We start from the raw sequence: 453,849 nt of genomic DNA, 5'->3' as shown, positions 1-453,849 counted from the left end.
CACGCTCTGCGACAGCTTCGCGAGGTAGTCGAACGCCTTGTCCTCGCCCATCAGCGACGTCGTCAGGATCAGCACGGCCATCCCGTCGCCGGCCGTGGCCGGGTTCGAGTACGCGACCTTGCCGGCATAGCTGGGCGACAGCAGATCGGCGAACGTCTTCGGCTGGTTCTTCACGACGTCCGGGTTGATCGCGAACGAGAAGTAGTTGTTCACGAAGGTCGCCCACGTGCCGTCCTCGGCCTTCGCGATGGCCGGCACGTTCTTGTAGTTCACGCTCTGGTACGGCTGCAGCAGACCCATCTGGCCGGCTTGCTGGATGAACGGCGGCAGCGTGACGATCACGTCGGCCTTCGGGGAATTCTTCTCGATGTTCGCGCGGTTCACCACCTCGCCGCTGCCCGCCGTCACGATGTTGACCTTCACGCCTTCCTTCTTCTCGAAAGCCGGCAGCACATCGCGATAGAGGTTCTCGAGGCCGTCCGCCGTGTACAGCACGACCGCGTTCGCCGCATGCGCCGGCATCGCGGCGCCTTGCAGCAGACCGGCGGCGCAGGCGGCCAGCGCGAGCTTGCGGAACGCGCCGGCGGCGGCGCGCGAGGGTTTCTGCAGTGTCATCTCACTTCTCCGTAGGCGGAACACCAAACGGCCGGGGCACGATCCGGCTCTCCTGTTATCTCCGGGCAGGCCGCTGGACGACCCGCCGCGCTACCGCGCTCAGGCTGGGTGTCGCGCGGCAACCGAAGGATCACAGCGTTCGATGACAAAGCCGTGACGAATGCCACAATTTCCAAAAAATGACACATTTTGCCACTATCATGCAAGTCATTCAGACATGCCGTCCGCTGTTTCGTCCGCCCTTTGCTGGAGATAAAAGCCATGCCCGCCCCGATCCTGCTCACGCCCGGCCCGCTCACCACGTCCGCCACAACACGCCACGCAATGCAACATGACTGGGGGTCGTGGGACGCTGCTTTCAATCAGTTGACGGCCAGCGTCTGCGCGGATCTCGTCGCCATCGCGCATGGCGGAGACGAGTACGTGTGCGTGCCGATGCAGGGCAGCGGCACGTTCTCGGTCGAAGCCGCGCTCGGCACGCTGGTGCCGCGCGACGGCGTCGTGCTGGTGCCCGACAACGGCGCGTATTGCGCGCGCATCCTGAAGATTCTCGGCCGGCTCGGCATCGACGCGATCGCGTTGCCGTTCGGCGAGGACGCGGCCGTCGACGCGGCGGCCGTCGAGGCCGCGTTCGCGCGCGAGCCGCGCATCACGCACGTCGCGCTCGTGCACCTGGAAACCAGCGCCGGGATCCTGAATCCGCTCGATGCGATCGCGGCCGCATGCCGGCGGCACGGCAAGCGGCTGATCGTCGATGCGATGAGTTCGTTCGGCGCGCTGCCGATCGCGCTGGCGGACAGCGGCATCGACGCGCTGATCTCGGCCAGCGGCAAATGTCTCGAAGGGGTGCCGGGGATGGGATTCGCGATCGTGCGGCGCGACGCGCTCGACGCGAGCGAAGGCAACTCGCCGTCGCTCGCGCTCGATCTCCACGATCAGTACGCGTATCTGCGCAAGACGGGGCAATGGCGCTTCACGCCGCCGACGCACGTGGTTGCCGCGTTGCGCGCCGCGCTCGACCAGTACCTCGCCGAAGGCGGGCAGCCGGCGCGTGGCGCGCGCTATGCGGACAACTGCCGGACACTGGTCGAATCGATGCGCGCGCTCGGCTTCGTGCCGTTCCTCGACGCGAGCGTGCAGGCGCCGGTGATCGTCACGTTTCACGCGCCCGACCATCCGGCCTACGATTTCCGCCGCTTCTACGACGCGGTGCGCGGCGCGGGCTTCATCCTGTATCCGGGCAAGCTCACGCGGCTCGAGACGTTCCGCGTCGGCTGCATCGGCGCGATCGATGCGGGCGATATCCGGCGTGCGGTCGTCGCGATCGCGGCCGCGGTCGAATCGCTCGGCATCGCGATGCAGCCCGTATGAAGCGGGGTGCATGCCGGCCCGCCCGCCGGCACGCGCAAACAAAAAAGCCCGGCGGCCGATTGGCCGCCGGGCGAACGCACCGAATGTGCGGGGAACCAGTGCTTACAGCTCGATCCGCTTGATGTCGCCGACGACGAAGATGTACGACAGCGCGCCGACCAGCGCGATCACGCCGATGAACACGAGCGCGCCGACGAACGAGCCGGTCGACGCGACGATGAAGCCGACGACGAGCGGCGTGATGATGCCGGCGAGGTTCGCCGCGAAGTTGAAGATGCCGCCCGTCACGCCGAGCAGGCCGTCCGGTGCGATATCCGACACGAGCGTCCAGCCGAGTGCGGCCATGCCCTGCGCGAAGAATGCGACCGACATGATCGCGATCACCGCTTCGTTGCTCTGCACGTAGTTCGCGAGAATGATCGTCGACGCGAGCAGCAGGCCCGCGATGATCGGCAGCTTGCGTGCGAGGTTCGCGGACTTGCCGCGGCGCAGCAGCCAGTCGGAGAAGATCCCGCCGAACATCACGCCGACCGACGCGGCGATGAACGGCATCACCGCGAAGAAGCCGATCTTCAGCCAGCCCATGTGGCGTTCGGTTGCCAGATAGGTCGGGAACCAGGTCAGGAAGAACACGAGCGTCGAGTTGCCGGCGAACTGGCCGAGGCAGATGCCCGCGAGCTGGCGCTTCTTCACCAACTGGCCGACCATCGACCAGCTGAACTGGGCCTGCGCCGGCTTGTCGCCCTTGTCGCCGCTCTTGCGCGCGCCGTGAACGAGACCGCCGCCCGCTTCGATGTACGCGAGTTCCTCGGAGTTCGCGCCCGGATGGTTGCGCGGCTCGTGGTAGAACTTCCACCAGATCAGGCCGAACGCAATGCCGACCGCGCCCACGACCCAGAACAGCGAGCGCCAGCCGAACGCGCCCATCAGCGCGAACAGCACCGGGCTGAAGAACGCGAGGCCGATGTATTCGCCGACGGTATAGGTACCCGTCGCCATCGCGCGTTCGTTCTGCGGGAACCACGTCGCGACGACGCGGCTGTTGGTCGGGAAGCACGGCGCCTCCGTCACGCCGAGACCGAGCCGGCACGCGAGCAGCGTCGCGACACCCGGCACGAAGCCTTGCAGGAACGTGCACAGCGACCACAGCGTCATCGACCAATAATAGGTGACCTTGCTGCCGAAGCGGTCGAGGAACAGGCCGCCGGGCACCTGCATCGCCACGTACGTCCACGAAAACGCGGAGAACATGATGCCCATCACGGCCGCATTGATGCCGAGCTCCTTGGTGAGCTGCGGCGCAGCCACGCCCAGCACGGTGCGGTCGAGATAGTTGATCATCGTGCCGATCGCGAGCAGCGCGAGGATCTTGTAGCGCGCCGACGTGCGCCGGACCGTGCCGGCCGCCTGCGCCGGCGCGGCGCTCGTGTGGGTGGTGTGCTGCATGGTCGTCTCCTGGTCTCTTTGTCTGTAAGGGGGTCAGCGCGCGACGAGCGACTGAAAGTGACTGAACATCCGCTCGGCGTCGGGCGTGCGTCCGGTGAAGAGCTCGAACGCGTCGACGGCCTGGTACACGGCCATCCCGCCGCCCGGCAGCGTGGCGCAGCCGGCCGCGCGCGCGGCGTGGATCAGTTCGGTTTCGAGCGGGAAATACACGATGTCGGCCACCCACATGCCCGCGTGGAGCAGGTCGGCCGGCAGCGGCAGGCCCGGATGCTTGACCATGCCGGTCGGCGTGCAGTGGATCAGGCCGGTCGCGGCGCGCATCGCGGCCGCGAGATCGCTGCCCGGCGTGACCCGGGCGGCGGGGAAGCGTTGCTGCAATTCGCCCGCCAGCGCGGTGGCGCGCGTGCCGTCGACGTCGAAAATCGTCAGTTCGGCCGCACCCATCTGCAGCGCCGCGTGCGCGACGGCCGCGCCCGCGCCGCCCGCACCGAGCTGGACGACGCGTTCGAGCGACGCGCCGGGCAGCCCGCGGCTGAACGATTTCGCGAAACCCGACCAGTCGGTGTTGTGGCCGATCCGCTTGCCGTCCTTGAACAGCACGGTGTTCACCGCGCCGAGCGCGCGCGCGTCGTCCGACAGCGCGTCGAGGTGCTCGATCACGCGCTGCTTGCACGGGTGCGTGATGTTCAGCCCGTTGTAGCCCATCCGCTGCGCGGCGTCGAGCAGCTGCGGCAGCGCGTCGGCGGTCACGCCGAGCACATCGAGATCGATGCGCCGGTACACGTAGCCGAAGCCCTGGCGGAACCCTTCTTCCTCGTGCATCGCGGGCGACAGCGAACCGCCGATGCCCTGGCCGATCAGGCCGATCAGAAACGACGGGCGGCTCATCGGGCGGCTCCCTGCGCGAACAGCGTGGCCAGGCGCTGCAGCGCGAACACGTAGCCTTCGGTGCCGCAGCCGCAGATCACGGCTTCGGCGATCGCCGAGATATACGAATGGTGGCGAAACGCCTCGCGGCGATGGACGTTCGAGATGTGCACTTCGATCACCGGCTTCGCGATCGCGGAAAGCGCGTCGGCCAGCGCCACCGACGTATGCGTATAGGCGGCCGGATTGATCACGATGCCGTGCGTGTCGTGACGCGAGGCATGCAGCCAGTCGATCAGCTGATGCTCGGCGTTCGACTGGCGGAACTCGATTTCCAGCCCGAGCCCTTCCGCCGCCGTGCGGCAGCGCTGCTCGAGATCGGCGAGCGTTTCCGCGCCGTAGATATGGGGCTCGCGTGTGCCCAGCAGATTGAGGTTCGGGCCGTTCAGCACCAGCACCTTGTGCTTGCTCATCGTGTTTCTGCTCCTGAAACAGGGGCGGACCACGATCGGCGCCGCCCCGAAGACATCGGAATTTGGCGCTAGTGTGCGCCCGCGCAAGCGGGCTGTCTTTTCGGGTTTTCGCTAATTTGTACCACCTAGTTAGTTTGTACAATACCGATGACTATCCTAGTAAATTCGGGATATGGCGCGCGCGTCGAACTCAACGACTGGTTCATTCAGGGTCGGTTCGGCGCGCGTCGTGTCCCGCTCATCCGCAGGAATCGCCCATGCAGCGCTCGATCGCCACCGTCTCCCTGTCCGGCACGCTCGCCGAGAAGCTCGCCGCCGTCCAGGCCGCAGGCTTCGACGGCGTCGAAATCTTCGAAAACGACCTCGTCTACTTCGACGGATCGCCGGCCGACGTCCGGCGCATGGCCGCCGATCTCGGCCTCGACATCGTGCTGTTCCAGCCGTTTCGCGACTTCGAGGGCGTGAGCCCGGCTCAGCTCGCGCGCAATCTCGACCGCATCAAGCGCAAGTTCGACGTGATGCATGCGCTCGGCACCGACCGCATCCTCGTCTGCAGCAGCGTGGTGGCCGATACGATCGCCGACGACGGGTTGCTCGTCGACCAGCTCGGCGTGCTCGCCGAAGCCGCGCGGCAGGCCGGCGTGGTGGCGGCATACGAAGCGCTCGCGTGGGGCCGCGTCGTGAAGCGGTACGGCCACGCGTGGAAGCTCGTGAACGCGGTGAACAGCCCGCACCTCGGCCTCGCGCTCGACAGCTTCCACACGCTGTCGCTCGACGATTCGCCGGACGGGATCGCCGACATCCCCGGCGACCGGATCGCGTTCGTGCAGATCGCCGACGCGCCGAAGCTCGTGATGGACGTGCTCGAGTGGAGCCGCCACTACCGCTCGTTCCCGGGCCAGGGCGACTTCGACCTGGCGCGCTTCACCGCGCGCGTGATCGAGTCGGGCTATACGGGCCCGCTGTCGCTCGAGATCTTCAACGACGGCTTCCGCGCGGCGCCGACCGCGCTCACGGCCGCCGACGGCCATCGCTCGCTGCTCTATCTGGAAGACCTGACGCGCGCGCGGCTCGCGCAGGAGGGCCGCGCGCCGGCCGCCAGCCAGCCGCTGTTCGCCCCGCCCGCGCCGCCCGCGCACGTCGGGTTCCAGTTCATCGAATTCGCGGTCGACGCGCAGGCGGCGGCCACCGTCGGCGAATGGCTCGGCCGGATGCGCTTCCGGCTCGCCGGCCGGCATCGCTCCAAGGACGTGACGCTGTTCCAGCACGGCGCCGCGTCGATCGTGCTCAACGCCGAGCGCGACTCGTTCGCCGATGCGTTCTTCCAGCAGCACGGGCTATCGCTGTGCGCGTCCGCGTTCCGGGTCGACGACGCGAACGTGGCGTTCGAACGCGCGGCCGGCTTCGGCTATGCGCCGTTCTCCGGCCGGGTCGGGCCGAACGAGCGCGTGCTACCGAGCGTGAAGGCGCCGGACGGCAGTCTCGAATATTTCGTCGACGAAGCGCCGGATACGCCCACGCTATATGAATCGGACTTCGTGCTGACCGACATCGACGGCCCGACCGAGGTCGGCCCGCTGACGGGCATCGATCACGTGTGCCTCGCGCTGCCGGCCGACGCGCTCGACACGTGGATCCTGTTCTTCAAGACGGCGTTCGGCTTCGAGGCCGAGCGCAGCTGGCTCGTGCCCGACCCGTACGGGCTGATGCGCAGCCGCGCGGTGCGCAGCGCCGACGGCTCGGTGCGGATCGCGCTGAACGCGTCGGTCGACCGTCACACGGCCGTCGCCGAATCGCTCGACCGCTATCACGGCACCGGGCTGAACCACGTCGCGTTCCGCACCGACGACATCGTGAAGACGGTCGCCGCGTTCGCGGCCGACGGCGTGCCGTTCCTGCGCATTCCGGCCAATTACTACGACGATCTCGCCGCGCGCTATGCGCTGCCGGACGAGCTGATCGACACGCTGAGCGCGCATCACCTGCTGTACGACCGCGACGAGTACGGCGGCGAATTCCTGCATGCGTATACGGAACTGGTCGACAACCGCTTCTCGCTCGAAATCGTCGAACGGCGCGGCGGGTACGACGGCTACGGCGCGGCGAATGCGGCCGTGCGGCTCGCCGCGCAGGCGCAGCGGCGAAAATAAGGACAGGACGCGGAGTTTGGGGCTGGACCGTGCTCGCGATTGGGCGATCGACGGGACGAGCCCCCTCCCGCCCGCGCCATCAGGGTATATCGCCCCGCCGAGTACCGGCCCGCGCGGCCCGTCACGGTCGTGTCGGAAGCCGCGCTTCGTCTGACGTTACATGCCGTAACCCATACCGCAGTGCAGCATTGCGTCGCCCGCCCCCGTTTTAAGAATCGCTTAAGTCTTCGACGGCACCATCCGCAACCAGTACCCGATGGTTATCTCGAAAAGGAGGAAAGCGATGAGCGCCGTAGAAGCACCCGCGGGCCGCCCGGCCGCGCCCCCTGCAAAGAAGACGATGCTGCGCCGCCTGCTCAGTCATCACGAAATCGCGACGCTGCTCGTGCTGCTGCATGCACCGATCGGCGCGAACGCCAAACCCGAATTGCCCGCGCTGCAGGAAGCCGGCCTCGTCGAAATGGTCAAGCTCGACCCCGATACGGCCCCGAGCTTCCGGCTGACCGAAGACGGCACGGCCGTCCTGAAAGGGCTCGGCTACCGCTGAGCCGCCGTTTCACCCGTTTCACCCTTTCCAGTTTCCCCGCCTTACCCCGATCCCTGCGACGCGCCGGCCACGCCGGCGAGTCGCGTCACCCCGCCCGCTCCTGCAGCATCAACCGGTATTCCGTCGGCGTCACGCCGACCGTCGCCTTGAACTGGCGCGTGAACGCGCTGTGATCCGTGTAGCCGCATAGCGCGGCGACGTCGGTCACCTTGTCGTGCGTGACGAGCAGCGCGGTGGCCGCGTCGAGCCGCGTCTTCAGCAGCACCTGGCGCGGCGTCAGGTGGAACACCTTGTGGAAGTAGCGTTCGAGCTGCGCGACCGACATGCCGGCCATCTGCGCGAGCTGCTTCAGGTTCAGCGGCTGCACGTAATGATCCTGGATGTGCTGGACCACGTCGGCGAGCCGGCTGTACGCCGGGTGCGAGCCCTCGTGCGCCTTCAGGTCGCGCGAGATGCCCGCGAGGCCGACCACCCCGCCCGCGGCGTCGCGCAGCGGCTCCTTGCAGGTCAGGCACCAGCCCGGCTGGCGGCCCGGATACAGGTGCAGCTCGAGCTGATCCATCAACTGCTGGCCGGCGTTGATCGTCGCCATGTCCTGCTCGAAGTAACTGCGGCCGAAGCGGCGCGGAAACACCTCGTCGGCGGTCTTCCCCAGCAGGTCGCGCTTGTCCTTGTAGCCGCAGCGCATCGCCAGCGTGCGATTGACGAGCGCGTAGCGCCCGCTCGCGTCCTTGACGAAGAACGCGACGTCCGGCAGCGCATCGAACACCGGTTCGAGCAGGCGGAAATGCGCGAGCATCGCGCCGAAATCGGCGTTGTCGGGCGGGTCGCGCAACGTGTCGGACAGGCTCATGGGCGGTACGGCAAGCAAGGTCGTCATCCCGGCAACCGCGAAGCGAGTGGCAGATGGCGTCGATTATAGGAGCGCCCCTTCGATCGCGTCGCGCCGAGCGCGGGGCGGGCAAGGCGGCAGCCGGTTGCATCGTGCGTCCCGTCGGTTACATCGGTGAGCAGCAGAGGTTGTGCACGCAACCGCTTCGCAGTACCTGCGCGGCCGGCGGCCGTTCCGCTTCCGCCATGGCCGGCGCAGCGCATCGACACCCCGGCACCACGCACCCGGACTCGCCATCCTAAAAATGCCGGCGCCCCGCGTCTTGGCGGGTTTGCGCATTCGTCATGACGATTTCGGCATATATCAGGGTAATCGACGATATGCCGATATCGTCGCCGGCCACGCATCGAACGCGCAAGACGCACGCATTTTCGCTATCTAGACTTCGCTTCACGGTCGCGAGACGACCTCCCGCCGCTGCCGGAATCGGCATGCAGGGGCCGCCGCATCCGCCGTCGCGCACGCCGATTCCGGCACAGCGCGCACGGCAGACGGCGTACTTGCATGGCCAACACATCGGCCTGCCGATCGAACCGTCTCGCCCGGTTTACCGGCGCCGGCCCGCATGCCGGCGGCGGCCCAACCACGCCATCAAGGGGAAGTGAAAGTGAAGCTGAAGGTATCGCACGTCGCGCTGGCCGCCGCCTGCGCACTGTCGGGCGCGCACGCCGTCGCCGCCGACGTCGTCAAGATCGGTTTCGCCGCACCGCTGACCGGCCCGCAGTCGAATTACGGCACGGACATGCAGAAAGGCGTGCAGCTCGCGATCGCCGATTTCAACGCGACGCATCCGACGATCGGCGGCAAGCCCGTCACGTTCCAGCTCGACTCGCAGGACGACCAGGCCGACCCGCGCACCGGCACGACCGTCGCACAGCGGCTGATCGACGACAACGTCCGCGGGATCATCGGCCACTTCAACTCGGGCACCAGCATTCCGGCGTCCGACCTGTACGATCGCGCGGGGCTGCCGCAGATCTCGATGGCGACGTCGCCGCAATACACGGCGCGCGGCTACAAGACGACCTACCGGCTGCTGACGAGCGACGCGCAGGCCGGCCGCATCGTCGGCACGTACGCGGTGAAGACGCTGCGCTTCAAGCGCATCGCGATCATCGACGACCGCACCGCCTACGGCCAGGGCATCGCCGACGAATTCGCGAAGGCCGTGGAAGCGGCCGGCGGCACGATCGTCAAGCGCGACTTCACGAACGACAAGGCGCTCGATTTCTCGGCGATCCTGACCAACCTGAAGGGCGTGAATCCGGATGCGGTCTTCTACGGCGGCGGCGACGCGCAATCGTCGCCGATGATCCGCAAGATGCGCCAGCTCGGGATGAAGTCGGCGTTCGTGACGGGCGAAATGTCGCGCTCGCCGACGTTCCTGAAGGTCGGCGGCGACGCGGCCGAAGGCGCGATCGTCTACATGGGCGGGCTGCCGAAGGAAAAGATGCCGGGCTTCTCCGGCTACGCGGCACGCTACAAGGCGCGCTTCAACGAAGACGTGATCACGTACTCGCCGTATTCGTACGACGGCACGATCGCGCTGCTCACCGCGATGAAGGACGCGAACTCGACCGACCCGAAGGTGTACACGCCGTATCTCGGCAAGGTGTCGATCAAGGGCGTGTCGGCGCCCAGCATCGCGTACGACCCGAAGGGCGACCTGAAGGACGCACCGGTCACGATCTACAAGGTCGAGCGCGGCGCCTTCAAGCCGGTCGATACGATCGCCGGCAACTGACAACCGATACGCGCCCCTGCCCCGCGCGGCGCGCTAGCGGCTCACCGGCCGCCCGCGCCGCGCGCGCTTTCGGCTGCATGGTCCGAAGCCGTCCCAGGCACGCTCGCGTGCAGGCATTTCGCGCTCCTGTAGAATCCCCCCACCCGCTTTGACGCTTCGTCTCCGCCGTGCCCCATCCCGGTGCGGCGGCGCGTGTTGCGTGCCTCACCCGGCACGCGGCGCGCTTCGACGACGCAAGCCGCGCCTTGTCAGTCCATGCCGAAAAGCGGGCCCTGGAGACGCAGCACCGACAACTACATTCGAAAACCGATCGTCCTGACCATGCAAGCTTCCGAATTGAGCGGCGTGCCTCGCGCCGCCGAACGCGCGCTCACGCGCAGCGACTACAAGACCCTTGGCCTTGCCGCACTCGGCGGCGCCCTCGAGTTCTACGACTTCATCATCTTCGTGTTCTTCGCGCCGGCGATAGGGCAGCTGTTCTTCCCGCACGACATTCCCGACTGGCTGCGCCAGTTGCAGACGTTCGGCATCTTCGCGGCCGGCTATCTCGCGCGCCCGCTCGGCGGCGTGATCATGGCGCACTTCGGCGACCTGTTCGGCCGCAAGCGGATGTTCACGCTGAGCGTGCTGATGATGTCGGTGCCGACGCTGCTGATGGGCCTGCTGCCGACCTACGACACGATCGGCATCCTCGCGCCGGTGTTGCTGCTGCTGTTCCGCGTGCTGCAGGGCGCGGCGGTCGGCGGCGAAGTGCCCGGCGCATGGGTGTTCGTGTCCGAGCACGTGCCGTCGCGCCATATCGGCTACGCATGCGGCACGCTGACCGCGGGCCTCACGGCCGGCATCCTGCTCGGCTCGCTCGTCGCGGCCGGCATCAACAGCCGCTACTCGGCGGCCGAAGTCGGCGCATTCGCATGGCGCATCCCGTTCCTGCTCGGCGGCGTGTTCGGGCTGTTCTCCGTGTACCTGCGCCGCTGGCTGCATGAAACGCCGGTGTTCGCCGAGATGAAGGCGAAGAAGGCGCTCGCGGCCGAGATTCCGCTGAAGGCCGTGCTGCGTGACCACGGCCGCGCGGTGATCGTGTCGATGCTGCTCACGTGGATGCTGTCGGCCGCGATCGTCGTCGTGATCCTGATGACGCCCGCGCTGCTGCAGAAGCAGTTCCACCTGACGCCCGCGACGACGCTGTTCGCGAACAGCGTCGCGACGCTGTGCCTGACGGCCGGCTGCATCACCGCGGGTTCGCTCGCGGGCTGGATCGGCGCGAAGCGCGTGCTCGCCATCGGCGGCATCGGGCTGGCCGCATGCTACTACCTGTTGTTCGCGCAGGTCGCGGCCGATGCGTCGACGCTGCCGCTCTACTACGGGATCGCGGGCTTCATGGTCGGCACGATCGGCGCGGTGCCGTTCGTGATGGTCAAGAGCTTCCCGGCCGTCGTGCGCTTCTCGGGCATCTCGTTCTCGTACAACGTCGCGTATGCGATCTTCGGCGGGCTCACGCCGGTGATCGTGTCGCTGATGATGAAGTCGAACCCGCTCGCGCCGGTCGTGTACGTCGCGGCGATCTGCGTGCTCGGCGCGATCGCCGTGCAGTTCTCGAAGGATGCGAAGGACGTGAAGGACGCACGCTGAACGTCGGCGCGCACGCGCCGGCCGGATGAACGAAGGGCCGAATCCCGCGGCGTGCGGGATTCGGCCCTTTTGTCTTGCGTCGGCCTGGCGGCGGCTACGCGAATCTGTGGTTCAGCGCAGCACGCCGTACGACGAACTCGGCCGGCGCAGCGCGTCGATGCTCGCGCCGCCGGCGCCGGTGACGAACAGCAGCAGGAACCCGCCGGCGATCGCGACGTTCTTCCAGAAGTGAATCACCATGTCGTGCTGGACGGCGGCGTTCGTCGCGTCCCAGAAATTGTGCCCGACCATCGCGGTCGCGATCGTGTAGACCGCCATCAGCAATGCGAGCGGCCGGACCTTGTAGCCGACGATCAGCAGCAGCCCGCCCAGCCCCTCGATCGCGACGACGATCGGCCCGACGACCTGTTGATAGGGCACGTTCATCCCGTGCAGATACGCGATGAAGTCGCTGTAGCCGAGCAGCTTCATGATGCCGCCCCACAAGAACAACGCCGCCAGCGCCAGGCGTGCGAAAAAAATGACGCCGGAATCGACGGTACGCGTCATGCCTCTCTCCTCGTATGCAATTCGGCCGCCGCACCGGGCGCACCCGGGCGGTTCGGCGCCGCACGGCCCCGGAGGGCGCGCGGCAAATGGGCCAGCATAGAGGGTCTTTCCGCGGTGTCCAAGGGCTTGTAGCAAATCTTTACAACGCGGCGATCACGCCGGTAGCCCGGCGCGCTGAGAAACGCGTTTAGCCCGCGTCGCTCAACAGCACGCCTTTCTTGAAGATGAAGCAGCCGTAGCCGCGCGTTTCGCCGGTGACGATCACCGCATACGTCTGCTGCGCACGCTCGTAGAACGCAAAACGTTCGACGCCGGTCAGCGGCACCGCACGCCCTTCCGCGCGGTCGATCTCGGCCTGCACTTCGCGCTGCACGGGCGGCACCGCGGCTGCGTCGCCGACGACTTCCATCCGCCACGCGGGCGTGTCGACGAACGTATCGAGCGGCAGCACCGACAGCACCGCACGCACGACGCGCGCCGAATCGGCGCCGTCGACCCGCAACGCGCGGCCGACCACCGTGTGCTCCGCGACGGATTCGGCCGGGAAATTCGCATCGCAGATCGCGATTTCGTCACCGTGGCCCATCGCGCGCAGCGTGTGCAGGATGTCGGCGTGCAGCAGCGGGTCGAGATTCTTCAGCATGTCGGTTGTCTCCAAGATCAGGAACGAATCGCATAACGTTACCCGATCCCGGCGACCGTGGTGCATGCATCGTTCGCGTCACGACGCGGCGGCCGGCATTTCGTCGATGAAACCCGTGACCGACGCGAGGCGGCCCGACGCATCGACGGTGCCGAAGTCCGAGCCCTTCACGATCGCCGCGCCGTCGGGCGACACGAGCGCCCACGAGAACCGCAGGTGCTGGCCGAACGCGTCGACGCCGGTCGTGCGGCGAAAGCGGTAGGCGGGGAAACGCTGCTGCACGGCCGCGATCATCGTGTCGATGCCCGCGTGGCCGTCGCCGGCCATCAGCGGATCGCGATAGGCCGCGTCGCTCGCGTAGGTCGCATCGATCAGTTCGCGGCGGCGCGCGGCGTCGGGTTCGTTCCACGCGTCGAAGTAGCGGTCGATCAGGTCGGCGTGAATGGACGATGCGGTTTGAGCGGTGTTCATGGCGAGGCTCCTTGTGTCGGTGGACGATGTCGCGGACGTTTCGGGTCCGCGTGCCGCTATCGTCGCCGGGCCTGCGCGGGCGGTCGATTACGCGGGAGGTAAGGAAATCGCGCCTCCGCCGCCGGCCGTGCTCAGCCGTCCGCGTAGTCGACCGCCAGGCTCCACGCCGGATCGCCGTGCTTCGCCCAGTACGCGTCGAACAGCCGGCGCGTCACCGGCCCCGGACGGCCGTCGCCGATCGCCGCGTCGTTCAGCCGCGTGACCGGCATGATGCCGCCGGCCGTCGACGTGATGAACACTTCGTCCGCGTCGCGCAACTGTGCATCGTCGATGCGCGCAGCCTGGGCGTCGATGCCCATCGCCGTCGCCAGCTCGAACACGGTCTGCCGCGTGATGCCATGCAGCACGCCGCGCTCGGGCGTCCGCAGCCGGCCGTCGCGCACGACGAACACGTTGAACCCGGGCCCTTCGGCGATGCTGCCGTCCGTGCACTTCAATAGGACCGACTCCGCGCCTGCGTCATAGCCCTTCAGCAGCCCGGCGACGAGGTCCAGCCAGTGATAGTTCTTGATCTGCGGATCGACCGATTCGGGCGGAATGCGCCGCACGTCGTCGATCACGTGGAGGTGCAGCCCTTCGCGCAACTGCCGCTCGTTCGCGACCGATCCGTACGGCACCGCGAACGCGATGAACTGGTTCACAGCATCGCGCGGGTCGCGGCTGAAGGTCGGCGACACGCCGCGCGTGCACAGCATCTCGACGTAGGCGTGGCGCAGCCCCGAGCGGCGCACGCATTCGACGAGAATGTCGCGCAGCGCATCGTCGGTCAACGGCACGTTCAGCCGCAACCGCGCAAGCGAGCGCCTGAATCGCTCGATATGCTTGTCGAGGCGGAAGAAGCGGCCGTTCCAAACATGCACGGTGTCGTACGTGACGTCGGAGTGCAGAAAGCCCCAGTCGAGCACCGATACGCGCGCGTCGGCGATCGGAATGAAGCGGCCGTTCATGTAGGCGGCGCCCTGCGGAAACGCGGGCGCTTCGACGGATGGAATGCCACGATGGGCCATGCGTGTCTCCCGCGGCACGTTCGGCGTGTAGTCGACCTGCGCCGCGAACGACGCACGGTCGGCGTCGAACACGCTGCGATGCACGACCGCGTTCGGCCCCGTCGCGCGATCGAACGACAGCTTGCCGTCGAGGTGATCGATCTCGTGCTGCATCAGCTCCGACACGTCGGGCGACAACGCGTCGCGCTGATGCGGCTCGCCGTCGAGCGTCGTGTAGCGCACGCTCACCGACGCATGGCGCTCGACGCGCACGAACAGGTCCGGAAAGCACATGCAGTCGTCCCACAGCATCATCCGCGCGTCGCTGCGCCACACGATCTCGGGATTCACGATCACGTCGGGCCAGCCGTCCAGCGCGAGCGCGATCATCCGCTGCCCGATGCCGATCTGCGGCGCGGCGACCGCGCGTCCAAAGCCGTGTTCGTCGCGAAACGCGCGCAGCGCGGCGCGCAGTGCGCTGGCCGCTTCGCGTACCGCGCGCGTCCCCACGTCGTCGACCGGCCGAGCGACGTCGCGCAGCGACGCCGTGCCCACGGGAAGAATCCGCGTATTCATTTGACCACCTCTGACAAAGTCACCTTGTTGCCTCCTTTGAACGTCGAAATCGTTGCCGCCGGATTGCGCAGTTCGCCGCGTGCGTCGAATGCGATCCGGCCGGTCACGCCCTGGAAGTCGACGCGATGCAACGCATCGACAATCTTCGCGGGATCGGTGGACTGCGCGAGCATCACCGCGTGGTAGACGGCCATCATCGCGTCGTACGCATACGGCGCGTAGAGCTGCACGGGCGCGCCGTATTTCTGCGTGAAGCGTGCAGCGAACGCCGGACCGCCCGGCATCTTCGCCAGGCTCCTGCCGCCGTCCGCGCACACGAGATTGCCGTCGAGCGCGTCGCCGGCCAGCTTCAGGATTTCGTGCGTGCACAGGCCGTCACCACCCAGCAGCGGCGCGGCAATCCGCAACTTCCTCATCTGCTTGAGCATCGGGCCGCCCTGCGTGTCCATGCCGCCGAAGAAGATCGCATCGGGCGCCTTGCCCTTGAGCAACGTCAGCGGTGCGCCGAAGTCGAAGGCCTTGTCCGTCGTGTATTCGCGTGCGACGACGGTCGCGCCCGACGCCCCGAGCCCGCCGACGAACACGTCCGCGATGCCCTGCCCGTACGCCGTGCGATCGTCGACGACGCCGATGCGGCGCGCGTGCAGCTGCTCGACCGCATAGCGGGCGACGGCCTGACCGAGGAAGTCGTCATTCGCGAGCAACCGGAACGTGGTGCGATAGCCCAGGCGCGTGAACTCGGGATTGGTCGCCGACGGTGTCAGCTCCGCGATGTTGGCCGTCGCGTAGAGCCGCGCGACGGCGATCGACGTTCCCGAATTCTGGTGACCGATGACGGCGCTGACATGCGTATCGACGAAGCGCTGAGCGACCGTCGTCGCGACCTTCGGGTCGGCCTGGTCGTCCTGTGCGTCGAGCGCGAACGTGACCGGATGCCCGGCGACGCTCGGATGGCCGGCATTGATTTCGTCGATCGCGAGCCGGATGCCGCGGGCGCTGTCCTCGCCGAAATGCGCCTGCGCGCCGGTGAGCGCGCCGGCGAAACCTACGACGACCGTGTCCGCGCCGAACGCGGAAACGGCCAGCACGAGCGGCGCAAGCGCCAGCAGCAGATGTCGGGAACGCATGATGATTTCCTCGCAGCTTCGTGGTTGACGGATGCTACGATTATCGGCAGCCGTCGCGAAATCCGATAAACATCGCGCCGCCCGATTCGTGAATTTGTTTCGTTTTTTCCTCCACAAGGAAATCCGATGAATTCCATCGCCGCACCGCTCGACGACTTCGATCTGAGGATCCTCGCCCGTCTCCAGCACGACAACCAGATCACCAACCAGGCGCTCGCCGCCGAGATCGGCCTGAGCCCGCCCGCGTGCCTGCGCCGCGTCAAGCGGCTGCGCGACGAGCGCTATATCCAGCAGGATGTCGCCGTCGTCGATCCGAACAAGGTCGGCCTCCCGTTGACGATGCTCGTGCTCGTGCAGGTCGAGCGCGAACGGGTCGACCTGCTCGACGAATTCAAGCGGTTCCTGAAATCGCTGCCGGAAGTCATGCAGTGCTACGTGGTGACGGGCCGCGCCGATTTCGTGCTGATGATCGCGATGCGCGACATCGACCACTACGAGGAATTTTCCACGCGCGTATTCCGCCAGCACCACAACATCCGCCACTTCGAAACGATGGTCGTGATGTCGCGCGTGAAGGTGGGGCTGTCGCTGCCGATCGGCATCGAGTGACGGTTGCCTGTTGCCGGCACGCGCTCCGCAACGAAAACGGGCGCCCGAAGGCGCCCGCATCGTCTTGCCGTCACCACCTTGCGCGTCAGGTCACCGGCGCCGGATTGAACAGCGTCAGCGCATTCGCGAGCTTCCATTGCTCGGCCCACGTGCGGCGCTTGCCGCTCGCGACGTCGAGCATCAGCCGGAACAGCGCCCAGCCCGTGTCCTCGATCGTCGCCGCGCCGGTCGCGATCTGCCCCGCGTCGAGATCCATCAGGTCGTGCCAGCGGCGCGCGAGATCGCTGCGCGTCGCGACCTTGATCACCGGCACCTGCGCGAGGCCGTACGGCGTACCGCGGCCGGTCGTGAAAATGTGCAGGTTCATCCCCGCCGCGAGCTGCAGCGTGCCGCAGATGAAATCGCTCGCGGGCGTCGCCGCGTACAGCAGCCCCTTCTGCCGCGCCCGATCGCCGGGGCGCACGACGCCGGCGATCGGCGCGCTGCCCGACTTCACGATCGATCCCATCGCCTTCTCGACGATGTTCGACAGGCCGCCCTTCTTGTTGCCCGGCGTCGTGTTCGCGCTGCGGTCGACGCGGCCGCGCTCGAGGTAGCGGTCGTACCAGTCCATCTCGCGGATGATCTCGCGGGCCACTTCTTCATTCGCCGCGCGCGACGTGAGCTGCGCAACGCCGTCGCGCACTTCGGTCACTTCGGAGAACATGATCGTCGCGCCTGCCCGCACGAGCAGGTCGGCCGCGAAGCCGACCGCCGGATTAGCGGTGAGCCCCGAGAACGCGTCGCTGCCGCCGCACTGCACGCCGACGACGAGATCCGACGCGGGGCAGGTTTCGCGACGGCGGCGGTTCAGCCGCTCGAGATGCGATTCGGCCATCGTCATGATCGAGTCGATCATCGAGTTGAAGCCGACGTGCGCGGCATCCTGCAGGCAAACGACGCCACCGTTGTCGGTCGCGCCGTCGGCGGTCACCGGAATCGCGCCCGGCGGCAGCAGGCGCTCGGGCTGCAACTTCTCGCAGCCGAGGCTCACGGTCATCACCTCGCCGCCGAAGTTCGGGTTCAGGCTGATGTTGCGCAGCGTGCGGATCGGGATGTCGGCGTCGGGCGCATCGATCGCGACGCCGCAGCCGTACGTATGTTCGAGCCCGACCACGTCGTCGACGTTCGGGTAGCGCGGCAGCAGTTCGTCCTTGATCCGCTTCACCGCATGCTCGACGACGCCCGACACACACTGCACGGTCGTCGTGATCGCGAGGATGTTGCGCGTGCCGACCGAGCCGTCGGCATTGCGGAAACCCTCGAACGTATAGCCTTCGAGCGGCTCGAGCGGCGGCGCGACGCGCGTGGCGAGCGGCAGGTCGTCGAGGCCCGGCGGCTCGGGCATGCGCATCGTGCGCTCGTTGACCCAGCTGCCGCGCCGCAGGTCGGTCAGCGCATAGCCGATCACCACGTTGTAGCGAATGACCGGGTCGCCGGCCGCGAGGTCGACGAGCGCGACCTTGTGCCCCTGCGGCACGCCTTCGCACAGCGTCAGCCCGTCGGCGAACGTCGCGCCTGCGGGCAAGCCGCCGTCGTTGACGACGATCGCGACGTTGTCGTCCGGATGCACGCGGATGTAGAGAGGGGAAGCAGTCATCGGAATTCCTGGAAGCTGTCTGCGATATCGTTAGTCATCATACGACATTCAACCTCAGTTGATGATGCTGCGTAAACCCTTATCCGGAAAGACCCTACCCTTGACCCGCCAGCAAACCGCTTGCGCCACTCTTTCTTGCGTTGTACGATGACATACAACGACATCGCCAATTCGGCTCGTATGCCGTTCCCGACGAACCAGCACTCGCGCTAGACGGACGACCCCAACCATGACTTCACCGCAAGAACTCAAACAGATCATCTCCCACGGCCTGCTGTCGTTTCCGCTGACGGATTTCGACGCCGACGGCAGCTTCCGCCCGAGCACCTATGCCGAGCGTCTGGAATGGCTGGCGCCGTATGGCGCGAGCGCGCTGTTCGCGGCCGGCGGCACCGGCGAATTCTTCTCGCTCACGCAGCGCGAGTACTCGGACGTGATCCGCGTCGCGACGGAAACCTGCAAGGGCAAGGTGCCGATCCTCGCCGGCGCGGGCGGCGCGACGCGCGTCGCGATCGAATATGCGCAGGAAGCCGAGCGCCTCGGCGCCAGCGGCGTGCTGCTGATGCCGCACTACCTGACCGAAGCGAGCCAGGAAGGGATCGCCGACCACGTCGAGCAAGTCTGCCGCGCGCTGAAGATCGGCGTCGTGGTGTACAACCGCGCGAATTCGAAGCTGAATGCGGACATGCTGGAGCGCCTTGCCGACCGTTGCCCGAACCTGATCGGTTTCAAGGACGGCGTCGGCGAAATCGAGAGCATGGTGACGATCCGCCGTCGCCTCGGCGATCGCTTCGCGTACCTCGGCGGCCTGCCGACGGCCGAAGTCTATGCAGCCGCGTACAAGGCGCTCGGCGTGCCGGTGTACTCGTCGGCCGTGTTCAACTTCATCCCGAAGACGGCAATGGCATTCTACGAAGCGATCGCGAAGGACGACCACGCAACCGTCGGCCGCCTGATCGACGAGTTCTTCCTGCCGTACCTGAAGATCCGCAATCGCCGCGCGGGCTACGCGGTCAGCATCGTGAAGGCGGGCGCGAAGCTCGTCGGCCACGACGCGGGCCCGGTGCGCGCACCGCTCGTCGACCTGACCGACGAAGAAGCGGCCGAACTCGACGTGCTGATCAAGAAGATGGGCCCGCAGTAAGCGGGTTCGCCGGCGGCGCGAGCCTTCATCGGCACGGCGCGCCGGCTCCCCCATTTCTCCGTATCCGACTCACGCGATGGCCGCGCGGCTCGACGAGCCGGCGCGGCCATCGCATTACATCTGTGCGATCGCGCCGATGATCCGCTGGCGCACACCGGTGAGCGTGCGCTGCGTCTCGTCGATCCCCTTGCGTGCCGCGAGCGGCCGGCCGCGCGCCGGCGACTCGGCGCCCACGATCTGCTCCAGCACGTCGCGGTCGACGACCGCATCGAAGAAGCGCCCGACCGTGAACATCGCGTATTGCTTCGCGGTCGCGAGATGCGTGTTGGCCTGCGTGAGCGCGTCGGCGCGCTGCGCGCCGTTCGGCCCGTCGATGCTGCGGCGGTGCTTCAGCGCGAACACCACCGCCTCCATGTCTTGCTTGAAGCGCTCGACGGCCCTGCCGAAGATCACCGAATGCGGATCGGGGCCCACGACGGGCCGCCCCTGGTTGATCGTCACGTCGAATTCGCTGCCGCCCAGCTCGCGCTGCAGCGCGAACAGCGCATCGGCCAGCACGCGCCCTTCGCTGGTTTCGCCGATCTGGGTACGGACCGATTTCGCGACGTCGCCGATCGCTTTCCACACCCCGGCCGCGAACAAGTGGTCGCCACGCTTGCTGATATTCATCGGATGGTTCCTTGTTGGTCTTGTGCGTCTCTCAGGCTCGCCCGCGGACCTGACGGTCCGAGGCTTCGCTACTGTAGGAGAAACGGGGGCAACAGGAAAGGCGAGGTGACCCCGCCACGGCATCGCATCAAAATGAGCACCGTTTGATGCGATAATTGATGCATCGATTTTCCCGGGAGCCGCCCATGCGCACCACCTTGTCCCTCGACGACGCACTGCTCGCCAAAGCGCAGCAATTGACCGGCGTCACCGAAAAATCGGCGCTCGTGAGGGAAGCGCTGCGCGCATTGATCGCCCGCGAAAGTGCGCGACGACTCGCCCGCCTCGGCGGCACCGAGCCCGACCTCGAATCGGTTCCACGCCGCCCGTCGGAGCCCGCATGATCCTTGTCGACACGTCCGTCTGGATCGATCACTTGCGAGCCGGCGACGCGACGCTCACCGCCTTGCTGGAAGCGGAGCGCGTATTGATCCATCCGTTCATCGTCGGCGAGCTTGCGCTCGGCAGCATGCGCAATCGCGAGACCGTGCTGGATGCGCTGCGCGACCTTCCAGCTGCAACCCTTGCCACCGACGACGAAGTCCAGCGCATGATCGATGCCGTACCGCTTCACGGGCTGGGCATCGGCTACGTCGATGCCCACCTGCTTGCGTCGGCCAGACTGACCAGCGACAGCAGGCTATGGACGCGCGACCGGCGCCTGCTGGCGGCAGCGGAGCGCCTGCAACTCGTCGCCCGCCCCGCTCACTGACCGAGCGAAACCGGCACGAAAGCCCGCGCTGAATAAAAAAGCGGCGAGGCCCGTGGGCCCCGCCGCCGTATTCCAACGTGCCGGGAAGCATCCCTCCCGGGACGCTGCCTTCACCGGTTACGCCCCGTCACTCCGCCTTGCCGTCCCGCAGCCGCGGAATCGCGAGCGGATTGCCTTCCCGCAGCCCTTCGGGCAGCAGGTCGTCCGGGAAGTCCTGATAGCACACCGGCCGCAGAAAACGCTCGATCGCGGTCGCGCCGACCGACGTGACGGCCGGGTTCGACGTCGCGGGGAACGGCCCACCGTGCACCATCGCATCACACACCTCGACGCCGGTCGGGTAACCGTTGACCAGCAGGCGCCCGGCCTTGCGCTCGAGGATCGGCAGCAACCGGCGCGCGAGCGGCTTGTCGTCGGCATCCATCTGCAGCGTGGCCGTCAACTGGCCTTCGAGCGCGTCGAGCACGCGCGCGACTTCGTCGAGATCGCGGCAGCGCACGATCAGCGACGCCGGCCCGAACACTTCGTGGCTGAACGCCGGCTCGCCCAGGAACGCCTGCGCGCCCACTTCGTATAGCGCGCCGCCCGCCTGGCAGTCGGTCTGTGCCGCCTCGCCCGCGCCGATTTCGCGTACGCCCGGCAGTTCGGCCAGCTTGCCGCGACCGTTACGGTACGCATCGGCGATGCCGCGCGTGAGCATCACGCCGGCCGGCTTCTTCGCGAGCGCCTGGGCCGCGACCGTCTCGAAGCGGTCGAGATCGGGGCCGTCGATCGCGAGCACGAGGCCCGGATTGGTACAGAACTGGCCGACACCGAGCGTCAGCGAATCGACGAAGCCCGTCGCGATCGCGTCGCCGCGCGCGGCCAGCGCAGCCGGGAACAGCACGACCGGGTTGATGCTGCTCATTTCCGCATAGACGGGAATCGGCTGCGGGCGCGCGTTCGCGAGCTGCACGAGCGCCATCCCGCCCTGCCGCGAACCGGTGAAACCGACGGCCTGGATCGCCGGATGGCTGACCAGCGCCGCGCCGATCACGCGGCCGGGGCCGACCAGCAGCGAGAACACGCCGGCCGGCATGCCGGTTTTCGCGACCGCGGCGCGGATCGCGCGGCCGACCAGCTCGGACGTGCCGAGGTGCGCTTCATGGGCCTTCACGATCACCGGGCAGCCGGCCGCGAGCGCCGACGCGGTATCGCCGCCGGCCACCGAGAACGCGAGCGGGAAATTGCTCGCGCCGAACACGGCGACGGGCCCGAGCGCGATTTTCTGCAGCCGCAGATCCGAGCGCGGCAGCGGCGTGCGCGCGGGTTGCGCGGGATCGATCGACGCGGCGAGGAAGCGCCCGTCGCGCACGACGCGTGCGAACAGCCGGAGCTGGCCGACGGTGCGGCCGCGCTCGCCTTGCAGCCGTGCGACCGGCAAGCCCGTTTCGGCATGCGCGCGCTCGATCAGCGCATCGCCGAGCGCGACGATTTCATCGGCGATCGCTTCGAGAAACGCCGCACGGGCCGCGAGCGGCTGCGTGCGGTACGCATCGAACGCGTCGCGTGCGAGTTCGCACGCGCGGTCGACGTCGGCCTGCGTCGCGACGCCGAACGCCGGCGCCTCGATCGGCGCGCCCTTCGTCGGATCGAACGCGTACAAGGTTCCGGCCGAGCCGGCCACCGCTTCGGCGCCGATCAGCATCTCTCCTGTCAGTTGCATGGGGTGTGCTCCGTGGTTCGGGAATGGATTGCTCATTGTAGCTCAACAGATACGATGTCTGCCGACGTCAGCGGCATATTCTCGCCGCCTGCGAAGGCGCCGACGATACCGCCGAAAGCCTTACCCGGCCAGCAAATCGCGACCTTCCCACACTGTGACAACGATCCCAAAGGGAAAACCCGAGGTTTCTGAATTCGAGCATTCTCAATAAACTTTCTTCCATGTCATACGACGACGTACATTTAAAGTGAGCAATCAGACCTCCCCTCGCGATCTTCCGCTCGACCTCGCGCGCACCGCGCGCCGAACCGCCGTGCGCTACTGGATCCTGGCGATGCTGTTCGTCGTCACGACGCTCAACTATGCGGACCGCGCCACGCTGTCGATCACCGGCACGCCGATCCGCAAGGCGTTCGGCATCGATCCGGTGACGATGGGTTACATCTTCTCGGCGTTCAGCTGGGCGTACGTGCTCGCGCAACTGCCGAGCGGCTGGCTGCTCGACCGCTTCGGCGCGCGGCGCGTGTATGCGGCGAGCATCTTCCTGTGGTCGGCGTTCACGCTGCTGCAGAGCACGATCGGCCTCGGCGGCAGCGCCGCGTTCGCGGTCGCCGCGCTGTTCGCGATGCGTTTCGCGGTCGGCATCGCGGAGGCGCCGGCGTTTCCGGCGAACGCGAAGGTCGTCGCGAGCTGGTTCCCGACCGCCGAGCGCGGCACTGCGTCGGCGATCTTCAACGCCGCGCAGTACTTCGCAGCCGTGGTGTTCTCGCCGCTGATGGCCTGGCTCACGCACGCGTACGGCTGGCACCACGTGTACCTGTGGCTCGGCCTGGCCGGCATCGCGCTCGCGTTCCTGTGGCTGCGCGTCGTGAAGGACCCGGCCGACCATCCGGCCGTGAACCGGGCGGAACTCGACCATATCGAGCAGGGTGGCGGCCTCGTACGGTCGACGGGCGGGGCGACCGGCGCGCGCGGTAGCGGCGGTGGCGGTGGCGCTGCCGAAGGCAGCCGCGTGGCGGGCTGGTACTACGTGCGCCAGTTGCTGTCGAACCGGATGCTGATCGGCGTGTACCTCGGCCAGTACTGCGTGAACGTGCTCACGTACTTCTTCCTCACGTGGTTTCCGATCTACCTCGTGCAGGCGCGCGGGATGTCGCTGCTGAAGGCCGGCTTCATGACGTCGCTGCCGGCGATCTGCGGGTTCCTCGGCGGCGTGCTCGGCGGGATGCTGTCGGACGCGCTGATCCGCCGCGGCGTCTCGCTGACGCTCGCACGCAAGATCCCGATCGTCGGCGGGATGCTGCTGTCGATGGTCATCATCGGTTGCAACTACGTCGACAGCGAAGCGCTGGTCATCATGCTGATGGCCGTGTCGTTCTTCGGCAAGGGGATCGGCTCGCTGGGCTGGGCCGTCGTCGCGGATACCGCGCCGAAGGAAGCGATCGGCCTGTCGGGCAGCCTGTTCAACATGTTCGGCAACACGGCGGGCATCGTCGCGCCGATCGCGATCGGCTACCTCGTCGGCGCGAGCGGCTCGTTCAACGGCGCGCTGGTGTTCGTCGGGCTGAACGCGCTCGTCACCGTGTTCAGCTATCTCGTGATCGTGAAGGACATCAAGCGCGTCGAGCTGCGTCATCGCGACGCGTGACGTTCGACCTTTGAAAAACGGCGGCCGCTTCATGCGCGGCCGCCGTTTTTTTACATCGGAGCGACGTCAGGTCGACGCGTGCACGGCGCGCAGCATGTCGTGCACGCCGGACGTCATCAACGCGAGGAACGCGAGCAGACCGACGTAGCAAAGCGCGTAGGTCGTCTTCGTCTCGATCGACGTCGCGTAGTACACGCGGTTCTCCGGCGCGTCGGGATCGTAGCGCCACGCGCGCTTCAGCTGCGGCAGCGCGAGGATCGCCATCACGATCAGCAGCGGGCTCGGCCGATACACGAACAGCGCGATCAGCACCGGCACGCCCGCGAACCAGATGCGCGGCGACAGTACCGCGGTGATCCGCCCGCCGTCGAACGGCGACAGCGGAATCATGTTGAAGAGATTCAGGAAGAAGCCCGTATACGACAGCGCGAGCAGCAGGTTGCTGTCGGTGTGGCGCGCGGCCGCGTAGCAGGCCAGCGCGCCGAGGGTGCCGACGAACGGCCCGGCGAGGCCGACGTAGGCCTCCGTTTCCGCGTCGTGCGGCATCTCCTTCAACTGGATCCACGCGCCGACGAACGGGATGAAGGTCGGCAGCCCGACGTCGAGCCCGCGCCGCTGCGCGGCGACGTAGTGGCCGGCTTCGTGCACCAGCAGCAACGCGACGAAACCGGCCGCGAAGCGCCAGCCATAGAGCAGCGCATAGACCGCGATCGACGCGAGCATCGTGCCGGCCGAGACGAGCACCTTGCCGAGCTTCAGGCCGCCGAAGATCAGCAGCAACAGCTTCGTCATTCCTTGCGCTCCGTGGCGGCTGCGTCGGATGCAGCGGTTGCATCGGCGACGGCCGGCGCCGCGGCCGCCTTCGGCTTGCGCCCGAAGAAACGCTTGAGCGCCGCGCCGCCGGCCAGCAGCGCGACCGCGCCGATCTTGAAGAACTTCACCGCGAACGCGCCGATCAGCGCGAGCAGGCCGAGCTTTTTCGCGCCGACGCCGACGATCAGCGCCGCGAGCCCATACTCGGCAACGTGGTCGGTCGACTGGTTGAAGTCGGCATAGCGCTTGCCGTCGTTGAAGCGGATGTTCGACAGCAGCGCGTCGGCCGAGGGCTGGTACTTCGGCAAATCGGCGAGCGTCGACGCCATCGTCAGCGACAGGTAGCCGTCGCGGCCGAGCACGAGCGTCCGGTAGTTCACGCCGTCGTTCGCGGCATTCGGCGCCGCACCCTTGTCGCGGATGATCGCCGACCACACGAGCCGGTGCGTGGCCGCGTCGTACGCAGGCGCCTTCGCCCAGCCGACCACCTCGGTTTCGGGCAGGCCGCGCTCCTTGCGCGCCGGGTTGTTTTCCTCGGTGCCGGCCTGCAGGCTTTTCAGCAGTTCGTCGGGCTTCCAGTCCTTCGCGTCGTCGTCGCGGATATAGCCGCTCGGCTCGAACGATACGACCGAGAGCCAGTCGGCATCGGGATCGTCGGGCAGCACGAGGCCGACCAGCTTCGATTCGTCGATCGAGTTGCCCATCGAGCGCAGGTAGCGGCCGGCTTCGGCGGCAGGCACGAACGATTCGCCGGCCTTCAGCTTCAGCACGGCTTCGTGTTTGACGTCGATGTCGGTCGGCCCCTTCACGACCGCTTCGTTGGCGGCCGCGGCGGCGGCCCTCATTTCGACCTGCGCAGCTTCGGTCTGCGCGTGGCCGCTGGTCGCGGCGAATGCGAGCGTCGCCACGCAGGCGAGCCGGACGGCAAGTTTTTTCATTGTTGGATTCCCCTGGAATGCCTTGTTGTCGATGTGCGCGGCGTCCGGCCCCGGCATCGTGGCCGCGGGTCCGGCGCCGCCTCTCAGGTGGCACGGGGGCTATGGTAACGCAGCGGCTGCGCACGCCCGGGCGGTGCGCGGCGCTTACCTCGCAGGTAATGCCGAAGCGGCGCGGGATTGCCTATCATCTCCCCATGAACTCGACCGCCGCCCTCCATTCGCCTTCCCCGTCCGCCGGCCGCGCGCCCGGCATCGGCCCGCTGTTGCGCACGTGGCGGCAACGCCGGCGCCTGAGCCAGATGGCGCTCGCGCTCGACGCGGAAGTCTCCGCGCGCCACCTGAGCTTCGTCGAATCGGGCCGCGCGCAGCCGAGCCGCGAGATGGTGCTGCATCTCGCCGAACGCCTCGACGTGCCGCTGCGCGAACGCAATGCGCTGCTCGTCGCGGCCGGCTTCGCGCCGCTGTTTCGCGAACGGCCGTTTTCGGACCCGCAACTGGATGCCGCGCGTCATGCGGTCGAAGCCGTGCTGCGCGGGCACGAGCCTTATCCGGCGCTCGCGGTGGACCGCCACTGGACGCTGCTCGCGGCGAATCGGATGCTCGGCACGCTGGTCGCGCAGGCCGATCCGGCGCTGCTGCAGCCGCCCGTCAACGTGCTGCGGCTGAGCCTGCATCCGGACGGTCTCGCGTCGCAGATCGTCAACTGGCATGAGTGGCGCGCGCACATCCTGCATCGGTTGCAGCGGCAGATCGATGCGAGCGGCGACCGCACGCTGCATGCGCTGCGCGACGAGCTCGCCGCGTATCCGGCGCCGGCCGGCCAGCCCGACGATTCGCACACGCGCACCGATTTCGCGGACATCGCCGTGCCGCTGCGGCTGCGCACGGCGAGCGGCGAGCTGACGTTCTTCAGTACGACGACGGTATTCGGCACGCCGGTCGACGTGACGCTGTCGGAACTCGCGATCGAGGCGTTCTTTCCGGCGAATCCGGAAACGGTGGAGGCGATGCGGGCGCTGGCGGACGCGTTACCGGTGGCGTAACGCCGGCAGGCGTGGCGGGGCCGTGGCCGCGCTCAGCGGCGTTCGAGCGCCAGCTTCACGCCCAGCGCGAGCAAGACCACCCCGCTGACGCGATGCATGCGCGTCAGAATGCGCGGGTTGCGGCGGATCGATGCCGACAACAGGCCCGCGAACAGCGCGACCGGCCCCTTGACGAGAAACGTCAGCCCGGCAAACGTCGCGCCCAGCACGAACAGCGACAGCATCGGATGCGGGGCGCCGGCCGGAACGAATTGCGGCAGAAACGCCAGATAGAAAAGCGCGACCTTCGGATTCGACACGTTGGACAGCGCGCCTTGCGCGAACGTCCGCAGCCGCGATGCCGGCGCATTGCCATTGCCCGCCAGCGTCAATTCGCCCGTCGAGCGCAACAGCGTGATGCCGAGGTACAGCAGATACAGCGCGCCCACCACCTTCAGCGCCGTGAACAGCCATTCGGAAGCCTGAAGCAGCGCACCCAGCCCGAGCGTCGCGAGCATCGTATGCACGAGCAGCCCGACGCTGACACCCGCGGCAGTCACGAGGCCCGCGCGCGTGCCGCCGGACAGCGTGCGCGACATCACGAGGACCATGTCCTGGCCGGGCGTCAGAATGATCAGAAGGGAGGTGGCCATGAACGGCAGCCAGGCGACGTGCGACATCGGGAAGCTCCTGAAGGGGGCCGCGGCGGGCGCGAATCGCGCGTTTTCGAGGGGCCGGGCAGTCGTCAGATTATCGGCAACTTCCCGTGGAGATTGGATGCAAACCCGGCTATTTTTGAAGTCAGATTTGGAGTTATTCTCCAACATCAACTTCATCTATAGCCAAAAATGCCAATCAAACTGGATGCGATCGATCGACGCATTCTGCGTGCGTTGCAGAAGAATTCGAACCAGACGAACGCCGACATCGCGCAACAGGCCGGCCTGTCGCCCACGCCGTGCCTGCGCCGCGTTCACCTCCTCGAGGAACAGGGCGTGATCGACGCGTACGTCGCGTTGCTGAACCCGGCAGCCGTCGAGCTGCGCTTCACGGCATTCGTGCGCGTCACGCTGGAGCGCCAGGACAAGACGACGGTCGAACGCTTCGCGCGCGAGATGGAGCACGCGCCCGAAGTGCTCGAATGCCATCTGATGGCCGGCAGCTACGACTATCTGCTGCGCGTGATCGCGAAGGATCTCGACGACTATCAGCGCTTTCAGATGGAAACGCTCACGCAGATCGAAGGCGTGCGCAACATCGAAACCGAGATCCCGCTGAAGCGCATCAAGCAGACGGTGCGGCTGCCGATCTAGGGGTCGAGAAACGTCACGGCCTCCCCGGCCGGTTGTCCGTTCAGCGCCTCGTCGCGCACGACGACCTGCCCGCGCACGACCGTATGCACGGGCCACCCCTTAACCGCACAGCCGTCGTACGGCGTCCACCCGCTCACGCTCGCGATCCATTCGTCGCGAATGATCCGCCGCGCGCGCAGGTCGACGATGCTGAAATCGGCGTCGTAGCCCGCCGCAATGCGTCCCTTCCCTTCGATGCCGAAAACGCGCGCCGGCCCGGCGCTGGTCAGGTCGACCAGCCGTTCGACGCTCAAACGGCCGGCCTGCACGTGATCGAGCATCAGCGGCAGCAGCGTCTGCACACCGGTCATCCCGCTCGGCGACTGCGGATACGGGCGGCGCTTTTCGTCGCGCGTATGCGGCGCATGATCGCTGCCGATCACGTCGACCACGCCGTCGCGGACGGCCTGCCACAGCGCGTCCCGATGATGCCGTTCGCGCACGGGCGGATTCATCTGTGCGAACGTGCCGAGCCGCTCGTAGCAATCCGGCGCGTGCAGACTCAGGTGATGCGGCGTGACCTCGACCGTCACGCGCCGCCGGTGCCGTGCGAGCAACGCCATTTCGTCCGCCGTGGATACGTGCAGCACATGCAGCCGGCGGCCCGTCTCGGCAGCCAGCCCGACGATGCGCCGCGTCGCGGCCAGCGCGCTTTCCGCGTCGCGCCAGCGCGGATGGTCGCGCACGTCGCCGCTTGCTTCCGCGATCGACTTGCGTTCGCGCAGCCGCGCCTCGTCCTCCGCATGCACGGCCACGCGCCGCCGGCCGTGGCGCAGTATCCGGCGCAACACGGTTTCGTCGTCGGCCAGCAGATCGCCGAACGAACTGCCCATGAAGACCTTCACCCCCGCGCAGCCGGGCAACCGTTCGAGCACCGGCAGCCGTTCGGCATTCACGGCCGAGCCGCCGATGTAGAACGCGTAGTCGCACCACGCACGGCCGCGCGCGAGATCGAGCTTCGCGCCCAGATCCTGCTCGTCCAGCGTCAGCGGATGCGTATTCGGCATCTCGAAGATCGTCGTGACGCCGCCGAGCACCGCGCCGCGCGTGCCGGCCTCGATGGTCTCCTTGTGCGTGAGCCCCGGTTCACGGAAATGCACCTGGCTGTCGACCACGCCCGGCAACACGTGCAAGCCGCGCGCATCGAGCAGCACGTCGGCGCTCCACGTACCATGCAACGCGCCCAGCGCGACGACGCGGCCGCCCATGCACGCGACGTCGATCCGCTCGGCGCCGTTGGGCGTCATCACCGTGCCGCCATGCACCAGCAGATCGGCGTGCCGCCGTGTCGATCGGTCGCCCGCTTCCTGTCGCAGCCGCTCGTCCATGCGTCAGAACTCGTTCTGGATCTGCTTGTAACCGAGCACCAGCGCATTGTTCGTCCGCGCGACGTCCTCGGAGAACTCGCTCGCATCGGCCGTCACCTGCGGCAGCGCGGCGAGATCGGTTTCCGGCCCGATGCGTTCGGTCGAGCGCACGTGGAAGCCCGGCGGCAGGTGGCAGCCGTCGACGACCGCGTTGTAGCGCACCACGCAGCCGTCGTCGATCGTGCAATTGAACAGCACGCTGTTGAAGCCGACGAACACGCCGTCGCCGACCGTGCACGGCCCGTGGACGATCGCGCGATGCGCGATCGACGTGTGCCGGCCGATCGTCACGCTCGCGCCCGATTTCGAATGGATCACGACGCCGTCCTGGATGTTCGAATGCGCACCGATCACGATCGGCGCGATCTGACCGTCCGCATCGGTTTCGTCGGCGCGGATCACCGCGTATGGGCCGATGAACACGTTCTCCTCGATGATCACGCGCCCGCACAGGATGGCGGTCGGATCGACGAACGCATTCGGATGAATGTGCGGCAGGTCGCCGCGCGGGTTCTTTCGGATCATCAGGATTCCTGCCGGGAAAGAGTATGGCCGCGCTTGAGCCGCTCGAACAGGCCGGGATCGCGCCACTGCGCGACGATGGCCGGCGCGAACACGATCGCGTCGAGGTCGATGCGGCCCATGCGCGGGTTGAATGCATCGTCGCGAAAGCACTGCGCGTAACCGGTCTCGGTCTCGTGAACGATCACCGAATGCAGCCGCACGTCGGCTTCGCCGTTCGACATGCGCGTACCGCACAGCGCCGCATCGACGAGGCGAAAGAACACGCGCGAGAACTGCTCGGCGCTCGGCGACACCGGCAGCCGCACCCAGCGCTCGGAATGCCGGCGCATGCTTTCGACATAGCGCGGATCGTCGTCCGACCACAGCGTCACCGCGTGGTCGAACGCGTCGATCAGGTCGCGCACGTCGCCCTTGAGCAGCCCGAAGTCGTAGATCATCTGGCCGTGATCGAACGCATGCGCTTCGAGCAGCAGCTCGACACGGTACGAATGGCCGTGGATCGAATGCGAGCAGCGCCGCGTGCTGCAGCCGCGCACGACGTGCGCATTCTCGAACCGGAACAGCTTGCGGATCAGCATGCGTCGGCGCCTTCGCACAGCGGAGCGGCCCACGCCACCGCATCGTGCGGATGCAGGCTTTCGAGATGGCGCACCCGCACGCGCGGGTTCGCATGACGATCTTCGAGCGCGGCCTGCACGCGCCGCGCCGCATCCTCGACGAACATCAGGTTGCCGCCGTTCAGCACCGCGAACGCCTGCTCGTCCGCGCGCTTGACGGCTGTCTGCACCGGCGTGCCGAGCGCCTGCTCGACGCGCTCGATCAGGTCGAGCAGCCCCAGCGTCGCGCCATCGGCGGGCAGCGCCACGCTGACGACGGCCTCGCTGCGCTGGCTGTGCGGCGTGGCGGCCGTCGCATGCCGCTTCAGCCAGGCGGCGACCGCCGCCGGCTCCACGCGAGCCTCATGCCCGAATGCCGTCAGGAATGCCTGTTCGATCCAGTGCCGCGACAGCGCGGCCGAGCACGGGCACGTCGACGAATAGACGACCGTCACCTGCGCGCGCAGCGCAAACGCATCGCCGGCCAGCGTCGCATCGAGACGCACCGGATAGGCCTTCCAGCCGGCCAGCCCCTCGGTCACGAGCGCCGTGCGGCGGGCCAGCAGGTCGAAGCGCAGCCGCACGCGCGCGCTGCGCGTCGCGCAGTCGCGGTGGCTGTCGACCATCGCGCGCAGCATGCGCTGCAAGCCGGCCGGCGACAGCGCTTCGCCGTCGGCGAGCCCGTCGAGCAGCCCGTACAGCCGCGACATGTGGATGCCTTTCACCTGCGGCGCAGGCAGATCGACCTGCACGTCGGCACGCGCATGCACGTCGCGCCGGCAGCCGGGCTCCGCCACGACGACGGGCAGGTCGATGCCCTGCATGCCGACCCATTCGAGCGGGCGGCGGCCCGGCGCGGCGTCGGTCAGGGAAATATCGGGAAGCGCTGCATTCATGCTTGAAATCCGGTGGAGCGCCTTCTCCATCCGGATCGATGCAGGCAGCGCGTTCAGGTCAGGCCCAGTCGCGAAACGGGTTGTCCCACGTGGTCCAGTGTTCGGGGCCGGCGGCCATCTCGGCGTCGGTCAACAGACACGCATCGAAGCGCGCGCGCAGCGCGGGCTCGTCCATGTCCATGCCGATCAGCACGAGCTCCTGCCGGGCGTCGCCGACGTGCTCGTCCCAGCGCGCGCGGATCTGCGCGACGGCTTCGGCGTCCCGCGGCCAGCGCTCGGGCGGCACGGCCGCCCACCAGTGGCCGGCCGGCCCGTGCCGCGCGACCGCGCCGGCCTGCGACCACGAGCCGGCGACGGCCGGATGCGTGGCCAGCCAGAAGAACCCCTTCGAGCGGACGACGCCCGGCCATTCGCTCTCCACCAGATCGAAGAAGCGCTGCGGATGAAAGGGCCGCCGCGCGCGATAGACGAAGCTGCGGATTCCGTACTCGTCGGTCTCCGGCGTGTGCGTGCCGCGCAGCTCCTGCAACCAGCCCGGCGCGCGCGACGCCTCATCGAAATCGAACAGGCCCGTGTCGAGCACACGTTCCAGCGGCACCTTGCCGAATTCGGCGATCTCGATCCGCGCGCGCGGGTTCAGCCCGCGCAGTAGCGCGATCAGCCGCTCGCGCGCGCTGGCGTCGATCAGGTCGATCTTGTTGATCACGAGCACGTCGCAAAACTCGATCTGGTCGATCAGCAGATCGACGACCGTGCGGGCGTCCTCGTCGCCCATCGATTCGCCGCGCGCTTGCAGGCTGTCGCGCGACGCGTAATCGCGCAGGAAATTGAACGCGTCGACCACCGTCACCATCGTGTCGAGCCGCGCGACTTCGCCGAGGCTGCGACCGTCCTCGCCTTCGAACGTGAACGTCTCGGCCACCGGCAGCGGCTCCGAGATGCCGGTCGATTCGATCACGAGCTGATCGAAGCGCCCTTCGCGTGCGAGCCGGTCGACCTCGATCAGCAGATCCTCGCGCAGCGTGCAGCAGATGCAGCCGTTGCTCATCTCGACCAGCTTCTCGTCGGTGCGCGACAGTCCCGCGCCGCCGTCGCGCACGAGCGCGGCGTCGATGTTGACCTCGGACATGTCGTTGACGATCACCGCGACGCGCCGGCCCTCGCGATTGTTGAGGATGTGGTTGAGCAGCGTCGTCTTGCCGGCGCCGAGAAAGCCGGACAGGACGGTCACGGGAAGCCGCGTGGACGGATGAAGGGCGGGGTTCATCGGGCGATTCCGGAAGAGGACGTTGAGGATAAAATGATATATTGTATCGCTACGATATAACATATCATTCCAGACGTCCAGCACGACGGTAGCGCGGCGATGCACGCATCATGCGGTTTGAAAGGTGAGGTTGATAAGCTGCCCGGCGAGACCGCCCCTTTCAAACACCATGAAAAACAAAACGCTTGCCACGCTGTTACTGTGCGCTGCCGCTCCCGGCATCGCACTCGCACAATCGATCGCGGCGCCCGCGCTGAAACCGGGCGACACCTGGACCTACGTCGATACGGTCGAAATCGGCCCGAACGGCTGGCGCCAGACGCGCGACGAGATTACCGTGCAGCGCACGACGCCCGGGCACATCTACGTCGAGTCCCGGCAAAGCGGCGCCACGCAGGCGCCGCACGAAATGATCGTCGATGCGGACTGGAGCCGTGCACGCAGCATCAACGGCACCGAAACCGTCGTGAACCGCCCGCTGGCGTTTCCGCTGACGATCGGCAAGACCTGGACGATCCAGTACAGCGAGTCACACCCGAATCCGCAGCATGCGTCGGAAGCGTACGACACGCACTACAAGGTCGTGGGCCACGAGACCGTCACTGTGACGGGCGGCAAGTTCGACGCGATCAAGATCGAGGCTGAAGGTTCATGGAAGGCGCAATCCGCACCGGGGCAGTCGATCACGTCCGGCGTATCGCGCAACGCGGGCGGTTCGACGATCGTGGTGCAAAGCCGCAACAACGGGACGGCGGAAGGAACCGGCAAGACCTACAAGGCGTTCTGGTACGTGCCGGCGGTGGGTCGCTGGGTCAAGTCGGTCGAGGAGTATTACGACACGAACGGCATGCGGACGGCGCGCTATTCGGACGAACTCGCATCGTACAAGCGCGCCGGGGCGGACGGCAGCGCACCGTTGGCCGGCGGCCCTGCGCCCGCCTCCGTCGCGCCGGATGGCCCGCCGCCCGGCGATCAATGACGGAGTGCGTGCTCGCTTACGTATAGAGCGACGCCGGCGGCAACTCGCCCGTCAGCGCATACCGGCCCACGTCGCGCAGCCGGTAGTCGAGCGGATCGTGCAGCGTATGCGTGCGCGCGTTCCGCCAGAAACGGTCGAGGCCGAGCGACGCGGCCGTCGCGCGCGCGCCGCATGCATCGAACAGCGCTTCGCCGTTATCCAGCGCCGCGCGCTGCGCGACGATCTTCGCTTCCGACACCGCGAGCGCGACTTCGGCGCGTTCGTCGGCCGTCAGCGCGTCCTGCCGCGCCCATGCGTGCTGCAACGCGTTGGCCGCGCGATCGGCCAGCGCCGCCGCGGCGATCGCGCGCACGCGCATGTCGCCGAAGCGCTGCAACGTGTACGGATCGTCTTCGGCCCGCTCGACGTCCGAATGAATCCACGGGCGGCCGTGCTGCCGCACGTAGTCGCGTGCCTCGGCCAGCGCGCCTTCCGCCAGGCCGACGAACAGGTTCGTCAGCACGAGCTGCGACACCAGCGTGCGCAGCGTCGCGCGCGGCGTCGGCGGCGCTTCCGACCGGTGCAGCACCTCGTCCGGCGCGAGCGTCACGCCGTCGAAGCGCACGCTGCCGCTGTCGGTCTGGCGCTGGCCGACCGGGTCCCAGTCGTCGTTGACGGTGATCCCGGCCCGATCGGTCGGCACCACGCCGAACACGGTGCGGCCGATGGCCGGATCGTGCGCGGATACCGTCATCCGCTGCGAGCCGCGCGTGCCGGAACAGAAGCCCTTCACGCCGTCGAGCCGGTAGCCGCCGTCGGGCGTCGCCGTGGCGACGAGCCGCGTGTCGAGCGGATTGACCGCGTTGCCCCACCACCAGCGCCCGTCGACCGTGCCGCGCAGGTAGCGCTCGCGCTGCGCGGCGTTGCCCCACACGTCGACGCTCACCACCTGCAGGCACTGGAAGCCGACCAGATGCGCGAGCGCGCTGTCGACTCGCGCGACCTGCCGGATCGCGTCATAAATCTCGGGCCACGCCGCTTCCTGCCCGCCGAACGCGCGCGGCACCGCGAGCGTCAGCAAACCCGCGTCGGCGAGCCACTGCTTCTCCTGGGCGGCATGACCGCCCGCGCGGTCGCGCTCGGCGGCGCTCACGCGCAGCGCGTCGATCGCGCGCGCAAGCGCCACGCGGTCGACGGCCGGTGCATCGGTATCCGGCGCCAGCGTCGCCGGGCCGCGGGGATCGTTCATGCGACAGCTTCCTGTTCAACGGTTTCGCCCGACAGCGGGACGAGCGCGCCAAGCTGACGGCCGGTCAGCCTCGACAGGATCTCGCGCCGCCAGTCGTCGTAGATCGCACGATATTCGGCGATATCCGCGCCGAACACCAGTGCGGTATGCGCGTACTCGTCGTGCAGATAGCCGTCGAGCCGCGCCTGGGTTTCCTCGTCAGCCGCGATCACGCGATCGATCAGCGCATCGCGCTCGGCGGGCGGCAGCGCCTGCAGCGTGTCGAACCACCACTGGACGATCTGCACGCGATGCCATTCCTCGTCCGGGCGAATCCGGTTCTCGCCGTGCTCGCGCATCGCGCTGTCGCCGATGCGGCCGGTCTTGCGCTGAATCCACAGCTTCGCGAGGATGTGCAGCTCGTAATGCCATTCGAACGCGAGAAAGCCCGCGACGTCGCGCACCGCGATGTCGCCGATACGCGCCCAGTGCGCGGCGACGAGCCGGTCGACTTCCGGCAGCGGATCGCGCCCCGTGAGTTCGGTCACGCGCTCACGGCCGATCACCGCGTGCGCGCCGTCGTCGCCGAGCTGGCGCGACAAGATCAGCTGGAAATGCGGATCGTCGCGGAACAGCGTGTCGATCGCCTTCGCGACGACCTGCACGATGAACAGGTCGTGCGACGCCATCTTCGTGTAGTAGTCGGCGACGGCCGCCAGCTCGTCGCCGTGGCGCGGCTCACGCGGCGGCGTCGCCACTTTGTCGGGGAAGTCCGGACGATGGCGTCGCGCCACCTCCAGAAACAGCGCTTCCTCGAATTGTCCGTTCCATTCGCGCGGCGCGCCGATGGGCAAGGTCATGGTTGTTCTCTCAGGATCAGGAATGAAACGAGCGGACGCTTGTGGCGTCGCTCAGGTGCGCCGGGTCACGCGTCGGACCAGGCGGTCGCCCGTGATTTGCACGGCCGAGACGAGCGCGATCAGGATCACGATCACGGTCGCCATGACGGTGGTGTCGAAACGTTGATAGCCATAGCGGATCGCGAGATCGCCGAGCCCGCCCGCGCCAACGGCACCCGCCATCGCGGTCGAGCCGATCAGCGCGACGACGGTGATCGTGAAGCCGCCGAGCATGCCGGGCAGCGCTTCGGGCAGCAGCACGTGCCACACGATGTGGCGGCGTTTCGCGCCCATCGCGAGCGCGGCCTCGATCAGCCCGCGATCGACTTCGCGCAGGCTCACTTCGGCGATCCGCGCGAAGAACGGGATCGCGGCGATCGATAGCGGCACGACAGCCGCCCACACGCCGATCGTCGTGCCGATCAGCACGCGCGTGAACGGCAGCAGCGCGACCAGCAGGATGATGAACGGCGTCGAGCGGAACACGTTGACGAGCGCGCCGAGCACCGCGTTCACGCCGCGCCGAGCGTAGATGCCGCCGGGCGCGGTGGTCACGAGGATCACCGCGAGCGGGATGCCGATCAGCGCGGCGATCGCGGCCGACGCGGCGACCATCGACAGCGTGTCGCGGATCGCGTCGAGCAGTTCGGGCCACCAGAGATCAAACATAGCCGAGCACCTCCGCATGATTCGCATGGCGGCGCGCACGTTCGAGCAGTGCGGCGACCGCACCACCGCGCGCCGTCGACGGGCCGGCGTCATCCGCACGCGGCGTCGCGGCGATCACGAGCCGCCCTTGCGCATGCCCCTGGATGCTTTCGATGCCGCCGTGCAGGAACCGCACGGAGCCGCCGAGCGCCGCCGCGAGCGCGCCGACGTCCGGCTCGCCGCCGCTCTCGCCCGTATAGCGGACGTCGAGCACGATCTGCGCGCCGTCGGGCAGCGCGGCCTGCTCGGGCAGCGGCCGCACCCGCGCGGCCAGTTCGGCCGGCAGGTCGTGCTGCAGCGTGCTCAGCAGCGCGCGCGTCGCGCCGTGGCGCGGATCGCCGAACACGCGCCACACGGGGCCGGTTTCGACGACTTCGCCCTGTTCGATCACCGCGACCGTGTCGCATACCGCGCGGATCACCTCCATCTCGTGCGTGATCAGCACGATCGTCAGCCCGAGGCGGCGGTTGATGTCGGCGAGCAGCGCGAGGATCGATTGCGTGGTTTCCGGATCGAGCGCCGACGTCGCTTCGTCGCACAGCAGCACCTCCGGATCGTGCACGAGCGCCCGCGCGATGCCGACGCGCTGCTTCTGCCCGCCCGACAGGCTCGCCGGATATGCGTCGCGCTTCGCGGCGAGCCCGACGAGCTCGAGCAGCGCCTCGACCTTGCGCACGCGCTCGGCCTTCGGCACGCCGGCGATCTTCAGCGGCAGCGCGACGTTCTCGAACACCGTCTTCGCGGACAGCAGGTTGAAATGCTGGAACACCATGCCGGTGCGGCGCCGCAACGCGACGAGGCCGTCCTCGTCGAGCGCGCCGACGTCCACGCCCTGCACGCGCACACGGCCCGAACTCGGCCGTTCGAGGCCGTTCAGGAGGCGCAGCAACGTCGACTTGCCCGCGCCGCTGCGGCCGATGATCCCGAACACCTCGCCGCGCCGCACGTCGAGCGTCACGTCGCGCAGCGCGGCGGCCTGGCCGCGCGGCGTAGCGAATACCTTGCCGACCTGCTCCAGCGACACGGCCGCGCCGCCGACCGGCGTCACGGCTTCCTCATGTGCCGCTGCATCGGCGCCGGCGCCGGCGCGCACGGCCGATGCCTCGATGAAACCCAGCGTATCGAACAATTGCGTCATCGCTTCGCTCCGTCACGTTCAGGCATGCGCGGGATGCGCGGGTTCGGCTGCGGCGGCCGGCCGGTGCTGCGCGCCGGTATGCCAGGCGGGCAGGCGCGAGCCCGCGCCGAACAGCTTCTCGCGCAGCGTCGGCGCGGGATCGTAGTCTTCCTTGTAGACGCCGCGGTTCTGCAGCTCGGGCACGACCCAGTCGACGAAATCCTCGAACGACTCGGGCATCACGGTGCGCGTCAGGTTGAAGCCGTCGATGCCGGTCTCGTCGATCCACGACTGCAGCTCGTCCGCGACCTGCGACGGCGAACCGACGATCGGCGCATAGCGGCCGCCCAGCGACATCTGTTCGAGCATGCGGCGCACGGTCCAGGTGCCGGTCGTGCTCTTCTTCGAGATCGCGTCGACGGCCGACTGGATCGAATCGGTCTTCACGTACGAGATCGGCTCGTCGAGGCCGTATTTCGCGAAGTCGATGCCGGTCGAGCTCGCGAAATGCGCGAGGCCGGCTTCCGGGCTCGCGTAGCGCCGGTACTCGTCGAACTTCTCGCGGGCGAGCAATTCGGTCTCGGCCGTGACGACGCTCACGCCGGCAAAGATCTTGATCGACGCCGGATCGCGCCCCTGCCGCGCGGCGGCGGCACGAATGTCGAGCGTCGCCGCGCGCGCCGCGGCCTTGCTCTGCCCGTTCACGAACACGCATTCCGCGTGACGGCCCGCGAACTCGACGCCGCGCGCGGACGAGCCGGCCTGGTACAACACCGGCGTGCGTTGCAGCGACGGTTCGCTCAAGTGGATCGCATCGATCGAATAGAACGGCCCGTCGTGCTTCACGCGCCGCACCTTGCCCGGCTGCGCGAACACGCGCGCCTGCGCGTCGCGGATCACCGCGTCGTCGTCCCAGCTCTGTTCCCACAGCTTGTAGACGACGTCCATGTAGTCGTCGGCGCGCTCGTAGCGGTCGTCGTGGCCGATCTGCTGCGCGAGCCCCATCCCGCGCGCGGCGCTGTCGAGGTAGCCGGTGACGATGTTCCAGCCGACGCGCCCTTTCGTCAGATGATCGAGCGTCGACATGCGGCGCGCGAACAGGTACGGCGGCTCGTAGGTCAGGTTCGCGGTCACGCCGAAGCCGAGATGCCGCGTGACCTGCGCCATCGCCGGCACGAGCAGCAGCGGATCGTTGACGGGCACCTGCACCGATTCGCGCAGCGCGGCGTCCGGGCCGCCGCCGAACACGTCGTACACGCCGACGATGTCCGCGAGAAAGATCCCGTCGAACTTGCCGCGCTCGAGCGTCCGCGCGAGATCGGCCCAGTAGTCGAGATCGGTGTAGTGCGCGGAGCGGTCGCGCGGATGCGTCCACAGCCCGTGGTTGATGTGCCCGACGCAGTTCATGTTGAACGCGTTGAGCAGGATCTTCTTGCGGTTCGCCGTCGTCATGCCGCCTCCGTCACCACGCGATCGCGTACAGCGAGCCGAACGCGTTGTCGAGCGCACGGCGCACCGCCGGCGAGTGCTGGTAGATCGAGATGAACTTGCGGATGCGCGGATCGTTCGCGCTCTCGGGCCGCACGACCCACTGGATCGCGAAGTTCTTGTTCTCGGTGCCGTCGAACAGCAGCGCGCTGTTCGGGTCGGTCGTGCCGGCGAGCTTGATGAAGCTCGGGTAGCCCTGCGCGAGATCGACGTCGTCGAGCGAGCGCGCGAGCTGCGACGCTTCGAGCGGGATGATCTTCAGGTGCTTCGGGTTGGCGACGATGTCGTGCGTGGTCGCCCGGTAGTCGGCGCCCGGCTTCAGCGTGATGAGCCCCGCGCGCTGCAGCAGCAACAGCCCGCGCCCGCCGTTGACCGGATCGTTCGCGATCGCGACGCGCGCGCCGTCCTTCAGCTCGGCGAAGCTCTTCACCTTCTTCGAATAGAGGCCGATCTTCATGATCGTGCCGGGCGCGATCGAGATGAAGTTGTAGCCGCCCTGCTTCTTCGCGTTCTCGAGAAACGGGATGTGCTGGAAGTAGTTGACGTCGATGTCCTTGTTCGCGAGCGCCGCGTTCGGCGTATTCCAGTCGGTGAATTCGACGATCTTCACGTCGAGGCCCTGCTCCTTCGCCTCCTTCGCGGCGATCTTCAGCGCCTCGATCTGCGGGCTGGTCGAGATGCCGACCTTCAGCGGCGCGGTGTCGGCGCGCGCGCCGTTCAGCAGCACGACGCCGAGCAGCGCGGCCGTCAGCAGGCGGGCGAGGCGGGCCACACGGCCGGCGGAAAAGCGGGCGGAAAACACGGGATGCAGCATGGGAACCACTCTCCTGTCCAAAGACGGTATCGATGGATGAGCGAAGCCGCGGCGAACGCGCGGGCGTTCTCCGGACAGTCGTCGTCACGTCGGAAAAAGATCAGCCGATGATAGAGAGCGGCGGGGAGGCGGTCTACGAAGCGATTGTGCGAAGAAAATCGCGCGCGGCGATATGGCGGGCGGGACGGCGGGCGCCGGGCATGACCGGGCGCCCGCGCCGCCGTCAGGCCGAAATCTCGGCCTGCCCGCCGCGCCGATTCCGAAATCTCGGCCACTCCGCGTGAAAAACCCTTTCCGCTGACGAAACAAATCCCTTATGAATCAATGGATTAAAAATATTCCGGCGCGTCGGCATTCTGGCATGGGGGTTGCGTAATAGACGGCACACGATGCCGCGAAGCGATGCAGGCATTCCAAACATCAGGAGACACGTCTTGCAGACCTCTATCCATACCCCGTCCCATCCCGAGCCGATTGCCGAAGCCGGCCCCGCCACGCGCGAACGCTTCTGGCCGGAAGGCTGGTGGAAGCTGATGGAAATCCGCATCGGCATCATCCCGCTGCCGGTCTACGTGATCCTGTTCGGGCTGATCGTCGGCTTCGCGGTGACGGGCAAGGTGCCCGGCGAGATCTCGATGGCGATCGCCGTGCTCGCGTTCTTCGGCTTCACCTGCGCCGAACTCGGCAAACGCCTGCCGCTGCTGCGCAACATCGGCGCGGCCGCGATCTTCGCGACCTTCGTGCCGTCGGCGCTCACGTACTACCACGTGCTGCCGAAGCCGGTGCTGAACCTGACGGTCGAATTCACGAAATCGACCAACTTCCTGTACCTGTTCATCGCGTCGATCATCGTCGGCAGCATCCTCAGTATGGATCGCCGCGTGCTGATCCAGGGCTTCGTGAAGATCTTCATTCCGCTCGCGGCCGGCTCGGTCGCCGCGGCGATCGTCGGCACGGCGGTCGGCACCGCGCTCGGCCTCGGCGCGCGCCACACGTTGCTGTACATCGTCGTGCCGATCATGGCGGGCGGCGTCGGCGAAGGCGCGATTCCGCTGTCGATCGGCTATTCGGAACTGATGCACCTGCCGCAGGGCGAGATGTTCGCGATGGTGCTCCCGCCGGTGATGCTCGGCAGCCTGACCGCGATCATCCTGTCGGGCGCGCTCGACATGCTCGGCAAGCGCCTGCCGCACCTGACCGGCAATGGCCGCCTGCAGGTCGGCGAAAGCGGCGACATGACGCCGGAGAACGAAGAGATCCGCGGTCACGTCGACGTCACGCACATCGCGGGCGCCGGCATCACCGCGATCACGCTGTACCTCGTCGGCCTGATGGCGCACAAGCTGTTCGGCCTGCCCGCGCCGGTCGCGATGCTGTTCCTCGCGGTGCTGGTGAAGCTCGCGCGTGCGGTGTCGCCGCCGCTGCAGGAAGGCGCGTTCGTCGTCTACAAGTTCTTCTCGACCGCCGTCACGTATCCGCTGCTGTTCGCGATCGGCGTCGCGATGACGCCGTGGGACAAGCTGACCGCCGCGTTCACGATCGTCAACGTGGTCACGATCGTGTCGACCGTCGCGACGCTGATGGGCACCGGTTTCGTGGTCGGCCGCCTGCTGAAGATGTACCCTATCGACACCGCAATCGTGAACGCCTGCCACAGCGGGCAAGGCGGCACCGGCGACGTCGCGATCCTGACCGCCGCGAACCGGATGCAGCTGATGCCGTTCGCGCAGATCGCCACCCGCATCGGCGGCGCGATCGTCGTCACGGTGACGCTGATCCTGGTCGCGCACTTCGGATAACGCGCGGCCGCGCGCACCGTCGCGCCGGCTGCTTCAGACGCGCCGCCGCCGGCCCTGCCGGTGCGCGGCGCGCGTCGTTGCGGGCGACCGGCTGCGGCAACCGGCCGGCGGCGACCGACGGTGGCGAACGGCCGACGTTGCGGGCTTCGATGAGGGCGAACGTGCAGAAGAGCTTCAAGGGAATCCCGTGGTGGGGCTGGGCCTCGGCCGCGGTGCTGTATGTCGGCGTGGCCGGCGCGGCCGTCGATTTCGCGTGGGAACGCGCGATCGACGCGCTCGAGGAGGCCGGCGCGCACCGGCTCGACCTGTATGCGTCGAGCCTGAAAAGCGAGCTCGGCCGCTTCGAGATCCTGCCCGGCCTGGTCGCGCGGCAGGACGGCGTGCGCGCGATGCTGAAAGCCGCGCCGAACGATGCGCCCGAGCTCGTGCATGCGGTGAACACCTACCTCGAAGCCGTGAACCGCGACGCGGGCAGCGGCGCGGTCGACGTGATCGATCTGCAAGGCGACGTGATCGCCGCGAGCAACTGGAACGAGACGATCAGCTTCGTCGGCACCAACGTGTCGTACCGGCCGTACTTCAAGGACGCGCTCGCGCGCGGCAGCGGCCGCTTCTTCGGCATCGGCACCAACACCGGCGTGCCCGGCGTCTACTTCGCGAGCGCGGTGCGCAGCGACGGCGTGCCGATCGGCGTGGCCGCCGTGAAGATCAGCGTCGACCCGCTCGAATCGGCATGGCGCGCGCCGGGCGTCGCCGCGCTGGTCGTCGACGGTAACGGCGTGGTCGTGATCTCGACCGAACCCGCATGGAAATTCACCGCGCTGCGCCCGATCACCGCGCAGCAACAGCGCGACATCCAGGCGTCGCGCCAGTACGCGGGCCGCACCGTCGACGCGCTGCCCTACCGCCACATCGGCGACCGCAGCTCGGCCGCGTGGTTCGGCACCTTCCCCGATCCGCGCCACGCCGGCCGCACCACGCGCTATCTCGTGATGTCGCGCCCCGCGCCGCAGGCCGGCGATTCGCTGATGGTGCTGCTCGACATCGCGGGCGCGCGGCGCCAGCAGCAGACGGCGTTCGTGTTCGTCACCGGCGCGTTCCTGATCGTCGCGCTGCTGGCCGGCTATGCGATCCAGCGCCGCCGGGCGATCCTCGCGCGGCTGAGCGCGCAGGACGCGCTGCGCCGCGCGAACGACCGGCTCGAACTGACCGTCGCGCAGCGCACCGCCGCGCTGACGGCCGCGAACGAGCGGATGCAGCGCGAGATCGACGAGCGCGAACGCACCGAGCAGCGGCTGCGTGCGTCGCAGCAGGAAGTCGTGCACGCGGGCAAGCTCGCGGTGCTCGGGCAGATGGCCGCCGGCCTCACGCACGAACTGAACCAGCCGCTCGTCGCGATCCGCACGCTGTGCGACAACGCGCGCACCTTCTTCGAGCGCGGCCAGCCGGCGCCGGCGCTCGCGAACCTCGAACGGATCGGCAAGCTGGTCGACGGCATGGCCGTGCTCACCGGCGAATTGAAGACCTTCGCGCGCAAGCCCGACGTCGAGCGCGTCGCGGTATCGCTGAACGAGGCCATCGCGCATGCGCGGCTCATCTACGATGCGCGGATTCGCGACGAAGGCGTGCGGCTCGACGTCAACATCGCACCCGGCACGACAGTCTCGGCCGAATCGAGCCAGTTGCAGCAGGTGATCGTAAACCTGCTCGGCAACGCGCTCGACGCGGTGCACGACGCGCCGGTGCGCCGCATCGTCATCGAGGCGGCCGAAACCAACGATGCGGACGACGCCGGCCGCGTGCGCCTGACCGTGGCCGACAGCGGCGCCGGCATCGCGCCCGACGTGCTGCCGCACCTGTTCGAGCCGTTCGTCACGACCAAGCCGCGCGGCCAGGGCCTCGGGCTCGGCCTCGCGATCACGTCGCGCATCGTCGAGGCGTTCGGCGCGAGGATCACCGCGACGAACCGCGACGAAGGCGGCGCGCAGTTCACCATCGAATTCGCGGCGGCGACGCCGCAACAGAGGACAGAGCATGGAAGATGAGATTCGGGTGCTGGTCGTCGAGGACGATGAAAACGTCCGGATCGGCGTCGAGCAGGCCGTCGCGCTCGCCGGGTTCCCGGTCGACGCGTTCGCGTCGGCCGCCGACGCGCTCACGCACGTCGCGCCCGGCGCGCCGGTGGTGATCGTGTCGGACGTGCGGATGCCGGGCATCGACGGGCTGCAGTTGCTCGACCGCGTGATGGCCATCGATGCGCAGATCCCGGTCGTACTGATCAGCGGCCACGCGGACATCTCGACGGCCGTCGGCGCGATGCAGGTCGGCGCGTACGACTTCATCGAGAAGCCGTTCTCGTCGGACCTGATCGCCGGCCGCGTCGCGCGTGCGGTCGAGAAGCGCCGCCTGACACTCGAGGTGCAGGGGCTGCGCGCGGCGCTGAACAACTGGCAGGGCATCGAGGCGTTCGTGCTCGGCAAGTCGCCCGCGATGGCCGACGTGCGCAAGAAGATCCTGCGCCTCGCCGATACGTCGGTGTCGGTGCTGATCACCGGCGAGACGGGCACCGGCAAGGAGCTGATCGCGCGCAGCCTGCACGACTTCGGCGGCCGCCGCGACGCGCATTTCGTCGCGCTGAACTGCGGCGGCCTGCCCGAGCAGGTGTTCGAGAGCGAGCTGTTCGGCCATGAGGCCGGCGCGTTCACCGGTGCGATCAAGAAACGCATCGGCAAGATCGAATGGGCGGATGGCGGCACGCTGTTCCTCGACGAGATCGAGACAATGCCGATCGCGCTGCAGATCAAGATGCTGCGCGTGCTGCAGGAGCGCGTGGTCGAGCGGCTCGGCGCGAACGACCTGATTCCCGTCGACTGCCGCGTGGTGGCCGCGTCGAAGGCCGATCTCGCCGAACTCGCCGCCGACGGGCGCTTTCGTGCGGACTTGCTGTATCGCCTCAACGTCGCGCAGATCGAGTTGCCGCCGCTGCGCGAACGGCGCGAGGACGTACCGCTGCTGTTCGAGCATTTCGTGCTCGCGGCCGCGCGGCGCTTCGGGCAGCCGGCCCCGGTCGTCACCGCCGCGCAGGTGTCCGAACTGATGACGCACGCATGGCCCGGCAACGTGCGCGAGCTGCAGAACGTGGCCGACCGCTTCGTGCTCGGGCTGACCGGCGACAGCCTGCTGTCGTCCGGCGAAGCGCCGGCCGTGGGCAGCACGCTCGCGGAACAGCTCGCGTATTTCGAGCGGATGCTGATCGAGGACATGCTGCGGCGTCACAACGGCAACGTCGCGGACGCGAGCGAGGCGCTCGGCATGCCGAAGAAAACGCTCTATCACAAGCTGCGCAACCTGCGGATTCCCGCGCGCGGCGACGCGGCGGCCGACGGCGGCGAATGACGCGCACGAGGACACGCACCCCAGCATGGATCGCATCGACATCACCGACCACGGCCGCATCACCGGCCATTTGATCCGCGGCGTCACGCGCGCGCGAAAAACCTTCCGCCCGAGCGACTGGCCCGAGCGCCTCGCGGGCGTCATCACGCTGTTCGTCGGCGAGCGGCGGCCCGGCTATCCGTGCGCGCTGTCGCGGCTCGCGATGCCGGTCGTCGACGGCGGCGTCAAATGCCTGTTCGTGTCCGACGAATTGCGCGCCGTGTGCGCCGATGCGTTCGAGTTCGCGATGCAGTTCGCGGCCGACAATGATCTGCCCGTCGAGCTCCAGGGCGTGCCGGCGTTGACGGTGCGCTGACGTCTAACCCTTCCCGTTCTCAAGGCAAAGGCGCGTGCGCGCAGGCCGTCGCACGCCCTTTCATCGGCGAAATGAATCGTCAGAAGATTGAAGGCTTCGGCGCATGATCACGCTCCGACAGGGGTTTCGAGCCGAGCCATCAATAAAATTGATCGTGACGATGAAAATTATGCGTTTTCCTTGCAGGTCGCCGTGATGCATAGTTGCGTCGTGTTGACGCACCTTTGAGTCTTTCAGTCATGAACATGCGAATCGAGCCGTCCGTGCTCGCGAACCCAGACCTGCAATTTGCGACGCTTTCGTCGGGCATCAGCCTGCCGTATGTCGAGCGGGGCAGCGGTGCGCCGATGGTGTTCGTGCACGGCTCGCTGTGCGACTACCGCTACTGGGATCCGCAACTGGCGGCGCTGTCGGCCCACTACCGCTGCATCGCGCCGAGCCTCAGCCATTACTGGCCGGCCGTCGAAGCGGGCATCCAGGACGAGTTCAGCTGGCAGAACCACGTCGACGAGCTCGCCGAATTCATCGACGCGCTCGATCTCGGCCCCGTGCACCTGGTCGGCCATTCGCGCGGCGGCAGCGTCGCGTTCAACGTCGCGCGCCAGCATCCGCACCTCGTCGAATCGCTGACGCTCGCCGATCCGGGCGGCCCGCTCCAGCAGCCGGGCGTGCGCGAAGCCGCGCTGCCGGCCGCGGCCCTCGCGCTGCGCACGAAGGCCGTGAACCTGATCGATCAAGGCGACGTCGAAGCCGGCCTCGAGATGTTCGTCGATTCCGTGAGCCTGCCCGGCGCCTGGAAGAAGAGCACGTCGCGCTTTCGCACGATGGCGATCGACAACGCGAGCACGCTGCCGAAGCAGCTGCGCGACCCGCTGCCCGCGTATTCGCAGCACACGGCCGGCGACATCGCGTGCCGCACGCTGCTGATCGACGGCCAGCGCAGCCCGAAGATGTTCCGCCACAACGTCGACACGTTGTCGCAGTGGATCGGCGATGCGCAACGGCAGACCGTCGCCGGTGCGTCGCACGGGATGAATGCGGCGAGCCCGGCGGTGTTCAACCGTTACGTACACGAGTTCGTCGCCGCGTGACGTCGCGGGCGGCAGGCGCGCCGCCCGGCCTTCCTCTTTCTTGCAGAAGCGAAACGTCGCGAAGCTGTCCGCATCGTTTCGCATCCCTCTGCATCCGTCTACATTACGCCGCCGGCGCCGCCTTGCGCGTCACCGCATCCGGCAACCCGAACACGCTGTCGAACGCCCAGTTGTACGTGAACGTGAAGATCGGGAAGAACACGATCAGCACCGCGTCGTACAGGAACGCCTGCCATAACGACACGTCGAGCCACCACGCGATCAGCGGAATCAGGAACGTCACGAGCGCGACCTGGAACCCGATCGCATGCACGACACGCCGCCCGACGGTGCGCGTCGTTTCCGCCCGCCGCCGCTCCCACGCCTCGAACCCGAGGTTGTACAGAAAATTGACGATGACGCCCGTCGTCGAGATCATCACGCCGAGCAGGCCGCTCGTCGCCGCGCTCGCGCCGCTCAGCATCCCGAGCACCGACGATGCGACGAGGATGCCGAGCACCTCGAACATCACGACGTAGACTATGCGTCTCTTCCATCCTTGCATGACCGACCACCTTCGTTTCGAACCAGGTGGCGAGACTACAGCGGGCACTGCGTCCGCCAAAGTCAGGTCCTTTCAATTTTTCTGACAGGAGGCGGCCGACCATGCTGACCAGCGATCACATCGACATGCTGCTGACCGTCATCGACAAAGGCTCGTTCTCGGCCGCCGCGCGTGCGCTCGGCCGTACGCCGTCGGCGGTCAGCATGGCGATCGCGAACCTCGAGGCCGAACTCGATCTCGTGCTGTTCGACCGCGGCACGCGCGAGCCGACGCCGACCGCCGCGATGGCTGCGCTGCTGCCCGACGCGCGCGCGATCGCCGAACGGCTGCATGCGCTGCGTGCGCATGCGCAGCACTTGTCGGAAGGCGTCGAGGACACGCTGCGGCTCGGGCTCGCGGCCGAAATCGACGGTGCGCCGATTGCGCGTGCGCTGAGCGCCGTGGCGGCGAAATATCCGGCGCTCGCGGTCAGCGTCGTCACGGCGCCGCAGGATGCGATCGTCGACGCGCTGCATCGCGGCGCCGTCGATCTTTGCGTCGCGTACGGCGGGCTCGATCTTCATCCGCAGGAACAGATTCACGCGCTGTGGACCGAGACATTGATCGCGGTCGCGGCGCCCGGCCATCCGGCGATTGCCGAAGCCGCGCATCCGGAGGCGATCGAGCGATTGTCGGGGTTTCGGCAGATCGTGATCGCCGATCCGGAGCGGCCGTTGACCGACGTGCGGCCGCTGATCGGCAATCGCACGTGGAAGGTCACCGACATGGCGACCGCGATCGCGCTCGTGAAGGCCGGGCATGGCTGGGCGAATTTGCCGGAATCGGTCATCGGCCGGTATGTGGCCGACCGCGAACTCGCGCCGCTCGTGTTCGCGAACATTCGCAACGGGCTGCCGCTGCCTGTGTATTTGCGGCGGCCGAAACATACGGGGCTCGGCAAGGCGGCGAGCGAGCTGGTACGGGCGCTGCGGGCTGAACGCGCCGACGCCTGAGCGCCGCCACTGATGACAGCATGCGTCAACTAGCGGGGCGCGTGGCGGGACGCCGGCGCACCGTCGGAAGGCGCTGGGTGAAACTGACCGTTAGTTGCAATACACGGTGCAATGAAGAAGGTGCTTCATCGATTTCCGTGGACGTCGCCTTCCGTTCCGGCGTGGTCGCTTATCGGCACGTTGCCCGGAAAGTCAGCGGATAAGCTGTCCGGAAACCCGCGCCCACGCCGCCCGAAGGCGTCGCGCGCGGTCTTCGAGGAGATAGGAAGCCGCCAGCGCCAAGAGACCTGAAATTACCCCTGTCACGATGTGCTCGACATAGGGAATACGGTAACGACTCGTGTGCGAGTAGGCGTCGCCCAGCGTCGTCAGGATGCCAACGACCAGCGCATTGCCGTATCGATGCGCATAGAGTTTCCCCACCGGCGTGAAAGTCAGAAGTACCGCCAGGAGTCCGGTCAGGAGCCCCGTATGAAATGCGATGGTCCAGTGGGGGAGGCTCGTGATGTTTCCCCAGCTCCCCGGCATGCAGGTCATGCACGCAGTGGTTGGCTGCCAGAAACGCTGGACGAACAGCCTGACGCGGTGCTTCCACTCGGTTGACATGATGCGTTCCCATCAATGCCGTCGCCACGGCCGGCGCCGCCACACGTATCGTTGAAGCAGTTTCCCAACGCTTGACGAGCCTACCGCCGTCGTCACGGGATGGTCGGCTGTCCGCCGAAGAGACCCGGCAATCACCTGGACATGGGGAAATACTACTCCACGATCAAACGGCCGCTGTGTCGACCGAGACCGGAATTCGACTCTTGCTTCTATCGGCGCGGCCCCGTCCGTGACGCGCATCGAACGATGCCCTGGCACGCGAAGTCGACGACGAGCGCCCTGAAGCGCGATGAACCATAAAAAAACCCCGGCATGCAGACCTGAGCCTGCATGCCGGGGTTCTTCGCTTCACGGGCGGCAAGCGACGAATCGCCCGCCGTTCGAGCTTACCGCGCAGCTACGTCAGCCTTGCCAGACGCCGCATCACCCAACGCCGTCGGCGCCGGCGCATTCCCCCACCCGCCGCCCAACGCACGAATCAGATTGACCGTCGACACCGCCTGCGCCCCCGTCAACTGGTTCGCCTGCAATTGCGACTGCAGCACCGAGCGCTCGCTGTCGATCACGTCGAGATATGCGACCTCACCTTCCTGATATTGCGTGCGCGACAACGTCGCCGCCCGACGCGACGCGTTGACGGCCGCATCCTGCGCGCGGATCTGATCATCGAGCAAACGCAGATCAGCAAGATTGTCCTCGACCTCGCGGAACGCGACGAGCACCTGCTGCCGGTAGTTCGCGACCTGCTCGTCGTACTGCGCGCGCGCCTGCTGCACGCCCGCCGCCCGCCGCCCGCCGTCGAACAGCGGCAGCGTCAGCGCGGTGCCGGCGAACGGCCCGAGCAGGAACGTGCGGCTCGACCACAGGAACAGGTTGCCGAGCGTCGACGCTTCATAGCCGAACGACCCGGTGATATCGAGCTTCGGGAAGTACGCCGACTTCGCGAGCCCGATCCGCGCGTTCGCGGCGGCCATCGCGCGCTCGGCCGCCGACACGTCCGGGCGGCGTTCGAGCAGCGCGGACGGCAGGCCCGGCGGAATCTTCACCGCGACCGGCACGATCGGCGTTTCCTTGAACGCGAAATCCGCGGGCGCCTTGCCGAGCAGGATGGCCAGCGCATGCTCGGACGCCGCGCGCCGGCGCGCGACGCCGACCGCATCCGCCTGCGCGCTCGCCAGTTCGTTCTTCGCGCGCGACACGTCGAGCTCGCTGATGTCGCCTTCATTGAAGCGGCGCTGCACGAGCTTCAGCGCCTGCTCGCGCAACTCCACCGTGCGGCGGTACAGGTCCTGATCCGAATCGAGCTGACGCAGTTCGAAGTAGTTCTGCGCGACGTCGGCCTGCAACGCGAGCTGCACCGAGCGGAACAGCGCTTCGCTCTGCGCCTGGTCGGCGCGCGACGCCTCGACGTTGCGGCCGACGCGGCCGAACAGGTCGGCTTCGTACGACACCGTGCCCTGCGCACGCCACAGCGTCGCGTTGGTCGGGCCGGTGCCCTGCGGCTGGAACTGCGACGCCGACGACAGCCCCTCGCGCGTCGGCCCGAAACCGGCGCCGACCTGCGGGAACCATTGCGAGCGCGCCGAACGCGTCGCCGCACGCGCTTCCTCGACCCGCGCGGCCGCGGCCTTCAGGTTCTGGTTCGCGGCGAGCGCCTGCGTCTCGAGCGAATCGAGCACCGGGTCGCCGAACACCTTCCACCATTCGCCGCGATGTTCGCCGTCCGCCGGCTCGGCCGTCTTCCACGTGCCGGCCTGCTCGCCGGCGGCGAGAGTCGGCGCTTCCTTGAACGCGGCGGGCGCCGCCGCGTCCGGACGCTTGTAGTCGGGGCCGACCGCGCACGCGGCGAGCAGCGTCGCGAGCAGGGTGCTCGCGGCCGCCACCTTCGCGAAGCGCATCAGGCCGTTCGTGTTGTGCAAGTTATTCATTTTCTGGTCCTCAAGCATCGGGCGCCGGCACGCCGTACCCCGTCGAATCCTTGCCGGCGACGTGGATCTTGCCGCCCGCGAGCGTACGCAGCACGACGTAGAACACCGGCGTCAGCATCAGCCCGAACAGCGTCACGCCAAGCATCCCGAAGAACACCGCGACCCCCATCGCATGGCGCATTTCCGAACCGGCGCCGGTCGACGTGACGAGCGGCACCACGCCCATGATGAAGGCGATCGACGTCATCAGGATCGGGCGCAGCCGCAGCCGGCTCGCCTCGATCGCGGCCTCGAGCGGCGTCCTGCCGTCGTGTTCGAGCTCGCGCGCGAATTCGACGATCAGGATCGCGTTCTTCGCGGACAGCCCCACCAGCACCATCAGGCCGATCTGCGTGAAGATGTTGTTGTCGCCCTGCGTGAGCCACACGCCCGTCAGCGCCGACAGAATGCTCATCGGCACGATCAGGATCACCGCGAGCGGCAGCGTCAGGCTTTCATACAGCGCGGCGAGCACGAGGAACACGAGCAGCACGCTGATCGGGAACACGTACATCGCCGAATCGCCCGCGAGGATCTGCTGGTACGTGAGGTCGGTCCATTCGAAGCGCACGCCGCGCGGCAGCGTCTCGTGCGCGATGCGCTCGACCGCGGCCTGCGCCTGCCCCGACGAGAAGCCGGGCGCCGGGCCGCCGTTGATGTCGGCCGCCGTGTAGCCGTTGTAGCGCACGACCATTTCCGGGCCGAACGTCGGCGTCACCGTCACCAGCGACGACAGCGGCACCATCTCGCCCTTGTCGTTGCGGGTCTTCAACTGCAGGATGTCGTCGGCGCGCTGACGGAACGGCGCATCGGCCTGCACGCGCACCTGGTACACGCGCCCGAAGCGGTTGAAGTCGTTCACGTACAGCGAACCGAGATACACCTGCATCGTGTTGAACACGTCGGTCACCGGCACGCCGAGCTGCTTCGCCTTCACGCGGTCGAGATCGACGTTGAGCTGCGGCACGTTGATCTGGTAGCTCGTGAACAGCGGGCCGAGTTCAGGCGCCTGCTGCGCGCGCTTGATGAAGTCGTTGGTCGCATCCGACAGCTTCGCGTAGCCGACCGCGCCGCGATCCTCGATCTGCATCTTGAACCCGCCGAGCGTCCCGAGGCCGAGCACCGGCGGCGGCGGGAACACCGCGACGAACGAATCCTTCATCGCGCTGTACTTCTGGTTCAGCGCACCCGCGATCGCGCCGGCCGACAGCGCCTTGCCGTGCCGTTCCGAGAACGGCTTGAGCGTGACGAACACGATGCCCGCGCTCGAGCTGTTGGTGAAGCCGTTCACCGACAGCCCCGGGAACGCGACCGCGCTCTCGACGCCCGGCTGCTTCAGCGCGATCGAGCCCATGTCGCGGATCACCTTCTCGGTGCGGTCGAGCGAGGCGCCGTTCGGCAGTTGCGCGAACGCGATCAGGTATTCCTTGTCCTGCGCGGGCACGAAGCCGCCCGGCACGACCTTCGACACGAGCACGGTCGCGCCCACCAGCACGAGGTACACGCCGAGCATCAGCGTCTTGCGCGACAGCACGCCGCGCACACCGCGGCCGTAGTTCTCCGCGCCGCGATGGAACACCTTGTTGAAGCCGCGGAAGAAGCCGCCGAGCACGCGGTTCATCACGCGCGTGAGCCAGTCTTCCTTGTCGCCGTGACCCTTCAGCAGGATCGCGGACAGCGCCGGCGACAGCGTCAGCGAGTTGAACGCCGAGATCACCGTCGAGATCGCGATGGTCATCGCGAACTGCTTGTAGAACTGGCCGGTCAGGCCCGACATGAACGCGAGCGGCACGAACACGGCGACGAGCGTCAGCGCGATCGCGATGATCGGCCCGCTCACTTCCTGCATCGCCTTGTAGGTCGCCTGCCGCGCGTTCATCCCGCCCTCGATGTTGCGCTCGACGTTCTCGACGACGACGATCGCATCGTCGACCACGATCCCGATCGCGAGCACCATCCCGAACAGCGACAACGCGTTGATCGAATACCCGAACGCCAGCAGCAGCGAGAACGTGCCGATGATCGACACCGGCACCGCGATCAGCGGAATCAGCGACGCGCGCCAGGTCTGCAGGAACACGATCACGACGATCACGACCAGCGCGATCGCTTCGAGCAGCGTGTGCACGACGGCCTTGATCGACGAGCGCACGAACTGCGTCGGGTCATAGACGATCTTGTAGTCGACGCCCGCCGGCATGTCCTGCTTCAGCTCGGCCATCGTCTTGCGCACTTCGTCCGAGATCTGCAGCGAGTTCGCGCCGGGCGACTGGTTGATCGCCATCGCGACGGCCGGCTTGTTGTCGAGCAGCGAGCGCAGGCCATATTCGGATGCGTCGAGCTCGATTCGCGCGATGTCGCGCAGGTGCGTGACGCCGCCGTCCGGCGTCGTCTTCACGACGATGTCGCCGAATTCGTCTTCCGTCTGCAGGCGGCCGCGCGCGTTCACCGACAGCTGCAGCGGCGTGCCGGGCAGCGACGGCGATGCGCCGATCACGCCGGCCGCGACCTGCACGTTCTGCTCGCGGATCGACTGCACGACGTCCTCGGCCGACAGCCCGCGCTGCGCGACCTTCTGCGGATCGAGCCACACGCGCATCGCGTAGTCGCCCGAACCCCACAGCTGCACCTGACCGACGCCCTGGATTCGCGACAGGCGATCCTTCACGTTGATCAGCGCGTAGTTGCGCAGGTATGTCATGTCGTAGCGGTTGTCCGGCGAGATCAGGTGGACCACCATCGTCAGCGTCGGCGAGCTCTTCACCGTGGTGATGCCGAGCCGCTGCACGTCTTCCGGCAAGCGCGGCAGCGCCTGGTTCACGCGGTTCTGCACGAGCTGCGTGGCCTTGTCCGGATCGGTGCCGAGCTTGAACGTGACGGTGATCGTCATGTTGCCGTCGCTGTTCGCCTGCGACTGCATGTAGAGCATGTCCTCGACGCCGTTGATCTGCTCTTCAAGTGGCGACGCGACCGTCTCGGCGATCACTTTCGGGTTCGCGCCCGGGTACTGCGCCTTCACGATCACGGAAGGCGGCACGACTTCCGGATATTCCGAAATCGGCAGCAGGAACATCGCGATCACCCCGCCGAGCAGGATGATCACCGATAGGACTCCTGCAAAGATCGGCCGGTCGATAAAGAATTTGGAAATGTTCATGTGTGGCTCTGTCTGGTTGAACGCGGATGCGAAGCGGCGCGCCGCTTACGAATCCGCCTTCGCCGGTGCGGCCGGCTTCGCGGTGCTCGCGAGCGGCGCGGACGGCTCGTCGCCGCCCGTCATCGGGACCATGTGCGGCTTCACCTGCGCGCCGGGACGCACGCGCTGCGTGCCGTTCACGACCACGCGGTCGCCGGCGGCCAAGCCGCTCACGATCACGCGCCGGTTGCCGTGCTGCATCCCCGGCTGCACTTCGCGATACGACACGCGGCCCTGCTGGTCGACGACGAACACGAACTTCTTGTCCTGGTCGGTGTTGATCGCCGCGTCGTCGACGAGCAGCGCCTCGTGCGGCGCGCTGCCGCCCACCTTCACCCGTGCGTACAGGCCCGGGACGAGCGTGCCGTCCGCGTTGTCGAAGCGTGCGCGCACGCGGATCGTGCCGGACGACGTGTCGAGCCGGTTGTCGACCGAATCGATCTCGCCGCTGCGCGAGTAGCCGGTTTCGTTCGCGAGGCCGAGCTCGACCGGCACCTTGCGGCCGCTGCGCGCGCCGTTGATGTATTGCAGGTAGGTCTGCTCGTCCGCGTCGAACGACGCGTAGATCGGCGACACCGACACCAGCGTCGTCAGCGGCGCGGCCGATGCGCCGGCCGACACGACGTTGCCGAGCGTGATTTCCGCGCGCGACACGCGGCCCGATACCGGCGCGGTGATGCGCGTATAGCCGAGGTTGATGCGCGCCGTTTCCAGCGCGGCTTCGGCGGCCTTCAGGTTCGCGTTCGCTTCGCGCGCCGCGTTCTGCTTCTCGTCGTAGTCGCGCTTCGCGATCGCGTTGTCGCCGATCAGCCGCTGCGCGCGCTGCCAGTCGGTCTGCGCATAGCCGTTGCGCGCCTGCGCGGCCGCGAGCTGCGCGGCCGCGCGGTCGACTTCCGCCTGGTACGGGCGCGGGTCGATCACGAACAGCACGTCGCCCTTCTTCACGAGCGCGCCGTCCTTGAAATTCACCGCGACGATCGTGCCCGACACCTGCGGGCGCACGTCGACTTTCTCGACCGCCTCGAGGCGGCCCGAATAACTTTGCCAGTCGGTCACGGTCTGCGGCACGACGGTCGCGACGTCGACTTCGGGCAGCGGCGCCGCCGCTTTCTCGGGGGCGTTCGCGTTGACGCGCATCGCGCCGAACGTGCCGAGGCCGACGACGGCGAGCGTGACGATCGCCGCGGTCGCGATTCGTGAACGGGAGGTGCGTAGGATGGCCATGTGGATCTCCAGGAAACGTGGATTGGTCTGGTTATGGGTTATTCGGGACGGTTCGGCTGACGCGCCTGGAAGCGGCACTGGAAGAAGCGCACGGCTTCCTCGAACGCGGCTTCGTGCGTGGCGAGCGCGGCGTGCGTGATGTCCGGATAGCGGATCACCTGCGTGAGCACGCCGGACGAGATCAGGCAGCCCGCATATTTCTCCGCTTCGACGTGCAGCACGTCGTTCTGCGCGGTGACGACGAGCGTCGGCGGCAGCCCCGCGAGGCGCACCGATTCGATCGGCGCCGCGTACGGGTGCATGCGCTGCGCCGCCTGCGGCAGATACGCGCGATAGCAGGCCGCGCATTCGCGCGCGGTGATGTCGGACGCGAGGCGCTCGGCGTCGCCGATGCGCGTCATGCTCGGGTCGAGCATCGGCCCGAACAGCGCCTGCGCGGCGATCGACACTTCGCCGCGGTCGCGGGCGATGAAGGCCAGGCAGTTCGCGAGCTGGCCGCCCGCGTCGTGCCCGGCGACCCCGATCTTCTTCGGGTTGCCGCCGAACGCGCGGGCACGCGTCGCCGCCCACACGGCGGCGCGATACGCATCCTCCGGCGCGGCGGGAAAAGGAAAGGCCGGCGCGAGCGAATAATCGACCGACACTACGAGCGCTGGTAAGCGTTCTGCTAAAAAACGCGCGGCGAAATCGGCGTCCTCGAGCGAACCGCGGACGAAGCCGCCGCCGTGGAAATAAAGCACTACTGGCAGCCCGGTCTTGTCCGGGCGGCGGTAGAGGCGCAGCACGATGTCCTGTGCGTAGCCGGGAATTTCCACTTCGGCAACCGTCAGCGCCGCGCCCGCCAAGGCTTGGGCGGGCAGCGCGGCTTTCAGGAATTTGCTGAATTCAGAGGCGTCCATGACGATGCAGCATCCATTTCGAGATGGAACGAATTCTGGGTCCGGCAGACATTGGGATAAATGCCTATAATCCGGCAACACAATTCAACGCCCCCGAACAATCCGAGGCTGCGTTTACCCACGAGGTAGCGCAGCCTTGTTGTTCCGGCGGCAAATTAAATTGCGGAGGTTGTGATGGACCGGCTTCAGGCCATGCAGGTATTTACTCGCGTCGTCGATACAAGCAGCTTCACCAAGGCAGCTGAAACGCTCGGCTTGCCGCGCGCGTCCGTCACGACGATCATCCAGAATCTCGAAGCCTTCCTCGGCGTGCGGCTGATGCACCGGACCACGCGCCGGCTGTCGCTCACGCCCGACGGCGCCGCGTACTACGAACGGTGCGTGCGAATCCTCGCGGACGTCGAGGAAACCGAGGCGAGCTTCCAGGCCAACAACCGGAAGCCGCACGGAAAGTTGCGTATCGACATGCCGGGCTCGATCGGGCGGCTGCTCGTGATTCCGTCGCTGTGCGAATTCCACACGCGCTATCCGGACATCGACCTGCAGCTCGGCCTGTCCGACCGGCCCGTCGACCTGCTGCAGGAAGGGGTCGACTGCGTGATCCGCGTCGGTGCGCTGCAGGATTCGTCGCTCGTCGCCCGCCGCGTCGGCCTGTTCGAATGCGTGACGGTCGCGTCGCCCGACTATCTCGAGCGCCACGGCGAGCCGCAGACGATCGACGATCTCGGCCAGCACAAGGCCGTCAACTACTTCTCCAGCCGCACGGGCCGCACGATCGACTGGACCTTCCTGATCGACGGCAAGGAAGTCGAGATGAAGATGGAGGGCATCGTGTCGGTGAACGACGCGGATGCGTACGTGACGTGCGGGGTCGAGGGCTTCGGCCTGATCCAGCCGCCGCTGTTCATGGTGCTGCCGCACCTGCGCGAAGGCCGGCTCAAGGAAGTGCTGCCCGGGGTCAAGCCGCTGCCGATGCCGATCTCGGTCGTGTATCCGCATAGCCGCCATCTGTCGCCGAAGGTGCGCGTGTTCGTCGACTGGATCGCCGAAGTGTTCGACCGCTGCCCGCTGCTGAGCGGCAAGGGCAGCCTCGACGCGACGTGCAGCAAGCGCACGTTCGAGGAAGCCGAGCGCGCGCCGGTGCTCGATACGCCGGTCATCAACGAGTGGGTCGCCTGAGCGGGGCGCGACCCGCCCCCATCACTTCGGCCGCCGCCCGCGAATGAACTCGCCGCCCGGGTCGCGCTGCACGGCGCGGCCGGGCTGTCCCTCGCGCGCCAGGATTCGCGCAAACTCGTCGCGCTGCAGATTCACGTGCCGCGCGCAATGGCGATCGACCACCTCGATCTGATGCTTCAGGAACGCGATCGTGCGCTCGATGCCGTTGCGTACGCTCGCGTGGCACCACGTCAGCAGTTGATATTCCGCGATCTGCATGTGCGCCAGCTGGCGGCGGCGTTGCACCAGCGCCTGCACATGCCGGAGTTGCAGATCGGGCAGCGGCTCGACCAGCCGCCCGCTACACGGATGCCGATCCAGCGCCCCGGCCAGCGCTGCCAGCAGGCGCGCCCGCGCGCCCTTCCCTTCGAGCGGGCCGCCGGCGTGGCCAGGAATCCAGTCCCGGGCCTGATGCGGCTTGGCGATCGCCAGCGGCAACCGCAGCGCCTGCAGCACGCACGCCACCTCGCATTCGGGCCCGCCGGCCGATTCCACCACGACGAGCGCCGGCGCCCATTCGGCGATCGCATCCGCCAGCGATTCGATGCCGAACGTCTCGTTGCGATAGCCGAGAATCACGCTCAGCGAGGAAATGCACACCTCGAGCGTCTCGCGCGTCACGCCGATACCGACGTAGACCGGCTCGAACGCCGCGTCGCCATCGTCTCGAGCAGCCGTTCCGTCGTTCATGCAGCCTTCCCCCTCGGCGTCGGCCTCGTTGCCCGCCTCGCGGCAGCCGCCGCCGGCAGTTACCAGAACTGTCACAATGCAGATGTAATATGAACGTATTGGAACCGGTTCTGCTTGCGATGGCGCTCCACCCACGGCCATCGCACCGCCAGCCGTCCGATCGAAGCACCGCGCGGCAGACGGTCGGCCCTGCAGGCAGGATGCGCGGCGCAAGGTGGCGCCCCCGCGACTCGAACCCACCCGCACTCCCGCGACAATTCGATGCCGTTTCTTAATCAGGAATCCTCTGATTTATCCGAGTCGACGGGCGCTGCATCGAGGACGAACCGGCTTCGGTCCTGACCCCGCATCCATGCAGGCTCACGGCCGACGCCGGACCACGTCTGGCCGGTCTGAGGATTGAAGTACTTCGCACGGCGCTTTCTCGGGGACATGCCGTCCTCGGCGGGAAAGACCTCACGCGACGTGAAGCCGAACTCTTCGACGCAGCGCCGCACTTCGATCAATACCGTTGCCGCGATGGCAAGGCGCTCCCGTTCAAGCTGTGCCTCGAGCAACGCCTTTTTTTCGACAAACGACCTGTAAATCAACATGACCTGCTCCCCGAACCGCTCATTCATGTCGTTGCGCCGACCGGCCGACACCATGACCCAAGCGTAATCGCGCCACTCGCGCACATTGACAACTTTTGTCAACAAAAACGCCGATTAAATTCGCTGTCCACGCTTAAAAATTGATTAACACCTCTAATTTCACGAATAGCTTGCGTTCAAAATCGTTGACAATTTTTGCGTCGCATCGATGCGAACATCGCAACACATTGCGTGACGCCGATCGCCGCGTGCCTGCGTCGACGTGCCCGTTCCTGGCTGGACGCTCGATATGTCCTGATCGTCACGATCAATATCGAAGGAGTACGTAACATGAACGTTCTCTATCTCGAGGATGATCCCGCCTATGTCGAACTGGTCACCTCGATACTGGAAACGTCCGGCTATCGCGTGCATGCGGTCAGCAATGGAAACCAGGCGATTCGTCATCTGGAAAGCGCGGTCGTCGATCTGCTGATCCTCGACTGGCTGGTGCCCGGCCTGTCCGGATTCGAAGTACTCCAATGGACCCGCGAACGGATCGGGAACCATCTGCCAATCCTGTTCCTGACCCAACGCGCGCGCGACGACGCCGTCTTCTCCGCGATCAACGCGGGCGCGGACGACTACATGGTCAAGCCGATCAATCAGTTCGAGTTGCTGGCGCGTGCCAACGCGCTGCTCAGGCGGGCGTATCGCAGCGGTAGCGGCGGGCACGACGCGTTCAGGCTCGGCGGCTACCAGATCGACACGCGAACGCGAACCGTGCTGCTGCATGACGCGCCGGTCAAGCTGACGCCCCGGGAATTCGATCTCGCGGTGCTGCTGTTCCGCAATCCCGGCCGCATCATGCCGCGCGACGCGCTGATTCGCTCGCTGTGGGGCCGCGATATGGCCGGCGTGTCGCGCAGCCTCGACACGCATATCTACAGGTTGCGCATGAAGCTCGTGCTGCAGCCGTCGAACGGCGTGCGGCTCAGCGCGGTGTACACGCTGGGCTACCGACTCGAAGCGATCTGACGCGCCGCCGGCCGTCATGCCGCGCAGCGGATTGCCGTCGGCGCGACGCGCGAAGAACGGCACGCGACGCCCGCCGCATCGTGTCGCCGTATGCAAAGGACTATTGCGCCACACGCGCCGATCGCCGCGACGCGCCCCCTGGCCGATGCGCTGATTCCGCTGTCGGCGCCGCCCGGCAAGGCCGTGCGCATGCCCTCACTGCGCGTGCGGATTCCGATTGTTCCTGTATGACGACAATTCAATTCGCGTCTGCGCCATTTATCGCGACGGAACGGATACCTAGAGTAAACCCTGTCGCGCACCTCGTTGCGCATCGAACAGATCCCGCCTGGCGGGACCGGGGTCAGCGCCCAGGCGCCAGCTCCGACATCTCTAGGAGTGACACCATGAACCGCCGCCATCTTCTCTCGGCCCTTGCTCTCACCCTCGCCGTGTCCGCACCGGCCTTCGCCGATTCGGGTACGCCGCACGCCGGCGACTACGCCAACACATCGTGGTACTCGCAGCACAACGGCCCGCGCACGCGCGCCGAAGTGCGTGCGGAAGTCGAGCAGGCACGCAAGGACGGCACGCTCGCGTACCTGCGCAAGGCAACTTCGTATCCGCAGGGGCTCGAGCTGGCCCAGGGCCCGTATCGTCCGCTGCCGGAAGGCAACCAGCTTGCCGGCGGGGGCCGGTAAACGCGCAACGCCGCGCAGCGGGGTTGCCCGCTGCGCGGCGTCTCGAACTACCTCGTCGACGACTCGCTGAGTCAATTAGTTGCAGGAGAACATGATGAACGACCAACTTCCTTCGCCGCTCGATCACTGGGACGACACCACGCCGGTATGGACGCCGTTCCGTTCGACCCAGCAATCGCATTGACCGCATTCACTGCATTGACCGCCGACTGAGTCGCTGTCCGGCCTTCAACGCCGCGGCACCCCATCGCGCCATTCGCCCCAGTGCGTGACGATGTCCTGCACCAGCGGATTGCCCGCGCGGTACAGGTTTTCGGTCGCCGGGGCGAAGCCGCCTTGATCCGCGTAGTTCAGCAGGTTGTCGGCGCTCGTCTGCCCCGCGTACGGCCGATCGAAATCGGACCCGGTGCGCAGCACGGCCACACGCGACAGGTCGACCCGCTTCACGCTCGCCGCGCGCTTGAGCGCTTCATACGTCGCGTTGTCCTCCTGGGCGGTCATGCAGTAGGTGCCCTTGCCGTCCGTCAGGATCTTGGTCCACTGGCGCGCGCGCTCGCCGATCAGCGTGCCCGAGAACCACGTGTTGCCCGATGACGTATCGCACTGGATCACCGTCGGCGGCCGGTTCGCCGGCGCGTACGTGAACTTCGCGCGCGCGGCCTGCGCCTGTGCGCTGTCGGCCAGTACAACGTTGCGCGACAGCGCGTAGGCGGCGTCGGTCAACTGCGGGTTGAGCTGGAACACTTCGGTGCGATAGTCGAGCGGCGGCTTGTCGTTCGGGCTCTTCGTGTTGATGCCGAGATAGCCGGTGTTCCAGCCGGCCGGGATCTCGCGCGCATCGAGCTCCCACTGCAGGCTGAAATCGACGAGGTATTTCGACCACGCGGCCGATCCGACCGTGCCCTGTGCGGGGTCGACGCCCGCGATACCCGAGACCAGGAAATATGTGCGGCGCAGATCGAAGCGTTGCGAGAACGTGAGCGCCATGATCGTCGCCGACGCGTTCGCATAGCCCATGCCGGTCGTGACCACGCACACGTCCTGCTTGTTGCAGTGGACCGCCGGATAGTCGGGCGACAGGCCGGGCACGGTGGTGTCGCGCCACGGGCCGAGCCGGTCGAGCCACGCCTGGCCTTCCGGCCCGAACATCGTGATGATCATGACCTTGACCGGGCGGCCATGCGAGCCGGTCTCGGCGAATGCTGCGTTGCCGGCATCGTTGCCCTGGTTGTCCTGCGCGATCGACGGCGCGGTCGCACAGGCGGCAAGCGAGAATGCAGCGGCGGAAAGGATGGAGCGAGTCAGCATCGGCGTTCCTTGTTTCGGTGATTGGATGAGAACGGCTGTCGGAGACTGCGCGACGAGTATAGAACGGGCGTGCGCGATGTGGAACCCGACTACGAAACGGCCGGCGGTGTTGCGTGCGAACGGCTGCGTGTTGCGTGACGGAAAGGCGCGTATTCGTCGCGGCCTTGCAAACATCAGGAATGCTATCGGGTTCGTCGCCGCGCGCGACGTCGGCCGCTTCGCGCCGCGCTACACGCGCATCAGCCCCGCGACGCCGTAACCGAGCACGACGAGTGCGGCGACCACATGGCTCGCCGCGAGCCACCCCGGCGATTTCACGAAGCGCCCGATTGCGCCGCCGCCGAACGCGAACACGAGTTGCCCGATGAGGCTGCCGACAAACACGCATGCGGCACCAGCAACCAGTGCCGATGCGCACCGGCGGCAGCCGTCGCATAGCCGTAGAACAGCAGGATGGTCAGCGGATTCGCGAGCGTGACGAAGAACATCGCCATGCACGGGCGATTACCCCGCGGCGGCGCTACGTCGCCATCGAGCGTGCGGCGCCGGTCGCGCAGCGCCTGCCACAGCATCCGCGCGCCCATCGCGAGCAGCACGAGCGCACCGACCCTGCGGAACAGCGACAGATGCGACGCCAACGTGCCCGCGAGCGTCGCGCCGATCGTGAACGCGACGACCGCATGACAGCCGTCGGCCGCGGCCACCCCGATCGCCGCGCGCACGCCGGTCGCCGTGCCGGCGCGCATGCCGTAGTTCGCGATCATCAGCGCGACGGGCCCGACCGACACGATCATCAGCCCGAACGGAAGTCGTTCATCGGTCGGCGGCGCCTTCAGCGGAAGGCCTCGATTCTATCGACCGACGGCGCGCCAGCGTGAGAGAAAACGCGTCAGGCGACGTCGACGCGTGCGGGCCCGTCCACCATCTCGCCGATCACGGCCGCGCGATCGAAACCGTCGGCGCGGAAGCAGGCGAGCACGTCGTCGACGGCCTCGGGCGCACACGCGACCAGCAGCCCGCCCGACGTCTGCGGATCGGTCAGCAGCGCCTGCGCGACGGGCGGCAGCCCGGCCGCGAGCCGCACGTCGGCGCCGTACGCGGCCCAGTTGCGGCCCGACGCACCGGTGAACACGCCGTCGGCCACGAACGTCTCGACGCCCGCCAGCCACGGCAGCGACGCATAGTGCAAGCGCGCGGTAAGTTGCGCACCGCGCGCCAGTTCGAGCGTATGGCCGAGCAGCCCGAAGCCCGTGACGTCGGTCAGCGCATGCACGCCCGGCAGCGTGGCAAGCTCGGCGCCCGGCCGGTTCAGCTTGGTGGTGGTCGCGACCATCTGCGCGTAACCGTCGGCATCGAGCTGGTTCTTCTTCAGCGCGGCCGACAGCACGCCAACGCCGAGCGGCTTGCCGAGCACGAGCACATCGCCCGCGCGCGCGGCCGCGTTGCGCTTCACGCGCGACGGATGCACGACGCCGATCGCCGCGAGCCCGTAGATCGGCTCGACCGAATCGATCGAATGGCCGCCCGCGACCGGAATGCCGGCCTCCGCGCACACCGATTCGCCGCCGCGCAGCACGGCCGCGATCGTCTCGTGCGGCAGCACGTTGATCGGCATGCCGACCAGCGCGAGCGCGAGGATCGGCTTGCCGCCCATCGCATAGACGTCGGACAGCGCGTTGGTGGCCGCGATGCGGCCGAAGTCGAACGGATCGTCGACGATCGGCATGAAGAAATCGGTGGTCGCGACGATCGCCTGCTCGTCGTTGAGCCGGTAGACGGCCGCGTCGTCGGAGGTCTCGGTGCCGACCAGCAGATCCGGGAACAGCGCGGGCGGCGTCGCGCGCTTGAGCAGCTCGGACAGCACGCCCGGCGCGATCTTGCAACCGCAGCCGCCTCCGTGCGACAGGCTCGTGAGGCGCGGAACGGCAGGCTGGGCTTGGGTGGCTTCGGTCATCGTCGGCATCCGGTGAATAACAACGTTCCATTATCGACAATTCCGCGCGAACGCGCCCGATACCCACATAATTGACGGCCCCACTTCCGCCCCTCCCGTCCGCCCTTCGTTCATGGATCACCTGTTCATCGGCCTCGTGCTGTGCTCCGCGCTGCTGCACGCCATCTGGAACGCGTTTCTCCACGTCAGCGAAGACCGGCTGGTCCAGCTCGGCACGATGTCGCTGCCGTATCTCGCGTTCGGCATCGTCGGCGCCGTGCTGCTGCCTGCGCCGGCGCCCGCTGCGTGGCCGTACGTCGCCGCGTCGGCCGCGCTCGAGGTCGCGTACTGCTTCACGCTGGCGCGCGCGTACCGCAACGGCGAATTCGGGCAGATCTACCCGATCGCGCGCGGGATCTCGCCGCTGCTCGTATCGGTGCTGGCGCTCGCGATGCTGCACGAGCGGCCGACGCCGTTCGGCTTCGCGGGCATCGCGCTCGTGTCGTTCGGGATCATGTCGCTCGCGCTGCGGCGCGGCTTCCGGTTTTCCGGGGAAGGCGTGCCGTATGCGCTGCTCACGGGCGTGTTCATCGCCGCGTATTCGATCTGCGACGGGATCGGCTCGCGCGTGTCCGGCAGCGCGCTCGGCTATATCGCATGGGTGTACCTGCTGTGGAGCGTGCCGCAGCTCGTGCTCGTCTGCGCGGTACGCGGCGGCCCGCGCGCGGTGCTCGGCTCGCGCCCCGCGCTCACGCAAGGCGCGATCGCCGGCACGATCTCGCTCGCCGCTTACGGGATCGTGATCCTCGCGTACCGGCACCTGCCGGTCGCGACCGTATCGGCGCTGCGCGAAACGAGCTCGATCTTCGCGGTCGCGATCGGCTGGTTCGTGATGCGCGAGCGGCCCGGCGCGCAGCGGCTTGCGGCGTGTGCGCTGGTGGTCGCGGGCGCGGCGTTGATCCGGTTGTAATGCCCGAACCGGGCGCCTGATCAGTGCCGGTGTTCACGACTGATTCGGTGCGGGGGCTTCCTCCGCACCGCTACGCTTTGCAACACTGCCCGCCGCTCTTGCCGTATCAGGAAGAGGCATGTTGGCGATTCCCGTTCGACGACGCGGAAGCAGGCTGGCCAGTAGCGCACGAAATTCCCTCGTCGTCGCGAAGCGTATCGAGCCTCGATCGGCCTTTGACGGCATCACGACGAGCCGATATTGCCGTGCTCGCACGTCAAGCCACCGCAACGGCCCCGCCGAACGCCCGCTCGTCGATCGCCTCGGCAAGCGTCGCGAACGCGGTCGCGATCTCGTCTTCCGGCACGCACGCATAGCCGAGCAGCAACCCCGAGGCAGCCCGCGAGCGGTCCGCGTAATACCCGGACAGTGGCCGCACGACGATGTTGCGCTCCAGCGCGGCCTGCGCGACCGCGCGATCGTCGACGCCCGCCGGCAATTGCGTGACGAGATGCAGCCCGGCGTCGCTGCCGAGCGCGTGCAGCGTATCGCCGTAGCGCCGCGCGACCGCCTCGAGCAGCACCTCGCGGCGTTGCCCGTACAGTGTGCGCATCTTGCGGATGTGCGACACGAAATGCCCTTCCGCGATGAATTCGGCGAGCACGGCCTGCTGCAGCAACTGCCCTTCGCGATACAGCTCGGCGCTCGCGGTCGCGAAACTCTCCGCGAGCGGCTCCGGCGCGACCAGATAGCCGACCCGCAGCCCCGGGAACAGCGTCTTGCCGAAACTGCCGACGTAGATCACCTGCCCGGCCGTGTCGAGACCCTGCAGCGACGCGAGCGGCCGGCTGCCGTAGCGGAATTCGCTGTCGTAATCGTCCTCGATGATCCAGCAGCCGTGCTGGCGCGCGTATTCGAGCAACATCCGCCGCCGCGCAAGGCTCATCACCATGCCGAGCGGATACTGGTGCGACGGCGTGACGAGCATCAGCTTCGGCGGCTCGGCCAGATCGGCGGCCGACGGCGCGATCCCTTCGTCGTCGACCGGAATCGGCCGCGTGGTCAACCCCGACACGTTCAGCACGCTGCGCACGCCCCAGTAGCACGGGTCCTCGGTCCAGATCGCGTCGCCCGGATCGGTCAGCAGCCGCACCGCGAGGTCGATCGACTGGTGGATGCCGGTCGTGATCACGATCTGCTCGGGCGTGCAGCGCACCGAGCGCGACGTGCGCAGGTAGTCGGCCAGCGCCTCGCGCAGCAGCGCGAGGCCGCCGCCGGGCGCGTAGGTCAGCAGGTCCGGGCGCAAGCGCCGCCAGTACTTGTTGTGCAGCCGCGTCCACACGCGCGCCGGAAAGCGCGACACATCGGGCACGCCCGGCATGAACGCGCCGCCCTGGCGCTTCGACACGCCGGCGCCTTCGACGAGCCGCGTACCGCGCGCGGACAGCCGCCGCACGGACGGCGTCACGACGGCCGGGCCTGCGCCCGCGTCGGGCGGCGCGCCGACGATCTCGTCCGGCGCGCTGTCGGCGACGAACGTGCCGCGCCCCGTCGCCGAGTTCACATAGCCTTCGAGCGCAAGCTGTTCGTAAACCTGCGTGACCGTGTTGCGCGCGATCCCGAGCTCGGCGGCCAGCAGCCGCGACGACGGCACGCGCGTGCCGGCCGGCAGTTCGCGCGACAGGATCGCCTGTTGCAGCAGCCGGTGAAGCTGCCGGTAGATCGGCTGTTCGCCGCCGCGCACGAGGCGCTGCGCCAGCCAGTCCGACAACACGCTCGCGCGCATGATTGGCTCCTGAATATTTATTGAAATGGCTCTGATTGCCAGAGCCAAATGTGATTATAGTCGCCTCCATGGGCTGCCAAGGCGCCCGATTCCCTACCCACCGGACAGAACATCAAGGAGATGACCGTGAAGAATGCCGACCTGCAGGCCCGCAAGAACGCCGCCACCCCGCGCGGCGTCGGCGTGATGTGCGATTTCTACGCCGCCCGCGCCGAGAACGCGGAGCTGTGGGATGTCGAAGGCCGCCGCTTCATCGATTTCGCCGCCGGCATCGCGGTGCTGAACACGGGCCACCGTCACCCGAAGATCGTCAAGGCGATCGCCGATCAGCTGAACAACTTCACGCACACCGCTTACCAGATCGTCCCGTACGCGTCGTACGTCGAACTGGCGGAAAAGATCAACGAGCGCGCGCCGGGCGACTTCCCGAAGAAGACGGCGTTCTTCACGACCGGCGCCGAAGCCGTCGAGAACGCGATCAAGATCGCGCGCGCGGCAACCGGCCGTCCGGGCGTCATCGCGTTCGCGGGCGGCTTCCACGGCCGCACGATGATGGGCATGGCGCTGACCGGCAAGGTCGCGCCGTACAAGCTGAACTTCGGCCCGTTCCCGGGCGACGTGTTCCACGCGCCGTACCCGAACGCCGTGCACGGCGTGACGACCGCCGACTCGATCAAGGCGATCGAGATGCTGTTCAAGGCCGACATCGATCCGAAGCGCGTCGCCGCGATCATCTTCGAACCGGTCCAGGGCGAAGGCGGCTTCAACCCGGCGCCGGCCGAATTCGTGCGCGCGCTGCGCAAGATCTGTAACGAACACGGCATCCTGCTGATCGCCGACGAAGTGCAGACGGGCTTCGCGCGCACCGGCAAGCTGTTCGCGATGCAGCACTACGACGTGCTGGCCGACCTGATCACGATGGCGAAGAGCCTCGCAGGCGGCATGCCGCTGTCGGGCGTCGTCGGCCGGGCGGACGTGATGGACGCGGCCGCCCCCGGCGGCCTCGGCGGCACCTACGCGGGCAACCCGCTGGCGGTCGCCTCCGCGCACGCGGTGCTCGAGATCATCGACGAAGAGAAGCTGTGCGAGCGCGCGACGCAACTCGGCGACGTGCTGAAGGCGAAGCTGAACGCGCTGCAGGCCGACGTGCCGCAGATCGCCGACGTGCGTGGCCCGGGCGCGATGATCGCGGTCGAATTCCTGAAGCCGGGTTCGGGCGAGCCGGATGCCGAATTCACGAAGCGCGTGCAGACGCGTGCGCTCGAGCGCGGCCTGCTGCTGCTCGTGTGCGGCGTGTACTCGAACGTCGTGCGCTTCCTGTTCCCGCTGACGATCCCGCAAGCCGTGTTCGACGAAGCGCTGGTGATCCTCGAGGAAGTGCTGAAGGAAACGGTCGGCGTGCCGGCCTGAGTGCCCGTCCACTTCAACTGAATGCGCCGCCGCCGTCGTGAAGACGGCGGCGGCCGTTTTCATCCGTCCTTTTTCGAAGCAGGTGATGCATATGAGCACGGTTCAGGAAACCCTGGCACTGAAAGATCCGTCGCTGTTCCGCCAGCAGGCGTACGTCAACGGCGAATGGCAAGGCGCGACGAACGGCGAGACGTTCGAGGTCCGCAACCCGGCCACCGGCGGCCTGCTCGGCACCGTGCCGGCGATGGGCACGACGGAAACGCGTCACGCGATCGACGCCGCGAACGCCGCATGGCCGGCGTGGCGCAAGAAGACCGCGAAGGAGCGTGCGGTCATCCTGCGCAAGTGGCATGACCTGATGATGGACAACGCCGACGACCTCGCGCTGATCCTCACGACCGAGCAGGGCAAGTCGCTCGCCGAAGCGAAGGGCGAAATCGGCTACGCGGCGTCGTTCCTCGAATGGTTTGCGGAAGAAGGCAAGCGCGTATACGGCGACACGATCCCGACGCCGGCGAGCGACAAGCGCATCGTCGTGACGAAGGAAGCGATCGGCGTATGCGCGGCGATCACGCCATGGAACTTCCCGGCGGCGATGATCACGCGCAAGGTCGGCCCGGCACTCGCGGCAGGCTGCCCGATCGTCGTGAAGCCGGCGGAAGCGACGCCGTTCTCCGCGCTCGCGATGGCGGTGCTGGCCGAGCGCGCGGGCGTGCCGGCCGGCGTGTTCAGCGTCGTCACGGGCGACCCGAAGGCGATCGGCGGCGAGCTGACGTCGAACCCGATCGTGCGCAAGCTGTCGTTCACGGGCTCGACGCCGGTCGGCCGCCTGCTGATGGCGCAGTGCGCGGCGACGGTCAAGAAGGTATCGCTGGAGCTCGGCGGCAACGCGCCGTTCATCGTGTTCGACGACGCCGATCTCGATGCGGCCGTGCAGGGTGCGATCGCGTCGAAGTACCGCAACAGCGGCCAGACGTGCGTGTGCACGAACCGCTTCTACGTGCACGAAGCGGTGTACGACCAGTTCGCGCAGAAGCTCGCGGCGGCCGTCGGCCAGTTGAAGGTCGGCCGCGGCACGGAGCCGGGCGTCACGCAGGGCCCGCTGATCAACGAAGCGGCCGTGCTGAAGGTCGAGGCGCACATCGAGGACGCGCTCGCGAAGGGCGCGACCGTCGTGACGGGCGGCAAGCGCCACGCGCTCGGCCACGGCTTCTTCGAGCCGACCGTGCTGACGGGCGTCACGCCGGCGATGAAGGTCGCGAAGGAAGAGACGTTCGGGCCGCTCGCGCCGCTGTTCAAGTTCGGCAGCGACGACGAGGTGATCCGCCTCGCAAACGACACCGAGTTCGGCCTCGCCGCGTACTTCTACAGCCGCGACATCGGCCGCGTGTGGAAGGTGGCCGAAGCGCTCGAATACGGGATGGTCGGCGTGAACACGGGCCTGATCTCGAACGAAGTCGCGCCGTTCGGCGGCGTCAAGCAGTCGGGCCTCGGCCGCGAAGGCTCGCACTACGGCATCGACGACTACGTCGTGATCAAGTACCTCTGCCTGGCCGTCTGACGGTTCGGGCCTGCCGCTTCCCGGCGACAGGCCCTCGCCGCCCGGCCGGAACCGGGCGGCCCGACGCGGGCCGGCGCCTCTCCGTCGCGCCCGCGTCACTTTCCCTTCCCGCGATCAGCGGAACACGTTCACCGCCTCCACCAGCCGCGTCGCCTGCTGTTTCAGGCTCTCCGATGCCGCCGTGCTCTGCTCGACGAGCGCCGCGTTCTGCTGCGTGATGTTGTCCAGATGCACGACCGCCTGGTCGACCTGCGCGACGCCCGTGCTCTGTTCGGCCGTCGACGAGCTGATCTCCGCGATGAGATCCGACACGCGCTTAACCTGCGTGACGATGTCCTCCATCGTCTTGCCCGCGCCATCGACGATCCGCGCACCCGACTCGACCCGCTCGACGCTCGCGCCGATCAGCGTCTTGATCTCCTTCGCCGCGTTCGCGCTGCGCTGCGCGAGTGCGCGCACTTCGCCGGCCACCACCGCGAAACCGCGCCCCTGATCGCCCGCGCGCGCCGCCTCGACCGCCGCATTCAACGCGAGGATGTTGGTCTGGAATGCGATGCCGTCGATCACGCCGATGATGTCGGCGATCTTGCGCGAGCTGGCGGTGATGTCGTTCATCGTCGCGACGACTTCGTTCACCGCCTGCCCGCCGCGCCCGGCCGCCTCGCTCGCGGACACCGACAACTGATTCGCCTGCAGGGCCGTCTCCGCATTGCTCGACACGGTCGCCGTCATCTCGGCCATCGATGCGGCCGTCTGCTGCACGCTCGTCGACGCCTGCTCGGTGCGCGCGCTCAGGTCGTTGTTGCCCTGCGCGATCTCGTTGCTTGCGCGCTGCACGTTCAGCACCTGTTCGCTGACGTCGTCGACGAGCCAGCGGAACATCAGCCCGAGCTGGTTGATCGTGCGCAGCGTCATGCCGATCTCGTCGACGCGGTTCATCCGCACGCCGCTGCGGCTCTCGCCGGTCGCCACGCGCAACGCCTCGTCGCGCAGCTGCCGGAGCGGCCGCACGATCTGCGCGTCGAGCCACAGCCCGGCCGCCGCCGTCACGCCGACCGCCGCACCGGCAAACGCCGCGAGCCCGCCGCCGGTCAACCCGGCCGCCCAGCCGGCGCCGATGACGGCCGGCGCCAGCACGCACAGCGTCGACACCAGCCGCGCCCGCACCGACATCGTCTGGAACAGCGACGCGACGCGCAGCGCGCCCGTGCGCACGATCAATCCCTTGTGGAACCGGCGGCTGCCGGCCTTGCCTTCGCGGAAATCGCGATACAGCGCCTCGGCGGCCGCGATCTCGTCGCGCGTCGCCTTCGTGCGCACCGACATATAGCCCTTCGGCTGCCCGTTGCGCATCACCGGAATCGCGTTCGCGCGCACCCAGTAGTGATCGCCGTTCTTGCGGCGGTTCTTCACGAGCGCGGTCCACGGCTCGCCGCCCTTGAGCGTCGCCCACATGTCGGCGAACGCCTCCTTCGGCATGTCCGGATGCCGCACCACGTTGTGCGGCTGGCCTTCGATCTCCTCGGGAGAAAAGCCGCTGACCTGGATGAATGCCGCGTTCGCGTAAGTGATATAGCTGTCGGCATCGGTCGTCGACATCAGCGTCGCATCATCGGCAAATTCGAATTCGCGTTGCGTGACGGGCTGGTTGTTGCGCATGGTGTGGAGCTCCGGGTGGCGGATCTTGCGTCCGCTCGTCGATTGATTCGAGACCCCCGCGCATGGCGATCGATTCGCATGCATGTGAGTCAGGCTCCTGCACTTTCGGCAAATTCGGCGAAAACATTATGCCGCATTCGGGTAAATATTCATTAAAGATGCATCAACTTGTTTTTGCCGAATAACTTGTTCATGGATAAAACGAAACGCCTTGTCTGGCAACGGTTTGGCGGCTATTCGTCTGATCATTGAGCGTCATGATTTCGGCGCGATTTAATGCGCAAACACGCAATCGGAAATACGAATATCTCCCATTCCAGGTCATTCGATTTAACCCGCAAACCTGAATGGGCGCTGTGCGCGACATCCGGCGTTCATCGATCACCCGCACGTCGCGCCCCCTTTCGCGCCATCACCTGAACACGTTCACCGCATCCACGAGCCGCGTCGCCTGCTGTTTCAGGCTCTCCGATGCCGCCGTGCTCTGCTCGACCAGCGCCGCGTTCTGCTGCGTAATGTTGTCCAGATGCACGACCGCCTGGTCGACCTGCGCGACGCCCGTACTTTGCTCGGCCGTCGACGAGCTGATCTCCGCGATGAGATCCGATACGCGCTTCACCTGCGTGACGATGTCTTCCATCGTCTTCCCCGCCCCATCGACGATCCGCGCGCCCGACTCGACCCGCTCGACACTCGCGCCGATCAACGTCTTGATCTCCTTCGCCGCGTTCGCGCTGCGCTGTGCGAGCGCCCGCACTTCGCCGGCGACCACCGCGAAACCGCGCCCCTGCTCGCCAGCACGCGCGGCCTCGACCGCCGCGTTCAGCGCGAGGATGTTGGTCTGGAACGCGATGCCGTCGATCACGCCGATGATGTCCGCGATCTTGCGCGAACTGGCGGTGATCTCGCTCATCGTCGTGACGACCTCGCTCACCGCCTGCCCGCCGCGCTCGGCCGCATCGCTCGCGGACACCGACAACTGATTCGCCTGCAGCGCGGTCTCGGCATTGCTGGACACGGTCGCCGTCATCTCGGCCATCGACGCGGCGGTCTGCTGCACGCTTGACGCGGCCTGTTCGGTGCGCGCGCTCAGGTCGCCGTTGCCCTGCGCGATCTCGTTGCTCGCGCGCTGCACGTTGTGCACCTGCTCGCTGACGTCGTCAACGAGCCAGCGGAACATCAGTCCGAGCTGGTTGATCGTGCGCAGCGTCATGCCGATCTCGTCGACGCGGTTCATCCGCACGCCGCGTCGGCTCTCGCCGGTCGCGACGTTCAGCGCCTGCTCTTGCAGCCGCTTCAGCGGTTGCACGATCTGCGCGTCGAGCCACCAGCCGGCGGCCGCCGCCGCGCCCACCGTCACGCCGGCAAACGCCGCGAGGCCGCCGCCGGTGAGCCCGCAGGCCCACCCCGCGCCGATGACGCCCGGCGCCAGCACGCACAGCGCCGAATGAACGCGCGCGCGCACCGACATCGTCTGCGACAGCGATGCGATCCGCAGCAGCCCGGTGCGGATGACGAGGCCCTTGTGGAACCGGCGCTGGCCAGCCTTGCCTTCGCGGAACGCGCGATACAGCGCGTCCGCAGCCCGGGTCTCGTCGTGCGGCGCCTTCGTGCGCACCGACATGTAGCCTTGCGGCGCGCCGTTGCGCACCACCGGAATCGCGTTCGCGCGCACCCAGTAGTGATCGCCATTCTTGCGGCGGTTCTTCACGAGCGCGGTCCAAGGCTCGCCGCGCCGCAGCGTCGCCCACATGTCGGCGAACGCCTCCTTCGGCATGTCCGGGTGACGCACCACGTTGTGCGGCTGGCCGACGAGTTCCTCGTTCGAGAACCCGCTCACCTGCGCGAACGTCGTGTTCGCGTAGGTGATGACACTGTCGGCATCGGTCGTCGACATCAGCGTGACGTCGTCGGGAAAATCGAATTCCTGTTGGGTAACGGGCTGGTTGTTGCGCATGCAAGGCTCCGAAAGGCGGATCTGTCGTCCGCGCCGCGCTGAAATCGCGCTCAGTAGCCGAAAAACGGTTGCTCGCTTTACGACACTCTCGTCCTTACTGTCGGCAATTCGCTGGAAAACCTTAATTCCGTTGCGCATAAAACAGGCAATTCCGCTATTGCCATGATTTCGATCAAATAATCCGGCGATAATCACCGCGCGCGTTTATCTGGCTGTCACGAAGCGCCGCGCGGCATTGACAATGCCCGCAGCCGTTGCGTGCGGCGAAACGATTCGCTTATCCTGCCCCATTCGACCTGAATTCGAATCCGATGAAAAAGGCATTGCATGAACTGAATCGGCTGTCCTGGAATACGGCGACGGTCGCGCATAACAGCCATAAAGGCGATCAGGCTGCATTTTTCCGCAATGGCGGCTCGACGCTGTTTCCGGAAGAACGCGAACTGCTCGGCGATCTCACCGGTTTGCGGCTCTTGCACCTGCAATGCAACGCGGGACAGGACACGCTGAGCCTCGTGCGCGACGGCGCGGATGCAACCGGCGTCGACATCTCCGACGAGGCGATCGACTTCGCGCGGCAACTGTCGGCCGACGCGGACCTGCCCGCGCGCTTCGAGCGCGCCGACATACTCGACTGGATGCCCGCAGCGGCCGCGCGCGGCGAGCGCTTCGATCGCGTGTTCACGTCGTACGGCGCGATCTGCTGGCTGTCGGACCTGAGCGCATGGGCGCGCGGGATCGCCTCGTTGCTCGCGCCGGGTGGCCGCTTCGCGATGGTCGAGTTCCATCCGTTCTCACTGTATTTCGACGAACAGTGGCAGCCGCGCTACGACTACTTCAACGGCGACGCGACCGAGGAACCCACAGGCGTCGGCGATTACGTCGCGGCGTCCGGCACGGGGCTCGGCGAGCAGCACGATCATCCGGGCATCGTCGGTTTCGCGAACCCGCATCCGAGCTACGAGTTCATGTGGGGCATCGGCGACGTCGTGAATGCGCTGATATCGGCCGGGCTCGCGATCGACCGCCTGAACGAATATCCGTACTCGAACGGCTGGAAGGGCTTCGACGGCATGCGTGAGCTGGCGGGCCGCCGGATGGTGCCGCCCGAAGGCATGCCGCGCCTGCCGTTGATGTACGCAATCGCCGCGCACCGGAGGGCCGCATGACCCGCCGCACCGCCGCCGAGCGCGACGCGCTGTCGGCCCGCCTGCTGGCCCGCGACGACGTGCCGCTCGTGTGGACCATCGACCGGCGAGAAATCATCGAACACCTGTACGTATTGCGCGACGGCGCGCTGCATCTCGTGCCCGAGTTCTACGACGTGGCTGGCTGGCCCGACGGCGAAGCCGACCACTACACGCCGATCCTGCTCGACTGCCACGACCGCGGCGGCTGGTTTCTCGGCCGGTTCAACGGCGCGCGGCTCGTCGCGGCAGCGATCATCGACAGCCGGCCGCTCGGCCCGCGGGGCGACATGCTGCAGTTGAAGTTCCTGCATGTAAGCCACGACTGGCGCGGTTGCAGGCTCGGCGAACAGCTCTACCGCGCGGCGCAGGTGCAGGCACGCGCGATGGGGGCCGAGCGCCTGTATGTGTCGGCGACGCCGTCGCAGCGCACGATCGACTTCTACCTGCGGCTCGGCTTCACGGTCAGCACGGCGCCCGATCCCGAGCTTTACGCGCTCGAGCCCGAGGATATTCACCTCGAAGGGCCGACCGCGTGACGGCCCGGCACGTGGATGAAGCGTAGAATTTTCCGCCCTGCCCCAGCCGTCATCCGCTGCCATCAGCCGTCACGGAGCGCGACATTGAACAACGACCCGCCACCGCCCGCCACGCCGAAGATCCTCGTCAGCATGTGCGTGGTCGGCCATCCGGTCCGTTACAACGGCTCGGCGAAGACCGCCGCGCACGAGGCGCTCGAACGGTGGCAGCGCGAGGGGCGTCTCGTGGCCGTCTGCCCGGAGCTGGCGGGCGGCTTGAGCGTGCCGCGCCCGCCTGCCGAGATCGCCGGCGGCGCATCGGGGCAGCAAGTGCTGTCGGGGCACGCACGCATCGTCGACGTGAACGGCGCCGACGTGACGGCGCCATTCGTTGCCGGCGCGCAAACCGCGCTGGCCCTCGCGCAGGCACACGATTGCCGCTTCGCGATCCTCGCCGACGGCAGCCCGTCGTGCGGCAGCACGTTCATTTACGACGGAAGTTTCGCGAGCCGGCGGCAGGCGGGCGCCGGCGTCACGGCGGCGCTGCTGCGCGAGCATGGCATCGAGGTGTTCGCGGACACCGAGATCGACGCGCTCGACGCGCGCCTCAGGCAATTGTCGCAGGCCGGTTAACGACGATGGGCGGCACGAGACACCTCGTGCCGCCCATCGTGGCGGATACAGCACAGCGGTGAAGCGGCGCATATCCGGCCGCTTCACCGCATCGCGCCGGTCACACGCGTTCGATCGCGATCGCGATGCCCTGACCGACGCCGATGCACATCGTGCACAGCGCGAAGCGACCGTTCGTGCGATGCAGCTGGTACATCGCGGTCGTCACGAGGCGCGCACCCGATGCGCCGAGCGGGTGGCCAAGCGCGATCGCGCCGCCGTTCGGGTTCACGCGGGGATCGTCATCGGCCACGCCGAGCATGCGCAGCACGGCGAGACCTTGCGACGCGAACGCCTCGTTCAGTTCGATCACGTCGAACTGGTCGATCGTCATGCCGAGCCGCGCGAGCAGCTTCTGCGTGGCCGGCGCCGGGCCGATGCCCATCACGCGCGGCGCGACGCCGGCCGTCGCGATTCCCAGCACGCGGGCGCGCGGCGTCAGGCCGAAGCGCTTCGCGGTGGCCTCGTTCGCCAGCAGCAGCGCGGCGGCGCCGTCGTTCACGCCCGACGCGTTGCCGGCCGTGACCGAGCCGTCCGGGCGCACGACGCCCTTCAGTTTCGCGAGCGCTTCGAGCGACGTTTCGCGCGGATGCTCGTCGCGCGACACGACCACCGGGTCGCCCTTCTTCTGCGCAATCGTGACCGACACGATTTCTTCGGCCAGCGTACCGTCCTGCTGTGCCCGCGCGGCTTTCTGCTGGCTGCGCAGCGCGAACAGGTCCTGATCCGCGCGGCTGATGTTGTAATCGACCGCGACGTTCTCGGCGGTTTCCGGCATCGAATCGACGCCGTGCAGCTGTTTCATCAACGGATTGACGAAGCGCCAGCCGATCGTCGTGTCGTAGATGTCGGCCTGGCGCGCGAACGCGCTCGCGGCCTTGCCCATCACGAACGGCGCGCGCGTCATGCTCTCGACGCCGCCCGCGACCATCAGCGCAGCTTCGCCCGACTTGATCGCGCGCGCGGCCACGCCGACCGCATCCATGCCGGAACCGCACAGGCGGTTGATCGTCGAACCCGGCACGCCCTCCGGCAAGCCCGCGAGCAGCGCCGACATGCGCGCGACGTTGCGGTTGTCCTCGCCGGCCTGGTTCGCGCAGCCGTAGATCACGTCGTCGATCGCCGTCCAGTCGACGTCGCGATTGCGCTCGACGAGCGCCTTGAGCGGCACCGCGCCCAGATCGTCGGCGCGCACGCCGGACAGTGCACCGCCGTAACGCCCGATCGGCGTACGGATCGCATCACACAGAAAAGCTTCGGTCATCAGTGTCTCCGGTCCCGTGAAAGGCGGGGAAATGAATAGGGCGCGCCCCTTGCATTGCCCGCCGGGATGCGCTCGGATGTTCTACATACGAACATAAGATCGTGTATCGAACGTTCAACGCATCATAGGGAGTGCGGGGACGACCTGTCAAGGGCACGGCCCGCCGGGAGGTTGGCGTGTCGGGCCCCATGCGCTATCTTCTCGGCTGCACGACATTCCAGGCGCTCATGACAACCGACGATATTCAGACGAAACCCGGCGACTCCTATGTACAGTCGTTCGCGCGCGGCCTCGCGGTGATCCGCGCGTTCGACGCGGCGCGCCCGGAGCAGACGCTCACCGAGGTGGCATCGGCCACCGGCCTCACGCGCGCGGGGGCCCGCCGGATTTTGCTCACGCTGCAGACGCTCGGCTACGTCGAGGCCGACGGCCGGCTGTTCCGGCTCACGCCGAAGATCCTCGAGCTCGGCTTCGCGTATCTCACCTCGATGCCGTTCTGGAATCTCGCCGATCCGGTGATGGAGCAACTGTCCGCGCAGATCCACGAAAGTTGCTCGGCCGCGGTGCTCGACCGCACCGAGATCGTCTACGTGCTGCGCGTGCCGACCCGCAAGATCATGACGATCAACCTGTCGATCGGCAGCCGGCTGCCCGCGTACTGCACGTCGATGGGCCGTGTGCTGCTGTCCGCGCTCGACGATGCGGCGCTCGATGAAACGCTCGCGCAGAGCACCATCCGCGCGCATACGCCGCGCACGATCACCGACATTGGCGAACTGAAGGCGGCGATCGCGCAGGTGCGTCAACAAGGCTGGGCCGTGGTCGATCAGGAACTCGAAGTGGGGCTGATGTCGCTATCCGCGCCGATCCGCAACCGGCGCGGGCAGGTCATCGCCGCGATGAACATCAGCGGCAACGCGCAGCGGCATACCGCGAAGCAGATGGTGAAGGAGTTTCTCGGGCCGCTGCAGCAGGCCGCGCAGACGGTATCGGAGCTGGTGGCGCGGCGCGGTTGAGCGCCGGGCGAGATCGTCATATCGGTGACGCGACAAAGCGCCAATAAAAAAGACGGGCGGCACAAGGCCGCCCGCTCAAACTCTGATCTCTGCAACGTTCTTCTCACGGAACACGGAGCGCACTCCGCGTCGCACAATTTAGTGATGCGCTCCAACACGGTCAATCTGACGAGAACGAAATTGCATCGCGTCGGCGGGACACCGCCCCACTCACGCGCCCAGCAGCATCCCCTTTCGCACCGGCACCGTGCCCGTCACGCGGCCGAGCGGCGCGCCGGCCGTCACGAAACGGATCGCGCGGCGCATGTAGAACACGCCATCGGTCGCGCTCGAGATCGTCGTGATCGCGTCCGTCAGCGGATCGACGATGTCGAACAGCGGATCGCCCGCACGGATCGTCGCGCCGATCGCCGCGCGGTGCACGAGGATTCCGCTCACCGGCGCATAAAACTGCTCGCTGCCCGCGAGCGGCGTGGCCGGCGCGGCCAGCGGCGGTAGTGGCGCACGTTCGCCGCGCACCGCGCCGCACCACACCAGATAGTCGACGAGCGCGTTGGCGTCGCGTTGCGCGTACTCGTACGTCACGTCGCGCTGGCCGCGGCACTCGACCGTCACGGCCACGGTGCCGGCCGCCATCGGCGTGCCGTCCGGCAAATGTGCGCGCAACCGCGACCACAGCAGGTGATGCGCATCGTCGAACGCATGGCCGCCCGAATCCTCGGCGAGCAGCGACACCTCGGCGCCGAGATACCGCGCGAGCGGCTCGACGTCCGGCCACGCGGTATCGCTCGTGTAGACGTGTATCACCGCTTCGAGCGAGCAATGCAGGTCGATCACCACATCGGCGTCGTGCGACAACTTCAGCAGCGCCAGTTGCAGCGCATCGAACTCGGTGCGCGGCGCGATTTCATCGAGCGCCGCGCCGACGCATTCGCGCACGATCGCGCGATTGCGTGTGCCGTCGTCGCCGAGCCGGTCGCGCGCACGCGCGGCGATCTCCGCGAGCGGCAGGAAGCCGCGATTGAAGTTGTGGCCGCTCGCAAGATCGAACCGGCCGATGAACTGCCCGAGCAGATGATGATTGAGGCCGATCGGGTTCGACACCGGCACGAGCACGATTTCGGCCGCGAGCCGGCCTTCGGCGTCGAGCTGCGCGAGGCGCTGCTTGAGCACGAACGCCGCGAGCATCGCGGGCGTCTCGTCCGCGTGCAGCGCGGCCTGCAGGTAGATCTTGCGGCCGCTGCCGGCCGGCCCGAAATGAAAGCTCGTCAGCGTGCGCTGCGTGCCGATCGACGGCGACAGGAGCGGCGTGGTGCGAATCTGCATCGATGGTCTCGAATGGATGAAAGCGGGGAATCGGGTGAACGGACCGGCACGGCGCTCAGTCGCCGTACGGATTGAAATCGAAATACTGCTTCGCGATCCGGTCGTACGTACCGTCCTTCAGCATCGACGCGATCGCGCCGTCGATCGACGCCTTCAGCGCGGTATCCGACTGCCGCATGCCGATGCCGACGCCGCGATCGCCCATGTCGAGCGGCGCGCCGACGAATGCGAAACCCTTGCCGCGCGGCTGGCGCAGGAACCCGTAGTCGGCTTCCACGGTGCCGAGCAGCGCCGCGTCGAGGCGGCCGTTCACGAGATCGGCGAACACGTCGTCCTGGCTCTTGTACGGCACCACGCCGACGCCGGCCGGCGCCCAGTGCGCGAGCGCCCACGATTCGAATTGCGTGCCCGACTGCACGCCGACGCGCTTGCCGGCCAGCGACGCCGCCGTGCCGTCGAGCCCGCTGCCGGGCCGCGCGACGAGCCGCGACTTGAAGCGGAACAGCTTCGACGAGAACAGGATCTGCTTCTCGCGCTTCGCGGTGATCGCCATCGACGACAGGATCGCGTCGATCTTGCGCGCCTGCAGCGCGGGGATCATCCCGGAGAATTCGAGCTCGACCCACTGGCAGCGCAACTGCGCGCGGCGGCAGATCTCGTTGCCGAGATCGACGTCGAAGCCCTTCAGGCTGCCGTCGGGCGCCTTCGCGTCCATCGGCGGATAGGTCGGGTCGATGCCGAGCCGCACCACGTGCGCGTCGAGCGCATATGCGGACGTGGCCGCCAGGCCAATACACAGGAAAACGAGCGGGACGAGGAAACGTTTCATGGTCGACGACGGGCAGGAAGAGGAACGAACGGCATGAGCCGGACTGCCTGCGATCGTAGGGGCCGCGCGCGGCCGCCGGAACCATCGGCTGGCTTATCATGATCGGTATTTCCGATCACCGGCCTCGCTGCTTCCCATGGCGTTCACGCTGTCCCAGCTCCGCATCTTCCAGGCCGTCGTCGAACACGGCAGCCTGCGCGCGGCCGCACGCGCGCTCGATCTCGCGCAAAGCGGCGTCACGCAGCAACTGCAGGGCCTCGAGGCGACGCTCGGCGCGACGCTGTTCACGCGCACCAACCGCGGGATCGTGCCGACGGCCGTCGGCCAGCGGCTGCTCGCGCGCTCCGGTTCGATCCTCGGCGAATGCGAGCAGGTCGAGCGGGAAATCCGTCAGTTGAGCGGCGCCTACGAAGGCACCGTCACGCTCGGCCTCGTGACCGAGCCGCTGATCGACGCGTTCGCGCCGGTGCTGACCGCGTTCCGCGCGCGCTTCGACAAGGTGGACGTGCACCTGCGCACCGGCACGTCGCGGATGATGATCGGCTGGCTGCGCGAAAGCGCGGTCGATTTCGCGATCGCGCTGGTCGCGAAGCAGACCGACACGACCGATCTCGCGGTCACGCCGCTGCGCACGTCGGCGCCGGTGGTCGTCTGCCGCAACGGGCATCCGGCGATGCACGCGCAATCGCTTGCCGAGCTGGCCGACTACGGATGGGTGTCCACGCGCTCGCCGAACCTGAGCGCCGACCCGGTCGTCAACCGGCTGCTCGCGTACTTCGATGTGCACGGCCAGCCGCCGCCGAAGATTCTCGCGACCGTCGAAGGAATGTTCGAGACGCTGCAGATCGTCACGCAGACCGATTCCCTCGCGCTCGAAACCGAAGCGATCACGCGGCACGGGCCGTTCGCCGGCGCGCTCGTGAAGGTGCCGGTGCGAGAGCAGGCCGAAGCGCAGGACATCTGCCTGCTGCAGCGCGCGGCCGTGCCGCTGACGCCGGCCGCGCAGGAACTCGCGACGATGCTCGCGTCGTATCTGAGGGTGGTGCGCGGGCGGTAAGGCCGCCCGCCTCGCGCGTCAGTCCAGCGATTCCCGCGCCGTCTCGCGCAGCATCGCGACCGCGATCAGCGACAGCACCACGCACGCGGCCACGTAGCCGGCCGGCGCGAGCTTGCTGCCGGTCGTCTTCACGAGCCAGGTCGCGATCAGCTGCGCGGTGCCGCCGAAGATCGTCACCGCGAGCGCATACGCGATCGAGATGCCCGTCGCACGCACATGGCGCGGCAGCGACTCGCACATCAGCGCCATTTCCGACGCCGAGCCGAGCGAATAGAACAGCAGCATCAGCGCGGTCAGCGGCAGGATCACCGACAGCGTCGGATGATGGTTCATCAGCCAGAACGCCGGAAACAGCAGCGCGACCAGCACGCCGCGGCCGACGAAGATCGGCAGGCGGCGGCTGCCGAGCTGGTCCGACAGCCAGCCGAACAGCGGGCATGTGACCAGCATCACGCAGCCCGACGCGACGCCGACGAACATCGACAGCTTCATCGGCAGGCCGAGCGTATGGATCGCGTAGGTCGGCATGTAGAAGGTGAGGATGTAGGTCGACACCGTGCCGCCCATCACCGTGAGCATCAGCAGCAACACCGTGCGTGTGTGCTTCGAGAACAGCTCGCGCAGCACGCCGCGTTCGATGCCGTGATGGCGGTCGCCGGGCGAGTCGTCCGCGAGCCGGCGACGCAAAAACATCCCGACCGGCGCGATCAGCACGCCGACGAGAAACGGCAGCCGCCAGCCCCAGCCTTCCAGCGCGTCCTTCGTCATCGTGTTGGACAGCAACGCCGCGAACCCTGAACCCATCAGCGCGGCGCCGCCCTGCGTCGCGAGCTGCCAGCTCGCGCGGAACCCGCGACGCGACGTGCCGCCCTGTTCGAGCAGCGTCGACGTCGCCGCGCCGAATTCGCCGCCCTGCGAGAAACCCTGCAGCAAGCGCGCGAACACGACGAGCAGCGGCGCGGCGACGCCCACCTGCGCATAGGTCGGCGCGATCGCGATCAGGCCGGTGCCGAGCGCCATCAGCATGATCGTCAGGTTCAGCGCGGCCTTGCGCCCCTTGCGGTCCGCGTAGACGCCGAGCACGACGCTGCCGAGCGGCCGCGTGAAGAAGCCGGCGGCGAACGTCGCGACCGACAGCAGCAACGACGTGGTCGGGTCGCTCGACGGGAAGAACAGCTTGCCGATCAGCACCGCGAAGAAGCCGTACACGGTGAAATCGAAGAATTCCAGCCAGTTGCCGATCACGGCCGCGGCGATCGCGCCGCGCCGCGTGACGGCAGGCGCGCCCGGCGCGCCGGTGTCGGCGGCCTCCGCCGACGCGGGGTGCAGCGCGAGATGATCTTTCTGCATCGCTATCCTCTCCTGTCAATGCGGCCGGAAGCGCCGGCCGCCCGCCGCCGCCGCGATTACTGTCCGAGGTAACGCTCGACGAGGCGCGTCCAGAACGCCGCGCCGATCGGCAGGTTGCGATCGTTGAAGTCGTATTTCGGGTTGTGCACCATGCAGCCGTCCTCGCCTTCGCCGTTGCCGAGCCGCACGAACGAGCCCGGCCGCTGCTGCAGCATGAACGCGAAATCCTCGCTGCCCATCAGCAGGTCGGTCTGCTCGACCACGTGCGCATCGCCGACGAGTTCGCGCGCGACCTGCGCGGCGAAATCCGTTTCGGCATCCGTATTGACGACGACCGGATAGCCTTCGATGTACTCGACGTTCGCGCTCGCGCCGTAGCTTGCGGCCTGCGATTCGGCCAGCTCGGTGATGCGGCGCTTGAGCAGCGCGCGCACTTCCGGGCTGAACGAACGCACGCTGAGTTCGAGGCGCGCGCCGTTCGGAATCACGTTGTTCGCGGTGCCCGCGTGCATCGAGCCGACCGTGACGACTGCCGGCTGCGACGGGTCGACGTTGCGCGCGACGATCGTCTGCAGCGCCATCACGATGCTCGCCGCGACGACGACCGGATCGACCGTCAGATGCGGCCGCGCCGCGTGGCCGCCGACGCCCTCGATCGTGATGATCGCCTTGTCGCCGGCCGACATGAACGGGCCGCGCCGCGTGAGAAATACGCCTGGCGCCGCGCCCGGATGGTTGTGCATGCCGAACACGGCATCGCACGGGAAGCGCTCGAACAGGCCGTCGTCGATCATCTTCTTCGCGCCGCTGTCGACGCCGTGCTCTTCCGCCGGCTGGAAATACAGGTGCACGGTGCCCGAGAAGTTGCGCGTCTTCGCGAGATGCTGCGCGGCGCCGAGCAGCATCGTCGTGTGGCCGTCATGGCCGCATGCGTGCATCTTGCCGTGCGTACCGCTCGCATACGGCAGGCCGGTCGCCTCGACGATCGGCAGCGCATCCATGTCGGCGCGAATGCCGATGCTGCGCGTGCCGTCGCCCACCCGCAGCGTGCCGACCACGCCCGTCTTGCCGACCCCGCGCGTCACCTGCCAGCCCCATTGCTCGAGCTTGTCCGCGACGAGCGCGGCCGTGTCGTGCTCTTCGTACGCGAGTTCGGGGTGGTGATGGATGTGGTGACGGATCTCGCGCAGCCCGCCGGCGGCGGGCATCAGATCCTCGACTTCGGTGAAGCGGGTATTGGGGGTATCGGCGGTCATCAAGGGGCTCCTGCTGATTGTCAGCGTGTCTCGCACGCGGCGTTTGCATGCGGGAAAGCGAGCCACTATATCCAGCCGATATCGGTTCAATAAGATGCGGAATTTTTCACCGTGATAAGTGTTTTTAATCAGGGTTAGTACGGAGGCGCCGGTCCGGCTTGTAGTTTTCGATTGGGTACCCGCTACTGCGGCGTAAGACTACTTCTTGATTGCACTCAACTGCCGATCGAAGTCCGCGGGATCGAAGTAGTCTCGCCAAACCGTGATTCGATCATCGACAATGGTCAGGGTACCCATCACGGGAAGCGTGATTTTTCCGCCTGATTCGTGTTGAAAGACGTCGATCCGCTCATTGAGGACGACGTTTCCCGCTGCGGCGATATGGGTCACCGTCCAGTCGACCTTGAACGTCGTGCCGATCCCGAAGTCACTGTGGAATTGGCGAACATTGTCCCGTCCAACGATGTCGGGGAACGGAACGTTGTCGTAGAGGACATCATCGGAGAGCATCGACAGCGCGTCGTCGATGCGGTTTTCGGTCCAAAGCGAAAAGAATCGAAGCGCCACGGCCAAAACATCGGTAGTCATCTCGGCTCCTCAAAATGGGGGTGAAAAGCAGGCACGGTACATCGCGCACCAACTGGTGCGCCATGTACCGCCAGTCTTATTCTTGAACGAATGCCAGCAGTTCCGCGTTCAAGACACTCGCGTTGACGGTCAACATCCCATGGGAGAAGCCCGGGAACGTTTTCAGCTTGCCGTTCTTCAACAGTTTGATTGCCTTGAGCGCCGCGTCCTTGTACGGGACGATCTGGTCATCCTCGCCGTGAAGCACCAGCGTCGGCACGCCGATCAACTGGAGATCTTCGGTCTGGTCCGTTTCCGAAAACGCCTTGATACCCTCGTAGTGGGCTTGCGCGCTACCCATCATTCCCTGGCGCCACCAGTTCTGAATCACGCCCTGGTGAACGGTCGCGTCCGGACGATTGAACCCGTAGAACGGGCCCGCGGGCACGTCTACGAAGAACTGCGCGCGATTTTCAGCGAGCCCCTTGCGTAGCCCGTCGAAGACATCCAGCGGCAGGCCTTCGGGATTCGATGGCGTCTTCAGCATCAGCGGCGTCACGGCGCTCACGAGAATGGCCTTCGCGACACGCCCCGTCGGCTCGCCGTGCCTTGCAACATAGCGCGCCACTTCGCCCCCGCCGGTGGAATGGCCGATATGCACGGCATGCCTGAGGTCCAGTGTCTCGACGAGCGCAAACGCGTCCGCTGCGTAATGATCCATGTCGTGACCTTCTGCGACCTGCGACGAGCGCCCGTGTCCGCGCCGGTCGTGGGCAATGACGCGATACCCGTTCGCCAGGAAGAAGAGCATCTGGGTATCCCAGTCATCCGCGGAGAGCGGCCAGCCGTGATGGAACACGATCGGCTGAGCGTCCCGGGGGCCCCAGTCTTTATAGAAAATGTCTACGCCGTCCCGCGTGGTAATGAATGACATGATCGTGTTCCTTTCGTACGGTTGCAGGGAAGTAACGGATGCTGCGGAAGTCGTCGTCGCGGCCCGTGCGATCTCGCAGGGTGGTCGCCGGAATGCGGCCGGCAGGCGAAAAGCACGCCCGCGGGTGCCGTCCGATCTCGAGCCGCCTCAGGAAGGAGTGGTTACGTCGACGCCGCGAACGGGTAATCGATGTAGCCCTGCGCGTCTTGCGTGAACCATGTGGCCGGGTCGTCTGACGCGAGCGGAATCGCTTCGGCCAGACGCCGAGGGAAGTCCGGATTGGAAATGAACGGGCGCCCGAACGTAACGGCGTCGGCAACGCCCGCATCGAGTTCTGCCTGAGCTCGAGTGGCGTCGAAATCCGAGTTGAGCACCAGCGGTCCTTTGAAAGCCGGTCGAATTTTCGCCGCGAGCGGGTCGAGGTACCCGACGCCGAAACTGCCGTTCAGCGGAGGCTCGCGCAGTTCCAGGAACCCGATCCCTACCGCGGACAGCGCCTCGGCGGCCGCGATAAACAACGGCAAGGGATCGCTGTCGCGCACGCCCTGCGTTTCGCCGTTCGGAGACAGGCGAACGCTGGTACGGCCGGGACCCGCTACATCCGCGACGGCCCGGGTTGCCTCGATGAGCAGCCGGAGCCGATTCGAGATCGATCCGCCATACGCGTCACCGCGGAAGTTGGCACTGTCTCGCAGGAATTGATCGATCAGATAACCGTTCGACGCATGCAACTGTACGCCGTCGAAGCCAGCCTGCAGCGCATTCCGTGCCGCGGCGGCGAACTGCTCGATGATCGCGGGAATTTCGTTTGTCTCGAGTGCGCGTGCCTGCGTGTAGGGCTGCTTGCCCGAGTAGGTATGAGCGTGGCCGGGCGCCGTCGTCTCGGACGAGGAGACAGGCGGTGCGTCATCCAGAAAGCTCGGATGCACGACTCGCCCCATATGCCACAGCTGCGCAATGATGCGGCCGCCCGCTTCGTGCACGGCATCGGTCACCGTGCGCCAGCCGGCAATTTGCGCAGCTGTCCACAGCCCGGTGGCGTAAGGCCATCCCAGGCCCTGCCGGGAGATGCCGATCGCCTCCGAGATGATCAGCCCCGCGGAAGCACGCTGACTGTAATAGTCCGCCATCATCGCGGTCGGTACGTGTTCGCGCGTTCCCCGCGCACGCGTCATCGGCGCCATGAGGATACGGTTGGGCACGTCGATCGCACCGAGTCGCAAGGGATCAAACAGCGTAGGCACCCCAACCTCCTTCTTGTTTTCGCCAACGTGGAAATGCCGGCAACGCTTCACCCAGTTCAGACGAGGCGAGCGCCGCCGTCGACATGAATCGTCTCGCCGTTCATCGATCCATTGCTCATGAGGAACACCACTGCCGCGCCCACTTCTTCGGCGGTTCCCAACCGATGCAGCGGCAATTTGTCTTTCAATGCGTTGACATACGCGTCACGACCTTCGCCGAGCGTGCGAGCGAGCAACGGCGTGTCGGTGGTGCCGGGCGAAACGGTGTTGACACGGCGAGGCGCAAGTTCCAGAACCAGCCCCCTGGCCAGCGCCTCCATCGCGGCCGATGCCGACGCAAGAATGGCGGTGCCATAGGCATTGGGTCGGTCGGCCAACACGCCGGAAATAAACGTGACGGAGGCATCGGCCGCCAGGCGGTCACCCAGCGCGCGCAAAGTATGGACGGCGGCCCAAACGCGCTCATCGAACGCGCGTCGTAGATAGTCGACGTCCGCGTCGAGTACCTTGCCTGCCACGAAGGTTCCCGCGAGGAGAACGAGATGGTCGACGTGAGCGATGTCGGCCAGTGCCGAGACGATGGTTTCCGGCCGGGTCACGTCGGCGCTCCGCCAACCCGCGAATCCATTCTCGATGGCGACCTGTTCGGCGCCCTCCGGATTGAACCCGACCACCGTGACGCTTGCACCCGCGGCCTTGGCCTGTTTGGCCGCCGCAAGGCCGATTCCGGACGTTCCGCCGAAGATGAGGACGGACTTGCTCTTGAGTGAATGGGAATCGAAATCAGAGGTCATGGAGTGGGTCCCTGTCAGCCGGCGCAACTCGAAACGGCGCCGTGCAGAGACTCTATACTTGACGGCCGACATTGATAATCAGCGCCCGATTCGCTTCTATATTTCCGCCATGGAACAAATCAGCCTGGACCGTCTCACCGGTCTCATCGCATTTAGCCGCGCGGCATCGTTGGGAAGCTATTCGGCTGCGGCGCGGGCGCTTGGCGTCACGCCTTCCGCGATAAGCAAAAGTATCCAGCGTCTGGAGCGTCACTTCGAGATCAAACTGTTCAACCGCACGACACGGTCATTGACGCTGACTCAGGAGGGGCGCGACCTGCATGAACGCACGCTGCGCCTGCTGTCGGAAATGGAAGCGATCGAACAGGCCGCTGCCTCGGCGCGATCCGAGCCTGCGGGCATCCTGAAAGTGACCGCGCCGCTGCCGATCGGGGTTCATCTCATCGCGCCCGCCCTACCCGCGTTTCGCCAGCGCTTTCCCAAGCTGTCGATCGACCTGCGCCTGGGCGATCATTTCGTCGACCTCGTCGGTGAAGGTATCGATGTGGCTGTTCGCGTCGGGGATCTCGCGGGCTCTCGTTTGGTCTCGCGAGCGCTTTCGCCTCACTACATCGGCGCCTATGCGTCTCCGGACTACCTCGCCAGACGCGGTGTTCCCAGCCATCCTGACGACCTCGTGGATCATGATTGCGTGAACTTTCGCTTTCAAAGTTCGGGGCAAGTGCTTCGCTGGACGTTTGCCACGGACGAAGGGCCGCTCAGCCTCACGCCGGATGCGGGCATCGTCGTCGATACCAGCGATGCGGTGGCTGCCGTCATGGCGGCTGGCGGAGGCGTGGGAATTTCGCCGACGTATGTCGCGGCATCGTACGTCCGGCGCGGGGAACTCGTGCCGATCCTCACCGAGTTCGTCGAACCGCGCTCCACTATCACCGCCCTTTGGCCGGAGAGCCGCCGTAGTAGCCCGAACGTCAAAGTATTGCTGGCATACCTCAAGAAGGTTTTCGCTTCGTATGCGGCAGAGCATTGACGGGCAGCCGATGGTTTTCGGACTACCTGGAGGAGCGGCCGAAGCGATCTTTCGACGGAACGATTCCGGCAGCCACGGCGAATGACGCGAAACAGCTCTTCGCTCATCGCAACCACATCCTTGCGGTCCTTCCGCGCAAGTTCGACGTTCTACTCTGAGCCGGCCATACCGACCACAGTTGCCCCAAGGCCTTTCGTCCATTGAGGGAGGGCCATGCCGACGCCGCCCGCGGCGGCATCGGCGGCGCACGCTCCACGGCAACGGACCGTCGCCCGCCGATCGCTTCAGCAACGCGTGCTTTCATCCGGTGATCAGTCGCGGCGCTTCCCGTGAACCTGCTGTACGGTCACCGTGCCCTTTTTATCGCCAAAATGCGCGATCACGTAGTTCGAGACAGCCGCCACATCAGCATCCGAGTACACACTTCCGAATGACGGCATCATGTGGGTCTGTCCATTGATCTGCACATTCGTTCCATGGAGCAGCACCTGCATCAGCGCTGTACCCGATGGATCGTTGACCGCACGACTGCCGACGAGGTCGGCATACGGCGATTGCCGTCCTGCACCGTTCCATTGATGGCATCCCGCGCAGTCCGCGGCAAACAGACGTCGACCACGACCATTTTCGTCGCGGGCGCTTTCCCCCGGCAGGACCGGATTCGACGCGCGCGCAGCGGCCGGCGCAAGCTCAACGGGGCCTGCACCGCCACCCTTCACAGGCGTTATCCCGCGAAGGTATGCGACCAACGCGCCGATGTCGTTTGACGTCAAATGTTGAAGACTATGCTCGACGACCTCCGCCATCGGGCCCGCCGCGGAACTGCGGCCGCGCGCATGCCCTGTCGATAGATAGCCGGCAATCTGCTCGTCCCGCCATGCGCCAATGCCGTAAAGATCGTCCTGCGTCGTGTTATACGCTTTCCAGCCATCGATGTCGGCACCCGACAGATACGCGCGGGATTGCATCGCAAATCCGGCATTTCGTGGCGTATGACATTCGCCGCAGTGCCCGAGCGGCCCTGCCAGATACGCGCCGCGATTCCACTCGACGCTTTTCGCTGGATCGGGCCTGAATCGCTGCTCGTGGAAGAAGATCGCATTCCAGAACGCCATGCCCCAACGCTGGTTGAACGGAAACGCGAGCGTATTGAGCGGCGCAGCCTGTCGCACCGGTGCCAGGGAAAGCAGATACGTCTTGATATCCAGCACGTCTTCGCGGCTCATTGCCGTATATGACGTATAAGGCATCGCCGGATACAGGTGCCCGGCCCGACCGACACCCTGACGCACCGCCCTGACGAACGCGTCGTCAGTCCAGTCGCCTATGCCGGTTTCCTTGTCGGGCGTGAGGTTGGTGGAATAGATCTTTCCGAACGGCAGGTCGAACGCGCGTCCGCCCGCATAGGGCGTGCCGCCCGGAGCCGTATGACATGCGACGCAATCCGCCGCCCGCGCGAGGTAGGCGCCGCGCGCGACACCTGCCGGTAGATCCGCCGGCACGCCCGCGAAAGGCGACACCGGTTCGGGCCCGGACGGTCGAAGCGCGGTGTATGCGAACCATCCTGCAGCGACGAGAATGACCAGCAGTCCAAAGCAAGCGATCCGGCGAAGGATCTTCATGGTGTCAATTCGTTTCAAGTCGATATTCCCGTTCAAGCTGCGAGCACGTCGTCACGCAAAGGCAATGCGCGAATCCGCCGGCCGGTGATGGCAGCAAGCGCATTCGCCACGGCCGGCGCCGGAAGCGGCGTGCCGGGCTCGCCGATGCCCGTAGGCGCGGCAGTCGACGACACCATGTACACCTCGACTCGCGGCATCGCATTCATACGCAGAATCGGATAGTCGTGGAAATTGCTTTCCTGGACTTGTCCCTGCTTGAACGTTATCGCTTGATGCAGGAACGAAAGGCCGAGCGCGGCAGCGCCCTCGATCTGGGAGGCAACAATGTCAGGGTTGATCACCGTGCCGCAGTCGACGGCACATACGATCCGGTCTACGGAGTAGGAGCCGTCCTGGCGCAGCGTGACTTCGGCTACCTGAGCGACGTGCGTACCAAACGACGCGTGGACGGCAATGCCTCTCGCTCGCCGGTCGCCGGGTTTCGATGCAGGCAGCGGCTTGCCCCACCCTGCCTTTTCGACGGCGAGATCGAGCACACCGAGGTCGCGTGGGCTTGACTGCAACAGTTGCCGTCGAAACGCATAGGGATCTTTCCCGGCCGCCGCGGCCAGTTCATCGATCATCGTCTCGACCACGAACGCGGTGTGCGTATGCCCTACCGACCGAAGCCACGCCACGGGTATCGCGAACGCGTTGTAGCTATGCTGCTCCACCCGGAAATTCGGAATCGCATAGCCCGTGTCGGCCGCTCCTTCCACGAGGTTATCGTCGACCGTCGTGGGATCGGGCGACGGCATGAAGCTCTGCCCGACGATACGATGGTGCCAGGATGCCAGCTGTCCGGACGCATCGACGATCGCACGCACACGATGGACGGTCAGCGGGCGATATTGAACACCGCGCATGTCGTCTTCGCGCATCCACACCATTTTTATCGGCGCGTCGATGCCCGCTTTACGGGCAGCAATCGCAATGCGAACGGCTTCGCGGACAAAATCCGATCGCGGATTGGCGCGCCTGCCGAAACTCCCCCTGCGTAGAGCTGATGCAGCTGGACCTGGTTCAGCGCGAAGCCAAGTTCCTTCGCGGCTGCATTGCTATCTCCGGTGTGCCATTGCTCACCGTTCCAGATTTCGCAGCGGTCCTTCGTCAAATGCACGACGCAGTTGAGCGGCTCCATCGGCGCATGTGCCAGATAGGGCTGCTCATAGATCGCGTCGATCACCTTGGCACCGCTGGGTGTGCCGTCCAGCACCTTGCCGCGCGCCTTCGCCACCACGCCCGGCGTACCGGCCAGTTCGCGAAACTTCCCGACGATCATGAAAGAATCCGCGGTCAGCGCACCGCGCTCGTCCCACTCGATCTTCAGCGCGTCCCTTCCCTGACGGGCCGCCCACGTGTTACGGGCAAGTACCGCCGCACCACCCTGAATCTCGTCGTCACCTGGAACCCGCACCACCGCGACCACGCCGGGGACGGCCAGCGCCTTGGCGCTATCGATACTGCGTATCTTTGCCCACAACTTCGGAGGATGCGCGATCGCGGCGACGAGCATGCCCGGAAGTCGAATGTCCTGCGTGTAGATCGCACTGCCGTTGACCTTGGCGGGAACGTCCAAGCGACGCGTACCGTTCTTGCCGATGAATCGGAACCGGGCGTGATCCTTGAGCACGACTTCCTTGGGGATCGGTTCCGCGGAAGCCGCGGCCACCAGACTACCGTACGTTGCCCGGCGTCCCGAACGCGGGTGAACGACGACGCCGTTCTCTACCACGAGTTCGTTCCGAGGCACACCGAACCGTTTGGCTGCGGCGGCAACGAACATGGTCCGCGCGGTGGCTGCCGCGTGCCTCATTTGAACCCAGGCGCCAGCCATCGCCGTGCTGCCGCCGGTCGCCTGCACCTTGAACCCTCGCGCCGCGAGGACGGGATTGATGTAATGCTCCACATCGGCAGGCGCCCCCGTCACGGTGATGTCACTCAAGCTCACGTCGAGCTCCTCGGCGGCGAGCGTAGCCAGTCCCGTAAACGTCCCTTGGCCCATTTCGAGGTAACTCGAGATCACGGTCACCTTGCCATCCGCGGCAACGCGGATAAATGCATTGGGCTCGAAAGACAACCGTGCCGTCGACTTTCCGATCACGGCCGCCGCGCGGGCCGTGCCTCCGTGGAAGCTGAGCGCAAGCGTGAACGCCGCCATGCTGCCCAGAAAGTTGCGGCGAGACATTGCGATGGAGGGACTGTCGCTCACAGTCGATTCCGCGTCTTCGTTCGGAACACCGGCGTGGTTCGTCATGGATTGCTTCCTGTTTTTTGTCACGAGCGTCGTGATAGCCGAGGATCCTGGCTGGCGTTACGCTCGCGCTGCGAGCACATTCGCGGCCTTGTGTATGGCAGCACGAATCCGGACATAGGTGCCGCATCGGCACGCGTTTCCGCTCATTGCTGCGTCGATATCGTCGTCGGTCGGACGCGGCTTCGTGGAAAGCAACGCGATCGCCGACATGATCTGCCCGGACTGGCAATAGCCGCACTGAGGCACCTGGTGCTCGATCCAGGCGGCCTGCAGCGCTTGGCCTATGCGCAATTGCTCGGCGGCTTCGATCGTCGTTACCTTGCGACCTGCAACATTCGCAAGCGGTGTCACACACGATCGAATCGGACTGCCATCGACGAGAACGGTACACGCGCCACACAGCGCCATGCCGCACCCGAACTTCGTCCCCGTCAGCCCGAGCTCGTCGCGCAAATACCAAAGCACCGGCATACTCGGATCGCCATCAAACGAACGAGTCTCACCATTGACCGCAAGCTTTACCATGACGCCATCCGTATCTGAGATTTACGCAAGCCTCGATGCTACGGTTATGCGGCCTGCGCTGAACCTTGAATTGTTGAATGCGGCCATGAGCAGAATTGATTAATCCGCGTTGGCCAAGCACGCTGTGAAGCGCTGTGTTGGCGTACGCTCGAACCGCTTCGGCAGGAAGCACCTTCGGCGCCGATGCCGCTGACACTGCTTTCCAGCAGCCGGCGCTTCGGGCAATTCCGCCAGCCTTTGCTGGCGGCGCAGCTTCGGAGGCGAACGGCGTACGTGCCGCCAAAACCGGGTCAGTCGAGCTTTTCGGTCTTCTTCAGGCGCGCACCATTACCAATGAGCAATGCCGAAAGAACGAGCAACACGACCCCGCCCATCAACGGAGCGAACACGCCGATGCGATCGACGAGTTCTCCTCCTAGCGCGCCGCCCAGCATGATCGCCAGCTGAATCGATCCGACCATCAAGCCCCCACCGCTTTCGGGCTCGTCGTCGATTTCCTTCGCCAGCCAGGTGGACCACGTGACGGGAATCGCTGCATTCACGGCGCCCCAGCCGATCATCATCGTCGCGGCGCCCGCGAACAGGTGGCCGAACTGCACCAATCCCAGCGTCGCGGCGGCGAGCGCAATCGGCAACCAGCGCAACAGAGGGTAAACATGGTTGCGGTGCAGCATCGTGCCCGCGAAATGGGTGCCAGCAAAACCGGCCACGCCCAATCCGAGCAATAGCATCGACAGTTGATTGGCGTCTGCTCCGGTTACCGCTTCCAGAAACGGACGGAAGTAGGTGAACGTCCCGTAGGAGCCGGCGAAGGTGAGCATGACCGCAACCATTCCGACCGCAACGTTTCGGCGCTTCAGCAGTCCGAACAACCGGGTGATGGGAATGGCTGCTCGGGGGGGCATGCTCGGCAGGCTTACCGCTTGCCATACCAGATTCACCAGTACCAAAGGCACCAGCGCAGCAAATACGAATCTCCAACCCAAATGGCCACCGACGTACGCGCCAATCGGAGCAGCAAAGGCTGTCGCGATCGCATTACCCATATAGATCGTTCCGAGCGCCTTGGGTACGCGTTGTGCCGGCACCAGTTGAATCACCGTGGCTGTGGACAACGACCAGAAACCTCCGACCGCAAGCCCCAGGAACGCCCGCGCAATCATCAGCACCGCGAAGTTCGGCGACACGGCGATCAGCACGATCGATATCAGCATCAGAACCGTCATGCTCATCAACACATGCCGACGATCGAAACGCCCGGCGAGCGGCGCGACGAACAAGCTGGCCAGGACGGCGAAGAAACCGGAAATCGAGATCGCCTGACCAGCGATGCCCTCGGTTGCATTCAAGTCATGCGCAATCGGCGTCAGCAAGCTGACCGGCATGAACTCCGAGGCGATCAGCATCGCCACACACAGCGCCATGGCGCCTACCGCGCTTCCTGTCTGGCGCGGCGAGGAAACGAATGAAGAAGATGAAGGGGTCATGATGTTCGCTCCCAAAAATGCAGGACGCAGCAACGCCAACCCATCCGGCGCGCGGATGAAGCATTGGTGCATCTCAACGGAGGTATTGGCTACCGACGGCTCGACGTGAGCGACAGGAATGCATCGCTAGCGGCCCCGGCTTCGAAGCCCATAATAGGTCGAGGAGGCCATTGGCGAATACGCCGATTCCGGAATAGACCGATGAATCGGATTGATAAATCCGACGATGAGCACGTGCTGGATTGCTCAACCACTTCGACGTGAACAGCTACTTCGTGTGTCGAAGTGCGTCGATCAGAACGTGCATCGCTCGCGAAATCTCGCGCTGAGCCGAGTAGTAGATGTGATATCCGGGGGACGTGCGCCACCATGGTTTCAACACCGACACCAATCTCCCGGTTTCGAGATGGGGTTGCGCCAGGTCCTCGTGGAGGTAGGCCAGCCCGTAACCAGACAGTGCCGCGTTCAACACCTGGTAAATGCCGTTGAATACGAGCCGCCCGTCGGCCCGGACATTCACTTTTCGCTGACCTTTACCGAGTTCCCATGCGCACAGGTTTCCCAAGGTCGGAAGGCGAAGGTTGATGCAATCGTGACAGACCAGATCCTGCGGCTTGGTCGGCACTGGTTTCGAAGCGAAATACGACGGCGCAGCCACGATCGCGAAACGTTGGTCGGGTCCAATGCGGACGGCAGAGATATCTTTCGACAACTCGTCGCCGAGACGCACCCCAAAGTCGTACCGGCTCTGGACGATATCGGTCAACGCATAGTCGGCGTTCACCTCCACCTTGATCTGCGGATACAACGCGAGGATCTTCGCAAGGCGCGGCCAGAGCAACGTATCGATGGCATGCTCCGGCGCTGTGATGCGGATCGTTCCTGCTGGAACGTCCCGCATTTCAATGATGCTCTTGAGCTCCGCTTCAATGTCGTTGAACCTGGGCTCGACGACCTGCAGCAATCGTTCTCCAGCTTCGGTCACGGATACGCTTCGGGTGGTACGTGTAAGCAAGCGCACACCCAACCGCGTCTCCATTCCGCGAATCGTATGGCTGAGCATCGACTGCGAGATACCCAACTGCGCGGCCGCACGAGTAAAGCTACGTTCGCGCGCAACCGCAATCAATGCGAGCAACTCGCTGTAGTTTTCCCGTGACATTTATCGATTCCATGCAGAGGGACGCGACGTCTTCACCTGCAATCTGGCCCGCGCAGACGAGAAGAGCGCTCGCACACTAATGCGCATGACGCAACGCGGATACAAGAAGGGCCATCGCTCCCGACGGTTGTCGCCGGCTGGGATAGTACAGATAGAACCCACCCCAAGACGGACACCAGTCCGTCAAGACCGGTATCAAGTGCTGCGCCTTGATATACGGTTCGGCGAGATCTTCCGGAACATACGCTAGCCCAAGCCCCGCCACCGCACCGGCCAGGCATTCGTAAATGTCGTTGCACGCCAACTGACCGTCGACGCGAACATTGACCGGTCGTCCGCCTTTTTCGAACTCCCACGCCCATAATCCGCCATGCGCCATCAGTCGCAAGTTCACGCAGCTATGGTGTACGAGATCACCGGGTGTCCGAGGCACTGCATGGGTGGCAAAGTACCGCTTCGTGCCCACGACGGTGAAGCGAACGTCAGGACCGATTTGAACGGCGATCATATCCTGCGCAATCGCTTCGCCAAGCCGGACTCCGGCATCGAACTGCTCGGCCACGAGGTCGACAAAGCGATTGTCGATACTCAGCTCGACCTTGATATCAGGATATTTGGGCAGAAACTCTTTCAGCTTGGGAGCGAGAATCGTCCGGCTCGGATAGTCCGGTGCGGTGAGGCGAATGGAGCCCCTCGGGCTGCCACCGAGATCCGACAGAGCGGACATCTCCGCGTCGATTTCCTTCAAGCGCGGCGCAACGATGTGAAGGAGCCGCTCGCCTACTTCAGTCGGCGTGACGGTACGCGAATTTCGCGCGAGCAGTCGAGCGCCGAGCCGCTCCTCCAGCGCACGAACTGCGTGACTGACTGCGGACTGGGACACACCCAACTGCACGGCAGCTCGAGTAAAACTTTTCGCGCGAGCAACGGCGATGAGTGCCGTCAACCCGCCAAAGGAATCGCGCAGTGTACTGTCTTCCATGATCGATCATCCACCGTCTCGTCATTGACAGCACCATACCATCGCCATATCCAACACGCAGCCAATTCCTTTCCACTAGCGCTCCCCGAAGCAGCGCCTCGCCCCGCATCGCCGCAACGAGCGGCCACGGTCGTACGCCGAACCATTTCACTTGTCCGCGTCGCCGCCGAACGCAACATGAGACGTGGGCTGGGCCGCGGTGTGCATGCCTGCAACCTCTCGCGATGCTGCTTGTGCATCGTCAACCCACGTACGTGGGTTCGCACGCGCCGGGTTGAAGCCCGCAGCTGCATATTGGTTCGCTTCCTGAAGGACTTGTTCACGAGTCGGGCCGTTCGACACCGACTGAGCCGACGCAAACAACGGTGCAAGCATACCGAGTGCAATAGCAAAAACACCAAGATGGATTTTCAAGGTATGGACTCCATAATAATTGCGATGATTTGGCCAAGGCCATCTGGCGCCTATCTTCGCCACGAGCAGTGGGGAACCCTCCCCGGAGGGTGGAATTGCCTCAAACCAATCTGCGATGGCTTGTACGCGCCAGGCTCGATGTCTCTCTACCCATGCACATCCGAAGCCGCCCGCTTATTGTGTGTGGATTGATATCAATGGCGACGTGTTGACCTACGCTTCGAACGATACGTTCGGCGCTCGACGGGATCAAGCTACGCGCTTGCTAAGACCTATGCACTGTATTAATAAATCGTCCCTCCAGCCCGTGAAACCTTGTTCAATGACGCATCTGCCCGGACGACCTTTAGACTGCTGCTTGCAGCCTTCGCCGCAAGCGCGCTAATTTCAGTGCCCAACCCGATAGATGCGGCCGCTATGCACCCCCTCCACGCTGCGCCGATACGCCATTGCCACACGTGTCGCGGGCACGCCTTCGTAACCGGGAAAGAACGGCCCGAACCGTTCCGCGGATTCGATCAGCATGGTGGGACTGACCGCATTGATTCGGATACCCCGACGAAAATCGCACGCAGCGGCACGCACGAACCCTTCAATTCCGGCATTCGACGCCGCAGCGTGAGCACCCTGCGCAATCGGATCATCGACGGCGATGCCGGACGTCAGCGTGATCGAGCCGCCATCGCTCAGGTAATGCTGCCCCACCAGCGCGACGCGCACCTGACCGAGCAGCTTGTCCTGCAGACCTCGATGGAAATCGGCCGCCGTCATCTTTTCGATTGGGGCGAGCACAACATTGCCTGCGGCGACGACGATCGCATCGACGCGCCCGACCTGCTCGAACAGCGAACCGACGCTGTCGTCACGCGTGATGTCGACCTGATGGTCTCCGCGGGTGCGGCCAACGCGAATGATTTCATGCTTGCCATCACGCGCAAGCTCATCTGCCGCGGCACGACCGACGTCCCCGCCGGCACCGATTACGACGATCTTCATCGAACACTCCTTTTCGCGTTCAGGTTGGAACGTCGCCATTCTTCACCGAACCGGGAACCCCATAAATATGCTCTAATTTCCGATACTCCTAACCTACAGTTCGCAATATGGACAGACTGCGTGTCATGGAAACCTTCGTTGCCGTCGTCGAAGGCGGCAACTTCACCGAGGCGGCGCGGCGGCTGGAAATCTCGGCGGTCATGGTCGGCAAATATGTGCGCGAACTGGAGGAGCGTCTCGCTGCGCGCCTGCTCGAGCGCACTACCCGGCGCCAGAACCTGACCGATGCCGGTCGCGTGTTCTACGAAGACGCCAAGCGCGCGCTCGAACACATGCGCATCGCCGAAACGTCGGTCGAACGGCTACGCGCGTCGCCCTCCGGTACGTTGCGAATCAGCGCGCCGATCACCTTCGGCGCCTGTGTCATCGCGCCGCTCGCCGCGACTTTCCGGCAGCGGTATCCGCTCGTGCGTGTCGAGCTCGAATTGAGCAATCGCAACGTCGACCTGATCGACGAGGGTTTCGATCTGGCGATCCGCATCGGCGAACTGGGTGATGCCGACCTCGTTGCAAGGCCGCTGACCCGGTATCGCATGGTGATCTGCGCGTCGCCGGGCTATCTCGCTCAGTACGGGCGTCCGCAAACGCCACAGGACCTGAGCGCGCATCACTGCCTGTTCCACACGGTATGGAGCAGCCGAAACGGCTGGAAGCTCGGGGACGACGACAGCACGCACTTTTCGGCTGAATCGGGGTTCACTTGCAATGACGGCAACGGCCTGCGGATGGCCGCCATCGCAGGCGCGGGATTGCTGCTGCAACCCGAAGTCCTGGTGAGCCACGATCTGGCGAGCGGCGCGCTGGTACAGGTGCTGCAAGGTTACGAGCCGAAGCCGCACCCCGTTCATATCGTGTATCGACAAGACCGGCGCCCGCTGCCGAAGCTCACCCGCTTCGTCGCGCATTTGCTCGAGCATGTGACGGAGCGCGACGCGTCGTAGCGTGCTTTTCGGTTCGACGACGTGCACGAAGATGCGTTGGTCGGACAAACGTCTTCGCCGATTCCGAATGACACGGTTTTGTCGGCGGCTTCACGTTTCGCGACCTCCTCCCCGCGCTATGCAAATCCGTACAACTTCGCCGGGTTCGTGACGAATATCCGCTGCTGCCAGTCCGGCCGCCCGATCCAGCCGGCGATCACGTCCAGCAAGCTTGCGTCGTCCGGCTTGTCCGTCTTCTGCGTCGGGTGCGGCCAGTCGGTGCCCCACAGCATGCGCTCCGGCGCCATGTCGATCAGCGCCTTCGCGACCGGCGCGACGTCGTCGTAGGCGGGCGCGCCCGTCTTGCTGTCGACGTACGGCCCCGACAACGTGATCCACGTATGGCCCTTTTCGACGAGGCGTTGCGCGGTACGAAACGCGGCCGACGACAGCCCGCCGGGCTGCGGCACATGCGCGATATGGTCGATGACGAGCGGGCAAGGCAGCGCTGCAAGATGCGGCTCCAGCTCAGGCAACCGCGCACCCTGCACCACCAGCTCGATGTGCCATCCGAGGTTCGCGATGCGCGCGGCGAGCGGCGCCAGCATGTCGAGCGTCGTCGCGCCCGGATAGCTGAGGTTGAACCGGATCGCACGGATGCCGCCGCGATCGAGCGCCCGAAGTTCGTCGTCGCTCACGGTGGCGTCGACCACGGCGACGCCACGCGCGTCGGCGCCGAACTGCGCGATCGCCGCCAGCGTGCAGCGATTGTCCGTCCCGTACGTCGACGGCGTCACGACCACGTTGCGCTTCACGCCGATACGCGCCTGCACGCTTCGGTATTGCGCGACGGTCGCATTCGGCGGCCGCAGCGTCGTACCCGGCGCGACCGGGAACCGGTCGTCGTAGATGTGCATGTGACAGTCGATCGCCCCGTCGGGCAACCGGAACGCCGGCCGCTCGGTGCCGCTCGACCACGTTTCGTCGGCCGCGGCCAGCCTCGGCAATGCAGCCGAAGCCAGCGTCGCGCCGGCGATCCGGAGGAACCCGCGTCTCGCGATGCGCGCCATGATCAGATGGTCCCCGTCTTGCCGACCAGCTTGCCGGCCGCATGATTGCGCGTGAGCAGCAACAGCGTCGCGACGCTGACGAGCGTGAGGATCGCGAGCGGCATCAAGGCGAGCGCGTAGCTGCCCGTCGCCGCCTTCACCCACCCGTACACGTTCACCATCAGCCCGCCGCCGAGCAGGTTCGCGATCGCGTTGACCGTCGCGAGCCCAGCGGCCACGGTGCTGTTGGACAGCATGTCGGTCGCGAGCGCCCAGAACGGGCCCTTGAACGAATATGCGCCGACCAGCACCGCGCAGAGCATGCAGACCGTGGGCAGCAGCGATCCGCTCAGCGACGTCGCGAACAGGCCCACGCCGATCAGCAGCATCGGCACGACCGTGTGCCAGCGGCGTTCGCCGACGCGGTCCGAGCGCCGGCCCCAGTAGACCATCAGGATCGAGGCCACCGCGTACGGCACCGAGTTCAGCAGGCCGGTTTCCATGACGGTCAAGCCGAACGACTTCAGCAACTGCGGCTGCCACACGGACAGCGTGCTGCCTGCCGCGGAAGCACACGTGTCGACGAGCGCGAGGCACAGCACGTAGCGGTTGCGGAACAGCTGCGCAAGCGGCAGCGACGGCACCTTCTTGCGTGTCTTGTGGCCGGCGGCCAGCGCGTTCGAGAGCCACGCGCGCTCGTCGTCGTCGAGCCACCTCGCGTTCTCCGGCTTGTTCGTCAGCATGAACAGGCACGCGATGCCGAGCAGCACGGTGGGAATGCCTTCGAGAATGAACAGCCACTGCCAGCCGCGCAGGCCCCAGACACCGTCCATCTGCAACAGCAGCGCGGAAATCGGCGAGCCGATGAAGCTCGCGGCCGGAATCGCGACCATGAACGTCGCGACGATCCGCGCCCGGTACTGCGCGGGAATCCAGTACGACAAATACAGCAGCACGCCCGGGAAGAAGCCGGCCTCGGCCGCGCCCAGCAGGAAACGCAGCACGTAGAACGTCGTCGCGTTGTGCACGAGCGCGGTCGCCGCCGACACGATGCCCCACGTGATCATGATCCGCGCGATCCAGATCCGCGCGCCGTATTTCTGCAGCGCGAGATTGCTCGGCACTTCGAAAAAGAAGTATGAAATGAAGAACAGGCTGCTGCCGAAACCGAAGACCTGCGCCGACATCCCGAGGTCGTGGTTCATCTGCAGCGACGCCATCCCCACGTTGCCCCGGTCAATGAAGGCAAGCAGGTAGCAGATCATCAAGAAGGGAATGAGTCGCCAGACGACCTTTCGTATGGTCCGGCGCTCGATCGCGGACGCTTCCATGAAACCGGCTTGCATGTTGTCTCCGTTTATTGTGCGCCTGAGCGCGTTCCTGTGAACCGTTGCCACGCGATGACCGCCACGACGCCGCACGCCAGCACGGCGGCCATGGCGGCGAAGGTGTGTCGCACGCCGAGCGCCTCCGATGCGCTGCCGACGAGCAGGTAACCGAACGGCATCGTGCCGTTGTAGGCCATGCCGTACATCCCGACGAGCCCGCCGCGCACGTGCTCCGGGCACTGCCGCTGAATCGTCGCGTTCGTCGACGTGGCCGCGAACGTGAGGCTGAAGCCGAGCGCATAGAACGCGGGAATCGATCCCGCCGCATCGGTCGTCGCGGCCAGTACGGCCAGCGCGCCGACTGCCGTCCACGGTGCATAGGCGATGAACCGGCGCGACGCGCGCGGCCCGAACGCCGACGACAGCAGCACCGCCGCGCTCAACGAGCCGGCGCCGGCGCACGCGAAGAACACGCCGGTAAAGCGCGCCGCGTCGTGAAAGCCCTGGTCCGCGAGCAGCGGCACGAGCGTCTGGTAGCTGCCGGCGAACAAGCCGATGCACGCGAGAATCGGCAGATAGCGGGCCGAGAACGCATCGGACAGCACGTAGCCGACCGCGTCGCGCAGGCCGCTTTCCGCGCGCGACGGGCGGTCCACCGTCGCGGTCCGGATCGACCGCACGCACGCCGCCATGAAGCACAGCGCGAGCGCATAGATCGCAAACGACGTCCGGGGCCCGAGCGTCGGATAGACGAATCCGGCGATGGTCGGGCCGACCATGCGCCCGACGTTGTAGACCATCGTGTTCATCGCGACCGCGTTGGACGTGTGCGTCGCATCCTGCAGGCTCGTCAGCAGCAGCACCTGCCGCGCCGGCGTTTCCACCGCGCTCGACACGCCGATCGCCAGCGCATGCGCGAGGATCAGCTTCACGCCGAGCAGGCCGAGCAGCGACAACGTGAAGAGGCTGCCCGTCAGCAGCAGCGACGTCGTCAGCACGCAGAGCGTCACGCGGCGCGCGTTGGCCGAGCCGATGCGGGAGCCCGCCACCGGTGCGACGATCAACTGCGGCCCGTACAGCAGGAAGTTGAGCAGCGCGAGGATCGCCGCCGAGCCGGACAGGTGATAGATCAGCAGATTCAGCGTGACGTTCTGCGTCCAGCTGCCGAGCACCGACGCGACCTGCCCGCTCAGGTAGCGCCGCAGCGATGCCTCCGTCAGCGCGGGAAACAGCCTGTTCACCCACCCCGCTTGCGTCGCCACGTTCATGACAGCGCCTTTCCGCGCGTTTCGGGCGCGAACAGCACGACCGCGGCCGCGGCGACGAACGCGACGATCGTCGTCGCGAGCCCGAGCACGAAGCCGCCCGACGTCGACGCCAGCGCACCGATGATCAGCGGCGCGATGAAGCCGCCGAGCCGGCCGCCGTTGTACGCGAGACCCATGAAGAAGCCGCGCGATGCCGTGTTGCCGATGATCTCCGCGAGGAACGGGCCGGCACCCGCGAAGATCCCGTTCACGCTGAAGCCGGTCAGAAAGATCGCAGTCGTCAGCAGCAACGGATTCGCCGACACGATGTACACGCCGACGGCCAGCGCGCCGACCAGCAGGTAGGCCAGGAACATCGGCCGCCGGCCGAGCCGGTCGACCCACGCAGAGAACAGCAGGAACCCGGTGATCGCGCCGAACTGCAACGCCAGCACGAACTTCAGGCTATGCACGAAGTCGAGGTGCTTCACCGTGATGAGGAACGTCGGCGTCCACGTGAATACGCCCCAATAGAGATACTGCAGAAAGAAGATGAAGCAGAAGGCGGTGAGCAGGCCGCGCACGTTCAGCTTCTCGTGACCGGCCGTGTCGGGCTTGCGAGCCTGCGGCTTCGCGTGCCGGCGTTCGAGCCAGATCGGCGACTCCGGCGTCTTGCGCGCGACCCAGAACAGAATGAAGAACGGCGACGCACCGATCAGGAACAGCAGACGCCAGCTGTCGCCGCCCAATCCGCCATGCGTGGCGCCGACGATGCCCGAGATCGCGATCGCGATCGCGAGAATCGCGCCGATCGGCAAGCCCATCTGCATCAGCGCGCCGCCTTTGCCGCGCCGGCTCGGATGCCAGGTCTCCGCGATGAGCGCCGCGCCGGCGGTCCAAGTCCCGCCCATGCCGAGCGCGCCGAAAAAGCGCAACGTGGCGAACGCGTGCGCATCGGGCGCAAATGCGATCAGGCCGGAAAACAGCGAGTAGATGCCGACGCACAGCAGCGCGGTGCGCACGCGCCCGATCCGGTCGGACACGAAGCCGAACAGAATGCCGCCGATGATCTGTCCGGCCGCCGTGACGCTCGTGAACATGCCGAGCTGCGCCTTGTTCAGCCCGAACTGCAACGCGAGCGTCGGCAGCAGCAGCGACAGCAGGAACGAGTCGTAGCTCTCGAACGTCCAGCCGAGCCCCGCGAGCGACAGCGAACGCCACTCGATACCGGTCACGCGCGTGAGCCCTTTTTCAGCGGCTGCGGACTCCATGTCCTGCGTCGCCGCGGTTGCACTCGTCTTCATGGGTTGTCTCCGGGATTCGCGATGCGATACGTCGAGGCGGCCGTCCGGCTGAACAGCGCGGCCTTTTCGTCGGCCGACATCGCGGACGCGAGTCGTTTGAAGGCGTTCCACAGCACGCGATAGCTGAACATCCCCTTGTCGACGGGGAAGTTGCTTTCGAACATGCAGCGATCGACGCCGAAAAGCTCGACGCAGGTGTCGAAATACGGCTGCCACGCGGCCGCCAGGTCCTGCGACGACGGCGGCAGCTCGCGCGCGGCGAAGTCGAAACCGAACACGGTCATGCCCGCACCGCCGAGCTTCATGCGCGTGTTCGGCAGCGCGGCGAGACGCGCGAGCTGCTGCTTCCACTGCGCATGCACTTCGGCACGCCGGCCGGCATGCGGCCCCACGCCGACGGGGCCGCCAAAGTGGTCGATGACGACGATGACGTCCTCGGACGCGCGCGCGAGTTCGTACAGGTCGTCGAGCTGCGTGTGATAGACCCACGTGTCGAGCGACAGTCCGTAACGGCCGAGCGTCGTCACGCCCTGCCTGAAAGCCTGCTCCGACATCCGGTCGCGCGGCGGCGTCACCGGGCTCGACCGCACGTCGGGGCTCGCATGCCACGCGAGCGGATTGCGGATGCCGCGCAATCGCCCGCCGGACACCTGCAGCATCGTGTCGAGCACCGCCTCGAGTTCCGTGCCGAGCGACAGATCGGCGCCGCCGACGATGGCCTCGCAACAGCGCGTGGGGCCGTATGCGCCGCTGTCGAACATCGCGGCAATGCCGCTCGCGAATGCCACTTCGCCCACCGGCTTGAACGCCTCCGGCCCGCTTGCGCGCAACATCGATCGACACTGCACGTAGACCGTCGACACGACCCGATGCCCGCTGCGCACGTCCGCGCCGAACTCGTCCGCGAGATAGCGACCGGTCTGGCGGTCCCACAGGTGGTGATGGGCGTCGACGATGGCGAGTTCGGGTTCGAGCACCGGCTCGTCGCGCAATGCGAGCCACTCGGGCCTGACCGGCAGATGGGGCGCGTGAACGGTCTGCATCGCACTCGCCTCAGAACTTCTGGCGCATGCCGATCACCACACCCGTCTGGTTGTGATCGGGCGCGACCGTGCCATAGCCGTTCACGCCGAGCGCGGAACCGCCCTTGTTGCGCGCGAAACCCGCCGTCGCATAGATATCGGTGCGCTTCGACAGCAGATAGTCCGCACAGAGCACGGCGAGCCACGGGTCGGCACTCGTCGAATGCACGTCCTGGTAATAGGCCGTCGCCGTGACCACGAACGCGGGCGACACCGCGTATTGCGCGCCGGCCCAGTACAGGTTCGCCGTGCTGGCTTCGGCGCCGTTCGCGACACGGATCGGGTTCGCCGGCAGGAACGCATTCGACGCACGAAGGTAGCGATAACCGGCGAATCCCTTCACCGGTCCGATCGCATACGACGCGGCGGCCGTGGCGCGCCGCTCGGTGCCCGTGTTGGTCGCGACGGTGTTGCTGTTGCGCTGCTCGTACGACACGCTCGCGGCGAGCGGCCCTTGCGAGAAAGTCAGCGCCCCGCTGAAGAAGCGGCCGGTGAGTTGCGCGCCCGGCACCTCGGCGCCGTACCCGGTGTCGTAGCGGGTGCTATACATGGCCTGCGCCGTCAGTGGGCCGAACACGCCGGTGTACTTCAGCGAGTTGTCGATGCGCGCGGCCGCCGCGTAGTCGACCGACAGCACCGAGTATCGCGACGACGCGCCCATCGGGTCGAAGGCCACGGCCTGTTCGTAAAAGAGCGCGTTCTGGCGGCCGAACGTCAGTTGCTGACCCCGGTACGCCAGCCCGACCCACGCCTGCCGGCCGAAAATCCGCGACGTCGTGGCGGCGTTCGAACCGAGACCTTTCGTCGACTGCGCGGTCGTGCCGTCATTGATGTTGAAGCCGTTTTCCAGCTGGAAAATGGCCTTCATGCCGCCGCCGAGATCCTCGACGCCCTTCAGTCCCCAGCGCGAACCGGACAGATTGCCCGACGCTTCGCGCGTCTGCGCGCCGCCGGTATTCGTATTGTTGATGTGTTCGACGCCGACATCGGCAATGCCGTACAGCGTGACGCTGCCTTGCGCATGCGCGGCAACGCACCACGAGGCCGCGCTCGCGACGGTGACGGCGCCGAGCATGAAGCGGGGTTTCGGGCGGGAATTCTGGCTGGCCTGATTCGACAACATGAAGTCTCCAAACTGTTTTTTGTGGGTGGGTGTTCTGGCGAAAGAAAATTCACGTCTCGCGGGTGACAGGCGCTTCGCCGGCGCCCGAGCCCGGATCGCCGAGCCATGCGATGGTCAACGCGCCGAGCAGCAGCACACCCGACACGGCGATGAGCGGCGCGGTGAAGCCGCCCGAGAATTGCTTGAGCGCACCGATCATCGACGGCCCGACGAAGCCGCCGAGATTGCCGACCGACACGATCAGCGCGAGTCCGCCCGCGGCGGCCCGGCCGGTGAGGAATCCCGACGGGATGGCCCAGTAAGTCGCCTGGAACGCGAGGATTCCGCTCACCGTGACGCACAGTGCGATCAGCTTGAAAACCGGCGCATGAATGAAGGCGCTCGCACACAACGCCGCCGCGGCGAGTGCGAGCGCACCGGCAACATACGGAATACGGTTGGCAGCGCGATTGGCGAGACGCGCCCACCAGAGCATCGCACCGGCGCCGATCGCATATGGAATGGCCGTCAACCAGCCGACCACCGCGTGTTCGACGCCGAACTGCTTGATGATCTGCGGCATCCACAAGCCGACGCCGAGCGAGCCGACGATCCCGCAGAAGTTGACGAACGCCAGCACGAACACGCGCCAGTTCGTCATCGCGTCGCGCAGTGTGCTGCCGTGCTTCGCGCCGATGTCGCGCTGCTCGAACGCGAGGCGCTTCGCGAGCGACGCCTTCTCTTCGTCACTGAGCCACGCGGCTTTCTCGGGACGGTCGGCCAGCACGAACAGGCACGCGATGCCGAGCATCACCGCAGGGACGCCTTCGATCAGCAGCAGCCACTGCCAGCTGCGCAGCCCATGCAGGCCGCCGAGTTCGAGCAGCGCGCCCGAAATCGGCGAGCCGATCATGTTCGCGACGGGAATGCCGACGAGGAAGGCGGCCGTCACCTTCGCGCGCCACTTGCCGGGAAACCAGTGCGTGAAATACAGGTAGATGCCGGGCGTGAACCCCGCCTCGGCGAGCCCGAGCAGAAAACGCGCGGCCGCGAAGCTCTTCGGTCCGACGACGAATGCCGTCGCCATCGAGAACAGGCCCCACGTGATCATGATTCTCGCGATCCATACGCGCGCCCCGACCTTCTGCATGATCAGGTTGCTCGGAATCTCGAACAGGAAATAGCCGATGAAGAACAGGCCGGCGCCGACACCGAACTGTTCGGCCGTCAGACCGAGATCCTTGTTCATCGTGAGCGCCGCGAAGCCGACGTTGGTCCTGTCGAGATAGCTGATCACGTAGCAGACAAAGATGAACGGCAGAATGCGCCGGAACGCCTTGGCGAGCGTGCGCTCGCTGGCCGCGTAATCGTCGCCGGCAAGCTGCGCCGAGGATGGCGCGTCGGCGCGCGGGGCGTCATCGCCGGCACGCAGCGCGTGCGAAATGGTCATGCTTGTCTCCTTCGTCGCGCGGCTGGCGGCGCGATCTTTCGGCATGCGGGCGGGAAGCCGATGCGCGGCTTCCCGGCTCGTGGGTCTCAGTCCTGCTTCACTGCCCGTTTCGCTGCCTGTTTCGGCAGCGGGCCGGCAATACTCATGTCCGCCTTCAGGACGGAACCGGACGTCGATTCGGTGATGAAGAGCGTCTTCATGTCGGGGCCGCCGAAGCACACGCTCGTGAGCGACGCCCCTTTCGGTCCGGTCAGGATCTCGACAGGCTCCGCGCAATGGTTGAGCACCCACACGCGGCCGAGCCCCGGATTCGCGACGAACAGGCGGCCTTCGAGATCGACGGTGAGGCCGTCGGGGCCGCTCGGTCCGTAGGAGGTAAAGAACTGGCTGACCTTGCTGACCGACCCGTCGGCCTGCAACGGCATGCGCCACACGGCATTGCCGCGCGTCATCGCGACGAACAGCACCTTCTCGTCGCGCGACAGGACGAGCCCGTTCGGGCTCGGGCAGGTGCCGAGCAGCATGTCGAGCTTGCCGTCGGGTGACAGCCGATACACGCGGCCCGTCGGATCGTGCAGCCCGGTCTGCCCCTGGTCGGTGAAATAGAGGTTGCCGGCCGAGTCGAACGTCAGGTCGTTCACGCCCTTGAAGCGCTCGGTGTTGCGGCGCTCGAGATGCGGGCGAATTTCACCGCGCTCGATATCGAGCAGCATCAGGCCGTTCCGGTAGTCGGTGATGATCAGGTGCGATGCGTCGAAGCGCTTCATCCCGTTGGGCTCGCCGTCGTATTCGACGACGAGATCCCAGTCGCCCGACGGCGAAATGCGGAAGATGCGCCCGTGCGGAATGTCGGTGACGAACAGATAGCCGTCCGGGTCCCAGACCGGCCCTTCGAGAAAGGAGTCCGTGACCATGCCGCCGCGATTCGCGCGCGCCCATTCCGTGCGGACGTCCGGCTTGCGAAACTTCTCCGGCATGCGCGTGAATACTTCGGCTTCGCGCACGTCGGGACTCGTCAGATAAAACATGCGTACCTCGATGTCCAGTTCAAGCCGCGCTGTGCGCGCGTTCGTCGAGCACCGCGAGAACGTTGGCGGCCGCGCCCTTCCCCATGTTCACGTACGCGGCATCGCTCACGCCGCCGACATGCGGAGACAGAATCACGTTGGGGATCTGCTGGAACGGGTGCGGCACCGTCATCGGCTCGACATCGAAGCTGTCGAGGCCGGCCGCGCGCAATTGGCCGCTCGCCAGCGCGTCGGCAAGCGCGGCTTCGTCGATCAAGCCACCGCGTGCGGTATTGACGAGAATCGCCCCGCGCTTGAAACGTGCGAACGTGTCGCGGTTGAGCATCCGGCGGTTGTCGGCCGTCAACGGACAATGCAGCGATACGACGTCCGACTCCGCGTACAGCGTGTCGAGCGCCACGCGCTTCACACCGGCCGGCGCTTCCTTCGCGAACGGATCGAACGCGAGCACCTTCATGCCGAACGCCGCGCCGATCGCGGCCACGCGCCGGCCGATCGCGCCGAGTCCGACGAGGCCGAGCGTGCGCCCGTCGAGTTCGACGGACTTGTGCGTCGCCTTGTCCCAATGGCCCTCGCGCATGCGGATATCGAGCTGCGGAACCGACTTCGCACACGCGAGCAGCAGCGCCCATGCGTGCTCGGCGACGGCGGCCGCATTCGCGCCGACCGCGGCGCGCACCGCGATACCGCGTGCGGCAGCCGCGTCCTGATCGATCACGTCGATGCCGCTGCCGTGCTTCGAAATCACCTGCAGGTTTTCGGCCGCGTCCATGATGCGGGCGTTGATCTTGCCGTACCGGACGATGATCGCGACCGGCTTGTGCCGGGTGCAGAGCGCCACGATGTCGTCCTCGGTCGGTTGCTTGCCGGCGAACACGACGTCGAACTGCGCAAGCATCTCGAGCGCTTGCGGCGCAAGGTCGGCGGCGGTCACCAGGACCACGGGCTGATGCGAAGCGGTCTGCATCACAGCGCCTCGCCTTCGGCCAGCATGCCGGCCGCGCGCAGTTCCTTCTCGATCCAGCCCGGGCGAAGGTCGCCCTTGTGGATCGCCGCGATACGCGCGGTTTCGACGTCGAGCTTTTTCTGCGCGAGATCGACGATGCGCGCGACGTCGGCGCGGGGAATGACGACGACGCCGTCGGCGTCGCCGACCACCAGGTCGCCCGGATTGACCGTCGTGCCGCCCAGCGAGATCGGCGCATTCACGCGCCCCGCGATGCTTTTGGTCGGGCCGCACGGATTGAGGCCGGCCGAGAAGATCGGGTAGTCGCCGTTGGCCAGTTCGTGCGCGTCGCGCACCGCGCCGTCGATGACGATGCCGGCGATGCCGCTCGCCTTCGCCTGCGCCGCCATGATTTCGCCGAGCAGCGCGCACGAGATGTCGCCCTTGCCGTCGACCACGACGACGTCGCCCGGCTTCGCGACGGCGAGCGCCGCATGGATCGCCAGGTTGTCGCCCGGACGGACTTCGACCGTGACTGCGGGGCCGGCGACCTTCATCTTCGGCGACAGCGGCCGCACGCGGCCATGCACCGTGCCGCGGCGGCCCGCGACGTCGGCAAGGATCGCGGCCTGGTAACGCGCGGCCGCCTGAACGAGTTCCGGCGAGATGCGTTCGATGTCGCGATTGATCGGAGAAGTGCTGACGGATGGCTTGCTCATGACTCGACCTCGGGTTGTGCGTTGTACTCTGTACAACACTGGTGTACATAGTGAAATCACTATAACGAGACAACCCATGCCAGGGCACTGGCGTTTACCCTTTTACGTGGTAAACCAGCGTTTTACTCTGTACAATCCCTATTGTGAGTCGACGGGAGAGAAGGAATGGGAAATGACGGCGTGGTTGCCGTGGAAAAGGCGCTTTCGCTGCTGGACTGCTTCAAGCCGGGCGCCGAATCGCAGTCGCTCGCGACGCTGTCGCAAGCATCCGGCATGCACAAGACGACGGTCTATCGGCTGATGAATTCGCTGGAGCGAATGGGCTATGTCGTGCGCGCGCAGTCCGGCAACTATTCGCTTGGGCACCGCGTGCTATACCTCGGCAAGCTGTACGAGCAGTCCTTCCATCTGTCCACGGTGGTCGAACCGGCGCTGCATGCGCTGGCCGCCCTGACGAAGGAAAGCGCATCGTACTACGTGCACGACAACGGGCAGCGGCTTTGCCTGTTTCGGGTCGAGCCGTCCGAAGGCCTGCGTGAAACGCGGCTCGCGGGCACGATGCTGCCGCTCGACGACACGGCCATCAGCCAGGTGATCCGTTTCTGGGGGCTCGGCGAACCGATCTATGACAAGCCGCCCGCACTGCCCCTCTTCACCGCGGGTGCACGCGATGTGCACACCGCAGCGTTCGCGGTGCCGGTCTTCGGCGCCGGCGACAAGTTCATGGCGGCGCTGACGCTGTCCGGTCCAGCGTCGCGCCTCAGCGTCGCGCACGAATCGGGTGAACTGGATCGACCGCAGCTGGATGCGGCCGCCGATCTATCGCGGAAGCTGGGTGCGAGTGTCGCGCTCTGCGAGAACGTCTACGGCATCTGATCGCCGCTTTGAGCAAGGCGTGGTTCAGGTCGGCGAACCGCTCGTCGCCTGACCGCGGCCACGTTCGCACCATGCCACGCCCGGGTCCCTAGGGCGCGACGCATGCGTCGCCGCACCGAGGCGACGGCCCGCCCAATCGGCCTGTCCGATCGGCTCGGCACGCGGGCCCTTGATTTTCGAGACGAACGGTCTATTATTCCGCCATGGACGCTCGAACCGATCCGCCGCGCCGCCGCGGCAGGCCACCCAAACAGCACGACGACCTCGTCGCCACGCGCGACATGCTGCTGCGCACCGGGCTCGAGATCCTCACCGAAAAGGGCTTTTCCGCCACCGGGCTCGACGAGATCCTCGGGCGCGCCGGCGTGCCGAAGGGCTCCTTCTATCACTACTTCGACAGCAAGGAAGCGTTCGGTCTCGAACTGATCGACCGCTACGCCGAGTTCTTCGCCCGCAAGCTCGACCGCCATTTCAGCCAGCTGGAACGCTCGCCGCTGGCGCGCGTGCGCGCGTTCGTCGACGACGCCCGCGACGGCATGGCCCGCCATGCGTACAACCGCGGCTGCCTGATCGGTAACCTCGGCCAGGAAATGGGCACGCTGCCGGAAAGCTTCCGCGCCCGTCTGCGCGCGACGTTCGAAGACTGGCAGCGCCGTCTGGCCGAATGCCTGGACGCCGCGCAGCAGGCGGGCGAGCTGGCGGAGTCCGCCGACCCCGCCGCGTTGGCCGCGTTCTTCTGGATCGGCTGGGAAGGCGCAGTGCTGCGCGCGAAGCTCGAACGCAGCGACGGGCCGCTCGCGCTGTTCGCGCAGTTTTTCTTCAATGGATTGCCTCGCCGCTGAATTTTTTTACGATTAATTAGACGATCGGTCTAGAAAGGAGGACGCATGTTCCAGGGCATCGTGATCGACAAGGACGAAACCGGCCAGCACGCGCGGCTGCACACGCTGGACGACGCGCAGTTGCCCGCCGGCAACGTGACGATCCGGGTGGGCTATTCGACGCTGAACTACAAGGACGGGCTGGCGATCACCGGCAAGAGCCCGGTCGTGCGCAAGTTCCCGATGGTGCCGGGCATCGACCTCGTGGGCGAAGTCGAAGCGAGCACGCACCCGGATTACCGCGCCGGCGATCAGGTCGTCCTCAACGGCTGGGGCGTCGGCGAAACGCACTGGGGCGGCCTCGCGCAGAAGGCGCGGGTCGACGGCGACTGGCTGGTGCCGCTGCCGTCGGCGTTTTCGCCGCAACAGGCGATGGCCATCGGCACGGCCGGCTACACCGCGATGCTGTGCGTGATGGCGCTGGAACGGCACGGCGTGCGCGCTGGCGACGGCGAGATCGTGGTGACAGGCGCGGCCGGCGGCGTGGGCAGCGTCGCGACGGCCATCCTCGCGCGGCTCGGGTATCGCGTCGTCGCCGTGACGGGCCGCCCGGCCGATGCCGACTACCTGCGGCAACTCGGCGCGGCGGAGATCCTGGATCGCGCTCAATTCAGCGCACCGGGCAAGCCGCTCGGCAAGGAGCGCTGGGCCGGCGCCGTCGACGTGGCCGGCAGCCACGTCCTCGCCAACGTGTGCGCGACCACGCGCTACCGCGGCGTGGTGACGGCCTGCGGCCTCGCCGCCGGCATGGATTTCCCCGCGACCGTCGCGCCGTTCATCCTGCGCGGCGTCACGCTCGTCGGGATCGACAGCGTGATGTGCCCGCGCGCCGAGCGGCTGGAGGCCTGGCGCCGGCTCGCGTCCGACCTCGACGTCGAGAAGCTGGGCGCCATCGGCCGTCGGGTCGGCCTGAGCGAGGTCATCCCGCTGGCTGCGGAACTGATCGACGGCAAGGTGCGCGGCCGCATCGTCGTCGACGTGAACGCGTGATCGTCATTCGTGCCGCTTTATCGAGGAGACTTCATGACCGCTTCAGACAACGCGCCCGTCAGCCGCTTCCCGGTGCCGGCGCTCGAAGACCTGCCCGACGACATTCGCGCACGCATCGCGGCCGTCCAGGAAAAATCGGGCTTCATCCCGAACGTGTTCCTCACCCTTGCGCATCGCCCGGACGAGTTTCGCGCGTTCATGGCGTACCACGACGCACTGATGGACAAGCCGGGCAATCTCAGCAAGGCCGAACGCGAAATGATCGTCGTGGCCACCAGCGCCGCGAACCAGTGTCAGTACTGCGTGATCGCGCACGGAGCGATCCTGAGGATTCGCGCGAAGGACCCGCTGATCGCCGACCAGGTCGCCACCAACTACCGCAAGGCCGACATCACCGCCCGGCAGAAGGCGATGCTGGACTTCGCGATGAAGGTGTCGCAGGCCGCGCATCAAGTGGGCGAGCCGGACTTCGACACGCTGAAGACGCACGGCTTCACCGAAGACGACATCTGGGACATCGCGGCGATCTCGGCCTTCTTCGGGATGTCCAACCGCATCGCGAACGTGACCAACATGCGGCCCAACGCGGCGTTTTACGCGCTGGGGCGCTGAGGGCGCCGGTCACGGCGATCACGCCATCGTCGCCCCGGAAGGCCGGCGCGCCTGCGTCCGGCCTTCCGCGCGTTGCGGCAGGCAACGCACCACCCTCGCTCAATGCCGCAATTCCCGCGCGATCGCGCTGTAGAACACCGACGCTTCGAGCGGCAGCGTATCGAACGACGGCTCGGCCTTCGGCCACGTCGACCATTGCACGATCACGAGATGCTCGGCGCGGTTGACCATGATGACCTGGCCGAAGATGCCGAGCGCCCACAGCGCGCCGCGCATCGATGCCGCGGGCGTCGGGTCCGTGCCCTTCGCATCGACCGGCACCGCGTTGTTCCACCACTGGTAGCCGTAGATGCCGTCGGGATGCCCGGCCGACACCGACTGCCGCGCCTGGGTCCAGTCCGACGCCTGGTCGAGCCAGCCCTCCGGCAAGATCCGCGTACCGTCGGGCAGCTTGCCGCCACCCAGCACGAATTCGCCGAAGCGGCCCCAGTCTTCCAGCGTCGCATTGAAGCCGTGCGCGCCGACGTCGTGCTGCCCTTCGCGATACGCGTGCCACACGCCATCGCTCGCCATCCCGTACGGCTTCCAGATCGTCTTTTCGAGATAAGCGGCGAGCGACATGCCGGTCGCGCGTTCGAGCACGTCGCCGAGCAGCCACGCGCCGCCGGAACTGTACGACCAGGTCTGCCCGGGCGGATGCGCGCGGCCGAGCCCCTTGACCAGCGTGCGCACGCACGCGTACGTGCCGGGCCGCGCCTCGCATTGGGTGAGCTTCGCGAAATCGGAGTCCGGATTCGTATAGCTCTCGTTCCACGCGACACCGGACGTATGCTGGATCAACTGCTTCAGCGTCACGCCGTCCCACGCGGTGCCCTTCAGGTCCGGCTCGTAATCGGTCACGCGATCGTCGAGCGACTTGATCTTCCCTTCCTGCAACGCGACCCCGACGAGCGTCGACACGACCGACTTGCCGACCGAGCGCGACGTCCACAACGTCGTATCGGTGTTGCCGTCGCCGAGATACTTGTATGCGATCTTGCCGTCCTTCAGCACCAGCAGGCCGGCCACGTCCTGGTGCTTCAGGTAGTCCTTCAGCGTGTAGCGTTTGCCGTGCACTTCGTACGATACGTCGGTCAGCATGCGGGCGGCGTTGACGAACGGCGTGGCCGCGCCATGGTGGAACACGTCGCCCGCATAGTTGCGATAGTCGTTGCGAAAGCCGATCACGCGATCCGGCTGGCTCCACGTCAGCATCCGCTTCGGGTCGGGCAGCGTCGCGTCGAACGGTGCGGGGCACGTGGCCAGCGCGACGCCACCGCACGTCGCGGCGGCGGGCAGCGCGGCAGACGACGCGGCTTGCGCGAACGACGCCGTCACTGCGCTGCCCGCGACGATGGCCGCTGCAAGCGCGATGCCGAATGAACGATCGAACCTCGGTTTCATTGTGTGTGTGTCCTTGTCGACGATGTCCGGTCGCGCCTGCGCAAGAAGGTTTCCGCCGCACGGCCCGAACGTTTCAGGGCGCGACGCGGGCGGTGCCATCGTCACCGGCGTCCGACGCGCGGCATACGCGCGTCGATCACGCCCACGGCGGCTCCCGCATCGCGCCCTCGAAAACCAGTATCGAGCGCGCGCGTCGACGAGGCAAAACGGCACATGTGGGAAAATCCCCCGCATCCGCCGGAAGGGACATCATGGGCGCACTGACTTACTCGCTCGCGCAGATCGAGGCGTTCGCGTGCATTGCCGAACACGGCAGCATCACGAAGGCCGCCGCGCATCTCGGCAAGGACCGCTCGACCGTCAGCGAACTGCTGGAATTCTTCGAAATCGAGTTGGGCTTTCCGCTCTTCGCGCGCAGTGGACGGGTGCTGTCGCTGACGTCGGAGGGCGAACGCCTGCAACGCCAGGCGCGCCTGCTGCTGCGGCAGGCGCAAGCGTTCGGCGCCGCGGCGAGAGGCGTGCCGTCGGGCATCGCCGACGCGATCCGCATCGCCTACGATCCGTTCGTGCCGCGCACGCTGCTGCATGCGTTGATCGACGATCTCGCCACGTCGGGCATAGACGTCAGCACGTGGAGCGCGTCACGCGACGAGGCCGAGGCGGCGCTCGTGTCCGGCGCCGCGCAGGTCGCGATCAGCCTGGCACGCAATCGGTTCATCGCGGCCGAGCTCGAATGGCGGGCCGTCGGCGCGATCGAGATCGGCTTTTACGCGTCGACCGACCTGTTTCCGGCGAACGGGTCGCCGGTCACGGTCCCCGCGCTCGCCGCGAAGCCGCAAGTGGTGATGCACCGGTCGCTGAGCACGCAGTTCGCGCAACTGCTGCAGGTCTCGGACCGGCTCGTGTACGCGAACGAACTCGAAACGGTGCGTCACCTGCTCCAGCACGGGCATGGCTGGGGCTTCCTGCCGACGCATTTCGACGCCGGCTGCTGGCCGTCCGTCACGCGCATCGACACGGAGGTCGGGCACGGCAGCCTCGTCCATTCGATCGTCGCGGTGTGGAAGCCCGGCACGTGGAACCCGTCGCCAATCATCGAAGCGATCGACGCCGCCAGCGCGGCATGGGAGAAAGCCGCGCAGCGGCAGCACGGCGCGCGCTGAACGCAGCGCGCCGTGCTGCCGGCCGCCGTTACTCGATCACCTTCAACGCATCGAGCCCGTCCGGCAGCTTCGCATCCGGAAACTGCGTCGACAGCGTGGCGTCCCGCCACCGCGCCGCCTCTTCCGCACGCTGCCGCTCCGCCTGCTCGCAGACGAACAGCGCATCGCCGCCGAGCAGCAAACGCAGCGGCACGTCGTCGCGGCGCGACAGGTCGACGATCAGCGCCGCGATGCGTGCGGGGTCGCCGATCTCGTGGCCGCCATACGCACCGAGCAGGTCGAGAATCTTGCCGACCGACGGTTGATAGTCGGGCAGCAGATCGTCGACGCCGCGCTTCGCCTGCGCGGCCCATTCGGTGCGCATCCCGCCCGGCTCGAGCGTGCACACGCGCACGCCGAACGGCGCGGCTTCCTTCGCGAGCACGTCGCTGAACCCGCCGACCGCCCACTTCGCGGCCTGATACGCGGACAATCCGGGCGTCGACGTGCGCCCGCCGACCGACGACACCTGGAAGATGTGCCCCGCGCGCTGCGCACGCATCGTCGGCAGCACCGCGCGGGTCAGGTTGATCACGCCGAACAGGTTCGTTTCGATCTGGTCGCGGAAAGCGTCGGCGCTCATCTGCTCGAACGGCGCCGTGTGGCCGTAGCCCGCGTTGTTCACCAGCACGTCGATGCGGCCGAACGCCGCGCGTGCCGCCGAGACGGCCTGCGCGGCCGCCGCTTCGTCGGTGACGTCGAGTTCGACCGGCAGCAGCCGGTCGCCATACCGTTCGGCCAGATCGGCCAGTCGCGCCGGATCGCGGGCGCCCGCCACCAGCCGGTCGCCCGCCGCCAGCACCGCTTCCGAAATCGCTCGCCCGAGGCCGCGCGCGGCCCCCGTTACCAACCAGACTTTCGACATTTTCCACTCCTTGATCGTGGTGAAACGATGAAAATGAATGATTACTCACTCATTAATATGGGCGACGCATCGATCGTTCATGACCTGCATCGCCCTGCCTGAAACGCCCTGCCCGTCGTCGCGGCACACGCCGCCACGACGGCAATCCCTGACTCACACCGTGTGCAACACGGCCCACATCGCGCGAAACCCCGCTTCCCGGTATGCGTCGGCCCGCGCCGGATCGCGTGCGATCGACTCCATCGCGGTTTCCGCGATCGACGTGAACAACGCCGAGCAGAACGCATGGGCTTCGTCGCGGTTCAGGCCGCCCGACGCGGCGACCTGTTCGCGCAGCAGCGAGCCGATCCCGCCGAAGCCTTCCGCGCCGGCCGCCCGATGCGCGTCGTCGATGCGGCCGCTCACGCCGAGCTGCTGCAGCGCGCGGCGCCCGTCCGGATTCGCGACGCCCCACGACACGTAGCCATTCCACGCATGCCGCACGGCCTGCTCGGCCGGCGCGTGTTCCGGAAAACCGGTCATCATCGCCTCGCGCAGGCCGGCCTTCAGGCTCAGGTACAGCGCGTTCAGCAACGCATCCTTGGTCTCGAAGTACGTGAACACCGTGCCTTCCGCCACGCCGGCGAGCTTCGCGATGCGCGCGGTCGTCGCGCTCGCGCCGTCCTCGGCGAGCGCACGCGCGGCCGCGGCGAGGATGGCATCGTGCTTGTCGGGACTGCGCGGTCGGGCCACGTTCGATTCCTTTAATGAGTGAGCGCTCAATCATAATCAACACGGTATCCGGAACGCAAGCCCTGTTACATCCGGGGGAACGCATACGCAAACCATCAAAACGGTGCACTATTGCGTTTTGCCGTACCGGCGCCCGAGCATCCGGCGCCTCATTGCCCTCGACGTTCGTTTCACGTTCACCGTTTCAAACCGCGAACCTCCCATGACGAATCAGCCTTCCCAGACGGCGGCCGACCGGCCCGTCGACATGATCATCTTCGGCGGCGGCGGCGACCTGGCCGCCCGCAAGCTGTTGCCCGCGCTGTACATGGCGCACCTGCACTGCAATCTTCCGCCCGAGACGCGCATCATCGCCGTCGGCCGCCGCGACTGGGGCATCGACGGCTATCGCAAGTTCATGGACGAGCAGTCGCGCCCGTTCATCGACGAGAAGGCGTTCGACGCCGACGCGTGGAGCCGCTTCCTCGACCTGTTCAAGTACGTGCTGATCGACGTGAACGCGCCGGACGACTATCTGCGCCTCGCCGAAGCGGCGCGTAGCGACGCGGTGCGCGTGTTCTACCTGTCGACGTCGCCGGAGCTGTTCACGACGATCTGCGACAACCTGTCGGCCGCGCACCTCGTCGACGCGCACTCGCGCGTCGTCCTCGAAAAGCCGCTGGGCCACGATCTCGCGTCCGCGAAGGCGATCAACGATGCGGTCGGCAAGCACTTCGAGGAATCGCAGATCTACCGGATCGACCACTATCTCGGCAAGGAAACCGTGCAGAACCTGATGGTGCTGCGCTTCGGCAACCCGATCTTCGGGCCGCTGTGGCAGGCGCCGAACATCCGCAGCGTGCAGATCACGGTCGCGGAAACGGTCGGCGTCGGCAGCCGCGCGGGCTTCTACGACCATACCGGTGCGCTGCGCGACATGGTGCAGAACCACCTGCTGCAACTGCTGTGCATCGTCGCGATGGAGCCGCCGGTGTCGCTCGACCCGGACGCGGTGCGCGACGAGAAGCTGAAGGTGCTGCGCTCGCTGCGCCCGATGTCGCTGTCGGACGTCGCGCGCGACACGGTGCGCGGCCAGTACACGGCCGGCGCGGTGGACGGCCAGCCGGTCAAGGGCTATCTCGAGGAAGACAACGTGCCGGCGGACAGCCGCGCGGAAACCTTCGTCGCGCTGCGCGCGCACATCAACAACTGGCGCTGGGCGAACGTGCCGTTCTTCCTGCGCACCGGCAAGCGGCTGCAGCGCCGCCAGTCGGAAATCGTGATCGAGTTCGCGGACATGCCGTTCTCGATCATCCCGACCGGCCCGCGCAATTACGGCAACCGCCTCGTGATCCAGCTCCAGCCGGAAGAGTCGATCCAGCTGCAGATGCTCGCGAAGGAGCCGGGCAGCGGCATGAACATGGTGCCGGTGAGCCTGAACCTCGATCTGCAGCAGGCGATTCCGGAACGGCGCGCGGAAGCGTACGAACGGCTGCTGATCGACGTGATCCGCGGCCGCCTCACGCACTTCATGCGCCGCGACGAGCTCGAAGCCGCGTGGTCGTGGGTCGAGCCGATCCTCGACGGCTGGAAGCAGCTCGGCGACCGGCCGCGCCTGTACACGGCCGGCACGTTCGGGCCCGCGGCTTCGTCGGCGCTGCTCGCGCGCGACGGGATGTCGTGGGCCGAAGAGGCGTAATCGCAGCACGACGGCGTGCCGCCGCGCGGCACGCCCGCTCCCGCCGCGCAGCGCCGCCTGCGCTGCGCCGCTACTGCGGCTCCATCCACGCGGCCTTGCGCCGCGCCGGCGCATCGCCGCCGCTGCCCCCGCCCAGCACCTCGATCAGGTAGTCGACGAACGACGCGATCCGCGACGAGATCGCGGTATTGCGGTAGTACACCGCGTGAATCGGCTGCTGGACGTCGAGCGTGTGGCGCGCGAGCACCTGCACCAGCCGCCCCGCGTCGCGATCCTGCGCGGTCACGAAATCCGACAGACACACGACGCCGGTGCCCTCCAGCGCAAGCTGCCGCAGCGTTTCGCCGCTCGACGAATACACGTCCGGCTCGATGCGGTACGCTTCGCCGTCCGTGCCGAGGATCGGCCATACGTTCAGCGATTCAGGCTGCGTGAAGCCGAGCAGCGTGTGCTTGTCGAGATCCTCGACCTTGCGCGGCTGGCCATGCGCTTCGATGTAGTCGGGGCTTGCCAGGATGCGCACCCGGCTGTTGCCGATGCGCCGGCTGTGCAGCGTCGAATCCTTCAACCGGCCGATCCGGATCGCGACGTCGGTGCGCCGCTCCAGCAGATCGATGATGCCCTCGTTGCTGTTCAGCTCCAGCTCGACCTTCGGGAAGCGTTCGCGGTAGCCGCGCACGAGCGGCACGATCACGTGCAGCATGAACGGCGTCGCGGCGTCGACGCGCAGGCGCCCAGACGGCATCTCGCGCCGCGCGAGCATCTGCTCTTCCGCGGTCTCGACCGATTCGATGATCGCGCGCGCGTTCTGCAGGAATGCGCGCCCTTCTTCCGTCAGTTCGAGCCGGCGGGTGGTCCGGCGCAGCAGTGTGGTCTTCAGCTTCTCCTCGAGCCGCGCGAGCGTGCGGCTCGTCGCCGACACGGTGAGGTCGAGCTGCTGGGCGGCGGCGGTGATCGAACCGGTGTCGACCACGGCGGCAAAGGCCTGGAGTTCGTCGAGGGTGATTTTCATTGTTGATTTGAAATCAAAACAATTTGGTTTATAGACCAGTTTTTCAGCAAAAGTAAAGCCGGCACACTGCGATCCATTCCTACTGAAACCCGGATCCCGTCATGCCACTCGCGTTGCTTGCGCTGACCATCAGCGCCTTTGCCATCGGCACCACCGAATTCGTGATCGTCGGCCTGATCCCGACGATCGGCGCCGACCTCGGCGTCAGCCTGCCGTCCGCCGGCCTGCTCGTCAGCCTGTACGCGCTGAGCGTCGCGATCGGCGCGCCGCTCCTCACGGCGCTCACCGGCCGCGTGCCGCGCAAGGCGCTGCTCGCCGGGCTGATGGCGCTCTTCACCGTCGGCAACCTCGTCGCATGGCAGGCGCCCGGCTACGAATCGCTGATCGTCGCGCGCATCCTCACCGGCCTCGCGCACGGCGTGTTCTTCTCGGTCGGCTCGATCATCGCGACCACGCTCGTGCCGAAGGACAAGGCCGCCAGCGCGATCGCGACGATGTTCAGCGGCATGACCGTCGCGTTCGTCGCCGGCATTCCGCTCGGCACCTTCATCGGCCAGCACTTCGGCTGGCGCGCGACGTTCCTGATCGTCGCGCTGTTCGGCCTCGTCGCGTTCCTCGGCGCGGTCGCGTTCGTGCCGCGCGGGCTGCCGCAGACGCCGCCCGCGCCGCTCGCCCGCCAGCTGCGCGTGCTGGCCCAGCCGCGCCTGCTGCTCGTCTATGCGATGACGGCCGTCGGTTACGGCGGCTCGCTGATCGCGTTCACCTATATGGCGCCGCTGCTCGAACAGATCGCCGGCTTCACGCCGTCGCAGGTCAGCCTCGTGCTGGTCGGCTACGGCGTATCGGTCGCGGTCGGCAACGTGTGGGGCGGCAAGCTCGCGGACGCCGTCGGCCCCGTGAAGGCGCTCAAGCGGATCTTCCTGCTGCTCGCGATCGTGCTGCTCGCACTGACCTTCACGATCCACGTGAAATGGCTCGCGGTGCTGACGATGCTCGCGTGGGGCGCCGTCGCGTTCGGCAACGTGCCGGGGCTGCAGGTGTACGTCGTCAAGCAGGCGCGCCACTTCGCGCCGGACGCCACCGACGTCGCTTCGGGCTTCAACATCGCCGCCTTCAACCTCGGCGTGGCCGGCGGCTCGTCGCTGGGCGGCCTGATCGTCGCGAACGTCGGCCTCGGCCACACGCCGTGGATCGCCGCCGTCGTCACGCTCGGCGCATTCGCCCTCACCGCGCTGAGCGGCCGTCTCGACAGCCGTCAGGGCCTGCCGGCACGCACGGCCGAACCCGTCGAACTCGCCCATTGAACGTCACCTTTTCACAGGAGCCACCAGCATGAACGCATCGACCCAACGTCCGCCGTTCGCCGGCAAGACTTTCGAAGTCCGTTACGACGGCCTCACCGCGCTCAACGCGTACGACGAGGACGGCCGCCACATGCGCTACGAGATCACCGAAGGCCCGTACGCGGGCGCGAAGGGCGAAGTCGAATACACGTGGCAGCTCGTCGCCGGCGAGACCTACGCGATCTCGTGGCAGGAAGCCGATCGCGCCACCGTCGTGCACATCGACGATTTCGCCGCCGGCACGTCGCGCTCGTTCTTCACCGCGTCGTCGCTCGATTTCTACCGGCTCGACGGCAGCCTGCGCGCGGTCTGAACGGAGCACCCCGATCATGTCCCCCTCCCTCGACAAGCTCGCCGCCGGCGGCTTCAGCATCGGCATCGAACTGCCGCTCGACAACGACTGGACCCCGTCCGGCAACGCGAAACGCCGGCATGACGGCCGCCACCCCGGCGAGCCCGACCTGGAAATCCACGCGGAACTCGCGCAACTGGCCGACACGCTCGGCTTTCGCGCGCTCTGGGTGCGCGACGTGCCGGTGTACGACCCGTCGTTCGGCGACGCCGCTCAGGTGTTCGAAACGTTCTCGTATCTCGGCTACCTCGCCGGCATCACGCGCGACATCCTGCTCGGCACCGCGGCCGTCGTGCTGCCGCTGCGCGAGCCGCTGCTGACGCTGAAATCGGCCGCGACGATCCAGGAGCTGAGCGGCGGGCGCCTGCTGCTCGGCGTCGCGAGCGGCGACCGGCCGGTCGAATATCCGCTGTTCGGCCGCGACTTCGCGTCGCGCGGCGCGAACTTCCGCGACCAGATCGCGCTGCTGCGCGACGGCGCGCGCGGACATCTGCCGCCCGGCCTGGAAGTGCTGCCCGTCGCCCGCTCGCCGGTGCCGCTGCTCGTCGCGGGCCTCGCGCAGCAGACGCCCGCGTGGATCGGCGAGCACATGGACGGCTGCCTCGCATATCCGGGCACGCCGGCCGATCACCTGCAGCGCGCCGCGAACTGGCGGGCGGTGGCGGGCGACAAGCCGTACGTGAGCTTCATCCACCTCGACCTCGCGGAAGATCCGCACGAACCGCTGCAGCGGCACCGCTTCGGCGCCCGCGCGGGGCGCATCGCGCTGACGGAGGAACTCGCGGCGATGCGCGACGCGGGCGTGCGGCACATCGGCCTGCATTTCCGCCGCAACCGGCGGCCGCTCGACGAGACGATGGCCGAGATCGCGGCGGACGTGCTGCCCGCACTCCATCCGAAAACGAATCCGCAGACGCTCGCCGCATAAGGCCGGCGAGCGTCTTCCAATAGGCGAATTGCCGGCCAATATTTGATTTCAAATCAAATATATTTGACCTCTACAGGCGTTTATTTCATCAGTCTCAAACGCCAGAATGACGTCCATCCCGCAATCGTTCCCCCTCTTTCAGGAGCACATGATGAGCAAGATTCCCGCATTCGGCCTCGGTACCTTTCGCCTGCAAGGCCAAGTCGTCATCGACTCGGTCCGCAACGGCCTCGAAGTCGGCTACCGCGCGATCGACACCGCGCAGATCTACGGCAACGAAGCCGAAGTCGGCGAAGCGATCGCCGCATCGGGCGTGCGCCGCGAAGACCTGTTCCTCACGACGAAGATCTGGGTCGACAACTACGCGCCGGAGAAACTGGCGGCCAGCCTCGAGGAAAGCCTGCGCAAGCTGCGCACCGACGTCGTCGACCTGACGCTGATCCACTGGCCGGCGCCGGGCAACGGCGTGTCGATCGACGCGTTCATGACCGCGCTGGCGGACGCAAAGGCGAAGGGCCTCACGCGCCAGATCGGCATCTCGAACTTCAACATCGAACTGACGAAGGAAGCGATCGCGGCCGTCGGCAAGGACGCGATCGCGACGAACCAGATCGAGCTGAGCCCGTACCTGCAGAACCGCAAGCTGGTCGAGTTCCTGAACGCCGAAGGCATCCACGTGACGTCGTACATGACGCTCGCGTACGGCAAGGTGCTCGGCGACCCGGTGATCGGCGCGATCGCGCAGCGTCACGACGCGACGCCGGCGCAAGTCGCGCTCGCGTGGGCGCTGCAACTCGGCTACTCGGTGATTCCGTCGTCGACCAAGCGCGAGAACCTCGCGAGCAACCTGCTCGCGCAGACGCTGCGCCTGACCGACGAAGACATGGCGCAGATCGCCGCGCTCGAACGCAACGGCCGCGAAGTCGACCCGGCCGGCCTCGCGCCGACGTGGGACTGAGCACGCGGCGGCTTCATCCGATATGACCCATCCGCGGCCCGCCGGCCGCGGCACCGACAGGACACCACCATGACCCAGGACCCGCTTTTCCAACCGCTGCGACTCGGCGCGCTGACGCTGCCGAACCGCATCGTGATGCCGCCGATGACGCGTTCGCGCGCCAGCCAGCCCGGCGACGAAGCCAACGAACTGATGGCCGCGTACTACGCGCAGCGCGCGAGCGCGGGCCTGATCGTCAGCGAAGGCACCTACATCGCGCCGCTCGGCAAGGGCTACGCGTGGACGCCCGGCATCCACACGCCGTCGCAGATCGCCGGCTGGCGCAAGGTGACGGACGCCGTGCATGCCGCGCACGGCCGCATCTTCGCGCAGCTGTGGCACGTCGGCCGGCTGAGCCACACGAGCCTGCTCGGCGGCCAGCAGCCCGTATCGTCGTCGCCGCTCCAGGCGAAGGGCGTGAACGTGTTCATCGCCGGTGAAGACGGCAGCACGCCGGGCTTCGTGCAGGCGTCCGAGCCGCGCGCGCTGTCGATCGACGAGATCCGCGAGATCGTCGACCAGTACCGCACCGCCGCCCGCCACGCGATCGAAGCCGGCTTCGACGGCGTCGAGCTGCACGGCGCGAACGGCTACCTCGTGAACCAGTTCATCGACTCGAACGCGAACACGCGCACCGATGCGTACGGCGGCTCGCTGGAGAACCGGCTGCGGTTCCTGCGCGAAGTCACGCAGGCGCTGATCGAAGGGACCGGCGACGCGTCGCGCGTCGGCATCCGTCTCGCACCGCTGACCACGCTGAACGGCTGCGTCGACGACGATCCGGAAACCACCTACCTCGCCGCCGCGAAGCTGCTCGGCGAACTCGGCGTCGGCTACCTGCACATCGCGGAAGCCGACTGGGACGACGCGCCGCTGATGCCGGTCGCCTTCAAGCAGCAGTTGCGCGCCGCGTTCCCGGGCGTGCTGATCTATGCCGGCGCGTACACCGCCGAGCGCGCCCGCGAAGCGATCGCCGCCGGCTGGGCCGACCTCGTCGCATTCGGCCGCCCGTTCGTCGCGAACCCCGACTTGCCGGAACGCCTGCGCACCGGCGCCGCGCTCGCGTCGCACGATCGCAACACGCTGTTCGGCGGCGGCGCCCACGGCCTGACCGACTACCCGACGCTCGCGCAAGCCGCGGCATAACGATCGACAGGAGTCTGGAATGAAAGCAACGCTCGCCCGGCTCGTGCTCGCCGCGATCCTGCCGTTCGCGGCAGCCCAGGCGGCGCACGCCGCGCCGGCCGCCCCCGCGGCCGACTGGTATCCGTCCGTCTATGGCGCCGATGACGAAATCGGCGCGGCCAACCTGCTGACGCCCGACGTCGTCAGGCAGGCGGTCGGCCTCGTGAAAGCCGGCAGGACCTATCCGCTGGCCGTGCCGGTGGACAAGAACCTGCCGGCGTACCGCCACCGCAGCTTTCGGCTGTACAACGTGCAGGTCGGCCAGCAGGCCGGCAAGAGCCTCGGCCCGAACAAGTTCACGTTCAACGACGAACTCGTCAACGCATGGACCGGCGTCGGCACGCAGCTGAACGGCATCGGCCACATCGGCATCGACAACGTCTACTACAACGGCAACAAGGCGGCCGATTTCGTGACCGTCGACGGCGTGAAGAAGCTCGGCGTCGAGAAGGTGCCGCCGATCGTCACGCGCGGCGTCGTGCTCGACATGACCGCCTACTACGGCAAGCCGATCGTGCCGGGCGGCACCGAATTCACGGTCGCCGACATCCAGGCCGTGCTGAAGAAGCAGGGGCTGACGCTGCGCAAGGGCGACGTCGTGCTGTTCAACACCGGCTGGCTCGAGCTGATCGGCAAGGACGACAAGCAGTTCCTCGACGTCGAGCCCGGCATCGGCATGGAAGCCGCGAAGTGGCTGGCCGACCAGGGGATCGTCGCGTTCGGCGGCGACACGTGGGCGTCGGAGGTCTATCCGAATCCGCATACGCAGGACGAATTCCCGGTCAACCAGTACATGCTCGCGAAGCGCGGCATCTACAACCTGGAGCTGATCGACAGCCGTGCGCTGGTGCGCGACAAAGCATGGGAATTCCTGTTCGTGCTCGGCCAGCCGCTGTACGTCGGCTCCACGCAGGTCAACATCAACCCGGTCGCGATCCGCTGATCGCGCGCCCGCCCTGGGCAATCGCGGCGACTATCGCCGCGATTGTCATTTCCGCATTGCAGCCTGTGCGATCGGCGTCTAACGTTGACGGGATCGACGCCATACGACCGTCACCCGACCTGAAAGGACGCTCCGTCATGCCAAGCCGCTCCCCGACACGCGACATGCTGCTGGCCCTCGCGGCCGGCCTTTCCCTGGCGGCTTTCACCGCGCCCGCCCACGCCGACGAGGCCGCCGGCCTCGCGCCGCCAGCGCCAGCCACGCCGGTGCTGGCGACCACCGCGACCGGCGTGCAGATCTATGCGTGCGAATACGATGCCGACCACCGGCTCGCGTGGGCCTTCAAGCGCCCGGAGGCGATGCTGTTCGATGAAAGCGGCACGCTCGTCGTGCGGCACGGTGCAGGGCCGTCGTGGGAAGCGCTCGACGGCAGCCGCATTACCGGCAAGAAGCTCGCGGAAGCGCCGAGCGCCAGCCCGGCCAGCGTTCCGCAACTGCTGCTCGCGGCGACGCCGGCCGCCACCGGCACGCTCGCCGGCGTGCGCTTCGTGCAGCGGCTCGACACGGCGGGCGGCACGCCGCCGGCCGCGACCTGCACGACCGAGCATGCGGTCGGCCGCTTTCCGTACTTCGCGCGCTACGTGTTCCTGAAATGACGCGCACGGCGTCGCAAGCGACGGGCATCATCCCGTCGCCTTTCGTCATGCGTCGATTTAATCAGCCATCCTATATTTGATGCGGGGAAGCGTGAAATCACCGGCACCCTCGTTCCGTCTGGTCAGCGCGTCCGCATCGACAGTTCGACGTCGCCGCCGAACGGCACCGACAGATAGCCGTTTTCCGGTGCGCGCACGTAAGCAAGGTAGTCGGGGCTGTATTCCGCGTTGTCGGCCACGACGAACGCGCCCGCCCTGAGCCGCGGCTCGACCCGCGCGAGAATCTCCGGATACAGCGCCTTCGCGCCGTCGAGCAGCAGCAGATCGACCGCATCCGGCAGATCGTCAGCCAGCGTACGCAGCGCATCGCCTTCGCGAATCTCCACGAGATCGGCCAATCCGGCCGCCGCCAGGTTCGCCCGTGCGCGCACGACCTTCGACGGCTCGAACTCGCTCGTGATCAGCCGCCCGCCGCCGTTGTCGCGCAGCGCGGCCGCGAGATGCAGCGTCGAAATGCCGAACGACGTGCCGAATTCGACGATTGCCTTCGCGCCGCCGCTGCGCGCGAGCATGTACAGCAGCATGCCCGTCTCGCGCGACACGGGAAGCGGGTAATCCTTCAGGCGCGCATACAGATCGGCGTAGTCCGTCTTGCTGCGCATCAGCCGCGCTTGCTCGTCGCGCGACACGTTGGCGAAGGCCGGGCTCGTCGCGGGCGACGACGCGTCGGCTTCGTCGAACAGGCGCGCCAGCAGCGAAGCCAGCGGGTCGAGCATCAGGGTGGTCATGCGATATCTCCGGTAGCAGTTGAGTGCGTCAGTGCACCCGACTAGAATATGACGAACTATTCAGGTTTTACTATTCGCATTGGCAAACCGCTCATGACCCACCGCCGAAACGCCCCGATCGCCACGCGCAAGCAGCCTCGGCAGGCGCGCTCGACCCGTCTCGTCGAGGACGTCCTGCAGGCGGCTATTCAGGTTTTGGCGAGCGAAGGCGCGCAGCGCTTCACGATGGCACGCGTCGCCGAGCGGGCCGGCGTGAGCGTCGGCTCGCTGTACCAGTACTTCCCGAACAAGGCGTCCGTGCTGTTCCGGCTCCAGCACGACGAGTGGCGGCAGACGCACGACATGCTGTGCGGGATACTGCAAGACACGCGGAAGACGCCGCCGGAGCGGCTGCGCACCGCCGTGCATGCGTTCATCCGTTCGGAATGCGACGAGGCGCCGATGCGGATCGCCCTCGACGATGCGGCCCCGCTCTATCGCGACGCCCCCGAGGCGCAGGACGTGAAGGCCGAGGGCAACCGGGCGTTCAGCGCGTTCATGCGCGAAGCGCTGCCCGACGTGCCCGACGCCACGCACGCGCTCGCGTGCGAGCTGATCCTGACGACGCTCACCACGGGCGGCAAGGCGTTCTCCGAAACGGCACGCACGCCGGCGGAAATCGACGCCTATTCGGCCGCGATGGCCGACATGTTCTGCGCGTATCTCGCGCATCTCGCGCACGATTGAGGCCCGCGCCGACACGGAAACCGCGCACGCGCGCCAGTCGTATCGTCCGGATGCAGGTTCTGCGCGGCGGCGAATCCCGTCACCCGCCCCGGTTCGCGCCGGCTTCCGGCCCCATTCTGAAAGCAATTCGTAAAATCCAGTGCCTCGCCCGCTTGCGCGCTGCCCGCCGACCCTGCATTCAAATAGTCGCCTTAACGGATTCGAACTAGGCGTATACACGCGGGCCGGCGCGACGGAGCCCCGTCGCACGCCGATATAAGCGCTGCGACATGCGCTGCATGCTCTTCCCCCGATGGGACGTGATGGGCGGCTCGCCTAACCTTCGCTACGGCAAAGCACACGTGACGGGGTCGCCCACACCACGCGTCGTCCGACGCGACACCCTCGCGATCGTTTCGACTCGCCCGTAACGACACACACCACGCGTCATGCGTCCCCACGACGTTGCCGATCAATCCAACTAGATACGAGACACCCTGACGACGGTTCGCTACGAGCCGTTTCAGCATGCTGATAAAGGAGCAAGCTCATGAGTGATACCCCGGTGCAGCCGACGGTCGGCGTCGGCGCGGAAGAAACCGGCCTGGGCGCCAACGGCGCCATCGACCGGTACTTCGGCATTTCGTTGCGCGGCAGCACGCAGCGCCGCGAGATCATTGCCGGCGTGACCACCTTCCTCGCGATGGTCTATTCCGTGTTCGTCGTGCCCGGCATGTTCGGCAAGGCCGGCTTCGACACGAGCGCGGTGTTCGTCGCGGTATGCCTCACCACCGCGTTCGGCTCGCTGCTGATGGGCCTGTGGGCGAAGCTGCCGATCGCGATCGGCTGCGCGATCTCGCTGACCGCGTTCACCGCGTTCGGGCTCGTGCTCGGCAAGGGGCTGCCTCCGACGGTCGCGCTCGGCGCCGTGTTCCTGATGGGGCTCGTGTTCACCGGCATCTCGGTCACCGGCGTGCGTTCGTGGATCTTGCGCAACCTGCCCGCGGGCGTCGCGCACGGCACCGGGATCGGCATCGGCCTGTTCCTGCTGCTGATCGCGTCGAACGACGTGGGCCTCGTGATCAAGAACCCGGGCGCCGGCCTGCCGGTCTCGCTCGGCCAGATCACCGCGTTCCCGGTCATCATGTCGGTCGTCGGCCTCGCCGCGATCTTCGGCCTCGAAAAGCGTCGCGTGCCGGGCGGCATCCTGCTCGTCGTGATCGCGATCTCGGTGTTCGGCCTGATCTTCGATCCGGGCGTGAAGTACCGCGGCATCTTCGCGCTGCCGTCGCTGAGCGCACCGGGCCACGCATCGCTGATCGGCGCGATGGACATCAAGGGCGCGCTGTCGATGGCCGTGCTGCCGAGCGTGCTCGCGCTGGTGATGACCGCCGTGTTCGACGCGACCGGCACGATCCGCGCGGTCGCGGGCCAGGCCGGCCAGCTCGACGGGAACGGCCGCATCATCAACGGCGGCCGTGCGCTGACCGCCGATTCGATCAGCTCGATCTTCTCCGGCTTCCTCGGCGGCGCGCCGGCGGCGGCCTACATCGAGTCGAGCGTCGGCGTGGCCGCCGGCGCGAAGACGGGCCTCGCGGCGGCCGTGGTCGGCCTGCTGTTCCTCGTCGTGATGTTCTTCTCGCCGCTCGCGGGCCTCGTGCCGTCGTACGCCACCGCACCGGCGCTGATGTACGTCGGCCTGCTGATGCTCGGCAGCGTGAGCAAGCTGCACATGGACGACATGGTCGACGCGATGTCGGGCCTCGTGTGCGCGGTGTTCATCGTGCTGACCGCGAACATCGTGACGGGCATCATGCTCGGCTTCTCGACGCTCGTGATCGGCCGCGTCGCCAGCGGCGAATTCCGCAAGCTCAACGTCGGCACCGTGCTCATCGCGGCCGTGCTCGTCACGTTCTATCTCGGCGGCTGGGCCATCTGAGCCCGAGACATGCGCGACGTCGCCGGCAGAAGGGCGGCGCGCATCGGGACGACATCGTCTCCTCCACCATCATCGTTGATGGTCTCCAGCCTGGGAACGCGAGTTTCCAGGCTTTTTTGCGGGTGCGACGCGCCACGCGCAAACGGCGCGACACCCGTTCGCGCCCGGTGCTACGATCGCGTTTTGCCTTCAGGAGTCGCGATGAACACACTCGGCATCGTCTCCGAATCGAGCACCCGGGCCTCGGCGCGCAAGCCGCCGTTCATTCCGTCGTTCGGCTTCCACGAAGTGCACGAATCGCAGCCGATCGGCGCACCGCCCGCGCGCATCATCGACGTCGTCGCGTCGCTCGACATGCGCGCCGATCCCGTCATCGACACGCTGCTGACGGTGCGTGAATTCCCGGCGGCCATCGCCGGCGCGCTGCGCCACGCGCCGGCCCGCCCCGAACGCGCGCGCTTCGGCTTCGACACCTTCACGCCGCTCCATCGAGACGACACGTCGCTGTCGCTCGGCCTCGTCGGCCGCTTCTGGCGCCCGACGCCCGACGTGCGCCCGCTCGCGGATGCCGACGCCTTCGTCCGGCACGACGACCCGCGCGATGCGAAGCTGGTGCTGCGGTTCGAGGTGGTCGGGCTCGCGTCGGGCGCGCACATCCTGCGCACCGAAACCTTCGTCCATTGCCCGAGCGCGCGCACGCGCGCGCTGTTCACGCCGTACTGGCTCGCGATCCGGCTGGGGAGCGGCTGGATTCGGCGTCGTACGCTAGCGGCGGTCGAGATCGCGCTGGCCTGATTCGCGCCGTCAGAACGGCTTGATCACGGCCAGCCCGATGACGAGCGCCATCACGACGATCACCGCGCCGGCCGCGTGCCCGAGCCACGGCGCCGGCACGACGACGAGGTCGTCGCGCTCCATGCGCCGCAGCGTGCCGGCCAGGACCCCGTGCAGCACCGACAAGGCAACGACGAGCACAAGCTTCACCGACAGCCACGCGGCGCCGAACCAGTGACCGCTCAGCGCGAGCGCGATGCCGGCGATCCAGACGATCGCGAGCGCGGGCGCCGTCACCGTGCGATCCCAGCGCCGCACCGCGCGATGCACGGCGAGATTCGCAATACGCACCGCGACGGACGACAACAACAGCCCGCCGACGAACGTGACGACGGCGGCCAGATGCACGGCCTTCAGCATCAGGTAGATCATCGCGCGTGCCGCCTGCGCGCGATCCAGCCGGCGCTCGCCAGCCCCGCGAACGGCACGACGGCCGACAGCACCAGCCGCGCGACCTCGGCCTTGCTCCACAGCCCGCTCGACGCGGTGCCGACCACCGCCCACACGTACATCGCGAACGCGATGCCGTGAACCGGGCCCATGATCGATACCGCGACCGGATATCCGGCCAGATGCTTGAGCGGCACGGCCACGCACACCAGCACGACGAGCGTGATCGCCTCCAGCAGCGACAGGTATTGCAGGTTCCGCAACGCGTTGCGATCGTCTTGTTTCATCGGCAGGCCTCCAGATGGTCCGCCGCGATTGTCGCGTGTGGCGCCGGGTCGAGCCACTGGCTAGAATGACATCTTTCAACGGATTCTGGCCACATCCCCGAACGTCATGCACACGGTCGCCGTTCTCGCCTTGCCCGATGTCGTGCCGTTCGATCTGGGCGTCACCTGCGATACGTTCGCGCGCGTGCGGGCGCCGAATGTCGAGCCGGCGTACCGCGTGCGCGTGTGCAGCGAGCAGCCGCGCGTCGGCGGCGAGCTGTTCGAGCTGCGCCCGCCGTTCCGCCTCGATGCGCTGGCCGACGCCGACACGATCATGGTCCCCGGCACGTCGGTGCCGCTCGCGCCCACGTCGCGCCGCGTGCTCGACGCGCTGCGCACGGCGGCCGCGCGCGGATGCCGGATCGCATCGATCTGCAGCGGCGCGTTCGTGCTCGCGGAAGCCGGGCTGCTCGACGGCCTGCGCGCGACGACGCACTGGCTCGCGGCCACCGAACTCGCGCGCCGCCATCCGAACGTCGACGTCGATCCGAACGTGCTGTTCGTCGACAACGGCCAGATCCTGACTTCGGCCGGCGCGGCGGCCGGCCTGGATCTGTGCCTGCACATGATCCAGGCCGACTATGGCGCGGCGGTCGCCGTCGACGCCGCCCGCAGCGCGGTGGCGCCGCGCGTGCGCGAAGGCGGGCAGGCGCAGTTCATCGCGCCCGAATGGCCGGCCGGCGGCGACGGGCTGCACGACCTGATGGACTGGCTGCACGCGAACCTGCGCCAGCCGCTGACGCTCGACGCGATCGCGCGCAAGGCGTCGACGAGCGTGCGCACGCTGACGCGGCGCTTCCAGGAGCAGACGGGCACGTCGCCCGGGCAATGGCTGCAGACCGCGCGTGTGCGGCATGCGCAGCAGTTGCTGGAGGTGACCGAGCTGTCGATCGAACACGTGGCGACGGAAGCCGGGTTCGGTTCGGTCACCGCGTTTCGCGAACGCTTCGCGCGTATCGTCGGCACGTCGCCGCAGCGCTATCGGCAGGCATTCCGCGCGCGCGCCGATGCGTGACCTTCAGCGGGCTCGGCCCCCGAACCCACCGCTCCCGCTCGCGCCAACCGGACCCGACCGATGACCCGCATCCGCAATCCCCTGAACATCGCGCAGCTCCAGGCATTCGTCTCCGCCGCGCACCTGAAGAGCCTGCGCGCCGCCGCGCGCGGGCTCGGTGTCACGCAGCCGGCGATCACGCACACGATCCGCGAGCTCGAAACGGCGCTCAACGCGGAACTGCTCGTGCGCAGCGTGCGCGGCGTCGAGCTGACCGCCTGCGGCGCGGCGCTGCTGCCGCGCGCCGAGCAGTTGCTCGGCGACGTCCGCCGCACGGTCGAGGCCGTCGAGCAGGTGAAAGGCGAGATGTCGGGCCGCGTCGCGGTCGGCACGATGCCGTCGATCGCGCTGACCGCGTTGCCGCACGCGGTGACGGCGTTTCGACAGTCGATGCCGAACGTCAGCCTGCATCTCGAGGAAATGACGGTGCCGGACGCGCTCGCGCAACTGCGCAACGGCACGCTCGACATCGCTGCGATGCACCATGTGCCCGCGCTCGACCGCGATTTCACGCAATTGCCGCTGCTGTCGACCGAATTCACGATCGTGATGCGCGACGGTCATCCGCTCGCGCAGGCGCGCCGGTTAGAGGAATTGCTCGACGCCGAGTGGATCGTCACCGTCGGCGCCGAGCAGTTCCCGCACAGCGTGATGGTCGGGATGTTCGAGGCGCACGGGCTGCCGCTGCCGAAACGTCTGCTGCGCTCGCCGATGTCGTTCGCGGTGACACTCGGGCTCGTCGCGCGCTCGGACGTGATCGGCTGCTTCACGCGCCCGCTCGCCGCGATGGTCGCGCCGCTCGGCATCCGCACGGCCGAACTCGACGAAAGCATGCCGCGCTTCGACCTGTCGATCATCGCGCGGCGCGACCTGCTGCCCACGCCCGCCGTGTCGCACTTCGTCACGTGCCTGCAGCGCGCGGTCAACGAAACGCTCGGCTGAATCGTTCCTGTGTGTGAAACGGCTGCGCATTCGACGCGCCGCCGCCGGGCCCGGTATCGGGGCTTGTCCTAGGCGCCCTGCCGGTATTTTGTCTTGATAATCTTGCGCACGTCGCGCGCCCCCATCGGGCGGGCGAAACGGACTGTCCGACGCGAAGCCGCGGCGGGCCGAAGGCTTACGGCGCGGCACAACCGCGCACCCATCGAACAAAACGAGGAGTCACCGAGTGAAAAAGATTCTTGCGGCTGTGACCGTGGCCCTGCTCGCCGTATCGGCCGGCAGTGCATACGCGAAGGACTGGTCGACCGTGCGGTTCGGCGTCGACGCAAGCTACCCGCCTTTCGAATCGAAAGGCGCCGACGGCAAGGTGGTCGGCTTCGACGTGGATCTCGGCAACGAGATCTGCCGCCGCATCAACGCGAAATGCGTGTGGATCGAAAACGACTTCGACGGGATGATCCCGGCGCTGAAGGCTCGCAAGTTCGACGGCGTGCTGTCGTCGATGTCGATGACGCCCGCGCGCGCCGAACAGATCGCGTTCTCGTCGAAGCTGTTCAACACGCCGACGCGCCTCGTCACGAAGAAGGGCGCCGGCCTGCAGCCGACGGCCGAATCGCTGAAGGGCAAGTCGGTCGGCGTCGAGCAGGGCACGATCCAGGAAACCTACGCGAAGGCGCACTGGGCGTCGAAGGGCGTGAACATCGTGCCTTACCAGAACCAGGACCAGGTCTACGCCGACCTGATCTCCGGCCGTCTGGACGGCGCGCTGCAGGACGCGGTGCAAGCCGAGATCGGCTTCCTGAAGACGCCGCGCGGCGCGAATTTCGACTTCGCCGGCAAGGATCTCGACGATCCGAAGACGCTCGGCAACGGCGCCGGCATCGGCCTGCGCAAGGAAGACACCGACCTGAAGGCGAAGATCGACGGCGCGATCGCCGGCATGCGCAAGGACGGCACGTACGACAAGCTCGCGAAGAAGTACTTCGATTTCGACGTCTACGGCAAGTAATCCGGCTGAACGACGCGCGATTCGGCGCGATGCAAACGGGCTCCGCAACGGAGCCCGTTTTTTTTGCGCCCGGCGCGGGCGGCGTTATTTTTTCCGCGCCAACCTGATGATTCTCAACGGAAAACCGCGTGGCCTGGCACCGGTTTGATGGCGGCGAGGAAGGCAACGTACAATCGATCTTCCACGCACACGGATCATTCGCGGCTGCGCCGCACTCCCCTCATCATGCAAACGCAGACCCATCCGCTGATTTCCCCCGCCGTCGGTACCGAACGCCAGATCACCAGCTTCCACTACGGCCCGCGCGGCGGCAAGAAGGTCTACATCCAGTCGTCGCTGCACGCGGACGAGCTGCCCGGCATGCTGGTCGCCACGCTGCTGCGCCGCAAGATCGCCGCGCTCGAGACGGCCGGCAAGCTGCAAGGCGAAGTCGTCATCGTGCCCGTGCCCAACCCGATCGGCCTGTCGCAACACGTGTTCGGCGATCACCTCGGCCGCTTCGAGCTCGGCTCGATGCAGAACTTCAACCGCAATTTCTACGATCTCGCGGCGCTCGTGCTGCCGCGCGTCGAACACCACCTCACGAACGACGCGCAGCGCAATCTGGCCGCCGTACGCACCGCGATGCGCGAAGCGCTCGACGAACAGAAGCCGCGCACCGAACTCGACTCGCAACGCCTCGCGCTGCAGAAGCTGTCGTTCGACGCCGATATCGTGCTCGACCTGCACTGCGACAGCGATGCGGTGATGCACCTCTACACGAATCCCGATCTGTGGGCGGACGTCGAGCCGCTGGCGCGCTATCTCGATGCCAAGGCGTCGCTGCTCGCGCTGAATTCGGTCGGCAACCCGTTCGACGAAATCCACAGCTTCTGCTGGTCGGATCTGCGCAACCGCTTCGGCGACCGCTTCCCGATCCCGAACGGCGCGATTTCCGTCACGGTGGAACTGCGCAGCGAACGCGACGTGTCGTACGAGTTCGCCGAAAAGGATGCGCAGGCGATCGTCGAATACCTGACCGAGCGCGGCATCGTCGAAGGCACGCCGGCGCCGCTGCCGCCGCTCGCGCATCCGGCCACGCCGCTCGCGGGCACCGATCCGCTCGTCGCGCCGGTGTCGGGCGTGATCGTGTTCCGCACGCCGGTCGGCGCGATGATCGAGGCCGGCCAGGCCGTGGCCGACATCGTCGATCCGCTGACCGATCGCGTCGTCACGCTGAAGAGCAGCGTGTCGGGCGTGCTGTATGCGCGCCAGGTCGTGCGCTTCGCGACGGCCGGCATGGAAGTCGCGCGCATCGCCGGCGCGACCGCGATCCGCACGGGTTCACTGCTGTCGGCCTGAGCCGGCTGGGCGCGGCCCGCGCGCCGGGCCGCGGCGCGCATCGCACGTCATCGCGCGCCATCGGCTGCATCAAACGAAATCGCCCGCTTACGCGGGCGATTTGCTTTCCGGAGCGCGCGTCGGCGGCCGATACCGCGCCGCCGGCCGCTGCCACGTGCGAAGGAAGTTCAGAACGCCGGCACGATCGCGCCGCCGAACTTCTGGTCGATGAACTTGCGCACGTCGTCCGATTCATAGGCCGCGACGAGCTTCTTCACCCACGGCTTGTCCTTGTCCTGCGCACGCACCGCGATCAGGTTCGCGTACGGGCCGCGCAGATCCTCGATCGCGATCGCATCCTTCACCGGCGTGAGTCCGGCCTTCACCGCGTAATCGGTGTTGATCGACGCGGCGTCGACATCGGGCAGCGCGCGCGGCAACTGCGCGGAATCGAGCTCGACGATCTTGATCTTCTTCGGATTCTCGGCGATGTCGAGCGGCGTCGCGTTCACACCGTTCGCGCCGACGCCCGGCTTCAGCTTGATCACGCCGTATTTCTGCAGCAGCAGCAGCGCGCGGTTGCCGTTCGACGGATCGTTCTGGATCCCGACTTTCGCGCCGACCGGCAGATCCTTCAGCGACTTGATCTTCTTCGAATAGAAGCCCATCGGTGCCGTATAGGTCAGCCCGACGTTGACGATCTTGTAGCCGCGCTGCTTGATCTGACTGTCGAGGAACGGCTGGTGCTGGAAGCCGTTCGCATCGAGGTCGCCCGCATCGAGCGCCGCGTTCGGCTGCACGTAGTCGTTGAATTCGATGACCTTGATCGCGAGGCCTTCGCGCGCGGCGACCTTCGTCACTTCGGTCCAGATTTGCGCGTCGGGGCCGCTCATCGTGCCGATCTTCAGCGTTTGGGAGTCGGCGTGCGCGCCGGGCGCGGCGAATGCCAGCGCGGCGGCGAGTGCGCCGAGGCCGGTCAGGATCGAACGTCGCATGTGGTGTCCTCTTGTCCCGTGTCAATTGTTGGAGGACGGATCGTGGCATAAGGCCCCGAACGCGATCAACCAAGCTTATTTCATGTGCATATTCCGGATCGGAATCGAATGACAGGCGAATTCGGTATAACCACCAATGGCACAACCGGGCAGAATTCAGTGTCGCATCGGCACCACACATTCTTCATATGACAGTCGCTGTCATATTCATTACGTGGCCCGCCGATAAAGTTGCGCCGGTCCGTGAAAGCGCCCGTAGAGAGCGCCGGAACCGCAACTGGACACGCCATTTATTCGCTCGGAGAATCCTTTGAACAAGAAACTGTTGACCATCGCCGCCCTGGCAGCAACGGCCGGCACGGCGCACGCACAAAGCAGCGTGACCCTGTACGGCGTCATCGATGCCGGTATCAGCTACGTGAACCACAGCAAGACCGCCAACGGCGGCACGGGCAAGCTGTTCAAGTACGACGACGGCGTGGCCCAAGGCAGCCGTTGGGGCCTGCGCGGCACCGAAGACCTCGGTGGCGGCCTGAAGGCGATCTTCGTGCTCGAAAACGGCTTCAACAGCGGCAACGGCACGATCGGCCAGGGTGGCGCGATCTTCGGTCGCCAGGCCTACGTCGGCCTGAGCCAGTCGCAATACGGCACGGTCACGTTCGGCCGCCAGTACTCGTTCTCGACCGACATCCTCGGTTCGAACTACTCGACGGGCGGCAACACGGTCGCGGGTAACTACGCGTACCACGTGAACGACATCGACCAGCTCACGTCGAGCCGCATCAACAACGCCGTGAAGTTCCAGAGCGCGAACTACTCGGGCTTCACGTTCGGCGCGTTGTACGGCTTCTCGAACTCGACCGACTTCGCTGGCGCACCGGCCACGACGACGGGCACGACGACGACCGCGGGCTCGTCGCGCGCATACAGCTTCGGCCTGAACTACGCGAACGGCCCGGTCTCGGTCGGCGCGGCGTACACGGACATCCGTTACCCGAGCCAGTCGACGCCCGGCTTCTCGACGACGATCGCGAACCTGAGCACCGGCAACGTCCGCGACCTGCGCACGTACGGCGTGGGTGGCCGCTACGTCTGGGGCCCGGCAACGGCATGGCTGCTGTGGACGCGTACGCAGTTCTCGACCGTGTCGGGCGCGGGCGGCACGTTCTACAACGCGTATGAAGCAGGCGCGAAGTACGCCTTCACGCCGGCACTGTCGGGCGGCCTCGGCTACACGTACACGAACGCGACGCAGAACGGCAACTCGTGGCACTGGAACCAGGTCAACGGTATCGCCGACTACGCACTCAGCAAGCGTACGGACGTGTACGGCCTGGTCGTGTACCAGCAGGCTTCGGGCAAGGGCGTGCAAGCGCAGATCGGCTCGAGCACGAGCTACTTCAATACGTCGGGCACCGGTTCGAAGAACCAGATCGCCGCACGTATCGGTATCCGCCACAAGTTCTAAAGCGTCCGCTTAACTGTCCGCGTCACGCGCGGATCACGACGGCAAGAAGCGCCCCGCTCCACGCGGGGCGCTTTTTTATAGGCTTTTAAGTTTCGCTTAATTCTGGGCTGAGAGGATGCTCTCACCCCCCCTGTTGGCCGCCTGAGCATCGGCGGCTTTTTTTTTAAACGCCGACGGCGCCGCCATCGATTGCCCACAAGACAGGATCGGAGGCCATGATGATCGAAGATACCGTTTTCAGCCATCTGCACGCGATTCTGACGTGCCAACACTCGCTGCCGGTCCAGAGCTGCCGCGTCTCGGTTGAAATGCAGCGCCCCTGGGGCCGCCCGTATCGCCTCGTCGAATGGACGATGCATCTCGACGCCCCCGCGCGGCGCCAGATCGTGCCGGCCGAATCGACCGACGAAGAGATCGCCGAGGTCGTCGCGTCGCACGTGCCCGGCCGGCTCTACGGCGACGGCCGGCTGCAGTTCTGAACGCGTTTCCGCTCCCCCGCCTCCCGTCTGTCGGCCACGCCGCACGCATCGTGCGGCAGTCGGTCTCGTTTGACGCGGCAACGAAACCTGCTACGCTGCGCGTTTTCGTCCACGCAACACACGATGGAAAACGCATTCAACGAACGTGGCGTCATGGTCACGCGCAACGGCCTGTCGGCCGCCGGGCAGGTATTCTCGCTGCGTGACATCCGCCACGTCGACGTCGTCAAGATTCCGAAGAACCGTCTCGTGCCGTCGCTGATCTCGCTGATCGGCGCGGCCATCGCCGTCGCGGGCGGCATCGGCGCATCGAGCGCCGCGCTGGTGGTCGGCGTGATGCTCGTCGTCGTCGGCTATCTCGCGTGGGCCACGCAGGACATCACGTACCGGCTGATGGTCGAGATGCCCGACGGCAAGCGTGAAGCGCTGTCGAGCGTCGACGCCGAATTCGTCGAACGCGTCGCGCAAGTCGTGCGCGACGCGCAGTCCGCCACCGCGGCCGGCTGATTTTCCTTCGCATGCGTGCCCGCGCCGGTTCGCGCGGGCCGCACACACTCGCGGCGAATATCGGCTCGCGCGGCGTTCGTCGCATCGCATACCGCCCGCCGCCCCGCACGCACCTCGCCTCCACGGCGGACGCCGACCGCCTAGTATGGAAAGAGCGGCTCCCCGCCGCATCGTCCGAGGAGGCCAGCATGAACGCTCAATCGCTGTCCGGCATGCTTCGCGCGCAGGAACTGCTGATCGTGTCGATGATCCGCGCGCTTCCCCCCGACACGCGCCGTGCACTCGTCGAGCTCTACACCGAACAGATCGCGTTCGCCGAACAGGCCGGGATCGAGAGCCATGGCGATCGCGCCACGCACGACGCGTTCATCGCGCATGCGCGCAACCTGCTGATCCGCATCGAAGCGCTGGCCTGAGTTTCTCGAAGACCTTCCCTACGGCTCGCCCGAGCCGCGCAGGCGAGTGCTCACTCGCACGAGCCGTTTTGCGTCCTTGAATTGATAATGATTCTCATTTACACTGGTAAAGTTGTCAGTTGCCTTTCAAATCGCCGTTTGCCGCATGCCGCGCGCAAACGGGCCAGCCAGGTGAACGCGTCACCCAGCCAGCCTTCGGGCTTGTTATCGTCAATGGGAGACCACCTGTGCATTGCTATACGCTGGCGCGGCGGCCGATCTGTGCCGCGCTGTTCGGCGCATTCGGCCTGTCCGCCGCCCCGGCTCACGCCGATTCGTCGCCGCAAGGCGCCACCCCGCCTTCCGCCGTCCTGACCACCGCCGCCGCGTCCGCGCGCGGCGAGGCGGCGCTGCTCGACCCCGTCACCGTCACGGCCACCCGCACCGCCACCGCGGCGAGCCGCACGGCGGCGTCCGTGTCGGTGATCACCGACGAGGATCTCGAAGAGCAGCAGGCCACCAACATCAAGGACGCGCTGCGCTACGAGCCGGGCATCACGGTGCGCCGCACCGCGTACCGGCCCGGCAGCGCCGCGCTCGGCGGCGGCCGCGACGGCGATTCGAGCATCAACATCCGCGGCCTCGAAGGCAATCGCGTGCTGCTGATGGAAGACGGCATCCGCCTGCCGAACGCGTTCTCGTTCGGCCCGCTCGAAGCGGGCCGCGGCGACTACGCCGATCTCGACACGCTCAAGCGCATCGAGATCCTGCGCGGGCCGGCGTCCGCGCTGTACGGCAGCGACGGCCTGACCGGCGCGGTGAACTTCATCACGAAGGACCCGCGCGACCTGCTGTCGATCTACCACAAGCCTTACTACTTCTCGTTCCGGCCGAGCTACGACTCGACCGACCGCAGCGTCGGCGCGACTGTATCGGCCGTGGGCGGCAACGATCGCATCCAAGGGATGATCATCGCCGACGGCCGGCGCGGCCACGAGGTCGACACGCGCGGCGACAACAACTCGGCGAGCACGCTGCGCACGACGTCGAACCCGCAGGACGTGTATTCGGAATCGCTGCTCGGCAAGCTCGTGCTGACGCCGACCACGCGCGACACGATCAAGTTTACCGCCGAAACGGTGCAGCGGCGCGTGAGCACCGACGTGCTGTCGGCGATCAATGCGCCGGCCACGCTCGGCCTCACGACCCACGACCGGCTCGAGCGCAACCGCTTCAGCGTCGACTACGACTTTCGCGACGACGCGTTCCGCTGGTTCCAGACCGCGCACGTGCAGTTCTACTACCAGGACGCGAAGCAGGATCAGTACGCGTTCGAGACGCGCGGCAGGCTACCCTCGCGTTCCCGCGACAACCAGTACAAGGAACGCACGTTCGGCGGTTCCGCGTTCGCCGAAAGCGGCTTCGCGACCGGCCCGCTCGCGCACAAGCTGCTCTACGGCGTCGACGGCAGCCTGTCGCGCGTGACGAACCTGCGCGACGGCACGGTGCCGGGCGTCGGCGAAGCGTTCCCGAACAAGGCGTTTCCCGACACCGACTACACGCTGTTCGGCGCGTTCGTGCAGGACCAGATCGGCTACGGCCGCCTGCTCGTCACGCCGGGCCTGCGCTTCGACACGTACCGGCTGAGCCCGACCGAAAACGATCCGCTGTTCACCGGCAAGGCCGTGTCGACGAGCGCCAACGAGCTGTCGCCGCGCGTCGCCGTGCTCTACGAGATCACCCCCGCGGTCATTCCGTACGTGCAGTACGCGCACGGCTTCCGCGCGCCGACGCCCGACCAGGTGAACAGCAGCTTCTCGAATCCGGTGTACGGCTACACGTCGATCGGCAATCCGAACCTGAAGCCCGAAACCAGCGACACGTTCGAAGCCGGCCTGCGCGGCAAGGCCGGCACCGGCTACGGCGTCGTGCGCTACAGCGCGGCCGCCTTCACCGGCCGCTACCGCAACTTCATCTCGCGTACGACGATCGCCGGCAGCGGCCGGCCGGTCGATCCGTTCGTGTTCCAGTACGTGAACTTCGCCGACGCGCGCATCCACGGCCTCGAAGGCCGCGCCGAATGGGTGATGCCGAACGGCATCACGCTGAAGACGGCGATGGCGTTCACGAAGGGCTCGACGCAGAACGACGGCGCGGCCAGCCAGCCGCTCAATACCGTGAACCCGTTCTCGGCCGTGTTCGGCGTGCGGTACGAGCCGACCGAACGCTGGTTCGTACAGACCGACCTGCTATTTCAGGCCGCCAAACGCGACAAGGACGTCGACAAGTCCGACTGTTCGAACAAGGCGTGCTTCACGCCACCGTCGTCGTTCGTCGTCGACCTGCGCGGCGGCTATCGCTTCAACAAGCACGTGAGCGCGACGATCGGCATCCGCAACCTGTTCGACCGCAAGTACTGGAACTGGTCGGACGTGCGCGGCATCGCGGCCGATTCGCAGGTGCTCGACGCGTATTCGTCGCCCGGCCGCACGGTCGCCGTCAGCATGAAAGTGGATTTCTGATGCGCGTTGCCCGCGCGCCCACCCCAACCGTTACTCGAAGGAGTCCGACATGATGCAATCCGCCCTTCCCGGTCAATCCGCCACGCCGGCCCGCGCGGCCGCCGCGCTGCGCGACGCGTTCATCAAGCTCAAGACCGAGCGCCAGTTGCGCAACCGCGACGTCGCGCAAGCGCTCGGTGTCAGCGAAGGCGAGGCGCTCGCCGCGTTCGTCGGCGAGCACGTCGTGCGGCTCGACGCGCGCTTTCCGGCGATGTTCGAGGAAATGCCGCGCCTCGGCCGCGTGATGGCGCTGACGCGCAACGACACGGCCGTCCACGAAAAGGATGGCGAGTACGCACAGATGAGCCACGACGGCCCGGTCGGCCTCGCGCTCGGCGACATCGACCTGCGCATCTTCTATCGTCACTGGGTATCGGCGTTCGCGGTGCGCGACGAGACCGCGCACGGCCCGCTGAAGAGCCTGCAGTTCTTCGATGCGCAGGGTCACGCGATCCACAAGGTCTACTTGCGCGCGCACAGCGATCATGCCGCGTACGACGCGTTCGTCGAACGCTGGCGCGCGCCGTCGCAGGAGCCGGGCCTCGAGGTCGTGCCCGGCGCACCGAAAACGCCGGAGCGCGCCGACACCGAAATCGACGTCGCGGGCTTTCGTGCCGCGTGGGACGCGATGACCGACACGCATCAGTTCTTCGGCATCACGCAACGTTTCGGCGTGAGCCGCATGCAGGCGCTGCGCCTCGCCGATCCGCACTACGCGTATCCGGTCGAAACCGCACATGCGTTGCGCCACGTGCTCGAGCAGGCGGCAAAGAGCGGCCAACCGATCATGGTGTTCGTCGGCAACGCGGGGATGATCCAGATCCATACGGGCCCCGTCGCGAACGTGCGCGAGGTCGGCGCGTGGATCAACGTGCTCGATCCGGGCTTCAACCTGCATGTGCGCGAAGACCTGATCGCCGCCGCGTGGGTCGTGAAGAAGCCGACGAGCGACGGCATCGTCACGTCGCTCGAACTGTTCGACCGGCAGGGCGACCATGTCGCGCTGCTGTTCGGCGAGCGCAAGCCCGGCAAGGTCGAGCGCGACGACTGGCGCGCGCTCGTCGCGACGCTGCCGACGGCCGCGCGCGGGGCCGCGCGATGAGCGCTCGCCCATTCGATCCGCGCCGCCGGTCGCTGCTGGGCGGCGCGGCAGCCAGCGCGCTCGCGGGCGCGCTGCCCGGCGGCGTGCTCGCCCAAGTCTCGGCGGCCGCCCCGAAGCGCGTGATCGTGATCGGCGGCGCGCTGGCGGAAACCGCGTTCGCGCTCGGCGGCGCCGAGACGCCGCGTTACCGGCTCGTCGGCGCCGACACGACCTGCACGTATCCCGACGCCGCGAAGCGCCTGCCGAAGGTCGGCTACCAGCGCGCGCTGTCGGCCGAAGGGCTGCTGTCGCTGCGGCCCGATCTCGTGCTGGCCTCGGCGGAAGCCGGCCCGCCAACCGCGATCGCGCAGGTGAAAGGCGCCGGCGTCGCGGTGACGACGTTCGACGAGCGCCACGACGTCGAATCGGTGCGCGCGAAGATCACCGGCGTCGCGCAGGCGCTCGACGTGCGCGACGCCGGCGCCGCGCTGCTGCAGCGTTTCGATCGCGACTGGCAGGCCGCGCGCGACGCGGTCGCCGCACGCGTGCCCGGCGGTGCGCAGCCGCCGCGCGTACTGTTCGTGCTGAACCATACCGGCGCCCAGGCGCTCGTCGCCGGCCAGCGCACGGCCGCCGACGCGATGATCCGCTACGCGGGCGCGCGCAACGCGATGCAGGGCTTCGATCACTACAAGCCGCTGACGACCGAGGCGCTCGCGGCGGCCGCCCCCGACGTCGTGCTGATCTCCGACGAAGGGCTCGCGGCCGTCGGCGGTCACGCCGCGCTGCTCGCGACGCCCGGCTTCGGCGCGACGCCGGCCGGCCTCGCGCGGCGCGTCGTGTCGCTCGACGCGCTGTTCCTGCTCGGCTTCGGCCCGCGCCTGCCGCTCGCCGTCACGACCCTGCATCGACGCCTGTCGGATGCGCTCGCCTGATTCCGGACCGACCCGATGCCCGCTCACGCTTCACCCTTCAACGCGCCGTCGCGCGCCCCGCACGCCGGCGCCGCGCGCCTCGGCACGTCGCGCCGCTTCGCGCCGTTCGTCCTGGCCGCGCTCGCCGTTCTGGTGGGCGCGATGTCCGTCGTCGCGCTGTGCGTCGGCGCATACCGCATTCCGCTGGCGGAAGCCTGGGCCGCGCTGAGCGGCGACGCGGCCGCGCAGCAGGCGCGCGCGGTGCTGCTCGACATCCGCGCGCCGCGCGTCGTGCTCGCGCTGCTGGTCGGCGGCGGCTTCGGCGCGACCGGCGCCGCGATGCAGGCGCTGTTCCGCAACCCGCTCGCCGATCCGGGGCTCGTCGGCGTGTCGAGCGGCGCCGCGCTCGGCGCGACTACGCTGATCGTGCTCGGCCCCGCGCTCTTCGCCGCCCATGCGAGCGCGGCCGCGTTGCCGGTCGCCGCGTTCGCCGGCGGCCTCGCGGTCGCGGCGCTCGTCTACCGGCTCGCCGCGTCGCGCGGCCGGCTCGCGCTGCCGCTGCTGCTGCTCGCCGGCATCGCGATCAATGCGCTGGTCGGCGCGGCGATCGGGCTGCTCACGTTCGTCGCCGACGACGCGCAGTTGCGTTCGCTGACCTTCTGGAGCCTCGGCAGCCTCGGCGGCGCGCAATGGTCGACGCTGGCGGCCGTCGCGCCGTGCGTGGCGCTCGGCTGCGTGCTGCTCGCGCGCGAACGCGACGCGCTGAACGCGCTGCAGCTCGGCGAAACCGAAGCGCTGCATCTCGGCGTGCCCGTGCAGCAACTGAAACGGCGCGTGCTCGTCGCGGTCGCGCTCGCGGTCGGCGCGCTCGTGTCGTGCGCGGGCATCATCGGCTTCATCGGGCTCGTCGCGCCGCATTGCGTGCGCCTCGCGTGCGGCCCCGACCAGCGCATCGTGCTGCCCGGCGCCGCATTGCTCGGCGCGTTGCTGACGCTCGCGGCCGATCTTGCCGCGCGAACCGTGGCCGCGCCCGCCGACATTCCGCTCGGCGTGCTGACCGCGCTGCTCGGCGCGCCGTTCTTCCTCGCGCTGCTGTGGAAGAACCGCGGCGCGCTCGGCGGATGATCCCTTCTTCACGACGACCATGCTGACTGCCCACCACCTCGACGTCGCCCGCCGGCACGACACGATCCTGCGCGACCTGTCTCTGTCGATCGAGCCCGGCCGCGTGACCGCGCTGCTCGGCCGCAACGGCGCGGGCAAGAGCACGCTGCTGAAAACCTTCGCCGGCGAACTGACCGGCAGCGTCGCGCCGAACGGCGTGCGCGTGACGGGCGACGTCACGCTGAACGGTGAACCGCTCGCGCATCGACGCACCGCGGCTCGCGTGCCTGCGCGCGGTGCTGCCGCAGGCCGCGCAGCCGGCCTTCCCGTTCAGCGTCGACGAAATCGTGCTGCTCGGCCGCTATCCGCATGCGCGACGCAGCGGCGCCCGCCACGTCATTGCGCACCGCGATCGCGACATCGCGTGGCGTGCGCTCGAACGGGCGGGCGCCGATGCGCTCGTCGGTCGCGACGTCACGACGCTGTCGGGCGGCGAACTCGCGCGCGTGCAGTTCGCCCGCGTCCTCGCGCAGCTGTGGCCGGACCACGACGCGACGGAACCCGGCCCGCGCTATCTGTTGCTCGACGAGCCGACCGCCGCGCTCGACCTTGCGCACCAGCACCGGCTGCTCGATACCGTCCGCGCCGTCGCGCGCGAATGGCAGCTCGGCGTGCTCGCGATCGTCCACGATCCGAACCTCGCCGCGCGGCATGCGGATGCGATCGCGATGCTCGCCGACGGCACGATCGTCGCGCATGGCGCGCCGCGCGACGTGATGACGCCCGCCCATATCGCGCAGTGCTATGGCTTCGCGGTGAAGATGGTGGAAACCGGCGACGGGACGCCGCCGGTGATGGTGCCCGCGTAGCGCGAGTGTGTATCGCATGATCATTGCGTCGATCGATGCCGTGCGCTACCTTGGACGGCGGCGTTCTCTCCAGGTCTGTCGTATCGCCCCTTCGAGGAAATCCCCGTGCCGCTTCCGATGACCCGCATCATCCTGTACGTCCGCGACGTCGCGCTGCTGAAGGCGTTCTACCAACGGCATTTCGCGCTACCCGTCGTTGAGGAAATCGACGGCGAATGGGCCGTGCTCGACGCGGGTGCGATCGAACTCGCGCTGCATCGGGCCGGCCCGGCCTTCCGTCATGCAGCCGCATCCTCAAGCACGAACGCGAGCGCGGCCACCAGCAACGTGAAACTCGTATTCACGATCGACGCCGATATCGACACGTATCGCGACCGACTCGCCCGCGACGGCGTGACCGTGCGCGATCTCAAGCGCTACGACGGCTTTCCGTACCGGATGGTCGACGGCATCGATCCGGAAGGGAACGTCTTTCAGGTGATGCAGCCGGACTGAATGCCGGCGCGGCAAGCCCAGGCGCGAGCGCTCAATGCTCGACGTCCGCCGCGCCGAAGCTCCGCATCTTCCAGCCGAGCCGCACGGCGAGCATCCGCATCGAGAAGCCTGCCGCCAATGCGACGAGCGTCGCCAACCCCGCGTCGATGCCGAGATACTGCATCCCGACGTACAGCGAACCCGTGACGAACGCGACGCTCGCGTACAGCTCCTCGCGCAGGATCAGCGGCATCTCGTTGCAGAGTAAATCGCGCAGCATCCCGCCGCACACGCCCGTGATCGCGCCGGCCAGCACGACGATGATCGGCGCCGTGCCGGTCGACGCGCCGATGTCGCAGCCGATGATCGTGAACGCCGCGAGGCCGATCGCATCGACGGTGACGAACAGCGTCTTCATCCGCGCGACGTGTCGTGCCGCCCACGACGCGACGGTCGCCGCGACCAGCGTGATCACCAGGTATTCGGGATGCGCGATCCAGCCGAGCGGATAGTGGCCGAGCAGCACGTCGCGCACGGTGCCGCCGCCGAGCGCCGTCACCGCGCCGACGAGCGCGAGCCCGAAGCGGTCCATCCCGCGGCGCATGCCCATCAGCGCGCCCGACATCGCTTCCGCGACGATCGCAATCAGATAGAGCGTATGCATGGCGCGCGTCAGTCGTCGGTCCGGAACAGGTCGAGCACGCGTTCGCGCTCGGCCGCGTCGACGGCGGCGGGCATCGGTTCATCGCGCTTGTCGTTATCGCCAGGCGCATCCGGCGCATCGCTGGCTGCCGCGCCGCCGCATGCAAAGCGGCTGCGGATATATGCCGGCACGTCGGCCGTGCACGTGCCGCGCGTGTATTCGGCGTAGACGAAATCGCCGTCCACCAGCGCGACGTCCTGCGGCGGCGTCGCAGCGACCGGCGTGCGCCCGTCGACGGCCGTCTTCATGTAGTCGAGCCACACCGGCAGCGCCAGCGTCGCGCCGGTCGCGCGCCCCATCGGGCGCGGCGTGTCATAGCCGAGCCACGCGACCGCGACGATGCCCGACGAATAGCCGGCGAACCATACGTCCTTCGACCCGTTCGACGTGCCCGTCTTGCCCGCCGCGTCGTCACGCCGCAGCGCGAGCGCGCCGCGCGCGGTGCCGGCCCGCACGACGTCGCGCAGCATGCTGTCCATCACGAACGCATTGCGCGCCGACACGACCCGCTCGCCCGCCGGCACGGTCGCCTCGTACATCGCGCCGCCGTGCCGCTGCTTCACCGACAGGATCAGGCGCGGCTCCATCCGCGTCCCGCCGTTCGCGAACACGCTGTACGCGCTCGCGAGTTCGAGCGGCGTCACGGCGCCCGCGCCGAGCGCGAGCGGCAGCGACGCCGGATTGCGCTGCGCGTCGAAGCCGAAATGCACCGCATGCTGCTGCACGTAGCGCGCGTCGGTGGCCTGCATCAGGCTGACCGCGACCAGGTTCTTCGAGCGCACGAGCCCGCGCCGCACCGGGATGAAGCCTTCGTAGCGATTGCCGAAATTGCGCGGACGCCACGGCCGCGCGCCGGTTTCCGCGTGCGTGAGTGTGCGCTGCGTATCGTCGACGAGCACGCCGGGGAAGTAGCCCTTCTCCAGCGCCGCCGAATAGACGAACGGCTTGAAGCTCGACCCCGGCTGGCGATACGCCTGCAGCGCATGGTCGAACACGTTGCGATCGAAATCCGCGCCGCCGACCAGCGCGAGCATGTCGCCGGTGGCCGCATCGAGCGACACGAGCGCGCCTTCGAGACCGTTGCGCATATCGCGCTTCGCGCGGGACTGGCGGCTCAGCGTACGGTCGAGCGCGGCTTCAGCTGCACGCTGGTCACGCATCGAGATGGTGGTCGTCACGTCGAGGCCGAGCGTGTACGCGTCGTCATGAAACCGTTCGACCATCATCCGGCGCGCCCGCTCGGCGACGTACGGCGCCGCGACGATGCCGGGCGGCGGCGTGGTCGCCAGTGCGATCGGCGCGTCGACGGCCGCGCGATACGTCGCCTCGTCGAGCTGGCCGAGCGCATGCATCCGGCCGAGCACATAGTTGCGCCGCGCGGTCGCGCGGGCCGGGTTGACGACCGGATTGAATGCGGACGGCGCCTTCGGCAGCCCGGCGAGCACGGCCGCCTCGCCCGCGCTCAGCGCGTCGAGCGGCTTGCCGAAGTACACGTGCGCGGCGGCCGCGAAGCCGTATGCGCGCTCGCCCAGATAGATCTCGTTCATGTACAGCTCGAGCAGCTTGTCCTTGCTGTATTCGCGCTCGAGCTTGGCCGCCATCAGGATCTCGGCGAGCTTGCGGCTCAGCACCTTGTCGCGCGTCAGGTAGAAGTTGCGCGCGACCTGCATCGTGATCGTGCTGCCGCCCTGCCCCGGCTGCCCCGTCACGACGTTCGCGAACGTCGCGCGCGCAAGGCCGCCGATGTCGACCGGGCCGTGTTCGTAGAACTTCGCGTCCTCGGCCGCGAGCAGCGCATGCCGCATCAGCGGCGGGATGCGTTCGAGCGGCACGAACTCGCGCCGCTCGACGCCGTATTCGGCCAGCAGGTCGCCGTCGCGCGAGAAAATCCGCAGCGGCAGCGCGGGACGATAGACGGCCAGGTGCTCGACGGACGGCAACTGCGTCCAGATGCGATCGATCGTCCATGCGCCGATGCCCGCGCACGCGAGCGTCAGGCCGAGCAGCGCGCCCGCGAGCGTGCGCCATATGCGGCGGCGGCGCGGCGGTGTGGATGGCGGCGCGGGCGGCGGCGACGGGTTGGCGGTGGGATCGGTCATGTCGGGCTCCTTCTGCAGTGCCGCGACGGCCGGCGCGCGAGCGGCGCCGATCGGTCACGAAAGGCGCGCATTGTCGAAGGGATGGCGCGAAACCGGAACATTCTTTAGCCAAAGTTTGGCTGGCTAAATTTTATTTAGGAAAGCGCTTTAGGTCCTGCTTGGACCGGGTATGCGGGTCGGCGGCATGTCGTTGCGGGCGCGCGAGCCGGTTCGCTTGTACCATCGTCGGATGTTCGATCGATATCTCGACCTGTGGGGCCTCATTCCCGACGGCGGCCCGATCCTGACCGCGAGCGGCGGCCTGCTGCCGGTCGTCTGGCACGCGCGGCCCGCGATGCTGAAAGTCGCGACGTGCGACGAAGAGCGCCGCGGCAATGCGCTGATGGCCTGGTGGAACGGGCAAGGCGCCGCGCAGGTGTGGCAGCACGACGGCGACGCGATCCTGCTCGAACGCGCGCAGCCGGCGCCGTCGCTGGCTGCGTTGTCGGCTGCGGGCCACGACGACGATACGATGCGTATCGCTTGCGACGTCGTCGCGCGGCTGCACGCGCATCGTGCGCCGCTGGTGCCTCCGGTCGTGCCGCTGCACGACTGGTTCTACGCGCTGCTGTGGAACGATGCCGACCACGACACGCTGCGCCGCTCGGCAACGATCGCTCGTCAGTTGCTGGCTGGGCCGTCCGTCGACGAAGTCGTGCTGCACGGCGACATCCATCACGACAACATCCTGCATTTCGGCGATCGCGGCTGGCGCGCAATCGACCCGAAAGGGCTGCGCGGCGAGCGCGCGTTCGATTACGCGAATCTGTTCTGCAATCCTGCGCATGACATCGCGGTCGATCCCGTGCGATTCGAGCGACGCGTTGTGCTCGTGGCTGACGCCGCGGGACTCGACCGGCGCCGGCTGCTGCAATGGATTCTCGCGTGGTCGGGGCTGTCGGCGGTGTGGTTGATGGAAGACGAGCTGCCGGCCGATACGCGGCTGGCGGTCGCGATGCTTGCGGCGGGGGCGCTCGGGCTGTAGCGATACACATCGCCGATGAAAACAGACTCGTTACGAGTTACGGGGGAATGCGGAGAGAATCGGCGCCTTTCGGCCAGGAAGCGTCATCCGCCGGGATCGTTGGCTGGACACTCAGGCGACGGTCCTGCACCGGAAAGCAGCCATTCAGTTTGCGGTGTTGAACGGTCACTTGGTCGGCCAAATTCGACGTGTCATATGTCGCGGAAACTGCCCTGCCGAATAGCGGCTATCGAGAAGTCTACGTTTGGAGGAGCGGTTAAACTCTAGCAGCTCGTTGGCACCGATTGAACTCCGGGGAAAAGATGGAAAAACGCTTATACACGGAAGAAGAAGTCCAAGACCTTACTGATCGAGTATTTCTCCTGCGGGAGCGGATCGAGCAAGGCAAGATGCGGTTCGCCGGACAGCTTGTCGAAGGCTTCACGAAGAGCATGCAGGCCATCCGACTGCGTCCGGATGGGAAAGTCGATCCAAATACTGTGGACGGCCGCGTGCGCGCGGCTACATTGGCCATTCGCGCAATGCAGTATCGAGACGAGGCCAAAAGCAGCATCAGCCTAGCTCAGATCCAAGGGCTCTATTTTGATTTTCTCTTCCAAGAGTTCGGCTGGCTGTTTGAACAAATGCAGAAGGCTGGGGTTGACCCTGCGCAGGTCGCGCACGGGATGCGCGAGAACAGCGACTTCGTAAAAAATCTTACAGATAACCTGCCAGACTTTGTTGACGCTTTACGCGAGTTTTGGGCAGGCGTCTTCGATTCAGGATCGTATCACTTGCAGGACGGTGAGCAATTGAAAGCCGCTTTTTGTGGCGATCTCTTTCCGGCGCATTGGGAAAACGCTGTGTCGACCGCGGGTCTCTACGTCGACACGATCATTCTTCCATGTCCGATCCTGAGAATTGCTCCAATGATTGGGATAGCATCAGATCGCGAAGTGGCGAGTATGCTGATCAAGCACATGCTGACGGCAATGACATATCGGGGGATCGCAACGGCTGAATTCGATCCGCCAGTGGCGTTAGTGCTGCCCAATCATGACGATATCCATACCGAAGAACGAAAGACTCTGGTGAAGCGAGCGATGCCTTCGGCCTTGAAACACGCAGAATATCTGTTCCATCGTCAGTTCGAATCGGTTGATCATCTCAAGGAATTCTGCGAAAAACTACAGACGATCGACCAGGTCATCGCGGAACTTAAGGGTTCAGACCGTCTGGTCTTCGATACCGACTGGGGATATACGGCGCGCGAGCAACTGCATCGCGCCGTCGATGAAGAGACTACGATGATTCCCGGCATGGATAAAGGCATTGCCGGAAATCATGTCCTGCAAAGCTGTCTCGGACGAATGTCGCAAGCCCTCGGGGCGCAGCAAAACGCCATCCACTTTGGCGGAACGCCGCTGATCAACGCCGAAACGTCGTGGAAATATTACACGTGGCTTCTCGACTACGAAGGGCAACCGACGGGAGCTCAAGGGGAAGAGCGAGCCCAGAGCATGCACGTCGTACACGCGTTGGCCCATGAGCGTGACAAAAATCTGTCGTGGCTCGGAAACGTCCCCGTACAGGCTGTGCTCGAACTCCGGAGAAATGGTTTGATGGACGAAATCCGCTCTCTGCTTGGAACCGGAGTTTCCGAGTTAATCAAGGCCGACCCGAACAACTATTTCCGAACCGCGGATCAAGTCGTCAGCAATCTCGATCGTGCGTTTGAGAAGCATCAAGCGGATCTCTTGGAAGCACGAAACAAGAAGCTAAAACTGTTTGGACTGGACGTTCCAGCTTGTCTCGCGGTGGGCGCTGTCGGCATCGCCGCTGCAACGATTACTAATAATCCTGTTTGGGGCGTCGCCGCCGCGATGGTTAGTCAAATCGGACTGCCAAACCTGAAAGACATAAAGACCAAATACACTCAAATTGCTGCTGAACAGAAAGTGCGGGCGGCGTCACCGACCGGGCTCCTTTTTCAGCATGTCGGCAAGCGTAAGTTGTAGTCGTCTCAAGCAAAGTGCTGATTCTACCTCGGTAGCGATTCGCGGCGATCCAGCAACGCGACCAAGATTGCCTTCGACACTGTCGGCCGAGCCGACACGATGAAGGGCCGTAGTATTTCGAAAACAGCCGTCTTGCGGTCGCAAAGTCGAATGGCTCAATCGGGTCGCCACCCGACATCCAAGGAAACCCGCGCGGAACCCCGAAAAAAAACCCGCCGGCTCACACCGACGGGTTTTCATATCCGACTTGCGCCGCGCTTCAGCGCGCCGGATTCAGCAACAAGTTCATGTGACGGTTCACATCCTTGTACAGCAGATAACGGAACCGCCCAGGCCCGCCCGAATAACACGCTTGCGGGCAAAACGCACGCAGCCACATGAAGTCGCCGGCTTCCACCTCGACCCAGTCCTGGTTCAGCCGATAGACCGCCTTGCCTTCCAGCACGTACAGGCCGTGCTCCATCACGTGCGTTTCGGCGAACGGAATCACGCCGCCCGGCTCGAACGTCACGATGTTCACGTGCATGTCGTGACGCATGTCGCTCATGTCGACGAAGCGCGTCGTCACCCATGCGCCGTTGGTGCCCGGCATCGGGATCGGCTCGACGTCCTGCTCGTTGGTCACGAACGCTTCCGGCAGCGGAATGCCGTCAACCGCCTGATAGTGCTTGCGCACCCAGTGGAAACGCACCGCGGCATCGCTGACGTTGTGCAGCGTCCAGTCCGCGCCCGGCGGAATGAACGCGTAACCGCCCGGTTTCAGCGTGTGCTTCTGGCCTTGGAGCGTCAGCTCGGCTTCGCCTTCGACGACGAACAGCACGGCTTCGGCGTTCTTGTCCTGCTCGGGCTTGTCGCTGCCGCCGCCCGGGTTCACTTCGACGATGTACTGCGAGAAGGTTTCCGCGAAACCCGACAGCGGGCGGGCGATCACCCACAGGCGCGTGTGGGTCCAGAACGGCAGCCAGCTCGTGACGATGTCGCGCATCACCCCCTTCGGGATCACCGCGTACGCCTCGGTGAACATCGCGCGATCGGTCAGCAGATCCGTCTGCGGCGGGTGGCCGCCGTGCGGCGCGTAATACGTTGTCTTAGACATATTGCATCCAGGCAATGGGTTGGTCCGGCCCCGGGCGCAAACGGCATCGGGCGGTTCGCATGCGCGTGGGGCACGCATGCGACGGCGGGACATCGTTGCCGGGGTGGCTTGAAGACGCATGCGCCTTCGGTCGGTCGGCCAGGCTTCGCGTCGGGTCCGTCCGGTTCAGCAGACACGGCGGCCCGGGTTGTCGGGCCGGCGGCCGGGCCGCGGCGCTCGCCGGTCAGGCGGCGAGGCGCGGATGGCGGCACGGTTCGGCTCCGTACGCGAGCATCGCCGACGATAGCGAAGTCGATTGCGATCGACCAATTAAATGTTGCGATGACATCCATTCGATTTCCCACTACCGGCCGGCGGCCGCGATACGCGGTCGGCATGCGTTGCGCGGCGTGCCGACTATCAGGGAAATCCTGACGGTCGCGATGTTCGCGCGATGCGTGAGCGCACGGCAATGCGGCGAGACACGCGCTGGTCTCGATGCATCCCGTTACGCAGGGCGACGCGAAAGCGGTCGATACATGCGCGGCAGCGGATCGCGGCGTGAGGGTCGCACGGAGACGGTCACGTCAGGTTGGAACGAGCCGACGCGGCGAAGAAAAAGCAGGCGTGATTCGGCCAACCCCGTCCGCGCGCATTGGGACGCGGCACGCGAGATCGTCGAGAAGCGGAGAAAACAGCAGGAGGAGAATTGCCGGCCCGTCGATCGGGCATTTGGCAACGGCTGATCGAAGCCGGAAGAGAATCGCCGGTCTGGCCGGCGAAGCGGCCCGGCAGGGCGCCGGGCGGAAGCTCGCGTCGGGATACCGACGCCGTCGGCGCGCCGGTGCGCGGTCGCGCACCGTGCCGCGCCAGCGACGATCAGTCCCAGTCGCGGTGGTGACGATGCTTGCGGTGACGGTAGCCGCGGTCGCCGTGATCGCGATCGTACGAGCTGCGCGACATGTTGCCGCCGAGTGCCGCGCCGGCGCCGCCGCCGACCGCCGCGCCCAGCAGGCCGCCCGTGCGGCCGCCCATCGCGTTGCCTGCCGCGGTACCCGCGCCGCCGCCGAGGGCGCCGCCGATGATCGCGCCGGTGCGCTCGCGACGGTTCGACGTCACCGCGCCGCCGGCGCCGCCGCCGATCGCGCCGCCGATGACGGAGCCGGTGCTGCCGCCGACCGCGCCGCCGACCGCTGCGCCGGCAACCCCGCCGAGCGCGCCGCCGAGCGCGTTGTTCAAGTCACCGGCCATTGCCGGCAGTGCAGTCGCGCCGGTCAACGCGGCGACGACGAGAGCGGGGGCGATTTTCTTCCACATTCCCGTATTCTTCCTTGTTCGCAATTCTGGTTATCGAGGTCCGCTCGGTACGACGATCTGAATCGATCGACGTCGGGCCAGGCATTGTGCCGGACTGCGGACCAATTCATTTCAATGAGCTTGCGGCGAAGAATAGCACCGGTCCCGCATTCCTGCCGTAGACATTGTGGTAACAAGTTGTTTACGAATCACAGACATTCAACGTACCCGCCGAATCCGGCTGAAACCCTTGTCGGGATTGGCTCCGGCGGCAGTCTGACCCCACGTCGCGACACGCCGATCATGCACGCGATCGCACGTTCGAGACACACGCGGCAACACATCCGCACACGCCGGTAACGGGCATCCGGACGACCGCGAGAGAAAAGATGACGGGGTCAGTACACGCCGGGCAGCAACCGCCACGTCCGCGCGCAATACGCGTCGTATTCGGCGCCGAATTGCGAACGCAGCAATGCTTCCTCCGAGCGGATTCGCGCGACGAGCGGCACGAGCGTCAGCACGACCAGCAGTACGCCGACGCCCGAGCGGAACACCAGCGCCCAGCCGAGCGAATTGACGACCAGGCCGAGATAGCTGGGATTGCGGATGCGGCTGTAGATGCCGCCGGTCACGAGCGTATGGCCCGGCTGGATCGCGACGAGCCCGCTGAAGCGTTTGCCGAGCACGAACACGGGCCACATGCGCAGCACGCCGCCCGCGAGGTACAGCCCTACGCCGATCCAGCGCACCGTATCGCCGCCGAAAGTCCAGACGTCGAGCCGGTCGGTCAGCGCCGGCAGGTACGCGAGCAGGAAGCCGCTCACCGCGAAGGCCGCGAGCACCCAGCGGTTGTCGCGGTTCTCGCGTTCGCCGCTGCTCAGGTTGCCTTCGGTGAACAGCGCGGCGACGGCCATCACAAGGGTCGCGATCGCGACGACGGTCAGTTGAGGATGCGAGAAGAACGCGGCAAACCCGCCGCTGCCGAGCACGGCGAGCCCGAGATAGACGAGCGTGGCTACGCTCGACAGGACGATGACCTTGGGGGTGACTGTCATGACGGCCTCGCGGGGATGCGCTTTCCTGTGAAGTATAGGAACTGCGCACACCGCGCGCCGTGCGCGGCCGTCATATGGCGCGGGAGTTCGCGCGCATCGTCAGGCCGAAGGCGGCCGACCGGGCCAGGACGGCCGGTCGGCGCGCCGCGACCGATCAGCGAATACGGAAATTGCCGCCGATCCCGACACTGACGGGCGGCGCGTAATACGCGGGCGCATAGCCGTAGTAGGCCGGCGCGGGCGCGTAGCCGTACGGCGGCGCGACGTAGCAGCCGGACAGGCCGCCGATCAGGGCAAGCGTGATGAGAAGTCTGGACATGGCTCGATTCCCGGCGCGAAAGACCAATGGCACCGCGCGAAGGCCGCGCCGCCGCACCACGCGGCGGCCGGCACGAAGAGGCAACGCCCCTTCCTGTCGCTCGATGAAACAATGCGCGGAGTCTAGCGCCGGGCGTGGCCGGCCGAGTTTCCCGGGCCGTTACACGTGTTACCCCGTGTGACCGCTGAAACAGGCTGGGTCGGCGCAACGGCCCGCCGGTGGGCGGCGGCCGCGCCGACAGCGCTGGGGCTGTTACACGAAGCGGGCACGAATGCGCTGCGCGAGCGCTTCGAGCGTCGCCGCGTCGGCGACGTCGCGCGCATGCATCCGCAGCTCGGCGCCTTCCCAGCGCGGAATCACGTGGAAATGCACGTGCGGGACGGTCTGGCCGGCTGCCGCGCCGTTGAACTGGCCGATGAACACGCCGTCCGGCTCGAGCGCCGCGCGCACCGCCGCCGCGACGCGCTGCGTCATGCGGATACCGGCCGCGGCCGCGTCGCCGGACAGCTCGAAGATCTGCGCGGCCGGCTCCTTCGGGATCACGAGCACGTGACCGTCGGCCTGCGGCATCAGATCCATGATCGCGAGCGTCGCGTCGTCTTCGGCGACCTTCACGCACGGCAGTTCGCCGCGCAGGATTCGGGCGAACGGGTTGTTGTTGTCGTAGGACATGGCGTTTTCCGATCTCGGTTGGACAGTGGGACTGGGAGAGCAATGCCGGACGATTATCGGCCGATGGCCGGCCCGATATCAACTCGCCGCCACGCGACGCCGGCCGAACCGTCGGGCACGCGGCAGCGCGAACGCCTGCGACCGTCATCACCGTCGCGCGTCACGCGTCACGCGGCCGCGATTGCACCGCCTCGCCCGAACCTGCGACACTGCCGGATCGTTGCCGGCCGGCACGCCACCGAGGACGCTCGCGCATGACGATTCCCCTCAAGAAGCTGATGCTGCGCGGTGCCGCGCTCGCGCTCGTGGCCGCGATCGGCTACACGGGCCATATGCTGTCCCGGCTCGCGCCGATCGCGACCGGCTATGCGGCCAAGGCGCTGTGTTCGGGCGTGTTCGTGTCGGGCCGCCCGGCCGCGTCCGTAATCGACGTCGACATCATGGCCGGCGTCCATCCGTTGCTGAAACTGGTGCGACCGTCGCTCGATCCCGACCATCATCGCGCGGTGGCGACCTTCGCCGGCTTCGCCGAACGCGAAGCCGACTTCCGGCCCGGGCTCGGCTGCACGCTCGCACTCGGGGCCCCGACCGGCGCGGCGGCGGCCACCTTGCCCGCCGCGTTACCGCCCCTCCCCGATCCGCCGGTCGCGCCGCCCGACCCGCCCGCACCTGCCACGCCGCCCGCCGGCATCGACGCGCACCAGTTGCAGACCGCGCTCGACCGCGCATTCGACGAACCCGATCCGGCGCGGCCGCGGCGCACGCGCGCGGTCGTCGTGATGTGGCGCGGCCACGTGATCGCCGAACGCTATGCGCCCGGCTTCACGGCCGATACGCCGCTGCCCGGCTGGTCGATGACGAAGACCGTCACGGCCGCGCTGGTCGGCACGCTGGTCGCGCAGCACAAGCTGTCGCCGGACGCGTCGGCGCTGCTGCCCGAATGGCGCGGCAGCGGCGATCCGCGCGCGGCCATCACGCTCGACGAGCTGCTGCGGATGACGAGCGGCCTGCAGTTCAACGAGGACTATGACGACCCGCTGTCCGACGTCGCGGTGATGCTGTTCACGCAGCCCGATACCGCGCGGTTCGCGTCGGCGAAGCCGCTGGCGGCGACGCCCGGCACACGGTGGTCGTATTCGAGCGGCACGAGTGCGATCGTCGCACGCGTGATGCGCGAAGCGCTGGGCGGCAGCGACGCCGACTATCTCGCGTTTCCGCGCCGCGCGCTGTTCGCGCCGCTCGGGATGCGCAGCGCGGTGTTCGAGCCCGACGCGTCCGGCACGCTCGTCAGCGCGTCGTACATGTATGCGAGCGCACGCGACTGGGCGCGCTTCGGGCAGCTTCTGCTGCAGGACGGCGTGTGGAACGGGCAGCGGCTGCTGCCGGAAGGCTGGGTGCGCTACCTGACGCGCGCGACGCCGCAGTCGTCGCGGCAGGAATTCGGCGCGCAGCCGTGGGTCAAGGTGCCGGAGCCGTTCAACGATCGCGATCCGCACGCGCGGGCGATGCCGGCCGACGCGTTTCATGCGGTCGGCCATGAAGGCCAGTTCGTGAGCGTGGTGCCGAGCCGCGAGCTGGTGGTCGTGCGGCTCGGGCTGTCGCGGCCGGAAGCCGCGTGGAATCACGAGGCGTTTCTCGCCCGCGTGCTCGATGCGGTGCCGGCGCCCGGTGCGTGACGACGGAAGGCGCGCCGGTGAATCGATCGTGAAGCGGCGGCGATTGCCCTACCGCCGCTTCAAGCGCGACCCGCGCTGCGTTACGGATTCGCGCTGCCGCCGTATTGCCTGAAACCTTCACGCGTCGCAAGACGTTCGACATAGCGCGACACCGCCGGCAGGTCCGGATGATCGAACGGCGTGCCGAACCAGCGGTTCGCCGACAGGCCGATCGGAATATCCGCGAGCGTGAAGGTGTTGCCGGCCACGTACGCGCCGGTCCTTTCGAGTTGCGCATTCAGCACGCGCATGTGCGTCGTCCAGCCGGCGATCGACTGTGCGATGCCGTTCGGATCCTGGTGGTCGGGCGACTTGCGCACGAGGCCGAGGAAGGCGCCGACCCACGAGCGGTTCAGGTCCGAACCCTGCCAGTCGATCCACTGGTCGACCCGCGCACGCGCCTGCGGCTCGGCCGGATACAGCGCATCGCCGCCGTAGCGGTTCGCGAGGTAGCGGATGATCGTGTTCGATTCCCAGAGCACGAAATCGTCGTCCTTGATGACGGGCACGAGCGCGTTCGGATTCAGCGCGAGATAGGCCGGATCGTGGGTCGTGCGGAAGCCCGCGCCCCAGTCTTCCTGTTCGAACGGCAGGTTCAGTTCGGTGCACAGCCACAGCACCTTGCGGACGTTGATGGACGGAATCTTGCCGAGGACGTGCAGCATGCAGTCTCCTTGTGAGGTCGGGTGCGGCGTGTTCGGGGCGCACGACACGCTCCGAACGGGTTCACGCCGATTTATACACGACCGCGCGGGAAACGGCAGACCGCGGGCGCGAAATCGGTGTGCGGCCGGTTCGTCAGGTCACGCAGCGCGTGCTCGGCCGTCGGGAAGCGGAACATGAACCCGTCCTGATGCAGGCGTGCCGGCATCACGCGCTGCCCGTCCAGCAGCAGCTCGGCCATCTCGCCCATCGCGGCGCGCAGCGGCGCGGCGGGCATGTGCAGAAATGCGGGGCGGCGCAGCACCTTCGTCACGACCTGCACGAATGCGCGCTGGGTCAGCGGCACCGGTGCGACCGCGTTGTAGACGCCGTGCATGCCCGGATTCGACATCGCGCGCGCCACGATTCGCAGCACGTCGTCGCGGTGAATCCAGCTCATCACCTGCGCACCGTCGCCGAAGCGGCCGCCCAGCCCGAAGTAATGCGGCAGCAGCATCGGGCGCAACGCGCCGCCGGGGCCGAACACGATGCCCAGCCGCAGCACCACCGCGCGCACGCCGTGCCGCTCGAGCGGCTGGGCGGCCGCCTCCCACCGCCGGCACAGATCCGACATGAAACCGGTGCCTGCGCTGCTGCCTTCGTCGAGCCGTTCGTCGCCCGGCCGCACGCCGTAGTAGCCGATCGCGGACGCCTGGATCCACGTGCGCGGCTTGACCTCGGCGGTTTCCACCCAGCGCATCAGCGCCTGCGTCACGCCGACGCGGCTGGCGAGCAGCAGCGCCTGCCGGCGCTTGCTCCAGCGCGCGCCCAGCACCGGCGCGCCGGCGAGATTGACGACCGTGTCGAAGCGCTCGTGCGGCTGCAACTGGTCGATGGACGTCACGCTGCGCACGCGGCCTTGAAAGAGGCAGGCGGCGCGCAGCGGATCGCGCGCCAGCAACGTGACCGTCTGCCCTGCGTCGAGCAGCTGGTTGACGAGCGTTTCGCCGATGAAGCCGGTGCCGCCGGTGACGAGCACGTGGCCGGGCCGCTGCCCCGCGAACGGGTTGGCGTCCGGCGCGCGGCGCGCGAGGCGGCACGCGGCGATCCCGTCGCGCACGCCCGATACCGTCACGCCGACGGCAAACAGGTTGAGCAGCCAGCCGCGCCAGCCGACGTCGATCGCGTGCAGCGCCGTCGGCTCGGCCGCCCACGCGGCGAGTTGCATCGCGATCATCCCGAACAGCGCGCCGCCGTTGACGGCCAGCAGCGTGTGCAGCACGCGCTCGGTCGCCGGCAGCTTGCGGCTCTGGTCCTCGACGATGAAATCCCACAACGTCAGCACCACCTCGACGAACACGACCGCCGCGAGGGCCGCGACCCACGCGCCATGAAATGCGACGTTCGCGATCGACGCGAACACGAGGCCGTAGAGCACGGACCGTACCGCGTGAATCGCCAGTTCGAGCCGCGCGCGCGGGCTGTGCGGCAGGTCCTGCGTGAGTTCGTGATGGTAGAGCGTATCGAATGCGCCCATCGCGCCCTGCACGATCAGCAGGTTGAGCGCCCAGTCGAAAGCAGGCAACGTGTTCATGCGGTATCCCTCCTCCACAGCCAGACCAGCGGCGGCACCATCGCGACGAGCGCGACGACGTCGATCACTACATGGCCCCACACCTGCGCCTGCCACGACAACAGCATGTCCTGCGGCGCCCAGATCACCAGGCCGGCCAGCAGCCAGCCCCAGACTTCCCGTTTCCGTAACCGGTTGCCGAGATGGACGAGCGCGAGCATCCAGATCGCGGCGCACTGCACCGTCGCGCCGAGCAGCGACATCCACCAGACCTGCTGGGCACGCGCGGCTCCGGGTGCCGCTGCCGACCAGAAATGGCGCTCGATGCCGCGGTGATACGCGTCGAGCCAGGATGCGCCCGCGATCCACGGGAGCACCACGCCGACGAGCAGATGCACGATTGCGGCTGCGTACATCCAGCGCACGACGATGCGGCGCGGGATGTCTTGTGGCGGGCGATTCGCTGCTGCGCTTTCGGCGTTCCTGCCGATGCTGCACGTACCGCCTTCGCAGCAGGCTTCTGCGCGATACCCGAGCCACCGCCATACCGCTTGCCGATTGCCCGCCAGGCGGCGATACAGCGATGCGAATACGGCACGCATCGCCGGCACGCGAAGCAGCCGGACGAGCCCGCGACGGCCGAGTAGCGTGTGAGCAGCGAGGATGCTGTCGATGCCGGTCAGCATGCGTCCGTCGGGTAGACGCGCATGCAGTTCGCGATTCAGCGCGGGCAGGTCGACGCCCAGCGGCGCCGGATCGAAACCCGGCTCGGCGATGTCGACGAACGCGAGCCGGTGTCGCACGTCGTGCTCGCCGAGACGCCGGATTTCCGCGACGCATAACGGACATCGCCCATCGAAATACAGCACCAATTCATTTGCATTCATGCTTTGCACTCCTTCTTCTTTTCGCAAGCATCATGAACCGATCGACTGCTGTCCCGCTTACGCCGCCGCTCCCGTGCGACGACGACCGGCTTACATCGGCTTGACCACCATCAGGAAATAGACGGTCAGCATCGCGAAGAACGCCGGATAACCGAGCAGTTCCCAGCGCTTCGCGTAGCGCCAGTAGCGCGCCGGCAATGCGGCATCGCCGTTCGCGTGCGCGAGCTTCGCCATCGATGCGAGTTCGAGTTGCAGCCAGACGACCGGCAGCCAGCACGCACCGGCGACCGCGTACAGCACGATCGACGCGAGCAGCCACGGCGTATGCCACGGCCAGCCGGCCGTGTGCGCGAGCCACAGCCCGGACGCCGGCTGGAAGATCACGGCCGGCGTCGTGAACCACCAGTCCGCGCGCACCACGAGCCGCGACACGGCCGCGATCGCGGGCACCGACCGCGTGCGGTTCGCAAAGAACAGGTAGAACGCGGTGCCGAACCCCGTGCCGACCAGCAGCACCGAGGACAGGATGTGAAGGGCCTTGATGACGAGATAGGTGTTCATGCTTGTTCTTCTTCTGAATAGAGGATCAACAGGATGGCGAGAATCGGCACGTTCTTGAGCACGGGGCCGAACGGTTCGGCCAGCAGGCCCGGCATCGTGACCGCGATGACCGCCGAGTACGCGACGATCAGCGCCGCCTGCGCGGCCCACAGGCGCCGCGACGGCGCGACGACGGTCGCGATCCCGAACGCGAAATCCACCGCGCTGGCCGCGTAGAGCGCGATCAGCGCGGGCACGCCCGTCAGGTGCGCGGGCGCAAGCAGCGCGAGGCTCGCGGGCAGCGGATGGATGAATGCGCTGGCGATGGCCGTCCAGATCCACACGATCGCGAGCGCGCCCAACAGCAACGGGCGCCGCCACATCGCGAGTGCGTCGCGGCGCAGCGCGGCGGTTTCCGCGCCGATGAAGCTGTCGATGCCGCGCGGCGGCCGGCCGAGCACGGCCGCGGTGGCCGCCGGATCGCCGGTGTTGCCGCCGCGCAGCATCGTCCACGTGTCGCGTGTCAGCATCGCCGCCGGCAGCGTGCCGAGCAGCGCGGCCACCGTGCCGACCAGCGGGCCCGGCAGCGACACGCGGGCCGCCGGCGGAAATCCGAGCGCGGCGCGGTAGGCGGCCAGCATCTCGCGGTATTCGACTTCGTCGCGTCCGACCACGTCGATCACGCGGCGAGCCCGCGCCGACGGCGAATCGCTCGGCTGCATCACGAGCCGCGCGACGACTTCGGCGAGATCGTCGACATGCACCGGGCGCAGCCGCTGATGGCCGCCGGCCGGCAGCACGTGCACGGGCAGGCTCGCGAGCATCCGGAAAAACCGCGCGGACGCGCCGGCCGCCCCGTAGACGAGCGCGGGGCGCACGATGCGGAAGTCGATCGGCAGCGTCTGCAGGAAACGGTCGGCCGCCTGCTTGCTCGCGAAGTACCGCGTGTCGCCGCGCTCGACGCCGAGCGCCGAGATCTGGATCACGCGCCGCACGCCGGCACGGCAGCACGCGGTAAAGAGCGCGCACGGCGCGGCGCGATGCACGGCGTCGAGCGTCGCGCCGCGTCGATCGGCCAGCATGCCGACCGCGTTGATCACCACGTCGACGCCCTTCAGCCGCGCGAGCCACGCGTGCGGATCGACGTCGTGCGCGAAGTCGATCGCGACGTCGTGCGGGCCGGCTGCGTGACGCACGCCGCGCAGCACGCGATGCCCGCCGGCTTCGAGCTGCGCGCACAGCGCCCGCCCGATGAAGCCGTTCGCGCCGCAGACGAGCACGGTCACGCCGCGTGCGCCGGTGCGCTCGGGCGGGCAGATCGACGGCAAGGCTGCGTTCATTTTCACTCTCTATTTACAGTTATTTCTGTACAGACAGAAATAACAATCCCGAAAAAAGCGGGCTCTCTGCCCGCTAGCACGTTACCGCTTACTTCGACGGCTTGCGCCTGACCGTCTGGCTGATTTTCGCGCCGATGCCGAGGGCCTTCATCAGCGTATCGGGCTTGAGCCGCAGCATTTCGTCCGACCAGGTCGTCAGCGTCTCGACGAACTGCAGCGTGTCGCGGATGCGCTGCTCGGTCTCGCGGCTCTCGTTCGCGATCTCCGGATTCGTCAGGCAATCGCGCAGCACCGTGAGCGTCGGCTCGATCTCGCGCTGCCGCCGCCCTTCGACGATCAGCTTGAACAGTTCCCAGATGTCGGTCGACGTCTCGAAGTGGTCGCGGCGGTCGCCCAGCACGTGCACGACCTTCGCGAGCCGCCACGCCTGCAGTTCCTTCAGGCTCGTGCTGACGTTGGAGCGCGCGACGTTGAGCGTCTCGGCGATCTCGTCGGCCGCAACCGGCCGTCCTGCCAGGTAGAGCAACGCGTGAATCTGCGAGACGGTGCGGTTGACGCCCCACCGCGAGCCCATTTCGCCCCAGTGGAGAATGAATCGTTCGGCAATCGGTGTGAGTTCCATGGTGGGGAATTTAGTTTTTTCAGTTATTTCTGTCAAGAGAGAAATAACCGGGCGATCCGACACCTTCCGGGCGCGTCCGCCCGCGATCGGCCGCTTCCTTTACAATGCGCGGGATTTTTCCGATTTCAGGCCGTCCCCGCCTTTCAGACAAGAGGTTTCCATGATCATCAAACCGCGCGTGCGTGGCTTCATCTGCGTGACGACTCATCCGGTCGGCTGCGAAGCCAACGTCAAGGAACAGATCGACTACGTGACTTCGCACGGCCCGATCGCCAATGGCCCGAAAAAGGTGCTCGTGATCGGCGCGTCGACCGGCTACGGCCTCGCCGCCCGGATCTCGGCCGCATTCGGCTCGGGCGCGGACACGCTCGGCGTGTTCTTCGAGCGCGCCGGCAGCGAGACGAAGCCGGGCACGGCCGGCTGGTACAACAGCGCCGCGTTCGAGAAATTCGCCGCGGAAAAGGAGCTGTATGCACGCAGCATCAACGGCGACGCCTTCTCCGACAAGGTCAAGCAGGTCACGATCGACACCATCAAGCAGGATCTCGGCAAGGTCGATCTGGTCGTCTACAGCCTCGCCGCACCGCGCCGTACGCATCCGAAGACCGGCGAAACCATCAGCTCGACGCTCAAGCCGGTCGGCAAGGCCGTCACGTTCCGCGGCCTCGACACCGACAAGGAAGTGATCCGCGAAGTGTCGCTCGAACCGGCGACGCAGGAAGAGATCGACGGCACCGTCGCGGTGATGGGCGGCGAGGACTGGCAGATGTGGATCGACGCGCTCGATGAAGCCGGCGTGCTGGCCGACGGCGCGAAGACCACCGCGTTCACGTACCTCGGCGAGCAGATCACGCACGACATCTACTGGAACGGCTCGATCGGCGAAGCGAAGAAGGATCTCGACAAGAAGGTGCTGTCGATCCGCGACAAGCTGGCCGCGCACGGCGGCGATGCGCGCGTGTCGGTGCTGAAGGCCGTCGTCACGCAAGCCAGCTCGGCGATCCCGATGATGCCGCTGTACCTGTCGCTGCTGTTCAAGGTGATGAAGGAAACCGGCACGCACGAAGGCTGCATCGAGCAGGTGTACGGGCTCCTGAAGGACAGCCTGTACGGCGCGACGCCGCACGTCGACGAAGAAGGCCGCCTGCGCGCGGACTACAAGGAACTCGATCCGCAGGTGCAGGACAAGGTCGTCGCGATGTGGGACAAGGTGACGAACGAGAACCTGTACGAGATGACCGACTTCGCGGGCTACAAGACCGAGTTCCTGCGCCTGTTCGGCTTCGAGATCGCCGGCGTCGACTACGACGCGGACGTGAACCCGGACGTGAAGATCCCGGGCATCATCGACACGACGGTCTGACGCGTCGATCCGCCGCCGCGCTCACGGCGCCGGCGGCGGATTCGCACGACCGGCGGCGTCAACGCGGCGCCGGCTCTTCCAGATAGACGCCCGACGACAGCGTGGCCTTCACCTGCCGCGTGAACTCGTCGGTCGACACTTCCTCCGCCCCTGCTTCGATGGCGTCGTACGCCTGGCGCACGACGTCGGCCGGCGTGGCCTTCGGCACGTCGAGGCCGGCCGTCAGGTCGGTATCGATGAAGCCGGCATGCAGCCCGACGACCTGCGTGCGCTGCTCGCGCAACGAATGGCGCAGCCCGTTGGTCAGCGCCCATGCGGCCGATTTCGACACGCCGTAGCCCGACAGGATCGGTCGGTTCACCCAGCTCGCGACCGACAGGATGTTCAGGATCGCGCCGCCGCCGTGGGCCGCGAGGGTGCCCGTGAACGCGCGCGACATCGCCAGCATCCCGAACACGTTGGTCTCCAGGTGCGCGCGCAATGCGTCGACCGCGCCGTCGTCGGTCAGGCTGCCGAGCCGCGCGATGCCGGCATTGTTGATCAGCAGCGTGACGTCGCGCGCCGCATCGGCCGCCGCGGCGACTGCCGCCGGATCGGTCACGTCGAGCTTCACGGGCACGACGCCCGGCAGCGTCACGCTGGCCGGATCGCGCGCGCCCGCATAGACCTTTCGCGCGCCCCGTTCGAGCGCCTGCTTCGCGAACTCGAGGCCAAGCCCGCGGTTCGCGCCCGTGATGAAAATGACTGCACCTTCGATCTTCATGACCCTTCCTTTCGGAGATTGAATCCCGCGCGTGCCGGTTCGCCGCACGCTCGAGACCCAGTGAAAAACACGCTGCCATCGCGTACCGAACCGTTGCCCCGCCGGTGCCGACAGCCGGGCCGTCCCGCCGCCCGCGCGTCGCCGCACCCCAGACCCCGACCGACTTCGATCCATGCTGCGCCGGTTGCTTCGCTTCGTCCGCGAAGTCGGCTACACTCGAATCTTAATGTCGATCACCATCGTCTTTGCGATGCATGGTGCCAGCGCGACTTCGGCACGTCAATGGTGATTGCCATTGTGTTTTTCAATCGACGCAATTGCAGGAATGAGGGAGGGATCGATGGGCGTCTCGAGACAACAGGCGGCGGAAAACCGCCACGCGATCGTCGCGGCCGCCGAGCGACTGTTCCGGCTGCGCGGCGTCGACGCCGTCGGGCTGACGGAATTGATGAAGGAGGCCGGCTTCACGCAGGGCGGCTTCTACAATCATTTCAAGTCGAAGGACGCGCTGGTCGCCGAAGTGATGGACAAGGCGATGCAGGATCGCGCGGATTCGCCGAACGCCGGCAGCGTCGCGAAACAGGTGACGGCGTACCTGTCGGGCGCGCATCGCGACAACGTCGAGGGCGGCTGCCCGCTGTCGGGCTTCGCGGGCGATGCGCCGCGGCTGACCGACGCGGCGCGCGCCTGCTACACGCGCGGCGTCGCCGCGTATCTCGAGCGACTGGAACGCATGGTGGCCACGGAAGGCTCGGCCGCGCCCGACGCGCGCGACGACGCGATCGCCGTTCTCAGCCAGATGGTCGGCGCGCTCGTGCTGTCACGCGCTGTCGCCGGCACCGATCCCGCGTTGGCCGACGAGATTCTCGATGCGGCGCGCCGCGCGCTCGTCGGGCAGCCGGACGATCCAGCCGCCGTGCCGGCATAGCGGCTCATCGCCATTCGCGCGATCGCGTCGCCATCGCGCGCTACCGGACTGCTCGCGCGGCATCCCACAGCGGCTGTGCACCGCGCGCCGCATTCCACGCGGCAAACTGCGTGCGCCACGATTCGAACGGCTGCGCGAGCGGATGGCGCGGGTCGTCGCTGAGCGCATACGCCATCCCTTCGATCAGCCAGCGCGGCTTCGTCACGACGGCGAGGTTGCCGAGCACTTCCGCCTGCCGGTGATGGATCAGCTCGTGCGCGAGAAAGTAGGTCTGCCAGCCGCGCGGCGCGATCACCACGCCGAAATCGCCGAGCGTCAGCCCGGCGCGCGCGCCGAGGCCGAACGCATCGGCGCACGTGCGCGTCGAGCAGAACACGACGCGCGGCGCGGCCCGGAACGGGCCGACGGCCGCCGCCGCGCGCGCGGAGCCGTCGCGATAGAGCTGCTGCGCCGCGCCGAGCTTCGCGACATCGTCCGTGCAGATGTCGGCGCTCGGGCACGACACGCCGGGAATCAGCGCGGGCGCGACGACGCGCAACGGCTTGACGAGCGCATACGCGGCAATCGGCAGCGCGACGAGCAGGCCCGTGAGAGCGAAAGCGACGTGGGCGCGTTTCATCGAGGCGGCGGTTCGACGGATGCCATTACGCGAGCTGCTTGTGGAAAAACGTCGTCGCGCACAGCGCGCCGTCGGGCATCAGCGCATAGTTCGGCACGACGCCGACGCGCTGCCAGCCGGCCCGCTCGTACAGCCGTTCGGCGTCGCCGCCCGTCACCGTGTCGAGCACGAGCACGGTCTTGCCGGCGTCGCGCGCGGCCGCTTCGGCAGCCGCCATCAGCCGCGCGGCGATGCCCTGCCGGCGCGCGTACCGCGACACGAGCATCTTCGCGATATCCGCGCGATGCGGCTGGTTCTCCGGCTGCGCGGTTACGACCTGCACGGTGCCGACGATCCGGCCGGACGCATCCTCGGCGACGAGCAGGATGCGCTCGTCGTTCGCGACGCCCTCGGCCACGCGCGTCCAGAACGCGACGGCGGTCGGCCGCGCGATCGGCAACATGAAGCTGACGGATGCGCCGCCTTCGACGCAATCGATCAGCACGTCGGCCAGCGCATCGATGCAGGCCATCGCTTCGCTCGCGCCGACGCGGCGCACGGTAACAGGTTCGGTCATGCCTTCTCCGGTTGTCAGGTGGGCCGCACGCACGGGTTCGGCATGGGCCGGAATCGGAAACGACACCGGCCAGGCGTCGAGCCGAGCTCGACGGCGGCGGGCGTCCGGCAACGCGGCGCCCGGTCGGCGCGTGTTGCCGCCCCACTATCGTACGTGACGAAAATGTTCGCTGCATGCCTGCAGCATCGCCTACACTTAGCCGAATGGATAACCTTCAACCCGGCCTCAGCGACGTGTTCCATGCGCTCGCCGATCCGACGCGCTGCGCGATCGTCAGTGCGCTCGGCCAGGGCGAGCGGACCGTCTCCGCGCTGGCCGCGCCGTTCGACATGGCGCTGCCGTCGTTCATGAAGCACGTCGCGGTGCTCGAGCGCAGCGGCCTCGTCGCGACCCGGAAAACCGGCCGCTCGCGCACCTGCGCGCTGGTCGGCAGCCGGCTGACCGAGGCCGAGGCATGGCTCGCCGCGCAGCGCGCGCAGTGGGAAGCGCGATCCGATCGTCTCGTCGAATTCGTCGAACGCCGTCACCAGGAGGAGCAAGATGTCAGCCAGCCACGTCGAACCCGCTGAAGCCCACGATCTCGTCATCACGCGCACGTTGCGCGCGCCGCGCCAGGCGCTCTGGCGCGCCTGGACCGACCCCGCGCTGCTGAAGGAATGGTGGTGCCCGAAACCATGGACCACCGAGGTGCGCGCGTTCGACCTGCGGCCGGGCGGCGCTTTCCATACGTTCATGCGCGGCCCCGACGGCGGCACGAGCGACAATCCCGGCTGCTTCCTCGAGATCGTGCCGGAATCGCGCCTCGCGTTCACGTCGATGCTCGCGGGCGGCTGGCGGCCGCAGACGCCGTGGCTGGGCTTCACGGCGATCATCACGATGGCCGACGACGACGCAGGCAGCCGCTACGAAGCGCGCGTGATGCATCCCGACGCCGCGACGCGCGAGCGCCACGAAGCGCTCGGCTTTTTCGAGGGCTGGAACACCTGCATCACGCAGCTCGACGACTTCGCCGCCGCGCTGCGCTGACCGCCGCCTCGCGTGCGGTCATTGCATGCCGCCGCGCCCGCGCCTAGGATTCCTGAAGGAAGCATGACGACACGCCGGGCGCCGGCGTGCACCGTCTCGCACGCTTCGCGGGAGGCGACATGTTGCACACGCACACGCATTCGACCCGGGTCAGCCGACACCTGAACGCACCGCGCGGGCGCGTCTATCGCGCGCTGCTCGACCCGCACGCGGTCGAGCAATGGAAGGTGCCCGACGGCATGACCTGCCGCGTGCACGCGTACGACACGCGCGAAGGCGGCGCGTTGCGCGTGTCGCTGAGCTACGACGCGCCGTCGGCCGGCACCGGCAAGACCACCGCGCACACCGACACCTATCACGGCCGCTTCGTCACGCTCGTGCCCGACCAGCAGATCGTCGAGATCGATGTATTCGAAACCGACGACCCGATGCTGCGCGGCGCGATGACCATCACGATCACGCTGTCCGACGAAGCGGGCGGCACGCGCGTAGACGCCGTGCACGACGGCGTGCCGCCCGGCGTGCCGGCCGCCGACAACGAGACCGGCTGGCAGATGGCGCTGGCGCGGCTCGCGGCGCTGGTGGAAGCCGGGTGACGCCGCGCACGCGCGTCAGCCGAGCCGGTACGCGTGCGTGACCGTGCCGCGGAACAGCGCGTCGCGCTCGTCCGCGCTGGCTTGCACCGTCAGTCGCTTGAACGCGTTCCAGCCGTTCACGAACGAATACGAGCCCTTGTCGACCGGGAAATTGCTCTCGAACATGCAGCGCCCCGGGCCGAACGCGTCGATGCAGGTCATCATCCACGGCTTCCACGCGTCGGCGAGTTGGGCCGACGACGGCGGCTTCGCGCCTTTCTCGAAATCGAACCCGTTGATGCGCATCCCGAGGCCGCCGACCTTCACGTACACGTTCGGCAATTGCGCGAGCATGCGCATCGACGCCGACCAGCGCTCGAACACCTCCGGCCGCTTGTCCGCATAGCTGCCGATCCGCACGACGCCGCCGCAATGGTTGACGATGATCCGCGTCTCCGGGTTCGCTTTCGCGAGATCGAACAATTCGGGCAACTGCGGGAAGAACAGCCACGCGTCGTACGACAGCCCGAGCGGCGCAAGTTGCGCGACGCCGGCCCGGTACGCGGGATCGAGCAGCAGCCCGCGCGGCACCGCCGACAGCGGATTGGCGAGCGTCGGATCGGCATCCCACGTACTCAGGTGCCGCACGCCGCGAAACCTCCCGCGCCCCGCTTCGAGATGCGCTTCCAGCACGTCGCGCACGCGTTCGCCGAGCCGCAGGTCCGCGTGGCCGACGATGCCTTTCGCGACAGCCACGGGGCCGTGCTGCAGCGGCTCGGTCACGCCGGCGACGTAAGCCGTCTCGCCCACCGGCTTCAGTTCGGCCGGGCCCGAATCGCGATAACGCGTCTGCGCCTGCATGTAGACGGACGCCTGGATGTTGTGGCCCGAGCGCGCGTCGCGCAGATAGTCGTCGAGCATGTAGATCCAGCCCGGCCGTTCGTAGAAGTGATGATGCGCGTCGACGATCGGCAGGTCGGGCTCGAGCGCAGGTTCGAGCGCCGACGCGAGCCAGTCGGGGCGGACCGCGAGGTAGTTGCTTTGCGTCATGCGGGAGGCTCCATCGTGGGCCGGCATATCGGCGAACGCGGGCAGCGCGAGCGAGGCGGTGGCCGCACCGATCAACCGGCGCCGTTTGATCGAAAAGGTCATGTCATTCACTCCGGTCGAACGCGTACAGCGACAGCGTGAGCAGCGTGGTGACCGCCAGCACGATCGCGAGCCCGAGCATCCCGGCCGTGAAGGTGCCGAAGCTGTCCTTCAGGTAGCCGACGAGATAGGGGCCCGCGAAGCCGCCGAGCGCGCCGATCGAATTGATCAGCGCCAGCCCGCCGGCCGCGGCCTGGCCGGACAGGAAGCGCGACGGCAGCGTATAGAAGATCGTGCGGCCGGCAATCGTGCCGATCAGCGCGAGCGTGATGCCGACGAGCGCGGGCCCGAGCGTCAGGAAATGGGTCGACACGCCGAGCGCCACCGCGCCGATGCACAAGCCGATCGCCAGGTTCGCGACCGGGCCGCCGCGACGGTCCACCCGTTTCGCCCACCACAGCAGCGCGATCGTGGCGAAGAAGTAAGGCACCGCGGAGAGCCAGCCGGTCTGCATCGTCGACATCCCGTGCGCCTTCAGCATTTGCGGCAACCAGATGCCGATGCCGTACGAACCCATCGTGAAGCCGAACGAGATCAGCGCAAGCACGTACACGCGTACGTCGCGCAGCGCGACGCCGAAGCGCTTCTTGCGGCCGGCGGCCGCGCCGTCGCGCTCGAACGCGCGCTGCAGCGCGGCCCGCTCGTCGTCCGACAGCCACGCGGCATTCGCCGGCGAATCCGACAGCAGCTTCAGCACGAGGAAGCCGAGCGCGCACGCGGGCAGCCCTTCGACGATGAACATCCATTTCCAGCCGGCGAGCCCGAACGTGCCGTCGAGCTGCAGCAGCCACGTCGACAGCGGGCCGCCGACCAGCGACGACAGCGGCGTCGACACGGTGAACCACGCGAGCACGCGCGTGCGGTAGCTCGCCGGAAACCACACCGCGAGGAAGAAGATCACCCCGGGAAAGAACCCGGCCTCGCCGATGCCGAGCAGCAGCCGGATCGCGTAGAAGCTGGTCGGCCCGGTCGCGAGCGCGGTCGCGGCCGCCATCAGCCCCCACGTGATCATGATCCGGGCGAGCCAGCGGCGCGCGCCGAAGCGGTACAGCGCGAGATTGCTCGGTACTTCGAACACGCAGTAGCCGGCGAACATGATCCCCGCGCCCCAGCCGAACTGCGTCGCGGTCAGCCCGAGATCGCGGTTCATCGTGAGCGCCGCGAAGCCGACGCTGGTGCGATCCAGGTAGTTGAAGAAATACGCGAGCGCGAGCAGCGGGATGAAGCGCCACGCGGCCTTACGCACGGCCCGTTGCTCGATCGACGTGTCGGTCTCGCGATCGGCGGGCAGCGCCGGGGAAGCGGATGTCATGGTTGTCTCCGTGGATGCGGCGCTCCTCTGCCGCGCGGTGCGCGGCCCGGACGCCTTTGTTCGTTCGATGAATCGCGGCCGCGCTACGCGCTCGCCACTTCGTTCGCCGACGGCGCGCCGCCCGGCGCGTCGCCGTGCGCGGCGGCGTCCGCGCCGTACCGCCCCGCGACGACGCCGGCCTCGATCAGCGCACGCGCGTCGTCCGGCGTGTAGCCGAGTTCGCCGAGCAGCGCGCACGTGTCCTGGCCGAGCGCGGGCGGCGCCGAGCGCAGCCGCAGGCGTTCGCCCGCGAGCGTCAGCGGCAGCAGCGCGGTGCGCGTGTCGACCGGCCGCCCGGCGCTGCTCGCGTCGGCCGGCAGCGTTACGGCTTCGAGGCCGCCCGTGGCGAGCAGATGCGGATCGTCGAACAGGTCCTGCGGCTTCGTGATCGGCGCATACGGCAGGCCGGTCGATTCGAAGATCGCGCCGATCTCCGCGGCCGAGTACGGCGCAAGCCGCGCACGCAGCTCGGGCAGCAGCCATTCGCGCGCCTGCACGCGCAGGTTGTTGGTCGCGAGCCGCGGATCGTCCTTCAGCGCGGCCAGGCCGAACGCGTCGCAGAACAACACCCACTGCGTGTCCGACACGACCGCGAGAAAAATCTGTTCGTCATCCTTGACGGAGAACACGTCGTAGACGGCCCACGCGGAAATCCGGCTCGGCATCGGCGACGCCGCCTGCCCCGTCACCGCGAACTGCATCATGTGCTGCGCGACGAGGAACACGTTGTTCTCGAACAGCGAACTCTGCACCTGCTGGCCGCGGCCGGTGCGCTCGCGCTGCGCGAGCGCGGCCATCGCGCCGATCGCGCCGAACATGCCGCCCATGATGTCGTTGACGCTCGCGCCCGCACGCAGCGGCCGCCCTTCGGGGCCCGTCATGTAGGCCAGCCCCCCCATCATCTGCACGACCTCGTCGAGCGCGGTGCGATGCTCGTACGGCCCCGGCAGGAAGCCCTTGTGCGACACGTACACGAGACGCGGATTCAGCGCGTCCAGTTGCGGGTAACCGAGCCCGAGCCGGTCCATCGTGCCGCTCTTGAAGTTCTCGCTGAAGACGTCCGCCGTCGCGACGAGCCGCCGCACGATCTCGAGCCCGCGCGGGTCCTTCACGTCGACCGCGACGCTCTTCTTGTTGCGGTTGAACATCCCGAAGAAGCCCGCGCCGGAACCGCGCAGCGCCCGCGTGCTGTCGCCCGCGATCGGCTCGATCTTGATCACTTCCGCGCCGAGATCCGCGAGCAGCATCCCGCACGTCGGGCCCATCACCATGTGCGTCATCTCGATCACGCGCACCCCCGCGTACGGCAGCGCGGCAGCCTGTTGTCGATCGTTCATCGTGCGACTCCCGTCATGCATCCTTCCGGTTGCGCGGCCGACGGCGCGCGGCCATCCGCATAGCGGAAGCCCTTCGGCAACCCTGCGTCCGGCACGTGGCCGTACAGCGCCTCGGACGGCAGCGCCGCATGCAGGATCGCGCGCGCGGCGAGCAGTGCGTCGACGTCGATGCCCGTGTCGTATCCCATCGCCTCGAGCAGGAACACGAGATCCTCGGTGACGATGTTGCCGGTCGCGCCCGGCGCATACGGGCAGCCGCCGAGGCCGCCCTGGCTCGCGTCGATCGTCGTCACGCCGACGTCGAGCGCCGCGACGACGTTCGCGAGCCCCTGCCCGCGCGTGTTGTGGAAATGCGCGCCGCCGGCCTTGTCGCCGACTTCGCGCCGCAGCCGCGTGAATAGCCGGCGCACCTGCGCGGGGTTCGCATAACCGCTGGTATCGGACAGGCCGATTTCGTCGACCCCGCATTCGGCCATCGCCACCGCCATCGCGATCGTCTCGTCGTCGGAGACCGCACCCGCGATCGTGCAACCGAACGCAACCGACACGCCCGCCTCGATCTGCACCGACGGAAACCGCGCATCGCGCAATGCGACGATCGCGCGCACCTCGTCGATCATCTGCGCCGGCGTCTTGCGGATGTTCGCCAGCGAATGCGCTTCCGTTACCGAGACCGGCAGCGTCAGCTTGTGCACGCCCGCGTCGAACGCGCCCTCGGCGCCGCGCAGGTTCGGCGCGAGCGCGGCGACGTGCAGCCCGGGAATCGCAAGCGCGTGCGCGACGACTTCGCGCACGTCGGCCATCTGCGGCAACAGCGCGGGCGGCACGAACGACCCGACCTCGATCTCGCGCAGGCCGGCCGCGGCCAGCGCGGTGATCCAGCCCAGCTTGGCGGCTGTCGGCATCACGGTCTTGATGCTCTGCAGCCCGTCGCGCGGACCGACCTCGCTGACCAGCACCTTCGTGTTTTCTGAAACCTTCATTCGACACCTCATCGTTCTATCTGAAAGAACATAGTTCTGTTTGACAGAACTTTAAGCGTGCATCGAATAGGCGATAAGCGGGGTATACCCGTGAAATCGCGTTTTTCTGGAACTTGCGTTCTGTCAGATAGAACGATATAGTCCGCCGACCATCATTCGAAGGAAGCAGGCCGTGCCCAGGAATCCAGCAGATCACGCCGGCGACGCAGCCGATCCGGCGACGGAAGAAACGTCCAGCGGCGTCGCGGTGCTCGACCGCGCGTTCGCGATCCTCCGTGCGTTCGGCCAGACCGACGACCGGCTGTCGCTCGCCGAGTTGTCGCGCCGCACCGGGCTGTACAAGAGCACGATCCTGCGCCTGCTCGCCGCGCTCGAGCATGGCGGATTCATGCGCAAGCTCGACGACGGCCAGTACGCGGTCGGGCACGAGCCGTTGCGGCTCGCTGCGCTGTACCAGCGTTCGTTCCGCGTCGGCCCGGTGGTCGAGCCGCTCCTCGAGACGCTGAGCCGCGAGCTCGGGGAAACGGCGTCGTTCTACGTGCGCCAGGGCGACGTGCGCTCCGTGCTATATCGCGTCGAGCCCGCGCGGGCGGTGCGCGTGTCGATCCGCGTCGGCGAGGAGTTTCCGGTCGGCCAGGGCGCATCGGGCAAGGTGCTGCTGGCCTTCACCGACACGCACGACGCCCGCTGGAACGACGTGCGCGAACAGCTGTGGGCCGCGTCGTACGGCGAGCGCGACCCGGAAACGGCCTCGGCGTCCGTGCCCGTGTTCGGCGCGGCCGGCGAATGCGTCGGTGCGCTGACGGTGTCGGGCCCGAAATCGCGGCTCGCCGCCGTGCCGGCGATGACGGCGGCGCTCACGATGCTGCTGCCGCTCGCGCAGAAGGCGACCGTCGCCCTCGGCGGCGCGGGCGCGCGCTACGACGCGCCGGCCGTGCGCGACAGTCTGGCGCGGCTCGCATCGTCGGCGGACGACGCCGCCCGGTCGTAGGGAACAGGTTGCGGGCGGCACGCGATACGGCAGCGCGAAAAGCGGCCGCATGCGACACTGGCCGCCGATGCACGCAGCGCGCCGTTTGCCGGCGACGCACCGAACGTGCAACCGTCAACCGGACCCGCCCGAGGAGACACCCGCGATGAACGCCGCGCGCAGCGCCAGCTGGTATTTCGATTTCGTTTCGCCGTTCGCCTACCTGCAACAGGAGCAGTTCGACCGGTTGCCGCCCGCCGCCGCGTTCGAACCGCGGCCGATCGTGCTCGGTGCGCTGCTCACGCACTGGGGCCAGAAAGCGCCGGCGGAGATCGCGGCCAAACGCGTGTTCACCTATCGGCATGCGCAATACCGCGCGGACAAGCTCGGCATTGCGTTCCGGATGCCGCCCGCGCACCCGTTCAATCCGATCAAGCCGCTGCGCCTCGCGATCGCGATGGGCAGCTCGCGCGACGCGATCCGGCGGATCTTCCGGCATATCTGGCGCGACGGCCAGGACGTATCGACCCCGGAAGGCTTCGCCGCGTTGTGCGAAGCGGTCGGCTTTCCGGAAGGCGTGACGGCCGTCGAGGCCCAGCCGGTGAAGGACGCACTGCGCGCCAACACGGATCGCGCGATCGCCGAGAACGTATTCGGCGTGCCGACCTTCGTACTCGACGGCGACCTGTTCTGGGGCGAGGACGCGACCGACATGTTCGTCGACTGCGCGACGTCGCGCGCGTGGCTCGATTCGCCCGAGGTACGCCGCATCAGTGCCCTGCCGGAAGGAATCCGGCGCGGCTGACCGCGAGCCGCCGCCCGGCACCACCCGCTTCAGCCGTCGCGCCCTTCGACGAGCGCCGGCACGGCCTCGCGCATCATCGCGGCGAACCGCACGAGCCGCGACGGATAGAACTGCGCATGCGGATAAGTGAGGTAGACCGGTAGCGGCGCGGCCTGCCACTCCGGCGCGAGGTGCACGAGATCGCCGCGCGCGAGATCGTCGGCCAGCATCCACGACGACCCGACGCACGCGCCGACGCCCAGCAGCGCCGCGCTGCGCAGCGCATACAGGTTCGCGGTCGTGATGCGCGGGCGGATCGCGATGCGCCGCGTGTCGCCGCTGGCCGCATGGGTCAGCGCGAGCTCCGTGCGGTAGTACGTGCGCAACGCGAGCCACGGCAGCGCGGCGAGCGCGTCCGGATCGGCCGGCACGTCGGCGCCGTTCAGCACGGACGGCGCGGCGACCACGAAGCGCGGCACCTTCGTCAGGCGGATCGCGACCACGCCCGGATCGGTCGGCTCGCCGACCTGGATCGCGCAATCGATGCCGCTGCCGACGAAATCGCGCACCTCGTCCTGCAGCAGCCACTCGACCGACACACGCGGGTAGTCGCGCAGGAATTGCGCGAGCGGCGCGACGAAACGCTGCTGGCCGAACGCGTGCGGCACCGCGACGCGCAGCAGCCCGTCCGGCTCCTCCTGCGCGCCGCGCAAATCGGCCTCGAACGCCGCCCAGCTCGCCAGCAACTCCTTCGCCTGCTTGAAGCACCGCTCGCCGTCGACGGTCAGCCGCATCGTATGGGTCGTGCGTTGCAGCAGCCGCATGCCGAGCGAATTTTCCAGCGCCTGCAGCCGCCGGCTGATGGTCGGCTGCGTCGTATGCAGTTGCACGGCGGCCGCCGACAGGCTGCCGGCCTCGACTATGCGCACGAAGGTTTCCATCAGCTCGAAACGATAGCCGGCGCCGTCCACCGGCACCGCCTGGATGCGCCGAGACCCGCCAGCAGCGGGAGAAGAAGAGGGTTTTTCGGTCATTCGTGGAGCGTATAACAAATCTGCGCGGGGCGGCACTACCGTCGCCGGCCGCGTACCGCCACACTCGCGTCCATCCCATTCTTCCACCGAGGATGTACGCGATGTCCACCCCGACCCGTCTCGATGCCGCGCCCCGCGCGGCGCACGCCCCGGCCCGTCCGGCCGCGGCCGCCCATTCGATGCCCGATCGCCGGCTCGTGCTGCTGCTCGCGGCCGCCGCCGGCCTCGGCGTCGCCCCGCTCTACTACGCGCAGCCGATGCTCGGCGCGCTCGCGCCCGATCTCGGCGCGTCGGCGCGGGCGATCGGCTTCGTGCCGACGCTCACGCAGCTCGGCTATGCGCTCGGCATCCTGCTGCTCGCGCCGCTCGGCGACCGCTTCGACCGGCGCCGCGTGATCGTGACCAAGGCCGCCGCGCTGGTCGTCGCGCTGCTGTTGGCGTCGATCGCGCCGTCGCTCGGGCTGCTGCTCGCGGCGAGCTTCGCGATCGGCCTCGCCGCGACGATGGCGCAGGACGTCGTGCCGGCCGCCGCGACGCTCGCACACGACGCGCATCGCGGCCGGATCGTCGGCACGGTGATGACGGGGTTGCTGCTCGGCATCCTGCTGTCGCGCGTCGTGGCCGGATTCGTCGCCGAGACGGCCGGCTGGCGCGCGATGTTCGCGCTCGCGGCCGCCAGCGTCGCCGTGATCGGCGCCGTGGCCGCGCGCGGGTTGCCGCGCTTCGAGCCGACCACGCGGCTGCCGTATCGCGCGCTGATCGGCTCGCTCGGCGCGCTGTGGCGCGCGCATTCGGCACTGCGCCGCGCCGCCCTCGCGCAGGGGCTGCTGGCCGTCGGGTTCAGCGCCTTCTGGTCGACGCTCGCGGTGATGCTGCACGGCGCGCCGTTCCACCTCGGCAGCGCGGCCGCCGGCGCCTTCGGTCTTGCGGGCGCCGCCGGCGCGCTCGCCGCACCGGTCGCCGGGCGCCTGGCCGACCATCACGGCCCGGAGCGCGTCACGCGGATCGGGATCGGCATCGCGACGCTGTCGTTCGCGTCGATGGCCGCTGCGCCGCTGATGTCGCCGCATGCGCAGCTCGTGCTGCTCGCGGTCGCGACGATCGGCTTCGATCTCGGTGTGCAGGCGACGCTGATCGCGCACCAGTCGATCGTCTACCGGATCGATCCCGCGTCGCGCAGCCGCCTCAACGCTGTGCTGTTCGTCGGCATGTTCATCGGGATGGCGGCCGGCGCCGCGATCGGCAGTTTGTTGCTCGCGCAACTGGGCTGGAATGCGGTGACCGCGCTGGCCGTCGCGACGTCGCTGGCCGCGCTCGCCGTGCGGGTGTGGCGCAACTGAAGTCGGGCATCGCGTCACGCCGACGGGCAAGCCTATGAGGCTTGCCCGTTTTTTTTATCGGTGCGCGTGACGCTGCGCCGCCCGGCAGATTCGCGCCGCGCCGGCACGGCAATCGTTCATCCGGCGCAAGGTCCGCGGCGGCATACCGAATTGTCCAGTTCACCCAAATATTTTTCCGGCGGCCCTGCACGCCCGCACGCAAACGTCGGACGATTCGGCCTTGCCGCGCCGCACGGCGCGCACCCATCCGGCCCCACCATCCGGTCCCGCTTCATCAGGGGAATCCCGGTATTTTTTCGCATTTTCTTCGAAATAACGGGTGACATACTTGCCCCCCATTGCGCTCCGTGCGAGCGCGCTTTTCGATCCAGCCGGCCGCCTGTCATGCGCTGCGCGTCCGTCCGGGTCGCACAGGACATGAATAATTTCGACACCACGATCCAGGTCTTCCTCACTCATGTGACGTTCGGGCCGCTGATGAATCACGCAATCCGCGTGATCGCCGGCCTCTACACGTTCAAGGGCTTCGTGCTCATTCCGGTGCTGTGCTGGCTGTGGTTCCAGCCCGGCCCGACCCGCGAGCGACAACGCGAGCTGGTCGTCGCCACCGTCGCGAGCGGGCTCATCGCGCTCGCCGTCGGCCGCGTGCTGGCGCAGGTGCTGCCATTCCGCGTGCGGCCGATCTACAACCCCGACCTGCACCTGCACTTTCCGTCGGCCGGATTGCGTGCGGCGACGCTGCAGACATGGAGTTCGTTTCCGAGCGATCACGCGATGCTGTGGATGGCGATCGCGACCGGCATCTTCATCATCGCGCGCCGCGTCGGCATCGTCGCGCTGCTGTATTCGGTCGTGTTCATCTGCCTGCCGCGCGCGTATCTCGGCTTTCACTATCCGACCGACCTGATCGCGGGCGCGGCGATCGGCATCGCGATCGCGTGGCTGCTGACGCGCGACGCGATCCGCTCGCGCTTCGCGCCGCAGGTGCTGGAGATGATCCGGCGCTTCCCCGCGCCGGCCTATACGCTCGCGTTCCTGCTGTGCTTCGAGTTAATCACGCAGTTCGACGAACTGCTGACGCTCGCGCAGTCGGCCACGCGCACGATGTGACGGCCACCGCGCGATGCTGCCGCTGCTGCTGTCGTTCCGTCGCCCCGGCGCGCGCTGCCGGCCATGCGCGGCCGCGGCACGCGGTGCGACGGCCGCGCCCGTCAGTCGCGATCGGGCGCACCAAGCGGAAAGAACGAACGATACGGCCGTGCCTCGTCGACCGCGCGCGCAAACGACGGCCGCGCGAGCAGACGCTTGCGGTACGCGATCACGTTCGCGAACGCCGGATCGATCCGGTGCGTCCAGTCCGCGTAGAACAGGAACGGCGCCGCGCCGCAATCGGCGAGGCTGAAACGGTCGCCGGCCGCCCATTCGCGCTCGGCCATCGTCTTGTCGAGCCACGCATACGACGTGTCGAGCATCGCACGCGCATCGGCCACCCCGCGCGCATCGCGCTCGGCTTCCGGCCGCAGCGCATCGAACACGACCTTCTGCTGCGGCGTCGCCACGTAGTTGTCGAAGAAGCGGTCCATCGTGCGCACCTCGAGCGCGGCGCGGGGATCGTCGGGCAGCAGGCGCACGGGGCCCGGATGGGCGAGACCGAGATACTCGATGATGATCGTCGCCTCGATCACCGTGCGGCCCGCGTCGACGAGCACCGGGAAGCGCTTCAGCGGCCACAGCGCGGTCAGTTCCTGCATCGGTTTCGGATCGTCGTGCGCGAGCACGCGATACTCGAACGGCGTGCCGTTCTCGTACAGCGCGGTCAGCACCTTCTGGCAGTAGGACGAAAAGGGATGGGCGTAAAGCGTCGGCATCATCGCGGGGTCTCTCTGGGTTTCGGCGCCACGTCGTGCGGCGCCACGTGATCGGATACCTTGACGACGAACGGCGCCCGGCCGTTTCGACATCGGTCCGGCATTTTTTTCGAGAGACTGCCTGGGCCGCTACGATCGGCCGTCCATCACGACGCGCCCTTCGGCGCGCCAGCGCAGCATCCCGCCGCCGAGGTTCGCGACCGCGTCGAAGCCGGCCTTCTTCAGGATCACCGTCGCCTGCGCGGAGCGCCCGCCGGCCCGGCACACGGTCACCACCGGCCGGTCGTGCGCGATTTCGCCGATGCGCGCGGCCAGTTCGCCGAGCGGGATCGGCGTCGCGCCGGGCAGATGGCCGAGCGGGCCCGCGAATTCGTCCGGTTCGCGCACGTCGACGACCTGCACGGCCGGCAGATGATCCTCGAGCCATTGCGGATCGATTTCCCAGAAGCCGGCGAACGTATAGACGAGCGGCGCCCAGTCGGCTGCCGCCTGCGCGTCGGGCGCGTTCGCGGCGACGCCGCACTGCAGGTTCGCCGGCACCGCGACGTCGATCTGGCGCGGATGCGCGAGCCCGAGGTTGCGCATGTAGCCCGCGAAATCGTCCTCGCTGAGATCGCCGCCGAGACGCGGGTTGAAGCGCCGCTCCTCACCGACGCTCGTCACGGTGAGCCCCCGATAGTCGTGCGCAGGATAGAGCAAGCACGCGGCCGGCAGCGTGAAGATCCGGCCGTGCACCGCGCGATACAGCGCACGCGGGTCGCCCTGCTGGAAGTCGGTGCGGCCGGTGCCGCGGATCAGCAGGCAATCGCCGGTGAACGCCATCGATTCGTCGTCGAGTACGAGGCTGATGCAGCCGCTCGTGTGGCCGGGTGTCGCGCGCACGGTCAGGTAGCGCGGGCCGAATGCACAGCGGTCGCCGTCGTTCAGGTAGCGGTCGGCGCCGTGCGCGCCGCTCGCGGCCGAGATCGCGATCGCGCTGCCCGTGCGCTGCTTCAGCAGCCACGCGCCCGTCACGTGATCGGCATGCACGTGCGTATCGACGGTCGCGACGAGCCGCAATCCGAGTTCGTCGAGCAGCGCCGCGTCGCGGCGCACCTGCTCGAACACGGGATCGATCAGCAGCGCCTCGCGCGATGCGCGGTCGGCGAGCAGATACGTGTACGTCGACGATTGCGGATCGAAAAGTTGCCGGAAGATCATTGCTCTGTGGCTCCGTCGCGGGTTCTTCAGTGGGGTGTAGTCGGATCGGCATACTGCATATCGTCGTCGGGCGTCGGCATGACGACCTCGCCGCCACGCGCGCGGCATCGCACCCGCCGCATCGCGCACACCCATACAGCGTAGATCAAAATGCCCGCATCGCCGCGCATCCCCTACGCGGTGCGCGATTCCGACGACGAATCGGGCAGCGCGGACGATTCACCGCCGGGACCGCAGTGCATGCTGCCTTACACTACCGCCTGTTCTCGTCTCCGATCACAGGAATACTCCCGACATGTCGATGACGATCGATCCGAAGCAGGCCGCCGCGCTGCTGGCCGTCGCCGACACCGGCAGCTTCGAGCAGGCGGCCGTGCGCCTGCACGTGACCGCGTCCGCCGTCACGCAGCGGGTCCGCGCGCTGGAGGCGAGCCTCGGCACGCCGCTCGTCTTGCGCACGCGGCCGTGCCGCCCGACGGTGGCCGGGCAGCGCGTGCTGCAGCACCTGCGCCGCGTCGCGCTGCTGCAGGCCGACTTGCAGAGCACGCTCGCGGCCGAGCGCGAATCGCCGATCTCGGTCACGATCGCGCTGAACGCCGACAGCCTCGGCACGTGGTTCCTGCCCGCGCTGACGTCGGTGCTCGCCGGCGAGCGAATCCTGTTCGAGCTGATCGTCGAGGATCAGGATCACACGTTCGCGCTGCTCGAAAGCGGGATGGCGGTCGGCTGCGTGACGACCGAGCCGAAGCCGATGCGCGGCTGCCTCGCGACGCCGCTCGGCACGATGCGCTACCGGCTGCTCGCGGCCGCCGCGTTCGCGGTGCGCTGGTTTCCGCGCGGGCTGAACCGCACGAGCGCGCGCCACGCGCCCGTCGTCGCGTATTCGCGGCGCGACACGCTGCAGTCGTCGTTCCTGAAGGAGAAGTTCGGGTTGCCGGACGGCGCGTACCCGTGCCATTACGTGCCGGGCACCCATTCGCACTTCGCGGCGGTGCGGCACGGGCTCGGCTACGCGATGGTGCCGGAGCCGCTGATCGGCACCGCGCCGCTCGATGCGCAGGGGCTCGTCGATCTCGCGCCCGCGCATCCGACCGACGTCACGCTGTACTGGCACGCGTGGACGGTGCAGTCGCCGACGATGGCGTCGCTGTCGGAGCGGGTAGTCGAAGCGGCGCGGCGGTTGCTCGCACCGTTGCCGTAACGCGCCGGCAGCCGCGCCGGCGATCGACACGGCCGGCCGGCGCGGTACGCACTCCGACGAGAAAGTCGGCCGCGCCGCCTATACTTTTTCCATCGGCCTCGCGAACGCGCCGCGCGGCCGATCATCCCGGTCCGGCCGTTCCCTTTCATGTGAGGAGAACATCATGTCCCGCCGCTATATCGATTGCCGCGAGTTTCCCAGCGCGATGCATTGCTCGGTCGCGATTTCCGCCGACTCCGACAACGAACTGCTGGAGGCCGCCGTGCAGCATGCGGTCTCGGTGCACCAGCACACCGACAGCGCCGAACTGCGCACGCAGCTGAAATCGCTGTTCCACGACGGCACGCCGCCCGCCGACACGCCGCGGCAGGCGTAATCCGCCGGCACGGCATCGATCGACCGACGACGCGCCGCGTCAACCCTCCGCGTCTTGCGTCATGCCACGTCGCGCCGGCCCGTCGCCGGCCGGCGCGTTCCGTTTCACGCGCGCCGCTGCGAGAAATACGCGCCCACCGCGCCGAGGAACGTGTCGATGTCCGCGCGCGACACGTCGCAATGCGTGACGAAGCGCGACGCGTACAGCATTTGCGTGAGAATCCCGCGTTCCTTGAGCCACGCCTCGAGCGGCGCGCAATCGGCTTCGGGGAATTGCGCGAACACCATGTTCGTCGCATGCGACAGCACCTTCACGCCGTCGATGCGCGCGAGGCCGGCCGCGAGATGCGCGGCGTTCGCGTGATCGTCCGCGAGCCGCTCGACGTTGTGATCGAGCGCATACAGGCATGCCGCCGCGAGAATGCCCGACTGCCGCATCCCGCCGCCCAGCACCTTGCGCCAGCGCTGCGCGCGCTCGATCAGCGCACGGCTGCCGACCAGCACCGAGCCCACCGGTGCACCGAGCCCTTTCGAGAAGCAGATCGACACGGTGTCGAACGGCGCGCACAGCTCGGCGATCGGGCGCCCCGACGCGACGGCCGCGTTGCACACGCGCGCGCCGTCGAGGTGCGTGGCCAGCCCACGGCTGCGCGCGAACGCGACGGCTTCCTGCACATAGCCTTCCGGCAGGACCTGGCCGCCGATCGTGTTTTCAAGCGCGAGCAGGCGCGTGCGGGCGAAGTGATTGTCGAGCGGCTTGATCGCCGCGGCGATCTTCGCGAGCGGCAGCGTGCCGTCCGGCGCGTTCTCGATCGGTTGCGGCTGGATGCTGCCCAGCACGGCCGCGCCGCCGCCTTCGTACTTGTAGGTGTGGGCGAGCTGGCCGACGATGTACTCGTCGCCGCGCTCGCAATGCGACATCAGCGCGGCCAGGTTGCTCTGCGTGCCGCTCGGAAAAAACAGGCCGGCTTCCTTGCCGGCCCGCTCGGCCGTCACCGCCTGCAGGCGCAAAACGGTCGGGTCGTCGCCCCAGACGTCGTCGCCGGTTTCGGCGGCGGTCATGGCGGCCAGCATCGCCTGGCCCGGACGTGTCACGGTATCGCTGCGTAAATCGATCATCGCTGTGCCCTGAGTGAACGCGGACCGGTATCCCTGCGCCCGGCCCCGCCGAAAACGAGACTCAGAGTGTACGCAATTCACGCGGCATGTGCCGATGGATACGCCGCGATCGCGCGTCAATATCGCGGCGGCGGCGGCTGGACGCCCGCCGGCGGCATCGGCGGCGCCGCGCGCGGCGCGGTGCCGTATCCGCCCCCGCCATATCCGCCGCCACTACCGCCGCTCATCCCGCCCGGCACCGGCACGCGATTGCCGGTCGCATACATGCACTGCAGATACGCGTAGTCGTAGCGGCGCTGGACGTCATAGGCCGAGCCCTGCGCGGCGCCCGCGCCGACGACGCTGCCCGCGAGCAGCCCCGCGCCCGCGCCGACCGCCGCGCCGGTGCCGCCGTTGAACGCGGCGCCGGCCGCCGCACCGAGCGCGGTGCCGACGGCCGCGCTGCCGACCGCGCTCGCGGTCGACGCCTGCCCGGCGCTCACGCCGCCCGATTGCTGGAACGCGTACTGCCGGCAACTGCCGTCGTCGGCGCGGAACTGGTCGAATGACTTGCCGGTGCCCGGCAGCGCCATCACGCTCGGCCCGGTCGGCAGGTAGGCGCACGCACCGAGCAGCGCGGCGAGCGACAGTACCGCCGGCACGCGCAGCGGTCGAAATACGGTTTTCATCGTTGCGCCTCCGTCACTGCGGCCGCGCCGGCACCGAGCGCCAGCCCGACTTGCAGGTCTTCACGTACGGGTAGTAATGCTTCGACGCGTCGCAGTAGTACCAGAGGTCCGCGTCGCCGTTGTCCTGCGGCTGCCCCTGCTCGACATACTCGGTCGGCGGCGGCGGAGCGACCGGCACCGCGACGACGGGTGGCGGGTAGTAGTAAGGCGCAGGGACGACCGGGGCGTAATACGGGTAGCCGGGGCCGATATAGACCCCGACCCGGGCGGCATGCGCCACGCCGCCCGTCGCGACCGCCACCGCGGCCGCCGCGCCCAGTGCGAGCTTCAATCCATTCACGTCACGTTCTCCGGCTGGCCGGTTCGCCGATGCGAACCCGGCATCCCGAACGCTACGCCGCACGCGATCCGGCATCCATTACGGGCGAGCGCGCGAATGTTGCGCGACGTTACCCGTGTGACAAACGGGGCCGCCCGTCCGGACGGTCGCGTTACGCGCTAACGGATCGAAACCGATCGCCGTCCCGGCACGCGGTTGGCGCATGCGCAAAACCGTTCCGATGACGCGACGCGCCATATTGACGCACGTGCGTCAGACCGCCACGCCGCGACCGCACGCACTGCGAACGACCTTCTTGATACGAATCAACGATTTATCCCGAAATGGTGCGCGACAGACTGGACATCTGCGACGAGTTGGCGCATTTCGCGGTGCAACATCGCGGCCCATACTCCAGCCAACCCCGACGCCTGTCCGCCGGGGTCCGCCGGCACCCGCCGGCGGGTATCGTCAGCTTCGGTCATCTGGTATGGACACCGCACTTTCGGCCCTCGATCTGGCCCGCCTGCAATTCGCGTTCACCGTCTCCTTTCACATCGTCTTCCCGGCGCTGAGCATCGGCCTCGCCAGCTTCATCGCCGTGCTCGAATATCGCTGGCTGAAGACCGGCAAGCAGTACTACAAGACCCTCTGCCTGTTCTGGTCGAAGATCTTCGCGGTCGCGTTCGGGATGGGCGTCGTGTCCGGCGTCGTGATGAGCTATCAGTTCGGCACCAACTGGTCGGGCTTCTCGAGCTTCGCCGGCGCCGTCACCGGCCCGCTGCTGATGTACGAGGTCATGACCGCGTTCTTCCTCGAGGCCGGCTTCCTCGGCATCATGCTGTTCGGCTGGAACCGCGTGAGCCCGCGCGCGCACTTCGGCGCGACGCTGATGGTCGCGATCGGCACGCTGATCTCGACGTTCTGGATCCTCGCGTCGAACAGCTGGATGCAGACGCCGCAGGGCTTCGAGATCGTCGACGGCCGCGTCGTGCCGACCGACTGGTTCGCGATCATCTTCAACCCGTCGTTCCCGTACCGCCTGTTCCACATGGCGATCGCCGCGTTCATCGTCGCCGCGCTCGTGGTGGCCGCGACCGGCGCGTGGCACCTGCTGAAGGGCCGCCGCGACAAGGGCGTGAAGAAGATGTTCTCGATGGCGCTGTGGCTGCTGCTGGTGCTCGCGCCGCTGCAGGCCGTGATCGGCGACCAGCACGGCATCAACACGCTGAAGCACCAGCCCGCGAAGATCGCCGCGATCGAGGGGCTGTGGGAAACCGAAAAGGGCGGCACCGCGCTCAACCTGTTCGGCATTCCGGACATGCAGGCGGAAACGACCCGCTACGCGGTGAAGGTGCCGCACCTCGGCAGCCTGATCCTCACGCACAGCTGGGACGGCGAAATCCGCGGGCTGAAGGACTTCCCGCCTGAGGACCGCCCGAATTCGACGGTCGTGTTCTGGAGCTTCCGGATCATGGTCGGCCTCGGCTTCGCGATGATCGGCCTCGCCGCGCTCGCGTGGCTGCTGCGCCGCCGCGGCCGCCTGTACGAATCGAAGTGGTTCCAGCGCTTCGCGCTCGTGATGGGCCCGACCGGTTTCGTGTCGCTGCTCGCGGGCTGGGTCACGACCGAAGCCGGCCGCCAGCCGTGGGTCGTGTATGGCGTGATGCGCACCGCGCAGGCCGTGTCGCCGCTGTCGGTGCAGCAGGTCAGCCTGTCGATGATGACGTTCGTGATCGTGTACTTCCTGGTGTTCGGCACGGGCGTGTACTACATGCTGAAGCTGATGAAGGCCGGCCCGGCGCTGCCCGACGTCGAGCACGACGATAAACCGGACACGCGCCCCGATCACACCGCGCGCCGCCCGATGTCGGCCGTCGACGAGCTGATCGAGACCGTCTGAGCCTACCCCATTCGCAAACGAGAAAACCTATGGACGTCACCGTAATCTGGGCCGCAATCATCGCATTGGGGCTCTTCATGTACGTCGTGCTCGACGGCTTCGACCTCGGCATCGGCATCGTCTTCCCGTTCTTCCCGGACGAAAAGGAACGCGACCTGATGATGAACACGGTCGCGCCCGTGTGGGACGGCAACGAGACGTGGCTCGTGCTCGGCGGCGCCGGGCTGTTCGCCGTGTTCCCGATCGTCTATTCGACCGTGCTGTCGGCGCTGTACCTGCCGCTGATCTTCATGCTGGTGTGCCTGATCTTCCGCGGCGTGTCGTTCGAGATCCGCGCGAAGGCGCGGCGCACGAAGCAGCTGTGGGATCTCGCGTTCATCGGCGGCTCGGCCGGCGCGACGCTGTTCCAGGGCATCGCGCTCGGCGCGTTCCTGCAGGGCATCGACGTGAAGGACGGCGTGTACGCGGGCGGTGCGTTCGACTGGCTCACGCCGTTCAGCCTGCTGACCGGCCTCGGCCTGATCGTGACATACGCGCTGCTCGGCTGCTGCTGGCTCGTCGCGAAGACCGAAGGCGACCTGCAGCGCCGCCTGCATCGCGTCGTGTGGCCGCTGACCGTCGTGCTGCTCGGCTTCATCGCGATCGTCAGCCTTTGGACGCCGCTGCAGGACCCGGCCATCGCGCAGCGCTGGTTCGAATCGGGCCTGTTCTGGCGCCTGCTGCCGGTGCCGTTCCTGGTCGCCGCGTGCGCGGTGTGGATGCGCCGCGCGGTGCGCGACCGGCACGACATGACGCCGTTCGTGCTCGCGCTGGCGCTGGTGCTGCTCGGCTACGTCGGCCTGCTCGTCACGCTGTTCCCGTATGCGATTCCTCAGACGATGACGATCTGGGAAGCGGCGGCGCCGCGTTCGAGCCAGACCTTCACGCTGGTCGGCGCAGCGGTTATCCTCCCGATCATCATCGCCTACACGACGATGGGTTATTGGGTATTCCGAGGCAAGGTGCGCCATGAAGACCAGCATTACTACCACCACTGATTCCACCGCCGGCCAGCCCGGCGCGCCGCGGCCGCGGATGCGCGGCTGGATGTGGTTCGTCGTTCTGTGGGCGGGCGGCGTGGTCGGCGCCGTCACGCTCGGCTATGCGTTCAAGATCTTCATGAACCTGACGCTGTTTGCGGTGAAGTAGGCGGAGCGGCCGCTGCGATCGAACGACGATCGTAGCGGCCGTTTTCATATCGCCGGCCGATTTGCCAGGTTCGCATGCGCCGCTTGAAACGCGACGCCACCACGCCCTCCGCCTACCCCCGTCCGCGCAGCGCCGCGTCGATCTTGCGATCGGTCTTGTACTGGCTCAGCGCATACACCGACCAGATCGCGGCCGGCAGCCAGCCGATGATCGTGAGTTGCAGGAGCAGGCAAATGATCCCGGCGATCGGGCGGCCGATCGTGAAGAACTGGAACCACGGGAGCAGCAGGGCAAGCAGTAGACGCATGAACGATCCTCTCGGTACGTCGTTGAACGGGTGATGCGCGACGAATATGCCGGTGCACGCGCCTGAATTCAAGCCATGCACCGGCATCGCGGCGCCGTGATGCGCCCGGGTCATGCCGCAGGCGTACCGCCCTTCCCCACGCTCAACGCCCGATACCGAGCCCCGGCAGCACGCGCGTGTTCTCGGCCACGACCGCCTGCAGCAGGCGCGGATCGGCGCCGAGCAGCGCGAGGATCGTCGGCGCGACCTGCTTCGTGCCGACGACATCGTTCACCGTGCGCGCACGATGAATGCCCGGATACGACACGAGCAGGCCGAGGTGGCTGTCGTCCGGCGCGTTGCCACCGTGCTCCTCGTCCTTCTTCGTGCTCGACGTGTAGATCACGCCCGGATTCGGCTGGACGACGATGTCCGGTGTGCGGCCGTTGGCCGGATCGCCGAAGCGGTCGGCCAGCGCCGCGCCGTACAGCACGTACGCCTGCGGGCCGTCCGCGCAGATCCCCGGCGCGTTGCAGCCGAGGTTCGCCTTCAGCGCCTGCACGACGGCCGTGCGCTGGCTGCGGTCGCGCAGCCAGATCAGCCCGACGTCGTCGGTCTGCACGAAGCCCGTGCCGACCAGGCCCGAACCGTCGTTCAGGTTGCCCGTCGTCGTGTTGTTCTGGCCGAAGTTGCCGTTCGGGTCGAGGAAATTGTTCGCTTCGAGCAGCTTCGTCAGCGTGTCGCCGTTCTTCACGAGCTTCGTGTGATCGCTCGGCGACTGGCCGTGCTTCGCCGTGACGATCACGGCCGTCGACGAATACAGGTTCGCCTGCTTCAACGCCGCGACGACGTGGCCGATCGCGTCGTCAACATACGTGATCGCGTTCGCAACCTGCCCGTTCGGCGTGAAATCGGCGTCGAGATAGCCGCCGCCCTTCGCGACCGGCGCCTTCTGCGCGACGCTCAGCGTCTGGAAGTTCGCACCGAACAGCGTCGGCACCGGCGCGGTCTTCGTGCCGCTCGAATCGCGGCCGCCGATCTGGCGGATCAGCGCCTGCACGTGCAGGTTGTCGAAGCGCGCGGTGTGCGAGTAGACGTCCGTATAGTCGGTGTTGGTCGCCGGGTCGATCGAATTGATCTCGGTGCGCATCAGGTCGTCGACGCCGGTGCCCGACGGGCCGTTCAGCCAGTCGTAGCCCCACGCGTGCTTGTCGGCCCACGCGGTGCGCGCATTCGGCACACCGGCCTTGACGGCCTCGAACACCGTGTTGGTCTTCACGTAGTTGTGCGGGTAGACCGGCACGCACTGGCCGTTGACCTTCGCATGCGGGATCGCCTGCGGATTGAACGCGCCGCCGCCGTCGAGGTGCACGAGCGCGCCGCCGTTCTGCGCGTCGATGCCGGTCGTCTCGTCGAACACGACGTTCCAGCCCTGCTTGCCCGAGCACGTCGTGTCGCTCGGCGCGTACAGGTTGCGGTCGTACGACACGTCGTAGAACAGGCCGGCCGTCTTCGGCGAGCCACCCGTCACCAGTGCGGCGAGGCCGGGGAACGAATCCGACAGCCCCGGCGTGTACGCATTCGCGTACGTCACGCCGCTCTTCGCGAGCACTGCGAGGTTCGGGCACGTATTCGCGCCGATGCAGCGCGCCAGATCCTGCTCGTGCAGGCCGTCGATGCTCAGCAGCAGCACGTGCTTCACGACGCGGCTCGGCCGGCCGTTGCTCTCGCCCTGAGCGTTACCGTCCTGTTGCGCCGCGTACACGCCCGCGCTTGCGAGCGCCAGCGCACCCGCCACCATCACCGCCACGTTTCGTTGCTTGACGAACCTGGAAATCATCACCCCACCTCATCGATTGATGTTGAACTGCGTGGCCTGCCATCAGGCGCGCAAAATATCGCCGGGCCGTGCGGCGGTCGGATGAAGCGGGGCTTTCTGTTCTCTGTCAAACGTAACCAATCGCAAATGACATGAAGGGGTCGCAATCCGCGACACTCGCGTGCGCACGGCCCGTGCGACGGGATTTTTTTCGACTTGGCCCGCGACTATTGGCGTGTGATAAAGGGTTTTCCCTGACCCGGAGCACGACTATGTCAACCCTGGAAGCTCTCCGGTTCGTGCTGGACGATGCACGTACCCCCGAAATCATTCGCCATCACGTCGTCGACGCGCTGCAGTACGCGTTGCGCAACTACGGACAGGTGTTTACCGCGAAGGAAGTCGAATGGCTGACGCAGTGGGACGACGCGCGTCTGCCGCTGGCCGCGAGGAAGGAGCTGGACAAGCGCGAACCGGCGATCGCCGGGCGCTGAAAAAAACGCCGCCACGCCCGACGGGTGCGGGCGTGGCGGCGGATGAGGGATGACGGGCGGCGGTAACGCTTACTGCAGCCCAAAGTCGACGCGGGTCGTCGCGCCCTTGTCCGAGATGCCCTTCGCATCCAGCTTCGGCGCGACGACGAACATGCGGCTCGAATCGATCTTGCCGTCGAGATACTGGCGCACGGCCTGCGCGCGCTGCTGCGCGAGCGCACGCAGCGCGTTGTCGTCGGCCGGCGCGTGATCGGCGAGCGCCTGCTTCATGTCCGCATCGGGCAGCGTCTTCTGCAGGCCCACCAGGTTGCGCGGCTTCTTGAAGTCGGCGGCCTTGTACGCGCGCGTCAGGTACTTCGAGTATTCGGCCTTGTCGACCTTCACCGACATCGGATCGATGCTCTCGCCCTGACCCACCACGTCCTTCAGCTTCTGCTGGCGCACCAGCCGCTCGACGTACGCGTCGCGCAGGCCCGGCGTGTCCTGCGCCGGATCGACGCGGCCGATCAGGTCGAGGCGGATCGACGGCTTCTCGGTCAGCATCTTCACGACGGTATCGAGCTTCTTCTGCTGCGCGTCGGTCAACGCGTACGAGCCCGGCGCGAACTCGACGTAGCCGAGATCCTCGCCGCCGCTGCCGCCGAACGCATTCGCGAGCAGCGTGAACGGCGACGTGACGGCCTTCGCGATCAGGTTCAGCACCGCGTGCCAGATCAGCCCGCCGACGCTGAACTCCGGATTCGACAGCGAGCCCGACACCGGCAGGTTCACGTCGATCTGGCCGCGCGTGTTCTTCAAGAGCGAGATCGCGAGCTTCACCGGCAGCTTCGTCGCGGTGTCGTTCTCGACGCGATCGCCGAACGTCAGCTGGTCGATGAAGATGTGGTTGTTCGCCGACAGCTGGTCGTTCGCGAGTTGGTAGTGCAGGTCGACGTTGAGCTTGCCCTTCGTGATCGGATAGCCCGCATACTTCGCCGAATACGGCGTCAGGTTGGTCAGCTCGATGTCGTGCGCGGTGGCCGTGAGGTCGAGCGCCGGCTTCTCGATCAGCGGGTTCACCGAGCCCTTGATCGAGATCGGCCCGTTGCCCGCGAGGTTCGCGGCGACGTCGACCGGCGCGGACGTCGTCGAATCCGTACCGAACGCGCCGACCGTGCCCTTGATCGCGACGAGGTTCGCCGTGTAGTTCGGCTTGATGAAGTTGTCCGTGTACGTGACGCGGCCGTTCTGCAGCAGCAGTTCGCCGAAGTGCATCCGCACCGGGTTCTGCGGCTGCGGCGCGGCCTTCACGACCACGGACGCCGACGCGGCGGCCGGCACGGACGCCTGCTGCGCGGCCGCGGCCGAGGCGGCCTGCGCGGCGGCCGGCGGCGTCACGCCCGGCGACAGCGGCACCGGCTCGCCCTTGCTCGCGTCGCGCGTGAGCGACTGCGCGGGGCCCGTCTCCTTCGCGACCACGTCCTTCAGGTTCAGCCGGCCCTGCGCGTCGAGCAGCACGCGGCCGTAGAAGTTCGAGAACGTCACGCGCGCGGCGTCGACGTCGGTGCCCTTCTCGTCGTAGTTCGCCTTCAGGTTCGACAGCGCGAGCGAGCGCCAGCCGGCGAATGGGTCGGAAGTCGCCTTGTCGAGCATCCGCACGTCGACCAGCGCGACGTCGCCGCGATAGGTCGCGCGCGGCGTGTCCTTCACCTGCGCGAACGTCAGATTGCCCTGCGCGTTGAGCAGCGCGCTCGCGATCGTCGCGTTCAGCGCGCTGCCGAAGTACGGCTCGAACGCGGCCGCATCGAGGCGGTTGCCGTTGATCTTCAGGCCGAGCTTCAGCGGCTGCGCGGTCACGTCGCCCGTCACGTTCAGCGAGCCCTTGCGGTTCAGCGTCGCCTTCAATTGCACCGGCAGCGGCTTCGTCAGGTCGTCGCTCACCTTCTGCACCGACAGCTCCAGCGGCTTGATCGCCAGCTTCACCGGGCGCGGCGTCGACAGGTCGGTGAAGTTCGCGGACGCGTCCTTCACGTTCAGCGCGTCGATCCGGTAGTGCCACGACGGCGCGGCGGCCTGGGCCTTGCGCGCGACCGTGCGCGGCGGCACCGCGGCTTGCGCCGGTTCGGCCAGCGCCGCGAGGTCGATCTTGCCGTCCTTCAGGCGCTTCACGTCGAGCGCGAGCCCGCTCGCGTCGACGCTCGCGATCTCGGCGGTGCGCGCGGCGACGTCGATCTTCGCGATCTTCGCGCTCGCGTCGGGCAGCGCGATCGCGGGCGCCTTGTTGTCAGGCGCGGCGATCTTCAGCGACTTGAGGCTGACCGTGCTGTCGGCGACTTCGGCGGCGAGCGGCGTCTTGCCCCAGTCGGTCTTCGCGTTGACGGTCGCGCCGAGCGTGCCGTCGAGCACGCGCGCGCGCGTCGCCTCGCCGAGATACGGCTGCAGCGCCGGCAGCGCGAGCGCGGCGACCGTCAACTTCGTGTCGGCCTGCTTCGCGGCGAGATTGAACGCGCCTTCGGCCGTCACGTCGCCGCCGCGCGACAGCGACGTCGACAGCGTGTATTTCGCCGGTGTCTTGCCCTGCAGCGTGAAGCCGTCGAGCGTCGCGGCGAGCTTCGTCAGCGACAGCGCGGTGGGCGTCGCCGGCACGCGATCGTCGACGTTGATCGTGCCGCCGTCGATCGCGACATGACGGATCGTCAGGTCGAGCGGCGGCGCTTCCTTCGCGGCGGCGCTGCCTTCGGCCTTCGCGGTGCTGGCGGCGGCGACAGCACCGGACGACGCGCCGGAAGCGGTGGCGGCAGAAACGGCGGCGGCCGACGCGGCCGGCTTGCCGGCTTCGGCCTTCGGCGCGGCGGCCGGTTGCGCGACGAGCTTCTCGACGTTCAGCACGCCCTGCTTGTCGCGCGACAGGTCGATCACCGGCTGGTCGAGCCGGATCTCGTCGAAGTGCATCGCGTTGCGCAGCGGTTCCAGCCCGGCCGCCGCGACGTGCACGCCGCGCGCGGCGAACAGCGGCGCCGACGCGCGGTCGGTCACCTTCGCGTCGTTCAGGTCGACGGTGCCCGACACGCGCAGCGCGGGCGTCTCACCACTCATCACGAAATTGACCGTGAGGTTGCTGCTGAGCAGGCCGCTCGTCACGGCCACCGGCAGCTTCGCCGGCACGTACGAGATCAGCTTCGGCACGTCGAGGCGGTCGAACTTCAGCGCGATCTCCGATTCGCGCGATTGCGCGAACGGCTTGGTCTTGCCGTCGATCGAGATCGGGCTGCCGTCGAAGCGCGCGCGCAGCTTCGGCTCGACGAAGATGTCGGTCTTCGAGGCCAGCGTCGCGATGTACGGAATGCCGAGCGTCCAGTTGTCGACCACGTGCTTTTCGTTCAGCAGGCGATCGTCGAAGTCGATCCGGCCGTCGTTGACCTGGATGTTCGACACCGAGAATTGCGTCGGCTTACTGTCCGGCTTCGGCGTCGGCGACGAGAACTTCTCGATCAGGTCGGTGAAGTTGAAGCGCTGCGCGTCGTAGCGAACGACGTGAAAGCGCGGCGAATCGAGCCGGACCTCGTTGACGATCGGCGCGCCGCGGAACAGCGACGACCACGACGGCCTCACGACGAGCTTGCCGATGTCGATGAAGTCGCCCTGGCCGCCGCGCTCGCCGAGGTGGACGCCGTCGGCCTCGAGGTTCAGCGTGTACGGGTTCAGTGCGATCCGCTGGATCGTGGCCGGCCGGTCGAGCTGCTTGCTCAACTGCTGTTCGGCGACATGGCGGATCAGCGGCGGCGCCGCGAAGAAGCCGAGCAGTCCGAATAAAAGGAGGAAGATCAGCACGCCGATGCCGATGCGCCGGGTCCGGCGCGAGCGTGCAATGCCGCCGAGGGCATGGAGGGTCGAGGGTACGTTTTCTTTGTCTGCGCTTGCCATGCTTGAATGCCTCGGGAATGGATGCCGGGCCGCCCCGGAGAACCGGGCGGCCGCGCACGCTATCCCGAAAGTATAGGCTCAGGAGGTGACGGTACGGCGGTCGGGCGCCGCCGCCGCGCCCGCCGATCGGACAACGGCGGCGGTCAACCGTTCATTTCCGGACGACGACGGGCGGCATCCACGAGCCGTCGCTCGCCTGCGGCTTCGGCGCGTAGAGGCGCAACGCGAGCGCGAAATCGGTACGCGGCGCCGGCAGCCAGTTGGCCGCATGCGTGCCGCCCGGCGACGCCGACACGACGATGTCGATCGAGCCGTCGTGGTTGCGGCGCAGCCGGTCGCGATCGCCGAGCGAGCGGCGCGCCGACCCGACGTCGGGCAACGCGCCGTTGGTGGTATACGGCGTGAGCGTCCAGAACGCGCGCACCGGCGGCAGCGCGCCCGGCGCGAAATGCAGCACGTACCGGTTCGCGCCGTTCAGCGCGTGGCCGTCGCTGTCGACGCGGGTAATCGCGAGCGTCTCGTCGTCGCGCGTCGCGGTGCCGAACTGCGTGTAGGCCGCATACGCGCGCAGCGCGTAGTCCTGGCCGTACTTGCCGGCCGTATCGCCCAGCCAGGTCCAGCCGTTCGCGTTCAGCAGGTTCGACGGCGGGGTCGCGAGCCGCGCACGCGCCTCGGCGACGCCGGCCGTCGCGGCCGTCAGACGGTCGCCCGTCCACAGCACCGGGTAGCCGGCCGTCACGCCGATGTCGCCGAGCGATTCCTGCGCGTGTGCGTCGTCGGCCGGCGCCGGATTGTCCTGCAGCGCCCGCGCGAAGCGCGTGAAGAACGCCTTCGGGTCGAGCGCGGCCACTTGTTCGGCCGGCGTGCCGCCACCCACCGCTTCGGATGGGGCACTGCCCGCATGGACCGCGACCGATGCGCCGCGCTCGGCGCCCGTGTAGACCGACAGCGGCACCACGCGGATCGCGCGCTGCAATTTCTTCACGTTCGTCAGGTCGCGCCCGCCGCTCGTCTGCAAGCGCACTTCGAGCCACGCATTGGCGGACGGCACGTCGACACGCTGCACGCCCTTCGGCAGCGTGCCCTGCCAGTCCTTCGCGGCGAAGGCAATCGTTTGCGACCGCCCGGCGCCACGGGCGCCGCGCGCCGCGACGCTCGACGACGACCACAGCACGTTCGTCCACATGTCGAGCGCGCGGGCGTCCCAGTAGCGGCCGCGCGTGTCGGGCAGCGTGACGATCACGGGTTCGGCCGCGACGTCGAGCCAGCCGGTCGAGTCGAGCGTGTCGACGCCCGGCAGCGGCGGATTGATCGCGCCGACGGGCGGCAGCGCCTGTGCGTGGCGCAGCGTGTTGAGCGGCGCCTGCCCCGGCTGCGCGCCGTCTCCGCCCGTCGCCGCTTCCTTCGCGACGTCCATCAGCACGAGCGGATACGCATAGATATAGGAGTCGGCGACTTCCGCGCGCATCCAGCCGGTTTTCCGCTGGATCGCGTCCGGTTGCGACGCGCATCCTGCAAGCAACGCCGCAATGGCCAGCGACGCGCACGCGCGTCGCAGAGAAACTGATTCTCGCTGGTTTTCAATCATCGATTACTGGCCGAATATCGTTCTTTTCAGTCAACGCCCTGTTCGTCTCGCGAACGGCGAAGCAAGGCACCCCAGCGTGCCCGGATGACCGTTTCGCTACGTTTCGTAACGGTGGGCGCTGATGTCAGGCCGGTATCATAGCGCCTAAGGGCATCCCCCAATATGCCGAATAACGGGTAAAACGCTAGCCGAATCGTCAAAAAATCTGAAATAGTTCACGGGATTCCGCAAAAAACTGGAACAGCGTCGGGAGCATCGGCCCGTAAACCCCTCGCGAGCGCCAAGCTCGGCGCTTCAGCGCGCACCGGCGCGTCCGTACGGAAGCCGGGCGATCGCTTTTCCCGCGTTGTGACACCCTGTGCGCATGACCTGCGTCGCATCGTCGCCGACGCTTGACCTTACCATCATGGGAATGTTGATACTGGAACCATTCGCGGCACGAACCGCGCTTTTGGGGAATCCAACATGACTGAACCACTTGCCTCCGCGGCGCTGCAAACGATCGAGCTGAGCGTCGACGGCATGCATTGCGGCGGCTGCACGGGCCGCGTGCAGCGCGCGCTGGCCGCCGTGCCGGGCGTCGTCGATGCGGCGGTCGATCTGGATGCGCATACGGCGACGGTCACCGCGCAGGAGACCGTCGAGCCGGATCAGCTCGTTGACGCCGTCCGTGAGGCCGGCTACGGCGCAGCAGTGCGCGAAGCGGCCGGCGAAGCGGTTGCGCCCACGCATGTGGCGCACGCGACGCCCGACGCAACGCCGTCTGCGCCGGCTGCCGCCACGACGATCGAACTCGATATCGATGGCATGACCTGCGCGTCGTGCGTGTCGCGCGTCGAGAAGGCGCTCGTCAAGGTGCCGGGCGTCACGCGTGCATCGGTCAACCTGGCGACCGAACGTGCGACGGTCGACGCGTCGGCCGGCGTTTCGGCCACGCAATTGGCGGATGCCGTGAAGCAGGCCGGCTACGGCGCGACGCCGACGGCGTCGGACACCGACGTCCCGGCCCGCGCCCCTACCCTGCCCACCGCGCCCGCAAACATCGAACTCGACATCGACGGGATGACCTGCGCGTCCTGCGTGTCGCGCGTCGAGAAGGCACTCGCGAAGGTTCCGGGCGTCACGCGGGCATCGGTCAATCTTGCAACCGAACGTGCAACGGTCGACGCGTCGAACGACGTGTCCGCCGCCCAGCTTGTCGATGCGGTGAAACAGGCAGGCTACGGCGCGACACCGATCGCCGTCTCGGCTCGGCCCGCAACTTCCGCTGCCACGCCCGCTTCCGCAGACGTCGAACTCGACATCGACGGCATGACCTGCGCGTCCTGCGCCGGCCGCGTCGAAAAAGCGCTGGCCGCCGTGCCGGGCGTCGCCCGCGCGACGGTCAACCTCGCGACCGAACGCGCGTCGGTGCACGGCGCCGGCGCACTCGACGCCGCCACGCTGATCGCGGCGGTCACCACAGCCGGCTACCGTGCGTCGCTTCCGGCCGCGTCATCCGCCAGCGCACCGGCCGGCGCCGACTTACAGCCAGCCCGCCCCGCGCAGGACCCCGACGCCCGCAAGCGCCGCGAAGCGATTCGCGAACGCAACCTCGTGATCGGCGCCGCCGTGCTGAGCGCGCCGCTCGTCGCGCCGATGCTCGCCGCACCGTTCGGTATCGACCTGATGCTGCCCGGCTGGCTTCAGCTCGTGCTCGCGTCGATCGTGCAGTTCGGCTTCGGCGCGCGCTTCTACCGCGCGGCCTGGCATGCGGTGAAGGCACGCACCGGCAACATGGACCTGCTCGTCGCGCTCGGTACGTCGGCCGCGTACGGGCTGAGCCTGTGGATGCTGCTGCGCGATCCCGCGCATCCGGGCCATCTGTATTTCGAAGCGTCGGCCGTCATCGTCACGCTCGTGCGCTTCGGCAAGTGGCTCGAATCGCGCGCGAAGCGCCAGACCACCGAGGCGATCCGCGCGCTGAACGCGCTGCGCCCCGACCGTGCGCGCGTCGTCGAGCACGGCGTCGAACGCGACGTGCCGCTGTCGCAGGTGCGCGTCGGCACGCGCGTCGGCATCCGGCCCGGCGAGCGCGTGCCCGTCGACGGACGGATCGTGTCGGGCCACTCGCACATCGACGAATCGCTGATCACCGGCGAAAGCCTGCCCGTGCCGAAGGACGATGGCGACGCCGTCACGGCGGGCTCGATCAACGGCGAAGGTGCGCTCGTCGTCGAAACCACCGCGATCGGCGCAGAGACGACGCTCGCGCGCATCATCCGCCTCGTCGAATCCGCGCAGGCCGAGAAGGCGCCGATCCAGCGGCTCGTCGATCGCGTCAGCGAGGTGTTCGTGCCGGCGATCCTCGGCATCGCCGTGCTGACGCTGGTCGGCTGGCTGATCGCCGGCGCCGGGACGGAAACCGCGATCCTCAACGCGGTCGCGGTGCTCGTGATCGCGTGCCCGTGCGCGCTCGGTCTCGCGACGCCCGCCGCGATCATGGCCGGCACGGGCGTCGCGGCCCGGCACGGCGTGCTGATCAAGGACGCGCAAGCGCTCGAGCTTGCGCAACGCACGACCGTGATCGCGTTCGACAAGACCGGCACGCTGACCGAAGGCAAGCCGTCCGTGACGGCGTTCGACGCCGTCGGCATGCCGCGCGCCGAAGCGCTCGCGCTCGCGGCGGCCGTGCAGCGGCAGAGCGACCATCCGCTCGCGCGTGCGGTGGTCGTCGCGCACGACGCGGACGTGGCCGCACAGGGCGGCGCAGCCGCGTCGGTCGTCGCGACCGATGCGCGCGCGGTGGCCGGGCGCGGCGTGGAAGCGCACGTCGGCGGGCAGCGATTGGCGCTCGGCAGCACGCGCTGGCGCGACGAACTCGGCATCGCGGTGCCGCCGGCGCTCGATGCGCGCGCAGCGGAACTCGAACGCGCGGGCAACACGATCTCGTGGCTGATGCGTGCCGATGCGCCGCGCGCGGTGCTCGCGCTGATCGCGTTCGGCGACACCGTGAAGCCGGGCGCCCGCGACGCGATCGCGGCGCTGTCGGCGCGCGGCGTCGCGAGCGCGCTCGTGACGGGCGACAACCGCGGCAGCGCGGCGGCCGTCGCGGCGGCGCTCGGCATCGCCGAAGTGCATGCGCAGGTGCTGCCCGACGACAAGGCGCGGGTCGTCGCCGAGTTGAAGCGCACGCACGGCGGCGTCGTCGCGATGGTCGGCGACGGGATCAACGATGCGCCCGCGCTCGCCGCGGCGGACGTCGGCATCGCGATGGCGACCGGCACCGACGTCGCGATGCACACGGCCGGCATCACGCTGATGCGCGGCGACCCGGCGCTCGTCGCCGACGCGATCGACATTTCCAAACGCACGTACCGCAAGATCCAGCAGAACCTGTTCTGGGCGTTCGTGTACAACCTGGTCGGTGTGCCGCTCGCTGCGCTCGGCCTGCTGAACCCGGTGATCGCGGGCGCGGCGATGGCGTTCTCCAGCGTCAGCGTCGTGACCAACGCGTTGCTGCTGCGGAGATGGAAAGGCCGCGCGCGTTGATGCGGCGGGCCGTGAAGGCGGGATAGCCGAATGGGCCGTTCGGCGGTCGGTGGTCGGTAGTCGGTGGGCGGTGGGCGGTGGGCGGTGGGCGGTGGGCGGTGGGCGGTGGGCGGTGGGCGGTGGGCGGTGGGCGGTGGGCGGTGGGCGGTCAGGAAGGATCACGAAGCGTGCCGGCATTGGCCAGCTACGCAGTGTGTCGAATCGCAACCCCATGACGATGCCTCGCGAGCTGGCGGATTCAGTCCGACACGACCGGTTTGATCAACGTCGTGGTGATCGGCACGAAGCCGCATGAACGATACAGCGCACGCGCCGCCGCGTTGTGATTGAACACCGACAGCCCGATCTCGGTGACGCCGTAGCGACGCGCCTCGGCGTCGAGCGCATCGAGCGCACGCGTGGCCCAGCCCTGGCGGCGCCGGGACGGGACGATGTCGAGGTCGTAGATGAACAGCGTGCGGTTCGGCCCTTCGGGGACGATCGCGTACCAGAGGTCGCCCACCGTGTCGCCGCTGGCGCCATCGATGAGCGTGACGAGGGTCTGGCCGGCGGTCAGCAGGCCGTCCGGCAGCAGCGTGTCGAAACAGGCGCGTGCACGATCGGCCGCGTCTTCGACAGCATTTTGTCCGGAGGAAACGAGATCGCGCGCGTAGCCTTCAATGGCTCGCGTGCGGTACGCGTGGAATTCGCCGGCCGTCATCGGCCGCATCTGCAGCATGGCCCGGTCGCCGTGAACGGAATCGGACTTCCGGTGTAGCGGGACGGTCGCACCGGCGCGCGAGGCGGCGGTGGAAAACGGGCGAGCAGGTACGGCGGACGCCGCGCCGAATCAGCGAATCAGCGAATCAGCGAATCAGCGAATCAGCGAATCAGCGACGGTACAGGACGATCGGCACCAGGTTTGCACGGCGCACGCGCTCGGCTTCCGCGTGACGTGCGGCGTACGAGTAGTCGGCGTCGAGCGGCAGGTGCGGGGACACGAACAGGTCGTCGATTTTTTGCAGCAGGGCGAAGATGAAGCTCATGTGAGACTCCTGACAGATGTGGCTAGGGTTTTCCCTTAGAACGCCTCCATTCTAAGGGTTTTCCCTGAACTCTGCCAGCGAACTGCATCGGTTTGCTGCACCCGCGCGACAGCCGATCGCCGGCGGGAAACAGCGATCCTTGCTGCGTCGGGCTGTCAGGATAGGGTCGAAACGTTAGCGGGTGCGACGAACCCGCTTCGCGACGGCCGCCTCGCGGTTCGCGTTGCGCTGAAGCCGGTCGACTTGCGACAGAAGCGCTTCGTGGTGCTCCTCGAGCGTCATCAGCGTGGCCTGCTGCGTCGACAGATCGGCCGCGAGGCGATCGATCCGTTGCTGCTGGGTGGCCACGTCCTGCTTCAGGTGCGCGATCTGCCGCGTTTGCAGCACCAGCGCGACGAGCCCCACCAGCACGACGACGGCCAGCGCCAGCAGCAGCCGGTTGACGCGGCGCATCTCGCGATCGGCCGACCGCGTCAGGCCGTCCACGTCGGACTGCAGCGCGGCGAGCCGGTCGGTCAGCGGGCGCAGGTGCGTGTCCGGATCGAAGACCGGCGCGGGCGGTTGCGTGCGCTCCGACGAGGGCTTGGTCACGAACGAGGCGGCGGATACCACCGGCTGCGCAACCGGCGACGGCGAAGCGTCGGGCTGCGGGGTCGTGTCGCGGGGCTTCGCGGAAGGCGCGGCGATTGCCGGTTCGAGCGGCCGCACCGACTGTGCCGACTGGACCGGCTGTGCCGGCGTCTGTGGCTCGACCGGCACGGCGACGACCAGCGGCGGGTTCGAGTCAACCGCTTCCGGCTTCGAATCGACGCTCGTCGCAACCGGTGCGGCTGGCGTTGCCGCCGCTTCGTTGGCGCCGGCAGCGACCCGGCGTTTGCTGCCCGATGACGCGCGGCGCTCCTTCACGGCGTCGCCCGAAGATTTCCCTTCGCGGGATTTGACGACCGCCGCCTCGACGACAGGCTTCGCGACTTCGCCATTTGCCGCTGGCGACTCCGCCGCCTGCGCCGCAGCGCCATCGGCGGCTTGCAGCTTCGTCTCCGCATTCGCGGCGCGGTCGACCGCGGGCACGTCGATCTGCGTTACGCCGCCGTCGACCGCAGGCGAATCGGCGGCCTGCGTTGCAAGCCCCTCTGCCGATGCGCCGTCGACGTTCGCGGCCACATCGCTTTCAGGCGTCGAAACGGAAACGGCCTCGACCGCCCCATCCTCCGCCGCCGTACCTTCAGCTTCCGCATGCGTTGCCGCCGCCGCGTCCGCCGGCGGGATAAACCCGTCCAGCGTAGCCTGTCGCCCGTCATCGGCAACGGCCGCCGCATCGGCTTCCACCAGCGCTTCCTCGTGCGCCGTCACCGGCATGCGCTCGCCCGGCTCCAGCACCGGATCGCCGAACAGGTCGAGCGTCCGTTCGTCGCGCGGCGCGTCGCCGGCCGGTGCGCTGCCGGACCGTACCGTCGCCTTGGCGGACGTGCTGCCTGCGGCAGCGGCCGAGCGCGGGCGCGAACGGGCCGACGAACGGGTGGAACGGGAGCGGGAGCGAGGCGTGGAAACGGATTCGGTCATGGAAATCGGATAGCGGGGCCCGCAGACGCGAACCCGGATGTCGAACGGAATCGGTGGTCGGCCATTGTCGCACGCCCCGCAACCGAGTCACGCAATCGAGTCACGCTATTCGTCGCCCGCCAGCCCGTTCCCGCCGTCGAAGCGCGTGACGCCCGGCAGCGCGCGCAGCTTGGCGCAGATGGCCTTGTATTCGAGTTCCGACACGCGCGCCAGCGCGATGCGCACCTCGTCCTGCTCGCCCGTGTCGTCGGCACGCTGCACGATGAACTGCTTCACGCGCGCACTGTCCGGGCCGAGCGCCGCGTGCAGCGAATCGAACGTCAGCGTGCCGCTCGCGACCGTCAACGCGAGTTGGCGCCGCTGGCGAACCGTGAAATAGCGCCGCTCCAGCGGCTTGATGCCGGCCAGGATGATCAGGATGATGATCGTCGCGGAAATCGCCGCGACATAGAGCCCGCCGCCCACCGCCAGGCCGATCGCCGCGACCGACCACAGGCTCGCGGCCGTCGTCAGCCCGCGCACGATCTCGCCGCGCAGCAGGATCGAGCCCGCGCCGAGGAAGCCGATGCCCGACACGACCTGCGCGGCGATCCGCGACGGATCGAGCACGACGTGGTCGCTGGTGCCGAGCACGTCGGCGAAACCGAACGCCGACACGATCATGATCAGCGTCGAGCCGACGCACACCAGCATGTGCGTGCGCAGGCCGGCCGCCCACGACAGGCGCTCGCGCTCGAAGCCGATGACGCTGCCGAGCGCCGCCGCGAGAACGAGCCGCATCACGAGTTCCAGGTTGCTGAGCATCCGATTTCTCTCCTTTTTTTTGGTGCCGGCCGCGCGGAATGTTTTATCCTTGGCCCCGGCCGCGCCGATTCTCCGGGCCGCGCCGACACGTTTCGATCCAAGCGCTCAACCCCGCCATGTCCGTTTCCGACTCCGCTTCCGCCCAGGCCGCCCAGCTGCGCCACCATTTCGCGCACGTCGTCTTGCCGATCTGGCGGGGTTCCGGGTTCGACTCGGCGTTGCAATTGCCGTTCGAGGCCGTCGATCCGGTTACCCACGCGCCGCTGCCCGTGACCCGTTATCGCGCAATGGCGTGCGCAAGGCAACTGTTCGTGTTCGCGCAGGCCGGCGACACCACGCACGCGGCCACGCTGTTCGACGCGCTGTGCCGGCACTTTCGCGACCCGCGCCACGGCGGCTGGATCTACAGCGTCGATGCGCAGGGCGCGCCGCTCGATACGACCAAGGATCTCTATACGCACGCGTTCATCGTGTTCGCGTGCGCCGCGTGGCATGCGGCGTCGGGCGACGCCGCCGCGCGCACGGTGGCCGAAGCAACCGCCGCGCTGATCCAGGACCGCTTCGCGCCACGCCACGGCGACGCGTTGCTCGATGCCGCGCGCCATGCCGATTTCTCGTCATCCGGCAGCGGTGCGCTGCAGAATCCGCTGATGCACCTGACCGAAGCGTGGCTCGCGGCCGCCGATGCGTTCGGCGACCCGGCATTCGACGATGCGCTCGCGCGCACCGCGCAAGCCGTCGAGCGCACGTTCGTCGATGCGGCGACCGGCTGCGTGGCCGAGCTACCGCTCGGATCAGCCGACAACCGTTTCGAGCCCGGCCATCAGTTCGAGTGGTTCTATCTGGTGGACGCGGCCGGTGCGCGGCTCGCGCGGACCGGGCTGCCCGCCGCGCTGTCGCGCGCGTTCGCGTTCGCCGAACAATACGGCGTCGATCCGCAGACGGGCGGCGTGTGCGCGGCGCTCGACGCTCGAGGCGCATGCATCGACGGCACGCAGCGGATCTGGGCGCAGACCGAATACCTGCGCGCGCTCGCGACGCACGGCGGCACGCCGGCCTCCGCGCCGCTCGCACGCCAGATCGAACGGTTCGCCGCGCGCTTCCTGCATCCGCGCGGCTGGTTCGAATGCAAGACGGCGGACGGACAGGTATCGCGCGCCGACATGCCGTCGACGACGCCCTATCACCTCGCAACCGCCTACGCGGCGCTGCCGACCGGTTCGTAATCCGTCGCGGCGAACGACGGCGCCGCGCGGCCGCCGTGGGCGGCGCGTCCGTCGCCCAGTTCGAACACCGACACCGCCTGCATCAGGTGCGCGGTCTGGTCGTTCAGCGATGCGGCGGCCGCCGCGACTTCCTCGACCAGCGCCGCGTTCTGCTGCGTGAGCTGATCCATCTGCGTGACGGCCTGGTTCACCTGCTCGATCCCGACGCTCTGCTCGACCGACGCCGCCGTGATCTCCGACATCGTCTGCACGACGCGCGTGATCGACGCCGACACCGTGCGCATCGCGTCGCCGGCGCGCTCGACGAGTTCCGCGCCGCCGTTGATCTGCGCGACCGAATCCTCGATCAGCGCCTTGATCTCCTTCGCCGATTGCGCGCTGCGCTGCGCGAGCGAGCGCACTTCGCCCGCGACCACCGCGAAGCCGCGCCCCTGTTCGCCGGCCCGCGCGGCCTCGACCGCCGCGTTCAGCGCGAGGATGTTGGTCTGGAACGCGATGCCGTCGATCACCGAGATGATCTCCGCGATGCGCCCCGAGCGCTGCGCGATGCCGCGCATCCGGTCGATCACGCTGTCGACCACGCCGCCGCCGTGGCTCGTCGCTTCGAGCGCCGCGTCGGCCAGCGCGCTCGCCGCGCGCGCGCTGTCGGTGTTCTGCCGGACGGTCGCGGTCAATTCCTCCATGCTCGCGGCGGTTTCCTCGAGCGACGCGGCCTGCGTGCCCGTGCGCGCCGACAGGTCGGCGTTGCCGCCCGCGATCTCGCCCGCGCCGAGGTGGATCGCGTCGGACGCCTGGCGCACCGTGCGCACGGTGCCCGCGATACTCGTCTGCATCGCGCCGAGGCTGCGCAGCATCCGGTCGATCTCGAACACGCCGCCCGCCTGCACGGCTTCGTCGAGACGGCCCTGCGCGATCCGCTCGAAATGGCGGCCGGCCTGCTCCAGCGGCGCGACGACCGCGCGCCGCGCGGCCGCGTAGATCGCGGCGCTCGCCGCGAGCATCGCCACCAGCAGCACGATGCCGACCGACTTGAACCACAGCATGCCGCCGTCGATCGTGTCGAGCGCCGCGCGGCTCGACGTGCCGCCATAGTCGGTGAAGCGATGCAGCTCGGCGATGTACGCGTCCTGGAAGCCCTGGGTCGGCTGGTCGAGGAACGCCTGGATGTTGTCGGCGTCGAGGAACTGCACGAGCTCGCCCAGTGCGCCGCGCAGCGCGCGATAGCGCTCGGTGAGCGCCGCGACGCGCGCGCGGTTGGTGTCGTCGACCGCCTGCGCGGCCGTCAGTACGGCGAACGCCTTGTCCGCTTCCGCGAGCGACGTGCCCGCGTGGCGGATGATGTCCTCGGGCTTCGGCCCGCCGCGCACCATCCGCGTGCCGGCACGCGACAGGTTGATGCGCGCGTCGAGCAGTTGCTCGGTCGCCCGGCTGGCCGCGTCGACCTGCGCGATCGCGACGTTGGACAGATCGTCGACGCCGCTGCGCGTCGACGTGAGCGCCCAGAAGCCGAGCGCTTCGATCGCGAACAAGAAGAGGCAGAACACGGTCAACACGCCGAGCAGACCCGACGCGAGCTTGATTTTTCCGAACATGGGGATTCCTGGAGAGCGGACGATGAGGCAATGCCCCGGCATTAGCGGCATTTCTTCGTCGGACTTTAGGCGGAATGGCCACCACGCAGGTCAATCGCGCGCATTCGCGTCGAATCGCCCGCAAACGCGGAGATCTTGCGTATTCGACGCAATAATCGCGTCGCATCGCGCCGGGATTTGCACGAAACGCGGACGAATTTCCTTGCTTATCCGGAGCCCCCTTCCTAGAGTTCAGCGCAAGCGGGCACTCATTTCAAGGAAGTTCGATGACCGACATCACGGACCACGCGCGCGGCGCATTGCGCGCGCAGCCGTTCAGCATGCTGCTGGGCACGGAGCTGATGCATATCGGCGACAACGAAGTGTCGCTGTGTCTGCCCGTGCGCGAGGAACTGCGGCAGCAGCATGGTTTCGTGCACGGCGGCGTCATCAGCTATCTCGCGGACAACGCGCTGACGTTCGCCGGCGCGCTCGTGCTCGGCCCGCGCGTGATCACCGCCGAATACAAGATCAACTATCTGCGGCCGGCCGTGAACGGCACGCTCGTCGCCCGCGCGAAGCTCGTGTACGCGGGCCGGCATCAGGCGACCTGCCAGTGCCACGTGTTCGTCATCGACGGCGACCACGAGCGGCTCGTCGCGATCGCGCAAGGCACGATCAACCGCGTCGGCGACGGCAAGATGCCGGATGCGCCGGTGGAGACGGCGTGAGTTGCTGCGTCGGCAAGCATCGATGCCGCGACGCCTGTCGCGCTAGCGTTTCATCGCAGCCAGATAGACCGCATCACGCTCGCGGCGGCCCACCGCGACCACCAGCACGATGACTTCCGCGTCGCGCACTTCGTAGACGAGGCGATAACCGACACCGCGCAGCTTGATCTTGTAGCGATCCGGGTGGCCGTGCAATTTGGCTGACGGGATGCGAGGATGCTCCAGCCGTTCGGGCTAGCTCGCTTTGAACTGATCGCGCACGGCGCGATCGAGCTTCTTCCACTCCTTCAATGCGGGGTCGAGAAAGGCGAGTTCAAAGGTCATTCAAATTGACCTTGACGACCTTCTCCCTGGCGCGCGAATCGGCCATCGCATTGTCTTCGGTGTCTTCCAGGCGTTCGACCATCGCCTCCCACGTCTTCGCTGGAATGCAGTAGAACGCGGGTTCGTTGTGATACAGGATGGCGACCGGAAAACCCTCGCCCGCGGCAACGGTTCCCATCGGATTCCGCTTTAGCTCCGAGATGCTAGCCGTCACGCTCGCCAGAATGGTGTGAGGCATATCTGCTCTTTCTCCAATCGAGCGCCGATTGTACTTAATTTGATACGAGACTAAGCACCAAAATTGACACTCTGATGCAGTCGACACTCGGCCGTCGACGAACGGAAACCACCTCCTGAAAGACAGCCCTAGTCTGTTTCATCCCCCGCCAACGGCAAAAACCGCGGCGCCACCCGCGCCCGCACGTTCCCGTGCTCATCGGTCCGATAGATCCCGCGCGCCGCGTTGTGCGGGTGCACGGCCGCGTCGGCGACGCTCAGCACCGGCGCGAAGCACGCGTCGGTGCCTTCGAGCAGCGCGCGCCAGTGCGCGGACGGCTGCCGCGCGAACACCTCCGCGAAACGCGCCTTCAGCGCAGGCCAGTGCGCGCGGTCGTACTGCGACGCGGGATCGACGTCGGTCAGTCCGAGCCGTTCGACCAGCAGCGCATAGAACGGCGGCTCGAGCGCGCCGATCGTCACGCATTCGCCGTCCGCGCAGCGATACACGTCGTAGAACGGCGCGTCGTGGAACAGGCTGGGCTGCGCGCCGTCGAGCTGCCCGTTTGCGCGCGCCCACAATGCGAGCGATCCGAGCATCGACACGATATCGACGATCGCGCCGTCGACCACGCGCCCCGGCCCGCCGCCGCGCACGTCGAGCAACGCGCAGACGATCCCGAACGCGAGCCCGAGCGCGCCGCCCGCATCGCCGACGACGGTCGGCGGCACGCCTGGCCGGCCGTCACGCGGCGCGGACAGCGACAGCAACCCGGTCAGCGCGACGTAGTTCAGATCGTGCCCGGCGGCGGTCGCGAGCGGTCCGTCCTGGCCCCAGCCCGTCATGCGCCCGTAGACCAACTTCGGATTGCGGCGCGCGCAAGCGTCGGGCCCGAGGCCGAGCCGCTCCATCACGCCGGGCCGCAAGCCCTCGATCAACGCATCGGCCTGCGCGATCAGGTCGAGCGCGGCGTCACGCCCGGCCGGCGCCTTCAGGTCGAGTTCGACGATCGTCTTGCCTTCGCGCAACAAGTCGCCGTCGCGAGCCCGCAGCGCGTCCGGCGCGCTGGTCCGGCCGGACGGGCGTGCAATCAGTGTGATGCGTGCCCCCATGCCGGCGAGCATCCAGCCCGCGAGCGGGCCGGGGCCGAGACCTTCGAATTCGACGATGTGGATACCGGCAAGCGGTGCATTCAATGACATGGCGACCTCGCTGAACTGCAGTCGGAACAGGAGCGGCGAAACTTTCCGATTCTATGCGAATGCCTGCGCGCACCGGCTTCGCGGCCAGCGCCTGCTCACGCTAGTGACGGGCTTGCGCTGGCCCTAGCGCAACCCGTCGCCCGCCCGCTCCGCCAGCGCCGACCGCATCGCGCGCACGATCGCGTCCCGATGCGGGTCGATCCGCTCGACCGGCCCGGCCACGCCCATCGCCAACGGCAGCCCGTTCCAGCCGTCCGCGATCACCATCGAGATCATCGCGGCGCCCTGCGTCACGGTATGCGCCGAATACGAATAGCCGAGCCGGCGCGTCTGTTCGACCTTGTCGAGCACGACGTCCTCGTCGATCGTCCTGCCCGACTTCCCGATCCGGCGGATGCTGCGCGACACGAGCCGGCGAATCGCGCTGTCGGGCTGAATGCTCAGCAACGCCCAGCCGAGGCCCGACATGCAGATCTCGCGACGCGTGCCGATCGGCGCATAGAACTGCACCGGAATCGAATGCGAGCCCTCGACCGCGTCGATGTACTGCACGTACAGGTCGCTCTGCACCGCGATCACGACCGCCTCGTGCGTGCGCGCCGCCAGTCGCTTCGCGACCGCATGCCAGTGCCGCCGGCTGCCGGCCGCCGAATCGACCAGCGCTTCGCCGAGATTGACGAGCCGCGCGGTGGGCGCATACGCATGGGTTGCATCGTCGTAGGCAAGATAGCCGAGCGTCTTCATGCTGGTGAGCAACGCCGCCGCGCTCGACCCCGGATACCCGCAGCGCGTCGCGATCTCGCGCACGCTCAGCGGCCGCTGCAAGGTGCTGAAGAGTTCCAGCACCTCGAATACGCGCGCCGCGCTCTTGACCACGTTTCCGCTCATCCCGCCCCCTCCGCAGCGACCGGCAGGGGCCTTCCACGTATGTGGAACGGAATTTCCCGCCGCCGACCGTCGTGACGATACTAGGCTTCGGCCCGCGACGTGAAGTCCCGCGGCACAGAACATACGGAGACACCATGGCAGCCTTTTTGATCCGTGAACGGCAGGGCCCGATCCTGACCGTCACGATGAACCGTCCCGACACTCGCAACGCCATTTCGGACACCGATGCGATCGACGCGTTGACCGAATGCTGCGACGAAGCGAACCGCGACGAATCGATCCGCGTGCTGATACTGACCGGCGCCGGCACGACGTTCTCGTCGGGCGGCAACGTGAAGGCGATGCGCGCATTCGTGGAAGCCGGCCCACACGACCCTGCCGCGATCCGGACCAGCTATCGCCGCGGCATCCAGCGGCTCGCGCATGCGTTCGAGCACCTCGAAGTGCCGGCCATCGCGGCGGTCAACGGCCCGGCCATCGGCGCCGGCACCGATCTCGCATGCATGTGCGACATCCGCATCGCCGCCGAGCGCGCGCGCTTCGCGGAGAGCTTCATCGCGCTCGGTCTCGTGCCGGGCGACGGCGGCGCATGGTTCCTGCCGCGGATCGTCGGCGCCGCCGTCGCCGCGGAAATGTCGTTCACCGGCGATGCGCTGGACGCGCAGGCCGCGCTGCGCTGCGGGCTCGTGTCGCGCGTCGTGCCTGACGGCGACCTCCTCGCGCATGCGCACGAACTGGCCGGCCGCATCGCCCGCCATTCGGGCACCGCGCTGCGGCTGACCAAGCGGCTGCTGCGCGAAGGCCGCCACGCGAGCCTCGACACGCTGCTCGACCTGTCGGCGTCGTACCAGGCGTTCGCGCACGCCAGCCCCGAACATCGCGCGGCCGTCACCGCGCTGTTCGCCGCGCGCGGCTGAGCCCGCGACGCATCGCGGCCGTGCAGCCGGCGCAGGCCGGCCTGCCGGCCCGCCGAATCCACATCGAAGGAGACATCGTCATGACCAGCAGCAACGAAGGCGCACTCGCAGGCGTGCGCGTGGTGGACCTGAGCCGCGTCTATGCGGGGCCGTTCTGCGCGCAGACGCTCGCCGACCACGGCGCGGACGTCATCAAGATCGAACCGCCGCAGGGCGACGAAACGCGCGACTGGGGGCCCGCGATGCCGAACGGCATCTCCAGCTACTACTGGGGGCTCAACCGCAACAAGCGCAATCTCGCGCTCGATCTGTCGCATCCCGACGGACGCGACGTGCTGTTGCGCGTGCTCGAAACGGCCGACGTGCTGATCGACAACTTCAAGCAGGGCACGCTCGAACGCTGGGGCATCGGCTACGAAGACTGCCTGCGCGCACGCTTTCCGCGCCTCGTCCACTGCTCGATTTCCGGCTACGGCACCGACGGCCCGCTCGCGCGGTTTCCGGGCTACGACGCGGTCGCGCAGGGCCTCGCCGGCTTCATGTCGATCAACGGCGAGCCGGGCGGCATGCCGCTCAAGGTGCCGTTTCCGGTCGTCGATTACGCGGCCGGCCTGAGCGCCGTCTCCACCATCCTGATCGCGCTGGTCGAGCGGACGCGCTCCGGCCTCGGACAGCACGTCGACATCGACCTGTTCAGCACCGCGCTGTCGATGCTGCATCCGGTCAGCACGAGCTGGATGGCGACCGGTAACGTGCCCGTCGCGACCGGCAACGTGTACGGCGCGATCGCGCCGTACGGCGTCTATCCGTGCAAGGACAAGCCGGTTGCGACCGGCGCCGGCAACAACCGCACGTTCGCGCGGCTCGTCGACGCGCTCGGCGTGCCCGAGCTGGCGCGCGATCCACGCTTCGCGACCAATGCGCAGCGCGTCGCGCATCGCGAGGCGCTCGACACGCTGCTCGGCCAGTTGACCGCCGAACTGCAGGCGGACGAGGTCGTCGAGCGGCTGATGCACGCCGGCGTCGCGACGGGGCCGGTGAACACCGTGGCCGATGCGTTCGGCCATCCGCAGACGGCGCGCAACGCGATGTTCGTCGACACCGATACGTACACCGGCGCGGGCATCCCCGCCAAGCTGTCCCGCACGCCCGGCGCGATACGCCGGCCGCCCCAGCCGTTCGCCGCCGACACCGACGCCGTGCTCGACGCATTCGGGATCGACGCGGCGCGCCGCGACGCGCTGCGGCAGGCCGGCGTGCTGCACGACACGCGGGCGGACGTGGCCGGGAGCGCGTCATGACCACCCCGCGCTTTTCTTCACCGGCGGGCGACGATGCCCCGTCGATCCTGCGCGACGACGCCGACGGCATCGCGTGGCTGACGATCCATCGCCCGCACGTCGCCAATGCGCTGTCCGCCGAAGCGATCCGCCGCCTGTGCGACGAACTCGTCACGCTCGACGACAACCCGTCGATTCGCGTCATCGTGATCCGCGGCGCGGGAGAACGCGCGTTCAGCGCGGGCGTCGATCTCGGCGACCCCGAGATCCGCGGAATGCAGCCGATGCGCGGGCTCGCACGCAACGTGCACGAGCTGATCCTGGAGCTGCGCAAGCCGACCATCGCGGCCATCAACGGCTACGCGATCGGCGGCGGCTGCGAAATCGCGCTCGCGTGCGATCTGCGGATCGCCGCCGATCACGCGACCTTCGCGCTGCCCGAAGCGCGGGTCGGCATGGGTGCGAACTTCGCGAGCGTGCTGCTGCCGCGCATGTTGCCGCACGCGATCGCGATGGAGCTGCTGTTCACGGGCCGCCGCTTCGACACGGACGAAGCGCAGCGCGCCGGCCTGCTCAACCGCGTCGTGCCCGGCGCCGCGCTCGACGACACCGTGCGCGAGCTCGCGCAGACGATCGCCGCGAACGCGCCGCTCACGATCCGCCGCATCAAGGAAACCGCGACGCGCAGCCAGGGGCTGCCGGTGGCCGCCGCGCTGCGGCTGGACGTCGGCCCCGACGTCTACGCGAGCGAGGACCGGATCGAGGGCGCCCGCGCGTTTCTCGAGAAGCGCAAGCCGGTGTTCAAGGGACGCTGAGCCCGGCGCCGCACCGCAGCACCCGCGCGCACCGCTCCCAGAACGCGGGCGCGCCCAAAAAACATGGACGGAGACACCTTCATGCAACGGAAAGCATTCCTGGTCGGCGCGTGCGTGCTGTGCGCCACGCCGGCGCACGCGTCGTCGGTCACGCTGTACGGGATCGTCGACAGCTACGTCGAATTCGATCGCATCGGCAGTCTATCGAGCATGCGGCAAAGCGGCGGTGGCGCGTCGACGAGCCGCTTCGGCCTGACGGGCGTCGAGGATCTCGGCGGCGGCACGTCGACGAAATTCGTGCTGGAAAGCGGCTTCTCGCCGGCCGACGGATCGTTCCAGGGCGGCACGCTGTTCTACCGGCAGGCGTACGTGTCGCTGCAGAACACGCGCTACGGCGACCTGCGGCTCGGCCGGCAATACACGCCCGCGTTCTACGTCGTGTACGACGGCGATCCGTTCGGACTCAACGAACGGCTGTCGCCGCTCGCGCTGCTCGCCACGTCGACGGACACGATCACGAGCAACACGACGCCGCCGATTCCGCGCTTCAACCAGGCAGCGTCGTACCTGAGCCCCGACTGGAACGGCCTGCGCGTGATGGCCACGTACGGCTTTCCGACGCCGAACGCGCTCTCGACGCAGGCTGGACGCAACTACGGCGCCGGGCTGCAGTACCGGATCGGCGGACTGTACGTCGGCGCCGGCTTCCAGGGCGATACGTCGGCCGGCAACCTCGCACCCGTCGTCTCCCCGTCGACGACCCGCCACTACGTGTTCGCGGCCAACTACGCGTTCGCGCGCGTCAAGCTGTACGCCGCGTTCCTGTACGGCGTCGGCACGGCCGCGCGCCTGCCCGCGTTCTCGACCGCGAGCGTCGGCGCGTCGATCAACGTCGGTGCGCTCGATCGCGTGCTCGTGTCGGTGGTGCGCCGCGACGTGAAGGGCGCGGCGAACGACGCGACCGCGCTCGGCGTCGGCTACGACCATCCGCTGTCGAAGCGGACCTCGCTCTACGCCCGCTATCTCTACATGAAGAACGGCGGCGACGCCCGCAATACCGTCGTCGCCGGCCTGCAGCCGCAACCGGGCGGCACCGAGCAGGTGTTCGCGCTCGGCATCGTTCACCGCTTCTGACGGAGTGCCCATGGCCTCGACCCTTTCGACCCACCCGGCCGCCGTCGACGACGGCGCGACGCAGGCACTCTATCGCCGGATCTCGCGCCGGCTGCTGCCGTTCCTGATCCTGTGCTACACGCTGTCGTTCATCGACCGGATCAACATCGGCTTCGCGCACGCGCAGATGGCCGCCGAACTGCACTTCTCCGACGCCGTCTACGGGCTCGGCGCGGGCATCTTCTTCATCGGCTACATGGCGTTCGAGATTCCGAGCAACGCGTGGCTCGCGCGGATCGGCGCGCGCCGGACGATTGCCCGGATCATGGTGCTGTGGGGCCTCGGCTCGACCGCGACGATGTTCGTCACGACGCCCGCGCAGTTCTACGCGTGCCGCTTCCTGCTGGGCGTGTTCGAGGCCGGCTTCTTCCCCGGCATCCTGTTCTATCTCGGCGCGTGGTATCCGCCGCGGCAGCGCGCCAAGGCGTTCGCGCTGTTCATGACCGCGCTGTATCTCGCGGGGTTGATCGCCGGCCCCGTGTCGGGCGCGATCCTGTCGTACTTCGACGGCGTGGGCGGCCTGAGCGGCTGGCAATGGCTGTTCGTCGTCGAAGGGCTGCCGAGCAGCGCGCTCGGCCTCGTCGCACTGCGCTTTCTCGACGACCGGCCGGACGACGCCCACTGGCTGTCGGACGCCGACAAGGCCGCGCTGCGCGCCGCCCACGCGCAGGCCGAAGCCGATACGCCGGCCGCGAACGCGGCGCGGCCGTTGCTCGCGCATCGCGATTTCTGGCTGCTGTGCGCGGCCAATTTCGCGATCGCGGCCGCCGGCTACGCGCTCGTGTTCTGGATGCCCGTGATCCTGCATCGCGGCGGCCTGCATGGCGCGATGCAGATCGGACTGCTGTCCGCGCTGCCGTACCTGTGCGGCATCGTCGGCATGCTCGCGATGGGCTGGCGCACCGAGCGCCGGCGCGAATGGCGCAAGCACGGCGCCGTCGCGATGCTCGCGTGCGCGGCGGCCCTCGCCGGCCTCGCGAGCAGCGCCGGCACGTCGCATCTGATGATCGCGCTGTGCATCGCGGTCGCCACCCACGCCGCGGCACTGCCCGCGTTCTGGGTGCTGCCGGGGCTCGCGCTGCCGAAGCGCTCGATGGCGGTCGCGATCGCGGCGATCACGATGACCGGCGCGATCGGCGGATTCGCGAGCCCGTTCCTGATGGGCGTGCTCAACACGGCCACCGGATCGATGCGCGGCGGCCTCTATTTCAATGCCGCGCTGCTGGCGGCCGGCGCGCTCGCGTTGCTCGGCACGCTGCGCGCCCGCGCGGCGGTGCACACGAACGCCGGCTGACGGCGCGCCTTCTTTCTCTCCTGAACGGACCACCCTCATGAATTTCGAACTCGAACTCGAACACCGGATGATCCGCGACCTCGTCGCGCGTTTCGTGAAGGACGAACTGATTCCGCTCGAAGCGGCGGTGATGGCGCGCGAGGCCGACGGCCAGCGCTTCGGGCTGCTCGCCGACGAACGTGCGCACCTCGACGAACGCTCCCGGCAACTCGGCCTGTGGGGACTCGACGCGCCGCTCGACGCGGGCGGCTCGGATCTGCCGGCCGTCGCGATGGTCGGCGTGAACGAGGCGATCGGCACGACCGTGACCCCGTACATCCTGCCGCCCGACTCGCCGAACCTGCGGATGCTGTGCGATGCGGCCGACGCGGCGCAGCGCGCGCGCTATCTCGACCCGTACGCACGCGGCGCCACGCGTGCCGCGATGGCGATCTCCGAGCCGGGCGCCGGCTCCGATCCGGGCGCGCTGTCGACGACCGCCGTGCGCGACGGCGACGGCTGGGTGCTGAACGGCCGGAAGATCTGGATCAGCCACGCGGCCGAAGCCGACTGGACGATCGTGATGGCGCTGACCGATCGCAGCAAGGGCAAGCGCGGCGGCATGTCGGCGTTCATCGTCGAGCGCGACACGCCGGGTTTCGTCATCGAACGCCGGATTCCGATGATCGGCGGGCTGTCGACCTACGAAATCGCGCTGGAAGACTGCCGCATTCCCGGCACGCAACTGCTGGGCCGGGAAGGCGCCGGCTTCGCGCCGATGCAGGCACGGCTCGCGAACCGGCGGCTGGAGATGGCCGCGTGGTGCATCGGCCGCGCCGAGCGCGCGGTCGCGCTCCTGTGCGACCATGCGAAACAGCGCACGACCTTCGGCGTGCCGCTCGCGGAGCGCCAGGCGGTCCAGTGGTGGGTCGCCGACGCGCTCACGCAGATCCACGCATGCCGCCTGATGACTTACGAAGCGGCCGCGCGCGTGGATGCCGGGCAGGACGCCCGCACGCAGATCTCGATGGTCAAGGTGTTCGCGACCGAAATGGCGTCGACCGTCATCGATCATGCGATGCAGACGCTCGGCGCGATGGGCATGACGAAGGAAATGCCGTTGCAGCAGATGGCCAGCGAGGCGCGGCTGATGCGCATCTTCGAAGGCCCGACCGAGGTGCACCGTTGGGTCGTCGCACGCAGCGTGCTCTGACCGTGGCGCGCCGCCCACTCCCACGATGGAGCCCTGCGTTGAACACCCTGCCTCTCGTCGATCCCGAAATCCGCCCGCTGCTCGAGACCTGGCCGACCGTCACGCTCAGCGCCGACAACCTCGCACAGTCGCGCCAGCGCGTGCTGCCGCTGCCGCCGCCCGATCCGGCCGGCAGCACGCTCGAACGCCGCACGGTACCCGGCCCGGCCGGCGCGCCGGACGTCCCGGTCCTCGTCTATTTGCCCGACGGCCACGCGCGCCCGCTCCCGGCGATCGTCCACATGCACGGCGGCGGCTACGTGCGCGGCGCGGCGAAGGAGCTCGAAGCGGTGCACCGGTTGCTCGTCACACACCTCGGCTGCGCGCTGATCTCGATCGACTATCGCCTCGCGCCGGAAACGGTGTTTCCCGGCGCGATCGAAGACTGCTACGCGGCGCTCGCATGGGTGTTCCGTCACGCCGATACGCTCGGCATCGACGCCGCGCGGATCGGCGTGGCGGGCGAAAGCGCGGGCGGCGGACTGGCCGCCGCGCTGGCGCTGCTGGCCCGCGACCGCGGCGAATTCCGGCTTGCGTTCCAACACCTGATCTATCCGATGCTCGACGATCGCACCTGCACGCGCCCGCCGCATCCACATGCCGGCGAATTCATCTGGCATGCGGCCAACAACCGGTTCGGCTGGACCGCGCTGCTCGGTCACGCGCCGGGCATCGACGGCGTGTCGCCGTACGCGGCGGCCGCGCGCGCCACGCGACTCGACGGCCTACCGCCCACGTTCCTGTCGGTCGGCTCGCTCGACCTGTTCCTCGACGAAAATCTCGACTATGCGCAGCGCCTGCTCCGCGCGGGCGTGCCGACCGAACTGCACGTGCTGCCCGGCGGCGTACACGGATTCGACATCGTGCCCGGCGCGCGGGTCTCGGAAACGGCGCGCCGCCTCAGCCACGACGCGCTGCGCCGCTTCCTGCACGGCTGACGAAAACGACGCGGGCGGCCGAAGCCGCCCGCATCCGCGCCGATCCCAACGGCAACGCTCAGAACGCATCCCCCGGCACCCGCACCCACCCTTCCATCAGCACGCGCGCGCTGCGGCTCATGATCGCCTTCGTGACGGTCCATTCGCCGTTCTCCCGCCGCGCTTCCGCCCCCACGCGCAGCGTGCCCGACGGATGCCCGAAGCGCACCGCGTTGCGTTCGCCGCCGCCCGCCGCGAGATTGACGAGCGTGCCGGGGATCGCCGCGGCGGTGCCGATCGCGACCGCCGCCGTGCCCATCATCGCGTGGTGCAGCTTGCCCATCGACATCGCGCGCACCAGCAGGTCGACGTCGCCCGCGTTCACGCGCTTGCCGCTCGACGCGACGTAGTCGGCCGGCTTCGCGACGAACGCGATCTTCGGCGTGTGCTGCCGCGTCGCGATTTCGTCGAGCGTGTCGATCAGACCCATGCGCAGCGCGCCGTGCGCGCGGATCGTCTCGAACTTCGAGAGCGCCTTCGGGTCGCCGTTGATCGCGTCCTGCAGCTCGGTGCCCGTATAGCCGATCGCTTCCGCATCGACGAAGATCGTCGGGATGCCCGCGTTGATCATCGTCGCCTTCAGCGTGCCGATGCCCGGCACGGCCAGGTCGTCGACGAGGTTGCCGGTCGGGAACATCGAGCCGCCCGCGCCTTCTTCCTCGGCGGCCGGGTCCATGAATTCGAGCTGCACTTCGGCGGCCGGGAACGTGACGCCGTCCAGTTCGAAGTCGCCCGTCTCCTGCACCGCGCCGTTCGTGATCGGCACATGGGCGATGATCGTCTTGCCGATGTTCGCCTGCCAGATCCGCACGGTCGCGACGCCATCGCGCGGCACGCGCGCCGGATCGACCAGCCCGCCGCTGATCGCGAACGGGCCGACCGCCGCCGACAGGTTGCCGCAGTTGCCGGTCCAGTCGACGAACGCCTTATCGATCGCGACCTGGCCGAACAGGTAGTCGACGTCGTGGCCCGGCCGCGTGCTCTTCGACACGATCACCGTCTTGCTGGTGGACGACGTCGCGCCGCCCATCCCGTCGATCTGCTTGCCGTACGGGTCGGGGCTGCCGATCACGCGCAGCAGCAGCGCGTCGCGCGCGGCGCCCGGCGCCTGCGCGGCATCCGGCAGATCCTGCAGCCGAAAGAACACGCCCTTGCTGGTGCCGCCGCGGATATAGGTCGCGGGAATCCTGATTTGAGGAATATGAGCCATGTTTGCGTAATCCCTGTGTGCGCCGGTCAAGCCGCCTGCGACGATTCGAGGAAGTCCTGCGCGAATCGCTGCAGCACGCCGCCCGCCTCGTAGATCGACACTTCCTCGGCCGTATCGAGCCGGCACGTCATCGGCACCTCGACGCGCTCGCCGTTCTTGCGGTGAATCACGAGCGTCAGATCGGCGCGCGGCGTGCGCTCGCCGATCACGTCGAAGGTCTCGGTGCCGTCGATGCCGAGCGTCGTCCGGTTGGTGCCCGGCTTGAACTCGAGCGGCAGCACGCCCATCCCGATCAGGTTCGTGCGGTGAATCCGCTCGAAGCCTTCGGCGGCAATCGCCTCGACGCCCGCGAGCCGCACGCCCTTCGCAGCCCAGTCTCGCGACGAGCCCTGGCCGTAGTCGGCGCCGGCCACGACGATCAGCGGCTGCTTGCGATTCATGTACGTCTCGATCGCTTCCCACATCCGCATGACCTTGCCTTCCGGCTCGACGCGCGCGAGCGAGCCCTTCTTCACCGCGCCGTCGACGACCGCCATCTCGTTGACGAGCGTCGGGTTCGCGAAGGTCGCGCGCTGCGCGGTCAGGTGGTCTCCCCGGTGCGTTGCGTACGAGTTGAAGTCTTCTTCCGGCAGGCCCATCTTCGCGAGATATTCGCCGGCCGCGCTATCGAGCAGGATCGCGTTCGACGGCGACAGGTGGTCGGTCGTGATGTTGTCGCCGAGCACCGCGAGCGGGCGCATGCCCTTGAGCGTACGTTCGCCGGCCAGCGCGCCTTCCCAGTACGGCGGACGGCGGATGTACGTGCTCTGCGCGCGCCAGTCGTACAGCGGCGCCGCGCGCTCGCCGGCGTCGGCGCTGCGCGCGAACATCGGCTCGTAGACCTTGCGGAACTGCTCGGGCTTCACGCTCGACGCGACGATCGCATCGATCTCCTCGTCGGTCGGCCAGATGTCCTTCAGCGTGACGGGCTTGCCGTCCTGATCGTGGCCGAGCACGTCCTTCTCGATGTCGAAGCGGATCGTGCCGGCGATCGCATACGCGACGACGAGCGGCGGCGAGGCCAGGAACGCCTGCTTCGCATACGGATGAATGCGGCCGTCGAAGTTGCGGTTGCCGGACAGCACGGCCGTCGCGTACAGGTCGCGCTCGACGATCTCCTGCTGGATCTTCGGGTCGAGCGCGCCCGACATTCCGTTGCAGGTCGTACATGCAAACGCGACGATGCCGAAGCCGAGCTTCTCGAGTTCGGGCAGCAGGTTCGCTTCTTCCAGATACAGCTCGACCGCCTTCGAGCCGGGCGCGAGCGAGCTCTTGACCCACGGCTTGCGCGTCAGGCCCTTCGCGTTCGCGTTGCGTGCGAGCAAGGCCGCGGCAATCACGTTGCGCGGGTTGCTGGTGTTCGTGCAGCTCGTGATCGCGGCGATGATCACCGCGCCGTCGGGCATCTCGCCCGGCTTCTCGTCCCACTGGCCGGCGATCCCGCGCGCGGCGAGATCGGACGTCGGCAGCCGCTTGTGCGGGTTCGACGGGCCGGCCATGTTGCGCACGACGCTCGACAGGTCGAACGTCAGCGTGCGCTCGTATTGCGCGTTCGCGAGCGTATCGGCCCACAGGCCGGCCGCCTTCGCGTAGGTTTCGACCAGCTTCACCTGCTCGTCGCTGCGGCCGGTGAGGCGCAGGTAGTCGATCGTCTGGCCATCGATGAAGAACATCGCGGCCGTCGCGCCGTATTCGGGCGCCATGTTCGAGATCGTCGCGCGATCGCCGAGCGTGAGGCTCGCCGCACCTTCGCCGCGGAATTCCAGGTACGCGCCGACCACCTTTTCCTTGCGCAGGAACTCGGTCAACGCGAGCACGACGTCGGTCGCGGTGATGCCGGGCTGACGCTTGCCGGTCAGCTCGACACCGACGATGTCGGGCAGGCGCATCCACGACGCGCGGCCGAGCATCACGTTCTCGGCTTCGAGCCCGCCGACGCCGATCGCGATCACGCCGAGCGCATCGACGTGCGGCGTGTGGCTGTCGGTGCCGACGCAGGTGTCCGGGAACGCGACGCCGTCCTGCGCCTGGATCACCGGCGACATCTTCTCGAGATTGATCTGATGCATGATGCCGTTGCCCGGCGGGATCACGTCGACGTTCTCGAACGCCTTCTTCGTCCACTCGATGAAGTGGAAGCGATCCTCGTTGCGACGATCCTCGATCGCGCGGTTCTTCGCGAACGCGTCCGGATCGAAGCCGCCGCATTCGACGGCGAGCGAGTGGTCGACGATCAGCTGCACGGGCACGACCGGGTTCACCTTCGCCGGGTCGCCGCCGCCGTCCGCGATCGCGTCGCGCAGGCCGGCGAGATCGACGAGCGCCGTCTGGCCGAGGATGTCGTGGCACACCACGCGCGCCGGGAACCACGGGAAATCGCGTTCGCGCTTGCGCTCGATGATCTGCTTCAGCGAATCGGCGAGGATCGCCGGATCGCAGCGGCGCACGAGGTTTTCGGCGAGCACGCGCGACGTGTACGGCAGCGTGTCGTAGGCGCCGGGCGCGATCGCGTCGACTGCGGCACGCGCGTCGAAATAGTCCAGCGACGTGCCGGGCAGGGGTTTGCGGTTGGCGGTATTCATGATGTGGGGCGGAATTCGGGGTAAGACGTGCCGCGCGCGCCGGCCGCCCGCATCATGGGCGCCGACGTGCGCGGCAGACGATCAGCGCTTCTCGATCGGCACGAACTGCAGGTCTTCCGGACCGGTGTAGTTCGCGCTCGGACGGATGATCTTGTTGTCGATGCGCTGCTCGATGATGTGCGCGCTCCAGCCCGACGTGCGCGAGATCACGAACAGCGGCGTGAACATCGCGGTCGGCACGCCCATCATGTGATACGACACCGCGCTGAACCAGTCGAGGTTCGGGAACATCTTCTTCGCGTCCCACATCACCGATTCGAGGCGCTCGGCGATGCTGTACAGCTTGGTGTCGCCCGCTTCCTTCGACAGCTTGTGCGCGACGCCCTTGATCACCTTGTTGCGCGGATCGGAGATCGTGTAGACCGGATGGCCGAAGCCGATCACGACTTCCTTGTTCTCGACGCGGCGGCGGATGTCCGCTTCGGCGTCGTCCGGCGAGCTGTAGCGGCTCTGGATCTCGTACGCGACTTCGTTCGCGCCGCCGTGCTTCGGCCCGCGCAGCGCGCCGATCGCGCCGGTGATCGCCGAGTAGATGTCCGAGCCCGTGCCGGCGATCACGCGGCCCGTGAACGTCGACGCGTTGAATTCGTGCTCCGCGTACAGGATCAGCGACGTGTGCATCGCCTCGACCCACGACTTCGACGGCGTCTTGCCGTGCAGCAGGTGCAGGAAGTGGCCGCCGATCGAGTCGTCGTCGGTTTCCGTCTCGATGCGCTTGCCGTTGTGCGAGAAGTGATACCAGTACAGCAGCATCGAGCCGAGCGACGCCATCAGGCGGTCGGCGATGTCGCGCGCGCCCGGCAGGTTGTGGTCGTCCTTCTCCGGCAGCACGGTGCCGAGCACCGACACGCCGGTGCGCATCACGTCCATCGGGTGGGCCGACGCCGGAATCTGTTCGAGCGCGGCCTTCAGCGCGCTCGGCAGGCCGCGCAGCGCGCGCAGCTTGGTCTTGTAGGCGGCCAGTTCCGTCAGGTTCGGCAGCGTGCCGTGCACCAGCAGGTGCGCGATTTCCTCGAATTCGCACGATTCGGCGACGTCGAGAATGTCGTAGCCGCGGTAGTGCAGGTCGTTGCCGGTCTTGCCGACCGTGCACAGCGCGGTGTTGCCGGCCGTCACGCCCGACAGCGCCACCGACTTCTTCGGCTTGAATGCGCCTGCGGCGGCCGGTGCTGCTGCGTCTTTCGTCTCGCTCATGTTGTCCTTCTCCAATGGGTATCGGGGGGTGCGGGCCGCGTTACTTCTTGCCCTGCGCGAACAGTTCGTCGAGCTTGCGCTCGTATTCGTGATAGCCGAGGAAGTCGTACAGCTCGGCGCGCGTCTGCATCGTCGGTACGGCCGCCTTCTGCGTGCCGTCGCGGCGCAGCGTCTCGTAGAAATTCAGCGCGGCCTTGTTCATCGCACGATACGCGCCGCAGCAGTACAGCGCGATGTCGACGTTCGCCTCCCGCAGTTCGTCGACGGTAAACAGTGGCGTCGAGCCGAACTCGGTCAGGTTCGCGAGGATCGGCACCTTCACGGCGGCCTTGAAGCGGCGGTAGTCGTCGAGCGTCTTCATCGCTTCCGGGAAGATCATGTCCGCGCCGGCTTCGACGTACGCGACCGCGCGCTCGATCGCCGAGTCGATCCCTTCCGCGGCGGCCGCGTCGGTGCGCGCCATGATCACGAACTGGTCGTCGGTACGCGCATCGACCGCGGCCTTCACGCGATCGACCATTTCGTCGATCGGCACGACTTCCTTGCCCGGGCGGTGGCCGCAGCGCTTCTGGCCGACCTGGTCCTCGAGGTGCACGGCCGCGACGCCGGCGTTGATGAACGAGCGGACCGTGCGCGCGATGTTGAACGCGCCGCCCCAGCCCGTGTCGATGTCGACCAGCAGCGGCAGGTCGGTCGCGTTGGTGATCCGGGTCGCGTCGATCAGCACGTCTTCCATCGTGCTGATGCCGAGGTCGGGGATGCCGAGCGAGTTCGCGGCGACGCCGCCGCCCGACAGGTACACGGCCTTGAAGCCGACGGCCTGCGCCATCTTGGCCGCGTACGCGGTGATCGCGCCGACCACCTGGAGCGGCTGCTCGGCCGCGACTGCCGCGCGGAACTTCGCGCCGGCGCTCTGAAGATGCGTATTGCTCATGAACGGCCTCCTGATGGAATGCCCGATAACAGCAAGGTCCGGGCCAGCTTGCGAAACGTCGCTAACCCACTGATTCTTAAGCAAGCGCCTTCAGCATTGCATCGCCCGTCGATTTCAATTTGGCAATTCCATGTTTCAAAAATGAAATCGTGCGCGCATAATCGGCCGTCATGGACCTCTCCTCGACCAAACCCGTCGGCCCCGCCGACCGCACCGTGCGCCCGCGCATCTGGGCGATGGGCATCAGCCGGCTGCGCGAGCTGTTTCGCGAGATCGCCGGCGAATTCGACGAACGCGCCGACGTGCGGATCGTCACGCGCGCCTACGAAGATGCGCTGAGCGCGATCGCCGAGGCCGGCACCGCGCGGCCCGACGTGATCGTCGCGGCCGGCTCGAACGGCGGCTTCCTGAAAACACGTGCGCAGGTGCCGGTGGTGGTCGTGTCACCCACCGGCTTCGACGTGATGCAGGCGCTCGCGCGCGCGCGGCGCGATGCCACGCGGATCGCGCTCGTCAGCGCCGGGGAAACGCCGCCCGAGGTGCGCCGCTTCGTCGCCGCGTACGGCCTCGACGTGCAGTTTGCGTCATATCAGTCCGCCCAGGAAGCGGAGGCCTGCGTGCACGACCTGCGCGATCGCGGCATCGAGACGATCGTCGGCCCGGGCCTCGTCACCGATCTCGCGGCCAGCGTCGGCATGGGCGCGGTGTTCCTGTATTCGCATGCGTCGGTGCGCAAGGCCGTCGAGACGGCGCTCGAAGTCGCGTATGCGACGCACGCCGAGGCGTTCCGCCGCCAGCGGCTCGATACCCTGCTGCAGCATTTGCGCGACGGCGTGGTCGCGCTCGACGCGCACGGCCGCGTCGAAGCGATCAACGAGCGGCTCGCGTCGGCGCTCGGGGTCGAACCCGCGGCGGCGGTCGGCCGCGCGCTCGTCGACCTGCGACCCGAACTGCGCACGCTACGCGGCGAGGACGGCGACGCGCTCGCGACCGTACGCGGCGTGCGTTACGTCGTGCATCGCGGGCCGCTGGTCGATCGCGGCGTCACATCGGGCAGCGTGCTGACGTTCCAGGAATCGCGCGCGGTCGAACGGCTCGATCGCGCGTTGCGTTCGCAACCGACCACGCAGCAGTTCGCCGCCCGTTACGCGCTCGACGACGTGATCGGCGCCTCGGCGCCGATGACGCGCGTGCGCGAGCTCGTGCGCCGCTACGCGAAATCCGATGCGACCGTGCTCGTGCTCGGCGAGAGCGGCACCGGCAAGGAGATGATCGCGCAGAGCCTGCATGCGCTGTCCGCGCGGCGCAGCTATCCGTTCGTCGCGGTCAACTGCGGCGCGTTTCCCGAAGCGCTGCTCGAGAGCGAACTGTTCGGCTATGAGGAAGGCGCGTTCACCGGCGCGCGACGCGGCGGCAAGACCGGCCTGTTCGAGGCCGCGCACCGCGGCACGCTGTTTCTCGACGAAATCGGCGAGATGCCGCCGTCGCTGCAAAGCCGGCTGCTGCGCGTGCTGCAGGAGCGCGAGGTGATTCGCCTCGGCTCGACCGAGCCGATCCGCATCGACGTGCGCGTGATCGCCGCGACGCACCGGCCGCTGCTCGCGGCCGTCGAGGGCGGCACGTTCCGCGCGGATCTCTATTACCGGCTCAACATCCTGAACATCGGCCTGCCGCCGCTGCGCGAGCGCGCGGCCGACATTCCCGCGCTCGCGGCGACACTGCTCGTGCAGGCCGCGCGGCGCGAGCCGCGGCTCGCCGAACGCGTGCGCGACACCGACGACGCGCTGCGCGTGCTCGACGCGACGCAAGCGACGCTCGCGCGCTACCGCTGGCCCGGCAACGTGCGCGAACTGCAGAACGTGGTCGAGCGGATCGCGGTGGAGCTGGCGGAGGCAGTCGACGAAAGCGATCCGGGCGCCGCGTGCGCGGCGCTCGCCCCCGATGCGCTGCACGTGATCGCGCCCGAGCTGTTCGCCGCGCCGCTCGACACAGTCGGCACCGGCGACGAGGATGCAGGGACGCTCCAGGCGCGCCGCCGTCGCGCGGAAGCCGACGAGATCCGCGCGGTGCTCGACGCATGCGGCGGCGACCGCGACCGCGCTTGCGCGATGCTCGGCATCAGCAAGACGACGCTTTGGCGGAAGTTGTCGGCGAAATAGGTTCGCGGTTCGGGCCGCCCCGTCATTCGGCCTTGTGATAGTGGCGATACGCCTTCGCGCGATTGCCGCACGACGACATCGAGCACCAGCGTCGGCTGCCGTTCTTGCTGTCGTCGATGAACAGCCACTGGCATTCGTCATTCGCACAGCGCTTGACCTTCGCGAGCCGCGCGCCGCCAAGCAGGTCGATCGCCGACCACAGCACCGGGCTCAACAGCCACACGAGCGTCGCCCCCGACGCATCGATCCGCCACGCATAGCGGCCGTCCACGCGCGCCAGCGCAACACGCGGCGACGCTTCCGCCAGGAAACCGCCGAGCAGCGCGAGATCGTCGGGCTGCGGCTCGCGCTGCTCCGCCTGCGCATGAAACAGCCGGTATAGCGCCTCGCGCAACGCGAGCGCCCGCGCAAGCATCGCCGGCTCGTCGCCCGTCTCCTTCTCTTTCTCCTTGTCGGGCACGCGACATGCGTCGACCAGACCGGCCGGCACGCCCGCCTGTTCGCGACACCACGTCAGCAAGTCGTCCAGCCGGCCGAAGGTTTCCGTCGGCGGATCGCTGCCGCGCCAGTACAGCGTGTTCGCGAAGTCAAGGCTCAAGGTCTCGGGCGGCGCCGGGATCAGGCAGTCGATCGTGACGGAAGGTTGCGTTTTGCTCATGACGCGATCGTATCTAACCACCATGCCGGTTGACAAGCGCCCGAGCGATTTCTAACATAACCGGCATGGTGGTTAAAAACAGGCTTCGCTGCACCGACGCCCCTTCAATCCAAGGAGACACAGATGATCGATCGCTTTTCGTTCAGCGTTATCCACACCGTCGCCGGCCGCACGTACGAGACGAGCACGCTCGGCGCGCTTCGCTACAAGCGGCTGGCATGGTGCCTCTAGACAGGTTTGCTGCACTGAAGTCCTCTCTCGGTTCAAGGAGCCCACACTCATGATCGACCACCTTTCATTCGGCGTTGCCCACATCGACCGCAGCCGCACCTTCTACGACAGCGCGCTCGGCGCACTCGGCTACAAGCGTCTGTATAGCGACGACAGCGCCATCGGGTACGGCACGACCGAGCCCGAGCTGTGGTTGCAGCACGCGGCCCGGCCCGTCGTCGCCGATCCCGAATCGGGGATGCACCTGTCGTTCAAGGCCGCGTCCCCGGTCGAGGTCGATGCGTTCTACCGTGCCGCGCTCGCACACGGCGGCAAGGACAACGGCGGGCCCGGCAAGCGCGAGCACTACGGCCCGGGCTACTACGCGGCGTTCGTCGTCGACCCCGACGGATATCGGCTCGAGGCGCACTGCGAACTCGACAACGTCGTTTGATCCGCTTCGCACGGACGCGGACCAGCGACAAGGGCCCGATTCCGCATCGCGCGGAATCGGGCCCCTGGTTTTGGCTACATCGTCGTTCGGCACGCGCCGGTTATCGTCGGCGGTCATGCCGCCGGGTCGGGCAGCATGGCCAGCGCGCGGGTGGCTACGTCCAGGAGCCGACCCGCGCCGCTCACGCGCTTATTGCGCGTCGCGCGTGCGCTGCAACTGCTCGCCGAGCCCTTCGATGCCGAGGCGCACCGTCTGGCCAGCCTTCAGGAATACCGGCGACGGCTTGACGCCCATGCCGACGCCCGGCGGCGTACCGGTCGTGATCACGTCGCCCGGCTGCAGCGTCATGCAGGTCGACAGATAGGCGACCAGCTGCGCGACGGTGAACACCATCGTGCGCGTATTGCCGTTCTGATAACGGTGGCCATCGATTTCGAGCCACAGGTCGAGGCGCTGCGGATCGGGCACTTCGTCGCGCGTGACGAGCCACGGGCCGATCGGGCCGAACGTGTCGAAGCCCTTGCCCTTGTCCCACTGGCCGCCGCGCTCGATCTGCCATTCGCGCTCGGACACGTCGTTGACGACGCAGTAGCCCGCGACGTAATCGAGCGCGCGCGCTTCGTCGACGTCCTTGCACTTCGCGCCGATCACGACGCCCAGTTCCACTTCCCAGTCGGTCTTGACCGAACCCTTCGGGATATCGATGCCGTCGTTCGGGCCGCAGATCGAACTCGTCCACTTGCCGAACACGACCGGCTCCTTCGGCACCGGCATGCCGGCTTCGGCCGCGTGGTCGGCATAGTTCAGGCCGATGCCGATGAACTTGCCGACGTGGCCGACGCACGCGCCGATGCGCGGCTCGCCGGACACGAGCGGCAGCGTGGCCGGATCGATGGCGCGCAGCCGCGCGAGACCCGCGTCGGACAGCACATCGCCGGCAAGATCCGGCACATGCGCGGACAGGTCGCGAATCCGGCCGGCCGCGTCGAGGATGCCAGGCTTTTCCTGGCCGGACGGGCCATAGCGAAGCAGTTTCATCGTGCTTAACCTCTGTTGTCGAATGGGACAGGATACCGGCCGACGCAGCCTTTCGCAGCCGCGCGCCGGACTGATCGTCGATCGTCGACTGCACGCGTCGGCGCCGCATGCGGCAGTCGACGCGCGAGGGTCGCGCGGGCGCAGCGATCGCGGCGCCGTACGCCAGTAGGGCGCGCATCGAACGGGCGGCCGCCGGTCTGCGCATCGGCGACGACGGCCGGCGTCCGCGACGCGTGCCGGCCCATGCCGGCCGGCTGCACGCGCGGCCGCGCCGTCGCTGGCCCGCCAGCCTTTGTACCATCGGCCGCGCGCCGTGAAATGACGCGCGACGGATACCGACTATTGGTGCACCTGCCGACGCTGCGGCGCAGCACGCGCTGCACCGGCGTCGATCGATCGGCTGTCGTTCGGGGCAGCGCCTGCCATCGGTGCATGAATACTGGCTATTCGGGGTGCCCCTGTCATCGAAAACGTTTGACCATCCGTTCTTGTCCGGTAATGATCGGTAAAAAGACGCTGCATTGCACACCGTATGTTTATTGCTAAGCTCATACGAATGGCTTTCACCGCCATACGCGGGCCCGCTCCTATACGCGTGCAGAACCGGCCAGCGTGCGTCGCCAACCGATCGACGGTAATCCCCCAACCTCACATCGACAATGCAGACAACCAACGACCCGCTTCCCGGCTGCGACGCACGGGAATCGATGGCCGCTATCGACCGCTATCGCGCACCCGCGCTCGACAAGGGCCTCGACATTCTTGAACTCCTGTCCGAGCAGAAGGAAGGACTCACCCGCACCGAAATCACGAAGGAACTCGGCCGTAACGCGAGCGAAATCTACCGGATGCTCGAACGTCTCGTCGCGCGCCGCTACGTGATGCGTTCGACCGGCGGCGACCGCTACACGCTCAGCCTCAAGCTGTTCGCGCTTGCGCACCGGCATCCGCCGATGAACCGGCTGATCGCCGAGGCGCTGCCGCCGATGCAGCGCTTCGCGGATGCCGCCGAACAGTCGTGCCACCTGTCCGTCTACGATCGCGGCAACATGCTCGTGATCGCGCAGGTGGACGGGCCCGGCCCGTGGGGCGTATCGGTGCGACTCGGCTCGCGGGTCGGGCTCGCCGATACCGCGTCGGGGCGCATGCTGCTGGCGTTCCAGGGCCCCGAGCAACGCGCGCACATGCTGGCCGAGCATCGCAAGGTCAAGGGTGAAGCGCCGCTGAACGAGCAGGAACTCGCGAATGCGTGCCAGTCGATCCGGCAGTCCGGCTACCTGCGTCAGGACAGCCGCCAGGCGTACGGCGTGACCGACCTGACCGTGCCGATCCTCGGGCCGGCCGGCCATGCGATCGCGGTGCTGACGTGCCCGTACATGCGCCGGATCGACGCGCACATGGCGCCGTCCGTCGACGTGGTCGTCGACGCGCTGCGCGACACGGCCGCCCATCTGTCGATGTGCCGCACCGAGGCCTGCTGACGCGCGGGTTTCCCGGCAAAGCACGCCGGGCACAGCGCAGCGGCACCGACTCCGGTTGCGCGCAATGCCCGCGGTGGCCGATGCGCGATGTCGCATCGGCTACCCGCGGCGCTACGCTAGAATAGCGGCCCTCTCAAAAACTACGGCGGCCGGTTGTCGCGGCCGTCGTGTCCGATGGATGTCATGGCCAAACTTCTGAACGATCAAGAATTCCAGCGTTTCTCCGAACTTCAGCAGAAGCAGGCAAGCTTCACGATCACGCCCGAGGAAGCGGACGAGCTGCGCGATATCGTCGCGCGCGCGCAGAAGAAGCGCGACGATCGTGCCGCCGCAATGCAGGCGATCGAGAACTACATCGAGCAGTTCGACATCACGCCTGACGAACTCTTCTCGCCCGAACAGATCGGCGACGCGGCGCGTACCTACGGGCTCATCACGGCGACCAAGAAGGAACGCACGCTGCCGCCGTCGATCACGTTCAACGGCAAGCCGTACCAGTGGACCAAGACGCTTCCGGACGACGTGCGCAGCGCACTGTTCGACGCGTTCACGTCCGGCGAGTCGGTCAAACGCTTCATCGCGATGCCGAAAGACACCGCGCGCTGTGCACTCACGATCGCCCGCCTCGAGCGCGAAACGGGGGCCGTCTATGCCGATCCGCACCTCGAGGAACTCGCGATTTCGCGCGACCAGGTGAACGACGCGGCGTCGAAACTCGCTGCGTGAATGTAATCACGGGCACGGTTCCTGCGTGTCCGTACCGCCGCGTGACGCCGGCATTGGCCGGCGCCGCGCCCACGGGAGCCGTGCATTCGCATGCTCCCGAAAAAGCTCACCTCAGCATCCCGCAAGCGCTCACCACAGCCTCCCGTAAAAGCTCACCCAAGGCTCCCGGAGACGCTCACTGACGCCTCCCGAATGTCCTCACCGATCGCTCCCGCAAGTGCTCACCGGGGTGTCCCGGAAAGGCTCACCGGCCTCTCCCGCAGGTGCTCACCGGCCGTTCCCGGGAAGGCTCACCGAAGGCTCCCGTATCGGCTCACCACGCTGTCCCGGAAAAGCTCACTCGCCGCTCCCGAAAAGTCTCACCTTGGTGACGGCTGCGAATTTGCAAGGCCGGAATACGGCCACGCACGTGTGCAAGCACATCGCTTGAAACGGCTGCGCAGGGCGAACACAGGATGAACGTCGGCGGCACGTGACGAGCATCACCGGACATCGTGCGCGCTTCGCGGTATCGCTGCGATCAACGGGTTCGACACGTTCGCAGGCGCTTCACGCGGGAGGCTGGCTCAAACGCTTTGCATTCCTGAGTTAACTTCCGACATGGCGAAACGTCGGGACGCATTGCTGCCATGCGCTACCCTCGAGCATCGAACCACAGGGTGACGCCTACGGCTGCAACTTCATCCTGAAACCCACGACGCCGGGTTCCTCCGTCGTCGACACCGCAAACCCGCATGATTTCGCGAGCGAGATCATCGCCGAATTCTCGCGCAGCGCCTCGCCGACCATCCAGGCGGTGCCGCGCGAGCGGGCGTAGTCGATGATGCGGGTCATCATCAGCCGGCCGAGCCCCTTGCCCTTTTGATCGGGCCGTACCGCGATCGCGAACTCCGCCGTCTCGTTGTCGGGATCGGCAACCGCACGCGCCACCGCGAGCGTATGGTCGCGCCCCGACACATCGGTAAACGACACGATGAAAGCCATCTCGCGGTCGTAGTCGATCTGGGTCATGCGCGCCACCTGTGAATGATCGAAGCTGCGCACCGCGCCGAAGAAACGCATCCGCAGATCTTCCGGCGTCATCGCACCGAGCAGTTCGTTGTGTGCGGCCTCGTCCTCGGGACGGATCGGACGGATCGTCACCGTCTCGCCATGCCACTCGAGTGTCTGCTCGAGGTGTCGCGGATACGGCATGATCGCGAGCCGGCTGCGCCCCGAGGCGAGCGTGATGCGCGGCGCGATCACCCATGCGCGGTCGGACAGCACGCGCAGCGTGACCGACATCGCCACCACTTCCCGCACGTCGCAGACGACCTGCGACAGCGCCGTCAGCGCGTCGAGCGTCGGCTCGACGGGCGTGCTGCGCGCATACGGCGAGCGCTCCATCACCGCGCGGGCGAGCACGGTGTTCAGCGGCGGCAGGCCGTAGACGACGAATGGCGCCGATACACCGTCCGCAGGCGGCACGGCATAGCGAAACACAGGACCGAAATTCGAATCGTCGTACATGTCGACCGTGATATCGACGACCTTCTTGCCGGCCGGTTCGTTGGACTGCTCGCCCTGCAGACCGAAATGGGACAGCCAGCGCAGCGCGGCTTCACCGGCCAGTTCATGCTGACCGGCTTCGACCAGGCGGCGCGCGTCGGCCTGGGCGGACGCCACGCCCTCGGCCGGCTGCGGCGGCGTGCCCTCAGGTGTCTGCATCAGCAGTTGGCGCCCGAGGTTGTAGTCGACGAGACGTGCATACGCGCGTGCGAGCCGCTGCGGCGTCGTGTGCACCGGAATGCCGTTCGCGTGCAGCGCATCGCGCGTCGCCGCGTCGACCGCGCCGAAGAAACACGCGAGGATGCCGCGATGCGCGTACTGCCGCGAGTCGATCAGCGTACGCGCGACCGAATCGGCGGGCGCGCTGTGCGAAGTGGAATGGACGACGAACAGCGTGCCCGTCTGCGGAAACGGGGCGAGCGCCTTGATCGCCGCCGCAAAGTGCTCGGGGTGTGCATCGTCGCCCAGCGTGAGCGGATTGCCGGGCGCCGCGAGATGCGGCAGCGCGGCCGCGACGGCCGACGTTGCGGCAGGCGACCAGTCGGTCAGCACGTCACGCACCTCGGCCACCGCATCGACCGCGAGTTTCGCCACGCCCGCGTCGCTCGTCACGAGCGTCGCCGCCCCTCGCGCGGTGACGCGGCCGACGCCGAGCGTCTCGATTTCGTCGAGCAGATCGTCGAGCGCATCGACGCGCACCATGCCCGCGCGCTGGAATGCCGCCGTGTAGAGCGCGTCGCCAGGATCGGCACGGCCGGTGCGCAGCGCGAGCACCGGCTTGTTGCGTGCCGCCGCGCGCGCCGCCGACATGAACTTGCGCGCCGCGCGCACGGTATCGAGCTCGAGCAGGACCGCGCGTGTGCCGGGATCGCTCGCCAGATAGTCGAGGACGTCGCCCGCATCGACATCGGATTCGCTGCCGAGCGCGACGACGTGCGAAAAGCCGAGGCCCCGCGCATCGGCCCAGCCCAGCACCGCGTTCGTCAACGCATTCGATTGCGACACCCACGCGACGCCGCCCGATCGTGCCGTGTAGGCAGGCGCGCCGAAATGCGCATGCCGCGCGGGCGACAACACGCCCAGGCTGCCGGGCCCGACGATACGGAGCACGAACGGCTTCGCCGCCTTCAGCATGCGATCGACCGCGGCGCGATCGGCATCGGTGCGCGCCTCGCCGACGATCACCGCGACGCGCGCACCCAGCTCACCGAGCTTGCGCACGATGCCGGCCCAGGTCGCGGGCGGCGTGCAGATCACGGCAACCGACGGCGGCGCGGGCAACCGGTCGACGTCGGAAACGACCGCATGCCCGTCCAGCTCGCGATATTTCGGATTGACGGGCCACACGGGCCCCTGGAACGCGCCGTCGAGCACGCGCGACCACACCATCGCGCCGATACTGCCCGCGCGCGACGACGCGCCGACGACCGCAACGGACTTGGGCTGGAACAACGCATCGAGATGGCGAACGGTCACATCGGCTCCCTGCGGTGGCGAAAGACGACACGATCGGCATGCGGCCGGCGGGCCGCGCGCCGATCGACGCGAACCCCAAGCATAGGCGAAGCGCCTGCGACTGCCTATATGCCGATCGGCCGACTATTCGACGGACGTCAACGCTCGCACCATGGACTGCAACACACGCGGCCCGGCATCGCGGCGCCGCACGCACGATGCACGCAATGCGGCACGACGCTGCTGCCGCTTTCTCAAAGGTGAGGATTTACAGGAGCCATGGTGCGTATCTTCGGGAATCGCACGACACACCGCGCCAACACGCGAAAGGTGATGAAAATCGGCACCATGCATGCACCGCGAAAATCGCGAATGCCAATGCGTGTGCGTTACGCCATTACACGCTTGTTTACGGAAATTCCCCGCAATATGCAGCCGGATCGCAGCGAATTCGCAAAACAGGAGCCGTTAATTGCGCGGCATTGCACTTCAATTCGGCGGGGAAAATCGCATGGCGACCGCACCAAAACAAAACGGTGCGAAGGCCGGAAGGCCGTTCGCACCGTCAGTCGGTACACGAAAGGTGAGGGTTTTCGGGAGTCAGTCCTTGATCAGGAAACGTCCGCGATTCTTGCCGAGCCATGCCGGCGCGCGCCCGCGGCCACTCCACGTTTCGCCCGTCTTCGGGTTCAGGTACTTCGGCGGCAACGTGCGCTTCGGCTTCGCGGCGGCAGCAGCGGTGCTCGATCCTGCGGGGCGAAAACCGAGCTCTTCCGGCGTAATGTCGTATTCGTCGATTTTCGCGCGGATATGCGCAATCGCGTCGGCAATCGCCTTTTCGCGTTCCTTGTCGATCTTTTGCTGAAGCCGTTCGAGCTGCGCGCTCAGTTGCCTGTAGGTCGCCATATGGATGGGACTCCGTGAGTGTTATTCGTGAAAAACAAGTGACTCAAAGCAAACAGAAAAGCGCCTTCGCCCGATCGTGGTGTCCTCAGCCGGTCATGTCGGGATCAATAACCGCTCTTCTTCTTGCATGCGAAGAGAAGATTTCGCACGACGTCATCCGTCGATTGCTGGATCACGTCGAAATCGCCGTTGCACATGGCCCGGGCATTGTCCGTGCAATTGCTCCAGTCGTTGCCGGTGCATTGCACCTGGGTGGTCGGGCGCCCGTCCGAAGTGAACAGCGGAGCACCGCCGCCGCACCCGCCGAGCCCTGCAACCAGAGCCAACATCACGGCCACCCGAGGCCACCGACAAACCGACGCAAGCATGTGTTTCATTGTGGTTCCCGTCAACCTTTTTTTGAATGTGGCGAGTATGCCATGGGCGGCCCTTCGACCGTCAGTCCGGCGTGCGGTCGGGTTGCCCGCGCGCCTTGTAAGGCAAGCGCTTGCGCGGATCGTCGGTGATGCGAATGAAAACCTGCTCCACGTCCGGAAGCGCCTCGAATTCGCGTTGCAGCGCCTGGCGATCGAGCGTCGTATCCGCGCATCCCTCGACGTAGATGAAACGTCGCTGCACGGTGATCCACAGGCTCGTGCCGCGCAGATGATCGGAGCCCGCGAAGTGTGCCTTCGCCGCATCGGCGATCGACGCGTCATACATATACGAGTTCGGCTTCGTGCAGCGATGCGCGAGCCAGCAGGTCGTGCCACGTTCGGCGCGGTAGTGCGCGTCGTCCGTCATCTCGGCGCGCGTCATCCACGGGCCGAGCGGCAACGGGCATTCGGCCACGTCCTGCGACAGCGCGACGAACGGATCGTTGTACCAGTTGCGCCGTGCGTCCGGCGCATCGGGCGCGTCGGGCCCGTCGATGTTGCCGGCCTGCGCGCGTGCGGCGCTCGCCAGCACCATGGTCAGCCATCCTGCGATGCCGATTCGCTTCATCGTGATCTCCTGTTCGATGCGTTACATCGGGAAGCACCGGCCTCGCCGATCGGCCTACCGGTCGATGCCCAGTGCCGCCAGTTTCTTGTACAGCGTCGCGCGGCCGATGCCGATACGCGCAGCCGCTTCGACGACCTTGCCGTCACAGGCCGCGAGCGCATCGGTCAGGAACTGGCGCTCCCACGCCGCCAGTGCATCGGCATACGAGGCAGCCGGCCCAGCGGATGCCGTCGGGGCATCGACCGCGCGCTGCTCGGCCGGCACCGCGCCAAGCCGCTGCGCCGGCGCAGCGCCGTCCGGCGAAATGCGCACCGGCCCGAGAAACGGCGCGAGCGCGCGCGCATCGATCACCGAGCGATCCGACAGCATCAGCGCGCGCTCGAGCGTATTGCGCAACTCGCGCACGTTGCCGGGCCACGGATACGCGCACAGCATCCGCAACGCATCGTCGGTCAGTTCGCAGTGCGCGGCGCGCCCGTGCTGGGCGGCCAGCTCCTCGAGTGTCGCGTAGACGAGCGCCGCGATGTCGGAAGCGCGTTCGCGCAGCGGCGGCGCATGGATCGTCAGCACGTTCAGCCGGTAATAGAGATCCGCGCGAAAACGCCCTGCCGCCACCAGCGCCGGCAGGTCGGCCGACGTGGCGGCGATGATGCGCACGTCCGCGCGCACGATCCGGTTCGAACCGACCGGCTCGAACTCCTTGTCCTGCAGCACACGCAGCAGCTTGCCCTGCAACGGCAGCGGCATGTCGCCGATCTCGTCGAGAAACAGCGTGCCGCGATCGGCCAGCTCGAACTTGCCGACGCGCCCCTTGCGATCGGCGCCGGTGTACGCGCCGGGCGCCGCGCCGAAGAATTCGGTTTCGAGCAGCGTATCGGGAATCGCGGCGACGTTGACGGTCACGAGCGGCTGGAGCGCACGCGCCGACGCCGCGTGAATTGCGTGGGCGAGCAACTCCTTGCCGGTGCCCGTCTCGCCGAGCAGCAGCACCGGCGAATCGACTTGCGCCGCGCGGCGCGCCTGGCGCTTGGTCTCGAGGCTCGCGGCACTCGTGCCGACGAAGCTCGCGAACGTGTATTTCGCGCGGCGTGCCTGCGCGAGCGAGCGCTGCGTTGCGATCAGTTGCTGCTGAAGTTGCGCGTAGCGGGAAAAAATCGGCGTGAGGGTCTTCAACTGGTCGAACAGCGCGAAGCCGATCGCGCCGACCGTCTCGCCGGCCTCGTTCTTCAACGGCAGGCGCGTGACGACGAGCGGCTCGCGGCCCGTCTCCATGATGTCGAGCAGGATCGGCTGCCCGGTCGACACGACTTCCCGCATCAGGCTGTTCGGGATCACGGCCTCGCAGTCGAGGCCGACGGCCTGCTGCGGATCGGCGAAACCGAAGCGTGCCGCGTAACGCTCGTTCATCCACACGACGCGCGCGTCGCGATCGACGACTACCGTGCCCGCACTCGAATCCTCGAAGGTCCGGAACAGCGACTCGGCGGCGCGCCGCAGCACGTCGCCGTAGTTGACGGGCAGGCGCGCCCAGTCGTTCATCATCGTGTCTTCGTCTCCGTATATCGTCGACCGGATGTCTCCGGAACGAGACGGATTATCTCACTCTGGAGACACGTCGCAATCCATTGTCAGGGAAAGCCCTGCCCGATTTCGAGGATCGACCGAACGGCCAAATCGTCTCCGGCTGGAGACGTTTTATGTAGAATCGTCAGACCTGCACCGGCGCGGGCCCGCCGGCCGCCTGCGGACCCATGTCCGGCGGCGCAATCCGGCCGATGGCACGAAACCTGCACGAACCCGAACTGGTCCGCAGCGCATCGCGCGATCGAACAACAACCAAAGCCATTCCAAGCTTTTAGGAGACTCCCTTGTCTTTCGTGATCGTCCTCGCCGCGCTGGCGTTCCTGATGTTCGCCGCGTATCGCGGCTACAGCGTGATCCTGTTCGCGCCGATCGCCGCGCTCGGCGCGGTGCTCCTGACCGAACCCGCCGCCGTCGCACCGGTCTTCTCCGGCATCTTCATGGAGAAGATGGTCGGCTTCGTCAAACTGTATTTCCCGGTCTTCATGCTGGGCGCCGTGTTCGGCAAGGTGATCGAACTGTCCGGGTTCTCCGAGTCGATCGTCCATGCGGCGATCCGCTACATCGGCCGCTCGCGCGCGAATGCGGTGATCGTCGCGGTGTGCGCGCTGCTCACCTATGGCGGCGTCTCGCTGTTCGTCGTGGTGTTCGCGGTCTATCCGTTCGCGGCCGAACTCTATCGCCAGAGCAACATCCCGAAACGGCTGATGCCCGGCGCGATCGCGCTCGGCGCGTTCTCGTTCACGATGGATTCGCTGCCCGGCACGCCGCAGATCCAGAACATCATCCCGACCACGTTCTTCAAGACGACCGCCTGGGCCGCGCCCGCGCTCGGCACGATCGGCTCGCTGTTCATCATCGTCGTCGGCCTCACGTATCTCGAATGGCGCCGCCGTTCCGCGATGGCGAAGGGCGAAGGCTACGGCACGTCGCTCGTCAACGAGCCGGAGCGCGTCGAGGCGAAGGCGCTGCCGCATCCCGCGCTGGCGATCCTGCCGCTGATCCTCGTCGGCGTGTCGAACTTCGCGTTCACGAAGCTGATCCCGCAGTGGTACGGCGCCGCGTCGTACACGGTCGCGCCGGAAGTGCTGCCGGGCGTGCACGCGCCGGTCACGACGTCGATCAAGACGGTCGTCGCGATCTGGTCGGTCGAGGCCGCGCTGCTGCTCGGTATCGTGCTGGTCGTGCTGACCGCCTTCAAGCGCGTCAGCGACCGCTTCGCGGCCGGCTCGAAGGCCGCCGTCGCCGGTGCGCTGCTCGCCGCGATGAACACTGCGTCGGAATACGGCTTCGGCGGCGTGATCGCCGCGCTGCCGGGCTTCCTCGTCGTCAGCGACGCGTTGAAGAGCATCCCGAACCCGCTCGTCAATGCGGCCGTGTCGGTCAGCTCGCTCGCAGGCATCACGGGCTCGGCGTCCGGCGGCATGAGTATCGCGCTCGCCGCAATGTCGGACCTGTTCATCAAGGGTGCACAGGCGGCCAACATCCCGATGGACGTACTGCACCGGGTCGTCGCGATGGCGAGCGGCGGCATGGACACGCTGCCGCACAACGGCGCGGTCATCACGCTGCTCGCGGTCACGGGCCTCACGCACCGCGAGTCGTATCGCGACATCTTCGCGGTCACCATCATCAAGACGCTCGCCGTGTTCTTCGTGATCGCCGTGTACTACGCGACGGGGCTCGTGTAAGCGTCGGCATCCCAGGCGGCACTTCATTCGCCGCCTGCCCCTCGCCCTTCAAGATCGGACCGCATGCGCACCGGAACGGATTCCGGAATGCGCATCCGGTCCGATTTCATTTCGCTGCCCGTCGAATCAGGCCAAATCCCCGCCGCAGCGCTTGTACGCGCCCGGCGGTCGCCCCGGTCATTGCATAGCCTGCGCCCTTACTCGCCCATTGTTACCGGCAGCAGAACACTGCGTTGGGCGCGATCGCATTTTTCGCGCGGCCGCCCCGGCCTACACTGGTTTCAACGTCGCACGGCGCTTCGACGAACGAAGCGCTGCGATTCACCGGAATCGTGGAGGTCCCGATCATGAAGCGCCTGATCCAAGCCGTTGCCATCGCCCTGGCCGTCTCGGCCCCGTTCGCCGCGCAAGCCCAGTCGAACCAGCCGCTCACGCGCGCGCAGGTCCACGCCGAAGTCAAGGCGCTCAAGCAGGCCGGCTTCCAGTCGAGCGACTGGTTCTATCCGGCCAGCATCGTATCCGCCGAAGCGAAGATCGCCCGCGAGCACGACGCCGGATACGGCAGCGATCGCGGCGCATCGTCGGAATCGGGCCGGTAATCCGTCGTCCAGCCCGCCCGACGATCCTTCCGCGCGTCGTTACGACTTTACAGGCTGGATCAGCTTCGTGCATGCCGCCGCCTGCGGATCGCCGGCCGGCAGTTTCCCGCACACGCCGTCGAACTGCTTGACGACCGACCTGACCGACGCATCGTGCGCGCCGCTGCCGCGCCAGCGATTCAGCTGCGTGACGACCTTGGTCAGCGCGCGAAGGTTCGCGCCGTAGAACGCGTCCCGGGTCTTGTCGGTCTGCGCGAGCACACTGGCGGCAATCCCTTCGATGCGCGCCGAATCGTCCGGCGCCAGTTCAACCGCATTCGCGAAGTAGGTCGCGCCCCAGCGGAGCTTCGTCGCCGGGCCGCTCGCCGCGTCGTACGCCTTGCGATACCAGTCGAGCGCGGCCGCCTTGTCGCCGCGCGCCTTCGCGTTCGCGGCCAGCCCCGACATGAAGTAGTACGGCGTGGACGAACGCGGCAGCTCGGCCTTCAGCAACGCATCCGATTCGTCGTACAGCCCCGCGTCGGTCAGCGTGTCCGCGCCTTCGCTGACGAGCGCCTGCCGCTCGTATGCATTCGCCGCGCCCTGCACCGATGCGGCAATCTGCTTGCGCGCGGTATCGGCGAGCGCCGGTGCGGCGAGTGGTGCGCCCTTGCGTGCGTCGCCGCGCGCGAGCAGCACGCGGCCGTGCAGCGCCATCAGCCGGTCGATCGACGACAGCGTGGTGTCGGTCGACAGGCGCGCCAGCGCCGTGTCGTACGCGCCGCGCAATTTCGTGCGCTGCGCGTCGTCGCCGCCGAGATACGCGACCACGCGCGCGGGCGCGGCGACCAGCACGTCCGAATCGGCCCGCGACAGCGCGGCATCGTGCAGCACCGTGCGCAGCGAATCGGCGAGCGCGGCCTTGTCGAGCGCACCGGCCTGCGTCGGGTCGTCCGACGCGGCGACCACCGCCGACTTCAGCGCGAAGCGCGCCGATTCGGTTTTCGCACCGGCCGCCCGCGCGCGTTGCGCGAGCGACTGCAGCGTCTGCGCGACACGATCGGCCGGCACCGGCAGCGCGCCGTCGGTATCCCATGAATAGTCGGCCAGCAGGCGCCATTCGTCCGGCGTCAGCGACGCGCCGTTCTTCAGCGCCGTCGCGAGCGTCTGCCGCACCGGATGCGCGGCCGTCATCCCGAGCGACAGCGCCTGCATGTAGCGGTCGAGATCCGCTTCGCCCGGCAGCCGCGTCACTTCGGTGCCGTCGGGACGGAACAGGATCATCGTCGGATAGCCGTGCACCTTGAAACGCTCGCCGAGCTTCTGCGCGCTTTCGGTATCGCCGTCGAGATACACGGGCACGAAGAACGACGAGCGCGTCTTGAATGCCTGCTGGCTGAAAATCGTCGACTTCACCTGGTTGCACGACGGGCACCACACCGCGCCCCAGTACAGCAGCAGCGGCTTGCCCTCGCGCTTCGCGAGCGCGAACGCGGCATCGACGTCGCCGTGTTGCCACGCGATGCCGGGCGGCAGATGCGCCCCGTCGGGCGATGCGCTCGCCACCGTGGCGCCCGCGGGCGTGGCGGCGGCGAGCGCCGCACCGGCGGCAACGAACAGGCAGGCGGCGGTGAGATTGCGGAGAACGGTTTTCATCGAAGCGGGTTCCGTTGAAAAAGACGGTTTCAGGGCGATGCCGCGCACGCAACGAGGGCCGTGAAGCGATGACGATGAGGCCAGCCGACAGGCAGCGCCGCGCATGCATCGATACGGAAAAGCGAAGCCGGCCGCAGCGACCGGCAAATCGTTCGACGATACGACGGGTACAGCCGAAGGAAAACGAACGAATTCTCGATTGGATATGACGGGCGGCAGCACGTGCCGCGTGTGCCGTCACGTCCGCGACGGCCAGGCCTTCATTGCCGCGCCTTGATCCGGGCCATGTGATACACGGACGCATGCACGCCGTCGCGCAACGCGTAATCCGGCGATTCGCCTTCGATGCGGAAACCGTGTTTCTCGTAGAGCGCGATCGCCGCGCGGTTGTCGGTGAACACGGTCAGCTCGAGACGCGTGATGTTCAGCCAGTTCTCCGCGAGGTCGATCGCGGCCGCGAGCAGCCGGCCGCCGATGCCGCGCCCGTGACGGGCCGCGTCGACCATCATGCCGAGCGCCGCCGCGTGGCGCCGGCGCGGATTCGGTTCGGGATGCAGGCCGAGATGGCCGACCACCGTGCCGTCGATTTCGGCGACGAGGCTCATGCCGTGCTCGCGCACGCTGTCGAGCCGCTTCTGCCATTTTTCGAGCGACGGAAACGGCTGTTGCAACGTATTCATGTACACCGCGGGATGCGCGGCGATCTGCCGGATCGCGTCGACGTCGTGCGTCTCGCTGTGCCGGATTCTGATATCGGTCATGGGTGGGCCGGTTCCGAAAAGTCACGCCGAAGGCGCGGACTGCGCAGGCGCGCAGCAACGCATCGAGCTTAGCCGATTTCACGCCTTTGAAACACAGGTGTCACGCGGTCGTCAGTCAGGTTGCATCCGCAACGAAACGCGCGCGCCATCCCCGAAAATCCGGAAAATTCTGACCGGCCACGCCCACGGAGATCGGTAATTTCTTACCGTTTTCAACCCGCATCGCGCCTGAACGAATCGTTGCGCACGCAACGTCACGTGCGCGACATGCGATGTCATTTCTTCATCACGTCGACGTCATGTCGACGCCCTAGACTGGGCGCCGCCGCAGTCCCGCATACGCCGGGTTGGTAAGTCTGCCGGCACCTGCCGCCGCGCATCACGAGCGCGCGGCGTACAGGATCGCGACGACGAAGCCGCGGCATCCGCGCGACGTCGGGCGTCGGGCGTCGCGTGTCGGGCGCAATGCGTGCCCCGCTGCGACACGCGGCCAACGCCCCTAACGCGCACGCATCGGCGATCGCCCCGGGGCCGGACGACGCCCGGGCACCCCTAGACGAACGCACGACCGCTCCCACCCTCACAGGACACGAACGCCATGACGTCACGCCGCAAATTCCTTCAGCAGACCGCCGGTTCCGGCCTCGCCGCCGCCGCGCTCTCCGCGTTTCCGCCGAGCATTCGCCGCGCGCTCGCGATTCCCGCCTTCCACGAAACGGGGACCATCCAGGACGTCAAGCACGTCGTGCTGCTGATGATGGAGAACCGCGCGTTCGACAGCTACTTCGGCACGTTCAAGGGCGTGCGCGGCTATGGCGACCGCTTCGCGGTGCCGTCGCCGAACGGCCGCGACGTGTTCTACCAGGCGTACACGAAGGCGACGCCCGCCGCGACCGTGACGCCGTATCACCTCGACGCGCGCCAGGGCAACGCGCAGCGCGCGGGCGGCACGCCGCACACGTGGGCCGACGCGCAGGCCGCGTGGGACCACGGCCGGATGAACCGCTGGCCCGACGCGAAGACGCCGCTGTCGATGGGCTATTACGACGCGGCCGAAGTGCCGTTCCAGCGCGCGCTCGCAGATGCGTTCACGCTGTGCGACCACTACCACTGCGGGATGCACACGGGCACGATCGCGAACCGCCTGTTCTACTGGAGCGGCACCAACGGCCCGAACGGCATCAGCCCGGCCGACGGCAGCCGCGTGAAGATCGCCGCGCTGAACAACCAGTTCAACGGCGGCAACGACATCGGCCCGTCGAGCCAGGGCTGGACCTGGACGACCTATGCCGACCGGCTGCAGCAGGCCGGCGTGAACTGGAAGGTCTATCAGAGCCTGATCGACAACTTCGGCTGCAACGAGATGATGAGCTTCCGCCACTGGCGCGCGGCGATCGAGCAGATGCCGGCCGCGCGCCGGCCCGCGTACGTCGCGTCGACCGACATCACGCAGCCGGTGACGGCGGCCGGCGCGTTCTACGATCCGGCGATCGACGATCCGCTGAGCCCGCTCGCGAAGGGCTTCGGCAACACGATGCCGTACGGCTTTCTCGAAACGTTCCGCGACGACATCCGCAACGGCAAGCTGCCGGAAGTGTCGTGGATCATCCCGCCGTCCGCGTACAGCGAACACCCGGGGCCGTCGAGTCCCGCGCAGGGCGGCTGGTACGTGCAGGCCGTGCTCGACGCGCTGACGGCGAACCCGGAGGTCTGGAGCAAGACCGTGCTGCTGGTGAACTACGACGAGAACGACGGCTTCTTCGATCACATGCCGTCACCGGCCGTGCCGTCGCGCAATGCCGACGGCACGCTCGCGGGCGGCCATACGCTGTCGGCCGCCGACGTCGCGGCCGAGTACCACGACTTCGCGCCGGCCACGTCGAGCCAGCCGGCCGTCGATGGCCGTCCGTACGGCCCGGGCCCGCGCGTGCCGATGTGGATCGTGTCGCCGTGGAGCCGCGGCGGCTGGGTCAACTCGCAGGTGTTCGACCATACGTCGACGCTGCGCTTCCTGGAGAAGCGCTTCGGCGTCGCGGAGCCGCAGATCAGCGCGTACCGCCGCGCGGTGTGCGGCGACCTGACGAGCGCGTTCAATTTCCGCACGCCGAACAACGAGCCGCTGCCGACGCTCGCGGGCCGCACGACGAAAAGCCAGGTCGACGCGCTGAGCGCCGCGCAGCAAACCGCGCCGAAGATCGTGCCGCCCGCCACGCCCGCGCCGCCCGCACAGGCGACCGGCGTACGTCCGTCGCGCGCGCTGCCGTACGAACTGCACGCGAGCGCGCGCACCGATGCCGGCACCGGCACCGTCACGCTGAAGTTCGCGAACACCGGCCGCGCCGCCGCCGTGTTTCACGTCTACGACAAGCTGCACCTCGACCGGCTGCCGCGGCGCTACGTCGTCGAGCCCGGCAAGCGGCTGCACGGCGACTGGGCCGCGCGTGCCGACGATGGCGGTAAATATGACCTGTGGGTGCTCGGCCCGAACGGCTTTCACCGCCGCTTCACCGGCGACCTGAGCCGCGTGGCCGGGGCGCGCGCGCCGCATCCGGAAGTGCGCGTCGGCTATGCGGGCGCGAGCGGCAACCTCCACCTGCGGCTGCGCAACGACGGCGCTGGCACGGTGCGCTTCACGGTGAAGTCGAACCAGGTCTACGGGCCGCTGTCCGGGCGGGGCGGAAACGACGACCACGGTCATGGCCACGGCAACGAAAACGGCAACGGCAACGGCCATGGCACCGGCACCGCATGGACCGTCACGGTGCGCGCCGGCGACCAGTCCGAACTGCACTGGAAGCTCGACTCGACCGGCCATTGGTACGACTTCATCGTCACGGCCGACAGCGACGCGAGCTTCTCGCGCCGCGTGGCCGGCCGCGTGGAAACCGGCCGCCACTCGGTCAGCGACCCGGCAATGGGGCTCGCCGACCGCTTCTGACGCCGCCTCGGCGACGCGCGGCGCAGCGCGTGTCGCCGCCCGCGCCGGCGTGGCCTCGAACGCCGTTCGGGTACCGGTTTCGGCCGGCGCCCGATCCGGCGGAAACGCCCGCCCGGCGCGGCTCAAACATCAGAAGGATCGGTGGTATAGCCCTCTTTTCGTCCCCACGAAAATGCTCCGTGTCGCGGCCCGTTCGCGTTAAACTGCGTCAAGCTGTATTCAACAAAGACATCTTTGCCGCCACGGCATCCACGACACGACACGAGGATAGGTTCGATGCGCACTACCGGCTCATCCGGGGCAATGACCCTGCTCACCGAACACGACGCGGCCGACGGCCGCGAACTGCGCTCGCTCCGGCTCGAGGCAACGGGCGACGGCAAGAGCGTGCTGCTGATCGAGATCGACGAACGCAAGCCCGGTATCCACCGCGAGGTCCGCTACGAGATCACGCCGGCCGAGCTGATCGCGGCGATCCGCTCGCACGGCGCCGAGCTGCCCGGCGAAAACCATGGCGCCGCATCGCTCGCCCGTACGCCTTCCTGATTCCGAACGGTGAGCCGCGTGCAACACGCCGGCTCACCCACATCCCCCTGCCGCCGTCATGCGCTTTGCGTCATTCCCGCCGCTGCCTTGAAAAAGGCCGATAATCGGCGCATCTGCATTTCCCGCCCACGCGTTTCCTTTTCGGCCAGCCGTCATGCTCCGTGACCTCGTCGCCCAGTACGGGCCGCTTCTCGTATTCGCCAACGTGCTCGCGGCGGCGGTCGGCCTGCCGGTGCCCGCGATGCCGACGCTCGTGCTGTTCGGCGCGATGTCCGCGATGCACCCGGCGATGATCGGCTCGCAGCTCGTGACGGTCGTGGCGCTGTCGGTGCTCGGCGCGCTGATCGGCGACACGGTCTGGTACGTCGCCGGGCGGCGTTACGGCGGCACGACGCTGAAGACGATCTGCCGGCTGTCGCTGTCGCGCGATACCTGCGTGAAAAAGACCGAGCGCTTCTTCGGCCGCTATGGCGTGCGCGTGCTCGCGGTCGCGCGTTTCATCCCGGGGTTGTCGCTGGTGTCGGTGCCGATGGCCGGTGCACTCGGCACGCGCTATCGCACGTTCGCCGGCTACGACGCGCTCGGCGCCGCGCTGTGGACGATCGTCGGGCTGGGAGCCGGCCTCGTGTTCTACCGGCAGATCGACTGGCTGTTCGCCGGCGCGAGCCGGCTCGGCCGCGCGGTGCTGCTGGTCATCGTCGCGCTGCTCGCCGTCTATGCGGCCGTGCGCTGGATGCGTCGCCGCGCGCTGATCCGCCAGCTCGCGAACGCGCGGATCGGCGTCGACGAACTCGACGTGCTGCTGCGCGACGCCGCCGCCCCGGTGGTGCTCGACGTCCGCTCGCCCGAGCACCGCAAGCTCGACCCGTTCACGATTCCCGGTGCGCAGTTCGCCGACGAGCGCCAGATCGGCGACATCGTCGCACGCTATCCGCTCACGCAGAAGTTCGTCGTGTATTGCTCGTGCCCGAACGAAGTGACGGCCGCGCTGATGGCGAAGCGCCTGCTCGATGCAGGCTTCACCGATGCGCTCGCGCTGCGCGGCGGGCTCGACGCATGGCGCGATACCGGCCGCCAGCTCACGTCGCTCGTGGAAGAGATGCCCGCCGCGAACGATCCCGTGGCAGGCTGGCACAAGCCGGCCTGATCGCACCGATCGCAGGCCGGCCGTGCGAGACAGGGGGCCTTGCGCCCCCTTCCATCAGAACGCGTGCAGCGGCAGGTTCACGACCAGACGGTACTCGGTGTTCGTCGCGTCCGAGTAGTGGGCCGAACCGGCGTGCCACATCGCGATGAACGTGACCTTCGTGTTCTTCAGCTTGCCGCTCTGGAACGTGTACGACGGGATGAAGCCGAACTCGTGGTGACGGCCCTGCACCGGCGCGCCGTTGCTCCAGTAGATGCTCGACTTGCTCGGATCGTTCGCCGCGCCCGCGCTGCCGTCCGCGCCCCAGCCCGTCACGCCCCACACCATCGCCTTGAAGCCCGGCAGGCCGGCGTCCTTGCCGTAGAACGTGTAACGCAGCTGCAGCGATTTCTCGTGCGGCGCGTTGTAGTCGACGTCCATCGAGTTGGCCAGGAAGATGCCGTTCGTTTCGTTCAGGTAGTCGAAGAACTGGTCGCCGAGCACCTGCTGGAAGCCGAGCAGCAGTTCATGCGGGCCATGCTGCGCGGCCAGCGACAGGCTGTACGCGTTGTTGTTGATCTTGCCTTGCAGCGCATCGCCCGTGTCGTGCGTCGAGTAGACGTTGCCGAAGCCGGTCCACTTGATCGTCTGCGGGCTGCCGATGCTGTGCTTCACCGACGCGTAGTACTGGTGCCACACGTCGTCGGCCTGGTTCGCGTACAACGCGACTTCGCCGTTCGGCGAGTAGTCCCACGTACCGCCGACGTAGGTCAGGCGATTGATGCGCGTGCCGCCGTACTGCGTCGTCAGGTTGGTGAGCGTCGTATGGCCGCGCGCGTCGGTCTTCGTGAAGCTGCCGGCCTCGAGCATCACGTTCTTGAATTCATTGCTGACGAGCGTCGCGCCGAGGAACGTCGGCGGCAGCGCACGGTTGTCGTGCTGCTCCATGAACGGGTTGTCGACGGCCTGCAGACCATACTTGACCACCGTGTTCGAGATGCGCGCCTTGACGTCGTAGATGCCCGGGTAGGCCCACGCGAGCTGGTTGCCGCCGCCGCCGCCCTTCGCGATGTGCACCATGCTGCCGGCGCCCTGGCCGCCGTCGAGCTTCAGCGCCGCATACAACGACGCATCGAAGCCGATCCCGATCAGGCCGGTCGTGTAGCCCGACTCGAAGTTCGCCATCGCGCCCTGGACCCACGCATGACGATGCGGGCCGCCCTTGTTGTCGAGCACGTCCGCATAGTTGCGGAACAGGAAGTCGAGATGGCTGTCGGCGATGAAGCCGTTCGACTTCGACTGCGCCGACGGCTCGTCGGGCGGCGTGACGGCCTGGCTCGCCTCGGCGTTGACAATGGCGTTCGGGGTCGTTGCCTGCGCAACGGATGCGCCCGACCCGGCGGCCGGTGCGGCCTGCGCGACCGTCAGCGGCGCGGAGGCCGCGTCGTCGGCGTGCGCGACGCCCGTCAGCGACACGCCGGCGAGCGCCGGCAGTCCCCAGGCAAGCAGCATCTTCGATGCCGTCCCGATCGTCTTCTGCTTTTTCATCGTAATAATTCTCGTCTTGTGTTGATATCGTCCACGCCGGTCGCGATCCGCTCCCAGCCCCCCGGCGAGCCCGGCTAAGGACGCGCCTGTACCCGCGGCGCGAAGATCGTTCGCGCCGCACCTACCCCTGTTGACCTGCCTTGGTTTTGTTTGCTGCGTTACTTCACATCACGCCGCGCCCGCGCGGATGCACGCGACGCGCGCCTCCGACCCCTGCCGCACTTCCGGCAGCGGCACGTCCTGCGCGCACGCGTCGATCGCGACCGGGCAGCGCGTGCGGAACGCGCAGCCGGACGGCGGGTTGAGCGGCGAGGGCATCTCGCCCGCCAGCAGCATCGGACGGCGAGCACGCTCGCGCGCCGGCTCCGGCGTCGGCGCCGCATCGAGCAGCGCCTTCGTGTACGGGTGTTGCGGCACGCCGTACACGTCATGCCGCGTGCCGAACTCCATCACGCGGCCGAGATACATCACGAGCACGCGCTGGCTGATGGCCTTCACCACCGCCAGATCGTGTGCGACGAACAGATAGGACAACGACAGTTCGCGTTGCAGATCGCGCAGCAGGTTCACGATCTGCGCCTGGATCGACACGTCGAGCGCCGATACGGGTTCGTCGCAGATCACGAGCTTCGGTTCGCTGATCAGCGCACGCGCGATGCCGACGCGCTGGCACTGCCCGCCGGAAAATTCATGCGGATACCGCAGCAGGTGATGCGCGTTCAGGCCGACGCGCTCGAGCATCGTGACCACGCGGCGGCGCACTTCGGCACGGCCAAGGCCGGCGTGGTGCGTGACGAGCGGCTCCGCGACGACCTGCTCGATCGTCATGCGCGGATCGAGCGACGCGAGCGGGTCCTGGAAGATCATCTGCACTTCGCGCCGCATCGCGGTGCCGCGCAGGTGATCCGGCGCCACGGTCTGGCCGCGCCATTTCACGGTACCGGCCGTCATCGGCACGAGGCCGATCAATGCGCGCGCCAGCGTCGACTTCCCGCAGCCCGATTCGCCGACGAGCCCGACCGTCTCGCCGCGCTTCACGTCGAACGACACGCCGTCGACCGCGCGCAGCGTGCCCTTCGGCGACCACGGATAGCCGCCGAGCGGCACGCGGAAATGCACTTTCAGATTGTCGACGGACAGCAGCGTGTCGTCCGTCGCGCCGGCTTGGCGGCGTTCATCGACGCTCATCGCAGACCTCCCGTCAGATCGGCCACGGGCCGGTGGCACGCGCGCACCGCGCCCACGGCGCCATAGGTTTCGAGCGCCGGGCGGGCAATGCCGCAGCGTTCTTCCGCATAGGTGCAGCGCTTCGCGAACGCGCAGCCGGCCGGCGCGGTGCCGGGCATCGGCGGGTTGCCGGGGATCGCGACGAGCGGCGCATCGTCCGCGTCGGTCAGGCGCGGCAGCGCATTGAGCAGGCCGATCGTGTACGGATGCGACGGCGCCGCGAAAATCGAGTCGGCCGGCGCGTATTCGACGGTGCGGCCCGCATACATGACCATCACGTCGTCGGCGAGGCCGGCGACCACGCCCATGTCGTGCGTAATCAGCACGATCGCGGTGCCGCGCTCGCGGTTCAGCTCGCGCAGCAGGTCGATGATCTGCGCCTGCACGGTCACGTCGAGCGCGGTGGTCGGCTCGTCGGCGATCAGGATTTCCGGCTCGGAGAGCAGCGCCATCGCGATCATCACGCGCTGCCGCATGCCTCCCGAGAACTCGTGCGGATACATGCGGATGCGGCGCGCCGCGTCGGGAATGCGCACCGATTCGAGCGCCTCGATCGCGCGCTTGATCGCTTCCTTGCGCGACAGCTTGCGATGCAGCTGCAGCGTCTCGGTCATCTGCCGCTCGATCGTCAGGAACGGATTGAGCGACGTCATCGGGTCCTGGAAGATCATCGCGATCCGGTCGCCGCGCACCGCGTTCAGCGCGCGCGTATCCATGTCGAGCAGGTTGTCGCCGCGGTAGCGCGCGGTGCCGGTCGTCGTGCCGTTGCCGGCCAGCAGGCCGAGCAGCGCCATCACGGTCTGGCTCTTGCCCGAGCCCGATTCGCCGACGATGCCGAGCGTCTTGCCGGCTTCGAGCGAGAACGACACGCCGTTGACGGCGTCGATCGGCGGCGCATCCTTGCGCGTGAAGCGCACGCCGAGGTTTTCCACTTCCAGCAAAGCAGCCATTTCAGCGATCCTTCGGGTCGAGCGCGTCACGCAGGCCGTCGCCGACGAAGTTCACGCAATAGAGCGTCACGCACAGCATGACGGCCGGGGCCAGCAACAGCCACGGCATCGATTCCAGTTTCTGCGCGCCGTCCTGGATCAGCACGCCCCAGCTCGTCATCGGTTCCTGCACGCCGAGGCCGAGGAACGACAGCACCGATTCGGTCAGCACGATGTTCGGCACCGAGACCGTCGCGTACACGACGACCACGCCGAGCAGGTTCGGCACGACGTGACGCAGCACGATCGACGCCGGCGACACGCCGATCGCGCGCGCCGCATCGACGAACTCGCGATTGCGCAGCGACAGCGTCTGGCCGCGCACGACGCGCGCCATGTCGATCCACGAGAACGCGCTGATGGTCAGCACGACCAGCATGAACGAGCGGCCGAACAGGGTCATCATCAGGATCGCGATCAGCAGGTACGGGATCGCGTACATCATGTCGACGACGCGCATCATCACGGAGTCGACGCGGCCGCCCGCGAAGCCCGCGGTCGCGCCCCACGCGACGCCGAACAGGCCCGACACGAGCGTGCCGAGCAGGCCGACCTCGATCGATACGCGGCCGCCGATCAGCGTGCGCACGAGCAGGTCGCGGCCGAGCTCGTCGGTGCCGAACCAGTGCTGGTTCGCCCAGGTCGGCGGCAGGCTGATCGAGGCCCAGTCGCTCGCCGCGGGATCGGCCGCGAGCAGCCACGGGCCGACGAAGCAGGCGAGCGTGATCAGCGCGAGCAGCACGAGGCTGAACAGCGCCGCGCGGTTGTGAAGGAAGCGCGCAAACGCCAGCTCGAGCGGCGAGCGCGAACGCGGCGGCGAATCGGTCTGCACGGGCAGGCCGACGACGGGAGTGGTCGGAGTCATCGCTGTGCCTCGCTCAATAACGGATGCGCGGATCGAGCCACGCGTACGCGAGGTCGACCAGCAGGTTGAACAGCACCGCGCAGACGGTCGTCAGCACGACGAGGCCGAGCACCAGCGTGTAGTCGCGGTTGATGGCGCCGTTCACGACGAGTTGCCCGAGGCCTGGCAGCGCGAACACCGATTCGGTGACGACGGCCGCCGTGATCGACGTGATGCAGACCGTGCCGAACAGCGACACGACCGGCATCAGTGCGGGCTTGAGCGCGTGGCGCAGCACGATCGTCGAGCCCGGCAGGCCCTTGGCGCGCGCGGTGCGGATGTAGTTGCTCGACAGCGTCTCGATCATCGAGCCGCGCATCACGCGTGCGAGCAGCGACACGTTGATGAGGGTCAGCAGCGCGATCGGCAGCAACCGGTACCGCCAGCCGCCGTCGCCCCAGCCGCCGGCCGGCAGCCAGCCGTTGCCTTCCGACGTCTTCAGCAGGATCGCGAAGATCCACACGAGCACGGGGCCGAGCACGAACGGCGGCACGACGTTGCCGAAGTTACCGATCAGCATCACGAAACGATCGATCACGCTGTCGCGGCGCACGGCCGCGACGGTGCCGAGCAGCACGCCGAGCACGATCGAGATCGGGATCGACACGCCGCCCACGCCGAGGCTCACGGGCAACGCCTTCTTCACGAGATCGTTCACCGACCAGTCGACGTAACGGAACGACGGGCCGAGATCGCCGTGCAGCAGCGAGCCGAGATACAGCAGGTACTGCTTCCACAGCGGCTCGTCGAGGTGGTACTTCGCGTTCAGGTTCGCGAGCGTCGCGGCGGACAGCTGCTTCTCCGTATCGAACGGGCCGCCGGGCGTGAAATGCAGCAGCAGGTAGCAGACGGTGATGACCGCGAGGATCGTCGGCACCGCCCACAACGTGCGCCTCAATGCGTAGGCCAGCATGATCGCTCCGCTCAGTGCTTGATCAGGTACATGTCCTGCGAAGCACGCATGTCGATCACGTTCTTCAGCGAATAGCCACCGACGTAGGACTTCACGAGACGGTCGGCCGAGTACTGGAACAGCGGCACCATCGGCGTGTCCTTCATCGCCATGTCGTGCGCCTGCGTGAGCAGCGCGGTGCGCGCGTTGTCGTCGAGCTTCTGGTTGCCTTCCTCGACGAGCGCGTCGACCTGCTTGTTGCAGTAGCCGACGGTGTTCTGCGAGCTGCCGCAGCGGATCAGGTCGAAGAACGTCATCGCGTCGTTGTAGTCGGCGAACCAGCCGTCGCGCGCGATCTGCACCTTGCCGTCATGCCGCTGCTTCATCAGCACCTTGAACTCGACGTTCTCGAGCTTCGTGGTGACGCCGAGCTTCGTACGCCATTCCGATGCGGTGAACAGCGCGACCTTCTTGTGCAGGTCGTTGGTGTTGTACGTGAGCGTGAACGACAGCGGCTTCGCGTCCGAATAGCCGGCCTGCTTCAGCAGGTCCTTCGCGGTCACGATGCGCTTGGCCATCGGCCACGACGCCCATTCCGGCGTGAACGGCTGCACGCCCTTCGTGCCGTTCGGCATCAGCCCGTACATCGGCTTCTCGCCGGCCTGCGTGAGCTTCGACGTCAGCACGTCGCGATCGATCACCATCGACAGCGCCTGGCGCACGCGCTTGTCCTTCAGCGCCGCGTCGCTGTTGTTCAGGAAGTAGTAGTAGGTCGCGAGCTGCAGGCCCGGGCGCAGCTCGGCGCCGAACTGCTTGCTGACCTGCTGAAAGATGCCCGACGGAATCGAGTAGCTGTAGTCGATCTGGCCCGCCTGGTACATGCGCATCGCGGTTTCGTCGCTTTCGATCGGCAGGTACGTGACCTTGTTGATCACCACCTTCGACGCGTTCCAGTACTTCGCGTCCTTGGTCGCCACGATGCGGTTGTTCGGCTGCCAGTCGACGAGCTGGTACGCGCCGTTGCTGACGAGGTTGCCCGGGCGCGTCCATGCGTCGCCGAACTTCGTCACCACGTCCTTGTTCACCGGCACGAGCGGCGCCATCGCGGTCAGTTCGGGGAAGAACGCGACGGGCACGTCGGTCGTCACTTCCAGCGTGTACGGGTCGACCGCGCGCACACCGAGCGTGGTCGGCGCGGCCTTGCCGGCGATGATGTCCTTCGAGTTCTTGATGAACTCGACGAGGATCGTGTATTTCGAGCCCGTCTTCGGATCGACGAGGCGCTGCCACGAATAGACGAAATCGGCGGCCGTCACCGGCTGGCCGTTGCTCCACTTCGCGTCGTGGCGAAGCTTGAAGATCCACGTCTGCGGCGTCTTGCGCTCCCACGACAGCGCGACGCCCGGCACGACCTGGCCAGCCGCGTCGATGCGCGCGAGCCCTTCGAACAGGTCGAGGCCGATCGTGTTGCCGGTCCACGATTCGATGTGCGCCGGGTCGAGCGACTCGACTTCGGCCGGCACCTGTCGCGTCAGGTCCTGTTGGGGAGCGAGTGCGACGTTCGACGGAACGGTCACGGCGTGGGCGACGGGCGTCGTCAGGGCGAGCGCGGCCAGCACGGCCGACATGGCATGCAAGGATTTCATCGTGGCAGTCTTGAGAAGGTTGTTCGGTGAGCGTCGCGCGGCGGATGCCGCGGATTACGCGTGAGACGCTGACGGGCGCAGCGATTGAGGAGGCCCGTGATTCTCGTATTGCATGTTAGTATTCCTTACATTTCTTTCGACAGGCATTCCGTCGAATGAAACGAAGGAATACCCGTGCGTTAGAACAGTCGCGGCGTACCGACCCAGACCACCACTGACTCGATCTTCGCGGTGTTGACCCAGCTGTGCGGCACCGTCGACTGATAGTGCGAACTGTCGCCGGCCTGCAGGACGAACGTCTTGCCTTCCAGCGTCAGCGACACTTCCCCTTCAATCACGTACAGGAACTCCTCTCCTGCATGTGTCGTCACCTCGGACCGTTTCTGCCCCGGCGGCATCCTCACGAGGATCGCCTCAAGCTGGCGCCCTTCGGACACGTTCGTCAGTCTCGCAAACAGGTTCGCCGAATCGGCAAACCCGAAGAAGCGCAACTGATCGCCTCGGCACACCGAGCGTTCTTCACTCGGCGTATCCACGAAGTACTGCACCGTCACGCCGAGTGCGTGGGCAATACCGGCCAGCGACGTCAGTGACGGCGACGCGAGCCCGCGCTCGACTTGAGACAGAAACGGCTTCGAAATCCCCGCGGCGGTAGCGGTGTCGTCGAGCGTGCGCTTCAGACGTTGGCGCAACGCGCGAATCTTGCTGCCGAGTGCGACAGCGTCTGCCGATCGCGAGTTTTCAGTGGGGGGAACCATAGCAGGCCGAAAAGTGGTCGTCAAAAAATGTTTGATGGAAAGTAACTAAGTTAATTGGAGATAGCTTAATCTTCGGGTTCGTACACGCCTTCGGCGTTGAGCCCGGTGCACTAAACAGGGCCCGAAGCGCACGAAACGACGCGCTATCTTGCCAGACTCGCAGGCTTCACAGGCAAGCTGCAAGCGGCTCTCCGGGAATTTGCGGAGAACCGGCGTCAAGCTTACAAGTAGATGATGAGACAAATGTTCCTGAAAGCTGCTGCCATATCGGGAGTTTCCCTAAGTGGCGCGGCCCCGACGCACCGGACCGGCAAACGTTACCATTCGCGCGCCGGTCGGGGCCGCGCTCCGCCTTCCCAGGTGGAATCCGACCCCGGCCCGGGCTAACCGCCCGACTGCTCCATCGCCGACGCAAGCCTACCCGGCCTCAGTGCTCCGGCGCCAGTTCGACCCCCAAGGCGACGCGCGATCCGCGCCGTCCGTTTCAAACGAGATTGATGATGCACGCACCTGTTTCACAGACCCGATCGTTTACGACGGTCTTCCTCATCGAAATGTGGGAGCGCTTCGGCTACTACGGCATGGCCGCGCTCCTGGTCCTCTTCATGGTCGACCGGCTCGGCTTCACCGACAGCCACGCGAACCTGACCTGGGGTGCATTCACCGCACTCGTCTACGCCGCGCCGTCGATCGGCGGCTGGATCGGCGACAAGGTGCTCGGCGCCCGCCGCACGATGATCATCGGCGCGTCCGTGCTGTGCGCCGGCTACCTGATGCTCGCGGTGCCGAACGATCACCTCGCGTACATGTACGCGTCGCTCGGCGTGATCGTCGTCGGCAACGGCCTGTTCAAGGCCAACGCGGCGAACCTCGTGCGCCGCATCTACGAAGGCGACGACGCGCGCATCGACAGCGCGTTCACGATCTACTACATGGCGGTCAACATCGGCTCGACGGTGTCGATGCTCGCGACGCCGTGGATCAAGGATCACTGGGGCTGGCACACCGCGTTCGCGGTCTGCTGCGGCGGCATGCTGCTCGCGATCCTCAACTTCATGCTGATGCACCGCACGCTCGCGCACGTCGGCTCGCAGCCGGACGACGAGCCGATCCGCTGGAAGCGCCTCGGCGCGGTCGCGGCCGGCGGCATCGCGCTCGCGCTGATCACGCTGTACGTGCTGCAGCACAAGCAGCTCGCGGTCGCCAGTGTGTGGACGGCGGCATTCGCGATCCTCGCGATCTTCGCGTACATGATCGCGAAATCGGAGCGCTCGGAGCGCGCCGGCCTGATCGCGGCGCTCGTGCTGATCGGCCAGGTGATCCTGTTCTTCATCTTCTACGTGCAGATGTCGACGTCGCTGACGCTGTTCGCGCTGCGCAACGTCGACCCGCGCTTCATGCTGTTCGGCACGACGCTGTTCACGTGGAGCGCCGCGCAGTTCCAGGCGCTGAACCCGATCTGGATCATGCTGCTGAGCCCGGTGCTGGTGTGGGTCTACAACGCCGTCGCGAAGGGCGGCCGCGACCTGCCGGTCGCCGCGAAGTACGCGCTCGGTTTCGGCGCGGTCGCCGCCGGCTACCTGGTGTTCACGATCAGCGGCCGCTACGCGGTCGACGGCCGTGTGTCGTCTTGGTTCATGGTGTGGGGTTACGGCCTGTACTCGCTCGGCGAACTGCTGGTGAGCGGCCTCGGCCTCGCGATGATCGCCCGCTACGTGCCGGCGCGCATGAGCGGCTTCATGATGGGCGCGTATTTCGTCGCGACGGGCGTGTCGCAGTATCTGGGCAGCGTCGTCGCGAACTTCGCGCAAATGCCGTCGCACGAACTGCCGGCCACCGAATCGCTGCCGCTCTACCTGTCGCTGTTCGAGAAGCTCGGCTGGCTCGCCGCGATCGGCATGCTGCTCGCGCTGCTGCTGCTGCCGCTGATGAACCGCCTGTCGCGCCAGCATCAGCGCTGCACCGAAGAGCGCCGCGAAGAAGCGTTGCAGGCGCAAGCAGCAGCAGCGCAGTAAGTACTATCCCTCGGCGTGCGGCGTGCACGCCACATTCTCCCGCCAGAAACGCGAACGCGTCCTACACTGGTTGCAGGCAACGCATCCGCGTCGCGAGATGCGCACTGGCGGGAGAACACGATGAAAAGCAAGACAACGCGGCTTTTGAGGATCCTGTCGGACATCCGGCACGCGCAGCGCTGCACCGCGATGCGCGCCGCCCGGGCCGCGGCCGAAGCCGACGCGGTGCTCGCGGAGCGCGACGAGCCGGCGCAGGACGAACGCGACGACGCCGAATCCGACGACGCAACCGCCACGCCCCGCTCCCGTATCGGCTCACCTCACTGACACCGCGCGGCGCCTGCCGCGCCGCACACCACCCTGCGCGCGCCAGAGCCTGTTCACGCTAATAACGGGCTTGCGCTGGTCCTACGCCGCCGCGCCGCGCCATCGCGCGATCCACGTTCCCGAACCCGCCACCGCCATCATCAGCCCGACCGCGCACGCGTCGGCGACGAGGCCCACGCCGACGTGCCGCAGATCGACGCTGCGCACGACCGGGTGCAGCAGCGAATCGATCACGAGCGAGATCGCCGCGCCCGCGACGAAGCAGATCAGCCCGCGCTGGCCGACCGCCACGACGGGCTGCACGCCCTGCGCGATCCGCGCGATCCAGCCGAAGCGCACGCAATCGGCCATCAGCCACGCGATGGCCGCGAAGCTCACCACGCGCGGCAGCGCGAGATCGCGCTTGAGCACGCCTTCGGGCACCGGCAGCCCCGAGAACAGCTTGTAGCTCGCGCAGCCGAGGACGATCGCGCACGCGAGCCCGGTCGCCGCGACGCCCCAGCGACCGAGTGCGACGTGCCGGTAGAACGGCTGGCAGCGCGCGAGCACGCCGGCGACGAACATCAGTTGCCACGCGAACGGGTTGAAGCTCCAGCGGAAGCCGTCGGTGTCCAGCAGTTCGGGGCCGAGCCAGCCCGCGGCGAGCCACGACGCGGCGCTGATCGCGACGAGCAGCCACGGATGGCGCCGCGCGAACGGCACCAGCACCGGCGACGCGAGCGCGAACAGCACGTACATCGGCAGCACCGACGCGAGATACGGCTGGCGCTGGAACGTCAACAGTTCGGCGAGACCCGTGAGCGGCGACGCGAGCATCACGCTGACGTCGTCGAGCGCGAGGTTCGGCGCATCGATGCCGAAGTGATCGAGCACGGCCGACACGACGAGCATCAGCGTCGAGGTCGCGAGAAACGCGCGGTAGATCTGCATCGCGCGCCGGACGAACCGCTGCTGCGCGGCGCGCGCGCCGTGCCGCTCGGCGATCGCGCCATATGCGCTCGCGGTCGCGAAGCCGCCGAGGAACACGAACACCTCGGCCGCATCGCACAGCGCGAACGCGTGCAGCGTCACGCGCGACAGCACGCTCGCGCCGATGTGATCGACGACGATCATCAACAGCACGAGCCCGCGAAAGAAGTCGACTTCGATCAGACGGCCGCTGCGCGACGGCTGCACCATGGCGGAACGCGGCGGGCTCAACGACATGAGCGCACCTGCACGACGGCGGTGCGGCGCGCACCGGGGAAAGGATCGGGAGAGAGACGGCGAGCGCGATCAGCGGCGATGCGCGTATGCCCGCATCGCGCCAACCCGGCTGGCCAGGCACGGAGATGACCGTTCATGGAAAAGCTGCATACGAAGGGAAGTCAGTCAGGCCAGTCTAGTAGCCGATCAGGGGAGACCCTAAGTAACAAAGTGCAACCGAATCTTCTGTTCGATTACAAGCGCGAGCGTTGCGCAGCGAAGCAGACAGCACCGCCAGATTCGCGTCAGCGCGTCGCCAGTTGGCGGTCAGGATCGAGGGATTCGGCGGGAGTCGGCAGCGCGACGCGCGGTGTTCGACGCTCGGGATGAAGCGCGCTGCGCGGCACGTTCCGCACGGCCGGCGCATCGCGACGAGGCGGTTATCCGCGCGCGGGCAAGCGCCGCATCAGCATCGCGCTGTGCCATGCGGTCAGCGCGACGGCGACCCAGATCGGCCCGTACGTCGCGAGCTGCGCGACGCTCAGCGTTTCGCCGAGCAGCAGCAGCGACACCACGACGAGCAGCACGGGCTCGACGTAGCCGAGAATCCCGAACAGCGCCATCGGCAGCATCCGGCTCGCCTTCAGGTAGCTCGCGAGCGCGAGCGTGCTGAGGATGCCGAGCCCCGGCAGCAGCGCGGCCCACAGCAGCGGCTGGCCGGCGACCTGCGTCGCGCTCGTCGCGACCATCGCGAACGCGATCGGGCACAGCAGCACGATCTCGACCGCGAAGGCAGCCAGCGAATCGGCGTTGATCCGCCGGCGCAGCACGAAATACGGCGGATAGCCGAGCGCGACGACCAGCGTCGGCCACGCGAACGCGCGCGTCGCCCACACCTCGTGCGCGACACCGAGCGCCGCGCACGCGACCGCCGCCCATTGCAGCGGGTCGAGCCGTTCGTGATAGTAGAAGCGGCCGACGAGCACCATCGTCAGCGGCAGCAGGAAATAGCCGAGCGACACTTCGAGCATGCGGCCGTGCAGCGGCGCCCACAGGAACAGCCACAGCTGCACGCCGAGCAGCGCCGCGCTCACCGGCAGCGCGATCAGCAGGCGCCAGTCGCGCGCGCTGCGTCGCGCCAGCTCGACGAGCGCCGGCCAGCGGCCGCGCAACGCGATCAGCGCGAGCGCGCCCGGCGCGGTCCACACGATGCGCCACGCGAAGATGTCGAGCCCGGTGAGCGGCGCGAGCAGTTTCGCGTAAGCCGACATCAGCGCGAACAGCGTCGACGCCATCACCGACAGCGTGAGACCGCGCCCGGCTTCCGGATACCCCGTCATGATCGTTTTGTGCCTTTTTACTGCTGCTGGAAGCGTTCGAAGCGCTTCTCGGTCCGGCGTTCCTCGAACGTCACCTCGGTCACGCGCGCGGCGGGCGGCCCGTGACGCAGCCACGCGAGCATCCGGTCGATCTGCGCGCCGGGGCCCTGGATCATCGCCTCGACGGTGCCGTCCTCCAGATTCGCGACCCAGCCGCGCAGCTTCAGCGCATGCGCCTCGCGCACCGTCGCATGACGAAAGCCGACGCCCTGCACGACGCCGCGCACCCGCACGTAGTAGGTTTCGATCCGTTCGTCCAGTTCATTGCGGCTCATCGCGTCGCCCTCCCGTTGCATTCAAGCCCGGCATTGTAGTCGCGTCGACCGCTTCGCACACGCGCCGGCCGGGCGTCGCCGCGCACGCCGACCACGTACAATCTCGCCGATGCCCAACCGCCGCGCCGCCCGCGCGGCCCAGAAGGAAACGCATGACTGATACTTCCCGCGATCTCGTTCTCGTCACCGGCGCGTCCGGTTTCGTCGGCTCGGCCGTCGCGCGCATCGCGCAGCAGAAAGGCTATGCGGTGCGCGTGCTCGTGCGCCCCACCAGCCCGCGCACGAACGTCGCTGATCTCGATGCCGAGATCGTCACCGGCGACATGCGCGACGAGGCGTCGATGCGCGCCGCGCTGCGCGGCGTGCGCTACCTGCTGCACGTCGCGGCCGACTACCGGCTGTGGGCGCCCGACCCCGACGAGATCGAGCGCGCGAACCTCGAAGGCGCGGTCGCGACGATGCGCGCGGCCCGCGCGGAAGGCGTCGAGCGGATCGTCTACACGAGCAGCGTCGCGACGCTGAAGGTGACGAGCGCGGGCGACCCGTCCGACGAGAACCGGCCGCTCACGGCCGAGCAGGCGATCGGCGTCTACAAGCGCAGCAAGGTGCTCGCGGAGCGCGCGGTCGAACGGATGATCGCCGACGAAGGGCTGCCCGCCGTGATCGTCAATCCGTCGACGCCGATCGGCCCGCGCGACGTGAAGCCGACGCCGACCGGCCGCATCATCGTCGAGGCCGCGCTCGGCAAGATTCCCGCGTTCGTCGACACGGGGCTGAATCTCGTGCACGTCGACGACGTCGCGCACGGCCACTTCCTCGCGCTGGAGCGCGGCCGGATCGGCGAGCGCTACATCCTCGGCGGCGAGAACCTGCCGCTGCAGCAGATGCTCGCGGACATCGCGCAGATGACCGGCCGCAAGGCGCCGACGATCGCGCTGCCGCGCTGGCCGCTGTACCCGCTCGCGGTCGGCGCCGAAGCGGTCGCGAAGTTCACGAAGAAGGAGCCGTTCGTCACCGTCGACGGGCTGCGGATGTCGAAGAACAAGATGTATTTCACGTCCGCGAAGGCCGAGCGAGAGCTGGGCTACCGTGCGCGCCCATATCGCGAAGGGCTGCGCGATGCGCTGGACTGGTTCGGCTCGGCGGGCTACCTCAAGTAACACAAAGCGGCGCACGTCGCGCCGCTTTGCGCACTTTGTTACACGTCGCGCGCGGACCGGCATCGGCGCAGCGGTTAAAATCGCGGGTCTTACGCAGAGAAGACACGCATGAACCTGAACGATCAGATCGCTTCGCTCGCCACGGGCGTCGATCAGCTCCTCCACGATCACCACGCCGCCCAGCAGGCGGCACGCAGCGCGGAAGCGTTCGCGCGCGCCGCGGCAGCGGAAGCCCGGGCCGCGGCCGAGCGTCACGCGGCGGCGGAAGCCGAAGCGCAGGCCGCCGCGCGGCGCCACACGGCCGCGGCCGCCGATGCCGAAGCCGCGCAGCGGCGCCATGCCGACGCCACCGCCGCCGCCGAAGCGGCCGCCCAACGTCATACGGATGCCGCCACGCAAGCCGAAGCCGCGTCGCAACGCCATGCGGAAGCCACCGCGCTGACCGAAGCGCTCGCGCAACGTCACGCGGATGCAGAAGCCGCGTCGCAGCGCCACGCGGCGGCGATCGCCGAAGCCGAGGCCGCCGCGCAGCGTCATCATGCCGCCGCGACCGAAGCCGACGCGGCCGCCCAACGCCATGCCGCGGCCACCGCCGAAGCCGAAGCCGCCGCGAAGCGCCATGCGGAAGCGACCGCCGAAGCCGAGGCCGCCGCGCAGCGCCACATGGCCGCGATCGCCGAGGCGGAGGCGCTCGCCCAGCGTCACACGCAGGCACTCGCCGACACGCAGGCCGCCGCCCAGCGTCACGCCGAAGCCACCGCGGAGGCCGAAGCCATCACGCAGCGTCACGCCGAAGCGATTGCCCAGGCCGAAGCCGCCGCGCAACGCCATGCCGAAGCAACCGCCGAAGCCGAAGCCATCACGCAGCGCCATACCGAAGCGATCGCCCAGGCCGAAGCGGCCGCGCAGCACCACGCAAAGGCCATCGCCGACGCCGAAGCGCTGGTCGAGGCCGTCGTCAAGGAAGCCGCGACGAGTGCGGTTGCAGCCACGGCGGTGACGGTCGAAGCCGTCGAGCCGGCACCGGCGGACACGCCGGCAACGGAGCCGGCCGCACACGCAGCCGCACCGGTCGAGGCCGACGCTGCCGAGGTGTCGACTGCGGCCGTCGACGCCGAAACCGCGATCGTCCCGGCGGCGCAAGCCGACTCCGCGGTTGCAACCGACACCGCTGCCGCACCGGCCGACAAGGCGACGCTGCACGTCGCGCGCCCGTCCCAGAACGAACTCACGCTGACCATCAACGGCCAGTTGATCACGCTGCATCCGGAGCAACTGGGCCAGCTGATCGAGGAACTCGCGCACGCGCGTGCGTCGATGCAGCCGGAGCCGCCGCCCGGCATTCCGGCCGGCTGGCGTTTCGTGACGACGAAGAACCCGATGATGGCCGTGCAGAAGCAGTCGAACGGCGACCGCCTGCTGGTCGCCCGCCACACGGGCTACGGCTGGGTGCCGTTTACGTTCTCGCCGGACGTCGTGGTCCAGATGTACATGATGCTGACGCAGCGGTAAGCGCCGGCATCGGCACACGACACAGCCGAAAACGAAACAGCCCGACCGGTTCGCACCGATCGGGCTGTTTGCTTTCCGGCTGCCGGGAGGCATGCCTCCCGGGGCACACTCGGCGTCAGCGATCCACCGGCGCCTGCACACGCGCCTTCCATTGCCCGCCCTTGCCGCGCCAGTAACGCCACGCGGACGCGAACGTCGCACCCACATAGAACAGCGCGACGAGCGGCAGCGCGGGCGCCCACAGCGGCGAGCGCCGGTAGTAGCGCAGCATCGGCGCATATGCGGCGCACATCGACGCCCACGCGAGCCAGGCCGGCCACGCACGCGCGCCGTAGGCGAGCGCAGCGACGGGCGGCACCAGATAGATGATCGTCATCCCGAGCAGCGTGCCGGCCAGCAGCAGCGGCGAATAGTGCAGTTGCGTGAACGCGGTGCGCGCGATCATGTTCCAGATGTCGCGCCAGCTGTCGTACGGGCGCAGCGACACGCTGCGATCGGCGAGATCGAGCCGGATCGGATGGCGGCCGCTGCCGCGATGCTTGATCTGCGCGGCGAGGCTGCAGTCGTCGATCAGCGCGCCGCGAATCGATTCGATACCGCCCGCTTCCTCGAGCGCCGTGCGCTTCACGAGCATGCAGCCGCCCGCGGCGCCGGCCGTCCGGTTGCGCGGGTTGTTGATCCACGAGAACGGATACAGCTTCGCGAAGAAGAACACGAACGCCGGAATCAGCGCCTTTTCCCAGAACGAGTCGCAGCGCAGCCGCACCATCAGCGATACGAGATCGCGCTGCTCGGCCTGCGCGCGCGTGACGAGCTGCGCGACGGCGTCGGGCGGATGGCCGATGTCGGCATCCGTCAGCAGCAGGTAATCGGCCGGCAGGCCGAGCGTCCGCACCGCCGCGATCCCCTGCGACTGCGCCCACACCTTGCCGGACCAGCCGGCCGGCAACGGCTTCGCGCTCAGCACCGTCAGCCGGTCGGCACGGTTGATCGCGAGCGCGGCCGCGCGGGCCGCGTCGGCGGTACCGTCGTCGCTGTGGTCGTCGACGATGATCAGATGGAAGTCGCCCGGATAGTCCTGCTCGAGCAGCGAAGTCGCCGCACGGGCGATCACGTCGGCTTCGTTGCGCGCCGGCACGACCGCCACGACGGCCGGCCAGCCGGCGTCGGCCGCCGCGCCGCGGGCTTCCGGCGGCAGCGGCCGCGCGGGCTGCGCGCGCCAGAAGCCGCCGCGCGCGACGAGCAGCACGATCCAGATCACCAGCGACAGGCCGGACACGAGGAAAGCGATCGCCAGCATCATCGGCCTGCCTCCTGCCGGGCGCCGGCGGGTTCGACATAAATAGGGGTCTGGAACAAAACACACGAAACCCCACGAACGGAAGGGCAATACGCGTAAGAATCGACGGTCATCGAATGGCCTTGAAATGAGCGCGATGGCGGGCAGCCGGAGCGGCCGCCGGCGAAACCGCGCAGTTTACCGGGTTCCGCGCGCGCCAGCGCCGACGCGGCTCTCCCACAATTGCAACGGTGCCGACACAGCACCAAAGCACGGACGGCCCGATAGGGTTAAAATGCGCGATTAATTCGGGGTTCCGGGGCCTGGCCGGCCGGTTCGTTCCTGCCTTCATAACATCAAGCCGGGGCGAGCAAGCGCGTGCCAGCGCCTCGAACCCCGGCGTCTGTCGTCGGAGTTCGCTCACCTATGCGAGTCATCCTTGCCCAGCCCCGCGGCTTTTGTGCGGGGGTTGTCCGTGCGATCGAGATCGTCGATCGCGCGCTGCAACAGCACGGTGCGCCGGTCTATGTGCGTCACGAGATCGTGCATAACCGGCATGTCGTCGAAAATCTGCGTAATAAAGGGGCACGATTCGTTGAGGAACTCGACGAGGTGCCGCACGGCGCTGTCGCGATCTTCAGCGCGCACGGTGTCGCCCAGACGGTCGAGCGCGACGCGCAGACGCGCGGGCTCGACGTGCTCGACGCGACCTGCCCGCTCGTCACGAAAGTGCATGTGCAGGGGCGCCAGTACGTCGCGGCGGGCCGCCGGCTGATCCTGATCGGCCACGCGGGCCACCCGGAAGTCGAGGGCACGATCGGCCAGATTCCGGCCGAGGTGATCCTCGTGCAGAGCGAAGCAGAAGTCGATACGCTGACGTTGCCCGTCGATACGCCGGTCGCGTACATCACGCAGACCACGCTGTCGGTCGACGACACGCGCGGCATCATCGAAGCGCTGCAGCGCCGGTTCACCGACATCGTCGGCCCGGATACGCGCGACATCTGCTATGCCACGCAGAATCGCCAGGCCGCCGTGCGCGAGCTGAGCGAACAGGTTGACGTGCTGCTCGTCGTCGGTGCGACGAACAGCTCGAACTCGAACCGCCTGCGCGAGATCGGCACCGAAAGCGGTGTGCCGAGCTATCTCGTCGCCGACGGCTCGGAAGTGAAGGCCGAATGGTTCGCGGGCGTGCAGACGGTCGGCCTGACCGCCGGCGCGTCGGCGCCCGAAGAAATGGTCGAGGATGTAATCGGCGCGCTGCGCGCGCTGGGGCCCGTCGATGTCGCGACGATGGCGGGCCGTGAAGAAAAAGTCGAATTCAAGTTGCCGGCGAAGCTCACGCAAGCTGTCGCCCGCGAAGTTTAAGGAGGACATCCCTTGTCTATTCCGCTGCTCCAGCAAGTCCGTGTCGGCGCCTACATCGTGCGCCAGCACCTGTCCGGCAACAAACGCTATCCGCTCGCGCTGATGCTCGAGCCGCTGTTCCGCTGCAACCTCGCGTGCAACGGCTGCGGCAAGATCGATTATCCGGACCCGATCCTGAACCAGCGCCTGTCCGTCGAGGAATGCCTGCAGGCCGTCGACGAGTGCGGCGCGCCCGTCGTGTCGATCGCCGGCGGCGAGCCGCTGCTCCACAAGGACATGCCGGAAATCGTCAAGGGCATCATGAAGCGCAAGAAGTTCGTGTACCTGTGCACGAACGCGCTGCTGATGGAAAAGAAGATGGACGACTACCAGCCGAGCCCGTATTTCGTCTGGTCGGTCCACCTCGACGGCGACAAGGAAGCGCACGATCACTCGGTGTCGCAGGAAGGCGTGTACGACAAGGCCGTCGCGGCAATCAAGGAAGCGAAGCGCCGCGGCTTCCGCGTGAACATCAACTGCACGCTGTTCAACGATGCGGTGCCGGAGCGCGTCGCGAAGTTCTTCGACACGCTGGGCCCGATCGGCGTCGACGGCATCACCGTGTCGCCGGGCTACGCGTACGAGCGCGCGCCGGATCAGCAGCACTTCCTGAACCGCGACAAGACGAAGAACCTGTTCCGCGAAATCCTGAAGCGCGGCGAAGGCGGCAAGCGCTGGTCGTTCAGCCAGTCGTCGCTGTTCCTCGACTTCCTGGCCGGCAACCAGACGTACAAGTGCACGCCGTGGGGCAACCCGGCGCGTACGGTGTTCGGCTGGCAGAAGCCGTGCTACCTGGTCGGCGAAGGTTACGTGAAGACCTTCAAGGAACTGATGGAAACGACCGAGTGGGACAACTACGGCGTCGGCAACTACGAGAAGTGCGCGGACTGCATGGTCCACTGCGGCTTCGAGGCCACCGCCGTGATGGACACGATCTCGAACCCGCTGAAGGCGCTGCGCGTGAGCCGCAAGGGCATCAAGACCGACGGCCCGTTCGCGCCGGACATCTCGATCGCGAAGCAGCGTCCGGCCGAGTATGTGTTCTCGCGCCACGTCGAGATCAAGCTCGAGGAAATCCAGCGCGCCGGCAAGGGCAAGCTGCAGAAGCCGGCGAAGTCGGCAACGGCCGCTTAAGTCGCGCGTTGCGCCGCGAGAAGGTTCGCGCCTTCGCAGCGGCTGGAATCGAAAAAGCGCCACGGAGCTCATTCGCTCCGTGGCGCTTTTTGTTTTGACGGACGCCGTGTGACGCGCAGCGCTTGCGCCCTGCGTGCGAAGGCGAACGTCGGTTGCCTAGCTTCGAGACTCCGCCGCGGCGATCAGTTGCCAGGCGGTCGGCCCCGGATCGAGCAGCGGGTCGGACGGCGGATCGAGATCGTGCGGATGCGCTTCCTCGGACGGCAACGTCTGCGCTTTCGCAATGCCGATTTCGTCGCCGCATACGGTGCATCGATAGATGCCCGCCACCGTCACCTTGCTGCCCGGCGGCAGATTCTCGCTGAATGCGCGGCCACTTCCGCACGTGAAGTAGCCGCCGCTCCTGTATAGCGCCATCGCTCCTCCTGACTGAAACGAATGCGTTCGCGCCGACACGCACGACCGTCGCAAACGCGAGGATGGATCGTCGTCCGGACACGCCGGGCTCCAGTCAAGTCATTAGACGGCGCGCGTCCGCGCGATGGAATGGGACGCGTATGAAACACGGCCCGTGGCAGCCCCTCAATGCAGAACGGCCGGCTCCCGCATCTTCGCCGCAGCCTGCGCGACCAGCCCAGGCTGTTCGGCAGAAGCGAACGTGCACACATGACGCCACAGCTCCGCCAGCCGATGCCGCGTGAGCGTCGCGACGCACGCGTCGTTCGCGGTGAGCACGCGTTCGAGCACCGCGCATTCGTCGTCGTGCAGCGCCCATGCACCGCTTTGCACGGCGCGCGCCACGCTCGCGTCCAGCACGCGCTCCGCGTCGACGCACAGGTCGATGGTCGCGTCGGGAGAGACCGCATCGTCGAGCGCGAGGAACACCAGATACACGCTCGTGCGTAGCCGCATCAGCAGCGTTTCGCTACCGTGCTCGCCGCGCAGCGCGACCAGCGCCATGTGGCATTTCAGCGAGATGTCGCGGGCATGCGCGGGCGGCAGCGGCAGCAGCCATTCGCGCGTCAAAGGCGGATGGCGGCGGCCTTTTCGGGCAGCCTTCATGATTCGCCCTCGCTCGCGGACGCGTCGTCCTCCACCACGCCCGGCCACGCGCTACGGCACACGACGGCGCCGCGGCCCGCGTCGCGCAGGGTGTTCGCCCGGCGTCGCATGCCGTGCATATCGGCGCGCCGTCGCGTCGCGCCCGCTTCCGGCAGCCTGCGTATCGCCGGCGCACGCCACACGCCGGACAATCGGTTGGGGCATGCCATGTTCGTCTCCTGCATCAAAACGTGTTCTCGCCCTTCAGGTAATACGCGGTTTTCACGAAGAACGCCTTCACCGGATGGCCGGTCTGCGCGTCGCGGGCCGCCCGCGCTTGCATCGCGGCCTTCTCGTCGGGCCACCGGTCGGGCATCGGGTTGTACACGCGCTCGAGCGCACGCTGCATCGCGAGCGGATAGTTCTGGTTGCCGGCCGTCGTCGCGCGATAGCCGGCACGCGTCATCTGCATCAGTTGCACATCGGTTTCGGCACGCGCCGCCGACCAGGTCAACGGCGCGGCATGCGGGATGTCGCCGGCACCGATCGACTGCGCAAAGGCGACGGCAGGCAGCGCAACGAGTGCGCAGGAAAGAACAGTAACGGGAACGAGGGATCGCATAATGGCCTCCAGATGGTTGTCCCCGCATCGATCCATCATCGATGCGTTGAAATCATCGTATGTCGGGCCGCATCCCGCTTGAATAGCCGAATCCGCAATTGTTATTTTCAGGTGCGGCATTCGGCCTGCGCACCGCGTCGTTCGCGAATCCCGCCGACACGGAATTTCTTTATTTCATTCAACGATCTGATCGGATTTTTACCGACGATCCGGTGGGCACTCACCCGGCTCTTTCAATTTCCGAAATGGCGTGTTGCCGGTGCGATGCCGGCCGGCGCGCCTGCCCGCAAGGCTCCGGCGTGATATCGCGCACGCGGATACCGCCGAAGCGATTTGATCGGACCGGTCGATTCTTCTGATGCAGGACAAATCATCCGCATCGGCTTTCCGGATTGAGACACGACGCAAGCAGCAAGGACGCGCGATAATCACGCATCGGCCGTTTCGCACGGCATCTCCAGCATTCCCCTTTTTAATCGAGTCTTTCCATGGCTGCCCTCGACACTACCGCTATCGACAGCTGGCACGCGCACGTCTATTTCGATGCGGCGAGCCGCGACGCGGCCTGGGCGTTTCGCCAGATCGTCGACGCGCGGTTCGGCGCGGTCATCGAACTCGGCCGCTTTCACGAACGCCTCGTCGGCCCGCATCCGGCCTGGTCGTACCAGATCGCGTTCGACGCCGCGCGCTTCGACGACATCGTGCCGTGGCTCGTGCTGAACCACGGCGCGCTCGACATCTTCCTGCATCCGAATACGCACGACGAACTGCGCGACCATCGCGATTGCGCGGTGTGGATCGGCAAGTCGTATACGCTGAATCTCGACGCGCTGGCCGGCTAAGGGACGGCGCCCGGCCGCCTTCGCCACGGCAGGGCATCCACGTTTCGGGTCGACGTGAAACGTCTCGCGACGGCGCGCCCCTACAGTGGTTTCCGTGATCGACTTCCGGAAACCCGCCATGACACCCGCAGACACCGACGCCGACGCCCGGCGTATCCATGAAGACTGGCACGCAGCCGTCGTCGCCCGCGACTTCGACGCGCTGATGTCGCTGTATGCCGACGACGCGGTGCTCGAAACGCCGCTCGTCGTCGCCACGCTGCCCGCGCACGGCTCGGGCGTGCTGCACGGCAAGGCCGCGATCGGCGCATTCTTCGCGGCCGGCCTGCGCAATCCGGACAACCAGCTCGGGCGCTGGTACCGAACCGGGCTGTTCTTCTCGAACGGCCGCCGGCTCGTCTGGGAATACCCGCGCGCAACGCCGGACGGCGATCAGGTCGATCTCGTCGAGGTGATGGACCTGCGCGACGGGTTGATCGCGCATCACCGCGTGTACTGGGGATGGGTCGGGTTCAATGCGTTGCGGGCCGCCGCCTCGCCGTCGCCCGAACGCGCATGACGGCCGCCGTACCCGATCAGGCCGCCGCACGCCGCGTGCTCGCCGCGACCTGCGTGAGCTACATGCTCGTGCTGCTCGATGCGTCGATCGTCAACGTCGCGCTCACCGACATCGCGCACACGTTCGGCAGCCGCGTGGCCGGTCTGCAATGGATAGTGAACGCTTACACGCTGGCGTTCGCGAGCCTGTTGCTGACGGGCGGCACGCTCGGCGACCGGCTCGGCGATCGCACCGTCTATGTGGCGGGGCTGGCCGTCTTCGTCGCCGCGTCGGCCCTGTGCGGCGTCGCGCCGACCTTGCCGGCGCTCACGGTCGCCCGCGCGTTGCAAGGCGTCGGCAGCGCGATGCTGGTGCCCTGCTCGCTGGCGCTGATCAATCGCGCGTTCCCCGAACCGGCCGCGCGCGCATCGGCGATCAGCGTGTGGATGGGCTGCGGCGGCATCGCGATGGCGTCGGGTCCGCTGATCGGCGGCTTGCTGATCGATCTGTCCGGATGGCGCAGCCTCTTCTTCGTGAACCTGCCGCTCGGGCTCGCCGGCATCTGGCTCGGCCGAACGGTCGCGCCCGCCGCCGTCGACCGGTCGCGGCAGTTCGACTGGGGCGGCCAGGCGGCGGCCATCGTCGCGATCGGAGCGCTGATCGGCACGCTGATCGAAGGCCCGTCGCTCGGCTGGCGCTCGGCGCCGATCGTCGGCGGCGCGGTGGCCAGCGTCGTCGCGTGGATCGCGTTCATCGCGATCGAGGCGCGGCGCCACGCACCGATGCTGCCGCTCGCGTTCTTCCGCAACCGGCTGTTCGCCGGATCGACGTTCGTGTCGATGGCGTCGGCGTTCGTGTTCTACGGTTTGCTGTTCGTGCTCAGCCTGTTCTATCGGCAGGTTCGCGGCGCCAGCCCGCTCGATACGGGGCTCGCGTTCCTGCCGATGACCGCGATGGTCGCGCTCGGCGGCCTTAGCTCGGGGCGGATCGTTGCACGCTTCGGCGCGCGCGGGACGATGTGCACGGCGTTCGGGCTCTACGCGGCGGGCGCGCTCGGGATGACGGCCATCGGCGCGACGACGCCCGCGTGGCTCGCCGTCGCGCTGATGCTCGCGATCGGTTTCGCATCGGGCTTCATCTCGCCCGCCGCGACGGCGCCGGCGCTCGGGACGATCGACCGGCAGCGCGCCGGCGTGGCGGCAGCCGTGCTGAACGCGGCACGGCAAAGCGGATCGGCGCTCGGCGTCGCGATCTTCGGCGCGTGCATCGCGACGCTGCAACCGTTCCCGGTGGCGATGCAGCTGGTGCTGGCAGTGGCAGCCGGATTGTCGGCGCTCGCCGCGGCAACGTGGTGGCTGACGGTGCAGGCAGCGCCGGCAACCGCCGAAACGACCGCCCCTTCGCGAGCCGCCGCGCGCCGCTAGCGCCTTCCCCGGCGGGCACACCGCTCGCCCGGGGTTACCTGCCGGCTCGACGCCCCATGCCGCTTACGCGACATACATCGCGACACTGACGAACTGGCACAGGCTGCCGGCCAGCACGAACAGGTGCCAGATGCCGTGCCCGTGGCGAATGCGTTCGTCGTTGATGAAGAAGTAGATCCCCGCGCTGTAGATCACGCCGCCGGCCACGAGCCACGCGGTGCCGATCGGCGGCAGCGCATGGATCAGCGGACGCACGGCGACGAGCGCGAGCCAGCCCATCAGCACGTACAGGATCATCGACAGCAGGCGCGTGCGGCGCCCGAGCGTGAGCTCCTGCACGATGCCGAACACGGCGAGCCCCCAGCTCACGCCGAACAGCGACCAGCCCCACGGGCCGCGCAGCGTGACCAGCGTGAACGGCGTATAGCTGCCGGCGATCAGCAGGTAGATCGCCGCATGGTCGCATTTCTGCAGGATCGCCTTCAGGCGCGGGTTGCGCACGCTGTGATACGCGGTCGAGATCGCGTAGAGCAGGATCAGCATCGCGCCGTACACGCTGAAGCTCACCACCTTGTACGGGTCGCCTTCGAGCGCGCCCATCGTCACGAGCGCGACGAGACCCGCCACCGACAGCACCGCGCCGACGAGATGGGAAATGCTGTTGAAACGCTCACCGACATGCACGACGTGTTCTCCTGCGGTCCATCGGGAAAAGAAAGTGCCCTAATGATACCGGCGGCCGGACGCCGCCGTGCTGCGCCCGGGCAAACGGCACGCGAGCGCCGTGCGATGCGCGCCGCCGGCCCGCCAAAGAAAAAGCGCCGCGACATCCGTCGCGGCGCTTGCGTTTCGATACCGGGCTGATTCGTCAGGTCATTGCAACGGCCCGGTTCAGCAACACTTCCCCGCTCCCGACCCGTACCGCGCATTCTGACGCTCGCGGAAGAATTCCTCGTACGTCATCGGTTCGCGGTCCGGATGGGTTTCGCGCATGTGCGCGACGTAGGTGTCGTAGTCGGGCAGGCCGACCATCAGCCGCAACGCCTGCCCGAGGTAACGCCCCGCGCTGCGCAGGTCGCTGCCAAGATCGCTGAACATCGCGGCCTCCCCTCAACGTCCGCTGCCGAGCGCCTGCGCGGCCGGCATCGCTTCGTACGGCGTCTCGCGCACGGTCGGCTTCGACTCGCGGCGCGCGCGCAGCACGGCGATCACGCCGTACACCGCGATGGCCACGACGACGAAGATGAACAGCCCGGCCAGCGCCGCATCGATGTAGTCGTTGAAGATGATCCGTTTCATCTGCGCGATCGACTTCGCCGGCGCGAGCACCTTGCCCTCGTCCACCGCGGCCTGCAGCTTCGCGGCGTGCGCGAGGAAGCTGACCTTCGGGTTCGCGTCGAAAATCTTCTGCCAGCCGGCCGTCAGCGTGCAGATCAAGAGCCATGCGGTCGGCACCATCGTGACCCACGCATAGCGCTCGCGCTTCATCTTGAACAGCACGACGGTGCCGAGCACCAGCGCGATCGCGGCGAGCATCTGGTTCGAGATGCCGAACAGCGGCCACAGCGTGTTGATGCCGCCGAGCGGATCGACCACGCCCTGGTACAGGAAGTAGCCCCACGCGGCCACGCACAGCGCGGTGGCGACGAGGTTCGCGGGCAGCGACTCGGTGCGCTTGAGCGCCGGGTGGAACGTGCCGAGCAGATCCTGCAGCATGAAGCGGCCCGCACGCGTGCCCGCGTCGACGGCCGTCAGGATGAACAGCGCCTCGAACAGGATCGCGAAGTGATACCAGAACGCCATCATCGCTTCGCCGCCGATCACTTGGTGCAGGATGTGCGCCATGCCGACGGCCAGCGTCGGCGCGCCGCCCGCACGCGCGATGATCGTCGTTTCGCCGACGGCCTTGGCCGTCTGCGTCAGCATGTCGGGCGTCAGCACGAAGCCCCATTGCGTGACGGTGTTCGCGACCGCTTCCGGCGTCGAGCCCAGCACCGCGGCCGGCGCGTTCATCGCGAAGTAGATGCCCGGTTCGATCACGCACGCGGCGACCAGCGCCATGATCGCGACGAACGATTCCATCAGCATCGCGCCGTAACCGATGAAGCGCGCGTTGGTTTCGTTGTCGATCAGCTTCGGCGTCGTGCCCGAGGAGATCAGCGCGTGGAAGCCTGACACCGCGCCGCACGCGATCGTGATGAACAGGAACGGGAACAGGTTGCCCGACCACACCGGGCCCGAGCCGTCGACGAACTTCGTCAGCGCGGGCATCTTCAGTTCCGGTGCGACGACCAGGATGCCGATCGCGAGGCCGAGGATCGTGCCGATCTTCAGGAACGTCGACAGGTAGTCGCGCGGCGCGAGCAGCAGCCACACCGGCAGCACCGATGCGACGAAGCCGTAGCCGATCAGGATCCACGTGAGTTGCGTGCCGCTGAACGTGAACCATGCGGCGACCGTCGGCGAGGCGGCCACGTTCTGGCCGAACGCGATCGCCGCCATCAGCCCGATGAAGCCGATGATCGACACTTCGCCGATGCGGCCCGGACGGATGTAGCGCGTATAGACGCCCATGAACAGCGCGATCGGAATCGTCGCGGCGACGGTGAACGTGCCCCACGGCGAATTGGTCAGCGCCTTCACGACGATCAGCGCAAGCACCGCGAGGATGATCACCATGATCAGGAACGCGCCGAACAGCGCGATCACGCCGGGCACCGTGCCGAGCTCCATCTTGACGAGGTCGCCGAGCGAACGGCCGTCGCGACGCGTCGAGATGAACAGCACGATGAAATCCTGCACCGCGCCGGCGAACACGACGCCGGCCAGGATCCACAGCATGCCGGGCGTGTAGCCCATCTGCGCGGCGAGCACGGGGCCGACCAGCGGCCCGGCGCCGGCGATCGCGGCGAAGTGATGGCCGAACAGCACGTACTTGTTGGTCGGCACGTAGTCGAGGCCGTCGTTGTACTTGACGGCCGGTGTCATCCGCAGCCCGTCGAGCTGCATGACCTTGCTGGCGATGAAACGGCTGTAGAAGCGATACGCGATCAGATACACGCAGACTGCGGCGATCACGATCCAGAGGGCACTGACGCGCTCGCCGTGCGCGAGTGCGATGGTGCCGAATGCGAACGCGCCGAGCAGCGCGACCGCGATCCATAGCAGGGTACTGGAAGCCCGATTCATGGCGTCTCCTGGTCTCCAATGTGTTTTTGAGTGGATGCGGCGAGGGGCCGAACCCGCGTGACGTCAATGCGTCGTGCCGCAGCCTCGCGGAGACCGCGGCGATGGGCCGTAGTATTCCGCGCGACGGGGGCCGCTTACAAGCGGATAACTACGTATGACGATATACGTAGAATTACGTAGATCGTCGGCGCGTGCGCGCCGTCGGGCGACGATTGCCCGCGACCGGCGAGCCACGTACAGTATTTGCCTGCCTCCATTCCGGAACCCTCATGCCGATCGCATTTCAGAAGATGAACGCGAATGGCGATGACTTCGTCATCGTCGACCTGCGCGGTCAGGAACACGATCGCTCGCATCCCGTCGACGACGACCTCGTGCGGCGCATGGGCGATCGGCATCGCGGCATCGGCTTCAACCAGCTCGCGGTGATCTCGGACGGCGACGACGCGGCCGCCCGCGTCGCGTTCCGGAATCCCGACGGCTCGGCGCTCGATACCTGCGGCAGCGCAACGCGCGGCGTCGCGTGGAAGCTGATGCGGGAAACCGGCGCGGCGTCGGTCGTGCTGCGCACGAATCGCGGGCGCCTGCACTGTTCGCAGGATGCGGACGGGCTGATCAAGGTCGAAATGGGCACGCCGCGGCTCGGCTGGCAGGACGTGCCGGTCTCCCAGGTCGTCGACACCCTCGCGTTGCCGCTGCCCGGTGCGCCGGCCGCATGCAGCATGGGCAATCCGCATTGCACGTTCTTCGTCGATGATCTCCGCGCGATCGACGTCGCGACGCTCGGCCCGACCATCGAAACGCATCCGCTGTTTCCGCTGAAGACCAACGTGCATTTCGTGCAGGTCATCGATCGCACGCATATCCGTCTACGTATCTGGGAACGCGGCGGCGGCGTGCCGCTCGGCTCCGGCTCGTGTTCATGCGGCGCGGCGGTCAACGGCATCCGGCGCGGGCTGCTCGACGATACCGTGCGGGTGACCTGCGACGGCGGCGACGTCACCGTTCAATGGGACGGCGCCGGCAGCGTGTTCCTGAGCGGCCCCGTGACGTTCGGGTTCAGCGGGGTGTGGCCGTGACGACCGACGACGCACGAACCTTCCACGCGCTGCGCCCGCGCCTGCAGAAGATCGCGTACCGGATGCTCGGCTCCGTCGCGGATGCCGAGGACATCGTGCAGGACGTGTGGCTGCGCTGGCACGACGCGGCGCGCGAGCGCATCGAGAACGCCGAGGCGTGGCTCGTCGCGGTCACGACGCGCACGTCGATCGATCGTCTGCGCGCGGCGAAGCTCCGGCGCGAGCACTACACGGGTATCTGGCTGCCCGAGCCGGAACTCGGCGAATCGCCCGCGACGCCCGAGGAAATGACGGAGCGCGCGAACGACGTATCGGTCGCGTACCTGCTGTTGCTCGAACGGCTGACGCCGGAAGCGCGCGCGGCCTTCCTGCTGCATGAAATCTTCGAATTCGACTACGACCGGATCGCCGACGCGATCGGCAAGAGCGAAGCCGCGTGCCGGCAGCTCGTCAGCCGGGCCCGGGCGCGGCTGCGCGACGATACGCAGCCGCGGCACGCGGTGCCGCACGAAACGCATCGCCGGCTGCTGCAGACGTTCACGCATGCGCTCGCGCACGGCGACTTCCCGTCGATCCAGGCGCTGCTCGCCGAAGACGCGATGCTGATCGGCGACGGCGGCGGCCATGTCCAGAGCTTCCCGAAACCGATGGTCGGCGGCCGGCGCATCGCTCAACTGTTCTATGCGACGTGGTTGCGCTGCGGCAGCGGTGTCGAGATGCGGCCGGTCGTGCTGAACGGCCAGTGGGCGATGCTGCGCTTCATCGACGGGCAACTCGAAGCGGCGATGTCGTTCGAGACCGACGGCACGCGCATCGGCCGGATTCTCGTGCAGCGCAACCCCGACAAGCTCGCGCGGATCGCGGCCGCCTGCACCGCCGGCTGACGCATGCGGCGCGCGCCGGAGCCGCCCGCGCCCGTCGCCGGGCGCCGGGCGCCGGGCGCCGATTGGTGCAGCGCGCGCAACACGATGCGTCCCCGTGCGTGGCTACCGCACACCGGCGCACCCTCCTAAGATGATTTCGCGCGGCGCCCTGCCGCCCACGACACCCGCGCAGCGCGGGCCAGCCTCTTCGTCGCCAGGAGAAATCATGACGCAGCGTATCAACTACATTCAACAGTCACCCGAGTTGTTCAGGAAATTCCTCGAGCTCAGCAACCTGCTGCGCAGCAGCGCGATCGAGGAATCGATCCGCGATCTCGTGTCCCTCCGGGCATCCCAGATCAACGGCTGCGCGTTCTGCGTCGACATGCACGTGAAGGAGGCGCGCATCCACGGCGAGCGCGAGCTGCGCCTGCATCATCTGGCGACGTGGCGCGAATCGACGCTCTTCTCGCCGCGCGAGCGGGCCGCGTTGGCCTGGACGGAAGCGCTGACGACGCTGCCCGCGCACGGCGTGCCGGACGACGTCTACGACCGCGTGCGCGGCCAGCTCTCCGAGAAGGAATTGTCGGACCTGACGTTCGAAGTGATGGCGATCAACGGCTGGAACCGCGCGAATGTCGCGTTCCGGACCGTACCGGGCTCCTCCGACAAGGCGTTCGGCCTCGACAAGGCCAATCTCGCCTGACGGCCGCCCGCCGCCCTCTCTCGCTGCCGGCCGTCGGCCGGCGGCCTACAGGAAGCCACCACCATGATTCGCATGAAACACGTGATCGCGTCCGCGCTCGTCGTCGCGGGCGTCGCGACCGGCGCCGTTCGCGCGGCGCCGTCGGCCATCGTCACGCCGCTGATGACGAAGCCGCTCGACGCGTACCCCGGCAAGGAAGCGCAGATGATCTCCGTCGAGTATCCGCCCGGCGCGGTCGACCCGGTGCACCGCCACCACGCCGACGCGTTCGTCTATGTCGTCGAAGGGTCGATCGTGATGCAGGTGAAGGGCGGCAAGCCCGTCACGCTGACACCGGGCCAGACCTTCTACGAGGGCCCCAACGACCTGCACACGGTCGGACGCAACGCGAGCCGCACCCGGCCCGCGAAGTTCATCGTGCTGCTGTTGAAGGATCAGGGCGCACCCGTGCTCGTGCCGGAAAAATAGCCGGCTCGCACGCCGCCGCACCCTCTTTGAAAAAAATGCGGCGGGCAGTGTCACAGGCGGCAGCGCTGAAACGTCTAGTCGCATACGGACACCACGATTCCAGCGCCTCCATGCCTGACACTTCCATCCGCCGCCCCGACGCCGACGACCCGTTCGCGCGCAGCTTCTCGACCTGCTATGCCGGCGTGGTCACGTTCCTCGCCGTCGTCACCGAAGGCAGCTTCGCGCGCGCCGCCGATCGCCTCGGCGTCGGCCGCTCGTCGGTCAGCCGCCACGTGCAACGGCTCGAGGACCGGCTCGACGCCCGCCTGTTCCAGCGCACCACGCGCAGCATGTCGCTGACGCGCGAAGGCGAGCTCTTCTACGAAAACTGCCGGCCCGGCATCGAGCATCTGGCGCAGGCGCTCGAGGACATGCGCGAGCTGCGCAGCGGGCCGCCGAGCGGACACCTGCGCGTCGGCTCGACCCCGGGCTTCGGCCGCAAGGTCATCGCGCCGCTGCTGCGCGATTTTCATGCGCAGTATCCGGACATCACGCTCGACCTGCTGCTGAACGACCGCCCGGCCGATTTCTCCGCCGATCGCATCGACGTCGCGTTTCGCGACGGCCGCATGGAGGACAGCGCGATCGTCGCGCGCCGGCTGATTCCGATGCAGATGATCGTCTGCGCGTCGCCGTCGTACGCGCACCGGCACGGCTTGCCGCGCCACGTCGACGAACTCGCGCAGCATCGCTGCATCAACCTGTGCACCGCGTCGGGCCGCGTGACGGAATGGGAATTCAGGATCGACGGGGTGACGCAGCAGCGCCAGCTCGCCGCGCATCACACGTTCAACGACATCGATCTCGTCGTGCGGGCGGCGCTCGACGGGCTGGGCATCGCGCAATTACCCGCGTACCAGGTGTGCGACCTGCTCGCCGACGGCCGGCTGGTGAGCTGTCTCGGCCAGCACGCGCCGGACGACGGCGGCCACTATCTCTGCTACCTGAGCCGCAAGCACCTGCCCACGCGCATCCGCGTGTTCATCGACTACATGATCGAGCAGACGCGTGCGCGCGACCTGCAGTGCCCGACGACGATGACGACGATCGCACCGCTGGAGACGATCGATTGATGCATGCGCGACAACATGATGAGGGCTTGCCGGCCTCTACCGGATCGCGCGGCGCATGCCTACGATGCGGGCTGTTCGACAGGCACGCGCACACGGCGCCGCGCGGTTCGGCAAGGGACCGGCGCGATCGCGCGAATGCGAGGGGCCCTGGTTTCGGCAGGTTCAAGCGGCGCGCATGTCGCGCGCCCGTTCAAGGAGAGCAATCGTGAAAATCGTCGTGATTGGTGGTACCGGCCTCATCGGCAGCAAGGTCGTCAGGAACCTGATCGCACGCGGCCACGACGCGGTGGCGGCCGCGCCGTCGACCGGCGTCGATACGATCACGGGTGCGGGGCTCGACGACGCGCTCGCCGGCGCGGAGGTCGTCGTCGATCTCGCGAATTCGCCGTCGTTCGAGGAAGCGGCCGTGAAGGCGTTCTTCGAGGCGGCGGGGCGCAACCTGTTCGCCGCGGAACGCACGGCCGGCGTGCGGCATCACGTCGCGCTGTCGGTGGTCGGCACCGACCGGCTGCAGCAGAGCGCGTATTTCCGCGGCAAGATCATCCAGGAGAATCTGATCCGTGAAGCGGGCGTGCCTTACACGATCGTGCGCTCGACGCAGTTCTTCGAATTCGTCGGGGCGATCGCGCAGGCGGGCGCGCAAGGCGACACGGTCCGGTTGACCACCGCGCATTTCCAGCCGATCGCATCGGACGACGTCGCAGCCGCGGTGACCGATTTCGCACTCGACGCGCCGCGCAACGGCATCGCCGAAATCGGCGGCCCCGAGCGCGTGCGGATCGCCGATCTGGTCGAGCGCTTCCTGTCGGCGACCCACGATGCGCGCACGGTGACGCGGGATGCGGGCGCCGACTACTTCGGCGCGGTGCTGCAGGACGACACGCTCGTGCCGGCGCCCGGTGCGCGGCTCGGCGCGACGACCTTCGACGCGTGGTGCCGGCAGAACGCGCTCGCGCGCTGAACGCTGCAGCCGGATCGCACACCATGACGCCGCTGCGCCCGCCGCCGCTATCGCTGCTCGACCGGTATCGCGGACGAGAACCGCAAACGCTGTACTCGACGACGGTGACCGTCACGGGCGGTGCGGCCGAGCACGGTCGCGCATCGGGCGTCGCGCGTTCCGACGACGGGCGGCTCGATGTCGAGCTGCGCCTGCCGCCGGCGCTCGGCGGCCCCGGCGACGGCCCCAATCCGGAACAACTGTTCGCCGCGAGCTATGCGGCATGCTTTCACGGTGCGCTGAGCCTGCTGGCTGCACGGGCGGGCGTGTCGATCGCCGGCGCATCGGTGTCCGCATCGATCGACTTCTGCCGCGATCCGGTGGACGGGCTGTTCATGCTGAACGCGAACATTCGGGTGCGCCTGCCGGGCGTCGAGCGCGCGGTGGCGGAGGAGCTCGTCCGCAATACGGAGCGTTTCAGTCCGTACACGAAGATGGCGCACGAGGGGATCAGCCACGTCGTGGCGCTGGCGCCGGCGGACGAAACGTCGAAGCGCTGAGCGGAAATGAAAATGCGGCGCCCGCCGCATCGCGCAACGGGCGCCGCATCGATACGACGGATCAGTGCTTTTCGTCGACCTTCTTCGGCTTCGGCGGCGACGGCACCTTCGCGTACTGGAACGCCGGCGTGGCCTTCAGCGCTTCCTTGGTCGCACCCGGCAGATAGATGTTGCCGTTGCGCACGTCGAGCGACGCGATCGGCACCGCGACGTCGTGCGCGGCCACGCCGAGGAAACCGCCGGCCGACACGATCGCGGCCGACACCGAGCCGTCCGGCGCGACGATCAGGTCGCGCACCTTGCCGACTTTCTGGTTCTCGTCGTTGTACACGGTCTTGCCGAGCACGCTCTTCTTCACGCTCCAGCCTTCGAGCAGCGCCTGCGATTGCTCGACGGTCACGCTGATCGGCTGAGCGCCCGCGATCTGCGCGTGCGCGCTGACGCTCGAGGCGAGGACGGTTGCTGCGATGAGGGTCTTGTAGAACTTCATATGTGTTGCACTCCGGTTCGGTTGTTGTTGATTCCGGGACGAAGCGGCGCGGGTGCAACGGCTGATCGGTGCGCACCCCGCGGATGGCCGCCCCGCACTTCGTCGGTCGCATGGCGGCCGGCCGCGCCGCCACTGCGTGTGTGCGTGGCGGACCGGCATGGCCGGGCCGCAGCGTGCAACACGTCCTTCATGGTAGCGGCATTCGCCGGATCGTGCGCTCAGGGTGCAACGCGGCAGGTGGGGCGAGCCGGATCAAGATCAATGATCGTGCAGACGGATGGGGCGCGCGGCGCGGAAAAATCGCGCCGCGGCGTGTCGATCAGGACAACCCCATAGATGGACACCCGATCTTCGTGGCGCATCGAACGACGCGGCGGTCGCCGTGCCGCCGCCGCGGCATCACGCATTCCGCGAATACACCCGGCGATGCCGCACCGCCTCCGCCAGCACATCGAGCACCGGCTCCGTCTGCGTCCAGCTCAGGCACGCATCGGTAATCGACACACCGTACTTCAGCGGCACACCCGGCTTCAGATCCTGCCTGCCGGCTTCGAGATGGCTTTCCACCATCACGCCAACGATCCGGTGCTCGCCCTGCCCCAATTGCCGCGCGAGATCCTGCGCGACATCGATCTGCCGCTCGTGCGACTTGTTCGAGTTCGCATGCGAGCAGTCGACCATCACCTGCTCGCGCAACCCGGCCTTGCGCAGCACCGCGCAGCTCGCCTCGACGTGCTCGGCATCGTAGTTCGGGCCGTTCTTGCCGCCGCGCAGGATCACGTGCGCATCGTCGTTGCCGCGCGTCTCGAAGATCGCGGCCATCCCCATCTTCGTCATCCCCATGAACGCATGGCTGGCCGCCGCGGCGACGATCGCGTCCGATGCGACCTGCACGCCGCCGTCGGTGCCGTTCTTGAAGCCGATCGGGCAGCTCAGCCCCGACGCAAGCTGGCGGTGGCTCTGGCTCTCGGTCGTGCGCGCGCCGATCGCGCCCCACGCGATCAGGTCGGCGATGTACTGCGGGCTCAGCAGGTCGAGGAATTCGGTCGACGCGGGCAGGCCGAGCGCGTTGATGTCGAGCAGCAGTTGCCGTGCGGCGCGCAGCCCTTCGTTGATGCGGAAGCTGCCGTCGAGGCGCGGATCGTTGATGTACCCCTTCCAGCCGACCGTCGTGCGCGGCTTCTCGAAGTACACGCGCATCGTGATCAGCAGGTCGTCCTTCAGCGCGTCGGCGGCGACCTTCAGCCGGCGTGCGTAATCGAGCGCCTGGTCGTGATCGTGGATCGAGCATGGGCCGACGACGAGCAGCAGCCGGTCGTCGCGGCCGTGCAGGATGTCGCCGATCGCGCGGCGCGTATCCTCGACGAGCGTCTGCGTCGCGGCCGGCACCGGCAGCTCGTCGAGCAGCAGCGCGGGCGAAATCAGCGGACGCACGGCGCCGATGCGGACGTCGTCGATGCGCGTGGTGTCCTGCGTCGCGTCGGCGCTGCCTACCTCGCGATCGTGGGAAGGATTGTCGAGGTTCTGCATGGTGATTCTCCGGGGGACGTCTGTCTGGAATGATGGGCAGGCTCGATTATGGCACCCGGAGAAGGTCGCGGCCGGTTACGGCGGGGGAATGCGGGCGACGGCCGCCGCAGTCAGGCGACCGACGTCGAAACGACGCAAAAAAGGCGACCCGCAAAGGGGTCGCCCGACCGTTTGCCGCATTGCGCGGCGTGGCTAGTGCCGCGTCTCGGGCGCGAGCGAATTGCTCGGCAGCAGCGACGTCAGCCAGCAATTGTTCGGTGCGGCTTTGCCGTTGAAGCGATCGTAGAGCCACGGCAGCATGCCGGCCACCCACGGCACGATCGCGCCCGCGTGTTCGAGCGGATATTCGGTGTACGTGACCGCCGTGCCGCTCGCGCAAAATTTCTGCGCCAGCGCGCGCACGTCGTACGCCAGCATCACGCCGTCGCCCACCTGGCTGCCGAAGGTGCCATCCAGCGCGCCCGCGGTGCCCTGGCCGATGAACATCGGGATCGCCGGCGACGCGGCCAGCCCCGCATTCACCTTGTTCGCATAGGTGACGTACACCGGAATGCTGTTGATGTCGTTCGCGTATTGCGGCTTGAACAGCGTGCCCCAATGCAGGCCCGTGTACTTCGGCAGGATGTAGGCGAGCGACTGGCTCTGGATGTCCTTGAACACGGCGACGCCCGTCTCGCTGAGGTACGGCGCCAGATCGAAACCATAGCCGCGCGACAGGCCGGCCAGCGCGGCCGCGGCGACGCCGCCCCACACGATGCTGCCGTCGACATAACGCAGGTTGTGCGCCGGGTCGACCAGCACGCCGCCCTCCGCCGCGCCGACGAGCTGCCGGTTGACGTCGGGCGCGTAGCTCGGCGCGAGTTGCGCGGCCCAGTTCGTCGCGATCGCGCCGCCGGAATAGCCGATCATCGCGACCTTGCTCGACGGACTCAGCCCGGTCGACGGCGTATTGAGCACGGCGCGGATCGAATCGAGCGTCGTCATCCCGTATTCGGGGCCAGCCGCGAAATCGGCCGTCTGGCCCTCGGTATCGGGCACGATGATGTTGTAGCCGAGCAGCAGCAGCGTCGACAGCGGAATCGATTCCGCGCTGTACAGCAACGTGCCGACGTTGATGACCTTGGTCACGTCGCGATCGCCGGCGATCACCTGCGACGGCTCGTCGTACGGGTTCAGCGAATCGTAGGCCGACTGGTACGAGATCGCGTGGCCGTTGCTGACCGGGCTGCGGATCACGGAGGTCACGTTGACGACCGGCTGGTTCAGCGCGTTGCTGGTGCGATACAGCAATTGCTGCGCGGTCACCGCGGTCGGAATGCCGGCCACGTGATAGGTGACGTTACGCGTCTTGATCACGGTGCCCGGTGGAACCGATGCCAACGGCGTGGTGCCGGTGTACGTGTAGAACGGATCGGAGACGGCTGGCGCCGCGGCGCTGGCCGGCGGTGCCGTGGCGACGAGTATGGCTGACACCGCGGCCGCAGCCGCGACAATCATGAAACGTCTGGAGGACATGGGTGGAGGCCCCTGGGATAACCTGCTTGCATCGAAGGAAATTCGGCGGTGTTGCAGACCATCGCGATTGCCGCTTCAACAGCGTTTCGGTGCCATCGACTGTCTCCTGTAAATGAATGATCCGGTTTGTTCCGATTCTGTAATTTAGTAGAACTGCAAATCTGATTTATTGAAGCACAACGAGAATGTGTTCGAGACGCGTTTTCGCTTGTTTGAAGGTAAACGCCTAAACCGGTTGCCACGCGAGGTCGGCGGCCCGGCCGTTCGGCCGAGTGTTCGCGTTGGAGGGAAGACCGTAGGATCACCGTTGTCCGGTACCGAAGCGGCCCGTCGTGCGACGCCGGTCGCTCCGCACACCGCTTGCCTGTGACCGATCGTTTCCTGCCCAACCGACACGCCACGATGACCGTCTCCGAACTGCTCCGCGCCATCCGCCAACCCTATGTCGACCTGCTCGCGAAAGCGACCACGCAACCGGCCGTCGTCGTCGAGCCGGCCTATCGGCAGGCCGACGGCACGCTGGCCACCGAAGGCCCGCTCGCGCTGCCATGCCGCGCCGACACGATCGCGACCGAAGGCGAGGCGGCCGGCCAGCCCGCGATGGTCGATTCGGCCACGCAGCTGGATTTCGAGCCGTTCGCGTTCGAACTCGAAACGGCGGCCGTATCGATCCAGCCGTTCGTGTGGGATTGGGCCGCGGTCGAGGCCGATGGCCTCGACGAAAGCACCGCAAACGACGCGTTCAAGACGTGGTTCCTCGCGTGGTTCGACGCGGACGACGAGAACACGCCGGCCGAAGATGGACTGCACGGCATCGTTCACTACCTGTCGGAACCGGTTCGCACGGAACAGGGCTGGCGCATCCATGCGGATCTCGGTTCCGCACCGGAGACGGCCGTCGAGGATCTGCTGTTCCGGCTCGTCGATGCGGGCGCGACGCGGATCAGTGTTGGTTGATATGCGTCTTCATCGTTCCCGCACCGTCATGAAAACCATTCGGTTGCCGCCGTGATGCGCCGGTTGATCCGAAGCGCGTGCGTGGCACCTCGTCCCCGGCGTCGAGCTGAAGTAACACGGCGGTACGCGCGCACCGCCGTCATCGCATCAGGACGCGATCAGCCCGCGTCGCCCGGTGCGTCGACGTCGATGCCGAGTTCGCTCGCCATCCGCTGAACCAGCGCATTCAGGCGCGCCACTTCGTCAGCGAGGCGTTTCTGTTCGGCCTTCAGCGCTTCGAATTCGGAAGGCGGCACCGAATCCGCGCCGCCGCCGGCATCCGCGCTCGCGAAATCGGCCATGTTCACTTCGCCGCACATCAGGTGCATCCAGCGGTTCTCGCGCGCACCCGGCGCACGCGGCAGCCGGACGACGAGCGGCTGCGCGCGCGCCGCGAGTTCGTCGAGGAACGCCTCGACCGACGAGATATCCGCGAAGCCGTGCAGGCGTGCGCTGTTCAGGCGCAGCTCGGCGGCCGTCTGCGGGCCGCGCAGCAGCAGGATCGTCAGCAGCGCGATCGCCTGGCTCGGGATGCCGAGCACGCGGTTCATGTTGTGCTCGAAACGCGGCACGCGGCTGCTGCTGCCCTCCATCACGAGGCTCAGGCGCTTCAGCTCGTCGAGCGCGGTCGTGACTTCGTCCTCGCTGACGTTCATCACCGGCGAGCGCGCGGTTTTCTGGTTGCAGCCCGCGGTCAGCGCGTTCAGCGACAGCGGGTAGGTATCCGGCACCGTGTGCTGTTTCTCGACGAGCACGCCGAGAATGCGGGCCTCGAGAGGCGTGAGTTCGCGAAGGGCGCGGGGCGTGGGCGTATCCGGCGTGGTGTTCATGAGTGGCGTCGCAGCGTGCAGCAGGTGAAGGGAAACGATCGCGGCCCGTACGGCATCGCGTACGGGCGAGCCATATGATAGCTCGCGACACGCGGCCCGGCGCCGCTCGCCACACCAGCGTGCGCACGTGCCGCAGCGGGCTTTCGTCCGACGTAGCGGCGTACCGATCGCACGTGGGGCAACGCGACGATGCATGCGCGCAGCGCCGGGGATTCGGCCTCCACGCAATCCCCGGCGTTTGCGCGATGCACATGCCGGCGCTACGATATACCTTTATCCCGATATCAACGGCGCCGCGCGATCGTCTCCGCACGCCGATACCACGCATCGCCCCGCGTTGAATGCGCTGCCGCCGTGCCTGCGCGCCGCTCGTCAAATCCGTTCACCCCCTCACCCGTTCACCACCATGACTGCATCTTCTTCCGCACCCGTGCGCGCCATCGTCACCGGACACACCCGCGGCGTCGGCGCGGCGCTCGCCGAACAATTGCTGCAGGAAGGCATCGCCGTGCTCGGCGTGTCGCGCAGCCGTCATCCGTCGCTCGCGTCGCAGGCCGGCGAGCGCTTTACCGAGGTCGAACTCGACCTGTCGGACTCGAAGACCATTGCGAGCTGGCTGGCCGGCGACACGCTGCGCCGCTTCGTCGACGGCGCGTCACTCGTGCTGCTGTTCAACAACGCGGGCATCGTCGATCCGATCGGCCCGCTCGCCGCGCAGGACCCGGCGATCGTCGCCCGCGCGGTCGGCCTGAACGTCGCCGCGCCGCTGATGCTGTCGGCCGCGCTCGCGCAAGCCGCCTCGGCCGCGACCGAATGCCGGATCGTGCACCTGTCGAGCGGTGCGGCCCGCAATGCGTATGCCGGCTGGAGCGTCTACTGCGCGACCAAGGCCGCGCTCGATCATCATGCGCGCGCCGTCGCGCTCGACGCGAACGGCGCGCTGCGGATCTGCAGCGTCGCACCGGGCGTCGTCGATACGGGCATGCAGGCCACGATCCGCGCAACCGGCGAAGACAACTTCCCGATGCGCGAGAAATTCGACCAGTTGAAGTCGAGCGGCGCGCTCGCCACGCCCGAGGCGACCGCCCGGCAACTGATCGGCTATGCGCTGAGCGATGCATTCGGTACCGAGCCGACGGCCGACGTGCGCAACCTGCCGACGAAGTAAGCGCCGGACACGGCCCGTCATCCTTCGAGCCGCTTCGTCCAGTCTTCGACCTGCCGCTCGGTCCGGCGTTTTTTGAGCATCTTGCGCCAGCCGGGCGGCAGCAGCGGCACGTCGCACAGCGCCTCGAGCGCGGCCATGTCGAGCGTGCGTCGATACAGCACGTCGAGCACCGTCGACAGCGGCCATTCCGGGTAGCGGCGCGCATGCAGCGCCAGCATATCGCCCGCCGCCACCCAGCCTTCCTGCAGCACGCGGTAGTACCAGCCGGTCCGGCCGCTGTGCTGCACGAGCGCCGCCATCCGCGGATGGTCGAAGCGCGCGTTGAGCTTCCAGCACGGCTGCCGCGACTGCGACACCTGGAGCACCGCGCCGCCCAGCGTGAACACGTCGCCGAGGCACACGTCGTGCTCGGTGATGCCGCGCGTCGACAGGTTCTCGCCGAATGCACCCGGCCGGGCGAGCACGTCGCGCGCGCCGATCTGCCCGGCCCACCACGGATAGTGATCGTACGCATAGTGGTGAACGGCCTTGTCGGGGCCGCCGTGATGCCGCGCATTGGCCTGCTCGTCGCCGGCAAAGCCGAGCGCGCCCAGCCACAGGCGCGCGTCCACCGGCTGCTTGTCGATCGCACTCGCGTGCGACGTGCCGGCGAGCGGCCGGCTCACGCCGATCCACACCGCGCCGATGGCGACCGCGATCGCCGGCCGTGCGTCGCCGCTCATGCCGCCACACCGTCCGGCAGCGCCGCGAGCAACCGCTCGAGTTCGCGCATGCGTGCGTCGCCGAGCGGCAGCAGCGGCCGCCGCGGTTCGCCGGCGTCGAAACCGCGCAGCCTCAGCCCGGCCTTCACGGTCACCGGCAACCCGCCGTTGACGACGAACTGCAGCAACGGCAACTGCGCGTGAAAGGCCGATCGGGCGCGCGCGAGGTCGCCCGTGCGCATCGCGTCGAACAACGCGAGCGGCAACGCGGCATTCAGGTTCGGCGCGGCCGTGCACCATCCGGCCGCGCCGGCGGCCAGCGCGGCGAGCGCCATCGGATTGCTGCCGTTGTAGAACGGGATCGCGCCGTCGCTCAATTGCGCGAGCCGGTGCATCCGGCCGATGTCGCCGGTGCTTTCCTTCACCATCGTCACGTTGTCGACGGTCCGGCAGATCGTCGTGATCAGCTCGGGCGACATGTCGACGCCGCTCGTCGCCGGGTTGTTGTACAGCATGATCGGGATGCCGATCGCGTCACCGATCGCGCGATAGTGCGCGACGATCTCGTCGTTGCCGAGCTTCCAGTACGACACCGGCAGCACCATCACCGCATCGGCGCCGGCCTGCTCGGCAAAGCGGGCGCGGCGCACCGCGCCCGCCGTGGTGAGATCCGAAATTCCGACGACGGTCGGCACGCGCCGGCGCACCGCGCGAATCGACGCGGTAGCGACGGCCTCCCATTCGGCGTCGGACAGGTACGCGCTTTCGCCGGTACTGCCCAGCGGCGCGATCGCGTGAACGCCGTCGGCGATCAGGCGTCCGATCAGCGCATCGAGCGCTGTCAGGTCGACGTCGCCGTCGACGGAGAACGGCGTGACCGGGTAGGCAACGATGCCTTTCAACAGGATGGACACGATTTGTATTCCTCAATGATTGACTAAAAAGATCGCAACGGCGCACTCGCTTACGCGACGCAATCCTGATGCGTACGCAACGCGCGGCGCGCGTAGTAGTCGAACGTCACCGCATCGCGCTTCGGCTTCGAGATCCAGTCGTGCGCTTCGCGCGCCAGCGCGGGCGGCACCGGTTTGATCTCGCCGGCCGACATCGCGAGCAGCTGAAGCTTCGCGGCGCGTTCGATCAACAGCGCGAGAATGCACGCTTCCTCGATCGTCTTGCCGACCACGAGCTGGCCGTGATGCGACAGCAGGATCGCGCGCTTGCTGCCGAGCGCCTTCGAGATGATCTCGCCCTCCTCGTTGCCGACCGGCACGCCCGGCCAGTCCTTCAGGAACGCACAGTCGTCGTACAGCGGGCAGGTATCCATATGCGACACGACGAGCGGCTGTTCGAGCATCGACAGCGCCGCGACATGCGCCGGATGCGTATGGATGATGCAGTTCACGTCCGGCCGCTCGCGATAAATCCACGTATGGAACCGGTTGGCCGGGTTCGGAATGCCTTTGCCGTCGACGACGTCGAGATCCTCGTTGACGCGCAGCAGGTTCGCGGCCGAGATCTCGTCGAAGCCGAGCCCGAGCCGCTGCGTGTAGTACGTGCCGGCCGCGTCCGCACGGCAGGTGATCTGCCCGGCCAGGCCGGAGTCGTGGCCGGCGTCGAACAAAATCCGGCACGTCAGCGCAAGCTTTTGCCGCGCGGACCAGCCGCTGTCCCCCACCTCGTTTTCCAGACGCCGCTCTGCCAGCGCGACCAGCGCTTCCTTCGTCAAATTCAGCGTTTCCGCCATGTTCGCCTCCTGAATGAACCGGGTCTGCCGCGCCGTCCGCGGCCGTTTCCCCGATCACGAATGACACACGATACACCTAATGACACTTTGTGTCATGCGTTACAATCGGTTTTTCGAAGGACACCTGGCGCCCCATGACGATTCGCCTGAAGCTGCTCAGAAAACAGAAGGGCTGGACGCTCGACGTGCTGGCCGACGAGACAGGCCTCACCAAGAGCTACCTGTCGAAGGTCGAGCGCGGCCTGAGCGTGCCGTCGATCGCGGTCGCGCTGAAGCTGTCGAAGGCGCTGAACGTCGACGTCGAGCAACTGTTCTCGGAAAGCCGCAACCGCGAACTGATCACGGTCACGCGCGCCGGCGAGCGCACGGCAATGGGGGCGGCGGCCGACAGCCATGCGCATCGCTTCGAAAGCATCGCAGCGGGCGTCGCGCCGAAGAAGATGCTGCCGTTCGTCGTGCATCCGCCGCACGAATTCGTCGCGTCGACGTTCCGCGAGCACGAAGGCGAGGAATTCCTGTTCGTGCACAAGGGACGCATCGAAATCGAATTTCCGAACGAGACGGTGCAACTCAAGGCCGGTGATTCAGTCTATTTCAACGCACTGATCCCGCACCGCACGCGCAGCCTCGGCACCGCGCAGGCGGAGATCCTGGTCATCGTCAGCCACGACGACTAGCCTCGTCACTTCTCGTCACTTTTTCGCGCAAGGATCTTCCGATGGTCACCAAGGCCACCGCACCGTTCCAGCAGATCAAGACGCTCGTCCGCCAGAACGTCGAGTCCGGCGACTGGCGCCCCGGCGACCGCATTCCGTCCGAGCTCGATCTCGCCGCGCAGTTCGGCGTCGCACGCATGACGGTCAACCGCGCGCTGCGCGAGCTGACCGAGGAAGGCGTGCTCAAGCGCATCGCAGGCGTCGGCACCTTCGTCGCCGAGGTGAAGCCGCAGTCGAACCTGCTGATGATCGCGCACATCCGCGACGAAATCCGCGCGCGCGGGCACGAATATCGCTGCCGCGTGCTCAGCCAGTCGAGCGAACCCGCGTCGTTCGACGTCGCGGCCGCGTTCGGCCTGCCGGTCAACACGCCGGTCTTTCACGTGGTGTGCGTGCACGAGGAAAACGGCCGTCCGATCCAGCTCGAGGATCGCTACGTGAACCCGGCCGCCGCGCCCGGCTTCATCGACCAGGATTTCCAGACCGAGCCGCCGTCCGAATACCTGTACAACAACGTGTCGCACTACGAACTTGAAATCGAGCACGTCGTCGACGCGTCGCTGCCCACCAGCGAGCAGGCGCGGCTGCTCGACATGCGCGCCGACGAGCCGTGCCTGACGCTCACGCGCCGCACGTGGACGGACGGGCTGCCCGTCACGTTCGTGCACTTCCTGCATCCGGGCAACCGCTACCGGCTCGGTTCGCGCTTCAAGCCCGGCGCGGGGCGTCACCCGACCTGATCGTTCGTCGCAAGCCCCTCAACGCACGGCGGCCGTTTCGTCATGAAACGGCCGCCGCGTTCGTTACCTGCGCTGCTCAGATCGCGCCGACCTGCCCCGCATCCCGCGACCACACCACCGGAAACAGCGGATGATCGAGCGGCGCGCCGTCCGGCAGTTGCTGCGCGAGCCCGGGGAAATCGGGCGACGTCTTCCAGCGGCGCGGCGCGTGACGGATATCGTCGCCGACGAAGCGGATCGAGAACGCGCGCCGGCGGTTCTGCGTGCCGCCCGACGCATGCAGCGTCAGCATCCGGAAGCACACCATGTCGCCGGGTTCGAGCGCCCAGCGGCGAATCGGGAAGGCCGCACGGTCGGCTTCGATGTCGGGCAAGTCGGCGAGGCTGCCTTCGGGGAACCACTTCGCCTCCTTGTCCATGAACGTGCGCGGCATCAGCCATGGCCCGCGATGCGAACCCGCGACGAATTCCAGCGTCGATTCGAGCGGCACCGGATCGACCGGAATCCACATGCTGACGTTGTCGTCGCCTTCGATGTCGTAGTACGGCTGATCCTGGTGCCACGGCGTGCGCTGCCGCGTGCCGGGCTCCTTCACGAGCAGGTGGTCGTGATGCAGCCGCACGTGGTCGGTGCCCATCAGCGCGGCGGCGACCGACGGCGCCGGCGAGCGCACGATGAAATCGCGATACGCGTCGTTGTGCTGCCAGTTGCAGAAATCCTCGAAGAACCAGCCCGGATCGTCGGGCCGGCTCGCGACTTTCGCGCGCTCGCTCGGCTGCGCGAGATTCGCGTCGATGCCGGCCCGCAGCGCGGCCACTTCGTCGGGCGAAAAAATGCCCTTGATGCAGACCGCGCCTTCCTCGCGGAACGCGGCGATCAGTTCGGGCGTCACGGCTTGCGCGACGCGCTCCTGGATACTCGTCATGGTGTGCCTGTCGATCGAATGAGTCACGGGGTCACGGCGCCGAAGTCAGTTGCTGCTTCGCGCCGTAGATGTCGAAGTCGAAGTATTTCGCGGCAATCTTCTGGTACGTGCCGTTCGCACGAATCGCGACGATCGCGTCGTTCAGCCGCTTCTTCATGTCGGCGTCGCCCTTGCGTATGCCCATCGCAACGCCGTAGCCGGTGATCCGCGCGTCGGTCACGTCCGGGCCCGCGAACGCGTAGCCCTTGCCGCGTGGCGTCTTCAGGAACGAGTAGCCGGCCTGCGTCTTGTCCTGGAAGGTCGCGTCGAGGCGGCCGTTGACGAGATCCTGGTACACCTGGTCCTGATTCTGGTACGAGACGATCGTCACGCCCTTGGTCGCCCATTCGGCCTTCGCGTACGCCTCCTGCGTCGTGCCCTGGTCGATCCCGATGCGCTTGCCGGCGAGCGACGCGGCGCTCGGCAGCAGCTTCGAGCCGACCGGCGCGACGAGCGCCCCCGGCGACGCATACAGCTTGTTCGAGAAGTCGATCTGCTTGAGCCGTTCGTCGGTGGCCGTCATCGCGGACATGATCACGTCGAACTTGCGCGCGCGCAGCGCCGGGATCATCCCGTCGAAGCCCTGCTCGACCCACACGCACTTCGCATGCAGCTGCTCGCAGATCGCATTGCGCAGGTCGATGTCGAAGCCGGCGAGCGAGCCGTCGGGCTGCTTCGCCTCGAACGGCGGATACGTGGGGTCGATACCCCAGCGGATCGTCGCCGTATCCTGCGCGAACGACACGAGCGGCGCGAACGCCAGCGCGGTGACGAGGAGCTTTGCGGTGCGGTTCATGGGGGGTCCTTGTGAGTCTCGACGCGGCGGGCGATGCCGGCGTCCGGTGGGGCGTCGCGACGGGAGGCCGGCGCGGGGCGTGAAAGACGACGGACTTCGGTGAAACTGCGATGCAGTCTAGACTGCTTGATTTTTGAGCGCAAGCGGGGGAATCAAGAATAGAAAGGGGCAAAGACGGCCGCGAACCCGAAGGCCGGCACAGTGCTTGATTTACCGCCATCCATCCGGGAATTTCGAGCGTTTACCCTACGCGACGCGCATTCGCCACGGAGCGTGTTTCCTCGGATATTCGCCGAACGGCGATGTCTATACAGGCAATCGGCGTAGCGCTTTCCGAATGCGGTTCCCGCCGTTCTTGCAACGCACCCTATACCGCTCGTTGAATATGCGCCAGGCGCCTTCAAACCCCGCCAAACACCACTCCCAAGTCCGGCGAAACCGCGATTGCCCGCGATGTCCGGCCATGTTAAAAGTCGTCGCACGCATTTGAAAATGAAATGCCCGAATCCACAGAAGTGCAGAAATGAATAGACCCCTGTTCGACATCGACCTGCTGCGCGCGCTCGTGATGGTCGCCGATTGCGGCAGTTTCACGACCGCTTCCGCGCGCCTGCATTCGACACAGTCGACGGTCAGCCAGAAGGTACGCCGGCTCGAGGAAATCGCCGGCCACCGCCTGCTCGATCGCGGCGCGCGCGACGTGCGGCCGACCGACGCGGGCGTGACGGTGCTCAGCTATGCGCGGCGCATGCTCGCGCTGAACGACGAGATGCTGGAGGCGCTGTCGGGCGCGACGGTCGCGCTGACGATCCGGCTCGGCGTACCCGACGATTTCGCGGCGGGCCGCACGACGCACGCGCTCGCGGCGTTCAAGCGCGAGCATCCGCAGGTGAAGCTCGAAGTGACGTGCGGGCTGAGCCGCGACATCAGCGCCGCGTACGATCGCGGCGAACTCGACCTCGTGCTGATCAAGCAGCGGCGCGACAGCCGCGAGGCGGTCGTGCGCTGGCCGGAGAAGCTGCGCTGGATCGACAGTGCGAAGCATCCGTCGATCGATCTCGACCCGGTGCCGATCGTCGTGTTCCCGCCGCGCGGGCTCTATCGCGACGACATGATCAAGGCGATCGAGGAGCGCGGCCGCCGCTGGCGGATCAGCTTCACGACGTCGAGCCTGAGCGGCATCCAGGCGGCCGTCGCGGATGGGCTCGGCATCAGCGTGCTGCCCGCGCGCGTGGTGACGGACGAGCATGTCGTGCTGACCGCGAAGCAGGGCTTCGCGCCGATCGAGCACATGGACATCGCGATCCTGCACCGGCCGACGGCCGACCCGATGGTCAGCGCGTTGACGAAAGCGCTCGCGGCGATGCTCGAACTCGAAGAGCGGTAGGCGAAGCGGATTGCAAACGGAAGCGGCGCACAGGGGCGCCGCGCACTACACGCGTCAGAACAATCAGAACATCGTGTTGCCGTTCGCCGCCTGCTCGGGCACCGGCTGGTTGACGTCCCAGTGTTCGACGATCTTGCCGTGTTCGAGCCGGAAGATGTCCATGATCGCGCTGCCGCGCGTGCCCGGTTCGCGCACCGCGTGCACGTGCAGGATCACGTAGTCGCCATCGACGAACGAGCGCTTGATCTCGCTGTGCGACTGCGGATATTTGTCGCGCAGGAACGCGACGAACTTGCGGAAGCCGTCGCGCCCGTCGGCCGCGTTCGGGTTGTGCTGCACGTAGCAATCGCCGACATACGCGAGCGCGGCGTCCGCATCCTTCTCGTTCAGCCCTTTCTCGTAGAACGCGAGTACCGTGCGCCGGTTGGCTTCCTGCTGCGCGTCGGCCGGACCGGCCGCCACCGCATGCGCGGCGGTCACGGCGAACAGGGCCGCCGCCATCCATCGTGCGGCTCGTGCCGCGGTCGTGCGTCGCATCGTCGTCTCCCCTGAAATCCGGCTGAAAACCGGATCATACCGGGGCGACGCGGCGCTCAGACCAGCGCGCCGTTGCGCGCGACGATCTTTCCGGACGACACGACGAGCCGCCGCACCGGCCGGGCGACGACAGCCTCGGCGAACGTCAGCGCATCGACGAGCACGACGTCCGCGCGGCTACCCGGCTGCAGCCCGTAATCCGCGAAACCACAGCCGCGCGCCGCGCCGTGCGTCACGCAGTCGAGCGCAACTTCGAGCGCATCGTCGCGGCGGAAATCATTGCGCATGCCGATCAGCATCGCGCGTTCGAGCATGTCCGGCGAGCCATACGGCGTCCACGTGTCGCGCACGCCGTCGTTGCCGCCGATCACGGTCACGCCCGCCGCACGGCATGCGGCCACCGGCGGCACCGGCACCGCGGCCGGCGCGGTCGTCACGATCGCGACGCCGAGCTCGGCCATCCGCGCGAGCAGCGCATCGCGCTCGCGTTCGGCGATGTCGCCAAGACAGAAACCATGGCTGATCGTGACCTTGCCGTGCATCCCGTGCGCGGCGGTGCGCTGCAGGATCAGGTCGAGCGAGTACGCGCCCATCGATCCGCGCTCGTGCAGATGGATGTCGAGCCCGCGGCCGTGACGCTCGGCGATCGCGAACAGCACGTCCACCGCCTCGACCGGATCGCCCTCGATCGCGCACGGATCGAGTCCGCCGAGCAGGTCGGCGCCGGCGCGGAGCGCGTCGGACAGCAGCGCATCGGTGCCCGGCCGCTTGAGCACGCCCGATTGCGGAAACGCGACGATCTGGATCTCGACCTGCCCGCGCAGCGTCTCGCGCGTCGCGAGCACGCCGTGCAAATGGCGCAGCCCGGCTTCGGTATCGACGTCGACGTGCGTACGGATGCGCGTCGTGCCGGCCGCGAGGAACGCGCGCGCCAGCCCGAGCGATGCGGCACCCGCGTCATGGCCGCTCGTCGCGCGATAGTGGCGTTCGTTCTCGATGCGGTCGACGAGGCGCGGCCCGACCGCGTTGCGATACCACGGCATCCCCCAGTGGGTCTTGTCGAGGTGAGTGTGGCCCTCGACGAGGCCGGGCAACGCCAACGCGAGCGCGCCGTCCTCGATCGCGCAGCCGACGGGCGCGTCGAGCGCCGGGCCGACACGGGCGATGCGATCGCCTTCGATCAGGATATCGAGTGCCGCGTCAGCGCTCGTGCGGACATTGCGGATCAGCAGGTTCGTCATGTCGGTTCCGGTCAGGTCGGTCAGTGCAACGCAGGCACGGCGCGGGCCGTGCCGCCGATCGGGTGGGTGGGTCAGCGCGTGAAGCGCAGCGACGGCGCGAATGGTGCGCCCGTATCGCTTTCGCCGCGGCGGAATACCCAGCGTTCGGCCGGCACACCCGCGACGGCCGCCGCCGCGTTCGGCGCACGCACCGCGACGAAGCTCGCGTCGCAGCCGACCGCGATTCCATAGTTCTCCTTGCCGATCGCGCGTGCGCCGGCGTGCGTCGCCATGTCGAGTGCGATGCCGAGCGCTTCGTCGGTGTAGAAGCCCGACCGGTAGCCGACCATCATCGCACGCTGCAGCATGTCGCCGTTGCCGTACGGCCACCACGCGTCGCGAATGTTGTCGTTGCCCGCGAACACATGCACGCCCGCGTCGCGCAGCCGTTGCACCGGCGGAAACGCGCAGTCGCCCGGTGCATTCGTCAGGATCGACACGCCGGCTTCGGCCAGTGCCACGGCGGTGCGCTGCACGTCGTCGTCGCTCACCTGACCGAGCGCATACGCATGGCTTACGTTCACGCGGCCGCCGAGCCCGGCCGCGCGCGTACGCGCCGCGATCCGCAGCAGTTGCGCGATGCCCGTGTCGCCCGGTTCGTGCAGGTGAATGTCGATTTTCGCGCCGCGCTTCTCGGCGATGCCGAACACGATGTCGAGCTGGCCGTCCGCGTCTCCGTCGAGCGTCGTCGGGTCGATCCCGCCGACCACGTCCGCGCCTTCGCGCACGGCTGCGTCGAGAATCTCGGCGGTGCCCGGGCAGGTGATCACGCCGGCCTGCGGAAACGCGACCAGTTCGATGTCGACGATGCCGCGCCATTGTTCGCGCGCGGCCATCACGGCATGCAGGTTCGACAGGCCCGTCGTCGCATCGACGTCGACGTGGCTGCGCATCGCGATCGTGCCGAACGCGGCGGCCTGCGCGATCAGCGCATTCGCCCGCTCGACGATCGGCGGTGCGGCCGCGAGTTGGCGCTTCTCGACCGCGAGCCGCTCGCGCAGCGAGCCGACCGGTTCGTGCGGCACCCAGCGATCGCCGACGAAGCTCTTGTCGAGATGGATGTGGCCGTCGACGAAACCGGGCAGCACGACGCGACCGTCGAGGTCGATCGTCTGCGCGCCGGGCGCGGCTGTGCAATCGGCGCCGATCGCGGCGAAGCGGCCGTCGCGGACGACGAGATTGACGGGCCGGCCGCCGGCGTCGCGGGCGTTGATGAAGAGTCGTTCGGTCATGGCTTCGAATGTGGGGCGGTCGCGGCGCGACACCGGCGCGGATCGAGGAAGGACCGCGGCCGGCGCGGCGCGACCGTTGGCAGGGAATCCGGCCACGATATCGAACGCTGCCGCCCGAGGCCAATTAAATGTCGCGATGCCGCGCATTCGATTTCGCGATGCGCGGCGCGAAGGCCTGCCGGGCCGGGCGCGACGGGGGGCGCGATCGTCGATGAAATGGCCGAAATGTCTTCGGCAATGCACGGGCCGCGTCGTCGGCACGCGTGCGCCGGGAAGCCGCGCCACGTCCTTGCCGCGCACGGCTTCGACGCCCCGCCCCACCGGGGATTTACGCGGCAACAGACTTTACACGTTGTTACCCGGCCGCACCGGACGCGCATCCGGCCATTCCTTATACTCACGCCGAGTTCGCCACCCATCACGGGAATCCATCGGCGGACACGTTGCCGATGCAGGAATCATCATGATGCGCATGCCTTCCACGAAGACCGTTCTGTTCGCCTCGCTCGTCGCCGTGGCGGCGCTTCCGCTCACCGCCTGCGTCGCGCCGGGCTACTACGGCGCGCAGCCGGGCTATCCGCAACAGCAGCAATACGCGACGCCCGGCTATGGGCAGCCCGCGTACTCGCAACCGGGCTACGTGCAGCAGCAACCGGCGTATCCGAACCAGGCGCCGCAACCGTACGATCAATACGGCAACCCGTCGCAATACGGCTCGCAGCCGTATGATCAGTACGGCAATCAGCAGCAGCAATACGCGACCCCGTACGGCGCGCAATACGGCACCGTGTCGAACATCCAGCCGGTCAATGGCTCGGTCGCCCCGTCAGGCATCGCCGGCACCGTCGTCGGCGCGCTGGTCGGCGGGCTGGTGGGCAACCAGTTCGGCCGCGGTCACGGCCGCGATGCGGCGACCGTGATCGGCGCGCTCGGCGGGGCGGTGGCGGGCAACCAGATCGGCCAGCAGATGGGCGCGGCGCAAGGCCCGAGCAGCTACCGGATCGACGTGCAGGTGAGCGACGGCTCGATGCGCTCGTTCGACGTGCAGTCGCCGGGCAACCTGCGTCCGGGCGACCGCGTGCAGATCAACGGCAATCAGCTGTCGCGCTATTGATTCCGCCGGCGTGCGCGTGAATTGATCGCGCGCACGTCGCCGATTTGACGTCGGGGGGCCGGTGCGGTCCGACGGCGCATGCGCTTTATACCCTTTACGCCCGCCCTCCTTGATCGCGGCACGACGCGCCGCCATCCCTGTCTTCTCCGTTCACGATCGTGCGCGCAGCGCGTGCGACGCACCGACCATCGCCACGCGGCATCCGGATTCCTATTAGGATAACGACGATGCATCCCGCGACCGCAGCAGCGGCGCGCCGGCATGCACGGCCCACAACCGGAATGCTGCCGATGACGATAAAGATCACGATCCGCCTGCTTGACGCCGCCGATGCGGCGCAGTTCCAGACCGTTCGCCTGCGTGCGGTCGACACCGCGCCCACGTCCTTCCTGCCGACGCTCGACGAGGAATCGCAGGTGCCGGTCGACGAATTCGCGAAGCGCCTCACGCCGACGCAGGCACAGGCCGTGTTCGGCGCGTTCGACGGCGACACGCTCGTCGGCATCACCGGCGTGCGCCGCGACGCGCGCACGAAGATCGCACACAAGGCGACGATCTGGGGCGTGTACGTCGATGCCGCGTATCGCGGGCAACGCATCGCGCAGGCGCTGCTCGACAGCGCGACCGGGCATGCGGCGAACGCGTGGGGATGCAAGCAACTGATGCTGTGCGTGAACGACGTCAACCGTACCGCAGAGCGGCTCTATGCATCGCAGGGGTTCGTGCGGTTCGGCACGGAGCCGCGCTCCCTGTTCGTCGATGGCCGCTTCTACGACGAGCACTACATGATCAAGACGCTGGCGTAACGCATGCGCATTCGCGCTCGCGTGCGGGCACCGGCCGGGCCGCACGCGAACGCCTCTGGATGAGCGCGCCCTACCGCTTGTCGTTGATCGTCGTGTTGACGACCTGCCCGGCGATCGTCACGTTCGTCAGCGTCATCGCGCTCACGTTGAATGCATAGATCGGCCCCGGCGACGTGACCGTCGGTGCGCCTGACGCGACCGGCGTGCCGAAGTCGCAATTGCTGATCGTCACGCCGGAAATCGGCTGCACGACCGGCGTCGGCGGCGTGCCGTTGTAGTCGAACGCGACCGGCCCCTGCGCGACGATCGCCTGGAAACACGACGCGGTCACGCCGTTCAGCGTCACGTTGCTCGCCTTCACGTCGGCGATCGTCACGTTCTGGACGACCGGTGCGCGCGTGCGCACCGCATCGTTCGCCGGCTGGTAGTCGCAGTCGAACGTGACGATGCCGCCCTGCGCGGCCGACGGATTGCCGGCCGACGGCGTCACGACGCCGAGCGGCACGCTCGCGTTGACCGGGCTGCCCGCGAGCAGCGCGCTGCCGTAGCCGCCGCCCTTCAGCGTCACGCCGTTCGGCAGCGTGACGCCCTTCACGTGGAAATCCTTCACGTAGCCGCCGCGGTTCATGTTGGTCTTCACGCGAATCGCGATGTTCAGCGGATTGGTCTGCCAGTTCGCGTTCAGCATCGACAGGTTCGTCGCGTAGATCTGCTCGACGCCGCCGCCCATCTCGCTGCCGAGCGTGATGCCGCCGTGCCCGCTGTTCATCGTGCAGTTGCGGATCAGGTGCCGCTTCGCGGGGCCGTATTCGGTGTCGCGGTCCTTGCCCGACTTGATCGCGATGCAGTCGTCGCCGGTGTTGAACGTGCAGTCCTCGCACAGCACGTCGGTGCACGCGTCCGGATCGAAGCCGTCGTTGTTCGGGCCGATGCTGTTGGTCGTCACGCCGCGGATCACGACGTTGCGGCTGGCGGTCGGATGGTGCTGCCAGAACGGCGTGTTCTGCGTCTGGTAGTTCGCCATCAGCACGTTCGTGCAGCCGATGAATTCGACCATGCACGGCCGCAGGTAGTGGCCGAGGCCGAAGATGCGCCGCTCGACCGGCACCCCGGCCTCGGACAGCGCGGGCAGGTAGTTCTGGTCCTGCTGCCACGGCGTGACGGGCGACGTCAGCAGCGCGTAGAGCGCGTCGGGAATCGCGGGCGCGACGATGCGCAGGTCGACGTTGTTCGGATTCGCCGAGTTCTGCGCCGGCACCGTCGCGCTCGCGCCGTACGCGCCCGACGAGCCCTTGTAGGTCCACCAGCAGACGCTGTTCGCGCCGCTGCCCGAGAACGGCGTCATCGCCTGCCCGTTGAGCACCGACGTCGGGCCTTCGCCGGTCAGCGCGATGTTGGTCGCGTTGCGCGCATAGACGGGCGCGCCGTAGTTCAGGCAATCGTTCGCCTGCCAGCGGCTGTAGTACAGCCGGCCGTTCGCGCCGCAATCGACCGGGCCGTCCTTCGCGTAGTCGGTCGGGTTCGGGCTGAAGTAGATCGTGCAGTTCGCGCTCAAGTGGAACGTGACGTTGCTCTGCAGCACGATCGGCCCCGCGCAATACCAGTTGCCGGGCGGCACGACGACGCGGCCACCGCCTTCGCGCCGGCATGCGTCGATCGCCGCGAGAAAGGCCGGGCGCGAATCGAAGGCGCCGGGCGCGGTCGTCAGTTCGGAGCCGGGGCTGACGGGCGATTTCGCCACCGGGTACGGCGACGTCTGCGCGACCGTCGCGCAGGGGCGCGCGCCGTAGTGCGTCACGTCGAAGTCGCGTCCGCGCCGCGCGAGCCGCGACACGTGCGCGAGCGACGCGGCAATGCGCGCCGCCGCGCCGTGCTCGCCCCACACGAGATCGACCGCCGACGCATTCGGCGTCGCGCCTGCCGCCAGGGCGCGGGTGGCCGCGAACGGTCCGCCGAGCATCGCGCCGCCGGCAAGTGCGCCGGTCCAGCCGATGAAGGCGCGGCGCGATACCCGTTTCGATGCGGGCGATCGGACGGACGAAGACGGACGGCGGCGATGGGCGGCCATGGGTACTCCTTCTGGGTGGAAGTATCGATGCGCCGCCGGGCGGGCGGTCGCCATTTATACGTCGTCGTACTACATTGCGCAGTCTAGACGCGATTGGCGCAGGGTATGTATTTGTCGTTTACCCTGTTTTTACTGAATATATGGCCTGTATGTGTGCGCACACTCACATCGGGAAAAGAGGGCTTAGAGATAAGTTGTCGTATGTTTATGCGCAAAAATTTTTACTGAACCGCGGCGTGCTGATCACGCCGTTCCACAACATGATGCTCGTGTGCCCGCAAACGACGGCCGACGATGTCGATCGGCTCGTCGCGCAATTCGATGCGTGCCTCGGTGAACTGGCCGGTTGATCGAATGCGACGATGGATGATCCTCGACGCGCCGGCACCCCGGTGCGGTCGAGCATCGATGCGTCGTCGATGACAAAGGCGCACCGCGCGCGCAGCGCAGCGACCCGCCCCCGCCCCGCTACACCGCCTTCAACGCGCGCCGCGCCACCTCCGCGAAATACCGCGCGCCCACCGGCAAAATCTCGTCGTTGAAATCGTACGTCGCGTTGTGCAGCGGCACACCGCCTTGCCCGGCCGCTTCGCCGTTGCCGATGAACACGAAATTGCCCGGCACCGCCTGCAGGAACGCGCCGAAATCCTCCGAGATCATCATCGGCTGCACGTCGGCGTTCACCGCGTCGGCGCCCACGATATGTGCGGCGGCCTGCACGGCCGTGTCGACCCATTCCGGGGAATTCACCGTCGGCGCGAACTCGTGCGTGTAGTCGAACGTGCAGGTCGCACCGTGCGTGCGGCAGATTCCTTCGCTGATCTCGCGCATCCGCGCCTCCAGCAGCGCCTGCACGTCGCGCGAATAGCTGCGCGTGTCGCCCTTGATCGTCACCGTCGACGGCAGCACGTTGCGCAGCCCGTCGGTGATGAATTCCGTGCACGAGACCACCGCCTGCAGGCCCGGGTCGAGATTGCGCGACACGATCGTCTGCAGCGCGAGCACGATCTGCGCGCCGATCACGATCGGATCGATGCCCATGTGCGGACGCGCAGCATGCGTGCCGCGCCCGTCGATCCGGATCACGAAGTTGTCTTCGCTCGCCATGATGCCGCCCGCACGCGTCGCGAACGTGCCCGCGCGCATGCCCGGCATGTTGTGCGCGCCGAAGATCGCATCGACCGGAAAGCGCTCGAACAGCCCGTCGGCCATCATCGCCTTCGCGCCGCGGCCGTGCTCTTCCGCCGGCTGGAAAATGAAGCGCACCGTGCCGTCGAAATCCTTGCGCTCGGCCAGCAATTGCGCGGCGCCGAGCACCATCGACATGTGGCCGTCGTGCCCGCACGCATGCATCTTGCCCGGCGTGCGCGACACGTGTTCGCGGCCCGGCGCGTGCTCGGCGATGTTCAGTGCGTCCATGTCCGCGCGAATGCCGATCGCGCGCTGGCCGGTGCCCGCCGTCAGGTTCGCGACGAGCCCCGTGCCGCCGATACCGCGATGCACGTCAAGCCCGAGCGTCGTGAGAATCCGCGCGACGTAGTCCGACGTATTCAATTCTTCGAAACCCGTCTCCGGATACTGGTGCAGATGGCGGCGCCAGGTCTTCAGTTGCCCCTGCAGCGTGCTTGCTTCGATTGCGTCGATTGCGTCCATCGTGTTTGCCTCGTCGGTCGTCATGTCGGTCGTCACGTCGTTCAGGCCGCCACCACCGCGCGGCTCAGCCAGTCGCGCTGGCGCGCCAGCACCGCGTCGGCCGAATCGCCCACGCAATCCCGGTATACGGACGGCGCGGTCGCCCCTTCCGTGTTGATCGCCAGCACGCGCGCATTCGCGTCGAGTCCGACCTGCCGCGCAAGCGCCGGGTCGCGCATCAGCACGTCGAGCCCCGCCACGCCGGCCGCCCCCGATTCGCCGGCGACGAGCGGCACGTCGCGTTCGCTGCCGGCCGCGAGCCCGCGCATCGCCTGCACCGCGTCCTCGTCGTCGATCAGCATGAAATGGTCGATGCACATTTCGAGGAAATCCCACGCGAGCGGCGACGCCTCGCCGCACGCGAGCCCGGCCATCACCGAATCGACGCTGCCGCTCGCCTTCGTCGCGCGCCCGGCCAGCGCGCTCTGGTACAGGCAATCGGCCTGGCGCGGCTCGACGACGACGAAGCGCGGCCGCCGCGCGCCGTCGCGTTCCCACAGGTAACTCGCGACGCCCGCGGCGAGGCCACCCACGCCGCCCTGCAGGAACACGTGCGTGAACGGGCGGCCGTCGTCCTCCGCCGCCTGCGCGGCCGCTTCAGCGGCGATCACGCCGTAGCCCTGCATCACGTCGCGCGGAATCGCTTCGTAGCCGTCGTACGACGTATCCGACACGACGTACCAGCCGTTCGCCTGCGCGAGCTGCGCCGCGCAGACGACCGATTCGTCGTAGTTCCCCGCGATGCGCACGATCCGCGCGCCGTACGCCGAGATCGCGCGTTCGCGCTCCGCGTCGACGTTCGCGTGCAGCACGATCACGCAGCCGCAGCCGATCGCGCGCGCGGCGGCGGCCAGCGCGCGGCCGTGATTGCCGTCGGTCGCGCTGATCACCGTCAGGTCGGCCAGCTCGGACGCGTAGCGGCCGGTGACGAGCCCTTGCGGATCGAGTTCTTGCGTGCGGCGCAGCCGCTTCACGAGCCGCACCAGCGCGATCGGCGCGCCGAGCGCCTTGAAGCTGCCGAGCGGCGAGCGGCACGACTCGTCCTTCACGCTGACGCTCGCGACACCGAGCCGCGCGGCCAGATCGGGCAGCGCACGCAGCGGCGTGCGCGCGTGGCCGACGAGCGGCCAGTGCGCGAGCCACGCACCGCTTTCGTCGGCCGACGCGATGTTCATCACGCGGCGCAGCGCGTTCGGATAGGCGGTGCGCGACGCACGCGGGTTGGCGATCAGCATGGCGAAAAGGCTCCGGAGCGGGACCGCGCAGGCGGGCGGTCGTGTGAGACAGATGGGTCTGGGCAGGCAGGCGCGTATTGCGCTCACCGTCGGTTGGAAAAATAATATTGCGCATACCGGTGAATGAAATCGCCAAATCGACCGCTCCGACGCAAAAATTTCTCATTCTTTCGAGGTTTCACGCGCCATCATGACGACCCCTCTCGATGCGTTCGATCGCAAGCTGTTGATGGAACTCCAGCGCGACGCGCAGACGCCGCAGGCCGAGCTCGGCGCGCGCGTCAACCTGTCGACCGCCGCGGTGAACCGGCGGCTGCGGCGCCTCGCGGAAGATGGCGTGATCGAGCGCTACACGGCCGTCGTCGCGCCGGACAAGGTCGATCATCCGCTGACGATCGTCGTGAACGTCGAGGTCGAAAGCGAGCAGATCGACCAGCTCGACGCGATGAAGCGCGCGTTCGAGCGCTGCCCGCAGATCCAGCAGTGCTACTACGTGACGGGGGAATGGGATTTCGTGCTGATCCTCGCGGTGCGCAACATGGATCAGTACAACGCGCTCACGCGCGAGCTGTTCTTCGCGAACAACAACGTGAAGCGGTTCAAGACGCTGGTGAGCATGAGCCGCGTGAAGGTCGGGCTCGACGTGCCGGTCGATGCCGGCGAGTGAATGCGGCGATGAAACAGCCGGCGCGCGACAACGTGCGCCGGCTGTTTCCCATCGACGGTTACCTCAACGACAGCTGAAGCTCGCCGCCGAGTTCAGGTCGCCCGAACCGTTGTAGCGCGCGACCTGCGGATACGGGCACAACGGACGCGTACGGCCCGCGCCCCACGACGTCGGCACGTCCGCATTCGGCATCGCGTTCGTCGTATCGCGCGCGGTCGCCACGACCGCCGCGGGCGCCTGCCCCTGTTCGACCCACGCGACGAGCGGCGTCAGCATGTCGAACTGGTCGGCGGCCGGCCCGCCCGAGCAGTGGTTCATCCCCGGCACCGGATAGAAGCGTGCGAAGCTCGACGCATCGCCGCCGTTCGCCTGCGCGACCTGCGCATACCAGTCGCGCGTGTCGTTGAACGAGAACACCGGGTCGCCGGTGCCGTGATAGACGAGCAGCTTCGCGCCGCGCGACTTCAGCGCGGCGAGGTTCGTCTCGTCGGGCGGCGTCATGAACGACCACGACGATTGCGTGTAAGTGCCGTTCGTCGCGAAGATCGCCGGCGCGTCGTTGTCCATGTCGAAACCGAGCGCGAAACCGGGCAGGTTCGCGAGCGCCGCGGCGGTTTTCGGCGGCGTCATGAACGTGAACGCCATCGCGGCCGGATCGAGCGTGACGGAATTCGACTGCTTCCACCCGGCCCAGCCAGGGCCCGAGATGCCCGGATCGTACGGAAAGCTCGCGTAGAGCGCCGTGCCCGCGCTGTTGCGCGCACCGGCGAACACGTTCTCCAGCGCGGTTTTCTGCGCAGGCGTCAGGCACGACCCGGTGCGCGTGCCGTTCGCGCAGGTCGGGATGTCAGTGTCGACGCTGAAATGCGCCTGGCACGCGGCGACGTCCTGCACCATCCCGTCGGCCGCGCCATCGAGCGCATCGCATTTCTCGAGAATCTTCGCGCCGACGAACTGGCGCTCCGCATCGTTGAAACCGCTGCGGATGTCCGGCAACCCGTTCGTTCCGGTGGCCGACGCGATCTTCGCGAACTGCTGGGCGCCGTACATCTCGCCGATCGCCGCCTTCGGCAGATGGAAGCCCGGATCGCCCGCGATGATGCCGTCGTAGTCGGCCGGGTTGCGCACCGCCGTGACCATCGCGTGACGGCCGCCGTTCGAGCAGCCGCCGAAATAGCTGCGATCGGGCGCCTTGCCGTACGCGAGCCGGATCACCTGCTTCGCCATCGGCGTCAGCGCGTCGACGGCGCCGTAGCCGTAATCGATCCGCGCCTGCGGATCGAGACCGAACAGCGGATTCTGCGCGGCGCTGTGCCCGGAATCCGAGCTGATCACCGCGAAACCCTGATTCAGCGCGTTGGTCAGCGGGCCGCCGCCGCCGATCTCGCCGGTCGCGGTCACGACGTTGCCGTCGAGCCCGCCGTTGGCCTGGTAGAAGAAGCGGCCGTTCCACGCTTTCGGCAAGCGCATCTCGAAGCCGATCGCATAGGTGTTGCCGTCCACCGCGCTCACGCGCTGGTTCATCTTGCCGGCGATCACGCAGTGCTCGGCGACCGGCTTGCCGGCCACCGTCAGCGTGCCGGCCGCGGCGGTCGTCACCGACGTGAACGACGTGTTCGCATACGCGAGCTTCGCGGCGAGCGCGTCGCAGGTCTGCGCCATCGTGGCCGGCGTCGCGGCGCTCAGGTGCGTGGGCGGGGCGCTGATCGAATCGTCGCCGCCGCAACCGGCGAGCAGGGCGGCGGCGGACAACGGCGCGATACAGAGGAATGCAGATTTCCTGTTCAAGATAACTCCCGTTGGGTTCGTCACGCCGGTGAATCAGAACATGTGCCGCATGCCGACCATCGCGCCGAGCTGCCCCATCCCCGCGCCGGGTGTCGTGCCGGGCCCGCCGCCACTGACCGAGTAGCGTGCATGCTCGCTGTTCCACAGATACGACGATTGCGCGTAGACGGCCGTGCGCTTGGTCAGCAGATAGGTCGCGCGCAGCGTGGCCATCGTCGCGCGCGTGTCGTGCGCGCTGTTGACGATCCGGTAGCCTTCGCCGTCGACGATGAAATCGGGCTTCACCGCATACGACGCGCCGACGAAGAACAGGTCGGAATGCGCGCCCGCCGCGGCCGGCGAACCGGTCGACACGCGCCGCCCGATCCAGCCCGCGCCGATCTTCGCGCCGGCCGCCTGCGCATACGCGCTGACGTGCGTGCGCGCATCCTTGCCGCCGCTGCTCGTGAAGGGAACGGGCGCCACGCCGTCGAAGAAGTTGGCGGCCGCGCCGGTGCCGCCGCGCTGTTCCTCGTACGACGCCGCCGCACCGAAGTACGCGCTGTCGTACTTGAGCATCACCGACCAGTTGCGGCACTGCACCGCGTCGCCCGGCACCTGCCCCGCGCACGTGCCCTGCCCCGGCGAGTTGCCGGTGCCCGCGCCGTCGCGGCCGAACGAATAGGCGGCGCCGAGCGTCACGCCGCGATACGTGCCGAGGTAGGTCACGGCGTTGTCGGCGCGGCCGTTCGGCACGTACGCGTCGAACGAGCCGAGCCCGTAGATGTCGGGGCCGATGATGTCCGCGCCCTGCAGCGCGAGATAGGTCATCGTGTACTGACGGCCGAACGCGAGCGTGCCGAAGCCGCTCTTCAGCCCGACGAACGCCTGCCGCCCGAACAGCCGGCCGCCCTGCCCGAGATCGCCGCCGCGCACGTTGAAGCCGCTTTCGAGCGTAAACACCGCCTGATAGCCGCCGCCGAGATCCTCGGTGCCGCGCAGCCCCCAGCGAGACGGCAGCTCGCCCGTCACGCCCGGCATCCGCACCACGTGATCGCCGGCCGCGTTCGCATGCGACACGAATTCGACGCCCGTATCGATGATCCCGTACAGCGTCACGCTCGACTGCGCATGCGCGCCGGGCGCCGCGAGCGCGCAGCACGCGCCGGCGGCCAACAGGCCGTTCCTTGTCTTCGTCTTCATCGTTGCGTCTCCAGACCTTGAGTAAGCGCGCTCTGACGGCGCGCATTGAAAAAAACCGAAACCTCAGTCGCCGGCTTGCGGGCGGCGAATCAGCACGAACGCAGCGAAAGCCGCGACGAGCGTGACCGGGATGCTCGCGCCGATCACGACCGGCGCGCTACGGCCCGCGGCCAGCAGCGTCGCGGCCGCGAGCGGCCCGACGACGGAGCCGAGCCGGCCGACGGCCACCGCCGCGCCGACGCCGGTGCCGCGCATCGCGGTCGGGTAGTAGATCGCCGCGAGCGCATACAGCACCGACTGCCCGCCGACGACGAACATCCCCGCCGCGAACGCGGCGGCCGCGAGCGACCCGAAACCCGGCGCGGCCGCGAGCGCGGCGAGCGACAGCACGATCCCGACGTACATCCCGCCGACCACGCGCGACGCGCGCATCCGGTCGAGCGCCGCGCCGATGCCGAGCGCGCCGAGCCCCGCGCCGACGTTGAACGCGATCTGCACGAGGCCGACGTGTGCGCGATCGAGCCCGCGCGAGGCCATCAGCGACGGCAGCCAGTTCAGCAGGAAGTAGAGGACGATCAGCGTGCAGAAGTAGCTGACCCACAGCGCGACCGTCGACGTCGTGCGGCCGTCGCCGAACAGCGTCTTGCCGACGCTCGCGCGTGCGGCCGGCGTGCCGGCGACGTCGAGATACGCGCGCGATTCCGGCAGGAACCACACGAGCAGCGGCACGAGCAGCAGCGGCCCCACGCCGCCGACGTAGAAGATGTGCCGCCATTCGGTGTCGCCCGCGAGCAGCACGCCGATCACCGACGCGATCACGCCGCCGAACGGAATCCCGCAGTACATCGTCGCGACCGCGCTGCTGCGCGAGCGCGGCTCGACCGCTTCGGACGACAGCGCGATCAGGTTCGGCATCGCGCCGCCGAGGCCGATGCCGGTCAGCACGCGCACGACGACGAGCATCGCGAACGTCGATACCTGCGCGGTCGCGATCGACAGCAGCCCGAACAGCACGACCGATGCGATCAGCACGCGCTTGCGGCCGATCCGGTCGGCGAGCCGCCCGCCGAGCATCGCGCCCGGCAGCAGCCCGAAGGTGCCCGCGCTGAACGCGATGCCCATCTGCGACACGGTCAACCCGAATTCGCGCGCCATCCGCGGCGCGGCGACGCCGACCGACTGCAGGTCGAGCCCTTCGAGGAGGGCGATCGCGAAACACAGCGCGAGCGTGGTCGCGACCGTGGATTTTTCGGCAACGTAAGTGTTCATGTCTCCAGTCCCATGTCTTTGTAGTCGGTCGGCCGTGTAACGACCGCCGCGCGCCACCGCCGGCCAGTGGCGGTTCGGCGCGCGAGGTGTCGTATGAACGGCCGCCTTTATCAGGCAACCTGATTCACTGGCCGAAAGAGCGCCTGCCGGTGTCGTGGCCGGCCGGTCGTTGTGCCTGCTCGCTGCTTACTGCTGTAACTGCTCGCGCGTGCTGCCTACGCGTAAATCACGTCGGGATCGCGCCGCGCCGGGTCGTACAGCGCGTCGATCGTCGCCGCGCGATGCTTCTGCACGGCCGCCTGGTTCAGCGAACCCTTGTCGGTCACCTCGCCGAGATCCAGCGACGGCGGCGTGTCGATCAGCCGGATTCGCGCGACGAACGTCGAACCGCCGCTCGCATTCCGGTTCAACGCAGCCAGCCACGCCGCGAACGCCGCGCGCACGGCCGGCGCGCGCAGCACGTCGGTCACCGAGGCATCCGCGGCGAGCCCTGCCAGCGCCCGGCACGCGTCGACGCGCGGAAACACCAGCAAGCCGATGTCGTCGCGATTGATCCCGGTGACGACCACGTCCTGCACGTACGGCGCCCCCGTCGACACGGCATTCGCGCGCAACGGCCCGACGCTCACGAACGTGCCACTGCTCAGCTTGAAATCCTCGGTCAACCGCCCGTCGAACAGCAGCCCGAGTTCCGGCCGCTCCGGATCGGCAAAGACGCCCGCGTCGCCGCTGCGGTAATAGCCTTCTTCGTCGAACACGTCGCGCGGATCGACGTCCGCGTGCCAGTAGCCGCGCATCACGTTCGGCCCCTTGAAGCGCAGTTCGTGCTTGCCGCCGCACGGCACGAGCTTCGCGTCGCAGCCGGGCGCGGGCAGCCCGATATAGCCGGCGCGCATCAGCGGCCCCGTCGTGAACAGGCACGACGGCGACGCCTCCGTCATCCCGAGGCCGGCCATGATCCGGATACGCTCGCCGCAATGCGCTTCGGTCACGCGGTCGAGCCGATCCCACGCGGCCTGCGACAGCCCCGCGCCGCCGAAGAAATACAGCTTCACGCGCGAGAAGAACGTGTCGCGCAATTCGGCATCGCGTTCGAGCGCGGCGGTCAGTTCCTCCCAGCCCTTCGGCACGTTGAAATAGATCGTCGGGGCGATCTCGCGCAGGTTGCGCACGGTTTCGTCGAAGCGGCCGGGCATCGGGCGGCCGTCGTCGATATACAGTGTGCCGCCGTTGTACAGCGCGATGCCGAGGTTGTGGCTGCCGCCGAACGTGTGATTCCACGGCAGCCAGTCCACCAGCACCGGCGGCTCGCGCGTGAGTTCCGGCATCGTCTGGCGCAGCATCTGCTGGTTGCTGCACAGCATCCGGTGCGTGGTCGGCACGGCCTTCGGCTGCTTCGTCGAACCGGACGTGAACAGGATCTTCGCGAGATGGTCGGGGCCGACCGCCTCGTGGATCGCGTCGATCGTGCGCGGTGCGGTGGCGAGCAGGCGCGACAGCGGCACCGCGCGGCCGCTTGCATCGGCATCGGCATCGACATCGCGCGCGACGATCAGCGCCGCATCGGCCGGCAACGTCGCGTCGAGCGCCCGCGCGAATGGCGCGCGTTCCGCGACGAACACCGCGCCCGGCCGCAGCACGCCGAGCGTGTGACGCAGCTTGCCGTAGTCGGTCGACACCAGCGAATACGCGGGCGAGATCGGCGAGTACGGCACGCCGGCCAGCATCGCCGCGAACATCAGTTGCAGGTGCTCGAGATCGTTGCCGGACAGCACCGCGAGCGGACGCTCGGCCGACAGCCCGAGATCGACGAGGCCCTGGCCGAGCGCGCGGGCACGTTCGAGCATCTGCGCGTAAGTGATCTCGATCCAGTTTCCGTCGGCGCCGCGCCGCGCGGCGAGCACGCGGTCGGGGTGCGCCTGCGCGCCCCGCACGAGGCAGTCGGTGACGCGCGTCGGGTAATCGCCGAGCGGCTCGCGCGAACGCAGGTACCAGGTACCGTCGTCGGCGCGGCGAATCTCGGCCGCGCCAACGGCGACGGCGGCCGCGCGATAGCGCACGGCGTCGGCGTGTTGACCGACCTGAAGCGGCGCCTTCTCTGCATTCATCGTCGGCTCGCTCATATCGGGTAGTGGCGCGGCGTGGTCTGCACGGTGATCCAGCGCAGCTCGGTGAATTCGGCGATCGACGCGCGGCTGCCGAAGCGGCCGTAGCCGCTCGCCTTCGTGCCGCCGAACGGCATCTGCGCTTCGTCGTGCACGGTCGGCCCGTTGACGTGGCAGATCCCCGACTCGATCCGCCGCGCGACCGCCATCGCACGTGCGATATCGCGGCTGAACACGCTCGCCGACAGCCCGAATTCGCTGTCGTTCGCCAGCGCGACCGCCTCGTCGTCGCTGTCCGCGCGCAGGATCGCGACGACTGGCGCGAACGATTCCTCGCGATAGAGCCGCATGCCGGGCGTGACGCCGTCGACGATCGCGGGCTGCATCGTCGCACCCTCCACACGGCAGCCGAGCGGCAGTTGCGCGCCCTGCGCACGCGCATCCTCGACCAGCGACGCCGCGCGCGCGGCGGCCGACGCATCGACCATCGTGCCGAGCGGATGGCCGGCCAGCGGATCGCCGGCGACCAACGTGCGCGCCTTCGCCGCCAGCCGCTCGACGAGCGCATCGGCGATCGGCCGCGCGACGATCACGCGCTCGGTCGACATGCAGATCTGCCCCTGGTTGAAAAATGCGCCGAACGCGATCGCGTCGACGGCCGCGTCGAGATCGGCATCGTCGAGCACCAGCACCGGCGCCTTGCCGCCGAGTTCGAGCAGCACGGGTTTCAGGTGCGCGGCGGCGTGGCGCGCGATGATGCGGCCGACGTGCGTCGACCCGGTGAAGTTGATCCGCTTCACGTGCGGATGCGCGATCATCCGCTCGACGAGTTCGGGCGCGTCGGCCGCCGCGTGCGTGATCACGTTGACCACGCCGGCGCCGAGCCCCGCTTCGTCCAGCACCTCGCCGATCAGCGCGTGCACGCCCGGGCACGCCTCGGACGCCTTCAGCACGACCGTGTTGCCGCATGCGAGCGGCATCGCCAGCGCACGTGTGCCGAGGATCACCGGCGCGTTCCACGGCGCGATGCCGAGCACCACGCCGCACGGCACGCGCATCGCGAGCGCGAGATTGCCCGGTACGTCGGACGGGATCACGTCGCCGTCGATCTGCGTCGTCATCGACGCGGCCTCGCGCAGCATGTTCGCCGCGAGCGTCACGTTGAAGCCGAGCCAGCCGGGCGTCGCGCCGGTTTCGGCCACGCCGGTCGCGATGAACGCGTCGATGCGCGCATCCATCAGGTCGGCCGCCTTCAGCAGCCGGCGGCGGCGCTCGGTCGGCGCAAGCGCCGCCCATGCGGGGAACGCGCGGTGCGCGGCGTCGATCGCCGCGTCGGCGTCGGCCACGCCGGCCGCCGGCGCGCGCGATGCGAGCGCGCCGGTCGCGGGGTTGAAGCGGTCGAAGGTGCGCCCGTCGCGGGCGTTGCACCACTCGCCGCCGATCAGCATCCGTCTGTCTGTCATGTCGTCTCCTGCCTTGCCTGTCTCTTGCGATTACGCCGGCGATGATGCCGGCGGCTGCGTCGGTGCTTGTCTCAGCGCTTGTATGCCTGCAGGCCCGGCTTGATCGTCTTGTCGTCGAGGAATTGCTTCAGCCCCTGCTCGCGGCCGCGCTCCGGGTCGCGCAGCTGCGCCTGGTCGAGCTTCGCATACAGGTAATCCTCGCACTGTTCCCACGTGAGCTCGCGCGAACGCTTGAAGCCGTGCTTCGCCGCGCGCAGCACGACCGGGTTCTTGTCCATCAGCCGCGCGGCGAGCGCGATCGTCGCGTCGCGCAGTTCGGCGAGCGGCACGCTGCTGTTCACGAGGCCCATTTCCGCCGCCTCTGCGCCGGTGAACGTGTCGCCGGTCATGATGTAGTGCAGCGCGCGGCGATGCCCGACCGTGTCCGCCATCGCCTTGCTGACGAGGTTGCCCGGCGGGATGCCCCAGTTGATCTCCGACAGCCCGAACACCGCGTCGTCCGCCGCGATCGCGAGGTCGCACGCGACGAGCGGCGAGAACCCGCCGCCGAAACACCAGCCGTTCACCATCGCGATCGTCGGCTTGTTGTACATCCGCAGACGGCGCCACTGCCATTCCGATGCGTCGCGGCGCACTTTTTCCTGCAGCGCGTCGGAGCCGCCGTCGATCTCGCGGAAATATTCCTTCAGATCCATGCCGGCCGTCCACGCGGCGCCCGCGCCGGTCAGCACCAGCACCTTTGCCTCGTCGTCGAACTCGACCGCGTCGAGGACTTCCAGCATCTCCCGGTTCAGCGTCGGGCTCATGGCGTTGCGCTTCTCGGGGCGATTCAGCGTGACCCACGCGATGCCGGCCTCCACTTTCACTTCAACGGTCTGCCAGCGGTTGTCGTACTTGCTCATGTTTGTTCCTGTCGTTCGTTTCCAGTGCGATTCGGTGCGCAGCATCCCTGCTGCGGACGACTTCATTTAATATCAGGCTACCTGATATTGCAAGCGGCACGAGCGCCGGTGTAAACCCGGAGCGGAACGCGGAAAGCGCGGGGGAAATCAGGGCGCGGTCGGGCGAACGCCGATGGTGCGTACGCAGCGAGCGCGGGCCTGGCGGGCCCGCGTCGTGAAAACGGGGAAGCGGTCAGCCGCGCAGGTTGCGCGAGAACAGTTCGAGCGCGCGCTGCACGTGCGCGGCGTCGTCGGCCGAGATGTCGCCGAGCATGCGTGCCTCGACCGGCCGCAGCGCGGCTTCGCATTCGCGCAGCATCGCCGCGCCGGCGTCGGTCAGCGTCAGCAGAATGATGCGGCCGTGCGACGGGTCGGCTTCGCGCGTGACGAAACCGCGGGCGGCCATCACGCTCATCACCTCGTTCGCCGATTGCGGCGTGATCCACGAGCGCTCGGCCAGCTGTGCGTTCGACGATGCGCCGCGCGCCTCGAGCACCGACAGCGCCGTGTATTGCGCGAGCGTGATGCCGAGCGGCGCGAGCGCGTCGGTCATGTGGCGGCGCAGCAGCCGGTCGAGGCCGCCGATCACGTAGGTCAGGCGCTGTTGCACGCGCGCTTTCGGCTTGTCGACCGGCGTGCGGGCGGCGTCCTTCGCGGCGGGTTTCGAACGGGCGGGCTTGGTCGGGGTGGAACTCATGGCGCGTGCTGGATGGAATTGCGGGCCATCTTACCAGCAGGTCGGGGAGAGGAACGGCGTGTTCGGGCAGACGGGCAGCCGCCGCGCGTTCGCGCATGCGCGGCGGGGCGCCGGCATGAGCGTGAAGCCCGCCGCGTCAGCGCGATCCCATGGACGGGAACCCGGATGCGGCGGCCAGGCGATCAACCACGCGGCGTGCCCGCGAACCGTGCGGTCGGCAGCCCCACGTGCCGCGTTTGCGCGACGAACACGCCACCGGCGTACGCGTCGCTCGCCAGCGCATCGTCGCTCAGGTCCACACGCGCACTCGTCACGTACAAGCGACCATCGCCATCAAGCGCCACGCAGCTCGGCTGCGCGGTCGGCACTTCAACGCGATCCGTCTCGATCCCGTCCGGCCCATAACGCACGACGCGCCTGCCGCCCCACTGCGCGTTCCACAGCCCGCCGTCACGATCGACGATCGAGCCGTCCGGGTCGCCGTCAGCATCGGTCAGCCGCGCGAACGGCCGCACATTGGCCACATCGCCCCCCGCGCGGTAATCGCACACGAAAATCTCGCGCACCAGCGAATCGCAGAAATACATCTTCGAACCATCCGGCGAGAACCCGATGCTGTTCGCGATCGCGGCCGGCGGCAACGCGAGCCGTTCGAGCGTGAGATCGGAATTGAGCCGGTAGAACCCGCCGACCGCACGCGGCGGCTCGGCGCCTTCGTCCTTCATCCCGAACACGAATGCGCCAGAACCGTCGCAGCGCCCGTCGTTCAGCCGCGTGGGCAGATCGGGTTCGACGTCGACGATCCGCGTGAACGCGCCGCTGCGCAGATCGAAAAACGCGAGATGGGTCGCGAGTCCGACGAGCAGCACGTCCGGATCGTCGGTCAGCGCGAAGCACGCGAGCCGTTCGGGCATCGCCCATTGCGCAAGGTCCGAGCCATCCGCCCGGCAGCGCCACAGCCGCGCGCCTTCGATGTCCACCCAGTACAGTGCGTGCGTCCTGTCGCACCACGTCGCGCCTTCGCCGAGCGTGTTGCGGCTGTCGGCCAGCAGCGTCGCCGACGCGGCCGGATGAGTCTGTTGCATGCCGTCTCCCGATATCTGATCTGTCGCGTTCGCGGGCGGCCGCGCCATCACCGAAGTCAGATCTTCATCGCGCGCCGCTGGTTGCGACGATACTGGTCGAACAGCACCGCGAGCAACAGAATTCCGCCGCGTATCAGATATTGGTAAAAGGTCGGCACGTTCAGCAGGCTCATTGCGTCCTGCACCGAGCCCATGATCAGCACGCCGACCAGCACGCCGGAGATCGTCGCGACGCCGCCCGTCAGCGACACGCCGCCGAGCACGCACGCGGAGATCACGCCGAGCTCGAGGCCGACCGACGTCTTCGGATCGCCGAGGCTCATCCGCGACGCGAGCATCACGCCGGCGAAGCCCGTCACGAGCCCCTGCAGCACGAACACCGCGATCTTGATGCGCATCACCGGCAGCCCCGCGAGCAGCGCGGCCTCGCCGTTGCCGCCGACGGCCAGCACGTTCTTGCCGAACACCGTCTTGCGCAGCAGGAAGCCGAACACGACGAAGCCGACGATGTTGCTCCAGATCGGAAACGAGATGCCCAGGAACGACCCGCCGCCGAGATCGAAGAAGCGCTCTTCCGAGATCATCACCGCGTCGCCGTTCGACGTGATGAACGCGAGCCCGCGCACGACTTCCATCATCGCGAGCGTGACGATCAGCGAGTTGATCCGGTAGCGCGCGATCAGCACGCCGTTCACGAGCCCGACCGCGCCGCCCGCCAGCACGCCGGCCGCGATCCCGAGCACGACGCTGTGCGTCGCGGTGATCAGCGTCGAGGCGACCACCCCCGAGAACGCGACGATCGACGCGACCGACAGGTCGACCTCGCCGAGCGCGAGCACGAACATCATCGTCACCGCGATCGAGCCGATCAGCGTGACCGACAGCAGCAGGCCCTGGATGTTGCGCGGGGTGAGGAAGTCCGGCACGGTCAGCGACAGCGTCGCGAACAGCACCAGAAACACCATCACGATGCCGGAGCGATTGATCAGCTGCCACACGCCGTTGCGTGGTCGCACGGGCGTGGCCGCGGCGGCGGCATCCGGGGACGGGGAAGTACGTTGGGGTTGCATTGCCTGGCTCATATCAGTTCACTTGCTTTCCGGTTGAACAGCACGCCGCTAGCGCGGCAGCGCGAGCTTGATCAGCGCATCGGGCGTCGCGTGCGCCTTCGCGACCTCGCCCGCGATCCGTCCTTCCTTCATCACGACGATGCGGTCCGACACGCCGATCACCTCGGCCAGATCGCTCGACACGAGGATCACCGTGCGGCCCGCTTCCGCGAGTTCGTAGAACAGGTTGTAGATTTCCGCGCGGGCGCCGACGTCGATGCCGCGCGTCGGCTCGTCCATCAGGAACACGTCGATGCGCTCGGCCAGCCAGCGCGCGAGCACGACCTTCTGCTGGTTGCCGCCCGACAGCGCACCGATCGGCGTGTCGCCGTCGCGGGTCTTGATCGCGAGGCGCTCGATGTATTTCTGCGCGAGCTCGCGTTCGCGTCGCCCGTCGAGCAGCACGCGCGCCGGGCTGAAATGACGGCGCGCGCTGATGTTCAGGTTGTCGGCCACCGACGCGATCGCGACGATGCCTTCCTGCTTGCGGTCTTCCGGGCACAGCGCGATGCCGGCGCGCACCGCGTCGCGCGGGCTGCCGAACGCCACGCGCTTGCCGTTCAGCTCGACGTGCCCGGCGCTCGGTCGCACGGCGCCGTACAGCAGCTTCATCAGTTCCGAGCGGCCCGCGCCGACGAGCCCGAAGAAGCCGACGATCTCGCCGCGCCGCGCGGTGAACGACACGGGCTCGGCCAGCCCCGGCCCCGCCAGCCCCTTCGCTTCGATCAGCACGTCGCCCGCCGGGCGCGGCCGGTAGCCATACACGTCCTCGATCGAACGGCCGACCATGCAGCCGATCAACCGGTCGCGGTCGAGATCGGCGACGGAATCGAACGTGTCGATGCGGCGGCCGTCGCGAAACACCGTCACGCGGTCGCACAGTTCGTAGACTTCCTCCATCCGGTGCGTGACGTAGATGATCGCGCGGCCTTCCGCGCGCAGCGCGCGGATGATCCGGAACAGTTGCGTGGTCTCGCGCGCGGACAGCGAACTCGTCGGTTCGTCGAACGCGATCACGCGCGCGTCGCGCATCAGCGCCTTGCCGATCTCGATCATCTGGCGCTGGCCGATCGACAGATATTTCACCGGGATGCCCGGATCGATGTGCTCGCCGAGCCGCTCCAGCGCATCGAGCGCGCGTGCCGCGAGCGTGCGCTCGTCGACCACGCCGAGCCGGCTCGGCAGTTGCCCGAGCATCAGGTTTTCCGCGACCGTCAGCTCGGGCACCAGATGCAGTTCCTGGTAGATGATCGCGATGCCGGCCTCGAGCGCCGCGCGCGTCGACGCGAAGCGCTGCGCGGTGCCGTTCAGCGTCAGCGTGCCGGCCTGCGGCTGGTTCACGCCGGACAGCACCTTCAGCAGCGTCGATTTCCCCGCGCCGTTCTCGCCCATCAGCCCGTGCACTTCGCCCGCGCGCACCGACAGCGACACCGCGTCGAGCGCACGCACGCCCGGAAACGTCACGGTGATGCCGTCGAGCGCGAGCAGCGGGCCGTCCGGCGGCGTACCCGCTTCGGCGTCGTGGCCGGACGCGGCCGTCATCGTCTGCATCGTCATCGCGTTCTCGCCTCGCCCCGCTCAGATACCGAGTTCGGCGCGCACGGCCTGCCAGTTCGCGCGCGTCATCAGCTTGCCGCTCGTCTGCGTGTCGGCCGGCGGCGTCTTGCCGTTGCGGATCCAGTCGACGAGGTTCTGCGTGCTGTCCTTGCCGTGGTTCGTCGAGCTGACCGCGATCGTCCCGTAGAAGCCGGTCGGCTCCTTCTTCTGGAACTCGGCGAACGCCTCGCCCGCGCCGTTGATGCCGACGCCGATCACGTCGGCCGCCGGGATGTGCAGCTGTTCGGTCGCGCGCACCGCGCCGAGCACGGTTTCCTCGTTCAGCGCGTAGATCACCCATTTCTTCACGTTCGGATGGCGCGCGAGCACGGGCGCGGCCGCGCTGAAGCCGCCTTCGTCGTCGGTCGTCTTCTGCGGCGCGTCGAAGATGTTCTCCTTGCGGAAGCCGTTCGCGAGCAGCGCCTGCGTCGCGCCGTCGGTGCGCAGCTTCGCGGTCGGCAGCTCGTAGTTGGTGATGCGCAGCGCGCCGACTTCCTCCGGTTTCCAGCCGCGCCGCTTCATCTCGTCGGAGATCGCCTGGCCGACCTGGTTGCCGATCTTCGTCGCCGACATCCCGAGGTGCGGCACGTTCGGCAGCGGCTTGCCGCTCGAATCGACGAGCTGGTCGTCGACCGTCACGAACTTCATGTTGTAGCGCTTCGCGCGCGACGCGATCGCCGGCCCGAGACGCACGTCCGGCGCGCAGATCACGAAGCCCTGCGCGCCTTGCGAGCCGAGGTTGTCGATCGCGGCCAGCACCTTCTCGCCGTCCGGCGTGCCGATCTTCACGACCGAGAAATTCTCCTTCTGGCCGAGCGCGGACGCGGCGTTCTGCTCGTTGATGAACCACGCCTGCTCGGGCATCTTCACGAGGAAGCCGATCTTCAGCGGCGCATCGGCGTGCGCGGCGCCCGTCATCCCGAGCGGCGCGATGCAAAGCGCGGCCAGCAGCGCGCGCAGGGTGTGTCGACGGATCGTGTGAGTCGTGCGGTTCATGGGTGTCTCCTTTGTACCGGCTGATGCCGTGATGTGTGCCGTAATCAATCATTCGTCGTGCGCGCTTCGCCGTACCGAAGCGCGCACGCAGGTTCAGCGGCCGAACGCGTCGGTCTGCACGCGCCGGCCGAACAGGAAGGCATCGGCGACGAGCCGCAGCGGCCGCACGTCGACGTCGCTTTCGCCACGCGCGATCAGCGCGTGGAAGTGCGCATACAGCGCCGGGTACTCGCGTTCGGGCCCGATCTCGACCGGCTCGCCCGCGATCGACAGTTGGGCGCCGCCGCGGCTGATCGCGAGCACGCCGTCGGCCGTGTCGACCGCGATCTCCCACTGCTCGACCGGGCCGTGGCGCCAGTCGAATTCCGCGTGCACCGGCACGCCGTCGGTATCCGCGCAATCGAGTTCGGCCGCGATCGGCGTCTGCACGTCGCTCGGCACGATAAGCGTCGCCTCGCGCAGCACAAGCTCGCGCGGCAGGATTCGCGTGACGATCGACAGCGCGTTGATGCCGGGATCGAACACGCCGAGGCCGCCCGGCTCCCAGATCCACTGCTGCCCCGGATGCCAGCGCCGCACGTCTTCCTTCCAGCGCACCTGCACCGCGCGGATCGTGCGTTGCGCGAGCCATGCACGCGCCGGCTCGACCGCGCTCGCGCAGCGCGAATGCCAGGTCGCGAACAGCGTGAGGCCGCGCTCTTGGGCCAGCGCGTCCAGCGCGGCCACTTCGCCGAGCGTCGCGCCCGGCGGCTTCTCGAGCATCACGTGCTTGCCGGCTTCGAGCGCCGCGCGCGCCTGCGCGTAGCGCACCTGCGGCGGCGCGCACAGCGACACCGCGTCGAGTTCGGGCTCGGCGGCCAGCAACGCGCGCAGGTCGGGATAGTTGCGCACCCCCGCGACTTCCGCATGGCGGCTCGCGCAGGCGGTCAGCGCGAAGCCCGGCTCGGCGGCGATCGCCGGCAGATGCTGGTCGCGCGCGATCTTGCCGATCCCGACGACACCCAGCGAAATCGGATCACTCATCCTGCATGTCTCCTTCGTGAATCGCTCAGCGCGCCCAGCGCAGCACGAGCGGATCGAGCCGGCGCGCGATCGCGAGCAATTCCGCGCGCGTGTCCGGGTGCAGTTCCGGCATCGGATGCCGCGGCCGCTCGCACGCGATCACGCCGCCTTCGCGCATCAGCGCCTTCGCGGTGAGGATCCCGGACTGGCGGTTCTCGTGATTGATCAGCGGCAGCCATGCCTGGTAATGCGCGAACGCATCGTCGTGCCGGCCTTCGCGGAACGCTTCGAGGATCGGCCGGATGCCGTCCGGGAAGCCGCCGCCCGTCATCGCGCCGGTGGCGCCCGCATGGAGATCGGCGAGCAGCGTGATCGCCTCCTCGCCGTCCCACGGCCCCTCGATCGCGTCGCCGCCGAGCCGGATCAGCTCGCGCAGCTTGTTCGCGGCGCCCGGCGTCTCGATCTTGAAGTACGCGACCTGCTCGATCTCGCGAGCCATTCGCGCGAGGAACGGCGCGGACAACGCTGTGCCGCTCGCGGGCGCATCCTGGATCATGATCGGGATGTCGATCGCATCCGACACGCGCGCGAAGAAATCGAAGATCTGCGCTTCGGGCACGCGGAACGTCGCGCCGTGGTACGGCGGCATCGCCATCACCATCGCCGCGCCGAGCTGCTGCGCGCGCAGGCTGCGCGCCGCGCACACCTGCGTGCTGTAGTGCGACGTCGTGACGATCACCGGCACGCGGCCGGCCACGTGCTCGAGGATCGTGCGCGTGAGCACGTCGCGTTCGTCGTCGGTGACCGCGAATTGCTCGGAGAAGTTCGCGAGGATGCACAGCCCGTCCGAGCCGGCGTCGATCATGAAGTCGACCGCGCGCTTCTGGCTCGCGAGGTCGAGCTCGCCGGTATCGGTAAACGTCGTCGGAACGACGGGAAAGATGCCGCGATGGCGCGGCGTGCTGCTCGATGTCATGGTTCGCGTCCTGCTTCGGCCTGGTTGTCACCGGCCGTCATGCGTTCACGGTTTCATGAAGCGCGGACCGGGAAGGCCCGCAACCGGCGGCGGCGCACATCGCGCCGCCCGCCTGCTCAATGCGAATGGCTCGGCACGTCCGCGCCGCGCGTGCCGACCAGGAAGTCGAGGTCGCACCCCTCGTCGGCCTGCAGCACGTGATCGATATACAGCCGCGCGTAGCCGCCCTTGCCGAGCTGGCCGGCCACGCCCGGCGCCGCGGTCGGATCGACGTCCGACAGGCGGCGTTGCAGTTCCTCATCCGTAATGTCGAGATGCAGCGTGCCGGCCTCGCAGTCGAGCTCGATCCAGTCGCCGTTGCGCACCGCGGCGAGCGGGCCGCCGGCGGCCGCTTCCGGCGCGACGTGCAGCACCACGGTGCCGTACGCGGTGCCGCTCATCCGCGCGTCGGAAATCCGCACCATGTCCTTCACGCCCTGGCGCAGCAGCTTCGGCGGCAGCCCCATGTTGCCGACCTCGGCCATGCCCGGATAGCCGCGCGGCCCGCAGTTCTTCAGCACCATCACCGAGCTCGCATCGATGTCGAGCGCTTCGTCGTTGATCGTCGCCTTGTAGTGGTCGAGGTTCTCGAACACCACCGCGCGGCCCCGATGCTTGAGCAGTTCGGGGCTCGCCGCCGACGGTTTCAGCACCGCACCGCGCGGCGCGAGATTGCCGCGCAGGATGCAGATGCCGCCGTCCGCGATCAGCGGCCGGTCGAGCGGGCGGATCACTTCGTCGTCATAGTTCGGCGCTTCGCGCACGTTGTCCCACAGCGACTTGCCGTTCACCGTGAGCGCATCCGGATGCGGCAGCAGCCCGCCTTCGCCGAGCCGGCGCAGCACGGCCGGCAGCCCGCCCGCGTAATAGAACTCCTCCATCAGGAAGCGCCCCGACGGCATCAGGTCGACGATCGTCGGCGTGTCGCGGCCGATGCGCATCCAGTCTTCCAGTTCGAGCGGCACGCCGATGCGGCCGGCGATCGCCTTCAGGTGGATCACCGCGTTGGTCGAACCGCCGATCGCCGCGTTCGTGCGGATCGCGTTCTCGAACGCCGCGCGCGTCAGGATCTTCGACAGCACGAGCCCTTCGAGCGCCATCTCGACGATGCGGATGCCCGACATGTGCGCGAGCACGTAGCGACGCGAATCGACCGCCGGAATCGCCGCGTTGTGCGGCAACGCGACGCCGAGCGCCTCGGCCATGCACGCCATCGTCGACGCGGTGCCCATCGTGTTGCAGGTGCCGGCCGAGCGCGACATCCCGGCTTCGGCCGACAGGAAGTGATGCACGTCGATCTCGCCGGCCTTCAGCGCTTCGTGCAGTTGCCACACGGCCGTGCCCGAACCGATGTTCTTGCCCTCGAGCTTGCCGTTCAGCATCGGGCCGCCCGACACGACGATCGCCGGTACGTCGCAGCTTGCCGCGCCCATCAGCAGCGCGGGCGTCGTCTTGTCGCAGCCGGCGAGCAGCACGACCGCGTCGATCGGGTTGCCGCGGATCGCTTCCTCGACGTCCATCGACGCGAGATTGCGCGTGAGCATCGCCGACGGCCGCAGATTCGATTCGCCGTTCGAGAACACCGGGAACTCGACCGGGAAACCGCCCGCTTCCGAGATCCCGCGCTTCACGTGCTCGGCGAGCTTGCGGAAGTGCGCGTTGCACGGCGTCAGTTCGGACCACGTGTTGCAGATGCCGATGATCGGCCGGCCGTCGAATTCGTGATCGGGAATGCCCTGGTTCTTCATCCAGCTCCGGTACATGAAGCCGTTCTTGTCGTTCGTGCCGAACCATTGGGCGGAGCGCAGCCTGGGTTTTGTTGCCGACATCGTCAGTCCTGTGGTGACGGGATACCGGCGCAGTCTAGGCAGAATTTTGATAACTGGCTAATGACGATTTAGGCGATTACGATATCTATTCCGATATCGATATAAACCCGTACGATGACTGAAGCCAGCCCGTGGGGAAACCGCGCCCGTCTGAAGACGCGCCAGTTGCTGCTGCTCGTCGCGCTCGCCGACGAAGGCAGCATTCACCGCGCGGCGGCCGCGCTGAACATGACGCAGCCGGCCGCGTCGAAGCTGTTGCGCGAGCTCGAGGAATCGATCGGCGCGGTGCTGTTCGAGCGCCTGCCGCGCGGGATGCGGCCGACGCTGTACGGCGACGCGCTGATCCGCCACGCGCGCGCGGCGCTCGGCAGCCTCGACCAAGCGCGTGAGGAGCTGGCCGCGCTGAAGGCCGGCCATCTCGGCCACGTGGCGGTGGGGGCGATCACGTCGCCGGCCCTGCGGCTCGTGCCGCCGGCCGTCGCCGCGGTGAAGGGCACGCATGCGGGCCTGCACGTGTCGGTCGAGATCGACACCAGCAACGTGCTGCTCGAACATCTCGCGCAGGAAAAGATCGACATCGTGCTCGGCCGGCTGTCCGCCGAACATGACAAGCTGCGCCTGCGCTACGAGCCGCTGACCGGCGAATCGGTGGCCGCGGTCGTGCGAACCGGCCATCCGTTGCTCGCGCAAGCGCCGGTTGCGCTCGCCGACGTGCAGCGCGCCGCGTGGGTCGTGCCGCCGGCCGGCAGCGTGCTGCGGCACCGCTTCGAACTCGTGTTCCAGCGCGCGAGCCTCGCGCCGCCGGCAAACCTCGTCGAAACCTCGGCGCTGCTGTTCATCACGCAACTGCTCGAACAGAGCGACATGATCGCGGTGCTCGCCGAGGACGTCGCGCGCTACTACGCGCGGCACGGCATCGTCACGGTGCTGCCGCTGGAGATGGATTGCCGGATGGACGATTTCGGGATCATCACACGCACGGATCGGCTGCATTCGCCGGCGGTGACGGTGATGGTGGAGGCGATTCGGGCGGCGGCAACGGAGGTTTACGGCGTCGGGCTGTGACAACGCAGCCGCGGTTTCCTATGCCGCGTCAACCTCGATCACCGGCTCGCAGCGAATCGGAAAATTGACCGAATTCGCGATATAGCACTTCGCATGCGCATCGTGATGCAGATGCGCCGCGCGTTCGCGATCGTCGCCGGCCCGGATCGTCACGTGCGGGCGCAACACGATTTCGGTGAAGCGCCCCGCTGCGCCGCTGTCGAGCAGCGTGCCTTCCGCGTGGTCGACATAGGCCAGCACACGAATGCCGGCCTCCGAACACAGGTGCAGATACCACAGCTTGTGGCACGCCGATGCCGACGCGAGCAGCAGGTCTTCGGGGTTCCAGCGCGCCGCGTCGCCGCGGAACGCCGGGTCCGACGAACCCGGGATATCCGGCTTGGAACCTGCGCGGATCACGTGATCGCGGCCGTACTCGCGATACCCCGACGTGCCGGTGCCGCGATTGCCCGTCCACTCCACTACGACGCGATACTGGTGTTCGCCCGATGCCATCTCGCTCTCCATTGATGTCGGTTGCTTGACCGGGCCGGACGCCGTTGCGTGACGCCCGCCGGGAGCCACCATTGTGGCACCGCATAGCTGTTTGGTATACCATTATTCCAAAATGACGAAACAGGCAGGCATGGAAGCCAAACTCGACTCCACGGCGGACGCGGTCGCCGCGTCGCTGCGCGACATGATCATCAACGGCGAGCTGGCGGGCGGCGAGCGGCTCGTCGAGCGCGATCTGGCCGAGCGGTTCGGCATCAGCCGGATTCCGATGCGCGAGGCGATCCAGCGGCTGGAACGCGAAGGCTTGCTCGACATCTTCAGGAATCGCGGCGCCGTCGTGCGCATGTTGAGCGCGTCGGACGTGCAGGAAATCTACGACCTGCGCGTGCTGCTCGAAGGCGATGCGATCTACCGCAGCGTGAAGCAGCTCGACGACGAAACGCTCGCGCGCGCCGAACTCGTGCATCGGCTGCTCGGCGATGCAACCGTGCCGCGCCGGCAGGGCGAGCTGAACCGCGAATTCCACGCGTTGCTGTATTCGTGCTGCGGCAACGCGCGGCAATTGAAGTCGATCGCCGAACTGCGCGGCCAGGTCGAACGTTACGAGCGCCTGCAGGCCACGCTGCTCGCGGATACGCCGTCGTTCCAGGTCGAGCACGACGATATCCTGCAGGCATGCCTCGAACGCAATGCGCGCGGCGCCCGAGCGATGACCGTCGCGCATCTCGACTCGGCCCGGCGCATCGTGCTGCGGCTCGTCGAAGGCGGCTGAGGCCGGCGCGGGGCGCGTGTGCGTCGCGTGCGCGGCCCGCGCGGCGATCGACGCTATTCGATCTGGGTCCCGATACGCAGCTGATTGCGAACGGCCGTCACGCCGGTGACCTGCTGCGCCGCATTGACCGCCAGCGGAATCTGCACGTTGTCCGTCACGGTGCCCGACAACGTCACCGTGCCGTCGGCCGCGCGAATCAGGATGCGGCTCGAATCGAGCCCGCGCGTGCGTGCGAGCACCGCGGCCACGCGCTTGACGAGCAGCCGGTTCGATTTCCGTCTGGCCCGCGCCGTATCGCGGTTCGGCGCGGCGGTGCCGGCGACACCGGCATCGCTTCCCGCGTCGACGGCCGGCACGGTGGCGCGCGATGCCGACGGCTGGGCCAGCGCCGGCGCGACGGGTGCCAGCAGCAACGCGGCGAGCATCAGTACAACCCGAGGGTTCGAATAAGTCATGGATGAGTTCCGCAACAGGATGGAGAACGAACTACACGCTGGCCGTTAGAGCCACGCGCATCAGAACTGCGTGATCATGCCGACCGACACGCCGGTCACCGTGCGTCCGTCCGGTCGCAGCGACAGCCCGCCGATGTTGGTCTGATCCTTCTTGTAGGCGCCCGAGAAGCCGTTTCGATCGAACTCCGCATACAGGCTGGTCCGCTTCGACAGGAAGTACTGCAGCATCGCGTACGACGTCAGCTTGCGGCCGTCCGCACCGGCGGTGTTCTTCAGGTTCTGCGCGAAGTCGTAATAGGTGGCGCCGGACAATTGCAGGAACGGCGTGACCTGATAGACGATCCCGACCGCCGGAATCCGGTCGCGCCGCTCCGGCGCGCCGGCCTTCGCGGCGCTGACGGCGAGGTCGCTGTAGCTCAGGTAGAGCCGGGCCGGGCCGACCTGCCAGGTCGCGCCGCCCATGATCGTGCGCGCCCATTGCGATGCGTCGGCGTTCCAGGTCGTCTGATAGGCGGTGCCGAGCAACAGCGTCCGGAACCGGTAGCTCGTGCCGACGGCAACGTTCGAGCCGGCGCGCTGATTGCCGGCGACCCCGCCGGGCGAATAGCTGCCGCGCACGGTCGCGCCGCCGAACGTGCCCACGTACTTGATCGTGTTGTTGAAGCGCGAATCGTTCGTGAAGAAGTTGCCGCCCCACACCACGCCGGGGATCGTCGACAGCGACTGTCCTTGCGCGGAATTCGGGTCGAGCGCGATGCCGATGTCCTCGAGCGCGTTCAGTTGCCGCCCGAACGTGACGCGGCCATACGCGCCGCTCAGGCCGACATAGGCCATCTGCGAGAACAGCAGGCCGGGCGATTTCGCCAGCGCACCGGTGCCCGTCAGGAACCCGCTCTGCAGCATGAAGATCGCCTGCATGCCGCCGCCGAGATCCTCGGCGCCCTTGATGCCGAAAATGTTGCCCGATATCGCGTTGTTGTCGAACCCGACCTGGCTCCCTCCTTTCACGCCGTCGGTCCAGCGCACGCCCGCGCCGATGTAACCGAACAACGTCACGCTCGATTGCGCGACCGCGTCTGCTGCAACGCATGCCAACGCCGAAACCACGATGATTCGCTTCATGTGTCTCCATCCATATGTTTCGTTTTACTTAGTGTTGCGACATCGCCTCGGTATGTTCCTGGTCGATGTGACAGCGTCGACCGGCTCGCCCAGAGGCGATCCGCACGGGCCGGCCGTCACGCGTTCGGGAAGCGCTAGCGGCGCGCTTCCGTCTGCGGGAACGGGGAGTCGAGCGTCGCGGCCGTATAGCCGATCCGCATCGCGTTGACGTGCAGCACGTCGCCGGGGCGCAACGGAATCACACGCCCCGCGTCGTACACGGACCAGGCCGTCGACACGGGCCGCTGATCGCCGAGATGGGCGAAGCGCGCACCGAGCTTCGGCGGCAGCATTTCGCCGGCGAGCCGTTCGAAGTCCCAACTGAGCACGGTGTGCGAGAGGCGCGGCGTCGGGTCGTCGCGACGTTCGACCCAGTAGCCGATCGATGCGCCCTGGGTCGCGCATGCGATCGTCACGCCGCCTGGCGCCGGCCGGATCTCGGGCATCGCCGTGGCGGGCGGCGCCGAGCCGCCGAGCCACATCCGCGAGATCATTTCGGGTTCCGGTATGCCGCCCATGTCGCCGTAACGATCGGTCCACGCGTGGAAGGCGGCACGCAGTTCGTCGAGCTTGGCGCGATAGCGCGGATCGTCCGCGAGGTTGTGCAGCTCCCACGGGTCCCCATCGGCGTCGTACAGCTCCTCGACCGGCTTCGTGCCGAACCACGCCGCGGTGGCCGGCGGCAACTTGCCTTCATCCTTCAGCCGCAGGATGTCGCGCATCATCGGCATGCTTTCGCGGAACCGGATCGGCTGGTAGTACGGCTTCTCCGGCATGTAGTTGTACAGATAGCGGAAGCGTTGATCGCGCACCATCCGCACGCGGTCGTATTCGTTGTCCATCCGATCACGCGCGGCAAACACGTAGCGGCGCGGCGCCGATGCGCGCGCCGGCCCGAGGAACGCCTGCCCCTGCATGTACGACGGAATCGGCACGCCGGCCAGCGACAGCACGGTCGGCGCGAGATCGACGCCGCTCACGAGCTGCGCATCGGTGGACCCGCCTCGCGGCGCGCCGGGGAAGCGAATGATCAGCGGTACGCGCGTGCCGCGCTCGAGCACCTCGCGCTTCATCCACGGCAACGTGCCGCCGTTGTCCGCGAAGAAGAAGATGATCGTGTTGTCGTACACGCCATCGCGCTTGAGCATCTCGATCAGCTCGCCGACCTGCCGGTCCATCGTCTCGATGTTGGTGTACATGCGCGCGATGTCGCCGCGCACCGCCGGCGTGTCCGGATAGATCGGCGGCACCGTGATCGACGCGGGATCGACGCGCAGCGGATCGTTGCGATAGGTGATCATCGACTCGTGCGTGACGAAGAAGTTGAACACCGCGAAAAACGGCTTGTCCTTCGGGCGATAGCGGTAGGACGCGGCAGGGCCGTTCTCGTCCCACACCGTCACCGGCGGCACGAACTGGTAGTCGGTCTTCTGGTTGTTCGACGTGTAGTAGCCGGCCTTGCGCAGCAGCTCGGGGAACGCCTTCACGTCGGGCGGCAGCACCACCGAATAGGTCGCCGGCACGCCGTTCGGCTTGTCCTTCACCGTCACGCCGGGAACCGAGATCTCGCCCGGCCCGGTCCGGTGATGCTGCGCGCCCACCGAGGTCGGGTACACGCCGGTGATCAGCGCGGAACGCGACGGCGCGCACACGCCCGACACCTGGTACGCATGCGTGTACAGCACGCCTTCGCGTGCCAGCCGGTCGATGTTCGGCGTCTTGACCTGCGGGTCGCCGTATCCGCCGATGAAGGTCGTGATGTCCTCGACGGTGATCCACACGATGTTCGGTCGCGCCGTACCGGCATGCGCGGCGCCGGCGCACAGCATCAGGAGCCAGGCCATCGCGCACGCGATGACGCGTGACAGCGTATGCCGGCGGAATCGCCGGGTCAGGGGGGAATTCATGTTCGTCTCCTCGATTGCGTTGATCTCGGCCGGTCAATCCGTTGCGTTTGCGCCGGCGTGCTTGTGGCCGCGCCAGGCGAGCCACGCGCGCTCGTCCATCGCCAGCCGGAAGCCGAGATGCGACATCCCCGCTTCGGGATCGACGCCGCGCCGCGCGCTCGGTCGATAGCTCTGGCAATACGATTCGTTGCAGAGAAACGAGCCGCCGCGGATCACGCGCTTCGGCGCATGCGGCGGCACGCCGGGCTCCGTCGGGTCCCAACTGTCGGCGGGCCCCTGCGGATCGACGACCGGACGGCCGCTCTCGACCGCCAGCAGGAACGCATCGGCCCGATACCAGTCGGCCACCCATTGCCACACGTTGCCGGCCATGTCGTAGAGCCCGTAGCCGTTGGGCGGATAGGTGCCGACCGGGCTCGGGGCTGCCGGCTTGCCGCTACGCGCATCGACGACCGGAAACGGCTGCGGCTGCTGCCCTTCCCAGATATTCGCCATCTGCCGACCCGCCGGCTTGAGCTGATTGCCCCACGCGTAATCGGCCTGCTCGAGGCCGCCGCGCGCCGCGAATTCCCATTCGGCCTCGGTCGGCAGCCGCTTGCCGGCCCACTGCGCATACGCGCGCGCATCGTCGTACGAGACCTGCACGACCGGGTAGTCGTCCTTGCCCGCGATCGTGCTACCGGGCCCGTCGGGGTGTCGCCAGTTGGCACCGGGCAGGAAGCGCCACCAGCGCGCGTAATCGTCCAGCGGAACCGGGCTCGCCGTGCCGACGAACACGAGCGCGCCCGGCACCAGCGCACTGTCGGGCGGCCGCGGCGTGCCGGGCGGCAATTGCGCCTTCAGCGCGTTCCAGTCCGGCTTGCGCTCGGCGGTCGTGACGTACCCGGTCGCATCGACGAAGCGCCGGAATTCCACGTTGGTCACGTCGTGACGATCGAGCCAGAAGCCGCGCACGGTGGCCCGATGCGCCGGCCGCTCGTTCGGCTGCGCCGCCTTCGCATCGCTGCCCATCAGGAAGGTGCCGCCGGGAATCCACGCCATGTCGAGCGGCCCGTCGTGTCCGTTGCCAATGACGGCGCGCGCGCCCTCGCCACGGGACGGCGTTACCGGGGACAGCCAGCCGATCGCCGCACCGGCAGCCGCGCACGCGACGACCAGCGCGGTCACCAGCCGGACGCCCCGCCAGCCGCGCGGCAACAGCGTGCGACGGTCGGAGGCCGGCGAGTCGGAGGAACGAGGCGCGGCGCTGGCCGGTACGATCCGGCGCGGGCGGCGCCGGGCGAGCGAACGGGATTTCATGCGATGCCGAGGGTCGATGACGAATGAGGAAAGCAGCCGCGCATCACGCCACCGCGTTCTGCGCGATGCATCGCGAGTAGTACGCGAGGCTGCGTTTGGGTGTACGAACCTGCGTGTCGAGATCGACGTGCACGAGGCCGAATCGCTTCGAAAACCCCTGCCCCCATTCCCAGTTGTCGGTGGCGGCCCAGTAGAACAGCCCTTTCAACCGCACACCTTGCCGATAGGCGTCGTGCGCCGCGCGCAGATAGCGCGACAGGTAATCGCCGCGCGGGCCGTCGTCGACGACGCCGTCATGCGGCGCCGGATCGTCGAGCGCGAAGCCGGTTTCGGTGATGTAGATGTCCGGCGCGCCGTAATCGCGATGCACGCGCAGCAGCATCTCGGTCATCCCGTCCGGCTCGACCTGGAAGTACGCAGTGCGCGGCAGATCGGCCGGCGGTTCGGCCTGCTCGACGCCGAACGGGGCGGACGGATTGGCCCGAACGTAGATGCGCGAGTAGTAGTTCATCCCGAGGAAATCCGGCTTCGCGGCGACGATGGCCATGTCGCCGGGCCGCACGAGGCCGGCGAGCGAATGCGCGAGCGGTTCGGGATACCCGTGGCCGTACAGCGGATCGAGGAACGCACGATTCCACAGCACGTCGACGAGGCCGGCCGCCTTGCGGTCTTCGTCGCGCGCCGCCGCCGGGCGCACCGGCTGAAGGTTGATCGTCGTGCCGATCCGCGCGTCGCGCAGGTTCGCCCGCAGCGCCTGGAATGCGAGGCCCTGCGCGAGGTTCTGGTGATGCATCGCCGCGAACACGCCTTCCGGCGAACGCAGCCCCGGCGCATGCACGCCCATTCCGTAGCCGCGCAGCGCGAGGCTATTGGGCTCGTTCAGCACGATCCAGTGCTTCACGCGATCGCCGAGCCGGCGCGTCACCCGATCGGCGTAATCGGCCAGCCGATAGGCGATGTCGCGTGTCCGGAAATCGCCGGCCCAGACCGGCGTATCCCAGTGAAACAGCGTCGGAAACGGCTCGATACCGCGCGCGAGCATCGCGTCGACCATCCTGTCATAGGTGGCGAGGCCGGCGTCGCTCGGCGCGCCGGGCCCTTGCGGCTGCACGCGCGGCCACGCGATCGAGAAGCGGAAGGCGCGAATCCCGGCGGCCGCCATCCACGCGATATCGGCCGGATAGCGTTGCTCGAATTCGGTGCAGCGTGCATTGGTCGAGCCGTCGGCGATCATGCCGGCGCGCTCCGCGAACACGTCCCAGTTGCTCCGCCCGCGGCCTTCCCGGCTTTCCGTTTGCGGAGCCGACGCCGCGACGCCCCACACGAAATCGTCGGCAAAACGCATGCCGTCGTCGCGGGCGAACGTGGGTGCGCAGGCCAGGCCGGCGGCCGCGCCGCCGGCGCGCAGGAAGGTGCGGCGCGCCGGCGAGCGCGGAATGGACGTATCGATGGGCATTGATGTCTCCAGGTAGCGACGGACGACCGTGTGGAATGCGGCGTCGCCTTAATCAAGCAATACACACTGCTTTTAAATTGCGTGCGGAGGGTGCGCGTTGCGCCGGGCGCCGATTACGGCGCCGGCGTGACCTCGACGATCACCTCCGCCGCATCCGGGCGGGCGGCCACCAGCAGCGCGCTCGCATTGGGCGCGGATTCGACCGTTCCCCCGGTCACCCGCGCGCGATAACCGTGCGGATAGCGGTAGTCGGGCACGAAGATCTGCGTCAGCGCACCGGGCCGCAGCGCCGGGCCGGCCGGGCGCGTCGCATAGCGCAGCTCGAAACGCTGCGTTGCCGGGTCGAAGCGCCAGCGTGTCGGCGTGCCCGCGATCGCCTGCGGATAAGGCCGCACCAGCACGTCGCGCACCGATTGCCACGACGCGGCCGTGGAATCGGCCGGAACGGGGAAGCGCCAGTAGATCCACGGAATCATGTCGCGGTCCGCGGCGTCCGCCATCCGCTCGACCAGGCGCCCCGCAGGATCGAGCGCATCGAGGCCGCCGAATTCGGTCATCAGCAACGCCTCGCCGGTCGCCTCGACATGGGCGAGCGCATTGCCGAACACGCGCGCCTCCTTGTCCGCATCGGTGCCGCCGAGCAGCGGCGCAAGCCGTCCGGACAACGGCGGCTGGCCGGCGGGCAGGGTCGTGTCGACGGCTTTCGCGAACTGATCGACTTTCGACGCATAGTTGTGGAACGCGAAACCCGAGCGCGCATCGCCTGGGTCGAGCTGCGTCGGAAAACCAAGATTGAACAGCGGATTCGGTTCCTGAAAGACCAGCGTGCCGCGATCCGTATCGCGAATCGCGGTTCGCAGCGTGCGGTTGAAAACCGACATCACCTTCTGGTCGAACGCCGCGCAGCCTTGCGGCCCCGCACAGTCGAGCCAGCGTGTGCCCGGCCACGGCTCGTTCAGCAATTCGTAGCCGAGCAGGTAAGGCCGGCCCGCGAACCCGGCGGCGACGTGCCGCCACGCAGCGGCGAAACGGTCCGCGAGGCCGACGCCTTCGGGCCCGCGCGCATTCCCGTAGAGATGGTCGAACGCGCGGTTGATCGCCTTCGACGTAACGTAGTAGTACGGATGGCCGGGGTTGACGTTCGCCAAGCCGTCGTCGAGCGCCATCCAGTCGGCGAAGCCGTTGTTGATTTCCGCGCCGCCGGGATTGCCCGCCGCGACTTCGTCGCGGCGACGTTCGGAGACGAACCGGCGCGAGTAGCCGTCTTGATGCATGTCGAGCAGCGTGTAGATGCGGCGATCCGCGAGTTGCCGCTGGATGCGGGCGAGCGACGCCAGGTACGCGCCGTCGTAACGCCCGGGCGCGGGTTCGAGCTGTTGCTGCGCGACGCCCAGACGCACGGCGTTGAAGCCATCCGCCGCAAGCCGGTCCATGTCCTTCACGCCGAAGCCGGCGGCTTCCGGCGCATACGGCGGCTGCTTGACCACGACGTTGACGCCGTGAACGATCAGCACGCGCCCTTCGTCGTCGATCAACCAGCGGCCGGCATGCGAGACGGCGGAGGGGGAAGCGGAGGCGGCGGTATCCGCACGATCGGCATCGGCGGCATGCGGCTTCATGCTCGCGCATGCGGACAGCATCAGGAGCGCGGCGGCGAAGCCGGCGGTTCGGTACAGGTGTGTTGCTCGGGTCATGTCGGCAAGAATCCGTGATCGGGTCGCACAGGCATGCGTATCGGTTCGACGCATTGCCATCAGCAACAGCGCAGCCACGAACATGCATGAGCTGCAACATACAAGTAGGCTATATTGCTTGTCAATTGAGCAAACCGAGCGGTGTCTCGAAATGCGGCGCGGCCGGCACGATGACGTGCGCGGCCGGAATCGTCAGCGGAATCTCAGCGCGAAGCGCGGCGCTTGTCGGTTTTCGTCGGCGCGGGCGCGGGGGATTGCGTCATGTCCGTGATTTGCCGCAGCGCGATGTCGCGCCACAGCGCGAATGCGGCCCGCGCCGCGGCCGGTTCGCCGCCCGTCACGACGTCGATGGTCAGCCCGCGGATCATCGATCCGCCCAGCAACTGCAATTGCGTGACCTTGAGCGCGGTCTCCCGGTCGAAACCCGCGACGACATCGCGCATCAATGCGCGAAACCCGTCGTCGAACGGCTGGAGGATGCGTGCCACGGCCTCGTCGAGTTCCTTGTCGGCGCGTCGCGCCAGCTGGATCTCCATGCTGGCGGCGAACAGCGGCGTACCGATGAGCGCGCCGGCGACATCGAGCATCCGGTCGATCCGCTCGAGCGGCGTCGTGGCGCTGCGCGACGCGCGTTCGAACTGCGCGAAGCGATCGCCGGTGAGCCGTTCCTGCACCGCGGCCATCAATTCCGCCTTGGTCGGAAACTGGTGCTGCAGCGCGCCCATGCTGACGTCGGCTTCGCGCCGGATCGCGAGCGTCGTCGCGCCCGAATAGCCTTCCTTGTGCAGCAGCGCGATCGCGGCGGCAATGACGCGCTCACGCGTCGCCTGGCTGCGCTCCGCCTGCGTCGGCCGTCGTGCGCGCGCCGTGCCGGAAGCCGTTGCCGTACCTGTCTTGACGGTTTTCTTCATTCACGTATGGGGTCGAGCGCCGAAGGGGGCGCGGGTCGGCCGTCGGGCGCAGCCGCAGGCGGTCTGGATCGCCGCCGGCGGCTGTCTACGGATGCGAATTCTACCAACGAACCTCGCGCCGTCACCTGGCCCGTTCGTGGCCTTACGTGCGGCGCGCGCGGCCGGTACGGCGCGGTGCGCGGTCGTGCACCGGCCCGGTCGTGCCGCGCACCGCCAGCGTCGGCAGCGACGCGACCCGCACGCGCGACGCGTCGTCGCCCTGCCCGGCCGCCTCGCGCAGCGTATTGAGCAATTCGACCGCGAGGCCGGCCGCTTCGGCGGTCGGGATCGCGACGGTCGTCAGCGTGGGCCGCGTGTCGCGGGCGAGATGGATGTCGGTGATGCCGACGATCGACAGATCGTCGGGCACGCGCCGGCCGCGATCGGCCGCTGCGTGCATCGCGCCGATCGCCGGCAGGTCGTTGGTCGCGACCAGCGCGGTCAATCGCGGGTGCGCATCGAGCAGCCGGCCTGCCGCACGGAGGCCGCCTTCGATCGAATCGCGCTCGGCCGCGACGATCGACGCGTCGAGCCCCGCGTCGCGCATCACGTCGACGAAGCCGTCGTAGCGCGCCGCCTGCACGCCGCACGCCGCGCCGCCGACGATCACGCCGATCTTCTCGTGACCGAGTTCGAGCAGATGCCGCGTCGCGATCCGTCCCGCCTCCCGGAAATCGATCGCCACGCACGGCAACCCGTCGGGTGGCGCCTCGGGCCGCTCCCACAGGCACAGCACGACCGGCACGCCGCGCCGCGCGACGTCGAGCAGATCCGGCAGGTGCAGGTTCGCGTTGGTCACGAGAATCCCCTCGGAGATCGTGCCGGCGATCTGGTCGAGATACGCGCGCCCCTGCAACGGATCTTCGTTCGTATTGCAGACGATCAGGAACTGCCCGTTGCGGCGTACCGCGCGCTCGACCGCCAACGCGAACTCCGGATAGAACGGGTTCGCGATGCTCGATACCATCAGCGCAACCGTCGGCGCGCGCCCTTCCGCCAGCGCCCGCGCGGCGAGATGCGGCCGATACCCGAGCGCGTCGACCGCTTCGAGCACCCGTGCCCGCGTCGCGTCGCCGACCCGGCCGCGGTCGCGCAGCACGTTCGACACCGTCGCGGCCGTCACGCCGGCGCGGCGCGCCACTTCATCCAGGGTTGCCATCGTTTGCTCACTATATGAGACGTCGATCCAGTATTTGCTTCGCTCACCGAAGCGGCGCACTATCGCCGGACACCTTGCCGCCCGACCGACGGGCGCGACTCGGCCGCGATCGCATCGCCCTTTTTTTGATCGCGATGATTAAGCGCTTAATCAAGCAATACGGCGCATTAAAACATGGAGCGGAGACAATGGCGAGCATCTCGATGCGACGCGTGCAGAAAGCCTACGGCGAGCACGCGCCGGTCATTCGCGACGTCGATCTGGAGATCGGCGCGCACGAGTTCTGCGTGTTTCTCGGGCCGTCCGGCTGTGGGAAGTCGACGCTGCTGCGCATGATCGCCGGGCTCGAGGATCTGAGCGCGGGCGAGCTGTCGATCGACGGCCGCCGCGTCGACGACGTGCCGGCCGCCGAGCGCGGCGTCGCGATGGTGTTCCAGAGCTACGCGCTGTTTCCGCACATGACGGTGTACGAGAACATGGCGTTCGGCCTGAAGCTCGCGCGCGTGCCGAAGGCCGAGATCGACCGCAAGGTGCGCGACGCCGCGCGCATCCTGCAGCTCGACACGCTGCTCGAGCGCAAGCCGAAGGCGCTGTCGGGCGGCCAGCGGCAACGCGTCGCGATCGGCCGTGCGATCGTGCGCGAGCCGGGCGTGTTCCTGTTCGACGAACCGCTGTCGAATCTCGACGCGGCGCTGCGCGGCCAGACCCGCATCGAGATCGCGCGGCTGCACCGGCAGTTCGAACGCGCGAGCGTCGTCTACGTGACGCATGACCAGACCGAGGCGATGACGCTCGCCGACAAGATCGTGCTGCTGCACGCCGGCGCGGATACCGCGCAGCACGGCAGCATCGCGCAGGTCGGCGCGCCGCTCGACCTCTACCACCATCCGGCCAGCCGCTTCGTCGCGGGCTTCATCGGCTCGCCGCGCATGAACTTCCTGCCGGCCGTCGTGACCGCCTGCGACGCGCGTCGCACGACCGTCACGCTCGTGCCGTCCGGCGAAACCTTCACGCTGCCGCGCGACGGCTCGGCGCTCTCCGTCGGCGCCGCCGTGACGCTCGGCATCCGTCCCGAACACCTGACGCTCGGCGCCACGCCCGACGCGACGACGCTCGCGCGCGACGTCGCGCTCGTCGAACGCCTCGGCGAGCAGACCTACGTGCACCTCGACTCGCCCGGCCTACCCGACGCGACGCCGTTGATCGCGAAAGTGCCCGGCGACGCGCAAGTACGCACCGGCGAACGCGTGCACGTGCACGCGCAGGCCGCGGCCTGCCACCTGTTCACCGAAGACGGCCGCGCGGTGCCCGCGTGCGCCGACCTTCCCGTCCACCACTACGCATAAGGATCGGGCATGCGCCTCGGAGTCTGTTACTACCCGGAACACTGGCCGGAATCGATGTGGGCCGACGACGCCCGCCGGATGAAAGCGCTCGGCATCGAGCAGGTGCGGATCGCCGAATTCGCGTGGAGCCGCATCGAGCCGTCGCAGGGCGAATACGACTGGGGCTGGCTCGACCGTGCGGTCGACGTGCTCGGCGCGGCTGGCCTCGAAATCGTGATGTGCACGCCGACCGCGACGCCGCCGAAATGGCTGGTGGACCGCCATCCCGACATCCTTGCGATCGGCGCCGACGGCCGGCCGCGCGCGTTCGGCTCGCGCCGCCACTACGATTTCTCGTCGCCGGTCTATCTCGAAGCGTCGCGCCAGATCTGCACGGCAGTCGCCGAGCGCTACGGTCGCCACCCGGCCGTGCGCTACTGGCAGACCGACAACGAACTCGGCTGCCACCAGACCGTCGTCAGCTACTCGCCGGCCGCGCTCGTGCGCTTTCGCGAATGGCTGAAAGCGCGCTACGGCACGATCGACGCGCTGAACCGCGCATGGGGCACCGTGTTCTGGAGCATGGAATATCGCCATTTCGACGAAGTGGACGCGCCCGTGGGCACCGTGACCGAAGCCCATCCGTCGCATCGCCTCGACTACCGGCGCTTCGCGTCCGACGAGCTCGCGCGCTATCACCGGATGCAGGTCGACGTGATCCGCGCGCACTCGCCGGGCCGCCCGGTCGCGCACAATTTCATGCAGCTCTTCACCGAGTTCGATCACTACGAAGTCGCGCGCGACCTCGATCTCGCGACGTGGGACAGCTATCCGCTCGGCGCGCTCGAGGAGCTGTGGTTCGCGCCCGACGTGAAGGCGCGCTGGCTGCGCACCGGCCATCCCGATTTCGCGTCGTTCAATCACGACCTGTACCGCGGCATGTCGAAGCTGCCGTTCTGGGTGATGGAGCAGCAGCCGGGCCCGGTGAACTGGGCGCACTGGAACCCCGCGCCGCTGCCGGGCATGGTGCGGCTGTGGAGCTGGGAAGCGTTCGCGCACGGCGCCGGCTGCGTGTCGTACTTCCGCTGGCGGCAGGCGCCGTTTGCGCAGGAGCAGATGCACGCGGGCCTGAACACACCCGACAACCGGCTCGACGAAGGCGGCCGCGAAGCGCAGCGCGTCGCGCAGGAAATCGCCGCCGTGCTCGACGCCGGCGCCGATGCCGACGCGAACGGCGCGGTGCGCGCCCCCGTTGCGCTGGTGTTCGACTACGACGCGAAGTGGCTGTTCGAAGTGCAGCCGCAAGGCGCCGATTTCCACTACCCGCGCTTCGCGTTCGAGTACTACTCGGCGCTGCGCTCGCTCGGGCTCGACGTCGACATCGTTTCGGCGCATGCGCCGCTCGACGGCTACCGGCTCGTCGTCGTGCCGCCGCTGCCGGTCGTGCCGGACGATTTCGCGTCGCGGCTCGCCGCATCGGGCGCCCATGCGGTGTTCGGCCCGCGCACCGGCTCGAAAACCATCGACCTGCAGATTCCGCCGGCGTTGCCGCCCGGCCCCCTCACGTCGATCCTGCCGGTACGCGTGTGGCGCGTCGAGTCGCTGCGGCCGAACGTCACCGAACGCGTCGACGGCACGCTGCGCGACGGTTCGCCGCTCGTGGGCGACGCGCGTCACTGGCGCGACCTCGTCGAGCTCAACGACGACGACACACGCAGCGTCGTGCACGCACGCTTCGCCGACGGTCACCCGGCCTGCCTGTCGCACGGCACACTGCATTACTGGGCCGCGCTGTTCGACGAGGCGACCACCGTGCGCCTGTTCGCCGATATCGCGGCCGAAGCGGGCCTGGCCCCGACGCAGCTCGGCGACGCCGTGCGCATGAGCCGGCGCGGCGGCCTGACTTACGTATTCAACTACGCGGGCACGCCGCATACGATCGACGGCGTGCCGCCGTCCGCGTTCGTGGTCGGCGCCGCGCAGGTCGAGCCGCAAGGCGTCGCCGTGTATCGAAGCCGTTCGTAACAACCGCCCCCGGCGCCGCCACGCGCCGGTCACGCACAACGACACACAGGACTGGAGACACTCATGACCCATCGCCCCCTTCGCGTCGCTGCCCGCCTGGCGACCGCCGCCGTCACCTTCGGCCTTGCGTCGCTCGCCATGACGACGCCTGCCGATGCCGGCACGCTGACCATCAACATCGCGTTCAAGGGCGCGAGCCAGCGCGCGGTGTGGCAGTCGACGATCGAAGCGTTCCACAAGGCACATCCCGACATCGACGTGAAGCCGACCTTCGTCGACGAGGAAGCGTACAAGGTGCAGCTCCCCGCATGGCTCACCACCGTCGCACCGGACATCGTGAACTGGCACGCGGGCGAACGGATGGCGTATTACGCGAAGCGCGGGCTGTTCGAGGACCTGAGCGGCGACTGGACGAAGAACGGCTGGGACGCGATGTACGCGTCGACGCGCAGCGCGTCGTCCTATAACGGCAAGCAGTACGCGGCGCCGACCGTCTACTACTCGTGGGGGCTGTTCTACCGCAAGGACCTGTTCCGCAAGGTCGGCATCGCCGACGAACCGAAGACGTGGGACCAGTTTCTCGACGCGTGCAAGAAGCTGAAGGCCGCGGGCATCACGCCGATCGCGATCGGTGGCCGCGACGCGTGGACGCTCGCCGGCTGGTTCGACTATCTCGACCTGCGCCTGAACGGCAACGCGTTCCACCAGCAATTGATGGCCGGCGACGTGCCGTACACCGACCCGCGCGTGAAGAAGGTCTACACGACGTGGAAATCGCTGATCGACTCGGGCTACTTCATCGACAACGCGCTGTCCTACGATCTCGACGGCGCGCAGCCGTTCCTGTTCCAGGGCAAGGCCGCGATGATGCTGATGGGCACCTTCATCGCGGCGGGTTTCCCGCCGAACGTGAAGCCGGACATGGGCTATTACCGCTTCCCGATCATCGACCCGAAGGTGCCGACCGCCGAGGACGGCCCGGTCGAATCGCTGCACATCCCGACCAAGGCGAAGAACAAGGCCGACGCGCACACGTTCCTCGCATTCGTCGAAACGCCCGAGATGGGCGCGAAGCTCGCCGAAGGGCTCGGCTCGCTGTCGGCCAACAGCAAGTCGCCCGAGCCGGCCGATCCGATCTCGCGCATCGGCTTCCGGATCCTCGCCGACACGAAGGGCGGCGTCGCGCAGTTCTACGACCGCGACATGACCAAGGAAATGGCCGACGAGGGGATGAAGGGGATGCAGCAGTTCCTCGCGAATCCCGCGCAGCTCGATACGGTGCTCGCGCAACTCGAACAGACCCGCAAGCGGATCTACAAGAAGTGACCGCGTGACCCAACCGGCGGCCGCGCGCCGCCGTGTCCGTTCAGGAGGCTTGCCGTGTCCAGTCCGATCGCGTCCCCCCCGCCCGCCGACACCGCGCCGCCGCGCGATCCAACCGCCACCGCGTTGCCCGCGCGCCGCCCGTCGCCCGCCGTACGGCGGCAACGGCGCGCCGCGTGGCTCTTTCTCGCGCCGGCCTGCGCGATGGTTGCCATTTATGTGGTCTGGCCGATCCTGTCCACGCTGTGGCTGAGCCTGTACAACTGGGACGGGATGACCGAGCGCACCTTCGTCGGTCTCGCGAACTACGCGGAGCTGCTGCATGCGCCGACGTTCTACACGGCGCTGCGCAACAACGTGATCTGGCTCGTGCTGTTCATGCTCGCGCCGCCGCTCGGCCTCGCGCTCGCGCTGTACCTGAACCAGGCGGTCGGCGGCATCCGGCTCGTGAAGTCGCTGTTCTTCGCGCCGTTCGTGCTGTCGGGCGTGGTCGTCGGGCTGATCTTCTCGTGGTTCTACGATCCGACCTTCGGGCTGCTCGCGCTCATCGCCGGGCACGGCATCCCGGTGCTCGGCGACGCGCGCTATGCGACCTTCGGCATCGTGTTCGCCGCGCTGTGGCCGCAAACGGCGTACTGCATGATCCTGTACCTGACCGGCCTCACGTCGGTCAACCCGGAACAGATCGAAGCCGCGCGGATGGAAGGCGCACGCGGCTTCGCGCTGCTGTGGCACGTCGTGCTGCCGCAACTGCGGCCGACCACCTTCATGGCGATCGTCGTCACCGTGATCGGCGCGCTGCGCAGTTTCGACCTGATCTCGGTGATGACGAGCGGCGGCCCGTTCGAAAGCTCGACCGTCCTCGCGTATTACATGTACGACCAGACGATCAAGTACTACCGGCTCGGCTATTCCGCATCGATCGCGGTCGTGCTGTTCGCGATCATGCTCGTCTACATCGTGTTCCAGTTGCGCCGGATGCTGCGCAACGAACAGTGACCTTCCGGGAGTTCACTCATCATGTTTCCGACACCCGTTGCCCACTGGAAGCCGATATCGCGCCGGCTGTACAAGCTGTCGCTGCCCGTCGCGCTCGTGATCTGGCTGCTGCCGATGATCGCGGTGTTCGTCACGTCGGTGCGCTCGACCGAGGAGCTCGTCGAAGGCCACTACTGGGGCTGGCCGCGGCATTTCTCGATGATCGAGAACTATCGTGACGCGCTGACGACGTCGCCGATGCTGCATTACTTCTGGAACAGCGTGCAGATCACGGTGCCGTCGGTCATCGGCTCGATCGCGCTCGCGGCGATGGCCGGCTTCGCGCTCGCGACCTACCGGTTTCGCGGCAATACCGCGCTGTTCGGCACGTTCGTCGCCGGCAACTTCGTGCCGGTGCAGGTGCTGATGATTCCGGTGCGCGACCTGTCGCTGCGGCTCGGCGTGTTCAATACCGTCGAAGCGCTGATCCTGTTTCACGTGGCATTTCAGACGGGGTTCTGCACGCTGTTCCTGCGCAACTTCATCAAGCAGCTGCCGTTCGAGCTGATCGAAGCAGCACGCATCGAAGGCGCGGGCGAATGGACGGTGTTCTGGCGCATCGTGCTGCCGCTGATCCGGCCTGCGCTGGCCGCGCTCGCGATTCTCGTGTTCACGTTCGTGTGGAACGATTACTTCTGGGCGCTGTGCCTCACGCAAGGCGATGAGGCGGCGCCGATCACGGCGGGTGTCGCGGCGCTGAAGGGGCAATGGACGACTTCGTGGAATCTTGTGTCCGCCGGGTCGATTCTCGCCGCACTGCCATCGGTCGCGATGTTCTTCGCGATGCAGAAGCATTTCGTCGCGGGACTCACGTTCGGCGCGACGAAAGGCTGAACGCGCGCCGCTCGCGTTTCGAATCTCCCCCTCCGCATCGTGAGGTTGCCCGCTTCGGCGGGCTTTTTTCATGCTTTGCGGATCGGGGCGATGTCGGTTGGCGAGCCTGGCCCGCCATCCACGCTCCAATGCCGCCAACCGATTAAACGCGCAGCTTGCTGGCGGTTTCGACGCGCCTGGACGTCTGGGCGCCACTTTGCTCGACATCGATTCGGCTACGCGTACTTGTCGCCGACCGTACTGCGAATCGGATGGGTGTCGTAGACGATGATCATCCGTTCGATGAGCCCCTGGATGTCGAACTCGAACACGTCGACGCACTCGAAGCGCGTCACCGAACCGTCTTTCAAGGCCCAGTCGTAGATGAAGTAACCTGTCGCACGTGGGGCCCCGGTTGCGCTGACGCAGATGTCGATCGGTGTAATCCTGCTGTCTCCCGACGCGGCAGCGACCTTCGAAAAGAAGGGCTCGGGCTGCATCCAGCCGAGAAATGGCGAGAAAATCTGCGCGTCCGGCGTGAATAGCGCGCAGATGGCGCCGACATCGCCTCGCTCCAGTTCTCGAAGGTAAGCGCGAACCTGTTGCGTATGGAGTGATTCCGACGTTGAGTCCAAAACTATCCTCCGATCATTCGTTGACGACCCCGTTCGTTCCCAAGAACAGGGCATCCGGTACACGCACGATAGCGACGCCCCGATGACCGAACAATCGAAAAATTTGCAACCCGGGTATGCCGCGCATGCATACCCGCTGGCCGACCTGACGCGGCCGCTCCCGCCGCTGGCGGCGATTCAGTCGTTCGTCGCCGCGGCACAGCTGGGCAGCGTCAGCAAGGCCGCGGATCATCTATGCCGCACGCAAGGTGCGGTCAGCCGCCAGATACAGCAGCTGGAAACGCATTACCGATGCGCGCTCTTCGTGCGCCATGTATCGGGCCTGACGTTGACGGCAGAAGGCAATGCACTGCTGACGGTCGCGATCGACGTACTCACGCAATTGGTCCGGCACGCGGACGTTCATGCACGGGCGACTTCGGTGCTCACGTTGAAGTTGCCGTCCACGTTCGCCGTTCGCTGGCTGCTCCCGCGGCTGCCGGACATTCATCGCGCGATGAGCGGCACGGAGCTTCGTATTTCGACATCCGCGGACGATACGCCGGATTTCACGACGTCCGATGTCGATGCCATCGTCGTGCGCGGCACGGGACAGTGGACCGGCATGGAGGCGATACCGCTGTTCTCCGAGAGGCTCACGCCGATGTGCGCGCCCGCATTGGCACCCTCACTGCGATCCGTTGCCGATCTCGCGCAGGCCGATTTGCTTCATCCCGGGCCGAGCCACGCAGAGTGGCGGTGCTGGCTCGATCATGTCGGGGCACGCCAGATCGACGCGGGACGCGGACTCGTATTCGATACCCTCGAATTGACGCTCGCGGCATCGACGGAAGGACACGGCATTGCCATCGGCGACCCGCGAATGGCGAGAGACCGGCTCCGTGCCGGATCGCTGGTGACACCGTTCGAGGATGTGGCTCAAGACGGCCTGTCCTACTTCCTCGTCTATCCGCCCCAACGTGCGGCACAACCGAAAATCCGCGCGCTCGCCGACGTATTGCTACGACTTGCGCGAGAAGACTGATTGATGGGCGGGAGTCGAGGCACCACGCTCACCCGTGGTCAGAGATCCCCGCGCACTTCACCGGTTCCCAGCGCGCTCCGCTGCCGGTTGACTTCCGCCCACAGCTCGTCGCTGTCGTCCTCGCGCAGCGCGACCATGCAGTCCAGTTGATCGTCGGTCACGCCGAAGTACTCCAGGATTTCCCGCCGAACCCCATCGACGAACGCCGCGTATTCCGGCGTTGCCTGGGCTCGCGCGTGCAAGGCGTCGTATTCCGCATCGTCCGCGCCGCCGCCATGCTCGTCGATATAGCGCGAGATCCACTGGTCCCGCTCGTGGTCATAATCGGCCTCGGCGCGCATCGCTTGCACGGCCGTGTACAAATCCAGTTGGGCAAACGCGGCGATCGCCGCCGTTGTCGCCTCGTCGAATGTCGTCGTCATTCCCTCTCTCACTTCAGTCATCGCACATCGTTGGTCACGCCGGGAAGCCCTTGTCGCGGGCGGTTTCAGGTCGCTCACGAGAAAACCGGCAGCGCTGTTCCGAACCGCTCGTATTCGTTCATCGTATCGGACGAATCAATCCTGTCAGGCGCCTTGAACGGGAAGGGTTCGGGCTACCTGGACGGTTTGCCGGGCTTGCCCCGACCACCCGCCGATTTGCCGGCCGGCTTCCCCGCCCCCGCCTTGCCTGCCGGTTTGCTGCGCGGCTTCTGCACGCTGAACGGGCTCCCGATGGTGTAGTCCGTTCCCGTGCCGACGGCGGGCTTCGCATGCTGCGCCACGGGCTTGCGCTTGCCTTCGCCACCTTGCGTAGGCGGCTTCTTGCCCGGCTGCGCCTGTCTGCCGACGGGCGCAGCTTGCTGCACCTTCGGCTTCTTCGGCTTTTTCGGTTTCTTGATGATCTCGCCCGTCGCGCTGGTTTCCGGCACGCGGTGTTCGGCTTCGAAACCCGGCTCTTCTTCGCGCCGCAGCGTCTGCCGGATCAGCGCTTCGATCGCGGCGAGTTGCGGCGCTTCGTCGGCGCACACGAGGGATACCGCCACGCCGCTCGCGCCCGCGCGGCCGGTCCGGCCAATACGGTGCACGTAGTCTTGCGCGACGATCGGCAGATCGACGTTGATCACGAGCGGCAGATCGTCGATATCCAGCCCACGCGCCGCCACATCGGTGGCGACCAGCATCTGTACTTCACCCGTCTTGAAACGCTCCAGCGCGCGCAAACGCGCGGGTTGCGGCTTGTCGCCGTGGATCGTATCGACCGCATAGCCGGCCTTCTCCAGCACGAGCGCCAGATAATCGACGCCGTTGCGGGTCTTGACGAACACCAGCGCGTGCTCCCACTTGTTCTGGGCCACCAGGTGCATGAAGAGGTCGGGCTTGTTCCGCTTGTCGACCGGCACGACCCATTGCTTGATCTTGCTGGCCGTCGCGTTGGGCGGGCTGACGCTGATATCGACCGGGCTGCGCAGAATGCCGGCCGCCATCTTGCGGATTTCGTCGGAGAACGTGGCCGAGAACAGCAGCGTCTGGCGCTTGGCGGGCAACGCGGCAAAGACCGCGTCGAGTTCGCGCGCGAAGCCGAGATCGAGCATGCGGTCGGCTTCGTCGAGCACCAGCGTCTGCACCTGGTCGAACTGCACCGCGTTCTGGCGATTGAGGTCGAGCAAGCGGCCCGGCGTGGCAACGAGCACGTCCACGCCCTTGCGCAGCTTCATCATCTGAGGATTGATGCTCACTCCGCCGTAGGCGGCCAGAAATCGCAGATCGAGACCTTTGCCGTACTCGACGAAGCTTTGCAGCACCTGTTCGGCAAGTTCGCGCGTGGGCACCAGCACCAGCACGCGCGCGCGGTTGCTGGATACCGCCGGGCCGTGCTGCACCAGCCGTTGCAGCAGCGGCAGCGCGAAACCGGCCGTCTTGCCGGTGCCGGTCTGGGCCGCCGCCATGACGTCCTTGCCACCGAGCACCACAGGAATCGCCTTGGCCTGCACCGGCGTGGGTGTCTGGTAATTGAGGCCCTGCAGATTACGCAGTAACGGCTCGATCAGGCCAAGCGAGGCAAAAGACATGGACGTGTTCCGGGCTAAAACCGCAATTCTAGCGGTTACCGGGCGGGCCAAGCCCCGTCCCGCTTACGTCCCTCGTTCGAGCCGCAACGTCGACGCGTGGTGGCCCGCGATCGCAGCCGGCGCGGAAGCGATCGTACTGACGCGAGCGGCTGCGGCGCGTTCGTGAAGGAATACGGCGACCTGCTGCGCTCCGACCCCGTCTATGCGGACAAGGCGCGTTGCGTCAGCGCGCTCGCACGCAGCCGGAATCGATTGTCACCGCCGACGTTGGCTGCCAGACTCATCTGCACGACGCGGGCCGCACACCCGTGCGCCAATGGATCGAGCTCGTCGACAACCGGCTGGTCAACCGACCGCCGTTTCCGGAGGAACGCCATGCAAACGAAACCCGAACTCGAACTGGCCGATGCCGAGCGCATGCTCGCCGCCGCCCGCGCGGAAGCGGAACACCACGGCTGGGCCGTGTCGATCGCCGTCGTCGACGATGGCGGCCACCTGCTCGCCTTCGTGCGGCTGAACGGCGCCTCGCCGGCCAGCAGCACCATTGCGCAGGACAAGGCGCGCGCGGCGGCGCTCGGCCGTCGCGAGACGAAGGCGTATGAAGATATGATCAACGGTGGCCGCACCGCGTTTCTGAGCGCGCCGCTGTCGGGGTTGCTCGAAGGCGGCGTGCCGGTCACGGTCGGCGGCCGGATTGCAGGCGCGATCGGTGTGTCTGGCGTAAAGTCCGAACAGGACGCGCAGATCGCCCGCGCCGGTACACAAAGCGTCGCGGAATAACCAGCCAAACCGCGCGCATTTTCCCCGGGAGGAATCACGATGATCGACCAAGCAGGACTGCAAGTCGCGCCAGCGCTGAGCCAGTTCATTGAAAACGAAGCGCTGCCGGGCACCGGCATCGACAAGGCCGCGTTCTGGAGCGGTTTCTCGGCCCTGGTGCACGACCTCGCGCCGCGCAACCGCGAGCTGCTCGCCGAACGCGACCGCCTGCAGCAGGAACTCGACGCGTGGCATCGCGCGCACCCCGGCCCGGTACGCGACCATGCCGCGTATCGCGCGTTCCTCGAAAAAATCGGCTACCTCGTGCCGGTCCCGTCGAACGTCGCGGCAGCCACCGCGAACGTCGACAGCGAGATCGCCACGCAGGCCGGCCCGCAGCTCGTCGTGCCGCTGTCGAACGCACGCTATGCGCTGAACGCCGCGAACGCACGCTGGGGCAGCCTGTACGACGCGCTGTACGGCACCGACGCGCTGCCGGAAGACGGCGGCGCCGAACGCACCGCGGCCTACAACCCGACGCGCGGCCAGCGCGTGATCGAGTACGCGCGCAACGTGCTCGACAACGCCGCGCCGCTCGCGAGCGGCTCGCACCGCGACGCACTGCGCTACCGCGTGCAGGACGGCCAGCTCGCGGTCGAAACCGCGCAGGGCGTCGTGCACCTCGCGCAGCCGGCGCAGTTCGTCGGCTATCAGGGCGCGGCCGATGCGCCGTCCGCGATCCTGCTGAAGCACAACGGCCTGCACCTCGAGATCCAGATCGATGCGTCGACCCCGATCGGCCGCGCCGATCTCGCGAACGTGAAGGACGTCGTGCTCGAAGCCGCGGTCAGCACGATCATCGACTGCGAGGATTCGGTCGCGGCGGTCGACGCCGACGACAAGGTCCAGCTCTACCGCAACTGGCTCGGCCTGATGCAGGGCACGCTGAGCGAGGAAGTCGCGAAGGGCGGCAAGACCTTCACGCGCCGCCTGAACGCCGATCGCGAGTACACGACGCCGGCCGGCGGCACGCTGTCGCTGCACGGCCGCTCGCTGCTGTTCGTGCGCAACGTCGGCCACCTGATGACCAACGGCGCGGTGCTCGGCCGCGACGGCAACGAGATTCCGGAAGGGATTCTCGATGGCGTCGTCACGACGCTGTGCGCGCTGCACGACCTGAAGGCGAAGCGCAATTCGCGCACGGGCTCGATCTACATCGTGAAGCCGAAGATGCACGGCCCGGCCGAAGTCGCGTTCGCCGACACGCTGTTCGCACGCATCGAAGATCTGTACAACCTGCCGCGCAACACGCTGAAGATGGGCATCATGGACGAGGAACGCCGCACCAGCGTGAACCTCGCCGCATGTATCGCGGCAGCGGCCGCGCGCGTCGCGTTCATCAACACCGGCTTCCTCGACCGCACCGGCGACGAGATGCACACCGCGATGGAAGCGGGCCCGATGATCCGCAAGGGCGACATGAAGTCGTCGGCGTGGATCCAGTCGTACGAGCGCAACAACGTGCTCGCGGGCCTGTCGGCCGGCCTGCGCGGCCGCGCGCAGATCGGCAAGGGCATGTGGGCGATGCCGGACCTGATGCATGCGATGCTCGAGCAGAAGATCGCGCATCCGCGCGCCGGCGCGAACACCGCATGGGTGCCGTCGCCGACCGCCGCGACGCTGCACGCGCTGCACTACCACCTCGTCGACGTGCAGGCCGTCCAGCAGGAACTCGAGAAGACGCCGTATGCCAGCGAGCGCGACGCGCTGCTCGAAGGGCTGCTGACCGTGCCGGTCGTCGAGCGTGCCGCGTGGAGCGAGGCCGAGATCCTGAGCGAGGTCGAGAACAACGCGCAGGGCATCCTCGGCTACGTCGTGCGCTGGGTCGAACAGGGCGTCGGCTGCTCGAAGGTGCCGGATATCCACGACGTCGGCCTGATGGAAGATCGCGCGACGCTGCGCATTTCGAGCCAGCACATCGCGAACTGGCTGCGCCACGGCGTGATCACCGAGGCGTTCGTGCTCGACGTGTTCAAGCGGATGGCCCGCGTCGTCGACCAGCAGAACGCCGGCGATCCGAACTATCGCCCGATGGCGCCCGGCTACGACCAGTCGACGGCCTTCCAGGCCGCGTGCGCGCTCGCGCTGCAAGGCACGTCGCAGCCGAGCGGCTATACCGAGCCGCTGCTGCATCGGTTCCGGCTCGCGTTCAAGGCGCAGCAGCACGGCGCATAAACCTGCGCAGGCGGGCGCGTCCCGCATGCGGGGGCGCCGGTTGTACACCGGCCTGGCGAAACGGGCAGCCTCACGGCTGCCCGTTTTTCATATTCGCGTTCACCCGATCGTTGAAACCGATAATCGGCGCCTATCGCCGGCTTTCGCGTGCGACGGTCCGCCGATCGTTAATTCGCCGTTTCCGCGGCCGTATGGCGCGCCGCCTTCCGCCGCGCCGCAAAGCCTTGCGGGGCAACGCTTCCCCCGATATTTGCAAGCCCGGGATTACACCATAATTTGACCCCGATCAACCCGGTGCAACATTTTCCGCGCGTGCAAACACGCGCGTTATACTCCGTGGAATTCGCATCGCGCGATTCATCGGATCGTCGAATTGCAGTAGACGTTTACCTATGAATATAGGGTTTATCCGGCCGCGATCGTCGATAATCGGTGCCCGTTTTCTCAGCTGAACGGAGGGCTGGTACAGGCAGGGCTGCGCACCGGATCGCCACCGGTAGTCATACGAACAATCGCATCGGCCCGCCGCCCGGCGACGATGCCCCCGATCCACGGACCATGGCCGAAACCGACTACGCAATGCCCAGCGAATCCGGCCTGACGAGCCGTGTCGCCGCTCATCTGCGCCGGTTCCTCCTGCCGCACCTGATCTTCTATACGGGGCTGCTGATCGCGCTGATTCTGCTGCTCCTGTGCGGGATCGTGCTGTACGAAGGCCGCATCGATGCGCGCGACCGCTCGCGCAGCATGCAGCAGAACCTCGCGCTGATGGCGTCGTGGGACATCGAGCGCAACATCGAGATCTATTCGCTGTCGCTGCAGGCGGTCGTCGAAGGCGAGAACGACCCCGAGGTGGTCAAGCTGCCGATGCCGCTGCGCCGTCAGGTGCTGTTCGACCGCGCGACGACGGCCAAGTACCTCGGCGGCATCTACGTGCTCGACGCGAAGGGCGACATCTCGGTCGACGGCAAGAGCGACGTGCCGCGCAGGGCCAACTTCGGCAACGAGCCGTACTTCACCGTGCATCGCGACCACGCCGACGTCGGCCTGTACGTCAGCCCTCCGTATCATTCGCGGCTGCGCGGCGGCTCGCCGAGCATCGCGCTCAGCCGGCGGATCACGCGGCCCGACGGATCGTTCGGCGGCGTCGCGGTGATGTCGATCCGGCTCGAATATTTCCAGAACCTGTTCTCGCGCCTGTCGCTCGGCGATCGCGGTTCGGTTGCGCTGATCAACACGGACGGCAGGATGGTCGCGCGCGAGCCGTACGACCCCAAGATCGTCGGCCGCGACATCAGCCGCGCGAGCACGTTCCGGCAATTCATGACGGCCAACGAGGGCAGCTTCGCCGATACCGCATCGATCGACGGCGTGCGGCGCCTGTACGTGTTCCGGCACCTCGACGGCCTGCCGCTCATCGTCATGGTCGCGCGCTCGGAAGCGGACACCTACGCTGCGTGGTACGACCGTGCGATCCCGATCGGCTCCGCGATGGTCTTGCTCGCGATCGGCTTCGTCGGCCTGTCGCTGCTGCTCGACGTGCAGCTGCGCAAGCGCCACCGCGCGGAAACCGAGCTGCAGGCGCTCGCGCGCACCGACGGCCTGACGGGCCTCGACAACCGCCGGATGCTCGACGTCACGCTCGCGCGCGAATGGCGCCGCGCCGCACGTTCGCAACATGCGCTGTCGCTGCTGTTCATCGACGTCGATTACTTCAAGCACTACAACGACACGCAGGGCCACCAGGCCGGCGACGACGCACTCGCCGCGGTCGGCCACTGCATCGCCGGCTGCCTGCGTCGGCCGGCCGACTATGCGGCGCGCTACGGCGGCGAGGAATTCGTCGTGGTGCTGCCGGACATCGACACGGACGGCGCAGTGACGATCGCCGAAACGATCCGCACGGGTATCCTCGATCTCGGCATCCGGCACGACGCCGGCACGGTCGGCCGGCTGACGGTGAGCATCGGCGTGACGACTAGCTATCCGGAGCGCGACGACAACATCCAGGCCGCGCTGAAACTGGCCGACGAGGCGTTGTACCGGGCGAAGGAAGGCGGGCGCAACCGCATCGTCGTACAGGCGGCCACGTCGCCGGACGATCTCGAATCGCGGCAGGCCTGAGCGTACGGGCAACGGCGGGGCCGCCGCCGTCCGCGTGCAAAATCACCGACAATATCGGCTCGATACGCCACCGCGCCGCCGCGCGGCCGATGCGCGCGGCCAGCCGGCGCCTGACCGGCCGCACCCGTTCGCGGCCGCTTCGCACCACCATGAGACTCAAGGCAAAGATCTTCCTTCTGGCCATCGTGCCGTTCCTGCTCGCGATCGCCGGCATCGGCTTCGGCGTGCGCCAGCAGGCGACGTCGCTCGCGCGCACGCAGCACGCGACGATCCAGGCCGCGTACCTGTCGAGCAAGGAAGTCGAGCTGAAACACTATGTCGAGCTCGCGACGAGCGCGATCATGCCGCTCTACGACGCGAGCGGCCGCAATGCGCGCGACGATGCGCTGCTGCGCACCCAGGCGCTCGCGATGCTGCAGAAGATGGATTTCGGCCCCGACGGCTATTTCTTCGTGTACGACCTGCACGGCAATTCGCTGATGCACCCGCGCGAGCCGGAGCGCGTCGGCCACAACTTCTGGTCGATGCGCGACCCGCAGGGCGCGCTGACGATCCAGAAGCTGATCGGCGCGGCCTCGCACGGCGGCGGCTACGTGCGCTACGCCTGGCAGCGGCCGTCGACGGGCCGCGTCGCGCCGAAGCTCGGCTATGTCGTCGCGCTCGAGCGCTGGGGCTGGATGGTCGGCACCGGCATCTATCTCGACGACGTCGACACCGCGCTGCAGCGCATCGACGCGCGCGCGTCCGCGAACATCGAACGCACGATGAGCTGGCTCACCGCGATCGCACTTACCGGCGCGGCGGCGATCGCCGTGTGTGCGCTCGTGCTGAACGTCAGCGAGTCGCGCAGCGCCGATGCGAAGCTCAAGCTGCTCGCGCAGCGCGTCGTCGAATCGCAGGAGCAGGAGCGCGCGCGGCTGTCGCGCGAACTGCACGACGGGATCAGCCAGATGATGGTGTCCGCGAAGCTGATGCTCGAATCGGCGCTCGCACGCTTCGAGCGCGGCACGTCGCGCGTGCCCGAAGCCGAGCAGGCGCTCGCGTCGGGCGTCGGGCGGCTCGGCGACACGCTGCGCGAAGTCCGGCGCATCTCGCATGCGCTGCGGCCGTCGATGCTCGACGATCTCGGCCTCGCGGCCGCGCTCGAGCAACTCGTGCGCGAACTCGGCGCCGAAAGCGGCATCGACATCGGCTATACGCAGGTCGCGCACAGCGGCACGCAGCCGCTGCCCGAAGCCGTCAACACCGCGCTGTTCCGGATTGCACAGGAAGCGCTCAGCAACATCGTGCATCATGCGCGGGCGTCGCGCGCGGCCGTCACGCTCGACGTCGGCGCGCACACCGTCACGCTGACGATCGCCGACAACGGCTGCGGCTTCGACGCCGAACGCTCGCAGGCCGACGTGCGCCGCGGCATCGGCCTGCGCAACATGCGCGAACGCCTCGACGCACTCGGCGGCACGCTGACGATCACGTCGCAAGTGGGCCACACGATCGTCGCCGCGAGCGTGCCGCTGCCCGGCGCGGCGTGACGACGCGCCCCATCACAGGAGACTTTCACGCATGAGCGCCCCCGATACCGCCCGGCCCGCTGCCCGACTGCTGCTCGTCGACGATCACCCGCTCGTGCGCGACGGCTTGCGGATGCGGCTGGAAGCGGCCGACCTGTCGGTGGTCGGCGAGGCCGGCAACGCGGACGAGGCGCTCGCGCTCGCCGAGTCGCTCGAACCCGATCTCGCGCTGATGGACGTCGGCATGAACGGAATGAACGGCATCACGCTCGCGGGCGTGTTCCACGAGCGGTTTCCGGGCATCCGCGTGCTGATGCTGTCGATGCACGACAACATCGAATACGTGACGCAGGCGGTGCGCGCCGGCGCGAGCGGCTACCTGCTGAAGGATTCGCCCGCGAGCGAGATCGTCCGCGCGATCGGCGCGGTGCTGGCCGGGCAGACGTTCTTCAGCGAAGGGCTGGCCGCGCGGATGATCCAGGCCAGCGCGACAGCGTCGCCGCTGGACCGCTTGACGCCGCGCGAGCGCGACATCCTCGACGCGCTGGCCGAAGGGCTGTCGAGCAAGCAGATCGCGCAACAGACGGGGCTGTCGGTGCGCACGGTCGAGACACATCGGCTCAACCTGAAGCGCAAGCTGGAGATCGAGGGGCAGGCCGAGCTGATCAAGTTCGCGGTCGAGCATCGGCGGCGGTAGGCGCGCCTGCCGCACCGATTCGCAACGAAAAAGCGACCGGCCGGTACGCCGCCTCATTCCGGTTCCGGCTGCGAAGGCGTCACGCACGACACGGCCATTCGCGGCTCCTTTTCACGCCGCATCATCAACATCACCACGACCGCCATACTGAGAATCCCGGAACACAGGATCGCGATCGAAAACCCGTGCGCCATCGCATCCCGATACGCGCCGAGCATGTCAGGTCGCCCAGCCACGAACACGTGCTCCATCACTGCCTGCCGCGCGAGCGTATCCGCTTGCGCACTGCCCGCCGCGTGCATCGCCGCCGTCATCCGGTGCAACGCGCCCACGCTCATCATGCTGCCGAGCACCGCGATGCCCAGGCTCATCCCGGTCTGGCGCAACGCGTTCATCGTCGCCGACGCCATGCCCGCGCGCTCCGCCGGCGCCAGCTCCATCACGGTCATGCCGGTCGCCGGCACCGCGAGCCCCATGCCGACACCGAGCAGCGCCAGCACCACGCCGACCGCCGCATAGGGGGTTGCCGCACCGAAGCCGGCCATCACCGCGAGCATCGCGCCGATCAGCCCGTATCCGGCCACCATCAGCGCGCGCAACGGGATACGCGCCGCGATGCGCCCGAACAGCACCGACGTGATCGCCGTCATCACGAACTGCGGCATCAGTTGCCACCCGGCTGCGGCGGGCGCACGGCCCTGCGCCTGCTGCAGGAACAACGACAGGAAGAACAGGCTGCTGTACCCCGAGAACCCGAGCACGAACGACGCGAGATTCGCGCGCACCAGCCGCCGGTCGCGAAACAGCCACACCGGCAGCAGCGGCCGCGCGACACGCGTTTCGACACGGACGAAGACGACGAACGCCACCGCCGCGCCCGCCAGTGGCGCCAGCACCTTCACGTGCGAGGTGCCGGCTTCGCCGATGCCGATCAGCCCGTAGGTCAGCAGGCCGAGCCACGCCACGCTCAGCACCTGCCCGAACGGATCGAACGCCGCATGCTCCGGATGCCGCCGCTCCGGAATGCCCCAGGCGCCGAGCAGCACGGCAACGATACCGATCGGCACGTTGACGAGAAAGATGTCCTGCCATCCGCCATGCTCGACCAGCAGGCCGCCCAGCAGCGGCCCGACGATCAGCGCGAGTGCGCTGAACGCCGACCATCCGCCGATCACGCGGGCGCGTTCGCGCGCGTCGGGAAACGCATGGGTGAGGATCGGCATCGCGCCGGGAATCAGCAACGCGCCGGCAAGCCCCTGGATCGCGCGGCCCGCCAGCAGCGGCTCGATCCGGCCCGCACACGCGCAGACGATCGACCCGGCCGTGAACAGGATCACGCTGGCGAGCCACACGCGCTTGTGACCATAGCGGTCACCGAGCGGGCCGGCCGACAGCATGAAAGCGGACAGCGCGAGCGCGTACGCGTTGACGACCCACTGCAGGCCGCCGATATCGGTATCGAGCGCCGTCTGCAGCGTCGGTAACGCGACGTTGACGATGCTGATGTCGAGCGTGGCGAGAAAGGTGCCCAGACACGCGGCCAGAACGAGTGCGGCACGACGGTAACGAGACATGGCGGTCGACCCGCGGCGGGCCTGTCGATGAGAATGCTTCTCATTTTATTTATCGACTGACCGTCGGTCAATCAACTGCGTTGGCCGTAAACGAGGTGCTGGCCTAAACTGCGGGCTTTGCATGAACGGGCGTCGAGCCGCGCGATGACGGACAGGACCAAGGCAGGGATCAGGACAGGGAAAGACGACGGGGCGGCGGGCAAGCCGCGCACGAAGCCGGCGGAAGTCCGCCTCGAAGAGCTGATGGCCGCGGCCGAGACGCTGTTCCTCGCGCAGGGCGTCGAGGCGACGACCATCAGCGAGATCGTCGAGCACGCGCAGGTCGCGAAGGGCACGTTCTATCACTACTTCGAATCGAAGGCCGACATGCTCGCGGCGCTCGCGCAGCGCTACACGGCATCCTTCCTCGACCAGTTGCAGCACGCGGTGAACGGGTGCGACGCCGACGACTGGCTCGCGCGCCTGCGTGCGTGGATCCGCGCCAGCATCGAGATCTACGCGGCGACTTATCGCACGCACGACATCGTCTACACGAACCATCATCACCACGATCGCGAGAATGCCGACAAGAACGCGATCCTCGAGCAGCTCGGTGCGATTCTCGACGGTGGCGTCCGGGCCGGCGCCTGGCGGCTCGCGCACCCGCCAGTCACCGCGCTGCTGATCTACGCCGGCGTGCACGGCGCGACCGACCACATCATCGCGTCGCCGGAAACGGATCGCGTCGCGTTCGTCGATGCGGTGGTCGACGATTGCCTGCGGATGCTCGGCGTCGGCACATAGCGGCAATCCACGCGCCACCATGAAAAAAGGGCGCCCGAGGGCGCCCTTCCTGCATTCGGACCACGGCCTTGCAACAGCCGTCAGTTCGTCCGCGAATTGTGTTTCTGCAGATACGCGATCAGGCCGTCGATCCCGCCCGTCGCGAGCTGGCTCTTGAATTGACCCTGATAGACCTGGATCAGCCACGCACCCGACATGTCGATGTCGTAGATCTTCCAGTCGTTGCCGACCTTGCCGAGACGATAGCCGACCGACTGGCTGTCGCCCGGCGTCGTCACCGTCGATTGCACGAGCGCGTCCGCGCCCGACGCGCCGCCCGGCTTGAACGAGAACTTCGCGTCCTGGTTGCCGAGCTGCGCGAGCGACGCGGCGTAGGTGCGCGTCATCAGCAAGCGAAACTGCTTGTACAGTTCTTGCTGCTGTTGCGGCGTGGCCTGCTTCCACGCGTCGCCGACCGCGATGCGGGTCGTGCGCTCGAAGTTGGTTACGGGCAGGAAGCGCTGCTCGACGACCTGCGTGATCTTCGCCATGTCGCCGCCGCGCGCGGCCGGATCGGCCTTCATCGCATTGACGGTACCCTCGACCGCCGTGCGGACGACATCGACCGGCGCGCTCTGCGCGAAAGCGGAAACCGACACGGCGGCCGCCGCGACGAAAGCAAACAGATGACGTTTCATACGAATTTCGCACTCGATGGGAAAAAACGGCCGGCTCTTTGCATCGGCCGGTGGAGCAAAGTATACCGGGCCTGACGCCCCGTTGCCGCGCGGTGACCGACTGTTACCTTTCAGCGCCGTTTGTCACAGGCCCTTGGCGGCGTGTCGACGCATCGCCGTGGCGATTATGTAAATATCCCCATACAAATGGGCCGGCTGCGCGATCCGATTGCCACGCCGGTAGCAAATATCCTTCCCGCCCCGATTCTCTGCAACGTCACGACCGTCGCCGCGCCGCGCCGGTATACTTGGCTACTTTGCCCTAGCCAGCCGCTCCCCACCGCCACATGGTGACATCTCTCATCGTCCGACTCGTTGCGTGGTCGGTGCGCCGCCCCGTCTGGGTCGTCGTCCTGTCGCTCGTCATCGCCGCCTTCAGCGGCGTCTACGTCGCGCAGCATTTCAAGATCAACACCGACATCAGCAAGCTCGTCGATGCGGAGCCGCAATGGGCCGCACTCAGCAAGGCGGTCGACAACGCGTTCCCGCAACGCAACGGCACGATCCTCGCCGTCGTCGAGGCACCCGCGCCCGAATTCGCGACTGCCGCCGCGCATGCGCTGACCGAAGCGCTGCGCAAGGACGCCGATGCCGGCCGTATCGGCCCGGTCGCCGAACCGGGCGGCGGGCCGTTCTTCGAGCACAACGGGCTGCTGTTCCTGTCGCCGCAGGAGGTCTCCGATACGACCGCGCAGCTCGCGAGCGCCCGCCCGCTCGTCAACGAACTCGCGAAGAACCCGAGCCTCACCGGGCTCGCCACCACGCTGTCCACCACGCTCGGCCAGCCGCTGCTGACCGGCCAGGTGAAGCTGCCCGCGATGGCGAAGCTGCTCGCGCGCAGCGCCGCGACGGTCGACGACGTGCTGGCCGGCAAGCCGGCCGCGTTCTCGTGGCGCGCGCTGGTCGACAACGACGCGGCGCGGCAGCCCGCGCGCGCGTTCGTCACCGTGCAGCCGGTGGTCAACTACGGCGCGCTGAAGGCCGGCGCGGCAACGAGCCAGGTGATCCGCGACGCGGCCCGGTCACTCGAGCTCGACAAGCGCTACGGCGCGGCCGTGCGCCTGACCGGTGAGCAGCCGCTCGCCGACGACGAATTCGCGTCGGTCGAAGACGGCGCCGCACTCAACGGCGTGCTCACGCTGCTCGCCGTGCTCGTGATCCTGTGGCTGGCGCTGCGCTCGAAGCGGATGATCGGCTCGGTGCTCGTTACGCTGTTCGTCGGCCTCGTCGTGACGGCCGCGCTCGGCCTCGCGATGGTCGGCTCGCTGAACATGATCTCGGTCGCGTTCATGGTGCTGTTCGTCGGCCTCGGCGTCGATTTCTCGATCCAGTACGGCGTGAAGTATCGCGAGGAACGCTTCCGCGACGAGCGCATCGACCACGCGCTGATCGGCGCCGCGCATTCGATGGGCATGCCGCTCGCGCTGGCCACGGCGGCCGTCGCGGCGAGCTTCTTCTCGTTCATCCCGACCGCGTATCGCGGCGTGTCCGAGCTCGGTCTGATCGCGGGCGTCGGGATGTTCGTCGCGCTGCTGACCACGCTCACGCTGCTGCCGGCGCTGTTGCGCCTGTTCGCGCCGCCGGGCGAATCGAAGACGCCGGGTTTCCCGTGGCTCGCGCCCGTCGACGATTACCTCGATCGCCATCGCAAGCCGATCCTGATCGGCACGCTCGCGGTCGTGATCGGCGCGCTGCCGCTGCTCGCGTTCCTGCATTTCGACTTCAACCCGCTGCACCTGAAGGACCCGAACAGCGAATCGATGGCGACGCTGCTCGCGCTGAAGGATTCGCCGGAAGCCGCCGTCAACGACGTCACGCTGCTCGCGCCGTCGCTCGCGCAAGCCGACGCGGCCGCGAAGCGCCTCGACGCGCTGCCCGAAGTCGGCCGCACGACCACGCTGTCGACCTTCATCCCGGCCGACCAGCCGGCCAAGCGCGCGGCGATCGCCACGACCGCGAGCGAACTGCTGCCCGCGCTGACGCAGCCGGCCGCGCCGCCCGCGACCGACGCGCAACGCGTGGCCGCGCTCAAGCGCGTGTCCGACCTGCTGGGCTATGCAGCCGAAGATCACCCGGGCCCGGGCGCCGCCGCCGCGCAGCATCTGTCCGCGTCGCTCGCGAAGCTCGCCGCCGCCGACAGCGCGACGCGCGACCGTGCCGAGCGCGCGTTCTCCGATACGCTGCGCATCGCGCTCAACCAGCTCGCCGCGCTGCTGCAGCCGCAGGACATCACGCGCGAATCGCTGCCACCGCAGATCGTGCGCGACTGGGTCGCGCCGGACGGCCACGCGCTCGTGCAGATCTCGCCGAAGGTGCCGAAGGGCGTCGATCCGAACGACGACACGATGCTGCGCCGTTTCGCCAAGGCCGTGAAGGCCGCGGAACCGGGTGCGACCGGCGGGCCGATCTCGATCCTGCATTCGGCCGACACGATCATCAACGCGTTCCTGCATGCGGCGCTGTGGTCGATCATCTCGATCACGGTCCTGCTGTGGGTCACGCTGCGCCGCTTCGGCGACGTGCTGCGCACGCTGGTGCCGCTGCTCGTGTCGGGCATCGTGACGCTCGAGATGTGCGTCGTGCTCGGCATGTCGCTGAACTTCGCGAACATCATCGCGCTGCCGCTGATGCTCGGCGTCGGCGTCGCGTTCAAGGTGTATTTCGTGATGGCGTGGCGCGCGGGGCAGACGGGCCTGCTGCATTCGAGCCTCACGCACGCCGTGCTGTTCAGCGCCGCGACGACGGCGACCGCCTTCGGCAGCCTGTGGCTGTCGCACCATCCGGGCACGTCGAGCATGGGCAAGCTGCTCGCGCTGGCCCTGACCTGTACGCTGATCGGCGCCGTGGTGTTCCAGCCCGTCCTGATGGGCAAACCGCGCGTCAAGCGCGCCAAGAACCAATCGCAAGGAATCAATGAATAAGGTGCGAATCATTGCGGCGACCGTCGCCGCCAGCGCGATGCTGACCGGCTGCGCGACGGGACCGAACCGCAACCCCAACGACCCGCTCGAGCCGATGAACCGGGCGATGTACAAGTTCAACGACACGGTCGACACGAACATCGCCCAGCCGATCGCGAAGGGCTACCAGAAAGTCACGCCGACGCCGGTGCGCACCGCGATCAGCAACTTCTTCTCGAACCTCGGCGATCTCGGCAACATGGCCAACAACCTGCTGCAGTTGCGCATCACCGATGCGACGCAGGATTTGATGCGCGTGGCGATGAACTCGCTGTTCGGCGTCGCCGGCCTGATCGACATCGCGACGCCGGCCGGGCTGCCGAAGCATCACCAGGATTTCGGGCTGACGATGGCGCGCTGGGGCATGCCGTCCGGCCCGTATCTCGTGCTGCCGGTGTTCGGGCCGAGCACGATCCGCGACGGCGTCGGCCGTGCGGTGGACGTGCGCTTCAACCTGCTGAACTACATCGAGCCGGCCGCGCGCAATCCGATGTACATCGCGCAGTTCATCAGCGCGCGTTCGGACCTGCTCGGTGCGACCGACCTGCTGAAGCAGGCCGCGCTCGATCCGTATTCGTTCGTGCGCGACGCGTACCTGCAGCAGCGCAAGTCGCTCACGTATCACGGCCAGTCGGCGTCGGCCGCGGCGCCGAACTACGCGGAGCCGGGTGAAGCCGGTGCGGTGCCGGCGGCTGCGCCGACCATGCCGGGCGGCTTGCCGAACTATGAGGATCCGGGCGAATCGGGCGGCACACCCGGCGGCGCATCGGGCGCCACGCCGAACAATGCACCGGCCGCGCCGGGATTGCCGCAGTACGACGATCCGGGTGCGGATAGTGCAATGCCGGCGAGTGCGCCTGCCGCGGCACCGGTCGCTGCGTCGGCTGCTGCACCCGCAGCTGCGTCGGCCGAAGCGACGACGGCGCCGGCTGCCAACGGCGCGCCGATCGCGCCGGCGATGCCGACGCTGCCCGCGAGCAGTCCCGCCGCGCAGTAACGCCGCCACGGCGGCCGCGCAAAAACAAAGAGCGCTGCATGATGCAGCGCTCTTTTTTTGTCCGTGCGAAACGGCAGACCGAAAAGCAGAGAGAAGGCAGCGGCGAACGCCGCTCAAACGATCCGCATCGCGCCCGCCCGTCCGAACGCGTGCCGAGCCTGGATCAGCGTCGTGCGCGCTGCGCGCGCATCGCTGGCAACTTGCAGCAGCGGCCCGAGCTGCGACGGCTGCTTCAGCAGTTCGCGCAGGATCGGCAGGATCGCCGTGCTGCCGTCGTCGCGCAGGCCGGCCGTCGCCGCGCTCGGCAGCGTGCGCCACGCCGGATCGACGATCGCGCGGCACACCGCGAACGGCACGCCGCGTGCGGCCGCGAAGGCCGCCGCGATATGCGACTCCATGTCGACGGCCAGCGCGCCCTTCGCGTGATGCAGCGACGCCTTGTCCTGTTCGCTGACGACCGGCGCGCCGACCGCCGCGATCGTGCCGCGCGTGACGCGCGCCCACACCGGCGTGTCGTGCAGCGCGGCGACGAGCCGCGTGCTCCAGCCCGCATCGGTCTCCACGCGACCGAACGGCCCGTCGATCGCGTTCGCGATCACGAGCGCACCAGGCGCGAGATCCGGTGCGAGCCCGCCCGCCGTGCCGAAGCTGACGATGCCCGCGCAACCGCGCGAAGTCGCCTCGGTCAGCGCCCGCTCGAGCCGGTCGGCCCGCGCGGCGAACACGGCTTCGACGCCGTCGCCGCGCGCGATGCGCGCCTCGAACGCCATCCCGGTCACCGCGATGACGGGCAATACGCCGTCGTGCTGCGTCGTCGCCACGCGTTACATCCCGACCGTCACGCGCGTCGCGTTCGCGCGCTTCAGGTTGCGGTAGCGCGCCAGCGCCCACAGCGGGAAGAACTTGCGATAGCCGTGGTAGCGGAGGTAGAACACGCGCGGGAAACCCGTTGCCGTGAAGCGCGTCTCGTCCCACAGCCCTTCTTCGTTCTGCTGGGCGACGAGGTAGTCGACGCCGCGCGCCACGGCCGGGTTGTTCACTTCGCCGGCCGCCATCAGGCCGAGCAGCGCCCAGGCCGTCTGCGACGCCGTGCTCGGCGCCTGCTCGTAACCGCGGTAGTTCAGCTTGTAGCTGTCGCCGTCCTCGCCCCAACCGCCGTCCTTGTTCTGGATCGACAGCAGCCACTGCGCGGCGCGCTTCATGCGCGGGTCGTCCGGCGTCAGGCCGGCCGCGTTCAGCGAGCACAGGGCCGTCCACGTGCCGTACACGTAGTTCATCCCCCAACGGCCGTACCAGCTGCCGTCCGGCTCCTGTTCCTTCAGCATGTAGTCGAGCGCGCGGCGCGCCGGCTCGCTGTTCAGCGGCGTCTCGCCGAGCTGCGACAGCATCGACAGGCAGCGGCCCGACACGTCGGCCGTCGGCGGATCGAGCAGCGCGCCGTGATCGGAGAACGGGATGTTGTTCAGGTAGTACTGCGTGTTTTCCGGTTCGAACGCGCCCCAGCCGCCGTCGCTGCTCTGCATGCCGACGACCCATTCGCGCGCCCGCGCCATCGATTCGCGATACGTGTCCGACTGCTTGAGCTTTTGCGCGCGATCCATCGCCATCACGACCACGGCCGTATCGTCGACGTCAGGGTAGTGCGCGTTCGCGTACTGGAACGCCCAGCCGCCGGGCCGCACGTTCGGGCGGCGCGAGATCCAGTCGCCGCGCACGTCGAGAATCTGCAGCGGGCGCAGCCATTCGAGGCCGCGCAGCACGGCTTCCTCGGCACGCGCGTCGCCGGTCTCGAGCAGCGCATGCGCGACGAGCGACGTATCCCACACGGGCGACAGGCACGGCTGGCAATACGCCTCGTCGTCGTGCACGACGAGCAGCTTCTCGAGCGCCTTGCGCGCGATCGCGCGGTTCGGATGATCTTCCGCGTAGCCGAGCACGTCGTACATCATCACCGCGTTGGCCATCGCCGGATAGATCGCGCCGAGGCCGTCCTCGCCGTTCAGGCGCTCGTCGACGAACGACACGGCCTGACGGATCGCCCGTTCGCGCGTATAGCTCGGAAACAGGCCGTCGACCGCGCGCAGCGCATGGTCGACCACGCGGAAGAACGCGAACCAGCCGGCGCTCTGGTGGCCCTGGCGCGGCAGCAGCCCGGCGTTGACGGGCGGATCGATGAACAGCTCGTCGATGCGCACGCCGCGCGGGTTCTTCGCGAGCGGACGCTTCGCGTTCAGCACGAGCAGCGGCACGATCACGGTGCGCGCCCAGTACGACACCTTCGACAGGTGGAACGGGAACCACTGCGGCAGCAGCATGATCTCGACCGGCATCATCGGCACCGCGCGCCACGGAATCGCCCCGTACAGCGCGAGCTGGATGCGCGTGAACACGTTCGACATCTCGGCGCCGCCCATCGCATGGATGGCACGGCGCGCGCGCTGCATGTGCTCGGCGTTTTCATCGTCGCCGATCACCTTCAGCGCGAAATACGCCTTCACGCTCGCGCTGATGTTCGGCGCGCCGTCGGTGAACAGCGGCCAGCCGCCGTCGGCCTGCTGGATGCGGCGCAGATACTTGCCGATCTTCTGTTCGAGCTCGAGGTTCGGCGTCTCGCCAAGATAGTGGACGAGCAGCACGTATTCGGCGGGAATCGTCGAATCCGCCTCGAGTTCGTAGACCCAGTGGCCGTCCGCTTGCTGCGCGGCGAGCAGCGCGTCGGTCGCACGCGCGACAGCCGCGTCGACGCCGGCCGGCACGGCGCCGGCGGACAAGGTAGCCATTTCGGTGAGATCGTTCATCGGTCCCTCTCTTTATTGCGTCTGGAGCACGTCCGCGGCCAGCTGGCCGGAACGGATCGCGCCCTCGATCGTGGCGGGCAAGCCGGTGGCAATCCAGTCGCCCGCGAGTACAAGATTGGTCCAGCGCGTACGCACGGCCGGACGTTTCATTTCCTGCGACGGCACCGCCGCAAAGCCCGCGCGCGGCTCGACGACGAGCTGCCACGCGGGGATGGTTTCCGGGTTCGCGCCGCTCACGCGCGCGACGTCTTCCCAGATGCGCCGCGCGAGCGTGTCGCGCGGCATGTCGAGCCAGCGGCCCGCATCGCGGATCGTCGCCGCGAGCAGGCCGTCGCCGGTCCGCACCGCATCGACGACGCCGTTGACGACGGTCGTCTGCAGCGGATTGCCGGTCGACGCGTCGACCGCGAAATACGCGGTCACGACCGCGCTGAACGTGTCGGGCGCGGTAAGTTCGGGCACGAGCGGCTGCGCGACCTCGGGCGGCACGGCCAGCACGACCGCATCGCCCGGCGCGAGATCGATGCGCTCGCCGCCGATCGACACCGCATCGACCGCATTGCCGTGCGCGCCGAATTCGAATGCGTCGAGCCGCGAATTCAGGCGGATCTGCGCGCCGCCGTACTGCAGCATCCGCAGCGCCGGTTCGACGAACGCGCTGCCGAGCCCGCGACGCGCGACGAGCGGGCGGCAGCCGGGGCCGCCCGCGGCAAACGCGCCGCACAGCGCGGCGCGCGCGAGCTCGGCGCTCGCGTGGCGCGGCTCGATATTCAGCACCCCGAGGAAAAACGGCCGCAGCCAGCGATCCCACAGCACGCCGTCACATCGCATCGTCTGCGCGAGCGAGCGGCCCGTGCGGGCGAACGCGAGCGGGGCGAGCGCGAGGTAGTCGAGCGGCGTCGTGCCCGGCGCGCGCGACGCGGCATCGAACAGCCACGACGGCCAGCGGCTGTTGCCGAAGCGCAGCGTCCAGCGCTGCTGCGACGCGATGTCCATGACCGGGCATTCAGCCAGCGCGGGCCCCACGAGTTGATCGGCCGCGCCGATCGCGCGCAGGTAGCGCTGCGTCGCGGGCTGCCCCGCGAAAACCGTATGCAGCCCGCTGTCGAGCGTCGTGTTCAGCGTCCCGTCGAACCACGAGCGGCAGCGGCCGCCCGCGTGTGCATGCGCGTCGTGCAACACGATGCGGCGCCCGCGACGTTGCAGCTCGACCGCGGCCGACAGGCCCGCGAGTCCTGCGCCGATCACGTGGACGGTTCTGGGCATCGCCTCGGTCGACTCAGAACAGCGCGTAGCGCGCGGCGATCATCAGCATGCGCGCCTTCGGCTTGCGCAGCGGCGCGCGCGGCGCGGCAAAGCCGCGTGCGATCGCGGCCTCGAGAATGCAGCGATACGCGCCCGACATGATGCGCGGCGCCTTCACTTGCGCACGCGGGCAGGTGTCCATCACCGCGTCGGCCTGGCGGAAGTGCTCGAGCGCGCGCTCGACGAGCGTCGCGCACACGCGCGGCAGCGCCGGATCGCGCACGATCGTCGCCGGATCGGTGATCGCGATGCCTTCGCGCGCGAGCAGCTCGCGCGGCAGGTAGCACCGGTTGATCGCCGCGTCGTCGTCGATGTCGCGCAGGATGTTCGTCAGTTGCAGCGCGCGGCCCAGGTGGTGCGACAGCGTGATCCCTTCGGCTTCCGGCATCCCGAAGATCCTCACCGACAGTCGGCCGGCCGCGCTCGCCACGCGATCGCAGAAGAGATCGAGCGTCGGCTCGTCGGGCGCGCAGATATCTTCGGCCGCGTCCATCGCCATCCCGTCGATCATCGCGTGGAAATCGTCGCGCTGCAGGTTGAACGCGCGAATTTCGCGATCGAGCGCGACCAGGTGGCGCGGCGGGCGGCCGGCGAAGCAGGCATCGATGTCCGCGCGCCAGCGATTCAAGCCCGCGTTGCGCTCGGCGCGCGGCAGATCGCTGTCGGCGATGTCGTCGACCGCGCGGCAAAACGCGTAGACCTGGAACATCGCATCGCGCTGCACGGCCGGCAGGATGCGCATCGCCAGATAGAAAGAACTGCCCGATGTGACGGCAGCGGCGTCGGTTTCTTGTTCGTCCACGACGGAATGGGAAACGGCCAAGACGAGCTCCACGGAGACACCCACGCGGGGCGATTGAAGAAGCCATGCCCGGCTGGGATGGTCAGGGCGTCGAATGCGTGCGGGATAGGCGAACGATCGACGCAGACAGGCACAAATTACCGGCCGGAAGCCGGAATTGGCCGAAAGTATAGCAATCTTTGAAGTTCGATGGCGGACACGCGCCATGTGTGGCGGGGTGTTGAGCGCCCTGGAGAGGGCGGCGCGGCCGGCCTCGGCGAATGGGCCTCGCGCGACGCGTCAGCCGTAGACGATGTCGCGCTGCAGATCGAGTGCGATGAGCCCCATTTCGCGTGTGAGCTGCAGCATCGAGCGGCGCTCGAGGCGCGAGCCCATGAAGCTCGTCACGCGGCCGTCGGGCTCGGCGGTGAACTGGAAAACCGCGCCGCCCGTACCGAACCACGCGCCCGGCACGTCGGGCGATTCCTGCCAGTCGATCTGCTCGAACACGCGCGCGATGCCCGCGCGCACCAGGTCGCCAGGGCCGATCGGCGGCGCGATGTCGCCCAGGTCGTCGAGCGAATAGGGGCCGGGTTTGTTCGGCTTCCGGTAGAAGAGATAGTCGACGTTCATGGGGCGCAATCGCGAGTAAAGCAACAAATTAGCGTGCTTCCGCACAAATTCAAATCAGATATAGACGAAATGTGGCCTGCGCGACACAAAGGGGCGGATCGTTGCCGCCGGGAGACGCGCCGCGCGAGCGCGTTTCGATGGCGGCGGGTTCGTCTAAGATGACACCTTTCTCGAAAAAATACGGACACCATGGAGACGAACGACACCGCCAACCCGCAGTCCGATCATCCCGTTTTCGTGCTCGTGCACGGCGCGTGGCATGGCGCGTGGTGCTACGCCCACCTGGCGGCCGCGCTGGCCGCGCGCGGCTACCTGTCGATCGCGCGCGACCTGCCCGCGCACGGCATCCATGCGCGCTTTCCCGCGTCGTACCTCGCCCGGCCGCTCGACAAGGACGCGTTCGGCGCCGAGCCGTCGCCGGTCGCGAACACGACGCTCGACGACTACGCGACGCAGGTGATGCAGGCCGTCGACGATGCGTACGCGCTCGGCCGCGGCAAGGTCGTGCTGGTCGGGCACAGCATGGGCGGCCTCGCGATCACGGCGGCCGCCGAACGTGCGCCGGAGAAGATCGCGAAGATCGTCTATCTCGCGGCCTTCATGCCCGCGTCGGGCGTGCCGGGCCTCGACTACGTGCGCGCGCCGGAAAACAAGGGCGAGCTGCTCGGCCCGCTGATGCTCGCGAGCCCGCGCGTGGCCGGTGCGCTGCGCGTCGATCCGCACAGCGGCGATGCCGCGTATCGCGAACTGATGAAGCGCGCGCTGTACGAAGACGTGCCGCAGGCCGACTTCGATGCGGTCGCGAACCTGATGAGCTGCGACGTGCCGGCCGCGCCGTTCGCGACCGCGATCCCGACGACCGCCGCCCGCTGGGGTGCGATCGACCGTCACTACGTCAAGTGCCTGCAGGATCGCGTGATCCTGCCCGCGCTGCAGCAGCGCTTCATCGACGAAGCCGACGCATTCGCGCCCGGCAACCCGACCCACGTACACCAGCTCGACAGCAGCCATTCGCCGTTCGTGTCGCAGCCGGCCGTGCTGGCCGGCGTGCTCGCCGACATCGCGAAAAGCTGAGCGGGGCGGGCGCGGTCAGTCAGCGTACGCGACCGACCGATCGCGCCCGAGCCGCTTCGCACGATAGAGCGCGGCGTCGGCCTCGTTGACGAGTACGTCGCAGGTCAGCGCGCCGGCTTTCGCGCAGGTGCCGCCGACGCTCGCCGTGACCGGCACGCTGACGCCCTCGGCATCGACCGGCATGCTGCCGATCGCCTCGCGCACCTTGTCGGCCACCCGCATCGCCTCGTCGAGATTCGTGCACGGCAGCAGCAGCGCGAATTCCTCGCCGCCGAAACGCCCGAACGTATCCTGCGCGCGCACGATCGACGCGACGCGGCGCGCGGTCTCGCGCAGCACGGCGTCGCCCGCCGCATGCCCGAAGCGGTCGTTGATCGTCTTGAAGTGGTCGAGGTCGAACAGCAGCACCGACAGGTCGCCGCCGTAGCGCTGCCAGCGCGCGAATTCGTCGCCGAGCCGCGCCTCGAAGAAGCGCCGGTTCGCGATGCCGGTCAGCCCGTCGCGGTTCGCGTGTTCGCGCAGCTTCGCGACCGCTTCCTCGCGCTCTCGTTGCATCACGCTCACATGCGTGACGTCCGAGATCGTCACGCATACGGCCTCGACGTCGCGGCCGCGCGTGAGCGGCATGAACGTGCAGTCCTGCTGCATGTAGTCGACGCCGCCCGTGATCGGCCGGTCGTGCTCGAAGCGGAACAGGTAGGGCCGCTGCTCCCACGAGCTGAACGCGAAGCTGCCCAACTGGAACACGCTCTCGAGCTTGCGCGACAGCCACGCGCGCGGCAGGTCCGGAAAGCAGTCGAAGATGTTGCGGCCGATCACGTCGGCGGCCGGGATGCCGCTGTGGTCCTGCATGAAGCGATTCCACATCAAGACGGTCATCGAACGGTCGAGCACGAACAGGCCGAAGCCGACCCGCTCGATCACGAGGTCGCTCAGCGACGGGGCGGCGGCCGTCATAGCGCGGACAGCAACGCGTCGAGCGCGTCGCCCATCAGGCGGATCGAATCCTCGGCCATCAGCATCACGAAATGCGCGCGGAACGTATGGTCCTCGAGCCCGAAGTTCACCTCGAGCAGCAGCGCGACGCTCCACCCCAGTTCGTTCGGCTGGAAGACGTCGTCGAACGACACGTTCGCACCGAGCAGCCCCGGCGGAAAGAACACGGGCTTGCGGCCGAGTTCATCGAGGATCGACGCGACGCAGGCACCCATCAGCACGTTCGCGACGTCGAACACGATCTCGTCCGGCGTCGCCATCCCGCCGTACACGCCGTCGCCGAACGTGCGGTCGACGACCGACATGAGCCGCGCGACACCCGCCGTTCGGCACAGCACGATCGCCTCGCCCTTGATGTCGGAACGGAAGCCCTGGCGCACGGCAGTCACGTTGTCGTGGATGCCCGTCATCTCGCGCAGCGCGTCGCCCGCGTCGGCCGCTTTCACGACGCGCACGCGCGGCACCGACAGCTCGATGAAATGCCCGAGCAGCAACGCAAGCCGCGCGGCGGCGCGGCCCATTGCAAGGTTGGCGATTTCCTGCAACGCGTCGCGTTGCTCCGCCGTGAACACCGATTCAGGCATACAACCCATACTCCTTGAGAATGGGCAGCAATGCCTCCGACGTCACGGGCTTGGCAACGAATGCGATCGCGCCCAATTCACGCACGCGTGCTTGCGCCTGCGGCTGGATATCGGCGGATACCACGATCACGAACGTGTTCAGATCTTCGTGGCGCAGTGTTTCCAGGACCTGATATCCGCTCATGTCGGGCATCGTCAGGTCCAGAAACATCACGGAAGCTTTGCCGTCACGATAGAGCGCCAAGGCCTCGCGACCATTCGCTGCATACGCGACGTCAACGTCCCAGTCTCCCGGCAGCGCCTTTGTCAGAAGTTTGCGAGCGAGCAGCGAATCGTCGGCAATTACAATCGGCAAAGGCATGGGGCGATGCGGTATACGGAATGGTCTCTCTCGCGTTAACGACCGCGCGGCGCTCTTCTTTAGTGCCTTGCGTTTCGGGCGCGGCCAACCGCCTTGCGACCAGGCACGGGCGCCGCGACGCAGGTGCGCGCGACGCACCGCGCGGCAATCGCCGACGGGCGCATGTATCTGTCATAGGGAAAGCAAGGCGCGATTCTCGGAGTAAACCGGAGGCGATGCAACTCGCCATTTTCACCATTTCGAACAGAATCGGTCCGATCGCGCGTGATTCCGAAAACAGCCGCGACCATTTTCGAGATAAGCACGCAAAATTTTTCCTTGTGTACGTTTGCGCTGCCGGATTCGTCGCGTTTTCAATCTGACGGTTTACCTCTGTCATATACGACAGGTTTGCGCCCGTACGGCACCGCACGGCGGGCCGCCGCAACTCGTTTATGATGGCAGATACCTCTGCCTCACCCGCTTTCCTCGATGAAGTCCGAACGGCCTGCCGACTCCCGCGCCCCTGCCCCTTCTCCCGCCGACGACTGGCAGGATGACGGCAGCTACGCGTCCGGCGCGCCCGAGCACGATTTCGCGGTGCGCCGCGTGACGCTGATCGTGCTGCTCGTCGCGGCGATCGTGCTGCCGTGCATCTACGTGGTGGTGATGGCGTACAACGACCTGAAGGCGCGCGAGGCCGCCGCGAGCGACGTGACGATGCGCACGGTGCGGGTCGCCGAAGAGCACGCGCTCAAGGTGTTCGACCTGAGCGAAACGCTCGATGCGCGCATCGTCGACCTCGTGCAGGACATGGACGACGCGACCGTGCGCAGCAAGGAGTCCGACATCCACGAAGCGCTGAACACGATCGGCGGCGGCTATCCGCAGGTGGCCGCCGTGTCGATCTTCGGCGCGAGCGGGATGCTGCTCGCCAACAGCCTCTACTATCCGGCGCCCTATGCGTCGATCGCGAACCGCGACGATTTCGCCGGCATCCGCGACGGCAAGGTCATCGAACACATCTCGAAACTGATGATGGGGCCGCTCAAGCTCGAGAACATTCCCGTCTTCAACACCGGCGTCGCGCGACGCCATAGCGACGGTTCGTTCGCCGGCATGGTGTCGATCGCGCTGAAGTCGTCGTATTTCAATGCGTTCTACCGCGACCTGCTCGGCGGCGCGAGCACGCCGATGACGATGGCGCTCGCGCGCTCGGACGGCGCGGTGATCGCGTCGTATCCGCCGCCGCCGTCGCTCGCGCATACCGATCGCTCGGTCACGTTCGGCAACCCGCGCAACGATCCGCGCGCGGGCGTGGTGCGCGTGGGCCACGACGGCGCGAGCAGCGAGATCGTCGCGTATCGCCAGGTCGGCAGCTATCCCGTCTACGTGAGCTGCGCGTACCGCACGTCGGCGATCTGGCATGAATGGTACGAACACCTGAGCGTGCTGTTCCTCTCGATGTTCGCGCCGTCGGTCGCGCTGTGGTCCGTGATCTGGCTGTCGCTCAAGCGGCTGAAGGCAGAAGAGGAAGCGTGGGACCGCTGGCAGGCCGAAGCGTCGATGCGGCGCTCGATCGAATCGGCGTACCGGCAGTCGCGCAAGATGCAGGCGCTCGGCAATCTCGTCGGCAGCGTCGCGCACGACTTCAACAACCTGCTGATGATCATCTCGAGCAACGTGCAGATCGCGCGGCGACGCGGGGTCCAGCATCTCGACAAAGAGCTCGGCGCGATCGAGCGCGCGCTGAAGAACGGCCAGTCGCTCACGCGCCAGCTGCTCGGCGTCGCGCGCAAGCAGCCGCTGCACAACGAGACGATCGACATCGGGCAATGGCTCGGCACGTGCCGCGAACTGCTGAAGACGTCGCTCGGGTCGAAGTCGTCGCTGGTCGTCGCGATCGAGCCGGGCGTCTGGCCGATTCGCGTCGATGTCGCGGAGCTCGAGCTCGCGGTGATCAACCTCGCGGTCAACGCGCGCGATGCGATGGCAACCGGCGGACGCTTCACGGTCGGCGCACGCAACGTCACGCTGCGCCGCGAGGACGGCTTCCCGCTCACCGGCGACTTCGTGCAGATCTCGCTCGACGACACGGGTTCGGGCATGGCGCCCGACGTGCTCGCCCGTGCGTTCGAGCCGCTGTTCACGACGAAGGCGCAGGGGATGGGGACGGGGCTCGGCCTGCCGCAGGTATTCGCGTTCTGCGAACGCTCGGGCGGGCTCGCGACGATCGACAGCGCGGTCGGCGCGGGGACGTCGGTGCGTCTGTACCTGCCGCGCGCGCGGGCCGAGGACGTCGTCGCGCGGCCGGCGGCCGTCGCGCACGAGGCGGGCAACGGCGCGCTCGCCGGTCTGCACGTACTGCTGGTCGAGGACAACGACGAAGTCGCGGCCGGCACGGAAGCGCTGCTGTCGCTGCTCGGTCATCGCGTGACCTACGCACCCACCGCCGACGACGCGTTGCGCCTGATCGAAGGCGCCGCCGCGAACGACGCGTTCGATCTCGTGATTTCGGATATCCACATGCCGGGCCGCCTGAACGGCATCGACCTGGCAGAAGCGGTCGAAAAGCGGCCGGGGAAGCTGCCCGTGATTCTCGTCACGGGTTATGCGGAGGAGCTCGACCGCACACGCACCGTCAACGTCCGCGTGCTGTCGAAGCCGTTCGACATCGCGCTGCTCGACGAGATCCTGCTGGGCATCCGCGAAGCGCGCGACGCACGACACGCCGGCGCGTGATCCGCTCTTGGTTGGGGGGCGGCGCCGCCGCGACGGCGTGAGCGCGCGGGGCGGCGGTCAGGCCAACGAGGTCAGGCCGATTTCAGCAGGCGCACCCAGCTCGCATAGCGATCGACGAAGCCCTGCAGGAACTTGCGGGTGTCCTCGCTGACGATCTGCCCCTGGTCGTCGATGCGCGCCGGGTCGTGCTTGATGAACATCTCGGGCTGACCGAGCGTCTTCACGTCGAGGTACGCGAGCACGTTGCGCAGGTGCTGCTGCGCGAGCGCGGTACCCACCGCGCCCGGCGACGTACCGAGCACCGCGCCCGGCTTGCCCGACCACGAGTTGGACCCCCACGGGCGCGAGCCCCAGTCGAGCGCATTCTTCAGCACGCCGGGAATCGACCGGTTGTACTCGGGCGTGACGAACAGCAGCGCGTCGGCGGCTTCGATCGACTGCTTGAAGCGTTTCGCGACTTCCGGGAAATCCGCGTCGTAGTCCTGGCTATACAGCGGCAGCTCGCCGATCTCGACGAACTCGAACGAAAAATCGGCGGGGGCGAGCGAGATCACGGCGTGCGCGAGCGCGCGGTTGGTCGAAGCACGACGCAGGCTGCCGACGACGACCGCAATACGATAGGACATGGCATTCTCCTTCCGGTGAGTAAGGAATCGGATTGATTGCTTCCGAATGGGCGACAAAGGTCTGTTTATAGGCAAGCCAGCCCGCGAGCCGTCCCACGGGGCCGTCCGGCCGACTTTCCACAAGGTTTTCCACAGAAATTGTGGATAACTCGACCGTTATGTTCTGACGTTACAGATTGCCCGACGCGCGTCGCCGACGACGCGCGAGACGGGGTTCGGCAAGCATAGCGCAGCGCGGCAGCCGGTTCCGTGAATTCGTGACGGAACATTGCGTTGCAGGCGGAGACCGCGCCCAGTAAGCTGCTCGCACCGCGATGCGTCAGCTCCGTGACGCACGCGCGATCGCTTCGAGACACCGCCATTCACCCATGCTGTCCGCACACGACGACCCCGCCTATCTCGCGCAACTGCGGCACGACCTGCTGCGCTTCGCACGACTCCAGCTCCGCGATGCCGACGCGGCCGAAGACGCCGTGCAGGAAGCGCTCGCTGCCGCGTGGTCGCATGCCGGCGAGTTTGCCGGGCTGTCGGCCCACAAGACCTGGGTGTTCGGCATCCTGCGCAACAAGCTGATCGACGTGCTGCGCGCACGGCAGCGGATGGTGAGCCTGACCGCGCTCGATGCCGAGCTCGACGGCGAATCGATACTCGATCGCGAATTATTCAAGGACAACGGACACTGGGCCGCGCATGCGAAACCGCGACCGTGGCCGAAGCCCGACACGCTGTTGCAGCAACAGCAGTTCTGGACGCTGTTCCAGGTCTGCCTCGACCATCTGCCGGAGCAGATCGGACGCGTGTTCATGATGCGCGAATTCCTCGATGTCGAGATCGCGGACATCTGCAACGAATTGACGTTGACGACGAATCATTGCAGCGTGCTGCTGTATCGGGCGCGCACGCGCCTGCGAACCTGCCTGAGCGAAAAAGGACTGACGACCGAAGATGCTGCCGGGGAAATGTACTGACGTGACACGCCTGCTGTCGGATGCGCTCGATCGGCATCTGACGCTGCACGAGCGCCTGCAGGTGCGCGTGCATCTGCCGACCTGCAGCGGATGCCGCGCCTATCGCGGGCAGATCTCGCTGTTGCGGATGGCCGCGAAGGCGGCGGCGGGGCGGGAGCCGGACGATGATGATGGGGCGTCTTCCGGTAAAGGCTAGACGCCGCGGTGGCGACATATCGTTCCGGTGGCGGCTGGCGGCTGGCGGCGCGTGCGGCCTGACGGTCGCGTCGGTCTGGATTGCCGTTACGTTTACGTGTGCAGGGCTGAGTCAGGCCGCGTTGATGCAATAAGAAAAATACGCCGGGCAAGAATTATTCGAACAGCGCCTTCACCGCCTCGGGCGGACGACCGATAGCCGCCTTGCCGCGGTACACGACGATGGGGCGTTGCAGCAGGATCGGATGAGCGACGATCGCCGCGTAGGCTTCAGCGTCGGCCAGGTCCGCACGGGCAAGGTTCAGTGTCTGGTACGGCTCCTCGCCGTCGCGCAGCATGTCGCGAACCGGGCGGCCGAGTTGCCGATGCAGCGTTTCCAACTCCTCGACTGTCGGCGGCGTCTTCAGGTACTCGACGACGTTCAGCGGCGCGCCGGCCGTATTCAGCGACTCGACCAACGCAAGCGTCTCGCGGGACTTCGAGCATCGGGGGTTGTGGTAGATCGTGATCATCATTCAAGCCTGGATGGTGGAGCCCTGTATTGTAGCCAGTCTGCATGGGAGGCTCGGCGGGCGGGGCAGCTGAGATCGTGTGGCTTTCCTCGTGGCAGGTCTGTCGCTGGCGCGGTTCGGTTTAGTGATGCGTCGTGATCGCGAGAGGGTGAGTGTTTGATGTCGTGAGACACGCGTCAGCGAGTGGTTGTTTATGCGCATAAAGTGCGGGCAGGCAAACGGCTTCATGGAGACTAGAGAGCGGCGGTTAGCCCGCCTAATGTCTCGTGAGGGCTGTCTCGTGAGGGCTGTCTCGTGAGGGCTGTCTCGTGAGGGCTGTCTCGTGAGGGCTGTCTCGTGAGGGCTGTCTCGTGAGGGCTGTCTCGTGAGGGCTGTCTCGTGAGGGCTGTCTCGTGAGGGCTGTCTCGTGAGGGCTGTCTCGTGAGGGCTGTCTCGTGAGGGCTGTCTCGTGAGGGCTGTCTCGTGAGGGCTGTCTCGTGAGGGCTGTCTCGTGAGGGCTGTCTCGTGAGGGCTGTCTCGGGCGGCGAAAAGAGAGCGGGGACCGCGGGACACTTCGGGTCGCTTTATGCGCATAAAGCCTGCGAGGTGAGGTGCGGCTCCAGGCATCGACGTATGGTGACAGAAGACGGCACCGGACGACGGTCGTATCGATAGACTATCGTCCCAACATCATTGCGCGCCTGACGTAGGCTAGGTCTCTGCCTTCCCCTCCACCGTAGGTCATCGTTGCGTCCGGTTTATGCGCATAAACGTTGCGGGCAAACGGAACGTTGCCTCGATGCATACACGTTCAACGACGTGCCTCGGGGCCGTGCATCTGACTCCGGCCAGCAGATCACACCTCTCGGTGGCGAATCCCGAGCGCTCCAGCCACGAAGTCGATCACCCCGACCGCCGCGGACTTTATGCGCACAAACTTCCGGCTCGCCGGCCACTCGCCGCGTCCAGCGAGAGGGCAGCACACCGAGACATCGCCGCGACGAACCGCCCCGGCGATGGGGCAGGTGAAGATCCCACCATCGAGCACTGCATCGACCGCTCTACATCAGTCTCGCCATCTCCCACACGCCGTCCCAACCAGCAATCCAATCTCCACCACCTCGTTTATGCGCATAAACCGATAGTCCGAATGGCCAACGCGTAGTTGTTCAACGACAATTTCATTGAAATTCAAATATCGTCCTGTAGAATTCCAACGACCAAAACAGGAGTGAAAATTGGCCGCGGAAATCATTGCAGTCACTCAACAAAAAGGTGGCGTCGGCAAAAGCACGATTGCCATGCATCTCGGCGCCGCGTTCCATGAAAAAGGGAAGCGCGTCCTCGTCATCGACGCAGACCGTCAAAACACGCTGGTTCACTGGTCGAGTGCATCCGGCGACAGCGACAACGGCATCCCGTTTCCGGTTGTCAATCTTGCCGAAGCCGACGGCCAGATTCATCGCGAGATCAAGAAGTTCATCAACGACTACGACATCATCGTCGTGGACTGCCCGCCGTCGATCACCGAGAAAGTGTCCGGCGTCGTCCTACTGGCCGCATCGATTGCCGTGATCCCGACATCGTCGTCGCCGGCCGATTACTGGTCGAGCGTCGGGCTGGTCAAACTGATTCAGCAGGCACAGGTGATGAACGAAGACCTCCGCGCGGTCTTCCTGCTGAACAAGACCGAAGAGAAGCGCATGCTGACCCGCGAGCTCAAGCGTGCACTCGAAGAACTCGGCTTCCCGCTGCTGAAGACGCAGATCCCGACTCGGGAAGCGTACAAGCAGGCGATGGCGCTCGGTCAGACCGTGCTGCAAATGAACGATCGCGGCGGCAAGCTAGCCGCCGCCGAAATTCGCGCATGTGCCGACGAAATCGTCGCCATGCTGCCCTGACTTTATGCGCATAAAGGAGTCACATGAAACCCTCCCAATTCGCCAAAGGATTCCAAGCGCGCCCGGATATCACGACGAGCGAGAAGCGCACGGCGCTTGATCGGCTCAATGCGATCGACGGCATCGTCAAGTCCGAGACGCCGACCCCGGTGCCGACCAAATCCGCGAAGAAGGACATCGCACCGCCGCCTGCTCCGGAATTCGCGATCGATCCGTCCATCGACGAATCGCCGCAATACCGCGCGTGGCGCCTCGAGAATCGCTATGCGCCCGGGCAGGTGATCGAACTGCCGCTGAAGGCCATCAAGCACAGCCCGTTCAATCCGCGGCACTTCTATCTGAAATCGTCGATTGCCGAACTCGCGGTCAACCTTGCGAAGCAGGGGCAGCAGCAGGCGATCCACGTGATTCCGGATTACGACAATCCGGGCACGTATTTCGTCAGCGATGGTGGCCGCCGCGTGCGGGCGCTGAAGGAAGCGAACAAGGAGTCAGTCAAGGCGATCGTGATCGACGTGCCGATCGGCATCCAGAGCTACAAGCTCGGCTACGACCTCAACGTTCAGCGCGATTCGCAGACGGTGTTCGACAACGCGGTCGTGTGGCGCCGTTTCCTCGACGACAAGCATTTCCAGAGCCAGAAAGAGCTCTCCGAGCATCTCGGCCTCGACGAGTCGACGGTGGCCGTCGCGCTGTCGATCGGCAAGTTGCCGGAAGCGATCATGCAGGAAATGGTCGCGCGTCCCGATCGCTTCGGGTCGAACATGGCGTATCAGGTCGGCCGCTATCACAATGCGCGCGGCACCGAGGCCACGCTGCGGCTGATCAACAAGATCGTGTCGGACGATCTCAGCACGCGCCAGGTGTCGGACATCGTCAAGGGCCGCGTCGCGGCGCAGGAGACGCCGAAGGCCGCGGGCCGTCAGCGCTATGCGCAGCGTCTCGAGATCAAGCTTGGCGGCAAGTCGGTCGGCGACCTGAAGTCGTATGGCGAAGACCGCATCGAACTGCGCCTGCGTGGCCTCCCGAAGGACAAGCGCGACGCGATCCTCGAGCAGCTCGAGCGAATGCTGTTGTCGGAGTAAGGGAAACGGCCGGCAAGGCCTGGTGAGGCCGCCGGCCCTGCCCGATCAGGGGTGGGGACCGGCGGTGGCCCGTCAGCGGGCCTGAGCGGGCCTCAAGCGGCCCGCGACTGGTTCAGCGTGAACGACAGCAGGTCGCCGTCCGTCGGCTCGCCCCAGGTCTTCTGGGCCAGCCAGTCGAAAAAGGCCGTCTCGGCCAGCTTGGAGTCGAGGCCGCGCTTGCGCCAGTCGTCGCGCAGATGCGAGCCCATCGTCGGCAACGCCTCGGACTCGAACGACTCGCGCGCCACTTCTCGCTCCGCGTCGCCCTGCTCTTCGTACAGCACCTTCGCTTCCTTGCGGCGGAACGCTGCGAACTCGCTCAGCAAGCGCGCCTTCAGATCGTCCGGTTGCGCAGCCGCAACCTTCGCGGAAGGCGTGCCAGCCGGCAGCGCGTCGACCGACTCCACCGGCGGCGCATAACCCTTCTTCAGCGCGTCCTTGAACAGCGCCGGCGCGCTCCGCACCGGCGGCAGCGTCGTGCTGCGCATCCGCTGCTCGGTCATCTGCAGCGCGGCGCGAATCCGGTTTTCCTCGCTGTCCGCATAGAGCGTCTGCGCTTCCTTCAGCGGGATTCCGAGCTTCACCATCCGGTCGACCAGCGTGCTGTCGAACACGTTCGGGTGTTCGTCGAGCGCGAGCATCGGCTGCTTGCGCTCGGTCACGCGGAATTGGATCTCGGCCACCCGACGCCCTTCGCGGTGCTCGATCAGCTCGACGAAGATGTTGGTGACCGCGTTGACTTCCGCGATCGCGGGACGCAGGTAGTCGCGCTTGAAGTACTTGTACTCGCGCTTCGCTTCGTCGCCGGCTTCCGTGTCGGGCGTGCCCGACAGGATCGGCCGCCACCATTCCCACGGCTCGCGCATCGTCAGGTGGCTCGGGTTCGTCAGGTAGCGCACGCAGATCTCGTACAGCGCGAGACCGGCGCTGCTGCGCAGCTGGCTCTGGAACTGCAGGCTCAGCCGCGCATACTGGACCGGGTCGAGCAGCTTCTTCTTGATCTTCGGCGCGAACGAGAATTCGACCCACACGCGGCGGGTGGTCGGGTCCTCGAGAATTTCCGCATCGGCGATCAGCGTGGAGATCCCCCACTTGCGGCCCGGCTTCTGGCTCGACGTCCCCGTGCTCCATTCGACCTGCACCGACACCATGCGGCGCAGGTGTTCCTTCACCAATGCGGTGTCGTTCGAATCGAAAGCGGAGTTCGCGACGATGTCCGACAGCAGCGCGCGATATGTATCGCCCGAGTCGTCGGCCTGCTGCGCGACGGCCAGCAGGACATTGAACAGCTTGCGAGTGAGGAGCGTGATCTTGCCGCTCTTCGGCTGAATGGCGATCGCCTCGACGGCCTTTCGCAATTCGGCTGAACTGGCACTCACCACATCCACATCGGTTTTCTTGGCGCGCTTCGTCGTGGCCATACGTCGGGTCGGAGGAGAAGTTTCCCGGAAGGATAGCGCCTGCGGTGATGTGCGTCCAGAACGACATGCTCACCATAGCCGGTGAAGCGTGCCGGCAAAACGGCACTCACCCGAACCGCTCCCGAAAACGCTCACCGGTCCGCCAGTGCGGCGTTCCGGACTCTTCCAGACGTGCCGCGGCATGCGCCGATTCACAGAATTTCACCTGTGCACGACACGTGCGAAATTGGCTCCCGTATCGGCTCACCTTTCGATTTGTCGTAATTTTGCGACTGCGCAGACGTGAGTTCGACACAGGGCCGCGATTGCACCTCACCGTACCTTTTCCGACTGTGCCGATGGGCCTGTATGCATGTACAGGCGCGGCTCGCCGAGATATCGATCTGGCTTCGACACATGGAAAAGCTCGGTCGAAACCGGCACGCGCGACCCGATCGGTGCCTATTTGGCCGGGCCGGGCGCGCATTGTACAGCGCGCAGATCGTATCCGGTCCCGAAAATGCTCACCTCAAGCACAGCATGTTGATTCGTCCGGGTGCCGACGAAGGCCCGACACACGGGCGAGCGGCTGCCAATGACTCCCGAAAACACTCACCTCAACGAAAAAATGCGGCACAGCAACGGGTACGGAAATGGCTCCCGAAAAATCTCACCGTAACCGCCGCGGTATCAAAAATCCCAATCTCTTCCGATACTTATGCACAGAAGGCATTTGGCTGTGCATCGCCGAGAGCCCCCGAAAAGCCTCACCTTTCGACGGGTATCCTTCATACGACAACCGTATGTCGCCCCCCGAAAATTCTCACCTGTGCCAAAAAGTGGCACAGCAAAAACGAGATTTCTTCCAGTCCTGGCGGGCTTTTCGACGAATTCCGCCCCTCACAGGTCCCGAAAAGCCTCACCTTTGACCATTTTTTCAGCAAATACGTCCCCCGGAAAACCTCACCTGTAAGCCAAGTCGGAGCCTGTGAGCCGTGCCCCGAAAAAGCTCACCTTAAGGCGAACGGGGCAGGAAAACCCGGATTTCCCTCCCGAAAAGTCTCACCTTTGGGGCATCACAGGCCCAGGAGAGCACTTTTGCTGTGCAAAATGGCGTCCACTTCCCGGAAATCCTCACGGCAAATTCCCGTGGAGTCCCGTGGAACCTCACCTTTCGCCAAATCTGCCCAAAAGATGGGCAGAATCGGGGCGCGAAGCAGGTCCTGCAAATTCTCACCTATGTCTGCACAGGCAGAAAACTGTGAAGTCAGGCACAGCGCGGCTTCTACGGCTGTGTGGCCCCGAAAACCCTCACCTTCAGGAAAACGTGTGTTTTACTGTGATCCCGAATCCGCTCACGACCCTTCCTGCAACGGCTCACGCAGCTCCCTGAACCCCATCACGTCAGCTCCCGCAGAAGATCACCTTGGCTCCCGTAAAACTTCACCTTGTCGGCCGGAGAGCCTTGCAGCATAAGGCTGTGCCGTGGCGTTAACGTTTTTAACTAAGGGTTCAAGGGTGTTTACTTCTAATACTCTCAAGACATCGGGCTGACGAGTTTTCCACAGATACCTCAACCCCTGAACACCCACGGGCGAACAGCTCCGCTGTCATGTGAAACAAAGGCCAAAATTCGGGGTCCGCTGAAAAATGCTTGCAGGACAAGGACTTGGATAACTTTCTTCGCTTTGTTTCACGGAATTCCGGCTCACCTTCGGCAAGATCGGCTCCCTGGTCCGATTTCTGTGCAAAACGACGTAAATTCACAACGGACCCTCGAAACAGGTATCAAGTAATACGTATTTCGTTATGATTGCCACAATTCATTGTCTGTGAGCGTGGTCATGACCCTGGACGAAATGCGTCAAGTCATTCGGGAAGAACTGGAATCGCTGCGTGCAAACGGTGCGCGGCGCCAGGAATTGTCGCTGCACGCATGCAAGCGGCTGTTTTTCGATCTCGGCATTCGGCCGTCGGCCGCCAACGTCCGCGATCTCACCCAGACCGGCAGCGCCAGCGACATCCCGAAAGACATCGACCATTTCTGGGAACGCATCCGTTCCGCCTCCAAGATCCGGCTTGACGGCGCGGCGATCCCGAAAGCCGTCGAGGAAAAAGCCGGCGCGTTACTCGGCGCACTCTATGAAGAGGCATTGAAAGCCGCGCGCGACAGCCTCGACGCCGACCGCGAACAGGTTCGCGCCAACATGGCCGACGCCGAACAGCGCTTGCGCGACGCGACCATCCGTCAGGAAACGCTTGAAGGTGCGCTCGCGCGCGGGGAAGCGAGAAACGAGCAATTGCAGGCGCGGGTGACCGAACTCGAAGTTCAGCTCGCGTCGCAAACGACCCACGGTTCGGCAAGCGAAGCAACCTTGCTCACCACAGTCGCCCGACTCGAAAAGGAGCTGGCCGCAGCCGCCGGCCGCATCGATGCCGAACAGGCGCAGAACGCCGCGCTGCGTGACCGCATCGATGCTTTGCAAGCCGAATTGCAACAACGCACCGAGCACTACGCGCAGCAAATCAAGGATGCGGTGGCCGAAGCCGAACGCCGCGTCAAGCCGATGCTGGTCGAACTGGACTCATTGCGCAGCATGGCGTCGACCTACCAGAGCGGGTTGCGCGACGTTCAGCGCAAGGAATTCGATTTCCTGCAGCAGTTGAGTTCTGCCAAGGCGCGTGCTGATCGGCTCGAGGAACAGTTGCGCAGCCAGAGCGACGAACTGGAACGCGCCACACGCGACGTGAATTCGTTGCGCGCGAACCGCGGGATGAATCCGGAAATCGCCGCGCTGCTGCGGCGCCTGGCCGATGCCGGACAACTGGACGCGGACGCGTATGCCGCAATCGGCACCTCGCTGGATCAGGAGATTCCGGCGCCGGCGCGGTGCCCGCATTGCGACGGCGAACCGGAGCTGTCACATGGCGACGAGGGTTTTGAAGTCGCGTGCCCTGAGTGCGAGCACGCTTCGGGCGCGTGGCCGTCCCGCTTCGAAGCCGTCGCCCGTTTTGCGCAAACCTGACCGGGAAGCCGGCGATGCGCACAGGTGAGATGATCCGGGAAGCTTGAGGTGAGGTTTTTCGGGAGCTGTGAAACGGTGAGGCTGCGCCACGCAAGGCTGCTCACGGATCGCGTCGCGCGAGCAGCCGTTTCCTGATCAGTGAGTTTCGTCGCGGTCGGACGCGTCACCGTTGCTGTCGGCCAGCCCGTCGCGCCAGTTTTTCCACGCGCGATGCAGGCGATTCGACGAGATCGGCCGCATGAAGCCCAGCCATTTGCCGACCCGCTCGGGCGGCACGTCGTGCTCGAACAGTTCCGCCGCGTAGGTATTGCGCAAGGTTTGCGGGCTGGTGCGTGCAGTGCGCGACGACGTGAGCCCGGCCGATTCGACGATCGCGTCGATCGCGCGCAGCATCGTCGCCTTGTGCATCGGCCGTCCGGCGTGCGACGCGGGGAAGACGAGCTCCCCCGGAATCTCCTGGCGTTTGCGTTCGGTGAGCCAGGCTTCCAGCAACGCGATCGCGAATGAGGCCAGATGAGTTTCGCGTGCGTAATCCGGATGCGTCGATTCGATCCGCAGCGACGTGTTGCTCGTATTGATGCAACTAATCGTAAGCGCGCGCGCTTCGCCGGTTTTGATGCCGGCGCCGAGAAATGCGGCGACGAGTGCGCGGTCGCGACGCTCCTTCCAGTACGCGGAACCCGACACGCCGATCGGCGAAAACAGATACGCGAGCAACGTCGCGCGTTCCGCCGGCGTGAGGAAGCCGGTCGGTTCGTTGTCGCGGGCCTTGCGCCAGGTCGCTTCGCCATCCTGAGCAATGAAACGGGCCGGATTGGTCGATGCATATTCGGTGCGGCGAATATGGTCGAGCACGCGCTCGATCAGCCGCAGATAGCGCATTCGCTGCGTTTTCTTGATCGGCAACTCGCCGACGAAGTTCGCGATGGTCGGTGTATCGACCGTCGCCAGGTTCTTTTGATGCGCGCGCATCCACGCGAGAAACGCGCCCCATTGCGCGCGATAGACATCGGCCGACGAGCGGCGATAGTCCTGCATTGCCAGCCATGCGTCGAACGCGGCTTCGGGCGAAAGAACCCAGTCGGACGCATCGCGGTCGAACAGGTCTTTTTCTTCCGGCGGGGCGGCGGTGTCGGGGGAGGCGGGAAGGGACATGGTATTAATTCCGTTAGTTGCGTATATGGTAGCCCTTTCCGCAACGTCTCGGGCAGCAAAAGGGTGAAGCGGCCGCCCTGCGCGGCGGCCGCGGTTGAGCCGTCAGTCGCCCCACGCCTTGGACGGGCGGTGAGGGCGCGACGGACGCACGGTATCGTGTGTCGTTGCCGCGGCTTCGTACGCGAGAACGGCGAATGAAAAGACCGCGGGCAGCGCGTTCGAGCGCCCGAAGTCGATCGGATCGTCGGTCTCGGGAAACGTCATGTCCGACGGCCGTTCGAACAGTTGACGCATGCCGGCGTCGTGCCGGCTCGCAAAGCCGAGATCGGCGAGCGCCTCGGCTTCGATCGCGTGCAGCAGGCGCCACGTCAGCGGCACGCGCTGACGGATGTAGCGCCCGGCGATATGGCGAACGATCAATTCGAGGTCATGTGCGGCAGCCTTGAAGCTGAGCGCGGCCAAATCTTGTTCTTCTGTCATTGCAGGCTCCTGTCGACCGGAGCGGGCGCCTTGGTGCGCCGGCTCCGGCCCATGCATGGCGGAATGTCCGTATACTGTACAAACATACAGTACTTTCCGCAACTGGCCTGCAACTGACCTTTTGGCCGACTACCCGCGCCGTCAGCGATGGATCACGATCAACAAGGCCCGTGCTTCGGCCTTGCCGGGATTGCGGATTGCATGCGGCTCATCGGCCGGGTAACGCGCGGTGTCACCCGCCTTCAGGCGTCGGCTCGCCGCGGCGGCCTCGATTTCCATCGCGCCCTGCAGCACGGTGAGGTGCTCGCGCGTGCCCGGTTCGTGCGCGTTCGATACCAGGGCGCCGCCGCCCGGCAGCGTCAGCTCGTACCACTCGAACTTGCCGGCGAGGTCGATCGGGCCCCATACGCGCAACTGGTACCGGCCGTCGTGGCCGGCGAGCGTCGGAATGTCGTGCGGGCCGTCCACGCGGATCGTCTCGGGCGCTTTCGGCTGCGAGAACAATTCGTCGAGCGTGATGCCGAGCGCGTTCGTCAGCCGCCATGCCACGGCGATGGTCGGGTTGGCCTTGTCGCGTTCGATTTCGGAGAGCATCGATTTCGATACGCCGGCTGCGCGCGACAGGTCATCGAGCGTCAGCTTGCGCTCGTTGCGCAGGCGCTGGATCTGCTCGCCCACACGCGGCGGGGTCGCGGCCGGCGGCTGCGGGGCGGCGTCGGCGGCCGGGCGCCGCGATCCGGAGGAACTTGCCATTTGGATTCCGTTCGCTTAGAGTTGTTCGATATTTCGAATTCTAGTTCGGAATATCGGATAAATGCGGTCAACCGAACGACCGACTATAACAGTAGCAGGCCGTCGCGCCGCCACGAGCGGTGCGTTGCGGAATGCGAAACCCTGTCAGGAGCTTTGCGATGCGTGATGCCTTTCTCGCCCAGGTGCGCGGGACGCTCGACCAGATCCGCGCGGACGGTTTTTACAAGACCGAGCGCGAGATCGCGAGTCCCCAGGCGGCAGCCGTGCGGCTCGCCGGCGGTGCCGGCGTGCTCAATTTCTGCGCGAACAACTATCTGGGTCTGGCGAACGATCCGCGCCTGATCGACGCGGCGAAGGCCGGCCTCGACCAGGACGGCTTCGGCATGGCATCGGTGCGCTTCATCTGCGGCACGCAAACCGTCCACAAGCAACTGGAAAGCGCCCTGGCCACGTTTCTCGGCACCGAGGACAGCATCCTCTATTCGAGCTGCTTCGACGCGAACGGCGGCCTGTTCGAAACATTGCTCGACGAGAACGACGCGGTGATCAGCGACGAGCTGAATCACGCGAGCATCATCGACGGCATTCGTCTGTGCAAGGCGAAGCGTTTTCGCTACAAGAACAACGATCTGTCCGACCTCGAGGCCAAGCTCAAGGAAGCCGACGCCGCAGGCGCGCGCCACAAGCTGATCGCGACCGACGGCGTGTTCTCGATGGACGGCATCATCGCCGACCTCAAAGGCATCTGCGATCTCGCCGATCGCTACGGCGCGCTCGTGATGGTCGACGATTCGCATGCGGTCGGTTTCATCGGCACGCACGGCCGCGGCACGCCCGAGCACTGCGGCGTCGAAGGTCGCGTGGACATCATCACGGGCACGCTCGGCAAGGCGCTCGGCGGCGCATCGGGCGGCTATGTCGCCGCGCGTCGCGAGGTGATCGAGCTGCTGCGCCAGCGCTCGCGTCCGTATCTGTTCTCGAACACGCTCACGCCGAGCATCGCCGCGGCGTCGCTGAAGGTGCTGGAACTGCTCGGCAGCGACGAAGGCGCGAAGCTGCGCGAGCGCGTGCGCGAGAACGGCGCGCGGTTCCGCAAGCAGATGACCGAAGCCGGCTTCACGCTCGTGCCCGGCGCGCATCCGATCATCCCGGTGATGCTCGGCGACGCGCAGCTCGCGACGAACATGGCCGACAAACTGCTCGGCGAAGGCGTCTACGTGATCGGCTTCTCGTTCCCCGTCGTGCCGCGCGGTCGTGCGCGCATCCGCACGCAGATGAGCGCCGCGCATACGCCCGAACAGATCGACCGGACGGTCGCCGCGTTCGTGCGCGTCGGCAAGTCGCTCGGCATCATCTGACGGAGGCGCGACCATGAAAGCACTGGCAAAGCTCGAACGCGGCCCCGGCCTCACGCTCACGCGCGTGAAGCGTCCCGAAGTCGGCCACAACGACGTGCTGATCAAGATCCGCCGCACGGCGATCTGCGGCACCGACATCCATATCTGGAAGTGGGACGACTGGGCGCAGAAGACGATTCCGGTGCCGATGCACGTCGGCCACGAATACGTCGGCGAGATCGTCGAGATGGGGCAGGAAGTGCGCGGCTTCGCGATCGGCGATCGTGTGTCCGGCGAAGGTCACATCACGTGCGGTTTCTGCCGAAACTGTCGCGCCGGGCGCCGGCATCTGTGCCGCAACACGGTGGGCGTCGGCGTGAACCGCGAAGGCGCATTCGCCGAATACCTGGCGATTCCGGCGTTCAACGCGTTCAAGATTCCGCCGGAGATCTCCGACGATCTCGCGTCGATCTTCGATCCGTTCGGCAACGCGACGCATACGGCGCTGTCGTTCAACCTCGTCGGCGAAGACGTGCTGATCACCGGCGCGGGCCCGATCGGCATCATGGCCGTCGCGATCGCGAAGCACGTCGGCGCGCGCAACGTCGTCATCACCGACATCAACGACTATCGGCTGGAACTCGCACGCAAGATGGGCGCGACGCGCGCGGTCAACGTCGCGCGCGAGTCGCTGCGCGACGTGATGGCCGACCTGCACATGACCGAAGGCTTCGACGTCGGGCTCGAGATGTCGGGCGTGCCGAGCGCGTTCACGAGCCTGCTCGAGGCGATGAACCACGGCGGCAAGGTCGCGCTGCTCGGCATTCCGCCCGCGCAGACGGCGATCGACTGGAACCAGGTGATCTTCAAGGGGCTCGAGATCAAGGGCATCTATGGTCGCGAGATGTTCGAGACCTGGTACAAGATGGTCGCGATGCTGCAGAGCGGTCTCGACCTGTCGCCGATCATCACGCATCGCTTCGCGGCCGATGATTACGAGCAAGGCTTCGCCGCGATGCTGTCCGGCGAAAGCGGCAAGGTGATTCTCGACTGGACGGCCTGAGTCGAGTGAGTGTCGAGACGGGGCAGTGCGGCGCGATCGCCGCCTGCCCCGTCTTCGTTTGCACGCGCATCGTTACGCGTCGGAACGCGTGATTCAGCGCTTGAGGTGAGATTATTCGGGAGCTGTGTGTGCGTGCCGAATCGCCGCGCGATCCCGCATCGGTGAATGGCGATTTCACGTCCGCTTCACCTGTCGGTAGCACCTCGCTTCTTCTCATCACGCCATTCGGCGCCTGCTTTTCCCTTCTTCCACACACTTCCCTGCTTCGCCTGGCAGGCGAGCGTTTGCTTGCCGCCGTATGCGACATCGCGCCGAATCGGGACATCAACCGTGAGCCGCACACAGCGTTGCGCCTCACTGATAGGCGATGCGATCGACATCGATCGACCTCGACCGGTGCGCAGGCCACCACTTGATCCGTTCACCATTCAATCAGCGCGGATCGAGCTGACGACCCGACGAGGCGAGCCGGCGCTCCAGGCACGATTCAGCCTTTCCAGCGGCAGGGTCTCTCCATGCGGGTATTGACGGCGGAGAACGATCGTTCTACCGTAAACCCATGAACACACTTCTCGACTCCTCCGGCGAACCGGGCGTTCGCGACCGGCTGCTCGACGCGGCCGAAGCGCTGATCTATTCCGGCGGCATCCATGCGACCGGTGTCGATGCGATCGTCAAGCGATCCGGTGCGGCGCGAAAGAGCTTTTATTCGCATTTCGAATCGAAAGAAGCACTGGTGGTCGCCGCGCTCGAGCGGCGAGACGAGCGCTGGATGCGCTGGTTCGTCGACGGCACGCTGGCGCGCGGCAAGGCGCCGCGCGCGCAATTGCTCGGCATGTTCGACGTGCTGCGCGACTGGTTCGGGCAGCCCGACTTTCACGGTTGCGCATTCCTGAACGCGTCGGGCGAGATACCCGACGCCGACGATCCCGTGCGCGTCGTCGCCCGCGTGCACAAGGCGCGCCTGCTGGCATTCGTGCGCGAGTGCCTCGACGCCTATGCCGACGAAACCGGCATCGAGCGCCGCGGGCTTGCGCGCCTCGCGCGTCAGTGGCTCGTATTGATCGACGGCGCGATCGGCGTGGCGCTCGTCAGTGGCGATGCAAACGCCGCGCGCGATGCGCGCGCGACGGCTGAACTGCTGCTCGATACCGCCTCGCGGTAGCCGACGCAGCGAATCCGAACCGGCTGCGTGCGTTCGCGGCCAGAACCCTGAACAGGAGCTACCCATGTCCGCTTCCCCCGAAGTTCGTCCGCCCGTTCCGCCCTTCACGCTCGACACGGCGCGCCAGAAAGTGCGCGCCGCCGAGGACGCGTGGAACACGCGCGACCCGCAACGCGTGTCGCTCGCCTATACGCCGCAAAGCCGCTGGCGCAATCGCGCGGAATTCGTGACGGGCCGCGACGAGATCGTCGGGCTGCTGCAGCGGAAGTGGGCGCGCGAACTCGACTACCGGCTGATCAAGGAGCTGTGGGCGTTCGGCGGCAATCGCATCGCGGTGCGCTTTGCGTACGAGTGGCACGACGATGCGGGCAACTGGTTCCGTTCGTACGGCAACGAGAACTGGGAGTTCGACGAAAACGGCCTGATGGCGCATCGCCACGCGAGCATCAATGATCTGCCGATTCGCGAGGCGGACCGTCTTTATCACTGGCCGCTCGGCCGTCGTCCGGACGATCATCCGGGGCTGTCCGATCTCGGGCTGTGATGATGCGCGCACGCGTTCAACGGATCGGCGAACGCGTTACCGCGGTTCAATGGTGAGGAAATTCGGGAGCTGCCCGCTGAAGGTGAGATTTTTCGGGACGAGGTGAAATGTCGCGTCGAACTGGGTGCGTTGAACCGATCGACGCGACATCGCACGGGTAAAGCGGCGCAGATGTCGACGTGCAGCGGTGTGCTTTCCTCCGTGATGCATCTCACCGATCGCATCGAAGCGATCGTGCATTGCCGATCGGTGTGTGTGAGCGCGACGTGCAACTCACCGATCGAATCATCTTTCGACTTTCAACGAAAAATCGCGCAAGCAGTGCGCGTTGCGATAGGGCGTTGCTCACCGCTCGATGTTCACCGCCGCCGCATCGTCAAAGTCGGCACACGTGCGCAACCGCATCGTGTATCGCTCACCGCAGCCGATTCACGAAGGGCCGCCCGGCGCCAGCGCCGGGCACGACCCTCACCTCTCACTCCGCGATCCGCGCGGCGATCGCCTCGCCCACTTCCTGCGTGCCCGCATTGCCACCCAGATCGCGGGTACGCGGCCCCGTGCGCAGCACGTCCTCGATCGCGGCGACGATCGCATCGTGCGCTTCGCGTTCGCGGCCCGTGCCGTTGCCGAGGAAGTCGAGCATCATCGCCGCCGACCAGATCATCGCGACCGGATTCGCGATGTATTGCCCCGCGATGTCGGGCGCGGAACCGTGCACGGGCTCGAACAGCGACGGGAACGTGCGGTCGGGGTTCAGGTTCGCCGACGGCGCGATGCCGATCGTGCCCGTACAGGCCGGCCCGAGATCCGACAGGATGTCGCCGAACAGGTTGGACGCGACGACGACGTCGAAGCGGTCCGGCTGCAGCACGAAGCGCGCGCACAGGATGTCGATGTGCTGCTTGTCGACCGCGATCTCCGGATAGCGTTCGGCCATCTCGGCCGCGCGCGCATCCCACCACGGCATGCTGATCGCAATGCCGTTGCTCTTGGTCGCGACGGTGACGCGCTTCGCGCGCCGCTGCGCGAGCTCGAACGCGAATTTCAGCACACGCTCGGTGCCGTGCCGCGTGAAGATCGACTGCTGCATCACGACTTCGCGCTCGGTGCCTTCGAACATCGTGCCGCCGACCGACGAATATTCGCCCTCGGTATTCTCGCGCACGATCATGAAATCGATGTCGCCCGGGCGGCGGCCGGCGAGCGGCGACGGCACACCGTCGAACAGGCGCGCGGGCCGCAGGTTGATGTACTGGTCGAATTCGCGGCGGAATTTCAGCAGCGAGCCCCACAGCGAAATGTGATCGGGCACCGTCGCCGGCCAGCCGACCGCGCCGAACAGGATCGCGTCCATGCCCGACAGCTGCGCCTTCCAGTCGTCCGGCATCATCGTGCCGTGCTGCGCGTAGTAGTCGCAGCTCGCCCAGTCGATCTCGACGAAATCGAAGCGCACGCCGAAGCGCGCGGTCACGGCGGCGAGCGCGCGCAGGCCCTCGGGCATCACTTCGCGGCCGATGCCGTCGCCGGGGATCACGGCAATCCTGTAAGTCCTGTCGGTCATGCAAATCTCCTTGGCTGATTGGCCGGCTGCCGGAAAGGCAGGGGCCCGTCACGTCATTCTATTTGTTTCCATCTGGATTAAAATCGCTCAAAAGTTAATCGACTTTCCACGAATCGTGAATAAATCGCCGAACCTCGACGACCTGCGCGTGTTCAGCCTGGTCGTCCGCCTTGCGAGCTTCAGCGCAGCCGCCGAGCAGCTCGCCGTGTCGCCCGCGTACGTCAGCAAGCGCGTCGCGATGCTCGAGGCGCAGCTCGGCACGCGCCTGCTGCATCGCTCGACACGCCGCATGACGGTCACCGACGCCGGCGAACGCGTGTTCGCGCGCGCCGAAAAGATTCTCGACGACGTCGATCATCTCGTCGAGGACGTATCGACCACGCGCACGGTGCCGCGCGGCACGCTGCGCATGTCGAGCAGCTTCGGCTTCGGCCGGCACGTCGTCGCGCCGGCGCTGCTCGACTTCAGCGCGCGCTATCCGCAGTTGAATGTGCGGCTCGATCTGTTCGACCGGCTCGTCGACGTGGCGGGCGAAGGCTACGACCTCGACGTGCGCATCGGCGACGACATCGCCGATCACCTGATCGCGCGCCGCCTTGCCACGAACCATCGCGTGCTGTGCGCGTCGCCCGACTATCTCGCCCGACGCGGCACGCCGCGCTCGCTCGCGGATCTGGCCTCGCACGACTGTCTCGCGATCAAGGAGCGCGATCATCCGTTCGGCGTATGGCGGCTGAACGTGCGCGGTGAAACGGTCACGGTGAAGGTTGGCGGTGCGCTGTCGACGAACCATGGCGAGGTGGCCGTGCAATGGGCGCTGGCCGGACGCGGCATCGTGCTGCGCTCGATCTGGGAGGCCGGGCCGCTGATCGAACGCGGCGAACTGTGTCGCGTGCTGCCGGACGCGACCCAGCCCGCGAACATCTGGGCCGTGTACCCGGAACGCGTCGCGGCGTCGGCGAAGGTACGCGTGTGCGTGGATTTTCTGGTGGAGACGCTGGCCGGCCTGAATGCCGCGGCGGGTGACGATACGGCCTGAAACCGGCTAAAGGTGAGCTTTTACAGGGGCGTGCGCGGGCATCGTCGACGATGCCTGCGGAGCGTCACGCCGCGAGTCGCGCGCCGAGCATCAGGTCGAGATTCTGCACGGCGGCGCCGGATGCCCCTTTGCCGAGATTGTCGAACACGGCGGACAGCAGCACCTGCCCACCGTTCGCGTTGACGAACACGCCGAGCCGCAGATCGTTGGTGCCGTTCAGCGCTTGCGGATCGAGATGCGCTGCCGCGCGTGCGTCCGCGAGCGGCATCACATCGACGTGACGGGCGTCCGCGTAGTGGTGCGCGAGACACGCATGCAGCCGCTCACCCGTCACGCCGGCCGGAAGCAGGCGCAGCTCGATCGGAATGGTGAGCACGATGCCTTGCCGATAGGCACCGTAGGCCGGCACGAAGAACGGGCGGTGCGCGAGCCCCGCATGCTGCCGGATCTCGGGCACGTGCTTGTGCTCGAGCGCGAGGCCGTAGACCTGCAGCGGCAACGCGCGTGCCGCGGCGTCGCCCGATTCGAATGCGTCGACGGCGGCTCTTCCGCCGCCCGAGTAACCGGACACCGCGTGGATGCTCACCGGGTAGTCGCGCGGCAGCAGCCCGGCCTGCAGCAGCGGGCGAAGCAGGCCGATCGCGCCGGTCGGGTAGCAGCCGGGATTGGTCACGCGTTTCGCATGCGCGATCTCGTGTGCGTGTCCGTCGGCCATCTCGGGAAAGCCGTAGACCCAGTCGGGCTGCGTGCGATGGGCCGAACTCGCGTCGATCACGCGTACCGCCGGGTTCCGGATGAAGCCGACCGCATCGCGCGCGGCCGCGTCGGGCAGGCACAGGATCGCGATATCGCACGCGTTGAGTGCATCGGCGCGCCGCGCCGCGTCCTTGCGTTCGGCGGCGGGAAGCGTGAGCAGCCGAACGTCGGTGCGGTCGCGCAGACGCGCGTGAATCTGCAACCCGGTCGTGCCCTGGTCGCCGTCGATGAAGACAGTGGGGAAGCTCATGATGGTCGTGCTCGTCGCGTTCGGTCGTCGTGGGAAACCGTATCGTCCACCGAACGCCTAGAATAGGAAAAGTTGAATTTACTGACTGTCTGATTCAGCTTTCCTGAACGAGAGGTGTGTGATGCGCGAGATCAGTCTGGACCGCCTGCGTACGCTGGTCGCGATCGCGGACCAGGGTTCCTTCGTGGCGGCGGCGCAATGGCTTCATCTCGCGCCGCCGACCGTCAGCCTGCATATCGCCGAGCTGGAAAGCCGCGTCGGCGCGCCGCTGCTGTCGCGTACGCGCGGCAACGTGCGCCCGTCGGTGATCGGTGAAGTGCTGGTGGAGCGGGCGCGGCGTCTGCTGGCGGAGGTCGAATCGACGCTGGACGACGTGCAGCGACAGGTGCAGGGGTTGACCGGGCGCGTGCGTCTCGGCGCCTCGACCGGTGCGATCGCGCATCTGCTGCCGCAGGCGGTGGCTGGACTGCGCGCGCAGCATCCGGATATCGACGTGCAGATCGCGGTGCTCACGTCGCAGGACACGCTGGCGCGCATTGCGCAAGGCACGCTCGACGTCGGGCTGGTCGCGCTGCCGCAAGCGCCGGTCGCGGGGCTGTCGATTCGCCCGTGGCGCCGCGACCCGGTGATGGCTTTCCTGCCCGCGGACTGGCCGCTTCCAGCCCGTGTGACGCCGGCGTATCTGGCCGCGCGGCCGCTGATTCTCAACGATGCGACGACGCGCCTGTCGCGGCTCACGACCGAATGGTTCGCGCTCGGCGGCCACCGGCCCGTGCCGCGGATCGAACTCAACTACAACGATGCGATCAAGAGCCTGGTCGCCGCAGGGTACGGCGCGACGCTGCTGCCGCACGAGGCGGGCGCCCCGCTGCCGGATGCGCGTATCGTCATGCGGCCGCTACGTCCGGCGTTGTGGCGCGAACTGGGGATCGCCCATCGGGCCGGCCCGATCGAACGGGCGACGCAGCACGTGCTCGATGCGCTGCGGGCGCTCGGCGCGCGATAGCGGGCCGTCGTGCGGCTGGCCCGTGCGGGCCGCCCGGCCTGAACGCAGGTTCAGAGCCGGTTGTCCTTCGCCAGCGTGAGCACGCGCGCCCAGCGCTGCGCATCGCGCTTGTCCATCATCGGCAGCTTCCATTCGCCGCGCACGGCGTCGCGCACGCGCACGACGAGATGCCAGCGGCCGTCGATCGGCGCGGCCTCGCAACCGTCGAGCTGCGACAGCGTATAGCGGCCGTCCGCGCCGTCGTGCGACAGCCACAGCAGCCCTTGCGTCGTGGACACGCGCAACTCGCCCCACGCGCGATGCACGATATGCGTCCAGCCTGCTTCCTTCGTGTTCGGTGCGATGTCGCGGCGGCGCTTGAGCCACCACGCGATCAACGCGATCAGGAGCGCGGCGGCGAGCACGGCGGCCGCGATCGCGACCGGCTGGCCGAACTGCGCGGCGATGACGTGAAACAGGTGAACGGCGCCCCATCCGAGGGCGATGAGCGCGAATAGCGCAATGAAAATCGGCATGTCGAATCGGAAAGGAGGACGGGCCGGCGCAGGCAGCGCACCGACCCGTTGCACACGGCATTACCGGCGGCGGTGAATGTCGTGCGTGACGAAGCCCGCGTCGTTGGTGGGCAGCGCGAGGCCGTCCTTCACCGCGAGCGTCTTGCGGATGTCGTCGAGACCCGCGGACCAGTGGTCACGCATCGTCGACAGACCGAACTGATAGTCCTTGTAGTGATGCTCGTACGCCTTCTGCTGATAGATCAGGTGCTGGATGTTGTACTTCTTCCCGCTCGACATCGCTTCGGCTTCGACGCACCACGGATCGTTCTTGCGTTGCTCTTCCGGCACCTGTTCGAGCACGTGGCGCAGCACGTTGCGGTAGCGCTGTTCGCGCTGCAGCGTGTCGGTCACGAAACGCGTGCGGCTCGAATACTGCACGTCCTTCGTGCGCTCGGCCACGTCGGCCATCGTGCGCGGCAGCGGCCCGCGCGCGCTCCACAGATCGACCTGGAACGCGAGCGTATCGCAGCGCGGCCGGGCGCGGAGCACTTCCATCAGCGGCGTGTTCGACACGACACCGCCGTCCCAGTAATACTCGCCGTCGATCTCGACGGGCGGGAACGCGGGCGGCAACGCACCGGACGCCATGAAATGCTCGGGCGCGAGACGGATGCGCGAGTTGTCGAAGTACACGAAGTTGCCGGTGCCGACGTTGACCGCGCCGACCGACACGCGCGTCTCGCCCGAATTGATCCGGTCGAAATCGCACAGCTTGAGCAGCGTCGTGCGCAGCGCCGACGTGTCGTACCAGCTGATCTTTTGCGGATGATCGGCCACGCCCGGCAGCGGCGGCGGGAAGCGCGGCACGAAGAACCCTTGCTGGCCCTGCATCATCGCGCTCGCGGCCTGCGACGCGGTGAAGAACGTGCGCACCTGGTCGATGCTGTTGAACAGCGCGAATTCGAACGCGGCCGGAATCGCGGGAAAGAACGCCGGCTGGCAGATCGTTTCCCAGAACTCACGCAGGCGCTCGACGCGATGCTCGGGCGCATTGCCGGCGATCAGCGCGGTGTTGAGCGCGCCGATCGAGATGCCCGCGATCCAGTCGAGCGGAATGCCCGCCTCGTGCAGCCCTTCGAACACGCCGGCCTGGTACGCGCCGAGCGCGCCGCCGCCCTGCAGGACGAGCGCGATCGTTTCGTACGGCAGCGACCGCGCAGCGGCCGGTGCGCCGGCTTCGTGGTGCAGGTCCGCCGCATCCACGGCCTGCTTTTCGGTGCGGGCGTGCGGCTTCATTGCATGAACCAGCCGTGGCTGACGATGAACGACTGGCCCGTGAGCGCGGCGCTCGGGAACGCCGACAGGAACAGCACCGTCTGCGCGACGTCCTGCACCGTCGTGAACACGCCGTCGACCGTGTTGCCCAGCATCACCTTCTTGATCACTTCCTCTTCGCTGATGCCGAGCTCCTTCGCCTGCTCCGGAATCTGCTTGTCGACCAGCGGCGTGCGCACGAAGCCCGGACACACGACGTGCGAGCGCACGTTGTGCTTCGCGCCTTCCTTCGCCAGCACGCGGGCGAGGCCCAGCAGGCCATGCTTGGCCGTCACGTACGCCGACTTCAGCGGCGACGCTTCGTGCGAGTGCACCGAACCCATGTAGATCACGACGCCGCCGCGATCGTCCTTGTACATGTGCTTGAGCGCGGCCTTCGTCGTCAGGAACGCGCCGTCCACGTGGATCGCCTGCATCTTCTTCCAGTCGGAGAACGAATAGTTCTCGATCGGGTTGACGATCTGGATGCCCGCGTTCGACACGAGGATGTCGACCGAGCCGAACGCTTCGGCCACCTTGTCGATGCCGCTGTTCACGGCGTCCTCGTTGGTCACGTCCATCGCGACGCCGATCGCCTTGCCGCCTGCCTTGTTGATCTCGTCGGCGACCGCGTTCGCGCCGTCCTGGTTCAGGTCGGCGATCGCGACGGCCGCGCCTGCCTTGGCCAGCTCCAGCGCGATTTCCTTGCCGATGCCGCTTGCGGCGCCCGTGACGACTGCGGTCTTGCCATTCAGGTTGCTCATGTTCGAATTCCCGTGGTGAAAGGATTGACAGGGAGAAAGGACTGCGGACGTGTTACTGGGCCAGGTAATCGTAGACGACTTCGCCGAGGCCCAGCGTCAAATCCGCGACGAGGTGGCGCGCTTCGACGATTTCGAGCACCGGCAGATCGGCCACCGGCGCGAGCGCGTGCGGCGCCAGCTCGAGCGATGCGGGGCCCGTCCACGCGCCCTTCATCTTGATGTCCTGCATGTAGTAGCGCACCAGTTCGCAGACGCGCGCGGTGCCGTCGACGTGCGGGATGATCTTCAGCAGGAAATTGGGGCCGGCGAGCCGCTTCGTCTGCTCGTCGATGTCGAGTTCCTTGTGCTTGTAGCCCATCGTGCCGGTCGCGACGCGCACCTTGCCGTAGTCGAGCGTGCCCAGGATGTGATCGGTGTTCACGTGCAGCGTGGGCGACGCGAGCTTCTTCGGGAAGCCCCACAGCTCGCGGCCGCCGGCGATCGGCGGGTGATCGTCGAGATACATCGCGAGCGTATAGCCGCCCGGCTGGCCTTCGTATTCGACGGGGATCACCTGGCCGCTTTCGGTGTAATCGCCGAAGCCGGTCGAATCGGCCATGCGGATGAATTCGTAGTGGACGAGCGGCTCGGTGACCTGCAGCGGCTCGGGGACGATTTCACGGAGGCGGTCCGGATCGGTGCGGTACGTGATGATCAGAAACTCACGATCGACGAAACGGTACGGGCCCATCGGGAAGGCAGGGCTGGTCAACGGCATCGCAAACGCTTTCGATCGGACATCGCTGGGTTTCATGCGGACTCCTTGTTGTTGATCGCTTCGTGGATGAGTGGACGTAATCGTATGCCTGTGCGTTGCCGTTGTGCGATGCCGCATCTGGAATTAATTGTTGCCGATTTCGAATAATTTGCGGCGTAAATATTGAGATGAATGAGACAAACGGCCTGGACGGCGTGCCGGCCCGGGCGATGGTCGCAGGCGTCGATGACGCCCTCATGTGAAAAGGGTGAGTCTTTACGGGAAAGGTGGTGAGCTTTTACGGGAGACGGTCGCGCGGGAATATGACAATTGTGTGAACTTGTGTTGCAGTGCAGGCTCTAAGTGCGTTCGCCGCGCGGGCCTTGCCCGGGCGGCGGCCGCATTAAGCACCGCTTAAGCGGCCACGCCCTAGCATCGTTCGACTCCGGCCGGGCAACCGGCCGATCTTTTACGCCCCACGCAACCGGATTCATGCAGAACCTCAATCTCGCCCTCTTTTCCGCCATCAACGCCGGGGGTGCACCGCACCCGGGCGTCGCCCGCCTCGCGATCTTCGCCGCCGACTGGCTCGTCTATGCGCTGCCCGCGATGCTGCTGCTGACCTGGATCTTCGGCGCGCGCCCCGCGCGGCGCCAGGCGATCGAAGCCGGCGTCGGCGTCTGCGTGGCGCTCGTGCTCGCGCAGGTGCTCGGGCATGTCTGGTTCTCGCCGCGCCCGTTCATGGCCGGCGTCGGCACGCAGCTGATTCCGCACGCGCCGGACAGTTCGTTTCCGAGCGATCACATGACGTTCGCGTGGAGCATGGCGGTCGGCCTGCTGCTCGGCGGCACGACGCGGGTCACCGGTTTCGTGATGGCCGCGATGGCCGTGGCGATCGCATGGGGGCGCATCTATGCGGGCGTGCACTGGCCGTTCGACATGGCGGGCGGCGTGCTGGTCGGCACGGTGGGCGCGCTGGCCGCACACCTGTACGGGCAACGCGTGACCGCGCTGCTCGAACGGCTCGGCGATTCGGTGCATGCGGTCGTGATGGGACGCCGGCAGGCGCCGTAAGCGGAACGAGGCGGAACGCCGCGGCAGGGACGCCGTCAGCCGGGCGAGCCGGGTGTGCGGGCCGATTCGGCCGAGGCGGACGGGCCGTCGCTCGCGTCGTGCAGTTCGGGCGTATCGGCCGGATGCCGCGCGGCATCGCGGTCGAGGGCGCTTTCCTTCAGGATCGCGCACATCGCGACGAACAGCGCGAGGACGACCGCGGCGAGGCCGCAATAACCGGCGATCTTCAGATGGCGAAGGAAAGGCGAAGCGTGGCTTGCTTTTGTCATGACCGGGCGCTCCTGGACGGGCTGCGGCGGCTGTCGCCCGACAGCGGCGTCGCAGACATACATATATACCAGCCGGGATGCCGGTGCCAAGCCCGCCGCTGCGCCGGCGCCACGATTGTTTCGGCCGCCGGTCGAGCGGGCGCTCCCGGTCAGTCTTCCAGCGTTTCGTGCACGGCCGCCGCGCCGCGCTTCCAGTAGGCCGCCGCGCGGATGCGCGACTTGTCGACGCCGCGCTCGCCGGTCAGGTGCTGGCGCACCGCGCGCATCGACAGCGCTTCGCCGGCCGCCCACACGTAGCCGTCGCCGGACGACGGCAAAGGCAGATCGCGCACGGCATTCAGCAGCACGTCGCCGTCTGCCGCGTCGGCTTCGGCGCGGAAGCGCCAGATTTCATGCACGTCGGCGCGCGTATCGAACGAGATCTGCGCGGTGCGATCCGCGACTTCCAGCACGACCGCCGCGCGCGCGCCGGCCGGCAATTCCTCGAGGCGCCGCGCGACGGCCGGCAGCGCCGTATCGTCGCCGATCAGCAGATGCCAGTCGAAACCGGTCGGGACGACGAACGAACCGCGCGGGCCGCCGATGCCGAGCCATTGGCCGACGCGTGCCTGCGCGGCCCACTGCGATGCCGGGCCCGGATGGTTCAGCACGAATTCCAGATCGAGTTCGCGGGCGGCGCGGTCGAAGCGGCGCGGCGTGAAGTCGCGTGCGACCGGCTTCGGTTCGCCTGCCGGAAACTCGGGGCCGTTCGCGCCGAGCGTCGGCAGCGCGGGGCGTTCCGCGCCGGGCGGCGGGAAAAAGACCTTCACGTGATCGTCGAACGATGCGGATTCGAAATCCGCGAGATCGGGGCCGCCGAGCGTGACGCGCAGCAGATGCGGCGTCACGGCATGCACGCGCAGGACTTGCAGCAGGCGGAACTTGAGGGTGTGGCGCACGCGGGTCACGGTGCGCTCGGACGTGTTCTGCATCAATCCATTCTCCTTGGATGGTGACGGGGCGGCGCGCATCACGCGCCGGCGCCGCCTTCGACTTCGGCCGTCGCGCGGCGCAGGATGGCCGCGATGCGGCGCTGTTCGTCGGCATCGGCGGCGCTCTTGTGCAGCAGCGCGCGCTTGAGCGCGAGACGGGCCTCGACGAATTCCGGCAGCCAGCCGGCCTGCGATTCGTCCTGCGCTTCGTTGCCCGCCGATTCCCCGGCGAACGCGCGGCGCATGAACTCCATCTTGCGGGCGAGGTGCGTGAGGCGCGCGAACAGCGTGTCGACGCGTTCGCGCTGGGCGTCGAGATGCGCGCGGCCGGCGTCGGTCAGCGCATAGCGCTTGCGGTTGCCTTCCGCCTGCGATGCGACGAAGCCGACTTCCTCGAGATACGTGAGCGCCGGATACACCATGCCGGGGCTCGGGCTGTAAAAGCCGTTCGAACGCGTGTCGAGCGCCTTGATCAGTTCGTAGCCGTGGCTCGGTTGTTCGGCCACCAGCGCGAGCAGCAGCAGCTGGAGGTCGTCGGAGCTGAACTGGCGGCCGCGCGGCATGCCGTCGTCGCCGAAATCGCCAAAGCCGCCGCGTCCGCCCCGGCCGCCGAACGGGCCGCCACCGCCAAACGGGTCGTGGCCGCGGCGATGGCGGCCGATCGCGTGCAAGACGCCGGTGAACCAGTCAGGGCCGGCATGCGCACCATGACCGTCGCATCGGGCATGGCCGCGGGAGGGGTTGTGTCGCATGATCGTGTCCTATATGTCGTAAAACATATCTAAAGATATATATCGAAAGATACAGCGTCAAGGGGATTATTGAGGGCGGGATGGTGGTGGGGAGCTGTGGTGGATGGCTGGTGCCGGCGTGGTTCGTGGGCGCGCTCCGTCGAGGGCGTCGGTGGATGGCTCCTCGACAAACAGAGGGCGCGATGCCGCATCACGTGTCGCTGCGGTCGGGTGACCATTCGCGATGCACGGTCGTGCCGACACCCCCTGCGTTCGCCGACTATATCGCGGGATATTTGCTGCGGCACGACGTGATTCATGAACAAGTTAAACGGCGGTGATTATAAAAACACCAGAGAAAATTATTTATAAAATCGAAACGGTTTTATTTTATTTTCGACCGGCCAAACAAAACTTCCGCGCGGGCAAAGATCAATTATCCCGCTCCGTCGTTCAATGTCGTCGTGCCGGCCTTGCGCATGACTGGCGGCATATCGCGCGGCGATGAAGAATTTCGACCCTTTATTTGCACCCCAAAAATTCATCGAAAAGGTAAAGCATTGCAATATAAAATCGTTATCCAGGTATGCCGGTTGCGGTGCACGATTTTATTTGGCAGGATTTTCATCGAGACGATCGTTTTTAAAACAACAAAGTAATCGACCATTCAATTTACTGAAATGACGCGCGGCGCTTGGGTAACGCCCGGCAAGGCAACTGACCAGAAAAACAGGTAACGAGGCGGCGAACGGGCGGCACTGTTCGCAATCATCGAATCAATCGCTTGCCCGGCAGCGTCGATGCGTCACTCGAACGATCCGGGCGAATCCGACACGGGGCGGCCATGGCGATACTCAAGAACGACGCTTCCGGAGACGCATGCCTGCTCCGCGCGTATCACGTGTTCGGCCGCGACGACGCGCGCTGCGACACGGTCATCCGGGATGGCTCGGTGTCCCGCGTCCATGCCCATATCCGCTGGGTCGGCGGGCTCTGGGAACTCCACGATCACAGCAGCAACGGCACGTCGGTATCGGGCGTATCGCTGCGCGATGGCGAGCATGCGGTGCTGCAGCAAGGCGACGTGATCCGCTTCGGCAGGGCCGGCACCGCGCCGTGGCGGGTCGAGTCGCTCGACGATCCGGCCGATACGCTGTGGCCGATTCGCGGTGCCGCCGCGCCGATCGTGCTGGCGCCGCGCCAGATCCTGCCGGTGCCTGCCGCGCAGCCGGTCACGATCGTTCGTTCGCCGGCCGGCGAATGGCTGTGCGACGACACGTTGCCGCCGCGCGCGCTCCATGACGGCGACGAAGTGTCGACCGGGGACTTCGCGTGGCGTCTCGCGCTCGCGCGCCACGGCTCGACGGTGATGCTCGCCGCGCCCGCCGATCCGGCCGCGCCGGCGCCATTGCTCGAATTCCTCGTCAGCCGCAACGAGGAGCACGTGCGGATGCTGCTGCATGTCCGCGGCGGCGTGGTCGACCTCGGCGAGCGCGCCCATCATTACAGCCTCGTCACGCTCGCCCGCGCCCGCTCGGCCGACATGCAGGCCGGCTACGACGCCGCCACGCAAGGGTGGATCGAACTCGACCGGCTCGCGCGGATGCTCGGCATCGACGCGTCCCATGTCAACGTGCAGATTCATCGCGCGCGGAGCCAGTTCGCGGCGCTGCCGGGGCTCGGTGCGAGCCAGCTCGTCGAACGTCGGCGCGGCAGCGTCCGCTTCGGCGATGTGCCGTTCCGGGTCATGCGCGGCGAGCATCTCGAATGCGAGTCGGTGCCGGCCGCCGGGCTGCGTATCGGCGTACCGCGCGCGGCGCCGGGCCCGATCGTCCATTGCCCGTGAACGCGGGAGAACCGGCCGTGCTGCCGACCGTATCCCGCGCCCTCGCCCGGCCGGATGCACCTGAACCGCCGAAGCACGCGGTGCCTTTTGCAACGCTCGCCGGCAAATGGCATTACCGGCTCGGCCCGCTGCTCGGCGAAGGGGGCAACGGCATGGTGTTTCGGGCGACCTGCGACGAGACGGGGCACGCCGTCGCGATCAAGCTGATGCGCGACGATGCCGCGCTGACCGCGCCGGAGCGGATGCACCGGCGTGCGCGCTTCCGGCGCGAGACGAGCCTGTGCGAGGCGCTGCGGCATCCGAACATCGTCGCGCTACTGGACCGCGGCGAAGCGCCCGACGGGCGGCTGTTCGCCGTATTCGAACTGGTCGAGGGCCGGACGGTGCGCGACCGGCTCGCGGCGGACGGGCCGCTGTCGGCCATCGACACGGGGCGGCTGATGACGCAGGTGCTCGACGCGCTCGCGGCCGCCCATCGGCGCGGCATCGTGCATCGCGATCTGAAGCCGCAGAACATCGTGATCGCGATCGCCGACGACGGGCCGCACGCGAAGCTGCTCGATTTCGGTATCGGCGCATTGCTGCCCGGCACCGAAGATATCGCGCGCCAGACCGCGACGCTCGCGACCGAAGTACTCGGCTCGCCGCCCTACTGCGCGCCGGAGCAATTGCGCAACGAGCCGCCGACGCCCGCCAGCGACCTGTATGCGTGGGGCCTGATCGTGCTCGAATGCCTGACGGGCGAAGTCGTGATGCAGGGCGCCAGCGTGGCCGAGATTCTCTATCAGCAGCTGAGCCCGGTGGATGTCGCGCTTCCGCCGTCGATTGCGTCGCTGCCGCTCGGCGCGGTACTGCGGCACGCGCTGAACAAGAATCCGCGGCAGCGTGCCGCGTCGGCCGAGGCGCTCGCGACGCAGTTTCGTGCGCTCAACTTCGCCGCGCTGGTCGGCCAGTTCGACGCCGGTCGCGCCGGCCGGCAAGCGCGCTCGCGCCCGCTTGCGCCGCGCGGAGAAACGCTCGCCGAAGTGGGCGAGTACCGGCAGATCACCACGCTGTGCTGCTGCGTGACGATTGCCGGCGAGGGCCGCCAGCGCCATGCCGGCACCGAGCACGGCGTGGCGCTCGACGGCTACGAGGAACAGTGGCTGACGAAGTGCGCCGATATCGCGGTCGGTTACGGCGCGCATGCGGGCGGACGGCTCGGCGACACGCTGCTGTTCCATTTCGGCCTGCAAGGCGACATTGACCGGCCCGCCCGCCGGGCGGTGCGGGCGGCGCTCGACATGGTGCGCGTCGCCGGGCGCGCGCGGTTGCCGGTGCCGCCAGCCGCCGGCGGCCATGCTGCCGAGGGTGAAGAAGGCTGGCGGGTCGAAGTGGCCGCCGCGATTCACGTCGGGCAGGTGCTCGCGCATGCGTCGCACATGTCGGGCGTCTCGACGCCCGCCGCGGCGTCGCGGCTGCTGCGGCTGGCCGGCCCCGGACAGATTCTGATCAGCGACGATGCGCGGCTCGTGCTCGAACGGCATGCCGATTCGCGGCCGACCGCGTTGCGGCTCGCACGGGCGGGCCTGGTGCCGCAGCCGGTTCATGAATTGCTCGGCGAGCGGCACGCCGATACGCCGTTCGATTCGCTCGACGCCGGCAGACGGACACCCATGGTCGGTCGCGCGCGCGAGTTCGACGCACTGCTGCGCGCGTGGCAGGACACGCTCGGGCGGCATCGTCGCGCGCTGCGCGGCGAGCCGGCGCCGGATGGCGTGCCGCGGCTCGTCGTCGGCGAGGCGGGCTTCGGCAAGTCGCGGCTCGTGCACGAGCTGTGCGAGGCCGTGCGGACCCGGGGCCACGCGTTCGCGCAGTGCGGTTGCCTGCCCGAACGCGAGAATCATGCGCTGTTTCCGGTCCTGCGGTTCATCGCCGCGCACTGGCACGTCGATGCCGATCGCGCGCCCGGCGTGGCGCTCGCGGCGATCGACGCGATGATCGCGCCGCTCGATTGCGACCATGCGGCGGCGCGTGTCGCGCTTGCGACCTGGCTCGGGCTGCCCTGCGACGCGAACGGGCTCTTGTGGTCGAGCGCGCGCGAACAGCACGCGCTGTTCGACGTCCTCGAGCAACTGCTCGTATCGCTCGGCAACGGCGCGCCGGTGCTGCTCGTGATCGAGGACGTTCAGTGGCTCGATCGCTCGACCGAGGAGTTTCTCGCGTATCTGCGGCGCTCACCGCGCGCGGCGGCACTGTGCATCGTGCTCACGTCGCGCCCCGACAAGCTCGCGCGCTGGCGCGGCGCGGCCGACCGCGTGGTGCTGCGCCGCCTGCCGCGCGACGACGCGCAACGCCTGATGTCGGCGCATCTCGGCCCGGGCGCGTTCGATCCGGCGTGGCTCGACCGGCTCGCCGATCGCACCGCGGGCATCCCGCTGTTCATCGAGGCCGTCGCGCGCGAACTGACGGTGAGCGGCGCGGACGGTCCGCTTGCCGGGCCCTCGGCAACGGACCCTTATCCGCTGCCGCTCAGTCTTGGCGGCATGCTCGGTCTGGCCTTCGACCGGATCGACGACGCGCGCGACACCGCGCAGCTTGCCGCGACCATCGGGCTCGAAGTGGATGCGCAACTGCTCGCCGATGCATCGCCGCATGATCGTGCCACGCTCGATGCCCATCTGCGGCTGCTGCTCGAAGAGCGGATCGTGTACGCGCAACATCGGCGCGATCGCGTGTTCTATGCGTTCCGCCATGCGCTGATTCGCGACGCCGCATACGAATCGATGCCGCCGGCGGTGCGGCGCGGCAACCACGCGCGCGTCGGCCGTGCGCTGCTCGCGCGGGCCGATCGCGGCGCCGGTGCGCACGCGTTCGGCGTCGCCGGGCACTTCGCGCGCGCCGGCGCGTGCGCGGACGCGATCGCTCAAGGCATCGATGCGGCGCGGCGCGCGCTCGAACATTCGCGATACGACGACGCGATTCGCTACGGGCAGGCCGTATTCGACTGGCTCGCGACCGCCGATCACGCGCAGCGCGAGCACGACAGTGCGCGCATTCGCGCCACGTTGACGCACGCGACGATGGCGCGATTCGGGTGGGCCGATCCGCAGGTACGCGAGCATGCGGAACGGTTGCTGCGGCAGACCCGGACGCTCGACGACCCGGAGCTCGAGATCAGCGCGTTGTGGACGCTGTCGACCTACTACCACGTCGCCGGCGACCGCTCGACCGTGCGCCGGATCGGCAAGCGGCTCGACACGCTCGCGACCGAGCGCGGCGAGGCGGGCGTGCAGGTCGCGGCGGACGCGATGCGCGGCATGAGCCTGTGGGTCGACGGCGACTATGCGCGCGCCCGTGCCGCGTTCGACGCGGTGCTGGCCGGCTACGACGCGCGGCGTGACGCGGGCCACCGGCGCATCCTGGGGCTCGATACGCGCGCGTGGACGATGGCGTCGCTCGCCAGCGTGCGCTGGTGCATGGACGACGATCCGCAACCGTCGCTCGCGATGGCGCGCGAAGCCGTGTATTGCGCGACCTGCCTCGACCATCTGCCGACGCTCGGCGTCACGATGATGTACCTCGCGCGCACGCATCAGCTCGCGGGCGACCACGACGCGGCGCGAGCCGTGTCGGAGGCGATTCTCCGGCTGGCAGATGCGCACCGGCTGCGCGCGGTCGGGCACTACGCCGCGATCATTCATGCATGGACGCAACGCGATCGCGCGGGCGTCGTCGCGCATCTCGACGCACAGCGGCAGTCGGGCGGCCTGCTCGGGCTGACCTACTACGCGTCGCTGCTTGCCGAGCTGGATGCCGAACGCGGCGACTACGACGCGGCGCTCGCGCAGGTCGGGCAGTGCCTCGCATGGTGCGAAACGAGCGGCGAACGGTATTACGAAGCCCAGCTGTTGCTCAAGCAGGGCGAGTACTTGCGCCGGGCCGATCCGCGCTGCGGCGGCGTGGCCGCGCTGGACGCATGCCGGCGCGCAGTCGAAATTGCAACGACGGCGGGCATGGGCCGGATCGCCAGGCTTGCCGAAGCGACGTTGCAGTCGTTGCCGTAACCGTAAGCAGTTCAAACCGTCATTCAGGAGAGCAGAACGATGAGCAAGGATCTTCGATTACCGACGTACGAACAGTTTCTCGAATACCGCGCGACCGTTATCCGCGCGATCGCCCTCGCCTGGCATTCGCCGGCGTTTCTCGACAAGCTCGAAGCCGATCCGGTCCACGCATTGCGCGAGCAGTTCGACTATCACTTCCCGTTCAAGCTCGACCTGAAGGTGCAGCTCAAATCGTCTGAGTGGACACCAACCGTCAACGGCGACTGGACGGCCGGCCAGAAAAACAAGCTCACGCTGTACCTGCCGCCCGCGCCGGCGGACGACGCGCAGTTCGCGCAGGCGCTGGCCGCGTACAACGCGGACCACATCACCATCATGGAATGACTCCGGGGAAACCGACATGGCAAAGGACAACGCTAATCCGACGCTCGAATCGATGCTGGAGTTTCAGAAGGTCTATCTGCGCGCGATCGCGCTCTCGTGGCGCGACCCGGCGTTCAAGGCCGAACTGCTGGACCGGCCGCTGGATACGCTCGCGAAATACTTCGGCTATCAGTGCCCGTGGATCATCGACATCGACATCGAGAAGACGGGCGGCGATCATGGCTGGACGAGCGACGGGAAAGGCGGCGGGAGCTGGAACCTGCCGCGCAACGTGATGACGGTCGGCATACCGGAGCAGCCGACGCACCTGGACGAGGAGGCCGTGGCGCTCGCGGCCTACTGCGACGCGGGGCCGTGTTACCTGTTCACCTGCTGTTGACCGGGCGCGGCCGACCCGCGCACCGTCGCATGGCCCTGGGCGGTTGCCCGGGGCCGCGCGACGTTTGTCCGACCCGTCGCACGGAACCCGACGCATGCTCGATGACCTTTCGCGCGTATTGCGCTTCAAGTCGCACCTGCTCGTGCTCGATGCCGGGCCCGAGACGCTGTTCGTCGTCGACGAATTCAGGCGCGCGATGCTGTCCGGCGCGATCTTCGTGCGGATCGCCGCGTGCCTGCGAGCGCGCATGACGATTGCCGAGATCGTGACGTCGCTGGCCGGCACGTTCGGTGAATGGGACGTGCTCGCGCGGCTCGATCATCTGGTGCGGCGCGGCTACGTGCGCGCCGATCCACCGCACGGCGACGATGCGGCGCGCGGCTTCTTCGAACGGGCGGAGCTCGACGGCGACGCCGCGTGCGCGCGCATGGCCCAACTGCGGGTCGCGGTGGAGACGTTCGGTGCGGACGGTGCGGCGCTCCGGCGTGCGCTCGACGCGGCTGGTATCGGTATCGCGAAGGAGGCCGAACTGACCGTCGCGATCGTCGATACGCATGACCGCGACGATCTCGCCGCGTGCGCCGCCCGCGTGGCGGCGCGCGGCGGTGCACTGCTCGTCGTGGCGACCGGCGGCGTGCAGACGCTGATCGGGCCGTTGCTGGCCGGCGGCGGCGCGCTCGCCGAGGCGCCGTGCATCGAATGCGTGCGCTACTGGATGCGCGTCAACCGGCCGGTCGAGGCGTTGCTGGCGCGCCATCACGGCAACGACGCGACGCGTGTACCGGTGGCTGCGTCGCGTGCGGCGGCCGCCGCCGCGGCCGCGCTCGTGGCCGCGACGGTCGAGCAGATCGCGGTCAACCGCGCTGTCGCGGAACGTGCGCAAACGCACCTCATCGCGCATCGCCTCAACACGCTGGCCGTCGAACGTCACCGCGTGGTCAGGCGGCCGCAATGCCCGTGCTGCGGGAATCCCGCGTGGATGCGCGAGCAGGCGGCGCGTGCGCCGCGGCTCGCCGGGGATGCGCCGCTGGCGCGGACGGACGGCGGCTACCGGAGCGCCGATCCGCAACAGGTGTTCGCGCGTCACGCGCATCTGATTTCGCCGGTCAGCGGCGCGATCGCGTATCTGCATCCGATGCCGAAGCGGCACGCGGGCTTGCGCAAGGTCTATGCGTCGGGCTTTCTCGTATGCCCGGCCGCCGTGCCGGACAGCAACCGGTTCGACCGGCTCTGCTCCGGCAAGGGCCGCACCGACGAGCAGGCCCGCACGAGCGCGCTGTGCGAGGCGCTCGAACGCTTCAGCAGCGTGTATCAGGGCGACGAGGCGACGGTGACCGGCAGCCTCGACAGCCTGCGCGCCGATCCGGCCTGCGACGCCGAACCGATCCATGTGAACGTGCTTCAACAGTTCAGCGAACGGCAATTCGACGCGCGCGACGCGATCAACGCGTTGACTCGCGATGTGCGCAAGCAGGTGCCGCCGCGCTTCACGTCGCGCGACGTGATCGACTGGACGCCTGCGTGGTCGCTCGTGAACGGCCGGCGTCGCCTCGTGCCGCTGAGCTACTGCTACGCGGAAACGCCCGACAGCGCGCAGGCCATGGCCGCCTGCGTGCACAACCCGAACGGCTGCGCCGCCGGCTCGAGCCTCGACGAGGCGATTCTGCAAGGCATGCTCGAATTGATCGAGCGCGATGCGGTCGCGATCTGGTGGTACAACCGGATCGCGCGCCCCGGCATCGATCTCGCGGGTTTCGACGATCCGTATTTCGACGCGCTCGTGCACGAATACGCGACGTTCGGATGGCGCGTATGGGCGCTCGACATCACGACCGATCTCGCGGTGCCGACCGTGGTCGCGCTCGCGGAGAATCCGCGGGACGGGCGTTTCTCGATCGGTTTCGGCTGTCATCCCGATGGCCGGATCGCGGTGCAGCGGGCGCTGACCGAAGTCAACCAGTTGCTCGATATCGCGGCGGATGCGCCGCATCCCTGGGATCGCGACACGCTTTCGTCGACCGGATTTCTATATCCGGCGGCAGGTATGCCGGCAACGACGCCTTCGACGTGGCAGCGGGCCGATGCCGCGTCGTTACCGGCGGTGATCGCGGCGTGTGTCGAGCGCATCGCGGCAGCCGGCATGGACGTGCTCGTCGTCGACAAGACGCGGCCCGACATCGGCTTGTCCGTGGTGCAGGTGATCGCACCGGGGCTGTGCCATTTCTGGCCGCGTTTCGGCGCGCGGCGGCTGTATTCGGTGCCGGTGGCGCTGGGCTGGCGCGCGCAGCCGTGCGACGAAACGGCGTTGAATCCGGCGCTGCTGTTTCTGTAACCTGACCGCGGAATCGCGTTTCGCGCTTTATTGTCGAGACACACTCGCCCGAGTGGCGACAGCGCACGAAAGATCGATCCGCGGATCGATTGCCCATGCTGACCGGCGCGCATGCATGCGAATCCTGCATCCGGCGCACGGATGTCCCAGCGTCGCCGTCACCCGCGCCCTACAGTGGGCCAGACAAGCCGATCCTTCCTGCCCCGGATCGGCGCCTGATCTGGAGATCACGACATGACAGCCGACTACACCCTCACACACCGGATCGCAGGCGAGCCGTGCGACGCCGCGCACGGCGAGTGGTTCGAGAAATTCGAACCGTGCACCGGACACCTGCTGGCCCGCGTCGCGGCCGGCACCGAAGCCGACGTCGACCGGGCCGTGCGCGCGGCGCGCACCGCATTCGACGGCGGGCCGTGGAGCCGGTTGCCCGGCGCCGCGCGGGCGCAACTGCTGCATCGGCTGGCGGATCTGCTCGAGCACGACGCGGAACGCTTCGTCGAGCTGCTGGCGCGCGAGCAGGGGCGCCCGGCCATGGAGGTGCGCATGATGGACCTGCCGATGTCGATCGACACGCTGCGCTATTTCGCCGGCTGGGCCGACAAGCTCGAAGGCCGGCAGATTCCGACCGGCGGCTTCATGGGACGCCCGACGGTCAACTACACGGTGCGCGAGGCCGTCGGCGTCGCCGGACTGATCGTGCCGTGGAATGCGCCGCTGATGATCGCGTGCTGGAAGCTGGCGCCCGCGCTGGCGGCAGGCTGCACGGTCGTGATCAAGCCATCGGAGGACGCGCCGCTCGCCGTCGGCGCGCTGGTGGATCTGGCCGCGCAGGCCGGCTTTCCGCCGGGTGTCGTCAATCTCGTGCACGGCATCGGTGCATCGGTCGGGGCCGCGCTCGTCAATCATCCGGGCGTCGACAAGATCAGCTTCACCGGCAGCACCGAGGTCGGCCGGACGATCGCACGCGAAGCCGGCGCGCAATTCAAGCGGCTGACGCTCGAACTCGGCGGCAAGGCGCCGCAGATCATCTTCGACGATGCGAATCTTGAGGAGGCGGTGGCCGGCGTCGCGATGGGGTTGTTCGTCAACCAGGGGCAGACCTGCGCGGCCGGCACGCGCGTGCTCGTGCAGCGCCGTCGCTACGACGACGTCGTCGGCGCGCTCGCGCACGCGGCGCGATCGGTCAAGGTCGGCACGCCGTTCGACCCGGCGACGCAAATGGGTGCGCTGATCAGCGCGCGCCACGCCGAGCGCGTGAAAACGCATATCGCAACCGCGCTCCGCGACGGCGCGACGCTGGTCGCGGGCGACGAGCCGGTGCCGTCGCAAGGCTTTTTCGTGCGGCCGACGATCTTCGCGAACGTCGACCCGGCGCTGCGCATCGCGCGCGACGAAGTGTTCGGGCCGGTCGGTACGATCATCCCGTTCGAGACGGAGGACGAAGCCGTCGCGCTCGCGAACGACACCGTCTACGCCCTGTCGGCGACGGTGTGGACGCGCGATCTCGCGACCGCCCATCGCACGGCTGCCCGCCTGCGGGTCGGCGCGGTCGCGGTGAACGCGTGGAGCCCGCTCGACGCGCGGCTGCCGTGGGGCGGTTTCAAGGACAGCGGCGTCGGCCGCGACCTGTCGCAAAGCGGGCTCGATGCGTATCTGGAAGAGAAGGTCGTCACGATCGCGCTGTAGCCGAAGCGGTGCCCGTTCCGGCACGGAAACACCACCACCACCACAACGAAACCACGGGCGTTGCGCCACCGGCCCGCTCACCCCTATCGACAGACACATGACTACTCAAGACCTGACCTTCGATTACGTCGTCATCGGCGCGGGTTCCGCCGGTTGCGTCGTCGCCGCGCGGCTGATCCAGCAGAACGCCGGCTCGGTGCTGCTGCTGGAGGCCGGCACGCGCGACGACAATCCGTTTCACCGGATTCCGGGCGGCGTGATGCAGGTGTTCCAGAAGAAATCGTGGCCCTACATGACCGAACCGCAGCCGAACGCGAACGGCCGCCGGATGATCATCGCGCAGGGCAAGGTGCTGGGCGGCGGCAGTTCGGTCAACGGGATGATCTACATCCGCGGGCAGCGCGACGACTACGACGACTGGGCGACACAGTGGGGCTGCACCGACTGGCGCTACGACGACGTGCTGCCGTACTTCATGAAGGCGGAAGCGAACGAAAGCCTGGGGCCCGCGTATCACGGCCAGACCGGGCCGCTGCCCGTCAGCGAGAACCGCTATCGGCATCCGTTGACGGCCGCGTTCATCCGGGCCGGGCAGGAGATGGGGCTGTCCTACGTCAACGATTTCAACGGCGAAGTGCAGCAGGGCATCGGCTATTACCAGACGACGACGCGCGACGGCGAACGCGCGAGTACGGCCCGCACGTATCTGGCGTCGGTGCGCGACGACGCGAAGCTGAAGGTGGTGACGGGTGCGCTCGTGCACCGCATCCGCACCGATGCTGAGCGTGCGGTGGCAGTCGAATTCAGCGAAGGCGGCAATGCGCCGGTGGCGGTGCGCGTGCGCCGGGAGGTCGTCGTGAGCGCGGGGGCGATCGGCAGCCCGAAGGTACTGATGCTGTCCGGCATCGGGCCGGCGGAGCAACTCGGCGCGCTCGGGATCGACACGGTGGCCGCGTTGCCGGTCGGCAAGAACTTCCACGATCATCTGCACATGTCGGTGCAGGCGTCGATCCGCACGCCGACCAGCCTCTACGGCGAGAATGCGGGGCTCAGGGCGATGCGCCATTTCCTGCAATGGAAATGCTTCCGCAGCGGGCTGCTGACCAGCAACATCCTCGAAGGCGGCGCTTTCATCGACACGCTCGGCACCGGGCGGCCGGACGTCCAGTTCCATTTCCTGCCGCTGCTCGACAATTTCGACAATACGCCGGGCGAGAAGCCGCCGGCGAGCGAACACGGCATGTCGGTCAAGGTCGGCCATCTGCAACCGAAGTCGCGCGGGCAGGTGGGGTTGCGCAGCACGGACCCGGCGGATCTGCCGACGATCGATGCGAACTTCCTCAGCGATCCGGCCGACCTCGAAGGGCAGATCCGTGCCGTTCAGGCCGGGCTCCGGATCCTGTCGGCGAAGGCGCTGCAGGCGCACGTGAAGGAGATCGTCGCGCCCGCGCGGATCGATCCGGACGACCGGGCGGCGCTCGAGGCGTTCGTGCGGCAGGACATCAAGACCGTCTATCACCCGGCCGGCACCTGCCGGATGGGCACGGACCCGCGGACCTCGGTGGTCGATCAGAAGTCGCTGCGCGTGCACGGCTTCGCGAACCTGCGCGTGATCGACTGCTCGATCTGCCCGCAGGTGCCCAGCGGCAATACCAATGCGCCGGCGATCATGATCGGCGAACGCGGCGCCGATCTGCTGCTCGGCCGATGAAGGACGCGGCGCAGGGACGACCTGCGCCGCCGCCGCGCCGGCCGACGCCGGCGCGGACGCGTTCGGATCACAGCGGAAACACGGCCTTCAGCCAGAATGCCGCGCCTTCGGGGCGGTTCCGTACCGTGGTTTCCATCTGGTATTTGGCGGTCACGAACCAGCCCTTCCCACTGTCGTACTTGATCGACGGGCCGATCGCGAACGAACGGCCGCGATTGCCGGCGATGGTCTGTCCGGCCTGCGAATCGTCCGTCATCTGCCGGTAGAAATAGCCGCCCGCACCGACCGTCAGCCCGTTGCCGAAGCCCCAGCCCGCCGAATAGTCGACGATGAATTCCTGACCGGACCGATAATCCGTGGCCGGGTTGCGCCGGTTGAAGGTCCACATGACCTTGGCGTCGAACACGGGCCCGGTGCGGCCACCGTACGAGAGGCCGGCAATCGGCTGGATCGCCCAGTAGTGCCGGCCGATATTGGCGAGGTCGTTCCTGTCGTACCGGCCCGTCGGCGCGAAGACGTCGACGGCGAGCAGCGTATGGAGCGTCGGCGTGACGTGCCAGCCGAGCGCCGGCCCGAACGTCATGTCGCCGATGCCGGTCCTTCGTTGCGATTGCCCGCCCGCGTGGACGTCGAGCGTGACGAGCGGCAGCAGCGCATGCATGGCCAGCGACGCGCCGGCGAAGGTGTACGGCGTCACCCACACGATCCGCGGCGTGACCGCATACGCGGTGAGGCTGAAATCCGGCGGTGCGACGTTGCGGCCGTCGTTGTCGCGCAGTTCGCCGGCGTGGTAGCGCTCGGCGTAGATCAGCGCATAGCGTCCGGGCGGCGGCAGCGCGCAGCACAGGTAACCTTCCGCGCCGGTCGGATAGAGGGAACCGCCGCCTTCGGTCGCATGAGCGCCGTGCGCGGCGACGAGCGCGGAAAACATCAGGGAAATGCGTAGCTTTTTCATCGTTTGTTTCCTGCTGCGGCGCATGAGCGGCCGCTGTTGGTCTTCGGGCGGTGTGTTTGACGGCGTGAGCCGGCAAACCCGAATGGATGGGGGGCCGCTCGTCAGCAGGGTGCCGCGCCGTATTGCGGGTCGCATGTGTTTGCGTGCAGAGCCGTCAGGAGTGCGGTGCATCTAGGTGAAATCTTTACCGCATCAGGTAGCGTCCCGGCCGGGCATGGGCGTTATGTGAATTTTTTTTTGCGCGGCCGCGTCGTATGCTTCGATCCGATCCCCTCGATGCATGACCGGCACGCGTCGCCACACGCAACCGGGAAGTCGGACGAGTCGATCATCGCGCCTGCGGTGCAGGGATGCTTGCGGCCAGGTAACGGACGGACTTGAAAGCCGGATTCTTCTGGAGATGAACGTCATGATCGATTCGGGATCGCTTTCGCGGCGGCGGGACGGCGGCATTGCGTGCTGGTCGGAGCAGATCCGGCATCGATTCTTTCCACTGGAACTGAGCGCCGGCGCATCCGGCGAATTCGACGCACGCGTCGACGTGTTCGATCATGCGCGCTGCCGCGTCGCGCGTGTTTCGGCAAGCGCGCACAGCGCCTCCATCGGGCGCGACGCGTGCAGGACGCTGAAGCACCGCTACGTGAAGGTGATCTGGCAACTGAGCGGGGCGGCGACGCTCGAACAGCGTGCGGGCGAGGTGGTCGTGCCGCCCGGACATTTCACGCTGTACGAGGCGAGCAGCCCGTACTGGATTCAAAGCGACACCGGCGGCGAGTTCGTCACGATGCTGTGCGAAGTGGCCGATCACGACGCGCTGCTGGCATTGGCCCGGCACGCAATCGGCCGCGCGATGCCGACGACGGGCGGCGCGGCGGTCGCGCTCGCCAGCCTGCAGGCGATGATCGCCGAGGGCCCGCGCATGAATCCGCGCAGCCGCTTCGGCGTGCTGGAGCTGGTGGCCGCGCTGATCGCCGAGGACATCGATTTTGCGGACGGGACGGCGCCCGCGTCGCGGCGCAGGCTCCGCGACGCGTTGCTGCGCGACGCGCAGCACTACATTCATCGGCATCTGGACGACGGCGAACTGTCGCCCGATCGCATCGCGGCGGCATTGAAGGTCTGTCGCCGCACGCTCTACCAGGCATTCGAATCGATCGGCGAAAGCCCGCAGGCGATGATCCAGCGTCTGCGGCTCGAGAAGTGCCACGACGTGCTGTCGCAGACCGGCGCCGACGGCGCGAGCATTACGCGCCTCGCGCTGCAGTCGGGCTTTTCCGATCCCGCGTATTTCGCGCGGCTGTTCCGCAGGCGTTTCGGCGTCACGCCGTCGCAGTGTCGCGATGCGGCGAGGACGCGCGACATGGGCGATCCGCTGCGGTAGCGGTCGTCGATGGGGACGCAGGCAGCGGGCCCAACCGGCGCCGCGCCTTCGTCGCGCCTTCGTCGTCAGCATGCTCCGCATGCCGGAACGCCGACCGTTCGCGTCCGCGCCGGATCAGAACCGCGTACTGAACCCCACCCGCGCGATCGACTGCAACGCGCCGCTCGATGCGCCGTTCGCGTCCATCACGCCGTTGATCTGCGCGTTGCTGCCGTGGCTCGCGCGTTGATGCACGCCCGCCACGTACACCATCGTGCGCTTCGACAGCCAGTACTGGACGGCGGCGAGAAGCTGATGCGCGTGCGCGTCGTCGAGCGTGTCGTTGCCCTTCATGTACGTGTAGCTCGCGCCGATCACCCATACCGGCGACGGCCGCCACGCGGCGCCGGCTTCCGCTGACCACGCGCCCGCGCCGTTGCGCGCGTTGTGCACGGTCGTGAAGAGCGCCTTGCCCGTGACCGTACCGACCGTGTAGTGCACGCCGGCGCCCCAGTTGCGTACGCTGGTGGGCGGCAGCCCGTCGGCCGCGCCGTATTTCTGGTTCGTATAGGCGGCGCCCGCGCCGAACGGGCCGTGTTCGTAGCTGGCGCCGACGCTGACCGTGTTGTTCGCGCCGATCGACCCCGCGACGTTGCCGAAACCGTATAGCGCGCCGAAGGTCAGGCCCGACAGCGACGGGCTCGTGTACTTGACCGAATTCGCGACGCGATTGCTGCCCGCGACGCGGTCCCAGTCGAATGCGCCGGTCGGGTTGTTCGGCAGCGCGAGCCGATCGAACGGCCCGTTGCGAAAGCCGTACAGGCCGACGAGATCTTGCGCGATCTCGTTGCCGCTGGCGGCCAGCGCATCGACCATGAATTCGTACTGGTTGCCGAGCGTCAGCGTGCCGTACCGGTCGTTCTGCAACCCGACATAGGCGGTGCGCGCGAACAGTCCGCCGCCGATGATCGAGCCGTTGCCGAGCGAATACTGGTTGACGAGCCGGAAGATCGCACGCGTGCCCGCGCCGAGATCCTCCTTGCCCTCGAAGCCGAGCAGGTTCGGAAAGAAGATGTTGTCGTCGAATTTCGCGGCGCCATGGCCGCCTTGATTGCTGACGTAGCTGATGCCGGTATCCATCAGCCCGAACATCGTCACGCTGCTCTGCGCGAACGCCGCGGCCGGAAGCGTGCAGGCCGCGAGCGCCAGAAAGGTCTTTTTCGTCATCTCCAAAGTGCTCCTCACATGATCCGATCGAGCCGGATATTTTTAATGGGACTACTGATTGATATGAAGAAACATGAACCGGGAGAACCCGGTTCGGCGACGGTCAAAGGGAGCGTGGCGCGCAACGGGCATCGGCAGGTCGCGTCGATCCGGCGACCTTCCGCGGCCCGCGCGCCGCGCGCTAGACCGTCGAATACCCGCCGTCCACCGGCACGACCGCGCCGGTGACGAACGACGCGCCGGGCGAGCACAGGAACAGGATCACTTCCGCGACTTCGTCGGCCGTGCCCCAGCGCCCGAGCGGCGTGCGCTCGAGGATGCGGCGCGATGCCAGTGGGTCGGCCATCAGAGCGCTGCTGAGCGGCGTGTCGATCCAGCCCGGGGCGACCGCGTTCACGCGGATACCGGGATCGGCCCACGCTTGCGCGAGCGAACGCGTGAGCTGTGCGATACCGCCCTTGCTCGCGCTGTACGCGGGCCGGTCCTTGCTGCCGAAGTACGTGTACATCGACGCGATATTGACGATGCTGCCGCCGTTGGCCGCCAGCGCGGGCAGCGCGGCGTCGGATGCCCGCATCACCGACGTCAGGTTCACGTTCAGCACGTGCTCGAACTGGTCCATCCGGTATTCGCCCGCGTGCCGGCTGATGCCGACGCCGTTGACGAGCACGTCGAGCCGCGGCAGCGCGGCGATCGTGCGCGTCAGCGCCGCGCCGTCGGCCACGTCAAGTTCCACGCATCGGACACCGGCATGCACGGGCGCATGCGGGCCGGTGGCGTCGAGCCCGAGCGCGACGACCGATGCGCCGGCCTGCGCGAACCGCAGCGCGGTGCGCGCGCCGATGCCCGATGTGCCGCCCGTCACCACGACGGACTGCCCGTCAAACGCCCACTGACGACTCATGCTCGATGCTCCCGGTGGTGGACGCGCGACGGGCCGGCCGTTGCGTGGGTGAAACGAGGATCTTGATCTGCGCGCGATCGGCGAGCAGCGCGTCGAAGCCGTCGGCGACGGCATCCTCGAGCGACACGGTGCGCGTGACGATCGACGTGAGGTCGAGCGCGCCCGACACGACGATGCGCAGCAGGTCTTCGTATGCGTGCCGGTAGCCGACGCTCGTGGTGACGGTCAACTCGTCGTTGACCGCGCGGAACGCGTCGAAACCCGCGTGCGGCATCAGGCCGGCCATCACGACGCGGCCGCCCTTGCGCAGTGCCCGCATCGCCGATTCGAACGTGGCCTGCAATCCGGCCGCCTCGAAACTCGTATCGACGCCGAGCCCGCCCGTGGCCGCGCGAATCGCGTCCTGCAACGCGGATGCATCGAGCGTGCGCGCATCCAACGCATGCGTCGCACCGAAGCGCGTGGCGGCCGCGAGCCGTTCGGGCGACACGTCGACGGCGACGATCGTGGTCGCGCCCTGCAGCTTCGCGAGCATGATCAGCAGCAGGCCGATCGGCCCGAGCCCGAACACCGCGCAGGTCTCGCCGAGCCGCAGTTCGCCGCGCCGCAGCGCATGCAGCGCAACGGCGGCCGGCTCCATTACCGCGGCCTGTTCGAGGCTCACGCCGTCGGGCAGGCGATGCAGCATGTAGGCCGGCACGACCGCGAAGTCGGCCATCCCGCCGTCGCCCATCAGCCCGGCGAAGCCCATCGACACGCACAGGTTGTACGACCCCGAACGGCAGTACGCGCACTGGCTGCAGCGATACTCGGGTTCGACCGCGACGCGGTCGCCCGCGCGCAGCGTCGTCACGTCGGCGCCGACTTCGACGACGGTGCCGCAGAACTCGTGGCCGAGCGTCAGCGGCGCGGTGCGGCGCGACAGCGGATGCGGCGCATCGACTGGAATCGCGTGCGGGCCGTCCGCGTATTCATGCAGGTCGCTGCCGCAGATCCCGCAATACGCGACCGCGATGCGCACGTCGCCGGGGCCGACGCGCGGCGTGTCGATTTCCACGAGACGGACGTCGCGCGGGCCATGCCATTGAAGTGCGCGCATGTCAGCGTCCTCCGAGGTTGGGCGTATTGAGGCGGCCGGCCGCGGCGCCTTCGAGTGCGCGCTTGCGCAGCACGGCCGGCGCGGTTTCGACGAGGCCGAACGACAGCACGCACGCGAGGATCGCGCCGGTGGTCGAGGTCCACATCGCGAACTGCAGGCCGTACCTGTCCGCCGCGAAGCCGGCGACGGTCGGCGCGACGAAGCCGCCGATCAGCTCGCCGGCGCCCATGATCAGCCCGAGCGCGCTCGCGATCGCACGCGGCGGCACCGTTTCGGCCGGGATCGTCGCCATGAACAGCGTGAAGCAGCCGAGGCCCGTGTACGTGACGAACACCAGCGCGCCGAGCGCCCAGACCGAGCCGACGTGGATCAGCACGACCGGGCACATGGCCGCGATCAGCGCGAACCCGATCATCGTCGGCTTGCGGCCGATCCGGTCGGAGATCGCCGGCACCGCGAAGCCCCAGAACACCCACGCGGCGCCGAGGCAGGTCATCACGACGCCCATGTCGGACGGCGCCAGGTGGCGGCTTTCCACGAGGAACACCGGCGCGAACGAGATGATCACGACGAACCACGTGAGAAAGAAGCAGCTGATCAGCACGCAGAGCAGGATGTTGCGCTCCTTCAGCAATGCCCAGCGGCTGACCTGGGCGCCGCCGGCTGTCTGAGCGCCATGCGTGGCCGCGCTTTCCGCCTGCACGTGGCGCACGCCGCCGGGCGGCATTTCGCGCACCCAGCGCCAGATGCAGAACGCGATCAGGAAGCCCGGAATGCACGACACGTAGAACGCCTCGCGCCAGCCATACGCGGTGGCGATGCCGATCACGACCGGCGGGCCGATCATCGCGCCGAGCAGGCCGGCGGCCGAGCCTTGCAGCAGGCCCATGTTCAGCCCGCGGCGGCTCGGCGTCGAACTTTCGACCATCAGCGATTGCGACAGCGGCAGCACGGGGCCTTCGGCGATGCCCATCAGCGCGCGAAACGCGATCAGGCTCGCGAAGCCGCCGACGAGCCCCGACAGTGCCGAGCACACGGAAAAGCCGAGCACGGCCGCGACCAGCAGCGGCTTGCGGGTGCCGCGCGCGTCGGACCACGCGCCGGTCGCGGCGCCCGACAGCGCCCACGTGAGCGCGAGCGCGGACGACACCATGCCGAGCTGCGTGTTCGTCAGGTGCAGCTCGGCCGACATGAACGGGAACAGGAACGACAGCGCGAGGCGGTCGAAGAACACGAAGCCGAACGTCATGAACAGGATCAGCAGCAGCCTGTTCTCGTACGTCCAGGCGCGCCTGGAGGAGGAAGGGGACGTCATCGTGAGCCTCGCCGCGCGTCAGCGGAACAGCTTCTCGACCGCTTGCGCGCCGAGGCCGACCTTCTCGTAATGCGCCTTGCACATCGCGATGTACGAATGCACGTCGAAATAGCCGTCGGGATTGCCTGCGTCGTCGAGCCAGATCAGCGGGCCCTTGACGATGAAGAACGCGCGCATCGGCTCGGGGTGATCGAACGCGACGAGCGTGTGGCCCTCGCCCGGCGTCTCGTACACGAAATCGCCGCGCGTCGCGGTCCATTCGTGTTCGAGGTAACCCCATTTCCCCGACAGCGTGTACGCGAACACCTCGTGCGGGTGATAGTGCCGGTTCACCAGCCCGGCTTCCTTCGCCATCAGGATGTCGCACCATTTGTTCTGCGACGGCGAGATCCACAGCGGCCGCGACGAAACCGTTTCGGTGAACGGAACGTAATAGCGCTCGTCGTCGGTGGCCGCGTTCGGGATGTAGGCCTCGGGCAGCGCATCGGGCTTGAACGGATTGGCAATCGCCGGAATGTTTTGCCAGAATTCGGATACGGCTTTGTCGACCACGGGGTGTCTCCTTCATGGGTTGTCGTGGGCTCGACTTTATCCAGCCGGCGCGCGCCGCTCTTGACTGGGCGGGACGCATTGCTTGACCGCGCCGGACATTGCATCGCACCAGAATCCAGACGAACCATCCCCCAATCCGTGCCGCTCCGCACGACAGGCGCCAGCAGGAGGCGACGTGACGAATTCGACCGTTTTTTCACGCACGCGAGGCTCGACGGCCGACGTGCCGGCGCGCGACCGGATGGCGTACTGGGATGCGTTCAACGCGGCGACGCTGGTCGGCCTGCGCTGCTCGTCGCTGTCGCCGGCCGGGCTGGAAGCCGAGAAGACCGATATCGCGCTGCCGGGCCTCGGCATCGCCGACATCAGCGGGCAGGATCACGTGATCGAGCGCAGCCCCGCGCTGGTGCGCCAGTTGCCGAAGGAGTCGCTGTTCGCTTGCCAGATCCTGAGCGGGCGCGCGTATTTCATCCAGCACGACCGGTGCCTGCTCGCGGAGGCCGGCGATCTCGTCGTCTACGACACCCGCGTGCCGTATCTGTTCGGATTCCTCACGCCGATGCGGCAGTTGCTGATCGATATCCCGATCACGACGTTCGACGACCGCCTCGATGCGGAACTGGCCGCGCTGCCGCTGCGGATCGCGCCGAAGCCGGGCGCGGGCGCGATGCTCGGCGCAACGTTGCGCGCGAGCGTCGAGCGGTTCATGAAGGCGCCGGTGGAGCGCGACGCCGCGCGGTTCGCCGAGCACACGCGCACGCTGATCGCGGAACTCATCGACGCGGAAGTGAACGGTGCGGGCGCCTCGCGCGCGTCGCTGTCGTACCTGCTGACCGCGAAGCAGTACATCGCGACGCATCTGGGCGAGCCGGAGCTCGGGCCGCAGGCCGTCGCCGATGCGGTCGGGCTGTCGCTGCGGCATCTGGGCCGCCTCTTCGCGGCCGAAGGCGAGTCGATCACGCAGCACATCTGGTCGGAACGGCTGTCGCACGCGCATCGCGAGCTGACGGATGCGCGGCTGCGCAAGACGAGCATCGGCGAGATCGCGTTCCGCTGGGGGTTTTCGAGCCAGGCGCATTTCAGCCGCGCGATCCGCGAGCGCTACGGCGCGTCGCCGATGGCGCTGCGCGATGCGGCGCGCGAGGCCGCGGGCTGACGGCGGTTTGCGGATGGTTTGGCGGCGGCGCGTGCATCACGCGCCGTTTTCGTTTGCGGCGCGGCGAGGGTGTGGTCAGGTTCGGCGCGAGGAAGCGCGGTCGAACCGCGCGGCCATCGGCTGCCCGCCATTGCATTCATTCACCTGGCGCGCATCGCAGGCAGGCCGTGGAACCGCGATGCGGTTCTCCCGGCCGGCGCTGCCAGTGCCACGGACTTCAGGGCGCGCTGGCTTCGTCGATCTGGCGGACGTCGTCCTGATCGAGCGTGACGCGGATCGCTTCACCGAGCAGCGCGAGCTGCTCGAGCGACGTCGCGCTCGCGATCGGCGCGGTGATCGTCGGCCGCGCGATCTGCCAGGCGAGCGCGATCGCGGCCGGCTGCGTGCCGTGCTTCGCCGATACGGCGTCGAGCGCCGCGAGAATGCGCAGCCCGCGTTCGTTCAGATAGCCGGCGACGCGATCGCCGCGCACGCTCTTCTTCAGGTCGGCTTCGCTGCGGTACTTGCCCGACAGGAACCCGCTCGCGAGCGCGTAGTAGTTGACGACGCCGAGCTTCAGCTCGCGCACGACCGGCTCGAGATCGCGTTCGTAGTCGGCGCGGTTGAGCAGGTTGTATTCGGGCTGGATGACCTGGTAGGCGGGCAGTCCGTCGCGCGCGCTGATGGCCGCGGCTTCGCGCAGCCGTGCGCCGCTGTAGTTCGACGCGCCGATGATGCGCACCTTGCCCGCATCGATCAGCGTTTGATACGCGCCGAGCGTTTCTTCGAGCGGGGCCGTGTCGGCGAGATCGCGGTGCGAGAAATACAGGTCGATGTAGTCGGTCTGCAGGCGGCGCAGCGAATCGTCGACGGCCTTCAGGATGTTGTCTTTCGACAGCCCGGCGCGCGTGCCGAGGAGCCCGACCTTGGTCGCGATCACGACCTGCTCGCGCTTGCCGGAGCGCTTCAGCCACTTGCCGATGATCGTTTCCGATTCGCCGCCGTGGTTGCCGGGAACCCAGGCCGAATAGACGTCGGCCGTGTCGATGAAGTTGATGCCGGTGTCGGCGAGCGCGTCGAGCAACGCGAACGATGCGTTTTCGTCGACGGTCCAGCCGAAGACGTTGCCGCCGAACGCGAGCGGCGAAACCTGGATGCTGGATGTACCGAGGGTGCGATGTGCCATGTTCTGCTCCGTAAGCTGCGGGTGACGGGAGGGGACTGCGGGACGTGAAGCCGGTCGCGTTGAGACGGCGACTACGTGGCGAGGTTCCGCCCCCGGCGCACCAACCGGCAGGTTTCGCGCGCGTGCGCCGGCATGCCGGACGCGGTGACGTCATCACGGCGGCGACCTCCGTTCGAGCGCCGGCCCCGCCGCGCGCAAGGCGCTGTATTTATTACCGATTTTCCGTGCCAGGTTAGGGAAATGACGCATGGCGTCAATGTTGTCGCGATGCGTTGTCTACGATATCCTTTCATCCCAAAATTAAGGGAGGCAGCGGGCCGCTGCCATACGAACGAAAAATCATTCTGAGGCGGTCATGGCTGACCTGGCGGCATTCATTCGAACCCCGTTTTTCCTGCAGGACAAACGCCTGCTCGCGCTGTCCTTTCCTCACGACGACGCGCCGTCGGTGACCGACTCGTACGGGCGGCAACGTCCGGCGCGGCTGGTGGCCGAGCGTCTCGTCGCGCACGAAGGGCTCGGGATCGATTTCACGTTCGAGGTGACGCTGTTGTCGGGCGAGGCGGGCGTCACGCTGGCCGACATGCTGGGCAAGCTGCTCGCGGTGTCGATGGTGCGCCCCGACGGCGGCCTGCGTTATTTCACCGGTTACTGCACCGAGTTTTCGCTGGTCCGCAACGACGATTCGATCGCGGAATATCGCGCGGTGCTGCGCCCGTGGAGTTACTTCCTGCGGACCCGCGTGAACAACCGCCTGTTCCTCGGCCAATCGCTGCAGCAGCAGATCGGCACGCTGCTCGCCGACTACCAGGGGCTCGCGCCGTCATGGGAGTGGCGCGTGCGCGGCGACGATCCGGCACGCACGATGAACGTCCAGGGCGGCGGGCTCGGCGAAAGCGACTGGAACTACATCGTTCGCCATCTGGAAGCCGTCGGGTTCCTGTATTGGTGGGAGCATGACGAGAAAGGCCTGAAGCTGATCGTCGGCGACGACAGCACGGTGCAGTGCCCGGCCGTCGACGGCCGCTCGCCGCAGATCCGCTTCCAGACGCACGACGGCCCGATGGCCGCCGACGCCATTTCGCAATGGTCCGCGGTACGGTCGCTATCGGCCGGTAGCTACAGCGCGACGGCGTTCGACTTCAAGGCGCCGCATGCGGCCCACGCGCAGATTCCGACGCTGCATCCGCCGGGTGTCGCGCCGCAGGTCGAGCATCATGAATATGTGGGGCACTACGGCTTCGCGAAGCAGACGCGCGCCGGCGACGCGCTCGCGCGTGTGCGGATGGAAGAGATCGAGGCGGCCGCGACGCGTTTCGACGCGGCCGGCAATCATCACGGCATCCTGCCCGGGCGCTGGTTCCAGCTGTCCGATCACTTCAGCGTGGCGTCGGGCAGCCCGCAGGATCACGAGTACCTGATTCTCGAAGCCTGTCACGAAGCGGCGAACAATTACCTGCAGGCCGACGGCAAGCCCGAGTATCGCAACCGCTTCGTCGCGGGCCATCGACGTACGCCGTGGCGACCGGGGCGCGGGTTCAACAGCGAACCGGTGCGCGTGCTGGCGCCGCAAACCGCGACCGTTGCCGGCGCGAAGGGAGCCGGCAGCGTCGACGTCGACGAGTACGGCCGCGTCTGCATCGTCTATCACTGGGATCGGGCGGCGCAGATCAGCGCGCGGATTCGCGTGGCCGCCGGCTGGGCGGGCGGCGAGAAGGGCATGATCGCGCATCCGCGCGTGGGCAGCGAGGTCCTCGTGATGTGCCTCGACGGCAATCCCGACCGGCCCGTCGTGTCGGGCACCACGTACAACGCGGAACGGATGCCGCCGTGGGCGCTGCCCGACCAGCACGTGCTGACCGGCTTGCGCAGTCGCGAGCTGTCGGGCGACGGCGGCAATGCGGCGGGCGGGCGCTCGAACCACGTGCTGCTCGACGACACGCCGCAGCAGCTCCAGCTGAAGCTGCGCAGCGATACCGACGCGAGCGAACTGACGCTCGGGCACAACGTCCGCATCGACGCGACCCAGGGGCGCACCGATCAGCGCGCCCGCGGCTTCGAATTGCGGACCGACGCGCATGGCGCGGTACGGGCGGCCAAGGGCCTGCTCGTGACCAGCGAGGCGCGCTACGACGCGCGTGCCCATGCGACCGACATCGGCGAGACCGTCGCGCGCCTCGACAAGGCGCACGACCTGCACGAATCGTTGTCGGGGTCCGCGCACGACGTGAAGGCGCAGGAGTCCGGCGATCAGGACGCCGTTCATCAGGCGCTCAGGACGCAGAACGACGGCCTGAGGGGCAGCGGCGGCAATCCGCAGCAGGGCGAGTTTCCGGAGTTCGCGCAGCCGTTCCTCGCGCTCGCCAGCCCGGCGGGGATTCTGGCGACGACGACGGGGTCGACCCATGTCGCGAGCGACCAGCACGTCGCGTTGACGAGCGGCGCCCACACGAGCATCGGCGCGGGCAAGAGCATGCTGGTCAGCGCGCAGGAAGCGGTGCGCGTCGCCGCGTTCGAGAAGGGCATCCGGCTCGTGGCCGCCGCCGCCGACATCGACATCCAGGCGCTCAAGGACAGCGTCAACGTGCTCGCCAAGCTGGACGTGAAGGTCGATGCGAACCGCATCACCATCACCGCGAAGGAAGAAGTCCTGATCAACGGCGGGACCAGCTATACGCGCTGGAACGGCAGCGGCATCGTGCACGGGACCAAGGGCGAATTCACCGCGCATGCGGCGTCGCATACGTTCATCGGGCCGGACAGCCTGCCGGTGCCCGCGCGCGCGTTCCCCGGCACGGCGTGCGCGCCGTGCATGGTCAACGCGGCATCGATGGCGTCGCCGTTCGCGGCCAAGGCGTGAGGCAGGGCCGCGCATGACGAATGACCTGATCGCCGCGCAGACGGCCGACGCGCTGCAGGCGACGCTGTCGTCGCAGGACGGGCTGCGCGCTTACGTCCTGATCGACGGCGCATTGCTGGATACCTTGCCGGACGATGACAAGGCGGCGTGGCCCGCGTTCGTCGCGGCCTCGCTGCTCGGCGACGACACCGACGACGACGCAAGAGTCGTCGGGCCGCTGCTGTTCGAATGGCAGCCCGCCGCCGACAGCGCCGAGGCCGAGGCTGCGGACGCGATCGAGCCGCCCGGCATTCCGTGGCTGGCGGCGAGCGTGCTCGTGTCGCCGCTGTCGCTCGAGCGACTGGCCGCGCATCTGGCGCCGATGGTCGATGTCCAGCTCGAGCAGATGGAGAGCGTGATGCTGATGCGCTTCTTCGATCCGCGCGTGCTGCCGTTCTGGCTCGACATGCTGCCCGCCGCCCATCGAGCGTATCTGGCGCAGGGCGTGCGGCACTGGATTCACCGCGATACCGCGCTGCAGATCCGAACGGCGGACATCGCCGCGCCCGCCAACGTCAGGCAGGCCGCCGAGTTTCCGCTGCAGTTGACCCAGGCGCAGGAAGACGATCTGCTCGCCGCCTGCTATCCGTACACGATGCTCGAGCGGCTGCGTGTCGAAAAGCCCGCGCTGCTGGCGTCATTGCCGGCCGCGCAGCACTACGGCTTCGTGCGCGATCAACTGGCACGCTGCCAGGCGCACGGCGCCGAAAGCGCGGCGTCGCTGCTGATCTATTGCGAACTGGCGTTGCGCTACGGCGCGCGCTTCGACGAAGATCCGGCGATGGCCGCCGTGTTCGACGCGGTGGCGCAGGGAGAGGCGTTCCCGGACGCGCTGGCGCGGGTGCCGGCGGAGGACTGGCGGCGGATGCAGGAAGCGGCCGGGTGATGGCGCGTGCGCGACGCGACTCGAATGAAATCGACTGGAAGAGAAGGAAGTTCAATATGAACCGCTGCTGGATCACTTTGCTGTCCGTGATGGTTTTTTCCACGGCTGCGTGCAGCAAGAGCGTGAACGATGCCGAAAAGGACAGCTTGGCGCCGGGCGAAGTGAACAAATGGAACGACCCGAACTACGACGTCATCACCGCCGGGTCCTTCAACTATACGGATTACGACATCTACGGCGTCTATCTGCTGCCGCCCGACAAGAACAGCCTCGACGACGCGGCGAGCGCCGACGGCGCGCATGCCACGCCGCGGAGCGCGAAATACTGGTCCGGCGGCGGCGGCTCGCGCCCGAGTCTCGCGTGGGATTTCCGCTGGAAGACCCCGAAGACGTTCAAGGTGTGGTGGGAGCGGGTGGTCGACAAGCGCGCGATGGAAGCGTCGTCCGCGAACTACGACCCGTATACCCACCGGGAAACCCAGCCGGGGATGGCGTGGTGCGAAGGCGAGATCACGGTCACGCGCCCGCCCGTCAAGGACAAGAGCGGCGGTATCGTGCTGCACTTCTTCCCCGATGGCCGCGTGGAAGGCGACATGGATTTCGGCGTCGACGGCCCGGACCCGAAAGTGGCCCTGTCGAAGCGCGACGCGCAGCGCAAGCTGACCGACCGCGCGTGCCTGAAGGAAATTCCCAATCCGTTCTATGGGCGCAAGAAGCCGGCCCAGTGGAATTGACGCTGGACGCGTGACCGGAACAGGAGCGTAACCGCCATGAGCAATCCCCCCCTCATTCGACGCATCACCGATATCACGCCGGTCGAGGACTCGATCCGCAACGGGCATCGCGAGGCGCTCGATCCGCTGCGGGTCGAGCAATGCAAGGAGTGTCCGAAGCCCGTGTGGTTCACGGCCTTCTTCGACGGCACGGGCAACAACTACGGCGAGGACGGCAACGGTTCGACGGACGTCGCGAAGACCAAGTACAGCAACATCGCCAAACTCGCGATGTTTGCCCATGTCCCGTTCAACAAGGCCAATCCGCGCACGATGGGCCGGTACGTCGAGGGCGTCGGCACACCGTGCAGCAAGGTCGGTGATTCGGGCAAGGGTATCGACGGCGCGCTCGGCATGGCGGCCGCGAGCAAGGGCGAGGCGCGCATCCGCTGGATGCTCCGCGAGCTCGAAAAGCACGTGGCGAACCACATGCCGGCCGTGAGCCAGATCAACGTGGCCGCGTTCGGCTTCTCGCGCGGCGCCACGGAGGCGCGGGCGTTCGTCCGCATGCTGACCGAGCAGCTGGCCGAGAACATCGGCGGTCGGCTCTGGTGGAACAAGAAGAACATGAAGGGGATGCGTCCCGAAGTGGTCGTCTACTTCATGGGCATCCTCGATACGGTGGCGTCGACAGGCTTCGGCGGCAGCCGCCTGGAGAAGGCGGCGCCCTACATCGTCGGCGCGATCCTCGGGCCGGTCTATGGCGGCATGCTCCACAGCATCGACAAGGGCGGCCATGCGGAATGGGCGAACGACATCCGCATTCCGGACTACGTGCGGGAATGCGTTCACTATGTCGCATCGCATGAAGTCCGGGAGAAATTCCCCGGCGACTCGGTGCGCGAGGATCAGAAGCTTCCCTCGAACTGTCGCGAGGTGTATTACCCCGGCATGCACTCGGACGTGGGCGGCGGCTACGAGCGCAACTATCAGGAAGGGCGCACCAACGAGCTGGCCAACGTCGCGTTGAACAATCTCTATATCGACGCGTGGAAGGCCGGCGTGCCGTTTCGCGAGCCGAAGGAGATCGTGGAATCGGCCGGCGGGCTGTTCGCGATTTCCCCCGAGCTGGAGACGGCCTGGAACGTGTACATGGGGCAGGGCAACGAGCGGCGCGCGGGCGTGGCGTCGAACAGCGGCCGGCTCGAGTCGCAGATCATCTGGCACATGAACCGCTACTACCAGTGGCGCGCCAGCCGCAGCCGGCGCCTGCACGACGGCCGGCTGAAGCCGCCGGGCGGCGTGAATTCCTACATGGCGATTACCGACCGCGAATGGAACGAGGATGCGGATCTCATCCGTCGCGCCAACGGGGGCGTCCTGACCCGGACCATCTCGGAGCAGTACAAGGCGATCGACGCGGCCACGCGGGTCACCGGCAACTGGCTGGGGGGTATCGATCCGGCGGCGCGCGCGACGTTCGACCGGTTCTTCGATCACTACGTGCACGACTCGATCGCGGGTTTCAAGAAGCAGATGGAAGACGGTCACGTCGGCTTCGCCGAATCGAGCCGCTGGTCGGTCAACCGTCAGTACTTCATGGGCAAGCGCGGCAAGAAGTTCCTGTACTGGCGCTACGAGGGCGACAAGGCCGAGCAGGCCGCCACGCAACTCGCCAAGGTCGATCCGGCCAAGCAGCAGGACCCGACGGCAGCCAACGAACCGCAACTGGCCAGCAACCAGCCCGCGGCGATCGGCGGTCCGCTGCCCGACGCGACCTCGACGGCCTGACGCCGACCCCATACCGGTCGCGACCGCGGCCGGCTGCCCGACGTCGCGGCAGACAGGATCTGCCGCGACACGCCCCTCCCTACCGCAACTGCACGGCCGCGAGAAACAGCACCATGCTGCCGATCGCGCCGTCCAGCACGCGCCACGCGACCGCCTTGCGGAACCACGGCGCCAGCAATCGCGCGCCATAGCCGAGCCCGAGGAACCACACGACGCTGACCGTCATCGCGCCGATCGCGAACGCGAGCCGCGCGCCTTCCGGCTCGCGCGCGCCGGCCGTGCCGATCAGCAGGAACGTGTCGAGGTAGACGTGCGGGTTGAGCCACGTGAATGCGAGCGTCATCAGTACGATCGCGAGCGCGCGTTGCGGCGGCGGGGCGACCGCGTCGCCGCGCACGTCGAGCGTGTCGTGGCCCGGCTTGAACGCACGGCGCAGCGCGTTGATGCCGAACCACGCGAGATACGCGAGGCCGACGTACAGCACCGCATGGACGAAGGTCGGATAGCGCTCGACCAGCACCGATGCGCCGCCGACGCCCGCGCCGATCAGGATCATGTCGGACACCGCGCACAGCAGCACGATCTTGCCGACGTGCGAGCGCATGATGCCCTGGCGCAGCACGAATGCGTTCTGTGCGCCGATGGTGACGATGAGCGACGCGCACAGTGCGGCGCCGTGGGAAAAAGCGAGCCAGTTCATGATGGGGGACAGCCGTGGAAGCAGTAGACGGATGAATCGGGTAGCGCTAGTCTGCGATCGGGGCGGGAATAAGAGAAGCTAAATCACCTAATGCGGATTAAGGAAATCTAATGCTCGACTACGCGTTGCTCGATGCCCTCGCGGCCGTGATCCGGCACGGCTCGTTCGAGCGGGCGGCCAAGGAGCTGAGCGTCACGCCGTCGGCGGTGTCGCAGCGCGTGAAGCTGCTGGAGGAGCGGGTCGGCAGCGTGCTCGTCAAGCGCGGGCAGCCGTGCGTCGCGACCACGTCGGGCGCGCTGCTGTGCCGGCATACCGAACGCGTGCAGCTGCTGGAGGCCGAACTGGGCGGCCGGATGCCCGCGTTGCCGGGCCAGGTCGCGAGCGCCTGGCCGACGCTGCGCGTGGCCGTCAACGACGACAGCGTCGCGACGTGGTTCATCGACGCGGTCGGGCCGTTCTGCACGGAGCGCGAGACGCTGCTCGACCTCGTGATCGACGATCAGGATTACACGGCCTCGCGCATTCGTGACGGCAGCGTGCAGGGCGCGGTGACCGCGCAGGCGGAGCCGATCCAGGGATGCCGGTCGGAGCGGCTCGGGCGAATCCGCTATCGCGCGGTGTGCTCGCCGGCGTTTTACGCACGTTATTTCGATGCGGGGATCACGCGCGATGCGCTGCGCCGCGCGCCGTGCGTGATGTTCAATCCGAAGGACGGGTTGCAGGCGCGTTTCATCCGACGCGTGACGCGCGCGGATCTCGATCCGCCGCAGCACTGGATACCGCACGTCGCAGGCTATCTGCGCGCGTGCGAAACGGGATTGGGATGGGGGATGTGCCCTGACCGGATGGTCGACCGGCAACTGGCGGCGGGCGAGCTGATCGACATGTCGCGCGGCCGAACCATCGACATCGATCTGTACTGGCAGAGCTGGCGTCTGTCGATCGGCTGGCTCGACGATTTCAGCGCGGCGCTGAAGGCGCGTGCCGCGCTGTTTCTCGATTGACCAGCGACGTCATGCGGGCGGCGCGCACGCGGTGCGCGCCGTGCGACGTCAGAGGTGTTGCAGGCCGTCGAAGTCGACGATCTGCACGTGGCGGCCCTGCATTTCGATCAGGCCGCGCTTCTGGAATTTCGACAGCGTGCGGCTGACCGTTTCGAGCGTCATGCCGAGATAGCTGCCGATGTCCTCGCGCGTCATCCGCAGGTTGAATTCCGACGGCGAGTAGCCGCGTTTCAGGTAGCGCGACGAGACGTCGAGCAGGAAAGCGGCGACGCGCTCCTCCGCATTCAGCGAGCCGAGCAGCATCGTTTGCGACGTTTCGCGCACGATCTGTTCGCTCATCAGCTTGTGCATGCGCAACTGCATCGAGCCGGCTTCCGAGCACAGCGCCTTGAGCGCGCTGTACGGAATCACGCAGACGGAGCTGTCTTCCAGCGCGACCGCGGTGCGCGGGTGCGTATCGTCGCAGATGCCGTCGAGGCCGAGCGCTTCGCCGGCGAGGTGCAGGCCCGTGACCTGTTCGCGGCCGTCGTGGCGCGTCGCGACGGTCTTCAGCGAACCCGAGCGCACCGCGTACAGGTTGTCGAATGCGTCGCCTTCGCGGAACAGCGCTTCGCCGCGCTTGACCGGGCGTGCCGCGCAGATGACCGATTCGAGGCGACTGAGCGCTTCGGGCGCCAGGCCCTGCGGCATGCACAGGTGCCGCATCGCGCACGACGAGCAGTGCGGGGCCTGACGGGGAGCCCAGCTACCGGGATGGGGCGTGGCGGCGGGGCGGGTGGCGACGGGCGTCAGCATGATCGTTTACTCCGGCGTTGAATCGACGAAATCATTGTCCCACCGCAAGTTGCCGCTGTCGGGCGACAAAACGTCGCGACCGGGCGCACGTGCCGAACGCCGCTCAGGCAGCCGGCTCGTCCGCGTTGGCGGCGGCCGGAATCAGCAGCACCGGCAGCGTTGCGTGGCGCACGCATTGTTCGGCGATGCTGCCGAGCACGAGGCGGCGGAAGCCGCGGCGGCCATGCGTGCCGAGCACGAGCAGATCGGCGCCGAACGCTTTCGCGCCGTCGAGGATCAGCGACGACACGTCGTTGAGCGACGTCGCTTCGTTCAGCTGCGTTTCGCCCTTCACGCCGGCGGCCTGCATCAGCTTCGCGAAATCCTGCGCGAGTGCGTTGCCCTGCGCGAGGAGCTGATCGCGCAGCACGGACGGATCGTAGCCGGGCACGTTGTAGTAGATCGCGGCGTTCTCGACGACGTAGAACGGCTGCAGCTCCGCGCCGTGCGCTTTCGCGAGCGCCAGTGCGGCATCGAACGCATGGCGGGACGTGTCGCTGCCGTCGACGGCAACCAGAATACGCTTGTACATAGTGTCTCCGAGTGGCGGGTTGAAACGAAGTCGGCCGGATGGCCGAGCGGGCCGGGCAATGCTGCGAGGCAGAGTAAACCAACGGGCACGATCGTGCAGCGAGGTGCCTGTCGTGCCGCGCGGCCGCGTGGTTTCTGTCGCTGTCGCGCATGGCCATGCGCGCGACGCATGCTGCGCCGCGCGACGCGTGTCGCGTGAGGCGGCAAGCGTCGAGCCGCATTGCTGACGTAAACGTATGCGCACGCATCGACCCGGCCCGGCTGCACCATGCCGATGCGTCGCACGCACCGCCATTCAATCGCAATCGCACCGTGGCGCCATGACTTCGGTCAATGCCTGTGCGTCGATGCGATGCGCGGCATGCATGACTGCGAAGCCGATGCCAGGGCGCGGAATCGTTCGTTGCGACAACGTGCGAGCGGGTATCGGCGTGCAGTCCGATCACACGCGCCGACTCACCGCCATCGATCATCGTGATCGACCGATAGCGCATCCCAAACGAACGACCGATTCAAACGCCGCGCCGGCTATCTCGGCACGGCCGTCAGCTCGATGACGCGCTCCGGCCGGCGGCTGTGGCCGGGCCAGTATGCGCTGCCGTACATCCGGTGAACGGGGCCGAACGGCGCGTCGCCCGCAGGCGGCGTGTCGAAGCCTTTCTCGATCACCGTGTAGCCGGCGCGCAGCGCAAACGCCGGATGATTGCCGTCGGGGCGGCTGTCGAAACCGGCGAAGCCGTCGCCGGCCTCCGGCATCGCATTGACGAGCGACGCATTGCTGCGCGTGATCTCGTCGGGCGAGATCGGCCCGACCCCGGCGAGCCGCGACGCTTCGCGGTGCTTGCCGTCGGTGTCGACCGTGCTGTCGTGCGTGTCGTCGTTGTCGAGTTCGATGCTGCGCGGATGCGTACGACCTGTTTGAGCGGAGGATTCCATCGCGGCTCTCCTGGCGGCGACACGCTCCGGATCGAAGCAAATCCCGTTCCGGGCACGACGGGAAAAGGCGCGCGGGCGATCGCCGCGGTCGCGCGACGCGCACTGATTTGTCATGATTTATTTCAGCTAGAAGACGCGTTTTCTACAGAGTATGATTCTTTTCCTGCGAAGCGGCGACAGGGGATGAAGTCTCGCCGCCTCTGCCCGCGCCGGGGCGCCGCAGCACCCTTAAAGACGGGTAGCGAACAACAAAGCAAGGGACTAGAGGTGGCGGATTCATGCAAGCGACTACTGCCTTCACGCACCGCGGTTATCTGTTGAATTGCGCGCCCGCACGCGCCAGTGACGGTTCATTCAAGCCCTACGTCGTGATCTCCCGATCGAGCGACGGGGAGCTCGTGGCGAACCGGTTTTTTCCGATCGAGCTCCAGTTCAACGACGAAGGCGACGCGATCGCGCACGCGCGCGACTGGGCCGTGCGCTGGATCGACGCGAGCAGCATCTCGATGTGACGCCGCCGCACGCATGCGGCGTCGGCCGTCCGGCCGATCCCCCGGGGTGCCGCTCCCGGACAAAAAACGCGGTAATCTTGCGGAACCCGTCACTTTATTAGCGGCCGCGCATCCGCGCGCGGCTGCCCGCATTGGCTTATGTCGACATCACCCGCCCGTCAGTGGGGCCTCGAAGAAATCGTCGCCGGCTTGCGCGAGTCGCGCGAGGAACTCCATCGCACGCGCCATCCGCGCGGCATCCGCGAACTGCCGTCGCGCGATGCGATCTGCAAGATTGTGACCGGCCTGCGCGCGTCGATGTTTCCGACGCACTATGGCGCCCCCGACCTGACCGACGAAAGCGTCGACTTCTACGTCGGCCACACGCTCGAAAGCACGCTGCGCGTGCTGTCCGAGCAGATCCGCCGCGCGCTGCCGTTCCTGCCCGAGCACGTCGATACGCCGTTCGCCGAGCTCGACGAACGTGCGTTCGAGATCGCGCGCGAGTTCGGCCGGCAGTTGCCGGCGATCCGCGCGCTGCTCGTCAGCGACATCCAGGCCGCGTACGCGGGCGATCCGGCCGCGCAGCACATCACCGAGATCCTGCTGTGCTACCCCGGCGTGTTCGCGATGATGCACCATCGGCTCGCACACGCGCTGCACCAGCTCGGCGTGCCGCTGCTCGCGCGGTTCATCAATGAAATCGCACACTCGGCCACCGGCATCGACATCCACCCCGGCGCGCAGATCGGCCCGAGCTTCTTCATCGATCACGGCACCGGCGTCGTGATCGGCGAAACCGCGATCATCGGCGAGCGCGTGCGCGTGTACCAGGCGGTCACGCTTGGCGCGAAGAGTTTCCCGGCGGATGGCGAAGGCGCGCTGGTGAAGGGCAATGCACGGCACCCGATCGTCGAGGACGACGTGGTGATTTATGCGGGCGCGACGATCCTCGGCCGCGTGACGATCGGGCGCGGCTCGGTGATCGGCGGCAACGTGTGGCTCACCCACAGCGTGCCGCCCGGCACGAGCGTCGCGCAGGGCAAGGTCCGCGAAGGCGGGAGCGCCGAGAAGCCGTAACGCGGCGAGCGAATGCGCGGGCGTCGTTCCGCGCAACGCCGCGGATGACGCGCAATGGTTCGGCGGCCGGGCCGCCGTCGGGCGCTCGCGGGCGTGAGCGGCGCGAAGCCGGTTCGTCCCGGCGCACGAAGGCGGCGCGCAGCCGCCTGCGTTCATCGAAGCTTCAGTGCTTGCCGTCCGGCGAGCGGTGCTTGTACAGTACGTCCTGGTCGACTCGGATCAGATTCTGGCCCGCATCGACGACGAAATCCACGCCGTTGTACGCATTGCCCGTGAGCAGCAGGATTGCGCTGGCGACGTCGTCGGGGCCCGCGATGCGCGCGAGCGGCGTCGATGCGCGGCTCGCGTGTTCGAAGTCGGCCTGCGTCTGGTCGTCGCTCGGCAGCATCAGCCCCGGGAACACCGCATTCACGCGCAGCACCGGCGCGGACGACAGCGCGAGCATCTGCGTCAGGTTGCCGAGCGCGGCCTTCGCGACCGTGTAACTGAAATGGTCGCGGTGGAAGTTTTCCTTGATCTTCTGGTCGACCACGTTCACGACGACGCCCTGCGTGCCGGCCGCGCGGGCCCGCTCGTAGAACGCGCGCGTGAGCAGGATCGGCGCGCGGCAATTGACGGCCCACGCCTGGTCGAACGCGGCGAGATCGAAGCTCGGGAAATGGTCCTGCCAGAACACCGACGCGTTGTTGACCAGCACGTCGAGGCGGCCGAAGCGCACATAGACCGCATCGATCAGCGCGGTGATCTGCGCGGCATCGGACAGGTCGGCCTGCAGCGCCACCGCATCGTGCCCGCGTTCGGCAATCGCGCGGGCGGCGGCCTGCGCGGCATCGGCCGAACGGTCGTAATGCACCGCGGTGCGATAGCCGTGCGCGGCGAAATACTCTGCGAACGCGCGCCCGGCCCGGCGCGCGGCGCCGGTCACGAGCACGACGGGCGCGTGCGCCGTTTGCTTCGTCTGCTCCATCAGGTATTCGTCAGGTTGACCGAGGAAGGATTCGCGACGATCGACAGGAATTCGCGACGCGTCGACGGATCGGTGCGGAACGTGCCGAGCATGCGCGACGTGACCATCTCGACGCCCGGCTTGTGCACGCCGCGCGTGGAGATGCACTGGTGCGCGGCTTCGAGGATCACGCCGACGCCCTTCGGCTGCAGCACGTCGAACAGCGTGTCGGCGATCTGCACGGTCATCTTTTCCTGGATCTGCAGGCGCTTCGCGAACGCGTCGACGAGGCGCGCGAGCTTCGAGATGCCGACGACGCGATGGTTCGGCAGATACGCGACGTGCGCGCGGCCGATGATCGGCACCATATGGTGCTCGCAGTAGCTCTCGAAGCGGATGTCCTTCAGCACGATCATTTCGTCGTAGCCGTCGACTTCGCTGAACGTGCGCGCGAGGATGTCGCGCGGCTCCAGCGCGTAGCCGGCGAAGAACTGCTCGTATGCGCGCACGACGCGTGCGGGCGTGTCGAGCAGGCCTTCGCGCGCGGGATCGTCGCCGGCCCAGCGCAACAGCACGCGGACGGCGTCTTCGGCTTCTTCACGGCTCGGCCGCGAGGCGACCGGCTGGGGCTGTGTGGTTTTCTTTCCCTTACCCATGTAGTGGCTCCATCGAAGGCCGCCTGCGGCGGCCGATATCCGGCCATTGTTTCATGCTTTCGCCGCTCGTGCGTGCGGGCCGCCGCGCCTCCTTCCTCACTTCGGCCATTCGTCCTGCTCGTCGTTGAACAGCGACGCGACGACGCCGCGCAGCCACGCGGTGCGCGGGTCGTTGTGGTACTTGCGATGCCAGTGCTGTTTCAGGTCGAAGCGCGGTAACGCGAGCGGCGGCTCGACGGGCACGATGAACGCGTGCTCGGCCGCATACGCATAGCCGATCGCGTGCGGCACCGTCGCGATCAGGTCGGTGCGGCTCAGGATGAACGGCAGGCTCATGAAGTGCGGCGTTTCGAGCACCGCGCGGCGCTGCATGCGCTGCTTCGCGAGATATTTCTCGAGCACCTCCTGGCTGCGGCCTTCGGCGCGCACCACCGCGTGCCCGCACGCGAGGAACTGCTCGACCGTGAACGGCGGCGTCTGCTCGAACGGATGGCCGCGTCGCATCAGGCAGACGAACCGGTGCGTGAACAGCCGCTGCTGGAAGAAGTTGTTGCCGTCGAGATCGGGGAAGTAGCCGACCGCGAGATCGATCGACCCGGCTTCGAGGCCGCGTCCGACTTCGTCGTGCGCGAGCGAGACCGAACGCAGGTTCGCGTGCGGCGCATGCGTCGCGAACGCCTGCAACAGCTTCGGCAGGAACACGATCTCGCCGACGTCCGACAGCGCGATCGAGAACGTATGCGTGCTCGCGGCCGGATCGAAATCGTGCGGCGCGACGAGGCCGCGCTCGATCTGCGCGAGCGCGTCGCGGGCGGCCGGCAGCAGCGCCAGCGCGCGCGGCGTCGGCTCCATGCCGCGCGATGTGCGCACGAACAGCGGATCACCGAAGTATTCGCGCAGCCGGCCGAGCGCCGTGCTCACGCGCGGCTGGCTCACGCCGAGCAGGTCGCCCGCGCGGCTCACGTTGCGCGTGTCGTCGAGCGCGACGAGGTAGGGAATCAGGTTCAGATCGAGCGCATCCATGGCCGGGTCGGTATCTCCAAAACGTATACAACATATCTCCTGAATCGCGTTGCCGCATAGTCGGGAAAGCGCTCAAATGTGTTCCATTACTCGAACCAATTTGCTTTGCATGGGGCCCGACTAAGCGCTGAAGCGCTAAGTCGGGCCGACACTGGAGACGAACAATGCGCACCCAAGTCGCGATCATCGGCGCCGGTCCGTCCGGCCTTCTGCTTTCCCACCTGCTGCGCCTGCAAGGCGTCGATTCCATCCTCGTCGAAGCGCGTTCCCGCGAATACTGCGAGAACCGCATCCGCGCCGGCGTGCTGGAGCAGGGCACGGTCGACACGCTGAACGACGCCGGCCTCGGCGACCGGATGCGCCGCGAGGGGCTCGAGCATCACGGTATCGAGCTGCTGTTCGACGGCCAGCGCCACCGTATCGACCTGTCCGAACTGACCGGCGGGCGCGCGATCACCGTCTATAGCCAGCACGAAGTCGTGCGCGACCTGATCGCGGCCGGCGTCGAGCACGGCCATCAGATGCACTTCGAAGTCAGCGACGTCGCGCTGCACGACGTCGAAAGCGAGCACCCGTTCGTCACGTTCAAGCACGCGGACGGCCGCGCGGACCGCATCGACTGCGATTACATCGCCGGCTGCGACGGCTTCCACGGCATCGCGCGCCAGACGATTCCCGCCGAGCGGCTGAACACGTTCGAGCGCGTCTACCCGTTCGCATGGCTCGGCATCCTCGCGGACGCGGCGCCGTCGCTCGACGAGCTCGTGTACGCACATCACGACAACGGCTTCGCGCTGTTCTCGATGCGCTCGCCGACGGTCACGCGCCTGTACCTGCAATGCAAGCCGGATGAAGACCTCGCCGAATGGTCCGATGCACGGATCTGGGACGAACTGCATACGCGCTTCTCGAACGACACCGGCTGGACGCCAACCGAGGGCCGGATCACGCAGAAGAGCGTGACGCCGATGCGCAGCTTCGTGTCGGAGACGATGCAGCACGGCCGCCTGTTCCTCGCCGGCGATGCCGCGCACATCGTGCCGCCGACCGGCGCGAAGGGGATGAACCTCGCGGTGGCCGACGTCCGCGCGCTGTCCCGCGCGCTCGGCGCGCGCTACCGGACGGGCGACGCGACGCCGCTCGAGCGCTATTCGGCGACCTGCCTCGAACGCGTGTGGCGCGCCGAGCACTTCTCGTACTTCATGACGAACCTGCTGCATGCGTCGCCGGACGACTCGCCGTTCGTCAATCGCCTGAAGTTTGCCGAGCTGAAATACGTGACGCGCTCGCGGGCCGCCGCGCAGTCGCTCGCCGAAAACTACGTCGGTTTGCCGTTCGACGACGCGATGCCCCCCGAGGCAACCCGCCTTGACAACGCGCTGTGCGCGACTCTATGATCGGCCCATCGTTCGCTAATCGAATCTAGGTTCGAATAGCGAACAAAAGCCGAGGGTCGACGACGGCCTCCGGCGCGGCACGCGACACGCGCGTGTCCCCTCGACAGGCCGCGCACGAGCCGCGGGTTCGCATCAGGAAGAGACATGGTCAACAAGATTTTCGAATCGCTTCAGTCGGCGGTTGCCGACGTCCACGATGGCGCGACAATCATGATCGGCGGCTTCGGCACGGCCGGCATGCCGTCCGAGCTGATCGACGCGCTGATCGAACAGGGCGCGCGCGACCTGACGATCGTCAACAACAACGCGGGCAACGGCGAGACGGGTCTCGCGGCGCTCCTGAAGGCGAAGCAGGTGCGCAAGATCATCTGCTCGTTCCCGCGCCAGAGCGACTCGCAGGTGTTCGACGCGTTGTACCGCGCGGGCGAGATCGAGCTGGAGCTCGTGCCGCAGGGCAACCTCGCGGAGCGCATCCGCGCGGCGGGCGCGGGCATCGGCGGTTTCTTCACGCCGACCGGCTACGGCACCAAGCTCGCGGAAGGCAAGGAAACGCGCGTGATCGACGGCAAGCCGTATGTGTTCGAGACGCCGATCCACGCCGATTTCGCGCTGGTGAAGGCGTACAAGGGCGATCGCTGGGGCAATCTCGTGTATCGCAAGACCGCGCGCAACTTCGGGCCGATCATGGCCAGCGCCGCGAAGGTCGCGATCGTCCAGGTGTCGGAAGTCGTGCCGCTCGGCGGGCTGAACCCGGAACACATCGTGACGCCGGGCATTTTCGTGCAGCGCATCGTCGAGGTGCCGCAGGCCGCGCACGCGGCCGAGCTGGCCGCCGAGCACGCTGCATCGCAAGCCGCCTGACCCACCTGGAGCAAACCGACATGAAACGACTGACCCGCGATGAAATGGCCAAGCGCGTCGCCCAGGACATCCCCGAAGGCGCGTACGTGAACCTCGGCATCGGCGTGCCGACGCTGGTGGCCAACCACCTCGACCCGAGCAAGGAGATCTTCCTGCACAGCGAGAACGGCCTGCTCGGCATGGGCCCGGCGCCCGCGCCCGGCGAGGAAGACGACGAACTGATCAACGCCGGCAAGCAGCACGTGACGCTGCTCACCGGCGGCGCGTATTTCCACCACTCGGATTCGTTCGCGATGATGCGCGGCGGCCACCTCGACTACTGCGTGCTCGGCGCGTTCCAGGTGTCGGCGAACGGTGACCTCGCGAACTGGCATACGGGCGCGCCCGATGCGATTCCGGCGGTCGGCGGCGCGATGGACCTCGCGATCGGCGCGAAGCAGGTGTTCGTGATGATGGAGCACCTGACGAAGCAGGGCGAGAGCAAGATCGTCGCGCAGTGCTCGTATCCGGTCACCGGCGTGCAATGCGTGAGCCGTATCTATACGGATCTCGCCGTGCTCGACGTGACGGCCGACGGCCTCGCGGTGAGCGAGATCTTCACCGACCTGTCGTTCGACGAGCTGCAGAAGCTGACCGGCGTGCCGCTGATCGACGCGACGCAGAAGGCCGCCGCCTGAACGGCAAGCATGCCGGTGCGCGCATTCGAGCGCACGCCGGCACGCTTGGGTAGACAATAGGCGCACGCCGTTTCCCCATTCTGACGCCATGCTCGAAGACAGCGCCCGCCTGACCTCCCTGATTTGCGGCACCGAGCCGCTCAACCGGATCTGGTCGCCCCGCGCGACGATCCAGCGGATGCTCGACGTCGAGGCCGCGCTCGCGCGCACGCTCGCCGCGCAGCAGGTGATTCCCGCCGCCGCGGTCGCGCCGATCGAACGTGCGTGCGATGCCGGCCGGTTCGACGCCGAGGCCCTCGCGCACGGTGCGGCGCTCGGCGGCAATCTCGCGATTCCGCTCGTCAAGCAACTCACCGCGCAAGTGAAGGCCGACGACCCCGAGGCCGCGAAGTTCGTGCACTGGGGCGCGACGAGCCAGGACATCATCGATACCGCGACGGTGCTGCAGTTGCGCGACACGCTCGACGTGCTCGAGCCGCTGCTCGACGAAGCCTGTGCGTCGCTCGCGGCGCTCGCGCGTGCGCATCGCGCGACGCCGATGATCGGCCGCACGTGGCTGCAGCAGGCGCTGCCGATCACGCTCGGCCTCAAATTCGCTCAGTGGCTCGATGCGCTGCTGCGCCATCGCGCGCGTTTTGCCGAGCTGCGCGAGCGCGCGCTCGTGCTGCAGTTCGGCGGCGCGGCCGGCACGCTCGCGAGCCTGCGCGAGCATGCGGCCGGCGTGAGCGCCGCGCTCGCGGCCGATCTGAAGCTCGCGCTGCCGGCCGTGCCGTGGCATACGCAGCGCGACCGCATCGCGGAAGCCGCGTCGTGCTTCGGGATGCTGACCGGCACGCTCGGCAAGATCGCGCGCGACGTGTCGCTGCAGATGCAGACCGAAGTCGGCGAGCTCGGCGAACCGGCGGCTGCCGGCAAGGGCGGCTCGTCGACGATGCCGCACAAGCGCAACCCGGTCGGCTGCGCGGCCGTGCTGACGGCCGCCGTGCGTGCGCCGAACCTCGTCGCGACCGTGTTCGCGGGGATGGTGCAGGAGCATGAGCGCGCACTCGGCGGCTGGCAGGCCGAATGGGATGCGTTGCCCGATCTCGCGCGCCTGACCGGCGGTGCGCTCACGCAGATCGCGCAGATCGTCGCGGGCCTCGACGTGAACACCGACCGCCTCGCCGCGAACCTCGACCTCACGCACGGGCTGATCCTCGGCGAAGCGGTGATGCTCGCGCTCGGCGATCGCATCGGCCGGCTCGATGCGCATCACGTCGTCGAGCATGCGTCGAAGGAAGCCGTGCGCACCGGGGCGACGCTGTTCGACGTGCTCGCCGCCGATGCGACCGTGTCGGCGCACCTGTCGCGCGACGCGCTGGCGCGGCTGCTCGATCCCGCACATTACGTCGGCGAGGCGCAGGCCTATGTCGACGCCGTGCTCGCGCTGCACGCGGGTGCGAAATAACCAGGAGAACCTTGAGATGCCTTTCGCCACTGTCAACGGCGTGAAACTGCATTACCGGATCGACCGTGCCGCACGCGACGACGCGCCGTGGCTCGTTTTCTCGAACTCGCTCGGCGCCGACCTGCAGATGTGGGCGCCGCAGATCCGCCCGCTCACGCAGCACTTCAACATCCTGCGCTACGACACGCGTGGTCACGGCCATTCCGACGCGCCGGCCGGTTCGTACACGATCGAGCAACTGGCGGGCGACGTGATCGGCTTGCTCGACCACGTCGGCATCGACTGCGCGCATTTCTGCGGCATCTCGATGGGCGGGTTGACGGGCGCCGCGCTCGCCGCGCGCTACCCGTCGCGCATCGTGCGCGCGGTGCTGTCGAATACCGCTGCGAAGATCGGCTCGCCGGAAGTGTGGGCGCCGCGTGCGCAGAAGGCGCGCGCCGAAGGCATGGCCGCGCTCGCCGACGCCGTGCTGCCGCGCTGGTTCACCGACGCATTCGTCGAACGCGAGCCGCGCCTGTTCGATGCGATCCGCGACACCTTCGTGCATACCGACAAGGATGGCTATGCGGCGAACTGCGACGCGCTCAATGCGGCCGACCTGCGCGAGGAAGTGAAGGGCATCGCGTTGCCGGTGCTCGTCGTGACCGGCGCGAAGGACATGTCGACGCCGCCCGACCAGGGCCGCGCGCTTGCCGCCGCGATTCCCGGTGCGCTGCACGTCGAATTCGACGCCGCGCACATTTCGAACATCGAGTGCACCAGCGGTTTCAACCGCGCGTTGCTCGATTTCCTGACTGCGTGAGGCACCGGCGATGGACGACCAGGAACGTTATGAAGCAGGAATGAAGGTGCGTCGCGCGGTGCTCGGCGACGCGCACGTCGACCGTTCGATCGAGAACCGCACCGAGGTGACCGACGAATTCCAGAATCTGATCACGCGCTATGCATGGGGCGAGATCTGGACCCGCGACGGGCTGCCGCGCCATACGCGCAGCCTGCTGACCATCGCGATGATGGTGGCGCTGAACCGCGGCGAGGAACTGGCGCTGCACCTGCGCGCCGCGCGCAACAACGGCGTGACGCGCGACGAGATCAAGGAAGTGCTGCTGCAAACCGCGATCTATTGCGGCGTGCCGGCCGCGAATTCCGCGTTCCATCTCGCGGACAAGATCTTCAAGGAACAGGATGGTGCTGCTGGTTAAGCGCCGGCAGTGATCCGATCGCGCGGCCCGCTGATGCTGGCGAGCCGTGACGATCAACGAGCGCACCGGCAGCGAATCGGTGTGTGAACGAAGGAAAGGCGCGGCCATGAGGCCGCGCTTCTTGCATATATCAATGTTGGATGCGACCGATCGAGCGCTGACGCGCCCACTTCGGCCGACAAGGAGACTAGCGATGAATCGCACACCCGTGGTCGATGTCCAGACCTTCATCAACGAGCAGCCGTTCGGCGGCTTTCAGTGGCTCGTGTTCCTCATGTGTTTCGTGATCGTGCTGCTCGACGGCTTCGATACGGCCGCGATCGGCTTCATCGCACCGTCGTTGCTGGGCGAATGGAACCTGACCAAGCCCGATCTCGCGCCCGTGTTGAGCGCCGCGCTGTTCGGCCTCGCGTGCGGCGCGCTCGTGTCGGGCCCGCTGTCCGACCGACTCGGCCGCCGCTCGTTGCTGCTCGGCTCGGTGTTCCTGTTCGGCGTCGCGTGCCTGATGTCCGCGTTCTCGAACACGATCGGACACCTGACGATCCTGCGTTTCATCACGGGCGTCGGGCTCGGCGCCGCGATGCCGAACGCGGTCACGATGATGGGCGAATTCTGCCCGGACAAGCGTCGCGCGACCGTGATCAACCTGATGTTCTGCGGCTTCCCGCTCGGCGCCGCGTTCGGCGGTTTCCTCGCTGCGTGGATGATTCCGCATTTCGGCTGGCGCAGCGTGCTGATGCTCGGCGGCGTGACGCCGCTGCTGCTCGGCGTGCTGTTGCTGCTGAAGATGCCGGAATCGGTGCGCTTCATGGTCGCGAGCGGCCAGTCCATCGACAAGATCCGCGCCACGCTCGCGCGCATCTCGCGCGACGCGCTGAACGCCGGCTCGTTCGCATTGACCGAAGCCGCGCCGCAGACGGGCGGCAAGGGCCTCGGCGTCGTGCTGTCGCGTTCGTACATCGTCGGCTCGGTGATGCTGTGGCTCGCGTATTTCATGGGCCTCGTGATCTTCTACGCGTCGATCAACTGGATGCCGATCCTGCTGAAGGATGCGGGGCTGACGCCGAAGAGCGCGACGCTGATCTCGGCACTGTTCCCGCTCGGCGGCGTGGGCGCCGTGCTGTGCGGCGTGCTGATGGACCGCTTCAACGCGAACCGCGTGATCGCCGTGTGCTATGCATTGACGGCGGTGAGCGTGTATGCGATCGGGCAGGCGGCCGGCAACGTCGGGTTGCTGGTGCTGGTCGTGTTCGTGGCCGGCGTGCTGATGAATACCGCGCAATCGTCGATGCCGGCGCTGGCCGCCGCGTTCTATCCGACCGAAGGGCGCGGCACGGGTGTCGCGTGGATGCTCGGCGTCGGCCGTTTCGGCGGGATCGCCGGGTCGTTCCTCGTCGCCGAACTGACGCGCCGGCACTTCTCGTTTGCGGGTGTGTTCGCGACGATCGCCGTCGCGGGCGTGCTTGCGTGCGTCGCGCTGCTGATCAAGCAGATGGCGCGGCCGCATGGCGTGGCGCAGCCGGCAGGCAAGATCGAGTCGCTCGGGCATTGAGCGACGGGCGGGCCGGTGCGTGGCGCCGGCTCCGTGCAGGATCGATTCAGGCCGGTCGCGAGCGGAGCGACCGGCGCACGACAGCAGACCGGGCCGCCTTCGCGGCCCGTCAATATTTCGGCCGTCGCACCTTACTCCTCCGCGTCGTGCTCCTTGACGAAGTTGCGCAGATACGCGCGCAGCGCGGCTTCCCGGCCGCGATGATCGTCGTGGTTCGCGGCGCCCATGCCTTCCTCGTCGCCGAACAGCGTCGGCGGTGCGCAGTAAGTGCCGACTTCGATGTTCTCGCGCAGCACGCGGATATCGTGCGTGAGCGGGTGATACTCGGCGATCCAGTGCATGCCTTCGATGTGCTCGCCCGCTCTCAGCATTGGCTTCATCAGCAATCTCCATGCAGAGCAGCGGTGCAACCGCCGAAGCGGCTGCACGCGCCCGTACCGAAAGGGTACGCCTGCATCACGTGAAGCTCAACGGGCGCTTGTGAGCGCTCACTGCGGCAGCAAATGGGCGACGAGCGGATACAGCGACAGAATCAGCAGCACGGCCATCGTCACGTTGAAGAGGCGCAGCGCGCGGGGATTCGACAGGAAGCGGCGCAGGCCGAGGCCGAACGCGGCCCACAGGCAGATGCACGGGAAGCCGATCAGGATGAATACGACGGACATCCATGCGGCGTTCATCCCGTAGTCGGCGGACAGCCGGATCGTCGTCGCGGCGGTCAGCACCATCATCCACGCCTTCGGATTGACCCACTGGAACGCGGCGGCTTCGATGAACGTCATCGGCCGCGGCTTGGCGCCGTGCGCCTTCACTTCGCCCGACGTGCCGATGCGCCACGCGAGGTACAGCAGGTACGCGACGCTCGCGGCTTCGAGGATCGTGTACAGCAGCGGCAGGCGCTTGAACGCTTCGCCGAGGCCGAAGCCGACGCACAGCATCAGGATCGCGACGCCGATGCTGATGCCGAACAGGTGCGGCATCGTGCGGCGGAAACCGAAGTTGACGCCGGATGCGAGCAACATCGTGTTGTTCGGGCCGGGCGTGATCGATGTGACGAGCGCGAACAGCATGCCGGCGGGCAGCGCGCTGAGGGTGAGGAATTCCATCGCGGATTCTCCGTTCGGTTCTAGGCTGGGATGGAGATCAGTGTAGCGACGGTTTTCTGTACAGTACCGGTACAGTTAGATTGACGATTGCCGGTACGGGAGGTGTGGGGGTACGTAGGTGCGGGTATGTAGGTGTCTTGGATGTGTAAACCTGACATTTTTACGGCGTGGGTGATCCTTTAGCTATTTAATTGATGTTGGTTGATAGTTGTGGAAAAGGTGAGAGGAATTTGTATTTTCCAGCTAAGAAAAGCGAAAGCGAAGTACGGAAAATGCGCATCACGCATTCGGTGGAAGGGGACGTTGTGGATGAAGGAAGATTTTTCTTGTGCTACTTAAATTTGTTAACTTAGGATTGAGGGGCATCAAATCATGGGACCATATCCGGAACCGAAAGTCTTTCAGATTCCTTCTTCCTGACGGCTGCAAGCGATAATTTGGTAAGCGTGCAATGGTTCTCGGCGATCTCGACTGAACATGAATAGAAGCTATCGTGTTCCGCATGTTGAAGCGGAAGTAATCAATCATCGAAGAAATTTATTTTCTTTAATCTCCGCCTCTCTGTGTCATTCGGTAGGCTGAGTAGCGTAGCGCTCACATTTCATTATTATCGTCGCGCCGTGCGTTGTGTCTTCTGCCATTACTGCAGGTTTGATTGAAAATCAAAAACTTATCCACGGGTCGAAAGTTCCACCGTTCCCTTGTTCGCACGGCCGCTGACGGATTTCCTCGATACCGTGATCGTGAACGACGCCGTGCTGTACCACAGTGCCAATGCCGTTCAGCAAGCCAACCCGGACGAACTCGCGTTCCGGGACATGTTGCTGATTTCCTTTTCCTCAGCGAGATGAGCTGCCATGAAATCCGAGCTGGTTCTAGAAAAACGCGCTTCTTCTTCGTTGGCGCAGTTGTACGTCTGGTTGTCGTTCAAGACGATCTCGGACATCAGTTCGACGATGATCAGCATCGTTCTGGCGACCTACGCGCTGGAGGTCACGGGCTCCGCCGCGCTGCTCGGCCTGACGATGGCGTCGCGCCTGCTGGGCGCGGTCGCGGGCGGCGCCGCGGTGCCGCGGCTGAGCCGGTTCTCCCGCCGTACCCTGATCTTCGCCGCGGAAGCGGGCAGTGCACTGGCGATCGGCGTGCTGGCGATGTCGTCGCGTGCCGCCGACGCGTCGCTCATCTATTTCGTGCCGTTCTTCATCGGCCTTTTCCAGGGGATCTACCGGGTGTCCATCATGTCCGAGGTGCCGGAAATGGTCGGGCACGAGGGGCGGCATCGTTTCAATGCGGTCCTCAGTGCGACCGATGGGGTGTCGGTGGTCGGCGGTAGCCTGCTCGCATCTGTGATTACGCAGTACCTGGCCTACAAGAGCGTATTCCTGATCGATTCGATCACGTTCGCGATCTCCGCCATCGCATTTCTGATGCTGGTGGGCAACATGCCGCGCCGGCATCGACCGGCCGAGGAGACGCGCGCTGCGGCCGAGGCCGGCGCACTGCCGCGCGCGGCGCGCTATCTGTCGGTCATCGTGATGCTGGTGATCGGCGCGCGCTTCGTCGAAGCGTTCGGCTCGGGTACGCACAATGTCGGCTTCCCGATCAGGTCGCAGCTGTTCGACCCGAATCAGCCAGCATTTCTGTACGGCTGGCTGATGGCGGTGTGGGGCGTCGGACGGCTCGTTTCCGCGGCCGTGACGCCGCGCTTGCTGGAGCGTCTCGAATCGCGTCACCAGCCGCTCGAGCCGTATTTCATCGCGTTGCTGATCCTGACCTTCGCGTGCTTCCTCGGCGTCTTCGAGGTGCGCGGCATGCCGGGGATGTTGGGCTTCGTCTTGCTGGCGGGCATTTTCGACGCCGCCACGGAGACGATCTACTATTCGCTCCTGCAGTCGACGCCGGCCGCGTCGCGCGATCGCGTGATCGGTATCTCGTACGTTGCCGAGCGCACCGGCCTCGGATTGGGCATGCTGGCGGTCGGGTTCGTGTTCTCCCGGCTCGGAACGGACGTGACGGCACTGCTGTTCTATGGTGGCTCCATCGCGCTGGCCGGCGTGGCGTTCGTGGGCGTCAAAAGACGGCTGGCGCAGGGGGCAGCGGTCGGGCAGGTCGACTGATTCCGGATGTTTTCCCTGGTTCGTCAAGGCGACCCGAGACATCTTCTCCGAGCGCCCGCAACGGGCCGACGAGCGAGAACGTCCAATGAGCGTCGAACAATCAAAGAGGCTTCAACTTCAAGCCCGAAGCCGACGAAGCGGTTTTTTCGGTCCGCCGGACGACGTAGCAGAACGGTGTGGCAGCCGTGCCCCGAAGGAACAGATAGTCGCCGTCACGGGATACCGTCCGCAGTCCGAAATCATTGAGAAATCGTTCGGCCCTGCGGCAGCACCCAAAGCATCCGTCCGACCGCTTCGGCCTGATTCCGCGAATGGGTCTTTTCATAGATTGCACGCAATTGAGTACGCACCGTCGCCAGCGACACACCCGCGCTGGCCGCGCATTCATCAGGCGTCTTGCCGTTGATCAGCGCCTCAGCGACCGCGGCCTCGGCGCTCGACAAGCCGAACGACTGCCGCAACTGTTGTGCGACGACGAGCGGGGCGGCGCTGCGGCGCCTGACCGTGATCAGCATCGTCGCATCGCCGAACGTTGCATGGAGCGCCTGTCCGGACAGTGCCGCGATGCCGAGAAAAACTTCATGCGCCGCGACCAGCGTGCCGGAAAGCGCAAGGCTCTCGCTCTTGCGGGTCTTCGCGACGCGCGTCAACGCCGCCTTGAGTGCGTCGTTCTGCGGCGCGCTCGTCGCGCTCAGGTATCCGTTCTCGAGCTTGAGGCAGGTGGTGGCGCGCAGCATCGATTCTGCCGCCCGGTTGACGAAGACGACGCGCGCGTGCCGGTCCAGCGCAAAGACGGAAAGACCCAGTTCCTCCATCAGCTCGGCGCCGAGCGTGGCGTCGCGATGCAGCACGCGCGCGTCTCGCCACAGGTTGATCGAGCGTTGCAGATGCCCGGCCATACCGGTCAGCGTCGCGCGTTCTTCCGACGAATACGGCGCGCGGTCGCGCGCTCGCAATAACCCGAGCAGAATGTTGTCGCTGCCGGGGCGTGCGAAACGAATCCCCATCAGGTAGCGAAATCCCGATGGAATCTGAAAGTCCTGGAAGAACTCGCTGCGTTCGACGTCGCGGTCGGTGAGGTGATCCTGACAGCAAACGAATTCGCCGAGCGGTGCGTTCTCGACGAAGCCGCGGCGTGGATCGAGCGCGCCGTAATACTGATCGTAAAGGGCGATGATCTCGGTGAATTCCGCGCGCGGCGAATAAATCGAGAATTGCGGGGCATTGCGCGCGGCGTCCCAACTGAACATGTGAAAAACGTTTGCGCCGAGCGATTCGGATACTCGATGAAAAACTTCGAGAAAACCGTCCGGCTGCAGCGCGGCCTCATAGAGGTCCCCGATGAGTTGGTCCCGTTGCATGCTTCCCCCCGTCGCTTCGCGATCTTCGTATGTGAGTTTTGTCTGACGATATTGCTTCGAATACCGAATTTTTTTCAGGCTAACACAGGTTGTTTGCGTTTCAAGCGATGTTATTTCGCGATTTTCATCCACCTGAATGATGATCGCAAAAATCGCCTTTGCGAGAATCTTCGCCATCCAGCGTGCATGAGCAGTGCATATGACACGCATCAACCAGAAGGATGTCGGGGGAAACGCAATGAAACTCACGCCTGTGGTATCCGGTATTGCAGCGCTCGTCCTGTCGGCTTGCGGTGGCAGCGACAGTTCTTCACCGCCGCCCGGGCAACCGGCGGCCCAGACGGTCAGCGGGGTCGCGGCGGCTGGCGCTGCGATGCAGGCCGCCACCGTGAAGCTGGTCGATGCGACCGGCAAGTCGGTCGACTGCCCGGCCGATGCGTCAACCGGCGCGTTTCATTGCGCGGTGACCGGCCTGACCGCGCCTTTTGCGTTGTCCGCATACGGCAACGTCGCCGATTCGCAGGCCACGCTGATCGCGCTCAGCGCCACGGCCGGCACGCAGACGATCAACATCACGCCGATCACGAACGCGATCGCCGCCACGATCATCGGCGACAATCCGACGAAGCTGCTGGCCGACACCGGTTTGCTGAAAAGCAAGGTCACGGCCCAGGCCGTTGCCGGCACGGTGCAGGCTTATTCGACGGCGCTGGCCGACTTGCTGGCCGCCACCGGCAATACGGGCGTCGACCTGATTTCCGGCCCGTTGACGGCGGGTGCGCCGGGGCTCGACCGGTTGCTTGACCAGGTGAAGATCAACGTCCTGCCGGATGGCGGCGTCCAGATCAGCTCGGTGGCGGGCGCGTCCAGCGATACGCCGGTGCAGCTTCAGCTCGCGCCCGGCGTCGCGCCGCAGGCGAGCGACAAGGCCAGCCTGCCGGCCGCCGCGACGATCAATGGCGCGGTGGTGTCGAACCTGCCGAGCGCCAGCGATCTGGCGGCGTTGCAGCGCGCGCTCAACCAGTGTTTCGCCGGCTCGACCGGCGCTGCGCGCACGGGCGGCAGCGTATCGGCGTGCGGCCAGATCTTCGTCGACGACGTCGCGTCCGGCGCGCTGAATGCAGGTGTGCCCGCCGCGTATCTGAACAACGGGATGTCGGTCGACCAGGAATTCGGTGCGCCGGCCGGCGGCACGCCGGGCATCGTGGCCGACGATGCGATGAACGGCGCCAGTTTCAGCTTGCCGGAAGTCATCCGCGTCGTCGCCAGCGACACGATGTGGGTGAAGCTCGCGTGGACGCGCAGCGACGGCATTCGCGACGGCATGCAGCAACATGTGCAGCTCGCGGTGCGGCCGGGCAGTCTCGCGAATGGCGACACCGGCTGGCGCGTGGTCGGCAATCAGCGCGCGGTATTGAGCAAGGTCAACGCGAACGCGCAGAAGTGGGACTGGTTGAATCCGGCCAATCCGTCGACGGGGACCAACGCGTTCGTCGATTCGCTGAATCTGCAGGTGGGCGTCGTCGACGCGGCCGGCACCGCGGTGGACTTCGCGATCGTCAACGGCCCCGGCTTGCGCAACGGCGTGTTCCTCCAGCCGTCGAGCGGCACCTGCGACACGCTGAACATCCGTGCGCAGATCGCGAGCGGCCAGACGCCGGCGCAGCTCGCCGCCTTGGCGAAGAGTGCGCAGTGCCGCAACAACTTCCGCCTGGCCGGCGTCGCGCAGGATTCGGCCAACCAGGGCCTGTTCACGTGGCCCGGCGACGCGCCGCGCAACAATACCGCGTGGGCGAAGCCGCAACTGAGCGCCGCCGAGCTGGCCGACATCAAGCCGTTCAGCGCCTATACGATCGACGTCTACCAGAACGGCAACACGTCGACGCCGGCCAGGCACTACACGGTGCGGGTGCGTACGCCGTCGCCGTTGCCCGATGCGCTGCGCCAATACGCGTGGCACGATCTCGCGCAGTCCACGCGCGACAAGCTGACGCCGGGCTCCGCCGGCACGTTCGCGGGCGGCGCGGCCTTCCCGCTGGGCTGGACGTCGAAAGCGGGGCTGCCGTTCGTCAAGCGCGGCAACGTGCAGATTCGCGCCACCGCGGCCGGGCAGACCGTGGCGACGTTCGTCAACGGTACTGCGTCGGCGCCGCCGGTCCAGCCGGGTGCGGCGGTGACGCTCAACGTGCCGGGCGATCAGGGCGTCGCGTTCCCGTCGGTGGCCGGCTGGGCGGGCGGCGCGGACTTCTCGTTCGTGAGCCTGACCTGGTCCGATCCGATCGACACGGTCTTCACCGAGTCCTTCGAGTACGACCGGTAACGGACAGCCGGGACGATGCGTCCGGCGAACACGCAGCCGGCGGGACGATGCGTCATCCGGTCGGCGCGTTCCCGCTCGCCGGCCTGGCGTGACGGCGGGGCCCGTCCATGTGCACGCATGGCATGGACGGGTATCGAGCGATCGGCGGATGAGCCGCGTTCCGGCGCATGCACCGGCGACGACGCACGCTACCAGCCCGCCCCAACGCGCCCCTTCCAACACTTGAACCACAGCCTCCCAGCCCCGACCCCGCCCGCCACCGGCATCCGCGGCAGCAGAAACGGATCGTCGGCCGCACCGGCGCATCCGCGCCGGGTCGTCGTCGCACTGCCGTAACCGGCAGCGATGACCTGATCGCGCACGCGCGCGTCGAGATCACCGTACGGATAGCAGAACGATTCGACGCATTGCCCGCTCAGCATTTCGAGTTGCCGCTTCGATTCGGTCAACTGAAACGCCGAAACAGGCGCCGGCACATACGACAGCGCGACGTGATCGAGCGTATGCGAGCCGATTTCATGGCCGTGATTGCGCCACGCGAGCATGTCCTCGCAGTTCATCAGCGGCGAGCGCGTGGTCGGCGCGCCCGCGTCCCAGTCGTTCGCGCCGCCGAACCGTCCGGCGACGAAGTAGCAGGTCGCGGTGAATCCGAGCGCATCCAGCACGGGCATCGCATGCGTCAGCACGTTGAGAAAGCCGTCGTCGAACGAAATGCCGAAGACCTTGCCCTGCCGCTCCCCGCGCAGGTACGGCTGCAGTTCGCGCACGCTCAGGCCGCGGTAGCCGAGCTGCCGGAACAGCGTCATCTGGCGGCGGAACGCGTCGGGGGCGACGCTCAGGCTGCGCAGCCGGTCGGTCGGCGGCGGCAGCGGGCGGATCTGGTGATACATCAGGATCGGATAGCGTGAGGTGCGTGCAAGCATCGGGCGGATCGCTGGAAAGCGGGATTACGCGGCCTTGCGGAAAATCCGCAGGGTCTTGAAGTCGCCGACCTCGGCGAAATCGGCACGAGCGGCCCACTGCGCGATGATCGGCTCGGCCTTCCGGTAGGCCGACGAGCCCTTGTAGAACAGCAGATGGCCATTGGGTGCGGTATGGCGCGCGAACAGGTCGAGCACCGCTTCGTCGGTCTTCGCGCCGTAGCGGCTGTTCGCTTCGTCGCGGAATTCGCACAGATGAAACAGCGTGACGACGTCGAACGTCGGCAGCAGGTTCGAATTGCTCGTATAGATGTCGCCGAAATACGCGAGGTAGGTCCTGCTCACCTCGGGCTGCCGCGTGACGAGATCGACGTACGACTTGTATTCCTTCGGCGATGCCGTCACGCCGAAGACAGTGTTGTTCAGATGCGGCCGCGCGCATTCGACGCCGACATGGTGATGCCCGCCGGTACCGAAGTGATAGATGCGGATGCCCTTGAGGCGCACGGATTCCAGCCATTCGACGAAGTGCACGTCGCACGGACATTCCTGCGTGCGCAGGTCCCAGTACTTCTTCCAGATATTCATTGCCATTTCGTGGATCTCAAGGAGGTCACCCAGCGGTAGGGGTTGTGTCGAATCGATTTGTGATAGACGGACAAGGTCGCGTCGACGAACGCGTCGAACGAGAATTCGCGCTTGCCTTTCAGCCGCGCGCTGCGCCCCATCGCACGGACGCAGCCGGGCTCCTGCACGATCGCGCGCAGGATCGCTTCGATCGCTGCGGGCTCGCGCGGCGGGACGACCCAGCCGTCCACGCCCGGTTCGACGTTTTCGGGCAGCCCGCCCACGCGCGTCACGATCGCGGGGCAGCCGAGCGACATCGCTTCGCGGCACGCATACGACAGGCTCTCGTGGTACGACAGCACGAACGACACGTCGATGATCGAGAACGGCGCCCGCACATCGTCGAGGCGCCCGGTGAACGCGGTGCGCGACGCCATGCCGTGCCGCGCGAGTTGTGCGCGCTGCTCACCGGACGGCTCCGCGCCGACCAGCAGCACGCGAAACCGCTCGCGCTCGGCTTCGGGCAGGCGGCCGAGCGCGGCGATCAGGTCCATCCAGCCTTTTTCGGGCGCGGTGCCGGCGCTGCTGCCCAGCACGATCGCATCCGCGCCGGACGCGCCGAACAGCGCGATCTTGCGGCGGCGGATCTCGTCGGCCGCGAGCCGTTCGGCAGCCGGCCGGCGCACGCCGTGCTTGACGACCGTGACGTCGCTGTACGGCGAGCGCAGCGCGAGCATGCTGGCGACGTAGTCGCTGACCGCGATCGTGTGGTCGGTGGCCAGCCGGGCACGCAGCAGGTTGCCCAAGCTGTCGGCGCGATAAGTGTTGTGCTTGGTCAGCACGACGGCCGGCCGATACCGGCAGCCGAGCAGCGCCAGCATTACCTGCCGGTGATCGGCGGACCCGTTCACATGGATCACGTCGAAGCGCTCGGCGGCGATCCGCTGGCGCAGCCTGAGAATCTCCCGGCACAGCCGGTTCCAGCGCGGCTTGAATTCCATGTCGAAGATCGCCACGCCGGGACTGTCCTTCAGCAGTCGCGACAGGCGGCTGCCTTCCGGCGACGCCACGGTCACGCGGTGATGGCGGCTCATCGCGACGGCGAGATCGCGGACATAGGTGTCCTGGCCGCCGCCGTAATCGCCGTGGAAGTTGGTGTACAGAATGTTCATCACGATGCCGCTTTTTTATCGATCCGTCATTTCAGAGGAATACTGATGAAATGACGGACCCGACCTGATGGAAACCATGGCGCGAACGCGGTGCCGCGTTTCCGGCCCGGGATTGCGCGTTGACGTCGGCGCACGGCGGCAACGCGAATCATTTCCAAATATTACAGATCGTTTACGTGACGTAGTGTCGAGGTCTGCGCATCTTTGTGAGAATGTGTCGCGATCGCTGAATCGTGTCGCCCCGGGCGTGGCGATCTCTCGCGGAGCCGCGACCTGAAACGGCGGCGCCGGATTTGATCCCGACAGGTACCTTCCCTATAATGCGACGATTTAATCCGGTTATTTCGGGAAGCATGGCGCGCACACGAAACGAAAACCTTCACCAGCAACGCCGCGCGCAGATCCTCACCGCGGCCGCCCGGGTCTTCAAGGCCAAGGGGTTCCACGGCGCGCGTACGGAAGATATCTGTGCGGCGGCCGACATGAGCGCGGGCGCGGTGTTCCGGTATTTCGCCGACAAGCGCGAGATGATCGACGCGATCATCTCGGTCGAGGTCGAGCGTTATACGCAGGAATTCGATCGCATCCTCAGCAAGGACGGGCTGCGTTGGCTGGCCAACATCACGGCTGACGAACTGACCGGGATGCTGGCGCAGGGCGATGACGGCCTGGGTGTCGACAGCTGGCTCGAACTCGCGCGCGATGTCGAGCGCCGCCCCGATATCGTCGGGCTCGACCGGAAGATGCGCGCGGATCTCGCGGGCTTGCTGGCAAGCGGCCAGGCCGAAGGCTGGGTCAGGCCATCGCTGGATCCGGCAGGCACGACGAACATCGTCTTCGCGATGTTCAACGGCCTGTGGCTCGACCGCAGCCTCGGCACGTCCGTCGACATGGAACGGACGGCCGCCGCGCTCGGCGATTTCTTCCGCACGTACGTACTGGTTGCCTGACGCCCGACATGGCCGGCGCGCCGCGTTGACGCATTCGCCCTCCCGCCGTGCCTTTCCGGGCAAGCTGCGTCCTACCTGATCCGCTGACATTCCCCGACATCCGGCCGCACCGGAAGCCGGCCGGACCGCGACACCGGCCGTTTCCCGACGACATCAGGACGCAAATCAACTCGCGGGGCTTTCACATTTGAAAGCCGGTGCACCATTTGCGTTAGAATGCCCCCCCTTGTCCGCCCTGGCGACCGTCCGACGCGGACAGGTACCCGCATGGAGACACAGGTTTCGATTCGCAGCCGGACGCGAATGATCGACCCGCCGTCAGCAACATACGCCTTGTAATTTGGATCACTAATGAAGAAGAAGCACAACATTACCAAGTACATCGTTGTCGCGATGATGCTTGGTATCGCCGTGGGTTACGCCTGTCATAGCGCGTTTCCCGACCCGAAGATGGCGAAGGAAGTCGCCGGCTACGTGTCGTTGCTGTCCGATGTATTCCTGCGCTTGATCAAGATGATCATCGCGCCGCTGGTGTTCGCGACGCTGACCGTCGGCATCGCGCAGATGGGTGACGGCGGCGCGGTGGGCCGCGTGGGCGTCAAGGCGTTCGGCTGGTTTTTCATCGCGTCGTTCACGTCGCTGCTGCTCGGTCTGCTGACCGCGACGCTCCTGCAGCCGGGCAGCCACCTGAGCCTGCCGCTGCCGCCGTCCGATGCGGCGCTCAATCTGAAGACGGGCGCGTTCACGCTGAAGGATTTCGTGGTGCACCTGGTGCCGAAGTCGATCGCCGAGGCGATGGCGAACAACGAAATCCTGCAGATCGTCGTGTTCTCAATCTTCTTCGGCACCGCGCTGTCCGCGCTCGGCGAATCGGGCAAGCGCCTGACCGGCGTGATCGACGATCTCGCGCAGGTGATGCTGAAGGTCACGGGGGCGGTGATGTGGTTTGCGCCGGTCGCGGTGTTCGCGGCGCTCGCGTCGACGATCACGACCGAAGGCCTCGGCATCCTGCTCACGTTCGCGAAGTTCATGGCGAGCTTCTATCTGGCGCTGGCGCTGCTGTGGGCCGTGCTGACGTTGGCCGGCGTGACGTTCCTCGGCAAGCGCGCGTTCACGCTGATCCGGCTGATCCGCGAGCCGTTCCTGCTGTCGTTCGCGACGGCCAGCTCCGAGGCCGCGTATCCGAAGCTGCTGGACGCGCTCGACCGCTTCGGCGTGAACCGCAAGATCTCGAGCTTCGTGCTGCCGATCGGCTATTCGTTCAACCTTGACGGCTCGATGATGTACTGCACGTTCGCGGTGCTGTTCATCGCGCAGGTGTACGGCATCCATCTGCCGCTCGGCACGCAGATCACGATGCTGCTGATGCTGATGGTGACGTCGAAGGGAATGGCCGGCGTGCCGCGCGCGTCGCTGGTCGTGATCGCGGCGACGCTCAACCAGTTCAATCTGCCCGAAGCCGGCTTGCTGCTGATCATGGGCGTCGACATGTTCCTCGACATGGGGCGCTCGGCCACCAATGCCGTCGGCAACTCGATCGCCGCGGCCGTGGTCGCGAAGTGGGAAGGGCAGCTCGACGCGCCGCGCGACGACGATGATTCGGACGGTGCGCGCGTAGCCGAGGTGAAGGTGCGGGAAACGTCGGCATGATGCGTGGCAAATGCGGCAGTGCAACGTCGCGTTGCCCGACGCGCGGCAAATGACATTCGCCGGCCCGGATTCGATACGGATTCAGGCCGGCGATGTGTTTTGGGGCAGTGGCTTTTCCCGATGTTTCCGAAATGGCATTCGCCGTTTCAATTGATCGACGTCGAATCGGCGGCGATATTCCTGCAGGCGCTCGCCAAAAGCGCGGGCGATTCGCAATTTTTTTCGATTTATATAACGCTATTCTCGCCCTGCGCATTATCGAATGCATGCCGTATGTCATACCGACTGCGCCGGATGATTCGGGGAAGAATTTACATCTCGCGGGCTTCAAGCCATCTGGCCGGCCGATCCCTCATGTGAATGACTACCCTGTTCAGGAGAGCATCCGTCATGGTCGCCAGAAAACGCATCCACGCCGCGCTCGTTGCCGCGGCGATCGCCGCATTTGCGCCCGCTGCTCACGCAGCCAACACCACCGACTGGATCGCGAACACGTACGGCACGCTCGCCGCGCACGTCGGCAATGTCGCACGCGCGATGTGGGTTGCGCCCGAAGGCGTGATCTACACGGCGTCGATGTGGGACGAGGATGAAGGCGGCGTCGCGATCTACCAGAACGGCAAGAGCATCGGCTCGATCGGCGCGCATTCGGAATTCCAGGGCAGCGCGATCACGGGCAACGCGACGTCGCTGTTCGTCGCGCTGCAGCCCGGCAAGACGTACGGCAGCGGCGCGGTGGGGCGCTACAACCGCGCGACGAAATATCGCGACCTCGTGATCCAGATCAGCGCGGCGACCAACCAGCCGCGCATCGACGTCGTCACCGGGCTCGCGACGGCCGGCTCGCTGCTCTATGCGAGCGACTTCTACGGCAATCG

General features: G+C 67.4%; 413 protein-coding genes and 6 pseudogenes (2 of these 419 cut by a window edge). 183 read left to right on the top strand and 236 right to left on the bottom strand.

Annotation, left to right across the window (positions count from 1 at the left end; all coding sequences use genetic code 11):
• Positions 1–615: the 5' portion of a 2-aminoethylphosphonate ABC transporter substrate-binding protein gene (phnS, locus tag BLS50_RS26900; RefSeq protein ID WP_011546897.1), read on the bottom strand. It extends 477 nt beyond the left edge of the window; only the first 615 of its 1,092 coding nucleotides appear in the window; it begins with the start codon at positions 613–615; the stop codon falls past the left edge of the window.
• Positions 616–876: 261 nt separating this feature from the next.
• Between phnS and BLS50_RS26895 the strand changes: the two genes are divergently transcribed.
• Positions 877–1,986: a 2-aminoethylphosphonate--pyruvate transaminase gene (locus tag BLS50_RS26895; RefSeq protein ID WP_074805439.1), complete on the top strand. Its 1,110-nt coding sequence runs from the start codon at positions 877–879 to the stop codon at positions 1,984–1,986.
• 102 nt (positions 1,987–2,088) lie between these two features.
• On the opposite strand, the gene BLS50_RS26890 is transcribed toward BLS50_RS26895, so the two are convergent.
• From BLS50_RS26890 to aroQ, 3 genes are read right to left on the bottom strand one after another with little or no spacing between them, the layout of a single operon-like run.
• Positions 2,089–3,432: an MFS transporter gene (locus BLS50_RS26890; protein ID WP_027806031.1), complete on the bottom strand. Its 1,344-nt coding sequence runs from the start codon at positions 3,430–3,432 to the stop codon at positions 2,089–2,091.
• Between the two features lie 33 nt (positions 3,433–3,465).
• On the bottom strand, positions 3,466–4,320 hold the full coding sequence (locus BLS50_RS26885) for a shikimate dehydrogenase (RefSeq protein WP_011546894.1): 855 nt from the start codon (positions 4,318–4,320) through the stop codon (positions 3,466–3,468).
• The gene (gene aroQ / locus BLS50_RS26880; protein WP_074805438.1) at positions 4,317–4,772 is read right to left on the bottom strand and encodes a type II 3-dehydroquinate dehydratase; all 456 of its coding nucleotides are present in this window, start codon (positions 4,770–4,772) and stop codon (positions 4,317–4,319) included. Before aroQ ends, BLS50_RS26885 begins: the two co-directional genes overlap by 4 nt.
• A gap of 257 nt (positions 4,773–5,029) precedes the next feature.
• Here aroQ and BLS50_RS26875 point away from each other — a divergent pair, with 257 nt between their 5' ends.
• Positions 5,030–6,922, top strand: coding sequence for a bifunctional sugar phosphate isomerase/epimerase/4-hydroxyphenylpyruvate dioxygenase family protein (locus BLS50_RS26875; protein ID WP_074805435.1), 1,893 nt, complete (start codon positions 5,030–5,032; stop codon positions 6,920–6,922).
• A 283-nt stretch (positions 6,923–7,205) separates the two neighbouring features.
• Positions 7,206–7,469, top strand: a complete 264-nt coding sequence (locus tag BLS50_RS26870) for a hypothetical protein (protein WP_006489463.1) — start codon at positions 7,206–7,208, stop codon at positions 7,467–7,469.
• An 85-nt stretch (positions 7,470–7,554) separates the two neighbouring features.
• Here the strand turns inward: BLS50_RS26870 and BLS50_RS26865 are convergent, their stop codons facing one another.
• Complete coding sequence (locus BLS50_RS26865; protein ID WP_011546892.1) at positions 7,555–8,349, bottom strand: AraC family transcriptional regulator; 795 nt, start codon at positions 8,347–8,349, stop codon at positions 7,555–7,557.
• A gap of 577 nt (positions 8,350–8,926) precedes the next feature.
• On the opposite strand from BLS50_RS26865, the gene BLS50_RS26855 reads away from it, so the two are divergent.
• Positions 8,927–10,105: a branched-chain amino acid ABC transporter substrate-binding protein gene (locus BLS50_RS26855; protein ID WP_011546890.1), complete on the top strand. Its 1,179-nt coding sequence runs from the start codon at positions 8,927–8,929 to the stop codon at positions 10,103–10,105.
• A gap of 321 nt (positions 10,106–10,426) precedes the next feature.
• Positions 10,427–11,737 (top strand): MFS transporter, encoded by a 1,311-nt coding sequence (locus BLS50_RS26850; protein ID WP_074805429.1) that lies wholly within the window; start codon positions 10,427–10,429, stop codon positions 11,735–11,737.
• Between the two features lie 111 nt (positions 11,738–11,848).
• Here BLS50_RS26850 and BLS50_RS26845 read toward each other — a convergent pair whose 3' ends face one another.
• The 5 genes from BLS50_RS26845 to BLS50_RS26825 all read right to left on the bottom strand — a co-directional run bounded on the left by BLS50_RS26845 (position 11,849) and on the right by BLS50_RS26825 (position 16,266).
• Entirely contained in the window at positions 11,849–12,286 is a 438-nt protein-coding gene (locus BLS50_RS26845) for a DoxX family protein (RefSeq protein ID WP_011546888.1), read from the bottom strand.
• Between the two features lie 187 nt (positions 12,287–12,473).
• A complete protein-coding gene (locus tag BLS50_RS26840) occupies positions 12,474–12,929 on the bottom strand; it encodes an RbsD/FucU family protein (RefSeq protein WP_006480483.1) in 456 nt (151 codons plus the stop codon).
• A gap of 78 nt (positions 12,930–13,007) precedes the next feature.
• A complete protein-coding gene (locus BLS50_RS26835) occupies positions 13,008–13,400 on the bottom strand; it encodes a nuclear transport factor 2 family protein (RefSeq protein ID WP_074805426.1) in 393 nt (130 codons plus the stop codon).
• Between the two features lie 131 nt (positions 13,401–13,531).
• The gene (locus BLS50_RS26830) at positions 13,532–15,022 is read right to left on the bottom strand and encodes an aminotransferase class IV (protein WP_074805423.1); all 1,491 of its coding nucleotides are present in this window, start codon (positions 15,020–15,022) and stop codon (positions 13,532–13,534) included.
• On the bottom strand, positions 15,019–16,266 hold the full coding sequence (locus BLS50_RS26825; protein ID WP_256334172.1) for a branched-chain amino acid ABC transporter substrate-binding protein: 1,248 nt from the start codon (positions 16,264–16,266) through the stop codon (positions 15,019–15,021). Before BLS50_RS26825 ends, BLS50_RS26830 begins: the two co-directional genes overlap by 4 nt.
• Before the next feature lie 9 nt (positions 16,267–16,275).
• Between BLS50_RS26825 and BLS50_RS26820 the strand changes: the two genes are divergently transcribed.
• Positions 16,276–16,758: an Lrp/AsnC family transcriptional regulator gene (locus tag BLS50_RS26820; RefSeq protein WP_011546883.1), complete on the top strand. Its 483-nt coding sequence runs from the start codon at positions 16,276–16,278 to the stop codon at positions 16,756–16,758.
• 85 nt (positions 16,759–16,843) lie between these two features.
• Here the strand turns inward: BLS50_RS26820 and garD are convergent, their stop codons facing one another.
• The gene (garD, locus tag BLS50_RS26815; protein WP_074805414.1) at positions 16,844–18,397 is read right to left on the bottom strand and encodes a galactarate dehydratase; all 1,554 of its coding nucleotides are present in this window, start codon (positions 18,395–18,397) and stop codon (positions 16,844–16,846) included.
• Positions 18,398–18,626: 229 nt separating this feature from the next.
• On the opposite strand from garD, the gene kdgD reads away from it, so the two are divergent.
• Positions 18,627–19,541, top strand: coding sequence for a 5-dehydro-4-deoxyglucarate dehydratase (kdgD, locus tag BLS50_RS26810; protein ID WP_011546881.1), 915 nt, complete (start codon positions 18,627–18,629; stop codon positions 19,539–19,541).
• Between the two features lie 114 nt (positions 19,542–19,655).
• Here the strand turns inward: kdgD and BLS50_RS26805 are convergent, their stop codons facing one another.
• Positions 19,656–20,210: a hypothetical protein gene (locus BLS50_RS26805; RefSeq protein ID WP_074805411.1), complete on the bottom strand. Its 555-nt coding sequence runs from the start codon at positions 20,208–20,210 to the stop codon at positions 19,656–19,658.
• Between the two features lie 185 nt (positions 20,211–20,395).
• Between BLS50_RS26805 and BLS50_RS26800 the strand changes: the two genes are divergently transcribed.
• A complete protein-coding gene (locus tag BLS50_RS26800; protein WP_006752328.1) occupies positions 20,396–20,593 on the top strand; it encodes a type II toxin-antitoxin system VapB family antitoxin in 198 nt (65 codons plus the stop codon).
• A complete protein-coding gene (locus BLS50_RS26795) occupies positions 20,590–20,961 on the top strand; it encodes a type II toxin-antitoxin system VapC family toxin (RefSeq protein WP_027806038.1) in 372 nt (123 codons plus the stop codon). Before BLS50_RS26800 ends, BLS50_RS26795 begins: the two co-directional genes overlap by 4 nt.
• A gap of 127 nt (positions 20,962–21,088) precedes the next feature.
• Here the strand turns inward: BLS50_RS26795 and BLS50_RS26790 are convergent, their stop codons facing one another.
• Positions 21,089–22,666 (bottom strand): aldehyde dehydrogenase (NADP(+)), encoded by a 1,578-nt coding sequence (locus BLS50_RS26790; RefSeq protein WP_027806039.1) that lies wholly within the window; start codon positions 22,664–22,666, stop codon positions 21,089–21,091.
• A 247-nt stretch (positions 22,667–22,913) separates the two neighbouring features.
• On the opposite strand from BLS50_RS26790, the gene BLS50_RS26785 reads away from it, so the two are divergent.
• Positions 22,914–24,314, top strand: coding sequence for an MFS transporter (locus tag BLS50_RS26785; RefSeq protein ID WP_027806040.1), 1,401 nt, complete (start codon positions 22,914–22,916; stop codon positions 24,312–24,314).
• Positions 24,315–24,380: 66 nt separating this feature from the next.
• On the opposite strand, the gene BLS50_RS26780 is transcribed toward BLS50_RS26785, so the two are convergent.
• Together BLS50_RS26780 and BLS50_RS26775 are read right to left on the bottom strand one after the other, a co-directional pair.
• On the bottom strand, positions 24,381–25,106 hold the full coding sequence (locus tag BLS50_RS26780; protein ID WP_074805408.1) for a site-2 protease family protein: 726 nt from the start codon (positions 25,104–25,106) through the stop codon (positions 24,381–24,383).
• A complete protein-coding gene (locus BLS50_RS26775) occupies positions 25,103–26,065 on the bottom strand; it encodes a DUF2167 domain-containing protein (protein ID WP_074805406.1) in 963 nt (320 codons plus the stop codon). The genes BLS50_RS26780 and BLS50_RS26775 overlap by 4 nt, the downstream gene beginning before the upstream one ends.
• A 194-nt stretch (positions 26,066–26,259) precedes the next feature.
• Between BLS50_RS26775 and BLS50_RS26770 the strand changes: the two genes are divergently transcribed.
• Complete coding sequence (locus tag BLS50_RS26770) at positions 26,260–27,108, top strand: helix-turn-helix domain-containing protein (RefSeq protein ID WP_074805401.1); 849 nt, start codon at positions 26,260–26,262, stop codon at positions 27,106–27,108.
• Between the two features lie 32 nt (positions 27,109–27,140).
• Here the strand turns inward: BLS50_RS26770 and BLS50_RS26765 are convergent, their stop codons facing one another.
• A complete protein-coding gene (locus BLS50_RS26765) occupies positions 27,141–27,767 on the bottom strand; it encodes a LysE family translocator (RefSeq protein ID WP_023477064.1) in 627 nt (208 codons plus the stop codon).
• Positions 27,768–27,935: 168 nt separating this feature from the next.
• Between BLS50_RS26765 and BLS50_RS26760 the strand changes: the two genes are divergently transcribed.
• Entirely contained in the window at positions 27,936–28,400 is a 465-nt protein-coding gene (locus tag BLS50_RS26760; RefSeq protein WP_074805398.1) for an Lrp/AsnC family transcriptional regulator, read from the top strand.
• On the opposite strand, the gene BLS50_RS26755 is transcribed toward BLS50_RS26760, so the two are convergent.
• The 5 genes from BLS50_RS26755 to zigA are packed head-to-tail and all read right to left on the bottom strand — an operon-like array spanning position 28,397 to position 33,090.
• Complete coding sequence (locus BLS50_RS26755) at positions 28,397–29,767, bottom strand: dihydroorotase (protein WP_074805395.1); 1,371 nt, start codon at positions 29,765–29,767, stop codon at positions 28,397–28,399. The two genes, BLS50_RS26760 and BLS50_RS26755, sit on opposite strands and share 4 nt — an antisense overlap.
• Positions 29,768–29,770: 3 nt before the next feature.
• The gene (locus BLS50_RS26750; RefSeq protein ID WP_074805392.1) at positions 29,771–30,331 is read right to left on the bottom strand and encodes a gamma carbonic anhydrase family protein; all 561 of its coding nucleotides are present in this window, start codon (positions 30,329–30,331) and stop codon (positions 29,771–29,773) included.
• The gene (locus BLS50_RS26745; protein WP_069231661.1) at positions 30,331–30,909 is read right to left on the bottom strand and encodes a 6-pyruvoyl trahydropterin synthase family protein; all 579 of its coding nucleotides are present in this window, start codon (positions 30,907–30,909) and stop codon (positions 30,331–30,333) included. Before BLS50_RS26745 ends, BLS50_RS26750 begins: the two co-directional genes overlap by 1 nt.
• Positions 30,903–31,823 (bottom strand): GTP cyclohydrolase FolE2, encoded by a 921-nt coding sequence (folE2, locus tag BLS50_RS26740; protein WP_074806747.1) that lies wholly within the window; start codon positions 31,821–31,823, stop codon positions 30,903–30,905. Before folE2 ends, BLS50_RS26745 begins: the two co-directional genes overlap by 7 nt.
• A gap of 58 nt (positions 31,824–31,881) precedes the next feature.
• A complete protein-coding gene (zigA, locus tag BLS50_RS26735) occupies positions 31,882–33,090 on the bottom strand; it encodes a zinc metallochaperone GTPase ZigA (RefSeq protein WP_176934307.1) in 1,209 nt (402 codons plus the stop codon).
• Positions 33,091–33,259: 169 nt separating this feature from the next.
• Between zigA and BLS50_RS26730 the strand changes: the two genes are divergently transcribed.
• Positions 33,260–34,069, top strand: coding sequence for a hypothetical protein (locus BLS50_RS26730; RefSeq protein ID WP_011546867.1), 810 nt, complete (start codon positions 33,260–33,262; stop codon positions 34,067–34,069).
• 16 nt (positions 34,070–34,085) lie between these two features.
• Here BLS50_RS26730 and BLS50_RS26725 read toward each other — a convergent pair whose 3' ends face one another.
• The 6 genes from BLS50_RS26725 to BLS50_RS26700 are packed head-to-tail and all read right to left on the bottom strand — an operon-like array spanning position 34,086 to position 40,302.
• Positions 34,086–35,297: an acyl-CoA dehydrogenase family protein gene (locus tag BLS50_RS26725; RefSeq protein ID WP_074805387.1), complete on the bottom strand. Its 1,212-nt coding sequence runs from the start codon at positions 35,295–35,297 to the stop codon at positions 34,086–34,088.
• Complete coding sequence (locus BLS50_RS26720) at positions 35,294–36,136, bottom strand: hypothetical protein (RefSeq protein WP_027806050.1); 843 nt, start codon at positions 36,134–36,136, stop codon at positions 35,294–35,296. Before BLS50_RS26720 ends, BLS50_RS26725 begins: the two co-directional genes overlap by 4 nt.
• A 51-nt stretch (positions 36,137–36,187) precedes the next feature.
• Positions 36,188–36,844, bottom strand: coding sequence for a methionine ABC transporter permease (locus BLS50_RS26715; protein ID WP_006491339.1), 657 nt, complete (start codon positions 36,842–36,844; stop codon positions 36,188–36,190).
• Positions 36,837–38,021, bottom strand: a complete 1,185-nt coding sequence (locus BLS50_RS26710) for a methionine ABC transporter ATP-binding protein (protein WP_027806051.1) — start codon at positions 38,019–38,021, stop codon at positions 36,837–36,839. Before BLS50_RS26710 ends, BLS50_RS26715 begins: the two co-directional genes overlap by 8 nt.
• Positions 38,022–38,039: 18 nt before the next feature.
• On the bottom strand, positions 38,040–39,452 hold the full coding sequence (locus BLS50_RS26705; protein WP_074805380.1) for an LLM class flavin-dependent oxidoreductase: 1,413 nt from the start codon (positions 39,450–39,452) through the stop codon (positions 38,040–38,042).
• Between the two features lie 10 nt (positions 39,453–39,462).
• On the bottom strand, positions 39,463–40,302 hold the full coding sequence (locus tag BLS50_RS26700; RefSeq protein WP_074805377.1) for a MetQ/NlpA family ABC transporter substrate-binding protein: 840 nt from the start codon (positions 40,300–40,302) through the stop codon (positions 39,463–39,465).
• A 434-nt stretch (positions 40,303–40,736) separates the two neighbouring features.
• On the opposite strand from BLS50_RS26700, the gene BLS50_RS26695 reads away from it, so the two are divergent.
• The 5 genes from BLS50_RS26695 (at position 40,737) to BLS50_RS26675 (ending at position 46,943) form a co-directional block, all read left to right on the top strand.
• Positions 40,737–42,101 carry a 2-hydroxycarboxylate transporter family protein gene (locus tag BLS50_RS26695; protein WP_027812282.1) on the top strand — a complete coding sequence of 455 codons (1,365 nt, stop codon included), beginning with the start codon at positions 40,737–40,739 and terminating at the stop codon, positions 42,099–42,101.
• 149 nt (positions 42,102–42,250) lie between these two features.
• Positions 42,251–44,146, top strand: a complete 1,896-nt coding sequence (locus BLS50_RS26690) for a sensor histidine kinase (RefSeq protein WP_074805374.1) — start codon at positions 42,251–42,253, stop codon at positions 44,144–44,146.
• Positions 44,136–45,497 (top strand): sigma-54-dependent transcriptional regulator, encoded by a 1,362-nt coding sequence (locus BLS50_RS26685; protein ID WP_074805371.1) that lies wholly within the window; start codon positions 44,136–44,138, stop codon positions 45,495–45,497. Before BLS50_RS26690 ends, BLS50_RS26685 begins: the two co-directional genes overlap by 11 nt.
• Before the next feature lie 25 nt (positions 45,498–45,522).
• Positions 45,523–45,852, top strand: coding sequence for a DUF3579 domain-containing protein (locus tag BLS50_RS26680; protein WP_074805368.1), 330 nt, complete (start codon positions 45,523–45,525; stop codon positions 45,850–45,852).
• 239 nt (positions 45,853–46,091) lie between these two features.
• On the top strand, positions 46,092–46,943 hold the full coding sequence (locus BLS50_RS26675) for an alpha/beta fold hydrolase (protein ID WP_027806812.1): 852 nt from the start codon (positions 46,092–46,094) through the stop codon (positions 46,941–46,943).
• 103 nt (positions 46,944–47,046) lie between these two features.
• Here BLS50_RS26675 and BLS50_RS26670 read toward each other — a convergent pair whose 3' ends face one another.
• Positions 47,047–47,487 carry a PACE efflux transporter gene (locus BLS50_RS26670; RefSeq protein WP_074805364.1) on the bottom strand — a complete coding sequence of 147 codons (441 nt, stop codon included), beginning with the start codon at positions 47,485–47,487 and terminating at the stop codon, positions 47,047–47,049.
• A gap of 101 nt (positions 47,488–47,588) precedes the next feature.
• Between BLS50_RS26670 and BLS50_RS26665 the strand changes: the two genes are divergently transcribed.
• Positions 47,589–48,479 carry a LysR family transcriptional regulator gene (locus BLS50_RS26665; protein ID WP_074805361.1) on the top strand — a complete coding sequence of 297 codons (891 nt, stop codon included), beginning with the start codon at positions 47,589–47,591 and terminating at the stop codon, positions 48,477–48,479.
• Positions 48,480–48,671: 192 nt separating this feature from the next.
• On the opposite strand, the gene BLS50_RS26660 is transcribed toward BLS50_RS26665, so the two are convergent.
• The 5 genes from BLS50_RS26660 to BLS50_RS26640 all read right to left on the bottom strand — a co-directional run bounded on the left by BLS50_RS26660 (position 48,672) and on the right by BLS50_RS26640 (position 56,371).
• The gene (locus tag BLS50_RS26660) at positions 48,672–49,085 is read right to left on the bottom strand and encodes a hypothetical protein (protein WP_074805358.1); all 414 of its coding nucleotides are present in this window, start codon (positions 49,083–49,085) and stop codon (positions 48,672–48,674) included.
• 386 nt (positions 49,086–49,471) lie between these two features.
• Positions 49,472–51,013: a multidrug efflux transporter outer membrane subunit OpcM gene (gene opcM, locus BLS50_RS26655; RefSeq protein WP_074806744.1), complete on the bottom strand. Its 1,542-nt coding sequence runs from the start codon at positions 51,011–51,013 to the stop codon at positions 49,472–49,474.
• A 10-nt stretch (positions 51,014–51,023) separates the two neighbouring features.
• The gene (gene ceoB / locus BLS50_RS26650) at positions 51,024–54,209 is read right to left on the bottom strand and encodes a multidrug efflux RND transporter permease subunit CeoB (protein ID WP_011546851.1); all 3,186 of its coding nucleotides are present in this window, start codon (positions 54,207–54,209) and stop codon (positions 51,024–51,026) included.
• A 45-nt stretch (positions 54,210–54,254) separates the two neighbouring features.
• A complete protein-coding gene (gene ceoA / locus BLS50_RS26645; RefSeq protein WP_006480447.1) occupies positions 54,255–55,472 on the bottom strand; it encodes a multidrug efflux RND transporter periplasmic adaptor subunit CeoA in 1,218 nt (405 codons plus the stop codon).
• 38 nt (positions 55,473–55,510) lie between these two features.
• Entirely contained in the window at positions 55,511–56,371 is an 861-nt protein-coding gene (locus BLS50_RS26640) for an alpha/beta hydrolase (RefSeq protein WP_074805355.1), read from the bottom strand.
• Between the two features lie 174 nt (positions 56,372–56,545).
• On the opposite strand from BLS50_RS26640, the gene ceoR reads away from it, so the two are divergent.
• Entirely contained in the window at positions 56,546–57,550 is a 1,005-nt protein-coding gene (gene ceoR / locus BLS50_RS26635) for a putative multidrug efflux transcriptional regulator CeoR (protein ID WP_053524464.1), read from the top strand.
• A 21-nt stretch (positions 57,551–57,571) separates the two neighbouring features.
• Here the strand turns inward: ceoR and BLS50_RS26630 are convergent, their stop codons facing one another.
• A complete protein-coding gene (locus BLS50_RS26630) occupies positions 57,572–58,420 on the bottom strand; it encodes a hypothetical protein (protein ID WP_124624866.1) in 849 nt (282 codons plus the stop codon).
• A gap of 134 nt (positions 58,421–58,554) precedes the next feature.
• Positions 58,555–58,974, bottom strand: coding sequence for an H-NS histone family protein (locus BLS50_RS26625; protein ID WP_249191881.1), 420 nt, complete (start codon positions 58,972–58,974; stop codon positions 58,555–58,557).
• A gap of 93 nt (positions 58,975–59,067) precedes the next feature.
• Between BLS50_RS26625 and BLS50_RS26620 the strand changes: the two genes are divergently transcribed.
• Together BLS50_RS26620 and BLS50_RS26615 are read left to right on the top strand one after the other, a co-directional pair.
• Complete coding sequence (locus BLS50_RS26620) at positions 59,068–59,889, top strand: response regulator transcription factor (protein ID WP_256334168.1); 822 nt, start codon at positions 59,068–59,070, stop codon at positions 59,887–59,889.
• Positions 59,890–60,275: 386 nt separating this feature from the next.
• Positions 60,276–60,569 (top strand): DUF4148 domain-containing protein, encoded by a 294-nt coding sequence (locus BLS50_RS26615; RefSeq protein ID WP_006480444.1) that lies wholly within the window; start codon positions 60,276–60,278, stop codon positions 60,567–60,569.
• Between the two features lie 228 nt (positions 60,570–60,797).
• Here the strand turns inward: BLS50_RS26615 and BLS50_RS26610 are convergent, their stop codons facing one another.
• The 3 genes and pseudogenes from BLS50_RS26610 to selD form a co-directional block, all read right to left on the bottom strand.
• Positions 60,798–61,877: a purine-nucleoside phosphorylase gene (locus BLS50_RS26610; RefSeq protein ID WP_074805348.1), complete on the bottom strand. Its 1,080-nt coding sequence runs from the start codon at positions 61,875–61,877 to the stop codon at positions 60,798–60,800.
• Between the two features lie 228 nt (positions 61,878–62,105).
• A pseudogene (locus tag BLS50_RS26605) lies at positions 62,106–62,694 on the bottom strand (LysE family translocator).
• A 72-nt stretch (positions 62,695–62,766) separates the two neighbouring features.
• On the bottom strand, positions 62,767–63,831 hold the full coding sequence (gene selD / locus BLS50_RS26600; RefSeq protein WP_080486942.1) for a selenide, water dikinase SelD: 1,065 nt from the start codon (positions 63,829–63,831) through the stop codon (positions 62,767–62,769).
• A 112-nt stretch (positions 63,832–63,943) separates the two neighbouring features.
• Between selD and BLS50_RS26595 the strand changes: the two genes are divergently transcribed.
• Positions 63,944–64,780, top strand: a complete 837-nt coding sequence (locus BLS50_RS26595) for a DMT family transporter (protein ID WP_074805341.1) — start codon at positions 63,944–63,946, stop codon at positions 64,778–64,780.
• A 256-nt stretch (positions 64,781–65,036) separates the two neighbouring features.
• Here the strand turns inward: BLS50_RS26595 and pdxR are convergent, their stop codons facing one another.
• Entirely contained in the window at positions 65,037–66,545 is a 1,509-nt protein-coding gene (gene pdxR / locus BLS50_RS26590) for a MocR-like pyridoxine biosynthesis transcription factor PdxR (RefSeq protein ID WP_074805338.1), read from the bottom strand.
• 126 nt (positions 66,546–66,671) lie between these two features.
• Here pdxR and BLS50_RS26585 point away from each other — a divergent pair, with 126 nt between their 5' ends.
• Both BLS50_RS26585 and gabD read left to right on the top strand, forming a co-directional pair.
• Positions 66,672–67,955 carry a 4-aminobutyrate--2-oxoglutarate transaminase gene (locus BLS50_RS26585; protein WP_074806738.1) on the top strand — a complete coding sequence of 428 codons (1,284 nt, stop codon included), beginning with the start codon at positions 66,672–66,674 and terminating at the stop codon, positions 67,953–67,955.
• A gap of 91 nt (positions 67,956–68,046) precedes the next feature.
• Positions 68,047–69,516 carry an NADP-dependent succinate-semialdehyde dehydrogenase gene (gene gabD / locus BLS50_RS26580; protein ID WP_074806741.1) on the top strand — a complete coding sequence of 490 codons (1,470 nt, stop codon included), beginning with the start codon at positions 68,047–68,049 and terminating at the stop codon, positions 69,514–69,516.
• Positions 69,517–69,630: 114 nt separating this feature from the next.
• On the opposite strand, the gene BLS50_RS26575 is transcribed toward gabD, so the two are convergent.
• Together BLS50_RS26575 and BLS50_RS26570 are read right to left on the bottom strand one after the other, a co-directional pair.
• Complete coding sequence (locus BLS50_RS26575) at positions 69,631–71,175, bottom strand: methyl-accepting chemotaxis protein (RefSeq protein WP_074805335.1); 1,545 nt, start codon at positions 71,173–71,175, stop codon at positions 69,631–69,633.
• 412 nt (positions 71,176–71,587) lie between these two features.
• Positions 71,588–73,132: a methyl-accepting chemotaxis protein gene (locus tag BLS50_RS26570; RefSeq protein ID WP_074805332.1), complete on the bottom strand. Its 1,545-nt coding sequence runs from the start codon at positions 73,130–73,132 to the stop codon at positions 71,588–71,590.
• Between the two features lie 311 nt (positions 73,133–73,443).
• On the opposite strand from BLS50_RS26570, the gene BLS50_RS26565 reads away from it, so the two are divergent.
• The 3 genes from BLS50_RS26565 to BLS50_RS26555 all read left to right on the top strand — a co-directional run bounded on the left by BLS50_RS26565 (position 73,444) and on the right by BLS50_RS26555 (position 75,470).
• Positions 73,444–74,301, top strand: coding sequence for a class I SAM-dependent methyltransferase (locus BLS50_RS26565; RefSeq protein ID WP_074805329.1), 858 nt, complete (start codon positions 73,444–73,446; stop codon positions 74,299–74,301).
• A complete protein-coding gene (locus tag BLS50_RS26560) occupies positions 74,298–74,858 on the top strand; it encodes a GNAT family N-acetyltransferase (RefSeq protein ID WP_074805326.1) in 561 nt (186 codons plus the stop codon). The genes BLS50_RS26565 and BLS50_RS26560 overlap by 4 nt, the downstream gene beginning before the upstream one ends.
• A gap of 132 nt (positions 74,859–74,990) precedes the next feature.
• Positions 74,991–75,470 carry a 2-thiouracil desulfurase family protein gene (locus BLS50_RS26555; RefSeq protein ID WP_050780522.1) on the top strand — a complete coding sequence of 160 codons (480 nt, stop codon included), beginning with the start codon at positions 74,991–74,993 and terminating at the stop codon, positions 75,468–75,470.
• 100 nt (positions 75,471–75,570) lie between these two features.
• On the opposite strand, the gene pcaF is transcribed toward BLS50_RS26555, so the two are convergent.
• Complete coding sequence (gene pcaF / locus BLS50_RS26550; protein WP_006480432.1) at positions 75,571–76,773, bottom strand: 3-oxoadipyl-CoA thiolase; 1,203 nt, start codon at positions 76,771–76,773, stop codon at positions 75,571–75,573.
• Positions 76,774–77,000: 227 nt separating this feature from the next.
• On the opposite strand from pcaF, the gene BLS50_RS26545 reads away from it, so the two are divergent.
• Positions 77,001–77,789 carry an IclR family transcriptional regulator gene (locus tag BLS50_RS26545; protein ID WP_074805320.1) on the top strand — a complete coding sequence of 263 codons (789 nt, stop codon included), beginning with the start codon at positions 77,001–77,003 and terminating at the stop codon, positions 77,787–77,789.
• A 210-nt stretch (positions 77,790–77,999) separates the two neighbouring features.
• Here the strand turns inward: BLS50_RS26545 and BLS50_RS26540 are convergent, their stop codons facing one another.
• Together BLS50_RS26540 and BLS50_RS26535 are read right to left on the bottom strand one after the other, a co-directional pair.
• Positions 78,000–79,115 (bottom strand): succinylglutamate desuccinylase/aspartoacylase family protein, encoded by a 1,116-nt coding sequence (locus tag BLS50_RS26540; RefSeq protein WP_074805317.1) that lies wholly within the window; start codon positions 79,113–79,115, stop codon positions 78,000–78,002.
• A gap of 55 nt (positions 79,116–79,170) precedes the next feature.
• The gene (locus tag BLS50_RS26535) at positions 79,171–79,944 is read right to left on the bottom strand and encodes a transporter substrate-binding domain-containing protein (protein ID WP_011546833.1); all 774 of its coding nucleotides are present in this window, start codon (positions 79,942–79,944) and stop codon (positions 79,171–79,173) included.
• Between the two features lie 136 nt (positions 79,945–80,080).
• Between BLS50_RS26535 and BLS50_RS26530 the strand changes: the two genes are divergently transcribed.
• A complete protein-coding gene (locus tag BLS50_RS26530) occupies positions 80,081–81,001 on the top strand; it encodes a LysR family transcriptional regulator (RefSeq protein WP_074805314.1) in 921 nt (306 codons plus the stop codon).
• Positions 81,002–81,019: 18 nt separating this feature from the next.
• On the opposite strand, the gene BLS50_RS26525 is transcribed toward BLS50_RS26530, so the two are convergent.
• The 6 genes from BLS50_RS26525 to BLS50_RS26500 form a co-directional block, all read right to left on the bottom strand.
• The gene (locus BLS50_RS26525; RefSeq protein ID WP_074805310.1) at positions 81,020–82,351 is read right to left on the bottom strand and encodes an MFS transporter; all 1,332 of its coding nucleotides are present in this window, start codon (positions 82,349–82,351) and stop codon (positions 81,020–81,022) included.
• A gap of 56 nt (positions 82,352–82,407) precedes the next feature.
• Positions 82,408–83,607, bottom strand: a complete 1,200-nt coding sequence (locus BLS50_RS26520; RefSeq protein WP_074805306.1) for a M20 aminoacylase family protein — start codon at positions 83,605–83,607, stop codon at positions 82,408–82,410.
• 198 nt (positions 83,608–83,805) lie between these two features.
• Entirely contained in the window at positions 83,806–84,195 is a 390-nt protein-coding gene (locus tag BLS50_RS26515) for a limonene-1,2-epoxide hydrolase family protein (RefSeq protein ID WP_027806613.1), read from the bottom strand.
• 76 nt (positions 84,196–84,271) lie between these two features.
• A complete protein-coding gene (locus tag BLS50_RS26510; RefSeq protein ID WP_011546828.1) occupies positions 84,272–85,108 on the bottom strand; it encodes an alpha/beta fold hydrolase in 837 nt (278 codons plus the stop codon).
• A 161-nt stretch (positions 85,109–85,269) separates the two neighbouring features.
• On the bottom strand, positions 85,270–86,352 hold the full coding sequence (locus BLS50_RS26505; protein WP_074805303.1) for an alkene reductase: 1,083 nt from the start codon (positions 86,350–86,352) through the stop codon (positions 85,270–85,272).
• A 56-nt stretch (positions 86,353–86,408) separates the two neighbouring features.
• On the bottom strand, positions 86,409–87,146 hold the full coding sequence (locus tag BLS50_RS26500) for an SDR family oxidoreductase (protein WP_011546826.1): 738 nt from the start codon (positions 87,144–87,146) through the stop codon (positions 86,409–86,411).
• A 109-nt stretch (positions 87,147–87,255) separates the two neighbouring features.
• On the opposite strand from BLS50_RS26500, the gene BLS50_RS26495 reads away from it, so the two are divergent.
• Positions 87,256–88,176 carry a LysR family transcriptional regulator gene (locus BLS50_RS26495; RefSeq protein ID WP_074806735.1) on the top strand — a complete coding sequence of 307 codons (921 nt, stop codon included), beginning with the start codon at positions 87,256–87,258 and terminating at the stop codon, positions 88,174–88,176.
• Positions 88,177–88,487: 311 nt separating this feature from the next.
• Here BLS50_RS26495 and BLS50_RS26490 read toward each other — a convergent pair whose 3' ends face one another.
• The 8 genes and pseudogenes from BLS50_RS26490 to BLS50_RS26455 all read right to left on the bottom strand — a co-directional run bounded on the left by BLS50_RS26490 (position 88,488) and on the right by BLS50_RS26455 (position 97,660).
• Positions 88,488–89,798: a cytochrome c gene (locus tag BLS50_RS26490; protein ID WP_011546824.1), complete on the bottom strand. Its 1,311-nt coding sequence runs from the start codon at positions 89,796–89,798 to the stop codon at positions 88,488–88,490.
• Between the two features lie 32 nt (positions 89,799–89,830).
• Positions 89,831–92,094, bottom strand: a pseudogene (locus BLS50_RS36570) (xanthine dehydrogenase family protein molybdopterin-binding subunit).
• A gap of 57 nt (positions 92,095–92,151) precedes the next feature.
• Positions 92,152–92,619, bottom strand: a complete 468-nt coding sequence (locus BLS50_RS26480; RefSeq protein ID WP_074805300.1) for a (2Fe-2S)-binding protein — start codon at positions 92,617–92,619, stop codon at positions 92,152–92,154.
• Positions 92,620–92,909: 290 nt separating this feature from the next.
• Complete coding sequence (locus BLS50_RS26475; RefSeq protein ID WP_176934305.1) at positions 92,910–94,106, bottom strand: MFS transporter; 1,197 nt, start codon at positions 94,104–94,106, stop codon at positions 92,910–92,912.
• A 268-nt stretch (positions 94,107–94,374) separates the two neighbouring features.
• Positions 94,375–95,268 (bottom strand): LysR family transcriptional regulator, encoded by an 894-nt coding sequence (locus BLS50_RS26470; protein ID WP_074805294.1) that lies wholly within the window; start codon positions 95,266–95,268, stop codon positions 94,375–94,377.
• 76 nt (positions 95,269–95,344) lie between these two features.
• Positions 95,345–96,250: a LysR family transcriptional regulator gene (locus BLS50_RS26465; protein WP_012339327.1), complete on the bottom strand. Its 906-nt coding sequence runs from the start codon at positions 96,248–96,250 to the stop codon at positions 95,345–95,347.
• Between the two features lie 147 nt (positions 96,251–96,397).
• Entirely contained in the window at positions 96,398–96,664 is a 267-nt protein-coding gene (locus BLS50_RS26460) for a DUF4148 domain-containing protein (protein WP_234044041.1), read from the bottom strand.
• A gap of 387 nt (positions 96,665–97,051) precedes the next feature.
• On the bottom strand, positions 97,052–97,660 hold the full coding sequence (locus BLS50_RS26455; protein ID WP_074805289.1) for a short chain dehydrogenase: 609 nt from the start codon (positions 97,658–97,660) through the stop codon (positions 97,052–97,054).
• A gap of 107 nt (positions 97,661–97,767) precedes the next feature.
• Between BLS50_RS26455 and BLS50_RS26450 the strand changes: the two genes are divergently transcribed.
• Entirely contained in the window at positions 97,768–98,661 is an 894-nt protein-coding gene (locus BLS50_RS26450) for a LysR substrate-binding domain-containing protein (protein WP_074805286.1), read from the top strand.
• A gap of 116 nt (positions 98,662–98,777) precedes the next feature.
• Here BLS50_RS26450 and BLS50_RS26445 read toward each other — a convergent pair whose 3' ends face one another.
• The 10 genes from BLS50_RS26445 to BLS50_RS26400 form a co-directional block, all read right to left on the bottom strand.
• Positions 98,778–99,710 (bottom strand): amidohydrolase family protein, encoded by a 933-nt coding sequence (locus BLS50_RS26445; protein ID WP_074805284.1) that lies wholly within the window; start codon positions 99,708–99,710, stop codon positions 98,778–98,780.
• A gap of 2 nt (positions 99,711–99,712) precedes the next feature.
• Positions 99,713–101,035, bottom strand: coding sequence for an MFS transporter (locus tag BLS50_RS26440; RefSeq protein WP_074805281.1), 1,323 nt, complete (start codon positions 101,033–101,035; stop codon positions 99,713–99,715).
• An 11-nt stretch (positions 101,036–101,046) separates the two neighbouring features.
• Positions 101,047–102,285: an MFS transporter gene (locus tag BLS50_RS26435; RefSeq protein WP_012339322.1), complete on the bottom strand. Its 1,239-nt coding sequence runs from the start codon at positions 102,283–102,285 to the stop codon at positions 101,047–101,049.
• A complete protein-coding gene (locus tag BLS50_RS26430; RefSeq protein ID WP_074805278.1) occupies positions 102,282–103,568 on the bottom strand; it encodes an MFS transporter in 1,287 nt (428 codons plus the stop codon). The genes BLS50_RS26435 and BLS50_RS26430 overlap by 4 nt, the downstream gene beginning before the upstream one ends.
• A complete protein-coding gene (locus BLS50_RS26425; RefSeq protein ID WP_074805275.1) occupies positions 103,565–104,611 on the bottom strand; it encodes an amidohydrolase family protein in 1,047 nt (348 codons plus the stop codon). The genes BLS50_RS26430 and BLS50_RS26425 overlap by 4 nt, the downstream gene beginning before the upstream one ends.
• A 10-nt stretch (positions 104,612–104,621) precedes the next feature.
• Positions 104,622–105,773 (bottom strand): porin, encoded by a 1,152-nt coding sequence (locus tag BLS50_RS26420; protein WP_074805272.1) that lies wholly within the window; start codon positions 105,771–105,773, stop codon positions 104,622–104,624.
• Positions 105,774–105,822: 49 nt separating this feature from the next.
• A complete protein-coding gene (locus BLS50_RS26415) occupies positions 105,823–107,202 on the bottom strand; it encodes an MFS transporter (RefSeq protein WP_074806732.1) in 1,380 nt (459 codons plus the stop codon).
• A gap of 86 nt (positions 107,203–107,288) precedes the next feature.
• On the bottom strand, positions 107,289–108,230 hold the full coding sequence (locus tag BLS50_RS26410) for an SMP-30/gluconolactonase/LRE family protein (RefSeq protein ID WP_011549024.1): 942 nt from the start codon (positions 108,228–108,230) through the stop codon (positions 107,289–107,291).
• A gap of 19 nt (positions 108,231–108,249) precedes the next feature.
• Entirely contained in the window at positions 108,250–109,197 is a 948-nt protein-coding gene (locus BLS50_RS26405) for an NAD(P)-dependent oxidoreductase (protein ID WP_074805269.1), read from the bottom strand.
• A complete protein-coding gene (locus BLS50_RS26400) occupies positions 109,197–109,895 on the bottom strand; it encodes an RraA family protein (RefSeq protein WP_074805266.1) in 699 nt (232 codons plus the stop codon). Before BLS50_RS26400 ends, BLS50_RS26405 begins: the two co-directional genes overlap by 1 nt.
• Before the next feature lie 165 nt (positions 109,896–110,060).
• Between BLS50_RS26400 and BLS50_RS26395 the strand changes: the two genes are divergently transcribed.
• From BLS50_RS26395 to BLS50_RS26380, 4 genes are all read left to right on the top strand, one after another.
• Positions 110,061–110,771, top strand: coding sequence for an IclR family transcriptional regulator (locus BLS50_RS26395; protein ID WP_006482615.1), 711 nt, complete (start codon positions 110,061–110,063; stop codon positions 110,769–110,771).
• Positions 110,772–110,974: 203 nt separating this feature from the next.
• Positions 110,975–111,613, top strand: a complete 639-nt coding sequence (gene acuR, locus BLS50_RS26390; protein WP_074805263.1) for an acrylate utilization transcriptional regulator AcuR — start codon at positions 110,975–110,977, stop codon at positions 111,611–111,613.
• Positions 111,614–111,658: 45 nt separating this feature from the next.
• Complete coding sequence (gene acuI, locus BLS50_RS26385; protein WP_074805259.1) at positions 111,659–112,642, top strand: acrylyl-CoA reductase (NADPH); 984 nt, start codon at positions 111,659–111,661, stop codon at positions 112,640–112,642.
• Between the two features lie 33 nt (positions 112,643–112,675).
• Positions 112,676–113,254 carry a peroxidase-related enzyme gene (locus BLS50_RS26380; protein WP_011549018.1) on the top strand — a complete coding sequence of 193 codons (579 nt, stop codon included), beginning with the start codon at positions 112,676–112,678 and terminating at the stop codon, positions 113,252–113,254.
• 99 nt (positions 113,255–113,353) lie between these two features.
• On the opposite strand, the gene BLS50_RS26375 is transcribed toward BLS50_RS26380, so the two are convergent.
• The gene (locus tag BLS50_RS26375) at positions 113,354–114,697 is read right to left on the bottom strand and encodes a serine hydrolase domain-containing protein (protein ID WP_074805256.1); all 1,344 of its coding nucleotides are present in this window, start codon (positions 114,695–114,697) and stop codon (positions 113,354–113,356) included.
• A gap of 251 nt (positions 114,698–114,948) precedes the next feature.
• Between BLS50_RS26375 and BLS50_RS26370 the strand changes: the two genes are divergently transcribed.
• On the top strand, positions 114,949–115,860 hold the full coding sequence (locus BLS50_RS26370; RefSeq protein ID WP_074805253.1) for a LysR family transcriptional regulator: 912 nt from the start codon (positions 114,949–114,951) through the stop codon (positions 115,858–115,860).
• Positions 115,861–115,888: 28 nt separating this feature from the next.
• Here the strand turns inward: BLS50_RS26370 and BLS50_RS26365 are convergent, their stop codons facing one another.
• Positions 115,889–116,764, bottom strand: coding sequence for an SDR family NAD(P)-dependent oxidoreductase (locus BLS50_RS26365; RefSeq protein ID WP_011549015.1), 876 nt, complete (start codon positions 116,762–116,764; stop codon positions 115,889–115,891).
• Between the two features lie 153 nt (positions 116,765–116,917).
• Positions 116,918–117,496, bottom strand: a complete 579-nt coding sequence (locus tag BLS50_RS26360; RefSeq protein WP_023475788.1) for a TetR/AcrR family transcriptional regulator — start codon at positions 117,494–117,496, stop codon at positions 116,918–116,920.
• Between the two features lie 202 nt (positions 117,497–117,698).
• On the opposite strand from BLS50_RS26360, the gene zwf reads away from it, so the two are divergent.
• Entirely contained in the window at positions 117,699–119,174 is a 1,476-nt protein-coding gene (zwf, locus tag BLS50_RS26355) for a glucose-6-phosphate dehydrogenase (RefSeq protein WP_011549013.1), read from the top strand.
• 70 nt (positions 119,175–119,244) lie between these two features.
• Here the strand turns inward: zwf and BLS50_RS26350 are convergent, their stop codons facing one another.
• The gene (locus tag BLS50_RS26350; RefSeq protein ID WP_006480405.1) at positions 119,245–120,186 is read right to left on the bottom strand and encodes a LysR family transcriptional regulator; all 942 of its coding nucleotides are present in this window, start codon (positions 120,184–120,186) and stop codon (positions 119,245–119,247) included.
• A 101-nt stretch (positions 120,187–120,287) separates the two neighbouring features.
• On the opposite strand from BLS50_RS26350, the gene BLS50_RS26345 reads away from it, so the two are divergent.
• The 7 genes from BLS50_RS26345 (at position 120,288) to BLS50_RS26315 (ending at position 126,590) form a co-directional block, all read left to right on the top strand.
• On the top strand, positions 120,288–121,490 hold the full coding sequence (locus BLS50_RS26345) for an MFS transporter (RefSeq protein WP_069231707.1): 1,203 nt from the start codon (positions 120,288–120,290) through the stop codon (positions 121,488–121,490).
• A gap of 28 nt (positions 121,491–121,518) precedes the next feature.
• Entirely contained in the window at positions 121,519–121,842 is a 324-nt protein-coding gene (locus tag BLS50_RS26340; protein WP_012339306.1) for a MoaF-related domain-containing protein, read from the top strand.
• 16 nt (positions 121,843–121,858) lie between these two features.
• The gene (locus BLS50_RS26335) at positions 121,859–122,809 is read left to right on the top strand and encodes an LLM class oxidoreductase (protein ID WP_074805250.1); all 951 of its coding nucleotides are present in this window, start codon (positions 121,859–121,861) and stop codon (positions 122,807–122,809) included.
• Between the two features lie 151 nt (positions 122,810–122,960).
• Positions 122,961–123,767, top strand: coding sequence for a 2,5-didehydrogluconate reductase DkgB (gene dkgB, locus BLS50_RS26330; protein ID WP_074806728.1), 807 nt, complete (start codon positions 122,961–122,963; stop codon positions 123,765–123,767).
• Positions 123,768–123,836: 69 nt separating this feature from the next.
• Positions 123,837–124,952, top strand: a complete 1,116-nt coding sequence (locus BLS50_RS26325) for an alkene reductase (RefSeq protein WP_074805246.1) — start codon at positions 123,837–123,839, stop codon at positions 124,950–124,952.
• Between the two features lie 19 nt (positions 124,953–124,971).
• A complete protein-coding gene (locus tag BLS50_RS26320) occupies positions 124,972–125,934 on the top strand; it encodes a cyclase family protein (protein WP_074805243.1) in 963 nt (320 codons plus the stop codon).
• 137 nt (positions 125,935–126,071) lie between these two features.
• Complete coding sequence (locus tag BLS50_RS26315) at positions 126,072–126,590, top strand: DUF3455 domain-containing protein (protein ID WP_074805241.1); 519 nt, start codon at positions 126,072–126,074, stop codon at positions 126,588–126,590.
• A 122-nt stretch (positions 126,591–126,712) separates the two neighbouring features.
• On the opposite strand, the gene BLS50_RS26310 is transcribed toward BLS50_RS26315, so the two are convergent.
• The gene (locus tag BLS50_RS26310; RefSeq protein WP_027805511.1) at positions 126,713–127,378 is read right to left on the bottom strand and encodes an O-methyltransferase; all 666 of its coding nucleotides are present in this window, start codon (positions 127,376–127,378) and stop codon (positions 126,713–126,715) included.
• Between the two features lie 48 nt (positions 127,379–127,426).
• Between BLS50_RS26310 and BLS50_RS26305 the strand changes: the two genes are divergently transcribed.
• The 3 genes from BLS50_RS26305 to BLS50_RS26295 all read left to right on the top strand — a co-directional run bounded on the left by BLS50_RS26305 (position 127,427) and on the right by BLS50_RS26295 (position 130,817).
• Entirely contained in the window at positions 127,427–128,104 is a 678-nt protein-coding gene (locus tag BLS50_RS26305) for a TetR family transcriptional regulator (protein WP_069231712.1), read from the top strand.
• Between the two features lie 529 nt (positions 128,105–128,633).
• Positions 128,634–130,022 (top strand): NCS2 family permease, encoded by a 1,389-nt coding sequence (locus BLS50_RS26300; RefSeq protein WP_074805239.1) that lies wholly within the window; start codon positions 128,634–128,636, stop codon positions 130,020–130,022.
• A gap of 201 nt (positions 130,023–130,223) precedes the next feature.
• Positions 130,224–130,817, top strand: coding sequence for a hypothetical protein (locus tag BLS50_RS26295; RefSeq protein ID WP_006480394.1), 594 nt, complete (start codon positions 130,224–130,226; stop codon positions 130,815–130,817).
• Between the two features lie 9 nt (positions 130,818–130,826).
• Here the strand turns inward: BLS50_RS26295 and BLS50_RS26290 are convergent, their stop codons facing one another.
• Both BLS50_RS26290 and BLS50_RS26285 read right to left on the bottom strand, forming a co-directional pair.
• Positions 130,827–131,228 carry a CopD family protein gene (locus tag BLS50_RS26290; RefSeq protein ID WP_074805238.1) on the bottom strand — a complete coding sequence of 134 codons (402 nt, stop codon included), beginning with the start codon at positions 131,226–131,228 and terminating at the stop codon, positions 130,827–130,829.
• Entirely contained in the window at positions 131,225–131,533 is a 309-nt protein-coding gene (locus BLS50_RS26285; RefSeq protein WP_012339296.1) for a DUF3817 domain-containing protein, read from the bottom strand. Before BLS50_RS26285 ends, BLS50_RS26290 begins: the two co-directional genes overlap by 4 nt.
• Positions 131,534–131,639: 106 nt before the next feature.
• Between BLS50_RS26285 and BLS50_RS26280 the strand changes: the two genes are divergently transcribed.
• The 4 genes from BLS50_RS26280 (at position 131,640) to BLS50_RS26260 (ending at position 135,918) form a co-directional block, all read left to right on the top strand.
• A complete protein-coding gene (locus BLS50_RS26280) occupies positions 131,640–132,587 on the top strand; it encodes a GlxA family transcriptional regulator (protein WP_074805235.1) in 948 nt (315 codons plus the stop codon).
• A gap of 60 nt (positions 132,588–132,647) precedes the next feature.
• Positions 132,648–133,568 (top strand): LysR family transcriptional regulator, encoded by a 921-nt coding sequence (locus BLS50_RS26275; protein ID WP_074805231.1) that lies wholly within the window; start codon positions 132,648–132,650, stop codon positions 133,566–133,568.
• Positions 133,569–133,794: 226 nt separating this feature from the next.
• Positions 133,795–134,577: an ABC transporter substrate-binding protein gene (locus BLS50_RS26270; RefSeq protein ID WP_006480389.1), complete on the top strand. Its 783-nt coding sequence runs from the start codon at positions 133,795–133,797 to the stop codon at positions 134,575–134,577.
• Positions 134,578–134,802: 225 nt separating this feature from the next.
• Positions 134,803–135,918: a succinylglutamate desuccinylase/aspartoacylase family protein gene (locus BLS50_RS26260; RefSeq protein WP_011548995.1), complete on the top strand. Its 1,116-nt coding sequence runs from the start codon at positions 134,803–134,805 to the stop codon at positions 135,916–135,918.
• A gap of 167 nt (positions 135,919–136,085) precedes the next feature.
• On the opposite strand, the gene BLS50_RS26255 is transcribed toward BLS50_RS26260, so the two are convergent.
• Positions 136,086–136,892, bottom strand: a complete 807-nt coding sequence (locus BLS50_RS26255) for a MetQ/NlpA family ABC transporter substrate-binding protein (protein WP_011694873.1) — start codon at positions 136,890–136,892, stop codon at positions 136,086–136,088.
• A gap of 310 nt (positions 136,893–137,202) precedes the next feature.
• Here BLS50_RS26255 and BLS50_RS26250 point away from each other — a divergent pair, with 310 nt between their 5' ends.
• The 10 genes and pseudogenes from BLS50_RS26250 (at position 137,203) to BLS50_RS26205 (ending at position 146,765) form a co-directional block, all read left to right on the top strand.
• Positions 137,203–138,360 (top strand): porin, encoded by a 1,158-nt coding sequence (locus BLS50_RS26250; protein ID WP_011694874.1) that lies wholly within the window; start codon positions 137,203–137,205, stop codon positions 138,358–138,360.
• A gap of 218 nt (positions 138,361–138,578) precedes the next feature.
• On the top strand, positions 138,579–138,839 hold the full coding sequence (locus BLS50_RS26245; RefSeq protein WP_011548992.1) for a DUF2866 domain-containing protein: 261 nt from the start codon (positions 138,579–138,581) through the stop codon (positions 138,837–138,839).
• A 123-nt stretch (positions 138,840–138,962) separates the two neighbouring features.
• Positions 138,963–139,346 carry a DUF6232 family protein gene (locus BLS50_RS26240; RefSeq protein WP_027805883.1) on the top strand — a complete coding sequence of 128 codons (384 nt, stop codon included), beginning with the start codon at positions 138,963–138,965 and terminating at the stop codon, positions 139,344–139,346.
• A gap of 188 nt (positions 139,347–139,534) precedes the next feature.
• On the top strand, positions 139,535–139,762 hold the full coding sequence (locus tag BLS50_RS26235) for a hypothetical protein (RefSeq protein WP_006480384.1): 228 nt from the start codon (positions 139,535–139,537) through the stop codon (positions 139,760–139,762).
• 227 nt (positions 139,763–139,989) lie between these two features.
• A complete protein-coding gene (locus BLS50_RS26230; RefSeq protein WP_074805226.1) occupies positions 139,990–142,263 on the top strand; it encodes a TonB-dependent hemoglobin/transferrin/lactoferrin family receptor in 2,274 nt (757 codons plus the stop codon).
• Positions 142,264–142,312: 49 nt separating this feature from the next.
• Entirely contained in the window at positions 142,313–143,404 is a 1,092-nt protein-coding gene (locus tag BLS50_RS26225; RefSeq protein ID WP_074805224.1) for a hemin-degrading factor, read from the top strand.
• Positions 143,401–144,318 carry a heme/hemin ABC transporter substrate-binding protein gene (locus BLS50_RS26220; protein WP_074805221.1) on the top strand — a complete coding sequence of 306 codons (918 nt, stop codon included), beginning with the start codon at positions 143,401–143,403 and terminating at the stop codon, positions 144,316–144,318. The genes BLS50_RS26225 and BLS50_RS26220 overlap by 4 nt, the downstream gene beginning before the upstream one ends.
• A 15-nt stretch (positions 144,319–144,333) precedes the next feature.
• The gene (locus tag BLS50_RS26215) at positions 144,334–145,422 is read left to right on the top strand and encodes a FecCD family ABC transporter permease (protein ID WP_074805218.1); all 1,089 of its coding nucleotides are present in this window, start codon (positions 144,334–144,336) and stop codon (positions 145,420–145,422) included.
• Positions 145,423–145,441: 19 nt separating this feature from the next.
• A pseudogene (locus tag BLS50_RS26210) lies at positions 145,442–146,270 on the top strand (heme ABC transporter ATP-binding protein).
• A 105-nt stretch (positions 146,271–146,375) separates the two neighbouring features.
• The gene (locus tag BLS50_RS26205) at positions 146,376–146,765 is read left to right on the top strand and encodes a VOC family protein (protein ID WP_027805877.1); all 390 of its coding nucleotides are present in this window, start codon (positions 146,376–146,378) and stop codon (positions 146,763–146,765) included.
• Positions 146,766–146,796: 31 nt separating this feature from the next.
• Here the strand turns inward: BLS50_RS26205 and BLS50_RS26200 are convergent, their stop codons facing one another.
• Together BLS50_RS26200 and BLS50_RS26195 are read right to left on the bottom strand one after the other, a co-directional pair.
• The gene (locus BLS50_RS26200) at positions 146,797–147,408 is read right to left on the bottom strand and encodes a trimeric intracellular cation channel family protein (protein ID WP_074805215.1); all 612 of its coding nucleotides are present in this window, start codon (positions 147,406–147,408) and stop codon (positions 146,797–146,799) included.
• Between the two features lie 8 nt (positions 147,409–147,416).
• A complete protein-coding gene (locus BLS50_RS26195) occupies positions 147,417–149,546 on the bottom strand; it encodes a penicillin-binding protein 1A (protein WP_074805212.1) in 2,130 nt (709 codons plus the stop codon).
• A gap of 229 nt (positions 149,547–149,775) precedes the next feature.
• Between BLS50_RS26195 and BLS50_RS26190 the strand changes: the two genes are divergently transcribed.
• Positions 149,776–150,570, top strand: a complete 795-nt coding sequence (locus BLS50_RS26190) for an aminoglycoside phosphotransferase family protein (RefSeq protein ID WP_176934302.1) — start codon at positions 149,776–149,778, stop codon at positions 150,568–150,570.
• Positions 150,571–150,872: 302 nt separating this feature from the next.
• Entirely contained in the window at positions 150,873–152,567 is a 1,695-nt protein-coding gene (locus tag BLS50_RS26185) for a hypothetical protein (RefSeq protein ID WP_074805209.1), read from the top strand.
• 259 nt (positions 152,568–152,826) lie between these two features.
• Here the strand turns inward: BLS50_RS26185 and BLS50_RS26180 are convergent, their stop codons facing one another.
• From BLS50_RS26180 to BLS50_RS26165, 5 genes are all read right to left on the bottom strand, one after another.
• Positions 152,827–153,663 (bottom strand): bifunctional allantoicase/(S)-ureidoglycine aminohydrolase, encoded by an 837-nt coding sequence (locus BLS50_RS26180; protein WP_074805206.1) that lies wholly within the window; start codon positions 153,661–153,663, stop codon positions 152,827–152,829.
• 858 nt (positions 153,664–154,521) lie between these two features.
• Positions 154,522–154,959, bottom strand: coding sequence for a hypothetical protein (locus BLS50_RS26175; RefSeq protein ID WP_006496212.1), 438 nt, complete (start codon positions 154,957–154,959; stop codon positions 154,522–154,524).
• Between the two features lie 377 nt (positions 154,960–155,336).
• Positions 155,337–155,996 (bottom strand): methyltransferase family protein, encoded by a 660-nt coding sequence (locus tag BLS50_RS26170; RefSeq protein ID WP_074805203.1) that lies wholly within the window; start codon positions 155,994–155,996, stop codon positions 155,337–155,339.
• A gap of 154 nt (positions 155,997–156,150) precedes the next feature.
• Entirely contained in the window at positions 156,151–156,315 is a 165-nt protein-coding gene (locus tag BLS50_RS36080) for a hypothetical protein (RefSeq protein WP_162836114.1), read from the bottom strand.
• A 252-nt stretch (positions 156,316–156,567) separates the two neighbouring features.
• The gene (locus tag BLS50_RS26165) at positions 156,568–156,987 is read right to left on the bottom strand and encodes an HIT family protein (protein ID WP_011548975.1); all 420 of its coding nucleotides are present in this window, start codon (positions 156,985–156,987) and stop codon (positions 156,568–156,570) included.
• A 254-nt stretch (positions 156,988–157,241) separates the two neighbouring features.
• Between BLS50_RS26165 and BLS50_RS26155 the strand changes: the two genes are divergently transcribed.
• On the top strand, positions 157,242–158,663 hold the full coding sequence (locus tag BLS50_RS26155) for a serine hydrolase domain-containing protein (protein WP_074805198.1): 1,422 nt from the start codon (positions 157,242–157,244) through the stop codon (positions 158,661–158,663).
• Positions 158,664–158,743: 80 nt separating this feature from the next.
• Here BLS50_RS26155 and BLS50_RS26150 read toward each other — a convergent pair whose 3' ends face one another.
• From BLS50_RS26150 to BLS50_RS26125, 6 genes are all read right to left on the bottom strand, one after another.
• Positions 158,744–159,367: a glutathione S-transferase family protein gene (locus BLS50_RS26150; RefSeq protein WP_074805195.1), complete on the bottom strand. Its 624-nt coding sequence runs from the start codon at positions 159,365–159,367 to the stop codon at positions 158,744–158,746.
• 71 nt (positions 159,368–159,438) lie between these two features.
• On the bottom strand, positions 159,439–160,938 hold the full coding sequence (locus BLS50_RS26145; RefSeq protein WP_074805192.1) for a TIGR01777 family oxidoreductase: 1,500 nt from the start codon (positions 160,936–160,938) through the stop codon (positions 159,439–159,441).
• Entirely contained in the window at positions 160,935–161,804 is an 870-nt protein-coding gene (locus BLS50_RS26140) for a thiol-disulfide oxidoreductase DCC family protein (RefSeq protein WP_074805189.1), read from the bottom strand. The genes BLS50_RS26145 and BLS50_RS26140 overlap by 4 nt, the downstream gene beginning before the upstream one ends.
• A 90-nt stretch (positions 161,805–161,894) precedes the next feature.
• On the bottom strand, positions 161,895–162,365 hold the full coding sequence (locus BLS50_RS26135; RefSeq protein ID WP_011548970.1) for a DUF2269 family protein: 471 nt from the start codon (positions 162,363–162,365) through the stop codon (positions 161,895–161,897).
• The gene (locus BLS50_RS26130; RefSeq protein WP_074805186.1) at positions 162,362–163,684 is read right to left on the bottom strand and encodes an SDR family oxidoreductase; all 1,323 of its coding nucleotides are present in this window, start codon (positions 163,682–163,684) and stop codon (positions 162,362–162,364) included. The genes BLS50_RS26135 and BLS50_RS26130 overlap by 4 nt, the downstream gene beginning before the upstream one ends.
• Before the next feature lie 88 nt (positions 163,685–163,772).
• A complete protein-coding gene (locus tag BLS50_RS26125) occupies positions 163,773–164,306 on the bottom strand; it encodes a GbsR/MarR family transcriptional regulator (protein ID WP_006480371.1) in 534 nt (177 codons plus the stop codon).
• A gap of 160 nt (positions 164,307–164,466) precedes the next feature.
• Here BLS50_RS26125 and fabV point away from each other — a divergent pair, with 160 nt between their 5' ends.
• The gene (gene fabV, locus BLS50_RS26120) at positions 164,467–165,669 is read left to right on the top strand and encodes an enoyl-ACP reductase FabV (protein ID WP_074805183.1); all 1,203 of its coding nucleotides are present in this window, start codon (positions 164,467–164,469) and stop codon (positions 165,667–165,669) included.
• A gap of 58 nt (positions 165,670–165,727) precedes the next feature.
• Here fabV and BLS50_RS26115 read toward each other — a convergent pair whose 3' ends face one another.
• On the bottom strand, positions 165,728–166,432 hold the full coding sequence (locus BLS50_RS26115; protein ID WP_074805180.1) for an SDR family oxidoreductase: 705 nt from the start codon (positions 166,430–166,432) through the stop codon (positions 165,728–165,730).
• Between the two features lie 340 nt (positions 166,433–166,772).
• On the opposite strand from BLS50_RS26115, the gene BLS50_RS26110 reads away from it, so the two are divergent.
• A complete protein-coding gene (locus BLS50_RS26110; RefSeq protein WP_074805177.1) occupies positions 166,773–167,360 on the top strand; it encodes a TetR/AcrR family transcriptional regulator in 588 nt (195 codons plus the stop codon).
• A 40-nt stretch (positions 167,361–167,400) separates the two neighbouring features.
• On the opposite strand, the gene BLS50_RS26105 is transcribed toward BLS50_RS26110, so the two are convergent.
• Both BLS50_RS26105 and BLS50_RS26100 read right to left on the bottom strand, forming a co-directional pair.
• Positions 167,401–167,979 (bottom strand): membrane protein, encoded by a 579-nt coding sequence (locus BLS50_RS26105; RefSeq protein WP_011548964.1) that lies wholly within the window; start codon positions 167,977–167,979, stop codon positions 167,401–167,403.
• 25 nt (positions 167,980–168,004) lie between these two features.
• Positions 168,005–168,535 (bottom strand): GNAT family N-acetyltransferase, encoded by a 531-nt coding sequence (locus BLS50_RS26100; protein WP_074805174.1) that lies wholly within the window; start codon positions 168,533–168,535, stop codon positions 168,005–168,007.
• 203 nt (positions 168,536–168,738) lie between these two features.
• On the opposite strand from BLS50_RS26100, the gene BLS50_RS26095 reads away from it, so the two are divergent.
• From BLS50_RS26095 to BLS50_RS26085, 3 genes are all read left to right on the top strand, one after another.
• A complete protein-coding gene (locus BLS50_RS26095) occupies positions 168,739–169,104 on the top strand; it encodes an ArsR/SmtB family transcription factor (RefSeq protein ID WP_027805792.1) in 366 nt (121 codons plus the stop codon).
• Entirely contained in the window at positions 169,076–169,561 is a 486-nt protein-coding gene (locus BLS50_RS26090) for an SRPBCC family protein (protein ID WP_011548961.1), read from the top strand. Before BLS50_RS26095 ends, BLS50_RS26090 begins: the two co-directional genes overlap by 29 nt.
• 119 nt (positions 169,562–169,680) lie before the next feature.
• Positions 169,681–170,157, top strand: coding sequence for an SRPBCC family protein (locus BLS50_RS26085; RefSeq protein ID WP_074805171.1), 477 nt, complete (start codon positions 169,681–169,683; stop codon positions 170,155–170,157).
• Positions 170,158–170,172: 15 nt separating this feature from the next.
• Here the strand turns inward: BLS50_RS26085 and BLS50_RS26080 are convergent, their stop codons facing one another.
• The 4 genes from BLS50_RS26080 to BLS50_RS26065 all read right to left on the bottom strand — a co-directional run bounded on the left by BLS50_RS26080 (position 170,173) and on the right by BLS50_RS26065 (position 174,956).
• Positions 170,173–171,288, bottom strand: coding sequence for an amidohydrolase family protein (locus BLS50_RS26080; protein WP_074805168.1), 1,116 nt, complete (start codon positions 171,286–171,288; stop codon positions 170,173–170,175).
• 1 nt (position 171,289) lies between these two features.
• On the bottom strand, positions 171,290–172,597 hold the full coding sequence (locus tag BLS50_RS26075) for an MFS transporter (protein ID WP_006480362.1): 1,308 nt from the start codon (positions 172,595–172,597) through the stop codon (positions 171,290–171,292).
• Positions 172,598–172,680: 83 nt separating this feature from the next.
• A complete protein-coding gene (locus BLS50_RS26070) occupies positions 172,681–173,973 on the bottom strand; it encodes a CaiB/BaiF CoA transferase family protein (protein ID WP_074805165.1) in 1,293 nt (430 codons plus the stop codon).
• A complete protein-coding gene (locus tag BLS50_RS26065) occupies positions 173,970–174,956 on the bottom strand; it encodes a hydroxymethylglutaryl-CoA lyase (RefSeq protein ID WP_074805163.1) in 987 nt (328 codons plus the stop codon). The genes BLS50_RS26070 and BLS50_RS26065 overlap by 4 nt, the downstream gene beginning before the upstream one ends.
• Before the next feature lie 172 nt (positions 174,957–175,128).
• Between BLS50_RS26065 and BLS50_RS26060 the strand changes: the two genes are divergently transcribed.
• Together BLS50_RS26060 and BLS50_RS26055 are read left to right on the top strand one after the other, a co-directional pair.
• On the top strand, positions 175,129–175,947 hold the full coding sequence (locus BLS50_RS26060) for an IclR family transcriptional regulator (protein WP_074805159.1): 819 nt from the start codon (positions 175,129–175,131) through the stop codon (positions 175,945–175,947).
• A gap of 145 nt (positions 175,948–176,092) precedes the next feature.
• The gene (locus BLS50_RS26055; protein ID WP_074805157.1) at positions 176,093–176,731 is read left to right on the top strand and encodes a 2-hydroxychromene-2-carboxylate isomerase; all 639 of its coding nucleotides are present in this window, start codon (positions 176,093–176,095) and stop codon (positions 176,729–176,731) included.
• A gap of 29 nt (positions 176,732–176,760) precedes the next feature.
• Here BLS50_RS26055 and BLS50_RS26050 read toward each other — a convergent pair whose 3' ends face one another.
• Positions 176,761–177,744 carry a LysR family transcriptional regulator gene (locus tag BLS50_RS26050; protein ID WP_074805154.1) on the bottom strand — a complete coding sequence of 328 codons (984 nt, stop codon included), beginning with the start codon at positions 177,742–177,744 and terminating at the stop codon, positions 176,761–176,763.
• A gap of 101 nt (positions 177,745–177,845) precedes the next feature.
• Here BLS50_RS26050 and BLS50_RS26045 point away from each other — a divergent pair, with 101 nt between their 5' ends.
• A complete protein-coding gene (locus tag BLS50_RS26045; protein ID WP_011548952.1) occupies positions 177,846–179,084 on the top strand; it encodes an MFS transporter in 1,239 nt (412 codons plus the stop codon).
• Positions 179,085–179,243: 159 nt separating this feature from the next.
• Here the strand turns inward: BLS50_RS26045 and BLS50_RS36075 are convergent, their stop codons facing one another.
• On the bottom strand, positions 179,244–179,543 hold the full coding sequence (locus BLS50_RS36075) for a hypothetical protein (protein WP_176934235.1): 300 nt from the start codon (positions 179,541–179,543) through the stop codon (positions 179,244–179,246).
• Here BLS50_RS36075 and BLS50_RS26040 point away from each other — a divergent pair.
• On the top strand, positions 179,502–180,194 hold the full coding sequence (locus BLS50_RS26040) for a phosphatase PAP2 family protein (RefSeq protein WP_027809484.1): 693 nt from the start codon (positions 179,502–179,504) through the stop codon (positions 180,192–180,194). The two genes, BLS50_RS36075 and BLS50_RS26040, sit on opposite strands and share 42 nt — an antisense overlap.
• Positions 180,195–180,295: 101 nt before the next feature.
• On the opposite strand, the gene BLS50_RS26035 is transcribed toward BLS50_RS26040, so the two are convergent.
• Complete coding sequence (locus BLS50_RS26035; protein ID WP_074805151.1) at positions 180,296–180,955, bottom strand: glutathione S-transferase family protein; 660 nt, start codon at positions 180,953–180,955, stop codon at positions 180,296–180,298.
• Between the two features lie 126 nt (positions 180,956–181,081).
• Positions 181,082–182,152: a rhodanese-like domain-containing protein gene (locus BLS50_RS26030; RefSeq protein ID WP_074805146.1), complete on the bottom strand. Its 1,071-nt coding sequence runs from the start codon at positions 182,150–182,152 to the stop codon at positions 181,082–181,084.
• A gap of 295 nt (positions 182,153–182,447) precedes the next feature.
• On the opposite strand from BLS50_RS26030, the gene BLS50_RS26025 reads away from it, so the two are divergent.
• Together BLS50_RS26025 and BLS50_RS26020 are read left to right on the top strand one after the other, a co-directional pair.
• The gene (locus tag BLS50_RS26025) at positions 182,448–183,353 is read left to right on the top strand and encodes an HTH-type transcriptional regulator ArgP (protein ID WP_011548948.1); all 906 of its coding nucleotides are present in this window, start codon (positions 182,448–182,450) and stop codon (positions 183,351–183,353) included.
• A gap of 163 nt (positions 183,354–183,516) precedes the next feature.
• A complete protein-coding gene (locus BLS50_RS26020; protein ID WP_006480352.1) occupies positions 183,517–183,729 on the top strand; it encodes a DUF1059 domain-containing protein in 213 nt (70 codons plus the stop codon).
• A 104-nt stretch (positions 183,730–183,833) separates the two neighbouring features.
• On the opposite strand, the gene ltaE is transcribed toward BLS50_RS26020, so the two are convergent.
• From ltaE to BLS50_RS26005, 3 genes are all read right to left on the bottom strand, one after another.
• Positions 183,834–184,847, bottom strand: a complete 1,014-nt coding sequence (gene ltaE / locus BLS50_RS26015) for a low-specificity L-threonine aldolase (RefSeq protein ID WP_074805143.1) — start codon at positions 184,845–184,847, stop codon at positions 183,834–183,836.
• Positions 184,848–184,963: 116 nt separating this feature from the next.
• The gene (locus BLS50_RS26010; RefSeq protein WP_074805140.1) at positions 184,964–185,515 is read right to left on the bottom strand and encodes a YMGG-like glycine zipper-containing protein; all 552 of its coding nucleotides are present in this window, start codon (positions 185,513–185,515) and stop codon (positions 184,964–184,966) included.
• A gap of 13 nt (positions 185,516–185,528) precedes the next feature.
• Positions 185,529–185,855 carry a hypothetical protein gene (locus BLS50_RS26005; protein WP_074805137.1) on the bottom strand — a complete coding sequence of 109 codons (327 nt, stop codon included), beginning with the start codon at positions 185,853–185,855 and terminating at the stop codon, positions 185,529–185,531.
• Positions 185,856–186,324: 469 nt separating this feature from the next.
• On the opposite strand from BLS50_RS26005, the gene BLS50_RS26000 reads away from it, so the two are divergent.
• Genes BLS50_RS26000 through BLS50_RS25990 form a run of 3 tightly spaced genes read left to right on the top strand, consistent with a single transcriptional unit; the run spans position 186,325 to position 188,925 of the window.
• The gene (locus BLS50_RS26000) at positions 186,325–187,737 is read left to right on the top strand and encodes a cytochrome ubiquinol oxidase subunit I (protein WP_027810180.1); all 1,413 of its coding nucleotides are present in this window, start codon (positions 186,325–186,327) and stop codon (positions 187,735–187,737) included.
• A 29-nt stretch (positions 187,738–187,766) separates the two neighbouring features.
• Positions 187,767–188,774, top strand: coding sequence for a cytochrome d ubiquinol oxidase subunit II (gene cydB / locus BLS50_RS25995; RefSeq protein WP_011548943.1), 1,008 nt, complete (start codon positions 187,767–187,769; stop codon positions 188,772–188,774).
• Positions 188,746–188,925 (top strand): hypothetical protein, encoded by a 180-nt coding sequence (locus BLS50_RS25990; RefSeq protein WP_027809413.1) that lies wholly within the window; start codon positions 188,746–188,748, stop codon positions 188,923–188,925. Before cydB ends, BLS50_RS25990 begins: the two co-directional genes overlap by 29 nt.
• 112 nt (positions 188,926–189,037) lie before the next feature.
• On the opposite strand, the gene BLS50_RS25985 is transcribed toward BLS50_RS25990, so the two are convergent.
• Both BLS50_RS25985 and BLS50_RS25980 read right to left on the bottom strand, forming a co-directional pair.
• The gene (locus BLS50_RS25985; RefSeq protein ID WP_006480346.1) at positions 189,038–189,232 is read right to left on the bottom strand and encodes a YqaE/Pmp3 family membrane protein; all 195 of its coding nucleotides are present in this window, start codon (positions 189,230–189,232) and stop codon (positions 189,038–189,040) included.
• A gap of 142 nt (positions 189,233–189,374) precedes the next feature.
• Positions 189,375–191,051: an alkaline phosphatase family protein gene (locus BLS50_RS25980; protein WP_074805135.1), complete on the bottom strand. Its 1,677-nt coding sequence runs from the start codon at positions 191,049–191,051 to the stop codon at positions 189,375–189,377.
• 251 nt (positions 191,052–191,302) lie between these two features.
• On the opposite strand from BLS50_RS25980, the gene BLS50_RS25975 reads away from it, so the two are divergent.
• The gene (locus BLS50_RS25975) at positions 191,303–191,524 is read left to right on the top strand and encodes a hypothetical protein (protein WP_011548933.1); all 222 of its coding nucleotides are present in this window, start codon (positions 191,303–191,305) and stop codon (positions 191,522–191,524) included.
• A 69-nt stretch (positions 191,525–191,593) separates the two neighbouring features.
• Here the strand turns inward: BLS50_RS25975 and BLS50_RS25970 are convergent, their stop codons facing one another.
• Together BLS50_RS25970 and BLS50_RS25965 are read right to left on the bottom strand one after the other, a co-directional pair.
• Positions 191,594–195,427 (bottom strand): DUF748 domain-containing protein, encoded by a 3,834-nt coding sequence (locus BLS50_RS25970; protein ID WP_074805132.1) that lies wholly within the window; start codon positions 195,425–195,427, stop codon positions 191,594–191,596.
• A gap of 151 nt (positions 195,428–195,578) precedes the next feature.
• Positions 195,579–197,015 carry a DUF1254 domain-containing protein gene (locus BLS50_RS25965; RefSeq protein ID WP_074805129.1) on the bottom strand — a complete coding sequence of 479 codons (1,437 nt, stop codon included), beginning with the start codon at positions 197,013–197,015 and terminating at the stop codon, positions 195,579–195,581.
• Positions 197,016–197,480: 465 nt separating this feature from the next.
• On the opposite strand from BLS50_RS25965, the gene BLS50_RS25960 reads away from it, so the two are divergent.
• On the top strand, positions 197,481–200,546 hold the full coding sequence (locus BLS50_RS25960) for a heavy metal translocating P-type ATPase (RefSeq protein WP_074805126.1): 3,066 nt from the start codon (positions 197,481–197,483) through the stop codon (positions 200,544–200,546).
• A gap of 238 nt (positions 200,547–200,784) precedes the next feature.
• On the opposite strand, the gene BLS50_RS25955 is transcribed toward BLS50_RS25960, so the two are convergent.
• From BLS50_RS25955 to BLS50_RS25945, 4 genes are all read right to left on the bottom strand, one after another.
• Complete coding sequence (locus tag BLS50_RS25955) at positions 200,785–201,264, bottom strand: GNAT family N-acetyltransferase (protein ID WP_027807975.1); 480 nt, start codon at positions 201,262–201,264, stop codon at positions 200,785–200,787.
• 151 nt (positions 201,265–201,415) lie between these two features.
• Complete coding sequence (locus BLS50_RS36070) at positions 201,416–201,571, bottom strand: hypothetical protein (protein WP_006480339.1); 156 nt, start codon at positions 201,569–201,571, stop codon at positions 201,416–201,418.
• A 174-nt stretch (positions 201,572–201,745) separates the two neighbouring features.
• A complete protein-coding gene (locus tag BLS50_RS25950; RefSeq protein WP_074805123.1) occupies positions 201,746–203,134 on the bottom strand; it encodes a flagellar hook-length control protein FliK in 1,389 nt (462 codons plus the stop codon).
• 105 nt (positions 203,135–203,239) lie between these two features.
• Entirely contained in the window at positions 203,240–203,938 is a 699-nt protein-coding gene (locus tag BLS50_RS25945) for an MgtC/SapB family protein (protein WP_074805121.1), read from the bottom strand.
• 116 nt (positions 203,939–204,054) lie between these two features.
• Here BLS50_RS25945 and BLS50_RS25940 point away from each other — a divergent pair, with 116 nt between their 5' ends.
• Positions 204,055–205,164: an AGE family epimerase/isomerase gene (locus BLS50_RS25940; protein WP_074805118.1), complete on the top strand. Its 1,110-nt coding sequence runs from the start codon at positions 204,055–204,057 to the stop codon at positions 205,162–205,164.
• On the opposite strand, the gene BLS50_RS25935 is transcribed toward BLS50_RS25940, so the two are convergent.
• On the bottom strand, positions 205,137–206,756 hold the full coding sequence (locus BLS50_RS25935) for a methyl-accepting chemotaxis protein (protein ID WP_074805115.1): 1,620 nt from the start codon (positions 206,754–206,756) through the stop codon (positions 205,137–205,139). The genes BLS50_RS25940 and BLS50_RS25935 overlap by 28 nt on opposite strands.
• Before the next feature lie 266 nt (positions 206,757–207,022).
• Between BLS50_RS25935 and BLS50_RS25930 the strand changes: the two genes are divergently transcribed.
• Positions 207,023–207,466, top strand: a complete 444-nt coding sequence (locus BLS50_RS25930; protein WP_006480333.1) for a PaaI family thioesterase — start codon at positions 207,023–207,025, stop codon at positions 207,464–207,466.
• Between the two features lie 42 nt (positions 207,467–207,508).
• Here BLS50_RS25930 and BLS50_RS35565 read toward each other — a convergent pair.
• From BLS50_RS35565 to BLS50_RS25910, 4 genes and pseudogenes are all read right to left on the bottom strand, one after another.
• Positions 207,509–207,790: pseudogene (locus tag BLS50_RS35565) on the bottom strand (type II toxin-antitoxin system RelE family toxin).
• Entirely contained in the window at positions 207,780–208,028 is a 249-nt protein-coding gene (locus BLS50_RS25920) for a type II toxin-antitoxin system Phd/YefM family antitoxin (RefSeq protein WP_069231758.1), read from the bottom strand. The pseudogene BLS50_RS35565 and the gene BLS50_RS25920 overlap by 11 nt, the downstream one beginning before the upstream one ends.
• Before the next feature lie 128 nt (positions 208,029–208,156).
• Positions 208,157–209,209, bottom strand: coding sequence for a CaiB/BaiF CoA transferase family protein (locus BLS50_RS25915; protein WP_074805111.1), 1,053 nt, complete (start codon positions 209,207–209,209; stop codon positions 208,157–208,159).
• Between the two features lie 123 nt (positions 209,210–209,332).
• Positions 209,333–210,097 carry an IclR family transcriptional regulator gene (locus BLS50_RS25910; RefSeq protein WP_011694884.1) on the bottom strand — a complete coding sequence of 255 codons (765 nt, stop codon included), beginning with the start codon at positions 210,095–210,097 and terminating at the stop codon, positions 209,333–209,335.
• A 134-nt stretch (positions 210,098–210,231) separates the two neighbouring features.
• Between BLS50_RS25910 and BLS50_RS25905 the strand changes: the two genes are divergently transcribed.
• From BLS50_RS25905 to BLS50_RS25875, 7 genes are all read left to right on the top strand, one after another.
• A complete protein-coding gene (locus tag BLS50_RS25905) occupies positions 210,232–211,014 on the top strand; it encodes a crotonase/enoyl-CoA hydratase family protein (protein WP_074805109.1) in 783 nt (260 codons plus the stop codon).
• A gap of 80 nt (positions 211,015–211,094) precedes the next feature.
• On the top strand, positions 211,095–212,315 hold the full coding sequence (locus BLS50_RS25900) for a CaiB/BaiF CoA transferase family protein (RefSeq protein ID WP_074806722.1): 1,221 nt from the start codon (positions 211,095–211,097) through the stop codon (positions 212,313–212,315).
• Positions 212,312–213,109, top strand: a complete 798-nt coding sequence (locus BLS50_RS25895; RefSeq protein ID WP_080486924.1) for an enoyl-CoA hydratase/isomerase family protein — start codon at positions 212,312–212,314, stop codon at positions 213,107–213,109. The genes BLS50_RS25900 and BLS50_RS25895 overlap by 4 nt, the downstream gene beginning before the upstream one ends.
• Before the next feature lie 81 nt (positions 213,110–213,190).
• Entirely contained in the window at positions 213,191–214,243 is a 1,053-nt protein-coding gene (locus BLS50_RS25890) for a porin (protein WP_074805106.1), read from the top strand.
• Positions 214,244–214,253: 10 nt separating this feature from the next.
• Positions 214,254–215,576 (top strand): MFS transporter, encoded by a 1,323-nt coding sequence (locus BLS50_RS25885; protein ID WP_074805104.1) that lies wholly within the window; start codon positions 214,254–214,256, stop codon positions 215,574–215,576.
• 37 nt (positions 215,577–215,613) lie between these two features.
• Positions 215,614–216,768, top strand: coding sequence for an acyl-CoA dehydrogenase family protein (locus tag BLS50_RS25880; protein WP_074805101.1), 1,155 nt, complete (start codon positions 215,614–215,616; stop codon positions 216,766–216,768).
• 38 nt (positions 216,769–216,806) lie between these two features.
• Entirely contained in the window at positions 216,807–217,745 is a 939-nt protein-coding gene (locus BLS50_RS25875) for an alpha/beta hydrolase (RefSeq protein ID WP_074805099.1), read from the top strand.
• Between the two features lie 58 nt (positions 217,746–217,803).
• Here the strand turns inward: BLS50_RS25875 and prpF are convergent, their stop codons facing one another.
• The 4 genes from prpF to prpB all read right to left on the bottom strand — a co-directional run bounded on the left by prpF (position 217,804) and on the right by prpB (position 223,803).
• Positions 217,804–218,994 (bottom strand): 2-methylaconitate cis-trans isomerase PrpF, encoded by a 1,191-nt coding sequence (gene prpF / locus BLS50_RS25870; protein WP_069231764.1) that lies wholly within the window; start codon positions 218,992–218,994, stop codon positions 217,804–217,806.
• 26 nt (positions 218,995–219,020) lie between these two features.
• Positions 219,021–221,615: a Fe/S-dependent 2-methylisocitrate dehydratase AcnD gene (gene acnD, locus BLS50_RS25865; RefSeq protein ID WP_011548912.1), complete on the bottom strand. Its 2,595-nt coding sequence runs from the start codon at positions 221,613–221,615 to the stop codon at positions 219,021–219,023.
• Between the two features lie 81 nt (positions 221,616–221,696).
• Positions 221,697–222,869 (bottom strand): bifunctional 2-methylcitrate synthase/citrate synthase, encoded by a 1,173-nt coding sequence (prpC, locus tag BLS50_RS25860; RefSeq protein ID WP_006480321.1) that lies wholly within the window; start codon positions 222,867–222,869, stop codon positions 221,697–221,699.
• A 40-nt stretch (positions 222,870–222,909) separates the two neighbouring features.
• Positions 222,910–223,803, bottom strand: a complete 894-nt coding sequence (gene prpB, locus BLS50_RS25855; protein WP_006480320.1) for a methylisocitrate lyase — start codon at positions 223,801–223,803, stop codon at positions 222,910–222,912.
• A 170-nt stretch (positions 223,804–223,973) separates the two neighbouring features.
• Between prpB and prpR the strand changes: the two genes are divergently transcribed.
• Entirely contained in the window at positions 223,974–225,962 is a 1,989-nt protein-coding gene (gene prpR / locus BLS50_RS25850; RefSeq protein ID WP_074805096.1) for a propionate catabolism operon regulatory protein PrpR, read from the top strand.
• A 22-nt stretch (positions 225,963–225,984) separates the two neighbouring features.
• On the opposite strand, the gene BLS50_RS25845 is transcribed toward prpR, so the two are convergent.
• Positions 225,985–226,644 (bottom strand): CGNR zinc finger domain-containing protein, encoded by a 660-nt coding sequence (locus BLS50_RS25845; protein ID WP_074805093.1) that lies wholly within the window; start codon positions 226,642–226,644, stop codon positions 225,985–225,987.
• A gap of 256 nt (positions 226,645–226,900) precedes the next feature.
• On the opposite strand from BLS50_RS25845, the gene BLS50_RS25840 reads away from it, so the two are divergent.
• Entirely contained in the window at positions 226,901–227,284 is a 384-nt protein-coding gene (locus tag BLS50_RS25840) for a VOC family protein (protein ID WP_011548909.1), read from the top strand.
• 189 nt (positions 227,285–227,473) lie between these two features.
• Here BLS50_RS25840 and BLS50_RS25835 read toward each other — a convergent pair whose 3' ends face one another.
• Entirely contained in the window at positions 227,474–228,322 is an 849-nt protein-coding gene (locus BLS50_RS25835) for an ureidoglycolate lyase (protein WP_011548908.1), read from the bottom strand.
• A gap of 659 nt (positions 228,323–228,981) precedes the next feature.
• Here BLS50_RS25835 and BLS50_RS25825 point away from each other — a divergent pair.
• Positions 228,982–229,803 carry an IclR family transcriptional regulator gene (locus BLS50_RS25825; RefSeq protein ID WP_006480315.1) on the top strand — a complete coding sequence of 274 codons (822 nt, stop codon included), beginning with the start codon at positions 228,982–228,984 and terminating at the stop codon, positions 229,801–229,803.
• Positions 229,804–229,977: 174 nt separating this feature from the next.
• On the top strand, positions 229,978–230,529 hold the full coding sequence (locus BLS50_RS25820) for a hypothetical protein (protein ID WP_011548905.1): 552 nt from the start codon (positions 229,978–229,980) through the stop codon (positions 230,527–230,529).
• 666 nt (positions 230,530–231,195) lie between these two features.
• Here the strand turns inward: BLS50_RS25820 and BLS50_RS25815 are convergent.
• The 5 genes from BLS50_RS25815 to BLS50_RS25795 form a co-directional block, all read right to left on the bottom strand.
• Entirely contained in the window at positions 231,196–233,553 is a 2,358-nt protein-coding gene (locus BLS50_RS25815; RefSeq protein WP_074805090.1) for a GNAT family N-acetyltransferase, read from the bottom strand.
• A gap of 579 nt (positions 233,554–234,132) precedes the next feature.
• Positions 234,133–234,438: an H-NS histone family protein gene (locus BLS50_RS25810; RefSeq protein WP_027810506.1), complete on the bottom strand. Its 306-nt coding sequence runs from the start codon at positions 234,436–234,438 to the stop codon at positions 234,133–234,135.
• A 104-nt stretch (positions 234,439–234,542) separates the two neighbouring features.
• A complete protein-coding gene (locus BLS50_RS25805) occupies positions 234,543–234,815 on the bottom strand; it encodes a hypothetical protein (protein WP_080486923.1) in 273 nt (90 codons plus the stop codon).
• A 61-nt stretch (positions 234,816–234,876) separates the two neighbouring features.
• The gene (locus BLS50_RS25800; RefSeq protein WP_074805087.1) at positions 234,877–235,422 is read right to left on the bottom strand and encodes a BON domain-containing protein; all 546 of its coding nucleotides are present in this window, start codon (positions 235,420–235,422) and stop codon (positions 234,877–234,879) included.
• Positions 235,423–235,476: 54 nt separating this feature from the next.
• Complete coding sequence (locus tag BLS50_RS25795) at positions 235,477–236,964, bottom strand: sigma-54 interaction domain-containing protein (protein WP_074805084.1); 1,488 nt, start codon at positions 236,962–236,964, stop codon at positions 235,477–235,479.
• Between the two features lie 326 nt (positions 236,965–237,290).
• On the opposite strand from BLS50_RS25795, the gene BLS50_RS25785 reads away from it, so the two are divergent.
• Together BLS50_RS25785 and BLS50_RS25780 are read left to right on the top strand one after the other, a co-directional pair.
• A complete protein-coding gene (locus tag BLS50_RS25785) occupies positions 237,291–238,694 on the top strand; it encodes a GntP family permease (RefSeq protein ID WP_027810509.1) in 1,404 nt (467 codons plus the stop codon).
• 347 nt (positions 238,695–239,041) lie between these two features.
• Positions 239,042–239,293 carry a DUF4148 domain-containing protein gene (locus BLS50_RS25780; protein WP_011694888.1) on the top strand — a complete coding sequence of 84 codons (252 nt, stop codon included), beginning with the start codon at positions 239,042–239,044 and terminating at the stop codon, positions 239,291–239,293.
• Positions 239,294–239,332: 39 nt separating this feature from the next.
• On the opposite strand, the gene BLS50_RS25775 is transcribed toward BLS50_RS25780, so the two are convergent.
• Both BLS50_RS25775 and BLS50_RS25770 read right to left on the bottom strand, forming a co-directional pair.
• The gene (locus BLS50_RS25775) at positions 239,333–240,928 is read right to left on the bottom strand and encodes a thioredoxin family protein (protein ID WP_074805080.1); all 1,596 of its coding nucleotides are present in this window, start codon (positions 240,926–240,928) and stop codon (positions 239,333–239,335) included.
• Positions 240,929–241,188: 260 nt separating this feature from the next.
• Complete coding sequence (locus BLS50_RS25770; RefSeq protein ID WP_011548896.1) at positions 241,189–241,689, bottom strand: GNAT family N-acetyltransferase; 501 nt, start codon at positions 241,687–241,689, stop codon at positions 241,189–241,191.
• A gap of 598 nt (positions 241,690–242,287) precedes the next feature.
• Here BLS50_RS25770 and BLS50_RS25765 point away from each other — a divergent pair.
• The 3 genes from BLS50_RS25765 (at position 242,288) to BLS50_RS25755 (ending at position 246,320) form a co-directional block, all read left to right on the top strand.
• Entirely contained in the window at positions 242,288–244,627 is a 2,340-nt protein-coding gene (locus BLS50_RS25765) for a phosphocholine-specific phospholipase C (RefSeq protein WP_074805077.1), read from the top strand.
• 276 nt (positions 244,628–244,903) lie between these two features.
• A complete protein-coding gene (locus BLS50_RS25760) occupies positions 244,904–245,173 on the top strand; it encodes a hypothetical protein (RefSeq protein WP_006480304.1) in 270 nt (89 codons plus the stop codon).
• Between the two features lie 154 nt (positions 245,174–245,327).
• The gene (locus BLS50_RS25755; protein WP_011548893.1) at positions 245,328–246,320 is read left to right on the top strand and encodes a DedA family protein/thiosulfate sulfurtransferase GlpE; all 993 of its coding nucleotides are present in this window, start codon (positions 245,328–245,330) and stop codon (positions 246,318–246,320) included.
• A gap of 54 nt (positions 246,321–246,374) precedes the next feature.
• On the opposite strand, the gene BLS50_RS25750 is transcribed toward BLS50_RS25755, so the two are convergent.
• From BLS50_RS25750 to BLS50_RS25720, 7 genes are all read right to left on the bottom strand, one after another.
• On the bottom strand, positions 246,375–247,847 hold the full coding sequence (locus BLS50_RS25750; RefSeq protein ID WP_027810513.1) for an OprD family porin: 1,473 nt from the start codon (positions 247,845–247,847) through the stop codon (positions 246,375–246,377).
• Between the two features lie 168 nt (positions 247,848–248,015).
• On the bottom strand, positions 248,016–249,035 hold the full coding sequence (locus tag BLS50_RS25745; RefSeq protein ID WP_074805073.1) for an ABC transporter ATP-binding protein: 1,020 nt from the start codon (positions 249,033–249,035) through the stop codon (positions 248,016–248,018).
• Positions 249,032–250,024 (bottom strand): ABC transporter ATP-binding protein, encoded by a 993-nt coding sequence (locus BLS50_RS25740; protein ID WP_011548890.1) that lies wholly within the window; start codon positions 250,022–250,024, stop codon positions 249,032–249,034. Before BLS50_RS25740 ends, BLS50_RS25745 begins: the two co-directional genes overlap by 4 nt.
• Before the next feature lies 1 nt (position 250,025).
• Positions 250,026–250,928: an ABC transporter permease gene (locus BLS50_RS25735; protein WP_006480300.1), complete on the bottom strand. Its 903-nt coding sequence runs from the start codon at positions 250,926–250,928 to the stop codon at positions 250,026–250,028.
• Positions 250,929–250,941: 13 nt separating this feature from the next.
• Complete coding sequence (locus BLS50_RS25730; protein WP_006480299.1) at positions 250,942–251,880, bottom strand: ABC transporter permease subunit; 939 nt, start codon at positions 251,878–251,880, stop codon at positions 250,942–250,944.
• Between the two features lie 11 nt (positions 251,881–251,891).
• The gene (locus tag BLS50_RS25725; RefSeq protein ID WP_074805071.1) at positions 251,892–253,505 is read right to left on the bottom strand and encodes a peptide ABC transporter substrate-binding protein; all 1,614 of its coding nucleotides are present in this window, start codon (positions 253,503–253,505) and stop codon (positions 251,892–251,894) included.
• 179 nt (positions 253,506–253,684) lie between these two features.
• Complete coding sequence (locus BLS50_RS25720; RefSeq protein WP_011548888.1) at positions 253,685–254,263, bottom strand: cupin domain-containing protein; 579 nt, start codon at positions 254,261–254,263, stop codon at positions 253,685–253,687.
• A 497-nt stretch (positions 254,264–254,760) separates the two neighbouring features.
• Between BLS50_RS25720 and BLS50_RS25710 the strand changes: the two genes are divergently transcribed.
• Positions 254,761–256,278, top strand: a complete 1,518-nt coding sequence (locus tag BLS50_RS25710) for a peptide MFS transporter (RefSeq protein ID WP_074805068.1) — start codon at positions 254,761–254,763, stop codon at positions 256,276–256,278.
• A gap of 120 nt (positions 256,279–256,398) precedes the next feature.
• Positions 256,399–256,605, top strand: a complete 207-nt coding sequence (locus BLS50_RS25705) for a hypothetical protein (protein WP_011694889.1) — start codon at positions 256,399–256,401, stop codon at positions 256,603–256,605.
• 81 nt (positions 256,606–256,686) lie between these two features.
• Here BLS50_RS25705 and BLS50_RS25700 read toward each other — a convergent pair whose 3' ends face one another.
• The 3 genes from BLS50_RS25700 to BLS50_RS25690 all read right to left on the bottom strand — a co-directional run bounded on the left by BLS50_RS25700 (position 256,687) and on the right by BLS50_RS25690 (position 259,444).
• Positions 256,687–257,811, bottom strand: coding sequence for an OpgC domain-containing protein (locus BLS50_RS25700; protein ID WP_074805065.1), 1,125 nt, complete (start codon positions 257,809–257,811; stop codon positions 256,687–256,689).
• Positions 257,812–258,230: 419 nt separating this feature from the next.
• Positions 258,231–259,130, bottom strand: coding sequence for an EamA family transporter RarD (gene rarD, locus BLS50_RS25695; protein WP_027805946.1), 900 nt, complete (start codon positions 259,128–259,130; stop codon positions 258,231–258,233).
• 17 nt (positions 259,131–259,147) lie between these two features.
• A complete protein-coding gene (locus BLS50_RS25690) occupies positions 259,148–259,444 on the bottom strand; it encodes an acylphosphatase (RefSeq protein WP_006480292.1) in 297 nt (98 codons plus the stop codon).
• A 152-nt stretch (positions 259,445–259,596) separates the two neighbouring features.
• Between BLS50_RS25690 and hpnA the strand changes: the two genes are divergently transcribed.
• Positions 259,597–260,604, top strand: a complete 1,008-nt coding sequence (gene hpnA / locus BLS50_RS25685) for a hopanoid-associated sugar epimerase (RefSeq protein WP_011353724.1) — start codon at positions 259,597–259,599, stop codon at positions 260,602–260,604.
• A gap of 108 nt (positions 260,605–260,712) precedes the next feature.
• Positions 260,713–262,116 carry a phage tail protein gene (locus BLS50_RS25680; RefSeq protein WP_074805062.1) on the top strand — a complete coding sequence of 468 codons (1,404 nt, stop codon included), beginning with the start codon at positions 260,713–260,715 and terminating at the stop codon, positions 262,114–262,116.
• Between the two features lie 115 nt (positions 262,117–262,231).
• Here BLS50_RS25680 and BLS50_RS25675 read toward each other — a convergent pair whose 3' ends face one another.
• Positions 262,232–263,419, bottom strand: a complete 1,188-nt coding sequence (locus BLS50_RS25675; RefSeq protein WP_027806501.1) for a glycosyltransferase — start codon at positions 263,417–263,419, stop codon at positions 262,232–262,234.
• Positions 263,420–263,821: 402 nt separating this feature from the next.
• Between BLS50_RS25675 and ispH the strand changes: the two genes are divergently transcribed.
• Together ispH and hpnH are read left to right on the top strand one after the other, a co-directional pair.
• A complete protein-coding gene (ispH, locus tag BLS50_RS25665; RefSeq protein WP_011548881.1) occupies positions 263,822–264,763 on the top strand; it encodes a 4-hydroxy-3-methylbut-2-enyl diphosphate reductase in 942 nt (313 codons plus the stop codon).
• Positions 264,764–264,775: 12 nt separating this feature from the next.
• A complete protein-coding gene (gene hpnH / locus BLS50_RS25660; protein WP_011548880.1) occupies positions 264,776–265,936 on the top strand; it encodes an adenosyl-hopene transferase HpnH in 1,161 nt (386 codons plus the stop codon).
• Positions 265,937–266,092: 156 nt separating this feature from the next.
• Here hpnH and BLS50_RS25655 read toward each other — a convergent pair whose 3' ends face one another.
• From BLS50_RS25655 to BLS50_RS25640, 4 genes are all read right to left on the bottom strand, one after another.
• Entirely contained in the window at positions 266,093–266,353 is a 261-nt protein-coding gene (locus tag BLS50_RS25655; protein ID WP_006485063.1) for a hypothetical protein, read from the bottom strand.
• A gap of 165 nt (positions 266,354–266,518) precedes the next feature.
• Positions 266,519–266,998: a hypothetical protein gene (locus tag BLS50_RS25650; protein WP_011548879.1), complete on the bottom strand. Its 480-nt coding sequence runs from the start codon at positions 266,996–266,998 to the stop codon at positions 266,519–266,521.
• Positions 266,995–267,207, bottom strand: a complete 213-nt coding sequence (locus tag BLS50_RS25645; RefSeq protein ID WP_027806502.1) for a hypothetical protein — start codon at positions 267,205–267,207, stop codon at positions 266,995–266,997. The genes BLS50_RS25650 and BLS50_RS25645 overlap by 4 nt, the downstream gene beginning before the upstream one ends.
• Positions 267,208–267,221: 14 nt before the next feature.
• The gene (locus tag BLS50_RS25640; protein ID WP_074805057.1) at positions 267,222–267,599 is read right to left on the bottom strand and encodes a hypothetical protein; all 378 of its coding nucleotides are present in this window, start codon (positions 267,597–267,599) and stop codon (positions 267,222–267,224) included.
• A gap of 488 nt (positions 267,600–268,087) precedes the next feature.
• On the opposite strand from BLS50_RS25640, the gene BLS50_RS25635 reads away from it, so the two are divergent.
• The 3 genes from BLS50_RS25635 to BLS50_RS25625 all read left to right on the top strand — a co-directional run bounded on the left by BLS50_RS25635 (position 268,088) and on the right by BLS50_RS25625 (position 270,403).
• Positions 268,088–268,441 (top strand): DOPA 4,5-dioxygenase family protein, encoded by a 354-nt coding sequence (locus BLS50_RS25635; RefSeq protein WP_074805054.1) that lies wholly within the window; start codon positions 268,088–268,090, stop codon positions 268,439–268,441.
• Between the two features lie 118 nt (positions 268,442–268,559).
• Positions 268,560–269,000 (top strand): nuclear transport factor 2 family protein, encoded by a 441-nt coding sequence (locus BLS50_RS25630; RefSeq protein WP_074805053.1) that lies wholly within the window; start codon positions 268,560–268,562, stop codon positions 268,998–269,000.
• The gene (locus tag BLS50_RS25625; protein WP_074805051.1) at positions 268,997–270,403 is read left to right on the top strand and encodes an MFS transporter; all 1,407 of its coding nucleotides are present in this window, start codon (positions 268,997–268,999) and stop codon (positions 270,401–270,403) included. The genes BLS50_RS25630 and BLS50_RS25625 overlap by 4 nt, the downstream gene beginning before the upstream one ends.
• A 63-nt stretch (positions 270,404–270,466) precedes the next feature.
• On the opposite strand, the gene trhA is transcribed toward BLS50_RS25625, so the two are convergent.
• From trhA to BLS50_RS25610, 3 genes are all read right to left on the bottom strand, one after another.
• Positions 270,467–271,087 carry a PAQR family membrane homeostasis protein TrhA gene (trhA, locus tag BLS50_RS25620; protein WP_006480281.1) on the bottom strand — a complete coding sequence of 207 codons (621 nt, stop codon included), beginning with the start codon at positions 271,085–271,087 and terminating at the stop codon, positions 270,467–270,469.
• 207 nt (positions 271,088–271,294) lie between these two features.
• The gene (locus BLS50_RS25615) at positions 271,295–271,501 is read right to left on the bottom strand and encodes a YbdD/YjiX family protein (protein ID WP_006480280.1); all 207 of its coding nucleotides are present in this window, start codon (positions 271,499–271,501) and stop codon (positions 271,295–271,297) included.
• A 12-nt stretch (positions 271,502–271,513) separates the two neighbouring features.
• Positions 271,514–273,592 carry a carbon starvation CstA family protein gene (locus BLS50_RS25610; protein WP_012339209.1) on the bottom strand — a complete coding sequence of 693 codons (2,079 nt, stop codon included), beginning with the start codon at positions 273,590–273,592 and terminating at the stop codon, positions 271,514–271,516.
• A 269-nt stretch (positions 273,593–273,861) separates the two neighbouring features.
• Between BLS50_RS25610 and dapF the strand changes: the two genes are divergently transcribed.
• From dapF to BLS50_RS25570, 7 genes are all read left to right on the top strand, one after another.
• Positions 273,862–274,671 (top strand): diaminopimelate epimerase, encoded by an 810-nt coding sequence (gene dapF, locus BLS50_RS25605; protein ID WP_074805048.1) that lies wholly within the window; start codon positions 273,862–273,864, stop codon positions 274,669–274,671.
• Positions 274,668–275,555 (top strand): RNA polymerase sigma-70 factor, encoded by an 888-nt coding sequence (locus tag BLS50_RS25600; protein ID WP_074806710.1) that lies wholly within the window; start codon positions 274,668–274,670, stop codon positions 275,553–275,555. The genes dapF and BLS50_RS25600 overlap by 4 nt, the downstream gene beginning before the upstream one ends.
• A 205-nt stretch (positions 275,556–275,760) precedes the next feature.
• Complete coding sequence (locus tag BLS50_RS25595) at positions 275,761–276,240, top strand: carboxymuconolactone decarboxylase family protein (protein ID WP_027806506.1); 480 nt, start codon at positions 275,761–275,763, stop codon at positions 276,238–276,240.
• Between the two features lie 63 nt (positions 276,241–276,303).
• Entirely contained in the window at positions 276,304–276,708 is a 405-nt protein-coding gene (locus BLS50_RS25590; RefSeq protein WP_074805046.1) for a cupin domain-containing protein, read from the top strand.
• A 110-nt stretch (positions 276,709–276,818) separates the two neighbouring features.
• On the top strand, positions 276,819–277,823 hold the full coding sequence (locus BLS50_RS25585) for a LysR family transcriptional regulator (RefSeq protein WP_074805043.1): 1,005 nt from the start codon (positions 276,819–276,821) through the stop codon (positions 277,821–277,823).
• Between the two features lie 205 nt (positions 277,824–278,028).
• On the top strand, positions 278,029–278,784 hold the full coding sequence (locus BLS50_RS25575; RefSeq protein WP_027810646.1) for an SDR family oxidoreductase: 756 nt from the start codon (positions 278,029–278,031) through the stop codon (positions 278,782–278,784).
• 23 nt (positions 278,785–278,807) lie between these two features.
• Positions 278,808–279,323, top strand: a complete 516-nt coding sequence (locus tag BLS50_RS25570; RefSeq protein WP_074805038.1) for an Ohr family peroxiredoxin — start codon at positions 278,808–278,810, stop codon at positions 279,321–279,323.
• A 61-nt stretch (positions 279,324–279,384) separates the two neighbouring features.
• Here BLS50_RS25570 and BLS50_RS25565 read toward each other — a convergent pair whose 3' ends face one another.
• The 3 genes from BLS50_RS25565 to BLS50_RS25555 all read right to left on the bottom strand — a co-directional run bounded on the left by BLS50_RS25565 (position 279,385) and on the right by BLS50_RS25555 (position 282,858).
• Positions 279,385–279,813 (bottom strand): PRC-barrel domain-containing protein, encoded by a 429-nt coding sequence (locus tag BLS50_RS25565; protein WP_006480270.1) that lies wholly within the window; start codon positions 279,811–279,813, stop codon positions 279,385–279,387.
• Between the two features lie 399 nt (positions 279,814–280,212).
• On the bottom strand, positions 280,213–281,343 hold the full coding sequence (locus tag BLS50_RS25560; protein WP_074805035.1) for a 3-deoxy-7-phosphoheptulonate synthase: 1,131 nt from the start codon (positions 281,341–281,343) through the stop codon (positions 280,213–280,215).
• Between the two features lie 192 nt (positions 281,344–281,535).
• Entirely contained in the window at positions 281,536–282,858 is a 1,323-nt protein-coding gene (locus tag BLS50_RS25555) for a lipase family protein (protein ID WP_074805031.1), read from the bottom strand.
• A gap of 402 nt (positions 282,859–283,260) precedes the next feature.
• Between BLS50_RS25555 and BLS50_RS25550 the strand changes: the two genes are divergently transcribed.
• Entirely contained in the window at positions 283,261–283,815 is a 555-nt protein-coding gene (locus BLS50_RS25550; protein WP_074805028.1) for a hypothetical protein, read from the top strand.
• A gap of 158 nt (positions 283,816–283,973) precedes the next feature.
• Here the strand turns inward: BLS50_RS25550 and BLS50_RS25545 are convergent, their stop codons facing one another.
• Positions 283,974–284,684 (bottom strand): YceH family protein, encoded by a 711-nt coding sequence (locus BLS50_RS25545; protein WP_053524636.1) that lies wholly within the window; start codon positions 284,682–284,684, stop codon positions 283,974–283,976.
• Positions 284,685–285,090: 406 nt separating this feature from the next.
• Here BLS50_RS25545 and BLS50_RS25540 point away from each other — a divergent pair, with 406 nt between their 5' ends.
• Positions 285,091–285,852, top strand: a complete 762-nt coding sequence (locus BLS50_RS25540; RefSeq protein WP_006480265.1) for an SDR family oxidoreductase — start codon at positions 285,091–285,093, stop codon at positions 285,850–285,852.
• 17 nt (positions 285,853–285,869) lie between these two features.
• Here the strand turns inward: BLS50_RS25540 and BLS50_RS25535 are convergent, their stop codons facing one another.
• Genes BLS50_RS25535 through BLS50_RS25525 form a run of 3 tightly spaced genes read right to left on the bottom strand, consistent with a single transcriptional unit; the run spans position 285,870 to position 288,300 of the window.
• Positions 285,870–286,574, bottom strand: a complete 705-nt coding sequence (locus BLS50_RS25535) for an MOSC domain-containing protein (protein WP_074805025.1) — start codon at positions 286,572–286,574, stop codon at positions 285,870–285,872.
• Positions 286,571–287,467 (bottom strand): dihydrodipicolinate synthase family protein, encoded by an 897-nt coding sequence (locus tag BLS50_RS25530; RefSeq protein WP_074805021.1) that lies wholly within the window; start codon positions 287,465–287,467, stop codon positions 286,571–286,573. Before BLS50_RS25530 ends, BLS50_RS25535 begins: the two co-directional genes overlap by 4 nt.
• A gap of 50 nt (positions 287,468–287,517) precedes the next feature.
• The gene (locus tag BLS50_RS25525; protein ID WP_074805017.1) at positions 287,518–288,300 is read right to left on the bottom strand and encodes an aldolase; all 783 of its coding nucleotides are present in this window, start codon (positions 288,298–288,300) and stop codon (positions 287,518–287,520) included.
• A 134-nt stretch (positions 288,301–288,434) separates the two neighbouring features.
• On the opposite strand from BLS50_RS25525, the gene BLS50_RS25520 reads away from it, so the two are divergent.
• Positions 288,435–288,977 carry a helix-turn-helix domain-containing protein gene (locus BLS50_RS25520; RefSeq protein ID WP_011548824.1) on the top strand — a complete coding sequence of 181 codons (543 nt, stop codon included), beginning with the start codon at positions 288,435–288,437 and terminating at the stop codon, positions 288,975–288,977.
• A gap of 41 nt (positions 288,978–289,018) precedes the next feature.
• A complete protein-coding gene (gene hutC / locus BLS50_RS25515) occupies positions 289,019–289,756 on the top strand; it encodes a histidine utilization repressor (RefSeq protein ID WP_027806567.1) in 738 nt (245 codons plus the stop codon).
• 76 nt (positions 289,757–289,832) lie between these two features.
• Here hutC and BLS50_RS25510 read toward each other — a convergent pair whose 3' ends face one another.
• The gene (locus BLS50_RS25510) at positions 289,833–290,681 is read right to left on the bottom strand and encodes a phytanoyl-CoA dioxygenase family protein (RefSeq protein WP_027810654.1); all 849 of its coding nucleotides are present in this window, start codon (positions 290,679–290,681) and stop codon (positions 289,833–289,835) included.
• A 31-nt stretch (positions 290,682–290,712) separates the two neighbouring features.
• A complete protein-coding gene (locus BLS50_RS25505; RefSeq protein WP_027806569.1) occupies positions 290,713–291,516 on the bottom strand; it encodes an ABC transporter substrate-binding protein in 804 nt (267 codons plus the stop codon).
• Between the two features lie 523 nt (positions 291,517–292,039).
• Here BLS50_RS25505 and BLS50_RS25500 point away from each other — a divergent pair.
• Entirely contained in the window at positions 292,040–292,903 is an 864-nt protein-coding gene (locus BLS50_RS25500) for a LysR family transcriptional regulator (protein ID WP_027810656.1), read from the top strand.
• Positions 292,904–292,966: 63 nt separating this feature from the next.
• Here the strand turns inward: BLS50_RS25500 and BLS50_RS25495 are convergent, their stop codons facing one another.
• From BLS50_RS25495 to BLS50_RS25485, 3 genes are all read right to left on the bottom strand, one after another.
• The gene (locus tag BLS50_RS25495) at positions 292,967–293,440 is read right to left on the bottom strand and encodes a nuclear transport factor 2 family protein (RefSeq protein ID WP_074805014.1); all 474 of its coding nucleotides are present in this window, start codon (positions 293,438–293,440) and stop codon (positions 292,967–292,969) included.
• 56 nt (positions 293,441–293,496) lie between these two features.
• Complete coding sequence (locus BLS50_RS25490; protein ID WP_074805012.1) at positions 293,497–294,681, bottom strand: amidohydrolase family protein; 1,185 nt, start codon at positions 294,679–294,681, stop codon at positions 293,497–293,499.
• A 71-nt stretch (positions 294,682–294,752) separates the two neighbouring features.
• A complete protein-coding gene (locus BLS50_RS25485) occupies positions 294,753–295,952 on the bottom strand; it encodes an amidohydrolase family protein (RefSeq protein ID WP_074805009.1) in 1,200 nt (399 codons plus the stop codon).
• Positions 295,953–296,415: 463 nt separating this feature from the next.
• Here BLS50_RS25485 and BLS50_RS25480 point away from each other — a divergent pair, with 463 nt between their 5' ends.
• Both BLS50_RS25480 and BLS50_RS25475 read left to right on the top strand, forming a co-directional pair.
• A complete protein-coding gene (locus BLS50_RS25480) occupies positions 296,416–297,066 on the top strand; it encodes an outer membrane lipoprotein (protein ID WP_074805007.1) in 651 nt (216 codons plus the stop codon).
• Positions 297,067–297,347: 281 nt separating this feature from the next.
• Entirely contained in the window at positions 297,348–297,872 is a 525-nt protein-coding gene (locus BLS50_RS25475; RefSeq protein ID WP_074805006.1) for a GNAT family N-acetyltransferase, read from the top strand.
• A gap of 70 nt (positions 297,873–297,942) precedes the next feature.
• On the opposite strand, the gene BLS50_RS25470 is transcribed toward BLS50_RS25475, so the two are convergent.
• The 3 genes from BLS50_RS25470 to BLS50_RS25455 form a co-directional block, all read right to left on the bottom strand.
• Complete coding sequence (locus BLS50_RS25470; RefSeq protein WP_074805003.1) at positions 297,943–299,940, bottom strand: glycoside hydrolase family 28 protein; 1,998 nt, start codon at positions 299,938–299,940, stop codon at positions 297,943–297,945.
• 468 nt (positions 299,941–300,408) lie between these two features.
• Entirely contained in the window at positions 300,409–301,593 is a 1,185-nt protein-coding gene (locus BLS50_RS25460; RefSeq protein WP_074806707.1) for a M20 aminoacylase family protein, read from the bottom strand.
• Positions 301,594–301,634: 41 nt separating this feature from the next.
• Entirely contained in the window at positions 301,635–302,867 is a 1,233-nt protein-coding gene (locus BLS50_RS25455) for a diaminopropionate ammonia-lyase (RefSeq protein ID WP_074804996.1), read from the bottom strand.
• A gap of 190 nt (positions 302,868–303,057) precedes the next feature.
• On the opposite strand from BLS50_RS25455, the gene BLS50_RS25450 reads away from it, so the two are divergent.
• Positions 303,058–303,534 carry an Lrp/AsnC family transcriptional regulator gene (locus BLS50_RS25450; RefSeq protein ID WP_074804993.1) on the top strand — a complete coding sequence of 159 codons (477 nt, stop codon included), beginning with the start codon at positions 303,058–303,060 and terminating at the stop codon, positions 303,532–303,534.
• A 63-nt stretch (positions 303,535–303,597) separates the two neighbouring features.
• Here BLS50_RS25450 and BLS50_RS25445 read toward each other — a convergent pair whose 3' ends face one another.
• The 14 genes from BLS50_RS25445 to BLS50_RS25380 form a co-directional block, all read right to left on the bottom strand.
• Positions 303,598–305,322 (bottom strand): tannase/feruloyl esterase family alpha/beta hydrolase, encoded by a 1,725-nt coding sequence (locus BLS50_RS25445; protein ID WP_074804990.1) that lies wholly within the window; start codon positions 305,320–305,322, stop codon positions 303,598–303,600.
• Between the two features lie 33 nt (positions 305,323–305,355).
• A complete protein-coding gene (locus BLS50_RS25440; RefSeq protein ID WP_011548809.1) occupies positions 305,356–306,504 on the bottom strand; it encodes a porin in 1,149 nt (382 codons plus the stop codon).
• A gap of 63 nt (positions 306,505–306,567) precedes the next feature.
• Positions 306,568–307,773: a 3-(3-hydroxy-phenyl)propionate transporter MhpT gene (gene mhpT / locus BLS50_RS25435; protein ID WP_027814404.1), complete on the bottom strand. Its 1,206-nt coding sequence runs from the start codon at positions 307,771–307,773 to the stop codon at positions 306,568–306,570.
• Positions 307,774–307,988: 215 nt separating this feature from the next.
• On the bottom strand, positions 307,989–309,896 hold the full coding sequence (locus BLS50_RS25430) for a feruloyl-CoA synthase (protein WP_074804985.1): 1,908 nt from the start codon (positions 309,894–309,896) through the stop codon (positions 307,989–307,991).
• On the bottom strand, positions 309,893–311,341 hold the full coding sequence (locus BLS50_RS25425; RefSeq protein ID WP_053524160.1) for an aldehyde dehydrogenase: 1,449 nt from the start codon (positions 311,339–311,341) through the stop codon (positions 309,893–309,895). Before BLS50_RS25425 ends, BLS50_RS25430 begins: the two co-directional genes overlap by 4 nt.
• 71 nt (positions 311,342–311,412) lie before the next feature.
• Entirely contained in the window at positions 311,413–312,243 is an 831-nt protein-coding gene (locus BLS50_RS25420) for a p-hydroxycinnamoyl CoA hydratase/lyase (protein ID WP_011548805.1), read from the bottom strand.
• 232 nt (positions 312,244–312,475) lie between these two features.
• Positions 312,476–312,979: a MarR family winged helix-turn-helix transcriptional regulator gene (locus tag BLS50_RS25415; protein WP_074804982.1), complete on the bottom strand. Its 504-nt coding sequence runs from the start codon at positions 312,977–312,979 to the stop codon at positions 312,476–312,478.
• Between the two features lie 182 nt (positions 312,980–313,161).
• Positions 313,162–314,064 (bottom strand): SMP-30/gluconolactonase/LRE family protein, encoded by a 903-nt coding sequence (locus BLS50_RS25410; RefSeq protein ID WP_074804980.1) that lies wholly within the window; start codon positions 314,062–314,064, stop codon positions 313,162–313,164.
• Positions 314,065–314,120: 56 nt separating this feature from the next.
• Complete coding sequence (gene araH / locus BLS50_RS25405) at positions 314,121–315,146, bottom strand: L-arabinose ABC transporter permease AraH (protein WP_006480240.1); 1,026 nt, start codon at positions 315,144–315,146, stop codon at positions 314,121–314,123.
• Positions 315,147–315,182: 36 nt separating this feature from the next.
• Complete coding sequence (araG, locus tag BLS50_RS25400; protein ID WP_074804977.1) at positions 315,183–316,730, bottom strand: L-arabinose ABC transporter ATP-binding protein AraG; 1,548 nt, start codon at positions 316,728–316,730, stop codon at positions 315,183–315,185.
• Positions 316,731–316,751: 21 nt separating this feature from the next.
• Entirely contained in the window at positions 316,752–317,765 is a 1,014-nt protein-coding gene (locus BLS50_RS25395) for an arabinose ABC transporter substrate-binding protein (RefSeq protein WP_006480238.1), read from the bottom strand.
• 93 nt (positions 317,766–317,858) lie between these two features.
• Positions 317,859–318,788, bottom strand: coding sequence for a Gfo/Idh/MocA family protein (locus BLS50_RS25390; RefSeq protein ID WP_074804974.1), 930 nt, complete (start codon positions 318,786–318,788; stop codon positions 317,859–317,861).
• 25 nt (positions 318,789–318,813) lie between these two features.
• On the bottom strand, positions 318,814–319,743 hold the full coding sequence (locus BLS50_RS25385; protein ID WP_074804971.1) for a dihydrodipicolinate synthase family protein: 930 nt from the start codon (positions 319,741–319,743) through the stop codon (positions 318,814–318,816).
• A 116-nt stretch (positions 319,744–319,859) separates the two neighbouring features.
• On the bottom strand, positions 319,860–321,611 hold the full coding sequence (locus BLS50_RS25380; protein WP_006480235.1) for an IlvD/Edd family dehydratase: 1,752 nt from the start codon (positions 321,609–321,611) through the stop codon (positions 319,860–319,862).
• A 114-nt stretch (positions 321,612–321,725) separates the two neighbouring features.
• On the opposite strand from BLS50_RS25380, the gene BLS50_RS25375 reads away from it, so the two are divergent.
• Complete coding sequence (locus BLS50_RS25375; RefSeq protein ID WP_006480234.1) at positions 321,726–322,676, top strand: LysR substrate-binding domain-containing protein; 951 nt, start codon at positions 321,726–321,728, stop codon at positions 322,674–322,676.
• Between the two features lie 18 nt (positions 322,677–322,694).
• Here the strand turns inward: BLS50_RS25375 and BLS50_RS25370 are convergent, their stop codons facing one another.
• On the bottom strand, positions 322,695–323,171 hold the full coding sequence (locus tag BLS50_RS25370) for an OsmC family protein (protein ID WP_074804968.1): 477 nt from the start codon (positions 323,169–323,171) through the stop codon (positions 322,695–322,697).
• Between the two features lie 130 nt (positions 323,172–323,301).
• On the opposite strand from BLS50_RS25370, the gene BLS50_RS25365 reads away from it, so the two are divergent.
• Positions 323,302–323,943, top strand: coding sequence for a GntR family transcriptional regulator (locus tag BLS50_RS25365; RefSeq protein ID WP_175831899.1), 642 nt, complete (start codon positions 323,302–323,304; stop codon positions 323,941–323,943).
• 53 nt (positions 323,944–323,996) lie between these two features.
• Here BLS50_RS25365 and BLS50_RS25360 read toward each other — a convergent pair whose 3' ends face one another.
• The 8 genes from BLS50_RS25360 to BLS50_RS25325 all read right to left on the bottom strand — a co-directional run bounded on the left by BLS50_RS25360 (position 323,997) and on the right by BLS50_RS25325 (position 334,024).
• Entirely contained in the window at positions 323,997–324,398 is a 402-nt protein-coding gene (locus BLS50_RS25360; protein WP_244106831.1) for a BON domain-containing protein, read from the bottom strand.
• A gap of 60 nt (positions 324,399–324,458) precedes the next feature.
• The gene (locus BLS50_RS25355; protein WP_074804960.1) at positions 324,459–325,520 is read right to left on the bottom strand and encodes a porin; all 1,062 of its coding nucleotides are present in this window, start codon (positions 325,518–325,520) and stop codon (positions 324,459–324,461) included.
• Positions 325,521–325,654: 134 nt separating this feature from the next.
• A complete protein-coding gene (locus tag BLS50_RS25350) occupies positions 325,655–327,466 on the bottom strand; it encodes a sulfatase family protein (protein WP_074804957.1) in 1,812 nt (603 codons plus the stop codon).
• A gap of 33 nt (positions 327,467–327,499) precedes the next feature.
• Positions 327,500–328,765, bottom strand: a complete 1,266-nt coding sequence (locus tag BLS50_RS25345; protein ID WP_256334156.1) for a formylglycine-generating enzyme family protein — start codon at positions 328,763–328,765, stop codon at positions 327,500–327,502.
• Between the two features lie 43 nt (positions 328,766–328,808).
• Complete coding sequence (locus tag BLS50_RS25340) at positions 328,809–330,221, bottom strand: glycoside hydrolase family 1 protein (protein ID WP_074804952.1); 1,413 nt, start codon at positions 330,219–330,221, stop codon at positions 328,809–328,811.
• Between the two features lie 113 nt (positions 330,222–330,334).
• Positions 330,335–331,915: a cellulase family glycosylhydrolase gene (locus tag BLS50_RS25335; protein WP_256334154.1), complete on the bottom strand. Its 1,581-nt coding sequence runs from the start codon at positions 331,913–331,915 to the stop codon at positions 330,335–330,337.
• A 203-nt stretch (positions 331,916–332,118) separates the two neighbouring features.
• Positions 332,119–332,826, bottom strand: coding sequence for a TetR/AcrR family transcriptional regulator (locus BLS50_RS25330; RefSeq protein WP_011548789.1), 708 nt, complete (start codon positions 332,824–332,826; stop codon positions 332,119–332,121).
• A 142-nt stretch (positions 332,827–332,968) separates the two neighbouring features.
• Positions 332,969–334,024: a LacI family DNA-binding transcriptional regulator gene (locus BLS50_RS25325; protein WP_074804945.1), complete on the bottom strand. Its 1,056-nt coding sequence runs from the start codon at positions 334,022–334,024 to the stop codon at positions 332,969–332,971.
• A 188-nt stretch (positions 334,025–334,212) separates the two neighbouring features.
• On the opposite strand from BLS50_RS25325, the gene BLS50_RS25320 reads away from it, so the two are divergent.
• From BLS50_RS25320 to BLS50_RS25300, 5 genes are all read left to right on the top strand, one after another.
• A complete protein-coding gene (locus BLS50_RS25320; RefSeq protein WP_074804942.1) occupies positions 334,213–335,370 on the top strand; it encodes an ABC transporter ATP-binding protein in 1,158 nt (385 codons plus the stop codon).
• A 9-nt stretch (positions 335,371–335,379) separates the two neighbouring features.
• The gene (locus BLS50_RS25315; RefSeq protein ID WP_074804939.1) at positions 335,380–337,374 is read left to right on the top strand and encodes a beta-galactosidase; all 1,995 of its coding nucleotides are present in this window, start codon (positions 335,380–335,382) and stop codon (positions 337,372–337,374) included.
• 63 nt (positions 337,375–337,437) lie between these two features.
• A complete protein-coding gene (locus tag BLS50_RS25310; RefSeq protein WP_074804936.1) occupies positions 337,438–338,700 on the top strand; it encodes an ABC transporter substrate-binding protein in 1,263 nt (420 codons plus the stop codon).
• A 54-nt stretch (positions 338,701–338,754) separates the two neighbouring features.
• Entirely contained in the window at positions 338,755–339,696 is a 942-nt protein-coding gene (locus tag BLS50_RS25305) for a carbohydrate ABC transporter permease (RefSeq protein ID WP_074804934.1), read from the top strand.
• A 21-nt stretch (positions 339,697–339,717) separates the two neighbouring features.
• On the top strand, positions 339,718–340,569 hold the full coding sequence (locus tag BLS50_RS25300) for a carbohydrate ABC transporter permease (protein ID WP_027806696.1): 852 nt from the start codon (positions 339,718–339,720) through the stop codon (positions 340,567–340,569).
• A 215-nt stretch (positions 340,570–340,784) separates the two neighbouring features.
• On the opposite strand, the gene BLS50_RS25295 is transcribed toward BLS50_RS25300, so the two are convergent.
• Positions 340,785–341,183: a nuclear transport factor 2 family protein gene (locus BLS50_RS25295; RefSeq protein WP_176934300.1), complete on the bottom strand. Its 399-nt coding sequence runs from the start codon at positions 341,181–341,183 to the stop codon at positions 340,785–340,787.
• 82 nt (positions 341,184–341,265) lie between these two features.
• Here BLS50_RS25295 and BLS50_RS25290 point away from each other — a divergent pair, with 82 nt between their 5' ends.
• Positions 341,266–342,207, top strand: a complete 942-nt coding sequence (locus tag BLS50_RS25290) for a LysR substrate-binding domain-containing protein (RefSeq protein ID WP_074804931.1) — start codon at positions 341,266–341,268, stop codon at positions 342,205–342,207.
• Positions 342,208–342,245: 38 nt separating this feature from the next.
• Here BLS50_RS25290 and BLS50_RS25285 read toward each other — a convergent pair whose 3' ends face one another.
• Together BLS50_RS25285 and BLS50_RS25280 are read right to left on the bottom strand one after the other, a co-directional pair.
• Positions 342,246–342,629, bottom strand: a complete 384-nt coding sequence (locus BLS50_RS25285) for an ATP-dependent protease (protein ID WP_074804928.1) — start codon at positions 342,627–342,629, stop codon at positions 342,246–342,248.
• 173 nt (positions 342,630–342,802) lie between these two features.
• The gene (locus BLS50_RS25280; protein WP_074804925.1) at positions 342,803–344,257 is read right to left on the bottom strand and encodes a DEAD/DEAH box helicase; all 1,455 of its coding nucleotides are present in this window, start codon (positions 344,255–344,257) and stop codon (positions 342,803–342,805) included.
• Positions 344,258–344,318: 61 nt separating this feature from the next.
• On the opposite strand from BLS50_RS25280, the pseudogene BLS50_RS34945 reads away from it, so the two are divergent.
• From BLS50_RS34945 to BLS50_RS25255, 6 genes and pseudogenes are all read left to right on the top strand, one after another.
• A pseudogene (locus BLS50_RS34945) lies at positions 344,319–344,607 on the top strand (hypothetical protein); the annotation flags it as partial.
• A gap of 25 nt (positions 344,608–344,632) precedes the next feature.
• Entirely contained in the window at positions 344,633–345,037 is a 405-nt protein-coding gene (locus BLS50_RS25275; protein WP_074804923.1) for a GlcG/HbpS family heme-binding protein, read from the top strand.
• 39 nt (positions 345,038–345,076) lie between these two features.
• Entirely contained in the window at positions 345,077–347,251 is a 2,175-nt protein-coding gene (locus tag BLS50_RS25270) for a malate synthase G (protein ID WP_074804919.1), read from the top strand.
• A gap of 558 nt (positions 347,252–347,809) precedes the next feature.
• Complete coding sequence (locus BLS50_RS25265) at positions 347,810–349,375, top strand: sensor domain-containing diguanylate cyclase (RefSeq protein ID WP_012339086.1); 1,566 nt, start codon at positions 347,810–347,812, stop codon at positions 349,373–349,375.
• Between the two features lie 149 nt (positions 349,376–349,524).
• On the top strand, positions 349,525–350,907 hold the full coding sequence (locus BLS50_RS25260) for a cache domain-containing protein (RefSeq protein ID WP_074806699.1): 1,383 nt from the start codon (positions 349,525–349,527) through the stop codon (positions 350,905–350,907).
• Positions 350,908–350,938: 31 nt separating this feature from the next.
• Positions 350,939–351,583: a response regulator gene (locus BLS50_RS25255; RefSeq protein WP_011548771.1), complete on the top strand. Its 645-nt coding sequence runs from the start codon at positions 350,939–350,941 to the stop codon at positions 351,581–351,583.
• Positions 351,584–351,636: 53 nt separating this feature from the next.
• Here the strand turns inward: BLS50_RS25255 and BLS50_RS25250 are convergent, their stop codons facing one another.
• Entirely contained in the window at positions 351,637–353,157 is a 1,521-nt protein-coding gene (locus BLS50_RS25250; protein ID WP_074804916.1) for an MFS transporter, read from the bottom strand.
• 144 nt (positions 353,158–353,301) lie between these two features.
• Here BLS50_RS25250 and BLS50_RS25245 point away from each other — a divergent pair, with 144 nt between their 5' ends.
• The gene (locus tag BLS50_RS25245; protein ID WP_012339083.1) at positions 353,302–353,940 is read left to right on the top strand and encodes a TetR/AcrR family transcriptional regulator; all 639 of its coding nucleotides are present in this window, start codon (positions 353,302–353,304) and stop codon (positions 353,938–353,940) included.
• An 80-nt stretch (positions 353,941–354,020) separates the two neighbouring features.
• On the opposite strand, the gene BLS50_RS25240 is transcribed toward BLS50_RS25245, so the two are convergent.
• On the bottom strand, positions 354,021–354,617 hold the full coding sequence (locus BLS50_RS25240; protein WP_006480212.1) for an MlaC/ttg2D family ABC transporter substrate-binding protein: 597 nt from the start codon (positions 354,615–354,617) through the stop codon (positions 354,021–354,023).
• Between the two features lie 326 nt (positions 354,618–354,943).
• Between BLS50_RS25240 and hpnN the strand changes: the two genes are divergently transcribed.
• Positions 354,944–357,577: a hopanoid transporter HpnN gene (hpnN, locus tag BLS50_RS25235; RefSeq protein ID WP_074804914.1), complete on the top strand. Its 2,634-nt coding sequence runs from the start codon at positions 354,944–354,946 to the stop codon at positions 357,575–357,577.
• On the top strand, positions 357,570–358,613 hold the full coding sequence (locus tag BLS50_RS25230; protein ID WP_074804911.1) for an MlaA family lipoprotein: 1,044 nt from the start codon (positions 357,570–357,572) through the stop codon (positions 358,611–358,613). The genes hpnN and BLS50_RS25230 overlap by 8 nt, the downstream gene beginning before the upstream one ends.
• A 113-nt stretch (positions 358,614–358,726) precedes the next feature.
• On the opposite strand, the gene BLS50_RS25225 is transcribed toward BLS50_RS25230, so the two are convergent.
• The 5 genes from BLS50_RS25225 to BLS50_RS25205 form a co-directional block, all read right to left on the bottom strand.
• Positions 358,727–359,434, bottom strand: coding sequence for a phosphorylase (locus tag BLS50_RS25225; protein WP_074804907.1), 708 nt, complete (start codon positions 359,432–359,434; stop codon positions 358,727–358,729).
• 3 nt (positions 359,435–359,437) lie between these two features.
• Complete coding sequence (gene shc / locus BLS50_RS25220; RefSeq protein ID WP_011548765.1) at positions 359,438–361,411, bottom strand: squalene--hopene cyclase; 1,974 nt, start codon at positions 361,409–361,411, stop codon at positions 359,438–359,440.
• A 12-nt stretch (positions 361,412–361,423) separates the two neighbouring features.
• The gene (hpnE, locus tag BLS50_RS25215; RefSeq protein WP_074804905.1) at positions 361,424–362,677 is read right to left on the bottom strand and encodes a hydroxysqualene dehydroxylase HpnE; all 1,254 of its coding nucleotides are present in this window, start codon (positions 362,675–362,677) and stop codon (positions 361,424–361,426) included.
• A gap of 13 nt (positions 362,678–362,690) precedes the next feature.
• Positions 362,691–363,539, bottom strand: a complete 849-nt coding sequence (gene hpnD, locus BLS50_RS25210; protein WP_012339078.1) for a presqualene diphosphate synthase HpnD — start codon at positions 363,537–363,539, stop codon at positions 362,691–362,693.
• Between the two features lie 258 nt (positions 363,540–363,797).
• Entirely contained in the window at positions 363,798–364,130 is a 333-nt protein-coding gene (locus BLS50_RS25205; RefSeq protein WP_006480205.1) for a hypothetical protein, read from the bottom strand.
• Positions 364,131–364,319: 189 nt separating this feature from the next.
• On the opposite strand from BLS50_RS25205, the gene BLS50_RS25200 reads away from it, so the two are divergent.
• The gene (locus BLS50_RS25200) at positions 364,320–365,204 is read left to right on the top strand and encodes an alpha/beta fold hydrolase (protein WP_074804902.1); all 885 of its coding nucleotides are present in this window, start codon (positions 364,320–364,322) and stop codon (positions 365,202–365,204) included.
• Between the two features lie 15 nt (positions 365,205–365,219).
• Here the strand turns inward: BLS50_RS25200 and BLS50_RS25195 are convergent, their stop codons facing one another.
• From BLS50_RS25195 to BLS50_RS25185, 3 genes are read right to left on the bottom strand one after another with little or no spacing between them, the layout of a single operon-like run.
• Positions 365,220–366,161, bottom strand: coding sequence for a GGDEF domain-containing protein (locus tag BLS50_RS25195; protein WP_011548761.1), 942 nt, complete (start codon positions 366,159–366,161; stop codon positions 365,220–365,222).
• The gene (locus BLS50_RS25190) at positions 366,158–366,784 is read right to left on the bottom strand and encodes a chemotaxis protein CheC (protein ID WP_011548760.1); all 627 of its coding nucleotides are present in this window, start codon (positions 366,782–366,784) and stop codon (positions 366,158–366,160) included. The genes BLS50_RS25195 and BLS50_RS25190 overlap by 4 nt, the downstream gene beginning before the upstream one ends.
• The gene (locus BLS50_RS25185) at positions 366,777–367,145 is read right to left on the bottom strand and encodes a response regulator (protein WP_011548759.1); all 369 of its coding nucleotides are present in this window, start codon (positions 367,143–367,145) and stop codon (positions 366,777–366,779) included. Before BLS50_RS25185 ends, BLS50_RS25190 begins: the two co-directional genes overlap by 8 nt.
• 471 nt (positions 367,146–367,616) lie before the next feature.
• On the opposite strand from BLS50_RS25185, the gene BLS50_RS25175 reads away from it, so the two are divergent.
• Positions 367,617–369,866 carry a hybrid sensor histidine kinase/response regulator gene (locus BLS50_RS25175; RefSeq protein WP_074804895.1) on the top strand — a complete coding sequence of 750 codons (2,250 nt, stop codon included), beginning with the start codon at positions 367,617–367,619 and terminating at the stop codon, positions 369,864–369,866.
• A 71-nt stretch (positions 369,867–369,937) separates the two neighbouring features.
• Here the strand turns inward: BLS50_RS25175 and BLS50_RS25170 are convergent, their stop codons facing one another.
• Positions 369,938–370,492, bottom strand: a complete 555-nt coding sequence (locus BLS50_RS25170) for an NADPH-dependent FMN reductase (protein ID WP_006480199.1) — start codon at positions 370,490–370,492, stop codon at positions 369,938–369,940.
• Between the two features lie 368 nt (positions 370,493–370,860).
• Here BLS50_RS25170 and BLS50_RS25165 point away from each other — a divergent pair, with 368 nt between their 5' ends.
• Together BLS50_RS25165 and BLS50_RS25160 are read left to right on the top strand one after the other, a co-directional pair.
• Entirely contained in the window at positions 370,861–371,460 is a 600-nt protein-coding gene (locus tag BLS50_RS25165; protein ID WP_041489655.1) for an RNA polymerase factor sigma-70, read from the top strand.
• Positions 371,438–371,656, top strand: a complete 219-nt coding sequence (locus BLS50_RS25160) for a zf-HC2 domain-containing protein (RefSeq protein ID WP_034175073.1) — start codon at positions 371,438–371,440, stop codon at positions 371,654–371,656. The genes BLS50_RS25165 and BLS50_RS25160 overlap by 23 nt, the downstream gene beginning before the upstream one ends.
• Before the next feature lie 154 nt (positions 371,657–371,810).
• Here the strand turns inward: BLS50_RS25160 and arsC are convergent, their stop codons facing one another.
• Entirely contained in the window at positions 371,811–372,167 is a 357-nt protein-coding gene (gene arsC, locus BLS50_RS25155) for an arsenate reductase (glutaredoxin) (RefSeq protein WP_074806697.1), read from the bottom strand.
• A gap of 1,217 nt (positions 372,168–373,384) precedes the next feature.
• Here arsC and parA point away from each other — a divergent pair.
• Positions 373,385–374,047 (top strand): ParA family partition ATPase, encoded by a 663-nt coding sequence (gene parA, locus BLS50_RS25150; protein ID WP_006480195.1) that lies wholly within the window; start codon positions 373,385–373,387, stop codon positions 374,045–374,047.
• 23 nt (positions 374,048–374,070) lie between these two features.
• Positions 374,071–375,132 (top strand): ParB/RepB/Spo0J family partition protein, encoded by a 1,062-nt coding sequence (locus BLS50_RS25145; protein ID WP_006480194.1) that lies wholly within the window; start codon positions 374,071–374,073, stop codon positions 375,130–375,132.
• Positions 375,133–375,224: 92 nt separating this feature from the next.
• Here the strand turns inward: BLS50_RS25145 and BLS50_RS25140 are convergent, their stop codons facing one another.
• Positions 375,225–376,592, bottom strand: coding sequence for a replication initiation protein (locus tag BLS50_RS25140; RefSeq protein ID WP_006480193.1), 1,368 nt, complete (start codon positions 376,590–376,592; stop codon positions 375,225–375,227).
• A 1,823-nt stretch (positions 376,593–378,415) separates the two neighbouring features.
• On the opposite strand from BLS50_RS25140, the gene BLS50_RS25130 reads away from it, so the two are divergent.
• Positions 378,416–379,597, top strand: a complete 1,182-nt coding sequence (locus BLS50_RS25130; protein ID WP_074804888.1) for a DNA-binding protein — start codon at positions 378,416–378,418, stop codon at positions 379,595–379,597.
• 135 nt (positions 379,598–379,732) lie between these two features.
• Here the strand turns inward: BLS50_RS25130 and BLS50_RS25125 are convergent, their stop codons facing one another.
• The 3 genes from BLS50_RS25125 to BLS50_RS25115 form a co-directional block, all read right to left on the bottom strand.
• Complete coding sequence (locus BLS50_RS25125) at positions 379,733–380,752, bottom strand: tyrosine-type recombinase/integrase (protein WP_011548750.1); 1,020 nt, start codon at positions 380,750–380,752, stop codon at positions 379,733–379,735.
• Positions 380,753–380,854: 102 nt separating this feature from the next.
• Positions 380,855–381,232, bottom strand: a complete 378-nt coding sequence (locus tag BLS50_RS25120) for a DUF2471 family protein (protein ID WP_023476146.1) — start codon at positions 381,230–381,232, stop codon at positions 380,855–380,857.
• Positions 381,233–381,373: 141 nt separating this feature from the next.
• On the bottom strand, positions 381,374–381,985 hold the full coding sequence (locus BLS50_RS25115; RefSeq protein WP_006480189.1) for a helix-turn-helix domain-containing protein: 612 nt from the start codon (positions 381,983–381,985) through the stop codon (positions 381,374–381,376).
• 158 nt (positions 381,986–382,143) lie between these two features.
• Here BLS50_RS25115 and BLS50_RS25110 point away from each other — a divergent pair, with 158 nt between their 5' ends.
• Both BLS50_RS25110 and tdh read left to right on the top strand, forming a co-directional pair.
• Positions 382,144–383,343 (top strand): glycine C-acetyltransferase, encoded by a 1,200-nt coding sequence (locus BLS50_RS25110; protein WP_074804884.1) that lies wholly within the window; start codon positions 382,144–382,146, stop codon positions 383,341–383,343.
• A gap of 13 nt (positions 383,344–383,356) precedes the next feature.
• On the top strand, positions 383,357–384,385 hold the full coding sequence (tdh, locus tag BLS50_RS25105; RefSeq protein WP_011548747.1) for an L-threonine 3-dehydrogenase: 1,029 nt from the start codon (positions 383,357–383,359) through the stop codon (positions 384,383–384,385).
• Positions 384,386–384,570: 185 nt separating this feature from the next.
• Here the strand turns inward: tdh and BLS50_RS25100 are convergent, their stop codons facing one another.
• Positions 384,571–384,765, bottom strand: a complete 195-nt coding sequence (locus BLS50_RS25100; RefSeq protein ID WP_244106834.1) for a hypothetical protein — start codon at positions 384,763–384,765, stop codon at positions 384,571–384,573.
• 179 nt (positions 384,766–384,944) lie between these two features.
• On the opposite strand from BLS50_RS25100, the gene BLS50_RS25095 reads away from it, so the two are divergent.
• Together BLS50_RS25095 and BLS50_RS25090 are read left to right on the top strand one after the other, a co-directional pair.
• Positions 384,945–385,550 (top strand): TetR/AcrR family transcriptional regulator, encoded by a 606-nt coding sequence (locus BLS50_RS25095; RefSeq protein WP_074804882.1) that lies wholly within the window; start codon positions 384,945–384,947, stop codon positions 385,548–385,550.
• 64 nt (positions 385,551–385,614) lie between these two features.
• Complete coding sequence (locus tag BLS50_RS25090) at positions 385,615–386,094, top strand: nuclear transport factor 2 family protein (protein WP_011548744.1); 480 nt, start codon at positions 385,615–385,617, stop codon at positions 386,092–386,094.
• Positions 386,095–386,130: 36 nt separating this feature from the next.
• Here the strand turns inward: BLS50_RS25090 and BLS50_RS25085 are convergent, their stop codons facing one another.
• The gene (locus BLS50_RS25085) at positions 386,131–386,334 is read right to left on the bottom strand and encodes a hypothetical protein (RefSeq protein WP_176934297.1); all 204 of its coding nucleotides are present in this window, start codon (positions 386,332–386,334) and stop codon (positions 386,131–386,133) included.
• Between the two features lie 235 nt (positions 386,335–386,569).
• Positions 386,570–387,655 carry a tartrate dehydrogenase gene (locus BLS50_RS25080; RefSeq protein WP_074804880.1) on the bottom strand — a complete coding sequence of 362 codons (1,086 nt, stop codon included), beginning with the start codon at positions 387,653–387,655 and terminating at the stop codon, positions 386,570–386,572.
• Between the two features lie 115 nt (positions 387,656–387,770).
• Here BLS50_RS25080 and BLS50_RS25075 point away from each other — a divergent pair, with 115 nt between their 5' ends.
• Positions 387,771–388,694, top strand: coding sequence for a LysR substrate-binding domain-containing protein (locus BLS50_RS25075; RefSeq protein WP_074804878.1), 924 nt, complete (start codon positions 387,771–387,773; stop codon positions 388,692–388,694).
• Between the two features lie 64 nt (positions 388,695–388,758).
• On the opposite strand, the gene argC is transcribed toward BLS50_RS25075, so the two are convergent.
• Positions 388,759–389,700, bottom strand: coding sequence for an N-acetyl-gamma-glutamyl-phosphate reductase (argC, locus tag BLS50_RS25070; protein WP_074804875.1), 942 nt, complete (start codon positions 389,698–389,700; stop codon positions 388,759–388,761).
• Positions 389,701–389,821: 121 nt separating this feature from the next.
• Here argC and BLS50_RS25065 point away from each other — a divergent pair, with 121 nt between their 5' ends.
• Positions 389,822–390,706 (top strand): LysR family transcriptional regulator, encoded by an 885-nt coding sequence (locus BLS50_RS25065; protein ID WP_074804872.1) that lies wholly within the window; start codon positions 389,822–389,824, stop codon positions 390,704–390,706.
• A gap of 50 nt (positions 390,707–390,756) precedes the next feature.
• On the opposite strand, the gene BLS50_RS25060 is transcribed toward BLS50_RS25065, so the two are convergent.
• The 4 genes from BLS50_RS25060 to BLS50_RS25045 are packed head-to-tail and all read right to left on the bottom strand — an operon-like array spanning position 390,757 to position 394,074.
• The gene (locus tag BLS50_RS25060) at positions 390,757–391,221 is read right to left on the bottom strand and encodes a hypothetical protein (RefSeq protein ID WP_074804870.1); all 465 of its coding nucleotides are present in this window, start codon (positions 391,219–391,221) and stop codon (positions 390,757–390,759) included.
• A 60-nt stretch (positions 391,222–391,281) separates the two neighbouring features.
• Positions 391,282–392,499, bottom strand: coding sequence for a patatin-like phospholipase family protein (locus BLS50_RS25055; protein ID WP_011548737.1), 1,218 nt, complete (start codon positions 392,497–392,499; stop codon positions 391,282–391,284).
• Complete coding sequence (locus BLS50_RS25050; RefSeq protein WP_006480179.1) at positions 392,496–393,281, bottom strand: 3-hydroxybutyrate dehydrogenase; 786 nt, start codon at positions 393,279–393,281, stop codon at positions 392,496–392,498. The genes BLS50_RS25055 and BLS50_RS25050 overlap by 4 nt, the downstream gene beginning before the upstream one ends.
• A 52-nt stretch (positions 393,282–393,333) precedes the next feature.
• Positions 393,334–394,074, bottom strand: coding sequence for an acetoacetate decarboxylase (locus BLS50_RS25045; RefSeq protein ID WP_011548736.1), 741 nt, complete (start codon positions 394,072–394,074; stop codon positions 393,334–393,336).
• Between the two features lie 435 nt (positions 394,075–394,509).
• Between BLS50_RS25045 and BLS50_RS25035 the strand changes: the two genes are divergently transcribed.
• The gene (locus BLS50_RS25035) at positions 394,510–395,091 is read left to right on the top strand and encodes an undecaprenyl-diphosphatase (RefSeq protein WP_027813595.1); all 582 of its coding nucleotides are present in this window, start codon (positions 394,510–394,512) and stop codon (positions 395,089–395,091) included.
• Positions 395,092–395,126: 35 nt separating this feature from the next.
• Here BLS50_RS25035 and BLS50_RS25030 read toward each other — a convergent pair whose 3' ends face one another.
• The 3 genes from BLS50_RS25030 to BLS50_RS25020 all read right to left on the bottom strand — a co-directional run bounded on the left by BLS50_RS25030 (position 395,127) and on the right by BLS50_RS25020 (position 397,083).
• Positions 395,127–395,360, bottom strand: a complete 234-nt coding sequence (locus BLS50_RS25030) for a hypothetical protein (RefSeq protein ID WP_011548734.1) — start codon at positions 395,358–395,360, stop codon at positions 395,127–395,129.
• A gap of 149 nt (positions 395,361–395,509) precedes the next feature.
• Positions 395,510–396,331, bottom strand: a complete 822-nt coding sequence (locus BLS50_RS25025; protein WP_011548733.1) for a siderophore-interacting protein — start codon at positions 396,329–396,331, stop codon at positions 395,510–395,512.
• A 38-nt stretch (positions 396,332–396,369) separates the two neighbouring features.
• Positions 396,370–397,083, bottom strand: a complete 714-nt coding sequence (locus BLS50_RS25020; protein WP_027808502.1) for a PadR family transcriptional regulator — start codon at positions 397,081–397,083, stop codon at positions 396,370–396,372.
• A gap of 823 nt (positions 397,084–397,906) precedes the next feature.
• Here BLS50_RS25020 and BLS50_RS25015 point away from each other — a divergent pair.
• From BLS50_RS25015 to BLS50_RS24985, 7 genes are all read left to right on the top strand, one after another.
• Entirely contained in the window at positions 397,907–398,908 is a 1,002-nt protein-coding gene (locus BLS50_RS25015) for an FHA domain-containing protein (protein WP_074804867.1), read from the top strand.
• Positions 398,905–402,954, top strand: coding sequence for a TOMM system kinase/cyclase fusion protein (locus BLS50_RS25010; protein ID WP_074806688.1), 4,050 nt, complete (start codon positions 398,905–398,907; stop codon positions 402,952–402,954). Before BLS50_RS25015 ends, BLS50_RS25010 begins: the two co-directional genes overlap by 4 nt.
• Positions 402,955–402,993: 39 nt before the next feature.
• Complete coding sequence (locus tag BLS50_RS25005) at positions 402,994–403,338, top strand: BMA_0021/BMA_0022 family TOMM bacteriocin (RefSeq protein ID WP_027812774.1); 345 nt, start codon at positions 402,994–402,996, stop codon at positions 403,336–403,338.
• Between the two features lie 16 nt (positions 403,339–403,354).
• Positions 403,355–403,717 (top strand): BMA_0021/BMA_0022 family TOMM bacteriocin, encoded by a 363-nt coding sequence (locus BLS50_RS25000; RefSeq protein ID WP_006480160.1) that lies wholly within the window; start codon positions 403,355–403,357, stop codon positions 403,715–403,717.
• 94 nt (positions 403,718–403,811) lie between these two features.
• The gene (locus tag BLS50_RS24995) at positions 403,812–406,049 is read left to right on the top strand and encodes a TOMM precursor leader peptide-binding protein (protein WP_074804864.1); all 2,238 of its coding nucleotides are present in this window, start codon (positions 403,812–403,814) and stop codon (positions 406,047–406,049) included.
• A 234-nt stretch (positions 406,050–406,283) separates the two neighbouring features.
• Positions 406,284–407,738 (top strand): aldehyde dehydrogenase family protein, encoded by a 1,455-nt coding sequence (locus BLS50_RS24990; RefSeq protein WP_074804861.1) that lies wholly within the window; start codon positions 406,284–406,286, stop codon positions 407,736–407,738.
• 97 nt (positions 407,739–407,835) lie between these two features.
• Positions 407,836–409,449: a GMC family oxidoreductase gene (locus BLS50_RS24985; RefSeq protein ID WP_074804858.1), complete on the top strand. Its 1,614-nt coding sequence runs from the start codon at positions 407,836–407,838 to the stop codon at positions 409,447–409,449.
• Positions 409,450–409,516: 67 nt separating this feature from the next.
• Here BLS50_RS24985 and BLS50_RS24980 read toward each other — a convergent pair whose 3' ends face one another.
• Positions 409,517–410,404 carry a SphA family protein gene (locus BLS50_RS24980; protein WP_074804855.1) on the bottom strand — a complete coding sequence of 296 codons (888 nt, stop codon included), beginning with the start codon at positions 410,402–410,404 and terminating at the stop codon, positions 409,517–409,519.
• A gap of 409 nt (positions 410,405–410,813) precedes the next feature.
• On the opposite strand from BLS50_RS24980, the gene BLS50_RS24975 reads away from it, so the two are divergent.
• Positions 410,814–411,785 (top strand): helix-turn-helix domain-containing protein, encoded by a 972-nt coding sequence (locus tag BLS50_RS24975; protein ID WP_256334144.1) that lies wholly within the window; start codon positions 410,814–410,816, stop codon positions 411,783–411,785.
• 114 nt (positions 411,786–411,899) lie between these two features.
• On the opposite strand, the gene BLS50_RS24970 is transcribed toward BLS50_RS24975, so the two are convergent.
• The 5 genes from BLS50_RS24970 to BLS50_RS24950 all read right to left on the bottom strand — a co-directional run bounded on the left by BLS50_RS24970 (position 411,900) and on the right by BLS50_RS24950 (position 416,861).
• Entirely contained in the window at positions 411,900–412,991 is a 1,092-nt protein-coding gene (locus BLS50_RS24970; protein ID WP_074804850.1) for a porin, read from the bottom strand.
• Between the two features lie 181 nt (positions 412,992–413,172).
• Complete coding sequence (locus BLS50_RS24965; protein WP_074804847.1) at positions 413,173–413,895, bottom strand: SDR family NAD(P)-dependent oxidoreductase; 723 nt, start codon at positions 413,893–413,895, stop codon at positions 413,173–413,175.
• The gene (locus BLS50_RS24960) at positions 413,873–414,994 is read right to left on the bottom strand and encodes a 2,3-butanediol dehydrogenase (protein ID WP_074804844.1); all 1,122 of its coding nucleotides are present in this window, start codon (positions 414,992–414,994) and stop codon (positions 413,873–413,875) included. Before BLS50_RS24960 ends, BLS50_RS24965 begins: the two co-directional genes overlap by 23 nt.
• 1 nt (position 414,995) lies before the next feature.
• Positions 414,996–416,309, bottom strand: coding sequence for an MFS transporter (locus BLS50_RS24955; protein ID WP_074804840.1), 1,314 nt, complete (start codon positions 416,307–416,309; stop codon positions 414,996–414,998).
• Positions 416,310–416,327: 18 nt separating this feature from the next.
• Positions 416,328–416,861 carry a 2,4'-dihydroxyacetophenone dioxygenase family protein gene (locus BLS50_RS24950; RefSeq protein ID WP_006480150.1) on the bottom strand — a complete coding sequence of 178 codons (534 nt, stop codon included), beginning with the start codon at positions 416,859–416,861 and terminating at the stop codon, positions 416,328–416,330.
• 175 nt (positions 416,862–417,036) lie between these two features.
• Between BLS50_RS24950 and BLS50_RS24945 the strand changes: the two genes are divergently transcribed.
• Positions 417,037–418,017 (top strand): helix-turn-helix domain-containing protein, encoded by a 981-nt coding sequence (locus BLS50_RS24945; protein WP_023474941.1) that lies wholly within the window; start codon positions 417,037–417,039, stop codon positions 418,015–418,017.
• A gap of 217 nt (positions 418,018–418,234) precedes the next feature.
• Here the strand turns inward: BLS50_RS24945 and BLS50_RS24940 are convergent, their stop codons facing one another.
• Positions 418,235–419,182 (bottom strand): aldo/keto reductase, encoded by a 948-nt coding sequence (locus BLS50_RS24940; protein ID WP_027812888.1) that lies wholly within the window; start codon positions 419,180–419,182, stop codon positions 418,235–418,237.
• Positions 419,183–419,537: 355 nt separating this feature from the next.
• Between BLS50_RS24940 and BLS50_RS24935 the strand changes: the two genes are divergently transcribed.
• From BLS50_RS24935 to BLS50_RS24920, 4 genes are all read left to right on the top strand, one after another.
• Positions 419,538–422,042, top strand: a complete 2,505-nt coding sequence (locus tag BLS50_RS24935; RefSeq protein ID WP_074804837.1) for a type VI secretion system Vgr family protein — start codon at positions 419,538–419,540, stop codon at positions 422,040–422,042.
• A 13-nt stretch (positions 422,043–422,055) separates the two neighbouring features.
• Entirely contained in the window at positions 422,056–422,967 is a 912-nt protein-coding gene (locus tag BLS50_RS24930; RefSeq protein WP_074804831.1) for a DUF4123 domain-containing protein, read from the top strand.
• 122 nt (positions 422,968–423,089) lie between these two features.
• Positions 423,090–423,701 carry a DUF3304 domain-containing protein gene (locus BLS50_RS24925; RefSeq protein WP_256334143.1) on the top strand — a complete coding sequence of 204 codons (612 nt, stop codon included), beginning with the start codon at positions 423,090–423,092 and terminating at the stop codon, positions 423,699–423,701.
• 36 nt (positions 423,702–423,737) lie between these two features.
• The gene (locus tag BLS50_RS24920; RefSeq protein WP_069230419.1) at positions 423,738–425,471 is read left to right on the top strand and encodes a T6SS phospholipase effector Tle1-like catalytic domain-containing protein; all 1,734 of its coding nucleotides are present in this window, start codon (positions 423,738–423,740) and stop codon (positions 425,469–425,471) included.
• A 79-nt stretch (positions 425,472–425,550) separates the two neighbouring features.
• On the opposite strand, the gene BLS50_RS24915 is transcribed toward BLS50_RS24920, so the two are convergent.
• Positions 425,551–426,171, bottom strand: a complete 621-nt coding sequence (locus BLS50_RS24915; protein ID WP_012339039.1) for a LysE/ArgO family amino acid transporter — start codon at positions 426,169–426,171, stop codon at positions 425,551–425,553.
• 110 nt (positions 426,172–426,281) lie between these two features.
• Between BLS50_RS24915 and BLS50_RS24910 the strand changes: the two genes are divergently transcribed.
• The gene (locus BLS50_RS24910) at positions 426,282–427,175 is read left to right on the top strand and encodes a LysR family transcriptional regulator ArgP (protein WP_074804828.1); all 894 of its coding nucleotides are present in this window, start codon (positions 426,282–426,284) and stop codon (positions 427,173–427,175) included.
• Positions 427,176–427,223: 48 nt separating this feature from the next.
• Here BLS50_RS24910 and fnr read toward each other — a convergent pair whose 3' ends face one another.
• The 3 genes from fnr to BLS50_RS24895 form a co-directional block, all read right to left on the bottom strand.
• Positions 427,224–427,970, bottom strand: a complete 747-nt coding sequence (fnr, locus tag BLS50_RS24905) for a fumarate/nitrate reduction transcriptional regulator Fnr (protein WP_074804825.1) — start codon at positions 427,968–427,970, stop codon at positions 427,224–427,226.
• Between the two features lie 103 nt (positions 427,971–428,073).
• Complete coding sequence (locus BLS50_RS24900) at positions 428,074–428,541, bottom strand: universal stress protein (protein ID WP_006480140.1); 468 nt, start codon at positions 428,539–428,541, stop codon at positions 428,074–428,076.
• A 527-nt stretch (positions 428,542–429,068) separates the two neighbouring features.
• A complete protein-coding gene (locus tag BLS50_RS24895) occupies positions 429,069–429,476 on the bottom strand; it encodes a DUF3005 domain-containing protein (protein WP_074804822.1) in 408 nt (135 codons plus the stop codon).
• Between the two features lie 278 nt (positions 429,477–429,754).
• Between BLS50_RS24895 and BLS50_RS24890 the strand changes: the two genes are divergently transcribed.
• Complete coding sequence (locus BLS50_RS24890; protein ID WP_006480138.1) at positions 429,755–429,988, top strand: hypothetical protein; 234 nt, start codon at positions 429,755–429,757, stop codon at positions 429,986–429,988.
• A gap of 138 nt (positions 429,989–430,126) precedes the next feature.
• A complete protein-coding gene (gene epsC / locus BLS50_RS24885) occupies positions 430,127–431,047 on the top strand; it encodes a serine O-acetyltransferase EpsC (RefSeq protein WP_011548715.1) in 921 nt (306 codons plus the stop codon).
• Between the two features lie 163 nt (positions 431,048–431,210).
• On the opposite strand, the gene BLS50_RS24880 is transcribed toward epsC, so the two are convergent.
• The 3 genes from BLS50_RS24880 to BLS50_RS24870 all read right to left on the bottom strand — a co-directional run bounded on the left by BLS50_RS24880 (position 431,211) and on the right by BLS50_RS24870 (position 433,672).
• Positions 431,211–432,014: an SDR family oxidoreductase gene (locus BLS50_RS24880; protein WP_074804820.1), complete on the bottom strand. Its 804-nt coding sequence runs from the start codon at positions 432,012–432,014 to the stop codon at positions 431,211–431,213.
• Entirely contained in the window at positions 432,014–432,649 is a 636-nt protein-coding gene (gene folE, locus BLS50_RS24875; RefSeq protein WP_011548713.1) for a GTP cyclohydrolase I FolE, read from the bottom strand. Before folE ends, BLS50_RS24880 begins: the two co-directional genes overlap by 1 nt.
• A gap of 96 nt (positions 432,650–432,745) precedes the next feature.
• Positions 432,746–433,672 (bottom strand): LysR family transcriptional regulator, encoded by a 927-nt coding sequence (locus BLS50_RS24870; protein ID WP_074804817.1) that lies wholly within the window; start codon positions 433,670–433,672, stop codon positions 432,746–432,748.
• 164 nt (positions 433,673–433,836) lie between these two features.
• Between BLS50_RS24870 and pobA the strand changes: the two genes are divergently transcribed.
• The 7 genes from pobA (at position 433,837) to BLS50_RS24835 (ending at position 440,808) form a co-directional block, all read left to right on the top strand.
• Positions 433,837–435,069 (top strand): 4-hydroxybenzoate 3-monooxygenase, encoded by a 1,233-nt coding sequence (pobA, locus tag BLS50_RS24865; protein ID WP_074804814.1) that lies wholly within the window; start codon positions 433,837–433,839, stop codon positions 435,067–435,069.
• A 144-nt stretch (positions 435,070–435,213) separates the two neighbouring features.
• Complete coding sequence (locus BLS50_RS24860) at positions 435,214–435,930, top strand: 3-oxoacid CoA-transferase subunit A (RefSeq protein WP_006480132.1); 717 nt, start codon at positions 435,214–435,216, stop codon at positions 435,928–435,930.
• Between the two features lie 20 nt (positions 435,931–435,950).
• On the top strand, positions 435,951–436,607 hold the full coding sequence (locus BLS50_RS24855; protein ID WP_006482308.1) for a CoA transferase subunit B: 657 nt from the start codon (positions 435,951–435,953) through the stop codon (positions 436,605–436,607).
• A gap of 88 nt (positions 436,608–436,695) precedes the next feature.
• Entirely contained in the window at positions 436,696–438,054 is a 1,359-nt protein-coding gene (locus BLS50_RS24850; RefSeq protein ID WP_074804811.1) for a 3-carboxy-cis,cis-muconate cycloisomerase, read from the top strand.
• Positions 438,055–438,070: 16 nt separating this feature from the next.
• A complete protein-coding gene (gene pcaD, locus BLS50_RS24845; protein ID WP_011548708.1) occupies positions 438,071–438,856 on the top strand; it encodes a 3-oxoadipate enol-lactonase in 786 nt (261 codons plus the stop codon).
• A gap of 10 nt (positions 438,857–438,866) precedes the next feature.
• Complete coding sequence (pcaC, locus tag BLS50_RS24840; RefSeq protein ID WP_011356714.1) at positions 438,867–439,256, top strand: 4-carboxymuconolactone decarboxylase; 390 nt, start codon at positions 438,867–438,869, stop codon at positions 439,254–439,256.
• Between the two features lie 193 nt (positions 439,257–439,449).
• Positions 439,450–440,808, top strand: coding sequence for an MFS transporter (locus tag BLS50_RS24835; RefSeq protein WP_012339035.1), 1,359 nt, complete (start codon positions 439,450–439,452; stop codon positions 440,806–440,808).
• A 131-nt stretch (positions 440,809–440,939) separates the two neighbouring features.
• Here the strand turns inward: BLS50_RS24835 and BLS50_RS24830 are convergent, their stop codons facing one another.
• Positions 440,940–441,188 carry a hypothetical protein gene (locus BLS50_RS24830; RefSeq protein ID WP_011548706.1) on the bottom strand — a complete coding sequence of 83 codons (249 nt, stop codon included), beginning with the start codon at positions 441,186–441,188 and terminating at the stop codon, positions 440,940–440,942.
• Positions 441,189–441,296: 108 nt separating this feature from the next.
• Complete coding sequence (locus tag BLS50_RS24825) at positions 441,297–441,914, bottom strand: LysE family translocator (RefSeq protein ID WP_006480126.1); 618 nt, start codon at positions 441,912–441,914, stop codon at positions 441,297–441,299.
• A gap of 701 nt (positions 441,915–442,615) precedes the next feature.
• On the opposite strand from BLS50_RS24825, the gene BLS50_RS24820 reads away from it, so the two are divergent.
• Positions 442,616–442,765 carry a 2OG-Fe dioxygenase family protein gene (locus BLS50_RS24820; protein WP_080001126.1) on the top strand — a complete coding sequence of 50 codons (150 nt, stop codon included), beginning with the start codon at positions 442,616–442,618 and terminating at the stop codon, positions 442,763–442,765.
• Between the two features lie 6 nt (positions 442,766–442,771).
• Positions 442,772–444,031: an MFS transporter gene (locus BLS50_RS24815; RefSeq protein WP_074804808.1), complete on the top strand. Its 1,260-nt coding sequence runs from the start codon at positions 442,772–442,774 to the stop codon at positions 444,029–444,031.
• 74 nt (positions 444,032–444,105) lie between these two features.
• Here the strand turns inward: BLS50_RS24815 and BLS50_RS36415 are convergent.
• Positions 444,106–444,344, bottom strand: a pseudogene (locus BLS50_RS36415) (VOC family protein); the annotation flags it as partial.
• Positions 444,271–445,392 carry a helix-turn-helix transcriptional regulator gene (locus BLS50_RS24805; protein ID WP_074804805.1) on the bottom strand — a complete coding sequence of 374 codons (1,122 nt, stop codon included), beginning with the start codon at positions 445,390–445,392 and terminating at the stop codon, positions 444,271–444,273. The pseudogene BLS50_RS36415 and the gene BLS50_RS24805, both read right to left, overlap by 74 nt.
• Before the next feature lie 238 nt (positions 445,393–445,630).
• Here BLS50_RS24805 and BLS50_RS24800 point away from each other — a divergent pair, with 238 nt between their 5' ends.
• Positions 445,631–447,712 carry a hypothetical protein gene (locus BLS50_RS24800; RefSeq protein WP_074804802.1) on the top strand — a complete coding sequence of 694 codons (2,082 nt, stop codon included), beginning with the start codon at positions 445,631–445,633 and terminating at the stop codon, positions 447,710–447,712.
• 188 nt (positions 447,713–447,900) lie between these two features.
• On the opposite strand, the gene BLS50_RS24795 is transcribed toward BLS50_RS24800, so the two are convergent.
• The 3 genes from BLS50_RS24795 to BLS50_RS24785 are packed head-to-tail and all read right to left on the bottom strand — an operon-like array spanning position 447,901 to position 450,371.
• Complete coding sequence (locus BLS50_RS24795) at positions 447,901–448,635, bottom strand: polysaccharide deacetylase family protein (RefSeq protein ID WP_074804799.1); 735 nt, start codon at positions 448,633–448,635, stop codon at positions 447,901–447,903.
• A gap of 24 nt (positions 448,636–448,659) precedes the next feature.
• Entirely contained in the window at positions 448,660–449,220 is a 561-nt protein-coding gene (locus BLS50_RS24790; protein WP_074804796.1) for a hypothetical protein, read from the bottom strand.
• Complete coding sequence (locus BLS50_RS24785; RefSeq protein ID WP_074804793.1) at positions 449,217–450,371, bottom strand: glycosyltransferase; 1,155 nt, start codon at positions 450,369–450,371, stop codon at positions 449,217–449,219. The genes BLS50_RS24790 and BLS50_RS24785 overlap by 4 nt, the downstream gene beginning before the upstream one ends.
• A gap of 293 nt (positions 450,372–450,664) precedes the next feature.
• On the opposite strand from BLS50_RS24785, the gene BLS50_RS24780 reads away from it, so the two are divergent.
• The 3 genes from BLS50_RS24780 to BLS50_RS24770 all read left to right on the top strand — a co-directional run.
• The gene (locus BLS50_RS24780) at positions 450,665–451,321 is read left to right on the top strand and encodes a TetR/AcrR family transcriptional regulator (RefSeq protein WP_256334142.1); all 657 of its coding nucleotides are present in this window, start codon (positions 450,665–450,667) and stop codon (positions 451,319–451,321) included.
• Positions 451,322–451,672: 351 nt separating this feature from the next.
• Positions 451,673–452,971: a dicarboxylate/amino acid:cation symporter gene (locus BLS50_RS24775; RefSeq protein ID WP_027813922.1), complete on the top strand. Its 1,299-nt coding sequence runs from the start codon at positions 451,673–451,675 to the stop codon at positions 452,969–452,971.
• A 390-nt stretch (positions 452,972–453,361) separates the two neighbouring features.
• Positions 453,362–453,849: the beginning of an SMP-30/gluconolactonase/LRE family protein gene (locus BLS50_RS24770; RefSeq protein WP_074804786.1), read on the top strand. The gene runs 1,447 nt beyond the window's last position; only the first 488 of its 1,935 coding nucleotides appear in the window; the start codon lies at positions 453,362–453,364; its stop codon lies beyond the right edge, outside the window.

The organism is Burkholderia orbicola (genome assembly GCF_900100915.1).
Lineage (GTDB): Bacteria > Pseudomonadota > Gammaproteobacteria > Burkholderiales > Burkholderiaceae > Burkholderia > Burkholderia orbicola.
Note: the sequence above shows the minus strand (reverse complement) of the source record. Positions and strands in the feature narration are given on the sequence as shown.

What these genes read in the sequence shown, in the direction of transcription:
- BLS50_RS25930 (WP_006480333.1), top strand. Translation starts at nt 207,023, where the DNA reads ATGACCGACATCACGGACCACGCGCGCGGCGCATTGCGCGCGCAGCCG.
- BLS50_RS26245 (WP_011548992.1), top strand. Translation starts at nt 138,579, where the DNA reads ATGATCGAAGATACCGTTTTCAGCCATCTGCACGCGATTCTGACGTGC.
- BLS50_RS26540 (WP_074805317.1), bottom strand. Translation starts at nt 79,115, where the DNA reads ATGCAGATTCGCACCACGCCGCTCCTGTCGCCGTCGATCGGCACGCAG.
- BLS50_RS25380 (WP_006480235.1), bottom strand. Translation starts at nt 321,611, where the DNA reads ATGTCGGCAACAAAACCCAGGCTGCGCTCCGCCCAATGGTTCGGCACG.
- prpB (WP_006480320.1), bottom strand. Translation starts at nt 223,803, where the DNA reads ATGAGCAATACGCATCTTCAGAGCGCCGGCGCGAAGTTCCGCGCGGCA.
- acuR (WP_074805263.1), top strand. Translation starts at nt 110,975, where the DNA reads ATGGACGCTCGAACCGATCCGCCGCGCCGCCGCGGCAGGCCACCCAAA.
- BLS50_RS26490 (WP_011546824.1), bottom strand. Translation starts at nt 89,798, where the DNA reads ATGAAGATCCTTCGCCGGATCGCTTGCTTTGGACTGCTGGTCATTCTC.
- BLS50_RS25610 (WP_012339209.1), bottom strand. Translation starts at nt 273,592, where the DNA reads ATGAATCGGGCTTCCAGTACCCTGCTATGGATCGCGGTCGCGCTGCTC.
- BLS50_RS26640 (WP_074805355.1), bottom strand. Translation starts at nt 56,371, where the DNA reads ATGGACGCCTCTGAATTCAGCAAATTCCTGAAAGCCGCGCTGCCCGCC.
- BLS50_RS26865 (WP_011546892.1), bottom strand. Translation starts at nt 8,349, where the DNA reads ATGACGACCTTGCTTGCCGTACCGCCCATGAGCCTGTCCGACACGTTG.
- BLS50_RS26220 (WP_074805221.1), top strand. Translation starts at nt 143,401, where the DNA reads ATGAGCGCTCGCCCATTCGATCCGCGCCGCCGGTCGCTGCTGGGCGGC.
- BLS50_RS25425 (WP_053524160.1), bottom strand. Translation starts at nt 311,341, where the DNA reads ATGACAGACAGACGGATGCTGATCGGCGGCGAGTGGTGCAACGCCCGC.
- BLS50_RS36080 (WP_162836114.1), bottom strand. Translation starts at nt 156,315, where the DNA reads ATGTCCAGACTTCTCATCACGCTTGCCCTGATCGGCGGCCTGTCCGGC.
- BLS50_RS25245 (WP_012339083.1), top strand. Translation starts at nt 353,302, where the DNA reads ATGACGGACAGGACCAAGGCAGGGATCAGGACAGGGAAAGACGACGGG.
- BLS50_RS25190 (WP_011548760.1), bottom strand. Translation starts at nt 366,784, where the DNA reads ATGCCTGAATCGGTGTTCACGGCGGAGCAACGCGACGCGTTGCAGGAA.
- prpC (WP_006480321.1), bottom strand. Translation starts at nt 222,869, where the DNA reads ATGAGCGAGACGAAAGACGCAGCAGCACCGGCCGCCGCAGGCGCATTC.
- BLS50_RS25700 (WP_074805065.1), bottom strand. Translation starts at nt 257,811, where the DNA reads ATGTCGTTGAGCCCGCCGCGTTCCGCCATGGTGCAGCCGTCGCGCAGC.
- BLS50_RS26335 (WP_074805250.1), top strand. Translation starts at nt 121,859, where the DNA reads ATGTCCCCCTCCCTCGACAAGCTCGCCGCCGGCGGCTTCAGCATCGGC.
- BLS50_RS25315 (WP_074804939.1), top strand. Translation starts at nt 335,380, where the DNA reads ATGCGCCTCGGAGTCTGTTACTACCCGGAACACTGGCCGGAATCGATG.
- BLS50_RS25805 (WP_080486923.1), bottom strand. Translation starts at nt 234,815, where the DNA reads ATGAAACACATGCTTGCGTCGGTTTGTCGGTGGCCTCGGGTGGCCGTG.
- BLS50_RS26130 (WP_074805186.1), bottom strand. Translation starts at nt 163,684, where the DNA reads ATGAACGCAGCCTTGCCGTCGATCTGCCCGCCCGAGCGCACCGGCGCA.
- BLS50_RS25320 (WP_074804942.1), top strand. Translation starts at nt 334,213, where the DNA reads ATGGCGAGCATCTCGATGCGACGCGTGCAGAAAGCCTACGGCGAGCAC.
- BLS50_RS26515 (WP_027806613.1), bottom strand. Translation starts at nt 84,195, where the DNA reads ATGACTACCGATGTTTTGGCCGTGGCGCTTCGATTCTTTTCGCTTTGG.
- hpnA (WP_011353724.1), top strand. Translation starts at nt 259,597, where the DNA reads ATGACTGATACTTCCCGCGATCTCGTTCTCGTCACCGGCGCGTCCGGT.
- BLS50_RS25160 (WP_034175073.1), top strand. Translation starts at nt 371,438, where the DNA reads ATGCTGCCGGGGAAATGTACTGACGTGACACGCCTGCTGTCGGATGCG.
- BLS50_RS26670 (WP_074805364.1), bottom strand. Translation starts at nt 47,487, where the DNA reads ATGCAAGGATGGAAGAGACGCATAGTCTACGTCGTGATGTTCGAGGTG.
- BLS50_RS26425 (WP_074805275.1), bottom strand. Translation starts at nt 104,611, where the DNA reads ATGCAGACCGTTCACGCGCCCCATCTGCCGGTCAGGCCCGAGTGGCTC.
- BLS50_RS26175 (WP_006496212.1), bottom strand. Translation starts at nt 154,959, where the DNA reads ATGTGGAAGAAAATCGCCCCCGCTCTCGTCGTCGCCGCGTTGACCGGC.
- acuI (WP_074805259.1), top strand. Translation starts at nt 111,659, where the DNA reads ATGTTCCAGGGCATCGTGATCGACAAGGACGAAACCGGCCAGCACGCG.
- BLS50_RS26710 (WP_027806051.1), bottom strand. Translation starts at nt 38,021, where the DNA reads ATGACGCAATTGTTCGATACGCTGGGTTTCATCGAGGCATCGGCCGTG.
- BLS50_RS25195 (WP_011548761.1), bottom strand. Translation starts at nt 366,161, where the DNA reads ATGACGGCCGCCGCCCCGTCGCTGAGCGACCTCGTGATCGAGCGGGTC.
- BLS50_RS25250 (WP_074804916.1), bottom strand. Translation starts at nt 353,157, where the DNA reads ATGTCTCGTTACCGTCGTGCCGCACTCGTTCTGGCCGCGTGTCTGGGC.
- BLS50_RS25810 (WP_027810506.1), bottom strand. Translation starts at nt 234,438, where the DNA reads ATGGCGACCTACAGGCAACTGAGCGCGCAGCTCGAACGGCTTCAGCAA.
- BLS50_RS25260 (WP_074806699.1), top strand. Translation starts at nt 349,525, where the DNA reads ATGAGACTCAAGGCAAAGATCTTCCTTCTGGCCATCGTGCCGTTCCTG.
- BLS50_RS26495 (WP_074806735.1), top strand. Translation starts at nt 87,256, where the DNA reads ATGGAACAAATCAGCCTGGACCGTCTCACCGGTCTCATCGCATTTAGC.
- BLS50_RS26320 (WP_074805243.1), top strand. Translation starts at nt 124,972, where the DNA reads ATGAAAGCAACGCTCGCCCGGCTCGTGCTCGCCGCGATCCTGCCGTTC.
- BLS50_RS26155 (WP_074805198.1), top strand. Translation starts at nt 157,242, where the DNA reads ATGACGATTCCCCTCAAGAAGCTGATGCTGCGCGGTGCCGCGCTCGCG.
- BLS50_RS24970 (WP_074804850.1), bottom strand. Translation starts at nt 412,991, where the DNA reads ATGACGAAAAAGACCTTTCTGGCGCTCGCGGCCTGCACGCTTCCGGCC.
- BLS50_RS26875 (WP_074805435.1), top strand. Translation starts at nt 5,030, where the DNA reads ATGCAGCGCTCGATCGCCACCGTCTCCCTGTCCGGCACGCTCGCCGAG.
- BLS50_RS25230 (WP_074804911.1), top strand. Translation starts at nt 357,570, where the DNA reads ATGAATAAGGTGCGAATCATTGCGGCGACCGTCGCCGCCAGCGCGATG.
- BLS50_RS25200 (WP_074804902.1), top strand. Translation starts at nt 364,320, where the DNA reads ATGGAGACGAACGACACCGCCAACCCGCAGTCCGATCATCCCGTTTTC.
- pcaF (WP_006480432.1), bottom strand. Translation starts at nt 76,773, where the DNA reads ATGACCGAAGCTTTTCTGTGTGATGCGATCCGTACGCCGATCGGGCGT.
- BLS50_RS24815 (WP_074804808.1), top strand. Translation starts at nt 442,772, where the DNA reads ATGAAATCCGAGCTGGTTCTAGAAAAACGCGCTTCTTCTTCGTTGGCG.
- BLS50_RS25510 (WP_027810654.1), bottom strand. Translation starts at nt 290,681, where the DNA reads ATGACGAGTATCCAGGAGCGCGTCGCGCAAGCCGTGACGCCCGAACTG.
- BLS50_RS26050 (WP_074805154.1), bottom strand. Translation starts at nt 177,744, where the DNA reads ATGACCGAAAAACCCTCTTCTTCTCCCGCTGCTGGCGGGTCTCGGCGC.
- BLS50_RS26775 (WP_074805406.1), bottom strand. Translation starts at nt 26,065, where the DNA reads ATGAAAAAACTTGCCGTCCGGCTCGCCTGCGTGGCGACGCTCGCATTC.
- BLS50_RS25050 (WP_006480179.1), bottom strand. Translation starts at nt 393,281, where the DNA reads ATGAGCAACCTGAATGGCAAGACCGCAGTCGTCACGGGCGCCGCAAGC.
- BLS50_RS25820 (WP_011548905.1), top strand. Translation starts at nt 229,978, where the DNA reads ATGGATGTCATGGCCAAACTTCTGAACGATCAAGAATTCCAGCGTTTC.
- BLS50_RS25745 (WP_074805073.1), bottom strand. Translation starts at nt 249,035, where the DNA reads ATGAGCGTCGATGAACGCCGCCAAGCCGGCGCGACGGACGACACGCTG.
- BLS50_RS25240 (WP_006480212.1), bottom strand. Translation starts at nt 354,617, where the DNA reads ATGAAACGTCATCTGTTTGCTTTCGTCGCGGCGGCCGCCGTGTCGGTT.
- BLS50_RS26055 (WP_074805157.1), top strand. Translation starts at nt 176,093, where the DNA reads ATGAACGCCGCGCGCAGCGCCAGCTGGTATTTCGATTTCGTTTCGCCG.
- BLS50_RS26065 (WP_074805163.1), bottom strand. Translation starts at nt 174,956, where the DNA reads ATGAAGGTTTCAGAAAACACGAAGGTGCTGGTCAGCGAGGTCGGTCCG.
- BLS50_RS25440 (WP_011548809.1), bottom strand. Translation starts at nt 306,504, where the DNA reads ATGAAGACGAAGACAAGGAACGGCCTGTTGGCCGCCGGCGCGTGCTGC.
- BLS50_RS25955 (WP_027807975.1), bottom strand. Translation starts at nt 201,264, where the DNA reads ATGCTGCAGATGCGGCCGATGACGGCCGGCGAATTCCACGCGTACCGC.
- BLS50_RS26190 (WP_176934302.1), top strand. Translation starts at nt 149,776, where the DNA reads ATGTTCGATCGATATCTCGACCTGTGGGGCCTCATTCCCGACGGCGGC.
- araH (WP_006480240.1), bottom strand. Translation starts at nt 315,146, where the DNA reads ATGAGCCAGGCAATGCAACCCCAACGTACTTCCCCGTCCCCGGATGCC.
- fabV (WP_074805183.1), top strand. Translation starts at nt 164,467, where the DNA reads ATGATCATCAAACCGCGCGTGCGTGGCTTCATCTGCGTGACGACTCAT.
- BLS50_RS26800 (WP_006752328.1), top strand. Translation starts at nt 20,396, where the DNA reads ATGCGCACCACCTTGTCCCTCGACGACGCACTGCTCGCCAAAGCGCAG.
- BLS50_RS25885 (WP_074805104.1), top strand. Translation starts at nt 214,254, where the DNA reads ATGGCCTCGACCCTTTCGACCCACCCGGCCGCCGTCGACGACGGCGCG.
- opcM (WP_074806744.1), bottom strand. Translation starts at nt 51,013, where the DNA reads ATGAATAACTTGCACAACACGAACGGCCTGATGCGCTTCGCGAAGGTG.
- BLS50_RS24855 (WP_006482308.1), top strand. Translation starts at nt 435,951, where the DNA reads ATGAAACGACTGACCCGCGATGAAATGGCCAAGCGCGTCGCCCAGGAC.
- BLS50_RS25460 (WP_074806707.1), bottom strand. Translation starts at nt 301,593, where the DNA reads ATGGACGCAATCGACGCAATCGAAGCAAGCACGCTGCAGGGGCAACTG.
- BLS50_RS25300 (WP_027806696.1), top strand. Translation starts at nt 339,718, where the DNA reads ATGTTTCCGACACCCGTTGCCCACTGGAAGCCGATATCGCGCCGGCTG.
- BLS50_RS25450 (WP_074804993.1), top strand. Translation starts at nt 303,058, where the DNA reads ATGACGACCCCTCTCGATGCGTTCGATCGCAAGCTGTTGATGGAACTC.
- BLS50_RS24785 (WP_074804793.1), bottom strand. Translation starts at nt 450,371, where the DNA reads ATGAACATTCTGTACACCAACTTCCACGGCGATTACGGCGGCGGCCAG.
- BLS50_RS26430 (WP_074805278.1), bottom strand. Translation starts at nt 103,568, where the DNA reads ATGAAGACGAGTGCAACCGCGGCGACGCAGGACATGGAGTCCGCAGCC.
- argC (WP_074804875.1), bottom strand. Translation starts at nt 389,700, where the DNA reads ATGAGCTTCCCCACTGTCTTCATCGACGGCGACCAGGGCACGACCGGG.
- BLS50_RS24775 (WP_027813922.1), top strand. Translation starts at nt 451,673, where the DNA reads ATGAAGAAGAAGCACAACATTACCAAGTACATCGTTGTCGCGATGATG.
- prpF (WP_069231764.1), bottom strand. Translation starts at nt 218,994, where the DNA reads ATGGCTCATATTCCTCAAATCAGGATTCCCGCGACCTATATCCGCGGC.
- pdxR (WP_074805338.1), bottom strand. Translation starts at nt 66,545, where the DNA reads ATGCGCGCGAGCGTGTTGTCGGACTGGCTGGCGCAGCGCCTCGTGCGC.
- BLS50_RS26725 (WP_074805387.1), bottom strand. Translation starts at nt 35,297, where the DNA reads ATGAACGATCCCCGCGGCCCGGCGACGCTGGCGCCGGATACCGATGCA.
- BLS50_RS26435 (WP_012339322.1), bottom strand. Translation starts at nt 102,285, where the DNA reads ATGAACGTGGCGACGCAAGCGGGGTGGGTGAACAGGCTGTTTCCCGCG.
- BLS50_RS26070 (WP_074805165.1), bottom strand. Translation starts at nt 173,973, where the DNA reads ATGAACGATCGACAACAGGCTGCCGCGCTGCCGTACGCGGGGGTGCGC.
- BLS50_RS24895 (WP_074804822.1), bottom strand. Translation starts at nt 429,476, where the DNA reads ATGGAATCCTCCGCTCAAACAGGTCGTACGCATCCGCGCAGCATCGAA.
- BLS50_RS26445 (WP_074805284.1), bottom strand. Translation starts at nt 99,710, where the DNA reads ATGGCGCGCATCGCGAGACGCGGGTTCCTCCGGATCGCCGGCGCGACG.
- BLS50_RS24955 (WP_074804840.1), bottom strand. Translation starts at nt 416,309, where the DNA reads ATGACGTCCCCTTCCTCCTCCAGGCGCGCCTGGACGTACGAGAACAGG.
- BLS50_RS26630 (WP_124624866.1), bottom strand. Translation starts at nt 58,420, where the DNA reads ATGGCCGTGGGTGGAGCGCCATCGCAAGCAGAACCGGTTCCAATACGT.
- BLS50_RS25720 (WP_011548888.1), bottom strand. Translation starts at nt 254,263, where the DNA reads ATGGTTCCCCCCACTGAAAACTCGCGATCGGCAGACGCTGTCGCACTC.
- selD (WP_080486942.1), bottom strand. Translation starts at nt 63,831, where the DNA reads ATGACCGAAGCCACCCAAGCCCAGCCTGCCGTTCCGCGCCTCACGAGC.
- BLS50_RS25675 (WP_027806501.1), bottom strand. Translation starts at nt 263,419, where the DNA reads ATGATGCTGGCGATCGCTTTCCTCGTGTCCGGCCTGTCGCTGGTGATC.
- BLS50_RS26850 (WP_074805429.1), top strand. Translation starts at nt 10,427, where the DNA reads ATGCAAGCTTCCGAATTGAGCGGCGTGCCTCGCGCCGCCGAACGCGCG.
- BLS50_RS25060 (WP_074804870.1), bottom strand. Translation starts at nt 391,221, where the DNA reads ATGCCGATTTTCATTGCGCTATTCGCGCTCATCGCCCTCGGATGGGGC.
- BLS50_RS25975 (WP_011548933.1), top strand. Translation starts at nt 191,303, where the DNA reads ATGTCAACCCTGGAAGCTCTCCGGTTCGTGCTGGACGATGCACGTACC.
- BLS50_RS25560 (WP_074805035.1), bottom strand. Translation starts at nt 281,343, where the DNA reads ATGCAGAACCTCGACAATCCTTCCCACGATCGCGAGGTAGGCAGCGCC.
- BLS50_RS26315 (WP_074805241.1), top strand. Translation starts at nt 126,072, where the DNA reads ATGCCAAGCCGCTCCCCGACACGCGACATGCTGCTGGCCCTCGCGGCC.
- BLS50_RS25290 (WP_074804931.1), top strand. Translation starts at nt 341,266, where the DNA reads ATGACCGAACAATCGAAAAATTTGCAACCCGGGTATGCCGCGCATGCA.
- BLS50_RS24830 (WP_011548706.1), bottom strand. Translation starts at nt 441,188, where the DNA reads ATGAAGCCAATGCTGAGAGCGGGCGAGCACATCGAAGGCATGCACTGG.
- ceoR (WP_053524464.1), top strand. Translation starts at nt 56,546, where the DNA reads ATGGACCGGCTTCAGGCCATGCAGGTATTTACTCGCGTCGTCGATACA.
- BLS50_RS26085 (WP_074805171.1), top strand. Translation starts at nt 169,681, where the DNA reads ATGTTGCACACGCACACGCATTCGACCCGGGTCAGCCGACACCTGAAC.
- BLS50_RS26450 (WP_074805286.1), top strand. Translation starts at nt 97,768, where the DNA reads ATGGACAGACTGCGTGTCATGGAAACCTTCGTTGCCGTCGTCGAAGGC.
- BLS50_RS24795 (WP_074804799.1), bottom strand. Translation starts at nt 448,635, where the DNA reads ATGCTTGCACGCACCTCACGCTATCCGATCCTGATGTATCACCAGATC.
- BLS50_RS26415 (WP_074806732.1), bottom strand. Translation starts at nt 107,202, where the DNA reads ATGACCATTTCGCACGCGCTGCGTGCCGGCGATGACGCCCCGCGCGCC.
- BLS50_RS25640 (WP_074805057.1), bottom strand. Translation starts at nt 267,599, where the DNA reads ATGCGATCCCTCGTTCCCGTTACTGTTCTTTCCTGCGCACTCGTTGCG.
- BLS50_RS26345 (WP_069231707.1), top strand. Translation starts at nt 120,288, where the DNA reads ATGCCACTCGCGTTGCTTGCGCTGACCATCAGCGCCTTTGCCATCGGC.
- BLS50_RS25145 (WP_006480194.1), top strand. Translation starts at nt 374,071, where the DNA reads ATGAAACCCTCCCAATTCGCCAAAGGATTCCAAGCGCGCCCGGATATC.
- BLS50_RS26525 (WP_074805310.1), bottom strand. Translation starts at nt 82,351, where the DNA reads ATGCAGAAAGATCATCTCGCGCTGCACCCCGCGTCGGCGGAGGCCGCC.
- BLS50_RS26830 (WP_074805423.1), bottom strand. Translation starts at nt 15,022, where the DNA reads ATGAATACGCGGATTCTTCCCGTGGGCACGGCGTCGCTGCGCGACGTC.
- BLS50_RS24960 (WP_074804844.1), bottom strand. Translation starts at nt 414,994, where the DNA reads ATGCGCGCACTTCAATGGCATGGCCCGCGCGACGTCCGTCTCGTGGAA.
- BLS50_RS25520 (WP_011548824.1), top strand. Translation starts at nt 288,435, where the DNA reads ATGACGATTCGCCTGAAGCTGCTCAGAAAACAGAAGGGCTGGACGCTC.
- BLS50_RS25615 (WP_006480280.1), bottom strand. Translation starts at nt 271,501, where the DNA reads ATGTTCAGCGATCTTGGCAGCGACCTGCGCAGCGCGGGGCGTTACCTC.
- BLS50_RS26750 (WP_074805392.1), bottom strand. Translation starts at nt 30,331, where the DNA reads ATGATCCGAAAGAACCCGCGCGGCGACCTGCCGCACATTCATCCGAAT.
- BLS50_RS26870 (WP_006489463.1), top strand. Translation starts at nt 7,206, where the DNA reads ATGAGCGCCGTAGAAGCACCCGCGGGCCGCCCGGCCGCGCCCCCTGCA.
- BLS50_RS25970 (WP_074805132.1), bottom strand. Translation starts at nt 195,427, where the DNA reads ATGGCAAGCGCAGACAAAGAAAACGTACCCTCGACCCTCCATGCCCTC.
- BLS50_RS25630 (WP_074805053.1), top strand. Translation starts at nt 268,560, where the DNA reads ATGACACCCGCAGACACCGACGCCGACGCCCGGCGTATCCATGAAGAC.
- BLS50_RS25080 (WP_074804880.1), bottom strand. Translation starts at nt 387,655, where the DNA reads ATGACCGACAGGACTTACAGGATTGCCGTGATCCCCGGCGACGGCATC.
- BLS50_RS24900 (WP_006480140.1), bottom strand. Translation starts at nt 428,541, where the DNA reads ATGTACAAGCGTATTCTGGTTGCCGTCGACGGCAGCGACACGTCCCGC.
- BLS50_RS25280 (WP_074804925.1), bottom strand. Translation starts at nt 344,257, where the DNA reads ATGTCTTTTGCCTCGCTTGGCCTGATCGAGCCGTTACTGCGTAATCTG.
- BLS50_RS25565 (WP_006480270.1), bottom strand. Translation starts at nt 279,813, where the DNA reads ATGAAGTTCTACAAGACCCTCATCGCAGCAACCGTCCTCGCCTCGAGC.
- pcaD (WP_011548708.1), top strand. Translation starts at nt 438,071, where the DNA reads ATGCCTTTCGCCACTGTCAACGGCGTGAAACTGCATTACCGGATCGAC.
- BLS50_RS36070 (WP_006480339.1), bottom strand. Translation starts at nt 201,571, where the DNA reads ATGAGCTTCATCTTCGCCCTGCTGCAAAAAATCGACGACCTGTTCGTG.
- BLS50_RS26890 (WP_027806031.1), bottom strand. Translation starts at nt 3,432, where the DNA reads ATGCAGCACACCACCCACACGAGCGCCGCGCCGGCGCAGGCGGCCGGC.
- BLS50_RS25030 (WP_011548734.1), bottom strand. Translation starts at nt 395,360, where the DNA reads ATGACAAAAGCAAGCCACGCTTCGCCTTTCCTTCGCCATCTGAAGATC.
- BLS50_RS24930 (WP_074804831.1), top strand. Translation starts at nt 422,056, where the DNA reads ATGACGAATGACCTGATCGCCGCGCAGACGGCCGACGCGCTGCAGGCG.
- BLS50_RS26610 (WP_074805348.1), bottom strand. Translation starts at nt 61,877, where the DNA reads ATGCTGACTCGCTCCATCCTTTCCGCCGCTGCATTCTCGCTTGCCGCC.
- BLS50_RS26690 (WP_074805374.1), top strand. Translation starts at nt 42,251, where the DNA reads ATGAGGGCGAACGTGCAGAAGAGCTTCAAGGGAATCCCGTGGTGGGGC.
- BLS50_RS25345 (WP_256334156.1), bottom strand. Translation starts at nt 328,765, where the DNA reads ATGAAATCCCGTTCGCTCGCCCGGCGCCGCCCGCGCCGGATCGTACCG.
- BLS50_RS25390 (WP_074804974.1), bottom strand. Translation starts at nt 318,788, where the DNA reads ATGAGTGATCCGATTTCGCTGGGTGTCGTCGGGATCGGCAAGATCGCG.
- BLS50_RS25940 (WP_074805118.1), top strand. Translation starts at nt 204,055, where the DNA reads ATGTCCGTTTCCGACTCCGCTTCCGCCCAGGCCGCCCAGCTGCGCCAC.
- BLS50_RS24860 (WP_006480132.1), top strand. Translation starts at nt 435,214, where the DNA reads ATGGTCAACAAGATTTTCGAATCGCTTCAGTCGGCGGTTGCCGACGTC.
- BLS50_RS25095 (WP_074804882.1), top strand. Translation starts at nt 384,945, where the DNA reads ATGAACACACTTCTCGACTCCTCCGGCGAACCGGGCGTTCGCGACCGG.
- BLS50_RS24805 (WP_074804805.1), bottom strand. Translation starts at nt 445,392, where the DNA reads ATGCAACGGGACCAACTCATCGGGGACCTCTATGAGGCCGCGCTGCAG.
- BLS50_RS25705 (WP_011694889.1), top strand. Translation starts at nt 256,399, where the DNA reads ATGAAAAGCAAGACAACGCGGCTTTTGAGGATCCTGTCGGACATCCGG.
- BLS50_RS25750 (WP_027810513.1), bottom strand. Translation starts at nt 247,847, where the DNA reads ATGAAAAAGCAGAAGACGATCGGGACGGCATCGAAGATGCTGCTTGCC.
- BLS50_RS26480 (WP_074805300.1), bottom strand. Translation starts at nt 92,619, where the DNA reads ATGGTAAAGCTTGCGGTCAATGGTGAGACTCGTTCGTTTGATGGCGAT.
- kdgD (WP_011546881.1), top strand. Translation starts at nt 18,627, where the DNA reads ATGACTTCACCGCAAGAACTCAAACAGATCATCTCCCACGGCCTGCTG.
- BLS50_RS25800 (WP_074805087.1), bottom strand. Translation starts at nt 235,422, where the DNA reads ATGAAGCGAATCGGCATCGCAGGATGGCTGACCATGGTGCTGGCGAGC.
- BLS50_RS25165 (WP_041489655.1), top strand. Translation starts at nt 370,861, where the DNA reads ATGCTGTCCGCACACGACGACCCCGCCTATCTCGCGCAACTGCGGCAC.
- zwf (WP_011549013.1), top strand. Translation starts at nt 117,699, where the DNA reads ATGACGAATCAGCCTTCCCAGACGGCGGCCGACCGGCCCGTCGACATG.
- BLS50_RS26260 (WP_011548995.1), top strand. Translation starts at nt 134,803, where the DNA reads ATGCAAACGCAGACCCATCCGCTGATTTCCCCCGCCGTCGGTACCGAA.
- BLS50_RS25690 (WP_006480292.1), bottom strand. Translation starts at nt 259,444, where the DNA reads ATGAGCCGCAATGAACTGGACGAACGGATCGAAACCTACTACGTGCGG.
- BLS50_RS24935 (WP_074804837.1), top strand. Translation starts at nt 419,538, where the DNA reads ATGGCTGACCTGGCGGCATTCATTCGAACCCCGTTTTTCCTGCAGGAC.
- BLS50_RS25735 (WP_006480300.1), bottom strand. Translation starts at nt 250,928, where the DNA reads ATGACTCCGACCACTCCCGTCGTCGGCCTGCCCGTGCAGACCGATTCG.
- BLS50_RS24835 (WP_012339035.1), top strand. Translation starts at nt 439,450, where the DNA reads ATGAATCGCACACCCGTGGTCGATGTCCAGACCTTCATCAACGAGCAG.
- BLS50_RS25525 (WP_074805017.1), bottom strand. Translation starts at nt 288,300, where the DNA reads ATGGCGGAAACGCTGAATTTGACGAAGGAAGCGCTGGTCGCGCTGGCA.
- BLS50_RS26595 (WP_074805341.1), top strand. Translation starts at nt 63,944, where the DNA reads ATGGATCACCTGTTCATCGGCCTCGTGCTGTGCTCCGCGCTGCTGCAC.
- BLS50_RS26225 (WP_074805224.1), top strand. Translation starts at nt 142,313, where the DNA reads ATGATGCAATCCGCCCTTCCCGGTCAATCCGCCACGCCGGCCCGCGCG.
- BLS50_RS25100 (WP_244106834.1), bottom strand. Translation starts at nt 384,765, where the DNA reads ATGTCGATCGCATCGCCTATCAGTGAGGCGCAACGCTGTGTGCGGCTC.
- BLS50_RS25625 (WP_074805051.1), top strand. Translation starts at nt 268,997, where the DNA reads ATGACGGCCGCCGTACCCGATCAGGCCGCCGCACGCCGCGTGCTCGCC.
- BLS50_RS26555 (WP_050780522.1), top strand. Translation starts at nt 74,991, where the DNA reads ATGTGCGTGGTCGGCCATCCGGTCCGTTACAACGGCTCGGCGAAGACC.
- BLS50_RS25020 (WP_027808502.1), bottom strand. Translation starts at nt 397,083, where the DNA reads ATGCGACACAACCCCTCCCGCGGCCATGCCCGATGCGACGGTCATGGT.
- BLS50_RS26290 (WP_074805238.1), bottom strand. Translation starts at nt 131,228, where the DNA reads ATGATCTACCTGATGCTGAAGGCCGTGCATCTGGCCGCCGTCGTCACG.
- BLS50_RS25845 (WP_074805093.1), bottom strand. Translation starts at nt 226,644, where the DNA reads ATGGTGGTTAGATACGATCGCGTCATGAGCAAAACGCAACCTTCCGTC.
- BLS50_RS26780 (WP_074805408.1), bottom strand. Translation starts at nt 25,106, where the DNA reads ATGACGAAGCTGTTGCTGCTGATCTTCGGCGGCCTGAAGCTCGGCAAG.
- BLS50_RS26500 (WP_011546826.1), bottom strand. Translation starts at nt 87,146, where the DNA reads ATGACCTCTGATTTCGATTCCCATTCACTCAAGAGCAAGTCCGTCCTC.
- BLS50_RS26545 (WP_074805320.1), top strand. Translation starts at nt 77,001, where the DNA reads ATGACAACCGACGATATTCAGACGAAACCCGGCGACTCCTATGTACAG.
- aroQ (WP_074805438.1), bottom strand. Translation starts at nt 4,772, where the DNA reads ATGAGCAAGCACAAGGTGCTGGTGCTGAACGGCCCGAACCTCAATCTG.
- BLS50_RS25360 (WP_244106831.1), bottom strand. Translation starts at nt 324,398, where the DNA reads ATGACTTATTCGAACCCTCGGGTTGTACTGATGCTCGCCGCGTTGCTG.
- acnD (WP_011548912.1), bottom strand. Translation starts at nt 221,615, where the DNA reads ATGAATACCGCCAACCGCAAACCCCTGCCCGGCACGTCGCTGGACTAT.
- BLS50_RS25770 (WP_011548896.1), bottom strand. Translation starts at nt 241,689, where the DNA reads ATGACCGATATCAGAATCCGGCACAGCGAGACGCACGACGTCGACGCG.
- BLS50_RS26275 (WP_074805231.1), top strand. Translation starts at nt 132,648, where the DNA reads ATGACCCGCATCCGCAATCCCCTGAACATCGCGCAGCTCCAGGCATTC.
- BLS50_RS25780 (WP_011694888.1), top strand. Translation starts at nt 239,042, where the DNA reads ATGAAGCGCCTGATCCAAGCCGTTGCCATCGCCCTGGCCGTCTCGGCC.
- BLS50_RS25535 (WP_074805025.1), bottom strand. Translation starts at nt 286,574, where the DNA reads ATGAGCGGCGACGCACGGCCGGCGATCGCGGTCGCCATCGGCGCGGTG.
- BLS50_RS26095 (WP_027805792.1), top strand. Translation starts at nt 168,739, where the DNA reads ATGGATAACCTTCAACCCGGCCTCAGCGACGTGTTCCATGCGCTCGCC.
- BLS50_RS26660 (WP_074805358.1), bottom strand. Translation starts at nt 49,085, where the DNA reads ATGTCAACCGAGTGGAAGCACCGCGTCAGGCTGTTCGTCCAGCGTTTC.
- BLS50_RS26255 (WP_011694873.1), bottom strand. Translation starts at nt 136,892, where the DNA reads ATGCGACGTTCGATCCTGACCGGCCTCGGCGCACTCGCCGCCGCGCTG.
- BLS50_RS25965 (WP_074805129.1), bottom strand. Translation starts at nt 197,015, where the DNA reads ATGATTGAAAACCAGCGAGAATCAGTTTCTCTGCGACGCGCGTGCGCG.
- BLS50_RS26720 (WP_027806050.1), bottom strand. Translation starts at nt 36,136, where the DNA reads ATGACCTTGCCCATCGGCGCGCCGCGCGAATGGAACGGACAATTCGAG.
- BLS50_RS25335 (WP_256334154.1), bottom strand. Translation starts at nt 331,915, where the DNA reads ATGACCCGAGCAACACACCTGTACCGAACCGCCGGCTTCGCCGCCGCG.
- BLS50_RS25420 (WP_011548805.1), bottom strand. Translation starts at nt 312,243, where the DNA reads ATGAGCAAGTACGACAACCGCTGGCAGACCGTTGAAGTGAAAGTGGAG.
- BLS50_RS25370 (WP_074804968.1), bottom strand. Translation starts at nt 323,171, where the DNA reads ATGGCATCGGGCGAACACCAGTATCGCGTCGTAGTGGAGTGGACGGGC.
- BLS50_RS25085 (WP_176934297.1), bottom strand. Translation starts at nt 386,334, where the DNA reads ATGCACGATCGCTTCGATGCGATCGGTGAGATGCATCACGGAGGAAAG.
- BLS50_RS26300 (WP_074805239.1), top strand. Translation starts at nt 128,634, where the DNA reads ATGAGTGATACCCCGGTGCAGCCGACGGTCGGCGTCGGCGCGGAAGAA.
- pcaC (WP_011356714.1), top strand. Translation starts at nt 438,867, where the DNA reads ATGGACGACCAGGAACGTTATGAAGCAGGAATGAAGGTGCGTCGCGCG.
- BLS50_RS24990 (WP_074804861.1), top strand. Translation starts at nt 406,284, where the DNA reads ATGACAGCCGACTACACCCTCACACACCGGATCGCAGGCGAGCCGTGC.
- BLS50_RS25915 (WP_074805111.1), bottom strand. Translation starts at nt 209,209, where the DNA reads ATGTCATTGAATGCACCGCTTGCCGGTATCCACATCGTCGAATTCGAA.
- BLS50_RS25025 (WP_011548733.1), bottom strand. Translation starts at nt 396,331, where the DNA reads ATGCAGAACACGTCCGAGCGCACCGTGACCCGCGTGCGCCACACCCTC.
- BLS50_RS26310 (WP_027805511.1), bottom strand. Translation starts at nt 127,378, where the DNA reads ATGACCACCCTGATGCTCGACCCGCTGGCTTCGCTGCTGGCGCGCCTG.
- arsC (WP_074806697.1), bottom strand. Translation starts at nt 372,167, where the DNA reads ATGATCACGATCTACCACAACCCCCGATGCTCGAAGTCCCGCGAGACG.
- BLS50_RS25900 (WP_074806722.1), top strand. Translation starts at nt 211,095, where the DNA reads ATGACCAGCAGCAACGAAGGCGCACTCGCAGGCGTGCGCGTGGTGGAC.
- BLS50_RS26755 (WP_074805395.1), bottom strand. Translation starts at nt 29,767, where the DNA reads ATGGACGAGCGGCTGCGACAGGAAGCGGGCGACCGATCGACACGGCGG.
- BLS50_RS26615 (WP_006480444.1), top strand. Translation starts at nt 60,276, where the DNA reads ATGAACCGCCGCCATCTTCTCTCGGCCCTTGCTCTCACCCTCGCCGTG.
- BLS50_RS26535 (WP_011546833.1), bottom strand. Translation starts at nt 79,944, where the DNA reads ATGAAACGTTTCCTCGTCCCGCTCGTTTTCCTGTGTATTGGCCTGGCG.
- rarD (WP_027805946.1), bottom strand. Translation starts at nt 259,130, where the DNA reads ATGACGGGGTATCCGGAAGCCGGGCGCGGTCTCACGCTGTCGGTGATG.
- mhpT (WP_027814404.1), bottom strand. Translation starts at nt 307,773, where the DNA reads ATGAACACTTACGTTGCCGAAAAATCCACGGTCGCGACCACGCTCGCG.
- BLS50_RS26370 (WP_074805253.1), top strand. Translation starts at nt 114,949, where the DNA reads ATGGGCGCACTGACTTACTCGCTCGCGCAGATCGAGGCGTTCGCGTGC.
- BLS50_RS26410 (WP_011549024.1), bottom strand. Translation starts at nt 108,230, where the DNA reads ATGTTTTATCTGACGAGTCCCGACGTGCGCGAAGCCGAAGTATTCACG.
- BLS50_RS24870 (WP_074804817.1), bottom strand. Translation starts at nt 433,672, where the DNA reads ATGGATGCGCTCGATCTGAACCTGATTCCCTACCTCGTCGCGCTCGAC.
- BLS50_RS26115 (WP_074805180.1), bottom strand. Translation starts at nt 166,432, where the DNA reads ATGAAGATCGAAGGTGCAGTCATTTTCATCACGGGCGCGAACCGCGGG.
- BLS50_RS26440 (WP_074805281.1), bottom strand. Translation starts at nt 101,035, where the DNA reads ATGCAAGCCGGTTTCATGGAAGCGTCCGCGATCGAGCGCCGGACCATA.
- BLS50_RS25710 (WP_074805068.1), top strand. Translation starts at nt 254,761, where the DNA reads ATGATGCACGCACCTGTTTCACAGACCCGATCGTTTACGACGGTCTTC.
- BLS50_RS26845 (WP_011546888.1), bottom strand. Translation starts at nt 12,286, where the DNA reads ATGACGCGTACCGTCGATTCCGGCGTCATTTTTTTCGCACGCCTGGCG.
- BLS50_RS25490 (WP_074805012.1), bottom strand. Translation starts at nt 294,681, where the DNA reads ATGACGAACCTGCTGATCCGCAATGTCCGCACGAGCGCTGACGCGGCA.
- BLS50_RS25825 (WP_006480315.1), top strand. Translation starts at nt 228,982, where the DNA reads ATGCAGACAACCAACGACCCGCTTCCCGGCTGCGACGCACGGGAATCG.
- BLS50_RS24975 (WP_256334144.1), top strand. Translation starts at nt 410,814, where the DNA reads ATGATCGATTCGGGATCGCTTTCGCGGCGGCGGGACGGCGGCATTGCG.
- BLS50_RS26840 (WP_006480483.1), bottom strand. Translation starts at nt 12,929, where the DNA reads ATGCTGAAGAATCTCGACCCGCTGCTGCACGCCGACATCCTGCACACG.
- BLS50_RS25545 (WP_053524636.1), bottom strand. Translation starts at nt 284,684, where the DNA reads ATGAACACCACGCCGGATACGCCCACGCCCCGCGCCCTTCGCGAACTC.
- BLS50_RS25590 (WP_074805046.1), top strand. Translation starts at nt 276,304, where the DNA reads ATGATTCGCATGAAACACGTGATCGCGTCCGCGCTCGTCGTCGCGGGC.
- hpnE (WP_074804905.1), bottom strand. Translation starts at nt 362,677, where the DNA reads ATGCCCAGAACCGTCCACGTGATCGGCGCAGGACTCGCGGGCCTGTCG.
- BLS50_RS26040 (WP_027809484.1), top strand. Translation starts at nt 179,502, where the DNA reads ATGAATAATTTCGACACCACGATCCAGGTCTTCCTCACTCATGTGACG.
- hutC (WP_027806567.1), top strand. Translation starts at nt 289,019, where the DNA reads ATGGTCACCAAGGCCACCGCACCGTTCCAGCAGATCAAGACGCTCGTC.
- BLS50_RS25470 (WP_074805003.1), bottom strand. Translation starts at nt 299,940, where the DNA reads ATGGCCGCCCATCGCCGCCGTCCGTCTTCGTCCGTCCGATCGCCCGCA.
- BLS50_RS26560 (WP_074805326.1), top strand. Translation starts at nt 74,298, where the DNA reads ATGACCCGCCGCACCGCCGCCGAGCGCGACGCGCTGTCGGCCCGCCTG.
- BLS50_RS26000 (WP_027810180.1), top strand. Translation starts at nt 186,325, where the DNA reads ATGGACACCGCACTTTCGGCCCTCGATCTGGCCCGCCTGCAATTCGCG.
- BLS50_RS26030 (WP_074805146.1), bottom strand. Translation starts at nt 182,152, where the DNA reads ATGATCTTCCGGCAACTTTTCGATCCGCAATCGTCGACGTACACGTAT.
- BLS50_RS25000 (WP_006480160.1), top strand. Translation starts at nt 403,355, where the DNA reads ATGGCAAAGGACAACGCTAATCCGACGCTCGAATCGATGCTGGAGTTT.
- BLS50_RS25035 (WP_027813595.1), top strand. Translation starts at nt 394,510, where the DNA reads ATGCAGAACCTCAATCTCGCCCTCTTTTCCGCCATCAACGCCGGGGGT.
- ltaE (WP_074805143.1), bottom strand. Translation starts at nt 184,847, where the DNA reads ATGATCGATTTACGCAGCGATACCGTGACACGTCCGGGCCAGGCGATG.
- BLS50_RS25540 (WP_006480265.1), top strand. Translation starts at nt 285,091, where the DNA reads ATGACTGCATCTTCTTCCGCACCCGTGCGCGCCATCGTCACCGGACAC.
- BLS50_RS26140 (WP_074805189.1), bottom strand. Translation starts at nt 161,804, where the DNA reads ATGAATGCAAATGAATTGGTGCTGTATTTCGATGGGCGATGTCCGTTA.
- BLS50_RS25945 (WP_074805121.1), bottom strand. Translation starts at nt 203,938, where the DNA reads ATGCTCAGCAACCTGGAACTCGTGATGCGGCTCGTTCTCGCGGCGGCG.
- BLS50_RS24940 (WP_027812888.1), bottom strand. Translation starts at nt 419,182, where the DNA reads ATGGCACATCGCACCCTCGGTACATCCAGCATCCAGGTTTCGCCGCTC.
- BLS50_RS26080 (WP_074805168.1), bottom strand. Translation starts at nt 171,288, where the DNA reads ATGACCTTTTCGATCAAACGGCGCCGGTTGATCGGTGCGGCCACCGCC.
- BLS50_RS26100 (WP_074805174.1), bottom strand. Translation starts at nt 168,535, where the DNA reads ATGACCGAACCTGTTACCGTGCGCCGCGTCGGCGCGAGCGAAGCGATG.
- BLS50_RS26715 (WP_006491339.1), bottom strand. Translation starts at nt 36,844, where the DNA reads ATGTTTGATCTCTGGTGGCCCGAACTGCTCGACGCGATCCGCGACACG.
- BLS50_RS26805 (WP_074805411.1), bottom strand. Translation starts at nt 20,210, where the DNA reads ATGAATATCAGCAAGCGTGGCGACCACTTGTTCGCGGCCGGGGTGTGG.
- BLS50_RS25115 (WP_006480189.1), bottom strand. Translation starts at nt 381,985, where the DNA reads ATGGCAAGTTCCTCCGGATCGCGGCGCCCGGCCGCCGACGCCGCCCCG.
- BLS50_RS24790 (WP_074804796.1), bottom strand. Translation starts at nt 449,220, where the DNA reads ATGAATATCTGGAAGAAGTACTGGGACCTGCGCACGCAGGAATGTCCG.
- BLS50_RS24980 (WP_074804855.1), bottom strand. Translation starts at nt 410,404, where the DNA reads ATGAAAAAGCTACGCATTTCCCTGATGTTTTCCGCGCTCGTCGCCGCG.
- BLS50_RS25285 (WP_074804928.1), bottom strand. Translation starts at nt 342,629, where the DNA reads ATGACGACGACATTCGACGAGGCGACAACGGCGGCGATCGCCGCGTTT.
- BLS50_RS26365 (WP_011549015.1), bottom strand. Translation starts at nt 116,764, where the DNA reads ATGTCGAAAGTCTGGTTGGTAACGGGGGCCGCGCGCGGCCTCGGGCGA.
- BLS50_RS26075 (WP_006480362.1), bottom strand. Translation starts at nt 172,597, where the DNA reads ATGACATCCGCTTCCCCGGCGCTGCCCGCCGATCGCGAGACCGACACG.
- BLS50_RS25120 (WP_023476146.1), bottom strand. Translation starts at nt 381,232, where the DNA reads ATGACAGAAGAACAAGATTTGGCCGCGCTCAGCTTCAAGGCTGCCGCA.
- BLS50_RS25055 (WP_011548737.1), bottom strand. Translation starts at nt 392,499, where the DNA reads ATGAAGCCGCACGCCCGCACCGAAAAGCAGGCCGTGGATGCGGCGGAC.
- BLS50_RS25455 (WP_074804996.1), bottom strand. Translation starts at nt 302,867, where the DNA reads ATGCTGATCGCCAACCCGCGTGCGTCGCGCACCGCCTATCCGAACGCG.
- BLS50_RS26240 (WP_027805883.1), top strand. Translation starts at nt 138,963, where the DNA reads ATGGAAAACGCATTCAACGAACGTGGCGTCATGGTCACGCGCAACGGC.
- BLS50_RS24800 (WP_074804802.1), top strand. Translation starts at nt 445,631, where the DNA reads ATGAAACTCACGCCTGTGGTATCCGGTATTGCAGCGCTCGTCCTGTCG.
- BLS50_RS26170 (WP_074805203.1), bottom strand. Translation starts at nt 155,996, where the DNA reads ATGACAGTCACCCCCAAGGTCATCGTCCTGTCGAGCGTAGCCACGCTC.
- BLS50_RS26325 (WP_074805246.1), top strand. Translation starts at nt 123,837, where the DNA reads ATGACCCAGGACCCGCTTTTCCAACCGCTGCGACTCGGCGCGCTGACG.
- BLS50_RS25980 (WP_074805135.1), bottom strand. Translation starts at nt 191,051, where the DNA reads ATGATTTCCAGGTTCGTCAAGCAACGAAACGTGGCGGTGATGGTGGCG.
- BLS50_RS25255 (WP_011548771.1), top strand. Translation starts at nt 350,939, where the DNA reads ATGAGCGCCCCCGATACCGCCCGGCCCGCTGCCCGACTGCTGCTCGTC.
- BLS50_RS25385 (WP_074804971.1), bottom strand. Translation starts at nt 319,743, where the DNA reads ATGACATCGAGCAGCACGCCGCGCCATCGCGGCATCTTTCCCGTCGTT.
- BLS50_RS25835 (WP_011548908.1), bottom strand. Translation starts at nt 228,322, where the DNA reads ATGAAACTGCTTCGCTATGGCCCGTCCGGCCAGGAAAAGCCTGGCATC.
- BLS50_RS26820 (WP_011546883.1), top strand. Translation starts at nt 16,276, where the DNA reads ATGAATTCCATCGCCGCACCGCTCGACGACTTCGATCTGAGGATCCTC.
- BLS50_RS25960 (WP_074805126.1), top strand. Translation starts at nt 197,481, where the DNA reads ATGACTGAACCACTTGCCTCCGCGGCGCTGCAAACGATCGAGCTGAGC.
- BLS50_RS36075 (WP_176934235.1), bottom strand. Translation starts at nt 179,543, where the DNA reads ATGAGTGAGGAAGACCTGGATCGTGGTGTCGAAATTATTCATGTCCTG.
- BLS50_RS24880 (WP_074804820.1), bottom strand. Translation starts at nt 432,014, where the DNA reads ATGGAGCAGACGAAGCAAACGGCGCACGCGCCCGTCGTGCTCGTGACC.
- BLS50_RS25350 (WP_074804957.1), bottom strand. Translation starts at nt 327,466, where the DNA reads ATGAATTCCCCCCTGACCCGGCGATTCCGCCGGCATACGCTGTCACGC.
- BLS50_RS25505 (WP_027806569.1), bottom strand. Translation starts at nt 291,516, where the DNA reads ATGAACCGCACCGCAAAGCTCCTCGTCACCGCGCTGGCGTTCGCGCCG.
- BLS50_RS26340 (WP_012339306.1), top strand. Translation starts at nt 121,519, where the DNA reads ATGAACGCATCGACCCAACGTCCGCCGTTCGCCGGCAAGACTTTCGAA.
- BLS50_RS25935 (WP_074805115.1), bottom strand. Translation starts at nt 206,756, where the DNA reads ATGTTCGGAAAAATCAAGCTCGCGTCGGGTCTGCTCGGCGTGTTGACC.
- BLS50_RS25795 (WP_074805084.1), bottom strand. Translation starts at nt 236,964, where the DNA reads ATGATGAACGACTGGGCGCGCCTGCCCGTCAACTACGGCGACGTGCTG.
- BLS50_RS25375 (WP_006480234.1), top strand. Translation starts at nt 321,726, where the DNA reads ATGACTGAAGCCAGCCCGTGGGGAAACCGCGCCCGTCTGAAGACGCGC.
- BLS50_RS26165 (WP_011548975.1), bottom strand. Translation starts at nt 156,987, where the DNA reads ATGTCCTACGACAACAACAACCCGTTCGCCCGAATCCTGCGCGGCGAA.
- BLS50_RS25265 (WP_012339086.1), top strand. Translation starts at nt 347,810, where the DNA reads ATGGCCGAAACCGACTACGCAATGCCCAGCGAATCCGGCCTGACGAGC.
- BLS50_RS24910 (WP_074804828.1), top strand. Translation starts at nt 426,282, where the DNA reads ATGCTCGACTACGCGTTGCTCGATGCCCTCGCGGCCGTGATCCGGCAC.
- hpnN (WP_074804914.1), top strand. Translation starts at nt 354,944, where the DNA reads ATGGTGACATCTCTCATCGTCCGACTCGTTGCGTGGTCGGTGCGCCGC.
- folE2 (WP_074806747.1), bottom strand. Translation starts at nt 31,823, where the DNA reads ATGAATGCAGCGCTTCCCGATATTTCCCTGACCGACGCCGCGCCGGGC.
- BLS50_RS24915 (WP_012339039.1), bottom strand. Translation starts at nt 426,171, where the DNA reads ATGAACTGGCTCGCTTTTTCCCACGGCGCCGCACTGTGCGCGTCGCTC.
- BLS50_RS26285 (WP_012339296.1), bottom strand. Translation starts at nt 131,533, where the DNA reads ATGAAACAAGACGATCGCAACGCGTTGCGGAACCTGCAATACCTGTCG.
- BLS50_RS25840 (WP_011548909.1), top strand. Translation starts at nt 226,901, where the DNA reads ATGATCGACCACCTTTCATTCGGCGTTGCCCACATCGACCGCAGCCGC.
- garD (WP_074805414.1), bottom strand. Translation starts at nt 18,397, where the DNA reads ATGACTGCTTCCCCTCTCTACATCCGCGTGCATCCGGACGACAACGTC.
- BLS50_RS25270 (WP_074804919.1), top strand. Translation starts at nt 345,077, where the DNA reads ATGATCGACCAAGCAGGACTGCAAGTCGCGCCAGCGCTGAGCCAGTTC.
- cydB (WP_011548943.1), top strand. Translation starts at nt 187,767, where the DNA reads ATGGACGTCACCGTAATCTGGGCCGCAATCATCGCATTGGGGCTCTTC.
- BLS50_RS26420 (WP_074805272.1), bottom strand. Translation starts at nt 105,773, where the DNA reads ATGTTGTCGAATCAGGCCAGCCAGAATTCCCGCCCGAAACCCCGCTTC.
- BLS50_RS24850 (WP_074804811.1), top strand. Translation starts at nt 436,696, where the DNA reads ATGCTCGAAGACAGCGCCCGCCTGACCTCCCTGATTTGCGGCACCGAG.
- BLS50_RS25365 (WP_175831899.1), top strand. Translation starts at nt 323,302, where the DNA reads ATGGAAGCCAAACTCGACTCCACGGCGGACGCGGTCGCCGCGTCGCTG.
- ceoB (WP_011546851.1), bottom strand. Translation starts at nt 54,209, where the DNA reads ATGAACATTTCCAAATTCTTTATCGACCGGCCGATCTTTGCAGGAGTC.
- BLS50_RS25175 (WP_074804895.1), top strand. Translation starts at nt 367,617, where the DNA reads ATGAAGTCCGAACGGCCTGCCGACTCCCGCGCCCCTGCCCCTTCTCCC.
- BLS50_RS25140 (WP_006480193.1), bottom strand. Translation starts at nt 376,592, where the DNA reads ATGGCCACGACGAAGCGCGCCAAGAAAACCGATGTGGATGTGGTGAGT.
- BLS50_RS25765 (WP_074805077.1), top strand. Translation starts at nt 242,288, where the DNA reads ATGACGTCACGCCGCAAATTCCTTCAGCAGACCGCCGGTTCCGGCCTC.
- BLS50_RS25340 (WP_074804952.1), bottom strand. Translation starts at nt 330,221, where the DNA reads ATGCCCATCGATACGTCCATTCCGCGCTCGCCGGCGCGCCGCACCTTC.
- BLS50_RS26305 (WP_069231712.1), top strand. Translation starts at nt 127,427, where the DNA reads ATGACGAACTATTCAGGTTTTACTATTCGCATTGGCAAACCGCTCATG.
- BLS50_RS24985 (WP_074804858.1), top strand. Translation starts at nt 407,836, where the DNA reads ATGACTACTCAAGACCTGACCTTCGATTACGTCGTCATCGGCGCGGGT.
- BLS50_RS26885 (WP_011546894.1), bottom strand. Translation starts at nt 4,320, where the DNA reads ATGAGCCGCCCGTCGTTTCTGATCGGCCTGATCGGCCAGGGCATCGGC.
- BLS50_RS26520 (WP_074805306.1), bottom strand. Translation starts at nt 83,607, where the DNA reads ATGACCGCCGATACCCCCAATACCCGCTTCACCGAAGTCGAGGATCTG.
- BLS50_RS25475 (WP_074805006.1), top strand. Translation starts at nt 297,348, where the DNA reads ATGCTGCCGATGACGATAAAGATCACGATCCGCCTGCTTGACGCCGCC.
- BLS50_RS26835 (WP_074805426.1), bottom strand. Translation starts at nt 13,400, where the DNA reads ATGAACACCGCTCAAACCGCATCGTCCATTCACGCCGACCTGATCGAC.
- BLS50_RS26705 (WP_074805380.1), bottom strand. Translation starts at nt 39,452, where the DNA reads ATGACGACGGCGAACCGCAAGAAGATCCTGCTCAACGCGTTCAACATG.
- BLS50_RS26795 (WP_027806038.1), top strand. Translation starts at nt 20,590, where the DNA reads ATGATCCTTGTCGACACGTCCGTCTGGATCGATCACTTGCGAGCCGGC.
- BLS50_RS25775 (WP_074805080.1), bottom strand. Translation starts at nt 240,928, where the DNA reads ATGAAAACCGTTCTCCGCAATCTCACCGCCGCCTGCCTGTTCGTTGCC.
- BLS50_RS25990 (WP_027809413.1), top strand. Translation starts at nt 188,746, where the DNA reads ATGAAGACCAGCATTACTACCACCACTGATTCCACCGCCGGCCAGCCC.
- BLS50_RS25415 (WP_074804982.1), bottom strand. Translation starts at nt 312,979, where the DNA reads ATGAGTTCCACCCCGACCAAGCCCGCCCGTTCGAAACCCGCCGCGAAG.
- dkgB (WP_074806728.1), top strand. Translation starts at nt 122,961, where the DNA reads ATGAGCAAGATTCCCGCATTCGGCCTCGGTACCTTTCGCCTGCAAGGC.
- BLS50_RS26745 (WP_069231661.1), bottom strand. Translation starts at nt 30,909, where the DNA reads ATGCTGATCCGCAAGCTGTTCCGGTTCGAGAATGCGCACGTCGTGCGC.
- BLS50_RS26010 (WP_074805140.1), bottom strand. Translation starts at nt 185,515, where the DNA reads ATGAAAACCGTATTTCGACCGCTGCGCGTGCCGGCGGTACTGTCGCTC.
- BLS50_RS25480 (WP_074805007.1), top strand. Translation starts at nt 296,416, where the DNA reads ATGATGCGCATGCCTTCCACGAAGACCGTTCTGTTCGCCTCGCTCGTC.
- pobA (WP_074804814.1), top strand. Translation starts at nt 433,837, where the DNA reads ATGCGCACCCAAGTCGCGATCATCGGCGCCGGTCCGTCCGGCCTTCTG.
- BLS50_RS25570 (WP_074805038.1), top strand. Translation starts at nt 278,808, where the DNA reads ATGACGCCGCTGCGCCCGCCGCCGCTATCGCTGCTCGACCGGTATCGC.
- BLS50_RS26350 (WP_006480405.1), bottom strand. Translation starts at nt 120,186, where the DNA reads ATGAAAATCACCCTCGACGAACTCCAGGCCTTTGCCGCCGTGGTCGAC.
- BLS50_RS25680 (WP_074805062.1), top strand. Translation starts at nt 260,713, where the DNA reads ATGAACCTGAACGATCAGATCGCTTCGCTCGCCACGGGCGTCGATCAG.
- BLS50_RS26895 (WP_074805439.1), top strand. Translation starts at nt 877, where the DNA reads ATGCCCGCCCCGATCCTGCTCACGCCCGGCCCGCTCACCACGTCCGCC.
- BLS50_RS25275 (WP_074804923.1), top strand. Translation starts at nt 344,633, where the DNA reads ATGCAAACGAAACCCGAACTCGAACTGGCCGATGCCGAGCGCATGCTC.
- BLS50_RS25495 (WP_074805014.1), bottom strand. Translation starts at nt 293,440, where the DNA reads ATGCGACGCACGACCGCGGCACGAGCCGCACGATGGATGGCGGCGGCC.
- BLS50_RS25395 (WP_006480238.1), bottom strand. Translation starts at nt 317,765, where the DNA reads ATGAACCGCACGACTCACACGATCCGTCGACACACCCTGCGCGCGCTG.
- BLS50_RS26665 (WP_074805361.1), top strand. Translation starts at nt 47,589, where the DNA reads ATGCTGACCAGCGATCACATCGACATGCTGCTGACCGTCATCGACAAA.
- BLS50_RS25555 (WP_074805031.1), bottom strand. Translation starts at nt 282,858, where the DNA reads ATGTCCTCCAGACGTTTCATGATTGTCGCGGCTGCGGCCGCGGTGTCA.
- BLS50_RS26200 (WP_074805215.1), bottom strand. Translation starts at nt 147,408, where the DNA reads ATGCATACGCTCTATCTGATTGCGATCGTCGCGGAAGCGATGTCGGGC.
- BLS50_RS25905 (WP_074805109.1), top strand. Translation starts at nt 210,232, where the DNA reads ATGGCAGCCTTTTTGATCCGTGAACGGCAGGGCCCGATCCTGACCGTC.
- BLS50_RS26770 (WP_074805401.1), top strand. Translation starts at nt 26,260, where the DNA reads ATGAACTCGACCGCCGCCCTCCATTCGCCTTCCCCGTCCGCCGGCCGC.
- BLS50_RS25355 (WP_074804960.1), bottom strand. Translation starts at nt 325,520, where the DNA reads ATGAAGCGAATCATCGTGGTTTCGGCGTTGGCATGCGTTGCAGCAGAC.
- BLS50_RS26105 (WP_011548964.1), bottom strand. Translation starts at nt 167,979, where the DNA reads ATGAAACGCGCCCACGTCGCTTTCGCTCTCACGGGCCTGCTCGTCGCG.
- BLS50_RS25205 (WP_006480205.1), bottom strand. Translation starts at nt 364,130, where the DNA reads ATGAACGTCGACTATCTCTTCTACCGGAAGCCGAACAAACCCGGCCCC.
- BLS50_RS26020 (WP_006480352.1), top strand. Translation starts at nt 183,517, where the DNA reads ATGTCCCGCCGCTATATCGATTGCCGCGAGTTTCCCAGCGCGATGCAT.
- BLS50_RS26295 (WP_006480394.1), top strand. Translation starts at nt 130,224, where the DNA reads ATGAACACACTCGGCATCGTCTCCGAATCGAGCACCCGGGCCTCGGCG.
- ceoA (WP_006480447.1), bottom strand. Translation starts at nt 55,472, where the DNA reads ATGGCCATCCTACGCACCTCCCGTTCACGAATCGCGACCGCGGCGATC.
- BLS50_RS25330 (WP_011548789.1), bottom strand. Translation starts at nt 332,826, where the DNA reads ATGAAGAAAACCGTCAAGACAGGTACGGCAACGGCTTCCGGCACGGCG.
- BLS50_RS26090 (WP_011548961.1), top strand. Translation starts at nt 169,076, where the DNA reads ATGTCAGCCAGCCACGTCGAACCCGCTGAAGCCCACGATCTCGTCATC.
- BLS50_RS24920 (WP_069230419.1), top strand. Translation starts at nt 423,738, where the DNA reads ATGAGCAATCCCCCCCTCATTCGACGCATCACCGATATCACGCCGGTC.
- BLS50_RS25310 (WP_074804936.1), top strand. Translation starts at nt 337,438, where the DNA reads ATGACCCATCGCCCCCTTCGCGTCGCTGCCCGCCTGGCGACCGCCGCC.
- BLS50_RS26235 (WP_006480384.1), top strand. Translation starts at nt 139,535, where the DNA reads ATGAACGCTCAATCGCTGTCCGGCATGCTTCGCGCGCAGGAACTGCTG.
- BLS50_RS25740 (WP_011548890.1), bottom strand. Translation starts at nt 250,024, where the DNA reads ATGGCTGCTTTGCTGGAAGTGGAAAACCTCGGCGTGCGCTTCACGCGC.
- BLS50_RS24825 (WP_006480126.1), bottom strand. Translation starts at nt 441,914, where the DNA reads ATGGAATTCCTCACCCTCAGCGCGCTGCCCGCCGGCATGCTGTTCGCG.
- BLS50_RS25090 (WP_011548744.1), top strand. Translation starts at nt 385,615, where the DNA reads ATGTCCGCTTCCCCCGAAGTTCGTCCGCCCGTTCCGCCCTTCACGCTC.
- BLS50_RS25170 (WP_006480199.1), bottom strand. Translation starts at nt 370,492, where the DNA reads ATGTCCTATCGTATTGCGGTCGTCGTCGGCAGCCTGCGTCGTGCTTCG.
- BLS50_RS24965 (WP_074804847.1), bottom strand. Translation starts at nt 413,895, where the DNA reads ATGAGTCGTCAGTGGGCGTTTGACGGGCAGTCCGTCGTGGTGACGGGC.
- BLS50_RS25595 (WP_027806506.1), top strand. Translation starts at nt 275,761, where the DNA reads ATGACGCAGCGTATCAACTACATTCAACAGTCACCCGAGTTGTTCAGG.
- folE (WP_011548713.1), bottom strand. Translation starts at nt 432,649, where the DNA reads ATGGGTAAGGGAAAGAAAACCACACAGCCCCAGCCGGTCGCCTCGCGG.
- BLS50_RS26395 (WP_006482615.1), top strand. Translation starts at nt 110,061, where the DNA reads ATGGGAAATGACGGCGTGGTTGCCGTGGAAAAGGCGCTTTCGCTGCTG.
- BLS50_RS26180 (WP_074805206.1), bottom strand. Translation starts at nt 153,663, where the DNA reads ATGTCTAAGACAACGTATTACGCGCCGCACGGCGGCCACCCGCCGCAG.
- BLS50_RS26730 (WP_011546867.1), top strand. Translation starts at nt 33,260, where the DNA reads ATGAAAAACAAAACGCTTGCCACGCTGTTACTGTGCGCTGCCGCTCCC.
- BLS50_RS25755 (WP_011548893.1), top strand. Translation starts at nt 245,328, where the DNA reads ATGCTCCGTGACCTCGTCGCCCAGTACGGGCCGCTTCTCGTATTCGCC.
- BLS50_RS25985 (WP_006480346.1), bottom strand. Translation starts at nt 189,232, where the DNA reads ATGCGTCTACTGCTTGCCCTGCTGCTCCCGTGGTTCCAGTTCTTCACG.
- BLS50_RS26025 (WP_011548948.1), top strand. Translation starts at nt 182,448, where the DNA reads ATGTCGATGACGATCGATCCGAAGCAGGCCGCCGCGCTGCTGGCCGTC.
- BLS50_RS25045 (WP_011548736.1), bottom strand. Translation starts at nt 394,074, where the DNA reads ATGAAACCCAGCGATGTCCGATCGAAAGCGTTTGCGATGCCGTTGACC.
- BLS50_RS26135 (WP_011548970.1), bottom strand. Translation starts at nt 162,365, where the DNA reads ATGAACACCTATCTCGTCATCAAGGCCCTTCACATCCTGTCCTCGGTG.
- BLS50_RS26280 (WP_074805235.1), top strand. Translation starts at nt 131,640, where the DNA reads ATGCACACGGTCGCCGTTCTCGCCTTGCCCGATGTCGTGCCGTTCGAT.
- BLS50_RS26760 (WP_074805398.1), top strand. Translation starts at nt 27,936, where the DNA reads ATGCCAATCAAACTGGATGCGATCGATCGACGCATTCTGCGTGCGTTG.
- BLS50_RS26465 (WP_012339327.1), bottom strand. Translation starts at nt 96,250, where the DNA reads ATGGAAGACAGTACACTGCGCGATTCCTTTGGCGGGTTGACGGCACTC.
- BLS50_RS26510 (WP_011546828.1), bottom strand. Translation starts at nt 85,108, where the DNA reads ATGTCATTCATTACCACGCGGGACGGCGTAGACATTTTCTATAAAGAC.
- BLS50_RS25185 (WP_011548759.1), bottom strand. Translation starts at nt 367,145, where the DNA reads ATGCCTTTGCCGATTGTAATTGCCGACGATTCGCTGCTCGCTCGCAAA.
- BLS50_RS26475 (WP_176934305.1), bottom strand. Translation starts at nt 94,106, where the DNA reads ATGACCCCTTCATCTTCTTCATTCGTTTCCTCGCCGCGCCAGACAGGA.
- BLS50_RS26455 (WP_074805289.1), bottom strand. Translation starts at nt 97,660, where the DNA reads ATGAAGATCGTCGTAATCGGTGCCGGCGGGGACGTCGGTCGTGCCGCG.
- BLS50_RS25410 (WP_074804980.1), bottom strand. Translation starts at nt 314,064, where the DNA reads ATGCAACAGACTCATCCGGCCGCGTCGGCGACGCTGCTGGCCGACAGC.
- BLS50_RS26380 (WP_011549018.1), top strand. Translation starts at nt 112,676, where the DNA reads ATGACCGCTTCAGACAACGCGCCCGTCAGCCGCTTCCCGGTGCCGGCG.
- BLS50_RS26675 (WP_027806812.1), top strand. Translation starts at nt 46,092, where the DNA reads ATGAACATGCGAATCGAGCCGTCCGTGCTCGCGAACCCAGACCTGCAA.
- prpR (WP_074805096.1), top strand. Translation starts at nt 223,974, where the DNA reads ATGGACCTCTCCTCGACCAAACCCGTCGGCCCCGCCGACCGCACCGTG.
- BLS50_RS26570 (WP_074805332.1), bottom strand. Translation starts at nt 73,132, where the DNA reads ATGCGCAACAACCAGCCCGTTACCCAACAGGAATTCGATTTTCCCGAC.
- BLS50_RS25730 (WP_006480299.1), bottom strand. Translation starts at nt 251,880, where the DNA reads ATGCTGGCCTACGCATTGAGGCGCACGTTGTGGGCGGTGCCGACGATC.
- BLS50_RS25880 (WP_074805101.1), top strand. Translation starts at nt 215,614, where the DNA reads ATGAATTTCGAACTCGAACTCGAACACCGGATGATCCGCGACCTCGTC.
- BLS50_RS26855 (WP_011546890.1), top strand. Translation starts at nt 8,927, where the DNA reads ATGCCGGCGGCGGCCCAACCACGCCATCAAGGGGAAGTGAAAGTGAAG.
- BLS50_RS25895 (WP_080486924.1), top strand. Translation starts at nt 212,312, where the DNA reads ATGACCACCCCGCGCTTTTCTTCACCGGCGGGCGACGATGCCCCGTCG.
- epsC (WP_011548715.1), top strand. Translation starts at nt 430,127, where the DNA reads ATGTCGACATCACCCGCCCGTCAGTGGGGCCTCGAAGAAATCGTCGCC.
- BLS50_RS26215 (WP_074805218.1), top strand. Translation starts at nt 144,334, where the DNA reads ATGCCCGCTCACGCTTCACCCTTCAACGCGCCGTCGCGCGCCCCGCAC.
- BLS50_RS25430 (WP_074804985.1), bottom strand. Translation starts at nt 309,896, where the DNA reads ATGAGCGAGCCGACGATGAATGCAGAGAAGGCGCCGCTTCAGGTCGGT.
- BLS50_RS25650 (WP_011548879.1), bottom strand. Translation starts at nt 266,998, where the DNA reads ATGAAGGCTGCCCGAAAAGGCCGCCGCCATCCGCCTTTGACGCGCGAA.
- BLS50_RS25910 (WP_011694884.1), bottom strand. Translation starts at nt 210,097, where the DNA reads ATGAGCGGAAACGTGGTCAAGAGCGCGGCGCGCGTATTCGAGGTGCTG.
- BLS50_RS25485 (WP_074805009.1), bottom strand. Translation starts at nt 295,952, where the DNA reads ATGACCGAACGACTCTTCATCAACGCCCGCGACGCCGGCGGCCGGCCC.
- BLS50_RS26700 (WP_074805377.1), bottom strand. Translation starts at nt 40,302, where the DNA reads ATGCTGCATCCCGTGTTTTCCGCCCGCTTTTCCGCCGGCCGTGTGGCC.
- BLS50_RS25015 (WP_074804867.1), top strand. Translation starts at nt 397,907, where the DNA reads ATGGCGATACTCAAGAACGACGCTTCCGGAGACGCATGCCTGCTCCGC.
- BLS50_RS25550 (WP_074805028.1), top strand. Translation starts at nt 283,261, where the DNA reads ATGACCGTCTCCGAACTGCTCCGCGCCATCCGCCAACCCTATGTCGAC.
- BLS50_RS26400 (WP_074805266.1), bottom strand. Translation starts at nt 109,895, where the DNA reads ATGAGCAAGCCATCCGTCAGCACTTCTCCGATCAATCGCGACATCGAA.
- BLS50_RS25325 (WP_074804945.1), bottom strand. Translation starts at nt 334,024, where the DNA reads ATGGCAACCCTGGATGAAGTGGCGCGCCGCGCCGGCGTGACGGCCGCG.
- dapF (WP_074805048.1), top strand. Translation starts at nt 273,862, where the DNA reads ATGCCGATCGCATTTCAGAAGATGAACGCGAATGGCGATGACTTCGTC.
- BLS50_RS26685 (WP_074805371.1), top strand. Translation starts at nt 44,136, where the DNA reads ATGGAAGATGAGATTCGGGTGCTGGTCGTCGAGGACGATGAAAACGTC.
- fnr (WP_074804825.1), bottom strand. Translation starts at nt 427,970, where the DNA reads ATGCTGACGCCCGTCGCCACCCGCCCCGCCGCCACGCCCCATCCCGGT.
- BLS50_RS26035 (WP_074805151.1), bottom strand. Translation starts at nt 180,955, where the DNA reads ATGATGCCGACGCTTTACGCCCATCCCTTTTCGTCCTACTGCCAGAAG.
- BLS50_RS26375 (WP_074805256.1), bottom strand. Translation starts at nt 114,697, where the DNA reads ATGAAACCGAGGTTCGATCGTTCATTCGGCATCGCGCTTGCAGCGGCC.
- BLS50_RS26565 (WP_074805329.1), top strand. Translation starts at nt 73,444, where the DNA reads ATGAAAAAGGCATTGCATGAACTGAATCGGCTGTCCTGGAATACGGCG.
- BLS50_RS25635 (WP_074805054.1), top strand. Translation starts at nt 268,088, where the DNA reads ATGGCTGCCCTCGACACTACCGCTATCGACAGCTGGCACGCGCACGTC.
- BLS50_RS26150 (WP_074805195.1), bottom strand. Translation starts at nt 159,367, where the DNA reads ATGCTGCACGTCCTCGGCAAGATTCCGTCCATCAACGTCCGCAAGGTG.
- zigA (WP_176934307.1), bottom strand. Translation starts at nt 33,090, where the DNA reads ATGAACCCCGCCCTTCATCCGTCCACGCGGCTTCCCGTGACCGTCCTG.
- ispH (WP_011548881.1), top strand. Translation starts at nt 263,822, where the DNA reads ATGCGAGTCATCCTTGCCCAGCCCCGCGGCTTTTGTGCGGGGGTTGTC.
- BLS50_RS24890 (WP_006480138.1), top strand. Translation starts at nt 429,755, where the DNA reads ATGCAAGCGACTACTGCCTTCACGCACCGCGGTTATCTGTTGAATTGC.
- BLS50_RS26790 (WP_027806039.1), bottom strand. Translation starts at nt 22,666, where the DNA reads ATGCAACTGACAGGAGAGATGCTGATCGGCGCCGAAGCGGTGGCCGGC.
- shc (WP_011548765.1), bottom strand. Translation starts at nt 361,411, where the DNA reads ATGAACGATCTCACCGAAATGGCTACCTTGTCCGCCGGCGCCGTGCCG.
- BLS50_RS25125 (WP_011548750.1), bottom strand. Translation starts at nt 380,752, where the DNA reads ATGTCCCTTCCCGCCTCCCCCGACACCGCCGCCCCGCCGGAAGAAAAA.
- gabD (WP_074806741.1), top strand. Translation starts at nt 68,047, where the DNA reads ATGAGCACGGTTCAGGAAACCCTGGCACTGAAAGATCCGTCGCTGTTC.
- BLS50_RS26765 (WP_023477064.1), bottom strand. Translation starts at nt 27,767, where the DNA reads ATGTCGCACGTCGCCTGGCTGCCGTTCATGGCCACCTCCCTTCTGATC.
- BLS50_RS25890 (WP_074805106.1), top strand. Translation starts at nt 213,191, where the DNA reads ATGCAACGGAAAGCATTCCTGGTCGGCGCGTGCGTGCTGTGCGCCACG.
- BLS50_RS25760 (WP_006480304.1), top strand. Translation starts at nt 244,904, where the DNA reads ATGCGCACTACCGGCTCATCCGGGGCAATGACCCTGCTCACCGAACAC.
- BLS50_RS26125 (WP_006480371.1), bottom strand. Translation starts at nt 164,306, where the DNA reads ATGGAACTCACACCGATTGCCGAACGATTCATTCTCCACTGGGGCGAA.
- BLS50_RS25645 (WP_027806502.1), bottom strand. Translation starts at nt 267,207, where the DNA reads ATGGCATGCCCCAACCGATTGTCCGGCGTGTGGCGTGCGCCGGCGATA.
- BLS50_RS26185 (WP_074805209.1), top strand. Translation starts at nt 150,873, where the DNA reads ATGGAAAAACGCTTATACACGGAAGAAGAAGTCCAAGACCTTACTGAT.
- BLS50_RS26575 (WP_074805335.1), bottom strand. Translation starts at nt 71,175, where the DNA reads ATGCGCAACAACCAGCCCGTCACGCAACGCGAATTCGAATTTGCCGAT.
- BLS50_RS26045 (WP_011548952.1), top strand. Translation starts at nt 177,846, where the DNA reads ATGTCCACCCCGACCCGTCTCGATGCCGCGCCCCGCGCGGCGCACGCC.
- BLS50_RS26110 (WP_074805177.1), top strand. Translation starts at nt 166,773, where the DNA reads ATGGGCGTCTCGAGACAACAGGCGGCGGAAAACCGCCACGCGATCGTC.
- BLS50_RS26680 (WP_074805368.1), top strand. Translation starts at nt 45,523, where the DNA reads ATGGATCGCATCGACATCACCGACCACGGCCGCATCACCGGCCATTTG.
- BLS50_RS25920 (WP_069231758.1), bottom strand. Translation starts at nt 208,028, where the DNA reads ATGCCTCACACCATTCTGGCGAGCGTGACGGCTAGCATCTCGGAGCTA.
- BLS50_RS25110 (WP_074804884.1), top strand. Translation starts at nt 382,144, where the DNA reads ATGCGTGATGCCTTTCTCGCCCAGGTGCGCGGGACGCTCGACCAGATC.
- BLS50_RS25065 (WP_074804872.1), top strand. Translation starts at nt 389,822, where the DNA reads ATGCGCGAGATCAGTCTGGACCGCCTGCGTACGCTGGTCGCGATCGCG.
- BLS50_RS26145 (WP_074805192.1), bottom strand. Translation starts at nt 160,938, where the DNA reads ATGAACACGTTGCCTGCTTTCGACTGGGCGCTCAACCTGCTGATCGTG.
- BLS50_RS26470 (WP_074805294.1), bottom strand. Translation starts at nt 95,268, where the DNA reads ATGTCACGGGAAAACTACAGCGAGTTGCTCGCATTGATTGCGGTTGCG.
- tdh (WP_011548747.1), top strand. Translation starts at nt 383,357, where the DNA reads ATGAAAGCACTGGCAAAGCTCGAACGCGGCCCCGGCCTCACGCTCACG.
- BLS50_RS26530 (WP_074805314.1), top strand. Translation starts at nt 80,081, where the DNA reads ATGGCGTTCACGCTGTCCCAGCTCCGCATCTTCCAGGCCGTCGTCGAA.
- BLS50_RS25725 (WP_074805071.1), bottom strand. Translation starts at nt 253,505, where the DNA reads ATGAAATCCTTGCATGCCATGTCGGCCGTGCTGGCCGCGCTCGCCCTG.
- BLS50_RS25950 (WP_074805123.1), bottom strand. Translation starts at nt 203,134, where the DNA reads ATGACCGAATCCGTTTCCACGCCTCGCTCCCGCTCCCGTTCCACCCGT.
- BLS50_RS24995 (WP_074804864.1), top strand. Translation starts at nt 403,812, where the DNA reads ATGCTCGATGACCTTTCGCGCGTATTGCGCTTCAAGTCGCACCTGCTC.
- BLS50_RS25005 (WP_027812774.1), top strand. Translation starts at nt 402,994, where the DNA reads ATGAGCAAGGATCTTCGATTACCGACGTACGAACAGTTTCTCGAATAC.
- BLS50_RS25130 (WP_074804888.1), top strand. Translation starts at nt 378,416, where the DNA reads ATGACCCTGGACGAAATGCGTCAAGTCATTCGGGAAGAACTGGAATCG.
- BLS50_RS25655 (WP_006485063.1), bottom strand. Translation starts at nt 266,353, where the DNA reads ATGGCGCTATACAGGAGCGGCGGCTACTTCACGTGCGGAAGTGGCCGC.
- BLS50_RS25585 (WP_074805043.1), top strand. Translation starts at nt 276,819, where the DNA reads ATGCCTGACACTTCCATCCGCCGCCCCGACGCCGACGACCCGTTCGCG.
- araG (WP_074804977.1), bottom strand. Translation starts at nt 316,730, where the DNA reads ATGACGATGCAGACGATGACGGCCGCGTCCGGCCACGACGCCGAAGCG.
- BLS50_RS26195 (WP_074805212.1), bottom strand. Translation starts at nt 149,546, where the DNA reads ATGACCGATCCCACCGCCAACCCGTCGCCGCCGCCCGCGCCGCCATCC.
- BLS50_RS25500 (WP_027810656.1), top strand. Translation starts at nt 292,040, where the DNA reads ATGAATAGACCCCTGTTCGACATCGACCTGCTGCGCGCGCTCGTGATG.
- BLS50_RS26405 (WP_074805269.1), bottom strand. Translation starts at nt 109,197, where the DNA reads ATGCAGACCGCTTCGCATCAGCCCGTGGTCCTGGTGACCGCCGCCGAC.